Genomic DNA, 451,894 nt, shown 5'->3' with positions numbered 1-451,894 from the left:
CGGGTCTTCCGTTCGGCCATGGCGTCTCCTTCGGGCATGGCTCGGGTAGGGACCTGACGCGAAGGCGGTCGCGCCGACCGGGGAGAACGGGGTGTTACTCGGTGACGGACTGCGGCACCCGGGGCGGAGTCGTCGGCATCGGCGGAACGATCCCCGAGCCGACCGGGCGGAACGGAGCCAGAAACGGCAACTCCGGGGTGAGGTGGGAGAACTGCCGGCACACGGCCGCCGCCTCGTTCGGAGTGACCTGCGGGGTGCGGATGCGGGACCAGCCACCGGAGGTGTCACCGGCCACCGCCACACCCGGACGATCAGCCTGGATGGACGTGGCCGCCAGGACCGCCTCCGGGGAGATGTCGCCCAGGCCCATGTCCGCACTGGCCTTGTCATTCACGCGGTGCACGACCCGGCCCGTGAGCTGAGCACGCAGGGCGGTGGCCCCCTTGCCCTGGTCGGAGCCGAAGCGCTGCCCGCACACCTCCAGATAGATGCCGATCGCACGGGCCATCTGACCCAGGCGGACCAACTGCATGACCACACGGTCACGCTCCGGCTCATCCTTCTTGGAGATCACGAAGAACAGCTCCGCCACCTCATCGATCAGCACGACCAGCGGCACGGGACGGACGTGAGCGGGCAGTTCCCACATGTCCGAGACCCCGTACAGGGAGAGCAGGTCAAAGCGCTCTTCCATCTCCGCGACGAGCGCGTCTATCAGGCGCCCGGCCGAAGACAGATCGGTGGCCAGAGCCGACAGACGCGGCGCGTAACGCCCGTGCTCGACACCGCGCTTGCAGTCGATACCGACCAGCGCGACAGGGAGCTGAGCCAGGCCTTTGATCAGGTTTCGTTGGTACATGGACTTGCCGGACAGCGTGGCGCCCAGGGTCAGCGCCATGGGGACCTTGCGGTAGTCCCGCTCGAAGACCGTGCCGTCCTCGGACAGCGCGACCGGGACCACCAGGTCACGGGGCTGTGCCTTGCGCGGAAGCTTGACCCGGGCGAGCACGTCATAGCCGGTCATCCGCAGCTCAACGTAGCCGGGCTTGGTCTCGGTGACCCGCACCGACCGGACCCCGAAGGCGTGCCGAAGACGCTCCGACGACGCGGCGATGTCGGCGGGCTCCAGACCGGCGGGCAGCCGGAGCGTGACCCGCAGGCCCGTGGTGGTCGGACGGACCCGGCGAACCTTCGGCGGCACCGGCCGCACCTCGCTACGGGCCACGTTGCGCTTGACGAAGGCACGGAAACCGGACGGCTGCACCGTCAGCCCGCACACCTCCATCGTGTTGCGGTAGGACCACGTGAACCGGCCCCAGGTGACCGGGAGACCGACCAGCGACCAGTACACGCGCGGGGCACGGACCTTGGCGTAGCCGAGCCCACCGGCACCAGCCGCCGCCGTGCCTAACTCCAGCCAGGTAGGCAGGTCAGTCATGGTCAGGCCACCGTCGTGATCGCGACCGCGCGGAACGAGATGCCGTGACGCTTCTGGCCATTGAACTCGTTCTCCCAGTCACGCGCCTTCAGGCCGACCACCCGCACCGGCATTCCCGGGGCAAGCCCCTCGGGAAGGCCCGTCTCCGGAACGGTCACCTGGTACAGGTTCCCCTCCCCCTCATCCGAGACCAGCAGACCCACGGTCGACAGACCCACGGCGGGGTTGTCCCGGTCCACGGCCCGCTCACCGGTCTTCTTGTTGACCATCTTCGGCTCCGGCGCAGTCGCGACGAACACCACGGCGGTCGACGTGTCGATCTTGAACGACGGCATAGCTGTCCCCTCGCCTCCGAGGCCGCCCCTTGCGAGCAACCTCTCTAGAGATGACTCCATGGAACAGCACATCTCTAGAGACGTCAATGCATCTCTAGAGATGTTTCAGCTTGGCCACTCAGGCCAGCCGCAGTTGTGCCGACCGACACGACGCCCCCTAAGGTGTCTAGAGAGGAAAGGAGGGATCACATGGCCACCCAGGGCAGCGGCCGCCAGCCGAAGTACCAGCGCATCGCCGACGAACTGCGGGAAGCGATCCAGGCTGGCGAATACGGCCCAGGCGATCGGCTACCAGGTGAGAACGACCTCATGGCCACGTACGACGTGGCCCGCATGACCGCGAGGCAAGCACTTGGGGTGCTCCAGAACGAGGGCTTGGCCGAGTCCCGCAAGGGCGCAGGCGTGTTCGTGCGCTCCTTCAAACCGCTGAGGCGGCGGGGCATACAACGGCTGTCCCGGGATCAGTGGGGCTCTGGACGCTCGATCTGGTCGGCGGACATTGGGGACCGCACACTGGTCGTCGACCAGGTGCAGGTCACTGATGAGGCTGCACCCGATCGCATCAATCAGGTGCTCGGTATCGAGGCCAGCGCCTCGGCTTGCGTGCGGAGCCGCCGCTTCGTGCTGGACGACAAGCCCGTCCTGCTGTCTACGTCTTACCTGCCTGCCGACCTAGTGGCCGGTTCAGCGATCACGCAGGAGGACACCGGGCCCGGCGGCACGTACGCCCGCTTGGCGGAGCTTGGCTACAAGCCTGTGCACTTCCGTGAGGAAATCCGCTCTCGGATGCCGTCGCAGGAGGAAGCCAGCCGACTCCAGCTCTCCACGGGCACTCCCGTGATCATGATCTGCCGCACGGCATTCGCGGACGAGGGGCGCCCTGTCGAGGTGAACGAGATGATCCTTGACGCTAACTCGTACGTGCTGGAGTACGACTTCGACGCCTGATCAGGCAGCCCAGGTCCGCGCATCCCTCGCCACACCGTAGATGTGCGCCACCTGGTTGGCGTCGAGCATCGGCGATAGGCCTGACAAGACCCGGTCGAGATGCTCGACAGCCAGTACGAGCACGGGAGGGTTCGCGTTCTTGACCGTGAGGTTCGCTGCGTGCACCACGGAGATCACGGGGCGAACGGGCACGTCGATTCCAGAGCGTCGGGACAAGGCGCGGGACACACGACGTGCCTCGGACTGACTGATTGCGATGTGTCGCTGCACGGCCCCATTCACTGTGATCGCGGTGTCGCCGTACCAGACGGACTTGTCCCGGTGCCGTTTGGAGTTGATGGAGAAGACTCCAGCCGGGCCGATGGCAAGGTGATCGATGTCCGCGCCGGTCGCCCACTGGACGGCATGGAGGATGAACCAGCCACGGGCCCGCAGGCTGTTCAGCCGTTTGCCGGTGATGCGCTCGCCTGTAAGGCCGTCGGACCAGCTACGGATCTCGGACTCAGTGCGCCAGCGATCAAGCAGTCTCAGCACTGGGTTCGGCTGTAACTCACGGATCTTGCGGCGCACCGCGTCGCCCGGCCGATTCCGTGCCAAGTCCTCGAATAACGGCTCCACCTTGCCCCCTCGTTCGCGGATCTCTCCCAGATCACCATGGAGGCGTGACCAGCTCCAAGACCCGTACTGGCCATGAGCTGTTACAGGTTTCTCTACCTCATCAAGCCCCGGCTGCGCTCCGCTCCGCCGGGCGCGCTTCCCGGCTCCGCTCCGGGCGCCGCTCCTGCCTTCGGCCCGCTCCGCCCGCGCTGCGCCGACGCGCGCCCACATGTGGATAGGGCCGGGAGCCATGAGTCGATCACCGCACGCAACGCCCGCGGTCAGAACAATGCCTCCGGCGGGGGATCGGCCGGCACCGGGATGGAGGGGGCGCCGTTCCCGACTGCGGATCCGTAGTGGCGAGCGCGGGGAGCTCCCATCCCGTACGCCATCGACCCAGGCAGAGCCGAGCAGACGTGGCCCATGGCGTCCAGGTCGTTCGTACAGTGGCGCGCTCCACCTGGACGCCATGAACCACGCCTGCTCCACGGTGTGTGGGTCGACGGCGTACGGGATGGGAGCAGGGGGAGGGTGGTGGGAGAAGGAAGCGGTCCAGGCGAGGCACATAGCCGACAGCACTGCACCAGACCGCGATCACTCGCACCGAGTTCGTTCGGCCCGGCGTTGTCAGCAGCAGACGCTAGACTAAAAAGTTTGACGAACTCTCAGTCACCGAATCCCCCCGCAACCACAACATGTTGTGGGTCGACGTAGACGCAACACAACTTATGGGGTCCTTAGTTGCGGAGAGTCGCGTGGGGTGCTGTACTGATCAGCGTCCGAAACCAAGCAGGCCCCTGCCAGGGGCGCCGACTTGAGGTCGGGCCACCCGGCATGGGGCCTGATGCGTTGGTACCGCCCAGGGACCATATAACGAGCTGTGGACTTCTCCAACCTCACACTCAGGGTGACCCGCCTCAGAGATGAGGCATTACATGGCACTTCGCACTAAGTTCATTGGATATGACCTGAATCGCCCAGGTCAGGACTACAGCAGTCTGATCAAGGAGATCAAGGCGCTCGCCAACGGGCACTGGCACCACCTGGACTCCACCTGGCTCATCCGGACCGAGAAGTCGACCAGTGAAGTTCGTGATGCGCTCAAGGCGCACATCGACTCCGGTGACGAGCTTCTCGTGATGGACGTCACGGGTGACGGGTGGGCTTCCGCTGGCCTCTCCCAGTCGGCGAACGACTGGCTTCGCAAGTACCTGTAAGCCCGTGTCCCCTGCGTGCCCGACACGACAGGATCCGTTGGTGCACAAGGGGGACTCACGGGGAGCCGAAGGCATACGTCGAGGTCAGCGAACCACGAGGTCAGCCGAGCCCTGCATACGCGATCTTCCAAACTAGCTACGCGGGTTCGATTCCCGTCGCCCGCTCTGATCGGCTCGGGCCCGGTTCTTCGGAACCGGGCCCGAGGTTTTTTTGCCTCGTCGGATTCAGAGGTCGCGGACGTCCACCGTGTAGACGGAGCGGATGCCGTACGGGACGTACAGGGCGTCGCCGACGAGGACGAGTGGAGCGCCCGAGGGGGCGAGCATGCTGTCGGCTCTGCCGCCGTCGTCGCGGCCGTCCCGGGTGGCGTCGACCTCGCCGCTGCTCGCGTCCAGGGCGGCCAGGCGGCCGCTGGGGGACGCGACGTACACATGGGTGGCGGAGGCGGTCGGCGGCCCCGGTTTCTCCACGGTGGAGTTGGATTCCCACAGCGTCCGGCCGGTGCGCGGCGAGACCGCGCGGATGCCGCCGCTGTCGCGGGTGAAGTAGACCGTGCCGCGGACCAGGTACGCCTGGGCGTCCTCGGGCCGGGCCTGGGCGAGCCGGCGCACGGTGAGCACGCGCGAGGAGACGTCGATCAGGGTCAGGCCGCGGTCCGTGGCGAAGGTGTCCGCGAGGACCAGGCGTCCGTCGTGCTGGCCGAGCAGGTACTGGGTGCCCTTGGCGTCGACGGTCCAGCGGGTCTTTCCGGTGGCCGGGTCGATCTGGGAGACGGTGGTGCGGGAGGCTCCGTTCTCCAAGAGGCCGATCGCGCAGACGAGGTAGGCGTGGCCGGCCGCGGAGCGCAGCAGGCAGTCGGCCGGGGAGTCCGGCTTCGGGCGTTTCCAGCGGACGTCGCCGGTCTCGGCGTCGAGCAGGGCGTACTGGTCGCCCGCGGGGCCGTAGAAGGTGACGACGCCCTCGGGGACGGCCGTGGCGGCGTTCTGTGTGCTGTCGGGGACGGTCGCCGACTCGCCGGCGCCGGTCCGGGTCCGCCAGAGTTCCTTGCCGGTGTCGGCGGCCAGGGCGTACACGGTGTAGCTGAAGCTGGGGCCGGCCGCCGTCTCCCCCTCCTCGGACTCGTAGGCGTAGACGTGGTGGTCGGTGGTGCCGATGAGCGCTCCCTCGCTGCCGGAGGAGCCGTCGGGCGTGGGGTCGACGGGCCGGGCCCAGGTGGTGCGGCCGTCGGCGAGGGCGAAGCGGGTGGCCATGTGGCCGGAGCCGGCGCACACGAGGGAGGTGTCGACGGCCGAGCAGCCGGTGAGGGGGCTGCCGACGCCGCCCAGGACGCGTTCGCTGCCCTTGGGGATCTTCGCGGCGGCGGCCCAGGGCTTCCAGCCGTCGGGGAGGTCGCTGCGGGCGGCGGCCGAGGGGCCGGGATCGCTGTCGCGGGAGAGGGCGCCGGAGAGGACCACGGTGGTGGCGGCGAGGACGGCGGCCACGGCCGTCCCGGCCGCCGCGGCGAGGAGGTAGCGGCGTCTTCGGCCGCCGCGCGGCGCGGTGGGCTCGGGCGGCGGGTCGGCGATCGGGGTGTCGCGCTGCGGCGAAGTGGCAGGGGCAGGCCGGGACGGGAGCGGGATCGATTCCTCGGTGGCCGGGCGCGGGGCGATCGGGCCTCCGTCGCGCAGCAGGGTCAGGAGTTCGTCGGCGGTCACGCGGGACTTGGGGTGCTTCTCCAGGCAGAGGCGTACGAAGGGGAGCAGCTCGTCCGGTACGCCGTCGAGGACCGGTTCGCCCTCGACGACCCGGACGGCCGTCTCGTAGGGGCTCGGGCTGTCGAAGGGGCCGCGGCGGGTGGCGGCGTAGGTGAGGACCGAGCCGAGGGAGAAGATGTCGGCCGCCGGGCCGACGTCCTGCGGGGAGGAGAACTGCTCCGGTGACATGAAGGGCGGGGTGCCCATGACGCGGCCGGTCTGGGTGAGGACGTCGGCGGCGGCGAACTCGGCGGCGCGGGAGATGCCGAAGTCGATGACGCGGGGGCCGTCCTCGGCGAGCATCACATTGGCCGGCTTCAGATCGCGGTGGACGACTCCGGCGCGGTGGATGTCGCGCAGCGCCTCGGCGAGGCCGGCGGCGAGTTCACGCAATCGGGGCACGGAGAGCGGGCCGTGCTCGCGGACGTGGGTGCCGAGGTCCGCTCCCGGGATGTAGAGCGTGGCCATCCAGGGGCGCGACGCGTCGGCGCCGGCGTCCACGACGGGCGCGGTGAAGGCACCGCTGACCTGGCGGGCCGCGGCCACCTCGCGGCGGAAACGGGCGCGGAACTCGTCGTCGTCGGCGTACTGGCCGTGCACCACCTTGACGGCGAGGCGGCGGCCGGAGGCGGAGCGGGCCAGGTAGACCACACCCATGCCGCCGGAGCCGAGGCGGTCCTCGATGCGGTAGCCGCCCACCTCCGAGGGGTCGGAATCGCGCAGCGCCATCCTCGTACGCTCCCCCCGTCACGCACCGTCCCGTCGGGAGGAGAGTAGCCGCACGTCTCCAGGGCCCGCGGCGGCGGCCCGGTCAGAAGCTGATGGAGTTGACCGTCTCCGCTATCGAGTTGAGGAAGCGCTGGATGGACGGGGCCATGCCGGTCGAGGCGAGGAAGAAGCCGAAGAGGACCGCCACGATCGCGGGGCCCGCCTTGATGGATCCCCCTCTCAGCAACACCACAAGGATGATCGCCAACAGCAGCACCACAGACAGTGAAATGGCCACAACTGATCACACCCTCGGTCGGTCCGCTCTCCCGGCCCGGGGGCGCGCCTGCGCACACCCCCGCCAGAACCATCGTGCCACCAACGTGGCCGGGCTATGCGGCCGGTGACGCATCGACCACACCCGTGTCGTCCGGGCCGTCGTCCGGGCCTGTGTGGGTCGCGTGCGGGAGGGGACCCGACGGCAGGGACTCGTACGGCAATTCGATGTACCACCCGCACAGGGAATTGGGGTGGATCGTTTCCGTCTCCACACAACGCGTTCGCAGCTAATTCGAATTGCTGCCCAAGGCTCCTCAACAACCCTGTGGAGAGGCTTCCGAAGAGCGCTGAAGCGGACATTCCACTGGAGTCGCCTGCTGGTCTTATGCACTGCTTAGTCCGGAAGTATCCTGACAAGCAGGGCACCTGTGACGGGCGTAACTCGGCGCCGAAGATGTGTTGGTCATCACGCCGACAGTGACGTCAACTACCCGAAATCCGGGGTACCCACAGCGAATAGCCAGGAATGACGTCCGGCGTTTTACGAATAGCCGCAGGGAAGGCTAGGGTGCCTCAGATGTTCCACGCTGCCTCGTCCCCCGCTAGCGCAGCGAGGTCCCGGATCGTCTCCCCGAGTTCCTGGTGGGAGGGTCTGTGACGAACTCGCTGCGACCGAACGGCGACCGCAAGGCGCCACTTCCCCCGGCACAGTCGCCGGCAGGCGGAGTGCCGAGCCCGCGCTCGCCGCAGAGCCCCCAGAAGAAGCAGAACGGCAAGCAGCGCGACGCGTTCTTCGACAACGCGAAGTACCTCGCGATCGTGCTGGTGGCCATGGGCCATGCCTGGGAACCGCTCAAGGGCGACAGCCGGATACTCGAGGCGGCGTACCAGCTCGTCTACGCGTTCCACATGCCGGCGTTCATCATCATCTCCGGCTACTTCTCGCGCAGTTTCGACATGCGGCCGGACCGGCTCAAGCGCCTGATCACGGGCGTGGCCGTGCCGTACATCATCTTCGAGACGGCCTACCCGCTCTTCAAGCGGTGGATCGACGACGACCCGAGTCAGGACATCAGCCTCCTCGACCCGTGGTACCTGACCTGGTTCCTGGTCGCGCTGTTCATCTGGCGGCTGACCACCCCCATCTGGAACATGGTGCGCTGGCCGCTGCCGCTGGCGCTCGGTCTCGCGATGCTGGCGACCGTCACCCCGGAGATCGGTGACGACCTGGACCTGCAGCGTGTCCTGCAGTTCCTGCCGTTCTTCGTGCTGGGCCTGGTGATGAAGCCCGAGCACTTCCAGATGGTGCGCACCCGTTCGGTGCGGATCGCCGCGGTGCCCGTGTTCGCCGCCGCGCTCGCCTTCAGCTGGTGGGCCGTGCCGCGCATGAACACCGCGTGGTTCTACCACCGTGACGCCGCGCAGGAACTGGGCGCGCCGTGGTGGGCCGGGCCGGTCATGGTCCTCGCGATGTTCGGCTGCTCGCTGGTGCTGACCGCCTGCTTCTTCGCCTGGGTGCCGCGCCGCCACATGTGGTTCACCGCGCTCGGCGCGGGCACGCTCTACGGCTACCTGCTGCACGGCTTCCTCGTGAAGGCCGGCGACTACCAGGGCTGGTTCGAGGCGAGCTGGTTCCACCAGCCGGCCGGCCAGATCACCGTGACCGTCCTCGCGGCCGCCGTCGTGACGGCGCTGTGCACCAAGCCGGTGCAGCGCATGTTCAAGTTCGCGATGGAGCCGAAGATGGCATGGGCCTTCAAGCAGGACGCGGCCGAGGTCGCGCGCGAGAGGCAGAGTGCTGAGCGGCGCGAGCGCGAGAAGGAACGCGAGAAGGTCAACGCCTAGGCGCCTTTCAGATCGCATCTCCCTGGCCGAGAAGTGCGCGCATCCGTGCGTACTTCTCGGCCAGTCGCATGCGGGTGGCCTCGTCGAGGACCGCGAGACGTTCCGGATCCGCGTTGTGCGCCAGGTCCGCCTCCTTCACGAGCAGCGCCCCGGGGGTGGCGAGGATGCGCGCGGCGTACTCTTCGGGCGGCTCCCCCGCCCGCTTGGTGACCGCGAGGACGATGTCCTTCGTCCGGCTGCTCAACGCGGCCCCGCGCAGCCACTGGAGCGAAAGGGCGTCGTCCTCGACGGCGTCGTGCAGCCAGGCCGCCGCGATCTGGTCCTCGTCACCGCCCCGGTCCCGCACTCCCTCGGCCACAGCCCGCAGGTGTTCGGCGTAGGGCCGTCCCGCCTTGTCGGTCTGGCCGTCGTGCGCGGCGCGGGCGGTGGCCTCGACCTGGGCCAGGGTCAGCGGGGTGCGGGGTGTCTCGGTCACCGCTCCAGTGTCTCCCCGCGCAGCGCCGCCCGGGCCGGCAGGGTCGCGGCGGCCACGCCGAGGACGAGGATCGAGGCCGCGAACGAGCCGTAGACCAGCGGGGGTATGTACGGCCCCTGCCCCGTCAGGCCCCGCATCATCGGGACGAGCGTGGCCAGGGCGATCGCCGTGCCGAGCGTGATGCCCGCGACGGCGACCAGGAGGGCTTCCCAGCGGACCATGCGCAGCACCTGACGGCGGGTGGAGCCGAGCAGGCGGAGCGTGCCGAGTTCGCCGCGGCGGTCGAGGACCGTCATCACCAGGGTGTTGACGGCTGCCACGGCCGCGAAGCCGCCGAGTACGGCCGCCATCACGCGGTTCGCCCAGCCGTTGAGCTCCCGGTCGAGGGACGCGGCGGTCGTGTAGTCGGCGCGCTCCAGGACACGGCCGAGCGGTGCGAGTGCCTGCGCCGTACCGCCCTTGACCCACAGTTCGGTGTCGAAGGACGAGCTGACGTGGCGGGCCAGGTCGGCGCGGTTCAGGGTGACCTGGGACAGTCCCATGCCGCGTCCGTACGTCGCCGCCACCAGCGGGGTGGCCCGGGTGCCGTCGGGCAGGTGGACGCGGATGCGGTCGCCGACCCGGACGTTCGCGTTGTCGGCGACGGACGCGTCGAGGGCTATCTCGCCTCGCTTCAGGGTGAGTTGTCCGCGCTCGACGTCCAGGTCCTGTACGGCGGTCAGGGCGCGGGCGGTGCCGGTGACGCCCTGCGCGGAGACGGGGGTCAGGACGCCGGTGGCCGGGACCAGGACGGATGTCCTCAGCAGGCCGACGGCGGCGGTGACGCCGGGGGTCCGTTCCACGCGCCGCAGGGCGTCCGGGGGCAGGGCGCCCTGGTCTGCCGTGACGACGCGGTCGGCGACGATGCCCGACCGCTGCTGTTCGCCGGTGACCCGGTCCTCGCTGGTGTGCAGGAAGACGAGGACGGAGGAGAACGCCATGGCGAGCACGATCGGCGTGATCGCGGAGGTCAGACGCCGGGCGTTGGTACGGGAGTTGGCCGCGGCGAGGGCGGCGGGGGCCCCGGCTCCGCGCAGCGGGAGTCCGAAGAGGGCGGCGCAGGCGCGGGCCACCAGGGGGCCCAGCAGCGCGACGGCCAGCATGAAGAGCATGACGACACCGAGGGCGGCGTTGGCCGCGTCCTCGCCGGTCGCCGAGGCGGCCAGGCCCGCGCACACACAGCCGCCGGCCGCTGCCGCCACACCGAGCGGGGTGCGGATCCAGCCCGGGCTCAGCCGTTCCACGGACGCCTCGCTGAGCGCCTGCCCGGGCTTGATGCGCGAACCGCGGTGCGCGGCGACGTATCCGGCGAGCAGGGCGGTGACGAGGACCGTCCCGGCCGTGACCACGAGCGGGATCCAGGAGATGGTGAGGTCGACGGCTTCCGGGACGGCGCCCTTGTCCTTCAACTGGCCGAACCACCAGGCGGCCAGGGCGATCCCGGGCAGGCAGCCGAGCGCGCCCGCGACCGGGGCGACGAGCAGGGCCTCGGTAGCGACGGTGCGGCGGATCTGGCGCGGGGTGGTGCCGATGGCGCGCAGCAGGGCGAACTCGCGGGCCCGTCGGCCCACGGCGAGGGCGACGGTGCCGGCGGCGGTGAAGACGGCGACCAGGGTGGCGATGCCGCCGAAGGAACCGCCGATTCCGGTGAGGACCTCCCTGGCCTCGGTGAGGAGGGGGTCCTCGACGGCGCCCCGGTCGTCGCCGGTGTGGACCTCGGCCCTGGCGCCCAGGGCGTGGGCGACCCTGGATTCGAGGGTTCCGGTGCTGATGCCGGGCTCGGGCAGGACGGCGATGGTGTCGACGCGGTGGGGGTGTCCGGAGACGCGTACGGCTTCGGCGTCTGCGAACCAGACGGTGGGGTTCGCCGTGTCCGTGGCGGCGGTGGTTCCGGAGACGCGGTAGGTGCGGGCGCCCTCCGGGGTGGTGAGGGTGACGGAGTCGCCGACGGAGGCGCGTGGGCCCCGGGCGAGGACGACCTCGCCGGGGCCGGGGGCGCGTCCGGCGGTGAGGCGTTCGCCGGTGAAGGCGGTGGAGCCCCAGCCGTGGGCGGTGAGCGTGGCCTCGGGGGTGAGTACGGGGAAGGTGACGTCGGGGATCGCCGTGCGCGCCCCGGGCACCGCTGCGGCCTTCGCCACCAGGGAGTCGTCGAGGCGGGCCCGGTCCGGCACGACAGCGCCCGTGTCCGGCTTCCCGGCCCACTGCTCTGCGGCGGCCACAACAGGGACCTGCGCGTAGCGCCGGGGCGGGACCTCGGCGCGGACTCCCGTCTCCAGCAGGATGCCGCAGGCCGACACGATCGTCGCGGCCAGCATCAGGGCGACGAACGTGCCGACGAACGCGGCGGGCCGGAAGCGGAGGGCCGCGCGGGCGAGGCCGTTGGGGAGGAACATCAGGCCGCCGCTTCCTCAAAGGTGGGCGCCGCGGTCAGCGAGGTCATCCGGGCGGCGATGCGGTCGACGTGGGTGCGGGCGGGAGGGGCGCCGGCGAGACCGGCCCCTTCGCGGTCGAGGTGGTCGATGATCTCGCCGTCGGCCAGGAACAGGACACGGTCCGCCCAGGCGGCTGCGGCCGGGTCGTGGGTGACCATGACGACCGTGGCGCCCTGGGTGTCGACGGACCGGCGGAGCAGGGCGAGGATCTCGGCGGCCGTGGTGGTGTCCAGGGCGCCGGTCGGCTCGTCCGCGAAGACGACATCGGGCCTTGTGACCAGGGCGCGGGCGATGGCCACGCACTGCTGCTGGCCTCCGGAGAGCTGACCCGGACGGCGCCGGGCCTTGTCCGCGAGGCCGACCCGGTCCAGGACCTCGGCGGCGCGACGGCCGTCGGCTCGGTGGCCGGCCAGGCGCATCGGGAGGACGACGTTCTGCTCGACCGTGAGGGACGGCAGGAGGTTGAAGGCTTGGAAGACGAAGCCGATGCGGGTGCGGCGCAGGGCGGTGAGCTTGTTCTCCTTCATGCCGGTGATCTCCGTGCCGCCCAGGCGGACCGCGCCCGCCGTGGGGCGGTCGAGGCCCGCCGCGCACTGGAGGAAGGTGGACTTGCCGGAGCCGGAGGGGCCCATCACCGCGGTGTAACTGCCGTGCCGGAGTGTGAGGTCGATGCCGCGCAGGGCGTGGACGGCGGTGCGGCCGCGGCCGTAGTGCTTGCGGACGCCGTGCAGTTCTACGGCCCAGTCCCCTGCCATGTCTGTCCTTCCGATCCCGTGTCGCTCGCTCGCCGTGCGCCGTTCGCAGGCGATGTCTCGAACGTACGGAGACGGAGGGTGCGCGGACCATGAGGACGACCGCCGAACCGACCTGGGGAAAACCCCACCTCAGCGGAGGGCGGACGTCGCTGTCGGGCCCTCTCGGCAGATCAGGAGGAGGGCTCGGTCGTCGTTGACGTCCTTGGCGACCGCTTCGATGAGGTGCCAGGCGGCGCCGTGGAAGCCGCCGGCGACGTAGCGGTCGGCTTCGCCGGTGAGGCGGTCGATGCCCTCGACGATGTCGCGGTCGGAGGTCTCCACGAGGCCGTCCGTGAAGAGCATCAGGACGTCGCCCGGGCGCAGTGAGCCCTTGACGGGGTCGAACTGGGCGCCGTCGTAGACGCCGAGGAGCGGGCCCTCTGCGGCCTTCTCCTCCCAGCGTCCGGTGCCGGCGCTGAGCTGCAGGCCCGGCGGATGGCCGGCGGAGTAGAGCTCGTAGTCGCCGGAGTCCAGGTCGAGGACCAGGTGGATGGAGGTGGCGAAGCCCTCGTCCCAGTCCTGGCGGAGCAGATAGCCGTTCGCGGCGGGGAGGAAGGCGTGCGGCGGGAGGGAGCCCAGCAGGCCGCCGAACGCGCCGGACAGCAGCAGCGCGCGGGAGCCGGCGTCCATGCCCTTGCCGGAGACGTCGGTGAGGACGACCTCGAGCGTACGGCCGCCGTTGGTGCGGGCCGCGACGACGAAGTCGCCCGAGAAGGACTGGCCGCCCGCGGGGCGCAGCGCCATCTCCTGGTGCCAGCCGCCCGGGAGGTCGGGGAGCTGGCTCTGCACCCGGATGCGTTCGCGCAGGTCGAAGAGCATGGTGCCGCCGCGCCGCCAGGGCACACCGACGCGGCTGCGGAACTGGGCCAGCAGCAGCCCGAAGAAACCGCAAGCCGCGACCACGAGCACGATGCCCGGAGTGACCCTGGAGGGCCCCTCCGTGTACGGGCCCAGTTGCACCGACTCCACGATCAGCGCCGTGGCCGCCGCCGCGTACAGGCCGAGCAGGCTGGCCGGGCGCAGCAGCAGGCCGCCCACGACGACGGGCAGGACGAGCGCGGCCGGTGAGAACCACACCGAGTTCGCCAGTGTGGCCGCCGCGATCAGGGGAACGGTCAGGAGCAGACCGGCCAGGGCGATCCAGTCCGAGCCGTCGCCGCGGAAGTAGTCCACGGCGGCTCGGCGCACGCCGACGCGGGCCCGGTGCCACTGCTTCTTCAACCGGGCCGTGAACGTGTCGGCTTCCGCGCGCCGCTCTCGTCCTGATGCCATTAGTTCGGGACCCTATCCATCGGACCAGCCCCTTGGCACGGGAGGTCCTACTTGTCCCCCGTCCGAGGGCCGACTTCACAGTCAACTTCACCGCGCGCCGTCCCGCCGCCGCCTGGGAGAAATTTGCTCGCTCGTCCCGCATTGCCCTGGTAGGCATGGTCCATGGCGACTGACGCGACCGGGTCCGCGGCCGAGCTGCGGGTACTACGGCGGGACGATTGGGACAAGTGGTACGACACTCTGATCCGGGGCTTCGGCGGGGTGCCGGAGTCCGCCGAGGAACGGGAGTTGTGGAACTCGCTGACCGAGGTCGACCGTTCACTCGGTGCGTGGGACGGGGACGAGTGTGTGGGGACGGCCGGGGCGTTCAGCTTCCGGCTCACGGTGCCCGGCGGCGCCTCGGTGCCGGCCGCGGGCGTCACCATGGTCAGCGTGGCCGCGACGCATCGCCGGCGCGGGGTTCTGACCTCGATGATGCGGCGGCAGCTCGACGACGTCCGGGCCTGGGGTGAGCCGCTGGCCGTGCTCACGGCGTCCGAGCCGGCGATCTACGGCCGGTTCGGATACGCGTGCGCCACCTTCCAGTTGAACGCCGAGATCGATACGACCCGGGTGCGGCTCACGTCGCTGCCGGCGGGTACGGATGACGTACGGGTGCGGTACGCGGATCCCGCCGCTGTCCTCGATGTGTGCGAGGCGGTGTACGCCCGGCTGGTTCCGGCGCGGCCCGGGATGCTGACGCATCAGCCCGGGTGGGAGCGGCTCGGGCTGCTCGATCCGGAGAGCGACCGGGAGGGGGCGTCGCCGCTGCAGTGCGTCCTCGCCGAGCGGGACGGCGAGACGGTCGGGTACGCGCGGTATCGCGTCAAGCCGGGCTGGGAGACGGCCGGGCCCGAGGGCACGGTGATCCTGGAGGAATCGGCCGCGCTGGACCCCGCGGCGGACGCGGCGCTGTGGCGGTTCCTGTTCGGGATCGACCTGACGTCGTCGCTGGTGGTGCGGGGGCGGGGGCGGCCGGTGGACGACGCGTGGCGGAACTGGGTGTCGGACATCCGGCGGTGCAGGCCGTGGTTGCGGGATTCGCTGTACGTACGGCCGGTGGAGCTGGGGGCCGCGCTGGAGGCGCGGACGTATCAGGCGCCGGTGGACGTGGTGTTCGAGGTGGAGGACGCGTTCTGTCCCTGGAACGCCGGGCGTTGGCGGCTCAGCGGGGATGCGAAGGGGGCGTCGTGCGAGCGTACTGTGGATGCGGCTGATGTCGCCCTGTCCGTACGGGAGTTGAGTGCGGCGTATCTCGGGGGTGTGTCGCTGGGCTCGTTGGGGGCGGCGGGGCGGGTGCGGGAGGTACGGCGGGGGGCGTTGGCGGAGGCGTCGTTGGGGTTCGGGGCGGGTGGGGTTGAGCCGTGGTTGCCGTACGGCTTCTGAGGTTGGGCTTCTGACGTTGGGCTTCTGAGGTTGGGGTTCCTGTTCCCGTTCCTGTTCCTCAGGGGCGGTTTTGGCAGGTGGGGCACCAGAAGAGGTTGCGGGCGGCCATGTCGGCGGTGCGGATGGTGTGGCCGCAGAGGTGGCAGGGCTGGTTGGCCCTGCGGTAGACGTACACCTCGCCGCCGTGGTCGTCCACGCGGGGTGGTCGGCCCATCGCCTCCGGGGTGTGTTCCGGGCGGACGGTGTCGATGCGGTTGTTGCGGACGCCCTCGTGCATGAGGCCGACCAGGTCGGTCCAGATCGCGTGCCACTCGGGTGGGGTGAGGTCCTTGCCGGGGCGGTACGGGTCGATGCGGTGCCGGAAGAGGACCTCCGCGCGGTAGACGTTTCCTACGCCCGCGATGATCTTCTGGTCCATGAGGAGGGCGGCGATCGTCGTACGGCTGCGGGCGATACGGCGGTACGCGGTGTCCGGGTCGGCGTCGTCGCGGAGGGGGTCGGGGCCGAGACGGTCGTGTATCGCCTGCTTCTCCGGGGGTGTGATCAGGGCGCAGGTGGTGGGGCCGCGGAGGTCCACGTACGCGGTGTCGTTCGCGAGGCGGAGGCGGACCGTGTCGGTGGGTGGGGGTGCGGGGGCCGGGCCGAAGGTGACCTTGCCGAAGAGGCCGAGGTGGATGTGGATCCAGTCGGTGTCGCGGAAGCCGAGGAAGAGGTGTTTGCCGTGGGCCTCGGTGTGGGTGAGTTCCGTGCCGGTGAGGATTGAGGCGGCGTCGGTGAACTTGCCCTGAGGGCTGGTGGTGTCGGGGGTGGTGCCGAGGAAGGCGGCGGCGTAGTCCTGGGCCAGGCGGTGGATGGTGTGGCCTTCTGGCACGGGTTCTCCCTGTGATCGTTGCCTTCGCCCACCCGCCCGCCCGACTCGGTCGGTCAAGAGGCTGGACCCTCGGGGCTCCGCCCCGCGCCCCGGCGGGGACGGCGTCCTCTGCGCCCGTCGCGGGGGCCTTCCCAGCCACCCACCCGAATCGGTTGGCCAAGGGGCTGAGGTCGAAAGGTATCGGGGCTCCGCCCGGACCCCGGCAGGGACTGCGTCCCCTGCACCCCTCGCAGGGGGCTTGCCCACCCACCCGCCCGAAGCAGTTGGCCAAGGGGCTGAGGTCGAAAGGCATCGGGGCTCCGCCCCGGACCCCAGCGGGGACTGCGTCCCCTGCACCCCTCGCGGGGCTCCGCCCCTGCACCCCGTGGGACTGCGTCCCTACACCCCGCAGGGTTACCCCATGGGACTGCGTCCCTGCACCCCAGGGCCTCGCCCACCAGGCGGCTGGGGCCCGTGCCCCGCGCGGGCCCGGGCCCTGGGCCTGCGAACGACTCAGCCCTGCTATCGCAGCGTGCCCGCAGCCATGCCCGAGGCGGAAGCGTTCAGGGCCCGGCCGTCATCCCTGGTTCGAAGCCGCAGGTTGGGGGCGATCCCACCTGGGCATCGGGGGCCGGGGTCAGGTGCTCAGGCGTCCGGGCCCTGCTGGGGGTGGTGCGGCGGGATTGGGGGGAGGGCTCCGGTCGTCTCGTACTCGGCGAGCATGTCGATGCGGCGGATGTGACGTTCGTCACCGGAGAACGGGGTCGCGAGGAACGTCTCGACGAAGGCCGTCGCCTCGTCCTGGGAGTGCATGCGCGCGCCGACGGCGACGACGTTGGCGTTGTTGTGCTGGCGGCCGAGGGCCGCCGTCTCCGCGCTCCAGGCGAGGGCCGCTCGGACGCCCTTGACCTTGTTCGCGGCGATCTGCTCGCCGTTGCCGGAACCGCCGATGACGACGCCGAGGGCGTCGGGGTCCGCGGCCGTGCGCTCCGCTGCGCGGAGGCAGAAGGGCGGGTAGTCGTCCTGGGCGTCGTAGATGTGCGGGCCACAGTCGACGGGGTCGTGACCCGCCGCCTTCAGCCAGTCGACGAGGTGGTTCTTGAGTTCGTAGCCGGCATGGTCCGAGCCGAGGTACACGCGCATGGGATGAGTGTGACACGGGTGTTTCGGGGAAGGCGCGCGGGGTGGCGCTCATGAAAACGTGAGGCGAATGTGAGCCGCATTACGGAACCTCAGGAAAACCTCAAGTAACAATCTGGATTCAAAGGTTCTCGAAAACGTTCGCCTCAGATTCACTGGACCGGCTCGTACACCCGCTCGTACGAGGACCCGTACACCGTCATGCCGCGACACACCCCCCGTCGTACAGCTCGTGCGGCTCCGTACGGAAGAACAGCTCCCCGGCGCAAAGGAAATCCGTTCCATGACCTCGCAGCCGACACTGAAGACGACCGGAAACGACCCCGGAGGCCCCGGAGAACCCGGCGGGCCGGACGGCAGCTCCGGACTGCAGGCCGGGCTCAAGAACCGGCATCTTTCGATGATCGCCATCGGTGGCGTCATCGGAGCCGGACTCTTCGTGGGGTCCAGCTCCGGTATCGCCACCGCAGGCCCCGGCATTCTCCTGTCGTACGCCCTCGTCGGCACGCTCGTGGTGCTGGTGATGCGGATGCTCGGTGAGATGTCCGCCGCCAACCCGACCTCGGGTTCCTTCTCCGCGCACGCCGACCGGGCGCTCGGTCCCTGGGCCGGTTTCTCCATCGGCTGGCTGTACTGGTTCTTCTGGGTCGTGGTGCTCGCGGTCGAGGCGACCGCCGGTGCCGTGATCCTGGAGGGCTGGATCCCGGCCGTGCCGCAGTGGGCCTGGGCCCTGATCGTGATGCTGGTGCTCACCGCGACCAACCTGGTCTCCGTCGGGTCGTACGGCGAGTTCGAGTTCTGGTTCGCGGGGATCAAGGTCGTCGCGATCGCCGCGTTCATCGTCATCGGCGGGCTCGCCGTCTTCGGGCTGCTGCCCGGCGTGGACAGTGAGCAGGCCGGGTTGAGCAACCTCACCCAGCACGGCGGCTTCCTGCCCCATGGCGCGGGCGCGATCCTCACCGGTGTGCTGCTCGTCGTCTTCTCCTTCATGGGCAGCGAGATCGCCACCCTGGCCGCCGGCGAGTCCGAGAACCCGCAGCAGGCCGTCACCAAGGCCACCAACAGCATCATCTGGCGTGTCGCCGTCTTCTACCTCGGCTCGATCTTCGTCGTGGTGGCCCTGCTCCCGTGGGACAGCAAGTCCATCACCGACGACGGCTCCTACGTCGCCGCGCTCGACTCCCTGGGCATTCCGCACGCCGGTCAGATCATGAACTTCATCGTGCTGACCTCGGTGCTGTCCTGTCTCAACTCCGGTCTCTACACCGCCTCCCGCATGGCCTTCTCCCTCGGCCAGCGCGGCGACGCGCCGAAGTCCTTCGCCCGCACGACCGGCAACGGCGTGCCCCGGACGGCGATTCTCGCCTCCGTCGCGTTCGGCTTCGTCGCCGTCTTCTTCAACTACAAGTTCCCGGACTCCGTCTTCCTCTTCCTGGTGAACTCCAGTGGCGCGGTCGCCCTGTTCGTGTGGCTGGTGATCTGCTTCTCCCAGCTGCGGATGCGGAAGATCATCCAGGCGGAGGCGCCGGAGAAGCTCGTGGTCAAGATGTGGCTGTACCCGTATCTGACCTACGCGACGGCCGGACTGATCGTCTTCATCCTCGGCTACATGCTCACCGACACCGAGCACGACGGCCGCAGGACGATCCTGCTGTCGCTGCTCGTCGCGGCCGTGGTGCTCGCCATCGCCTTCGTGAAGCACAGGGGCCGCGGCTCGCGGGACGCCGACGTCGCGCAGGCCAAGGTTCCGGAGCAGGGCCGGGACGAGGTCTCGGCCGGCTGACGCCGACCGGCGGGCGCTCGCCCGTTCATCTTGTGGGGCCTGCGGTGCGTGTTCCTTCTTTCAGGACGCGCACCGCAGGCCCCTTTTTTCGCGCCCTCTCGCCCTCTCGCCCTCTACAGCACCGTGAAGCTGTCCTTGACCTTCTCGTACGTGCTCAGAGCCTCCTCCTCGATCCCTGACTGGTACCAGGTGTTGATCTGGTACGACTTTCCGCCGACGTTGAAGCCGAGCAGACGGGCGTGCCAGCGGACGCCCTCCAGCGTGAAGGTGTACTCCCAGATCACCGCCGGGTGGCCGCGGAATGTCGTCTCCTCCAGGCGGACCTTGCTGTAGTCCTGGCCCTGGTGGGCGTTGCGCTCCGAGGTCTGCCAGGTCTTCAGAAGGTCGCCGCGGGCCAGGGCGGACTTGCCGACCAGTTCCTGGGTGCCGTCCGGGGAGGTGTAGTGCACCTCCGCGCCCGTCTTCACGTCCCGCCGCCAGCCCTCCGGAGTCGCCCAGGCGAACCCACCGGCCTCCCGGCGGGTGCCCGGCGGCAGGCTCTGCGGCCGGGAGGTGCCCTCGACGGTGGATGTGGGGGAAGGGGCGGACGTCGTGGTGGGGGGTGCGGAGGCTGACGAGCCCGCGCGGGTGTCGTCGTCCGGGGTGCCGGACGACGTCGCCAGGATGATCCCCACGACGACACCGGCCGTCGCGACCGTGGCCGCCGCGGCGGCGAGCATCCTACGGCGGTGACCTGCGCGGGGGCGGGACACGGCCGGGACGGCGGGGCCGGGGAGTTCGCCCGGCGGCATGGGGTGGGGGCGGCACTCGGTTGCCGCCTGTGCGCGGGTGAGGGAGACGGGGCCCGGGCGAGGGATGGTGGTGGCGCGGCTGTCGGGGCGGGGTGCCGCGTGGGGCTGTGCCTGTGCGGCGGCTTCCCTGGTGGGAGCGGTGGTGGCCTCGGCTGTGGGGTGGTGGTTGTGGGGTTGAAGTGGTGTCGCGTCCAGGACGGGGGTGGGGGCGGGGGCGGGGGCCGGTTGGCGGGGGTCCTGGGGTGCGGCTTGCGCGGGGGCCGGGGTGGGTGGTTGATGTGGGGTGGGGGTCGTGAGGGGTGGCGGGGTCGCCGTCGGGGCCGATGTCCGGGGTGCCGGTTCCGGTGCCGATGTCCGGGGTGCCGGTTCCGGTGCCGGTTCCAGTGCCGGTTCCGGGGCGGGTTGCTGGTTCTTCTCGGATGCCGGTTCCGATTCCGTGTCGAGGTCCGGCCCCGGCTCGCCCCGCTCCGGTACCCGCTCCGGTACCCGGTCCCGCCCCGGATCAACGGCTCCCTGCTCCGGCTCCCCTCCCCTCTCCTGCAACCCCTGCTCAAGTCCCCCTCCCCCCAAGGTCTCCGCAAGGCCGGCCGCGCCCGCCGCTCCCCACCCCACCGACACCGTCGGCGTGGGCACCGGGAACGCCACCGCCTCCAGGGCCGTTTCCAGGTCCTCCAGGGTCGGGCGGGTCGACGGTTCCTTTTCCAGGAGGGCCGTCAGGATGTCGCGCAACGGGCCCGAGGCGGCGGGGAGTTCGGGCTCCTCGTAGAGGACCGCGTGCAGGGTGGCCAGCGTGGTGTCGCGGGAGAAGGGGGAGCGGCCGCCCAGGGCCGCGCAGAGGGTCGCGCCGAGGGACCAGTTGTCGGAGGGCGGGCCCTGGGGGCGGCCGGAGATGCGCTCGGGGGCCATGTAGTCGGGCGAGCCGACCAGCATCCCGACCATCGTGAGCGCCTTGGCGTCCTGGATCGCGGCGATGCCGAAGTCCGTGAGGACGACCCGCCGTTCGTAGGAGCCCCCGCCCGGGGCCTGGCCGGAAACCGTGCCCCCGCGACGTCCCGGTCCGCCCGGTCCGGCTGTTCCGGCCGCGTTCTCCACGAGGACGTTCCCCGGCTTGATGTCCCGGTGCAGGACGCCCCGCGCGTGCACCTGCCGTAGCGCCGCGACCAGGCCGAGGCCGATGCGGGCCGTCTCGCAGGGGCTCAGGGGGCCGTCCTCCGCGAGGATCCGTTCGAGGGAGCGGCCGGCCACCAACTCCATGACGATCCACAGGCGTTCACCCTCGTCGACCACGTCGTAGACCCGTACGACGTTGGGATGGTCGATGCGGGCGGTGGCCCTGGCCTCGCGCAGGGTGCGTTCGCGGCGCGTCCTGTTGTCCTCCGCGTCGAGACCGTCGATCCGCATTTCCTTGACGGCAACGGGCCGGTCGAGTATTTCGTCGGCGGCTCGCCACACCCGCCCCATTCCCCCCTGGCCGATACTTTCGACCAACCGATAGCGCCCCGTCACCAATATCCCTGGAACACCGCCGCTATTCGCATTCCCCGGCAATCCGCTGCACCCCCTCCACGACGCCGCGACCGCCTCCAGTGAAACACAACGGTCACACTTCGCGCCGTACCAGGATAGTGCGGCGAAATTTTGTGGTACCTCTTTCAGTGCTGCGAATTCAGGCGCAGCCAGGGGGACACAAGGGGGGCGAACATGAGTTCTCGTCGTACGGCCGTGGTCGTGGGGCCGCTGGTCGCGGCATCATTCTCGGCGGTGCTGATCCTGTCCGGCACAGCCGGGGCGGAGGACGGAGGGCCCGCGAGCAGCAAGGGGGGAAAGGCAGTTGACGCGGCACCGGCGGGCGTGAAGCTCACCACGACGCTGCCTGAGAAGATCTCGGTCGACAACGGTTCGAAAAAGACGGCCATTACCGCCACCGTGAAGAACGAGGGGAGCAAGGACAGCGGGAAGATCAGGCTGTTGGTCGTCGGATTCGACGGGCTTGTGGTCAAGAACGTCGAGGGCTGTTCCGCGATACCCGAGAACGGCCTTCCGGAGGGTTCGAACAGCGGTTTCGCCTGCGCCCTCGACAATCTCGCGGCCGGTAAGTCGAAGTCGTACGCCGTCGACGCGACGTACGACCTGAGCAAGGCCGGAAAGATCTGTCTGCCCGTCCAGACCGCCGACGGCAAGAAGACGTTCTGGCAGCAGGGCCCGGTGCCGTTCGGCACGAACAACCCCTCGCCGGACGCCCCGGCCACGCCCCTGCTGCTCGGCACCGACAACAAGCCGGTGTCGCCGGGCGGCAAGGAGTCCCCGGGTGACAAGGAGTCCCCCGGCGGCAAGGAGCTGGCGGAGACCGGCTCGGCGCGTGAGGTGCTGCCGCTGGGCGCGGCCGGTGCGGCGCTCCTCGCGGCGGGCGCGGCCGGAATGTGGTGGTCCCGGCAGCGGGTGCCGGGGCGTCAGGAGAGCTGAACCGGCCGCGACGGCGGCGGAAGTTCGGTGCCATGACACACGAGAGGCTCGCCGGGTTGTGGGAAACCCGGCGAGCCTCTCGTGCGCGACCGATACGTCGGCCGCGACCGTCGCGTGTCAGCCCTTGTCGGCGAACTTCCAGGCCGTCGGCAGCGCCCCCATCGCCAGCGCCGCCTTCAGCGCGTCGCCGATCAGGAACGGCGTGAGGCCGGCCGCGATCGCGGCACTGGCGGACATGCCGGTGGAGAGGGCCAGGTAGGGCACGCCGATGGCGTAGATGATCGCCTCACCCACCAGCATCGTGCCCGCCATGCGCAGCATCGAGCGGTCGGCACCGCGGCGGGCCAGGGCGCCCACGACGGTGGCGGCGAGGATCATGCCGAGGATGTAGCCGAAGGAGGGGGCGATGCCCGAGGTGCCCTGCGCGAACCACGGCACACCGGCGATGCCCGCCACGGCGTAGAGCGCGAGCGCGAAGAGGCCCCGGCCGGCGCCGAGGGAGGTGCCGACGAGCAGCGCGGCGAAGGTCTGGCCCGTCACCGGCACCGGGGAGCCCGGCACGGGCACCGAGATCTGTGCGGCGAGGCCGGTGAGCGCGGCGCCGCCGAGCACGAGGGCCACGTCCCGGACACGAGAGGCGGGAAGCAGGTCGGCGAGGACCTGCCCGGTGCGAACGGGGACGGCTGCGGCGGTGCTCATGGGGACTCCGCGAGGGTGAGGGTCGGTCGGGACACGGTGACGCTATCCCAGCGCCCTCGCCCTGATCACCGTCAGCGATCGACAAAGGCGCGAACGTACGGTTGGTTGGCTCCTGACAAAGGGTGAGCGTTACACCGAGGTCGACGTGATACCGGTCACGCTGGCAGCGAGGTTTCGATCACGGACTCGGCGGTGAAGCGGACTGTAGGGTTTCGCCAAATGCCCGCCAGGGCTGTTCCCGACGGCTTCCGCGACGGGTGTCCACCCTCCGTTCCCGGGGCCTCACGGCGCGCGTTCCAGGTGTCCGCATGCTGGACACCCCTCCCTCCCGGGCTCGGGGACCGCACAGACTGGCGGCGTTTTTGCCCTCTTACGCCTCTCACGCATTGGACGAGCCGCGCCCATGCCCAGCACCACCACCGGGACGCCGCCCAGCACGGACGACGCCTCCCTCACCCATGGCCTGAAGCAGCGCCACCTGTCGATGATCGCCCTCGGCGGGGTGATCGGCGCCGGTCTGTTCGTCGGCTCCGGTGCGGGTATCGCCGCGGCCGGTCCGTCGATCGTGGTCGCCTACGCCCTCTCCGGTCTCCTCGTGATGCTGGTGATGCGGATGCTCGGCGAGATGTCGGCCGCGTATCCCTCGTCGGGCTCGTTCTCGGCGCACGCGGAGCGGGCGTTCGGCCCCTGGGCCGGGTTCACCGTCGGGTGGGCGTTCTGGGTCCTCCTCTGTACGGCCGTCGGCCTGGAGGGCATCGGCGCCGCGAAGATCGTCAGCGGCTGGCTGCCGGGCACCCCCGAGTGGGCGTGGGTGGCGCTGTTCATGGTCGTCTTCTGCGGCACGAACCTCGCGGCGGTGAAGAACTTCGGCGAGTTCGAGTTCTGGTTCGCGGCGCTGAAGGTCGGCGCGATCACCCTGTTCCTGGTGCTCGGCGTCCTGGCGATCGCCGGTGTCCTGCCCGGCACGGACTCGCCGGGCGCGAGCCACCTCACCGACTTCATGCCGAACGGCGGTGAGGGCCTGGTCATCGGCCTGCTCGCCTCGGTCTTCGCCTACGGCGGCCTGGAGACGGTCACCATCGCGGCGGCCGAGTCGGAGAACCCCGTCCAGGGCGTGGCGAGCGCGGTCCGTACGGCGATGTGGCGCATCGCGCTGTTCTACATCGGCTCGATGGCCGTCATCGTCACCCTGGTCCCCTGGGACTCCGAGGAGGTCGTCGAGAAGGGCCCGTACGTCGCCGCCCTGGACGAGCTGGGCATCCCCGGCGCCGGGCAGCTGATGAACGTCGTCGTGCTGGTGGCCCTGCTGTCCGCCATGAACGCCAACGTCTACGGCGCCTCCCGCATCGGCTACTCGCTGGTGCAGCGGGGCCAGGGCCCGAAGGTGCTGGGCCGGGTCTCGGGCGGAGTGCCGCGGATCGCCGTACTGGCCTCCTCCGTCTTCGGCTTCCTGTGCGTGCTGCTGAGCTACTGGCGGCCGAACGACGTCTTCGCCTGGCTGCTGAACATGATCGGCGCGGTCATCCTGGTCGTCTGGATCTTCATCGCCGTCTCGCAGCTGCGTCTGCGCCGCCGGCTGGAGCGCGAGGCGCCGGAGAAGCTGGCCGTACGGATGTGGGCCTTCCCGTGGCTGACGTGGGTCGCCCTGGCCGGTATGGCCACGGTCTTCGTCCTGATGGCGCGGGAAGCGGACACGCGGGTGCAGCTGTACTCGACGGGCGCGATGACACTGGTGCTGGCGGCCGTCGGGTACGGGTGGCAGAAGGCGCGCTCCCGGCAGTAACCCCGGCAGCAGGAATCCCCTGGTGAAGGCCCCCGCGACACAAGCGGGGGCCTTTCCTGTGCCCTGGGCACCCACCGTCGCCATCCTGCTGCTAGCGTGCAGTTGCAAGCGCATTGCAATAAGAGGTCCGGAGGGTTCCCCACCATGCCCGTCTACACGCTGCCCGAGCTCCCCTACGACTACTCCGCGCTCGCCCCCGTGATCAGCCCCGAGATCATCGAGCTGCATCACGACAAGCACCACGCGGCCTATGTGAAGGGTGCGAACGACACGCTGGAGCAGCTCGCCGAGGCGCGGGACAAGGAGACGTGGGGGGCGATCAACGGGCTGGAGAAGAATCTGGCCTTCCATCTGTCCGGGCACATCCTGCACAGCATCTACTGGCAGAACATGACCGGCCCGAAGGACGGTGGCGGGGAGCCGCTGGCCGCGGACGGTGTGGGGGACCTGGCGGACGCGATCATCGAGTCCTTCGGTTCCTACGCGGGCTTCAAGGCGCAGCTCACCAAGGCCTCCGCGACCACGCAGGGCTCGGGCTGGGGTGTGCTGGCCTATGAGCCGCTGAGCGGGCGGCTGATCGTGGAGCAGGTCTACGACCACCAGGGCAATGTCGGCCAGGGCGCCACCCCGATCCTCGTGTTCGACGCCTGGGAGCACGCCTTCTATCTGCAGTACAAGAACCAGAAGGTCGACTTCATCGAGGCGATGTGGCAGGTCGTCAACTGGCAGGACGTGGCCCGGCGTTACGAGGCCGCCAAGTCCCGCGCGGATGTGCTGCTGCTGGCCCCCTGAGGCCGTATGAAGCGTCCTGCCTCGTGATCGTCTTCTCACCCTTCACCTGGCAGGCGGATTGAAGGAAGCCCCCGCGAGGACATGACTCGCGGGGGTTTTCCCGTGCCGGGGGGGCGGGTCAGGGCTTGCGGCCGAGACCGCCGTGCTGGCCGATCGCCTCCGTGGACGCGCCCGGCTCGGGGTGCCACAGCGGTACCGAGACCACACCCGGTTCCACCAGTTCCAGGCCCTCGAAGAAGGCCTCGATCCGCTCGACGGGCCGCAGGAAGTAGGGGACGGCGCCGGTCTCGTTGTAGGCGTCCTGGGCCCGCTCGTAGGCCGGGTCGGTGCCGCGGGAGCCCTCGTTGAGGGAGAGGAAGCTGCCGGAGGGCAGACCGGCCAGGAGGCGGCGGACGAGGTCGCGGGCCTCGTCGTAGTCGGACACGTGGCCCAGGATGCCGCTGAGGATCAGGGCGGTGGGGCGGGTGAGGTCGAGGGTCTTCCCGGCCGCCTCGATGATGCGCTCCGGCTCGTAGAGGCTGATGGGCTCGTACGCCGTCGCGCCCTCCGGTGTGGAGGTGAGCAGGGCGCGGGCGTGCGCGAGGACCAGGGGGTCGTTGTCGACGTAGACGACACGCGACTCGGGGGCCAGGCGCTGGGCCACCTCATGGGTGTTGTCGACGGTGGGCAGGCCGGTGCCGACGTCGAGGAACTGTCGTACGCCCGCCTCCTGGACGAGGTGGCGGATGGTGCGGCCGAGGAAGGCGCGGCTGCCGCGGGCGATGGTGACGATGCCCGGGAACACGGCGGTGTAGGCGTCACCGGCCGCCTCGTCCACCGGGTAGTTGTCCTTGCCGCCCAGCCAGTAGTTCCAGATCCGGGCCGAGTGCGGCACCGAGGTGTCGATCTGCGTCATGGGCCCATGGTGCTACGGCACTTCGGTCTCGCAGGGCACATTGAGTGAGAGGAGTGCGGCGGAACCGTCGGAGTTCATGCGCAGTTCGCTGAGCCCGGCGTTCCGCAGCCGCGGGAGCACTCTGCGGTACTCGCGGGGCGGGATGGACAGCAGTGTGCACAGCACCAGCCGCAGCAGGGTGTTGTGGGCGACGACCAGGACGCGGCCGCCGGGGTGGGCGGTGGCGATGCCCCGCAGGGCGCGGATTCCCCGGGCCGCCGCCGCCAGCGGATCCTCGGCGCCGGGGAAGGAGTGGGCGACCGGGTCGGCGCGGTAGGCCGCGGCCCACTCCGGGTCCTCCGACTCGAACTCGGCGAGCGTCCGCCCCTCGACCACGCCGAAGTCGCATTCCCGCAGGCCCGGTTCGACCTCCGCGGCGAGGCCCAGGGCGCGGCAGGCGGGCTCGGCGGTGGCGCGGGCCCGGGACAGCGGGGACGTCCAGATCGCGTCGACGGGGTGGGCGGCGGCCCACCGGCCGAGGGCCTCGGCCTGGGCGCGGCCGGTGTCGGTGAGGTCAATGTCGCTGACCCCGGCGTACCGGTTCTCGGCGTGCCAGACGGTCTGCCCGTGCCGGGCCAGGAGAAGGGTGGTGGGGGTCATGGCTTTCCGTGGTCCGAGTGCGGGCGGGTACGGGCGGTGTGCGCGACGTCGGCGGGCAGCCAGCCGCGTTCCTCCAGTGCGTCGACGAGGCGAGCGTACGGCTCCGCGAAGCGGGCCGTGTGCTCGGCGCGGGGTTCGAGCACCGTTCGGACGCGGACCATGCGCTCGGCGACATCGGCGAGCGCTCCGGCTCCCGACACCCCGTACGCGGCCAGCGCCGCCATGCCCAGGGCGGGTTCCGTCTGTTCCGGGACGCGAGCCGGGCGGCCGAGGATGTCGGCGCGGAGCTGGTTCCAGTAGGGGCTGCGGGCGCCGCCGCCGGTGAAGGTGAGCGGGCCGTCGAGGGGGGCGCCGAGGTGGTGGAGGTAGTCCAGGCAGAGGCGTTCGGCGAAGCCCACGCCCTGGAGCAGGGCGGCCCACCGCTCGGCGTCGTCGGCGGGGTCGCCGAGGAGGAACCCGGTGGCCTCGGGTGCCCGGAAGGGGAACCGCTCCCCCGGCGACACCAGCGGGTAGGCGATCGCACGGGCCGGTTCGAAGGCCGCCGCCCGCTCGTCCATGGCCGACGGGTCGGCGTCCGGGAAGTGCGCCGCGAGGGCCCCGGCGCCCACGCTCGACGCCCCGCCGGGCAGCCAGGTGCCGTCGGGTGCGCGGTGGTTGTAGACCACGCCGGTGGGGTCCCGGACCGGGTCCCGGGCGGCTCCCTTGAGCACGAGCGTGGTGCCGAGCACCGAGTTCCAGGCGCCGGGCCGCAGCGCGCCCGAGGCGATCTGGGCCGCGCAGCCGTCGGTCATGCCGGCGAGCACCGGGGTGCCGGCGGGGATGCCGGTGGCGTCGGCGGCCTGCGCGCTGACCTCGCCGAGACGGGTGCCCGGGCGTACGACGTCGGGCAACAGACGCTCTGGGATGCCCAGTTGGGCCAGGGCGGTCTCCGGCCAGGCCTCGCGGTGGAGGTCGTAGCCCGTCTTGAGGGCGTGGCTGGAGTCGGCCGGGGGCGGTTCGCCGGTGAGGCGGGAGACGATCAGGTCGGGCTGGTGGGCGAGGCGCAGGCCGGGGCCGTACTCCCCCAGCAGCCACAGCGCCTTCGGCAGCGCCCAGGTGTCCTGCACCGCGAGCCCCGCCTCCCGGGCCCGGGCCGCCTCCGCCGCCGCGCGTCCGTCGTCGTACATCAGCGCGGGGCTCACCGAGCGGCCCGAGCCGTCCGTGAGCAGGACCGTGCCGGAGGTGCCGCACACCGCGAGTCCGCCGATCGGCACACCGGGCGCCCGGGCGAGCGCCGCCCGGGACGCCGTGCACAGCGCCTCCCACCAGCGCACGGGGTCCTGCTCGTGCCGCACCCCCTCGCGGCGCCCGGTCAGCGGGGCCGAGCCGCTGCCGAGGACCGTGCCGTCGGCCGTGACCAGCAGCACGCGGACGCTCTGCGTGCCCAGGTCGATCCCCAGCCAGGCCTCGTGCTCGTGCGTCATACGGCCTCCCGCACATATGAATCCGTGAACTTCACACTCTGCCCTGAGATTTTCCCGTGCGCGAGGGATTGACGCCCAACTTCAGCCGTTCCACCCTCGGTTAACGAGTCGACTCGACGTGTTAACCAGGCTCCACGTGGAGGTACGGATGGACACGCACGTGCACGACCGCCGGCGCTTCCTCGCCCTCGCCGCCGGTGCTGCCGCGGCCCCGCTGCTCACGGCCTGCGGCTCCGGATTCGGCGGGAACGACAGCAAGAGCGACGGGTCAGCGGCGGACGACATCACCGGTTCCTTCGACTGGAAGCGGGAGAAGGGCACCACCGTCAAGGCGCTGCTCAACAAGCACCCGTACACGGACGCCCTGATAGCCGACCTGAAGTCGTTCACCGAGAAGACCGGCATCAAGGTCGAGTACGACGTCTTCCCCGAGGACAACTACTTCGACAAGCTCACCGTGGACCTGTCCAGCGGGCGCGCCTCCTACGACGTGTTCATGCTCGGCGCGTACATGGTGTGGCAGTACGGGCCGCCGAACTGGCTGGAGGATCTCGGGCCCTGGATGCGCAACTCCGCGGCGACCGGCTCCGAATGGGACCAGGGGGACTTCTTCCCCAACCTGCTCCAGGCCGACCAGTGGTCGCTGAAGGCGGGCGCGCCGCTCGGCCGGGGCGGGCAGTACGCGCTGCCGTGGGGCTGGGAGACGAACGTCGTCGCCTACAACACCGAGGTGTTCACGAAGCTCGGGGTGAAGCCGGCCGAGTCGTTCGACGAGCTGACCGAACTCGCCGAGACCATCAAGCGGAAGGCGCCGGGCGCCGGTTTCGACGGGATGTACGGGATCGCCGTACGCGGCTCCAGGAGCTGGGCCACCATCCACCCCGGCTTCATGACGATGTACGCCCGCAACGGGCTGAAGGACTTCACCGTCGACGGCGGGAAGCTCACGCCCGCCATGAACAGCCCCGAGGCCGTCGCCTTCACCGAGGACTGGGCGCGGATGGTCAAGCGGGGCGGCCCGCCGTCCTGGACGTCGTACACCTGGTACCAGTGCTCCAGCGACCTGGGCGCGAAGAAGGCCGGGATGCTGTTCGACGCCGACACGGCCGCCTACTTCCAGGCCGTGAAGGGCGCGAGCCCCGCCTCCGGGAAGATCGCCTTCCATCCGGGGCCGAAGGGTCCGGACGGGTCGCTGGCCACCAACATGTGGATCTGGTCGCTCGGCATGAACGCCAAGAGCAAGAAGAAGAGCGCCAGTTGGCTGTTCCTGCAGTGGGCGACCGGCAAGGAGCATCTGCGCAAGAGCGCGATCACGCACAACCACATCGACCCGGTGCGCAAGTCGGTCGCCGACGACGCCGCGTACAAGGACAAGATGCGTCATCTGCCGGGCTTCCTGGAGACCTTCGAGACGGTCGTCGACCAGACGAAGATCCAGTTCACCCCGCAGGCGCAGTTCTTCGACGCGACGACGAGCTGGGCGGCGGCCCTCCAGGAGATCTACGGCGGCCAGGGCGCGAAGTCCGTCCTGGACGGGCTGGCGGACGACCTCGCCGACAAGGTGGGGTAAGGGGTCCTTTCACTATGCCCGCCCGGGTCACGCGGCCTGGCACCGCACCTCGCCGCGTTGCCGAAACGCCCACGTGGCTCCGCCACGAGGACGCTCCGGCGCCTTGCGATGCACGGCACCAGACCACGCGCCCTGATCGGACGCTCATAGTAAAAGGACCCCTACGCATGCGCCTGGCCCTGCGCCCGTACTTCCTGATCGTCCCGGCCCTGCTGCTGACCTGCGGGATCCTCTATCCCTTCGGGCTCGGGCTGTACTACACGCTGTTCGACTTCTCGGCGAGCAAGCCGCAGCCGGACATGGTGCGGTTCGAGAACTACTCGACCGTCTTCACGCAGGAGGCGTTCTGGAACTCGGCGTGGGTGACGGTGCTGTACGCGGTCGGGGCGGCCTTCGTCGAGACCGTGCTCGGGGTGGCCGTCGCCCTGCTGCTGCACCGCTCGACGCTGCTGGGCCGGGTCCTGGAGAAGATCCTGATCCTGCCGCTGATGATCGCCCCGGTGATCGCGGCGATCATCTGGAAGCTGATGCTCCAGCCGTCGGTCGGGGTGGTCAACTACCTGCTGCGGCCCTTCGGTCTCGGCGGGGTGCAGTGGACCGACACCCCGACGGGCGCGCTGCTGTCGTCGATCGCCGTGGACGTGTGGGTGTACACCCCGTTCGTGGCGATCCTCGCCCTCGCCGGTCTGCGGTCGCTGCCCACCTCCCCGTTCGAGGCGGCGGCCGTGGACGGCGCGGGGTGGTGGTACACCTTCCGGCGGCTGACGCTGCCGATGCTGTGGCCGTATGTGCTGGTCGCGGTGATCTTCCGGTTCATGGACTCGCTGAAGGTGTTCGACATCATCTACGCCCTGACGGAGGGCGGGCCGGGTGACTCGACGGTGGTGCTCCAGATCCGGGCGTATCTCGAAGCGATCCGCTTCCAGCGGTACTCCTTCGGGATCAGCTACACGATCGTGCTGTGGGCCGTGGTGTATCTGGCCGCGATGGTGCTGGTGAAGCATCTCGGGAAGATCCAGCGGAAGGCCGCGGAGGTCACCTCATGAGGAAACGCCTGGTGGGGTGGGTGTGCGACACCGCCCTGATCCTCTACTTCGTCTTCGCGCTGTTCCCCATCGCCTGGATGGTGATCCTGTCGCTGAAGCCGACCGACCAGCTCTTCTCCACCTACTTCTCCTTCTCCCCCACCCTCGACGGCTACCGGACGGTCCTCGGCGACAGCGAGGGCATTCCGTTCGTGCGGTTCTTCGTCAACAGCCTGGTGGTGTCGGTGGGGGCGGTCGCGCTGTCGCTCGTCGTCGGTCTGCCGGCGGCGTACGCCTCGGCGCGGTGGCGGTTCAAGGGCTCCGAGAACCTAATGTTCACGCTGCTGTCGTTCCGCTTCGCACCCGAACTGACCGTGATCATCCCGCTGTTCGTGCTGTACCAGAAGCTCGGCCTGTTCGACACGTACGTCGGCATGGTGTGGGTGCTGCAACTGGTGACGCTGCCGCTGATCGTGTGGATCATGCGGTCCTACTTCGCCGATCTGACACCGGAGTTGGAGCAGGCGGCCCTGCTGGACGGCTACACCCGCAAGCAGGCGTTCTTCCGTGTCGCCCTGCCGCTGGTCAAGCCGGGTATCGCGGCGGTGTCGCTGCTGGCCTTCATCTTCGCCTGGAACAACTTCGTCTTCCCGCTGATCCTCACCTCCAACGAGGCCCAGACGGTGACCGTGGGCGCGCTGTCCTTCCTCGGCGGGGACCGGCCCAAGTACAACCTGACGGCCGCAGCGGCACTCGTCTCCGTCGTACCGCCGCTGCTGCTGGCGCTGACGATCCAGCGGTATCTGGTGCGGGGCCTGTCGTTCGGGGCGGTGAAATCATGATCACGCTGAGCGGGATACGGAAGGCGTACGGCAAGACCGTCGCGCTCGACGCACTCGAACTGGACGTCAGGGAGGGCGAGTTCTTCTGCTTGTTGGGACCTTCCGGGGCCGGCAAGACGACGACCCTCAAGACCATCGCCGGGCTCGAACCGCCCGACTCCGGCACGGTCGTGCTCGACGGCAAGGACATGCGGGGCGTGGAGCCCTACGACCGGGGCGTGGCCATGTGCTTCGAGAGCTACGCGCTCTACCCGCACCGCTCGGCCTACGACAACCTGGCCTCGCCCCTGCGCTCCCCCCGGCACCGGCTGCCCGCCGCCGAGGCCCGGCAGCGGATCGGCGCGGTCGCCGAACTGCTCGGCATCTCCGGGCTGCTGGACCGTCCGGTGGGCCAGTTGTCCAACGGCCAGCGGCAGCGGGTCGCTCTCGGGCGGGTGCTGGTCCGCCCGGCCCGGGCCTTTCTCCTCGACGAGCCGCTGTCCCACCTGGACGCGAAACTCCGCCAGCAGATGCGGGCCGAGCTGAAGGCGATCGGGGCCGTGCAGCACACGACCACGCTGTACGTCACCCACGACTCCGTCGAGGCGCTGGCGCTCGGCGACCGGATCGGGGTCATCCGGGACGGGCGGATCGTGCAGACGGGCACCCGGGAGGAGATCTGGTACCAGCCGTACGACACGGAGGTCGCGCGGGCCTTCGGGCGGCCCCGGATCAATCTGCTGCCCGGGGTGGTCACGGAGAGCGGGGTGCGGGCCGAGGGCGGGGTCGAGCTGCCGGTCCGGGCCCAGGCCTCGCCCGGCACGGACGTCCTCGTCGGTCTGCGGCCCCGGGACATCGCCCTGCGCGGCGACGGTCATGAACTCACCGGGACCGTGTACGTCACCGAGGTGCTCGGGCGGTCCGTCGAGGTCACCGTCCGGCTCGGGACCGGGGAGCAGCGGGTGTCGCTGGTGGCGCCCCGGGTGGACGCGGCACGCCTTCGGGCGGACGAACCGGTACGGCTCGCGGTCCGGCCTGAGAACCTGCTGCTGTTCGAGGCCGACCGGCCGGAGCGCCCGGGACGACGGATAGAGACACGATCATGAGCAGCAGCAGTGGTGGACAGCAGGGGCCCGCGGCGCGGCAGGCCGCCATGGCCGAGCAGGTGCTGGCCGACGGCTCGGCGACGGCGGCGGAGCTGGCCGAGCGGTTCGGGGTGAGCCTGATGACCATCCACCGCGACCTCGACGAACTCGAACGGCAGGGCATCGTCCGCAAGTCCCGGGGCGGGGTGACCGCGCAGCCGTCGGGGGTCTTCGAGTCGAACGTGCAGTACCGGCTGAAGACCATGCGGGCCGAGAAGGCCGCCGTCGCCGAGCACGCGCTGCGCATGGTGGAGCCCGGCATGGCGATCCTGCTGGACGACTCCACGTCCACCCTGGAGATAGCCAGGCGGCTGCGCACGGGCGAGGTCACACCGCTGACGGTCGTCACCAACTTCCTGGAGGCCATCAACCTCCTCTCCGACCAGCGGGGCATCCACCTGATGGCGCTCGGCGGCGACTACGACCCGCTGCACTCCTCCTTCCTCGGGGTGTCCTGCGTGGAGGCGGTCGAGCAACTGCGCGTGGACGTGTGCTTCGCGTCGACGTCGGCCGTGCACGGGGGTTACGCCTACCACCAGGAGCAGCACATCGTGTCCGTGAAGCGGGCGATGCTCGACGCGGCGGCACGGAACGTCCTGCTGATCGACCACACCAAGCTCGGCCGGGTCGCCCTGCACCGGGTCGTCCCGCTCTCCCGCTTCGACACGCTCCTGGTGGACGACGGGGCATCGGCGGAGGCACTGCGGGATCTGGACGAGCACAAGGTCCGTTACGAGGTTTGCGCGACGAAGGGCGGCCATGACGGGAACGGGACTGGAGCTTCGTGAGCTGCGTAAGACGTACCGGTCGCGGGGGCGGCCTTCGGTGGATGCCGTTCGCGGGATCGATCTGAGCCTGCGGTCCGGGGAGTTGCTCGGGCTGCTCGGGCCCTCCGGGTGCGGCAAGTCGACGACCCTGCGGATGATCGCCGGTCTCGAGTCGGTCACCGGCGGGGACATCCTGGTCGGCGGGGACTCGGTGGTCGAACGGCCCGCTCAGCAGCGGAACATCGGGGTCGCGTTCGAGAACTACGCGCTGTATCCGCCGCTGTCGGTGGCGGAGAACCTGGCGTTCGGGCTGAAGGCGCGCAAGAAGGCCGCCCGGGGATCCCGGGGTGACGTCGACCGCAAGGTGAAGGAGATCGCCGAGAGAGTCGGGCTGACCGACCTCCTCGATGCCCGACCGGCCGGGCTCTCCAGCGGCCAGAAGCAGCGCGTGTCGCTCGCCCGGGCCCTGATCCGCGAGCCGGACGTGCTGCTCCTCGACGAGCCGCTGTCCCATCTGGACGCGGCCCAGCGCGACACCACCCGCCGTGAACTCAAGCGCATTCAGAAGGACTTGGGCCACACCACGATCCTGGTCACCCACGACCAGGAGGAGGCCCTCTCGCTCGCCGACCGGATCGCCGTGATGAAGGACGGTGTGATCCAGCAGCTCGGCACCCCGTACGAGATCTACGACAGCCCGGCCAATCTGTTCGTCGCGGACTTCGTCGGCGAGCCCGCGATCACCCTGCTGCCCGGCATCGCCACCGGCGACGGGCACGCCCGGCTCTCCGGCTCGGTGCGGATCGCGCTGCCCGAGACCGTTTCCGTGGAGGCAGGCCGGGAGGTCGTCGTCGGGATCCGCCCCGAGGACGTCTCACTCACCGCCGAAGGCGGCCTGCCCGCCCGGGTCGTCGCGCACGAACCGCTGCTGGAGTCGGGCCTGGCGACCCTCTCCCTCGACGGTGTGGAACGGCATCTGGTCGTCCTCACCGACCCCGAGGTACGGCTCGCCCACGACGAGCAGGTCCGGGTCGCCGCCGATCCCGACCACACCCATGTCTTCGACGCCGAGACAGGAGCCTCACTGCGATGACCTCCGAAGAGAACGTGCGTGTCGTGGCCGCCGGCGACCACTTCGTCCTGCCGTCGCTGATCACCCGGGCGGTGGAACACGAGGTGGAGCGGGCGCGGATCAGGGAGCTGCGACTCGGCTGGCCGCTGGAGCCGTTCGGGCCGGTCGCCGAGGTGCAGGAGGCCAGTGACGCCGAGGACGAGCTGATCGAGGCGCTGGCCGGGGCGGAGGTCCTGGTCACGCAGATGGGGCCGGTCACCGAGCGGGTGCTCGCCGCCTGCCCGGATCTGAAGCTGGTCGTGGTGTGCCGGGGCGGGCCGGTCAACGTCAACCTGGACGCGGCCAAGAACCGGGACGTGCGGGTGTGCTTCGCGCCGGGCCGCAACGCCGCCGCCACCGCCGAGTTCACCGTCGCCCTGATGCTGTCGGCCCTGCGCCGCATCCCCCAGGCCCATGACCCGCTGGCCCGGCAGGGCAGTTGGGAGGGCGCGACCTACTACACGTACGAGCGGAGCGGTCTGGAGCTGGAGGACCTGCCCGTCGGGCTGGTCGGATACGGGGCCGTCGGCAGCCGGGTGGCGCGGGTGCTGTGCGCGTTCGGGGCGCGGGTGATGGTGTACGACCCGTATGTGCACGGGGAGATCCACGGGCTGCGTGTGAACTCCCTGGGCGGCCTGCTGCGCGACTCCCAGGTGATCACCCTGCACGCCCGGCTCACCCCCGAGACCCGGGGGCTGATCGGCGCCCGGGAGCTGGGGCTGCTGCCGCCCGGCGCGGTGGTGGTGAACGTGGCCCGGGGCCCGCTGCTGGACGAGGGCGCGCTGTGCGACGCGCTGGAGAGCGGGCGGCTGTCGGCGGCGGCGCTCGACACGTACGAGCGGGAGCCGCTGCCCGCGGAGTCCCGGCTGCTGGGGCTGGGTGACCGGGTCGTGCTGACCCCGCATCTGGGCGGGGCGTCGCGCGCGGTGGCGGAGAAGGCCGCGCGGATCGCCGCCGAAGAGGTGGGCCGCTGGGTGCGCGGGGAGCCGCTCGCGCACTGCCTGACCTGAGGACCGGGAGGAGAGCCGCATGTACGTCGGTATCGATGTGGGCACGTCCATGGTCAAGGCGGCGGCCTTCGACGCGGCGGGACGCCAACTGGCCGTGGAATCCCGGTCGGTGGCCCTCTCGCTGCACGGCGGGGTCGTCGAGCAGGACATGGAGGAGGTGTACGGGGCGGTCGTGGCTGTCCTCCGTGAGGTCACCGCACGTGTCCCGGAACCGGTCGAGCTGGCCGGGCTCACCGGGCAGGGCGACGGGGTGTGGCTGGTCGACGGCGAGGGGCGGCCCGTGCGGCCCGCGGCCTCCTGGATGGACGGCCGGGCGCACGAGCTGGTCGACCGGTGGCTGGCCGACGGCACCTTCGAGACGGTGTTCCGGCGGACGGGCAGCGCGATGTTCCCCGGGTGTCCGGGGCCGCTGCTGGCCTGGCTGGACGGCAACGAACCGAAGACGCTGGATGCCGCGAAGGCCGCCCTGTACTGCAAGGACATGGTGTTCCAGCGGCTGACGGGGGCCGGTCCGACGACGGATGTGTCGGACGCCTCGATGCCCTTCCTCGACCCGCGGACCCGGACGTACGACAACCGGGTGGTGGAGTTGCTGGGGCTGACCCACCGGCGCGGTCTGCTCGCCCCGGTGAGCGACCCGGTCGCGACGGCCGAGGCGCTCGGCGAGGGCCTGCCGTCCGGCACCCGGGTCGCGAACGGCCCCTACGATCTGCCGGCCTGCGCGCTGGGCGCCGGGGTGACGTCCCCGGGCGACGGGCTGCTGATCGTCGGCACCTGTCTGGCCAGCCTGGTCGCCACGACCGAGCTGGACCTGAGCGGCGAACCGGCGGGCCTGTACATCTCCACGGACCGGCCCGGTCACTGGCTGCGCGCCATGCCCGCGATGGTCGGCACGGCGGCACTGGACTGGGTGCTGTCGACGACGGGGGTGCGGCACGACGAGGTGGACGGCCTGCTGGCCGAGACCCCGCCGGGCGCGAACGGCGTCCGGGTGCTGCCGTACTTCGCGCCCTCCGGTGAACGCGCCCCCTTCGTGGAGCCGCGACTGCGCGCCGAACTCCTCGGTGTCTCCCTGGAGTCGACCCGGGGCGATCTGGTCCGCGCCACCTGCGAGGGCATCGGGTACGCGGCCCGGCACTGCCTGGAGGCGGCGGGCCTCACCGGAAATCTGGCCGTGTGCGGCGGCGGCACCCGCAGCCCCGCCTGGATGCGGCTGCTCGCCGACGTACTCGGCAGGCCGCTGCGGGTCGTCGAGGGCGAGGTGGGCGCGCGGGGCGCGGTCCTGGCGGCGGCCGAGCGGTACGGGGTGCCGCTGGAGGCGGCGGAGTGGACCCGGCCGACGGAGGTCGTCGAGCCGGATCCGGGGCGGGCCGCGTTCTACACGCGAGGTTACGAGGAGCACCTGGTCCGGCTGGCGCAGGCGCGGGCCCGGGCCCGTACGTGAACCACTCGACTCTGAAGGGGAGTTGCATGCAGCTCGGACGGAGATCCCTCCTGCTCGCGGCGACGGCGGGAACCGCCACGGCGGCCACGGCGGCCACGGCCGCACCGGCGGCGGCCGAACCGCGCAAGGGCCCGGTGGTCATCGGCCATCGCGGCGCGGCCGGCTGGCGCCCGGAGCACACGGCCGCCTCGTACGCGTACGCCGTGCAGACGGGCGCGGACTGGATCGAACCGGACCTGGTGCCGACGAAGGACCATGTGCTCGTCGTCCGGCACGAGAACGAGATCTCCCAGACGACCGATGTGGCCGGACACCCCGAGTTCGCGGACCGCCGTACGACGAAGACGGTCGACGGCCGGGCCGTGACGGGATGGTTCACGGAGGACTTCACCCTCGCCGAGCTGAAGACGCTGCGGGCGGTGGAGCGGCTGCCCCAGGTCCGCAACCGCAACACGGTCTTCGACGGTCGTGAGGAGGTGATGACCTTCCAGGAGGTCGTGGAGCTGGCGCGGCGGCTGTCGCGGAGCCACGGCCGGACGATCGCCGTCTTCCCGGAGACCAAGCATCCGACGTACTTCCGGTCCCTCGGGCTGCCGTTGGAGCCGAAGCTCGCGGCCGTGATCCGCCGCGAGCGGCTCGGCCGGCGCGAGTGCGTCGTGCAGTCCTTCGAGCCGACGAGCCTCCAGCGCATGACGGGGCTGGGTGTGCCGCTGTGGCAGGCGCTGGGGACGACGGGCGGGCCGTACGACCTGCCCGGGCGGACCTACAAGGAGATGATGACGCCGGCGGGCCTGGCGGAGATCGCGGAGTACGCGGACTGGATCGGGCCGGACAAGGCGTCGCTCGTCGGCACCTCTCTCCTCGCGGACGCCCATGCCGCGGGTCTGCGCGTGGGCCCGTACACCTTCCGCGCGGAGAACCAGTTCCTGCCGGCACAGTTCCGGCGCGGAAGCGGAGCGAACGATTTCGGGGACGCGTTCGCCGAGTACGCGCTGTACTACCGGTGGGGAGTCGACGCGGTCGTGACCGACTTCCCCGACCTGGCGGTGATGGCTAGGAGGGGCTGATGACGGTGAACCGGGCGTGCCGGACCTGCGGCACCATGCAGGAGTTCCGGAGGTTCAACCCCGCCGAGCGGGCGGCTGTCCTGGCGGAGAAGGGGCACGGGCACTTCGTGGACGACTACTGGCGCTGCACCGCTGTCGGCTGCCGGTGGTACCAGCGCTACCTCAACCGCGGCGAGGACGGCCTGCTCCCGGAGGAACTCCGGATCCAGGCCGCCCCCGTCGAGTGAGCCCTACAGGTTGGAGAAGTCAGGACCCTTGGTGCGGGTGCGCTTGATCTCGTAGAAGCCGGGGACCGAGGCCACCGCGAGGGTGCCGTCCCAGAGGCGGCCGGCCTCGTCGCCCTGCGGGGCGGGGGTGACGACCGGGCCGAAGAAGGCGATCTGCTCGCCGTCGGAGCCGGGCACGGCGATGACCGGGGTGCCGACCTCCTGGCCGACCTTCTCGATGCCCTCCTTGTGGGAGGCGCGCAGCTCGGCCTCGTAGGGCGTGGAGTCCCAGTGCTCGATGAGGGACGCGGGCAGGCCGACGTCCTCCAGGGCGGCGGCGACGATCTCCTTGCCGGGGCCCCCGCCCTGGTTGTGGATGCGGGTGCCGAGGGCGGTGTAGAAGTCGCCGAGGACCTCGGCGCCGTGCTCCTGCTGCGCGGCTATGACGACCCGGACGGGGCCCCACGCCTTGGTCTCCAGCAGCTCGCGGTACTCCTGGGGCAGGTCGTCGAGCTTGTCCTCGTTGAGGACGGCCAGGCTCATGACGTGCCAGCGCACCTCGATGTCCCTGACCTTCTCCACCTCCAGCACCCAGCGGGAGGTCATCCATGCCCAGGGGCACAGCGGGTCGAACCAGAAGTCGACGGGGGTCTTGTCCGACATGTCTCTCCTCAAGAGGAAACCGTTTCCTCCGGGAACGCCGGTGCTCGCTCCGGTCATTCCCGGTCCCTGCCGTCAGGGGCACATGGCAGGATCGGTGCTGTTCAGCAGTACCCCACGACACATGAGGAGTGCCGCCCGTGCCCGGTGAGAATCTGTCCCGCGACGAGGCCCGGGAGCGGGCCGCCCTGCTGAGCGTCGACGGGTACGAGGTGTCCCTCGACCTGCGGTCCGCGGTCGGCGAGGACGACGGCGCCGGGCCCCGCACCTTCCGCTCGGTGACGACGCTGCGCTTCCGCTGCAACGAGCCGGGGGCGAGCAGCTTCGCCGATCTGATCGCGCCGAGTGTGACGGCCGTCTCACTCAACGGCCGTGATCTGGACCCCGGTGAGGTCTTCGACGGCTCCCGGATCACGCTGGAGGACCTGGCTGCCGACAACGAGCTGGTCGTCGACGCCCAGTGCGCCTACTCTCGCACCGGTGAGGGCCTGCACCGCTTCGTCGACCCCGAGGACGGCGAGGTGTACCTGTACACGCAGTACGAGCCGGCCGACTCCCGCCGGGTCTTCGCGAACTTCGAGCAGCCCGACCTCAAGGCCCCCTTCCGCTTCGAGGTGCGGGCGCCGGAGGGCTGGACGGTGTGGAGCAATGGCGTCGGCGAACTCGCCGACGGCGTCTGGCGGTTCGCGGAGACCAAGCCGATCTCGACGTACATCACGTGTGTGGTGGCGGGCCCGTACCACTACGTGACGGACTCCTACTCCCGTACGTATCCGGACGGCACGACGCTGGAGATCCCCCTCGGCGCGCTGTGCCGCAAGGGCCTCGCGCCCCACTTCGACTCCGACGACGTCTTCCTGGTCACCAAGCAGGGCCTGGACTTCTTCCACGACCACTTCGACTACCCGTACCCGTTCGGGAAGTACGACCAGGCGTTCGTGCCCGAGTACAACCTGGGCGCGATGGAGAACCCGGGCCTGGTGACGTTCCGGGAGGAGTTCATCTTCCGCGGGAGGGTGACGCAGGCGTCCTACGAGGGCCGGGCCAACGTCATCCTGCACGAGATGGCGCACATGTGGTTCGGCGACCTGGTCACCATGGAGTGGTGGGACGACCTGTGGCTGAAGGAGTCCTTCGCGGACTTCATGGGCGCGTTCTCGCTCGTCGGCGCGACCCGCTTCGCGGGCGGCTGGATCACCTTCGCCAACCGCCGCAAGGCCTGGGCCTACCGCGCCGACCAGCTGCCCTCCACGCACCCGGTCACGGCGGACATCCGCGATCTGCAGGACGCCAAGCTGAACTTCGACGGCATCACGTACGCCAAGGGCGCGTCGGTGCTGAAGCAGCTCGTGGCGTACGTCGGGCAGGACGCGTTCCTGGAGGGCGCCCGGCGCTACTTCAAGCGGCACGCGTACGGCAACACGCGCCTGGGCGATCTGCTGTCGGTGCTGGAGGAGACCAGCGGCCGGGACATGAGCGCCTGGGCGCGGTCCTGGCTGCAGACGGCCGGGGTGAACTCGCTGACCCCGCAGGTGCTGCTCGGCCCGGACGGCCGCGTCGAGGAGCTGGCGGTGGTGCAGGAGGCCGCCGAGTCGCACCCGGAACTGCGCCCGCACCGGGTGGCGGTGGGCCTGTACCGGGTGACGGACGGCGGCACGCTGGAGCGGTACGCGCGCACCGAGACCGACGTCGACGGCGCCCGGACGGTGGTGGCGGACCTGGCCGGTGCCGAGGCCCCCGACCTGGTGCTGGTCAACGACGACGACCTCACCTACTGCAAGATCCGCTTCGATACGACCTCCCTGGCGACGCTGCGCGAGCACCTGGGGTCGGTGACCGATCCGCTGGCGCGCGCCCTGTGCTGGTCGGCGCTGTGGAACATGACCCGGGACGCGCTGCTCCCGGCGCGGGACTTCGTCGACCTGGTGCTGCGGTTCGCGGGGCGCGAGTCCGAGATCGGCGTGCTCCAGATGCTGCACGCGTGGGCCGAGTCGGCCCTCACGCACTACACGGCACCCGGACGGCGGGAGGCGGCCGGACGGCTGCTCGCCGAGGGCGCGCGGCGCGAGCTGTACGCGGCCGGGGCGGGCAGCGAGCACCAGCTCGCGTGGGCGCGGTTCTTCGCCCGGGTGGCCGCCGCCGACACCGACTTCGAGCTGCTGCGGGACCTGCTGACGGGCGCGGTGGCGGTCGAGGGCCTCGACCTGGACCAGGAGCTGCGCTGGGTGTTCCTGGAGCCGCTGGCCGCGCACGGGGTGGTGGACGAGAAGGTGCTGGCCGAGGAGCTGGCCCGGGACGACACCGCCTCCGGCAAGCGTCACCAGGTGCGCTGTCTGGCCGCCCGCCCGTCGGAGGCGGTCAAGGCGCAGGCGTGGGCGCAGGTCGTGGAGTCGGACGCGCTGTCCAACGCCATGGTCGAGGCGACCATCTCGGGCTTCGAGCAGGGCTCGCAGCGCGATCTGCTCGCCCCGTACGCGGCGAAGTACTTCGCGGCGATCGAGCGGGTGTGGGCCGAGCGGTCGATCCAGATCGGCATGCATGTGGTGTCGGGCCTGTTCCCGTCGCTCCAGCAGTCCCAGGAGACCCTCGACGCCACGGACGCCTGGCTGGACTCCCACCGGGAGGCGGCCCCGGCCCTGCGCCGGCTGGTTCTGGAGGCCCGGGACGATCTGGCGCGGGCTCTGCGGGGGCAGGCGTGCGACGCGACTGCCGGTTCGACAGGGCCCTGACACCTTTGGCCTGAGATTTCGGGTTCCGTCACCGTTACGGAATACAGGCAATCACAGCCGTAACCCTGGTCCGCACCCGAACGGACCAGGGGGTTTCGGCATCCGAACATCCGTCCTTTAGTGCCGGATTGTCCGCATGTGTCGACGGGCCTGTAACAGGGGTTAAAAGGCGGGTCCGAAGCGGGAAATTGCCGGTCATGACGCACAACACCCCGCTCTCCCCCCGCCCCCTGCACGACCTGACCGGCCGCGGCCGGCTCCGGGTGATGACGGTCGCGCGGCTCCGCGCGCACGGTGTCTCGACGGCCCAGATGACCGAGCAGTGCATCCCCGGCGGCCCCTGGCAGCAGTTCCTCCCCGGCGTCGTCCTGCTCCACCCGGGCCCGCCGACCAGCGAGGAGCGGCTGCACGCGGTGCTGATGTACGCGGCACGGGAGCGCGGCACGGGTGTTCCCGCCCAGCCCGCCGCGGACGGCTCCGGCGCCCCCGCCCCGCCCGAGGCGATGATCACGGGTCTGGCCGCGCTGACGCTGCACGGCTTCTCCTCCACTCCCCCGCTGCCGTCCCTGGACGCGATCGACGTCCTGGTCCCGCGGATGCGCCGGCTGCGCTCGACGGGCTGTGCGCGCATCGTCCGGGGGGTGGCGCTGCCGGTCCCCGAGCAGGTCACCGGTCTGCCGGTGGCGCCCGTCGCCCGTGCGCTGGCCGACGCGGTGGCAGGCCTCGCGGACGCCGTGATCGTGCGCCGGCTGATGACGGAGGCGGTGCGCGGCGCGTACTGCGAGCCGGCCGCGGTGGTGCGGGAGCTGAACCAGGCCCGGCTGCTGAGCCGCCCGCACGTGGTGGACGCGGTGGACTCCCTGCTGGCCGAGGGCCGGGCGATCGCGGAGGACCGCCTGTACCGGATGGTGCGCGAGTACGGCCTTCCCGACCCGGTGTGGAACGTGGACCTGCGCCTGCCCGGCGGCCCCTACCTCGGCGGCCTGGACGCCTACTGGCCCGACCAGGCGGTGGCCCTGGAGCTGGACACCCGGGCGCCCCGGCAGAACGACGAGGCGCAGTGGTCGGAGTACGCCCGCAAGCGCGAGCACCTGGAGCGGCTCGGCATCACGGTCGTCCACATCACGCCCAGGAAGCTCCGCGACTCGGTGGAGCAGCAGGCGGCGGTCGTCCGCACGGCCCTGATGGCGGCGGCCGACCGCGAACCGGCCGCGTATGTCGTGGCGCTGCCCCGGTAGGGAGGGACCCGGGGGCGGGGGCGGGACAGGAGGGGGAGGAGGGGCCGCCGGTGACTCCGGCGGCCCCTCCTCGTGTTCCGGCGGCCCCTGATCTTGATCTGTCGGGCCGACGGCTACGAACTAGCAGTGGAAACGCGCCGCCTCGCCGCGCGTGAGACCGGCCGGACGCCTGCTGCGGCAGACAGGTGAATCTGTCAGACGTACGGGTTCGGACCGGATGCGCCGCCCGTGGAAGAGGGCCAGTGTCGAGCTGAGCCGAGGAGGCGCGATGGACCGAGGAGCCGGAGCCCAGAGGGAAGGTGACACCCAAGGGGGACGGACGGCGGCCGCGGACGACCCCGGCCTGGACCGGCTGCTCGTCCGCGCCGCCGACGGCGACGAGGAGGCCTTCGCCGAACTGTACGACGCCCTGGCGCACACGGTGCTGGGACTGGCCACCCGCGTGATCCGGGACAAGGCGCAGGCGGAGGAGGTGACCCAGGACGTGATGGTGGAGGTGTGGCGGACCGCCGACCGGTTCCGGCCGGCGCGCGGGGCCGCCCGGAACTGGGTCCTCACCCTCGCGCACCGCCGCGCGGTGGACCGGGTCCGGTCCGTCGCCGCGGGCCGCGCACGCGAGCTGCGCGCCGCCGTCCGGGAGCAGGAGCGGTCCTTCGACACCGTCGCCGAGGAGGTCGAGACGCGGGAGGAGCAGCGGGTCGTCTTCCGCTGCCTGACCGAACTGACCCGCGAACTGAGGCTGCCGCTGGTGCTGGCCTACTACGAGGGGCTGACCTACGCGGAGGTCGCCGAGGCCCTCTCGATGCCGGCCGGCACCGTCAAGTCGCGGATGCGTCAGGGGCTGCGGCGTCTGCACGACTGTATGGAGGCCGGCTCGTGAACCTCACCGACGATCCCCACCTCGCTGTCGGCGCGTATGTGCTGCACGCGCTGCCGGCCGGTGAGAGAGCCGCGTTCGAGGAGCACCTGGCCGACTGCGCCTCCTGCCGTGCGGAGGTCGATCAGGCCTCCGGGGCGGCCGTCGCGATGGGGGCGACAGAGACGAGCACACCCCCTGCGGACCTGCGCCGCCGGGTGCTGGAGCGGATCGCGGCCGTACCCCAGGACCGGACCGTCGCGGCACAGGCCCGGCGGCGACGCCGTGGGCAACGGGCTCTCCGGCTGGCGCTGGCGGCGTCCCTGGCGGCGGCAGCGGCCCTCGGCGGCATCGCCTGGTGGCAGAGCTCGGAGGCCGACTCCGCGCGCGAGGAGGCCGCCCAGGACCGTGCCGGATACCGGCAGCTCGCCGATGTCCTGGCCGCGCCCGACGCCACGATCAGCACGGGTGAGCTCGCGCGCGGCGGCACCGCGAGTGTGATCGCCTCCCGGGCGCAGGGACAGTCCGCGTTCATCGCCTCCGGGCTGCCGCCGCTCACCGACGACCAGGTCTACCAACTCTGGTACGCCCGACCGGGGCAGTTCCGGCCGGCCGGACTGGTGTCAGGGTCGGGCGGACGCCAGGCGTACGTCCTGGACGGCCGCCTCGGCGGGGCCACGGCCGTCTGCGTCACGGTGGAACCATCAGGCGGCTCCCGCCAGCCCACGACCGACCCGGTCGGCGTCATCTCCGTCCCGGCGTGAGGGTCAGCGATCCCGGCCTGACGGTCACCGTCCCCGGCGTGACGGTCAGCGGTCCGGAGTACGGTCACTGCTCGGCCACCGCGATGGCGGCGCGGCCACCTTTCCCGGCATGAACGGGCCCCCCGGGACCGGTCACCGTCCGGCGACCGGCCCCGGGGGGGGGTCAGCGGTCCCGGCCTGGCAGTCACCGTCCCCGGCGTGACAGCCACCAGTCCCGGGCGTGACAGCCACCGCCCCCTGCATGACAGTTACCGCTCAGCCACCGCCACGGCGGCCGCCGCCTCCTCCTCTCCCAACGTCACGTCTTCGACCGTCCAGCCCGGCATCCGGCGCGGCCCCCGCGCACCCGCGCCGAGGTGATCGAGGCGTGGATCGCGTGCGAGTCCGGTGCCGAGCCCTTTCAGATAGGCCTCCTTGCGGGTCCACACACGGGCGAAGGCGGCGGGGCGCAGGTCGGGCGGGTACGCGGCGAGTTCGTCGGCCTCTCGGGGGTGCAGCGTCTCCGTGAGGGCGGCGACGGTGTCCGCGTCGGGCAGCCGCTCGATGTCCGCGCCGACCGCCGTGTCCGCGAAGGCGAGGAGGCAGAGTCCGTCGGTGCGGGAGAGGGAGAAGCACAGGGGCACGCCGGGCACGTCGGGACGCCCGTGCGGGCCCCCGCAGACCGGGCAGGGTCGCCGTACGAACGTCACGTCCGACGGCTCGACTTGGAGGTGGGCGCCGAGGAGCAGGCGCAGGCACACATGGGCGACCCGGTAGCCGTCCCGGTCCGCCGCCCGGCGCAGTGCCGCGGCCCGTGCCCGTTCCCCGCCGTCCAGCAGTGTGTCGGCGAGCGGGGCCACGATGTCGCGGAGTTCCTCCACCCGGGCCAGCCACACGCGGGGCCGGCCGGGGCGGGGCGGCTCCGGAGGCCGGGCCCAGGCGGCGGATGTCAGCCGCTCGGGACGCATGACCGTCCTCGGTCAGTCGGAGGGCGCCGTCCCCACGGCGCGGGGGTCCGTGATCACCTCGTCGCCGTACAGGGCCTCCACCCAGTTGCTCTGGTAGATCGTGTCGAGATAGCGCTCGCCGAGGTCCGGGGCGATCGCGACGGGCGTGAGGCCCGGAGCTCCGTGCCGGGCCAGCCAGTTCGTCGCCCCGCTGACGACCGTGCCGGTCGACCCGCCGAACAGGAAGCCCTGCCTCGCCATGGTCCGGCAGGTGCGGATGGCGTCGGCCTCCTCGACACGCACCGCCTCGTCGACGTAACCGTCGTCGAGCAGCGGAGGCCTGAGGCTCATGCCGAGGCCGGGGATCATCCGCCGTCCGGGCGGGTCGCCGAAGATGGCGGAACCGACGCTGTCCACCGCGACGATCCGCACCGGCCGGTGCCAGGAACGGAACCAGCGGGCGCAGCCCATCAGCGTGCCGGTCGTGCCGACGCCGATGAACAGGACGTCCAGGCGCGGGAACCAGCGGGCGATGGCCGGGGCCGTGCGGAAGTAGTGCGCCCGCCAGTTGTCGGGGTTGGTGTACTGACTCAGCCACACATAGCGGTCGTCCGAGGCGCACAGGGCACGCAGGTACGCCAGCCGCGCGCCCAGCAGACCGCCGGTGGCGTGCTCGTCGGAGACGACGTGGACCTGGCTGCCCAGGGCCTCCATCATCAGCCGGGTGGCGAGGTTGCACCGGGAGTCCGTCACACAGACGAAGCGGTAGCCCTTGCTCGCGGCGATCATGCTCAGCGCGACGCCGAGGTTGCCGGAGGAGGACTCGACCAGGATCGAGTCCCGCTTGAGGGTTCCACCGCGCTCGGCGGACTCCACCATCTCGGTGGCGGCCTTCAGTTTGATCGAACCGGCGAAGTTGAAGCCCTCGCACTTGAGGAAGAGCCGGTGTCCCGTCATCGGCTGGAGGTCGACGTACAGGTCCTCCTCGTTGAAGGCGTGGGGTACGGAAATGACAGGCACGATGTTCTCCTCGTACGGGGCCGGCCGGAGGACGGGTTTCGCCCTCAGCCGTGCCGGCTCAGTTCGTGAAAGAAGTGGTCGATGACCCGCAATTGGCCGGAGCGGGCCACTTCGTCGTAGACGTAGGCGCCGACCGCGAGGTCCAGCACGCCCAGCCCGAACGGTGAGAAGACCACCGGACGCCCGGCCGGGACCGTCACCCGGCCCGCCATCACATCGTCGAGCGTGCCGAGCAGGAAGTCGCGGTTGCCGGTGAGGCGTTCGGTGAGGTGCGGTGAGGTGGCGGCCCGCAGGCAGTGGTCGATGTCGTCGACGACGTTGGTGGCGCCGAGCAGCACCTCGGGGGCGAGGTCGCGCAGCGACACGTGCAGCACCACCGGGTTGTGCCGGAACCACGCCGGCTCGGTGATGTGCGGCCGGTCGGCGACCGTGGCGAAGACGATCAGGTCGCTGAGGCGGATCAGTTCCTCGGCGCTGCCGTGCACGGTGACGCGTCCGACGGCCCCGGACTGCTCCAGGTAGGTGCGGAAGCCCGCGGCGCTGTCGGGCGACAGGTCGTGCACGCCGATGGCGTCGAAGGACCAGCCGGTGCCCTCCAGATAGGTGTGGATGTAACGGGCGATCAGCCCCGCCCCGACGAACCCCAGCCGGGCCGGGCGCGGCCGTCCCCTGCTGAGCCGGTCGGCGGCCGACGCGGCGGACGCGGCGGTCCTGGCGGCGCTGATGATCGAGCTCTCCATGCAGGCGAAGGGGTAGCCCGTGACGGGGTCGTTGAGGATGAGGACGGCGGACGCGCGGGGGATGCCCGAGGCGACGTTGGCGGGGAAGCTGGAGATCCATTTCAGACCGTCCGCCCGGCCCTCACCGCCGAGGGAGGCGGGCAGGGCGATGATCCGCGCCGTCGGCCGGTCGGGGAAGCGCAGGAAGGAGGACGGCGGATTGACCGTACGGCCGGAGCCGTGCAGGCGGTACGTCGACTCGACGACGTCCACGACGGTCTTCTCCCGGCCCTGGAGCACCTCCTTGACCTGGCTTCCGGGGATGACGGCGAAGGACGGCACCACCGGGGTGTCCGTGTCCGCCATGGCGGTCTGCGGGACGGTGTGCAGTGTGGTCATGCCGCTTCCCTCCCCGGCCGCGGTCCCGGCAGGCCAAGACGCACGGGGTCGGCCATCGCCACCACGACGTCCCTCGGCCCCCGGTACGCCTCCCGGCTGTGCGCGGTGCGGACGTTGTCCACGAGCATCAGGTCACCGCGTTCCCAGGGCCGCCGTACGGTGTGGGTCTCGTAGGTCTTGTTGATCTGCTCGACGACGTCCGGGGGCACCGGGTCGCCGTTGCCGTAACGGGTGTTGAAGGGCAGGCCGTCGGGGCCGTACTCGTCGATCAGGAACTCCCTGACCTCGGGCGCCATCGTCCACTCGTTCAGGAACGCGATCTGGTTGAACCAGCAGTCCCGGCCGGAGACCGGGTGCCGTACGACGGCGGGCCGGTGCTGCCAGGTCCGCAGCGAACCGTCCGGCCGCCAGGACCAGTCGATCGCGTGGGCACGGCAGTAGGCCTCGACCTCGCCGCGGTCGTCGGTGCCGAAGGACTGACCGAGTGTCGCGCCGATCCCCTCGTTGTAGGCCCGGGTGAGCAGCCAGCCCTCCCGGGCGAAGCGGTCGACGAGGTCGCCGGGCAACGCCCGCAGCACCGCGGTCGCGTCGGCCAGGGCGGTGGCACCGCCTTCGACGGGCGGCTCCAGGCAGGCGAACAGCAGCAGGCCGGGACACTCGACGGCGTAGCTGAGTTCATGGTGCATGCACATGGGCTGGGTGGGCGGCCACGCCGACGACGAGTAGACGCCGTCCGCGTGGCGGTCACGGGCGGCGAACGCCTCCCGCTCGGTCACGGGACGCTCGGCGACCCGGCGGAGGACCGACTCGACGTCGTCCGGGGTCCGCAGGCCGAGCCCCCGGACGGTGACCGCCCCGTGCTCGCCGACGAGCTCGCGCAGCGCGGCCCGGGCATCCGGAATGTCTTCGGCATCGAGTACCGGAAAACCGTCCGTCGTCTCTGTCGTGGTGGCCCTGTTCTTGCGGAAGAGTGCCGACAGCATGTCGATCTCACCTCTCGTGACTCGTACGGGTGTCGATCAGGTGGGCCAGGTCGGCCAGGACGGGGTGGCCCGTGAGGTCGCGCGGCGAGATCACCCGGTCCAGCGAGACCGCGAGCCGTACCGCCGTCAGGGACGTGCCGCCCAGGTCGAAGAAGTCGTCGTCGCGGCGGATCCGCCCGGGCGGCAGGCCGAGTTCCGCCTCCCAGCGCGCCGCGAGCCGCCGTTCGGCCGGTGTCCGCGGGGCGCCGCCGGATTCCCGGGCCGGGCCGAGGTCCTCGGCGAGCGCCACGAGCGCCTTGCGGTCGGTCTTGCCGTTGGCGGTGAGCGGCAGACGGTCCAGCCGGTGGAAGGACGCCGGGACCATGTACGCGGGGAGCAGATCAGCGAGCCGCTCCCGCAGCTCCTCTGCGCTCACCGCACCGCCGCCCGCACAGAAGGCGGCCAACTGCCGTCCGTGCCCTTCCACTCCACTCACCACGACCGCGCAGTCCGTGACGCCGGGCACCCGCAGCAGCGTGTTCTCGACCTCGCCGATCTCGACCCGGAACCCCCGGATCTTGACCTGCGCGTCCCGGCGACCGAGGAACTCCAGCTTGCCGTCGGGCCGCCAGCGGCCGAAGTCGCCTCCCCGGTAGAGCCGTCGGCCGGGCCGGTGGGGGTCCTCCAGATAGGACTGCGCGGTGCGTTCGGCGTCGTTGACATAGCCGCGCCCCACGCACACCCCGGAGAACACGATGGCACCGGGCGCGCCGAGCGGCACCGGAAGCAGGTTCTCGTCGACGACGTACTGGTGCACGTTGGCGATGGGCCGCCCGATCGGGATCCGGTCACCGGCGGGCGCCCGGTCCATCACCTCGTGGTGGGTGTCGTCGGACGTCTCGGTCAGCCCATAGGCGTTCACCAGACGCACAGCGGGCCCGCCCGCGAACCACCGCTGGACCAGCTCACCGCGCAACGCCTCGCCGGTGACGGACACACACCGCAGATCGGGCAGGTCCCGGGGGACGCGTTCCAGCGCGGACAGGATGACGTCGAGATACGACGGCACGACTTGCAGGACGTTGACGCGTCCTCCGGCGATCCGGTCCAGGAACCGGTCCGCGTCGAGGATGGCGTCCTGCTCGACCAGCAGGGTCCGCCCACCGGTCAGCAGCCCGGCGAGCAGCTGCCACAGCGAGATGTCGAAGCACTGCGAGGCCGTCTGCGCCACCACGGTGCCCTCGCCGATGCCCAGATCGTCGATCTTGGCGTACAGATGGTTGAGCAGCCCGGCGTGCTCGCACAGCGCGCCCTTCGGCTCCCCGGTGGACCCGGAGGTGAAGAAGACGTACGCGAGCCGGTCCGCCGCTATGTCCAGGCCGAGGTCCGTTCCGTCGCCGGCCCCGTCCGCGAGGTCCGGGACGAGCAGCCGCCGGATTCCGGGAAGCGTCTCGAGCGCCCGGTCCAGCCGCCCGGTGCTGCCGGGTTCGGTGAGGACGTACCCACACTCGGCGCGGGTCAGCATCGCGCCGATGCGGCCGGGCGGATGATGCGGGTCGACAGGCAGATACACACCACCGGCCTTGAGGACACCGAGCACACCGACCGCCCAGTGGAGGTCCCGCTCGGTCACCACGGCGACCGTGCCCTCAGGACCGAGCCCCTCGGCCAGCAGGGCACGGGCCGCCCGGTTGGCCCGGGCATTGAGGTCCGCGTACGTGAGGCGGCGGCCCTGCTGAACCACGGCGACGGCGTCCGGATTCCGGCGCACCCGCTCCTCGAACAGTTCATGGAACCGACGGTCCGGCAGCGCCCGGCGCGGCCCAGCCCCCAGCTCGTCGAGCTGGAACCGGAGTTCGTCCGCGGACAGCAGGCTGCCCAGGTCGTGGCGGGAGTCGGGGTCGGCGGCGATCGCCTCCAGCGCGGCGAGGTGGTACCCCCCGATCCGCGCGGCACAGTCGGCGTCCAGCAGATCGGTCCGGTGCCGCAGCCGCAGCACGAGCCGGCCGTTGTCCTCACCTGCCGATACGCCGAGCAGCGGGCCGCCGTCGCCTACCGACGGGACGACGACCTCCTGCCCTGTAGGGGCAAAGACCACCTCAGGCCCGGGCCCGGGCCCGGGCGCAGGCACCTCCGACTCGGCCCGCCCCGCCGCCCGCACCAGCTCACCCCAGGTGCCGGGCCCGACGGTCACCTCGAAGATCCCCGCCCCCGCCGGGGAGAGGTAACCGCTGCGCACCTCGGGATCGCCGGAGAGCAGGGCCAGCACCTTCGCGTGGGCCGCGAGCAGAATCGCGGCGAACGGCACACCGAGTTCACGGGCCCGCGCCCGCAGGGCGGCCGTCACCTCGCCGGGGACACGGCTGACCTGCACCCCACTCCCGGGCACCGGGTCCTTCGCCCACCGGGGCACGGCCGTGAAACCGCCGTCAGCCCGGCTGTCGCTCGCGGGGACGCGGGCCTCGGTCGTTGTCGCCGCCATCACCACGCACCTCCGTCGCCGTCGTCCAGGGGGCGGGCCGGATTGCCCGCCCAGCGGGTGTGTTCGGGGACCGTCTCGCCCTTCATCAGGAAGGAGTCCGCCGTCAGCACGGCACCGTCCCCGACCGTCACGCCGTAGTGCACGAACGCTCCGACGCCGAGGGTGCAGCGGGCGCCGAGCGCGCTGCGGTCCGACTTGAACGTGCCGTCCTCCTGGGAGTGGCACTGCAGGACGCTGCCCGCGTTGAGGGTGCAGTCGTCCCCGATCCGGACCATGGGCCGCTCGGTCACGGCGCAGCCGTCGTCGAAGACCCGGGCCCCGATCCGCACGCCGAGCAGCCGCCAGACGAGGCTCTTGAACGGTGTCCCGTCGAGGACGTGCAGATACGTCTCGGACGGCACCTTCCAGTACCGCTCACGAACCCAGAACCGGCGGTCGTAGATCGAGCAGAACAGCGGCTCCGGCCGGTGCACCACCGTGACGGCCCGCTCCAGGAGGACGTAGTACACCAGGGTGAACGGCAGCAGGAGGGCGTTGGCGAGCGCGAGGGCCGCCGTGCCCCACACCGGGTACTGACTCGCGGCGAGCGCGAACAGCAGAACCACACTGAAGAAGAACAGCCACCCCGTGAGCAGGTGCCAGGCCATGGTGACGGCGTTGTGCCGGTTCTTGGCCGCGAGGCGACGGCCGAGACCGTTCCCGTCCTTGAGTTCGTCGAAGGTGCTGTCCCGCGCCACCGACCGAGGGATCTCGAAGCAGGGCGAGCCGAGCAGTCCGACATCGTGCCGAAGCGGCCCGCTGACGGGAATCGCCACCTTCGTACCCAGCAGGCAGTTGTCGCCGGTCCGCCCACCCACCGGGTAGGCGATCCGGTTCCCGAGGAAGTTGTGCGCCCCGATCGAGGTCCGCGACAGCCGGAACGACGTACTGGAGTACTCGGCGTTCATCAGGGACAACCCGTCGGCGACCATGGTCCCGGTACCCACCGCGCTCAAGAAGGGGCTCTCGTGCTTGACCTGGGTGCCGAAGTTGGAGCCCGTCTGCTCCACAGGTGAGAGGCGATACCCGATCCAGCGCAGGTAGTGGACGATGCACGTGCTGTCGCCGAACAGCCGGGTCAGGGACTTCCTGTTCGTCATCAGGACGATCGTGCGGTGCACGGTGTGGCGGAAGCCGAAGAGCGGGTACGTCCGGCCGGGCCGTACGAAGCTACCCAGCAGCCGGGGGACGGTGGCCAGGACCGCCAGCGCGGCGAGCACCCCGCCGAAGAAGACGACGACCGTGACGATCAGCAGGTCGACATAGAGCACCGTCGCCCCGCCCTTCAGCACGGCGGATCCCTCCAGCATCCGGGAGAGCAGCACGTCCAGGCAGCCCACCGCGAGCGGCAGATACACCAGCAGCGCCGTGAGCAGCATCAGAACCCCGTGCGTCGCTCGCCGCGCGGTGCCGCACCGGGCGGGCTCCACCTCCGGAAAGGCCCCGTCCGCCGGCTGGGCCGGGGAACCGTGCCAGTGCTCACCGTCGGGGACCGTCTGCCCGGTGTGCAGGGAGGACGCGTGCGCGAGCCTGGCCCCGTCCCCCAGCCGGGACCCGATGTCCAGCACCGTCACCTCACTCACGACCGCGCCCCGGCCCAGGGTGACCGGCCCCGTCTCGATCACACCGTCGACCGCGCGGTAGCAACTGAGCAGCGCGTCCTTGCGGACGAGCGTGCCGTCACCGACAGACAGCAGATCGGTGCAGACGGGGGCGCTGCGCGACAGGATCGTCACGCCCTTGCCGATCCGCGCGCCCAGGGCCCTCAGATAGAGCGGGTAGAGCGGCGATCCGGCGAACAGGACCAGCGGGCTCGACCGGATCAGCGTCTTGACCAGCCAGAACCGAAAGTAGGTGAGGCTCCAGACGCGGAACCGCCGTGGCGTGAACCGGCCGATCAGCACCCACTTGGCGACCACGGGCAGGGCACACAGCACGACGAACAGCGCGGCACCGAACACGACGCTCCGTAGATAGGCGTCGAGCAGATGCTCCTGCGCGGCGATCCATTCGTAGCCCTGTGCGGTGACGAAGGCGAGAAGGAAGGAGTAACCGAGGAAGGCCAGCATCTGCAGCGCCCCGCACAGCACACGGTGCGGGCGGCCGGTCGGCGGCACCGGTGTTGTCACCGGTGCCCTGGGCAGTCCCGATGGACTGGGCACCCCGGTTTCGACCGGCGGTCGCGGGGTGCTGTCGACCAGTGCGGCCGCCAGTCCCCCGGCGGTCGGATGCCGGTACACGTCCCGCATCGACACCGCCGGCAGGTCGGGCAGGTTCCGCACCCGTGCGCAGAAGTGCGCCATCACCAGGGAGTCGGCGCCGAGATCATCGAAGAAGTCGCTGTCGATCCGCACCTCGTCCAGATGAGCGACCTCCGCCAGCAACGCGGCGAACCGCTCGGCGACAACGGAGCCCCTGACCACCTCCTGGAGCTGCTGTCCCGCCATGAGAAAACCCCCTCGGGTGCCGACTTTTCTGCTCTGCCTCACTAGGGGTTCGTAGCCGGGCAGCCGAGGTATGGAAGGTCCGGTCGTTCTTCTCGAACTTCTCGAAACGTGAGCGGGTATCTCACCAGCCGGATGCCTCACGCCTCATAGATGGCCGATCGGAGCCCTTCGGCCACCAGCACCTCGCCCTGCCTGGACCAACACCCTCCGTAAGCGCCCAGACGCTCCGATCGCCGCCGATCCCACCCGGCGTGCTGCTCGCTGCGGGCGCGTACGCCCACGCCGCCCGGCAGGCCAACGGGCCGATGACCGCACACAGGGCTCGGCCACCCGCCTTTCCGGGCCGTTCGCTCGCTTCTCTCCCGTGCTGCGGCGAGGCGAGTCAAGGGGCGGCCGAAGGCCGATCGCCGCAGGCGACGCGCAGCGCCCTTTACTCGGCTCGCCGCAGCACGACACTGGCAAAGAAGCGGGCGGCCCCGACAGTTGTGTCACCCACCGGCCGCAAGGCGTGCCCGTACCGTCTTGCCGACCTCCTCGCGCAGGAACCAGTCCAGTTCCTCGGCGATCCCGGACACCACGACCAGACCCCGGCCGGTCTCTCCTCCCGCCCCCTCCCTGACCTCCGGAAACGCCCGTACGGGGTCCGAGACCTCGATGGACAGCCGGCCGTCCTCCAGCACGGCTTGCCGCAACCACAGTTCGTGCCCTACGACCCTGCCGTGCAGTACCGCGTTAGCGACGAGCTCCGACGTGACGAGCACGGCGTCGTCGAGGTCTCCGGCCCAGTTCCACATCGTCAGCCGTCTCCGGGTGTGCAGCCGGGCCAGCCGGACGCTGCGGAGGGTCATGGGGTAGCCCATGGACCAGTCGTGGGTGAGGAGGGCAGGGGTGTGGGGGTGGGGCATGGGGGTCCCTTTCGCTTGAGCTGCCCCTTTACGGTCTCGAGCAGGCCGATCGACCAGCAATCGAAACTCCCCAGAAATTTCAGAGAAGTCAGGATTGGACTATGCCTACATGTGCACATTCACCTGCAGCGCCCGCACAGGCCGTGTCACACTCGGTACACGGGCACAAGCACAGCGTGCTGGATCGAAGGGACAGTGCACATGGCTGCCAAGCGTGGGCGCACGGCACAGCGACTCGAACTTGGTCTGCAACTGCGCCAGTTGCGGGAGAGCTGCGGTCTCGGCGATCGAGGGGGCGGGCTCACCCGTAAGCAGGCGGTACAAGGGCTGCGTATCTCCGAGGCCTCGCTGCTGCGGATCGAGCAGGGCGCGCTGAACTTCCGGAACATCGGAGATCTGCGGAAGCTGCTGGACAAATACGGGGTCTCCGACGAGGACGTCATCGAGTCGCTGATGAGCCTCAACAAGGAGTCCAACCAGCAGGACTGGCTGACCCAGTACCGGGGGCTCATGCCCGCCGGGATGCCGGCGTTCGTCGGGCTGGAACCCGAGTCCCGCAGCATGAAGGTGTACCACCCGACCCTGGTCTACGGCCTGCTCCAGACGCAACCGTATGCCCGCGCCCTCCTGGAGGCTCACAAGCCCATCGAGGACACCACGGCGGAGTTCGTACGCAGTAGCGTTGAGCTGCGGATGAAGCGCCAGGAGGTGCTCACCCGGGAAAGCCCCGTCAAGCTGCACGTCATCCTCGGGGAAGCCGCACTTCGGTACCCGGTCGGAGGGAGCGAGGTGATGCGCGAGCAGTACACGAGGATCGAGAAGATGTCGGGCTGGGAGCACATCACGATCCAGGTGCTGCCCTTCCGCCCCGGCTATCGCTCGACGAACGACTTCGCGATCCTCGACCTCGGAGACGAACTGCCGCCGCGCGTCCAGATCGACAGCCCGTGGGGAGCCACCCACACCTCGGACAAGCGCCGTGTGGTCGATCGTTTCATCCGTCGGTTCGAAGCCATGACAGCATCAGCCCTGCCGCCCGAGGACACTCCCGACTTCCTGCACCGACTACAACGAGAGCTGTAGACCATGCCCACGCACCCTGCCGCGCACGAACTCGCCTCCGCCCAGTCCTGGTTCAAGTCGTCCTACAGCGACGGCACCGGCCAGAACTGCCTGGAAGCCACCCACCTCTCCCCCTCCATAGCCATCCGCGACTCCAAAACCCCCACCGGCCCCGCCCTGCTCCTCCCCCCGGCCGCGTGGACGGCGTTCCTCACCCATGTAGGCCGAGAAGAGAAGCCGTAGCGACCAGCTACTTACCGCAGAACTCCGCCTCGATGATCGCGTCGGTGCTTCCCGACCAGTCGCCGTTGAAGTTGACGGCGAGGGAGTGCCGGCCGTCCTCGGTCGTCACCACGTCCGTGTTCGAGCCGAAGATGCCGCCGTCGTGGCCCCAGACGTGGACGCCACACTCAAGCTTGCGGTCGACGAGCCCCAGACCGTAGCGGTTGGTGTCGCGGCTGGAGGGAATCGTGGTCTTCATCTCCTTCAGCTGCTCGGGCCGAAGCAGCTTGCCCCGGAGCAGGGCCGAGTAGAAGCGGGTCAGGTCGGCCGAGCTGGAGACCATCTGGCCGGAGCCGTAGGCCAGGCGCGGGTTCAGCTCCGTGACGTCGTACGTCGGGCCCGTGTCCGTCTTGGCCAGCTTGGAGTACGCGCGGCTGCTGGGCCGGGGCAGGGTGACCCGGGTGGGGACCGATGTGGAGGACAGCTTCAGCGGGGCGATGATCCGCCGTTCGATCTCGTCGGCGTAGTCGTCGCTGCCCGTGGCCTTCTCGATCACCCGCGCGGCCAGGACGTAGTTGGTGTTGGAGTACGCGAACGACGTGCCCGGCTCATCGAAGTGCGGCTTGTTCCCCATGGCGATGGCGATCGCGTCCTCGGGGGAGGCCTGGTCGAAGCGGTGCTTCATGAAGCCGTCCGGGGTCATGTACTTCTGCTGGAAGCCGGTGTCACGCAGGTAGTCGAAGATGCCGCTGGAGTGGTTGAGGAGCTGGCGCAGCGTGATCTTCCGGCCGTCGTGGCCGTTGCCCCGGACCACGCCCGGCAGCCACTCCTCCACCGTGTCGTCCAGCGACAGCAGTCCCTCCGCCTCCAGTTGCAGGACGACGGTCGCGACGAACGTCTTCGTGACGCTGGCGACCCGGTAGTGGTCCGCCGTCGAACGCGGCTTGCCCGTCTCGAGGTCGCCGACGCCGGCCGTGGCCGCCCAGGTGCCGTGCCCCCGCCGCACGGTCAGGGTCACGCCCGGGACGCCGTCGGCGACCGCGGCCCGTACCGCCTGCCGGGTCGCCTCGTGACCACCGTTGGACGGAGCGGCCAGCGCCGGAGCGGCCAGGGCCGCCGTCAGAGCCACGGCCTTCGCCGCCATCAGGGTCGTACGCAGCTGCTTCCTCATGTCCCCGTTTCCCCCTGTCACATCGAGCTCTGTCACATCGAGCTCTGTCACATCGAGCTGTGTCAGGGGTTGGGACCCCGGCCCCGCCGCCCGGGTTGATCGGGTCCGGCCGGGTTGAGCCGGAATCAGCCCTTCTTCAGCACCAGCTCGGTGTTGCGGTCCTCGGGATCGCCGCCGAGGTTCGGGTTCGCGCCGGGGGCGTTGAGGGACAGCTCGCGGTAGAGGGCCGCGAGGCCGGTCTGGGAGAGGTCGGAGAAGTCCGTGCGGTGCGGGGCCGAGGACTCCACCAGGGTGGTGAACAGGGAGATCGTGCCGTCCTTGTTGTCGGTCAGCTCGATGACCCGGGCGAGCTGGGGGAAGTCGACGTGGGAGGCGGTGGAGATCTCCCAGAAGGTACCGCCGCCGGACATCGAGTGCGGGGTGATGACGTTCTTGTGGATGTGGCCGTTCACCCAGGCGAGCACGTTGCGGTGGCCGCCGAGGAGGGCGAGGACCTCCTGGCCGCTGTGGCGGCGCTCGCCCGGCCGGGACGGGTCGTTGCGGAGGTTCGTCATCGTCTTGCTGGTGTGATGGCTGAAGATCACCGCGTGGGAGTCCTTGTTCTCCCGCAGGGTCTTCTCCAGCCACTTCATCTGGGCCGTGCCGAGGGAGCCCTCGTAGTGGCCGCCCGCGTCGGTGGTGTCCAGGCTGATGCCGATGACGTCGTCGGAGATGCGGAAGACGTAGTACTGGGTGCCCGCGTCCAGGTTGGCGGAGGAGTAGCCGTGACCGGCCGGGCCGATGCCGCGGTGGGCGGGGTCCAGGTGGGCCTGGAGGTACTCGGCCTGAGTGAAGGGGGCGCGGCTCTCGTCGGGCGTGACCGAACGCATGTCACGCGCATGGGACTTGAGGAAGTCGTGATAGCGGACGCCCTGGGGGTCCCGGGCCTTCTTGATCTGCGCCTGGAGCTGCTGCGCCTCCGCCGCGGAGACGTTCATCAGCTTCTTGCCGCCGACGGCGAGTTCGGTGAGGTAGGAGTCGCCGTGCGAGGCGTAGCAGCCCATCGGCAGGGAGTCGTGGTTGCCGACGGTGGAGTACCAGGGCAGGTTGAGGCCGGGGCTGCGGACCTCACGGACTGCGGCCTTGAGGAAGCCGTCGAGCTTGGGGAAGCCGGCCTGCTTGTCGCTGTCGCGGAGGGCGGCGTCCGGCTGCCAGTACTGCTTGAGGCCGCTGTTCTGGACTCCCTCGTAGGTGCGCGGGTCCCCGGTGTTGGGCGTGATGCGCCCGCCGCTCATGATCTTCAGGAACCAGTCCAGCTCGGACTTGGCATTGTTGTCCGTGTTGTCGCCGGTGGTCATGGCGAAGTGCAGCGGGGCGCCGGTGACGGGGGCGCCGCGGAGCGCGTTGATCCGCTCCACCAGCGCGATGGCGCCCTGCACGGTCAGCGCCTCGTGCGGCCGCCAGGCGCGTGTGTCGGCCGAGCGGAGGTACTCCAGGCGCAGCGGGTGCTGGGCGTCGATGATGTGCAGGTCGGTGAGCTGCACGAACGCCGCGAGCGGGGTACGGCGCCCGGCGCGGCCGGACTTGGGCGCGGCCAGGTCGGAGCGCACGACGCGCTGCCAGCCGGGGCCGTCGCCCAGGCGCCGGTAGCCGGAGCCGCCGCGCGGGGTGGCGACGGAGGCGAGGGTGGTGCCCTTGGTGTAGGGGGCCAGCGGCGCGGCGGGTGCCTGGCGCGAGGAGGCGGCGACGGCCTCGGTCGCCCCCTTGGCCGGCGTGGCGGCCTGGCTGTCGCTGGGCCGCAGGGCGTAGCCGACGCCCGCGGAGAGGGCGACCGCGCCGCCGGCGGCGAGGACGGAACGACGGTGGATGCCCTGGCCGGAGCCTGCGACTGAGCGTGTGCGCGACATGCGCTTCTCTCCCCGAGTACGAACGCGTCGGCAGTGGTCGCGGGGCGTTCGTCGAACGAACACCCCGCTCACACTGGATCGTTGGCACCGGGGATGACCTGTACGTAAACGCGACGGCAACGGGCAGCACCGATCACCGTACGTGGATCTTGGCCCACCCTCCGCGTCGACGACCGCTCCGGGAACGGCCCGGAGTCGGTCACTCGGCGTTCATCTTCCGGGGTACTGCAACTATTCCGGACCCATTCCCTGCACCGGGACCCCGTTGAGCCGCCCGCCGGCCGGGCGCTCCCGCCACAGCCTCAGCGCCGTGTCGACCAGCCCGATGCGGACCAGGCCTGGCACGGCGTCGAGGTCCTGCCAGGCGGCGAGGTCGGTGGAGCCGCCCACCTCGTTGCGCAGTTCGCCGCCGGTGATGCGGCCCTCGTAGACGAACCGGACGCCGTGATGGTCCACGGAGCGTCCGAAGCCGTCGCGGAAGACGCGGTGGGAGGAGTCCACGCCGAGCAGTCCGGTCACTTCTATCCGGTACCCGGTCTCCTCCTCCACCTCCCGTCGCACGGTGTCGTAGGGATCCTCGCCGTGCTCCATGCCGCCGCCCGGCATGACCCACTCGGGGGTGCCGTCCTGGGCGGGTGAGCGGGCGAGCAGGATCTGTCCGTCACGGACGCATACGGCGTAGGCCGCCACCCTCAACTTCTCTCGCACCCAGGGACGTTAACCGATTTCGCCGCCTTCAGGACTGATGCCCGCAAAACGCATCGCGGGTTTTCCCCATACATCCATCTCGTTTCGGTCAACAGTCCCCAAAGAGCGTGCCCTTACGCAAAGCTGTGCGATCGTCCGGGCTCGCGTTCGGACCGTTGCGACCAGGGTCGATCGGTCCTGGTCGTTCCCGCTCGTTCCTTTACCAACAAGGGATGCCGATGACCCTCACCCCCCAGCGAGACCCGATATCGGGCCCGAGACGTGTGGCCCGGATAGCCGTGGCCGCCGGTCTCGTCGCCGCGCTCTCCGCGGCCGGGCCGATCCCCCTGGCCTTCGCCGCCGACGGCCCGGGCGCCTCCGCCCCCGCCGACCCGGACGTCAAGTCCGCGCCCGACAAGCTCGGTTCGGACGACGCGGACCTCCTCGCGGAGGCCAAGGCCGACGGCGACAAGACCGTCACGATGATGATCGCCACCGCGCCGGGCAAGACCGAGCAGGTCGCCGGGCAGCTGGACGCGGTCAAGGGCGGCACGGTGGGCCGGGCCGACGACAAGCTGGGCTACGTCCGCGCCACCGTCCCGACCTCCCGGGCGGACTCGGCCATCGCCGCCGCCGCCAAGCTCTCCTCCGTGCACGGCATCGACCTGCGCGAGGAGATCCCGCTGGACGACCCGACGCCGAGCGCGGACGCCGCCAAGGGCGCCAAGGCCGCGAAGGGCACCTACCCGGCCCCCGGGAAGAAGACCCCGGCGGAGAACCCGTACAACCCGTCCTTCGAGACGGGCGCGGTCGACTTCGTCGAGGACCACCCGAAGGCCGACGGCCGCGGCATCACCATCGGCATCCTGGACTCCGGTGTGGACCTCGGCCACCCGGCGCTGCAGAAGACCACCACCGGCGAGCGGAAGATCGTCGACTGGGTCACCGCGACCGACCCGGTCGTCGACGGCGACCGCACCTGGCGCCCGATGACCGCCTCCGTCTCCGGGCCCAGCTTCACCTACGGCGGGAAGACCTGGACGGCCCCGGCGGGCTCCTACAAGGTCAGCACCTTCCTGGAGTCGTACACCACCGGCGGCGACGCGGCGGGCGACGCCAACCGGGACGGCGACACCACCGACGCCTGGGGCATGCTGTACGACGCCGCGTCCGGCACGGTCCGCGTCGACCTGAACAACAACAACGACTTCGGTGACGACACCGCGATGAAGCCGTACAAGGACGGCTTCCAGGTCGGCTACTTCGGCACCGACGACCCGAAGACCGACATCGCCGAGCGGCAGCCGTTCGTCGTCGAGATCCGCAAGGACGTCGTCACCGCGTCCGGCGCGAAGGCCGACTTCGTCAACATCGGCGTCATCGAGTCCGAGCACGGCACGCACGTCGCCGGCATCACCGCCGCGAACGGCCTGTTCGGCGGCAAGATGGACGGCGCCGCTCCGGGCGCCAAGCTGGTCTCCTCGCGCGCCTGCACCTGGTCGGGCGGCTGCACCAACGTCGCGCTCACCGAGGGCATGATCGACCTCGTCACCAAGCGCGGCGTCGACATCGTCAACATGTCCATCGGCGGTCTGCCGGCGCTGAACGACGGCAACAACGCGCGCGCCGAGCTGTACACGCGCCTGATCGACGAGTACGGCGTCCAGCTGGTGATCTCCGCGGGCAACTCCGGCCCCGGCACCAACACCATCGGTGACCCGGCCCTGGCCGAGAAGGTCATCTCGGTGGGCGCGTCCGTCTCCAAGGAGACCTGGGCCGCCAACTACGGCTCGGTCGTGGAGAAGAAATACGCGCTGATGCCGTTCTCCTCGCGCGGCCCGCGTGAGGACGGCGGCTTCACCCCGACCCTGGTCGCCCCGGGTGCCGCGATCAACACCATCCAGACCTGGATGCCGGGCGCCCCGGTCGCCGAGGCGGGCTACACCCTGCCGGCCGGCTACGGCATGCTCCAGGGCACCTCGATGGCCTCCCCGCAGGCCGCCGGTGCCGCCGCGCTGCTGCTGTCCGCCGCGAAGCAGAAGAAGATCGACCTCACGCCGGCGACCCTGCGCACGGCCCTCACCTCGACCGCCGACCACATCAAGGGTGTGCAGGCGTACGAGGAGGGCGCGGGCCTCATGAACATCGAGGACGCCTGGGACTCGATCCGCGACGACGCCACCTCGCACGCCTACACGGTGAAGGCGCCGGTCGACACCGCGATCGACCAGTTCCTGAAGACCCCGGGCTTCGGCACGGGCCTCTACGACCGTGAGGGCGGCCTGAAGGCCGGTCAGAAGAAGACCTACGAGGTCACCGTCACGCGTACGTCCGGCGCCGACAAGGCGATCCGGCACGAGCTGCACTTCGAGAACAACGCGGGCGGCACGTTCCGCGTCGTCGGCTCCGACGAGGTGAAGCTGCCGCTGAACCAGCCGGTGACCGTCAAGGTCCAGGCCGCGCCGAAGTCCGCCGGTATCAAGAGCGCGATCCTCGAGGTCGACGACCCGAAGACCGAGGGCATCGACCGGCAGGTCCTGCACACGGTCGTCGCCGCCGAGCCGCTGAAGTACACCTTCTCCGCCTCCGGTTCGGTGCAGCGCAACAGCTCGCAGCACTACTACGTCACCGTGCCCGAGGGCGCGAAGACGCTCGAGGTCGCGATGAGCGGGCTGAAGGACAAGAGCCAGACCCGGTTCATCTCCATCCACCCCTACGGCGTCCCGTCCGACCCGACGTCGACGATCAACTGCTACCCGAACTACACCAACCCGGCCAACACCTGCCGCCCCGACCTGCGTTCGTACGCGAACCCGCAGCCGGGCGTGTGGGAGATCGAGGTCGAGTCGCGCCGTACGTCGCCGCTGCTGGACAACCCGTACAAGCTGGATGTCGCCGTGCTCGGCGCGGCCTTCGACCCGGAGACCGTGACCGTGCCCGAGGCGAAGGTCGGCACCCCGGCCACCGCCTCCTGGAAGGTGACGAACGGCTTCGCCGCGCTCGACGGCAAGCTGGTGGGCGGCCCGCTCGGCTCGGCGAAGACGACCCGTCCGTCGATCAAGCAGGGCGAGACGCAGACCACCACGGTCGAGGTGCCCGCGGGCGCGAAGTCCCTGGACGTCGCCATCGGCGGTGTCTCGGACACGGCCGCTGACCTGGACCTCGCGGTCTACAACGCCGCCGGTACGCAGGTCGGCAGCTCCGCCGACGGCGACTCGGAGGAGTCGGTCTCCGTCCCCTCCCCGGCCGCCGGTAAGTACACCGTCGAGGTCGTCGGCTACTCGGTGCCGGCCGGCACCACCGCCTACGACTACCAGGACGTGTTCTTCTCCGCGTCCCTCGGCACCGTCGGTGTCGACGGCTCGGTGCCGGTGAAGCTGGGCACGGGCGCGTCGGCCACGGTCTCGGGCAGCGTCACCGCCGCGGCGGCCGCTCCCGAGGGGCGTGAGTTCTTCGGTCAGGTCCAGCTGGTCAACGCGCGCGGCACGGTCGCGGGCCTGGGCAGCGTGAAGATCGAGAAGGTCGTGCCGTAACTCCGGCCGACAGTCTCTGTGGGCGGGCGTCCGGATGGGCGCCCGCCCTTCTTCATGTGCCTCTATGGGCAGGTGGTCGTGCGCGAATCGGGCAGGGCGGCGGTGATCCAGGCCCGGTCGTGGGCGATCTCCTTCTCTCCGACGCTCCAGTGGTCCGGTTCGGCCTGCCCGCCCGTGATCCCGATGAGGACGTGGTCGCCCGGCCGCAGCCGGGGGTCGATGTCCTCGCTCATCGGGAACACGACCCGCTTCTGCCCCTTGGCAGGCTTGTAGAAGCGCTCCACGTCGAGGGTGACGCGGTCCTGTCCGGTGCCGGGGACGGGTTCGACCTCGGCGACGGTGCCCTCGACGACGAGCCGGGCGCAGGCGAGATAGCCGGCGTGACTGAGCTTGGCGTCCTCGCTGCCCTGCTGCGGCTTCGCCGCGGAGTCGGCGGCCGAGGAGTTGCCCCCCGAGTCGTCCCCGCCACCGCCACCGCCCTGTACGACAAGCCACCCCATGCCCACGACGACGGTGGCGGCCGCGGCGGCGGCGAGACCGCGCAGGGCCAGGGAGAGGGGCCGGGGACGGTTCCGCCGCGACCTCACGGGCAACTCCCTCACCACCGTGTCGACGGGCGCCCGCGGCCCGGCGCCGTTCGCGGCAGCCCGTGGACCTGCTGTCGGCCCTGCCAGGGTGTCCCCCAGCAGCGTGAGCCGCTCCCGCAGGAGCGCGACGTCGGTGACAGCCGCGCTGTGGGCCGCCAGGTAGTCGGCGTCCCGGCGGGCGCCCTCCGGCACCGGGTCACCGAGGATCGCCGCCATCAGGGCGTCCATGCCGTCGTACTCGCCGCCGCCACAGCCGTCACTGCCGCCACAACCGTCACTGCCGTCACGCCGGACGGAGTCGTTCTCGTTGTTCTCGTTCCGGGCGGTCATGTCACACCACCTCGTCCTCGTGCAGGCGGGCGCGCAGAGCCCGTACCGCCGTGTGCAGCCTGCTCTTGACCGTGCCCTCCGGGACGCCGAGCTGCTCGGCGATGGACCGCACCGGCAGATCGGCGTAGAAGCGCAGGACGACGACCTGGCGCTGGGCGTCGGGCAGCTCGTCCAGGCCCTGGGCGACGGCGGCGGACAGCACGCTGGTGTCCTCGCCGGAGGGGTGGGCCGTCGGCTGGCGCAGGGCGGCCAGCCGCTCCCCGAGCCGCTCCTGGCGGCGCTTGGCCCGGTGCCAGTCCATGGCCAGGTTGGAGGCGACGACCGCCGCCCACGCCGAGACGTCCCGCGGCGCCTCCCGCCCGCTCGCGGCCCGCTCCAGCAGCCGCAGCCGGACCTGCTGCACCCCGTCCGGCAGGTCCGCCTGCGGCACCCCGCCCAGCGCGAGCACCGCCCGCACCCGGCGTTCCTGCGCCGCGTCCAGCGGATCAGCCTCGCTCTGCGGATCGTCGCCGGCGTGCGTCCCCCGGACGCGCCGGGCCCTTCCACGCAGCAGCACAAGCCACCCCCCTCGCCGTGTTTCTCCTACGACGCCGGTCCGGCCCGGAACGTTCGGTCGTCCTCCGGGGAATTTCCGGCAGGACGGCAGAGGTGACGACAGAGGTGACGACAGAGGTATACGTCACACTCCCGTGTGGCGGAGTGAGGGAGGGGCAGGTGAGCTTGCGGCGCACGACCCCTGTCGAACGAATTTCTCCAGCTCAGAGCGGTTGACACCGCAGGTCCGCAACCGAGGAGCGGGACACCTCGTCCCACTCACCGGACGGCGCGGGGAAAGAAGTGGACAGATGGGCCGTGGTCGGCCGCATGATGGAAAAGCCTCGGCCAAGCAACGAGCATGTGAAGAGACGCAGGAGAGGGAGTCACCGTGAGGGTCGGAATCGTCGGAGCCACCGGACAGGTCGGCACGGTCATGCGCAGGATCCTCAAGGAGCGGAACTTCCCGGTCACCGAGCTGCGCCTGTTCGCCTCGGCCCGCTCGGCGGGCTCGGAGCTGGACGGCGTGACGGTGGAGGACGCGTCGACCGCCGACTACACCGGCCTCGACATCGTGCTGTTCTCCGCGGGCGGTGCCACCTCCAAGGCGCTGGCCGAGAAGGTCGCCTCCCAGGGCCCCGTCGTGATCGACAACTCCTCCGCGTGGCGCAAGCACCCCGAGGTGCCCCTGGTCGTCTCCGAGGTGAACCCGCACGCGATCAAGGACCGCCCCAAGGGCATCATCGCCAACCCGAACTGCACGACGATGGCCGCCATGCCGGTCCTGCGTCCGCTGCACGACGAGGCGGGCCTGGAGGCCCTGGTCGTCGCCACGTACCAGGCGGTCTCCGGCTCCGGTCTCGCGGGCGTGGCCGAGCTGCACGGCCAGACGCAGAAGGTCGTCGCCGACGCCGACCAGCTCACCCATGACGGCGCGGCGGTCGACTTCCCCGAGCCGGGCGTCTACAAGCGGCCCATCGCCTTCAACGTGCTGCCCCTCGCGGGCAACATCGTCGACGACGGTCTGAACGAGACCGACGAGGAGCAGAAGCTCCGCAACGAGTCCCGCAAGATCCTGGAGATCCCCGAGCTGAAGGTCTCCGGCACCTGCGTGCGCGTCCCGGTCTTCTCGGGCCACTCCCTCCAGGTCAACGCCCGCTTCGCCCGGCCGATCTCCCCCGAGCGGGCGACGGAGCTGCTGGCGGACGCCCCGGGCGTCGTCGTCACCGACATCCCGACCCCCCTCCAGGCCGCCGGCCAGGACCCGTCCTACGTCGGCCGCATCCGCCGTGACGAGACGGTGGACAACGGCCTGGCCCTGTTCCTCTCCAACGACAACCTCCGCAAGGGCGCGGCCCTGAACGCGATCCAGATCGCGGAGCTGGTGGCGGCGGAGCTGAAGGGCTAGTCCCCGCACACCTCCTGATCCCCGCGCATCGCACCCTCCCTGCGCACCTCGTAGAGGAAGCACCCGTACTCGACGGCCCGGACGTGGACGAGTTCCACGGCCGGGTCGTCGAGCGCTTCCGTGAGGGCCTGCTCGACAGCGGCGGGCCCGGTGACCAGCCGGCCGCCCAGGATCCGGCCCTCGGCGGAGTAGCGGCGGACCGTGCGGTGGCTGTCGGCGAAGGGCAGGGCGTCGGTGTCCGGCCCCCCGCACTCCTCGGCGTGGATGAAGACCGGGCCCTGTTCGTCGTAGGCGCCGGGGTCGACGTGCCGCTCGGACGCCCAGCGGCGCAGCGGGGCGTAGGAGACCAGGGCGATGCGTTCGCCCGGTGCGGCGCGGCGCAGGCAGCAGCGGAGCGGTGCTCCGCCCTCGGTGTCGGTGAACGGGGTGGTGGGGCGGCCCGCGTCGTCCGTCGTGCGGAGGTCCTTGAGGGCGCGCGGGGTGATGGGCAGTGCTGCGCTGTGGTTCGTCGTCGTCATGCTCATCAGGCTCGCTCGCGCGGGCCCGCCGTACCGGCGGATTCCGGACGTCGCCCTCCCCTCGCCGGTACGGCCGCCGGTTTGGTGCGGCACCGGGACGGGGAGACGGCGGCGGTACGGGAGTTCGCCCACACCCTCGCCGCCCGAGGAGCATCCCGAGGGGTATCCCTAGGAGACGCCCAGGTCGTCGCCCGATGCGAAGCTGCCGTGGAAAGATGGCGCAACCCACCCATAACGAGGAGATGACCGCGTGCCTGGCACAAACCTGACCCGCGAAGAGGCGCAGCAGCGGGCGCAGCTGCTCGCCGTTGACTCGTACGAGATCGAACTCGATCTCTCCGGCGCGCAGGAGGGCGGCACCTACCGGTCCGTGACCACGGTGCGCTTCGATGTGACCGCCGAGAACGGTGCCGGGTCGTTCATCGACCTCGTCGCCCCGGCCGTGCACGAGGTGACTCTGAACGGGGACTCCCTCGACCCCGCCGAGGTCTTCGCGGACTCCCGGATCGCCCTGCCCGGGCTGCTTCAGGGCCGCAACATCCTGCGGGTGGTCGCCGACTGCGCGTACACCAACACCGGTGAGGGCCTGCACCGGTTCGTCGACCCGGTCGACGACCAGGCCTACCTCTACACCCAGTTCGAGGTTCCGGACGCCCGCCGGGTGTTCGCGAGCTTCGAGCAGCCGGACCTCAAGGCGACCTTCCAGTTCACCGTGCGGGCGCCGGAGGGCTGGACGGTCATCTCCAACTCCCCCACTCCGGAGCCCCAGGACAACGTCTGGACGTTCGAGCCGACCCCGCGCATCTCGTCGTACATCACGGCGCTGATCGTCGGCCCGTACCACTCCGTGCACAGCGTGTACGAGAAGGACGGCCAGTCCGTCCCACTCGGTATCTACTGCCGTCCCTCGCTCGCCGAGTACCTCGACTCGGACGCCATCTTCGAGGTGACCCGGCAGGGCTTCGAGTGGTTCCAGGAGAAGTTCGACTACGCGTACCCGTTCGAGAAGTACGACCAGCTCTTCGTGCCGGAGTTCAACGCGGGCGCGATGGAGAACGCGGGCGCGGTGACCATCCGCGACCAGTACGTGTTCCGGTCGAAGGTGACGGACGCGGCGTACGAGGTGCGCGCGGAGACCATCCTGCACGAGCTGGCCCACATGTGGTTCGGCGACCTCGTGACGATGGAGTGGTGGAACGACCTGTGGCTGAACGAGTCGTTCGCCACGTACACGTCGGTCGCCTGCCAGGCGGCCCATCCCGAGTCGCGCTGGCCGCACTCGTGGACCACCTTCGCCAACTCCATGAAGACGTGGGCGTACCGCCAGGACCAGCTGCCGTCGACGCACCCGATCATGGCGGAGATCAACGACCTGGACGACGTGCTCGTCAACTTCGACGGCATCACCTACGCGAAGGGGGCTTCCGTTCTGAAGCAGCTCGTCGCGTACGTCGGTGAGGACGAGTTCTTCCGGGGCGTGCAGGCGTACTTCAAGGCGCACGCGTTCGGCAACACGCGTCTGTCCGACCTGCTGGGCGCCCTGGAGGAGACCTCGGGGCGTGATCTGAAGTCCTGGTCGAAGGCGTGGCTGGAGACGGCCGGCATCAATGTCCTGCGCCCGGAGATCGAGACGGACGCCGAGGGCGTCGTGACGTCCTTCGCCATCCGCCAGGAGGCCCCGGCCCTGCCCGCCGGCGCGAAGGGCGAGCCGACGCTGCGGCCGCACCGGATCGCCGTCGGCCTCTACGAGCTGGACGACGCCAGCGGCAAGCTGGTCCGCGAGGAGCGCGTCGAGCTGGACGTGGACGGCGAGCTGACGGCCGTACCGCAGCTGGTGGGCAAGCGCCGTCCGGCCGTGATCCTGCTCAACGACGACGACCTGTCGTACGCGAAGGTCCGCCTGGACGAGCAGTCCCTCGCGGTCGTCACGGAGCACCTCGGCGACTTCCAGTCCTCGCTGCCGCGTGCCCTGTGCTGGGCGTCGGCCTGGGACATGACCCGCGACGCCGAGCTCGCGGCCCGCGACTACCTCTCCCTGGTGCTGTCCGGCATCGGCAAGGAGTCCGACATCGGCGTGGTGCAGTCGCTGCACCGCCAGGTCAAGCTGGCCATCGACCTGTACGCCGACCCGGCCGCCCGCGAGGCGCTGCTGGCCCGCTGGACCGACGCGACGCTGGCCCATCTGCGGGCGGCGGCGCCGGGCAGCGACCACCAGCTCGCGTGGGCGCGCGCGTTCGCCGCGACGGCCCGCACGCCGGAGCAGCTGGACGTGCTGGACGCGCTGCTGGACGGCTCGCAGACCGTCGAGGGCCTGGTCGTCGACACGGAGCTGCGGTGGTCGTTCGTGCAGCGGCTCGCGGCGGTCGGCCGGTTCGACGAGGCGGAGATCGCGAACGAGTACGACCGTGACCGTACGGCCGCCGGTGAGCGGCACGCCGCCACCGCCCGGGCGTCCCGCCCGACCGAGGAGGCCAAGGCGGAGGCGTGGGCGTCGGTCGTCGACTCCGACAAGCTGCCGAACGCCGTGCAGGAAGCGGTCATCGCCGGTTTCGTCCAGACCGACCAGCGTGAGGTGCTCGCCCCCTACGCCGACCGGTACTTCGAGGTGGTCAAGGACATCTGGGAGTCCCGCTCCCACGAGATGGCCCAGCAGATCGCCGTCGGCCTCTACCCGACCGTCCAGGTCTCCCAGGAGACCCTGGACAAGACCGACTCCTGGCTGACCGCCGCGGGCCCGAACGCGGCCCTCAAGCGCCTGGTCTCGGAGTCCCGCGCGGGCGTGGAGCGCGCCCTGCGGGCCCAGCAGGCGGACGCGGCGGCCGGCCGCTAGCCGGCGGTTCGGCTCAGGGGCGCCCGGCGGTCTGCCGGGCGTCCCTTTCGCGTCCGCTCTTCGCGGCGAAGCTGAACGTTCGCGGGGCCGTCCTGCTCCGGGCCCCGATCTGCCCCGCCACCGTCGCGCCGAACGCCAGCCCCATGCCCACCAGTTGCACCGGCGTCAGCGTCTGGCCGAGGGCCGCCCAGCCGACAACCGCCGCGGTCAGTGGGGAGAGCGGGCCGAGGAAGGTGACCTGGGTGGCGGTGAGGCGGCCGATGCCGCGGAACCAGAGCCAGTAGGCGAGTGCCGTGTTGGCGACGGCGAGGTAGAGGTAGCCGCCGGCCGCGCGGGCGTCCAGTGCCGGGGGCGGGCCCTCGGCCAGGAAGGCGAGGGGGGCGATGAGGAGGCCGCCCGCGGTCAGTTGCCAGGCGGTGAGGGCGAGCGGGCCGACGCCTTCGGGGCGGCCCCAGCGTTGGGTGAGGACCGTTCCGGCGGACATGGAGACGGTGGCGGCGAGGGCCGCGAGCAGGCCCAGCGCGTCCAGTGCCCCGGCCGCGCGCAGCACGACGAGGCTGACGCCGAAGGCGGCCACGGCCCCGGTCAGCAGCGTGCGCGGGGTCGGCCGCTGCCCGAGCAGCAGCGCCGCGAGGCCGGCCACGAAGAGCGGCCCGGCCGAGCCGACGACCGCCGCCATGCCGCCGGGCAGCCGGTACGCCGAGAGGAACAGCAGCGGGAAGAAGGCGCCGATGTTGAGCGCGCCGAGCACCGCCGCCTTCCACCACCAGGCACCGCGCGGCAGCACCCGGGCGAGGGCGAGCAGCAGCAGTCCGGCAGGCAGGGCGCGCATCAGCCCGGTGAACAGGGGGCGGTCGGCCGGGAGGAACTCGGTGGTGACCGCGTAGGTCGTGCCCCAGGAGACGGACGCGAGTGCGGTGAGGGCGATGAGCGCGGGACGGGAGGAGGCCATGAGTGGCACCCTTCGAAGTAGGTCGGTAGAAAGTAGCTTAGTCCTAAGCTACTTTCCGTCAAGCTACTTTCTTGCGGGTGACCGAGCGGCGGCCGATACTCGTGCCATGAACGAACGCCCCGAGCAGCGCAGGGACCCCGTCGACGCGATCATCGGCCAGTGGGGGGCGGTCCGGCCCGAGCTCGACACCCGGGCGATGGAGGTCTTCGGCCGGGTCTCCCGGCTCGCCCGCGCGATGGCGGACCGCTTGGAGGACACCTACGGCCGGTTCGGGCTCTCGCGCGGCGAGTTCGACGTGCTGGCGACGCTGCGCCGCTCCGGCGAGCCGTACACGCTCTCACCGCGCCGGCTGTCGGAGACGCTGATGCTCACCACGGGCGGGATGACCGGCCGCCTGGACAAGCTGGAGCGGGCCGGGTTCCTGCGCCGCTCGCCCGATCCGCACGACCGGCGGGGCCTTCAGGTGACGCTCACCGAGGAGGGGCTGCGCCTCGTCGACGAGGCGGCCGTCGCGGGACTGACGGTCCAGACGGAGGCTCTGTCCGGCCTCGACGAGAAACAGGCCGGCCAACTGGCCGGCCTGCTGAGGGAACTGCTGGCGGGGACGGAGGGGCCGGCCGGGCGGTGAGGACCGCCCCTCCACGATGCCCCTGATCAGGCCTTGGCGTCGGCCTTGGCCTGGGCCTTGGTGCCGATGTTGGAGCTGGTCGTGTCCTTCTGCTTGTGCGACTTGTCGCCGATCACCACCAGAGCGTGGATGACCAGGTACAGCACGATGGGGGCCACGACGAAGAGGCCCAGCGTCTCGATGACGCTCAGGCCCGGGCCGGGGTCGTCACCGTCGTCGCGGCTGACAGCGGAGGCGGGGGACGACATGAGCAGCATCATGAGCGTCGTACCGGCTGCCAGGGCGCCGGCGCGCAGGGCGTTCTTCTTGTCCACGGTGTCAAAAGTATCCAACGCCCCTCGGGGCCGCGCGCCCGGGGTGCCGTAAGGGTCGCCGCCCTCAGCCGCCGGACGGGCCGGGAGCTTCCCGCAACACCTCGACGAGGGCGTGCAGCCGGGGCGACGCCGCCAGTTCCTCCAGTGTCACGGGGCGGCCCTCGGCGTCCGCGATCGGCAGCCTCCAGTTCGGGTACTGGTCCCAGGTGCCCGGGAGGTTCTGCGGGCGGCGGTCGCCGACCCCGTCCGGGAGCCAGACGCCGACCATGCGGGCCGGGGTGCGCAGCAGGAAGCGGTGGAGGGCCTGGATCTCGGCCTCCTCCGAGGAGGCGTCGGCGCCGCCGCCGGTGCCCCGCAGCAGGCCTAGGCGGGAGAGCAGGGACAGCCATTCGCCGGTGTCGGCGGCGGCCTCGGCGCGCTCCTCCTCCAGCGGGCGGGCCAGCAGGCCGAGGCTGTCGCGGAGTTCGACGTGCTCGCCGGTGAGGCGGGCGGCCGTGGAGGGCAGATCGTGGGTGGTGGCGGTGGCCAGGCAGTCGGCGCGCCAGGACTCGGGGGGCAGGGGACGGCCGTCGCCGTCCCAGTCGCGTTCGAACCACAGCACGGACGTGCCGAGCACCCCGCGCTCGCGCAGCGCCTCGCGGACGCCGGGTTCCACGGTGCCCAGGTCCTCGCCGATCACCGGCGCCCCTGCCCGGGAGGCCTCCAGGACGAGGACGGCGAGCATGGCCTCGGCGTCGTAGCGGACGTAGGTGCCCTCGGTGGGCGGGTGGCCCTGGGGGACCCACCAGAGGCGGAACAGGCCCATGACGTGGTCGATGCGCAGGGCTCCGGCGTAGCGGAACAGGGCGCGGAGCAGCTCGCGGAAGGGGGCGTAGCCCGAGTCGGCGAGGCGGTCGGGGCGCCAGGGCGGCAGGCCCCAGTCCTGGCCGCGCGCGTTGAAGGCGTCCGGGGGCGCGCCCACCGACATGCCGGCGGCGAAGTGGTCCTGCTGGGCCCAGGCGTCGGCGCCGACGGGATGGACGCCGACCGCGAGGTCGTGCACGATCCCGACCGGCATCCCGGCCTCACGTCCGGCCCGCTGCGCCGCGGTGAGCTGGGTGTCGGTGAGCCAGGCGAGCCGGGACCAGAACTCCACCCGGTCCATGAGGCCGACCCGGGCTCGGTCGGTGTCGGCCGAGCGGGGGTCGCGCAGGCCGGTCGGCCAGCGGTGCCAATCCGGGCCGTGCACCTCGGCGAGCGCGCACCAGGTGGCGTGGTCCTCCAGGGCCCGGCCCTGCGCGGCGAGGAAATCGCCGTAGGCGGCGCGCCTGCCGGGGCCGAGCGGCACCTCGCACACCAGCCCGAGCGCCTCCCGCTTGAGCTCCCACACGGCGTCCCGGTCGATCAACGCGCCCTTCTCCAGCACCGCTTCGCGCAGCCGGGCGGATCTCTCCAGCAGGGCGCGCAGCCGCTGAGGGTCCTCGACGTACGCGGCCTCGGGGATGTCCTCGATCCGCAGGTGCACGGGGTCGGGGAAGCGACGCGAGGAGGGGCGGTACGGGGAGGGGTCGGTGGGGGCGCCGGGCACGGCCGCGTGCAGCGGGTTGACCTGGACGAACCCGGCGCCGAGCGACCGCCCGGCCCAGCCGGCCAGTTCGGCGAGGTCGCCGAGGTCGCCCATGCCCCAGGAGCGGCGGGACAGGAGGGAGTAGAGCTGGACCAGCAGTCCGTACGAGCGCCCCGGCGGCGTGGGCAGCCGGTCCGGGGCGATGATCAGATGGGCGTCCGCGGTGCGGCCGTCGGGGGCCGTGGCGGTCAGCCGGTGGACACCGGGCGGGAGCCGCTCGGCCGAGGCGCGCCTCTCGCCCTGCTCGGTGTCGACGCGCAGCCGGGTGCCCTCGGGGAGGGCGGCCAGGGCGGCCGGGAGGCTCGCGCCCCAGCCGACCACCGTGGGCGGCAGCAGTCGTGCGGCCTGGTCCCGCTCCCGGGTGGCGAGCGCGGCGCGGACGGCGCCGGGCGTGCTCGCGTCCACGCCGAGAGCGGCCAGGGTCAGGGTGACCGCGGTGGCCGAGGCGGCGACCGTACGGTCCGGGGACGGGCTGTACGAGGTGGCGACGCCGTGCAGTACGGCGAGGCGGGACAGGTCCTCGGAAGGTGGTTCGGCCGGCCGCGCTGCGGTCATAGAGGCCCCTAGATGCCTGAGAAGTCCGGGATGAAGGCGGAGGGCTCGCTGGTCAGCGGGGCGGATTCGGCGAGCGGCGGCTCGCTGGTGAGGGGCTCGGCATCGGGGAGCGGGGGCTCGCTGGTGAGCGGGGGCTCGGCGCAGGTGTTCTCGGAGCTGAAGACGCAGTAGTGGGGGTCTTCGTAGCGCGGGTCGTCGTAATGGGGGTCGAGTTCGGCGGACGTGTCCGCCACGGGTTTGGACGGGGCCGGGAGCGGGAGGAAAGTCATCGCAGCCACGGGGGCCTCCTAGTCGAGCTTTGTCGGGTTCAACTTTCGACGGGTTATCGCAGCCCTACCCAGTCGAGGCGATGACAGACGTCCCAGCCCGAACATCGTGCTCCTGCTCACATTCCACTCCCCTCCACTCTGTCAAGATCCCGGCAAATCGGCCACAACGGCCACTCTCGTTGACACCTTCACCGAGCGGGTGGTGGGCTCGTCGTCCCGGTCGACACATCTGGCGGACATCCGTCGGGCACATCTGGAGGGGGCCTGTGGGACTGCGGCGTGGAAAGCGGGCAGTCGCCCTCGCGGTCGCCGTCGTCGCCGGAAGCCTCGGCGCCCCGCCCGCCGCGGTGGCGGCTCCGCCCGCCCCCGGCAAGGCCGCGACACCGACGCCCGACATGGCCGGAGCCGGCCTCTCCGTCTGGCCGCGCCCGCAGTCGCTGCGCGGAAACGGCGCCCCGGTCGAGGTCACCGACGAGGTCGCGCTGCTCACGGACCCGTCGGCGGACCCCTACGCCGTCGAGGCCCTGCGCGCGCTGCTGCGGCAGGCCGGTGCCCGCCGCGTCACGGACTCCGCCGCGCCCGGCGCCCTGGTCGTACGGGCGGGGACGGAGCCCGTCCGGCGCAACGACCGCCGCGCCCTCCCCTCCGGGGGCTACGAGCTGACCGTCGGCCGGGGCGCCGTCTCCCTCACCGGGACGGGCGAGGACGGACTGTTCCACGCCGTACAGACACTGCGGCAGCTGCTGCGTCCCGACGGCACGATCGCGGCGGCCGTCGTACGCGACTGGCCGGGCACCGCCGTACGCGGCATCACCGAGGGTTTCTACGGCACCGCCTGGACGCACCGGCAGCGGATGGCGCAGATCGGCTTCATGGGGCGCACCAAGCAGAACCGTTACCTGTACGCCCCGGGCGACGATCTCTACCGGCAGGCGCGCTGGCGTGAGCCGTACCCGGCGAAGCAGCGGGCCGCGTTCCGGGAGCTGGCCGAGCGGGCCCGCGCCAACCATGTGCGGCTCGGCTGGGCGGTCGCCCCGGGGCAGGCGATGTGCTTCGCCTCGGACGATGACGTACGGGCGCTGACGCGCAAGATCGACGCGATGTGGGCGCTGGGCTTCCGGGCCTTCCAGCTCCAGTTCCAGGACGTCAGCTACAGCGAGTGGCACTGCGAGGCGGACGCCGACCGGTTCGGCTCCGGCCCACGGGCGGCGGCCGAGGCGCAGTCCCGGGTGGCGAACGCGGTGGCCCGGCACCTGGCGGAACGGCACCCCGGTGCCGCCGGTCTGTCGCTGATGCCCACCGAGTACTACGAGGACGGCACGACCGACTACCGGCGGGCGCTGGCGAGCGAGCTGGACGAGGGCGTCGAGGTGGCGTGGACGGGCGTCGGGGTGGTGCCCCGCACCATCACGGGCGGCGAACTGGCCGACGCGCGCGAGGCGCTCGGGCACCCGCTGGTCACGATGGACAACTACCCGGTCAACGACTACGACCCCGGCCGGATCTTCCTCGGCCCCTACCAGGGCCGTGAGCCCGCCGTCGCGACCGGTTCGGCCGCCCTGCTCGCCAACGCGATGCAGCAGCCGGAGGCGTCCCGCATCCCGCTGTTCACCGCCGCCGACTACGCCTGGAACCCGCGCTCCTACAGCCCCGGGGAGTCCTGGCGGGCCGCCATCGCCGACCTCGCGGGCGGGGACCGGCGCCGCGAGCAGGCCCTTTCCGCGCTCGCCGGGAACGACGCGTCGTCGGTGCTGAACGACGAGGAGTCGGCGTATCTGCGCCCGCTGACCGAGGCGTACTGGCGGGACCCCGCGCCGGGCGGCGACGCCGCGCGGCGGCTGCGCGAGGCCTTCACCGTGCTGCGCGAGCTGCCCCGGCGGCTCTCGGACACCGCCCTCGCCTCCGAGGTCGCCCCCTGGTCGGAGCAGCTGGCCCGCTACGGCCGGGCGGGCACGGCCGCGCTCGACATGCTGGACGCGCAGCGCGCCGGGGACAGGGCGGCGGCCTGGACGGCGTACCGCGAGCTGGGCGCCCTGCGGGCCGGGCTGGAGTCGGCGCGGGCCGAGGTCGGCACGGACGTCCTGGACCCCTTCCTGCGGCGGGCGCAGAAGGCGTACGCGTCCTGGGCCGGCATCGACCACGAGCCGCCCCGCAACCCCGGCGCCCCCTCCGACGACCGCACCCTGCGCTTCCCCCGCCCCCGCCCCCTCACGGCCGTGACGGTCCTCACCGACCCCGGCACGGAGGGCACGGTCGAGGCCCACGTCCCCGACCAGGGCTGGCAGCCGATCGGCCGACTGTCGGGGTCGGGGGCGACGGAGGTACGGGTGCGGGTGCGGGGAGGCCAGGGTGCTGACGGGGGTGACGGTTCCGGCGATGAGCGGGGTGGTTCGGGTGCGGCGGAAGCTCAGGGCCAGGAGGCCGACGGGCGGGCCGGTTCGGGTGCGGGCGGGGCGCGGGCTCAGAGCCAGGGCGCCGACAGGTGGGGCGGTTCGGGCAAGGCGCGGAGCAGTCCGGACACCGGCGACGCGCGGGCACAGAGCCGGGACCCCGACGGCCGGGCCGGTTCAAGCGAGGCGTCGGCTGATTCGGGCGCCGGCGACGCGCGGGCTCAGGGCCAAGACGCCGACGGGCGGGGCGATCCGGGCGCGGGCGAGGCGCAGGGCGTCGACTCGCCCGTGGACGCCGTGCGGGTCGCCGGACCCGCTGCGGCCCGGGTGCGGCACCTCGTCCCCTGGTTCGAGGACTCCCCCGCCGCCTCCCTGGAGTTGGAGCGGGACGAGGTGGACGCCGAGACCGGCCGGGGCCTGCGGCTGACGGCCGGGCTGGGCTCGTTGCGGCCCGCCGACGCCCGGGGCAGGCTCACCGTCGAGGCGCCCGAGGGCGTACGGGTCCGGGTACCGAAGGGCGAGCTGACCGTGGAGCGCGGCACGCGGGCGGAGGTCCCCGTCGAGGTGACCGTGGAGCGCGGCACGCCGATGCGGTCGTACGACATCCGGCTGGGCTTCGCGGGAGCGACCCGGACCCTCACCGTCCGCGCCGTCCCGCCGACCGGCGGCCCCGACCTGGCCCGCACCGGCACCGCCCGCTCCTCGGGCGACGAGACGCCCGACTTCCCGGCGTCGGCGGCGAACGACGGCGCCCCGGACACCCGTTGGTCCTCCCCCGTCGACGACGGCGCCTGGTGGCAGGTCGAGCTGCCCCGCCCGGCGCGGATCGGCCAGGTCGTGCTGCGCTGGCAGGACGCCCACCCCTCGGCGTACCGCGTCCAGGTGTCGGCGGACGGCCGCCGCTGGCGTACGGCGGCGACGGTCCGGGACAGCCGGGGCGGCCGGGAGAGCGTCCGCATGGACGAGCGGGACGTGCGGTTCCTGCGGGTGCAGGGCGACAAGCGGGCCACGCGGTTCGGGTATTCGCTGTGGTCGGCGGAGGCGTACGCCATCACGGAGTGAGCAGCCGCGCCCATGCGGCCCGCAATCTTTTCGGCGATCACTATTCACTCAGTACATGTACTCAGTACATAATGATCCTCATGAGCACCCGCCACATCCTGCTGGGCCTGCTCGCCTCGGGTCCCAGCCACGGCTACGACCTCAAGCGACGCCACGACGACCGCTTCCCACAGGCGCGCCCGCTGGCCTACGGGCAGGTCTACACGACCCTCCAGCGCCTCGTCCGGGACGGCCTCGCCGAGGTCGACGGCACCGACTCGGACGGCGGCCCGGAGCGGACGATGTACCGCGCGACCGAGGACGGGACGCGCGAACTCTCCCGCTGGGCCGGTGAGATCGCACCACCCGCCCCCTTCGTGGCGAACGAGATCTTCGCCAAGGTCGTCGTCGCGATCCTCTCCGGCGGCGACCCGGCCGGCTATCTGAGCGCCCAGCGCGCCGCCCACATGGAGCGGATGCGCGAACTCACGGCGCTCAAGGCCGCCAAGGGCGCCGACCTGGCGACCGTGCTCTCGGCGGACTACGCCGTCACCCACCTCGACGCCGACCTCCGCTGGATGACCACCACGGCGGCCCGGCTCACCACCCTGACCGCGGAGGTCGACGCAGTATGAGCAGACCCGTGCCTCTCCTCACGGCCCGTGGCCTCGCCAAGGCGCACGGCAGGACACCCGCCCTGCGCGGCGCGTCGGTCGAACTGCGCCCCGGCGAGATCCTCGCCGTGACCGGCGCGAGCGGCAGCGGGAAGTCGACGCTGCTGCACTGCCTCGCCGGGATCGTCCGCCCGGACGAGGGCTCGGTGACGTACGACGGCCGGCGCCTCGACGACCTGGACGAGAAACGGCTGAGCGAGCTGCGCCGCACCGAGTTCGGTGTGGTGTTCCAGTTCGGGCAGCTCATCCCCGAGCTGACGGTCCTGGACAACGCCGCCCTGCCGCTGCTGCTGGCCGGCACCGACCGCGCCCGCGCGCGGGACCTGGCCGGTGAGTGGCTGGAGCGGTTCGGCGTGCGCGGTCAGCAGGATCTGCGGCCGGGCGAGCTGAGCGGCGGCCAGGCCCAGCGGGCCGCACTGGCCCGGGCCCTGGTCACCGGCCCGAAGGTGGTCTTCGCCGACGAACCGACGGGCGCGCTGGACTCCCTCGCGGGCGAGCAGGTCATGACGGCCCTGGTGCACGCGGCCCGCGAGTCGGGCACGGCGGTCCTGCTGATCACCCATGACGACCAGGTGGCGGCGTACGCGGACCGGGAAGTGCAGCTCCGGGACGGCAGCCTGGCGGCGGCGGGGGTGACGGCGTGAACTCCCCGCGTTCTTCGCGCCCCTTGCGCTTCCTGCGCTCCTTTCACTCCCTGCGTGCCGATGTGCGCCTCGCCTGGGAGCTCACCCGTGGCTCCGACCGCGGCGAGTGGTGGCGGGTCACCCTGACGGCGACGGGCGCGGCGCTCGCGACGGGCTTCGCCCTGACCGCCGTCGCCCTGGCGTCACTGCGGGGCCAACACCGCGTGGGCTACGCCGCCGGCCTGCTGGACCAGCCCGGCACCCGCTCCGGTGTGATCGTCAGTCTGCTGCTCCTGCTCGTGCCGGTGCTCGGGTTCCTCGGGCAGTGCGCCCGGATCGGGGCGGTGCACCGCGACCGGCGGCTGGCCGGGCTGCGGCTGGCCGGGGCCACGCCCTGGCAGGTGCGGCGGATCGCCGCGCTGGAGACCGGGCTCGCCTGTCTGCTGGGCTCGACTGTCGCGACCGTCTTCTCGGTGCTGCTCCTGCTGCGCCTGTGGGACCGGCCGACCGCCCTGGCCTGGGCGGGGATCGCCCTGGTCGCCGTCGCCGTACCGCTGCTGGGCGCGGCGGCGGGCGCGCTGGCGCTGCGCCGGGTGGTGGCCTCGCCGCTCGGCTGGGTGCGCCGGGTCGGACCGGGCTCGGGACGGGGGCCGGGGCTGCTCTTCCTGGCCGGCATCCTGCTCGTCGCGGCACTGGCGCTGCTGGCCGTGACCACCACCGCCACGTCCGCCGCCAACCGGCCGGGCGGCGGGTCACCGATGATGATGGCGGGCGCGGTCCTCGCGGTCGGCGCGGGCGCCGTGTGGTTCTCCGGGGCGGTCGCGAAGGCGACCGGGCGGCTCCTCGCGGCCCGGGCCCGGTCGGCGGCCACGCTGATCGCCGCCGAGCGGCTGCGCGACGACCCCTGGTCGGCGGCCCGCACCCACGCGGCGGTGCTGCTGGTGACGGTCGTCGGGACCGGCTTCATGGGCATCCGGCAGGTGCTCGGGGACGTGGTGCGCAGCAGGAAGGACCTCGGCGAGTCCGTGACCTACTACACCACCGGCCTCGATCTCACCGGCGCCGCGATCGCGGTGGCCTTCGCGATCACCCTGTCCGGACTGGCCGTCGGCACCGCCGAGTCCCTGGCCACCCGCCGCCGGGGCCTCGCCGCACAGTCCGCCGCAGGAGTGCCGCGCACGGTGCTGGGCCGGGCCCTGCTGCTGGAGACCGCGCTGCCGCTGGCCCCCGCGGTGCTGCTCGCGGGCCTCGGCGGCCTGGCCATCGGCACCTGGTACGCCGTGCTCTCGGACCGTCCGGTGCCCTGGGCGACCGCCCTGGTGCCCCTCGCCGTCTACGCCGCCTGCCTGCTGGCCGCGGCGACCTCACTGCCCCTGCTGCGCCGCACGGTGCGCCCGGGGGAGCTGCGGTACGCGTAGGGGCGCACCTCATGACAGGCCGGCCCGGGGGAACGGGGGGTTCCCCGGGCCGGCCGGTGCCGCACACGGCAACACGCGGCCATACGAAAGCCCGGATCGTCGTCAGGCAGGAATGCCGTCGATCCGGGCCATGGCGTCTTCCGCGCCGTACGGCTGCAAGTACGGCATCCAGCGCGGATCCCTGTGCCCGGTCCCGATGATGCGCCAGGCGAGGCCGGAGGGCGGGGCGGGTTTGTGGCGCAGCCGCCAGCCGATCTCGAAGAGATGTCGGTCGGCCTTCACGTGGTTGCAGCGGCGGCAGGACGCCACCACGTTGTCCCAGACGTGTTTGCCCCCGCGGCTGCGCGGGATGACGTGGTCGACGCTGGTTGCGACGCCACCGCAATACATGCACCGGCCCCCGTCACGGGCGAACAGCGCCCGGCGGGTCAGTGGAACGGGCCCCCGATAGGGAACCCGGACGAATCGCTTGAGCCGGACCACGCTGGGTGCGGGGACTGTGACGGTCGCGCTGTGCAGAAAGGCGCCGGACTCCTCGAGGCATACGGCCTTGTTCTCGAGGACGAGGACGAGCGCGCGGCGGAGCGGTACGACACCTAGCGGCTCGTACGACGCGTTGAGGACCAGGACATGCGGCACGGATGCCTCCTTGGACGCCGGCGGCGCGTGGCTCGCGCCGGGACGATTCGTAGTCAGTCTCTCCTCATGCCTGGTGGAAGCGCCACCATGTCCCGGTAACGGGCTGGGAGTGTTTTCGACCACATCTGATTCATCCCCCCGAGCATGGCCTGTTCAAGCCCAGGTGAGCACGGTCTCTCCTTCACACATTCCGAGGGAACACACACAATGCCCCGTTAGTGTGGTGGTTCTGCCCCTTCGGTGACCCAGTCGTGACCTTGATCCCCCGAAGACCCCCGAACCACCCCACCGGGGCAGACCGCTGCACCTGGAGGTACTCGCCGTGTCCTTGTCCCCCGCGGACGCCGTATCGATGGCCGCCGACCCTACGCCGTCGCCGACCCCCTCGGGCACCCAGAGCCCGAGAGTGCCCTCGCTGCAGGACGCCCACGAGAGCGCGACGAACGCCGCGGGCTGGATCGAGCAGAACTGGTCGACATGGCTCGCGATCGGCCTTCGGGTCCTGCTCATCGTGGTGATAGCGGTGGTGCTGAGGGTCGTCGTACGACGGGCGATCACCAAGCTGATCGACCGCATGAACCGCAACGTGCCGTCCCTGGACGGCGGCGCGATCGGCGGACTGCTGGTCAACGTCGAACGCCGCCGTCAGCGCTCGCAGGCCATCGGCTCGGTGCTGCGCTCGGTGGCGTCGTTCCTGATCATCGGCACGGCCGCGCTGATGGTCCTGGGCACCTTCCAGATCAACCTCGCCCCGCTGCTGGCCTCGGCCGGTGTCGCCGGTGTGGCGATCGGTTTCGGCGCCCGCAACCTCGTCACGGACTTCCTGTCCGGCGTCTTCATGATCCTCGAGGACCAGTACGGCGTCGGCGACACGGTCGACGCGGGCGTCGCCTCCGGCGAGGTGATCGAGGTGGGTCTGCGCGTGACCAAGCTGCGCGGCGAGGGCGGCGAGATCTGGTACGTCCGCAACGGCGAGGTCAAACGCATCGGCAACCTCTCCCAGGGCTGGGCCACCGCCAACGTCGACGTCACGGTCCACTCCGGTGAGGACCTGGACAAGGTCAAGGCCACGCTCGACGAGGTCGCCGAGAAGATGGGCGCCGAGGAGCCCTGGAACGAGCTGCTGTGGGGCCCGATCGAGGTGCTCGGCCTGGACAGCGTCCTGCTGGACTCCATGGTCGTGCGCGTCTCGGCCAAGACCATGCCCGGCAAGTCCCTGACCGTGGAGCGCGAGCTGCGCTGGCGCATCAAGCGAACCTTCGACGCGGCGGGCATCCGGATCGTCGGCGGCGCCACGGCCTCGGCGGAGGAACAGCTCGTCGACCCGACGGCCGGGATGGCGGCCCCGTCGGTCTACGCGAACGCCACGTCTCCGCAGTCGGCGGCGGCGTCCCCGCTCGCGCCGGCGGCGCCGACGAGCACGACGAAGTAGCAGCGATGTAGCGGCCTCACGGGAGGGCGGCATCCGGCTCGGCCGGGTGCCGCCCTTTCTTCATGCCCTCTTGTTCTTCGTGGCCTCTTGACTCCCGAAGGTGCCGGGTTTAGCTTCCTCTCCACCGATAGGAAACTTTCCTAACAGTGATCCTGACAGTGGTCGACGGGTCTCGATGGACTTCTCCCCGTGATCACTGAAAAGCTGAGCAGCCGAAGGGCAGGTGTGGACACGCATGGCAGGAACCGCCGGCACGCCGGGCACCCCACGCGTCCTGCGCGCCATGAACGACCGGGCCGCCCTCGACCTGCTGCTGGAGCACGGACAGCTCTCCCGTACGCGGATCGGCAAGCTCACCGGCCTGTCCAAGCCGACCGCCTCGCAGCTCCTGGCCCGTCTGGAGGCGGCGGGCCTCGTCCTGGCCACCGGCACCACCGAAGGCCGGCCCGGCCCGAACGCCCAGCTCTACGAGGTCAACCCGGCCGCCGGATACGCCGCCGGGCTCGACGTCACACCGGAGCGGATACTCGCCGCGGTCTCCGACATCACCGGCCGCACCGTCGGCCGGCACGAACTGCCCACCCCCGGCAGGCGCACCGGCACCCCGGTCGTCCAGCAGGTCACCGACGCCCTGGACGGCGCGGTGAAGGCGGCGGGCCTCGCCCGGGCCGACATCCACCGTCTCGTGATCGGCACCCCGGGCGCCTTCGACCCCACCACGGGCCGTCTGCGCTACGCCTCCCACCTCCCCGGCTGGCACTCCCCCACCCTCCTGGACGAGCTCGCCGCCGCCCTGCCCATGCCGTTCGAGTACGAGAACGACGTCAACCTGGTCGCGCTCGCCGAACAGCGGCTCGGTGCGGCCCGGGGCCACGCGGACTTCGTGCTGCTGTGGAACCAGGAGGGCCTGGGCGCCGCCCTGGTGCTCGGCGGCCGGCTGCACCGCGGCTGGAGCGGCGGCGCCGGCGAGGTCGGCTTCCTGCCGGTGCCGGGCACCCCCCTGGTCCGTCAGGTCACCAAGGCCAACAGCGGCGGCTACCAGGAGCTGGCCGGCTCCCAGGCCGTCCCCCGGCTGGCCCGTGAACTCGGCATCGAGGACATCCCGCAGGGGCCGTACGCCGAGGCCGCGGCGGAACTGGTGGCCCGGGCGGCGGCGCGAACCGAGGCCGCCGCACGCCTGGCGTCCAGGTCGGCGGAGACCGACCCCGCCACCCCCCTGGCGCCCGGACCGGCGGAGGCCGGCGACGAACCCCATCGCCTCCTCCTCCAGACCTACGCGACCCGGCTGGCCACCGGTCTGGCCTCCCTCGTCTCGGTCCTCGACCCCGAGCTCGTCGTGCTGAGCGGCGCGTCGCTCGCCTCGGGCGGCGAGATCCTGCGCGCCCTCGTCCAGGCCGAGCTGGAAGAGCTGGCCGCGTCACGCCCCCGCCTGGTCGTGGGCGACGTCCGTGAACATCCCGTGCTGCGCGGCGCGCTGGAGAGCGCGCTCGCGTCGACGCGCGACGAGGTCTTCGACACCTCCCGCTGACCCCACCCCCCCCCGCTTTTCCGTCCTTCCCCTCTTCCCCCGTGCCACAGGGAGCTCCGCCATGCCCGGAATATCCAGAAAAGCAGCCATCGCGCTCGCCGCCTCCGCCTCCCTCGCCCTCCTCGCCACCGCGTGCACCGGCCAGTCGGACTCCGCCGCGAGCGACGACGCCTCGAAGGAGACGACCATCAACTTCTGGCACGCTTGGAGCGCGCCGGGCGAGGTGAAGGCCGTCCAGTCCCTGGTCGACGGCTTCGAGAAGGCGCACCCCAACATCCACGTCGACGTCGTCGGCAACATGACCGACGACAAGATGAACCAGGCCCTGCGCACCGGCGGCGCCAAGGCCCCGGACGTGATCTCGTCGTTCACCACGAACAGCGTCGGAAAGTTCTGTTCCTCCGGTGCCCTGGTGGACCTCAACCCGTTCTTCGAGAAGTCCGGCGTCGACCCGGAGAAGACCTTCCCGAAGGCGATGAACGAGTACACCCAGTTCGACGGAGACCGCTGCGCGGTCCCCCTCCTCGGCGACGCGTACGGCCTCTACTACAACAAGACGGCGTTCGAGAAGGCCGGCATCACCGCCCCGCCCAAGACCTGGTCCGAGTTCGAGCAGGTCGCCAAGAAGCTGACGATCCCCCAGGGCGACACCTACAAGCAGCTCGGCTTCATGCCGAACTACCACGGCTGGGAGACCACCACCGAGCACTACCTCGGCCAGTTCTCCCCCACGTACTTCGACAAGAACGGCAAGTCGAACGTCGGCAAGGACCCGGCGTTCGAGGCCGCGTTCACGGTCCAGAAGAAGCTGGTCGACGCACTCGGCGGCTACCGCAAGCTGGAGACCTACCGCTCCAAGCTCGGCGACGAGTGGGGCCCCAAGCACCCCTTCCACACCGGCCAGGTCGCCATGCAGCTGGACGGCGAGTGGCGCCTGGGCATGGCCCTGGACACCAAGCCGAAGTTCGACATCGGCGTGGCCCCGCTGCCCGTCCCCGACGACCAGGCCGACCAGTACGGCAAGGGCTACATCACCGGCACCATCGCGGGGATCGCGGCGACCAGCAGGAAGCAGAACGCGGCCTGGGAGCTGGTGAAGTACATGACCACGGACACGGACGCGGTGGTGAACTTCTCCAACGCCATCCACAACGTCCCCTCGACGCTGGCGGCCCTGAAGTCCCCGAAGCTGAAGTACGACCCGCGCTTCAAGACGTTCCTGGAGATCGCCGCCAACCCGAACTCCACGACCGCCCCCGCGTCCGTCAACGGCGGCGTCTACCTCACCACGGTCCAGGAGTTCGGCTACGCCTACGAAAGCGGCAAGGCGACCGATCTCAAGGCGGGCCTGAAGAAGACGGCCGCGCAGATCGACACGGACATCGCGCAGGCGAAGCAGCCATGAGCACCACGAGCCCTGCCGTGAGCACCTCTACGTTGCGGGCGAAACACCGCCGCTCGACGCTCCGCACCCTGGCTTTCCTCTCCCCGTGGCTGATCGGCTTCACGGTCTTCTTCGCCTACCCCCTGCTCTCCACCGTCTACTTCTCCTTCATGCACTACGACGGCTTCAAGCCGCCGACCTGGTCGGGCACGAAGAACTGGACGTACGTCTTCGAGCACTACCCCTTCTTCTGGCCCGCCCTGCGCAACACTCTGTGGCTGGTCCTCGTCATGGTCACGCTCCGGGTCGCCTTCGGCCTGGGCGTGGGCCTGCTGATCACCAAGATCAAGACGGCGACGGGCGTCTTCCGCACCCTCTTCTACCTGCCCTATCTGGCCCCGCCCGTGGCGGCCACCATGGCCTTCGCCTTCCTCCTCAACCCCGGCACAGGCCCGGTCAACTCCCTCCTGGAGAAGGCCGGACTCCCCACACCCGGCTGGTTCAACGACCCCACCTGGTCGAAGCCGGCCCTCACCCTGCTGGCCCTGTGGGGCATCGGCGACCTGATGGTCATCTTCATGGCGGCACTGCTCGACGTACCGAAGGAGCAGTACGAGGCGGCCGAACTGGACGGCGCGACGCCCTGGCAGCGCTTCCGCTACGTCACGCTCCCGAACATCTCGCCGATCGTCATGTTCGCGGTGGTCACCGGCGTGATCCAGACGATGCAGTACTACACACAGCCGCTGATCGCCGGGAAGGTCGCGTCGGGCGTGATCCAGGGCGCGGGCACGCAGTTCGAGCCCGGCTACCCGGACAAGTCCACGCTCACCCTCCCCCAACTCGTCTACAACCTGGGCTTCCAGCGCTTCGACTACGGCTCCGCCTGTGTGGTCGCCCTGGTTCTCTTCGCCCTCTCCATGGCCTTCACCGCACTCCTGATGCGCCGCAAGGGCGGCCTGATCAACGCAGGTGAACGATGACGCACGTACTGGAAAAGCCGGTGGGGCTGAGAAAGGCACCACCCACCCCCGCGGAACGCACGGCCCGCCGAAGGGCGTTGCTGGAATGGATCGCGATCCACTCCCTGGGCATCGCGGCGGCCCTCTTCTTCACCCTCCCCTTCGTCTTCGTCTTCCTCACCTCGCTCATGAGCGACACCCAGGCCCTCAGCCGCGACCTGATCCCGCACACCTGGGAGTGGGACAACTACCGCAGGGTCTTCGACACCCCCGGCTTCCTCACGTGGTGGAAGAACACCCTGTTCTACGCGTTCCTGGGCACGGCCCTCACGGTGATCTCCTCGATCCCGGTGGCCTACGCCCTGGCCAAGTTCCGCTTCCGAGGCCGCAATCTGGCGCTGATGCTGGTCATCTCGATGATGATGCTGCCGCCGCAGGTCATCATCATCCCGATGTACCTGTTCTGGGCGAAGCAGTTGGACCTCTCCGGCACCCTCTGGCCGCTGATCATCCCCATGGCGTTCGGCGACGCGTTCTCGATCTTCCTGCTGCGCCAGTTCCTCACCACGATCCCCGACGAATACCTGGACGCGGCGAGGGTCGACGGCTGCGGCGACCTGCGCACCCTGCTCAAGGTCGTCCTCCCGATGGCCAAACCGGGCATAGCCGCAGTGGCCCTCTTCCAGTTCTTCTACGCGTGGAACGACTACTTCGGCCCGCAGATCTACGCCTCGGAGAACCCGGGCGCCTGGACGCTCTCCTACGGCCTTGAGTCGTTCAAGGGCGCCCACCACACCGACTGGAACCTCACCATGGCCGCCACCGTGCTGGTCATGGCCCCCGTGATCCTCGTGTTCTTCTTCGCCCAGAAGGCGTTCGTAGAGGGTGTCACGCTCACCGGAGTAAAGGGTTAGACGCAGATGAAACTCACCGTGGTCGGCGGAGGCTCGACCTACACCCCCGAACTCGTGGACGGCTTCGCCCGCCTCAGGGACACCCTGCCCATCGAGGAACTGGTCCTGATGGACCCGGCCGAAGACCGCCTGGCCCTGGTCGGCGGCCTCTCCCGCCGCATCTTCGCCCGCCAGGACCACCCCGGCCGCATCACCACCACGACCGACCTCGACCGCGCGGTCGACGGCGCGGACGCGGTCCTCCTCCAGCTCCGCGTCGGCGGCCAGGCGGCCCGCCAACAGGACGAGACCTGGCCCCTCGACTGCGGCTGCGTGGGCCAGGAGACAACGGGCGCCGGCGGCCTCGCGAAGGCCCTCCGCACGGTCCCGGTCGTCCTCGACATCGCGGACCGCGTCCGCCGCACCAACCCCGACGCCTGGATCATCGACTTCACGAACCCTGTCGGCATCGTGACCCGCGCCCTGCTGGAGGCGGGCCACAAGGCGGTAGGCCTGTGCAACGTGGCGATCGGCCTGCAGCGCAAGTTCGCGGCGCTTTTGGGCGTCGAGCCCCCCGAGATCCACCTGGACCACGTGGGCCTCAACCACCTCACCTGGGAAACGGGCGTACGCCTGGGCGGCCCGGAGGCCGAGAACGTCCTCCCCAAGCTCCTGACGGACCACGGCGACACGATCGCGAGCGACCTGCGCCTGCCGCGCGCGCTGCTCGACTGCCTGGGTGTGATCCCGTCGTACTACCTGCGCTACTACTACGCGCACGACGAGGTCGTACGAGAACTGCGGACGAAGCCGTCGAGGGCGGCCGAGGTGGCAGCGATGGAACGGGAACTGCTGACGATGTACGCGGACCCGTCGTTGGAGGAAAAGCCGGAGCTGCTGGCGAAACGGGGCGGCGCGTACTACTCGGAGGCGGCGGTGGACCTGGCGGCGGCCCTGCTGGGCGGCGCCGGCACCCCGTACCAGGTGGTGAACACCTACAACCGGGGCACGCTGCCGTTCCTCCCCGACGACGCGGTGATCGAGGTACAGGCGGCGGTGGGCACGAAGGGCGCGTCCCCCCTCCCCGTCGCCCCGGTGGACCCCCTCTACGCGGGCTTGATGGCGAACGTGACAGCGTACGAGCACCTGGCCCTGGAGGCGGCCCTGCACGGCGGCCGCACTCGCGTCTTCCAGGCCCTCCTCTCCCACCCCCTCATCGCCCAGTACGAGTACGCAGAGACACTCACGGACCGGCTGATCGCACACAACCGGGAGCACCTCGCGTGGGCCTGACCGCGACCGTCCTCGCCATCGACGCCGGCAACAGCAAGACGGACGTGGCGATCGTGACGGCGGACGGAGAAGTCCTGGCCAGGGCGCGTGGGGCGGGTTTTCGCCCACCCGCGGTAGGCCTGGACACGGCAATGGACACACTCGCCGAGACGATCACCCGGGCCCTCACCACCGCCGGACTCACCTCCGTCACCCACGTCTCGGCGTGCCTGGCCAACGCGGACTTCCCGGCCGAGGAGGACCAGTTGGAGAGGGCGCTGCACGCACGGGCCTGGGGGACAACAGGGGAGGTCCGCAACGACACGTTCGCGATCCTGCGCGCGGGGGTGACGGAACCCCGGGGAGTAGCGGTGGTCTGCGGCGCCGGGATCAACTGCGTCGGCATGCACCCCGACGGCCGCACGGCCCGCTTCCCCGCCCTCGGCAGGGTCTCGGGCGACTGGGGCGGCGGCTGGGGCCTCTCGGAGGAGGCGATGTGGCATGCGTCACGCGCGGAGGACGGCCGCGGCCCCGCCACGGCCTTGTCCCGGACCCTCCCCGCCCACTTCAGCCTCCCGACCATGTACGCCCTGATCGAGGCCCTGCACCTGGACCGGATCGCCGAATCCCGCCGCCACGAGCTGACGCCGGTCCTCTTCGCGACGGCGGCGACCGGAGACCCGATCGCCCGCACGATCATCGACCGCCAGGCCGAGGAGGTGGTCGCCATGGCCGTGGTGGCCCTCACCCGCCTCGACCTGCTGGACGAACCGACCCCGGTCCTGCTGGGCGGCGGCGTCCTGGCGGCCGAACACCCCCAGCTGAACGGCCGAATCCAGGACCTCCTGTCCGACCGGGCCCCGAAGGCGATCCCACAGACGGTCACGGCCGGCCCGGTCCTCGGCGCGGCCCTGCTGGGGCTGGACAGGGTGGGCGCGAGGGAGGGGGCGCAGGGGCGGCTGCGGACGCATTTCGGGGTGTGAGGGGCGCGAGACGAGGGCTCGGCGGGCAGGCGTTCGAATAACGTTCGTGAACAGCCGCTGTGACGGGGGTACGCGCGGGCGCATACTGAGGCAATGACAAAGCCTTCCGCGAAGCGCCACCTGCCCACCAGCCCCTTCAAACCCCCGGTCGTGCCGGCCCCCAAGCACTTCGCCGTCGGCGACCAGGTCACCCACGACATCTACGGTCTCGGCCGGGTGATCGGCATCGAGGAGGGAATCGCGGCGCTCGTGAACTTCGGCGGCTCGGTGGAGCAGCGGATCCTGAGCCCGTACGCGAAGATGACCAAGCTGTAGTACGACCGCAGCACCCGCTCACCGCATGCCAGGTCCCAACGGGGGGCTTGGACTCATAGGGAGACCTCTCATCGACCTGACCTCGCCGTTCTCCGCCCCGGACGGACCGCCCCGCTCCCCTGCCACAGCATCGCCCCCGCCGGCCATGAACCCCTTCCAGGCCCCGGACTTCGGAGAGGACGAGCCGTTCGTCGCCCCGGGCCAGGACCTCGGGCCTGTGTCGGCTACCCGCCAGGGATAACGCTCGCCCCGGATTCGGCCCCCGACCGGGCACGTCGACGATCACGGCGCGATCCGTGAGGCTGACGACGAATCCGGACATCGCCATCGGAGACACGAGACATGTCCCTCGCTGCCCTGGCAGCCCCCCGCTGACTGCCGAACCACCGGCACTCCGCACAGCCGCTCACGGGCCCCGGCCCGGCGAGCGGCAGCCTCCGCTCCACCACACTCCCGCCCCCACTCACCGGCCCCCTCCCCAACCGGCGCCCCGGCCCGGCCCACCTGCCGACACTCCTCACGCAGCCGGTCCTGCTCCGCACAGGGGAGGTTCAGGTTGGCCCCGTCTTCGTCCATGGCACGGCAGGTCCGGCAGGTGGCGCAGTGCTCGGCGAAGCGCACGAAGGCGGCTTGCGTGGGCGTCACTTGAGGGGAATCAGGGATCGGCTCGCACGCGGTCTCGGTCACTCTTCCGCCCCCGACTGCGCGCAGCGCCGTCCGGCGGCGATCAGCCGGGCGACGGCGAGCGGGGAGCACAGCGTCCACCTGCGGCACCCCGAGATGACCATCAGCCGTTCACTCGGGAAGGTACGCCCTTCGTGCGCTTCCCGAGCTCGATTCACAAGTCTCGAGCATTGCTCGCGGTCTGTGATGACTGGCTTCGGGACCGCGAAAACCCTGCCTGACCGCCGTGCTCTGCGCTACAACTACGAGACGACGCTGCACTGAGCGCAGAACGGGGGCTCATGTCGACTTCTTCAACCGGTACGCCTGGGAGTAGCACTGCAGGGGCGTCGCCGCCTGGCCACACGACGCCGGGCGCGACCACGCACCCGAAATGGAAGCTGGCGACCGTCAAAATGGTCAATTGGTTTACATTCGGCGTCGTCTTCGCAGTCATGCCAATCATTGCCGGCTACTTCATCGGCGCAACGCGCGGCAGCGAAAGAACCCTGACGGACCTTATCGGCCACGGCGAGTTGTTAATCGTCGCAACCGGGCTGTCCGCTGCCGCTGCGGGGCAGGCGTTCACTATGAAGCATGCGAGATTCGGAGTCATACCTCGACTCCTAGGCTGCGGAAACGTCCTGATCGCTGTCTTCACGACACTGTGGTTCGCTGATATTTCTGCAGCCCTGGGCGACAAGCAGCGAATAGACGAGTCTTTCGTGTGCACCTATTCATTGTGGTTTTTCTCGACTGCTCTTGTCACCAGCTTTAGCGGCGCCCTAGTGGCAGAGTTGGAGCAGTAATGGGCCCACTTCTCGCAGTAATCGGCAGCGCTCTTTCCGGCGGAGTCGCCGCAGCATCTTTCGCAGCGGCGATCATAGCTTGGCGGGCAACCCGTGGACGTAGGGCAAGTACGACGATCACTATCGAACGGAATGGGAAAACGATCGCAATCACGGTGAGCGACGTCGACAACGAAGAGGCGGTACAGAGAGCCGTTGCGCAGCTGATGGAGGACTCCAAAGCGGGCGAGAACGACGTTGCGGCCAAGTCTCCACCACCTGATTGACGGTCTTCGAGTCGATGGCGGTGCACAATTCTTCGTCGTGGAGATCATGGAGGGCGAGCTACGGTGCCTTCGGTCTGGCTGGATTGATGCCGAGGAGGGCCAGTAGCAGCCGTTTCAAACGGGTCCGGTTTAGCTTCTCCCGTTACTCCTGACCGCAGGGGCGTGAGTGCTGGCATCATGACGTTCATGACTGCATACCGAAAGGCCGATGCCGCGTAGACGGCCTGGCGCCCTGCGCGTCGAACAGCAAGGTCCTCGCGTCTGGGAGGACCCGCCGCCGGATCGAATCCATGGGCTCTCTGCCCGCACCAGCCTCGCTATACATCGAGCAGAGAGGCTGTCGGCCGACTATTACGTCTATCCCGGTGCCACAGACCGTGCGCTGCGGCGTTACCAAGCGTTTCTGGAACCGCCTGGACGTCGGCCTGTCTATCCGCAAGCCGCGGAGTGCTCGTGCCGCGGCTGTTCCTTTGACGACGTGAGGCATGCCCGCGACGTGCTCGAGCTGGTCCTGGAACTGCTGCCTGTCCGGGCTCGCGCCGAGTTGGGGCGCCAAGTGGTCTCTCTGGACACTGTGTACCTCAAGCGCACCCTTCCCGACCCGTTTGCCGACCGTCGGCAGTGGCGCTCTGACCGTTGGTGGCGTCGGCGGCTCGCAGGTGGCAGAAGGCCTGGGTGAAGCCCCGAGGTCCAGCGGTCGGCAGTGAAATGATCAGGGCGTCGGCGCCGTCCTGGATAGTACTGACGCACCAACTTGACGCCGCGCAACTCGCCCCACAGTTGCGGTTGGCCAACCGCGGCAGGAGGCCGCTGCCAGAACAAGACGATGAAGGGCACGTCGCACTGCTACCGCCATCAAGGCGACTGAACGAAACGCGGTCAGGCCGAGCTGAAGAAGAACGTGGGCAGGCGCCGCAGGAAGTGACCTCGTTGCGCACTGGCTGCACTACCGACGACGAGTCGCACCACAAGCGCCAGGCGGAGCATGGAACCGAAGGGAATCACGGGCAGACCCGCTGAGCCCGAGGATGTCTTGATGGGGTCGTTCGACCAGGTCAGCGCCGGAATCAGATGGAAATGATCTAAGCGTCGGAGCACGGACTCGGCTCCGCCCTTCGAGGCGATCCAACCAACGCCTTGGCAAGGGCTGTCGGCAGCAGATACGCAAGAGTCGATGCCCCACCGACCTGGCAGACTGCGGCCCATGGAGGAGTCTGCTCGTCTGCCTTTGACCCCGCGGCCCCATGCCCCCGCTCCGCGGCGACGAGGCAATCGTCGGCGTCCCGGAGGCGACCGTGGTCGACTTCTGGCGGTTCGCCATGCCGGACCTCCGCATGAACAACACACGCGGCCTGTTCGCCGAATTTCTGGTCCACCAAGCGGTCGGCTCATCCAAACCCCGTGTGGAATGGGCAAGCCACGATGTCGAGACCGACGACGGACTGCGCATCGAAGTCAAGGCCGGCGCATACCTGCAAGCCTGGGATCAACGAGCACCGTCCCAAGTCCGCTTCACTGGGCTCCGCGCTCGCACGTGGTCACCCGATCGCGGCTACTCCGAGGCGAAGTCGTACAACGCCGACGTCTACGTTTTCGCCGTCCAGACCGCCCGTGAACATGCTGTCTTCAACCCGCTCGACACGGCCCAGTGGGAGTTCTACGTGCTTCCCCACCCAGTGGTCGCCAGCCTGGGGACGGACAGCGCCAGCCTGAAAGCGGTTCGCACGGCGGCCGGTCCGCCAGTTCCCTTTCCCGCCCTCGGCGACTGCATCTGGTCGGCCGATCCCCGCCCCGGCGCGACCGCCGACTGACGAGGAGCGCCGCGGGTCGCCTTCAAGACACCACACCCACTCTCCTATAACGGTGCTCAGGTTCGCGGCTTCCCTACATCAGTCATCGCCCACCTGGAGCAGAGCAACAACAGCACCATTGCCCACGCCGGCAACTACCCCGTCAAAGGTGTGCCGGCTCACCGGGCTCCACGCATGCCCGCCCCCATCGAACGGTTCGATGTTCGTCCACCAGACCGCGCCCCACCCCAACAACCTCACCACTCGTTCGACAGCTCGACGCGCATGCTCAGGGTCACGACGTATCCGGCCCGGGAAGACCAGATCCTCCGCAGACAGACAGGTCATGAGAGCCATGGCCTGTTCCTCAGTGGTCTTCTTCAATACCTCGCCCACCTCGGCAGGCGAGGTCGGCCCCTGCGCGCCCGCTACCGCATAGGACGCCCAGGCTTCCTGCGCCTCAAGGACGAGGTCGTAGACATGTTCTTCAACGGTGCCGGCATCAGCCCGTCCAACACGGCCGAAGACGCCGTCCGCCTTGGCGAGCGAGCCAAGCATCGGCCGCAGTGCCGCCGTGATCTCCACGCCCGGATACTCCCACGCGCCCCCTTCCCCCGGACATGGACAGTGGCTCCGCTACGGCCTGACTCAGGCGTTCCCCACTGGTTCAAGCGAGCCCGGTCCACCCACAGAGCGCGGCCGTCCACAGGAACCCGTCAGATACATTCGATCTTGTATACTGATATACGCCACCGTATTTACAAGGAGGTCACCATGAGCCGCACAGTCATCGATCTCGACGACGAGGCCCTGGAAGCCGCCGCCGCGGAACTCGGCACGACCACCAAACGCGACACCATCAACACCGCCCTGCGAGAGGTCACCGCCCGCTACCGGCGGCTGCGTGCGCTCGATGAGGCCCGTGAGCTGGTGGCCGACGGTGCGCTGGACATGGACCTGCTCCTGGACAAGAGCACGTACCGGCCGTGAGCGTCGCCGACTACCTCATCGACACCTCCGCACTGGCCCGCGTCCTGCTGGGCCAGAACACGGCCGAGTGGGACGACCGGATCGCCGTCGGCCTCGTCGCGATCTGCGACATCACCGAACTAGAGGTCCTCTACTCGGCCCGTTCGGCGGCGGACCGTGCGCGATTGAAGGCGGCGCTCGACGGTCACTACGCCTGGTGCCCCATGCCGGACGGCGTCTACCGCCGCTGTCGCGTCGTGCAGGAGCAGCTCACCGCCAAGAGCGAGCACCGCAGCGCGGGCCCGGTCGATCTGCTTCTGGCCGCCGCCGCCGAAGAGGCCGGACTCACGCTGCTGCACCACGACCGGGACTTCGAGACCATCGCCCGTACCACCGGCCAACCCGTACGGATGATCGACCTCAGATGACCCACCTCGTAGATCAACCAGCCGACCGCCACGAACCCCCAGTTCAGCAGCCCCCGGCCATACGCGTTTCCGCCAAAGCCTGGCCGTACGGCAAGATGGGGTGTATCTGCCCACTGCCAGTTTCAAGCTGCCGGACGGTTTCTCTTGGCTGAGTTCATTTACACCATGCGCAAGGCGCGCAAAGCGCACGGCGACAAGGTGATCCTCGACGACGTGACGACGAGCTTCTACCCGGGAGCGAAGATCGGCGTCGTCGGCCCGAACGGCGCCGGCAAGTCGACGATCCTGAAGATCATGGCGGGGCTGGAGCAGCCGTCCAACGGTGACGCCTTCCTCACGCCCGGTTACACCGTCGGCATCCTGCAGCAGGAGCCGCCGCTGACCGAGGACAAGACCGTCCTGGAGAACGTCCAGGAGGGTGTCGCCGGGATCAAGGGCAAGCTCGACCGGTTCAACGAGATCGCCGAGCAGATGGCGACCGACTACACCGACGCGCTCATGGAGGAGATGGGCAAGCTCCAGGAGGACCTCGACCACGCCAATGCGTGGGACCTGGACGCCCAGCTGGAGCAGGCCATGGACGCGCTGGGCTGCCCGTCCGGCGACTGGCCCGTCACCAACCTGTCCGGTGGTGAGCGCCGCCGCGTCGCGCTGTGCAAGCTGCTGCTTGAGCAGCCCGACCTGCTGCTGCTCGACGAGCCCACCAACCACCTCGACGCCGAGTCGGTGAACTGGCTGGAGCAGCACCTGGCCAAGTACCCGGGCACTGTCGTAGCGGTCACCCACGACCGGTACTTCCTCGACAACGTCGCCCAGTGGATCTGCGAGGTCGACCGCGGTCGCCTCTACCCCTACGAGGGCAACTACTCGAAGTACCTGGAGACCAAGGCCGCGCGCCTCAAGGTCGAGGGCCAGAAGGACGCCAAGCGGCAGAAGCGTCTGAAGGAAGAGCTCGAGTGGGTGCGTTCCAACGCCAAGGGCCGTCAGGTCAAGTCCAAGGCGCGTCTGGCCCGCTACGAGGAGATGGCCGCCGAGGCCGAGAAGATGCGGAAGCTGGACTTCGAGGAGATCCAGATCCCGCCGGGCCCGCGTCTGGGCAGTGTCGTCGTCGAGATCAACAACCTCAGCAAGGCCTTCGGCGAGAAGGTCCTCATCGACGACCTCAGCTTCACGCTGCCGCGCAACGGCATCGTCGGCATCATCGGCCCGAACGGCGCCGGTAAGACGACCCTGTTCAAGATGATCCAGGGCCTGGAGGAGCCGGACTCCGGTTCCATCAAGGTCGGCGACACCGTCAAGATCTCGTACGTCGACCAGAGCCGCGAGAACATCGACCCGAAGAAGACCCTGTGGGCCGTGGTCTCCGACGAGCTCGACTACATCAACGTCGGCCAGGTCGAGATGCCCAGCCGTGCCTACGTCTCCGCGTTCGGCTTCAAGGGCCCGGACCAGCAGAAGCCGGCCGGGGTGCTCTCCGGCGGTGAGCGCAACCGCCTGAACCTCGCGCTCACCCTGAAGCAGGGCGGCAACCTGCTGCTCCTCGACGAGCCGACCAACGACCTCGACGTCGAGACCCTGAGCAGCCTGGAGAACGCGCTGCTCGAGTTCCCGGGCTGCGCCGTGGTCGTCTCCCACGACCGGTGGTTCCTGGACCGGGTCGCCACGCACATCCTCGCCTACGAGGGCGAGTCCAAGTGGTTCTGGTTCGAGGGCAACTTCGAGTCGTACGAGAAGCACAAGATCGAGCGGCTCGGCCCGGACGCCACCCGTCCGCACCGCGCCACCTACAAGAAGCTGACCCGGGGCTGATCGATCTTGCGGCACATCTACCGCTGCCCGCTGCGTTGGTCGGACATGGACGCGTACGGCCATGTCAACAACGCGGTCTTCGTGCGCTACCTGGAGGAAGCCCGTATCGACTTCCTCTTCCGGCCGGAGAAGGATTTCCAGCAGGGGTCGGTGGTGGCACGCCATGAGATCGACTACAAGCGGCAGCTCGTCCACCGGCACCACCCGGTGGACATCGAGCTGTGGATCACCGAGATCAGGGCCGCGTCCTTCACCATCACCTACGAGGTGAAGGACGACGACGTGGTCTACGTCCGGGCCTCGACGGTGGTCGTGCCGTTCGACTTCGAGGCCCAGCGTCCGCGCCGGATCACCGCGGAGGAGCGGGAGTTCCTCGAGGAGTACACGGACGACGCCGAGGAGGAGGCCGTCGCCGCATGACGGTCCTGCACCTCGTCGACGAGGGGGAGGCGGCGGATCTCGCGGCCTTCCTCTCCCGGCTGCTCCACTACGACCGTGGAGCCGCGGTGCGCCTGCAGGCGGCGGGCACCGCACTGGCCGTCTTCGGACGGCCGCCGTCCTTCGAGGTGCTGGCCGTGCGCGCGGTGCGGCTGGCGAAGCCGTACGAGAACGGGCTGGATGTCACGCTGGATGTGACCGTGTCCGCCGGTGAGCTGCTGGAGTCGGTGGACGAGAAGGCCGCGACAGCTGTCGTGCCGGGTGCCGTGACCGGGCCGCCGTGGGCCGGTGTACTGCCGCCGCGCGGCGGCTGGCGGGCCGAGCCGGGGCTGCCGACGCCGGACGCCCTGCGGTCCCTGGTCGCCGCCGTGGTCGCCGAGTTCCGGTCCCGTACGCAGGAGTTGCCCTCCGAGGGGCGCACCAGGGCCGAGCTGGACCGGATCGGGCGGGACATCTGGTCCCGTACGGTCGGCGACACCGCCCTCCCCGTGCGGGTCGTGCACGCCGCGCAGTCGCTCGGCTTCCTGCGGCCGGGAGTGCCGCTGGGGCTGTTCTCCTCGGGCGCGTGGCTCCGGCTGCGCACGCCGTACGGATCCGTCGCCGTACGACGTGCCGGACTCGGGGCGCTGGACGTCAGCGTCCGCTGAACCCGCCGCCGTCTCTCACCTCAGCCCGGCGCGTTCACCATCGAGGCCGCCGCGTACGTCAGGTAGCTCCACAGCGTGTGCTCGTGCTCCTCGGACAGCCCGAGTTCGTCGACGGCGACCCGCATGTGTTTCAGCCAGGCGTCGTGCGCCGCGCGGTCGACCGTGAAGGGCGCGTGCCGCATCCGCAGGCGGGGATGGCCGCGGTTGTCGCTGTACGTCGTCGGACCGCCCCAGTACTGGATGAGGAACAGCACCAGGCGCTCCTCGGCCGGGCCCAGGTCCTCCTCGGGATACATGGGCCGCAGCAGCGGGTCCTCGGCGACTCCCTCGTAGAAACGGTGAACGAGCCGGCGGAAGGTCTCCTCCCCGCCGACCTGCTCGTAGAAGGTCTGCTCCTGAAGCGTGCCGCGCCGAATCTCATTCACGCCCTCCATGCTCTCAGACGCGGGGACATAGGACTCAAGCCCTAGGTCGTGTCCGCAAAGTCAGGGGAGCCAGAGGCGTAGGCAGGCGAGGGTGACCATGGCTTGGTAGTGGCGGGCGCGTTTGTCGTAGCGAGTGGCCAGGGCCTTGTTGTGCTTGAGCTTGTTGAAGCAGCGCTCGACGAGGTTGCGGCGCCGGTAGGTGGTCCGGTCGAGTCGGCAGAGGCTTTCGCCTCGGCGGATGCGGCCGTTGATCTGGTCGATCCGCTCTGGGATCGCGGCTCTGATGCCCCGCCGACGCAGGTAGGAGCGGATCTTCGTGGACGAGTAGCCCTTGTCCGCGACGACCCGATCGGGCCGCGTTCTGGGCCGGCCGGGCCCGCGTCGGCTGACGCTGATGCGGGCCATGACCTGCTCGAACTGGGTGCAGTCGTTGACGTTCCCAGCGGTCAGGGTAAAGGCGAGCGGCCGGCCCTGCCCATCACAGGCCAGGTGGATCTTCGTAGTCAGCCCGCCACGGGACCGGCCGATCGCCTCGCCCGGCCAGAGCCCCCTTTTCGGGCCCCGGCCGCATGCTGGTGAGCCCGCACAGTCGTGGAGTCGACGCAGACGACAGTCCAGTCCACGGCGCCCACGGCATCGCAGTGCTGCTGGACCTGGGCCAGCAGCCGGTCCCAGGTGCCGTCTGCCGACCAGCGGCGGAAACGTTCGTAGACCGTCTTCCACGGGCCGTAACGCTCAGGCAGGTCCCGCCAGGCCGCCCCCGTGGACAGCTTCCACAGGATGCCGTTGACCACCTGCCGACGATCCCGCACCGGACGCCCCATCCGCGGAGGAGCCAGCAACGGCTCGATCACCGCCCACGACTCATCAGTCAGCTCATGACGACGCACCACGAACCAACCAACGACGCCGCCACTTTGCGGACACGACCTAGGACCAGCTCCGCTGCCCTTACTGTGGGGGTATGGGCGGGCATGCTCCCGACAGGGAACCGGAACCGGACGGGCTCGCCGCCTCCGCACGGGCGGCACTGGTGCGCCGGATCGACGCGAGCGGGGCCTGGGCCGCCGACCCGGTGTGGCGCGAGGCGTTCGCCGCGGTCCCGCGCCATCTCTTCGTGCCGTACTACTACGTCGGCGTCGCCGGCGGCTACGAGCGGCGCTGGGGCGAGAGCCCCGACCCCCGGGCGCGTGAGCGGTGGGTGGTCGGCGCCTACGAGGACACCCCGCTGGCGACGCGGCTGCGCGACGGCGAACTGCTCTCCTCCAGCAGCCAGCCCTCCCTGATGGCGGACATGCTGGCCGCGCTGTGCGTGCGGGACGGGAACGCGGTCCTGGAGATCGGCGCGGGCACCGGCTACAACGCGGCGCTGCTCGCCCACCGGCTGGGCGACGACAAGGTCACCACCGTCGACCTCGACCCGGAGATCACCGAGTCGGCCCGCCGGCATCTGGCCGCGGCCGGATACCAGCCGGTCGTCGTCACCGGCGACGGCGCCCGGGGCGTGCCCGAGCGTGCGCCGTTCGACCGGATCATCGCCACCTGCGCCCTGAACACCGTGCCGCGCGCCTGGCTCGCGCAGAGCCGTCCCGGCGGCCGGATCCTCATGCCGCTCGGCACCGGCCTGATCGTGCTGACGGTGAGCGACGCCGGACATGCCGAGGGGCGCTTCCTGCACACGCCCGCCTACTTCGTGCCGCTGCGCGGCGGGATCCGGTCCTGGGGCGAACCCGCCCAGTTGGGCGGGGTGCCGCGCCGGGCCAGGGAGGACGACCTGTTCCGCTTCCTGCTGACCCTGACCCGCGGCAGCCTCGATCCGCAGGAGGCGCACGCGCTGTGGGAGCAGGAGGGCATGCCGCAGCGGGAGCGCTACGGCATCACGGTCCGCGGCGAGCACGAGTGGGCCTGGCTGGACGACCCGGAGGGGCCGTACGCCTGGCCCCTCCCCTCTTGAACCTGGTGGGGCTCAGCCCCGGCGGATCGTGATCGTCGTCCAGGCGCCCACGTGCACCCGGTCACCGTCCTGCAGCGGTACGGGGACGAACGGCTGGATCGGTTCGTCCGAGCCGTTGACCGTCGTGCCGTTCGTCGAGTTCTGGTCGACGACCGCCCAACTGCCGTCCGGCTGCTGGACCAGCACCGCGTGCTGGTGCGAGACGCCCGGGTCCTCCGGCGGCACCGCCAGGTCGACGTCGGGGGTGTCGCCGGTGGAGTGCCGGCGGCGGCCGATCGTGAGCTGGTTGCCGGTGAGCGTGCGCTGCTGCTCGGGCGAGTACGCGGGCAGGTTCAGGCCCGCGGCCTCGGGGCCGGAGCGCTGCATCATCGCCATGAAGTAGTCGCGGTCCGGGCCGATGGTCGCGGTCCAGGTCGACGGTCCCTGCGGCGCCTGGGGCTGCTGCGGGAAGCCGCCTTGGCCGGGACCGGGCGGGGCCTGGGTGGCACCGGGCTGCGGGTAGCCGTAGCCACCGCCCTGACCGGGGCCGGGAGGGGCCTGCGTCGCGCCCGGCTGGGGGAAGCCGTAGCCACCGCCCTGACCGGGAGCGGGCGGGGCCTGCGTCGCGCCGGGCGGGGGGAAGCCGTAGCCGCCCTGACCGGGACCGGGGCCGCCAGGACCGCCGGGGCCACCAGGTCCACCGGGGCCGGGGCCACCTGGACCGCCGGGGCCGGTGGTCGGCGGGGAGATCACCCAGTCGTCCTCACCGCCGCCGAACGGACCGCCCTGCTGCGGCGGCCGCTGGGTCTCCTGCGGGAATCCGGGCGGGGCCGGCGGGCCGGACTGCTGGAAGGCCTGTGGAGCGCCGGGGCCACCGGGGCCGCCAGGACCACCGGGTGCGCCAGGCCCACCGGGACCACCGGGGCCGGGCGGCGGCGGGACCGGCCGCGAGGGGTCGGCGCCGAATCCGGGCGGTCCGGGGGGACCACCGGCACCAGGGCCGGAGGGGCCGCCGGGTCCGCCGGGTCCTCCGGGGCCGGGAGGGCCACCGGGGCCGGGGTAACCGCCGGGGCCACCGGGCCCACCGGGTCCGCCCGGGCCGGGGAAGCCGCCGCCGGGAGGAGGCGGAGGGCCCGAGGGGTCGCTGCCGAACGGCGGGATCGGCTCGGCCGGGCGGTTCATCTGCGACGGGCGGGAGCCCTGGTACTCGTACGAGTCGCCGCCGCCGTACGACGGGCCCGACGGGCCGGGACCGGGCTGGCCCGGAGGCTGGAAACGCACGCCGGGGCCGGGCGCCTGCGGGGGCGGGGCCGCGGGGGTGTACGAGGTCGCCGTGTTCGTCAGGAAGTTCCACCGGCACTCCTCGCAGAACGGCGCGCCGCCCTCACGCGGCGTACGACACTGCGGGCAGAGCTCCGGCTCGGCGTTCGGTACGGCGGACAGGTGCGGAGGGCGTCCACCAGGACCGCCGGGACCACCGGGCGGGCCACCGGGGCCACCGGGACCGCCAGGTCCACCCGGGCCGCCGGGGGGCGGGAAGCCGTAGCCGCCGGGCGGGGGCGGTGGAGGGGGCGGAGGCACGGCACCCGCCATGCGGTGACCGCAGACCTCGCACCAGTCGTCGGAACCCGACTGGTGTCCGTTCGGGCAGGTCGGCATGTCGGCCCGTCCCTCCTTCGATCTCTTCTAGGTCACTTCTTTACACGAACGGTCTTGGTGGACCGGGTCTCGAGCGTCATCTCGTCGGCCTCCTGAACCTTCGCCTTCAGTCGCACAGTACCGGTCGCGGCATCGACCACGTCCACCACCTTCGCAAGCAGTTTCGCAGTATCGGCGTTCCCGGAGGCACTCGCGAGCTGAACGGCCCGGCCCAGTTTGGCCGTTGCTCCATCCATATCCCCCGCTTTGCGAAGGTCCAGTCCATGTTGGATGGCTTGTGCCAGTTCGGCCTGCCCGGTGTAGTGGGCGACCTGAGGGTTGATCGACGTCGAGGCGACCATGTCGTCGGTCCACACGGCCCGCACCAGACCCTGCGCGCCGAGGTTCTGGACGCTGCCGTCGGGCTGCGGAATGACCAGCGAGATCCGGGCCGCGAGCATCTCCTGCCCGATGTGCGCGGCCGGGACCTCGACACAGACGTGGTAGTCACGGGACTCATCGCCCCAGGAACCAAGGGGGTAGTCGCCCGCGCGGGGGCCCGCCTCGGTGCGCCTGCCGGTCAGTTCCTCGACCGTGGGCGCGACCTGCTTGACGAACTTCACGGTGGTGTCGACCGGGGTCCACAGCCGCAGCGAGACGTCCGCGACCTCCTTGCCCATCGCCGTTTCCATCATCTGTGTGAAGTCGGCGGCGAGCCCGGCCGGATCGGCGACGATGTCGGCGGTGCCGAGCAGGGCGGAGGCGATCCCTGTGACTTCTTTCACTTCCCAGTCGGTACCCACTCCGCGCGCGTCGCAGGTGAAGCGCCCGGCACAGGCGTCGAGCGCGGCCTTCAGGTCTTCGGGCGATTCGTGCTCATTGCGTCCGTCGGTGAGCAGGATCCCGTGCCGGATGGCGACGTCCGCCGAGGACAGCAGGCGGTCGGCGAGTTTCAGCCAGGTGCCGATGGCCGTGCCGCCGCCCGCGCTGAGCGAGCGCAGCGCCTTCTTGGCCTGCTCGCGGGTGGTGGCGTCGGCGACCGCGACGCGCCCGCCGCCCGGGTAGACCTCCTTGGCCACGTGCGTCCCGCCGATCACGGCGAAGTGCACGCCGTCGCGCAGGGTGTCGATCGCGGCGGCCGTGGCGTCCCGGGCGTTGCGCATCTTGGTCGGCGGGTAGTCCATCGACCCCGAGCAGTCGACCATGACCGCCACGGCCGCGGAGGGGCCCTCGCCGGGCGAGTAGAGGTGGGGTGCCGCGACCGCGCTGCCGATCGTGCCGCCGCCGGTCGCCGTCACCGTGACGATGGCGTTGACCTCGCGGGCGCCCTCCGGCAGGTACTCGTTCTGGTACACGTCCACCGAGAACTGCGGCACGTTCGACTTCGAGAAAATGGCCATGCCTGCTTCGATCCCCCTCGAAAGCCCCCGTCTTCAGCGGGGTGATGACGGTAGGCGGACCGGTCCCCTCCGGTCCGCCGAGGCGTCCTCGTACGTGGCCTCAGGCCGATCCTGCCCCCTGGGGCACGGCGGGGAACGGCACGAGGGCCACTGTTACGTTGTCGTGGCCCCCGCCGTCCAGGGCGTGGCCGACGAGCACCCGTGCGCTGTGCAGCGGATGGGAGGCGGCGTCGAGCGGGAGGACCCGGGCCATCTCCTCGGCCGCCTCCGCGTAGTTCCACAGCCCGTCCGTGCAGACCACCACGACGCCCGGCCGGTCCGGCTTGAACGCGGCGGTGTGCGGTTCCAGTTCGTAGGCGTCCGCGCCGAGCCAGCCGGTGATCGCGTGGGCGCGCTCGTCGGCGTAGGCCTCGGCCTCGTTCATCAGGCCCGCGGCGACCATCTGCGCGGCCCAGGAGTCGTCCTCGGTGAGCCGGGCGGGGGGAGCGCTCCGGTCGACCGGGACCCAGTAGGCGCGGCTGTCGCCGACCCAGCCGACGATCAGCAGGCCCGACGTCACCACTGCACCGACGATGGTGCACGCGGGGGCGTTCTGGTGCGGGGCCTGCTCCAGGGCCGTGGCGGGCTCGGCGGCGAGTGAGTTGACGGCGCGTGAGGCGGCGACGATCGCGTCGTGCATCGCCTGCTGCGGGTGCGTGCCGCGCGGCAGGGCGGCCAGCACCGCCTCGCTCGCGGCCTTCGACGCCGCCTGGGAGGCGTCGTCGGGACGGGTCGCCGAGGAGACGCCGTCGCAGACGATCGCCACGGAGGCGGGGGTGCCGTCGGGCAGCGCCGTGGTGCCGATGGCGAACGCGTCCTCGTTGCGGTGGTGGCGCAGACCGCGGTCGCTGACCGCGGCCATCGGGCCGGACTCCTGCTCCATGTGGTCCCGTTCACGCGGCTGGGCGTGGCCGCAGTTCTCGCAGTAGCCGTCGTCGTCCACGCGGCCGGCACGGCAGGCCACGCAGACCTTGCCGCCGGTGCCGGCGGCCGGGGCCGCGGGCTCGGCGGACACCCGTGGGTCCGGTGCCTGGAGGAGGTACTCGTCGGGCTGGCTCTGATCGGGGTGACTGTGATCCGGCTGGGCCTGATACGACTCCGGCGGCGCGGCATGCCCGTCGGACTGCGGCCTCCGGTCGAACCGTACGCCGGTGGCCGGGGGCGCCTCCGGTGGCATGGGGACGCCCGCGGCCTGGGCCTCAGGGCCCGCCGCCCCTGGGGCGGGCCAGGGCGCGCCGCCGGGTGGCGCCGGGGGGCGCTCGGGATACTCACCGGCCGGGGCGCCCTGGGCGGGCACCGAGCCGTTCATGGTGATGGTCGGGTTGTCCTGCGGCCGTTCGGGCACGGCGGACAGGTCATATCCGCACGCGCCGCAGAAACGGTCACCCGATTCGAGGGGTTCCTCGCAACTCGGGCAGGCGGACAACTGGGGCATCTGCGACATCAACTACACCCACGTCCGGGGGCGGTAACGATTGGCACGTTCCACCAGGTCGATCCTCTCCTCGCCGCCCCGCGCCAGCCGGGCCAGCGTGCGGTACGAGCGTTCCAGGCCGAAACGCAGGCCCCGCTCGTCCAGGCCGCTGCCGAGCAGCGTCCGTCCCCCGGCGGCGGGAGGGACGGAACCCTGGCCCCCGGAGAGTACCCAGTCCAGCGCACTGCCGAGGACCTCGGCCGACAACTGCTCACGCCGCGCCGGGTCCAGACCGTACGCCTCCAGCGCCTCGACCTGGGCCGCGGCGGCCGTGAGATCCTCCAGGAACGGTACGTCGGAGGCGGCCGCCGTGCGCTGCCTCAGCCGCGCCCGTACCGCCGCCACGCGCGCGGCCGTGTAGTGGATGGAGGACTCCGGGACCGACTCCAGCGTCGTCACGGCGCTGCGCCGGTCCCCGCTCGCCAGTTGGACGCGGGCCAGCCCGAACGCGGCGCTGACATAGCTCGGGTCGGTCGACCACACCAGCCGGTAGTACTCGGCGGCGTTGTCGAGCTGACCCAGCACCTCCGCGCACAGGGCCAGCGCCAGCTTGGGCGCGATCTCGCCCGGGAAGGCGTCGTAGATCGCGTCGAAGGCGAGCGCTGCGCCCTCGTCGTCGCCGGTGACCAGCGCGGCCACGCCCCGGTACCAGACCACCCGCCAGTCGTCGGGCCGCTCGCCCTCCAGCGTGACCAGGGCCTCCAGCGCGGCGGCCGGCTCGCCGGTCTCCAGCCAGGCCCTGATCTGCCGCAGCCGCGTCTCGGTCGACGGGGCCGGGGCCGCGGCGAGGGCTCCGAGCAGCTCGGCGGGCGCGGAGGTCATCAGGCCCGCCAGGAAACCGGCGTTGGGGTCGGTCGGGTCGACCCGGGGCACGGGCAGGGCGAGGGTGGCGGCGGGGGCGTCGACGGGTCTGACGAGGCCGGTGGGAAGCGGACCGCCTGCGGGGAGCTGGGTGTGGGGTTGCTCGCCGCCTGCGGGGAGCTGAGCGGCGGCGGGCAGCGCGGCCGCCGTGGGGGAGCCGCGCCGCGTCCGCACCGCCCGCGCTCCCAGCCGGGACACCTCACCGTCCAGCCGTGGGAACAGCTCCGTGTCCGTGACCCGCAGTTCGGGTCCGAACAGGGTGGACAGGGCGGGCCGGGCGCGGCCCGTCTGGAGGGAGACGACCTCCCGCAGGACGCCGGTGAGCTGCTCGGTCATCTCCTGCGCGGAGGCGAACCGGCGGGCCGGGTCGGGGTCGGTGGCGCGGACCAGCAGGCGGTAGAACGACTCGTACTGCCGGAAGACCTCGATGTGGTCCGGGTCGGGCAGGGAGTCCGCGTAGACGTTGGTGTAGCCCTGGAAGTCGAAGGTCAGGACGGCGAGCGTGCGGGCGACGGTGAAGAGGTCGCTCGCCACCGACGGACCGGCCTCGGCCACCTCCGGGGCCTGATAGCCCACCGTGCCGTAGATGGCCGACTCCTCGTCGTCCATCCTGCGCACCGCGCCCATGTCGATCAGCTTGAGCTGGTCCTCGGTCTGGATCGCGTTGTCGACCTTGAAGTCGCAGTACAGCAGGTTGCGGCTGTGCAGATGGCCGAGCGCCTCCAGCGCCTCGATGCCGTACGCACAGGCCTGCTCCACCGGCAGCGGATCGCGCCTGCCCTGCGCTGTGCGGCGGCCGTTGGCGATCTCCTTCAGCGATTTGCCGCCGACGTACTCCATGACGATGTAGCCGTCGAGGGAGCCCGTGCGCTGGTCCAGGTGCTCCACGAAGTTGTAGATCCGCACGATGTTGGCGTGCTCGATCTCCGCGAGGAAGCGCCGCTCGGAGATCGCCGCGGCCATCGCGTCCTGGTCGCCGGTGTCCAGCAGGCCTTTGAGGACCACCCAGCGGTCCGAGACCGCCCGGTCGACGGCGAGGTAGATCCAGCCCAGGCCGCCGTGCGCGAGGCAGCCGACCACCTCGTACTGGCCGTGCACGACGTCACCGGACTTCAGCTTCGGCACGAACGAGTACGGGTGGCCGCACTTGGTGCAGAACCCCTCCGTACGCCCCGGCCGGTCACCGCGCGCCCGGCCCACCTGGGCGCCGCAGTCGGAGCGCGAGCAGAACCGCTTCCGCTCGGGCACCTCGGGGTTGTCCAGGACCATCTCGCGCGGGTCGGGCCGCGGGATCGGCGGCACCTGCACCAGCCCGGCGCCCAGCCGCCCCCGGGAGGAGGAACCGGCGCCGGAACCGGAGCTGCGCACCGACACCGAGCGGCTCGTCGACTTGCCTGACAGGGAGCGCGAGAGCCGCCCCGACACCGAGCGGCGGGACTTCGACGACTGGGACGACGTACGGGAACTGCGGCTGCTGGAGCGGGAGCTGCCGCTGGCGCCCGAGCCGCGGGAGCCGCCCTTGCCGCCGGCGGTGATGCCGGTGGGGGGCGAGGCGACCATGCCTCCCCCAGAGGGGGGACCCCCAGCCGCGACGACCGGGGCGAGTCCGCAGGTGTCGCAGTACAGCTCGCCGCCGCCCACGTCCTCGTAGGCGCCCGTGCAGGTGGGGCGTTGACAGATGCGTGTCTCGGTCATGGACTCCCCCTTGTCGCTCATGCGCCCGGCCCCCTCCGGTCGTCCTCGACCGCGCCCTGGTCCGGCACCCGCGGGCCGCCCAGCAGCTCCAGGGCGGCCTGCTGGTAGCGCAGCACGGCCCCTTCGGCGGCGCGCAGATCGCAGGGTGCGCTCCACAGCATGCGGCGCGCCTTCTCGTACCGCTCCACGAGCAGCGCGTCCTCCGCGAAGCCGTGCCGCGCGACCTTCGCCTTGTACGCGTCGAGCCGGCCGCGCAGCTCGGCCCTGACCGCCAGGGGCGCGGTGACCGCGGTCAACGACTCACGGGCACGCAGCAGTTCGTCCTCGGCCTTCTGCTCCAGCGACTCCAGCAGCGGGGACAGCCGGTGCCACTGCCCCTGCCTGCGGTAGTCGGCTGCCGCCGTCACCTGCTCCTGCAACACCGTCGGCGGCCCGCTGACGACCGGCACCTCCGTCGCCGCGATCTTCGCGAGGACCTCGCCGCGGGCGGTGCGCGCCTCGGCCAGCGTGCGGTCCGCGCGGCTGAGGATGTCCCGCAGCCGGACGATCCGCTTCTCGGCGTCCTGCCGGACCGTCAGGACCGCGTCGATCTCCCGGCGTACGTCCTCCAGGGCGCGCGCCTCACGGTCGTACACCGTCGTGTCCGGCCGGCCGCCACCCGGAGCCGAACTGCCCTCCGCCGCCAGCCAGAACTCCAGCGGGTCCGAGATCACCTGCTCGCGCAGCTTCGTCAGCGTGCGCGTGATGCGCTCCAGGTCGTCGCCCGCCGGGTGTTCGCCGGGGCGCACGCCCACCGAGTGCGCGAGCCTTCGGGTGCGCTGGAGTTCGGCGGCCAGCAGGTCGATCCGGGCGGGCAGCGCCGACCAGACGGCGTCGGCGGCGACGACCATGTCCAGGCTCGTCGCGTACAGCTCGTTCATCCGGTCGACGAGGGTGGTGAGCGAGTAGCGCTCGCTGAGTCTGTTCGCGGCGCCGTGCAGGGTGGGGGCGTTGGCCGTCGCGGTGGCGCTGCCCGCGACGGTGACGGACTCGCCGGTCAGCAGTTCCGTCAGCTCCACCAGGTCCTCGCGGCTGGACCAGCGGCGGCGGGAGCGGATGTCGCGGGCGGTGCGCAGGGCGTCCGTGTACGCGTCGAAGTAGGTCCACAGCAGCGTGATCGACGCCTCCGTGGACGTCCAGCGCTCCTGGGTGACACCGGTGAGCTCCGCGCCCTCCAGGAGTCTGCGGCCCGCGTGGTCCTGCAGGGCGAGGAGCGAGGTCTCGATCGCCTCGTGCTCCGCGCCGAGCCGCGCCAGCGCACGGTCCACCTCGTCCCGGTCCATCACCGGCCCGGTGGATCCCGTGACGCCCATCGATCACCTCTCGCTGCGGTAGTGCCGGTTGGGTCTGGGTCGGCTTGCTGGTCGGAGTTCGGTCGGTTGTGGGGCCGGGTGTCGGTCGAGCTGTCAGGTGTTGCGGTCAGGTGTTGCGGAGGTACTGCGGAGCCGGTGGTTCCGACTTCTTCGCATCCTTGCCCAGTGTCGCCGACAGCCATTTCCCGTACGAGGCCTGCCAGCCGTTCGCGGTGTCCTCGCGGTAGTCCACCAGGATCTGGTTGACCCGGCGTACCAGATCGTCGGCGTCCTTCTTCATCGCCACGCCGTAGTACTCGGCAGTGAAGGCGTCGCCCTTGAGCTGGACCGTCGGATCCTGTGCCGCCTGGCTCGCCGCGAGCGCTCCGTCGGTGACCACGGCGTCGACCTCGCCGAGCTGGAGCCTGACCAGACAGTCGAGTTGGTTCGGGACGGTCGTGGATATGTCGGTGGTGGCGGGGAGTTTGCCGTCCTTCTGGTCGGCCTCCAGCGTGGAGTAGGCCGTCGAGCCGGCCGCGGTGCAGATCTTGCGGTCCGCGAGCGTGTCGTCGTAGCCCTTGACGGGCGAGGACTTCGGGGCGAGGACCTGCTGTCCCGTCTTGAAGTAGGGCGCGGAGAAGGCGACGTCCTCGATGCGGTCGCAGTTGATCGTCATCGTGCGGACGACCATGTCCACGCGGCCGTCCTGGATGGCCGGGATGCGCTGGTCGGTGGGGATCGCCTTGAACTGGACGGCGTCCGGGTCGCCGAGTATGTCGTCGGCGATGCGGTGGACCAGGTCGATGTCGAAGCCCTCGAGCTCCGCGGTCTTGCCGCTGTTGGGGTTGCGGTAGCCCCAGCGGTAGCTGTTCTGGTCGACGCCGACGATCAGCTTGCGCTTCTCGCCCTCGCGGTCCTTGATCGCCTGGATGGTGTCACCGTCGGCGGAGGAGGGCGACAGCGTCTGCTTCTCGGGGGCCTCGCAGTCCTCTTCGGCCTTTTCGACGGTGGTCTGGGAGGCCTGCGTGACGGACCGGCCGTCGTCGAGGCCCCGTCCGGACAGCGGGACGCACAGCGCGAAGACCGCCACCAGGGCGCAGGCGACCGCCATCGTCGCCACCCCGCCCCAGCCCTTCAGGCCGGCCCGCAGACGTCGTGCTCGCATGCTCACGCCCCCTTTCACGTCTCCCCTTGTCTCCCGTGCCCCGTTCATCGGTACTCCGACAGCCTGCGGCCGATGCCCAGCACCGCGCCCGCCGCGCCCAGGACCGCGAGGACGGCAGCGCCCGCCGACAGGCCCGTCAGGGCGTCCCGGCCGTCGTCGGCCGCGCGCTTGAACTCGGTCTCCTCGTGCGCGAGTGCCGTGCGCAGGTTCGCGTCGACGCTGTCGAAGCACTCGCCGGTGGCGCCCTTGGTGCCGATGACTCTGTCCAGCGCCTGCTGGTAGTTGCCGTTCTCGTCCTGCTCGCGGGCGGCGGTGTGGCGCTTCTTCCACTCCGTCATGTTGCCGACGGCCGCCGTGACGGGCTGTTCGCCCGAGGTGTCGTCGGCGAGGTTCGCGGCGGCCGCCAGGTACTTGCCGAGGTCGGCCATGTCCGTGCGGAAGTCGTAGTCGTAGGCGTCGACGGTCTGCGCGCCGACCTTCTTCGTCTCGGCGCCTCGGGCCACCAGGGTCAGGTTCTCGTTGCCCCGTGCCTTGAGGGAGGCGATGCGAGCGTCGTGCAGCACGTTCAGAGAGCGGACGCCGTGGTCGTAGGAGTCGTTCAACCCCGCGCGGGCGATGGTGTGGCCGACGACCAGCCAGAGCAGGACGACGGTCGCGGTGGCCGTGGCGGCGACCAGGCCCTGGTTCAACACCCGGTTCGTACGCCGGTAGTTGCGGTGCTGGGCCCAGGCGAGCGTGGCCAGGGCGGCGACGCCCAGGGCGATGGCGGCCCAGGGGTACGGCGTGGCGTCCGCGTAGTCCGCGCGCAGGCGCTGGTTCTCCTTCTTGTACAGGTCCTCCGCCGCCGGGAGCATCTGCTGCTGCATCTTCTCGTTGGCGTAGCGGAGGTAGGCGCCGCCGACCGGGAAGCCCTGGCGGTTGTAGGTGCGGGCGCGCTCCACCAGGCCCTTGTACTCCGGGAGGAGCTTGTTGAGCTTGGCGATCGTCGCGGTGGACGGGGAGTCCGGGTCGGCGTTGGCGGCGGCGTTGACGAGTTTGTCGGCGGCCGTGCGGATGTCCTGCTCGTAGCGGTCGCGCGAAGCCGCCGATTCCTGGCCGCCGGCGAGGAAGCCGCTGGAGGCGGCGGTGTTGGCGTCCGCGAGGGAGCGGTAGATGTCGGCCGCGTCCGAGCTGAGGGGCTGACTGCTGGTGAGGACGTCGTCGGCGGCGGCCGCGCGGTCGGTCATCTGCCAGGCGGTGACGGCTCCGAAGGCGATGACGAGCAGGGCCAGGAGCGCGCCGATGATGCGTAGGCGGCCGGGCTCGGTGGTTGCGGCGGTGCGGAGTTGGTCGAGGCCCTCCGCGAAGGCGGTGCGGCGGGGTGCCGGGGGCGGGGAGGAGGAGGCGGGGCCGCTACCGGTGCCGGGAGGCGGGGCCGGAGGTGCCGACTGCGCCGGAACGGCCGGGAGAATGGGCAGGCTCGGGCCCGGTGGTGGTGGGCTGCTCTTCGGCAGGTGTGTCACTGTGACCTCCCCCATGATCATCCGTCACCGCAAGTATCGCTGCCGGCACTGACATCCGCACCGGCCTTGCCTCGATCTTGATCGGATCGCAGCGTGAACCACCACCCCTGCACAGGAACACGTCAGAGCGATCGGTTCGGTTCCCTGTGCGAATGCGCGCGGCTACCCGACGTAGCGGCGAAACCCTTGAGGCAGGGCCGGTACTCGACCCTGGCCTGAGCGCACGGTTGGACTCCATCGAAGGGCTGTTGCTTCTGAGCCCGGAGTCGGTGTGAGGCCTGTGGCGGCGTCCCTGTCGGGCTGCCACAGGCCCGTACATCCCGGTCAGTCGATCGTCGGGGACGCCTTGCGTCGGAGGACGATCAGGGTTGCTCCGCCGATGACGACCAAGGTGAGGGCGATGCCCGCGATGAGCGGGGTGACGCCGGTGGAGCCGGTTTCGGCGAGGTTGGTGTCGGTGGCCGTGCCGCCCACCGTGGCCGGGCTCGGTTCGCTGAGGGTCTGGGTGGCCGTGCCCGTCTCGCTGCTCCGGGTCTGGCAGTCCAGCATGCCGGTGAAGCGCTGGGTGAAGCCGCCGGGGCCGTGGATCGTGAAGTCGTAGGCCTGGTCCTCCTGGAGCGGGACCGTCACCGTCCTGGTCTCGCCCGCGGCGATGGTGTGCTCCAGTCCGGCCAGTTCGAAGGTGTACGGCTCGTCGCCCTTGTTGGACGCGATGATGTCCACGCCGCCCTTGGCGCAGTTCTTCGCCGCCGACAGTGCCGGTATCGCGCCCTGCTTCGCCCAGGTCGCCCCGGCCGTCGCGGACACCGTCGACTCGCTGGAGCCGGCCAGGATCTGCGTCTGGCTGCGGCTCTCGGAGGCGAAGGCCCGGCCGACCGGCACGGTGGTCGAGGCCTGCACGGTCAGTTCGGCCGAGCCGGCCGCCGCGTCCTCGGGAACGTCGAAGAACACCTGCCCGCCGTCGGCCGCGGACGTGATGGCCCTGCCCTGCTTGTCGACGATCCGCACCCCGCTCGTGGCGGCGTCCGCGGGCGGCGCCACCGTCACGCCGCCGGCGTTGGTGTGCACCGTGACCGGGCCGAGCAGCTCGCCCGGCCGGCCGGAGACGGCGGGCGGGTCGAGGGTGAGCGAGGCCCGGGGCTCGGGCAGATTCCGGGCGTTCTTCTCCAGGAAGTCCGCGAGCTGTTCGGCCTGCGGGTCGAGGGCGTCGACGGCCACGTCGTCCGAGTAGCGCCAGATCGCCACCTGCGTACCGGCCGCCGCGTCCTGCTCGGTCAGCGCACCGCGCACGCCCGCCTTCCGCGCGAGCGCCGCGAGGTCGTTCACCTGCGGGTAGGAGTTCTGCAGGATCCAGCGGATCCGGCCGGCGTTCTTGTTGGCACCGAGGGACGTGCCGCCCCAGGGCGTCTCGTGGTACTTGGCGTCCCGCTGCGTGGGGTTGTGGAGGTCGACGCAGTACGTCTGCAGCATGCCGCCGCCCTCGACGGACATCTCGAACAGGCCCGCCGACACCTGCTGTTCCCCGGTGCCGCCGTGAATCACCGCGGTGCCGTACGTCTTGAGTCCGGCTATGGTCGCGGCCGCCCCGCCCTCACCCTGCGTCGTCTCATCGCCGGCGGCGGCCTGGCCGGCACCGGCCAGCACGCCCGCGGCGACGAGCCCGGACACCAGCGTCGCGGCGCCGAGGCGGGCCGCCCCTCGCCTGCGTACGAACAACGCCGAGAACGAAGCAAACACCAAATTTCCTTTCGAGCAGGACCCGTTGACGTGGGGGGTACGGTCCCACCAGCAGAAATCAGAATCCTCACGGGCATCGAGAGCCCCGAGAACCATGTCCGGCATCCTAGGGAGGCGTCGGAGCCCGCCCGCCGGTCAGACGGTCGGATGAGTGATCCGACTCGGAATCGTTATCGCCAAGATCCCTTGCGGGCAGGGCTTATCGACAAATCCACCCCTGGTCGTACGGTGCGCACTCATCGATAAGCCGTAGTTCGGACAGAGTGACGGTGACTGACGTCACGTCACTGCTGCTGGCTCCGGCTGTCGTTGAGCGGATGGGTCCGAGTGCGCCTCTGAATCATCCGGCGGTGTCTCCCAGTTGGGCTCAGGTGCGGTCGGCGCGGCCGCCGTTTCCTGCTTCCCTCCGCGCCGGAAGGCCGAGGTGCCCCAGGCGAGATCGTGGCCGATCGCGACCGCGTCGAGGTCCGCCGAGGTCCAGCTCTGGCCCTCGCGCACATCGGTCCGCACCTTCAGCCTGCCCTGCACGATCACGGGCTCGCCCACCGTCAGCGACGCCGCCGTGTTCGTGGCGAGCTGGCGGTTGGCCCACACCGTGAAGAAGTTGGTGTGCCCGTCCGTCCACGCGTTCTTCTCGCGGTCCCAGTAGCGCGCGGTCACCGCCAGCCGGAACCTCGCCGACGGGCCGGACGCCATCTCCCGGTACACCGGCTGCGTCGCCACCCTGCCGACCGCGCAGACCATCGTCTCGTTCATCGCGAACCCCTCCCTCGCCCGGACTCCGACACCGGACCGAGCCCCGTACGGGCCCGTCCCGTACGGCTGTGTCCGCCAGACTGCCCCGCCCCGGCCGAGCCCGCTGAGCACTGTGGACCACCGCCCACCTGTGGAAAACTCCGCCACCCCGGCGAGTGACACCGAGCCACACGCCGAGCCCGAAACCGAGTCGGACACCGAACCGGACACGGACGCGGCGAGGGCGACGCCCCACCGGACGCCGCCCTCGCCGTACCCGCGCACGCGGCCCGTCACAGCCGCCACGCCCCCGCCGTCATCGCCCGGCCCCCACCACCCTCCCGTACTGCTCCCGCACCTCCAGGTACCGCAGCAGCTCCGCCGCCACCGGATCCAGCACCCGGGCCCTGCCGCACCCGGCCGCCGCCTTGCGCAGTCGCCGCTCCGCCTCCAGGCCGTAGCGGCGGGCCGGGCCGCGGGCCGCCATCCGGCAGCTCCACTCGATCAGCGGACCGCCGACGATGCCGATCACCATCAGCAGCACCGGCACGCCCAGGTTCGGCGACATGATCTGGAAGATCTGGCCCAGCAGCCACAGCCCGCCCAGGAACTGAAGGATCGTCATGGAGGCCTGGGAGAACACGGCCATCGGCCACCATCCCGGCCGCGGCGGCCGCCCCGTCGGCACCCCCGCGCGCACGGTCAGCTCGTCCAGCGCCTCGGGCAGCCCCTGGGAGCCACGGGTGGCCGCCTCGCGCACCGCCTGCGCCCAGGGCACGGGCAGCCCGGCCGAGGCCCGGTCGGCCACCGTACGGACCGCCTGCTCGACCCGCTGCCTGGCGGTCGCCTCCTCGTCGGCCTGCGTGCGCGAGGGGAGCCGGCCCGTGGTGGGCTCGCCGTGGTCCTGGTACCAGCGCCACAGCCGCAGCCAGGGCGTACCGCACGCGCGGTTGGCGTTGCGCAGCCACGCCCGTTCGGCCGCCTCCCCCGCCGCCGTGGCGCCCACCGCGTCGGCCAGCCGGTCCGCGAACTCCTCCCGGGCCTGCTCGCTGAGCCCCGTACGCCGCCTGGTGGCGTAGACGGGCCACAACCGCGCGGCCGCGACGTCCACATCGGCCGCGACGCGACGGGCGGGCGCCCCGCGCTCCCCCACGAACTGGCCGAGCGCCTCGCGCAGGTCCCCGATGCCCTCCCCGGTGAGCGCGGACACCGGGAGCACGGTCGTACCCGGTTCGCCGTACTCCCCGAGGGCGATGCCGTCCTCGTCAAGGAGTCGCCGCAGATCGTCGAGGACCTGATCGGCGGCCTCCCCGGGCAGCCGGTCGATCTGGTTGAGGACCACGAACATGATCTCCGCGTGGGCCGCCATCGGCCGCAGATAGCGCTCATGGAGGACGGCGTCGGCGTACTTCTCAGGGTCGACGACCCAGATGACCGCGTCGACGAGCGCCAGGATGCGGTCCACATGCTCCCGGTGCTGTACGGCGGCCGAGTCGTGGTCGGGCAGGTCGATCAGGACGAGCCCGTGCAGCCGGGACTCCGCGTCCCCGGTCGGCAGCGGCCGCCGGCGCAGCCGGGGCGGGATGCCGAGCCGTTCGATGAGGCTCGCCGCCCCGTCGCTCCAACTGCACGCGATGGGCGCCGCGGTGGTGGGACGGCGTACTCCGGTCTCCGAGATGGCCACACCGGCGAGCGCGTTGAACAGCTGCGACTTGCCGCTGCCGGTGGCGCCCGCGATGGCGACGACGGTGTGCTGCCCGGAGAGCCTGCGCCGCGCGGACGCCTCGTCGAGCACCCGGCCCGCCTCCGCCAGCGTCCTGCTGTCGAGGCGGGTGCGGGAGAGACCCACCAGTTCGCGCAGCGCCTCGAGGCGGGAGCGCAGCGCCCCGTCGTACACCAGTGGTCTCATCGCGGGCGGGGCGGCGGACCGGCTGTCCGCGGGGGCGAACTGGCTTCCGTCCGTCGTCTCGTTGACGCGGCGTGCGATGAGCCCGTCGTCCCAGGCGCCCGTGGAGTCCGTACGGTCGTCCTGCACGCGCGCGTGGGAGCCGTTCTGGGCAGCCTGAAAGGGCTGGGCGGAGGAACTTCCGGCGGACCCTCCGGCGGATCCCGCCTTGCCCCCGTCGCCTGGCTGATCGGCGTGCTCGGTGTGGTCCTGGTCAGTGACGGCGGTCACCGGTCACCTCTCCTTCTGCAGTACGGACAGCGCGGCGATGAGTTCGGCCTGGTGCTCGGGGTGGACGTCGAGGGCGTCGAGCGGGGCGAGCCGGCGCTCACGTTCGGCGTACAGGACCCGGTCGACGTGCTGGGCGAGCAGCCGGCCGGCCCGGTCGCGCAGCCGCAGGGCGCCGTGGGCGCCGATCCGCTCGGCGAGCCCCTCCCCCGCCATCCGGCCCCGGCGGCCGCCCAGCAGGCCGGTGGCGACCAGGGCGGCGATCAGCTCGGGGTCGGGTGCGGCGCCGCGGTCGAGCTCGCCGACCTCGTCCTCGGCGTACTCCTCGAGCTCCCGCCGCCACCGCCGCACGGCCAGCCCGATCCGGTGCTCGGCGCTCTCCGCCGCCGAATCGCCCGGCGCGAGCTCCGGGGCGGCCGCGGCCGGTTCGCGCCGCCAGGCGTCGTCCACGCGCTCGTCGGCGGCCGTGACGGCGCACAGCAGCAGCGCGCTGAGGCTCTCCACGAGCGCGTCGAGGAGTTCGGTGGCGGTGCAGTCCAGGGGGAAGGCTCGCCACCGCTTGAGCGCGTCCCCGGCGAGCACCGCCCCGGCCTGCAACCGGCCCCGCACGCGCTTGTGCTCGCTGTCGTACGCCCCCTCGACGGCGCTGGTGAGCCGCAGCGCGGCCGAGTGCTGCGCGGCGGCGGCGCCGGCCAGCTCGGGCATCCGGGACTTGAGCGAGTCGAGGACGCCGTACGCCGTGCGGGCCAGGACCTGCTGCCGGGCGGCCGGCTCCTGGGCCTGGTGGATCAGCCAGGTGCGGAGCTGGGCGACGGCGGTGAGCGGCAGGAGGCCGCCGCCGAAGGCCGACTCGGGCAGCTCGGGCACGGTGAAGCGCGGTACGTGTCCGAGGCCGGCCTTGGTGAGCAGGGCACCGTACTGCCGGGACACCTCGGCGACCACCTGGTGGGGCACCCGGTCGAGCACGGTGACGAGGGTGACGTCGTACTCCTTGGCGGTGCGCAGCATGTGCCAGGGCACGGCGTCGGCGTAGCGGGCGGCGGTGGTGACCATGACCCAGATGTCGGCCGCGCAGATGAGCTCGGCGGCCAGGACGCGGTTGTCGGAGACCAGGGAGTCGATGTCGGGCGCGTCGAGCAGGGCGAGGCCGGGGGGCAGCGTGTCGGCGCTCTCGATGCGCAGCACGCGCGCGGGGTCCTCGCCGGGGAGCAGCAGGTCGTCCGTGTCGTTCTGCTGGGGTGCCCACACGCGCGTGAGGTCGGGCAGCACCCTCATCCCTCCGAACCAGTGATGGTCCTCCGGGTGGCAGACCAGCACGGGCGTCCGGGTTGTCGGCCGCAGCACGCCCGCCTCGCTGACCCGCCGTCCTACGAGGGAGTTGACCAGGGTCGATTTCCCGGCTCCGGTCGATCCGCCCACGACGGCCAGAAGCGGCGCTTCGGGCTCCCGCAACCGGGGCACCAAGTAGTCGTCGAGCTGCGCGAGCAGTTCGTCGCGGTTGGCACGCGCGCGTGGGGCCCCCGCCAGGGGCAGCGGGAAGCGTGCGGCGGCGACACGGTCGCGCAGGGCGGAGAGTGCGTCGAGCAGCTGAGGCCTTACGTCCAAGGTCACCACATGTGAAGAATGCCCAATTTTAGGGGAATTCTGAAGCATATGAGCATGTCTGCGCGCCGACAGGACACAAGGGATGGAAGGGGCGACTGGGACACAGGCACACTCCAGGCATAACGAGTGCACAACACCCGATGCCTCTGACGCCAAAAGCGGTGCACGATTCGTACCTGCCTGCGATTATCAGGACCGCTTCACTGAACCTCCACATCGAGCCACGGAGGCGAAGCAACAGGGACAAGGACGCGGGAGCCCTATCCTTGTCCCCGGCAACGTCACGGATCAGCCCACACCAGGGCACCACGACAGAGGCCACCACACCGGCCCCCGTAGCTCAGTGGATAGAGCAGGCGCCTTCTAAGCGCTTGGCCGCAGGTTCGAGTCCTGCCGGGGGCGCAAGTCTCCGCCCTCCCTTTGGGGAGGGCTTTTTGCTGGTCAGGGTGCATGCCAGACGGTACGACGAAGCCCCGGACTCCCCCTTGATGATCAAGGGCGGGCTCCGGGGCTGTCCGGCTGTTACCGGGTTTTTGCGGGTGGCCGTGTCGAATACGTGTCGAAGTTCTCGGCCGATGGATCAGCCGGCGCCGGGCACCTCCAGGCCGTCGCCTTCCCGGTGAGAGCCAGCCCACCCTCCTGTAAGCGTGGACGGTGGGCTGGCAGCATCTGCGCCATGGACCAAGCTTTGAAGACCTTGGAGCACGAGTTCCGTTCCGAGCCCGGGAGCTTCCTGCTGGGACTGCGAAGCGATTTGGTCTGGGATCGAGACGCCTTCTCCCGGCTGGAGAAAGCCATGCGCACTGTCTGTGCACGCTGGCAGGAAGCCGAGGAGCTTCCCCGATGGCTGGCCGAGGGCTACTACCACGTGGCCACGGACGTTCCCTCGTGGACGGCGCACCCCAACTTCCCTCGCCCGGAACCGGCCGACTACTACACCGCCTGCATCGAGCGGCTGACGGATCTGGCGGACTGGTTCTTCCGAGGGTGGCACGCCTATATGGAGCCGCATACCTGGGCGGATCTTTAGTAAGCCAGGCCGCCTCTTCCGTCGGCTGACGTCAACGAGCCCGGACGCACACGTCAGCCCCGGAGCCTCACTCGATAATTGAGGGCGGACTCCGGGGCTGTCCGGCTGTCACCGGTGTTCGAACTCGGCCGACGGATCAGCCAACACCAGGCACCTCCGGCAGATCGCCCGCGGCTTCCAGCCGCCGCTTCAGGTCCGGCAGCTGGCCGTCGATGCAGCGGGCGTACGTGGCGAGAAGTACGGCGACGCTGTTCCCGGCCCACTCCGCCACCTGGGCGGGCGGTATCCCGTCGTTCAGCCACTTCGTCAGGCGCGTGTTCCGGTTGTCGTAGACGCGCCGGCCGGTGGGCGAGTCGAAGACGTGCGGGGGCAGTACAGCCTTGCGCGCGCTGCGCCATGCCCGACGAATGACTGAACCGGCGAGGATGCCGCCAGACTCGCCTTGGAACAGCAGGTCACCCGGCTTGAGCTCTTCGTCCTCGATGTGCTGCCGAAGGATGCGCGTGAGGGCTGGATGCCCCGGGACAGTGCGGGTCTCACCCTCCGCACGGCCCTTCAGGTCGCGCTGTTCGTGGATCTCCCCCGTGTCGGTCCACTGCTTTCCGACCTCTGGGGTCGCGGTGTGGAACAGCAGCTCGCACCACTGGTCGGCGGCGTCGGGCTCGGGCAGGGTCACGTCCTCCACCCGCATCGCTACGGCTTCCTCGGGCCGTGGACCGCAGTAGTACAGCGTGGCGAAGAAGGCGTGAAGTCGCTCACCACCGCGCGGCCGGCGTCGTATCCAGTCGAGGATCGCTGCCGCCTGCTCAGGGTTCAGCAGGGATCGCTTGTCCACGGCGTTGGTGGTCTTCACGACGGCCGTCGACTCCTTCCCCTTGGGGAGCGGGTTGGTCCGCAGGATGCGCCGCCGGATCGCGTACTTCATGGCGACGTTGAGGATGCGGCGGTTGCGCTTGCGGGACCAGGCCGCCGCTTGCTTGCCGTCGAGGCGCGTGTCGATGGCGCGCAGGACCTGGTCGACCTTCTCCGGGTCCTCCCAGGCCGAGACGGGCAGGGAGTTCCGCTCGACCCATCGGAGGATGGCCACCACGTCTCGGGGTGCGTCGGGGCGTCGGTTCGTGTTGAACGCCCACTCACGCAGAGCGGAGCGCACGGCCGCAGGTGCGAACTGAGTGGGCTTGGCCCGCAGCAACGCGATGGTGGTCGCCGTCAGGGTCTTGGCCATGTTCTTGCGGCTATTGCCGCCGATTTGCGGCCACCGGGCATCCACGTACTCGACGGCGAACTTGTACCAGCTCATGGCAGCCGACTTGGAGCGGTGGGACACCGGGAGTCCGGTGGCGATGACGAATGCCTCGCCCTTGCCGGTGGCCCGGATGAGTTCGGAGCGGAAGCCTTCGGCGAGGGCGACGGTGTCGAAGGGCTCACGCCAGCGCTTCCCTGCGACCACCCAGCGCACGGTGTATGTGGTCTTCCGGGCGCCCTTGTAGGTGAGGATCTTGTAGACCTTCACGTCGTACGTCGTCTCCATCAGGCGGCGTCCTCGCGGTCATCGAGCCAGTGGTCGAGGTCGCTCCGCCGGATCCTGAGGTCGCCGTTCGGGAGCTTGATGCAGCGCGGTGCGCGACGCTTGGCCCGCCAGTCGTAGAAGGTCGAGCGCGAGACAGCCAGTTCCTCGCAGACCTCCGCGAGGGTGAGCATGGTGCGTGACCGGATGGCCGTGGTCATTCCGTGCTCCCTTCGGTCAGGAGGGCATCGCGGGCGGTCTCGCGGTTGGTCTTGAGGTCACGGGCGATGGTCGCAGCGAGGGCGGCTTCACCCGGCGAGTGGCCGTGGCCGACGTACTGCCAGTCCGTCAGCACCAGGACGGTGTCCGGCTCGCGGTCGTCGAGGCCGAGAGCGTCTCGTTCTTGGGCGGCGCGGTAGTCGGAGCGTTCCTGGCGGAGGGAGCCGAGAGTCGTGGAGTAGGTGCGCGACTTGGACGAGAAGTGCCCGCGGAAGCCGAGCATGTGCGCCCAGGCCCAGAGGCGCCGGTCCGGGTAGAGGCTGTCCAGGTCGCGGCACGCGGTGATGAGACGTCGGGTGTGGTCGGGGACCTGATGGCGGTCGAGCTCGGAGAGCTCACCAATGCGGCGGTCCAGGGTCCCCGTGTTCTCGGCGGCTTTGGTGGCGTACTTGGCCACGTACGAGGCGACGGCCTGTTCGGTGATGTCGGAGCCGTCGCCGAAGGCCCTTACCGGGCGCACGTCGAGTTGCTGGCCCCATCGGAACGTCCGGGTGGGCTGGTCACCGGCAGCCGGGACCGAGACCGACGTGTACGAATGCGCGGCGGCGGCGAGGAGCGCGTCCGTGAGGAGGTCGACCGTGGCCCAGGTGGGCGGCGGCGTCCCGGGCCCCTCCGGACCGTCGAGGCGTACGACGGCGTGGAAGTGCAGGGCTCCGCGCTTCTGGAACTCGGCGACCTTGCCGTACGAGACCCGAAGGTGGTCGGCGAGTTCCCGGCGGGGCAGGCCGGCGCGGGCGGCGAGTTCGCGGCGGAGTCGGGTGGTGAAGCGCTGCCAGAGCTGTCCGGCGTGGTTGTTGAACAGCACGGCGCCCGCGTAGTCGTAGGTGTCCGGGTCGAGGGCAGTGCCCAGCTCTGGGGCGTCGGACGCGTGTGAGGTGCCGCAGCGGCAGGTGCCGTGATCGGGGCGGTTGTGGACCGGGCCGAACGACGGTGCCGTGAGGGTGGCGAAGACGCGCGGGTGGTCGCGCACGGTGGCCGGGATGTCGCGTCGGTCGTCTCCGGCGAGTCCGGCGCGGATGAGGTGGTAGGTGTCCCCCGCGTACGTCCAAGCGCAGGCCGGGCAACGGGATGCGCGGCGGTTGCCGCAGGCGAGACGGAGGCGTCCGCCCGGCTCGTTCGCGGTGGAGTAATGGTGCAGGGTCTCGCCGGTGGTCTTGTCCTTCTGGATGACCCAGCCGGTGAGGTGGACGGGGTCGGAGCAGCCGCCGGTGCGGCGGACCTGGTCTTCCCACCGGGTGTAGTCGGAGGCCGAGGCCACCCGGAGCACGTCCCCGAGAGTGATCGGGTCGAGCAATGTGTCTGGCGTGGGCGCACTCGGTGTCGCGGGTGAGGCGCGGTGGGCCATGCTGGGTGTTCCTTCCGGTTGCGAGATCGGACAGGGACGGCGCCCGGGCGGCGGATGCTTGGCGGTATCGAGGCCGCCCGGGGGCCGGTCAGCGTCGCTTGGCGTCGGAGGCGAGCAGGGAGCGCAGGACGACCGCGCAGACGGCGACCGAGGCGCCGGTGATGGCGACCGCCAGAAGCAGCGAGACCAGGACGGCACCGAGGACCAGGACGACGGCCGTACCGCCGCCGACGAGGGCGAGCGCGGTGCCGGGGGTGAGCTGGACCGAGGGCCGGAACGGCGCCGGAGTTGTCGGAGCGGCCGGCGGGGTCTCTACGTTCGGGCTGACGGTGGTCGGCTCGACGACGGCGGGCCGGGTGCTAAGGCCCGTCGGTGTGGGCATGGTGGGGATCTTCGGGCGAAGCATTGGTGCTCTCCTCTCGGGGGCGGACTACTTGACGAGGGCGTTGAGGGCCGGGGCGAGGACGCTGTCGGCGAGGAGGAAGCCGCCGAGCAGGATTACGGCGATGAGCCAGGCGGGCGGCCGGATGAGCTTGACGCCGAGGTAGCCGACGACGAGCAGCGCGAGCCAGAGCGGGACCTGCATGGCGGGGGCCTCCTAGCGGATGCGGCAGCGGTGGGTGCGGGCAGCGAGCTGGGCGGCGGACTGACTGGAGTAGTCGGACGACCAGCCGCAGTTGTCGGCGGTGCACACGGCGGCGTGCTTGGTCTGGCCACTGCGGTCGCGGTGGGTGCCGATCTGTACCGGGCCGATGTGCATCACGGAATGGAAGTGGTCGCGGGCGGGCATGTCAGTGGGTTTCCTCTCGGGCCGTGGTCGGGGCGGGGAAGCTGGCGCGGAGACCGGCGGCGGTGGCCGGGTCGGCGGTGCGCCGGGCGGCTTCCTCGGCGAGCAGGTGCGCAAGGAAGGGCCGGTTGGCAGCCGCCATCTCTCGGGCGCCGTCGAGGTAGTCGGAAGCGGTCAGATCTGCCGGGTCACGGGTCATCGGTCTTCCTCTCTTCTTGGTCAGGTGAGTTGGGCGGCGATGGCTTCGGCGAGCTGCGGCGGGACGCCGAGGCGGGAGCGCAGGGTGTCGGGGTCGATCGGGGCGCCGGTACGGGCGCGGTACTCGTCGGCGACCTTGCGGGCGTGGTCGACCAGGACGGCGGGGACCTGAGGGACGGAGTCCGCGGCTGGATCCGAAGCTGGAGGGACGGGTGCCATGGCGAGGGCGGGGTCCACGTCAGGCTCAGGCATGGCTTCCGTGGCCGAAGGGCGTCGGGCATCCGGTGCCGACTGCTCGGCCGGGGGCTCAGCATGCGACGTGTCCGCGACGGGTGCCGCCGTAACCGGCTCCGACTCCGCAGCTGCCGAGTGGGCAAGGAGCGTGCCACCGAGAAAGGCGACCGCAGGCCAACCGGCGATGCCGAGGCGGAGGAGGGCGGGCGGGTCGTTCAGGTCGAGGAACCCGGCGGTAGCCACGTTGGCGCCGAGTGACGCGAACAGTGCGACGAGGAACCAGCACCAGGCCAGCCGGGACGGTCCCTCACTGCGCAGGCGCCGCCAGGCGGCCACCAGGAGCAGGTCGACACTGACCGGGTAGGCCCACGCCTTCCAGCCGTCCTGACCGGCAGCGGCGGCCAGGTCGTGCAGGTGGGCGAAGGACAGAGCACCGGCAATCACGGCCTGAACCAGGACCGCGTCGACACGGAGTCCGTGACGGGCGCCCATCAGCAGTCACCCGCGGAGGCGGGACCACCGTCGGAGTCGTCGCCGTCCGGAAACATCCCGGGCGGCGGCTCGGGCAGCGAGACGGCGAGGGACGGGCTGACGGCTTCCACGAAGCCGAGGTCGGCGCCAGCCATGTCGGCGTACAGGGCGAGTTGGCCGAGCAGGAGCACGGTCCGGGCGATGTCCTCGCAGCTGGGACACATGGCGGGTTCTCCCTTCTTTGGGCATGGCGGGGGTAGGGACTTGGCGCGAAGACGGTCACGCCGACCGGTGGAGGTGCGAGAGGTCAGGCGGTGGCCGGAGAAGGCTCAGTCGGCTGCGCAGGAGCGTCGGCGGGGCCAGAGAGAGCGGGTCGGTAGGGAGCCAGCTCGGGCAGGTCCGGAGTCCGGTCGGCGTGCCGGTTGCAGATGTTCACGGCCTGCCGGAGCGAGGTATGCGGGGCCCGGATGCGGTGCCACCCACCGGAGGAGTCGCCCGCGATGGCGAGCCCCCGCTTCTCGGCCGGGATCTGAATGGCGGCGAGGACGGCGTCCGGGGCGATGTCGCCGAAGGCCATGTTGGCGGAGGTCTCGTCATTGACGCGGTGAGCGGTGCGGCCGGTGAGCTGGGCGCGAAGCATGGTGATGCCCTTGCCGAGTTCGGAGCCGAAGCGCTGCGCGCAGATTTCGAGGTAGATGCCGGCCGCGCGGCCGAGCTGGGCGAGGCGGACCAGAGCGGTGATGATGCGGTCCCGGCGCTTCTCCTCCTCCTTGTTGGCGTACAGGGCGAGTTCGGCAACCTCGTCGACCAGGACCACGACCGGGACGGGACGCATGTCGGTCGGCAGGTTCCAGATGTCGGCGGCGATCTCCGCATCGGGCACGTCGGCGGCGATCCGCTGCTGAGCCCGAATGAGCTGATAGGTGCGCTCCATCCGAACCACGAGCGCATCGAGCACTTCGGCGGCGGTGTCGGGATCGTCGGCCAGTGCGGAGAACCGACGGGCCAGCGGGAACAGCTCTACCCCCTGCTTGCAGTCGATGCCGACGAGAGCAACGTCCATAGGGGCGAGTCCGGCGACAAGATTGCGTTGATAGACGGACTTGCCGGACTCCGTGGCCCCGAGGGTGAGGGCGTGGGGTATCGCCCGGTAGTCGCGGTAGTGGACTGAGCCGTCCTGCCGCAGAGCGACCGGCACACGCATCGGCCGGGTGTCTGTCTCGGTCGGCATCTGCACCCGCTTGAGTACGTCATAGCCGGTCATCCGCACCTCTACGACGCCAGAACGCAGCTCACGCGAGGTTACGCCGTACATCGAGAACGAGTGCCGAAGCCGGTCCGAGGCGGCGGCGAGGTCGAAGGCGTCCTGCCCGGGCCGGAGCTTGAGCCGCAGGACCAGGCCGGTACGAGTCGGGCGCAGCCGGAGGATGCGCGGGGAACGGGCCTCCGGTAATGGCCGGTTGGTGGCACGGGCCAGGGCGAGCCGCCACCGCGCAGGCGGAACGGTCAGCCCGCACGCATCCATGACCGAGCCGTACCGGGCCAGGACCCGCACCACGGCCAGCGTGACCCCGAAGGTCAACCAGTACCAGGCGGGGCGCCGCCACCGCAGGAGTCCTACGGCGGCGGCGACCAGCACCAGGGTGACCGTGAAGGCGGTCATGATCAGGCCGCCTTGGACCCTGCGGCGGCGTCGGCGAGCGAGGTGACCGCGACTGCACGGAACGCGATGCCGTGCCGCTTCTGGCCGTTGAAGTCGTTCTCCCAGGGCCGGGCGATCAGGCCGGTGAGCGCGACCGGCGTGCCCATGGACAGCTCGCCGGTGATCCCGGGCTCCGGGACGGTGACGGAAAGGATCTCCACCTCCTCGTTGGCCGCGAACATCACGTCGACCGTCATCAGCTTCGCCCCGGTCTCCATGTCGGTCGCGACCTCACCGGTCCGACGGTCACGGACCTTGACCTGCGGGGACTTGGCAACCATCACGACCGCACCGGCGGTGTCGACGGGAATCTGGCGCACAGAGATCACTCCTCTATAGATGCTGAACTCCGCCACTCATGTACATGAGTGACATGAAGAAGAGTGCATCACTCCTGTACATGAGTCAACCCGCCGCGAAGAAGAACTCGCGACGGGTTGCGGGAAGTTGAGCGGGCGTCAGTCGGCGGCGGGGATCCGATACTCGAAAACGAACTGGTCAGCGGCCATGAGCGTGTCGCACACCTCGACCACGAGACCCTCGGTCGTACGGGCCTCCCGGATCAGGTGAACCACCGGCGCACCCGGGCTCAGCGCCAGCTCCGAGGCCTCCGCCTTGGAGGCCGGCCGCGCTTGCAGCGTCTCGACGAACTCCGCGAACTCATGCCCGTGCTCTTCGAGTCGGGCGTAGATGCCACCCCCACCGGGGTTCTCGGCGAAAAGCTCCGGGATCTCCTTCACGACCTCCCAGGGGAGGTAGGAGGAGGCGGTCTCGACCGGGGTGCCGTTGCGGAAGTAGAGGCGCCGACGGGCCAGGACCTGCGAGCCGGCGGGGACACCCAGACGTTCGGCGGCATCCTCGGGCGCTTCCATAGGCCCGATGTAGAGGACGCTGACCTTGGCGGTGGCGCCGGACTGGGCGGACTCCGCGAGGTAGGCCGCCTGCCCTCCCTGCCGAAGCGACCGCCGGAAGCGATCGGAGGAGCGATGCCGCACGGGAGGCCGGTTCTTCACGATCGAGCCCTTGCCATGCCGGGTCTCGACCAGCCCACTCCCCCGGACCTCGACCATGGCCTTACGGATCGTCCCGCCGGACACGCCGTAGCGCTCCACCAGCTCGGACTCACTCGGCACCATGTCTCCAGGCTTGAGAACCCCCGCCCGGATCTGCTGCACGATCTCTTCCGCGATCTGTACGTACCGAGGCCCGGAACCGACCCCTCCAGCCGCAGTTCCCATAGTCCTTCCCTGCCTCCTATGCTCCTCTACATGAGTCAATCACAGGAAGCGTCACCGTCCCCCCTGCACTCCGTATCCGTGGCCGGAGTAGTGGTGCGCGAGGACGGCCACCTCCTGGCGATCCGCCGAGCCGACAACGGCACCTGGCAACTCCCCGGCGGCATCCTCGAACTCAAGGAGACCCCCGAGGCCGGCGTAGCCCGCGAGGTCCTGGAGGAAACGGGTATCCACGTCGAGGTGGACGAACTGACCGGCGTCTACAAGAACCTGACCCGCGGCATCGTGGCCCTGGTCTTCCGCTGCAAGCCCTCGGGCGGCACCGAACGCACGTCAAGCGAGTCCACGGCAGTCTCCTGGCTCACGCCCGACGAGGTCAGCGAGCGCATGTCCGAGGTCTTCGCAGTCAGGCTCTTGGATGCTTTGGACGGCAACGGCCCCCACGTACGAAGCCACGACGGCAAGCGCCTAATCCCAGCGGGATAAGACCTTCTCTACTCCATCAAGCCCCGGCTGCGCTCCGCTCCGCCGGGCGCGCTTCCCGGCTCCGCTCCGGGCGCCGCTCCTGCCTTCGGCCCGCTCCGCCCGGGCTGCGCCGACGCGCGCCCGCATGTGAAACAGGCCGGGTCATGAGTCGAAAGCCGCTGAGCGCGGCAACTCTCAAAGCATGCCTCCGGCGGGGGCGCTCAGGCTCCGAGATGGCGGGGCCGCTTGCGAGTGCCGGCCGGAGTAGTGGCGTGCGCGGGGAGCTCCCATCCCGTCTGCCATCGACCCAGGCAGAGCCGAGCAGACGCGGCCCCTGGCGTCCAGGTCGTTCGTACAGTGGCGCGCTCCACCTGGACGCCAGGAACCACGCCCGCTCCACGGTGTGTGGGTCGACGGCAGACGGGATGGGAGCTGGGGTGAGTGGTGGGTGAAGGGGTCCTGGCAGGGCTTGAGGGGCGCCATACCAAGCGCCAGCACGAGGCTCCAAAACCGATGCCCTGAGGACTGGGTGTACGTCAGACTCCCATCCATGGCAGAACGCGGAGACGTTGACGCATACCGTCGCCTCTGGGAAGCAAACCCAGAGCAGAAGGAGCTTGATCTAGCCCTTGGCTTTATGGTCCACCAAGCCGCCAGCCTGGAGTTTTTCCTCCATCAGACGGTTCGACGATCGGTCGGGGGACGGTACGCGACCCTTGTCACAGCTGGCCTGCAGGCCTCCGGCTTGCTCGACGCCATCAAGCGAATCTTGGACGTTGGGGCGGTCTCAGAGGAAGCCGCGCGAGAAATGGCCGAGATATCCGGCAAGTGCCGCACCGCGTTCAGGGAGCGCAACAAGTACGTCCACGGCATACGCGTCATCAACACGGAGCACAGCGAGGTCTGGACGAACAACCGTCGAGACGGCGGTATCGATCAGCACCCGATGCAAGCAGAGAAGCTCATGGAGCTTGGAGCCGACTTCGCCATGCTGAGCGCACAGGTAACGGACTGGTATCGGCATCACGTCGATGGGCAGCCCCGACGAGGAAGTCGACGACCACCTTCAGACTGACACCGGCGCGCATGCCCTGCCGCGCAGCATGCTTCGCGTGTGCCCCAGCCGTGCCCGATCGAGCGGGTAACACCGGGGAATGGCGACAACTCACGGACAGCACGCAGTACAACGGCCCCTGACCGATCTACCTGGTCAGGGGGCGTTCTCACTGCTCACCACGCGGAGGCGGTGGGATTTGAACCCACGGTGACATCGCTGCCACGACGTTTTCAAGACCGACCGTGGATGTCTCACCGCTCCACAGCCACCTGGGCAGATCACGAATCTTCGGGCCGAGTCGGCCCTGCGGGCAGGGCTTCACGCCGTCAGCCAGAGCCCGGCGAGCAGCGTCCTGCTCAATCCCCTTCAATGTCTGCTATGTGATTAGTGATCGGGGTAGTGTCACGTGGCGACCGCATCGAGGGGGTGCTCTCTGTGAGTGGCAGAGTCCGGGAATGGTGGAAGGACACGCCCCCGGCTATTCGGTGGGTGGTCTACGTGGCTGTACCCGCCTGGCTCACGGCGCTCCTTCTCGGGCTCTACGGCGACGCACACCATTGGTGGGACAACCGCGCGTTCCTGACCAACCTCCTGTCGAGTTTCACTGGGCTACTTCTTGGTGTTCCTTTCGCCTTGGTCGTTCTCTCACACCTGGGATCGATGCAGGCCGATGCCGCGAACCGAAGGGCAGCCATTCGTCGCGGCCTGGAGGCCGCGCGACTTTTTCGAGCGACCAGCCTCAAAGGATTCGCCCACTCGAATCCGCAGCAAGCCATGACTGATCTCATCCGGCTGCGCACTGAGAACGCCAAGCTTCGCCAGCGGCTCAACACGGGCCTACCCTCGACGGATCCGCAGCGGCGGGCGTATGTCAGCGCGATCGCTCGGTTCTTCGATGCCAGAGAGACCGCAATCCAGCAGGCATTCTCGCTAAGTGGCGAGGCGCAACAAGCTTGGCTTGATCAAGTAGCTCAGGACTGGGAACGACTCGATCGCGACGTGCGACCTCGCCTGGAAGAGGTGGGAGGGCAGTGGATGAGGCCGGACGCGTACACGGATCTACGAAAGTCCGGCAAGCAACTCGCTAACTTGAGTGCTGTGCCAATGCGCAAGCTCCGTCGTACGCGTCAGGTGTTCGACCCACTGGAGCCAGACATCCCCGGCCCGCCGACTTCGCAGTTTGAGAAGTCAATCGCGACACTGCGGAGGGACGCAGACGCAACCCATGAGGTCGTCGTTGCCCTGCTTGAGATCATGCGAAACCTCAGCGAGGTCGAGCGCATCGCTACATGACCGCAGGCGTGGGGCCGGCCGGACTGGTTTCTCTCCGTGTCTTCGTGCGCATGAAGAAGCCCCGAGGCGCGTCCGCCTCGGGGCCCATCCTCACTGGCGTTATGAGTATGTAGGTGCGCACCTAACAGGGAGGATTACGGGCGATGCTGCCTGATGACGTAGATCAGGCTGGCAACGCCAGTCAGCAGCATGCCTACTGCTGTAGACGCCGTAAATGCCACGCCGACGGCGTCAGTCCATTCCTTGCCTGCCATACTTGCGCCCCAGCCTGACGCCAAGCCGACTGAGATAGTGACCCAGAGCAGGTTCATAACGGCCAGAAACGCGGTCTTGCTACGTTCGTAGAGGGATGTGGGGTTCATAGCGATTGCTCCTTAGAAAGTTCACGGTTATCACCCTTTTCGGGAGGCAATGTAAATTTTCGAATGCATGAAGAAGCCTCCGATTTGCATGCACACGGCACCGCGACAGTGCGAACTAAAAATAGAAGATCCGAGCTGACGCATTCTGTCCGCAGGGAAGTTGCCGACACCTAACAACAATGTATTCAGGGAAGGGAATCATCCAGCCGGGCTTCAACCACGACTCCACCAATACCAAAGAACGGGACCTAACTGGCGCCTGTAGGTCCCTGGAATAAGGTGAAAGCCCCTAGGGTTAATATAAGCACTTCGGCCTTTTCACGGAGAGCGCGGATCTGGCTACTCTGACCAGGTCACGGAGGGTCCCGCATGGCGTTTACCTCCCCCCGCCTGCAAGCCAATAACTCCACGAGGCGTAACCACACGCCTCCATAAGTTGCCTCGCCCAGCTGCTTGCAGCGAGACGCCAGCCCTCCCCGTCGGCAGGGCTCAGAAGCACGGTAGCGCCTCATCCGGCTGCTCGGGAGACGTCCGTGACTTTGCGTCAGTTCCCGTCGGTCACCCACAAGAGGTACGCGCATGCCATGACCTGCCCAGGCCTAAAGGGCGTCCTGTAAGGCGTGCGGTGGGCACGTCAGGTGCCTGGGCTTAGATGCCGTTCGTCGAGGGCACCGAACCGTACGTCTGTGCTTGTCCGGTGCTCGAGGTGCTTCGGTGACATCCAACGCTGACATCAACAACCCTGAACGACAGCAGCGCACGGCGGCCCTGGACGACGCCGGTTTACGAGACGAGCCCTGTTTACGCCGAGGGAAGATCGAACTCCTAAAGCGGTGCTTCTGTACCTCCTCCATGGCGGGCGGAAGTTGGCGGACTGGTCCCTCGTCCACGCGGCGGCAGAGCGAGGTGTACAAGTAGGGCAGAGGGACGGTATGAAGTGCTTCTTGATCCACATGTCCTAGAGGGGGGACGCGCATGCTCGGCAGCGGAAGGACCCTGAGTAGCTTCAAGGTCGGAGACAAGGTCACGGTCAAAGCGCCAAGCGACAGGCCCCTGTACCACCATGGGTCACACGGAACCGTCGTCACCATCGGTACCAAACGGGTCCATGTGAGGATGGACGAAGCTGCCTTTGAGAGCCACGACGGAGAGGTCGCGAACTTCCTCCCAGGTGACTTGGAACCTGGGCACGTTGGAACACCCAGAAACGCCGATCGCATGAACGATGCCTTCAGCGCCCTCAAGCTCGCGGCCGGCACCGATCTCGTGGCCGTGGCGATGGAAGCTGGCATCATCACTGCCGAGCAGGGCGAGCAGATCAAGGTCGCATGGGCCAGCCACTTGCAGAGCTGACGAGTGCAGCCATGCCGCAGCCCAAGTCGCCAGGGTGAGTGTCTAACTGCGTGACAACGCCGACGAACAGCGGCGGACGAACACGGACGTCTGCAGACCGTCAGAGCAGGTCGGGGGCACGACCGCCCAAGGTAGAAGCCCCACCCAAGTTGCTCCGGGACGAAGAGGTCCGTCTTCCAAGACCTTCACCACTCAACCAGAGCAGAGGGCCCGCGAGCGCACTTGCGGGCCCTCGATGTGCCGTCTTGTGGTGCACGGTAACGATCCCGCACGACGGGATGCTCCGTCATGATGCTTCGATGGACCTCTCTTCCATCTCTGTTGCCGGCCCCTTGTTCACTAGTGGGGCTGCACTGATCGTTGGTGGCGTGACGCGCTGGACACAACGCGGCGTTGCGCGTGATCGCATCAGATGGGAGGCCCGACTAGAGATCGCCAAGCTCAACGAAGCACGGTTCGCAACTGCTCTTGATCAATTGATCCAAGCCGCCGACGCTGCGAATCGGTACGTGGTTCGTTCAGCGGACTTCGATGTCACCGACTACGACGCGAGAGAGACATTCATTCTTCCCATTCTTGATCCAATCGGGCGGGCGCGTGTTGAGGTAGCGGCGCTTCCGCCCTTCGCACGTGAGGCGTCGGTGAATGAGGCCATCGAAGCGCTAGAACGCCTGATGGCGCCTCCTGAGAGTCAGAAGGCTCTACGTGATGCCTGGCAACCCGATCTCATCGGTGAGGCGATCACAGCCCTCAGCAGAGCAAGGAACGCCTACGTCGAGCTTGAACTAGGACTCGCGAGTTCTCAGGCGCAGCTCCGGTTTTGGATGAAGGTTCGCGGACAGGTTGTGGCACCTCGGAGGCCTCCCCAGAGTCGCGTGTGGGCTGAGCGCGACCGCTCAGCCTCTCAAGCCCGCACCACAAGCGCACCAGATCGGGCGGGGAACAGCGGGGAATCACGGTGAACGCAGTCAAGCTCAACGGGGCCGTGCCATGGCCGTTCGCACAGGTCAGCGTCCCAAGTCGCCTCAAGTGCCCGCAGCTTCCCAAGCTGATGGCGCTCTTTCCTGGATTGCGTCATCACCGGGCTCATGTCCGCAAGGTTGAAGCAAACGGATCCCACTGGGCGCCGGTGGCCACGCTACAAGGCAGGAGACGACGCATCTGTCGCCTTCTGCCAGTGGTGACCAAGCCAGCTCTCCTGCCGCGCTCGCGTCTGCGGGCCGGCCGCACCGCTCGGGCCTCGCGAACAGGAGAACTCCTGATCAGACTGTTTCCACTCCTTCACCTGGATGACTGACACCCGGAACCAACGGTGCGTCGTAGGTGAAGTGCAATTCGGCGTATCCCTCTGGGGTTCCCGTAGGGACATCATTGTCAGCGATGATCATTTGGAATGATCCCTCAAACTCCGCCCGGAGATGCATGATGTACTCGTACACCTTCTCACCAACAATTGAATCATCTGTAGTCTGCCCAATATTTTTCCGAGGGCTATCGATGATCAATAGGGTTGGATAGAGGGTATCTGCGTGAGAGAGCCCATATTTCAGGTTTGCTAGGTGATAGGCAAGGTTGACGATCGTCTTTCGGGCGCCACCCACTGACAGGTCGTCGAACTTCGCACCGTTAACAATGGGTAGGTATGTGGCCTCGTCAATCTTGGCGCTCATATACCAAGGAAGCTGTAGTGCGCCAACGATTTCATTGAATACGAGCGAAAGATCATTGATCCGTGACTGATTGCTAGACAGGTCTTCTTGAAGTGCCGCTTCTTGCCGAGCTACCCGGGTTGCCTCCTCCTCGGCATCGCTCGCCGCATCAACCGAACTCTGATAGTTACTCCAGCGTGCCGCAGAAGATTCAATCTTTTCAAGTTGGGCTTCATAGCGTGCAATTTCCATGGCCAGCCCTTGAACCTCTTCAAGTTGCGGGCTAATTAATACTGAGGCAGTGCGCTCCAGCTCCATCGTCAATTCAGCCAGATCTTCCTCGACCTGCCGTACTTTGGCCTGCTGGAGTTCTAGAGATTCCTCATCCTCCTTCAGTAGCGACTGGGTCTCACTGATCTGCGCTGCAAGCCGTTTTAGCTCTCCGCTGTCGAATTCACTTGAAGCTTCCTCAGGCTGCGTGCACAGCAGACAGTGCCCGCTCGCAACCTCGCGATCCCTAACATCTTGCAGGCATCGGGGACATGACGCGAATTCGAGTCCACTCAGCGCCCGATGTGCGACATCAGCCCGTTGCAATGCCTGCTGATCGAGACGTAGTTGTGCCATCAATGATCCGCTCTTGCGAACATCAGCGGCAGTGGCATCGCGTACCGCGATTAGCTCGCCCAACTGGCCTCTGAGCTGGCTTACGCGCTGTCGTGTGCTTCGCTGGGCTTCCAGGACCGCGCCGCTCTCGTTACGCACGTTATCGAGCAGGGAAGTTGCTTCTTCCAGTGCCCGCCTAGTGTCCTGCTCTAGTTGCTCGAGTTGCTCTAGTTCAGGTTCGTCGGCCTGGGCCAAGAAGTCCTTGATAGCCTCCGCCCTTGACTTGAGCTGAGCAGCCCTATCAGCCCATTTCCCTTTCAGGATCGCCAGATCGATTAGCTCCGGAGAATTCAATCCGTAGACCAGCTCAAAGACTGCCCGACGCTTGAGGTCGAGGTGAGAGTTGGCATGCCCTACAACCTGTGTGTCAATGTCATTTTGACCTAGGTAAATGTATTTATATAGATCAAAGAAACTTACTCCCACCGTTTCGCTTGTAGGCTTGGTTCGCTTCCTCGGGATTCTTAGGTCAGCAGGTAGACCGAGGGCGGCTAGCAGTTCCTGGCTGGCCTTTGGCATGTATTTTCGGTTGGTCGTGGACCAAGGTCCGATCAATTCACCTGTTGCATGGTCGACCACGTCAACAGTGTTTTGACCTACTTCTCTGATCAGCCTGTAACGACGACTCCCGAGGGTTACCTGCACCTCAACCGCGGTAACATTTTGCTCCACTGCCGGCATGAGTTTAGCGGACGTGGCGCCGAGCCCAAATTTTAGTAGCTCAAGGAGGCTGCTTTTCCCGACGCCGATGCTCCCAGTTACCACTGTGACCTGGTCGCTAAATGGGAATACGGCTTGGTCGGTGCGAGTCTTGATGGCTAGTTGATGGATTCGAATTGTGGCACCCAATTAGATCGCCTCCCAATGTGGGCGGTCTACTGCGTCGGGAAGTGATTCATAGATCATCTGCTTCAGCTTGTTTCCCGACAGGTTGAAATTGCGTCGCAACATTTCTGATCTCTCGTATGTGATACGCCAATCTGAAGTCGCAGCTAACTGAGTGGCCAGGGCGTCACCCTTTTCGGTAAGGCGAATGGAAATGCGCCCCTTCCCGTTTACGGTTTCGGCTAGCTCGTATCCGACAAGTCTGCCTAGCAATGAAAAATAGCGATGGTCCCATGGTCCGTACTTGTAGCGGATCATTCTACTTTCCACTGCATTGAGTTCGTCGGCGTTCGGTTCGCAGCCAAGCGGCCAACTGGCTCCTCGGGAGGAAAGCAGGTGATCCGTGAACGATGGATACCTGAGTAGGAAATCCAGCTTTGCAAGCTTGGTTAGTCCATCGAGCCCTTTAGATTTCGGTTTTCCAAAATGATGAAGAAGGATGAGGAGACGCGCCAAGTGATATTCGAGATTCTCATCGGCACGCATCAGGCAACCTCCTCTTCGTCATCAGAGAGATCGAACTCTGGTGACCACCAGATCTTGCACTCATCGGTGAGTTGGTAGGCAAGGCCGAGAAGGTGAAGACGATCCAGATCTATTTCGGAAGGCGCTCCGATGCTGTTAGGAGTGAGCCTGTCGTGCAGTATCCTGAGCATCTCCCGACCATATGTCGCGTTAGGGCTAAAACTCTCCGCCTCAGCCATCGCGGCTTCGTGAAGAACGCGAGTGGTGAGATCGTCTACCAGGTCGCCTTCAAGAGGCAAAGGGGACCTGTACTGGGCGGCAAAAGTCGTCCAAGAGCGTCTCGTTCTGCGAGCCGATTGAATCCCCGTCTCACCGATTCCGCCTTGCCGCAGCTTCTTTGCTAGTCGGGTCTCTGTTTGACCGTTAGGAGTGAGGTGAGTCTGTAGCAGAGGGTTGTCAAACTTGGGCACACGATCGACGGCCTTTGCTACGTGTTCGGCAGTGATGAGGCGCCGCGCGATGTCTTCCTCTCTGAGAGTGTCGTGGTCCAGGGAGTTGAAACGCGAAAGAGTCCACGTAACATCTTCTCGGTTATCTGCTACAGAGCGAGAAGCTTCCTCAACGACTTGTACGATGGAGTCGTAAACCCGCCCTGCCTCAAGGTTTCGTTTCCCTTGACGCCTCAACATGGGCCGAACATGGGACTCGATATTAATTGCCCTGATGTGCTTCCGTGGGGCGAGTTCAGCTTCCACCCTCAAACGCATCAAGAATTCAAATGCGTCGTGCGGAGTCGCGCATCCGAGCTTCACCTGAAGTTCCTCGGAAAAATCTTTGAGGAGTTTAGCATCGCCCGTAGCGCAAGCTTTGGCTAGTTGCTTCGCTCTACGGTCCAGGGCACCGTTAGTCGCCAGCCGAACTTGATCTGGCTTTCTGCACTCTTCCCACCTGGCGCGGAGAGTGTTAAGCCCTCCGTCGTCGCAGAGACTCGTGAGAGTCCAGTTCCCTTTACTTCTTTCGCGATGTTTGACGCTCACTAGGATGAAGCGGTGTCCCGACAGTGCGAGTATGTAGTCGGTGTGCCACTCGCAAAGAGCCCAAAGAAGCTCGCTATTGTCAAACTCGCAGCAGTGTCGCGCGATGACTTGGTATTGGTATCGATACCGATCTGCGGTATCACTGCCGCTGTCCTCGATGGGCTCATGCATGAGCTCCCATGGCACGTCCAAGCCTGTTCCCCCAAACCTCTCGTGACCTTCAGAAGTTACGCGATCACGTTCAGCGAAGCTAGAGGGGGAGAGTCGTGATTGCTGCATGGCGAACCTACGTCCCGTTCAACCGGGTTAAGAACCGGGGGCGCGCCCCGTTTGATGGGACTGATCGTCTGTCACGCGTGCTCCCCAGGGCGGAGCGGCTCTCGTCGCCTCCAGCACTGCATCGAAGGATGGGCTGGGTGGTGATCTAGCGGCCTGACGCCCGGTCCGCTGTTGACGCGATCGGGACGAGGTGTGGACGGTGGCTTGGGCTCACCCCGGCGAAGGCGCTTCACCGTAGTTCAAAGGCTGTGAATCTCAGACTTCCGCGAAGGTCTCAACGACGGCCGAACGCTGACCATCTGACGGCGGATCAAAAGTGACCTACTTGGTGATCTTCGTCTGACTCAGGCCTTGGTGATCAAGGTCAGGAGGGAAGGTGACCCTCGTGGAGGACTGGGCAGAGATCCGTCGGCTGCACCGGACCGAGCAGATGCCGATCAGGTCGATCGCACGGCATCTCGGCATCTCGAAGAACGCCCTCAAGCGTGCCCTGGCCAGCGACCGGCCGCCCAAGTACCAGCGGCCGGCCAAGGGTTCGGCCGTCGACGCGGTCGAGACGCAGATCCGGGAACTGCTGCGGGAGACTCCGACCATGCCCGCTGCGGTGATCGCCGAGCGGATCGGCTGGGAGAGGGGCATGACCATCCTCTGCTGGATGTAGGTGAGTCAGTCCATCCACGCACTCGTCGCCAGCATGAAGGCTTCAATGCCGGCCAAGCGACGCTCTTGAGCCTTCTCTAGCCTCGCGCATTCATGAAGCGGTGCTCAGCCAGCCGTGGCCTATCTGCGGACTCTCCTCGGCTGATCTGCCGCGTGCAGGGCTGTGACCTGCTGCGTTGTCTGAGACCCAAGCGGCCTCCGGAGCCGTGTGTCGCCGATTCTGGCCCGGACGACGCAATGGTGAGAGAAGCCCGGATAGATGACCGGACTTCTCTCCGCCATTGACGCGTACGGAAGGATGTTCTCGGCAGGTGCGGTTTGCGGCTGGTGCCTAGGAGCGGTGGGGTTCGCTCACCTCCAGGAGTTGACCGCGGCTGGTCGCGACGCGGAGCACGTCTCGCAAGGCCCCCGTCAATTCCTTCGCCAACCATCGCAGGTCTTCCGGGCCCGCCTCCTGGTCGACGAGGGTGTCTGAGGCCTCTTCCAGCAGCTCGGCTGCCGTTCCCAGTTGCACCGCTTCGATGTTGTCCGCCAGGCGGGACATGTAGCCGCCGTTGCCGTCGGTGCTCAGGTAGCAGGGCTTGCCCTCCGGTCCCGACCACGGGAGGAGTCGCAATTCGTTCGGTGCCGTCATCCTTGCTTCTGCCTCTCGTCGGTCACGGAGTGGGTGGTGAAGACGGCGTCGACGCGGTCCCCCGGGAACACCAGAAGCGCGGCCTCGACGACTCGCCCGGTCGTGTCGGTCGCGATGCGTGTGATGGCGACGACTGGCGCGGCGGAGCCGATCCGCAGGGCCGATGCTTCGTCCGGTGACGGTGGGCGGGCAGATACCCTTTCGCGGACAAGCGCCGGCGGCGAGCTCAGAACGGCAAAGCGCGTAGCCGTCTCCCGCCACGGGAATTCGTCGTCCAGCACTCCGGCGGGTGCCAGGTCGCGCGGGATGTAGATGCGGGCCAGTCCGTGCGGTGACTCTCCCTCGTGACTGGTGCAAAGGAACTCAGCGAGAGGGCTACCCGTCGGCACTGACAGCAAGGTCGTCAGGTGCCCCTGTGCTGGAACCGTGTTGGTGCGAACGCTGACGCGCAGGGCCGTTTCAGCGGCGGTCCACGGGTCCAGCGTTCCCCATCCCCCGACGTAGAGGATCTTGCGGGGCGGACGACGAGCGAAGTTCCCCCTGCCGTGGATCTTCTCAACGAGGCCTTCTCCCTGAAGCACGGCGAGGGCTCTCCGCAGTGTCACCGTGCTGACCTTGTACCGGTCGGCCAGGCCGGCTTCTGACGGAAGACGTTCGCCCGGCTTGATGTGCCCGGTCGTGATTTGGTGCCGGAGATTTTCGGCGATTTCTTGATGGCGTGAAGGCACGGACCCGATCACCGCCTTCTCTGCATACGAACGGCTGCGAGGCGGGTTCGCGCGTGTATGGTCAGCAGCTCGCCGGACTCGAAGAGGAGCTTCTTGCCGCCTTGGGGTAGCTGGATGAGGTCGCTCACCCGGCATTCTGTGCCGCCGAGTTGGATGATGTCACCGCGCTGCACGGTGGCCGCGGTGACCTCGACGTTGGATGCCAGCGCGCCCCCGGGTGCCCAGCCGCTCACCGCTCCACCTCCGCGGGTGTGGCGTGGTGGGACGCCGAGTGACACGGGCAGGCGCATGTCTCGACGACAACCGGCAGGTCGCTTGGTGCAGCGACCGGGGAGGATTCCGCGCAAGCACGGTGCGTGCCGATACGGCACTCGGTCGACCGGTAGGGAACGGGCTGAGTCGTTGTGATGCGGGGCTGTCGGCGAGGAGTCATCAGTTGACTCCCGCGAGGGACGACCAGGCTTCAGCGGGCAAGTGTGAAGCGACTACCACCTCGCGCGGCCCTACTCGCCCCTCCCAAGCCAGCACGTACGGGCGGACAAGCGCGTTGTCCTCCCCCGTGAGCGGGTGACGGTGGCGCGCGGTGTCGGGAGAGCAGCCCAGGAGGACCGTCGACGCGTCGGCGGACGCAGGGAGAACGGGGGCCGCCAGCGGCCTGGACGACCGTAAGGGGCGGCGGTGCCTGCCCTTGGGGAAGTACCGCGCTCTGGTGAGCGAGGCGGCACGGCGGATACGGTTGAGCACGCTGGTCAGCTCCTATCGCTGATAGCTCGGTCCCCCGACATCGCCCGTCGTGGGGACCGCCTTGTTTACGACCGCCCAGAGGGTGCGGTCGTTCAGGCTCGTGGCGAGGAGCCCGAACCGATCGGCCTCCGCCACCACTTCCAGGACCTCCCGCCATAAGTCGGCGGAGAGCGATTCCGGCACCTCCGCTTGGACCGACGCGTACCGGTCGTGCTCCTCCATGCGCGCGGGAAGTCCGAGGTCGGACAGCCGGGCAGCGAGGGCCGCCGCGCTAACTCCCGAAGCGGGCACAGGGCAGCCTCCGTCACCGGCGATCACTTTCAGTGAAGCTAGTTAACTAGATTAGAGCTAGTGGACTAGATTTTCCATATGCCTGAGCAGCCGCCCTATCTCCGCATCGCCGACGAACTCCGGCGGCGGATCTCGGAGCACGTGTGGGAGCCCGGTGACCGCCTGCCGTCCCGTGCTCAGATCGGCCAGGAGTGCGGGGTGGGCGAGAACGTGGTCCGCCAGGCTCAGGAGCTGCTGATTTCCCAGGGTGTGCTTGAGGGACGCGCCGGTTCGGGCACGTACGTCGCCGAGCCCCGGCAGCGGGTGCGGGTCGTCCGGTCGTCAGCCCGGGAGCAGCCCAGCGGATCGCCCTTCCGCGCGGATATGAAGGCCGTGGGCAGGCAAGGGGACTGGGAAAGTCGGACCGAGGCCAAGGTGTCGGCTCCGGCGGACATCGCGGTGCGGCTCGGCATCGCCGAGGGCGACCTGTGCGTCCGGACGACGTACGAGTTCTTGGCAGACGGCAAGCCGGTGCAGCTCTCCACGAGTTGGGAGCCGTACGACCTCACCGCCGGCACACTCGTCCTTCTCCCCGAGGGAGGACCGCACGCCGGTGCGGGAGTCGTGAACCGCATGGCCGCGATCGGTGTCACCGTCAGCCACGCCGTGGAGCAGCCGGAGCCGAGGCAGGCGACCGCCGAGGAGGCGTCACTTCTCGGTATCCAGAAGGCCGCGCTCGTGACGCACATCCGGCGGACGTACTACAGCGACGACGGACGGCCCGTGGAGACGGCGGACATCGTGGTGCCCGCCGCTCATTGCGAGATCGTCTACGAGATCCCGATCAACCGTCACTAACCCTGTCCCAGCCCCCTGTCGAAGTCGAATGCGTGTCGAAGGCCGATCGATGAGACGCCCGACGCCCGAAGAGAAGCAGGTCAGCAGCGGTGTTAGACGAGACGCACAAGGCGCCTTCTAAGCGCTTGGCCGCAGGTTCGAGTCCTGCCGGGGGCGCAAGTCTCCGCCCTCCTTCGGGAGGGCGTTTTTTGTGGGTGGTCGGGTTCGGGCGAAGGCCTCGCCCCCTGCGAAAGGCACCCTTGTTACGTATCGCGTGGCGGACTCTCTCGGGACGCGGGGCCGGCTGGGCGGGCGGTTTCGTCGCTCTCGTGCTGGCGCTGGTCATGACGACGGCGTGTGCCGTGCTGCTGGAGTCGGGGGCCCGGGCCGGGGCGCCCGCCGAGCGTTATGCGGGGACGGACGTGGTCGTCGCCGGGCAGCCGTTCGTGCCGCGGGCCGGGGAGCTGCGGGCGGCGCTGGAGAGGTTGCCGTCCGTCGAGCGGGCCGTGTCCGAACTGTCCTTCCCCAGCACTGCGGTGGACGGCTCGGGCAGGCTGGTCGAGGCGCCCTGGGACGGGCCGTCCCTGGGGCATTCGTGGGAGAGCGCGGTTCTCGGTCCCTTCACCCTGCGGCAGGGCCGCGCCCCTGACGGTGACTCCGAGGTCGTGCTGGACGGCAGTCTGGCCGGGCGCCTCGGCGCCGGGGTGGGCGACACCGTACGGATAGCGGGCCTTGACGGGCTGCGCCCGTATCGGGTTTCGGGTGTGGCCGATACGCGCCGGCAACTGGAACGCCAGTACGCCGTGTTCCATACCTCCCGCGAGGCGGAGCGGCTCGCGGACTCGGACCAGCCGGTGCGGGCCGTGGGTGTCCTGGGGAGGAAGGCCGCAGACACGGAGGCGCTTCGGCGGGAGGTGGAGAAGGCCGTCGCGGCGTTGTACGGGGACAGCGCCGGAGGGCTCGTGGTCGCTTCCGGTGGCGGGCGGGCCGAGGCGGAGTTCTGGGACGTGCCGTCGCCGGCGACCGTGCTCTCCTCGCTGGTCGGGACGTTCGGTGTGCTGTCGCTGTTCGTCGCGGGGTTCGTCGTCTCCGGCACGCTGACGCTCGCGGTCGCCGGACGGCTGACCGAGATCGGCCTGCTGCGGGCCGTCGCGGCCACCAAGGGGCAGATCCGCCGGATGATCGCGGTGGAGGTCCTGCTGGTGACGGTGGCGGCCGCGCTCCTCGGTGTTCCGGGCGGGGTCGGCGTGGCCGTGCTCCTGCATCGGGTGCTGGTGGACGGGGAGGTGCTGCCTGGGTCGTTCGCCCTGTCCGTGGGGCCGGTCGCGCCCTGGGCGACGGTCGGGTTGGCCGCCGTGGTGGCGCAGCTCGCGGCGTTCGCCGCCGCGCGGCGTGCGTCGCGGGTGCGGCCGGTGGAGGTGCTCCGCGAGTCGGCCGCTCCGGCGCCGAGGCTCGGCCGGCGGCGTGTGCTGCTCGGGGTGGGTGTGTTCGCCGGGGCGGGCGGCTGTCTGGGAGCGGTGGCGACCGGCCGGCTGGACGGGGGCGGTGGGACGGCCGAGAGCATGGTGCTCGTCCTGATGATCGGGGTGGCGCTGCTGGCGCCGGTGATCTGCCGGGTCGCGGGTGCCCTGTTCCTGGCTCCGGTGACGTGGTTGCTGCCCAGGGACGGCGCGCTGGCGGTCCGCAATCTCCTCAGGCAGAACGCCCGGCTGGCCGCCGGCGTGACACCGCTCGTGCTCGCTCTCTCCCTCACGGGCACCCTGCTCTGCGTGCCGTTGATCGCGTCGCAGGGCGCGCGGCAGGCGGAGCGGGAACGGCTGCTCGCCGATCATGTCGTGTCCTCGGCCGGGCCGGGCATCGCGCCGGGCTACGCGGAGCGGGCCGCCCGGCTTCCCGGTGTGGCGGCGGCCTCCGGACAGTTGTCCGTGGACGGTGAGCTGAGCCGCGCGGACGCCGTCCGGAACGACGCGGACCCGGGCGAGGACGACGCCGCCGTCATCGGCGGAAGCCTCGTCACCATGCAGGCCGAAGCGGTGCCCGGCCTTCTGGACCTCGGTGTCCGCGCCGGTTCGCTCGCCCGCCTCGGTGACTCGTCCATGGCGCTCGGCGACGGCGCGGCCCACAGCCTGGGTGTCACGGTGGGCGATCGCGTCCGGGTGAACTGGGACGACGGTGGGCGGGACACGTACCGCGTCGCGGCCGTCTACTCCCGCGACCGGGACTTCGCCGACGCGCTGCTGCCCCGTGCCTCGGCGGCCCGGCATGCCGCCACCCCGCTGGACGACACCGTTCTCGTACGGACGGCCCCCGGAGCCGATCGGAGCGCTGTCGAGCGGGAGCTGAAGGCCCTGGCCGCGGAATTCCCGGGCGCGCGGACCGGTGACGGAGCGGCGGAGAGCCAGACGGCGGGCCAGGCGAAGTCCGGCGCGGCGGCCGACCTGTTCGTTCTGCTGCTGCTCGCCATGATCAACGTGTTCACGGCCATCGCCGTCGTCAACACCCTGAGCATGGCTACGGCGGGCCGCCGACGGGAGTTCGCCCTGCTGCGCCTGGCCGGTGCCCAGTCCGCGCAGGTCCTGCGCATGCTGGCGTGGGAGGCCGCGCTCACCTGTGTGGTCGCGCTGCTGCTGGCCACCGGAGTCTGCGCGTCGGTGCTGGTGCCGCTCAGCATCGCGGTGACCGGCTCCGCGGTCCCGGCCCTGGCCGGCGGGCCGTTGGCCGCGCTGGCCCTCGGCGCGGTCGTGGTCGCCGTCGCCACGGTCACGGTCGCCGGGCGGCTGGCCATGCGGAGCGCGGCGGCCACGCCGGGGGGTCTGGCCAGGGCCGTCTCCTGACCGCCCCGAGGGAGGGGACTTCCCGCTGCCCGTCTCAGGCCCGATCATGGTCCTGGAACGGGACCGGAAGGCCGTGGGCCGTGGGTCGTAGGCCCGTGGGCCGAGGAAGGAGTGCGACGTGCGGCTGCGCTGTGCTGTGCTGGACGACTTTCAGAGGGTGGCGACCGAGGTCGTCGACTGGTCGGCGGTCGCGGACGAGGTGGAGGTCGTGTCCTTCGACGGCCATCTGGACGGCGAGGACGCCCTGGCCGCCGCGCTGGCCGAGTTCGACATCGTGGTGACCCTGCGGGAGCGCGTGTCGTTCCCCGGGTCGCTGATCGCCCGGCTGCCCCGGCTGAAGCTGATCGTCGCCTCCGGGATGCGCAACTCGGTCATCGACTACGCGGCCGCCGAGGAGCACGGCGTCACCGTGTGCGGTACGGCCAGTTCCTCCACCCCGCCCGTGGAGCTGACCTGGGCGCTGCTGCTCGGGCTCGCCCGCGGTGTCGTCGAGGAGAGCAACGCCCTGCGCTCCGGCGGCCCCTGGCAGTCCACCGTCGGCGCCGATCTGCACGGGCGCCGCCTCGGGCTGCTCGGTCTCGGGAAGATCGGCAGCCGTGTGGCCCGGGTCGGGCTCGCCTTCGGCATGCAGGTCAGCGCGTGGAGTCAGAACCTCACCAAGGAGCGCGCCGACGAGATCGGCGTCGAACTCGCCCCCTCCCGGGAGGACCTCCTCGCGAGCAGCGACTTCGTCTCGGTCCACCTCGCGCTGAGCGACCGCACCCGCGCACTGCTCGGGCCCGCCGAACTCGCGCTCCTCAAGCCGACGGCGTATCTGATCAACACCTCGCGCGCGGCCATCGTCGACCAGGACGCCCTGCTCGCCGCCCTGCACGAGGGCCGGATCGCCGGTGCCGGCATCGACGTCTTCGACATCGAGCCCCTGCCCGCCGGCCATCCGATGCGCACCGCCCCGCGCCTGCTCGCCACCCCGCACCTCGGCTACGTCTCCCGCGCCAACTACACGACGTACTACGGCCAGGCCGTGGAGGACATCCGCGCGTTCCTCGCGGGCGCGCCCGTACGACGGCTGCCCTGACGCCCGCACCGACCGCGGACACGGACACGGACACAACAATGGCCGGGACCCGAATCTCGGGTCCCGGCCATCCTCCGCTGGGCGGGTGGACCTCCGCGAGGGGCGCCGACGTGGACAGGGCGGCGCCTCGGGCTCGGCGGGAGTCAGGCCCTCTTGCCGGGGACGACGGCGCTGCTGACGCAGGTGACCTGGCTGTGGGCCGTCGGGCATTCCTGCGTCGAGTTGTTGACGACGGTGACCTTGCCGCCCTTGTCGGTCGTGTACGTGTACTGGGTCGTCTCCACGCAGCGAACGTGACCGTTGCCGTCGTCGACGCACTTGCCGGGGTCACCGAGGGCGGAGGCCTGGGCGGCACCGACGCCGATCAGGGCGAAGCTCCCCAGGATTCCCGCCGCCGCCGCGATCTTCTTCGAGTTGAACATCTACCTTTTCCTTTACGGTCGACCCGCCGCCGCTGGGCGAGGAGTCGTTCCGGACGCATATACCGGCTGAGAAGCCAAGGGGCAGGCCCCGGGGCTCGGACACCTGGTTCGAGCCCCGGGGCCTGCCCGCATCACCTGTGGGGTGATTACTTGCCCAGGGAGAAGGCCTGCGAGCAGGTCACAGACTCGCGCTCGCTGTTGTCCTGGTTGGCGAGGCCCAGGATCGCGAGGTTGATGTTGACGTCGTCGATGTTGATGAGCCCCTCACGCGAGTCGTTCTGCTCGCACGACTGGGCCTGCTTGTTCTCGAGCTTGAACTGCTCGTCGCCGTCCGCAGCGTGACCAACGCCAGCGCCGAGGAAGCTGACGCTGCCGAGCATGGCCACGACGACCGCGGCCTTCTGGTACTTGCGCATTACTTCTCCGATTTCTCGAATTGACACAGACCGTAATGGGCTGGTCACCGACAGTCGCCAACCTTAGGCGGCGTTCGCGCCTCTTGCCGGGCGAAACGCCCAGTCACGTAAATTTCTGGATAAAACCTGTTGTACGACCGCACCGACCGACGGAGCCGTCAGACCCCTGTCAGCCCCTCGGGGCGGGGGCCGTGACGACGTCGACGCAGCTGACCTGGCTGTGCGCGCTCGGGCAGGTCTGGGTCGACTCGTTGACGACGGTGACGTCGCCGCCCTTGTCCTTGATGACCTGGTACTCACTCATCTGCACACAGCGGACGTGGCCCTTGCTGTCCTGGACACAGGTGCCGGGACCCTGCGCCGAGGCCTGGACGGCACCGACGCCGATCAGGGCGAAGCCCCCCAGGATTCCCGCCGCCGCCGCGATCTTCTTCGAGCTGAACATCTACCTTTTTCCTTTGGTCAGGCGGCAGGCCCCGGGGCTCGACACAAGGTCCGAGCCCCGGGGCCTGCCTAGATCAACCTGATCAGTGGCCGCCGCGCAGCGAGAAGGACTGCGAGCAGTTCAGCGACTCGCGCTCGCTGTTGTCCTGGTTGGCCAGGCCGAGCAGGGCGCCGACGTTGACGTTGACGTCGTCGACGTTGACCAGACCCTGGGTGCTGTCGTTCTGCTCGCAGGACTGGGCCTGCTCGTTCTCGAGCTTGAACTTCCCGTCCCCGCCCGCAGCGTGACCCACGCCGGCGCCGAGGAAGCTGACGCTGCCGAGCATGGCCACGACGACCGCGGCCTTCTGGTACTTGCGCATTACTTCTCCGATTTCTCGAATCGACACAGACCGTGATGGTCCGGTCACTGACAGTCGCTAAGATAAGCGGCGTTTGCGACTTTTGCCACGCGAAACGCCTCGTAGCGTGGGTTTCTTGTGAAAGTGCACGTCGCGGCGCTGGAGGGGTTCCGCCAGGTGGTCGACACCGGGGCAGCCACGCCGGCCCAACTCCCGGTCGGGCAGCGCCGCTCACGAGGAGCGAGGCCTGCCCCGACCTGCGCGGAGACGACAGTCCCGGCCAGTAGACACGTCGAGGGCCGGGAAATACGCGGACGGCCGCCCATCAGCACCCATTTGGCGGAGCCCCTGTTCAAGATGGGTGATCCGCAGAAGATTTCTCGTGACCGGTCGGGGGTCGCCGCGTTGAACGGGCAGTGCGGCAGCGCGTACTGCTGCCGCACCTACCTAGTCAGTAAGGGAGAACGTGATGTCTCGCATCGCGAAGGTTGGCGCTGTTGCTCTCGGCACGGGCGCCGTGGTGCTCAGTGGGGCCGGTCTCGCCGCGGCGGACGCCGGGGCCAAGGGCGCGGCCATCGGCTCGCCCGGCGTCCTGTCCGGCAACGTGGTTCAGGTGCCGGTCCACGTTCCGGTCAACGTGTGCGGCAACACCGTGAACATTGTCGGCCTGCTCAACCCGGCCGTCGGCAACGAGTGCAAGAACGACAGCAACAAGAAGGACAGCAAGAAGCACGGCAAGAAGCACGGTCACCGTCACTGACCTCCGCTTGACCCGAGAGCCCCGGCCCCCCGAATGCCGGGGCTCTCCCCATGTCTCACGCGTAGCGGTAGATCCGCCCCACGTCCTCCAGCTCCTGCGGCGTCACGTCCCACGGCGGCAGCCGCTGGCGGCGTGCCACGATCCGGCCGTGCTGCCGGTCGCCCTTGCCCGGCGGCGTCGCGGGGAGGTAGCGGGCATCGCGGTGGCGGCGTTGCCAGCGAGACCACTGCAGGTCGATGAAGGCGTGGTGCAGCCAGAACACGGGGTCGTTGACGGAGGCGCCGCCGAGCATGTCCCCGCCGACCCAGCCGTGCACCCGGTTGTGGTTGCGCCAGGCCGTGTCACCCCGGCCGGTGCCCCAGCCCTCCAGCTTGTTGCGGAAGCCCCGGGTGACCGTCGAGTCCCAGGGCGCCACGTCGTAGACGGGGTCCTTCAGCGCCGAGGCCAGCTCGCTCTTCGTGGGCAGGGCGACCGGCTTGCGGGGGCGTCCGAGCTCCCGGGTGAGGAAATCCCTGTCGGTCACGTTCACCTTGATGGGCCACTCGCCGTGCCGGTAGGCGAACGGCCCGGTCATGACCTGGTGGTCGGAGCGGCGCCCGTCGCCCCCGAGGAGACGGTCCGTCCAGGGCGCGGAGGTTGTCGTGCGGTCGCGCGTCCAGTCCCAGTAGGGCACCGTCACCGAGGAGTCCACCCGGCGCAGCGCGCGCTCCAGGTCGAGCAGGAAGCGGCGGTGCCAGGGCAGGAAGGACGGCCCCATGTGCGCGGCGCGCAGCCCCTGCTCGCCGTCCGCGGAGAAGTACTCGATGTGCATCCGGACGAACTCGTCGTACTCGCCCCGCCGTTTGACCTCCAGCAGCGCCTTGACGAACCGGCGCTGCTCGGCCCTGGTGAGCGTGGCGGCGTCCCTACGTACGTACGCCACGCCGGTCCTCCGTGTGCCGGTGCCCGTGCTCCGCGTCTCCCGGTCCGGGAGCGCGCAGCCGGCGGCCGGGGCCGAGCGCGTCGACGGCGGCGCGGGCGGCCTGGAGCGGGGTCGGGTGGGAGCAGTAGTGGTCGACCATGCTCAGCCAGGTGCCGTCGGCGCGGCGCATCAGATGCAGCGGGCGGCCGTCCACGGTGACATGGCACCGGCCCTCCCCCGGGGTCCATGCCAGGCTGATGCGGCGGCCGCGGTAGGTCTCGGTGAAGGCGGTGTCGTGCCGGACGCCGCCGGGGCCGAGGCGCTTCGGCCAGAGCGCCGCGCCCACGGGGGCCGCCAGTGCCGCGGCCAGGGCCCAGACGCGCAGTCCGCGTGTCACCTCCCGCCGTGTACTGCCGGTGGGCAGCCGTGTGCTGCCCGCCGGCAGGGGGTCCGCCGGGGCCGGCGCCCCGTTCCCCGCCGGTCCTCCGCCGATGCTGACGGCCATGGCCCACTCCTCGTCCGGTTGCGGTGTCGTAGCCGTAACCGCCGGACGTGCCGCGCGGTCACCGCCGCGCGGCCGGACAAGTGATCACTGCGGCACCTTCCGGGACAAAGACGGAGGGCCGGTCCTCGGACTTTCCGAGGACCGGCCCTCCGCGGGGCGTGGTTGCGGCCTAGAACCACAGGTTGCCGTGCACCGGCTTGGCGTCGTTGACGGTGGAGGCGGCGTTCTTCGCGGTGTGGACCAGGGACTCCTTGCCCTCGGCGGTCACGTCCAGGGGGACCTTGGTGCTCACGCCGCCGGTGAGGTCGGTGGAGGCCAGGTCGCGCGAGTTCTGGGCGGCCGGAGCGGGCTCGGGGGCCGGGGCCGGGGCGGGCTGGGCGACCGGGGCCGGCTGCGGGGCGGGCGGGGCGACCGGGGCGCTCTGAACGGCCGGAGCCGGCTGGGGAGCGGGCGCGGGCTGAGCGACCGGAGCGGGCTGCGGCGCGGCCTGGGCGACCGGGGCGGCCTGCGGGGCCGGAGCGCTCTGCGCGACGGGGGCGCTCTGCGCCGGAGCGGCCTGGGCGACCGGGGCGGCCTGGGCGACGGGGGCAGCCGGAGCACTCTGGGCCACCGGAGCGCTCTGCACATCCGGGACGCTCTGAGCGGCGGGGGCGCTCGGGGCGACCATGGCGTCCTGGGCGAACGCCGGGGTCGCGGAACCGGCGGCGATCAGGGACCCGGCAAAGACTGCGGCAGCCTTCAGAGACTTCATCGTGTTCCTTTCTTCGGCAACGCACGTCGCCGGAGTGGTTTCTGTCGCCGTGCCTAACGAGCCCTGGCCTGGGCGGAAACCGGAACTGCCGAAGATTGCCAATACCTCATACGAGATCTATTAAAAGACCGGGACTTCCCGCTGTGAAAGAACAGCAGTCGTGGCGCCGCTCCTCGAGGCCGGCACCACGACTGGACAGGCTCACGGGGCCGGCGGCAGCAGCGGCGTCAGCACCGAGATCTGGGGCGCGAAGAAGTCATCGGGCTCCGCCGCGGGGGTCGTCGAGGTGCTGGACGTCACCGACGGAACGGCGTCCTCGTCCTGGAGCGCCGGTTCGGCCGAGGTCAGTTCGGCGAGGAGCTCGTCCACTCCGCCCAGCAGGTCGTCCACCAGGGGGAGGACGCCTCCGACGCCGCCGGTGACCGCCTCCAGCAGGCCGTCGACCGTGCCCAGCACGAGGTCCAGCAGGTCGGTCACGGGGTCGGCGGCGCGCCGCTCGGGCACCATGGCGGGCAGGGCGGGTAGGACGGGAGCAGGCAGGATGACCGGCGCGGGGGTCAGGGGCGCCACGGGGGACGGGGTCTGCGCGTCGTCCTCGACGGCCGCCTCGGCCAGGGCGGCCTTCGCGGCGTCTCCCAGCCTGATCGCCTCGGCCGCGGTGATCCGGCCGTTGTTGTCCCGGAGTACGGCGTTCAGCAGGTCGGCGACGGGGGTGAGCGTGCCCCAGTTGATTCTCTGGATCTGCACGAGGCGCACATCAGCGCCGGGAAGCCGGGCATCGGAGGCCACCTGGCCATGCCCGCGGGTCGAGTCGGCCGCCATGGCGACGGGGCCGGTGATCCCGACCAGAAGGGCGGCGCACAGTGCGCTGGACGCGATGCGCCGTGCGGGCAGAGCACGCATGGGGATTCCTTTCGACGGCGATGGATCTTGAGCCCACCGTGAAAGAACCCAGGGCTTTCCGCAAGCATTCATAGGCTTTTCGGGAATACATAATTCCCCCTTTCGCCGCGTCCAGCCTGATCAGACGCTTTGTCAGGTCACCCCTCCCGCGCCCCCCGATGGAGTAGAGGCCCGGCGCCCGCCGGGCGGAGGCGCCGCCCGGCACCCGGACGGCGGTCGGAACCAGCAAACACTTGCGATTTCACGATTCCGACACACTTGTCAGACTTCACCGAATTTCATCGACTATGTCCGATTGATGACTAGAGTTGCGAACCGCCCGACGCACTCCTCAGCGCGGACACATCGCACTCGTGGCGCTGCTGCCACGGCCACCTGTTCCGAAAGGGCAACGACCGGTCATGCGCCATTCCCTGGGCCCGCTGTTTCGCCGCGCGACCGTGGGCGTCCTCGCCCTTGCCGCCATGTGGGCAGCCAGCAGTTCCCCCGCCGCCGCGCCGGCCGCCGCGCCCTCGCCGGAGGCCGAGAGCCTCGCCTTCGCCGAGCGGTACCGCGCGCTCCAGCACGGCGGCATCGTACGCGCTGCCAACGCCTCGATCACCTGCCGCGCCGCCCAACGGCCCTCGTGCCCGGACGCGCAGGCGGGCGGTATGGCGGTCAACGGGGACTTCGACATGTTCTACGTCGACGTCGACCGCGACCCCAACACCTACAACTCCTCCCGCTCCGAGGTCCGCCTGCCCAGCGGCTCCCGGGTGACGTACGCGCGTCTCTACTGGGGCGGCAATCTGCGGGTGGGCGAGCAGAAGCCGCCGGAGGACAACGGGCGCGTGCTGATCGCCGAACCCGGCGGGGAGTACAAGCAGGTGCTCGCCGACACGCTGGTCGGCCACCGCGTGCTGGACGGCATGGACGCCTTCCAGGCCTCGGCCGATGTGACGCGGCTGGTGCGGGAGGGCGGTTCGGGCCTGTACACCGTGGCGCAGATCAACATCGCCATGGGCAGGTCGACGGCCGGTGCCTGGGGCGGCTGGACGCTGGTGGTGGCCTACGAGAACCCCTCGGAGCCGCAGCGGCACCTCGCGGTCTGGGACGGCTTCACCCCGCTCAGGTCCGGTGCCCAGGAGGTCCGTGTGACCGGCCTGGGCTTCGCCGCGGGCACCTGGGGCCGTGCGGGACTGGTGACGTACAACGGCGACCGCGGCACCGGCGGCGACTCGTTCACCGTGGCGACCGGCCAGTCCGCGACCGCTCTCACCAACAACGCCAACCCCCGCGACGACGTCCTCAACTCCACCATCAGCGAGCCCGGGGCGGACGCGTCGCGTGTGCCCGCCCATGCCAACACCCTCGGCTACGACTCCGATGTGTTCGATCTCGGCAGCGGTCTGCAGCAGGGCGGCGACCAGGCGACCTTCCGGATCCAGTCCCAGCAGGACGCGGCATGGGCCGGCGTGCTCTTCGTCGCCGTAGACGCCCGGCGATGAGTCCGTCGCCGCCCGCCCCGAACGCCATCGCGAGCGAGGAATCCGCGCACATGTATCTGTCATCCACCGCCCCCAACCCCAGAGTTCTCCATCTCACCCAACCGGTGGACGGCGGTGTGGCGCGCGTCGTGACGGATCTGGTCGCGGCACAGCTCTCGGACGGCCTGGACGTCACCGTGGCCTGCCCCGACAGCGTGCTCACCGCGAGACTGCGCACGCTCGGGGCGCGCGTACGGCACTGGCACGCGACGCGGTCGCCGGGTACGTCGCTGGTCCGGGAGGTACGGCATCTGGCCCGGGTGATCGACGAGGTGCGCCCCGATCTGGTGCACGCGCACAGCGCCAAGGCCGGACTCGCCGGACGCCTCGCGGTGCGCGGGCGGATCCCGACGGTCTTCCAGCCGCACGCCTGGTCGTTCGAGGCGGTCGGCGGGGGCACCGCGGCCCTCGCGCTCATGTGGGAGCGCTGGGGGGCGCGTTGGGCCTCGCGCACGGTGTGTGTGAGCGAGGCGGAACGCGCCACCGGGATGGGCGCCAGGATCACCGGCCGCTGGACCGTCGTCCCCAACGGCATCGACCCGGAGCGCTTCCACCCGGCCACCGCCGGCCTGGTGCGCTCCGGGCTCCCGCCGCTCACCGGCGTCCACCCGGCGGCACCGCTCGTGGTGTGCGTGGGGCGGCTGTGCCGGCAGAAGGGGCAGGACGTCCTGCTGCGGGCCTGGGACGACGTCGTACGGCGGGTGCCCGAGGCCCGTCTCGTCCTGGTCGGCGACGGGCCGGACCACGACCGGCTGCGCGAAGAGGCCCCGCAGTCCGTGGTGTTCACGGGAGCCGTCGCCGACGCCTCCCCCTGGTACCAGGTCGCCGACCTCGTCGTCCTGCCGTCCCGCTGGGAGGGCATGGCCCTGGCGCCGCTGGAGGCCATGGCCTGCGGGCGGCCCGTGGTGGTCACGGACGTCGACGGTGCCCGCGAGAGCCTGCCGCCCGCCTTCTCCGCCCGGTGCCTGGTCCCACCGGAGAACCCGGCGGCGCTGGCCGGGGCCGTCACCGCGCTGCTGACCGACCCGCTGCTGCGCGAGTCGCTCGGCGACCAGGGCCGCCGGCACGTGCTGTCGACCCACGACGTGCGGCACACCGCCGAGGCCGTCTCGGACGTCTACCGCGATCTGCTCGGCCCCTGGACCGCCGCCACCACCGGCGCCGAGCGCGGTCGGCGGCTCGACACCGGGCGTGGCGCCGAGGCGAACCGGACGACGCAGCTCGTCGAGACCACCGAGTACAGGGAGTCCATCCACTCGTGACCGCCGAACGCACCGTGCCCTCCCCCGGCGTACCGCCACGGGAGCACGGATCCTCACCAGTCTCGGTCATGCCGCCGCGCGGCCCCGCCACCGGTTTCCGGCTGTCCGCCCCACGGCGCCCGGCCCGCCCGGCCTCGCCCCTTCCACTGCTCGCCGCGGACGGCGCCGCCGCCCTGGCGGGCGCGCCGGTGCTCGCCGCGGCCCCGCGCCAGATGCTGCTCGTCCTCCTGCTGATCGTCCTGACGCTGCTGCTGCGCCGGCGCGACGGGCGGCCGCCGGTACCGGGGCTGCTGGAGGAACTGCCCGCCGTGTGCGGCCGTATCGCGGTGGCCTGGCTGGCGCTCGCGGCGCTCCTCGCGGCGTACCGGCCCGAGCACGCGCTGTCCCTGCGCACCGTGCTCGCGGGGCTCGCGCTGCAGGCGACGGCCTGCTGTGTGCTGCGCGGAGCCGTGCACGCGCGGCGGCGGGCCGCGCTGCTGCGCCACCCGCACACCGCGCTCGTCCTCGGCCCGGTCGGGACCGCGCAGCGCGTGGCCGCCGCCGTGCTGCGTCAACCGCGGTGCGGGGTACGGCCGGTGGGGATCGTCGCCGAGCAGCCCGAGGGCACCGAGACCCTGCCGGTGCTGACGAGCGCCGAGGAGGTCGAGCGGGCCGTCATCCAGAACGGGGTGCGGGCGGTGCTCGCCGCGCACCCCTCGGTACGCGCCGAACAGGAGCCGCTGCTGCGGGCGCTGGCCGCATCGGGCTGCGTGGTCTGGGAGGTCGACGCCGGCACCCCGTCGTACGCGACACGGGAGCGCCTCGCCGGATTCCCCTGCAGGCGACTGGACCTGTCCCCCGCCCGGCACGGCGGCACCGGCAAGCGGGCCCTCGACATCCTGGTGTCGGGGGCATTGCTGTTGCTGGTCAGCCCGCTGCTGCTGACCTTCGCCGTGGCGCTGCGGCTCAGCGACGGGCCGGGCGTGGTGTTCCGGCAGGAGCGCATCGGCAAGGACGGGGAGCCGTTCACGCTGCTGAAGTTCCGGACCCACCGCCCGGTCGACGAGCACGAGTCGGCGACCCGGTGGAGCGTGGCGAACGAGAACGAGATGCGCTGGTTCTGCCGGATGCTGCGGCGGACCTCGCTCGACGAGCTGCTCCAGCTGTGGAACGTGCTCCGGGGCGACATGAGCCTGGTCGGCCCGCGGCCCGAACGCCCCTACTTCGTCGCACAGTTCGGCCAGACCTACCCCGGCTACGCGGTCCGCCACCGGATGCGGACCGGCATCACCGGACTCGCCCAGATCCACGGGCTGCGCGGCGACACCTCGATCGAGGACCGCTGCCGGTTCGACAACGCCTACATCGACGACTGGTCCCTGTGGCAGGACGTGTGCATCCTGCTGCGCACCGCGGCCACGGTGGTACGTCCGACGGGGAGCTGAAGGGTGAGCCTCGCAATTACACCGCTCCCCCGCCGTCTTCTCGCGCTGACGCCGGCCCTGCCCGTGATGGCCGTACCCGCCCTGCTGGCCCTGCCGCGCACGCCCGACGGCGCGGGGCCCGCCGATGTGCTCTCCGGGCTCGTGGTCGTGTACTGCGTGATCCGGCTGCTGCGCGAGCGGCGGCGCCCGCTGTCGCCCGTCGCGGCCGTGGTGCTGGGGCTTCCGGTCGTGGGGCTCGCGCTCGCGGCCATGGGGGCGTTCTCGGCCGAGGCCGGGCTGACCGGCCTCGGACGGTATCTGCAGACCTTCGTCCTCGTCCCGGCGGCCGTGCTGCTCCTGCTGCGCGACCGGTCCGGCTTCCGGCTGGTGGCCTGGTCCTTCGTGGGGCTGGGGCTGTGTCAGGGGGCCGTCGGCGTCCACCAGTTCGTCACCCGCACCGGCGCCTCCTACCAGGGCGCGAACATCCGGGCGGTGGGCACCTTCGGGCCGCAGGACGTGATGGGCATGGCGACGGCGGTCTCGCTCGGCCTGGTGTGCGCGGTCGGGATCGCGCTCGGGCGGGTGTCCGTACGGCAGCGGATCGCCGGCGCCGGGTGCGCGCTGGTGCTGATGCTGCCGCTCGCGCTCTCCTTCAGCCGGGGAGCCTGGATCGCGACCGCCCTGACCTGCACCGTGCAGCTCGTGCTGACCGGGTGGCGGCGCGCGCTCAAGGTGGCCGCGGCCGCGGTCGCCTCGGGCGTGATCCTGGTGGGCGGCTTCGGCGTGGGCTCGGCGCTGCTGCAGCAGCGGATCGACAGCATCGCCCAGGTCGCCGACACCCCCGACCAGTCCGTCGTCGACCGGTACACCCTGTGGGCGTCCGCCACGGACATCTGGCGCGGACATCCGCTGACCGGCGTCGGACTGAAGGGCTTTCCCGAGTACCGGGACGGGCACGCCACGCTGGCGCTGTCGTCGGGCAGCGAGACCGACGGCGCGGGAGTGGCGTACCAGCGGCAGCCGCTGCTGTCGCCGCACAACATGTATCTGCTGGTGCTGAGCGAGCAGGGCCTGATCGGGCTGCTGGCGCTCGCCGGGAGCTGGCTGGCGCTGCTGGTGTGCGGGGTGCGGCGGCTGCTGCGCGTGCGCGACCGCGGCCCGGGGCTCGACTGCGGGCTCGTCGCCTGCGGACTGCTGATCTGGCTGCTGACCGACTTCGCGTACGGCGACATCGGCGGTCCCTCGACCGTGCTGATCGCCGTGGGTATCGGGCTCGTGGCGTGGTGGGCGCTGGCAGGCGACGCGCGTGCGGACGTCGCCGGCCTGCCCCGGGCAGGGGTGCGGGAGCGCGCCGAGGAGGCCATGGCGCGATGACGGTGGTGCCTTCGCAGACCCCGGGTCCCGAGACGGACGACGCGGCGACCGTGCCCCCGGCGCGGGCCGGTGCGGCTGTCATGGCCGGGGACGGCGTCACGGCCGGGGACAGCGTCACGGCCGGAGACGGTGCCGGCCCGGTGGGCTCGGCGCCGGCGTCGGCGTCGGCGTCGGCGTCGGCGTCGGCGTCGGCGTCGGCGGACCCGGCATCGGCATCGGCATCGGCATCGGCATCGGCGAACCCGGCATCGGCGAACCCGGCATCGGCGCCGGCTGACTCGGCGTCGACGGGCTCGGCGCCGGCGGACTCGGCGCCGGCGGACTCGGCATCCACGGGCTCGGCGCCGGCGGACTCGCCAGCGACGGACTCGGCATCCACGGGCTCGGCGCCGGCGGACTCGCCAGCGACGGACTCGGCATCCACGGGCTCGGCGTCGGCGGACTCGCCAGCGACGGACTCGGCTTCCTCGCCCGCCTCCGGGAGTTTCCTGGCCAGGGCCGCGCTGGTGACGGCGGCGCTGTCCATCGCCGGCTCGCTGCTCGGCCTGGTGCGCGACCAGTCGCTGGCGCGGCTGTTCGGTGCCGGGAGCGACACGGACGCCTTCCTGGTCGCCTGGACCGTGCCGGAGTTCGCCGCGACGCTGCTCATCGAGGACGGGCTGGCGATCGCGCTGATCCCGGCGTTCAGCATGGCGCTGGCCCGCCGCGCCCGGGGCGCCCCGGGCGATCCGGTCCGTGCCCTGGTCGGCGCCACCCTGCCCCGGCTGTGTCTCGCCCTGACCGCGGTGGCCGTGCTGGTCGCCGGCACCGCGCCCTATCTGGTCCGGGCCCTGGCACCGGGCCTGCCCGACCCGCGGCTCGCCGTCGACTGCACCCGGATCACGGCGACCTGTGTGCTGGCCTTCGGGCTCGCCGGGTACTGCAGCGCAGCCCTGCGGGCCCACCGCTGCTTCCTCGCGCCCGCGGCGATCTACGTCGCCTACAACACCGGCATCATCGCCTCGATGTTCCTCCTCGGCGAGGGCTGGGGCGTGCGCTCCGCCGCGCTCGGGGTGGCGGCGGGCGGCTGTCTGATGGTGGCGGTGCAGGTGCCGGCGCTGTGGCGGCGACTGGCCTCTCCCGCCCAGCCGCTCGCGAAGGCCGGGTCCGTCGTCGAGGAGCGGCCGATGCAGGTCGCGCTGGTCGCCGCCGTCCTGCTCTTCGCGCTGTGCCGCCAGTCGCAGGTCCTCGCCGAGCGTTTCCTCGCCTCCGGTCTGCCCGCCGGCGCCATCTCGCATCTGAACTACGCGCAGAAGGTCGCCCAGATCCCGATGACGCTGTCGCTGATGGTGTGCACGGTCACCTTCCCGGTGGTGGCGCGGGCGCTCGCGGAGGGCGACACGGCACGGGCCCGCAGCCGGGTGGAGCGGGATCTGGCGCTGGCCGCCGCTCTGGTGCTGGTGGGCATGTGCGCGGTGATCGCCTGTGCCCCGCAGATGATCGAACTGCTCTTCCAGCGGGGCGCGTTCACCGCGAGCGACACCGCGGCGACGGCGGACGTCATGCGCGTCTACGCCCTCGGACTGCTGGGCCAGACCCTGGTGGGGGCCCTCGTGCGCTCCTACTTCTCGGCGGGCCGGGCCACCTGGTACCCGCTGGGCGCGATGACGGCGGGCATCGTCGTGACGTCCCTCGTCGGCGCCGCGACCGTGCACTCCTTCGGCGTGGCGGGGATCGCCGCCGCCAACGCCCTCGGCATCACCGTCACGGCCGCCCTGCTGCTGGCCGGGCTGCGCACGGGCCGGAGCGACAGCCCGCACAGCGTCTCGGTCCGGGTCCCGCAGGTCCTGGCCGAGCTGGGCAGGCTGGCGGGCGCGGCCGCCGTCGCCACCCTCGCGGGGGCGTTCGCCGCGAGCCTGCCGGACTCCCCGGCGGCGGGCCTCGCGGCCGGCTTCCTGACCGTGACCTTCGTCTTCGTTCCGCTCACCTGGGCCCTCGGTGCCCAGGGCCCCGCGTCCGCTCTGCGCTCCCTACGCGCCGTCACACGAAGGCTCACACATGGCCGCTTCCGTTGATTCCCTCGACACCGGCAGACCCCCGGCCCCGCACAAGGGCCCCGTCCCCTGGGTCGCGATGTACCACTCGGTGGGCGACTGCTCCGACGACCCGTACCGCATCACGGTCACGCCCGAGCGGCTCGACCGGCAGCTGGCGTGGCTGCGCCGCCGGGGGCTGCGGGGCGTGTCCGTGGCCGAACTGCTCGCCGCCCGCGCCCGGGGCGAGGCACGCGGCCTGGTCGGGCTCACCTTCGACGACGGGTACGCCGACTTCGTCACCGAGGCCCTGCCGCTGCTGCGCCGCTACGACTGCCGCGCGACCCTGTTCGTGCTGCCCGGGCGGCTCGGCGGCGACAACGCCTGGGACCCGCTCGGCCCGCGCAAGCCGCTGCTGACCGCCGACGGCATCCGGCACGCGGCCGCCGAGGGCGTGGAGATCGGCTCGCACGGACTGACGCACGTCGACCTCACCCGGGCCGACAACCTCACCCTCAGGGCGGAGGTCGGCCAGAGCCGGGCGCTGCTCACGGAGCTCACCGGCGCCTGGGTCGACGGCTTCTGCTATCCGTACGGCACGGTCGACGCCCGCGCCGTCGAGGCCGTACGGGAAGCGGGCTACACCTACGCCTGCGCCATCGACCCGGGTCCGCTGACCGGTCCGCACGCCCTGCCGCGTGTGCACGTCGGCCAGAACGACACGGCCGTGCGCCTGCACCTCAAGCACCGTCTGCACCGGCTGCGCAGGCGCCCGGTGGAGGGCCTGTGAGATGAGGGCTCTGCACATCATCACCGGGCTCGGTGTCGGCGGCGCCGAGCAGCAGTTGCGGCTGCTGCTGCGTCATCTGCCCGTCGACTGCGACGTCGTGACGCTCACCAACCCCGGGGCGGTCGCCGAGGGCCTCACCGCCGACGGGGTCCGGGTCACCCACCTCGGCATGGGTGGCAACCGCGACCTGGGCGCGCTGCCCCGGCTGGTCAAGCTGATCCGGGCCGGCGGCTACGACCTGGTGCACACGCACCTGTACCGGGCCTGTGTCTACGGGCGGTTCGCCGCACGCCTCGCCGGGGTCCGGGCGGTCGTCGCCACCGAGCACTCCCTGGGCGACTCGCAGATGGAGGGCCGCAGGCTGACGGCGGGGGTGCGCCGGCTGTACCTCGCCAGTGAGCGGGTCGGTTCGTCGACGGTCGCCGTCTCCGCGACGGTGGCGGGCCGCCTGGAGCGCTGGGGCGTGCCCGCGCCGCGCATCGAGGTCGTCCCCAACGGCATCGACCTGGAGCGGTTCCGCTTCGACGCGGAGCGGCGCGAGCACACCCGCCGCGCACTCGGCGTGCCGGAGGGCGCGTGGGTCGTCGGCGGCGTCGGGCGGCTCAGCCGGGGGAAGCGGTTCGACGTCCTGGTGCGCGCGCTCACCCTGCTCCCGAAGGACCACTGGCTGCTGCTGGTGGGCGGCGGCCCCGAGGAGCCCTTCCTGCGCCGCACGGCTCAGGAGGCCGGTGTGGCCGGGCGTGTGGTGTTCACCGGCGAACGCCCCTACCTGCCCGACGGTTCGTCAGGACCCGATCTGCCCTCGCTCACCTCGGCGATGGACCTGCTCGCCTCCCCGTCCACCGAGGAGGCCTTCGGCCTGGCGGCCGTGGAGGCACTGGCGGCGGGCCTGCCCGTGCTCTACGCCTCCTGCCCGGCCATCGAGGACGTACGGCCGCCCGCCTCCGCCGGTGTCCGGCGGGTGACCGGCGGCCCCGAGGCATACGCCCGTGCGATCGCCGAGGTCAGAGCGGCCGGTGCCCGACCGCGCACGGCCTCGGAGGTCGCGCGGCACTACGGCATCACCCACTGCGCGGCCCGTCTCACCGACGTGTACGCGGCAGCGGTCTCCAGTTCCACATCCCCCTCTTCTCCGGGAGCCAACTCCTCATGACCGACACTCCGATCCGTCAGCGCCGCCTGCCCCTGGCTCGTCTGAAGGGGCTTCCCCTGTGGTCCGTGGTCGCGGCCGGCACCCTCGCCGGGGGCCTGCTCGGCGGTTCGTACGGCCTGCTCACCCCCGCCACGTACACGGCCACCAGCTACGTCATCGCCGTACCCGCGGGGAAGTCCTCGCCGGACGCCGCCCTCGGGTTCGCCCAGGCGTACGGCCGGGTCGCCACACAGCTCGCGGTGCTCGGGGACGCGCAGGTGTACGCGGGTGTGCCGGTGCGCACCCTGCAGCGCAGTGTGCGCGCGGCGACATCGCCGGACGCGCCGATGGTCGCCGTCTCGGCCACCTCCTCGAAGCCGGGCCTCGCCGTCGACATGGCCAACGCGGTCACCCGCTCGCTGACCCGGCACGCGGACGACACCCGGGGCAACACCCACGTACGGCTCGTGCAGTTCTCCCGGGCGGTCGAGCCGAGCGAGCCGACGTCCACGTCGACGGCGGTGACCGGTCTGGTCGGCGCGAGCGCGGGCGGTCTGCTGGGCGGACTGGCCCTGCTGGCGCGGCCGCGCAGGAACGGCCAGGACGAGGAGCCCGCCCCGGCCCCCTCGGTGCCGAGCCCGGCCGCCGCCGTCGATGTCCGCGGACAACGGTGACGGCGGCGGGCCTCGTCACATCAGCCGGACTACCACCAGTCGAAGCGCAGGCAGAGCTTCCCGCCGAGCCACTCCTCCACCCAGCTCCCCAGGTCCAGCGGCGTGCAGCCCGCCGGGGGCGTCGCCGTGCCGGGCGGGGTGGGCTTCGGCGTGGGCTCGAGGGGCGGGGTCGCCTGGTCGGTACGGCCGAACAGGGTGGACCGGTAGAGCTGGGACGACTTCGGGTTGGCCCCGCACTGCCACACGCCGTGCGGGCAGTAGTCGGTCAGCGTGTTGTAGAGCGGTCTGTGCTCCTCCATCCAGGCGAGCATGTTCCGCATGTAATCGGCATTGTCACCGTTGCGGAAGAGCCCCCATTCCGGATAGGAAATGGGTTTGCCGTGAGCCTTGGCGAAATCCACGTGGTCCTGCAACCCGTAGGGCTCTTTCACCTGTTGTTCGAACGACATCCCGGCAGGCTGGTCATAGGAATCCATGCCAATGATGTCCACCGTGTCGTCCCCCGGATAGCATTTCGTCCAGGGAACGGCGTCGCGGCCACGGCTCGGCGTGAAATCGAACCGAAATTTCTGGCCCGGCACGGAACGCATGGTGGTGACGATCCTGTTCCAGTACTTCTTCCAGGCCTCCGGGTCCGGCCCACAGCGATGGGTGTACGTGGTGCCGTTCATTTCCCAGCCGAGCACCAGGACGGTGTCCGGCACCTTCAACTCCACCAGCCGCTCGGCGAGGATCCGGAAGTGGTGATCGAACTCGCCGGCCGCGCCCCGTTGCAGCAGCCGCCGGACCTCGCTGTCGGAGACGCCCTCCTCGTTGCGCTCCTGCATGGGGACGTTGAGGACGAGCATCCGGTCGGCCTTCTGGTTCCGCCAGTGCGCCCACACGTCCAGGAATCCGGGAGCGCCCTCGATGTCGCGCCAGCGGTGGCCCGGCAGATAGGTGTGGCCGGCGCGCAGCTCCGTACCGCCCAGCCAGTGGCTGAACAGCGGCATCCGGGCCACGCCGCGGGCGTCGGACTTGAGGAAGACGCCGAAGGCCGGGGCAGGCTCGGCCGCCGCCGGGGTGGTGGTGGCCGGGGTCGGCACGGACGGCTGGGGGACGGCGGGCGACGCGAGGGCCGAGGGCGTGGGCACGGGCGGCGGCGGTGGGGTCGGCGCCGGAGCCCTTGGTTCGGCGGCTCGCGCCACGCCCGCCCCGGCCACGGGGCCGGACGCCATGGCGGCCGACGCGGCGACCGCCACCGCCCCCAGGGCCAGCCGGCGGACCCCGGCCCGCTTGTGCTGTGGGGCCATGCCTGCTCCATTCTTCGCTGTCGTCCGGACCACTGCCCCCGCATTTGTTATTGACGGGCAGTCATATGAAGTCAGTCATAGAAAAGCCCATGACGCCACCGCCGTTGCGGCTTTCGAGTGCCGGGCTCGCCCGCGCGGGTGAGCCGATGGAAAAAGAAAGAGAGAATTCGTGTCGCTGCTCGACACCCGCGTCCCCGCTGTAGTAATGCGGATCGACCGGAACCCTTTTCACCACGGAACGCTGGGGGCCGCCCGTTCGCTCGGCAGGGCGGGCGTGGACGTACACGTCGTCGCGGATTCCGCGGGAAGTCCCGTCGGCGCGTCACGCTATGTACGCCATATGCATTCCCCGCCGCTCCCGGGGGCCTCGCCGGACGACGTCCTCGCCGTGCTGCGCCGCGTGGCCGACCACATCGGGCGGCCCGCCGTCCTGATCCCGATGGACGACGCGACCGCGATCGCCGTCAGCCGGATGCGGGACGACCTCGCGCCCTCCTACCTGCTGCCGGCGACGCCGGACGGCCTGGCCGAGCGCGTCGCCGACAAGGCGGAACTGGCCGCCCTGTGCGCGGCCGTCGACGTCCCCTACCCGGAGACCCTGGTCCCCGACAGCCCGGCGGAGGTCGCCGACGCCATGCGGCGCCTCGGGCTGCCGGTGGTGGCGAAATGGAGCCGGCCCTGGCTGCTGCCCGCCGGCAGCGGGTTGCGCAGCACGACGCTGGTGCGCTCCGTGCAGCAGGCCCGGGAGCTGTTCCTGCGCACCGGCGAGGCGGGCAGCCGGCTGCTGCTCCAGGCGTATCTGGCACCGGGGCCGGACCGGGACTGGTTCTTCCACGGCTACGCCGACCACGCGGGGACCCTGCGCGGCGGCGGTCCCGGCCGCAAGCATCTGGCCTGGCCGCGCGGGGCGGGGCTGACCGCGGTGGGCTGCTGGACGCCCAACGCCCAGGTGCAGGCGCTGGCCGAGCGGCTCACCGACGAGCTGGGCTACCGGGGCATCCTCGACCTCGACTTCCGCCGCTGCGGCACGACCGGCCGCTACCACCTGCTCGACTTCAACCCGCGCACCGGCGCCCAGTTCCGGCTCTTCGCGGACAGCGCCGGCCTGGACGTCGTACGGGCCCTGCACCTGGACATGACGGGCCGTCCGCAGCCGGACGGGTCGCCGCTGGCCGGGCGGACCTTCGTGGTGGAGAACTACGCGCCGCTGGCCGCCCTGAGCGCGGCGCCGGGCGGACGCGACCGCGAACTGGCCTGGTACGCCGCCGACGACCGCTCCCCCGGGCGGGTCATGTGGGCCCTGTGGTGCCGGCATGTGTCGCGCCGGCTGCGTGAACGGCTGGCCACGACGACCCCGGCGGCGCCGGCGCCTGCGCTGATCCCCCGGGCCGCCTCGCCCTCCCTGACCGACAACGAGAAAGCGAGCAGTTGATGGTGTACGACCTTCTGGTGGTGGGCGCAGGCCCGTACGGCCTGTCGATCGCGTCCCACGCCGCGGCCGCCGGGCTGAACCTGCGCGTCTTCGGCCGGCCCATGGCGTCCTGGCGCGACAACATGCCCCGCGGCATGTTCCTGAAGTCGGAGCCGTGGGCGTCCAACCTCTCCGACCCGGCCGGGCGGTGGCGCCTCGACGTCTACTGCGCGGAGCAGGGGCTGACGGCGCGTCATGCGAAGCCGATCCCGGTCGAGGCGTTCGCGCGGTACGGCCTGTGGTTCGCGCGCAACGCCGTACCGGGCGTGGACGAGCGCATGGTGACCCGCGTGTCGGCCGGGCCCGGCGGATTCACGGCGGTCGCCGAGGACGGGGAGGAGGTGCACGCGCGGGCGGTGGCCCTGGCGGTCGGTGTGATGCCGTTCGTCGAGGTACCGCAGGCCCTGCGCGGACTGCACCCCGCGCTGGTGACGCACAGCAGCCACCACAGCGACCTCGACCGCTTCCGCGGCAAGGACGTCACCGTGATCGGCGGCGGCCAGGCGGCCCTGGAGACGGCGGCGCTGCTCGCCGAACAAGGCACGCGCGTGCGGGTGCTGGCCCGGGCGGAGGAGCTGGTGTGGAACGACGTGCCGCCGCCCTGGGAGCGCCCCTGGTGGCAGTCGGCCCGCTCCCCGCACAGCGGCCTGGGCCCCGGCTGGCGGAACTGGTTCTACGCGGAGCGCCCGGGTCTCTTCCGGCGGCTGCCGGAGCCGACCCGGGCCCGGATCGCGACCACGGCGCTGGGACCGGCCGGGGCGTGGTGGGTGCGGGACCGGGTGGAGGGTGTGGTGGAGCTGCTGCCGGGCCATGAGGTGGCCGCGGCGTCCGCGGTGCCGGGCGGGGTCCGGCTGGACACGGTGAGCCGTACGGGCGCGCCGCGCAGCCTGGAGACCGAACACGTCATCGCCGCCACGGGGTTCCGGGCACGCTGTGACCGGCTCGGGCTGCTCGCCCCCGAGCTGCGCGGCTCGCTGGCGGCCCTGCCGGACGGCTCCCCGGAGGTCGGGCACGGCTTCGAGTCCTCCCACCCGGGCCTGTTCCTCGCGGGCCTGGTGACGGCGTCGGGCTTCGGCCCCGCCATGCGCTTCGTGCAGGGCGCGGCCTTCACGGCGTCGACGCTCGTCGCGGGAGTGCGCCGCAGGCTCGGGGCGATGCCGGTGGCCGGCACCGTCCCCGCCCCCGTGGACGGCAACCGGAGCGACTCGCCGGCTCCCGTACGCCACTGACAGGACCGCACGGTGGCCCCGGGCCGCTGACGGCTGTGAGCCGTCAGCGGCCCGCCCCGCGCTCGGAGGGACGCGGGGGGCCGGGACGGCCGACACCCCCCGGATCACGATCGACGGGGGGTGCGGATGGGGCGGGTGCGGGTGCCGGACTGATCGCGTCCGGCACCCGGGAGAGGCTAGCGGGACGAGGCGGTGCGCCCGCGGCGGTACATCATCACGCCGCCGATGATCAGGGCGGCGCTGGCGGCCGACGCGGCCGCCATGGCCTCGCTGCCGGTCTCGGCGAGCTGGGGCAGCGGGCCCTCCTCGACGACCTCTTCCTCGGTGACGGAGGAGTCCTCGGTGTCCGGGGTGGAGCTCGACGGCTCGTCCTCGTCCGGGGTGGGGACCTCCTTGACCGGAGGCGTCTTCTCCTCGTCCTTCGGCGGGGTGTGGTGGCCGTGACCGCCGCCGGAGGACTCGTTCTCGCAGTCGTTGCCGTACGCCGAGTTGAGCGCGGCGGCTCCGTCGACGGAGTTGCCGCACACGTTCAGGGGCAGGTCGACGGGCGCCTGCACGTTGTTCCCGGAGAGCACGCCCGGGGACCCCTTCACGACCGCCGAGGCGTCCGCGCCGGCGCCGTCGTCGTGGTGCTTCGACTTGTGCGAGGTGTTCTTGCAGGAGTTGCCGATCGCCTTGTTGAGCGCCGCGAGTCCGTTGACGGTGTTGCCGCACAGGTTCACCGGCACGTGTACCGGCACCTGCACACTGTTCCCGGAGAGCACACCGGGGGAGTCCTTCGCCACTCCCGACGCGTCGGCATCAGCCAGAGCGGGGCTGCCGTACAGGGACAGAATCCCCGTGGCGGCGGCCGCCGCGAACGCTCCCTTGCTCAGGGTCTGTCGCAATGTAGTCGTCCTCCTGCTTGAAGAATGGGGCAGCGGTGAAAAGTTCGCAGCGCTGCCCGCTCCACTGCCTCATCAACCCGGCGCGGGAGGATTGGTTCCGCAGGTTCACCCGGTTGGCCCGCCGTGCGGGCGCGGGCCGGGGGCGTCTCAGCCCCGCCCGCCGGCCGCCTGTCCGATGGCCTGCGCGAGGTCGTCCACGGCCTCGTCCCCGGTGCGGTCGGCCAACGCCCGGGCTTGGTCGGCGAGTTCGCCGTAACCGTCCGGGGCTCCGGGCACGCGGACTTCTCCCGTGCGGAGGGCGACGGCGAACCAGGCCGCCACCGCGGTGACCTGGAAGCGGCTCGGGGCTTCACGCAGGGTGTCGTGCAGCGCGTCGGTCTCGAGGTCGCCGGTCTCCTCGTGGGGGTCGCGGGTGTCCGGGTCGAGCCAGCGGACGGTGGCGGTGGCGAGGTGGCCCTCGGCGCCCGGCTCGGTGCGTACGGCGTACAGGGCGGTGACGGTGTGGCCGGGGCCGACCTCGCCGCCGTCGACCCGGTCGTCGCGGAAGTCCTCGTCGGCGACGCGGCGGTTGTCGTAGCCGATCAGCCGGAACTCCTCGACGGTCGCCGGGTCGAAGGCGACCTGGGCCTTGGCGTCGCGGGCGGTGAGGTCGATGTGGCGCGGGAGTTGCTCGCAGAAGACCTCGCGGGCCTCGCCGGGGTCGGACACGTAGACGGTGTGGCCGTCGCCCTTGTCGGCGAGGTTCTCCATGAGGGCGTCGCCGTAGTCGCTGCCGACGCCGACGCCGAAGAGGGTGATGCCGTGCTCGCGGCGTTCGCCGGCGATCCGCTCCAGGATGGCGTCCGCGTCGGTGTCGCCGGTGTTGGCGAGGGCGTCGGAGACGAGGACGACCCGGTTGGTGGCGCCCTCGCGCAGGCCCTCGACGGCCTCTTCGTAGCCGGTCTCGACGCCCGCGCCGAGGTTGGTGGAGCTCTCGATCTCCAGTTCGCCGATGGCGTCGTGGATCTCGTCGCGGTTGCCGCCGAGGCGGGTCATGGGCAGGACGGTCTCGGCCTCGTCGCTGAAGGCGACCAGGGCGACCGAGTCGTCGTCGCGCAGCCGGTCCGTCATCACCGCGAGGGACTCCTGGGCGAGGTCCAGGCGGCCCGTCTCGGCCATGGAGCCGGAGACGTCGATGACGAAGGTGAGCGCGGCGGGCGGGCGTTCGCCGCCGCGTTCCGCGGAGCGGGTGGCGAGGCCGACGCGGACCAGGGACCAGTCCTCGTCGGAGGTGCGGGCGCCGTCGACGGTGACCGAGAAACCGTCGCCGTCCGGGCGTCGGTAGTCCTGGCGGAAGCTGTTGACGAACTCCTCGGGGCGCACCGTCGAGGGGTCGGGGAAGCGGCCCTCGGCGAGGGAGCGGCGGGCGTAGTCGTAGGAGGCGGTGTCGACGTCGAGGGCGAAGGTGGAGAGGTGGCGGGGGTTCTCCCGGCGGGGGTCTTCTCGGCGGTCGTCCCGCTGTTCGCTGAATTCGTCGCCTCGATCGGGCGCGCCGTAGCCGTCGCGGTGGGCGGCTTTGTCGCCCACGCTGCTGTCGGCGCCTGAGCTGCACGCGGTGAGTAACAGTCCGCTCGCGGCGGTGAGCGCGAGCAACAGGTGTCGTGTCCGGTACCGCTGCATCGTCCGTGCCCCCTGGGTCCGTCGGTGTCGGCTTCTTGCGACTGTGACGGCCCGGGGGGCGCGAACGTGCGGTACGGGGCGTTGCGGAAGCGTCTCGAAGCGGCCACGGAGACCGCCCGTCGAGACCGGTGGGTGATCCTCCGTTGACCTAGGAGACGACGTCCTTGCGGGCGAAACCCCGGAAGGCCAGCGCGAACAGCACGAGCGCGTACGTTACGGAAATCGAGGTGCCCTGGATCATGTCCGACCACTCCAGCTGGGGCCGGACGGCGTCGAGCCAGGCGTACTGCCAGTGCGCGGGCAGGAAGTGGCGCCAGTCGCCGAGGGCCGTCACCTCGTCGAGGACGCTGCCGATGATGGTCAGGAACACCGCGCCGCCGACCGCGCCGAGCGGGGCGTCCGTCCGGGTCGAGAGGTAGAACGCGAGGGCGGCGGTGACCAGTTGGGACACCATGATGTACGCGACGACGATCAGGATGCGCTGGGCCGAGGTGCCCGTGGACAGACTGCCGCCGGTGGGGAGTTCGAGCGGGCCCCAGCCGTAGGCCGCCGTGCCGACGGCGAGGGCGACGACCGGAAGCAGGACCATCGCCGCGAGGCTCAGGCTGAGTCCGACGGTGAGCTTGGACCACAGCAGCCGGGCCCGGGGCACCGGCGCGGCGAGCAGATAGCGCAGGGAGGACCAGCTGGCCTCCGAGGCGACCGTGTCACCGCAGAACAGGGCGACGGGGATGACGAGCAGGAAGCCGGCGGCGGAGAACAGGTTGACCGCGGCGAAGTTCGCCCCGGACGCGGTCGCCGTGTCCATGAGGTTCACCCGGTTGTTGTTGCCGCCCGGGTTGCCGCCGACCTGGAAGGCGATCAGCAGAATGATCGGCAGGGCGAACAGGACGCCGCCCATGACCATCGTCCGGCGCCGCTTCAGCTGCCGGACCAGCTCGACCCGGAAGGGCAGGGTGCGGCCCGCGCGGTAGCCGTCGGCGACCTCGACGGGCGGCTCGGCGAGCTTGCTCATGCTTCGGCTCCGATCAGGGTGAGGAAGGCGTCCTCCAGGCGGCGGTGCGGGCCGACCGAGCGCACCGGCACGTCCAGCCGTACGAGTTCGGCGATCAGCCGCTGGGGGGAGCCGTCGGCGTCGAGCTGGACCAGGATGCCCTCGTCGGTGCGTACGGCCGAGACGACGCCCGGCAGCGCGGCGACCTTCTCCACGACGGGCTCCTCCACCGGCGTGGCCGTGCCCACCAGGAGCGTGTCGCCCGAGCCGACGATGTCCTCGACGGGGCCCGCCTGGACGAGCTGCCCGTGGTCCATCACGACCAGGTGCGTGCAGGTCTGCTCCACCTCCGCGAGGAGATGGCTGGAGACGATGACCGTACGGCCGGCGGCGGCGTAGCGGATCATCACCTCGCGCATCTCACGGATCTGCGGCGGGTCCAGGCCGTTGGTCGGTTCGTCGAGGATGAGCAGGTCCGGCAGGCCCAGCATGGCCTGGGCGATGGCGAGGCGCTGGCGCATGCCCTGGGAGTAGGTGCGCACCGCCCGGGCGAGCGCGTCGCCCAGGCCCGCGATCTCCAGGGCCTCCTCCATGTGCGCGTCCTCGGCGGGACGGCCGGTGGCGCGCCAGTACAGCTCCAGGTTCTCCCGGCCGGACAGATGCGGCAGGAAGCCCGCGCCCTCGACGAAGGCACCGACCCGGGAGAGGACCGGGGCACCCGCGCTGATGGCGTGGCCGAAGACGCGGATCTCACCGCCGTCCGGCTTGATCAGGCCCATCAGCATGCGCAGGGTCGTCGTCTTGCCCGCGCCGTTCGGGCCGAGGAGACCCAGCACCTGGCCCTTCTCCACGCGGAAGGACAGGTCCTTGACGGCGTACCGCTCGGAGGACTTCGCGTACCGCTTCGTCAGGTCGGTGATCTGCAGCGGGACCTCGGCGAGTTCGGGCTCGGGCGGGGCGGGGGCGGCGGTGCGGCGGCGGCCCGTGATGATCAGGGCCAGGGCGATCACGGCTCCGGCGATCGGCATCCACCACACCCAGGCCGGCAGCCCGCCCTGGGAGTCGCGCTGGCCGAGGGCCGAGGGAACCAACAGATCGCCCTTGAGGGAGACGGTGTACGTCGCCGGGCTCGTCGGGGAGGCGTAGCCGAGGTCGGTCGAGGCGAGGACCAGGCGCAGCCGGTGGCCGTCGTCGATCTCGTGGTCGATCGCCGGGAGGGTGATGCGCACGTCCTTGCCCGCCTTGGCGCCCTCGATCCTGAGGGGCGTGACGAGCTGGGAGGGCAGGACCTGCTGGGAGCCGCCGCCGGGGCCGACGTCGTAGAGCTTCGCGAAGAGCACGGCGTCGTCGCCGGTGGACTTCACATGGACGGTGGCCGTGGGCGAGCCGGTGATCTGGACGTCTTCGCCGAAGGGCTTCGACTCGAACGCGGCGAACTGGCCGGGGAAGTCCAGCGAGACGCCGATGCCGAGCGAGGAGAGCTGGCTGAGGCCGCCGGCGCCGCCGAGGCCGGGCAGGGCGGAGACGCCGGGCGGGCTGGCGCCGGGCGGGTTGTCGAAGGTCTGCTCACGGCCGGCCAGGGCGATGGAGCGCTGCTCGGCCTCCAGGCCGGGGTAGCGGTCCGAGGTCACGCCGCTCAGGCGGGGTTCACCGTCGCCGGAGCCCGTGCCGAGGGTGCGGGTGACGCGGAACGCGGGGCCGGTGTCGGCGGCCTTGTCGTCCTTCAGATAGCGGTCGAACCAGGTCGTGACGCGGTCCTGGACACGGCCGGTCTCCATGTCGCCGCCGTCGTGGCCGCCCGCGATCCAGTCGACGTCGACGGGGGCGCCGTTGGCACGGATGGCCTTCGCTGCCTGGTCGGCCTGGCCGAGCGGGAAGAGGGAGTCCGACTGGCCCTGCATCAGCAGGGTCGGCACGTCGATGTCCTTGCCCACGGCGGACGGCGAGCGCTCCTCCAGCATCTCGCGCGCCTCGGCGTCGGGCTGGCCCGACTCGGCGACCCGCTCGTACATCCGGCACAGCGCGGGCTCGAACTTCTCGCAGCCGCCGCCGGAGTTGACGAAGATGCCGGCCCACAGCTTCTTGAACACGCCGTTCGGGAACAGCGCGTCGGCGAGGTTCCAGTACGTGATCGCCGGGGCGATGGCGTCGACGCGGTCGTCGTGGCCCGCCGTCAGCAGCGCGATGGCGCCGCCATAGGAGCCGCCCGCCATGCCCACGCGGGGGTCGCCCTGCTTGTCGAGTTCGACCTGGGGCTGCTTCGCCAGCCAGTCGATGAGCTTCGAGACGTCGGCGACCTCGCCCTTCGGGTCGTTCAGGCCGATCTTCCCGTTCGACTTGCCGAAGCCGCGCGCCGACCAGGTCAGCACCGCGTAGCCGTCTCTGGCGAGGCCCTCGGCCTGCTGCCGTACGTCCTTCTTGCTGCCGCCGAAGCCGTGGCCGAGCAGCACGGCGGGGCGGCGGCCGTCGCCGCCGGAGGTGAAGTACGAGGTGTCGATGCGCACGCCGTCGCCGGTGGCCAGGGTGCGGTCTTCGCGCTGGACCGGGGGCGTCTCGTCGTCCGCGACGGCCGTCCATGTGCCCGCGCCCGCGAGGACGACGACGGCGGCGCCGGCGGCGAGGAGCCGACGGGGTCGCCGAAGCAGCCCGTTCAGTCCGGGCAGTCGAAGATCCATGCGTCAACGGTACGGGGTGAACCTGTCGAACAGTTGTCGACTTGAGGTTGAAGTGCGTGTACTGCGGGTGCGGTACGGGGGGCAGCTCGGGTGGTCCTGTGGTCTGCCGGGTGCGGGTGCGTTGTGGTTGTTCGCGCCCACGCGGCGGAGCCGCAAATCGATACAGCCCCGCGCCCCTGAAAAGCTAGGCCCTTACGCCTCCGGTACTGACACCAGCCACCGTGTATTCCTGCGGGGGCGGAGATACAACGCCCAGTACAGGGTCGCCGCTGCTGAGATGCCGCCCGTCCACAGCAGGTACGTCGGGTCCTGTTGGATCAGGACGTAGAGCAGGACCACGATCAGCAGGAGCGGGGCCGCCGGCCACAAGGGCATGCGCCAGGCCGGGGCGTGCTTGTGGGGGGCTCGGCGGGACAGTAGGGCGGCGATCGCGACCAGCAAGTACATGCCCGTCACCGAGACGCCCGTGACGCCGTACAGGGTGTCCAGGTTCACGAAGCACAGGGCCGCTCCGGGGATGCCCACCGCGAGGGTGGAGAGCCAGGGGGAGCCGAAGCGGCCGAGGCGGGTGAAGAGGGTGTTGACCGGGGCGGGCCAGGCCTTGTCGCGGGCCGAGGCGTACAGGACGCGGGAGTTCTGGATGACCATGACGATCCCGGCGTTGATGATCGCGAGGGCCACGCAGAGGCTGACGAAGGTGCCGACGGCCGAGTTGGACCAGGCGGTGACCATGGCGGAGATGTCGCCGCCGGTCAGGGCGGCGAGGTCCGGGGCGCCCATCGTGATGGCGGCGACCGGGACCAGGATGATCACGGCGGAGATGCCGAGGGTGGCCAGGACCGTACGGGCCACCGAGCGGCGCGGGTTCTCCAGTTCCTCGGAGAGGTAGACGGCGGTGGAGAAGCCCTGGGTGACGAACAGGGCGATCGCGAGGCCGGAGACCACGAGCAGGGCCGTGACGGTGTCCGGGGCGCCGCTCGGGCCGGCCACCCGCATCGAGACCAGGCTGTCCGGCCCGCGTTCGGCGTGGGTGAAGCCCAGGACCGCCACCACGGCCGCCGCGATGACCTCCAGGACCAGGAAGACGCCGGTGATCCAGGCGTTGGCGCGCAGGTCGAGCAGGCCGGCGAGGGTGGCGAGCAGCATGACCGAGGCGCCCGTCCAGGACGGGTCGAGGTGGGCGAGGTAGTCGGCCGTGCCCATCGCGATGACCGGCGGGACGATCATCACGACCAGGAGCGAGAGGACGAAGACCAGCCAGCCGGCGAGGCGTCCGGCCAGGGTCGAGACCATCGCGTACTCGCCGCCGGCGCTGGGGATGAGGGTGCCCAGCTCCGCGTAGCAGAACGCCACCGCGACGCAGAGCAGCGAGCCGATGGCGATGGTGAGGGCGGTGGCGGTGCCGAGCGAGCCGAAGAGGTCGGGGACCACCACGAAGAGGGTCGAGGCGGGGGTCACGCAGGAGAGGGTGAGGAGGGTGCCGCCGACGACTCCGATGGAGCGCTTGAGCTTCCTGGGGTGACGGTCCGGCGCGTGCGCCACGGCTGTCTCGACAGGGCGGAGCGTGTCGGTCATGCGGCGGTTCCCATCGGCTCGGCGGTGGATGTGCGCAGCATCGAACACCGACGAAAAGCAGCCCGTCAATGCCCTTTCTCCTGCGAAATCCGCAGCGGAAACGCGATCTGGCTGACCTTTTGAGCACTTGAGATCAGTGGGAACAGGTCCGGGGGCGCCTGCGAGAACCGCAGGCGCCCCCGGAGAAAAAACCTCAGTGGTTGCGCGGGAAGCCCAGGTCCACGCCCGCCGGGGCGTCGGCCGGGTCCGGCCAGCGGGTGGTGACGACCTTGCCGCGGGTGTAGAAGTGCGTGCCGTCGTTGCCGTAGATGTGGTGGTCGCCGAAGAGCGAGTCCTTCCAGCCGCCGAAGGAGTGGTAGCCCACGGGGACCGGGATCGGGACGTTGACGCCGACCATGCCGGCCTCGACCTCCAGCTGGAAGCGGCGGGCCGCGCCGCCGTCCCGGGTGAAGATCGCGGTGCCGTTGCCGAACGGCGAGGCGTTGACGAGGTCCAGGGCCTCCTCGTAGGTCTCCGTGCGCAGCACGCACAGGACCGGGCCGAAGATCTCGTCCTGGTAGGCCTTCGCCGACGTGGGGACCTTGTCGAGGAGCGAGATGCCGATCCAGTGGCCGTCCTCGAAGCCGTCGACCGTGTAGCCGGTGCCGTCCAGGACCACTTCGGCGCCCTCGGCCGCCGCGCCCTCGACGTACGACGCCACCTTGTCGCGGTGGACCTTGGTGATGAGCGGGCCCATCTCGGAGGTCGGGTCGTTGCCGGGGCCGATCTTGATCTTCTCGGCGCGCTCGCGGATCTTCTCCACCAGCTCGTCGGCGATCGAGCCGACCGCGACGACGGCGGAGATGGCCATGCAGCGCTCGCCCGCCGAGCCGTAGGCGGCCGACACGGCGGCGTCGGCCGCCGCGTCCAGGTCGGCGTCCGGGAGGACCAGCATGTGGTTCTTGGCGCCACCGAGGGCCTGGACGCGCTTGCCGTTCGCCGAGGCCGTGGTGTGGATGTAGCGGGCGATCGGGGTCGAGCCGACGAAGGAGACGGCCTTGACGTCCGGGTGCTCCAGCAGGCGGTCGACGGCCACCTTGTCGCCGTGGACGACGTTGAACACGCCGTCGGGCAGCCCGGCCTCCGCCAGCAGTTCGGCGATCTTGAGGGACGCCGACGGGTCCTTCTCGGACGGCTTCAGCACGAAGGTGTTGCCGCAGGCGATGGCGATGGGGAACATCCACATCGGCACCATCGCCGGGAAGTTGAACGGCGTGATGCCCGCTACGACGCCGAGCGGCTGGCGGATGGAGGAGACGTCCACGCGGCTCGCGACCTGCGTCGACAGCTCGCCCTTGAGCTGCACGCTGATGCCGCAGGCCAGGTCGACGATCTCCAGGCCGCGGGCCACCTCGCCGAGCGCGTCGCTGTGCACCTTGCCGTGCTCGGCGGTGATCAGCTCGGCGATGGCGTCCCGGTTGGCGTCCAGCAGCGCCCGGAACTTGAAGAGGATCGAGGTCCGCTGCGCCAGCGAGGACTGGCCCCAGCCGGCGTAGGCCTCCTTGGCGGCGGCGACCGCCGCGTCCACCTCGTCCACCGAGGCGAAGGCGACCTTCGTCGTCACCGCGCCGGTCGCCGGGTCGGTCACCGGCCCGTGCGTGCCCGAGGCGCCTTCGACGGTCTTGCCGCCGATCCAGTGGTTGACGATCTTCGTCATGGCCGGGAACTCCTTCACAGATGGCGGCGTCGGGTGGAGACGTGCCGTTCGTACAGCTCACGTGCCTTGACCGCGGACGGCCGTGTCGCGGTCTCGGCCACAGGTACATCCCACCAGGCCTGGGCGGGAGGCGCGCCCGACACTGTGTCTGCCGTTTGGGTCTCGACGTAGACACATGTGGGAGTGTCGGCGGCCCGGGCCTGAGCGAGGGCCTCGCGCAGGTCCCGTACGGTCTTCGCGCGCAGCACGCGCATGCCGAGGCTGGCCGCGTTGGCGGCGAGGTCCACGGGCAGGGGCGACCCGGTGTAGGCGCCGTCCTCGGAGGGGTAGCGGTAGGCGGTGCCGAAGCGCTCGCCGCCGACCGACTCGGACAGACCGCCGATGGACGCGTAGCCGTGGTTCTGGATGATCAGGACCTTGATCGCGATGCCCTCCTGCACGGCCGTGACGATCTCGGTCGGCATCATCAGATACGTGCCGTCGCCGACCAGCGCCCACACGGGCCGGTCGGGCGCGGCCAGCTTCACGCCGATCGCGGCCGGGATCTCATAGCCCATGCAGGAGTAGCCGTACTCCAGGTGGTACTGGTCCTGCGAGCGCGTCCGCCACAGTTTGTGCAGGTCGCCGGGGAGGGAACCGGCGGCGTTGATGAGGATGTCCGACTCGTCGGCGAGTTCGTCGAGGGCGCCGAGGACCTGCGGCTGGGTGGGGCGGGTGTCCGGTTCGTCCACCTCGTAGCAGGCGTCGACGCGCTGCTCCCAGCGCTCCTTGTCCTCGGTGTACTCGGTGGCGTAGGAAGCGGCGACGCGGTGGGCGTGCGTGCGGAGGGCGTCGGTGAGTTCCGTCAGGGCGCTGCGGGCGTCGGCGACGAGGGGGTGCCCGGCGAGCTTGTGGCCGTCGTAGGGGGCGATGTTGAGGTTCAGGAAACGGACGTCCGGGTTCGCGAAGAGCGTGCCGGAGGCCGTCGTGAAGTCGGTGTAGCGGGTGCCGACGCCTATCACCAGGTCGGCGGTGCGGGCGAGTTCGTCGGCCGTGGCCGTGCCGGTGTGGCCGATGCCGCCGACGTCCTGGGGGTGGTCGTGGCGCAGGGAGCCCTTGCCGGCCTGGGTGGAGGCGACCGGGATGCCCGTGGCCCCGGCGAACTCGGCGAGTGCCGCCTCGGCGCGGCTGTGGTGGACGCCGCCGCCCGCGACGACCAGGGGCCTCGCCGCCGCGCGGATGATCCGTACCGCCTCGGCGAGTTCCGTCGGGTCGGCGCCGGGACGCCGTACGGTCCAGACGCGCTCGGCGAAGAACTCCTCGGGCCAGTCGTACGCCTCGGCCTGCACGTCCTGGGGCAGGGCGAGGGTGACGGCGCCGGTCTCGACGGGGTCGGTGAGGACGCGCATCGCGTTCAGGGCGGAGGGGATCAGGGCCTCCGGCCGGGTGATGCGGTCGAAGTACCTCGACACCGGGCGCAGGCAGTCGTTGACCGACACATCGCCCGCGTACGGCACTTCGAGCTGCTGCAGGACCGGGTCGGCGGGGCGGGTCGCGAACACGTCCCCGGGCAGGAGCAGCACCGGCAGGTGGTTGATGGTCGCGAGGGCGGCGCCGGTGACGAGGTTGGTGGCGCCCGGGCCGATGGACGTCGTCACCGCGTGCATGGACAGGCGGTCGGACTGGCGGGCGTAGCCGACCGCGGCGTGCACCATGGCCTGTTCGTTGCGGCCCTGGTGGTACGGCATCTCCTCGGGGTACTCCAGGAGCGCCTGGCCGATGCCGGCGACGTTGCCGTGGCCGAAGATGCCCCAGGTGGCGCCGATGAGCCGCTGCCGTACGCCGTCACGCTCGGTGTACTGGGCGGACAGGAAGCGCACGAGCGCCTGTGCGACCGTCAGCCTCGTGGTCATCGGCGTGCCTCCCGCCTCACGTAGGGGACCTCCGGCGCGGGGCCGTAGCGGGCGGGGAGTTGTCGCTCGCTCTTCGCTCCTGCCAAAGCAAAGCGGCCTCCCGCGCCGGAGGCGATCTGGGCCCGGGCGTGCGCGCACACGCTCTCCCCGCCCGGGAAGGGGGAGTTCTCCTTGAGGCTTTCCTTGAGGACGTGCGGCTCACTGGTCATGACGCGGCCCTCACAGCAGTCCGACGGCGGTGTCCACGGCGGCGGCCACATCACCGTCCGCCGGGTACAGCAGCGAACGGCCGACCACCAGCCCGCGCACGGTGGGCAGTTGCAGCGCGCCGCGCCACTTCTCGTACGCCCCGTCCTGATCGTCGCCCACCTCCCCGCCGAGCAGTACGGCGGGCAGCGTGGAGGCCGCCATGACCTCGGCCATGTCGTCGGGGTTCGCGGTGACCGGCACCTTCAGCCAGGTGTAGGCCGAACTGCCGCCGAGGCCCGAGGCGATGGCGATCGACTTGGTGACGGCCTCGGCGGAGAGGTCGTTGCGCAGCCGGCCCGTCTCGTCGCGGCGGGAGATGAACGGCTCGACGAAGACGGGCAGCCGCCGGGCGGCCATGGCGTCGACGGCCCGGGCGGTGGACTCCAGGGTGGTGAGGGAGCCCGGGTCGTCGTAGTCGATGCGCAGGAGCAGCTTGCCCGCGTCGAAGCCGAGGCGCTCGATGTCCTCGGGGCGGTGGCCGGTGAAGCGGTCGTCGAGTTCGAAGCGCGCGCCCTGGAGGCCGCCGCGGTTCATCGAGCCGAGGACGACCTTGCCGTCGAGGGCGCCGAGCAGCAGCAGGTCGTCGAGGATGTCGGCGGTGGCGAGGACGCCGTCCACGCCGGGGCGGGACAGGGCCAGGCAGAGGCGTTCGAGGAGGTCGGCGCGGTTGGCCATGGCCATGCTGCGGCCGCCGACGCCGAGTGCGCCGCGGGCCGGGTGGTCGGCGGCGACGATCATCAGCCGACCGTTGTCGTTCAGCAGGGGCCTGCGGGGGCGGCGGGCGGCGGCCTCGGCGATGGCCTCCGGGCGGTGGCTGCGCAGGCGGACGAGTTCGGAGACGTCGACGGTCACTTGACGGCCCCCGCGGTGACGGCCGCCTCGATCTCGGCCGGGGTAGGCATCGCGGAGGAGCACTCCAGGCGGGAGGCGACGATGGCACCGGCGGCGTTGGCGTGCCGCATGGTCTTCTCCAGGTCCCAGCCGGCCAGGAGGCCGTGGACCAGGGAGCCGCCGAACGCGTCGCCGGCACCGAGGCCGTTGAGGACGTTCACGGGCAGCGGCGGGACCTCGGCGCTCTCGCCCTGGCGGTTGACGGCCAGGACGCCCTTGGGGCCCTGCTTGACGACTGCCAGTTCGACGCCCGCGTCGAGGAGGGCGCGGGCGGCGGCGTGGGGTTCGCGCACGCCCGTGGCGACCTCCACCTCGTCGAGGTTGCCGACCGCGACGGTGGTGTGGCGCAGGGCCTCCGCGTAGAAGGGGCGGGCCGCCTCGGGGTCCTGCCAGAACATCGGGCGCCAGTCCAGGTCGAAGACCGTCGTGCCGGACTTGGCGCGGTGGGCGAGGGCCGCGAGGGTCGCCGTACGGCTCGGCTCCTCGCTCAGGCCCGTGCCGGTGACCCAGAAGACGCGGGCTTCGCTGAGGGCGTCGAGGTCGAGGTCGTGGGCGTCGATCTCCAGGTCGGGGGCCTTGGGGCGGCGGTAGAAGTACAGCGGGAAGTCGTCCGGCGGGAAGACCTCGCAGAAGGTGACCGGGGTGGGCAGACCGGGGACCGGGGTGACCCAGCGGTCGTCCACGCCGAAGTCCCTCAGGGCCTCGTGGAGATAGGTGCCGAAGGGGTCGTCGCCGGTACGCGTGATCACCGCGGTCCGCCGTCCCAGGCGGGCCGCGGCGACCGCGACGTTCGTCGCCGAGCCGCCGAGGAACTTGCCGAAGGACGTGACCTGCGGCAGCGGGACGCCCGTCTGGAGCGGATACAGATCCACTCCGATCCGCCCCATGGTGATCAGGTCGTACGCCATCGGATACCCCTCGGTGTCGGCTCTCCCCGGTGTTGTAGCCCCCTTCGCGAAGCCCTGTCAATGTTTTGTCCGGACATTCGGACCAGATCATGACAGCGCTTTCCGCGTGTCCTGGTCCGGGTCCCACGGTTCCGTGGGGTTCAGGCCTCGATGCCGGTCCGCTTCTCCAGGCGGCTGCCGCGCGGCAGGGTGACGGACATGATGTCGCTGGGGGCGTCGAGGGCGATGCGGTGCCAGCGGCCTCGCGGCACGATGACCGCGGTTCCTGCCGTCAGCTTGATCTCGTCCGCCAGGGCCTCGTCGGCCTCATCGGCCTCCGGCCGTTCGGGGCGGAGGTAGAGGCGTATTCCGCCGGTGAGACAGGAGACGACCTCATCGGCCGCGGTGTGGATCTCCCAGTGGTCGCCGTGCACATCGGCGTCGGTCTCCACATGGAAGGTCATCAGCTGCCAGCCCTCCCGCCCGGGGTCGAACACGGGCCGCTCGGCGCGCACCCGGCCGTCGCCGTCGAGGTGGAGGAAGGAGCCGAAGAGATCGATCGGGGTGACGGTCATGTCAGGGATGTCCTTTCAGTCGGTTCACTCGGCCAGGGCGCGGCGCAGGGACGCGGTGAGTTCGGCGATCTGCCGCTGGGAGATGTCGGCGGAGATGATCGCCTGGGAGCCGTGGAAGGTGCCGGACCACTGGTGCAGCTCGACGGGGACGCCCGCCTGGAGCAGGCGCAGGGCGTACTCGATGCCCTCGTCACGGGCAGGGCACAGCTCCGCGGTCGCGAGGTAGGCGGGCGGCAGGCCCGACAGGTCGGTGGCCCGCGCCGGTGCGGCGTACGGCGTGGCGGGCCGGGAGCCCAGGTAGTGCCGCCATGCCGCGGCGGTCTTGTCGCGGTTCATCCAGGGCGTGTCGGTGAAGTTCCGCTGCGACCAGGTCTCCTGCCGGTCGTCGAGCCCTGGCTGGTTGAGCAGTTGGAAGCGGATCCGCGGCCCCTGCTCGTCCCGGGCCCGCAGGGCGAGCGCGGCCGCGAGGTTCCCACCGGCGCTGTGCCCTCCGACCGCGATCCGCTCCGGGTCGACGCCGAGTTCGGACGCGTGCTCCGCCGTCCAGGCCAGTACGGCGTACGCGTCGTCGAGGGCGGCCGGGTACGGGTTCTCGGGGGCCAGGCGGTACCCCACCGAGACGACCACCGCCCCCGAGCCCTCGGCGATCCGGGCGGCCCACGGGTGCTCGGTGTCCACATCGCCCATCACGAATCCGCCGCCGTGCATCCAGATGAGGGCGCCCTGCGCCTGCTGCGGACGGTAGACCCGGACGGGCACGTCCGGGTCGGCCGGAACCAGACGGCCCTCGACCTCCATACCGGAGGTGTCGGGCGCCGGCACCGCGGTGGCCAGTTCGGCGAAGCTCTTGCGCTCGACGACCGGGTCGGTCAGGTCGGCGCGGGGGAACAACGGGATGAATGCCTCGAGTTCAGGGTCCATACCGGTCATCCTGACCGTCCACCGACCCCCGGGGCATCCGCCAACTGTCGCTCATACAGCCCCTGTTGCGCGCCGATCGGCGCCTATCCTCGGGCCATGGAGGCATTGGCCGTACGACTGTCACAGCTGGACACGCAGGTCGAGGGCGCGATACGCGTCGTGATGTTCTACGACACCCTGATGCGCCGTCGCGTGGACCTCCCGGCTCTGGCCCGGGCCTCGGCGGGACTGGCCGAATGCGTGGCCGGGATCCGGCTGCACGGCACGGGGCGGGCCGTCCGCGTAGCGCCCGACGGCCGGGAGGTCTCCGCCCCGTCGGCACCGGCTTCCACCACGGCGCCGATCACCCTCGACGAGGAGGAGATCGGCACGGTGTGGCTGGAGCGGCCGGGGCCCGTCCTGCCGCTCGACGAGGTACTGCTGGACCGCCTCGCCCTCGCCGCCGCCGCGGTCGTCGAGCGCTACGGGCCCGCCCGCACCACCATGGCCGACCCCGCTCTCGTCGAACTGGCCGTCAGCTCCGACTGCGACGAGGCCGGCAGAGCCCGGGCACTGCGGCTCCTGGGATTCGCCGCCGATCTGCCGGTCCGTGTCGTCGCCGTACGGTCGCCCCTTCCGCTCGACCGGATCGGCGCCCTGCTCTGCCCGTCCCGCCCGGTGAAGGCGGCGCCGGTCGGCGACGTGGGCGTCGTCCTGGCCACCACGGTGGACCGGGAGAGTTTCCCGCGTGGCGTGCGCGCGGGCATCGGCACCGCCGACAGCCCCGACCGGTCCTGGCAACAGGCCCGCACCGCCCTCCGCTTCACCACTCCACGCCGCCCGGTCGTCGACCACGACAGCCTGGGAGCGCTGGCCCTGCTCGCCCAAGTACCCCCAGCCGCCCTGCGGGACAACGCCGACGTGGCCGCGATCGCCCGAGTCGCCGAGGCCCCGGAAGACCTGGAGACCCTGGACGCCTACTGCGCCACCGGCTCCCTGCGCCGGGCCGCCGATCTGCTCCATCTGCACCACAGCAGCGTCGCCCGCCGGCTCGAGCAGATCGGAAAGACCCTGGGCATCGAACTCACCGAGCCCGCAGGTCTGTTGCGTGCCGGTCTCGCCCTCACGACGTGGCGGCTGCTGGACGGCCTCGACGGCTAGACCACGTCCGCGACGGTCCGCAAGGGCGCCTTTGCCCCGGCTGTGTCACAAACACCCGCTTCCTGTCACACGTGTCGCGAGGACGCGGGCCTTCCGTCACACCTGGCACACAGGCCCTGCCCGCTGTCGCCGGATGTCGTTGGACCCGGGACAGGCTTTGTTGATCGCCAGCGCGACGCCCGGCTCCCCCGGACGGCCCTCCCGCCGTCCCCGTGGCCCGCGCGGGGAGGTGCATGTCATGACCGACCGAAAGCTCTGGTCCTACAAGGAGATCGCGGCACACATCAAGGTGCAGCCGGACACCGTGCGGTCCTACCGCAAGCACGGTCTGCTGCCGCCGCCCGACCATGTCGAGAGCGGCAAGCCCTACTGGTACGCCGACACGGTCCGGGCCTGGGTCGCCTCCAGGCCCGGCAACCGCGGACGAAGAGACGACTGACCGACCTCGCGCACCGACTATCCGATCTCGCGCACCGATCCCGTGCCCCACCCTCGCGTGGGGCACGGTCGTCTGTCCCCCCCCCTCTCCTCCAAGCAAAAGGCGTCAGCCCCACGGCTCGATGACCGTGGCCCCCGCTCCCGGTGCCGTCCCCATCGCCGCCAGCGCGGACGGGACCTCGTCCAGCGTGATCGTGGACGTCACCAGCAGATCGGGGCGCAGCACACCGCCGCGGACCAGCTCCAGCATCGGCGGGTAGCTGTGCGCCGCCATGCCGTGGCTGCCGAGGAGTTCCAGCTCCAAGGCGATGGCGCGGGCCATCGGGACGGGCGTCGTGCCCGTCGGCGAGGGCAGCAGACCGACCTGGACGTGCCGGCCACGGCGGCGCAGGCCGTTGATCGAGGCGGCGCAGGTGGCCGGTGAGCCGAGGGCGTCGAGCGAGAGGTGGGCGCCGCCGCCGGTCAGGTCGCGGACCGCCGCCGCGGTGTCCGGCACGGCAGTCGCGTCCAGGCACCGCGCGGCCCCGAACTTCCTTGCCAGGTCCAGTGCCTGGGCCGACACGTCGACGGCCACGACCCGCGCTCCCGACGCCGCCGCGATCATCACCGCCGAGAGCCCGACCCCGCCGCAGCCGTGCACCGCGACCCACTCCCCCGCCGCGAGACGCCCCTGCCGCACCACCGCCCGGTAGGCGGTGGCGAACCGGCAGCCGAGGGAGGCCGCCGTCGCGAAGGACAACTCCTCGGGCAGCGCCACGAGGTTCACATCGGCGTGGTCCAGCGCCACGTACTCGGCGAAGGACCCCCAGTGCGTGAAGCCGGGCTGGGTCTGGCGCTCGCACACCTGATGGTCGCCCGCCGCGCAGGACGGGCAGGTGCCGCAGGCGCAGATGAACGGCACCGTGACCCGGTCGCTGGGCCGCCACCCGGTCACCCGGGCGCCCACCGCCTCGACGACACCGGCGAGTTCATGCCCGGGCACATGCGGCAGTGCGATGTCCGGGTCGTGGCCCTGCCAGCCGTGCCAGTCGCTCCGGCACAGGCCGGTGGCCTCGACCCGCACGACGACCCCGTGCTCCGCGGGCTCCGGATCGGCGACCTCCCGCACCTCGGCCGTCTCCCCGTACCGCTCGAACACCACGGCCCGCATGATCCACCCGCCTTCTCGTCCACGCCCGGTTTCCGTTCATGCCCGGTTTCCGTTCATGCCCGGCTCGCGCCTGTCCGGCATTCGCGCGGCCCGGGACCTCGCGCTGCCTGGGCCTTCGCGCTGCCCGGGATCCCGAGGTGCTCCTACCTCCCCGGGCGATCAAGCATGCGACGCCCCGACCTTGTCTCTGGCCGCCTCTTCCGCCGACTCCTCCTCCTTCGCCGGCCCCGATTCGCCCTCGCTCAGGCCGAAGCGCTCGTGGAAGCGGCGCAGCGGGCCCGGGGCCCACCAGGTCGCGCGGCCCGTGAGGCGCATGACCGCCGGGACCAGGAGGCTGCGGACGATCATCGCGTCCATCAGGACCGCCAGCGCGATGCCCAGGCCGAGCATCTTGGTGTTGGTCACCCGGGAGGTGCCGATCGCGACCATGACCACGGCCAGGATGACCGCCGCCGCGGTGATCAGCCCGCCCGTGCGCGCCAGGCCGTGCCGGACGGCCTGGTCGTGGTCGCCGGTGTGGTCGTACTCCTCCTTGATGCGGGAGAGCAGGAACACCCCGTAGTCCATGGACAGGCCGAAGGCCACACAGAACATCAGGACCGGCAGGGTCGTCTCGATGGAGCCGGGACTGGTGAAGCCGAGCAGGCCGGACAGATGGCCGTCCTGGAAGACCCAGACGACCGCGCCGAACATGGCCGTCAGGCTGAGCGCGTTGAGCACGACCGCCTGGATCGGTATCAGCACGCTGCCCGTGAGGAGGAAGACCAGGAGCAGGGTGACGACGGTGATGAAGACGGCGGCGAGCGGCAGGCGCTCCCCTATGGCGTCCTTGGAGTCGACCAGGACGGCCGCCATGCCGGTCACCTCGGTATCGAAGGGGGCCCGGAGGTCGCGCAGTTCACCGACGAGGCGCTGGGCCGGATCGTCGACGGCCTCGCCCTTCGGCAGCACCGTGAAGTACGCCGAGTCGCCCTTCACCAGCGGCCCGTCGACCCGCTGCACATCGGGCAGTTCGGCGATCCGCTCCTTGTAGGCGCCGTACTGCGCCTCGGTCGCGCGGCCCTGGGCGAGCACTTCGAGGCCGCCGTCGGGGCTGCCGGGGAAGCCGTCCCGGATGTGCTGCTGCACGACATGGGACTCGGAGGTCGAGGGCAGCTGGCGGTCGTCGGCGGTGCCGAACTTCACGCCCAGGAAGGGCAGTCCGAGCAGGACGAGGACGGCTGTGGTGCCCAGGGCGAAGAAGGGAGCGCGGCGCATCACGAGCGTCGCCGTGCGTGCCCAGGCTCTGCCCTCTTCCCCGGCGGGCTCGGGCCGGTGTCCACGCCGGAACACGCGGCGCAGATCCCAGGCGTTGACCCGGTGCCCGAGCAGGATCAGCGCCGCCGGGAGCAGGATCAGCGCCGCCGCCGCGGCCAGCAGCACCACGGCGATCCCGGCGTAGGCGAAGGACCGCAGGAAGTACTGCGGGAAGACCAGCATCGCGGCCAGGGACACCGCGACCGTGAGGGCGGAGAACAGCACAGTGCGTCCGGCGGTGCGCAGGGTGGTGCCGATCGCCGTCAGGGGCTCGGCGCCCGCCGACAGTTCCTCGCGGTAGCGGCGGACGATGAACAGCGCGTAGTCGATGGCGAGGCCGAGACCGAGGGCCGTGGTGAGGTTGATCGCGAACACGGACACGTCGGTGAGCTCGGTGAGGCCGCGCAGGATGGCGTTGGTCCCGAGGATGGCGACGATGCCGATGCCGAGCGGCAGCAGGGCCGCGACCGCGCTGCCGAAGACCATCACCAGCAGCACGAGCGTCACCGGCAGGGCGATGAGCTCGGCCCGGGTCAGGTCCTCCTGGATGACCGTCTGCATCTCGTGCCGCACGGCGACCGGGCCGCCGACGGTGACCTCCACCGGGCCGTGCGCCCCGCGGTAGTGGGGCGCGATGCGCTCCAGGGTCTCGGCGGCGGTCTTCTCGTCGCCGGTGATACGGGCGGCTATCAGCGCCTCGTGGCCGTCCTCGGCGCGCAGGGCCGGGGTGCCGGACTGCCAGTAGGAGCCGATGCCGGTGACGCCCCGCTCGCCCGCCAGCCGGGCGGCGAGGCGCTCGGCCTGTGCGGCGACGGACGGATCGTCGACCGAGGCGTCGCCCGCGTCGACCAGGAGCAGCAGGTTGGGCTGGGAGCCGGGGAACTCGCGCTCCAGGGCCTTGGTCGCACGGGTGGACTCGGCGGCCGGATCCTCCCAGCCGCCGGCGCCGAGCCGGTCGGCGACGCCGCTGCCGGCCAGCACCGCGAGCGCGGTGATCACCAGTGCCACCAGCAGCGACAGTCTGGGCCTCGCGGTGACGAAACGGGTCCAGCCGCCGACGCGTGGTGGTGTGTTGACTTCGGTCATCGTGCGGTGTCCCCTTCACCGTGACCCGTGTCCAGGCGCAGCCTGACAGCACGGGGCTGCCATAGACTGGCAAACACGAGAGTTCGCTCGCATTTCTGCCGACTCCAGAATGCGAGCGCCCACTCGCGTTTGTCAATCGCGTGATGAGACCTGGGGATAACGCGTGCCCGAGAAGACCGAGAAACCCGCGACGGAGACGACCGAGGCGGCGGAGACGGCGGAAACGGCGGAGCCGACGGAGACGGCGACGGAGATGACGGAGACGGCCGAGGACCGGCCGCGCCGTCGCCAGGCCCGCGGCGAGCGCCGGATCACCCAGCTGCTCGAAGCCGCCGCCACGGTCTTCTCCACGACCGGCTACACGGCCGCCAGCACCAACGCCATCGCCCGCGAGGCAGGCGTATCGCCGGGCACGCTGTACCAGTTCTTCCCGAACAAGGAAGCGATCGCGATCGAGCTGGGCGGGCGGCTCATGCACGAGATGCGGCAGTCGTACGACGAGATCCTCACCCCGATCGACCCCGCGGCCACGCCGATCGACGAGGTGATCGCCGGGACGGTCGACCGCTTCATCGACTTCAACTGCCGCCACCCGGCCTTCTTCGCGCTGATGCACGGCCCCGACATCCCGGGCCGCATCGCCGAGGAGCACGACGCGCTGCACACGACCCTGGTCGCCCGGGTCGAGACGATCCTCGCGCCGTTCGTGCCCGACGTGCCCGCCTCCGCCGTCACCCGCACCGCCCGGATGTGCGTCGGCATCTACATGGCGGGCCTGGAGCTGATCCTGGCCCACGAGGGCGACGAGCGGGAGGCGTACGTCCAGGAGCTGAAGGACGTCCTGCTGCGCTACCTGCGCCCCCTGGCCGAGGGCGTCGCGCACTGATACCCCGGACCGATACCCCCTAGGGGTACAGTGGGGAGGTGTGCGGGTCCCCATGGGGCCCCACAGCCCCACATGCCTCGACGAGGAGTAACGACATGACCGCCCAGACCGACACCACGGGCCCCGTCACCACCGTCTACAAGGTGAGCGGCATGAGCTGCGGACACTGCGAGGGCGCCGTCTCCGGCGAGATCTCCGAGATCTCCGGCGTCAGTTCGGTGACGGCCGTCGCCAAGACCGGCGAGGTCACCGTCGTCTCCGCGGCCCCTCTTGAGGACGAGGCCGTACGCGCCGCCGTCGACGAGGCGGGCTTCGAGCTGGCCGGCCGGGCCTGACCCCCGCCCCCTGACGAGAGCCGGGCCCAGAGCCCGCAGTCCAGGTCTGAGACGCTCCAGACCTGGCACTCGTACCGACGTACGGGCCGTACAGCCGCCGCCCCGGCCCGTACGGCCCGTTCCGCTTTCCCGGGCACCCCGCCACCTCCTGGAGTGAAGGACATGACCAGCACCACCGCCCAGGCGCCGCCGGACCGCGAGCCGGCGGCCGCCGAGGTCGAGCTGCTCATCGGCGGGATGACCTGCGCCTCCTGCGCGGCCCGCGTCGAGAAGAAGCTCAACCGCATGGACGGCGTCACGGCCACGGTGAACTACGCGACGGAGAAGGCCAGGGTCAGCTACCCCGCGGGCACCGAGGTCGCCGATCTGATCGCCACCGTGGTGAAGACCGGCTACACCGCCGAGGAGCCCGCGCCCCCGCCCGTGGAGGAACCCGCCGCCGGGAAGGACCCCGCCACCCGGCAGGATCCCGCCACCGAGACGACGGACCCCGAGCTGTCGGCCCTGCGCCGCCGCCTGCTCGTCTCCGCCGCCCTCGCGGTGCCCGTCGTCCTGCTGGCGATGATCCCGGCCCTCCAGTTCGACAACTGGCAGTGGCTCTCGCTCACCCTCGCCGCGCCGGTCGTCGTCTGGGGCGGACTGCCCTTCCACCGGGCCGCCTGGACGAACGCCCGGCACGGCGCCGCCACCATGGACACGCTGGTCTGTCTCGGCACCCTGGCGGCGTTCGGCTGGTCCCTGTGGGCGCTGTTCCTCGGCGACGCGGGCATGCCGGGCATGCGGCACCCCTTCGAGCTCACGGTCTCGCGCGGCGACAGCGCCTCCCAGATCTATCTGGAGGTCGCCGCGGGTGTCACCGCCTTCATCCTGCTGGGCCGCTATCTGGAGGCCCGCTCCAAGCGCCGCGCCGGGGCCGCGCTCCGGGCGCTGCTGGAGCTGGGCGCCAAGGACGTGGCCGTCCTGCGGGACGGGCGCGAGGTGCGGATCCCGGCGCAGCGGCTCGCGGTCGGCGACCGGTTCGTCGTACGGCCCGGCGAGAAGATCGCCACCGACGGTACCGTGGTCGAGGGCGCGTCCGCGGTGGACGCCTCGATGCTGACCGGCGAGTCGGTCCCGGTGGACGTGACGGCCGGGGACACGGTCACCGGCGCGACGGTCAACGCCGGTGGCCGGCTGGTCGTCGAGGCCACCCGTGTCGGCGCCGACACGCAGCTCGCGCGGATGGCGAAGCTGGTGGAGGACGCCCAGAACGGCAAGGCCGAGGTGCAGCGGCTCGCCGACCGGATCTCCGGGATCTTCGTGCCGGTGGTCCTGCTGATCGCCGTCGCCACGGCCGGGGCGTGGCTCGGGCTGACCGGCGACGGTGTCGCCGCCTTCACGGCCGCCGTCGCGGTGCTGATCATCGCCTGCCCGTGCGCGCTGGGCCTGGCCACGCCGACCGCCCTGATGGTCGGCACGGGCCGCGGCGCCCAGCTCGGCATCCTCATCAAGGGCCCGGAGGTCCTGGAGTCCACGCGCCGGATCGACACCGTCGTCCTGGACAAGACCGGCACGGTCACCACGGGCCGGATGACCCTCCAGGAGGTGTACGTCGCCGAGGGCGCCGACGAGAAGGAGGTGCTGCGGCTCGCGGGCGCCGTCGAGCACGCCTCCGAGCACCCCGTCGCGCGGGCGATCGCGCGGGGCGCCGAGGAGAGGGCCGGACGGCTCCCGGAGGTCGAGGAGTTCCGGAGTGTTCCCGGGCGGGGCGCACGCGGGCGCGTGGAGGGCCGTGAGGTCGCCGTGGGGCGGCTCTTCGACGACGTACCGCCGGAGCTGGCCCGCGCGCGGGACGAGGCCGAGCGCGCCGGTCGTACGGCCGTCCTGGCCGGCTGGGACGGGACGGCGCGGGCCGTGCTGGCCGTGGCGGACGCGGTCAAGGAGACCAGCGCCGAGGCCGTGCGCGAGCTGCGCGCGCTGGGGCTCACGCCGGTGCTGCTGACCGGGGACAACCGGGCCGTGGCCGAGACGGTGGCGAAGGCCGTGGGGATCGAGCAGGTGATCGCGGAGGTCCTGCCCGAGGACAAGGTCGACGCCGTACGGCGGCTGCGGGCCGAGGGACGGGTCGTCGCCATGGTGGGCGACGGCGTCAACGACGCGGCCGCGCTCGCCACCGCCGATCTGGGACTGGCCATGGGCACCGGCACGGACGCGGCAATCGAGGCGGGCGATCTGACGCTGGTGCGCGGCGATCTGCGGGTGGCCGCGGACGCGATCCGGCTGTCGCGCCGGACGCTGGCCACGATCAAGGGCAATCTCGTGTGGGCCTTCGGCTACAACGTGGCCGCGCTGCCGCTGGCCGCCGCGGGACTGCTCAACCCGATGATCGCGGGGGCCGCGATGGCCTTCTCGTCCGTCTTCGTCGTCACGAACAGTCTGCGGCTCCGGACATTCCGGTGAAGTCCCCTGAATTCGCCCTAAGTTCACGGCGAACCTGATATGAGCCCCTCTGGAGTCCCGGGCCCGGCTCACATAAGCTCTTCACAAGGCTCGCGCATCATCCTTACGCTTGAGTCCCGGGACGGCATTTCCGGGCTCTTGCGCAGCTAACGGACATATGCAAGAGACGCAGATCACAGTGATGTGAACGTAACCATCGAAGGGGTTCGAAGGTCTAAGTTGACGATGTCAGGGAGCGTCTTGGGGGGCGTGACCTGACATCTGGAGATGTCTTGGGGGACTTCTCCAGAGATGCGTTGCCGGGGCACGCACACCGGGAAGCTTTGAGCGGCCCTCCCGGACGTGCGCTGTCCCGGCAGATCGCACACAACAGAGGTACGACGAGTTTTGCTCGTTGTGCTCACAGCGATTCAGGCGCTGTCCTCACAGACGCCCGGCCGGATCCCGTGGGGGGAATCCGCACCGGGACTGGGAAGGCGCCCTGGCCGTCGGCCCGTGGGGGGACCGGCGTTCCGGGGCGCCTTCTTCATTGCGTAAGAAATCTTGTAAGAGATCCCCCTCCAGTGCTTACGCGAGAGCCCCCGCATCCGGCAGCCGGATGCGGGGGCTCTTGCGGTACGGCGACGCGCCTCAGCGGGCCTCGACGGGAACGAAGTCGCGCTCGACCACGCCCGTGTAGATCTGGCGCGGGCGGCCGATGCGGGAACCCGGCTCCTTGATCATCTCGTGCCACTGGGCGATCCAGCCCGGCAGCCGGCCGAGGGCGAACAGGACCGTGAACATCTCGGTCGGGAAGCCCATGGCCCGGTAGATCAGACCGGTGTAGAAGTCGACGTTCGGGTAGAGGCTGCGCTGGACGAAGTAGTCGTCGGAGAGCGCGTGCTCCTCCAGCTTCAGCGCGATGTCCAGCAGCTCGTCGGACTTGCCGAGCGCGGACAGCACGTCGTGCGCGGCGGCCTTGATGATCTTGGCGCGCGGGTCGAAGTTCTTGTAGACCCGGTGGCCGAAGCCCATCAGGCGGACGCCGTCCTCCTTGTTCTTCACCTTGCGGATGAAGGTGTCGACGTCGCCGCCGGAGTCGCGGATGCCCTCCAGCATCTCCAGCACCGACTGGTTGGCGCCGCCGTGCAGCGGGCCCCACAGGGCGTTGATACCGGCGGAGATCGAGGCGAACATGTTCGCCTGCGAGGAGCCGACCAGACGGACCGTGGAGGTCGAACAGTTCTGCTCGTGGTCCGCGTGCAGGATCAGCAGCTTGTCGAGCGCCGAGACCACGACCGGGTCCAGCTCGTACTCCTGCGCCGGGACCGAGAAGGTCATGCGGAGGAAGTTCTCGACGTAGCCGAGGTCGTTGCGCGGGTAGACGAACGGGTGACCGATCGACTTCTTGTACGCGTACGCCGCGATCGTCGGGAGCTTGGCGAGCAGCCGGATCGTGGAGAGGTTGCGCTGACGCTCGTCGAACGGGTTGTGGCTGTCCTGGTAGAACGTGGACAGCGCCGAGACGACCGAGGACAGCATGGCCATCGGGTGGGCGTCACGCGGGAAGCCCTTGTAGAAGTTCTTGACGTCCTCGTGCAGCAGGGTGTGCTGCGTGATGTCGTTCTTGAACGTCGAGAGCTCGTCGACGGTCGGCAGCTCGCCGTTGATCAGCAGGTAGGCGACCTCCAGGAAGGTGGAGCGCTCGGCCAGCTGCTCGATCGGGTACCCGCGGTACCGCAGGATGCCCGCTTCGCCGTCCAGGTAGGTAATGGCGGATTTGTACGCGGCGGTGTTGCCGTAACCGCTGTCCAGTGTCACCAGACCGGTCTGGGCGCGGAGCTTACCGATGTCGAAGCCCTTGTCCCCGACGGTGCTGTCGATCACCGGGTAGGTGTACTCGCCGTCGCCGTACCGCAGTACTACAGAGTTGTCGCTCACGTCTTCCCTCACCGACGTTGTGCCTCATCTTCGAGGTTGCCCTGACTGTCTCTACCATCCCCCACTTGGCTCAGGAGAGTGCACTCGGGGTCGACCATCGGGCCTATTGACGGCACTGAGTGCCGTCAACTTGCTCATCCTGCCCCCTGTCTTCCCCATCCGGAAGCCTCTGTGACCTTCACGACTCGTTTGATCGATCATTTTTTTGCGATCCGTGCGATCCGAGCCGGAAATCGAGTGCCGTGCACCGCCGGCCCGCCGACACCGTGCGCACCGCCTGGCCGATCGCCTTGCGTGAACCGACGAGGACGACCAGCCCTTTGGCCCGGGTGACCGCCGTGTAGAGGAGGTTGCGCTGGAGCATCATCCAGGCGCCCGTGGTGACCGGGATGACGACCGCCGGGTACTCGCTGCCCTGGGAGCGGTGGATCGTCACGGCGTACGCGTGCGCCAGCTCGTCCAGCTCGTCGAAGTCGTACGGAACCTCCTCGTCCTCGTCCGTCAGCACGGTCAGCCGCTGCTCGACCGGGTCGAGCGAGGTCACCACGCCCACGGTGCCGTTGAAGACGCCGTTCTCGCCCTTCTCGTAATTGTTGCGAATCTGGGTGACCTTGTCCCCGACGCGGAACACCCGCCCGCCGATTCTCTTCTCCGCCAGGTCGGGGCGGGCCGGGGTGACGGCCTGCTGGAGCAGCCCGTTCAGGGTGCCCGCGCCCGCCGGGCCCCGGTGCATGGGGGCGAGGACCTGCACATCGCGGCGCGGGTCCAGCCCGAACTTGGCGGGAATACGACGGGCCGCCACATCCACGGTGAGCCGCCCGGCCTCCTCCGTGTCGTCCTCGACGAAGAGGAAGAAGTCCTTCATGCCGTCGGTGACCGGGTGTTGGCCGGCGTTGATCCGGTGGGCGTTCGTCACCACGCCCGACTGCTGGGCCTGCCGGAAGACCCGGGTCAGACGGACGGCGGGGATCGGTCCCCCGTCGGCGAGCAGATCCCGCAGCACCTCCCCCGCGCCCACGCTCGGCAACTGGTCCACGTCCCCGACGAACAGCAGATGCGCCCCCGGCGGCACGGCCTTCACCAGCTTGTTGGCCAGCAGCAGGTCCAGCATCGACGCCTCGTCGACCACCACCAGGTCGGCGTCCAGCGGACGATCCCGGTCATAGGCCGCGTCACCGCCCGGCTTCAGTTCCAGCAGGCGGTGGACCGTGGAGGCCTCGGCACCGGTCAGCTCGGACAGACGCTTGGCGGCCCGCCCGGTCGGCGCGGCCAGCACCACCTTCGCCTTCCTGGCGCGGGCCAGCTCCACGATCGAGCGGACCGTGAAGGACTTGCCGCAGCCGGGGCCGCCCGTGAGGACGGCGACCTTCTCGGTCAGCGCCAGCTTGACGGCGGCCTCCTGCTCCGGAGCGAGGTCGGTACCCGTACGCCCCTTGAGCCAGCTGAGGGCCTTGCCCCAAGCCACCGCGCGGAAGCCCGGCATCCGGTCCTCCTCGGTGCGCAGGAGGCGCAGCAACTGGGCGGAGAGGGAGAGTTCGGCCCGGTGGAAGGGCACGAGGTAGATGGCGGTGACCGGCTCCCCGCCGTCCGGCCCCGGGACCTTCTCCCGTACGACGCCGGGCTCCTCGCCGTCCTCCCCGGGCTCGGCCAGCTCCGCCAGGCACTCGATGACCAGGCCCGTGTCGACCTGGAGCAGCTTGACCGCGTCCTTGATCAGCTGCTCCTCCGGGAGGAAGCAGTGGCCCTGGTCGGTGGACTGCGACAGCGCGTACTGCAGGCCCGCCTTGACGCGCTCCGGGCTGTCGTGCGGAATGCCGACGGACTGGGCGATCTTGTCGGCGGTGAGAAAGCCGATGCCCCAGACGTCGGAGGCGAGCCGGTACGGCTGGTTCTTCACGACCCCGATCGAGGCGTCACCGTACTTCTTGTAGATGCGGACGGCGATGGACGTCGACACCTCGACGGTCTGGAGGAAGAGCATGACCTCCTTGATCGCCTTCTGTTCCTCCCAGGCGTCGGCGATCTTCTTCGTCCGCTTGGGGCCGAGGCCCGGGACCTCGATCAGCCGCTTCGGCTCCTCCTCGATGATCTGGAGGGTGTCCAGCCCGAAATGCTGGGTGATCCGGTCGGCGAAGACCGGGCCGATTCCCTTGACCAGCCCCGAGCCGAGATAGCGGCGAATGCCCTGCACCGTGGCCGGCAGAACGGTCGTGTAGTTCTCCACATGGAACTGCTTCCCGTACTGCTGATGCGAGCCCCAACGGCCCTCCATGCGCAGGGACTCACCGACCTGCGCGCCGAGCAGCGCACCGACGACCGTGAGCAGATCACCGCCGCCTCTGCCGGTGTCGACCCGGGCGACCGTGTAGCCGTTCTCCTCGTTGGCGTACGTGATGCGCTCGAGTACGCCCTCCAGCGTGGCCAGTCGCCGCTCGCCCTGATCGGTCATGGAGCGACCGTACCGCCCGGGTAGGACAACGCCCCCGCCGTCTTTCACGGTGAATTCACAAGAGCAAGCAGAAGCTTTACAGTTCAAGCATCTTAGCTGTCCTTTTTCCCTGCCATTCCCGTGGGAGAATTCAGGCTTGATTCGCCGTGAATTGAGGAACGATGTCACCTCAGGCTCAGAGCGTCGCCCTGTGGATTCTGGCCGTGGCCGTCAACACGACGGCGGCATGCGCCGGAATCGTGTGGGGCTGGACCGCGTTCACCCAGTTCCTCTTGCCGGCCTTCGGGTCCGTGGTGGGGGCGTCGCTGGTCAGCTACAGCTTGCGGCGGTGAAGTGGCCGTCCTTGATGGCGGTGACGAAGGCGGTCCAGCCGGTCGCCGAGAAGGTGAGGGTGGGGCCGGGGGTGGATTTGCTGTCCCGGACGGGGATGTCGGGGTGGCCGTGGGCGACTTCCAGGCAATCGGCTTGGCTGCCGCCGCTGTAGCTGGACTTGAACCAGCCGGTGCGCTCACTGCTGATCACGTGCGTGCTCCTCCGCTGCGGACCTGACGAGGGGCGGTGAATCCTGCTGCGACAACGCGTCGCTCAGGGCCAGAGCGTAAGCGTTCTGACGCCACCGGGGCGGAGTCCTCGAAGCTCATCAGGATGAGCAGGATCTCCATGAGCGGGCTCTCCATGAGCGGGCTGGACCGCGTTCACGCAGTTCCTCGTGCCGACCCTCGGGTCGGTGGTGGGGGCATCGCTGGTCAGTTACAGCTTGCGGCGGTGAACTGGCCTTCCTTGACGGCGGTGACGAAAGCAGTCCAGCCAGTCGCCGAGAAGGTGAGGATGGGGCCGGGGGTGGATTTGCTGTCCCGGACGGGGATGCCGGGGTGGCCGTGGGCGACTTCCAGGCATTCGCCTTGCGGGGATTCCCCTCCGCTGTAGCTGGACTTGTACCACCCGGTGATCTCAAGGCCGGTCATGCGAGTGCTCCTTCGCTGCTGCCCTGACGAGGGCAAGTGAATCCTGCTGGGACAACGCGTCGCTGAGCGCGAGAGCGTAGGCCGCTTGCGCGGTGCTCACCAGGGGCGGGTTGTCAATCAGTTGACCGACGAGGAAGGTTTCGACGTACGCCACCGGAGCGGAGTCCTCGAAGGACATCAGGGTCAGGAGGCCCTGCTGCAGCGCGTGCGCTCCCGCCTCGTACGGGAGCACGTGGAGCCGCAGACGCCCGGACTCGGCCAAGTCCACGATCCTTCGCAACTGATCGGCCATGACCTGCGGTCCGCCGACCTGGCGTCTGATTACGGCCTCGTCGAGCAGCGTCCAGACGACCGGCTTCGACGGATCGTCCAACAGCCTGGCGCGCCTCGTTCGGATGACAACTGCCTTGTCAAGTTCCTTGGCGATGGGGTTCGGCCGATACGCGCTGAACACAGCTCGCGCATATTCGGGGGTCTGGAGAATGCCCGGGACCAGTGTGAGCGCGAACTGCTGGATCAGCGTTGCCTGCTGCTCCAACTCAGCCACAGCCGCGAAGTCGTCGCGGTACTCCGACTCCAGGTCCTCCAGCCAGCGCACGAAGAACCCGTCCGTCCCCAGCGCCCGGTCGATCCGCTGGGCATCATCTGGCTTCGGCAGCCGACGCCCTGCCTCAAAGTGGCTGATCAACGTGGGTGAGCATACGACTTGGTCGCCCAGTTGCTCCTGAGTGAGGCGGGCTACCGTACGCCGCAGCCTCAGTTCCTCCCCGTACTTCTCCCGCGACGACCGAGGCCTGCGGCGTTCGTCCATGCGGCAACTCCTCTTCCTGACAGGCGTGATGTCAAGCTCCAGCCCCTGGCAGCGTAGCGAGGCCCGACCCCACTCTGTGAGTGATTCAGCACAGAACGCAGTCACCGCAGGTGGGAAGGCCGACAGACATGACAGACCGCATCGCCCGGCTCCTGGAGCCGCTCCTCCGCCTCCTGCTCCCGCCTCGCGGGCGGCGACGGCGATCACCGGCTCCGCCCCCGTGCCCGTACTGCCACGACGGCGTCAGGGCCGCGACGGCCCGCCGCCCCGAGGAGCGACCGCTGCGCGGTGAGGACAACCGGCTGGTCCGCCCCTACCTGATGGCAGAGGCCGGCGTATGACCAGCTCAGCGCAGGGGCGGCTGCTGCCGTGGACGAGCCCCGAGGGCAGGCCCTGCTACCTCGTCGGCGACGGGACCGGCTACGTCTCCCGTCTCGCCGACGACATCGAGGACGTACAGCTCGCCATGGCGGGCGATCTCCTCGGCCACGCCGACGAACTCCTCGCAGAACGCCGGGTGACGAGTGCGGAACTGCACTACCTGGCCCGGCGGCTCACCGAGTCCCTGCGGGACGTCAAGCGGGTCGCGGAGAGCAGAGGAGCACGGCTCGGCCGTAGCCCTGGCCATGACCCGGGAAGTAATTGAGGGCCCGCGCTCACGGACGGCACGCTCACCGCCATGACCTCACTCTGCACAGGCATCGTCGCGCTGTTCTTCCTGGGCATGGGGCTCTTCGGGCTCGTCGCCCCCAGGGCGCTCATCCGCCCCTTCGGCATCGAGCTGTCCGTCCCGGAGGCCCGCGCCGAAGTCAGGGCCGTCTACGGCGGATTCGGGGTCGCGGTCGGTGCCTTGCTCACCTGGGCGGTGCTCGGTGGTTCCGGTGGGGTGCGGTCAGGGGTGGTCCTCACGGTGGCGGTGTCGCTGGCGGGGATGGCGTTCGGGCGGTTGGTGGCGCGGGTGGTGGAACGGCCGTCGGCGTTCTACCCGTCCTGGTTCTACTTCTGGGTCGAGGCCGTGGGGGCCGTTGTGCTGGTCGGCTGTCTGTAGTCGGCGTGGGTGGGGTTCAGCCGGCGGGGCCGGCGGCGGCGACTAGCGCTCTGACCAGGAACGTTCGCCGGGGCAGTGGAACAGGGTGAGATACCTGAACCGTTCGGTAATGTGTTCGCCCGGGAGGGCCCGAACGGCTGCTGCCGGGTGGCAACGGCAGCCACAGCCGCAGACACGTCCCATGACCACGGACGGCGGCACGGCCTCCGGCCCCTGTTCCCGCAAGACGGACCACGAGAGCGACGGGGGAACACCGATGACGACCACTCACGCCTTATCCGGGGCTGGGAACAGCCCACCGCCAGAGAGCGACACCGTCATCGACGTACGGGATCTGCGGATGCGCTACCGCGGCCAGGACGTATTGAAGGGTGTCGGCTTCACGGCCCGGCGAGGCGAAGTCGTCCTGCTGCTCGGCCCGAACGGCGCGGGCAAGACGACCACGATCGAGGTCTTGGAAGGCTTCCGGATACGTTCCGCCGGTGACGTGACCGTCCTCGGCGCCGATCCCGCCGACGGGGACGAGCGGTGGCGTGCGCGCCTGGGCATCGTGTTGCAGTCCTGGCGCGACCACGGCAAGTGGCGGGTGCGGGAACTGCTGGCCCATCTCGGCTCGTACTACGCGCCGTACTCCACCGCCCTCGTGCGGCGGCCGTGGGACGTCGACGAACTCCTCGCCGCAGTGGGGCTGACCGAGCAAGCGGACAAGCGGATCGGAACTCTGTCCGGCGGGCAGCGCAGGCGTTTCGACGTGGCCGTCGGCATCGTGGGCAGACCTGAGGTGCTGTTCCTGGACGAGCCGACGGCGGGTCTGGACCCGGAGGCGAGGAACGAGTTCCACGGCCTGGTACGCGGGCTGGCGGACGAGAACACCACTGTGCTGCTGACCACGCACGACCTTGCCGAGGCGGAGAAGCTCGCCGACCGGATCCTCATTCTGGCCGGTGGCCGGATCGTGGCCGACGGCTCGGCCGAGGAACTGTCGCGGCAGGCATCGGCGGAGGCCACCGTGCGCTGGACGCGGGACGGACAGCCCTTCGAGGAGACGACGGCCGAGCCCACCGGGTTCGTCCGTCGGCTGTTCGAGGAGCACGGCGAGGCGATCGGCGGACTGGAGGTGCGCCGGGCGAGCCTGGAGGACACCTACCTGACGATGGTGCGGGAGCTCGAGACGGGGAGCGTTCCCGAAGAGCGAGCGGTGCACGCTTTCGGGGAGGGATCGCGATGAGTCCGGTGTGGCACGCGGCGGTGGTGGGAGTGCGGCGCGGCTGGACGGAACTCCGGCAGACCTTCACCACCGGCCAGGACGTTTTCGGTTACGTGCTCTGGACGGTTCTGCTCATGGTGCCGCTGTTCCTGGTCAGGGACGATCCGCTGAAGGGCGCCGGCATCTCGGTCGGCGCGTTCATGCTGCCGAGCATGCTGGGGATGACGCTCGCGTTCACCGGGATGATGACCACGGCGCAACTCCTCGCGACCGAGCGCGAGGACGGCACCCTGCTGCGGGCCAAGGCCGTGCCCCACGGCATGGTCGGCCACCTGGTCGGCAAGATCATCATGGTCTCGGGGACAGCTCTCGTCTCCATGGCACTCCCCTTCGCCGTGGGCCTGTTCCTGGTACACGGGGTTGCTCAGCAGGGCGGTGGAGCGTTGCTGACGCTGGTGTGGGTGGTGCCGCTGGGTCTCCTGGCGACCCTGCCGATGGGCGCTGTCATCGGCTCACTCGTCGACAGTCCGCGCACGGTCGGGTTGCTGATGCTTCCGGTGATGGGACTCGTCGTGATCTCCGGCATCTACTTCCCTCTGTCGAAGCTGCCCGAGTGGCTGCAGACCGTCGGGCAGATCTTCCCCGTGTACTGGCTCGGCCTCGGTCTCCGCTCGGCGCTGCTGCCGACCGACGCGGTCGCCGCCGAGATCGGCGAGTCCTGGCGGCCCCTGGAGACAGCGGGCGTGCTGGCCGCCTGGGCAATCGCCGGGCTGCTCCTCGCGCCCTCCGTCCTGCGCAGGATGGCCCGCCGCGAGTCCGGAGCCGCTATGGCGGAACGGCACCGGAAAGCGATGCAGCGGGTCGGTTAGTGACGCACCGGGGACGTGGAAAGTGGAGCGATCGGGCCGCCCGCGACCCCGAAAGCCCAGGTACACGGACCCCCCGTTGTCCCGAACGCTCCACTCGCCTCACCGTCCCTCACCGTCGCCAGAACAGGTGGTGCGTCACCCCGCTCGGGCTCGGTACGACATCGCAGTGGAAGCGGTCCAGTAGCTCGTCGGGCGACTCCCAGAGCCGTGAGCCGGACCCGAGTTTCACCCCCGGCGAGACCGCCACGTGCAGCGTGTCGACCAAGTCCGCGTCCAAGAACTCCCGGATGGTGGCGGCCCCTCCCCCGAGGCGGACGTCCTTGCCCTGGGCCGCTTCCCGGGCCTGGGCGAGGACGTCGGTCGGGTCGCCGGTGACGAAGTGGAACGTGGTGTCGGAGAGGGTGAAGGAGGGACGCTGGTGGTGGGTCATCACGAAGACCGGGGTGTGGAAGGGCGGTTCGTCGCCCCACCAGCCCTGCCACTCGTGGTCCTGCCAGGGGCCGCGCTGGGGGCCGAACTTGTTGCGGCCCATGATCTCGGCGCCGATATTGTGGGCGAAGTCGCGTGTGAGGTAGTCGTCGAGGCCGCGGCTGCCGCCAGGGTCGGTACGGTTCGGCCAGCTCGCCGTCGCCCCGGCCCACGCGAACATCGTGCCGGGGTCGGCGTGGCCGAACGGCCGCTCAAGGCTCTGGTTCTCACCGGCGCCGAATCCGTCGCTGGAGACGTTGAAGTTCTGCACGCGCAGTAGCTGAGGCACGGGGCTCCTCCTGTGATCGACGAGACGTCGAGGGGACCGGACGATGAGGGGTGGACCCCTCCGGCCGGCGAAACTCATCGGCCCCTGGGGAACCCCCTGCCCGTCTCACCCGGACTGCGCCACCACGTGATCGATCACCTGCTTGAATTCGTCGGTCGGGGAGAACTCCACCAGTTCGCTGTCCGCCAGCGCGAGCGGTACATGGCCCGGAGGCCAGTAGTACGCCTGCCCCGCCTCGTACTCCTCCTCGCCGGACGCCGTGCGCATCCGGATCCGGCCCTTCAGCACATAGCCCCAGTGGGGGCACTGGCACGCGTCGTCGGGCAGGCCCTTGAGGGCCGGGCCCATGTCCGTGCCCTGCGGCAGGCTGATGTAGCTGACCGACATATCGCCCCCGATGGGCATGTTGCGCACCTCTACACCGTCGCCGCCGAGGGCGACGGGTACGTCGTTCCGGGTCGCCGCCGTCATGGCTCCTCCGCTCGCCCTGGAAACGGACCTCCTCCTTCCACCCTGGACCGGCAGGGAGCCTCCCGCGACATCACGATCCGGTTGCGACGTGCCCCGGGGGTCTTGATTTACCGGCGTGTAATCGATTCCATCCACCCGTCGATGTAATCGATTCCACGAGCCCTCCAGCAGGGCTCCCACGACTGATCCACAAGGAGGTGGAGCGGCGGTGGCCAGTATCAAGGACGTCGCTGCCGAGGCCGGCGTGTCCGTCGCCACGGTCTCGCGCGTCCTGAACGACCACCCGTCGGTCAGCGCCGAGGCACGCGCACGCGTGCTGGCCGCCGTCGGGGCCCTGGGCTACCGCCCGAACGCCGTCGCCCGCTCCCTGCGCACCGAGAAGACCCAGACCCTCGGCCTGGTCATCAGCGACGTACTGAACCCTTACTTCACCGCACTGGCCCGCTCCGTCGAGGAGGAGGCCCGCGCGCTGGGCTACAGCGTCATCATCGGCAACGCCGACGAGCGGCCCGACCTCCAGGACCACCACGTACGGAACCTGCTGGACCGGCGCATCGACGGGCTGCTCGTCTCCCCCACGGACGGCGGCTCGCCGCTGATGCTGGACGCCGCGCGGGCCGGGACGCCCATGGTGTTCGTGGACCGGTGGATCCCGGGCGTGGACGTGCCGGTGGTGCGGGCGGACGGCCGGAGTGCCGTACGGGATCTCGTGGCGCATCTGCACGGGCTCGGCCACCGGCGGCTCGCGATCATCGCGGGCCCGGCGGCGACCACGACCGGCCGGGAGCGCGTGGAGGCCTTCCGGGAGGCGCTCGGCGCGTACGGCCTCGAACTGCCCGACGCCTACATAGGGCAGGGCGACTTCCAGGCCGAGAGCGGGCGCCGGGTCACCGAAGGGTTCCTCGACCTGGCCGAGCCGCCCGAGGTCGTGTTCGCGGCCGACAACCTGATGGCGCTCGGCGCGCTGGACGCCGTACGCGCGCGTGGCGTGCGGGTGCCGGAGGACATCGCGCTGGCCGCGTTCGACGACATCCCGTGGTTCGTGCACACCGATCCGCCCATCACCGCCATCGCCCAGCCGACGGGTGAGCTGGGGCGTGCCGCAGTGCGCGCGCTGGTCGCCCGGATCGAGGGCCGGCCCGGGGAGTCCGTCACCCTCCCCGCCCGGCTCGTCGTACGCCGCTCGTGCGGCGAGCAACCGGACTCTTTGGAGCCGTCCCCCGTAACGAACAGGAGCCAGACGTGAGCAACGCGGACGAGTTGCTGCGCATCGAGGGCATACGGAAGACCTTCCCGGGTGTGGTCGCGCTGGACAGCGTGGACTTCGACCTGCGCCGGGGCGAGGTGCATGTGCTGCTCGGTGAGAACGGCGCGGGCAAGAGCACCCTCATCAAGATGCTCTCCGGCGCCTACACCCCCGACGCCGGACGGATCCTGGTCGGCGGCGAGGAGACGCGCATCCAGGGTGCGCAGGACTCCGAGCGGCTCGGGATCGCCACCATCTACCAGGAGTTCAACCTCGTCCCCGACCTGACGGTCGCCGAGAACATCTTCCTGGGGCGCCAGCCGCGCCGGTTCGGGATGATCGACCGGGGGCGGATGGAGGCCGACGCCGAGGTGCTGCTGAAGCGCGTCGGGGTCAGCGTCTCTCCGCGCGCACGGGTGCGTGAACTCGGTATCGCGCGCCTGCAGATGGTGGAGATCGCCAAGGCGCTGAGCCTCGACGCGCGTGTGCTGATCATGGACGAGCCGACCGCCGTGCTCACCTCCGAGGAGGTCGAGAAGCTCTTCGCGATCGTGCGCAAGCTCCGCGAGGACGGCGTCGGGATCGTCTTCATCACGCACCATCTGGAGGAGATCGCCGCCCTGGGCGACCGGGTCACGGTCATCCGGGACGGGAAGAGCGTCGGCCAGGTGCCCGCCTCCACCCCCGAGGACGAGCTCGTGCGGCTCATGGTGGGTCGGTCGATCGAGCAGCAGTACCCGCGCGAGCGGCCCGAGAAGGGCGACGCGCTGCTCACCGTCGAGGGGCTGACCCGGGACGGGGTCTTCCACGACGTCGGCTTCGAGGTGCGGGCCGGTGAGGTCGTCGGTATCGCCGGGCTGGTCGGCGCCGGTCGTACCGAGGTCGTGCGGGCGGTCTTCGGGGCCGATCCGTACGACAAGGGGACCGTGAAGGTCTCCGGGGCCGCGCTGAAGGGGCACGACGTCAACGCCGCCATGACCGCCGGCATCGGCCTCATCCCCGAGGACCGCAAGGGCCAGGGCCTGGTGCTGGACGCGTCGGTCGAGGAGAACCTCGGCCTGGTGACGCTGCGGTCGGCCACGCGTGCGGGGCTCGTCGACCTCAAGGGGCAGCGGGAGGCCGCGGCCCGGATCGCCGAGCAGCTCGGGGTGCGGATGGCGGGCCTCGGCCAGCACGTGCGCACGCTGTCCGGCGGCAATCAGCAGAAGGTCGTCATCGGCAAGTGGCTGCTCGCCGACACCAAGGTGCTGATCCTCGACGAGCCGACGCGCGGTATCGACGTCGGCGCCAAGGTCGAGATCTACCAGCTCGTCAACGAACTGACGGCGGCCGGTGCCGCCGTACTCATGATCTCCAGCGATCTGCCCGAGGTGCTCGGCATGAGCGACCGGGTGCTGGTGATGGCCCAGGGCCGGATCGCGGGTGAGCTCTCCGCCGACGAGGCCACCCAGGACGCCGTGATGGCGCTCGCAGTAAGCAACCCCAGCACAGACAAGGAGGCCTCCCGTGGCCACTGACACGCTCAAGAGCACGACGGGCGCGGGAGCCGCCTCGGGGGGCCTGCGCCGCCTGCTGCTCGACAACGGCGCGCTCACCGCGCTCATCGTCCTCGTCATCGCGATGTCGGCGCTGTCCGGCGACTTCCTGACGGCCGACAACCTCCTCAACGTCGGCGTCCAGGCGGCCGTGACCGCCATCCTCGCCTTCGGTGTGACCTTCGTGATCGTCTCGGCGGGCATCGACCTGTCGGTGGGCTCGGTCGCCGCGCTGTCGGCCACGGTGCTCGCGTGGACCGCCACCTCGGCGGGCGTCCCCGTCTTCGTCGCCGTCCTGCTGGTCATAGCCACCGGTATCGCGTGCGGCCTGGTCAACGGCATCCTGATCTCCTACGGCAAGCTGCCGCCGTTCATCGCGACGCTGGCCATGCTGTCGGTCGCCCGCGGCCTCTCCCTGGTCATCTCCGAGGGCTCCCCGATCGCCCTGCCCGACTCGGTCTCCCACCTCGGCGACACGCTCGGCGGCTGGCTGCCCGTGCCCGTCCTGGTCATGATCGTGATGGGTCTGATCGCGGCGTTCGTGCTCGGCCGTACCTACATCGGCCGCTCGATGTACGCGATCGGCGGCAACGAGGAGGCCGCGCGGCTGTCCGGCCTGCGCGTGAAGAAGCAGAAACTCGCCATCTACGCGCTGTCCGGCGTCTTCGCCGCCGTCGCCGGTGTCGTCCTCGCCGCCCGGCTGTCCTCCGCGCAGCCGCAGGCCGCCGACGGCTACGAACTGGACGCCATCGCGGCGGTCGTCATCGGCGGTGCCTCCCTCGCGGGCGGTACGGGCAAGGCGTCCGGGACGCTGATCGGCGCGCTGATCCTGGCCGTGCTGCGCAACGGGCTGAACCTGCTGAACGTCTCGGCGTTCTGGCAGCAGGTCGTCATCGGCGTCGTCATCGCGCTGGCCGTGCTCCTCGACACCGCCCGCCGCAAGGCGGGGGCGACCGCGGGGGCGGCCGGTTCCTCGCAAGGAGGCAAGGGCAAGCAGGCGGCGACGTACGGGCTCGCGGCCGTCGTCACCGTCGCGATCGTCGGCGCCACGTCCTTCCTGCACAACGGCTCCTCCGCCACCAGCGCCCCGAAGATGGGCCTGTCGCTGTCCACCCTCAACAACCCCTTCTTCGTGCAGATCCGGGCGGGCGCCGAGGCCGAGGCGAAGAAGCTGGGCATCGACCTGACCGTCACGGACGCGCAGAACGACGCCTCCCAGCAGGCCAACCAGCTGCAGAACTTCACCAGCTCCGGGCTCGGCGCGATCATCGTCAACCCGGTGGACTCGGACGCCGCCAGCAACTCGGTGAAGGCCGCCGACAAGGCGGATATCCCGGTCATCGCCGTGGACCGTGTCGTCAACAACGCCACGCTGGACACGCTGGTCGCCTCCGATAACGTCGCCGGTGGTGAACTCGCCGCGAAGTCGATCGGCGAGAAGCTCGGCGGCAAGGGCAAGATCGTGATCCTCCAGGGCCAGGCGGGCACCTCCGCCGCCCGCGAGCGGGCCGCGGGCTTCGAGAAGGGGCTGAAGGCCTTCCCGGGCATCCAGGTCGTCGCCCAGCAGCCCGCCGACTTCGACCGCACCAAGGGCCTCGACGTCATGTCGAACCTGCTCCAGGCCCACCCGGACGTCCAGGGCGTCATCGCCGCGAACGACGAGATGGCCCTCGGCGCGATCAAGGCCCTGGGCTCCAAGGCCGGCAAGTCGGTCTCGGTGGTCGGCTTCGACGGCACGCCCGACGGACTGAAGGCGGTCGAGGGCGGCAGCCTGTACGCGTCGGTGGCGCAGCAGCCCTCGCAGCTCGGGAAGATCGCCGTGGACAACGCGCTGAAGGCACTGAAGGGCAAGAAGGTCGAGGAGACGGTGAAGGTGCCGGTGAAGGTGGTCACGAAGGAGAACGTGGCCGGCTTCAGCGGCTGACATCGCCGATGTCTCCGACATCACCGGCATAGGGGAACGGCCGGGCGGCACCCAGCACATGGGCCCGCCCGGCCCTGTCACTCACGTGGGGAGACCACTCATGTACGACTACGACCTCCTGGTCGTGGGGTCGGCCAACGCCGACCTGGTGATCGGTGTCGAGCGCCGGCCCGGTGCCGGCGAGACCGTGCTCGGCTCCGACCTGGCCGTCCACCCGGGCGGCAAGGGCGCGAACCAGGCGGTCGCCGCCGCCCGGCTCGGAGCCCGTACGGCGCTGCTGGCCCGGGTAGGCGACGACGCGCACGGCCGTCTGCTGCTGGAGTCGCAGCGGGACGCCGGTGTGGACACGGTGGGTGTCCTGGTGGGCGGCGCGCCGACCGGGGTCGCCCTGATCACGGTCGACCCGTCCGGGGACAACAGCATCGTCGTCTCGCCGGGCGCGAACGGCCGGCTGGCCCCGGAGGACGTGAGCGCCGCCGCGTGCCTCTTCCAGAGCTCCCGGGTGGTGTCGGCGCAGCTGGAGATCCCGCTGGAGACGGTGGTGGCGGTCGTACGGAACCTTGCTCCGGACAGCCGTTTCGTCCTGAACCCGTCGCCGCCGCGCCCCCTTCCGTCGGAGGTGCTGGCGGCCTGCGACCCGCTGATCGTCAACGAGCACGAGGCGAAGGTGATCCTGGGTTCGTCCGCCGTGGGGGACAGCCCGGAGGACTGGGCCCGGATCCTGCTGGCGAAGGGGCCGCGGTCGGTGGTGGTGACGCTGGGCGGGGAAGGCGCGCTGGTGGCCTCCTCGGAGGGGGTCTCCCGGGTCGCGTCCGTGAAGGTGGACGCCGTGGACACGACCGGCGCGGGAGACGCGTTCACCGCGGCGCTGGCCACCCGGCTGGGGGCGGGCGAGTCCCTGGCGGAGGCGGCGGCGTACGCGGCGAGGGTCGGGGCGGCGACCGTGACGAAGGAGGGCGCGCAGGCGTCCTTCCCTACGGCGGCGGAGGTCGCTGCGCTGTGAAGAAGGCCGGAATACTGAACCGTCACCTCGCCGGTGCGCTGGCCGAGCTGGGCCATGGGGACGGGGTGCTGGTGTGCGACGCGGGCATGCCGATCCCGGACGGTCCCCGGGTGGTGGACCTGGCCTTCCGGGCCGGGGTGCCGGGGTTCGCAGAGGTGGTGGAGGGGCTGCTGGCCGAGCTGGTGATCGAGGGCGCGACGGCGGCGACGGAGGTACGGGACGCCAACCCGGAGGCCTCGGAGCTGCTGGAGACCCACTTCCCGTCGCTGGACCTCGTCTCGCACGAGCGGCTCAAGGAGCTGTCGGCGGGTGCGCGGCTGGTCGTCCGCACGGGCGAGGCGCGGCCGTACGCGAATGTGCTGCTGAGGTGCGGCGTCTTCTTCTGAGGCCTTGAACGGCTCGCTCGGTGGCCCTGAAAAGTTTCGAGGGGGCCCGGTCCGTCGACCGGGCCCCCTCGGCTTTTCCCCTCCCGTCAGGATCCCCCGCGATCCCCCCAGATCTCCCCCCAGAAGTCCTGACACCATGTACGACCGCCGTCGGGGGCAAAGGGTTGCACGGTCGGGTAAGAAATTCTTGCCGGATTCTTGCGAAGATCACCGCACCGGTCGGGTCAGCACCCGGGTGAGACTCCCGTCGTCCTCCTCGACGTCCCTGACGTGGGCGAATCCGATCCTGCCGAGGAGGTGCAGCGAGGCCGTGTTCCGCGCGTCCACGGTGGCGTGGACCTCCCTGAGCCCGAGCGTCCGGAACCCGTATGCCACGAGCGCCTCGGCCAGTTCCGTCCCGAGGCCGCCGCCCCAGGCCTCGGGAGCCAGCGCGTAGACGATCTCGTGGCCGTCCACCTCGTCGGTCCGCTTGATCTCCGCGTGCCCGACGAGAATCCCGTCGCGCCGGACCGCCCACACGTCGAACAGGTCCTGGGAGTAGACCTTGGTGAAGATCCGCCCGAACAGGGCCCGGTCCTCCGGTTCGGACGCCGGTCCGTCGCCCATCCAGCGGGACACCCGGGTGTCCTGGAACAGGGCGACGAAGCGCTCTTCGTCCTCCGGGGTGTAGGGGTCCAGGAGGAGGCGGGGGGTGTGCAGTGTCGGCGTCATGGGAGGTGCCCCGTCACGCCGAGTCGTTCAGCAGCCTGCCCAGGTGTTCGCGGCCCGCTTGGAGCAGGTCGGGCAGGGGGGCCGCCGACTCGTACCAGCGCTTCTCGTACTCCCAGCACAGCCAGCCGTCCCAGTTGTGGCGGGAGAGGACTTCGACGCACTCGGCGAGGGGGAGGACGCCCGCGCCGAGGGGCAGGGGGGTGGTGTCCTCGGCGGAGGCGATGTCCTTGACCTGGACGTAGCCGAGGTGGGGGGAGAGCGCCGCGTAGGTCTCGGAGGGCTGTTCGCCGCCGAGCCAGGTGTGCATGACGTCCCAGAGCGCGCCGACCTGGAGGTGGCCGACGAGGCCGAGGACGCGCATCGCGTCGGCGGCGGTGCGGTGGGAGTCGTGGGTTTCGAGAAGGATGCGTACGCCCAGGTCGTTGGCGTACTCGGCGGCCGTGCCGAGCCGCCGGGCGGCCGTCGCGTCGGCCTCCTCGGGGGTCTGGACGTCCAGGTCGCCGCCGGGGAAGACACGGATGTACGGGGCGCCGAGGTCACGGGCCAGGTCGAGGAGGGCACGGATCTCGGCCAGGACGGGTTCGTCGTCGCCCGGCGCGGCGACGCGCGCGTATCCCGCGAGGCCGAGGATCTCTACGCCCGACCCCTTGAACTCGGCCGCGACCTCGGCCCGTTCGGCGGGGCCGAGGCCGGGGTGGACCGGTTCCTCCGCGTGGGTGCGCAGCTCCACGCCGTGGTAGCCGTGCGCGGTCGCGAGCCGCAGGACGTCGGGCAAGGGCATGCCGGGGACACCGAGGGTGGAGAACGCCAGCTTCATGTGGACGGACCCTACCCGGCACCCACGCCCGCGACTCCCCTTCATCAGTCAGGTGTTGCGTGAAGATCCAACCGCCAGTCCTGGCCGGTCAGGTCCCGGCCGAAGGAGCGGTGCGGTTTCTCCGCGACCAGGGCGAAGCCGTGGCGCTGGTAGATGCGGCGGGCCGCGCCGAGGATGTCGTTGGTCCACAGGACGACCTCGCGGTAGCCGACCTCGCGGGCGAAGTCGACGAGGGCTCCCACCAGCCGGTCGCCGATGCCCAGGCCGCGCGCGTCCGGCTCGACGAGCAGCAGCCGGAGCCGGGCGGTCCCAGGGGCGTCGTCCCGTACGCACATCACGCACCCCACGGGCCGCCCGTCCAGCTCGGCGATCCAGGTGCGCTCCAGATGCGGGTCGTGGTCCTCGCCGTAGTCCGCGACGATCCGGGCGACCAGGCCCTCGTAGTCGGCGTTGAAGCCGTACTCGGCGGCGTACAGCGCGGCGTTGCGCTGCACGATCCAGCCGAGGTCGCCGGGGGCGGGCTCGCGCAGGACGACGTCCTCGGGGCGGGGTGCCCGGCCGTCGCCGAGAAGCTCCCGGACCGTCCGCAGAGCGTCCCCCAACCGGGGCCGGTCCTCGGCGCGCACGGTGTCCAGCAGCGACCCGACCGTTTCTCTCGCCCGCTCGTCGAGCAGCGCGGCGGCCTCGCGGCCTGGTGCGGTGAGGGTGATGCGGCGGCGGCGCGGATCCTTCTCGGACGGGCCGCGCTCGATCAGCCCGTCCTCCTCGAACTTGTTCAGGATGCGGCTCAGGTATCCGGCGTCCAGGTGCAGCTGGCCCCGTAGGTCGGCGGCGTCGGTGCGCGGCGCGTGGGCCAGCTCGTAGAGCACGCGGGACTCGGTGAGGGTGTAGGGGGCGTAGAGGTGCCGACCGTAGTCGAGCGCGCCGATGACGTTCGTGTAGAAGCGGTTGAAGGAGCGGATGTCCTGGACGGTCATGGGCCACGCCCCGGTGTCGATCGTCGGTCGATAGTTGACTCAGTCAGAGATCTGCTGGAGCCGAGCCTAGACCGTCCAGGACATCGGAGGCTAGCCCTCCGTCGGGGCCGCAGGCCGGTACACGCACACCTGGGCGCCGGTCTTGGCGGTGGTCGTGGAGACCAGTTCCATCGGGCGCTTCGCGCCGTCCCCGGGGAAGATCGTCTTGCCGCCGCCGAGGAGCACCGGCATGACGATGAGCTGGAGCTCGTCGACGAGGCCCTCGGACAGCAGCGTCCGTACGAGGGTCGGGCTGCCCATCATCGCGAGGTCGCCGCCCTCGGTCTCGCGCAGCTCGCGGATCCGGGCCACGGCCTGGTCGCCGGGGATGAGGGAGCTGTTGTTCCAGGTGAGATCGGCTTCGGCGAGCGTGCTGGAGACGACGTACTTCTTCAGGGAGTTCATCCGGTCGGCGAAGGGGTCCCCGGCCCGCTCGGGCCAGGCCCCCGCCATCGTCTGCCATGTCCGCCGCCCGAACAGCAGCGCCTCGGCACCGCCGAGACCGGCGTCGAAGGCGCCGCCCAGCACCTCCTCGTCGAAGTACGGGTGCGACCAGCCGCCGTGCGCGAAACCCCCGTCGGTGTCCTCCTGCGGCCCGCCGGGCGCCTGTACGACGCCGTCCAGGCTGATGAACTCGGTGATCACGATGCGCATGGGACTCACTCCGCTTTCTCGCTCGGGCGATGACGGCACTGCAGACCGGCCTACGACGCGAAACTCATCGCCGCCGGGGCAGTCGTGTGCGGCCGTGTGCGTCACGCTCGCGGCGAACGCGTCTCCTGGGCGGGTGCGGGGGCGTTAGCGTCCGGGCCATGGTGACCTCGAGGACGACGGCGGTGTACGACGAACACGCCGATTGGTACAACGCGTTGATGTCTCCGGCGGGCAGCGACTACATCCGCCGCGTCCACGCCACCCTCGCCGACCTGCTGGGCCGCGGCGACGGCAGCACCTGCCTCGACGTGTGCTGCGGCACCGGCGCCCACGCGCCGACCGTGGCCGACCTGGGCTGGAGCCCCGTCGGTGTCGACCTCTCCCGCAACCAGCTCCGCCATGCCGCCGAGCGCCTGCCCGTGGCCGTCGCCGACGCGACCGCACTGCCCCTGGCCGACGGCTCGGTGCCCGCCGCGGTGTGCGTCCTCGCCAGCACGGATGTGCCCGACTACGCCGCCGTGCTCCGCGAGATCGGCCGCGTGCTGGCCCCCGGCGGCCGTTTCGTCCACCTCGGAGTGCACCCCTGCTTCGTCGGCGCCTTCGCCGACCGCCAGGACGTGTCCAGGACGGTGATCGACACCGGGTACGCCGACCGGTCCCACACCTTCGCCTCCTGGAACACCACCGGCGTCCGCGCCCGCCTCGGCGCCTGGCACGTCCCACTCGCCGAACTGCTCAACGGGGCGGTGACAGCGGGCCTGCGCATCGAACGGACGGTGGAGGCGGGGCCGCGGGACGGGGTGCCGGATCTGTTCGGATTCACGGCGACTGTCAGCCCGTCCGGCGTGCACGCGAACAACGCCGACCAGCCACACTCCAGCCCGTCCGGCGTGCACGCGAACAACGCCGATCAGCGACACTCCAGCCCGTCCGGCGCTTGAGGACGAGGCCATTCAGGCCGAAGCGGGGGCCTGGGGGCGGCAGCCCCCAGCAGGGCCGGGCGGCGACGCCCAGCACCGGGAAACTCGCGGCACCCCCAGCAGACCCGGGCAGCAACCCCCAGGACTAAGAAACCCGCGGCACCCCGGAGGACCCCCGCACCATCAACTCCCCCCGCACCGAGGCGATCCCCCCGGGCGGCGCCTCCTCGCGGCCCATCGCGATCCGCCCGGCCCGTGCCCCGGCCTCCGCCAGCGGCAACCGGACCGTCGTGAGCGAAGGCACCGCGTCGATGCTGAAGGGCAGGTCGTCGAAGCCGGCCACCGACACGTCCTCGGGGATCCGCCGCCCGGAGTCGCGCAGCGCCGCGCACGCCCCCAGCGCGACGGAGTCGTTCGCTGCGACGACCGCCGTCAGGGACGGGTCACGCCGGAGCAGCTCCAGCGTCGCCTCGTAGCCGGACCTGCGGTCGTAGCGGCCGTGCACGGTCCACCGGGAGTCCTCCTCGATGCCGTGCGCGGCGAGCGCGGCCCGGTGGCCCTCCAGTCGGTGGCGGGTCGTGGTCCGCTCCTCGGGGCCCGCGATGTAGCCGAGCCGCCGGTGGCCGAGGCCGATCAGGTGCTCGGTGAGTTCCTGGCCGCCCCCGCGGTTGTCGAAGGTCAGCGCGATCGCCCCGGTCTCCGGCGCCGGCGGCCGCCCGCACAGCACCACCCGCGTCCCGGCGTCGGCGAGCTTGCGCAGCTTCGCGTCCATGGCCGCCTTGTGCTCCGCGTCCTCGATCGCCCCGCCGGTCAGCACCACGGCCGCCGCACGCTGGCGCTGCAGCAGCGTGAGATACGTCAGCTCCCGCTCCGGGGAGCCGCCCGTGTTGCAGACCACCGCGAGTCTTTCCCCGCCCGCACGGCCGCCCGGGCCGCCGATCTCGGCCTGGATCGCGCTCGCCATGATCCCGAAGAAGGGGTCGGCGATGTCGTTCACCAGGATCCCGACCAGGTCGGAGGTGGCGGCGGCCAGGGCGCTCGCGGGTCCGTTGAGCACATAGTCCAGCTCGTCCACGGCCTTCAGCACCCGCTCACGGGTGGAGGCGGCAACGGGGTAGTTCCCGTTCAGCACGCGCGACACCGTCGCGGGCGAGACCTGCGCGCGGGCCGCCACGTCCGCCAGGGTCACCGTCATCTCGTCGTCCTCCGGTCGTGCATCTCGTCGTCGCCCTTGTACACACCCGGACCCGTCACAACGGTTCCGAGCAGGCCGACGGCCCCGGCCTCACCGAATCCATGGCCAAGGTTCCGACCAGACCTTAAGCCCCCGACCCCCGGTTGTTCGCCCCCTCGAACAACTCGTCCTGGTCACGGTCTTGTCCAGACCACGGTTCAGAGGCTAGCTTCTCCGTATGTAGAAAGCGCTTGCTGCAACGCTCACCAGTGGGCGTACGCGGCGCGACGACCGCGTACGAAGGGAAAGACGTGACACGCAAGACGGTGCGTATCGCCATGAACGGCGTGACCGGGCGCATGGGCTACCGCCAGCACCTGGTCCGTTCCATCCTCGCCCTGCGCGAGCAGGGCGGCCTCGACCTCGGCGACGGCACCGTGCTGTGGCCCGAGCCGATCCTGGTCGGCCGCCGCGAGCACGCGCTTCGGGCGCTGGCCGAGCGGCACGGGCTGGAGCACGTCTCGACCGACCTGGACGCGGTCCTCGCCGACGAGACCGTGGACATCTACTTCGACTCCCAGGTGACCTCGGCCCGCGAGGAGGCCCTGAAGAAGGCCATCGCGGCCGGCAAGCACATCTACACCGAGAAGCCGACCGCCACCGGCCTCGCCGGGGCCCTGGACCTGGCCCGGCTGGCGGACGAGGCCGGCATCAAGCACGGCGTCGTCCAGGACAAGCTCTTCCTCCCCGGCCTGCTGAAGCTGAAGCGCCTCATCGACGGCGGCTTCTTCGGGCGGATCCTGTCCGTGCGCGGCGAGTTCGGCTACTGGGTCTTCGAGGGCGACTGGCAGGACGCCCAGCGCCCGTCCTGGAACTACCGTGCCGAGGACGGCGGCGGCATCGTCGTCGACATGTTCCCGCACTGGGAGTACGTGCTGCACGAGCTGTTCGGCCGCGTGAAGTCCGTCCAGGCCCTCACCGCCACCCACATCCCGCAGCGCTGGGACGAGAACGGCAAGCCGTACGACGCCACCGCCGACGACGCCGCCTACGGTGTCTTCGAGCTGGAGGGCGGCGCCATCGCCCAGATCAACTCCTCCTGGGCCGTGCGCGTCAACCGCGACGAGCTGGTGGAGTTCCAGGTCGACGGCACCGAGGGCTCGGCGGTCGCGGGCCTGCGCAACTGCCGCGTGCAGCACCGCTCGGCCACCCCCAAGCCGGTCTGGAACCCGGACATCCCCGCCACGGAGGTCTTCCGCGACCAGTGGCAGGAGGTCCCGGACAACGCCGAGTTCGACAACGGCTTCAAGGCCCAGTGGGAGCTGTTCCTGCGGCACGTCTACGCCGACGCGCCCTACCACTGGGACCTGCTGGCCGGTGCCCGCGGTGTGCAGCTCGCCGAGCTGGGTCTCGCGTCCTCGGCCGAGGGCCGTCGTATCGACGTACCGGAGATCTCGCTGTGACCATCCAGCTCCCGGACGCGAGCGGGGCCCTGAGGGCATACGAGCCCCGCCAGGAACCCCTCGCCCTCACCACCGGCTCCCCGCTCACCTCCCGCACGGTCTTCTCGGCAGCGCACGTCGTCGCCGACCCGTTCGCGGACGTCTCCCCCGACTCGCCCGCCGCCGTCGACTGGGACGCCACCCTCGCCTTCCGCCGCCATCTGTGGTCGCACGGGCTGGGGGTCGCCGAGGCCATGGACACCGCGCAGCGCGGCATGGGCCTGGACTGGGCGGGAGCGGCGGAACTGATCCGCCGGTCGGCCGCCGAGGCCAAGGCTGTGGGCGGCCTCATCGCCTGCGGCGTGGGCACCGACCAGCTCACCGGCCCGGCGTCCCTCGCCGAGGTCCGCGCGGCCTACGAGGAGCAGCTCGCGCTGGTGGAGGCCTCCGGCGCCCAGGCCATTCTGATGGCGTCCCGGGCGCTCGCTGCGGCCGCCTCGGGCCCCGAGGACTACCTGGAGGTCTACGGCCATCTGCTCCGCCAGTCCGCCGAACCGGTCGTACTGCACTGGCTCGGCCCGATGTTCGACCCGGCGCTGGAGGGCTACTGGGGCTCGTCCGACCTGGACGCGGCCACGGACACCTTCCTGGAGGTCATCGCCGCGCACCCCGACAAGGTCGACGGCATCAAGGTCTCCCTGCTGGACGCCCAGCGCGAGGTGGACCTGCGCCGCCGGCTGCCCGACGGGGTGCGCTGCTACACCGGCGACGACTTCAACTACCCCGAGCTGATCGCGGGCGACGAACAGGGCTTCAGCCACGCCCTGCTCGGCATCTTCGACCCGCTGGGGCCGCTGGCGGCGGAGGCGGTCCGGGTGCTCGACACGGGGGACGTCGCGGGATTCCGCGCGCTCCTCGACCCCACGGTCGCCCTGTCCCGCCACCTCTTCCAGACCCCGACCCGCTTCTACAAGACGGGCGTGGTGTTCCTGGCCTGGCTCGCGGGCCACCAGTCGCACTTCACGATGGTCGGCGGCCTGCAGTCGGCCCGCTCGCTCCCGCACTTCGCGAAGGCGTACGAACTCGCCGACGGCCTCGGTCTGTTCCCCGACCCGAAGCTGGCGCAGGAGCGGATGAAGAACCTGCTGTCCCTGTACGGGGTGAACCAGTGACGGACCTCGCGCGTTTCTCCATCAACCAGATGACGGTCAAGCAGCTGTCGATGCCGGAACTGGTCGACTCCTGCCGCGAGTCGGGCATCTCCCACGTCGGCCTGTGGCGCGAGCCGGTCCAGTCGTACGGTCTGGAGGCCACGGCCAAGCTGGTCCGGGACGCGGGCCTGACGGTGACGACATTGTGCCGGGGTGGCTTCTTCACCGCGATCGACCCCCGGGAGCGGGCCGAGGCCCTGGCCGACAACCGCCGCGCGATCGACGAGGCGGCGACGCTCGGCACGGACACCCTGGTCCTGGTCTCGGGCGGCCTCCCGGCCGGCTCGAAGGACCTGCACGGGGCGCGGGAACGGATCGCGGACGCGCTGGCCGAACTGGGGCCGTACGCCGAGGAACACGGCGTCCGCCTCGCCATCGAGCCGCTCCACCCGATGTACGCCTCCGACCGCTGCGTGGTGTCGACCCTGGCCCAGGCCCTGGACCTGGCCGAACGGTTCCCCGCCCAGCAGGTCGGGGTCACCGTCGACACGTACCACATCTGGTGGGACGACACCGCCCCCGCCCAGATCGCCCGCGCGGGCGCCTCCGGCCGCATCCACACCTTCCAGCTCGCCGACTGGACGACCCCCCTCCCGGAGGGCGTGCTGACCGGCCGCGGCCAGATCGGCGACGGCGCGATCGACATGCGCGAGTGGCAGCGCCACGTGGAGGATGCCGGGTACACCGGCCCCATCGAAGTGGAGCTGTTCAACGACGCCTTGTGGGCACGCGACGGCCACGAGGTCCTGACCGAGACGGCGGCGAGGTTCGTCGAACACACCTTGTGACCCAGCCCTGAACCGCGCTCACACCGCCCCGCCCGGATGTTCCGGGTGGGGCGGTGGCGTTCCGGATTTCCTTCACGGCGGCTCCGGATGCAGGTGCTCCCTGAGCATGAAAGGCTGTTCACAGGGACTCGGCCGGTCGAACCCGCTCTCTCTTCCCCTCGCTTCATGATTCGGAGAGCTGTCATGGCCGATTTCCTTGTGAACACCACGAAGGCCGGCGACCAGGTCCAGCCCGCTGTCGATGCCATGCTCGGCACCATGTACCTGGAGCTGTGGACGGACGAAAGCGACTTCGTCGTCAAGGGTCAGTTCCTGGGGGTGCAGGGCAACAAGCTCGACGCCGAATTCGAGGTCAGCACGCAGCCACCGGAGGGCCCCGGAGTACACCCACGGTGGCCGTCGGTGTTGTCCGCGGGTTTCAGCGGACAGTTCGCCGTATGGCTGGAGGCCCCGTTCGACACCCCGGGCCCCAGCCCGTCCGTGAAACTCCAGCGGTTCTTCGAGGGTGAGAAGGCCGGACCGGAGGTGCTGGTCACGGCGGAGGCGGATCCGAAGGTCCCGCCGTCCCTCACGTTCATGATCGACGGTGGCGTCCTGGTCACCTGGGCCAGCCCGCGGCTCGACCAGCGCATCCGCGCGCGGCGGTTCACCTCGGAGGGGGCCCCTGCCACACCGGAGTTCACGGTGAGCACCACCGAGGGCGAACACATGAAGCCCGCCGCCTCGGTTCTCCAGGGCGGGAACTGGGTCGTCGCGTGGTCGACGGATCCCTTCGCCATCGGCGGTCGCAGGCTCAACCTGCGGTTCTTCGATTTCGAGGGGAATCCACTGACCGGGGAGATCCAGCCGAACGTAGGCCACTTCACCGGGGTCAACGGAATCACGCTGCTCGACAGCGGACATTTCGTCGTCACGCGCATCGAAAGCACCGTGGACAGCCCCCTGGGCAAACCGCAGACGACGATCTCGGCGAGCATCTTCGACGGCGACGGCACGGAGATAGTCGACTTCACGGCGGGCACCCCGCAGGGCTTCACCCGGACGTCCCCCGCTCTGTCCCATCTGCCGGAAGGGCGCTTCCTGATGACGTGGATCGAGGAGAGCGCGGACACCTTCGACACCGTGCCGACGGTGATGGCCAAGATCTGCTCCGAGACGCACGGCTCGCTCAGCGACAAGGTCCAGGTCAGCTCGGCGGATTCGGGCAAGCGGTTCCACACGTGCGCCGCCACGGCCTTCGGCAACGGCCCGGAGAGCGCGCTCATCACCTGGGACGACGACAGTCACCTCGACGGCGACACCGGTTTCGGCGTCCGGGCACGCGCCTTCCATGTGGCCGACCCGGGAATCCTGGTCCCTGCCTGACGGACCGGACCCCAGGACGTCAGCGCCACCCCGCCCACCAGCAGCGCGGCGGCGCACCACCGCAGTGGGCTCACCGGCTCCCCCAGGAACAGGGCCGCCGACGACATCCCGAAGACCGGGACCAGGAGGGAGAAGGGGGCCACCGTGGAGGCAGGGTGGTGGCGTAGGAGGTGGCCCCACGCGCCGAAGCCGAAGACCGTTGTGATCCAGGCGACGTAGACGACCGTGCCCGCGCCCTGCCAGTCCATCGCGCGCAGGGCCGTGAGGTCGCGGGAGGGGCCCTCGACGAGGAGGGAGAGGGCCAGCAGGGGCAGGACGGGGACGGTGCTCACCCAGACCATGAAGTTGAGGGAGTCGGGGGGTGCCGCCTTGCGGGTGAGGACGTTCGAGGCGCCCCAGCAGGCCGCCGCCGCGACGACCAGGGCGAAGGCGCCGAGGGGGCCCGAGGTGCCCTCGTCCACGGCCGCCACGGCGATCCCCGCCAGGGCGATCAGCATGCCCAGCAGCCGGGTGCGGGAGGGCCGTTCGCCGAGGGTGAGGGCGGCGATGGCCGCCGTGAAGACGGCCTGGACTTGCAGGACCAGGGAGGACAGGCCCGCCGGCATCCCCGCGTCCATGCCGACGAACAGCAGGCCGAACTTCGCCACGCCCAGGACCAGGCCGACCGCCACGATCCACTTCCACGCCACCTTCGGACGGCCCACGAAGAACACCGCGGGCAGGGCCGCCGCGAGGAAGCGCAGGGCCGAGAAGAGCAGGGGCGGGAAGTGGTCGAGTCCGATCTCGATGACCGTGAAGTTGACGCCCCAGACGGCGGCGACCAGCACGGCGAGAGCGAGGTGTGAGGGGCGCATGCCGTGAGCATCACGCCCGGCGACCGTGAAGCACCAGCGATGATTGCTGCAGAGTTGGATGAAGCATCGCTGAACCATGGAAGCGGGGAGTCCCATGCTCGACCTCCAGCGGCTGCGCGCCCTGCACGCCGTCTCCGTGCACGGCACCGTCGGCGCCGCCGCCCTCGCGCTCGGGTACACGCCCTCCGCGGTGTCCCAGCAGATCGCCAAGCTGGAGCGGGAGACACGGACCGTGCTGCTGGAGCGGGAGGGGCGGGGCGTCCGGCTCACCGACGAGGCCCGTCAACTGGCCGCGACCGCGAAGGAGTTGATGGCCATCGTGGAGCGGGCCGAGACCGATCTGGAGGAGCGGCGCGGGCTGCCGGCCGGGCGGCTGACCGTCGCCGCGTTCGCCTCGGCGGCACGCGGACTGCTGCCGGGCGTGCTCGCCGAACTGGGCCGCAGGCACCCGGCCCTGGACGCCCGGCTCACCGAGGTCGACCCGCATCTGTCGGTCGACCTCGTGGCGAAGGGAGCCGTCGACCTCGTCGTCGCGCACGACTGGGACATCGCGCCGCTGCCCGCCCCGCCGGGCGTGGAACAGGCGCACATCGGGGACGACCTGTGCGATCTGCTCGTACCCGAAGGGCATCCCTTCGCCGGGCGTACGGCCGTACGGCGGGAGGAGCTGGGCGGCGAGCGGTGGATCTGCCAGCCGCCGGGGCGGGTCTGCCACGACTGGCTGCTGCGGACGCTGCGCACGGCCGGGCACGAGCCGGACATCGTCCACCAGGCCGAGGAGAACCCGACGCTCATCGCCCTCGTCGCGGCCGGGCTCGGTGTCGCGCTGATCCCCCGGCTGGGGCGCGGGGCGCTGCCCGCCGGGGTGGTGGAGGTGCCGCTCGACCCCATGCCGGTGCGGCGGCTGTACGCGCTGTGGCGGACGGGGGCGGCACGGCGTCCGGCCATCGCGGAAACCGTGCGGGTACTGGGCGAGCAATGGCCGAAAGCGTCGGCTCACACGCCCCGTTGAAGCACCGCTTCCCCCTGAGCCCCGACTTCCGGGAATCCGGCCCGCGCCGGGAACCCGGCCCGGATCCGGTCCGTCCAACGCTCAGGCCCCCGGAGAGTCACCACGGTGCGGTGTCGGCCCTCGCTCCTGGCTGCGATCGCTGACCACCCTCTCCGCCGTACCGCGGCCGGCGGGCCCCACCGCCATCGGCGCGTCCCCCTCCAACCGCGCCGGTGGCGGCCCCTGTGCGGTTACTGTGCTTTCCCTTGACTGGCAGAAACTTCCCGGTTATTGGTGACTTCTTGGAAGTTTCCTTCAGCGGATCCGAGCGGATCACCTCCGGAAGGAGCGTACGTGCACGACACCGGCACGGGAAGCACGGGAAGCACCGCACAGCCCTCCAGACGCACCGTTCTCGCCGCCACGGCCGGGGTCACCGCGAGTCTCGCGGCCGCCGGACCCTCGTACGCCGCCGATTCCATGGACGACAAGCGACTGCGCGCTCTCGTCTCGCGGATGACGCTGGAGGAGAAGGTCGGCCAGCTCTTCGTGATGCGGGTCTACGGCCACTCCGCCACCGCCCCCGACCAGGCCGACATCGACGCCAACCTCAAGGAGATCGGCGTCCGTACGGCCGCCGAGCTGGTCGCGAAATACCGGGTCGGCGGCATCATCTACTTCGCCTGGGCGCACAACACCCGCGAGCCGCACCAGATCGCCGACCTCTCCAACGGCATCCAGCGGGCCTCCCTGGGACTGCCCCGCGGGCTGCCCGTGCTCATCTCCACCGACCAGGAGCACGGGATCGTGGCCCGGGTGGGGAAGCCCGCGACGCTCTTCCCGGGGGCCATGGCCGTCGGCGCGGGCCGGTCCCGGTCCGATGCCCGGACGCTCGGCCGGATCGCGGGCGCCGAGCTGCGCGCGATGGGCATCCGGCAGGACTACTCCCCCGTGGCCGACGTGAACGTCAACCCGGCCAACCCGGTCATCGGCGTACGCTCCTTCGGCGCCGACCCGCGGGCCGTGGCCGGGCTGGTGGCCGCCGAGGTCGCCGGATATCAGGGCTCCGGGGTCGCCGCCACCGCCAAGCACTTCCCCGGGCACGGGGACACCAACGTCGACAGCCACACCGGCTTCCCCACCATCACGCACAGCCGCGAACTGTGGGAGAAGCTGGACGCACCGCCCTTCCGGGCGGCCATCGCCGCCGGAATCGACTCCATCATGACCGCCCATCTGATGGTCCCGGCCCTCGACGACTCCGGCGACCCGGCGACCCTCTCCCGTCCCATCCTCACCGGCATCCTGCGCGAACGGCTCGGCTACGACGGGGTCGTGGTCACCGACTCCCTCGGCATGGAGGGCGTACGGACCAAGTACGGCGACGCCCGGGTGCCGGTGCTCGCGCTGAAGGCGGGCGTGGACCAGCTCCTCAACCCGCCGAAGCTGGACCTCGCCTGGAACGCCGTCCTGACAGCCGTACGGGAAGGCGAGCTGACGGAGGCCCGGCTCGACGAATCGATCCTGCGCGTGCTGCGGCTGAAGGCGAAGCTCGGACTGTTCCGTTCGCCGTACGTCAGTCAGGGCGGCGTCGACCGGACCGTCGGCATCCGTACGCATCTGAAGGCGGCCGACCGGATCGCCGAGCGGACGACCACCCTGCTCGTCAACGAGGACCGGCTGCTGCCGCTGTCCCGGCGCCGCCACCCCAAGGTGCTCGTGGTCGGAGCCGATCCGGCCTCGCCGTCGGGCACGACCGGCCCGCCCACGGGCGTCCTCGCGGGCGCGCTGTCGGAACTCGGCTTCACCGCCACCGCCCTGTCGACCGGTACCGCCCCCTCAGTGGCGACCATCGCCAAGGCGGTCGCTGCCGCCCGGGACGCGGACGCGGTCGTGGCCGCCACGTACAACGTCACGGACGGCAGCAGCCAGAAAACCCTGGTCGAGCAGCTCGTGGCCACCGGGAGGCCGGTCGTGGCGGTCGCGATCCGCAACCCGTACGACATCGCCCAACTGCCGTCCGTCCCGGCCTGCCTCGCCGCCTACTCCTGGACGGACGTCGAACTGAGGGCCGCCGCACGGGTGATCGCGGGCCGGGTCAAGCCACGCGGAAAACTGCCGGTCGCCGTCCAGCGGGCGGATGATCCGGAGCAGGTGCTGTACCCGGTCGGACACGGTCTGTCGTACTAGAGGTACGCCACGGCCCGGGCGCACCACCCCCAATGTGCGCAAACCACCCCATGTGCCTGGCGTGCCCCCTTGATCGCGGGTCACGCTGGGTAGGGCCTGTCGTTCGGATCAGGCCGCAGGGAACTGGCGGTTTCTCGTCAGCGCCGGTGAGCGGGGTCTGGTGCGTGCAGCTGCAAGGCGGAGGAGGGAGTCGACGCGGAGCGTCGGCGACCGACGACAACGCGGCAGATGTGCGTGCCAGACCCCGCGTCTGCGGCCTGATCGGAACGGCAGGCCCTAGGGCCCCCAGGGCCCTCAGCACACAGGGGGACGGCAATGCGCAAGACGGGTTCGGCGGGGGTGGTGGGCGGGCTGCTTCTGCTGGTCGCGCTGCTGGTCGGGTGTCAGAGTCCGTCGGCGGGGGTGGCGGAGGACGGCCGGCTGGGCGAGCCGGCGACGGGGACGAGTACCGCCGTCTCACCGTCACCGACCCGGCCGTCCGGATACGGGGCGGTGTTCCTCGCCGTCGACGAGTGCAGTTCGTTCGGTACGACGAGCTTCACCGAGGTGCCGTGCACCGGCGAGCGGGCGGCGGCGCGGGTCGTGGCGCGGCACGACGGCGCCGTGCGTGAGGGACCGCGCTGCCCGCGGACAGCCGACTTCGTGCTGCACATCAGCGAGCAGCGGCCCGCCTCCGACGAGGACGGCGACGGGGCGGTGCCGCGGGGCTACGCCTGTATGCGCAACCTCCAGCCGCCGCACCCCGGCGACCCGGGCGGCGGGGGCGGGCCCCGCACGATCGTCGGCGACTGCGTCTACAGCTCCGGCGACGGGCAGGTCCGCGAGACCGCGTGCGACGGGACGGGCGAGCGCAAGCCGGAGTACAAGGTGACCCGGGCGGTCACCGGGCGGGCCGACTGCCCCGCCTCGACCGCCCTGTACGTCCGGCTCGGCGGCGTCCGGCCGGTGGGATGCGCCCGGCCGCTGTGAGCGGCGGCCGGGCACCCCTGCCGGGTCACGGACGCAGCGTCATCTCCCGCTGCGTCTCCCGCTTGTCCAGCTTGGCGTCGAACTTCGCCAGCGGCTTCGCCGCCTGCGGGTCGGCCTGCACCGCGCCGGAGGCGACACCGGCCCAGTCGAGGATGCGGGCGGTCGCGAGGGCCTTCTGCTCGGGCACGAGGCCCGCGACGTTGGCCCCGTGGTTCATGCCCGGAGCGGTCATGACGTAGGAGTCCTTGGCTCCCTTGCCGACGTGGAACGGCTCGGCGCCCCACGGGTCGTTCTCGCCGTAGACGAAGAGCATCTGCCGGGCGTTGTGCCGGACCCAGGTGTCGACGTCCCGCATCGCCCCCGGCTGGAACTTCATGGGGATGTCACGCGGGACGAAGTTGCGGGGCGGCTGGTAGCCGTAGCGGATGTACTTCTTCTCGATGTGCGGGAAGTGGATCGTCGGCGCGCCGAGCTGCGTGCCGGCCTGGTAGTAGTACGGCGTGTAGGTCGTCAGGCCCTGGTCGGCGTAGGCGGAGAAGCCGGCGATCGTGTCGACGGAGTCCCAGATCTCGTCGTCGGTGGCGTTCTCGGCGTCGGCCGGGATCTGGCCGCAGTCCTTCAGCAGGCTGTACTGCCAGAAGCCCCACACGTAGTCGAGGACGGTCGCCTCGTAGGCCTTGTCCAGGCTGCCGATGGTCTCGAAGGTGAGGCCGTTGTCCTCGGCGTAGGCCGCGTACTTCTTCTCCAGCGGCTCGCGGCGCACCAGCGCCTCGCGCTGCACGCCGTTCAGCCGGTCGCGGCACTCCTCGGTGCCGACGCGGGCGAAGAAGCGGTCGTAGGCCGCGTCGCGGTCGTTCACGACGTCGTTGGGGGCGACGTAGGCGACGACGCCGTCCATGTCACGCGGGTAGAAGCGCTCGTAGTAGGTGGCGGTCATGCCGCCCTTCGAGCCGCCCGTGGAGAGCCACTTCTTGCCGTAGACGCTCTTCAGGGCCTTGAAGACGCGGTGCTGGTCGCTGGCGGCCTGCCAGATGTCCAGCTTGGACCAGTTCGCCGGGTCGGGGCGGGACGGGGTGAAGAAGCGGTACTCCAGGGAGACCTGGTTGCCGTCCACGATCTGGGTGGGCTCGCTGCGGCGGGGCGTGGTGGAGACGTTGTAGCCGCTGGTGAAGAACACCGTCGGGCGGGCGACGTCCTTGTGCAGCACGGTGATGCGCTGCTGGAACGTGCCCTTGGACGGCTTCCGGTGGTCGACCGGCTGGGTGTAGTTCAGGACGAAGAAGCGGTAGCCGGTGTACGGCTTCTCCTCGACCAGGCTCATGCCCGGGACGGAGAGCAGCCTCTCCTTGATGTCAGCGGTGCTGCCGGTGCCGGTGGCCTCCGGCTCGGCGGCGGTGGCCGATGACGCCGTGCTCACTGTGCCTATGAGCACCGTGAGCGCCAGCAGCCATCTGAGCGCCTTGCGCATGCGCACTCCCCTGTGAGACAGATGTGCGCCGGAAGCTAGCGGACCAACTCACCGGAGCACCAGGGGACATAGGGAAAACCCTGTGCGCGGGCGCGGATTCAGCACAGGATCCAGCCGGTGCTGACGGACTTGGGGCCGACCCTGCCCTTGAGCCAGACGCAGCGCCGCCCGGCATGCACGGTCACCGGGCCCGCGAGGTAGGCGTACTTGCCCTCGTCCACGACCGGACGGTTGCCGCGCGCCTGCACGCTCACCGACATCTTCCGCTTCGTTCCGGGCTTCTTGGCCACGGTCACGGCGCAGATGTAGCCGCCGCGCTTGTAGACGTACACGGTGCCGGTGGAGAACGGCAGGGTGCGGACCTTGCGGCCGGGGCAGGGCGCGGAGCCGGCGGCCTGTGCCTCGCCCGGTGCCGCCACGGCGAGCAAGCCGGAGGCGGTCAGCACGGCCAGGCCGAGCGCGAGCCGCCGGCGTATCGCTCCACTGTCCACTGTTGTCCTCCCGTACCGCGTCGTGCGCGACCATCGGCGTACGGCTGTACGGACGCAAGACGTATGTCGGACGGTTGCACGAGCGTTACGAAAACGCCCTCGCCGGGTGCCCTTCAGCGGGACACCCCGACCGGCTCCTCCGGCTCCGCGCCGATGAACGTCCGCCACAGCTCGGCGTACCGGCCGCCCCGGGCGAGCAGCTCGTCGTGGGTGCCGTCCTCGGTGACCGCGCCGTGGTCCATGACGACGACCCGGTCGGCGCGGGCGGCGGTGGTGAGGCGGTGGGCGACGACGAGGGTGGTACGGCGGCCCGCGAGACGGTCGGTGGCCTGGTTGACCTGGGCCTCCGTGGCCAGGTCCAGCGCGGCCGTCGCCTCGTCGAGGAGCAGGACGTCCGGGTCGACCAGCTCGGCACGGGCCAGCGCGATGAGCTGGCGCTGCCCGGCGGACAGGTTGCGGCCGCGCTCGGCGACCTCGTGGAGGTAGCCGCCGTCCAGCGTGGCGATCATGTCGTGCGCGCCGACCGCGCGGGCCGCCGCCTCGACCTCGGCGTCGGTGGCGTCCGGGCGGCCGTAGGCGATGGCGTCGCGGACGGTGCCCTGGAAGAGGTACGCCTCCTGCGGGACGACCCCCAGACGGTGCCGGTACGAGGTGATGTCCAGGGACCGCAGATCGGTGCCGTCTACGGTGACCCGGCCGCCGGTCGGGTCGTAGAAGCGGGCCACGAGCTTGACCAGCGTCGACTTCCCGGCGCCGGTCTCGCCGACGAAGGCGACGGTCTGCCCGGCCGGAATGCGCAGGTCGACGCCGCCGAGCGCCTCTTCGTCGTCGCCGTACGCGAAGTGCACGTCCTCGAAGGCGATCTCGCCGCGCAGGGAGAGGACCTCCAGGGGTTCGTCGGCGGACTTCGTCGACGTCGGCTCCTGGAGCAGCTCCTGGATGCGGCCCAGCGAGACGGTCGCCTGCTGGTAGCCGTCGAAGACCTGGGAGAGCTGCTGCACGGGCGCGAAGAACAGGTCGATGTAGAGCAGGTACGCCACCAGCGAGCCGATCGCCAGCGTGCCGTTGTCGACCCGGGCGCCGCCGACGATCAGCACGGCCGCCGCCGCCACCGACGACAGGAACTGCACGAACGGGAAGTAGATCGAGATCAGCCACTGACCCCGTATGCGCGCCTGGCGGTAGTCGGCGCTGCGCCCGGCGAACCGCCGCCCGCCGTCCCCCTCGCGCCGGAACGCCTGCACGATCCGCAGCCCCGCCACCGACTCCTGAAGGTCGGCGTTGACCACCGACACCCGCTCACGGGCCAGTTCGTACGCCTTCACGCTCGCCCGGCGGAAGAAGAACGTGGCGATGACCAGCAGCGGCAGCGTCGCGAAGACGACCAGTGCGAGCTGTACGTCGATCACCAGCAGGGCGACCATGATGCCGAAGAAGGTGACGATCGAGACGAAGGCCGTGACCAGCCCTGTCTGGAGGAACGTCGACAGCGCGTCGACGTCGGTCGTCATCCGGGTCATGATCCGGCCGGTCAGCTCCCGCTCGTAGTAGTCGAGCCCGAGGCGCTGGAGCTGGGCGAAGATCTTCAGCCGCAGCGAGTACAGGACCCGCTCGCCGGTACGGCCGGTCATCCGGGTCTCGCCGATCTGCGCCGCCCACTGCACCACCACCGTGAGCAGCCCGAGCAGGGCGGCCGCCCAGACGGCGCCGAGGGCGGCCTGGGTGACGCCGGAGTCGATGCCGTGCCGGATCAGCACCGGCAGCAGCAGGCCCATGCCCGCGTCGGTGGCGACCAGGGCGAGGCTGACCAGCAGCGGCAGCCCGAAGCCGCGCAGCAGCCGGCGCAGACCGTAGGACTCCTCCGGCTGCACGGCCCGCGACTCGTCGATGTCGGGGACGTCGGTGGCCGGGGGCAGCGCCTCGACCTGGGCGAGCAGCTCGGGCGTGGCGGGGCTCTCGGCGAGGGCGAGGTCCTTGCGCTCGCGGTCGCCGGTCCACAGCCGTGGCGTGACCCCGCGCTCGGCGTCGAACTCCGCGTCCAGCTCGTCCCGTACGGAGGTGTCCTCCTGGGGACAGACGGGCTGCGTGTGGCCCGGGGAGACCGCGCCCAGCTCGTCGGGGTCGGTGAGCAGCCGCCGGTAGAGGGCGGAGCGGCGCTGGAGCTCGTCGTGGGTGCCGATGTCGGCGAGGCGGCCGCCGTCCAGGACGGCGATGCGGTCGGCGAGGTTCAGGGTGGAGCGGCGGTGCGCGATCAGCAGGGTCGTACGGCCCCGCATGACGCCCTTGAGGGCCTCGTGGATCTCGTGCTCGACGCGGGCGTCCACGGCGGAGGTGGCGTCGTCCAGGACGAGCAGACGCGGGTCGGTGAGGATGGCGCGGGCGAGGGCGACGCGCTGGCGCTGGCCGCCGGAGAGGGTGAGGCCGTGCTCGCCGACGGTGGTGTCGTAGCCGTCGGGCAGCTCGCTGATGAAACGGTCCGCCTGGGCGGCCCGGGCGGCCTTCTCGATCTCCTCCTGGGTGGCGTCCGGGCGGCCGTAGGCGATGTTGCTGCGGACGGTGTCCGAGAAGAGGAACGAGTCCTCCGGGACCAGCCCGATCGCGGACCGCAGCGACTCCAGGGTCAGCTCCCGCACATCGTGGCCGCCGATCAGGACGGCGCCGCGCGTGACGTCGTAGAAGCGCGGCAGGAGCAGGGAGACCGTGGACTTGCCGGAACCCGATGAGCCGACGACCGCGAGAGTCTCCCCGGGGCGGATCTCGAACGACAGCCCGTCGAGGACGGGGCGGTCGGCTTCATAGCCGAAGGAGACGTCGTCGAACTCCACCGTCGCGGGGGCGTCGGCGGGCAGGTCCTTGGAGCCGTCCTGGAGCGAGGGCTCGGTGTCGATCAGCTCCAGGACCCGCTCGGTACCGGCCCGGGCCTGCTGGCCGACGGTGAGAACCACGGCCAGCATGCGCACCGGGCCGACCAGCTGGGCGAGGTAGGTCGAGAAGGCCACGAACGTACCGAGCGTGATGTGCCCGCGCACCGCCAGCCAGCCGCCGAGCGCCAGCATCGCGACCTGGCCGAGCGCCGGGACGGACTGGAGCGCCGGGGTGTAGACCGAGTTCAGGCGGACGGTGCGCAGCCGGCCCGCGAACAGCCTGCGGCCGACCTCCCTCAGCTTCCCGGTCTCCTGCTCCTCCTGCCCGAAGCCCTTCACCACGCGTACACCGCTGACGGCCCCGTCGACCACGCCCGCCACGGCGGCGGCCTGCGCCTGGGCGTACCAGGTGGAGGGGTGCAGCCGGGTGCGGCTGCGCTTCGCGATGTACGCGAGGGCGGGGGCGACGGCCAGGGCGACGAGGGTGAGCGGCCAGGACAGCCAGGCCATGATCACCAGGGAGATCAGGAAGAGCAGGAAGTTCCCGATGGTCATCGGGAGCATGAACAGCAGGCCCTGGATGAGCTGGAGGTCGCTGGTGGCCCGGCCGACGACCTGGCCGGTGGACAGCTCGTCCTGGCGGCGGCCGTCGAGCCGGGTGATCGTCCCGTACATCTCCGTCCGCAGGTCGTGCTGGACGTCCAGGGCGAGGCGGCCGCCGTAGTAGCGGCGGATGTAGGTGAGGACGTAGACGACCAGGGCGGCGGCGATCAGGAGCCCGGCCCAGGTGGTCATGTCCCTGGTGTGGTCGCTGATGACGTCGTCGATGATCACCTTGGTGATCAGGGGGACGAGGGCCATGACGGCCATGCCCGCCAGGGAGGAGCCGAGGGCGAGTACGACGTCCTTCGGGTGGCGCCATGCGTAGGCCCACAGTCGTCGTGCCCATCCCCGTTTCGGTGTCACACCGGTGCCTTCCAGTCGTCCTGAGCTGCCGGAAGACACCAACGTGTTCGGGGGCGGATTTCATCCCGCAGTGGGGAGATCGGTTGTTCTTCGGGTGCGGCTGTGTGGGGGTTGATCGCGCAGTTCCCCGCGCCCCTAAAGGAAAGGCGTTGCCCTTACCCGCAAGTAATAGAAGCGGGTCGTTTGTGTCGGGTTCTGGTTGTCGTCGCTGGCGAGCAGGACCTTCAGGGTGTTCTTCGTACGGCCCGTGATCGTCATGGCCTCGATGTTGTCGAGGAGGGGGTTCGGCTGGGGTTGCTTGGCCGTGGCTCCGAGGGTGGGGCAGGTGGCGAGGTCGGTGAGCAGGGTCTTCCGCATCGCGTGGCGGGGGTCGGCCAGGTAGAGGCGGACCGTGTTGCCGACGCCGGAGGTGAAGCCGCGTTCCAGGACCAGGAGGCGGCCGTCGGGGGTGGCCTGGATCTCGGAGACGCCGAGGGCGGGGTCCGTGCGGTACGCGTACTGGCGCCCGAGCCGGAAGTGGCCCCGGTGGCGGTCCCAGGTCTGGAAGCGGACCGTGTCAGCGCTGTCGCCGGAGAGCGGGTACTCCATCGAGGCCACCAAGGTGCGACCGCCGGGCAGCAGGGTCAGGCCCTCGAACGTGCCGTTGGGCCGGGCACGGCCCGCCGGGGTCACGCGCAGGTCGTCCGGGACCGGGAGACGGTCGAGGATCGTGCCGGTGCGGGAGTAGCGGCGTATGGAGGGCTCGGTCTCCGAGGTGACCAGGCGGGTGCCGTCCCGGTCGACGACCAGGCCCTCGGAGTCGAGAGCCGCCCCGGTCTCGTCGGTGAGCGGGACGACGGAGCGGGGCTTCAGCGTCCGCGCGTCCAGGCGGAACAGCGACGAGCGGTCAGAGAGGGCGGCGAGGGAGCCGTCGCTGTCCACGGCGAGCGCGGAGATGTTGCCGACGAAGGTGTCCTCGTACGTCGTCTTGTCGAGCGCGTCGGAGAAGCGGTCGATGGAGACGGACGGCGAGCAGGCGTGCGAGGGCTGCGAGGTGTGTGCATGGGCGGGGCCGACGGCGGTCAGGCAGGTGGCCGCCGTCAGGCCTGCGGTGAGAAGGGCGAGGCGGGTTCTCAGAGGCATGGGCGTCACCGTAGGACGGGCCGGTGACGCCGGGTAGGCCGCGCGGTGAAGGGTCAGCTCGCGGCCAGGTCCTTGTGGATGACCTTCGCCACGGCCTGGATGGTGGTGATGCCGTAGTTCATGGTGCTGTTGCCGTGGGTGAGCACCGTCATCACATAGTCGTGGCCGCCGCCCTTGAACGCGCCGACGCTGTGCACCCGCCAGCCGTTCGTGGAGCGTTGCAGCCAGCCGTTCTTGACGGCCACGGTGACGCCCGAGGGCACCCCGTACGGCGTTCCCCAGCGCTGGGACGAGACGACCTGGCCCATCAACTTCACGATGTAGGAGCGGGAGTTGTCGCTCAGGACCGCGTTCTTGGCGGTGAGGAGCTTCAGCAGCTTCTGCTCGTCGGTGACGGTGATCTGGGTCAGGCCCCAGTAGCCGTTCGCGCCGGGCTTGGTCTGGGTCATGCCGGCGGCACTGAGGAAGCCCTTGATCTTCGTCATGCCGAGCTGCTTCCACAGCGTGGAGGTCGCCGCGTTGTCCGACTTGGTGATCATCGCCTTGGCGAGGGAGTTCTCGCGGTCGGTGAGATACCGGTTCGACTTCTTCGCGTCCCAGAGCAGGGCGGCCAGAACAGTCACCTTGACGACACTGGCCGAGTCGTAGGCGGAACTCGCGCGCAGCGTGCACGTCGTGTTGGTACTGCGGTCGTAGAGGCCGACGGCCACCGTGCCCTTGCGGCCGGCCAGCGCGGCGGTGATGTCCTTCTTCAGCTTGGCGGCCAGGCCGGCCTTGGCCGAGCTGCAGGTCACGGTCGGCGCGGCAGCGGCGGCGGGCGTGGCGGCGGCGATGAGCGGCACGAGCACACCCGTACCCACGGCCGCCGCCAGCACTCTCCCACGGCGGGATATCCCAGAAGTCATGCACCCTTGACTCGCGGACCAGGGGCAAAGGTTGTAGGCCTTGGGGAAGGCGTGTACGAGTCGTTACCGAGAGGCGATGTGACCGCCGTCGGGTGCGGGAAGTCTGGCGCCCCTGCTCTCCGCGACGCGGTGGACGTCGCGCAGCGCCTCGGTCATCCGGGCCACCAGGAAACGGAGCTGCGCGGTGGTGGCCTTGTGGTCGGCGAGCATGTCGGTGGCGTGGTCCAGGAGTCGGGCGGCCATATCCAGTTGCAGGCACTCGATGTCGTCGGCCACGCGGGAGAGGTATCCGGTCCCGTCGCCGACGAGGTAACAGGGCTTGCCTCCCTGACCGGACCAGGGGAGCAGTCTCATGGTGTCGGCCTGGCCGCCGCGGCCGCCGCCGGTCACGCGGTCCTCTCCATGGGCGACCAGATAGGGGAGACGGGCGATACGGTGACTCATGTCTTCAACTCCGTAGGGTCGTTGATGGCCACGCCCCCGGACCGGTCGCACGGTCGCGGGGGTATCGCTTTGTGTAGCGATCCACTCACAGAGTGAGAGGTGCCGGGCTAGGCTCGCCAGAGGGTGCGGTGTGACCAGGCATTTGTCGCAAGGGAGTGGCCATGACCAGCACGTACGGTGACTGGCTCAAGCAGCAGCGCGAGGCGGCCGGGCTGACGCAGCAGCAATTGGCCGACATGGCGGTCATGACCCGGTCGCACATCTCGCACATCGAGGCGGGACGCCGCATTCCGTCGAAGGAGGACGCACGGCGCCTGGACAGGGCGTTGAACACGGGGAATGTGCTGAGCAGTTTCCTGCCGCAGGATGACCGAGCAGTTGCGGATCACTTCGCTGCAGCGCTGGAGCTCGAACAACAGGCAACAATGATCCGCGAGTTCGCGCTGTCCCATGTGCCCGGCATCCTGCAGACGGAGAGGTACGTACGTGCGGTCCTGAGCACCGCCTTCCCCCCGTGGAGTGAACAGGAGTGTGACAGGCTCGTCGTCACACGGCTTGAGCGATCGAAGATCCTCGCCGACCCCGTGACGCCCGTGGTGTGGGCGCTGCTGGACGAGGCAGTGCTGCGCCGCCCAGTCGGTGGCCAGGAGGTCATGGCGGAACAGCTCGTGCACATCGTCCGCTTGGTCGAGGCCGAGCGCGTGCGCGTACATGTGGTGCCGTTCGGCCTGGGCGCCCATCCGCTGCTGCACAGCATGGTGTCGCTGATGTGGTTCGAGGATCAGCCGCCGGTGGCCTATACAGAGGGCCTCCACATGGGCAAGGTGCACGACTCCCCGGCCCTGGTCCAGCGCATTCAGGGCGCCTACGATCTCGCACTGAGCGATGCACTGCCGTTGAGGGAGTCACTCGCCCTGCTCAAGGCGACAGCGAAGGAATACGGACACCATGACTGAGCGCACGATACCGAACGCCGCCACACTCAGCGGCTGGCGCAAGTCGTCGTACAGCGGGAACGACGGGGGCAGCTGCGTCGAGGTGCTGGACGACTACGAATCAGGCATTCCTGTCCGGGACTCCAAGAACCCGAAGGGCCCGGCGTTGGTCTTTGGCTCTGATGGTTGGTCGTCGTTCATCACCGCCATCAAACACCACCTCTCCCAAAAACCGTGAGCACTCCCCGTCCCCCCGTTCACCCATCGCTCATTCGAGCGCATCATTGGCAACTGCCTCCCGCGTGCTCACACTTTAAGAAGGATGAGTGGCATGAGCCCGGGATTCTCGTACCTGCACGACCCTCACAGCACAGGAAACGTGATCGCCACAGTGCGCACACTCATGCGCACCGACGGCCTGAATGTTTCCCTGGCGGCCATCGCCCGTAGCTGCGGCACGTCACGCAACTTCCTCTACTCCAACTGGAAGTCGGCCACCGCGCTGCACCTGCTCGCGCTCAGGACGGAACTGGCGCACGCCTTCGACACAGCTCGGCGCGCCTGTCCCAGCGACGGCACCGTCACAGGAATCACCCACCATCTGACCGAAGTGGCGCGCACCATCCGTCGCCATCCGACGACGGCCGCCGTCGCCCGCTCCTCCCCAGGTGCGTTCACGACCGCGCACAGCGTGATCGAGGGCCCACTGGTACAGATCGCGACGGAACGGATCAGCGATCTGCTCCACCCGCTCTCCCCGCACGGCGGGGTCTGGGGCGACGCCGCGCTGAACACCAGGCCCTGGAAGATCCTCTGGATCGGCCGCCCCACCGCCCTCTGCCCCGAAGCCGCCGGCAACCAGGCCTGGGAGGACACGCTGGACAGCGTCTTCGCCCAGCTGCTCCAAGACCTGCTCGCCCCTTGGAGCTCATCCCCGTAACGCCCCGGGCGGCGGGCTATCCACAGCCTGCTCCCAGACAGGACACAGTCCGCCCCCATCGGCGGTGTGCATCGTGCAAGGGTGACATCTGCCACCGAACCCCAGATCCGCACCGCCGAGCCCGCCGCACCCCCGCCCGGGGACACCGCCGCCCCGCGCTGGTCGCTGCCCGCGCTGCTCGCGATCCTCGCCCTGGCCGCGGTGCTCTACTCCTGGAACCTGTCCGGCTCCAGCCTCAACAGCTTCTACAGCGCGGCCGTGCTGAGCGGCACGGAGAGCTGGAAGGCGTGGTTCTTCGGCTCGCTGGACGCGGGCAACTTCCTCACCGTCGACAAGCCGCCGTTCGCTCTGATGGTCATGGGTCTGTCGTGCCGGGTGTTCGGTTACGGCACCTGGCAGATGATGCTGCCGATGGTCCTGGTCGCGCTGGCGACGATCTGGATCGTGCACGCCTCGGTGAAGCGGGTGTGGGGCCGCTGCGCGGCGACGGTGGCCGCGCTGGTCCTGGCCCTGACCCCGATCACGGTCGCCATCAACCGTGACAACAACCCCGACACCCTGCTGGTGTTCCTGATGGCCGGCGGAGCGGCGCTCGCCCTGCGGGCCGTCCACAACGGCAAGTTGTCGCCGCTGGTCGGCTCCGCGGTCTGCTTCGGCCTCGCCTTCAACACGAAGATGCTCCAGGGGTACATCGCGCTGCCCGCCGTCTTCGCGGTCTATCTGTACGCGGCGAAGCCGAAGCTCGTGAGGCGCGTCGTCAACCTCCTCGTCGCGGGTGTCGCGCTGGCCGTGTCCAGCTTCTGGTGGGCGGCGGCGGTCTCGCTCGTCCCGGCCGACGACCGCCCCTACATCGGCGGTTCGACGGACGGCACGGCCTGGGACCTGATCATGGGCTACAACGGTCTGGGCCGGATCCTCGGCGGCGAGGGCAACGGCGGAGGCGGCGGTGGCGGAGGCGGCGGCTTCTCGGGTACCGCGGGGCTCGGCCGGCTCTTCAACGACATCCTCGGCGGCCAGATCTCCTGGCTGATCCCCTTCGCGGCCATCGCCTGCGTCGGCGGACTGGTGCTGTGCGGCCGCGCCCCGCGCACCGACCTCACCCGCGCCGCGCTGCTGCTGTGGGGCGGCTGGACGGCCCTGCACTACCTGACCTTCGCCATGGCCGAGGGCACGATGCACCCGTACTACACGACCGCGCTCGCCCCCGGCATCGCGGCGCTGTGCGGAGGCGGCGGTGTGATGCTGCTGCGCGCGTTCCGCGCCGACAAGCGGTGGGCGTGGGTGCTGCCGGCCGGGCTGGGCGTCACGGCCGTCTGGGCTGTCGTACTCCTGCGGCGGGCCTCCGGCTGGAACACCTGGCTGTGGCCGGCGATCGCCGTGGTCATGGCGCTGGCGATCGTGGGACTGCTCGTCTTCCGGTCCGCGTCCGGGACACGGGTACGGCTGCTGGCGGTATCCGTGGTGGCGGCGGTCGTCGCCGCCGTGGCGGGTCCGGCGGCGTACGCCTGGTCGGTGCCGTCCGGTTCGGGCGGCGGCATGGGCGGTACGAACCCGACCGCGGGCCCGTCGACGGGCAGCGGCTTCGGCGGCCCCGGGGGCGGCGGCGGTGGCGGCCGGGGATTCCCGGGCGGTTCCGGTGACGGCATGCCGGGTGGCAACGGCGGTGGCAATGGCGGTGGCCAGCAGGGCGGGAACGCCCAGGCGGGTGGCGGCAACGCGCAGGCCGGTGACGGCAACACCGAGGGCAGGGGCGGCAACACCCAGGCCGGTGGGGGCCTCCCGAGTGGCGAGATGCCGTCCGGCGGGCAGGCCCCCGGCGGCACCGGCGGTGCGGGAGGCACGCCCCCGAACGGCACCGGTGGCGGCAGCGGCAGCGGTACGGCCGAGAGCGGCACCGGCGGCCAACCGGGCGGTACGGGCAGTACCGGCGGTCAGCCCGGCGGCATGGGCGGCGGCCCCGGCGGTGGCATGGGCGGTGGCGGCATGGGCGGCGCGAGCAGCGAGCTCATCTCGTATCTGAAGAAGCACCAGGACGGCGCGAAGTGGCTGCTGGCCGTGTCCAGTTCGCAGGGCGCCGCCCAGCTGATCGTGAGCAGCGGGGAGCCCGTCATCTCCATGTGGGGCTGGTCCGGCTCCGACAAGGCGATGACCCTGGCCAAGCTCAAGGAGCTGGTGAAGAGCGGCGAGCTGCACTACATCCAGCTCGGCGGCGGCATGGGCGGCGGCCCCGGCGGCGGCAGCAGTGTCAGCTCCGAGGTGACGGCGTGGGTGCAGAAGCACGGCACGGCGGTGAAGGAGAGCGCGTACAGCAAGAGCACCAGCTCGGGCTCGAACTCGGGCTCCAGCTCCTCGTCGCAGTCGAACCAGTCGTCGAACCAGTCGTCGATCTACCGTCTGGACCCGTCCGACGTCGGCTGATTCCCACGCGCGCACGGACGAACGGCCCCCGACCCCTCGGTCAGGGGCCGTTCCCCTGTCCCCGATCATGGACACCGAGTTCCGGCGAACAGGTGAAGGGAAACGCAGGCGTGGGCTACTGCCTGGAGATGAGCACCGGCGACATGCGGACGGTGGTGCGGCTGCTCACCGCGGTGGAGCGGACCGAGCGGCAGGAGCGCACGCTCGCCCGGGTGCGTACGGAGTGCGAGCGGACCGACGTCCGGTTCCGGGAGCAGGGCATCGACCTCGACGTCTCCATCGCCCAGGCCCTGGAGGAGCTGATCGAGGGCACCCCGAGCACCGACCTCTGCCCGTCGTACAGCTACGCCTTCTACCAGGCCGTCGCGGCGCACTTCTCCGACCCGACCGACCTCGGGCAGTGGCGGCGGCCTACGTGGTTCTACGCCATGGACGACGAACTGGCCCGGCACGGCGTGCCGTCCGACCTGCTCCCCGGCTCGTTCCTGTTCGGCGGCCCGCCGCTGCGCCTCCCCCACCCCGGGGACGCGGTGCCGGCCATCGGGACCCTGCCGGCCCAGCGGGCCGGGGCCCTCACCGACGCCTACGGGTCCGTGCTGGACCGTCTCGATCCCGAGTACCGCGACGCGGCCCGCCGGTTCGCCGAGGTCATGCGGTTCGAGGCGGAGGAGTGGGAGAGTGCGCGGAAGCTCGGGACGAACCAGGACACGATCCTCTTCTGGTTCCACTGACCACTGCGGGAACTCTTGACGCCGTCTTTCCCATCGGGATACTTGCGGTCGACAGCGGGCCCAACTGCCGTGTCAGCGAGCTGAGTTCGCCTCTTCCGATCTGATACCGCCAGCGGTCCCGCACGTCCGAGATCCCGAACGCCGTACGAGGTTTCGCCCTACGCGTCACGGCCACCCCCACAGGAGGATCCCCCATGAGCCCACGCAAGGCAGTCGTCGCCGCCTTGGCCGCCGCGCTGCTCGTCGGCCCCGGCGTCGCCGCCCAGGCCGCCACCCCGCAGACGCAGACCACCGCGGCCCCCGCCCCGGCCCGCGACCGCGCCGCGGCGGCCACCATCACCTGGTCCCTGGTCCGCGCGAGCAACCCCACGGAGGACCAGCGCTCGGCCTACGACCTGATCACCAGGGCCATGAACGCCGCCGTGGCCCGCTACAACAACCTCAGCGACCTGGGCAAGACCCTCACCGTCCGCTACGAGCCGGGCGTCCCCACCGCCGACGGCAACATCAACGGGACGATCCGCTTCGGCAGCAACCGCAGCTACATGAACGAGCGGACGGCCCTGCACGAGATCTCCCACACCATCGGCGTGGGCACCAGCTCGGGCTGGTCCCGCCTCGGCGGCAGCGGCACCTGGACCGGCGGACAGGCCACCGCCCTCGTCAGGCAGTACGACGGCTCCGCCGCGAAGATCTCCACCGGCGGCGGGCACTTCTGGCCCTACGGCCTGAACTACGACAACGAGTGGTCGGCCACGGCGGCCGACCGGCACGTCCACATCGTCGCCGCGATGGTCCGCGACGGCCTGTAGGCCCGGTGTGTTCGCAGCCGGCGCTCAGTCCAGATGCGTCGGCGCGAACATCCGCAGCACGGCCGGGAGCAGGACCACCGAGGGACCGGGCGCGGCGAGTGCCTTGGCGAGGTCCTGCTCCAGGGTCTGAGGGGTCGTACGGACCCCGGGGACGCCGAAGGACTCCGCCAGGGCCACATAGTCCGGCCGGGTGAGTTCCGTGGCGGTCGCCTCGCCGAACGCGTCGCTCATGTACTCGCGCAGGATGCCGTAGCCACCGTCGTCGACGATCAGCCAGGTGACGTTGAGGTCGTACTGGCGGGCCGTCGCGAGCTCGGCGATCGAGTACAGGGCGCCGCCGTCGCCGGAGACCGCGAGGACCGGCCGGGTCGGGTCGGCGGCCGCGGCGCCGAGTGCCGCGGGGAAGCCGTAGCCGAGGCCGCCCGCGCCCTGGGCGGAGTGCATGTGGTTGGGGCCCTTGGCGTCGAAGGCCGACCAGGCCCAGTACGCGAGGATCGTCATGTCCCAGAAGGACGGGGAGTCGGCGGGCAGCGCCCTGCGGACGGAGGCCAGTACGTCCTGCTCCAGGGTCAGCTCCTGGGAGGCGATGCGCTCGGTGACCTTTCCGAGCACCTCGCGTACGCGCTCCGGGGCGTCCGGGTCCGGGCGTTCGGACACCGTCTCCAGCAGTGCCTGCAGCGCGAGGCGGGCGTCCGCGTGGATGCCCAGGGCCGGGTGGTTGGACTCCAGTTTGCCGAGGTCCGCCTCGATCTGGATCACTCGGCCGCGCGGCTTGAACGTGTGGTAGTTCGAGGAGAGTTCCCCGAGTCCCGAGCCGACCACGAGGAGGACGTCCGCGTCCTCCAGGAAGTCGGTGGTGTGCCGGTCCTCGATCCAGGACTGGAGGGACAGCGGGTGCTTCCAGGGGAAGGCGCCCTTGCCGCCGGGGGTGGTGACGACCGGTGCCTGGAGGAGTTCGGCGAGCTGTTTCAGCTTGCCGGAGGCGTCCGCCCGTACGACTCCCCCGCCCGCGATGATCGCCGGGCGTTCGGCCCGGGACAGCAGGTGGGCGGCTACGGCGGTCAGTTCGGGGCGCGGCGGCAGTTCCTCGGGGAAGGCGTCGCCGCCGGTCACGACCGGGATCGCGGTCTCTGCGAGCAGCACGTCCTGCGGGATCTCCACCCACACCGGGCCGTGCGGGGCGGTCAGGGCCGACTTCCAGGCCGCTTCGATGGCGGACGGGATCTGCGACTGGGTGCGGACGGTGTGGACCGACTTGACGACGCCCCGGAACGAGGCGGCCTGGTCGGGCAGTTCGTGCAGATAGCCGTGCCGGCCGCCGCCGAGGCCGGCGCTGGGGATCTGGCTGCCGATCGCCAGTACGGGCGCGGAGGCGGCCGCCGCCTCCTGGAGCGCGGCGAGGGAGGTGAGGGCTCCCGGCCCGGTCGACAGCAGCAGGGGCGCGGCCTCGCCGGTGATCCGGCCGTAGGCGTCGGCGGCGAATCCGGCGTTGTTCTCCACTCGCAGGCCGATGTACCTGAGGTCCGAGCGGCGCAGGGCGTCGAACATGCCGAGCGCGTGCTGGCCGGGCAGACCGAAGACGGTCGTCGCGCCCAGCCCGGCCAGCGTCTCCACGACCAGGTCCCCGCCGTTGCGGCCGGGTGGAGGGTTGAGGGCGGCCTCCGTCTGTGCGGGCGTCGGGCGGAGTACCAGGTCGTGGTCGTGAGTCACTTGGCTTCCGAGTCCTTCCGGGCCGCGGCGATCTGGCGGGACATGATCGTGGTCAGTTCGTACGCCGTGTGGGAGGCGGCCACCGACGTGATCTCGGCGTGATCGTACGCGGGGGCCACCTCCACGACGTCGGCGGAGACCAGGTTGCAGGACGACAGCCCGCGCAGGATCTCCAGCAGTTCGCGCGAGGTCATGCCGCCGGCCTCGGGCGTGCCCGTGCCGGGCGCGTGGGCCGGGTCGAGGCAGTCGATGTCGATGGAGATGTACAGCGGCCGGTCGCCGATGCGCTGGCGGAGCTGGTCGGCGACCTCGTCGGCGCCGCGGCGGTAGACGTCCGCGGAGGTGACGATGCCGAAGCCCATCTTCTCGTCGTCGGTGAGGTCCTGCTTGCCGTAGAGCGGGCCGCGGGTGCCGACGTGGGAGAGGGCGGAGGTGTCGAGGATGCCTTCCTCGACGGCGCGCCGGAAGGGGGTGCCGTGCGTGTACTCGGCGCCGAAGTAGGTGTCCCAGGTGTCGAGGTGGGCGTCGAAGTGGAGCAGGGCGACCGGGCCGTGCTTCTTCGCGACCGAGCGCAGCAGGGGCAGCGCGATGGTGTGGTCGCCGCCGAGGGTCATCATGCGGGCGCCGGTGCCGAGCAGGTCGTCGGCGGCGGCTTCGACGGTCTCGACGGCCTCGTTGATGTTGAACGGGTTGACGGCGATGTCGCCGCCGTCCGCGACCTGCGCGAGGGCGAACGGGGAGGCGTCCTGCGCGGGGTTGTAGGGGCGCAGCAGCCGGGACGCCTCGCGGATCGCGTTGCCGCCGAAGCGGGCGCCCGGCCGGTACGAGACACCCGAGTCGAACGGCACGCCGACCACGGCGACATCGGCTCGTCCGCCGACCTCGTCGAGCCGGGGCAGCCGGGCGAAGGTCGCGGGGCCCGCGTAGCGCGGGACGCGGGAGGAGTCGACGGGCCCGCGGGGAGTCTCGTTGCTGCTCATGAAGAAATGCTCTCTTTCCTACGCTTCATCGCGTATGTACTGCTTGCCTTATGACCTTACCGGGGAGTCGCGGCCGGTTCGGACGCGAGTTCGGACTCGGGTTCGGGTGCCCGTCCGGCGAGCCGCTCGCGCCAGGCGGCGAGGACGGCGGCGTCGGTGGCCGGGGTGGCGAAGGAGACGACCAGATAGGCGGCGAGGGAGGCGAGCAGACCGTAGTAGACGGGCTCGTTGGCGAGGATGCCGTAGGTCGCCATCAGGCCGACGACCGCGAGTCCGCCGACGACGACGGAGGCGAGTGCGCCGTGGACGGTGCCCCGCTTCCAGATCAGCCCGCCGAGGATCGGCACGAGCAGGCCGCCGACGAGGAGGTTGTAGGCGACGGTCAGTGCCTCCACGACGTTGTCGATGGCGATGGCCGTGCAGATGACCGCGAGCCCCATGATGAGGATGAAGGCGCGGTTGCCCTTCACCTCGTCGTGGTCGTCCGCGTTCTCGGCGTCCGGTGCCTTGACGATGCCCCTCAGCCGGGACCAGATGTCGTTGTTGGCGACGGTGGCGCAGGCGATCAGCGCGCCGGAGGATGTCGACATCACGGCGGCCAGGGCGGCGGCCAGCACCAGTCCTCGCACTCCGACGGGCAGTTCCTCCTTGACGATGGTCGCGAAGGCGTCGTCGGGGCTGGCGAGCTTCGGGTAGAGCACCTTGGCGGCGGTGCCGATGACGGCGCCGGCGAGGGCGTAGGCGAGGCAGTAGGTGCCGGCGACGGTGCCGCCCCACTTGGCGGTGGTGTCGCTGCGGGCGGTGAAGACGCGCTGCCAGATGTCCTGCCCGATGAGCATGCCGAAGGTGTAGATCAGCACGTAGGTGAAGATGGTCTCGCCGCCGATGCCGAGCGGGTCGAAGTACTCGGTGGGCAGCTTGGCCTTCATCTCGCTGAAGCCGCCGGCCTTCACCACGGCGATCGGCAGCAGCAGGAGCAGCACGCCGATGGTCTTCACGACGAACTGCACCATGTCGGTCAGGGTGATCGACCACATGCCGCCGAGGGTGGAGTACGCGACGACGATGGAGCCGCCGAGGACGATCGCGAGCGTGCGGTTCATGTCGAACAGGACGTCGAAGATCGTGGCGTAGGCGATGGTCGAGGTCACCGCGAGCATGAGGGTGTACGCCCACATGACGAGACCGGAGATCACTCCGGCCCGGCCGCCGTAGCGCAGGTCGAGCATCTCGGAGACGGTGTAGACCTTCAGCCGGGCGATGCGGGCGGAGAAGAAGACGGACAGGGCGAGCAGGCCGAGGCCGATGGTGAAGACCATCCAGGCGCCGGAGAGGCCGTACTGGTAGCCGAGGCCCACACCGCCGATGGTGGAGGCGCCGCCGAGGACGATGGCCGCCATGGTGCCGGAGTACATGGCGGGGCCGAGCCGGCGGCCCGCCACCAGGAACTCGCTCTTGGAGCGGGCGCGGCGCATGCCCCACCAGCCCATGGCCAGCATTCCGGCCAGGTAGACGACGATCACGAGGTAGTCGACGGCCATGGGGCCTCCTTCGCGCACGCACAGGGCGCAGGGCTCGGTCGCGGGGGACGAGGTTGACGAGCACTGACACTAGGTGGCCGGAAAGCGACTGCGAAGTGTACGTTTCATCTATTCGAGCGGCCTCGGCTGGAGGGAACGCACACCATGCCGGACCCGGTGGTCCCCCCGACACCTCCCGTCCTCCTCACGTCGCTCCTGGCCAGGGAGGACCTCTCGCTGCGCCGGATCGCCGGTCCGAAGGACGCCGGGACGGTCGTGCACTGGGTGCACACCTCGGAGATGGCGGACCCGTATCCGTATCTGCTGGGCGGGGAGCTGCTGCTCACGGCGGGCGTGCACATCCCGGAGGCGGCGGGCTCGGGGACCTACTTCGACGACTACGTCTCGCGGATCGTGGCGGCGGGCGGCGCGGCCCTCGGTTTCGGGGTGGCACCGGTGCACGACACGGTGCCGAGGGCGCTGGTCGCGGCCTGCGAGACCCACGGCCTGCCACTGCTGGAGGTGCCGCCCCAGACCACCTTCTCGGGCGTGGCCCGCGCGGTGTGGCAGCTGATGTCCCAGTCCCGTCTGGCCGAACTCCGCCGCGTCACCGAGGCCCAGCAGAGCCTCACCTCCGCCGCCTCCCGCCCCGACCCGGTCCCCTCGGTCCTCCGCCAGCTCGCCCAGCGGCTCGGCGGGTGGGCGGTGCTGTACGGGCCGGAGGGCGCGGAGATCGCCGGGGCGGGGCGGAGGCCCGGGGATGAGGTGCGCGAGGCGTTGGCGGGGCTGGCTGAGGTCGTACGGCCGGACCGCCCCACGCCTCCGGCGGGTGCGGCATCGCAGACCGGCTCCACACCGCGTGCGCACTCGACCAGGGCCCAGGCGGGTGAGCCCGAGGCGGCACCCTCCCGCTCGGCCCACGGCCCCGCCTCGCCGGCCGGCCGTCAGCCACCCACCGACCCCGGCCGCCCCTCCCCCACCTCCGCCACCGACACCGTCGCCGGCACGCACCTCGCCGCCTATGCGCTCGGTGCCGGGCACGGGTTCGTGCTCGGGGTCGCGACGCCGCAGCGGGCGCCGGGGGATCACACCGTCGTGTCCGTGGCGGCCGTGCTGCTCTCCCTGCTCACCGGCGAGCAGCAGAGCGGCACCGGTGCCGCTCGTTCGTCCGCGCTGGTGCGGCTGCTGCTGGGGTCGGCGCCCGAGGAGGTCGCGTCGCTCCTCGGGGGTGAGCGGTGGGTGGTCGTGCGGGCCCGGCGGGACGGGGAGGGCCGTGCGGACGCCGTCGCGGCCTCCGCGCTGGGCGCCGCGCTCGGTTCCGCCCTGGTCGACCCGGCGGGCGATGTCGTACGGGTCCTGGTCCCGGCCGACCGGGCACCGGCCCCGCTGCCCGGCTGGACCCTGGGCGTCAGCGCCGCCGTCGCCCCGCACGACTGGCCTGCCGCCGACACGCAGGCGGCCCGCGCCCTGGCCCGGGCCCGCGCCACCCGGATCCCGCTGCTGCGGCACGCCCCGCGCCCGGCCCTCGCCGACCTGGTGCCGCCCGACGAGGCGGCGGCCCACGCCCGTACCCTCCTCGCCCCCGTCACGGCGCACCCCGCGCTCACCGAGACGCTGCGCACCTGGCTGTCCCTGCACGGCAGTTGGGACCGCACGGCCGTCGCCCTGTCCGTGCACCGCAACACCGTGCGGCAGCGCATCACCCGCTGCGCGACCCTGCTGGAGACGGACCTGGAGGACCCGGACACACGGATGGAACTCTGGTTCGCGCTGCGGCACATCTGAGTAGGTGAGCGGGGCCCTTCTGAGTACGTGACGCACATCCCAGCGTGCGATACGCCAGGGACGCCCACAGGCGGCTGCTCCACAATGGTTGTCATGCCGATACCCGGGACACCCAGCCGCGCCGAACTCGTCGACCACCTCGTCAGGACGCGCATCGCGGGCGACGTCGCCACCCCCCGCGAGAACAACCTCTCCCACTACCGCAAGCTGGCGAACAACGACCGCCACTACTGGCTCGGCCTGGAACTCGGCGCCCGCTGGACCGACGAGCAGGACGTCCTCGCGGTGATGGCGGAACGGGTGGGTGTGAACGACGACCCGGAGCACCGGTACGGCCAGGACACGATCGACCCGGAGCTGACCGTCGCCGGTCTGGAGCGCATGGCCGGGCGGCTGCGGAAGGCGGCGGACGGGCAGCAGCGGGTGCTGTTCGCCACCGGCCATCCCGGCGGCCTGCTGGACGTGCACGGTGCGACCGCGGCGGCGCTGCGCGCGGCGGGCTGCGAGATCGTCGTCATCCCGGAGGGCCTGACGACCGAGGAGGGCTACGTCATGCAGTTCGCGAACGTGGCGGTGCTGGAGCACGGGGCCACCCTCTGGCACACCCACTCGGGCGAGCCGATGAAGGCGATCCTGACCGCCATGGAGCGTGAGGGCCGCCCGCTGCCCGACCTGGTCGTCGCGGACCACGGCTGGGCGGGGTACGCGGGACAGCACGGCGTCGACTCCGTCGGCTACGCCGACTGCAACGACCCGGCCCTGTTCATCGCCGAGGCCGAGGGCACCGTGCAGGTGACGGTGCCCCTCGACGACCACGTGGTCAGCCCCCGCCACTACGACCCGATGACGGCATACCTGCTGGCGGAGGCGGGCCTCGTCTAACCCTGGTCGCGCGGGACGCGGACCACGCCCTCCTGGATCACGGAGATGGCGAGGCGCCCGTCCTGCGTGTAGATACGGGCCTGTCCCAGTCCCCGGCCGCCGTACGCGGACGGGGACTCCTGGTCGTAGAGCAGCCACTCGTCGGCGCGGAACGGCCGGTGGAACCACATCGCGTGGTCCAGCGAGGCCCCGACCACGTCACCGACGGCCCAGCCGCCCCGCCCGTGCGCGAGCAGCACGGAGTCGAGCAGCGTCATGTCGGAGACGTAGGTGGCGAGGACGATGTGCAGCAGCGGCTCGTCGACCGCGCCGCCCAGTTTGCCGTTGGTGCGGAACCACACCTGTGAGTGCGGTTCGCGCGGCTCGCCGAATTTGCCGTAGGGCGGTTCCTCGACGTACCGCAGGTCGACGGCCGCCCGGGCCTCCGCGAACTTCTCCACGACGGCCGGGTCGATGTGGTCGTAGCCGCGCAGCCGTTCCTCGCCGGTGGGCAGCGTGGCGGGGTCGGGTGCGGCGGGCATCGGCTCCTGGTGGTCCAGCCCGTCCTCGTACGTCTGGAACGACGCCGAGAGGTGGAAGATCGGCTTGCCGTGCTGGACGGCGACCACGCGGCGGGTGGTGAAGGAGCGGCCGTCGCGGATCCGGTCGACGGTGTAGACGATGGGCGCGCCGGGATCCCCGGGGCGCAGGAAGTACGCGTGCAGGGAGTGCGCGGGCCGGTCCTCGGGGACCGTACGCCCGGCGGCGACGAGCGCCTGTGCCGCGACCTGCCCGCCGAAGACCCGGGGGACGACGGCGGACCGGGACCGGCCGCGGAAGATGTTCTCCTCGATCTGCTCGAGGTCGAGCAGATCGAGGAGATCCTGAAGTGCCTGGCTCATGAGATCTGTTGTACCGGCCGTTGACGACAGTCGGTTTACAGGCCCATGTCCTTCGCGATGATCGACTTCATGATCTCGCTGGTGCCGCCGTAGATGCGGTTGACGCGGTTGTCCGCGTACAGGCGGGCGATCGGGTACTCGTTCATGAAGCCGTAGCCGCCGTGCAGCTGGAGGCAGCGGTCGATGACGCGGTGGGCGACCTCGGTGCAGAAGAGCTTCGCGGAGGCGGCCTCGGCGGGGGTCAGCTCGCCGGCGTCCAGGGCCTCCAGCGTGCGGTCGGCGACGGCCTCGGCGGCGTCGACCTCGGCCTGGCAGGCGGCCAGCTCGAACTTGGTGTTCTGGAAGGAGGCGACGGACTTGCCGAAGACGGTGCGGTCCTGCACGTACTCCTTGGCGAACCGGACGGCGGCCTTGGCCTGCGCGTAGGCGCCGAAGGCGATGCCCCAGCGCTCGGAGGCCAGGTTGTGGCCGAGGTAGTAGAAGCCCTTGTTCTCCTCGCCGAGCAGGTCCTCGACCGGGACCTTCACGTCGACGAACGCCAGCTCGGCGGTGTCGGAGGTCTTCAGGCCGAGCTTGTCGAGCTTGCGGCCGACGGAGTAGCCCTCGGACTTGGTGTCCACGGCGAAGAGGGAGATGCCGTGGCGGCGGTCCTCGGCGCTGGGCGCGGCGGTGCGGGCGCAGACGATCACACGGTCGGCGTGGACGCCGCCGGTGATGAAGGTCTTGGCGCCGTTGAGGACGTAGTGCGTGCCGTCCTCGCTCAGCTTGGCGGTGGTCTTCATGCCCGCGAGGTCGGAGCCGGTGCCCGGCTCGGTCATCGCCAGCGCCCACATCTCCTCACCGGAGACGAACTTCGGCAGGAACCGCTTCTTCTGCTCGTCGGAGGCGAGCATCTTGATGTACGGCAGGCCGAGCAGCACGTGCACGCCGGAGCCGCCGAACTGGACGCCCGCGCGCGCGGTCTCCTCGTACATCACGGCTTCGAACTTGTACGAGTCGATGCCGGCGCCGCCGAACTCCTCGTCGACGCGGATGCCGAAGACGCCGAGCTCGGCGAGCTTGTAGTAGAAGTCGCGGGGCGCCTGGCCCGCCGCGAACCACTCGTCGTAGACCGGGACGACCTCGGCCTCGATGAAGGCGCGGATGGTCTCCCGGAACGCCTCGTGATCCTCGTTGAACACCGTACGGCGCACGCCGCCACCTCCACGGACCTCGGTATGTCTAAGCGCTTGCTCACCCCAAGATACCGGCGAGTATCAACCAGCGTCCAGGGTGGGGTTCGTAACGCTCGTCACGCCGACGGGAGCCTGGGCACGGGAGCCTGGGCAAGTGCGGGCCGCTACTCGCCGGCCGCCGCGAACGCCCCCCGCGCCATCCGGTGCAGCAGCTCCGCGACCGCCCCCCGCCCGGCCAGCGCCCCCGCCCTGCCCAGATGCGGCGTGGAGTTCAGCAGCCCGAACACCGAATGCACGGCCGATCGCGCGGCGGGCTCCGCAAGCCCCGGGTAGACCTCGCGGACCACGCCGACCCACAGCTCCACGTACTGCCGCTGCAGCTGCCGCACCATCTTGCGGTCGCTGTCCCGGAGGCGGTCCAGCTCCCGGTCGTGCAGGGTGATCAGTGGACGGTCGTCGAGCGCGAAGTCGATATGCCCCTCGATCAGCGAGTCGAGGACCACCCCGGCCCCCACACCCCCGTCCGCCTCCGCCTCCGACAACCGCCGCTTCGCCCCGGTCAGCAACCGCCCGCTGATCCCCACCAGCAGCTCCGCGAGCATCGCGTCCTTGCCCGCGAAATGCCGGTACAGACCGGGCCCGCTGATCCCCACCGCGGCGCCTATCTCGTCGACCCCGACCCCATGGAAGCCACGCTCGGCGAAGAGCCGGGCGGCCTCCTTGAGGATCTGCTCGCGGCGGGTGGGTGCGTCGGTCCTGGTTGCCATGAAAACAATTCTAGACAGGGAGGTTAGCGGTCGTTAACCTGAAGGAAATGCGTTAACGCTCATTAACAAGGTGAGGGGACCCGCAGGATGTACGAGGCACCGGAGCTCACGACCGCGGCGGACCCCGCGTCGGAGCCCTTTCGGGCCAACGAGGAGGCACACCGCACCCTCGTCGACGAGCTGCGCGCCAAGCTCGCCCGAGCGGCCCAGGGCGGCGGCGAGAAGTCCCGCGCCCGCCACACCGCGCGCGGCAAGCTGCTCCCCCGCGACCGCGTCGACACCCTCCTCGACGCGGGCTCACCCTTCCTGGAGCTGGCCCCGCTCGCGGCCGACGGGATGTACGAGGACCAGGCCCCGGCCGCCGGTGTCATCGCCGGCATCGGCCGGGTCAGCGGCCGCGAGACCGTGATCATCGCCAACGACGCCACCGTCAAGGGCGGCACGTATTACCCGATGACGGTCAAGAAGCACCTCCGCGCCCAGGAGGTCGCCCTCGACAACCGCCTCCCCTGTGTCTACCTCGTGGACTCCGGCGGCGCCTTCCTCCCCATGCAGGACGAGGTCTTCCCCGACCGCGACCACTTCGGCCGGATCTTCTACAACCAGGCCCGTATGTCCGGCGCCGGCATCCCCCAGATCGCCGCCGTCCTCGGCTCCTGCACGGCCGGCGGGGCGTACGTCCCGGCGATGAGCGACGAGGCGGTGATCGTCCGCGAGCAGGGCACGATCTTCCTCGGCGGCCCGCCCCTGGTGAAGGCGGCCACCGGCGAGGTCGTCACCGCGGAGGAGCTGGGCGGCGGCGAGGTCCACTCCCGCGTCTCGGGCGTCACCGACCACCTCGCGGAGAACGACGCGCACGCCCTGCGCATCGTCCGCACCATCGTCTCCACGCTCCCCGCGCGCGGGACGCTCCCCTGGGAGGTCACGCAGGCGACGGAACCCAAGGTCGACCCCCAGAGCCTCTACGGCGCGGTCCCGGTCGACTCGCGCACGCCCTACGACGTGCGCGAGATCATCGCCCGGGTCGTCGACGGCTCCCGGTTCGCCGAGTTCAAGTCCGAGTTCGGCCAGACCCTGGTCACCGGCTTCGCCCGGATCCACGGCCACCCGGTGGGCATCGTCGCCAACAACGGCATCCTGTTCTCCGAGTCCGCCCAGAAGGGCGCCCACTTCATCGAGCTGTGCGACCAGCGCGGCATCCCCCTGGTCTTCCTCCAGAACATCTCCGGCTTCATGGTCGGCAAGGACTACGAGGCGGGCGGCATCGCCAAGCACGGCGCCAAGATGGTCACGGCGGTGGCCTGCACCCGCGTGCCGAAGCTGACGGTCGTGGTGGGCGGCTCCTACGGCGCGGGCAACTACTCGATGTGCGGCAGGGCGTACTCCCCCCGCTTCCTGTGGATGTGGCCGAACGCCAAGATCTCCGTCATGGGCGGCGAGCAGGCCGCCTCGGTCCTCGCGACCGTCAAGCGCGACCAGCTGGAGGCGCGCGGCGAGTCCTGGCCGGCGGCGGACGAGGACGCCTTCAAGGCCCCGATCCGCGCCCAGTACGAGCGGCAGGGCAGCGCCTACTACGCGTCGGCCCGCCTCTGGGACGACGGTGTGATCGACCCGCTGGACACCCGTCAGGTCCTGGGACTGGCCCTGACCGCGTGCGCCAACGCGCCCCTGGGTGACCCCCAGTTCGGCGTCTTCCGGATGTGAGGGGACGGACGACGATGTTCGAGACAGTGCTTGTGGCCAACCGGGGCGAGATCGCCGTACGCGTCATCCGTACGCTGCGGTCGATGGGCGTGCGCTCGGTGGCCGTCTTCTCCGACGCGGACGCCGACGCCCGGCATGTCCGCGAGGCGGACACGGCGGTGCGGATCGGCCCGGCCCCGGCGTCGGAGAGCTATCTGTCGGCGGAGCGCCTGCTGGAGGCCGCCGCCCGCACCGGCGCCCAGGCGGTCCACCCCGGCTACGGCTTCCTCGCCGAGAACGCCGCCTTCGCGCGGGCGTGCACCGAGGCGGGCCTGGTCTTCATCGGCCCTCCGGCGGACGCGATCTCCCTCATGGGCGACAAGATCCGCGCCAAGGAGACCGTCATGGCCGCCGGGGTCCCCGTGGTTCCCGGTGGACGCGACCCGGACCTGGCCGAGGCAGCCCGTGAGCTGGGCGCGCCCGTGCTGCTGAAGCCGAGCGCGGGCGGCGGCGGCAAGGGCATGCGCCTGGTGCGGGACCTGACCCGGCTGGAGGAGGAGATCGCCTCGGCCCGCCGCGAGGCCCGCGCCTCCTTCGGCGACGACACGCTCCTGGTGGAGCGCTGGATCGACCGCCCCCGGCACATCGAGATCCAGGTCCTGGCCGACGGACACGGCAATGTCGTGCACCTGGGCGAGCGCGAGTGCTCCCTCCAGCGCCGCCACCAGAAGATCATCGAGGAGGCGCCGAGCGTCCTCCTCGACGAGGGGACGCGTGCCGCGATGGGCGAGGCGGCGGTCCAGGCGGCCCGCTCCTGCGGCTACCGGGGCGCGGGCACGGTGGAGTTCATCGTCAACGGCGGCGACCCGTCCTCGTACTACTTCATGGAGATGAACACCCGTCTCCAGGTGGAACACCCGGTCACGGAGCTGATCACCGGCCTGGACCTGGTCGAGTGGCAGCTGCGGGTGGCGGCCGGCGAGCCTCTCGGTTTCGCCCAGGAGGACGTGACCCTGACCGGTCACGCGGTGGAGGCCCGTATCTGCGCCGAGGACCCGGCCCGCGGCTTCCTCCCCTCCGGCGGCACGGTCCTGCGCCTGCGCGAACCGCAGGGCGACGGCATCCGCACCGACTCGGGCCTCACCGAGGGCACGGAGGTCGGCAGCCTCTACGACCCGATGCTCTCCAAGGTCATCGCCTACGGCCCCGACCGCGCGACCGCCCTGCGCAAGCTCCGCTCGGCCCTGGCGGAGACGGTGACGCTCGGCGTGCAGACGAACGCCGGATTCCTGCGCCGCCTGCTCGCCCACCCGGCGGTCATCGCGGGCGACCTGGACACGGGCCTGGTCGAGCGCGAGGTCGAGGGGCTGATCCCCACGGACGTACCGGAGGAGGTCTACGAGGCGGCGGCGGCCGTACGCCTGGAGGCGCTGACGCCCGAACCCGGCGGGTGGACGGACCCGTTCTCGGTCCCGTCGGGCTGGCGTCTGGGCCGCAGGCCGAAGCCGCCGTCCTTCCATCTGAGGGTGCAGGAGGAGCTGGAGCACACCCCGCGCGGCACCGCCGCGGTCACCGGCGACCATGTCTCGGTCACCCTGGACGGCGTCCGCCACGCCTTCCACCGTGCCGCCGACTGGCTCGGCCGCGACGGCGACGCCTGGCACGTGCGCGACCACGACCCGGTGGCGGCGTCGCTCAGCCGCGCGGCCCACGCGGGCGCCGACTCCCTCACCGCGCCCATGCCCGGCACGGTGACGGTGGTGAAGGTCGCCGTCGGCGACGAGGTGACGGCGGGCCAGAGCCTGCTGGTCGTGGAGGCGATGAAGATGGAGCACGTCATCTCCGCCCCGCACGCCGGGAAGGTCACGGAGCTGGACGTGGCGCCGGGCTCGACGGTCGCCATGGACCAGGTCCTGGCGGTCATCGCACCCCACGAGGAGGCGGAGTGATGACGGCCCACGGTCTCCCGATGACGGTCCCCGCCGAGGACCTCCCCTCCCGCGTCCGCATCCACGAGGTGGGCGCCCGCGACGGCCTGCAGAACGAGAAGGCGACGGTCCCGACGGAGATCAAGGCGGAGTTCATCCACCGCCTGGCCGACGCGGGCCTGTCGACGATCGAGGCGACGAGCTTCGTCCACCCCAAGTGGGTGCCCCAACTGGCGGACGCGGAAGCGCTGTTCCCTCTGCTCGGCGATCTCGACGCCGCCCTCCCGGTCCTGGTCCCGAACGAACGCGGCCTGGACCGCGCCCTGGCCCTCGGAGCCCGCCGGATCGCGGTCTTCGCCAGCGCCACGGAGTCCTTCGCCAAGGCCAACCTCAACCGCACGGTGGACGAGGCCCTGGCGATGTTCGACCCCGTCGTCACCCGCGCCAAGACGGAGGGGGCCCAGGTCAGGGGCTACCTCTCCATGTGCTTCGGCGACCCCTGGGAGGGCGCGGTCCCGATCCCCCAGGTGGTGAAGGTCTGCAAGGCCCTGACGGACATGGGCTGCGACGAGCTGAGCCTGGGCGACACCATCGGCGTCGCGACCCCCGGCCATGTGGTCGCGCTCCTCGCGGCGCTGGACGAGGCGGGCATCCCGCCCACCGCCCTCGCCGTCCACTTCCACGACACCTACGGCCAGGCCCTCTCCAACACCCTCGCGGCGCTCCAGCAGGGCGTGACGACCATCGACGCCTCGGCGGGGGGCCTCGGCGGCTGCCCGTACGCGAAGTCGGCGACCGGCAATCTCGCCACCGAAGACCTCGTGTGGATGCTGCGGGGCCTCGGCATCGACACCGGAATCGACCTCGGCCGCCTCGTCGCCACGAGCGCGTGGATGGCCACCCACCTGGGCCGACCCAGCCCGTCCCGCACCGTCCGAGCCCTGTCCCACGAGGACTTCGTGGACCCCGAGGAGCACTGATCACGATGGATTACCGACTCTCCCCCGAGCTGGAGGAACTCCGCCGCACGGTAGAGGAGTTCGCGCACGAGGTGGTGGCGCCCAAGATCGGCGACTTCTACGAGCGGCACGAGTTCCCGTACGAGATCGTCCGCGAGATGGGCCGCATGGGCCTGTTCGGCCTGCCGTTCCCCGAGGAGTACGGCGGCATGGGCGGCGACTACCTCGCGCTGGGCGTGGCCCTGGAGGAACTGGCGAGGGTCGACTCCTCCGTCGCCATCACGCTCGAAGCCGGAGTCTCGCTGGGCGCGATGCCGGTCTTCCGCTACGGCACGGAAGCCCAGAAGCGAGAGTGGCTCCCCCGCCTGTGCTCGGGCGAACTCCTGGGCGCGTTCGGCCTGACGGAGCCGGACGGCGGCAGCGACGCGGGCGCGACCCGGACGACGGCCCGCCTGGACTCCTCCACGAACGAGTGGGTGATCAACGGCACCAAGTGCTTCATCACCAACTCGGGCACGGACATCACGGGCCTGGTGACGGTCACGGCGGTCACCGGCCGCTCCCCGGACGGCAAGCCGCACATCTCCTCGATCATCGTCCCGTCGGGCACCCCCGGCTTCACGGTCGCCGCCCCCTACTCCAAGGTCGGCTGGAACGCCTCGGACACCCGCGAGCTGTCCTTCTCGGACGTCCGCGTCCCGGCCGCCAACCTCCTGGGCGAGGAGGGCCGCGGCTACGCCCAGTTCCTCCGCATCCTCGACGAGGGCCGCATCGCGATCGCCGCCCTGGCGACGGGCCTGGCGCAGGGCTGCGTGGACGAGTCCGTCAAGTACGCCAAGGAGCGCCACGCCTTCGGCAAGCCCATCGCCGCCAACCAGGCCATCCAGTTCAAGATCGCCGACATGGAGATGAAGGCCCACACGGCCCGCCTCGCCTGGCGCGACGCGGCAGCCCGCCTGGTGGCCGGCGACCCCTTCAAAAAGGAAGCGGCCCTCGCGAAGCTCCACTCGTCGACCGTAGCCGTGGACAACGCCCGCGAGGCCACCCAGATCCACGGCGGCTACGGCTTCATGAACGAGTACCCGGTCGCCCGCATGTGGCGCGACTCCAAGATCCTGGAGATCGGCGAGGGCACGAGCGAGGTACAGCGGATGCTGATCGCGCGGGAGTTGGGGTTGGTTGGCTGACACCAGCCGGTTGGCGTCAACTACTGCCGTCACCCCATGCAGAAGCCCCGTCAGGACACACCTGACGGGGCCTCAACTTTGCAGTTCGGAATGGCGCGGGAAGGTCGGCATCCCCTAGGGGAACTACACCCTCACGCCGCATGCGAGAAAACTGGGCGAGACCCCTGAATATAGCCTCGCCCGTTCCTGCGAGCGTCAAGAAGCTACTTACCTTCTCCCCTCAGCAAGATCTGAACCTTTGACGGAAACTGCGGATCATCCACCATTACCGAACAAATCACAGACCCACGGAATCCCGTGAATTGCATTCGGGCGTATTCGTTCGGGTCGTGCAATACGAGCCACCCGGACGGGCATGGGAGTGTCACCTCAAAGAGGTTCGCAGGGAGCACCGCAGACGGATCCGACTTCCATACCTCGCATTCGACAGGACCATCGACACTGGCCTGAACGCCGAAGATGAGTGAACTGCCCTCTCGATACCAGCTGCTCGACACCGGGTCCCAGTCGCTGACGTCATCGTCACTTCCCGCATCCCGCAAGATCAGGCATCCGTGCTCGATTTTTGCCAGGAATGCAACCACAGGGCTATTAGCTACCATTCCTTCTTGCTCTTTCCTTGTGAAAGTTGTGAGACGACCCCACCCTGCCTCCTAGCGCAAGGCAGGCAGTGAGGATACGCCGTCTGAGGAGATCCGGGATCGACGAGACTAGACGGCGGCTGATGATCTGGAATCCAGTCCCCGTCCTTGGTGCCGGGGGTCGTGGCATCGCAAGTGTGACAGCCGTGCTTATTTCCGGATTCATTGATCAGATCTCGAACGCCATCTGCTTCAATGTCACCGTTCTCCAGACCTACTCCCTCTCGGGCATTCGGGCCAGCGCCCAGCGTCAGATCGCACTTCTGACCTGGCGTTGCATTGTGAGCGAGAACCGGCGTCTCGCCCGCCAGCACATAGTACGTGTGCAAGTCGCTGACGGTGAGGTTGTGAACCGTGGCCGAACCGGCGGTCCACCGCTCCACGGAAGTGACCTGGACACGCATCCCCGCGCCGGTCAGTAGCCCTTCCCCCGCCTTCAGATCAGTGGCGTCGACCCACTCCCTCAGCGCAGGCACCCAGAACGGGTGACCATCGGTCGCCGTGACCGAAGCCGTCTTCGCGCCCCTCTTGCCGTCGACGTCCACCGTGATCTCGACGAGGTGTTTGAGGCCCTTGCCCTTGATCTCGGCTGTGACCGTCTCGACCTTGGTCTCGCCCGTCTTCGGGTCGGTCGCCAAGACCTTGTCGCCGATGTCGACGTCCTTGATCTTCTTGGCGGAACCGTCGGCCATCAACACCTTGGTATCGGGCGTGAAGCTGTTGCAGCCCACGGCCTCCGTCGCCTCGTCGGCCGCCTTGCCGCTCTTGCGCCAGTCCTGGAAGCTGTCCCACAATCTGCGGCTCAGGCCCCCGATCCGTTTGATCAGGGCCCAGGCCTTGTCCATCTTGTTCCAGTACTTCGCGGCCAGCCGTGCCAGCGGTCCGCCGGCCACGAGTGACGACACCACGTTGAGTGCCGTGGCCCCGCAGGAGCCCAACGCCCCCGTGGTGAAGCAGTCGAGCGCATCGGTGATGCCCAGCTCGTCCGCGACTATCGTCGCCAGTTCCTTGGCGACGGCGACCGTCCGCTGCTTGGCAGCGTCCGCCCTGGCCTGCTGCTGACGCGCCCGGTGCTGGGCCGGCGCCTCCTTCGGCTTCTTGACGCCGTAGTAGGTGTAGTAGGTGTCCGTCGCCTTGACATCCCACCCGCCGTTGCGTTCCGGGGTGCAGGTGATCCCGACGTGAATGCAGTCGTCGGGCTTCAGGCCGCTCGGGTCGGAGAAGGTGACCGGATTGTTGTTGCTGTACGAGTAGCCGTTGATCTGCTGCGGGTCGGTGTGGTCGATGATCGGGTCCGCCGATATGAAGCGGCCCGTGTCGGAGTCGTACTCGCGTGCCCCGAGCGTGGTCAGGCCCGTGGACGCCTGCACTGTGCCGCCCACGAATCCCTTGTCGTTGACCCAGCCCGGTGATGACGCCGACGACTTGGACTCGTCACGGGCGTTTCCGAACGGGTCCGTGCGGCGGCGCGTCGTCTCGCCGGTCTTCGCGTTGACCGCCAGTTGCGCCGTGCCCTGGTGGTCCGACGCCAGGTAGTGGACGCCGCCCGCTTCCCGCATGGCGATCCGCATGCCGCCGAACGAGTAGTAGCGGGTCGCCGTCACTTTGGACGTGGACTTGTCCAGGTGCAGTTCCATACCCGGCAGGTAGAACGTCTTCTCACCGGAGGTGTCCCTGAGGATCCGCTCGCCCGCAGCGTTGTACGTGTACCGCGTCACCGTGCCGTCGGCGTTCGTGACCTTCGTGAGCTCGCCCTGCTTGTCCCAGTCCAGGGACTGGGTGTCACCGTTCAGGACTCGTGTCTTCGTGTTTCCGGACACGTCGTACGTATAGGTGTCCTGAGAAGTGACCGCGGGCGTGGTGCTCGTGGCCGCCTTCTTCTCCACGACCGACGACACCGTGTGCGGACCGGAATCCGTGCCGTTCGGGCCGGACTTCTCCCCGTAGGCATAGGTCCGCGTGGAGGTCGGCGCGCCGTTCAGGCCGTGCCGGACCTCCCTCTTGCGGTTGCCGATCGCGTCATAGGCGTACTCCGTCCAGTACGGGGACACCCCTCCGACCGTCGAGGACGACGCCCCGGCCGTGCAGGCCGCGTCCGCGCTGCCCGTGCCCTTGGCTCCGTTCGATGTCACCGACGAGGTCCACGCGTCGGTGAGACGGCGCAGGCCGTCGTATCCGAAGCACTGCACGTCGCTCGGGCCGCTGCCGGGCGTGTCCGCGATCGAGAGGACATCCCCGACAGCGTTGTACGTGAAGTCCGCGTCGTAGGCGGCGCTGGACGCGCCCTCCACCCTGACGCTCGTGTTGATCAGGCGATGCGTCCCGACCTCGAACGTGTTGTTGAGCAGCGTCTTCTTCGCGGCCGACTCGCCGGTGAACAGTTCCACCTGCTCCAGGTCCGAGGTCGGCGAGTACGACACGCTGGTGACGTAACTGAGTCCGCCCAGCGAGGAGTTGAGCCCTGTCGCCCGCTGCAGCCCGTCGTAGGTGTGGCCGAGGGCCTCGGCGGGCAGACCGCCCGCCGCGGGCAGGCCCTCGCCCTTCAGTGTCCCGTCGTCGTTGTACTGTGCGGTGAACTCGTACGTCCCGCCCAGCTGCGGCTCGGCCGTCTTCGACAGGAAGTACTTCGTCGAGACCGGCTGGTAGTCGTTGTCGGCGTCGAGGGTCGGATAGGTGACCGACGAGTGGATCGCGTTGTCCTTGTAGGAGTAAACGCCGTACAACTCGCCCTTGGCGACGGAGTCGTACGTCGACATAGACAGCTTGGTACCGGTCTCCGGCTCCCCCTGCCAGGTGGAGACGGCCCTGCCCAGCTCGTCGTACTTGGTCGACGTCTTGTCACCGTTGACCGTCACCGACGTCTGACGGTCCAGGGCGTCGTAGGTGAACTCCGACGTGCCGGTGTCAGGGTCGACAGCCTTCTTCTTGCGGCCCAGTTGGTCGTATGTGTACGTCCAGGCGTTTCCGGCGTCGTCCGTCACCTTCTGGAGCTGGCCGGCCGGGGTGTAGCCGTAGGACGTGGTGACCGCGTCACCGTCCTCGGGGTACTGGATCTGATGGGTGGTGCGCTCGCGGGCGTCCTTCACGACCGTGGTCTTCGTGCCGCCTGTCGGCGGAGTCGTGGTGACGCGGTCGCCACCGTGGGCGTACGACGTGCGGTGCTTCTCCTCGCCCTGCACATTGAAGACGGAGGCGGTGACCCTGCCGGCCCCGTCGTACTCCGTCACCGTCTGCCCGGTGAGGTCGGCGTTGACCGGCTCGAAGAGCTTCGAGGACGGGGCGCCCGCAGCGTAGTAGGTGTTGTTGACCTCTACCACGCGGTTGGAACCGTCGTAGAGGGTGTCGGCGACCATTCGGCCGCCACCTGGCCCCTCTGTCTGCTCCTGCCGGGGCCGCAGCAGGCCGTCGTACAGCGTCCATTCGCTGCCGTACGACTTGCCGTCCTCCTCAATCTTCTGTGTGTGCACGGCGGTCGCGTCGTCGCCCGCGCGGACCAGGTACTCGTACTTGATCGACGGACTCAGACCGATGCGGTCGGGGAGCCGGACCGAGGTCAGGCGGCCCAGCCCGTCGTACGCCAGCTCGGTGCGCCGCTTGTTCTGGTCGACCTTGGCAGTCGGCACACCCCACTGCGGTGCGTACTCCGTGGTGGCCGTCCAGCCCGCCCTGTTGGTCACCACCGACTTGGTGGCCAGGCCGTACGTCTCCGTGTACGCGGTCGACGTGGTGTACGCCGTCGAGGACGAGGCCGTCTCCGCGTCCTTCACCACGAGCGGACGGCCGAAGTCGTCGTACGTCGTCACGGCGGTCGTCCGGTACGTCGCCGTCTGGCCGCTGTGCGACTCCAGCCGCTTGGTCGTGGTCACATCCCCCCTGACCGGCGCGGCGCCCAGCGTGGTGGAGCCGTCGTAGAACGACAGGTCGTCGGAGATGACCTGCGTGCTGCGATCGGGCGCCACGGCGCACTCGACGGCGACCTTCTCCACGCGCGAGACGTACGCGTACATGTGCCGGCTCTCGCTGTCCGCGTACTCGGTGCGGACGCACTGGTTGTCGGCGACACCGACCTCGCCATAGTCATCGACTTGGCGGATCCGGCCGGTCACCGGGTCGTACGAGGTGGTCGCCCGGGTGCGCCGCCAACCACCGGTGGCGAGGGCCACATAGGTGTCGGTCGAACCGTTCGCCGTGTAGCGCGCTCTGCGGGTGCCCCAGCTCTCTGCATCGGTCGCCGTCACCACGGTCCACGGCACCATCACCGACTTCTCGGTGACCTGGGAGCCGTCGTAGGTGATGGTTTCGAGTTCCTGGCCGGCCTTCCAGTCCGTGTCCTCGTACGAAACTCCGTTGGAGTCGGTCACCGATGCCGAGCGGGCGGTGCCGCCGGCATTCACATCACCGTCCAGGCCGCGGAAGAAGACGTGCTCGGTCTTGGTGTTGGAGGCCGAGTTGGTGCCCTTCGATGTGACGACGCGCACCTTGCCGTAGCCACGCCAGTCGCCCCACGTGCGGTACTCCGCCTTGCTGATGCCGTCGGCCCTGCTCTTGCGCCAGCCGGCGTCACCGACATAGGTGTAGGAGGTGATCTGGTCGGGGTTGCCACCGGTGAGGTCGGTCTCGGTCACGGACTCGACCACGTACTTGTGGAACCAGTCGAGGATGGGATCCTCCTCGCCCGGCGGGTTCCACTTCACCGGGAAGCAGCGCCTCTTGGAGGCGTCCTCGGCCGGCAGGTCGGCAGGAGTGCACTCGGCGGGAGCGTAGGCGACGCTGAGCGCGCCGCCTGTCTCGTTCTCCACGCCCGACAGGCGGTAGCGGTGGAAGGGCTGAATGTTGTCGCCGGGCTTGTCGACGCGGTTGGGGAACTGCTTGCCGTACAGCTTGACGGACGGGAGGGACGCATCGGTGCCGGCCTTGCCGGTGTGGTCGATGCGGTCGAGCCACAGGGCCTTGGAGCCGTCACCGTTGTCGGTCAGCAGGTGGGTGAGACTCCACTCGTCGACCGGGCTGTACTGGGAGTCGCCGGTACGAATCTGAGTGGTGATCTTCGTCAGCTTCTTGCGGGTCCAGAAGGTAGGCGAGTTCTGACCCACGCACTTGGTGCTCGCCTTGCAGTTCTGATCCCAGGGCACGTCCGGCCATCTGGCGGCCGTGGCGTCCGTGAGATCTCCGGGCTCGCAGTCGGTCAGCGCGCCGAGACAGCGTTCCCCGGTGGTGAAGACGACCTGGGCCGCAGGCTTGGTCGAGTACGCCTTGTTCTCGCGCTGGCCGTAGTCGATGCGCTTGAGGTACCCACCACGGACGTACGGCTTGCCGTTCTCGCCCGTCTTCAGGCCCTGGGTGTAGTGGTTCATCTCCTTGCCGTAGAAGAACGACATGGCGTTGCCGTGCGGGTCGATGACGTGGTCGAGATTCCAGCGCCAGGCCTGATCGCAGTGTGCGTCGGCGAACGTCGCCTTGTAGCAGGGCTCCTTGAGATCGTCGCCGTAGACGGGGACCGTCCAGGTGGAGTCGGTCTCCTCGTTGCCGCTGCTGTATCCGGGCAGCCGGTTGCGGCCGAAGAAGTACTGCGTGCCGTCGGTGGTCGTCAGCTTCCAGTACTCGCCGTTGTTGTCACCGTTGGTGGTACCGGTCAGCTTCTCGATCTTGGAGTTGTCGTCGTTGCTGAGCCGCCATCTGTCCTTCTCGTCGTCCATGATGATCTCGCCGGACGAGCCGCCGGCCAGGACGAGTGTGGCGTTGTCGTACGCCCAGCACTGGTCGCCATAGGTGTCGTCGTGGCCGTCGTCGGCGCAGGGCTTGTAACGGCGCTCGATGTGGCCGGGCTCGTAGGAAAAGCCCTGCCCGACCCACGAGCCCTGGTTGTTGGTCGTGGCCGTCTGGCCGTCGATCGACTGGGAGTTGTAGCCCAGGCCGACACTGGGTCGCAGGCCACCGGGTACGGGCGGCGTGGTCAGCGGATAGGTCCAGGTGAAGGCGCCGGACCGAGTGTCGACGCCCCACTCGGACGAAGAGGAGAGGCCGGTGGCCTTGTAGTCCCCGCCGTCACCACCGCCGCTCGCAGTGGCGGCAAGGACGGTGGCGGAGGCGGCATTCGACCGGGCCTGGTGGAGTTGAGGGGCCGGGCCGGAAGCGTCTCCGGCGGCACTCACCGTCGCCGTCAGCGTTTCCGCCACCGCGTTGTTGGAGCTCTTCAGCTGCGTCGGTGTCGAGCAGCCCTTCTCTTCCGGCGTCGTCAGCACGCATGCCGGATACTGGACGAGGCGCAGCCTGGAGCCGTAGCTGCCGCCGTATGCGCCGGCGAAGTCCGAGTAGTCCAGGGTGACCTGAGCGCTGCCCTTGGCGGCCTCACCGTCGGAGCGGGCCACGGTGAACAGGACGCCGTCGACGCCGGCCGCCTGAGCCACCTTCCGGCCGAGCACCTCGACGCGTATGGACTCTGCGGCCTTCTTGCCTCCGGCCGCCTTCGCCCGCACCGGCAGCCCAGCGGCCTTGACGGCCTTGCCGGACAGCTCGACCCCGGCACTGCCCGCCGCAGGCCAGCGCACGTCGTCGGCCTGACGGACCGCCGCTTTCTCAGCCTGGTCGGTCTTCTTGAAGGCCTTGGGCTCTGCGGTCCTGCCACGGACCGGATCGTCCAGGTTCGTCTGCGCCTTGGGCCACTTCATGCCCTCATCGGCGGCGGCTTCGGGTGCGTACTGCGGAAGCAAGCCTGTCGACAACGCCAGGCCGAGCAGCACCGCCGCACCACGACGGCCGCTGCGCCAGGCCGGTCTGCGCGACCGGAACCATGGGGGCGAGGACATGACATCTCCATGAGGTATCGGGGGGAGTAAGAGCGCAGGGGCCGGTGGTGCGGACGCCATACTGCGCCGCCCGCACCACGGGATGGGAGGTGTTACGCGGAGGACTCTTCGATGGCGGCGCCGGCCGGCAGGACCGCCACCAGCGCCATCAACGCGGCATCCAGCGGGCCCTGATACATACGGACTTCGTCGACAGCACCGGAGAAGTACTCCTGCGCCGCCGCTCCGGTCCGCGCCCTGCCGACCTGGAGGCTCGTCTTGCTGAAGTCCCAGGTGTTGTCCCAGGACGCCTTGCCCACTGCAGCGCCGTTGACATAGAGGAGCACCTCGCCGAAGACCGCGTTGTAGACCAGTGCGAGGTGGTCTCCTGCTCCCTGTGAACTGGGCAGGTGGGCCGCGTCGGGAACAGAGACGGCCGTCGCGGAGACCGCATCCTCGCTGGTGGCCACGAGCTGCCACCGGGCGGCTGCGGCGCTGTACCGCACCTTGATCGCGCTGCCGTTGGTGCCGGACAGGGCCAACACCGTCTGGTCCCTCGTCGGATTCGCCGAGGCCAGCCGGGCGCGAGCCGTCAGCGTGAAGCTGTCCTGCGCGGAGAGCCGCCCGGCGGGTCGCGTCGCGTGGGCACCGGTGCCGTTCAGGGCCAAGTGCCCATCTCCCCACAGCGGTGCGGCCGGAGGAACGCACTCGGGGTCGGCAGCGGGGTCGCAGGAGTCGTCCGGAACGTACACGGAGGCACCGCCGCCGAGTGTCAGACCGGTACCGCCCGCCATCTCCGGGGAGATGCCGTTCGCCGCCTCGTCCAGCTGCCAGTAGGCGAGCTGGCGGGGCTGGATACCGCCGAGTTCTTGTCCTTCAGTGGGCGGGATGACGCGGTCGTGAAGTTTGACGTCGGCGATGCTGCCCTTGAAGTGGTTGGTGTATCCCTCAAGCGAGATCCTTCGGCCTATCTGAAGGGCTCCAACGGCGTTCCACTTCGTGTGGCGGGCCTGTACGTCATCGGCGACGAGCACACCGTTGACGTACAACATCATCTTGCCGAGTTCGATGTCATACACGCCGATGAGATGGGTCCAGCTGCCGGCCACGGCCGCGGCACCGGAGACCTTCCACGAGCCGAGCGACTCGATGTCGCTCACCGGAATGCGGAAGCTCCACGAGGAGGAATCGACGTCGTACCCCAGCTCGAAACCCGGCTGGGCGGTACCGTCCTGGCTGACGACGGTGACGTTCTCGGTGGGCAGCGAGGGCAACATCACCCAGGCGCTCACGGAGAAGGTGCCGCCCGTGTCGACAGCGGGTTCGCCCGCGTCGAGGTAGGCGTTCTCGGTCCCGTTCAGCGATGCCGCGGTGTCGGTCGGGCCCAACGGCCCCTCCGTTCCGAACGTCACCCCCGTGCCGGCGGTGGCATCCGGCGCACCGCTGCTGCCCGCGGCCTTCGAGGAGTTCCTGGCATCACCGAGCGTCCAGGCCGCCGCCGGCGCACGGCCGTCGCTGACCAGGAAGACATGGCTGGTCGGTGTCTTCTGGGGGTTCCCCGCACCGTCGACCGCGGTTACATGCAGGGTGTACGAACCCTCGGCCGGCGGCATCCAGCGGATGGTCGCCGGACCACCCACGGGCCGGGCCTCCGCCGTTTTCCGTGTGGTGTCAGCTCGCGGACCGGTGAAGTAGTACCTGTACTGCGTCACGTCCGCGGCCGGCGAGTCCATGGTGAAGTCGCCGTAGTCGCCGACACCGGCATGCCATTCGTCGTCGCTCGGATACCGGGACGACGTGATCGCCGCAGCCTGCGGCTTGCTGTCGTCCAGGATGAACTCGCATCGCGTCTGGCCACCGTCGGTCGACCAGGGCCCTGACGCCTTCTGGTCGTAGCCACGGACCGCCCAGGCGATGGTGGTGTTCTTCGGGAGGGAGAAGCCTGGTTTGCCGTCCGCCGACAGGTCGGAACCGACGGTGTACTTGAAGGTCGCCTGGCCGGTCTGGCCGTCCTTGCTCGCGTCGAACGTGCTCTTCTTGCCCGTCTTCGCGTAGTGGACGACCTCGCCACCGGAGCTGTTGGTCCACCACACCTTGAACTCGGCCTGAAGGGTTTCCGAGTTGGAGCCCAGGTCTCCATGGTCGTAGTCCTTGACGACGGCGTACAGGGTGGGCGGCTTGGTCACGTAGTGCTCGGTGGCGCTTCCGTACTCGCACCTGCCGCCGGGCGTCATGTTCAGGTCGTCCTGCTCAGGCCGGAGCGGTGGCCGGTTGTACGTCACCGAGAGGTGTCCGTTGCCGCAGAAGCGCTTCCAGTACGAGGTGTCGGACTCGCTGCCCGCCTTGAGCCGGAACGTCGTGGTGTCCCAGCCGCTGTCGGCGGCCTTCTGGATCGTGCCCGTCACACCGAAGCGCACGTTCTGGTTGGTCGCGGTGCACGAACCAGCCGGATTGGTCGGAGACTTGGATGTGATCGTCTCCTTCGAGGAAGGCTGGTTCGACCAGTTCGTCGACGAGTTGATCGCGCTCGCGCCCGTGCTGTTGACCCGGGCGAGCTGTACCTCACGTCCGGAGTCGCTGTAGGTGTGCACCATCGTCACGGCGAACTCGGCGTCGACGATGTCCTTGCCCTTGAATCCGCCGGTCGGTATCGCGAAGAACTGGCGCTTGACGTCATGGCTACTGGAGCAGCGGTACGACACGTCGGTGGGGCACCGTCCCACGCCTTCGTCGTCGTCGAACTTCCAGAACTCGGCGCTCGAGTGGTGCGACGACACCATGGTCCAGCCACTGCGGTTCGCTGTCTTGACCACGGGGTCGATGTAGACCGGATAGACGGTGTCCGGGTCGGCGAGCATGTTCGCGTCGGGGGTGAGGGTCATGGTGCCCGGCTCCAGGTCCACGGCGACATCGGTGACCTGGACACCATCCGGCGGAGTGATCGTTTCTCCGTCGGACGCTCCAGGGGCGGCCGGCTGTTGAGCCGCCCCTTCGTGGGAGTCCCACATGACCGGCTGTGGCGCTTCGAAGACGCTCCCCCCGGACCCGCTGTCAGTGGCGGCGAGCCCGCCGTCCTCGGTCTCCGACAGCTCCAGCGAGGAAGTGTCGACGGGCAGTTCGAGCCGCGCCAGCTCGGGGTTGGCCGCGGCCGCGGCGTTCCTGACGACCAGGAGGTGCGAGAAGCCCTCGGCGCTCGCTGTGACCTTCAGGTCGACGCCCTGCAGGACGTCGGCGTACGTGGCTGTGGGGCCGTCCGTCTTCGGCTCGGGGAGTTCGTCCGGCCAGTTCAGGGACAGCGTGTGGCCGTCCTTCTCTATCTCGGCGAAGGTGGTGTCCCCACCGCCGGAGAAGGACATCGCGGTCAGCGCGGCCTTCGGCGCGAAGGTGCCGTTCTTCTGCTCGACCAGAGTGGTGTCGATGTCCGTCCAGGTGCCGTTCTTCCGCGTGCGAACCGGTTTGACGTACTCAGTGCTGGTGAAGGTCCCGTCCGGATTGGCGACGGTGGTGCTGCGCTCGCTACGCAGGCCGATGATCTCCACCGGCTTGCCGGATTTCGCTGCCCGCACCCGGGCGTCGGTCATGCTGAGGGCCGGGACGTCGGTGTCGTTGCCCGTGGGCGCGGCCTGGGCGACCGCCTGCTCGGCAGCGGGTGCCCCGCTCATGCCTGCAGCCAGCAGCGCCGTGAGCGTGGCGACGACAGCGGCATTACGGCGTCGGGTCTTCATCGTGACGTGCTTCCCTGTTTCCGCTCTCCTGCTCATCCGACCGTTCCGAACGCGACGCCCTCGTCGGGCAGTCCTCCCTCGCCGGGCAGATACGTGGTGGTGCCGACGGTGGTCGTGCCGTCGATGTCCGTCCACGGCACGACGTAGAGCACTCCGCTGGGCGAGTCGGAAGCCTTGCTGTGGGGCACTCCGAGGTAGAGGTAGGCAGACCCGGACGTCAGAGCCGTGCCGTTGTAGTCACGCGTGGTGGCCTTGCCGGGCAGCCCTGAACCACGGACAAGGATCTTGTCGGTCGAGCTGACGGCGGTGTCCAGGGGGCGGAGGATGCGTACTGCCCCCGCGTCCTTGGCCGAGGCGGTGTCCCTGCCGGGCACACCGACGGCGAGCCGGACCGTCGCGGTCGTCGTCACGACAGCGCTATTGGTGTTGGCGATCGTCACGCGCTGTCCCATGAAATCTCCGGCGGCCGGGGCCTCCCCGAGGTCCGCAGCGTCGATCGCCGCCACCTCCGTGTAGGTGCCGGACGGCTGGACTCGGAACACCGCCGCACCGCCGGAGTCGGCGGTCTTGTCGACGTCCTCTCCCGGCGTGCCAACGGCCAGAAGTACGTCCGAGTTGTAGGTCTGGTCGCCGGGCCGGTAGCTCGTCATGGAGAGCGAGGTGCCGAACCCGTCACCCGCCTCGGCGGTACCCGCGACTCCGGCGCCGTCCTGGTCGAGCCCGACCAGGGGCGTGGGAAGGCCACCGGCCATCGCGTGGCTGAAGACACTCACACCGCCGGCGAACTTGGCGGTCCCGATCGCTTCCCCCGGGGCGCCCACGGCGAAGAAGCGGTTCGTTCCCGCCAGCGAGTAGCCGAAGCGATCGTGCGCCTCGACGTCACCGGGAACACCGGGGTCCTTCTGGCTCACTGAAACCCTCGTCGCTCCCTGAACGTACGCGACACATCCGGCGTCGGTATGAGTCGTCCCGCCTACGGTGACGTTCTCGCCCGGCACGCCGACGACGAGATACGGCGAGCCGCTCGCCGTGCTCCCAGCCCTCACCGCGTGACCGAACCAGTCGTACGCCTCGGTGGACGTGCTGGGGTCGAGTTCCGACTGGGTGTACCCCTCCACCTTCGAGCCCGGCCCTATGCCGGCCGGTGTGCCGTGGATGACATACACGGCACCCGCGTCGACCAGTTGCTTTCCGTCCTTGGCAACGTCTTCGTAGGGGGCACCGACGACCAGGTCGGTGCATCCGTCTTCGTTCACGTCGTACGACGTGCGGGAAAAGCCGAACTGATCACCGGCTTCAGGGGTCGCACCCATGCCGTTCATCGCCTGGGAGATCTCCGAGACACCTTTGCCCCCGCCCAGCACGATACGCACCAGCCCGGCGGCCTTGGCACCGTTCACCGCCGCGTTCGGGTCGGCGATCACTGTGTCGGCGACACCGTCACCATTGAAGTCACTCACCGTTCCAGTCGCACAGGTGGCTGCCGCCGCTGGAGGGGAGCTCACCGAGAGACTGCCTATAGCCAAGGCAAATCCGCCTGCTGTCGCAGCCAATAGCCGGCCCTGACGCATACGCGTACGCACACCCCACCCCTTGGGCTCACCCGGGCAGAACCCCCCACCCGCTATGAAAGTTGTAAGCGCAGACTAAATATGGCCCGGGTAAAGAATGTCAACCCCCACACACCGCGACCCGAAGGCGCAACCGCAGCCAAGAAATGGACATAGCGCCCATCAGGCCACTTGGCCGAAAGGTGCCCTGAGCTGGCACTTCTTCATGAGGCCACTTCACAGGCACACCTACTTCATGGTAACTTCACATCCCATATGGCACCTTTCCCCGCACGCGAATAGACCGCCGGCGCCCATGACCAAGCCGGAGAACGGGGCGTGCCTCGTTTCTCTGGGGGAGTATTACGATGGTCAGCCCTGTCGTTTCGGTGATTATCGCTGCGTACAATGCGATGCCCTATCTCACACGGTGCATCACCTCCGTAGCCGAGCAGAGAATCGGCTGGGACGCATTGGAAGTGATCGCGGTCGACGACGGTTCGACCGACGGAACGGGTGAGGAACTCGACCGGCTCGCGGAGAAATACCCGGAGCTGTTAAGCGTATTCCACCAAGAGAATTCCGGCGGCCCTTCAGCCCCCCGGAACAAGGGGCTCGACCACGCCCGGGGGAAGTACGTCTTCTTCCTGGACGCAGACGACTACCTGGGCCGCGAGGCCCTGGAACGCATGGTGGCCATGGCCGAGAAGAACGGCACCGACATCGTGCTCGGCAAGATGGTGGGGGTCGGCGGACGCGGGGCGCCCACCTCGATGTTCCGACGCAACCAGCCGCGGACCGACGTCTTCTCGTCCCGCGTGTACTGGACCCTCAACCCTATGAAGCTGTTCCGCCGTGACCTGCTGGAGCGGCTGGAGCTGCGATTCCCGACGGATCTGAAGATCGGCGAGGATCAGCTCTTCGTCGGCCCCGCCTACCTGCACGCCGAGGGAATCTCCGTACTCGCCGACTACGACTGCCTGTTCTGGGTCGAGCGTGAGGACAGCGGCAACATCACCGTGCAGGCCGGCGGATCCGAGCCCCGGCTGCGGTTCCTGCCTCGCGTGGTCGACATGCTCCTAGAGCAGGTGCCACCCGGCCCCGGCCGTGATCACCTGGCGCACCGTCACCTGACCGTCGAGGTGCAGCAACTGCTCGACCACCTGGCGCACGAGCCCCGCCCCGACCAGGAGAAGTCCCTGGCCCGACTCGCCGAGGTCATCGCCCCGCTGTGGCACGAGGGGCTGAACGACCGGCTGTCGGCCATGGCCAGACTGCGCCTGCACCTCGTACGCCACACGATGCTGGACGAGCTGCTGGAGCTGATCCGCTTCGAGAACGAGCTGGGCCCGAGCGGTGTCTCCACCCCTGTCCTCGTCGACGGCGGCCGCGCCTACGCCCAGTACCCCTTCTTCCGTGCCCCTTCCCGTTCCGTCCCCGACGCCTGCTACGACATCACCCGGCAGCTCGGGGCGCGCCACCGCGTCACCGGTGCCGAACTGCGCGGCACGGCTCTGCACCTCACCGGGTACGGCTATCTGCACCGGATCGCGACCGAGGACGTGAGCACCCATGTCGTCCTCCGCGAGCGCGGCACCGGCACGGAGTACCGGCTGCCGGTCACCCACACGGCGACGCCAGGCCTCGGCGAGGAGGAGGACAAGGGGCTATACGCCTACGAGAACGCCGGCTTCCGAGCCGTCGTCGACATCACCACTGCAGCAGACGGCGCCCCTCTCACCGACGGACTCTGGGACATCTCCCTCGCGATCGGCGCTCAGGGCATCACTCGAGAGGTCCGCATCGGCAGCAAGCGGGATCCCGACATCTCGGGCGCCGCGACGACGCACGTCCTGCACACCCCAGGCGGAATCCGCGCCGTCACCCTCTACGCGACCAAGCCGCACGGCAACGTCACTCTCGACATCGGCGAGCGCAAACACAAGGTGCTGCCGCAGATGAGTCTGCACAGCGTGCGGTGGGCCGAGGATGCCCCCACGGAGCTGGAGTTCACCGGCCGGTGCACCCTCGCCTCCCGCCCGGAGGGCGCTCTCGCCGTACATCTCGAGGACGGCCAGGGTGGCACCGCTGCCTTTCCTGCCCGCCCGGCCTCACAGTCCGGCGGCGGTGACTTCGTCGTGCGGGTGCCGGTCACGGAGTTGCCGACGGGGCGCTGGACGGGGCAACTCCGGCTCGGCCCCTGGTCGTCGACCCTGCCGGTACTCCCGGAGAACCTCGGGCCGGCCAAGTGGCGCCGCCGTAGCCTCCCCTGGTACGCGAAGCCCGTAGCGGAACACCGGGATGAACACTTCGCCCTCGAGGTGGCGCGGACCCGCCTGCTCCGGGCCGCGACCGCCCGCGTCAAGCGGTAGGCGGACCCGGCTGCGCGCCGACGAGGAGCTATGCGGTCACCTCGTGACCCGGATCACCGCACGGCTACGTGTCCCCGCCCCTGCCTTCGGGCACACACCCCAGGGGCCCCTGGACACTGGCTGAGGTTAGGCTAGCCTAAGCTTGATTCCAGCCAAGCGGCTGTCAGCCGTGCCCGCAATGGCTCCGTACGCACGAAAGCAGACCCAGCCATGTCGAACGCCAGAACCGCCCGCTTCTCCCGTCGCGGCATCCTCGCCGCCGGGGGTGCCCTCGGACTCGGCGCCCTCGTGACCGCCTGCGGCAGTGGAGACTCCAAGGACGGCGACTCGAACGCGGCATCGGGCGGCAAGTCCGGCCCCTGGTCCTTCAAGGACGACCGCGGCAAGAGCGTGCAGCTGAAGAAGACCCCCGCGAACATCGTCGCCTTCACCGGCGTCGCCGCCGCCCTGTACGACTACGGCGTCTCCGTCAAGGGCGTCTTCGGCCCGACCAAGACGAAGGACGGCAAGCCCGACGTCCAGGCCGGCGACATGGACATCAGCAAGGTGACCATCCTCGGCAACGCCTGGGACCAGTTCAGCGTCGAGAAGTACGCCGCGCTCGCCCCCGACGTGCTGATCAGCACCATGTTCGACGACGCCGGCACCCTCTGGTACGTCCCGGAGGCCTCGAAGGACAAGATCGCCAAGCTCGCCCCGAGCGTCGGCATATCCGTCTACGACCGTCAGCTCACCGAGCCGCTGCAGCGCATGTGGGAGCTGGCCGAGTCCCTCGGCGGCGACATGAAGTCCGCGAAGGCGACCGACGCCAAGAAGCGGTTCGAGGAGGCCTCCGAGCGGCTGCGCAAGGCCGCCAAGGCGCACCCCGACATCAAGGTGCTGGTCGGTTCCGCGAGCCAGGAGCTGTTCTACGTCTCCGGCACGAACCTCTCCGTCGACCTGGAGTACTTCAAGTCCCTCGGCGTGAACTTCGTCGAGCCGCCGGAGAAGGCCAAGGCGCAGGGTGGCGGCTGGTTCGAGTCCCTGAGCTGGGAGAACGTCGACAAGTACGCGGCGGACGTCATCATGATGGACGACCGGTCCTCGGCGATCCAGCCGGCGGACATCTCCGAGGCGACGTGGAAGAAGCTGCCGGCGGTGAAGGCCAAGCAGGTCATCTCGCGGTCGGCCGAGCCGATTCTGTCGTACGACAAGTGTGTGCCGTTGGTGGAGAACCTGGCGAAGGCCATCGAGAGCGCGAAGAAGGTCAGCTAGGAGCTCAGCGCCGTGGGGTCTGCGCGACGACGGCGGCTGCGGGCCGCATGTGGCTGATCGCGCAGTTCCCCGCGCCCCTGAGGCACGCCGCCCCACCCCCTGACGAAAACTCAGGAGCCCCCCATGACCACCGCCGTGGCCGCCCCCTTCCGTTTCTTCTCACTCCAGGTCGTGCGGACGAGGCGGCTCGGTCCGTCTCTGGTCCGGGTCACCTTCGGTGGGCCGGATCTGCACGCGTTCCACTCCGACGGACGTGACCAGTCGCTGTCGCTGTTCCTGCCGCACCCCGGGCAGCCCGAGCCGGTCGTACCGCTCGAGCTCGGGGACGGCTGGTGGCAGGGCTGGCGCGAACTGCCCGACGACGTACGCGCCGTGATGCGCTCGTACACCCTGCGCGCGCTGCGCCGCGACCCGGACGAGATCGACATCGACTTCGCCCTGCACGGCATCGAGCCGGGCGCCTCCGTCCAGGCCGGTCCCGCCTCCCGCTGGGCCGACCGGGCCGCCGCCGGGGACCGGGTCCTGCTGCTCGGGCCGGCCGTCGCCGACAACCGGGCGATCCGCTTCCGGCCGCCCGAGGACACCGACCTCGTGGTCGTCTGGGGCGACGAGACCGCCGTACCGGCCGCCTCGGCCATCGTCGAGGCGCTGCCGGCCGGCACCCGCGCCCGGGTCTGGCTGGAGGTCCCGCACGCCGGGGACATCCAGGACCTGGTGACCGCGGCCGACGTCGAGATCACCTGGCTCGTCAAGAGCCAGTCCCCCGAGACCCCCCGGACCCCCCGGACCCCCCAGACCATCGAGGGCTCCCCCATGGTCCTCGACACCCTCCGCGACGCCCAACTCCCGCCCGCCGAGAGGCCGTACGTCTGGATCGCCGGCGAGTCCGGCTGTGTGAAGCAGCTGCGCCGGCACTTCGTACGGGAGCGCGGGATCGACCGCCGCCGGGTGACGTTCGTCGGCTACTGGCGCCGCGGCGTGAGTGAGGAGCAGCTACGCGCGGAAAGCTGACCGACAGCCGCCCATGACCCACGCGTGACCACAGTCACGGCAGAGCAAGCCCTCCCCCCACGCAACTTAGGTTAGGCTTACCTAAGTTCAACCCCGCGGCTCAGCCCACCCACGTCCCGACCGGACTGTCCCCACCGGAGGACCCCCACATGCGCTCGCACCTGCTCAACGACACCACCGCGGAGCAGTACCGCCGCTCCGTGACCGACGGAGTCGAGCGGGTGGCCGCCAAACTCGCCGCCACCGACCGGCCCTTCACCGGCGTCAGCGTCGACGCCCTCTCCCCCCGCATCGACGAGATCGACCTCGACCAGCCGCTGCACGACACGACCGCGGTGCTCGACGAACTGGAGGACGTCTACCTCCGGGACGCGATCTACTTCCACCACCCCCGCTACCTCGCCCACCTCAACTGCCCGGTCGTCATCCCGGCCGTGCTCGGCGAGGCGGTCCTCTCCGCCGTCAACTCCTCCCTGGACACCTGGGACCAGTCGGCCGGCGGCACGCTCATCGAGCGGAAACTGATCGACTGGACGAACGAGCGCATCGGCCTCGGCCCCGCCGCCGACGGCGTGTTCACCTCCGGCGGCTCCCAGTCCAACCTCCAGGCGCTGCTGCTCGCCCGTGAGGAGGCCAAGAGCGACAGCCTCGCCAAACTGCGCATCTTCGCCTCCGAGGTCAGCCACTTCAGCGTGAAGAAGTCCGCGAAGCTGCTCGGCCTCGGCCAGGACGCCGTGGTCTCCATACCCGTCGACCACGACAAGCGTATGCAGACCGTCGCCCTCGCCCGTGAGCTGGAGCGCTGCAAGGAGGCCGGCCTCGTCCCGATGGCCGTCGTCGCCACCGCCGGCACCACCGACTTCGGCTCCATCGACCCGCTGCCCGAGATCGCCGAGCTGTGCGAGCAGTTCGGAACCTGGATGCACGTCGACGCCGCCTACGGCTGCGGTCTGCTCGCCTCCGTGAAGCACCGGGACCGCATCGACGGCATCGAGCGCGCCGACTCGGTCACCGTGGACTACCACAAGTCCTTCTTCCAGCCGGTGAGTTCCTCCGCCGTGCTCGTCCGGGACGCGGCCACCCTCCGGCACGCCACCTACCACGCGGAGTACCTGAACCCGCGCCGCATGGTGCAGGAACGTATCCCCAACCAGGTGGACAAGTCCCTGCAGACCACCCGCCGCTTCGACGCCCTCAAGCTCTGGATGACCCTGCGGACCATGGGCGCCGACGGCATCGGGCAGCTCTTCGACGAGGTGTGCGAACTGGCCCGGGAGGGCTGGAAGCTGCTCGCCGCCGACCCGCGCTACGACGTGGTCGTGGAGCCGAGCCTGTCCACCCTGGTCTTCCGCTACATCCCGGCGGCCGTGACCGACCCGGCCGAGATCGACCGCGCCAACCTCTACGCCCGCAAGGCCCTGTTCGCCTCCGGTGACGCCATCGTCGCGGGCACCAAGGTCGGCGGCCGCCACTACCTGAAGTTCACCCTGCTCAACCCCGAGACGCAGGCGTCCGACATCGCCGCCGTCCTCGATCTGATCGCCGGCCATGCCGAGCAGTACCTGGGAGAGTCCCTTGACCGCGCGTCCTGAAAACCCGGCCCCTTCTCCTGCGACTCATGACTTCGTGGGCATCGGGCTCGGCCCCTTCAACCTCGGCCTGGCCTGCCTGACCGAACCCATCGACGCACTCGACGGCGTCTTCCTGGAGTCGAAGCCCGACTTCGAGTGGCACGCGGGCATGTTCCTCGACGGCGCCCACCTCCAGACCCCGTTCATGTCGGACCTGGTCACCCTCGCCGACCCGACGTCCCCGTACTCCTTCCTGAACTACCTGAAGGAGAAGGGCCGGCTGTACTCGTTCTACATCCGGGAGAACTTCTACCCGCTGCGCGTCGAGTACGACGACTACTGCCGCTGGGCCGCGAACAAGCTGAGCAGCATCCGGTTCAACACGACGGTGACGGAGGTCCGCTACGAGGACGACGTCTACGTCGTGCACACCGAGGCCGGAGACGTCTACCGCGCCCGCCGGCTCGTCCTCGGCACGGGCACCCCGCCCTTCATCCCCGAGGCCTGCCAGGACCTGGGCGGCGACTTCCTGCACAACTCCCGCTATCTGAGCCACAAGGCGGAGCTGCAGAAGAAGGACTCGATCACCCTGGTCGGCTCGGGCCAGTCGGCCGCCGAGATCTACTACGACCTGCTCAGCGAGATCGACGTCCACGGCTACCGGCTGAACTGGGTCACCCGCTCCCCGCGCTTCTTCCCGCTGGAGTACACCAAGCTCACGCTGGAGATGACGTCCCCGGAGTACGTCGACTACTTCCGCGAGCTGCCCGAGGCCACCCGCTACCGCCTCACGGCCGAGCAGAAGGGCCTGTTCAAGGGCATCGACGGCGACCTGATCAACGAGATCTTCGACCTGCTCTACCAGAAGAACCTCGGCGGCCCGGTCCCCACCCGGCTGATCACCAACGCCTCGCTGAACAGCGCGGCGTACGAGAACGGCACGTACACGCTGGGCTTCCGCCAGGAGGAGCAGGGCAAGGACTTCGCGCTGGACTCCGAGGGCCTGGTGCTGGCCACCGGCTACAAGTACGCCGAGCCGGAGTTCCTCGCGCCCGTCAAGGACCGCCTGGTCTACGACTCCCAGGGCAACTTCGACGTCGCCCGCAACTACGCCGTCGACGTCACCGGCCGGGGCATCTTCCTGCAGAACGCCGGCGTCCACACCCACAGCATCACCAGCCCCGACCTGGGCATGGGCCCGTACCGGAACGCGTACATCATCCGGGAGCTGCTGGGCAGCGAGTACTACCCGGTCGAGAAGACCATCGCCTTCCAGGAGTTCGCGGTATGAGCGCCCCGACCGGCATAGGCACCCTGACCGTCCGCGCGCTCGACCCCCTGAAGGACGCCGAGCTGCTGCACTCCTGGGTCACGCACCCCAAGGCGTCCTACTGGATGATGCAGGACGCGAAACTCCAGGACGTCGAGCGCGAGTACATGCGCATCTCGGCGCACGAGTACCACCACGCGTACCTCGGCCTGCACGAGGGCCGCCCGGCGTTCCTGATGGAGTCGTACGACCCCCGGTACGTCGAGCTGGAAGGCCTGTACGACCCGGAGCCCGGCGATGTCGGCATGCACTTCCTGGTCGCGCCGACCGACCGGCCGATCCACGGCTTCACCAAGGCCGTCATCACCGCCGTGATGGACGAGCTGTTCGCCGACCCGCGCACCCGCCGGGTCGTGGTGGAGCCCGATGTCAGCAACAAGGCAGTACATGCGCTCAACGAGGCCGTCGGCTTCGTGCCCGAGCGCGAGATCGACAAGCCGGAGAAGCGCGCGCTGCTGAGCTTCTGCACGCGTGACCAGTACCTGGCGGCCCGAGGAGTGGCGATATGACCCTGTCCGACGCCGTGGCGCACCTGTCCCCCGAGCGCTGGGACCAGGCCAACCGCCTGCTGATCCGCAAAGCCCTCGCCGAGTTCGCGCACGAACGGCTCATCACCCCCGAGGCGGACGGGGAGGAGTACGTCGTCCGCAGCGACGACGGCCTGACCCAGTACCGCTTCTCGGCCGCCCGCCGGGCCCTGGACCACTGGCAGGTGGACGCCGATTCGATCACCCGGCACCGGGACGGCGCCGAGCTTCCGCTTGCGGCCCTGGACTTCTTCATCGAAATGAAGGACACCCTGGGCCTCAGCGAGCAGATCCTGCCGGTCTACCTGGAGGAGATCTCCTCCACCCTGTCCGGCACCTGCTACAAGCTCACCAAGCCGAAAATCACGGCGGCCGAGCTGGCACGCGGCGACTTCCAGGCCATCGAGACCGGCATGACCGAGGGCCACCCCTGCTTCGTCGCCAACAACGGGCGGCTCGGCTTCGGCATCCACGAGTACCTGTCGTACGCCCCGGAGACGGCGAACCCGGTCCGGCTGGTCTGGCTCGCGGCGCACCGCTCGCGGGCGGCGTTCACGGCCGGTGTCGGCATCGAGTACGAGTCGTTCCTGCGCGAGGAGCTGGGCGAGGAGACCGTCGAGCGCTTCCGCGGTGTCCTGCGCGACCAGGGCAAGGACCCCGAGGACTTCCTGTTCATCCCGGTCCACCCCTGGCAGTGGTGGAACAAGCTCGCCGTCACCTTCGCCGCCGAGGTCGCCCGCGGCCACCTGGTGTGCCTGGGCGAGGGCGACGACGAGTACCTGGCCCAGCAGTCCATCCGGACCTTCTTCAACAAGACGAGCCCGGAGAAGCACTACGTCAAAACCGCGCTGTCGGTCATCAACATGGGCTTCATGCGCGGTCTGTCGGCCGCCTACATGGAGGCCACGCCGGCGATCAACGACTGGCTGGCGCAGCTCATCGAGGGCGACCCGGTGCTGAAGTCCACCGGCCTGTCGATCATCAAGGAGCGGGCGGCGGTCGGCTACCGGCACCTGGAGTACGAGCAGGCGACCGACCGCTACTCGCCGTACCGCAAGATGCTCGCCGCGCTGTGGCGGGAGAGCCCGGTGCCCTCGCTCCAGGAGGGCGAGTCGCTGGCCACGATGGCGTCCCTGGTCCACGTCGACCACGAGGGTGCCTCGGTCGCGGCGGCGCTCATCGAGCAGTCGGGCCTCGCCCCCACGGAGTGGCTGCGCCGCTACCTCACGGCGTACTTCACGCCCCTCCTCCACAGCTTCTACGCCTACGACCTGGTCTTCATGCCGCACGGCGAGAACGTCATCCTCGTGCTGGAGGACGGGGTCGTGCAGCGCGCGATCTACAAGGACATCGCCGAGGAGATCGCCGTCATGGACCCGGACGCGGTGCTGCCGCCGACGGTCGAGCGGCTGCGCGTGGAGGTCCCGGAGGACAAGAAGATCCTGTCGATCTTCACGGACGTCTTCGACTGCTTCTTCCGCTTCCTCGCGGCGAACCTCGCCACCGAGGGAATCCTGGAGGAGGACGACTTCTGGCGCACGGTCGCCGAGGTCACCCGCGCCTACCAGGAGTCGATGCCGGAACTGGCCGACAAGTTCAAGCAGTACGACATGTTCGCCCCCGAGTTCTCCCTCTCCTGCCTCAACCGCCTCCAACTCCGCAACAACGAACAGATGGTGGACCTCTCGGACCCGTCCGGCGCCCTCCAACTGATCGGCACCCTCAAGAACCCCATCACGAACTACTGACCCCCAAAGCAGACGGGCACCCCGGAGTACGGTCCTCCGGGGTGCCCGTCATTTGGCTTTTGGCTTTTAGGGGCGCGGGGAACTGCGCGACCAGCCCCCACGCACCCGCAGACAAATCACTGCCCACTCCACGGAACCTGCGGCGACCGATACCACTCCATCCCCAGGGCATCCCACCGCTCAGCCTGCGCAGCAAGCCTCACCTTGTACCGCTCCCAGTCAAGCGCCCCCGCCGAAGACCACCCCAACTCCGCAACCCCAGGCAACCGCGGAAACGCCATGAACTCGATATGCCGGGAGTTCTCCAGCGTCTCCGACCACATCGGCGCCTCAACCCCCTTCACCGCACCACCCGGCACCCCCGGCAAATACGCCCCGGGATCCCAGTCATAAGACCGCCGCACCTCGACATACCCCGCCCACGACAGCCCCAACGGCGTCTCCTTCGTGTACTTCATGTCGAGATACACCCGGTCGGCAGGCGACAGAATCACCCCGGTCCCACCCTGCGCGGCCTTCACCACCCGCGCCTTCTCCTCCGCACTCGTACTGTCGAGCCCCCAGTACTGCGCGAGAGCCCCCTTCGCAGGCGTCGCCCCGGTCAGCTGATGCCACCCGACGACCGTCTTCCCGTACTTCGCGACAACCGGCTGCACCCGGTCCATGAACGCCACATAGTCCTCATGGCTCGTGGAGTGCGCCTCGTCGCCCCCGATGTGCAGGTACCTGCCCGGAGTCAGCGCCGCGAGCTCCCGCACCACGTCATCGACGAAGTCGTACGTGATCTCCTTGCCGACGCACAGCGAACTGAACCCGACCTCGGTCCCGGTGTAGAGCGGCGGAGCGACACCGTCGCAGTTCAGCTCGGCGTAGGAGGCGAGCGCCGCGTTGGTGTGGCCGGGCATGTCTATCTCGGGGACGACCTCAAGGTAGCGGGAGGACGCGTACCGGACGATCTCCTTGTAGTCGGCCTTGGTGTAGAAGCCGCCGGGCCCGCCGCCGACCTCCGTAGAACCGCCGTACGTGGCCAGCCGAGGCCAGGAGTCGATGGCGATCCGCCAGCCCTGGTCGTCGCTGAGATGCAGATGCAGCTTGTTGATCTTGTAGAGGGCCAACTGGTCGATGTAGCGCTTGACCTGGTCGACGGTGAAGAAGTGCCGGGAGACATCCAGCATGGCGCCGCGCCAGCCGTAGCGCGGGGAGTCCGTGACGGTGCCGCCCGCGACCAGCCAGGGGCCGGGCTGGACGGAGTCCTTCTCGACGGCCGCCGGGAGGAGCTGGCGCAGGGTCTGCACGCCGTGGAAGAGCCCGGCGGGCTTCGCCGCGGTGATGGTGACGCCCTTGCTGCCGCTGTCGAGGCGGTAACCCTCACTACCGAACGACCCTTTGACAAGCCGCAGTCGGATACCCCCGGATCCCTGCGTGCTGACTGGCAGCTGGTATCCGGTGGAGGGGCGGAGGATCTCCGCGAGGTACTCGCCGACGCGGCGGGCCTCGCGGGAATCGTCGACGCGGATGTGCGTACCGCGAGTGATCCGGTAGACGGCCCCGCTCGGCGTGACCGAGGCGGGCGCGGGGATCACACGGTCGAGCGGGGTGGGCGAGGCCGCCGGTGCGGGGGCGGCTCCGGTCACGGAGACACCCATCGCGACGAGCAGCAGGGAACCGAGAAGGCGAAGCGTTCTCACTGAACCGTCCCTTCATCGAGCCATTGAGCCCTAAGAGGTCTGGACCACTCTCTCGTGAGACGGGTGGAACAATCCACCCCATGGTGGAAATCATCCAGAAGGACGGCACCTGGGCCTTCGACGGCGACGCGCTGCGGCTGACCCCCGGGCGGGACAAGAACGTCAGTCTGCTGCGCAGGGAGCTGGGTGAACTGGTGGTCCCGCTGGGGGCGTTGGCGGGGATCTCGTTCGAGCAGGGCAAGAAGGGCGGACGGCTGCGGCTGCGCCTGCGCGACGGCGCCGATCCCCTGCTGCACGCGACCGGCGGGCGGCTCACCGAGCCCCATGACCCGTACCAGCTGCTCGTCGAGTCCGACCGCTACGGGGTCGCCGAGTACGTCACGGACGAGGTGCGGAACGCGCTGCTCCTGGACCAGGTGCCGGCCGACCCGGTGACCGCGTACCTGCTGCCGGGTCCCGCCGTCCCCCTGTCGGTCTCCGCCGGGGACGGCACGGCCGGCTTCGACGGCGAGCGCATACGCCTGGAGTGGAACTGGAAGACGGAGGACGCCAAGGCCGCCGCCGGCGCCCGCACGCTCGCCCTCGGCGACATCACGGGCGTGGAGTGGCAGCCGGCGGCCGGCCTGGAGAACGGCTACATCCGCTTCACCGTGCGGGGCGCCCCCACCAAGGCCCCGCCCAAGTACGACCCCAACGCCGTGGAGCTGTGGGGCTTCAAGAAGGACCCGCTGATGGCCCTGGTCGCGGCGGCGGTCCAGGCCAGGCTTCCGCACCCGGCCGGGGCCACCGCCGACGTACCGGCCGCGCGACCGGAAACGCCTTCTCTCCCGGTCGCGCCCGCCGAGGACGACCACGACGCCCTGCTGCGCCGCCTGCGCGAGCTCGGCGAACTGCACCGCTCGGGCGTCCTGACGGACGACGAGTTCGCGCTCGCCAAGCAGGCCGTCCTCAAGCGCATGTGACACCCCGGGCAGGCCGGAACACCTCCCCGGGGCGCGCTACTTCGCGCGGCGGGCCACCGTGAAGTGGTCCACCTGCTCCCCGCTCTCGGCGATCCCGCGCACCTTCAGCGTGGCCGTCCGCCCCTTCGGCGCGGGGGTGACGTCCACACGCAGGAAGGAGTAGTCGAGGTAGCGCACCCGGGACCAGGCGACGGTCTCGTTCTGCTTGCCGCCCTTGAGATTGACGAACGAGGCCACGGAGTCCACGTCCTGCTCGTTGCCCTCGTACGACAGCGGCGCGCTGAACGCGTAGAGGCTGCGGCCCGCCGCACCGGCCGTCACGTACACGACGCCGTCGGTCTCGGGGTAGGCCGTGCCGCCGATCGGCAGCTTCTTGGCGACCTTGTTCCCCTTGATGACGTCCGTGCGCTCGTACTGGTGGTTGTGGCCGTTGATGACGAGGTCGACCGTGTACTTCTCGAACAGCGGCACCCACTCCTGCCGGACCCCGCCCTCGGAGGCGTGCGAGGTGGAGGTGCAGTAGGCGCAGTGGTGGAAGAAGATCACGATGAAGTCGACGTCCTTCGACGCCCGGTACCTCTTCAGCTGGGCTTCCAGCCACTTGGTCTGGGTGCCGCCGGAGATGCCGAGGTTGGCCGGGATCTCGAAGGAGATGTCGTTGGCGTCGAGCGAGATGACCGCCGTGTTGCCGTGGACGAAGGTGTAGACGCCCGGCAGGTTCTTCTTGTCGGGGCCGTTGCCCGGGAGGTTCCAGCGGGCCTCCTCGCCGCCGTAGCCGTTGGGCGAGTACCAGGCCTCCATGTCGTGGTTGCCGTAGGCGGGCATCCACGGGACGGACTTGGCGACGGACTCGGTCTGGGCGAGGAACTGGTCCCAGATCCGCGAGTCGAAGCCGGTGTCGGAGGTCTGGCCCGAGCCGGACGGGTCCGCGTAGGCGATGTCACCGGCGTGCAGATGGAAGGCCGGGTTCTGGCCGAGCAGCAGGCTGTTGTTGGCGAGGCCGTGGTAGCTGACGCCCTCGTCGCCGAAGGCCGTGAAGGTGAACGGCGCCTTGTGCGCGGGGGCGGTGGTGAAGGTGCCGAGGGTGCCCAGCAGGTGCGGTGCGGCCGGGTCGAAGCCCTGGTGGCCGACGCCGTAGTAGTAGGTCCGGCCCGGGCGCAGACGCGTCAGCTCGGCGTGCACGTAGTACTGGGTGTGGTCGCCGCTGGCGCCGACCCCGGCGGGCGTGAAGAGGGTGCGGACCTCGGCGTCGATCTTCCGGGAGAGGTCCGTGGGGTGGGCGCCGATCCGGATGAACGGCTTCTTGACGGCGACCGGGACCTGCCAGGAGACGGTCATCTCGGTGCGCGGGTCGGCGCCGTAGGCGAGGTGCCGGCCGAAGGGGGCGACGAACGCGCCGTCGACGCTCTCGGTCGCGGGAGCGGTGCGGGCGGTCGGCACGGCCGCCTGGGCGGTGGCACCCGGAACGAAGGCGCCACCCGCGACGGCGCCGAGTGTGACGGCCCCGCCTCTGATCATCGTGCGCCGGGAGAATCTGGCGCGCAGGTACTCGTGCTGCTCGGCCATGCTCATGCGCTCGGCGAGCCGCTCGGGTACGCCCATACGAGGAATGTCCATGGCGCCACAAATTGCTCGCCCGACACATCCGCCCGGGGAACAATCACCCATCAGACCCCCATGGGCGTCCCATAAGTGTTCCAACACTCATCTGCCCGAAACCGGGCAGATTTCTTGCGCAAGCGTCGCCGGTGCCTCAGGATCTAGCGAGTGCACGACGAACTCGTTGATCATCTGACGCGGTCCAGCCCCCTCAGCCGGGGCGAGGCACTGCGGGTGATCCAGGACGTGCTCGCGTACTTCGACGAGACGACCGAGGAGTACGTCCGTCGCCGCCACCGTGAGCTCCAGGCCCAGGGCCTGGTGAACACGGCGATCTTCGAACGGATCGAGGCGGACCTGAAATATCGCGCGGTGGCCCCGCCGGAACTCTCGCTCCGGCAGCTTCGGCGCATCGTCTACGGCTAGGAATACGTATACATGTGCGGAATCGTCGGTTACATCGGAAAGCGTGACGTCGCTCCCCTCCTGCTGGAGGGTCTGCAGCGCCTGGAGTACCGCGGCTACGACTCCGCGGGCATCGTCGTCACGTCCCCGAAGACCTCCGGCCTGAAGATGGTCAAGGCCAAGGGCCGCGTGCGCGACCTGGAGGCCAAGGTCCCGGCCCGCTTCAAGGGCACCACCGGCATCGCCCACACCCGCTGGGCCACCCACGGCGCCCCCTCCGACGTCAACGCCCACCCGCACCTGGACGCCGAGGGCAAGGTCGCCGTCGTCCACAACGGCATCATCGACAACGCCTCCGACCTGCGCCGCAAGCTGGAGGCGGACGGCGTCGAGTTCCTCTCCGAGACCGACACCGAGGTCCTCACCCACCTCATCGCCCGCTCGCAGGCGACCAAGCTGGAGGACAAGGTCCGCGAGACCCTCCGGCTCATCGAGGGCACCTACGGCATCGCCGTCATGCACGCCGACTTCCCCGACCGGATCGTCGTCGCCCGCAACGGCTCCCCGGTCGTCCTCGGCATCGGCGAGAAGGAGATGTTCGTCGCCTCGGACATCGCCGCGCTGGTCGCCCACACCCGCCAGATCGTCACCCTGGACGACGGCGAGATGGCCACCCTCAAGGCCGACGACTTCCGCACCTACACCACCGAGGGCACCCGCACCACGGCCGAGCCCACCACCGTCGAGTGGGAGGCCGCCTCCTACGACATGGGCGGCCACGACACCTACATGCACAAGGAGATCCACGAGCAGGCCGACGCCGTGGACCGCGTGCTGCGCGGCCGCATCGACGACCGCTTCTCCACCGTGCACCTGGGCGGCCTCAACCTGGACGCCCGCGAGGCCCGCCGGATCCGCCGCGTGAAGATCCTCGGCTGCGGCACCTCGTACCACGCGGGCCAGATCGGCGCCCAGATGATCGAGGAACTGGCCCGCATCCCCGCCGACGCCGAGCCCGCCTCCGAGTTCCGCTACCGCAACGCGGTCGTCGACCCCGACACCCTCTACGTCGCGGTCTCCCAGTCCGGCGAGACCTACGACGTCCTCGCCGCCGTGCAGGAGCTCAAGCGCAAGGGCGCACGCGTCCTGGGCGTGGTGAACGTGGTCGGCTCGGCGATCGCCCGCGAGGCCGACGGCGGCATCTACGTGCACGCCGGGCCGGAGGTCTGCGTGGTCTCCACCAAGTGCTTCACCAACACCACGGTCGCCTTCGCCCTGCTCGCCCTCCACCTGGGCCGCACCCGTGACCTCTCGGTCCGCGACGGCAAGCGGATCATCGCGGGCCTGCGCAAGCTGCCCGCCCAGATCGCCGAGATCATGGAGCACGAGGAGGACGTCAAGAAGCTGGCCCTGCAGTTCGCCGAGGCCCGCTCGATGCTCTTCATCGGCCGCGTCCGGGGCTACCCGGTGGCCCGCGAGGCCTCCCTGAAGCTCAAGGAGGTCTCCTACATCCACGCCGAGGCCTACCCCGCCTCCGAGCTCAAGCACGGCCCGCTGGCCCTGATCGAGCCGGCCCTCCCCACGGTCGCGATCGTCCCCGACGACGACCTGCTGGAGAAGAACCGCGCCGCCCTGGAGGAGATCAAGGCCCGCAGCGGCAAGATCCTCGCGGTCGCCCACCAGCACCAGGAGAAGGCCGACGAGACGATCGTCGTCCCGAAGAACGAGGACGAACTCGACCCGATCCTGATGGGCATCCCCCTCCAACTCCTGGCGTACCACACGGCCTTGGCTCTGGGCAGGGACATCGACAAGCCCCGCAACCTGGCCAAGTCGGTGACGGTTGAGTAGAGGCTTTCTTTTCAGGGGCGCGGGGAACTGCGCGACAAGCCCCCACGCCCCCGCACAGGCCAACCAATGAGGACGGACCCCCACGTGCTGCCACCAGCGCACAGGGGGTCCGTTTTCACACGCCGGGGCCGCCCAATACCCCAGCGTCGGCTGCCGAGTTCAGCCGGTGGCCGTCACGCCCCGACCGGCAGCACGCCGTCGCGGAACAGCGGTGGGCCAGTGGGCCAGGGCCGCGGTCGCCGCATACCAGGCCACCGCCCCCGCGGCCACGGCGAACCACCCACCCACCTTCACGAGCCCGCCGTTACCGGCGAACTCGGCGATCGCCATGAGCAACAGGCCCACGAAGAACAGCCCGTACATCCCCTGCCCCAGCTGATCCCCACCCGCGAGCATCAGAGACAGCGCCGCGACGGCGAACAACAGCAGGAACAGCCCGGCCTCGTTACCGGCGGCGCCGTCCGACACGGCCCACGTGAACCACAGCGCCCCGAGCACCGAGAACGCCGTACCCCCGGCGGAGTCCCCCTCCCGCAGGGCCATCAGCCCGGCGACGAAGAGGGCGATGCCGCCCACATACTGGGCGATTGACGTGGCGTCAGCGGCTGACACACCGTCGATGACGGTCGTGTGCCCCAACCCGAAGGCCAACAGGGTGATTCCGAGGGCGAGTCGACCGACCACGGTCGTGATGCCGCTTCCCGCGGAGACGTCTTTGTCCACGGCGGGCTCCCTTCGTGCATGTGCAGTTGTGCGGTGCACCGTATATGCCCTTCACAAGGGCACAAACACCTCTACGCGCAAGTAGTTTTACGCACCGCACCAAGGGAGTCGCCGCTCGGGACGCTTCGGGGAATTCAGGGAATGACGACGACCGGCCGCTGCGCCCGCTTGGCGAGCCGCCCCGCGACCGAACCGAAGATGCGCCCCACGATGCCGTGACTCGACCCGACGACGATCGCGTCGGCCTCGTACTCCCGGCCGACCTCTTCGAGTTCGTGGCAGATGTCCCCGCCCCGCTCGACGAGGATCCAGGGCACCTCGGAGAGATACTCCGCACACGCCAGCTCCAGCCCGAGCACCTCGGTCCGATGGTCCGGCACGTCCACGAAGACGGGCGGCTCGCAGCCGGCCCACACCGTGGTCGGCAGCCGGTTGGCCACATGGACGATGATCAGGCCCGACCCCGAGCGATGGGCCATCCCGATCGCGTAGGCCAGGGCGCGCTCACTGGACATGGAGCCGTCGAATCCGACGACGACGCCGTGCTTGAAGGCGGGATCGCAGGAATGGCGTGGCTCTTGTGCCGCCAGGGGCTCGGCCGCCGTGGGATCGGCGACGGGCCGCTTGCGGTCCGCTGGTTCGAAGAATTCGTGACCGGCCATGGCTGTCTCGGCGTTGTGATCCTTATTTGGGGGACGACAGTGTGCGTCGGAGCTGTGTCCGGGAATGGTCTTCCCAACCCCATACCCCCAAGGGTACGGCGGCACGCCTCCTTAGCCCAGATCCCGCTCACGGTGCGTGCGGGTTCCAGGGAGCATGCACGAGGCGACGCCCGTAACGCAATGGTTGCTGCGCTGTACAGGCGGTTTGCACAGGATTCACTTACCCGTGGGGGTGATCGGCTCACACAGTGACCGACGCCCCCGCCACGCGTTGAACCCCGTGACTCATGCCACAGGGAGCATCCATGTCCGGACCCAGCATCGCCTCCGAGGCGGACCGCGCGGCCCCGCCGTCGCGGGACACCGCGACGGATGTGATTCGCTGGGCGGCCTTCAGCTGCCTGCTCGTCCCCGTCGTGCTCCTCGGCTACGGCAGCTCCCTGGCCGGTGCCGCCGGCACGGCCCTCGGGCTCGCCGCCGTCACGGGCGCCTGCCGGGTGCTGCTGCGCCAGTCCGAGCGCGGCGCGGCCCGGCTGGCGGCCGAGGACCGCGCACCCCACCGGGGCCGGCACCACCGGACCGGAACGGGGTCCCATCGGGGCGGGCGGCACACTGGAGGAGATACACCGGTCGGCTGACCGGTTTCAGTGCACGTGCACGGCGGTTTTCAGCCAACTTCTCGCACCTGTGCATCACCCTGCCGAAGCACCCCCCAACCCCCGTTCGACCTGCACGGAAAGGGCCTCGGGGGACCTGCGCACCCTACGCGGATTGGCCACTGCGACAAGGCGCACTTCCCTGCACGCCCCACGAGTGCAACGCTTCGTGATCGAATGCTTCACGCCAAGTTGCCAAGTCGACAATGTGCCGAGTGCCGAACCGGCCACCTCGGCACGACGGCACACAGTAGATTCGATCTTGACTGTCTACGGCGGGGGACTCGTGCAGGACCGAGGGGAAACGTGCAGGAGCGACACAACCGAGGAGCCGCGACCACCGAGGGGGGCTTAGCAGTATGAGCCACGACTCCACTGCCGCGCCGGAAGCCGGCGTCCGGAAGCTTTCCGGGCGACGCCGCAAGGAGATCGTCGCGGTGCTGCTGTTCAGCGGCGGCCCCATCTTCGAGAGTTCCATACCACTGTCGGTGTTCGGGATCGACCGCCAGGACGCCGGCGTGCCGCGCTACCGACTGCTGGTGTGCGGAGGTGAGGACGGCCCGCTGCGGACCACAGGGGGCCTCGAACTCAGCGCACCACATGGCCTGGAAGCGATCTCACGGGCGGGCACGGTCGTCGTACCGGCCTGGCGTTCGATCACTTCTCCGCCACCGGACGAGGCGCTCGACGCGCTGCGCCGCGCCCACGAGGAGGGCGCCCGCATCGTCGGACTGTGCACCGGCGCCTTCGTCCTCGCGGCGGCGGGCCTGCTGGACGGCCGGCCCGCGACGACACACTGGATGTACGCGCCGACGCTGGCGAAGCGCTACCCGTCGGTGCACGTCGATCCGCGCGAGCTGTTCGTCGACGACGGGGACGTGCTGACGTCGGCGGGCACCGCGGCCGGAATCGATCTCTGTCTCCACATCGTGCGGACGGACCACGGCAACGAGGCGGCCGGCGCGCTGGCCCGCCGCCTGGTGGTCCCGCCGCGCCGGTCGGGCGGCCAGGAGCGCTACCTCGACAGGTCTTTACCAGAGGAGATCGGCGCCGACCCGCTCGCGGAGGTCGTCGCCTGGGCGCTGGAGCACCTCCACGAACAGTTCGACGTGGAGACGCTGGCGGCACGCGCGTACATGAGCCGTCGTACGTTCGACCGCCGCTTCCGCTCGCTGACCGGGAGCGCCCCGCTGCAGTGGCTGATCACACAGCGGGTCCTCCAGGCGCAGCGCCTGCTGGAGACGTCGGACTACTCGGTGGACGAGGTGGCGGGACGCTGCGGCTTCCGGTCGCCGGTCGCCCTGCGCGGGCACTTCCGCCGCCAGCTGGGCTCGTCCCCGGCCGCGTACCGGGCGGCGTACCGCGCCCGTCGTCCGCAGGCCGAGCGGCCCCAGGACGTCGACGGCGGACCGGGCGGTCCCGGGGGCGGCATGCCGGGCCACCCGGGCCATCCCGGCCAGGCGCCCGCACCGCTGCACCCGGAGCATCCGGTCCCGCTGCAGTCCCGCCGTACGGCGGCGGCGAGCGCGGTCGGATCGTCCCCGGCCCTGTCGGCGTCGGCCGCCTCCGACAACGGCCGGGAGGCCTACATATCGGCCCGGGCGAGTCTGCCGGGCCAGCGCAGCGCGACGTGAGCCGGTGACCGGGCCCGCGGGGAGGAAGCCCTCCCCGCGGGCCCGGCGCCGTTTCCGGAGCCGTTCTCAGCGCGGGCCGGCCTTCGACGACAAGGTCACTGCACGACCGGGCCGAGCCCGGGGCAGTGGGCCGTAAGGTTAGACACATGAACGATCGCATGGTGTGGATCGACTGCGAGATGACCGGCCTCTCGCTGTCGGACGACGCGCTCATCGAGGTGGCCGCCCTCGTGACCGACTCCGAGCTGAACGTGCTCGGTGACGGCGTGGACATCGTCATCCGGCCGCCGGACCGGGCGCTGGAGACGATGCCGGATGTGGTGCGTCAGATGCACACCGCGTCCGGGCTGCTCGCCGAGCTGCCGGACGGCACGACGCTGAAGGACGCCGAGGAGCAGGTCCTGGCGTATGTGAGGGAGTTCGTCAAGGAGCCGGGCAAGGCCCCGCTGTGCGGCAACTCCGTCGGCACGGACCGCGGCTTCCTGCTGCGCGACATGCCGACGCTGGAGGACTACCTCCACTACCGCATCGTCGATGTCTCCTCGGTCAAGGAGCTGGCCCGCCGCTGGTACCCGCGGGCGTACTTCAACAGCCCGAAGAAGAACGGCAACCACCGCGCGCTCGCCGACATCCGCGAGTCCATCGCGGAGCTGCGCTACTACCGCGAGGCCGTCTTCGTCCCGCAGCCCGGGCCCGACTCGGACACCGCGAAGACGATCGCCGCGAAGCACGTTCTGCCTGCTCAGTAGGCGTGACAGGGGCCCGTCGGGGAGCGCCGGGAAAGGTGGGCGCGAGCACCCCTTCGGACCCTGTACACTTTTTCTCGGCCGGTCAGGAAGTCACAGACCTCCAAGCCGGTCATGGTGGGTGTAGCTCAGCTGGTAGAGCACCTGGTTGTGGTCCAGGAAGTCGCGGGTTCAAGTCCCGTCACTCACCCTGAGTATTCGGCCGGTGGCTTCGTAAAAGAAGCCACCGGCTGAAGCTTTTTGTGCGCCTGCCGCGCCTGTCCGGGGTGGCCCGGAGGCGGGGCTACCGTCGGCGCCATGGACGGTGGACACCGAGGGTGGCGCGCGTGTGTGCTCGGCGGGGCGGTGTTCGCCGTGTGTATGGCCGGCACCACGCTGCCGACTCCCCTCTACCCCCTCTACCAGGACAAGTTCGGGTTCTCCGAGCTGACCGTGACCGTGGTGTACGCCCTGTACGCCTTCGCGGTCATCGGCGTGCTGCTGCTGGTCGGCAACGCCTCGGACGCGGTGGGCAGACGCCCGGTGCTGCTGTGCGGGCTGGGCCTCGCCGCGGCCAGCGCCGTCTGTTTCCTGTGCGCCACCGGGCTGGGCTGGCTGTACGCGGGGCGGCTGCTGTCGGGACTGTCCGCCGGGCTGTTCACCGGCGCGGCCACCGCGTATGTGATGGAGCTGGCGCCCGAGGGCGGTGCCTCCCGGGCCACGTTCGTGGCGACCGCCGCCAACATGGGCGGACTGGGCTGCGGTCCGCTCATGTCCGGGGTGCTCGCGCAGTACGCGCCCTGGCCGCTGTATCTGCCGTTCGTCACGCACCTCGTCCTGGTGGCCGCCTGCGCCGCCGTGCTGGTCCGGCTCCCGGAGACCGTGCGGGAGCTGCGGCCCCTGCGCACCGTACGGCCGCAGCGGCCCGTTCTGCCGCCGCGGGTGCGGGCGGTGTTCGGGCCCGCGGCGACGGCCTCCTTCGTGGGGTTCGCGCTGTTCGGGGTGTTCACGTCGGTCAGCCCGGAGTTCCTCGCCGAGTCCCTGGGCGTGACCGACCACGCCGTGAGCGGGCTGATCGTCGCGCTGGCCTTCTTCGCCTCGACGGCCGGCCAACTCGCGGTCGGCCGGGTCGGGGTACGGCGCTCCCTTCCGCTGGGCTGCGCGGGGCTGCTCGCCGGGCTCGCCCTGCTCGCGGGCGCGCTGGTGTGGGATCTGATGGCGCTGGTGGTGCTGAGCGCGCTCGTCGGCGGGATCGGGCAGGGGCTGGCGTTCCGCGGGGCGCTGTCCGAGGTGGCCCGGGCCTCGCCGGAGCACCAGCGCGCGGCGGTGATCTCGGCCCTGTTCGTGGTGGCCTACGCGGGCATCTCGGTCCCGGTGATCGGCGTCGGCCTGCTGACGGGCCCGATCGGGCTGGAGGGCGCGGGCCTGGTCTTCATCGCGTGCATGGCCGTCCTGGTCTCGACGGCGGCCGCCTATCTGCTGCGGCGGCCGGCAGCGGCCAGGACGTGATCGCCGAGGCTGTCAGGACGACGACCGGGACACCAGCTCCGTGGCCAGGACCATCTGGCGTCGCTCCAGGCCCCGGGAGGCCGAGGGGCGGCGGTCGGCGATCTCCGTGAGGAGGAGGTCGATCATGCGGTGGCCCATCTCCTCTATGGGCTGGCGGACGCTGGTGAGGGGCGGGTCCATGTGGCGGGCGATGGCGGAGTCGTCGTAGCCGACGAGCGCGACGTCGTCGGGGATGCGGCGGCCCGCCTCGCGCAGGGCCTGGCGGGCACCGGCCGCGGTGACGTCGGAGGCGGCGAAGACCGCGTCCAGGGTGGGGCGGCGCTCCAGCAGGGCCGCCATGGCACGGCGGCCGCCCTCCTCGGTGAAGTCGCCCGCCTCGATCAGTGCCTCGTCCGCCTCGTGGCCCGCGTCGCTCAGGGCGTCGCGGTAGCCGTCGATACGGCGCTGGGCGCCGTAGACGTCGAGGTGTCCGGTGATGTGGGCTATCCGGCGGCGGCCGCCGGACAGCAGGTGCTCGACGGCCTGGCGGGCGCCGCCGTAGTTGTCGGAGTCGACCGACGGGAGGGACTCCGCGGAGGAGCGCGGGCCGCTGATCACCGCCGGTATCTCCAGCTGGGCCAGCAGGTCGGGCAGCGGGTCGTCCGCGTGCACGGAGACCAGCAGGACGCCGTCCACCCGGTGGGCCGCCAAGTACTGGGCGAGGCGGCGGCGTTCACGGTCGCTGCCCGCGAAGATCAGCAGGAGCTGCATCTCCGTGTCGGAGAGCGCCGCCCCGACGCCCTTCAGCATGTCCGAGAAGTACGGCTCCGCGAAGAACCGCGTCTCCGGCTCGGGGACGACCAGCGCGATCGCGTCGGTGCGGTTCGCCGCGAGGGCGCGTGCGGCGGTGTTCGGGACGTATCCGAGCTCCGCGACCGCCGCCTCGACGGCCGCGCGGGTCGCGTCGCTGACCCGGGGCGAGCCGTTGATCACCCGGGAGACGGTGCCGCGGCCGACACCGGCGCGCGCCGCCACCTCTTCGAGGGTGGGCCGGCCACCGCTTCGGCCCCGCGCTCCGTGGCTTGCCATGGGCTCCGCCTTCCCGTCCACACCCGCACTCTGCGGCTGGCCTGGAATTTAACAGGCTCGTCAGCTGTAGTGACCGCCACCGAGGGCTTGCCGCCCCCGGCCTCCGCTTGGGTCCCACGGGCCCGTCCGACCGGCTCGACACCGCCGGCCCGGGCCGCAACGGGCTCCGCACCGGGTCCAGTTAACGGCCCGATAACTGAACGCATCTCTCCCTGTCCGGTCCCTTGACACCCCCGCCCCGACCCGCGAACCTTCAACACATCACTGGTGGGAGCGCTCCCACAGTACCTGACACATACACAACCCGCACGTTCCCCGCCCGAGCCGAAGCGAGTGAAAACGGGTCCAACAATGCAGTTGGCCGGGGGGTCGGCACGTCAGGGCAACAGGAGGACGACATGCGAGCACGCATCCGAACCGCCCGCAAGGCGATGGTCGTCGCGGCCGTCGCGTCGCTGGGCGCCGGGCTGCTGGCCGGCTGTGCCGACGACGGCGGCGACGACAGTTCCGGCTCCTCGTCCGGCGACAGCAGCGGCAAGACGACGATCTCGGTGGGGCTCTTCGGCACCATGGGCTTCAAGGAGGCGGGCCTCTACGACGAGTACGAGAAGCTCAACCCGAAGATCAAGATCGAGCAGAACGTCGTCGAGCGGAACGAGAACTACTACCCGGCGCTGCTGAACCACCTCACCACCAACAGTGGTCTGCTGGACGTCCAGGCCGTCGAGGTCGCCAACATCGCCGAGGTCACGGCCACCCAGGCCGGCAAGCTCGAGGACATGTCCAAGGTCTCGGGCGTGAGCAAGAGCAACTGGCTGGACTGGAAGTGGCAGCAGGCCACCACCAAGGACGGCAAGACGATCGGCCTCGGCACCGATGTCGGCCCGATGGCGATCTGCTACCGCACCGACCTCTTCAAGGAGGCCGGTCTGCCCACCGACCCGGCCGAGGTCGGCAAGCTGTGGGCCGGTGACTGGGCCAAGCTCGTCGACGTCGGCGAGCGCTACAAGTCGAAGGCTCCCAAGGGCACCTTCTTCATGGACTCCCCCGGCGGTCTGATCAACGCGATCCTGGGCAGCGAGAAGGAGAAGTTCTACGACTCCTCCGGCAAGATCATCTACAAGACGAACCCCGCCGTGAAGGCCGCCTTCGACCTGACCTCCGAGGCAGCCGAGAAGGGTCTCGTCCAGTCGCAGACGCAGTTCCAGCCGTCCTGGAACTCCACGATCGCCAACAACAAGTTCGCCGCGATCGCCTGCCCGCCGTGGATGCTGGGCACGATCAAGGGCAACGCGAAGCCCGACGCGGCCGGCAAGTGGGCCGTGGCCGAGGCGCCCAAGGGCGGCAACTGGGGCGGCACCTTCCTCACCGTGCCGAAGAGCGGCAAGAACGTGAAGGAGGCCCAGAAGTTCGTGGCCTGGCTGACCGCGCCGGAGCAGCAGGCGAAGCTGTTCAAGGTGCAGGCCAGCTTCCCGAGCGCCCCGTCCTCCTACACGATGCCCGAAGTGACGGGCGCCACGAACGACATGACGGGTAAGCAGGAGATCGGCCCGATCTTCGCCGAGGCCGCCAAGGCCGCCCCCGTCCAGGTGATCGGCCCGAAGGACCAGATCATCATGCAGGGCCTGTCGGACAACGGCGTGATCCTGGTGACGAAGGGCAAGTCGGCCAAGGAGGCCTGGGAGTCCGCGGTCAAGAGCATCGACAACAAGCTGGACCAGTGACCCGGATGACCACCCGTCACGACACCGCCGCGCCCCCCACGGAGGGGGGCGCGGCCCCGGGCCGCCCGCCCGGGGACGCCGTAGCGGCGCAGAAGGAGCGGCGGCGCCGGGAGCGGCTGTCCCGCCGCTGGCAGCGGGACCTGCGCTGGAGCCCGTACGCCTTCGTGTCGCCGTTCTTCCTGCTGTTCATCGCGTTCGGCCTGTTCCCGCTGATCTACACGGGCTGGGCCTCGCTGCATCAGGTGGAGCTGACCGCGCCGACCGACATGAACTGGGTCGGGATGCGCAACTACACCCGGCTGTTCGACGACGACTTCTTCTGGAACGCCGCGAAGAACACCCTGACCATCGGCATCATCTCCACCGTCCCGCAGCTGCTGATGGCGATGGGCATCGCCCACATCCTCAACTACAAGCTGCGGGCCTCGACGTTCTTCCGGGTCGCGATGCTCGCGCCGTACGCGACGTCGATCGCCGCCGCCTCGCTGGTGTTCGTGCTGCTCTTCGGCCGTGACTACGGCATGATCAACTGGGCGCTGGACTTCGCCGGGATCGATCCGCTCGACTGGCAGAACGACAAGTGGCCCTCGCAGATCGCCGTCTCGACGATCATCGTCTGGCGCTGGACCGGCTACAACGCGCTGATCTACCTGGCCGCGATGCAGGCGATCCCCCATGATCTGTACGAGTCGGCGGCGCTGGACGGGGCCAACCGCTGGCAGCAGTTCATCCATGTGACGCTGCCGTCGCTGCGTCCGACGATCCTTTTCACCGTGGTCGTCTCGACGATCGGGGCGAGCCAGGTGTTCGGCGAGCCGCTGCTGTTCGACGCCAACAAGGGCACGTCCGGCGGTGCGGAGCACCAGTTCCAGACGCTCGGCCTGTATCTGTACGAGCAGGGCTGGGTCGCCCAGCATCTGGGCCGTGCCTCGGCGATCGCCTGGACGATGTTCTTGATCCTGATCGTCATCGGCATCGTCAACTACGTCCTCTCGCGCCGGCTGCGCGCCAGTAGCTAAGGAGTTCCGGCCGTGACGACGACTTTGACGCCGCCCGACGCCAAGCCGCCCGCCGAGCGGGCCAGGCGGCCCCGTATGCCGAAGTCCGCGCGGGCGGGCGGGCAGCTGCACGGCGGTCCGATCGCCTACGCGATCATGATCGTGTTCACGATCGTCTCGCTGTTCCCGCTGGTGTGGACGGCGATCGCCGCCTCGCGTGACAACCAGCGGCTCGCGCAGACGCCGCCGCCGTTCTGGTTCGGTTCGGGTCTGTTCGACAAGCTGGAGATCGCCTGGAAGGACGCGAACCTCGGCGAGGCGTTCCTCAACACCACGATCGTGGCGGGTGTTTCGGCGGCCACGATCGTGGTCCTGTCGACGATCGCCGGTTTCGCCTTCGCCAAGCTGCGGTTCCGGGGCCGGGGCGCGCTGATGCTGATCGTGATCGGCACGATGATGGTGCCGCCGCAGCTGAGCGTGATCCCGCTGTACATGATGGTCGCCAAGCTCGACTGGACGGACCAGTTGCAGGCGGTGATCTTCCCGTCGCTGGTGAGCGCGTTCGGTGTGTTCTTCATGCGGCAGTACCTGATCCAGGCGCTGCCGGACGAGATCATAGAGGCCGCCCGCGTCGACGGAGCGAGCAGCTGGCGCGTGGTGTGGCACGTGGTGTTCCCGGCGGCGCGGCCGGCGATGGCCGTGCTCGGGATGCTGACGTTCGTGCAGACCTGGAACGACTTCATGTGGCCGTTCCTGGTACTGACCCAGATGGGCAACCCGACCGTGCAGGTCGCGGTCGCGGGCCTGGGTCGCGGGTACACCCCCGACCAGTCCCTGATCATGGCGGGCGCGCTGCTGGGCACGCTGCCGCTGCTGCTGGTCTTCGCGATCTTCGGCAAGCAGATCGTGGGCGGCATCATGCAGGGCGCCGTGAAGGGCTGACGCCCTCGCCCGTTCTCCAGGGGGCCGGACCAGCGCCGCTCCGGCCCCTGTTCGTGAACTCCCTCTCCCCCTCCACCCGTCGCCTCTCCACGACCCCCCTTGGGAGCGCTTCCATGCCTGATTCCGAGAACTCGGCCACCGCGGTGACCTTCCCTCCGGCCTTCGTCTGGGGCGCGGCCACCTCCGCGTACCAGATCGAGGGTGCGGTGCGGGAGGACGGCCGTACGCCGTCGATCTGGGACACCTTCAGCCATACGCCGGGCAAGACCGTCGGCGGCGACCACGGTGACATCGCTGTCGACCACTACCACCGCTACCGCGAGGACGTGGCGCTGATGGCGGACCTGGGCCTGGGTGCCTACCGCTTCTCCGTCTCGTGGTCGCGAGTGCAGCCGACCGGGCGTGGCCCGGCCGTCCAGAAGGGCCTGGACTTCTATCGCCGGCTGGTGGACGAGTTGCTGGCCAAGGGCATCAAGCCTGCGGTCACGCTCTACCACTGGGACCTTCCGCAGGATCTGGAGGACGCGGGCGGCTGGCCGGAGCGCGACACGGCGTACCGTTTCGCGGAGTACGCGCAGATCGTCGGTGAGGCGCTGGGCGACCGTGTCGAGCAGTGGATGACGCTCAACGAGCCGTGGTGCAGCGCGTTCCTGGGCTACGCCTCCGGGGTGCACGCGCCGGGGCGTACGGATCCGGCGGCCTCGTTGCGTGCCGCGCACCATCTGAACCTGGCGCACGGGCTGGGCGCGTCGGCGCTGCGGTCGGCGATGCCGGCCCGCAACCAGGTCGCGATCGCGCTCAACTCCGCGACCGTGCGGCCTCTTTCGCAGAGCCCGGCGGACCTGGCGGCGGCCCAGAAGATCGACGACCTGGCCAACGGGGTCTTCCACGGCCCGATCCTGCACGGCGTCTACCCCGAGTCGCTGTACGCGGCGACGGCGGAACTCACCGACTGGGACTACGTCCTGGACGGCGATCTGACGCTGATCAACCAGCCGCTGGACGCGCTGGGCCTCAACTACTACACGCCCGCGCTGGTCTCGGCGGCGGACGCGTCGGCGCGGGCGCCGCGTGCCGACGGCCACGGGGCGAGCGACCACTCGCCGTGGCCGGCCGCGGGCGATGTCGCCTTCCACCAGACGCCCGGTGACCGCACGGAGATGGGCTGGACGATCGACCCGACCGGTCTGCACGAGCTGATCATGCGCTACACCCGGGAGGCGCCGGGGCTGCCGCTGTACATCACCGAGAACGGCGCGGCCTACGACGACAAGATCGACTCGGACGGCCGGGTGCACGACCCGGAGCGGGTCTCCTACCTCCACGGCCATCTGTCCGCGGTCCGCCGCGCGATCACCGACGGCGCGGACGTCCGCGGCTACTTCCTGTGGTCCCTGCTGGACAACTTCGAATGGGCGTACGGCTACGGCAAGCGCTTCGGCGCGGTGTACGTGGACTACGCGACGCTCCAGCGCACACCGAAGTCCAGCGCCCTGTGGTACGGCAAGGCGGCTCGCACCGGGGCGCTTCCGCCACTGGAGCCGGCCGCGTAGGCCACCCCTGGGGGAGCGGGGAAAGGGGCGCGGCACCCGACGGGGGGTGCCGCGCCCCGCCGGCTTTCGGAACTCCGAATTCCGGTAAGTCGCACATGACCTGAATTCGATTCCCGTTTGATCATCAGGTGTCTAAGGTCGATCTCGATCAGGGCGGGGGGCCGTGGGGCTGCTCCGCAGTCCTGCAGTGAAAGGGAAGTTCAGTGTTCGGATCGTTCACCCGTACAGCCATGGCCGGTGCGGCTGTGGCCACGGTCTTCGCCGGTACCACGTCGACGGCTCAGGCCTCCGACTTCTCCACGCTCGACAGCAACAAGACCATCTCGCTCCCGGGTGGCCGGGGCACGATGACCTTCATCGACGACGGAGACATGTTCAAGGTCTGCGACACCAAGGCGGACGGCCACGGTGTCTCGGGCCGCCTGATCGACAACAACTACAACGAGAAGCTCTACATCACCGACGGCGGCGACTCCGACTGCGGCAAGAAGGGCTACGACGTCGGCCAGTTCGGCTCGTACCAGATGCAGCTCTCGTGGAACGGCGACGGCTACGACGTGAAGTCCGAGTGGTTCAACGAGTAGACGCGGGCGACGCCACTGTCCTGGTCGGGTCAGCCCTTGTTGGCCCCCAGGGTCAGGCCGCTGACGAACTGGCGCTGGAGGACGAAGTAGACGATCAGGGTCGGGATCGCGGTGAGCAGGGCGCCGGCGGCGACCAGGTTGGGGTCGGTGAAGTACTGGCCGGAGAGGTTGTTCAGCGCCGAGGTGATCGGCATGTTCTCGCCGGTGGAGATGAGCACGATGGCCCAGAAGAAGTCGTTGTAGATCCAGATGGAGAGCAGCGTCGCGAGGGCGGCCATCGCCGGCTTGCACAGGGGCAGCACGATCTGCCAGTACAGCCGCCAGACGGAGGCGCCGTCGACCAGGGCGGCCTCGGTCAGCTCGTGCGGCAGCGAGCGCATGTAGTTGCTGAGCACGAACGTGCAGAAGCCGGACTGGAACGCCACATGGATGAGGACCAGGCCGAGCGCGGAGTCGTAGAGCTTGCCGCTCATCGTGATGCCGGGCAGGTCGATCAGCAGGTACAGGCGGTACAGCGGGGTGATGATGACCTGCTGGGGCAGCAGATTGCCCGCCGTGAAGAGCAGCAGCAGCGACAGGTTGACCCGGAAGTCGAAGCGGCTGACGTAGAAGGCGACCATCGACGACAGCAGCAGCGTCAGCAGCACCGCCGGGACGGCGATGATCAGGGTGTTCACGAAGTAGTGCGTCATGTCGGACTGGGTGAACGCGTTCGTGAAGTTGTCGAGGGTCAGCTTGTCGGGCCAGGAGACATAGCCCTTCTCACTGGTCTCCGCGTACGGCCGCATCGCCGCGAGCAGCGCCCACAGCAGGGGCGCGAGCCAGGCGAGCGCCGTGACGACGAGGAAGGTGTGCAGCAGGACCCGGGCGGGACGGATCGGGGTGCGCTGCTTCGGAGCGCCTGCGACGGTGCTCATGCGCGCCGCTCCTTCCGGAAGGTGGCGATCAGATACGGGATGATCACCGCGAGCGAGATCACCAGCAGGACGACGGCGATGGCGGAGCCGTAGCCGATGCGGCTGGACTCGCCGATGATGTTGTTGGTCACCAGGATCGACAGCAGCTCGGTGCCCTGGGCACCCTTGTTGAAGACGAAGACCAGGTCGAAGGCGCGCAGTGCCTCGATGATGGTGACGACGAGGACGACGGTGTTGGTGGGCCGCAGGGTCGGGAAGACGACGTTCTTGAACGTCTGCCACTCGTTGGCCCCGTCCAGGGCGGAGGCCTCGCGCAGGGCCGGGTCGACGCCCTTCAGTCCGGCCAGGTAAAGGATCATCATGTAGCCGGCGTGCCGCCAGGACGCGGCGATCAGTACGGCCCAGAGGTTGAGGTCCGGGTCGCCGATCCAGTCGATGTAGTGGCCGGGCTTGTTGGCGCCGATGACGCTGTTGATCAGGCCCGTGTCGGGGTTGTAGACCAGCTGCCAGACGAAGCCGATGACCGCCAGCGACATCACGACCGGCAGGAAGAACGCGGTCTGGTAGACGCGGCTGAAGCGGATGCTCTTGTCCAACTGCACGGCGAGGAACAGCCCGAAGGGCGTGGGCAGCAGGATGAGCACCACGAACCAGACGACGTTGTGCTCGACGGCCGGCCAGAACTGCGGGTTGCTGGTGAACAGTTCCCTGAAGTTCTGCAGTCCGACCCACTGGATGGAGTCGAAGCCGATGCCGTTCCAGCTGGTGAAGGCCAGCGCGATGGAGGCGAGGGCGGTGAGCCACACCAGGGCGATGTGCAGGATCGTCGGCAGGCCCGCCATCAGGCCGAGCGTGATCCGGTCGCGGCGGGTGAGCAGGCGGCGGTGGCCCGTGGGGCGCTTGCGGGAAGCGGCACCCGGAGACGGCTCGGCGGCCGCCTCCGGGTTCTCGGTGGAGGTGTCGGTGCTCATGCGGAGGCGAAGATCGTCTTCTTCTGGCGCTCGATGGACGAGAGGATGCTGTCGACGTTCTTGGGGTTGCGGACGAAGTTCTGCAGCGCCGGCTGCATCACCGTGGAGGTGAAGTCCGGGCGGGAGTCGCGGTCCATGAACTGCGTCAGGCTCTTCGCGCCGGAGATCATCTCGAAGGACTTCTTCTGCAGCGCGGTGTAGGAGGAGGTGTCGGCCTTCGTCGAGGCGGCCACCACGCTGGAGTCGGCCTTGAGGTAGATCTGCTCGGCCTCGGGCGTGCCGAGGTACTCCAGCAGCTTGACCGCGCCCGCCCTGTTCTTCGGCGCCTTGGAGAGCATGAAGCCGTCGGTGGGCGCCTCGACCGTGTCCTGCCCGAAGGCCGGGTCGATCTCCGGGAAGGCGAAGAAGTCCAGGTCGTCCAGGTCGGCCTTGTCGGTGAACTGCTGGCCGACGAAGGTGCCCAGCAGATACATGCCCGCCTTCTTCGCCACCAGCGTCTGCGCCGCGTCCTGCCAGGTGCGGCCCACCGCGCCCTCCTGGTGGAAGGGCAGGATCTCCGTCCAGTGGTCGAAGACCTTGCGCACCTTCGCATCGGTCCAGGAGGCCTTGCCCGCCATCAGCTCGACATGGAAGTCGTAGCCGTTGGTGCGGAAGTTGATCTGGTCGAAGGTGCCCATCGCGGGCCAGGCGTCCTTGTCGCCGAAGGCGATCGGGACCAGCCCGTCCTTCTTCATCCGCTTGCACAGGGCGACGAAGTCGTCCCAGGTGGTGGGGACCTCGTAGCCGTGCTGGGCGAAGACGCTCTTGCGGTAGAAGACCGCCCACGGGTAGGTGTACAGCGGCACGAAGTAGTACTTGCCGTCCTCGCCCTTGCTGAGCTTCTTCATCGCCTCGGGGAAGTCCCCGCCGATCTTCTGCCACACGTCGTCGATCGGGGCGGCGAGCTTCTTCGACGCGAAGAACTGCATCCGGTAGCCCGCGAACCAGGTGAACACGTCGTCCGGCGCGCCCTGCAGATAGGAGTTGATCTGCTCCTGGAAGGTGTTGTGGTCCTTGGTGTTCACGTCGACCTTGATGCCGGACTTCTTCGTGAAGGCGGCGTAGATCTCGGCGAACGCCTTCTTCGGCACCGCGTCCGAGGAGTTCGACCCGAGGCTGACCGTCTTCGGATCGGCGGCCGTGCCGCTGCCGCCGCAGGCGCTCAGCAGGGGTATGCCGGCGCCGAGCAGGGCGGCACCGCCGACGCCGCGCAGCAGGGTGCGGCGGCTGGGAGCGGGGAGAGCGAGTCCCGAGGGAGAGAGGTCGTGCATGAACGGCTCCTGAGGGCAGGGTTCGGCCACGAGGGTGTGGCGTGAAACCCGGTCGTAATCGACCAGAAATCAACTTGACCGAACACGGTGGCGCAATGACAGCCGTATGTCCGGTCATGCGTCAAGAGGCGTTGACTTCATTTGTCGAAACGTGACCGACCCGTGAGAGCGGCTCGGTCAGGCGGAGCGGGAGCGGTGGTAGGCGGCGGCCAGCCTGCCGGGCCGCCGGCGTCGCACCACCCCGCGCGGTCCCCTGCCGACCGGTGCCCTCCCGGTCGGCTGGATCCAGATCCGCACCTCGGTCCCGCCGAGCACGGAGGAGCCGATCCGTACGTCCCCGCCGGTCGACTCCGCGAGCCGGCGCACGATGTCCAGCCCGAGCCCGGTCGAGCCGTCGCTCCCGGAGCCGCGGCCCCGCGCCATCGCGGCCTCCGGGTCGGGTATGCCGGGGCCCGCGTCGGACACGAGGACGATCACCGCGTCCTCGCCGTTGTGCAGGTCGACCGCGAAGGCGGTGCCCTCCGGGGTGTGCCGGAAGACGTTGCCGAGGAGCGCGTCGAGCGCGGCGGCCAGGTCGGCGCGGGCCACGGGTATGCGCACCGGCCGCTCGGCCCCGGCCACCCGCCACTTGCGGCCCTCGTCCTCCGCCAGTGCCGACCAGAACGCCATCCGCTCCCGGACGACCTCGGCCGCGTCGCACCCGGCGCCCGGGCCGGCCGCGGCCGTCTGCGGCTTGGCGTCCCGGGCCGTACGGATGATGGTGTCGACCTCGCGCTCCAGTTGCTCGACGGCGGTCCGGGTCTGGTCGGCGGCCGGTCCCTCGCCGAGCGAGGCGGTGTTCAGCCGCAGCACGGTCAGGGGCGTACGCAGCCGGTGGGACAGGTCGGCCGCCAGCTCCCGCTCGTTCGCCAGCAGTTGGACGACCTGGTCGGCCATGGAGTTGAACGCGACCGCCGCGAGCCGCAGTTCGGTCGGGCCCTCCTCGGGCACCCGGGCGCCGAGCTTGCCGTCGCCCAGTTCATGCGCGCCCTCGACCAGGCGTTGCGCGGGCCGGACCATCCGCACGCCCAGCCGGTCGGCGACCGCGACCGAGCCGAGGATCAGCGCGACACCGACCCCGGCGAGCACCGCCCAGGCCGTGCCCAGGCCGTTGGTGACCTCGGACTCCGGCACATACACCTCGACCACCGCGATCTCGCCGGTGCTCAGCGCCACCGGCTGGAGCAGCGTCGAGCCGCCGGTGACGCCGGTGGTGGAGGCGCGGCCCAGCTTCCTTACGGCCGCGATGTCCTGGTCGGCGGCGCGCTGCCGTCCGAGCTCGATGGCGTCCTGGCCGTCGCCCGCCGGTATGTGCACGGCCATCCCGGCATCGGAGCCGGCGGAGGCGACGACCCGCTCCAGCTGGTCGCGGTCGGTGGTGATGGACAGGGCGGGGGCGACGGCGGCGGCCTCCCGCTCGGCGCCCGAGAAGGCGCGGTCCCGGGCCATCTCGCGGATGACCAGCCCGAGCGGCACCGCGAAGGCCAGCACGACCATGGTGGTCACCGCCAGCGACACCTTGACCAGGGCCCACCTCATCGCGGCACCTCCGCACCCGGTGGTTCGAGCTTCACACCGACGCCCCTCAGGGTGTGCAGATAGCGCGGGTTCGCGGCCGTCTCCCCCAGCTTCCTGCGCAGCCAGGACAGATGGACGTCGATGGTCTGGTCGTCGCCGTACGACTGCTGCCACACCTCGGCGAGCAGCTCCTTGCGGGGGACGACGACACCGGGCCGGCCGGCGAGGAAGGCGAGCAGGTCGAACTCGCGGCGGGTGAGGTCCAGCCGCGCGCCGTCCAGCTCGGCCTGGCGGCGCAGCGGATCGACGGTCAGACCGCCGACCCGGATCACCGGGGACGGCTCGCCCTCTCCCGCGCCGGAGCGGGCCCGGCGCAGCACGGCCGCCATGCGGGCCGACAGATGCTCGACCGAGAAGGGCTTGGTCAGATAGTCGTCCGCTCCCGCGTTCAGCAGCCGGACGATCTCCGTCTCGTCGTCCCGGGCCGTGGCGACGATCACCGGCACGTCGGTGATCCCGCGCAGCATCTTCAGGGCCTCGGAGCCGTCGAGGTCGGGCAGTCCGAGGTCCAGGATCACCACGTCGAAGCGGACATGGGCGACCTCGCGCAGCGCCTCCAGGGCCGTCCCCACGCTGCGCACGATGTGCGAGGCGTCGGTCAGGTGCCGGATGAGCGCCGAGCGTACGAACTGGTCGTCCTCGACCACGAGTACACGTGCCATGCGCCGCACCGTACGCCATCTCGAACAACCGGGTGCGGGCCTGTGGACAACTCCCGCTTGTGGACAACTCGTGGGACGCGTGGGGCAGTATGGCCGCGATGCGCAGAGGACTCGTACACGTACTGGCCTGGCTGCTCGCCACGGGCGCGGCGGTCACGCTGTCGTGGTGGGGTGTCCACACGGTGATGGCGGGCACGGCCTACGACCCGCCGCGCGCCCTGCCCATCAAGGCCGCCGACGCGACCAGGCAGAAGGCGGAGCCGTCGGCGACTCCGGCACGGAAGCCGAGTCCGCCGCAGCGCACCCCGAGCGCGCCGCCCGCCTCCCGGAAGCCGAGCCCGGCCCCCACGAAGCCGTCCAGCCCCTCCCCGACGGCCCCCGCGGCCTCCGCCCCCGGGGAGGTCAAGAGCTATGACACCGACGGCGGCCGGGCCGTCTTCGACCTCGGGCGGACCTCCGCCTCCCTGGTCTCGGCGACCCCCGGGGCGGGCTGGTCGATGCAGGTGTGGAAGACGGAGTCGTGGATCCGCGTGGAGTTCTCCTCGGGCGCGGACCGGGTGTCGGTGTTCTGCACGTGGCACGACGGCCCGCCGCGCGTGGAGATCGGGACCTACTGAGAGAAGTAGCCGGTGCCGTACGGAGTTACGTGCGGGGTCATCTGAACACCGACGCGGGCGGCGCCGGGGACGCCACCGCCGCGAGGTCCGTCACGGGCACGGCACCGCCGGTGAAGTCGGTGAGCGTCCTGCCGTGCTCGACCCGGCCGGGATGCGGGTCGGAGGCGGCACGGCGGGTCAGTTCGGCGACGGGCAGCGGGTGGTCGGAGGCGACCAGGACGGCGTTCCCGAACCGCTTGCCGCGCAGCACCGTCGGGTCGGCGACCAGCGCGAGTTCCTCGAAACGGGCGGCGGCGGTGGCGATCTGGCCGCGCAGATGGGCCAGCGGCGGCCCGTCGGCGAGGTTGGCGGCGTAGACACCGCCGGGCTTGAGGGCCCTGCGGACGTCGTCGAGGAACTCGGTCGAGGTCAGATGGGCCGGGGTCCGGGCCCCGCTGAACACATCGGTGACGACGAGATCGGCCCAGCCGTCCGGCACCTTGGCGAGGCCCTCGCGGGCGTCGACGGACCGCACCCTGATCCGCGCGTTCGAATCCAACGGCAGCTCACGGCGGACCAGTTGCACGAGGGCGGCGTCCCGTTCGACGACCTGCTGGGTGGAGCGGGGGCGGGTGGCGGCGACGTAGCGGGCGAGGGTGAACGCGCCACCGCCCAGGTGCACGGCGTGCACGGGCCGGCCCGGCGGGGCGGCGAGGTCGGCGACGTGCCCGAGCCGGCGCTGGTACTCGAAGGACAGGTACGCCGGATCGTCCAGGTCGACGTGCGACTGCGGGGCTCCGTCGATCACCAGGGTCCAGGCGCGGACCCGGTCGCGGTCGGGGATCAGCTCGGCGAGCCCGCCGTCGACGCTCTCGACGACGGCCTCCGCGTCGGCCTGTCTGCGCCGGCCGCTCTTCGACTTCCCCATGGGGTCATTATCGGGGTCGCGCGAGCAAGCGGGGCATACGCCCCGGGCCGGCGCCTCGGGCGCCTCAGCGACAGCTGTCCGCCGCCTTGATCATCCGGGCCGCCTCCCCCAAGGCCTCGCGCAGGACCGCCGGATCCGTCGCGAGGTCCGCCTCCCCGGGCGGCAGCAGCCAGTCCGAGCCCTCCACCGGCGGCTCGGGGGCCAGGGGCGTGCCGCGACCGTCGGTCCCGGTGCAGGTGCTCCCCGGCACGTCCCACGCCTCGGCCGTTCCCGGCGGCACCAGGAAGCCCAGAGTGCCGCCCCCGTCGTCGTGCAGGACGGGCCCGACGGCCTCCGCGGTGCCACGCCGCAGGATGTCGACCGCCTCCAGCCCCTGCCGGGCCGGCACCGTCACGACGTCGCAGCTGATCTCCATCCCGGCCTCCTCCCGATCCGCGGGGTTCAACGCCGCCGTCTGTCAACGGCTACGGCGGAAGTCGGCCGCAAAGGATGGCAGTTCATGGCAGATCACGTATGAGATATCCGGTTTGTAGCCAAACCCAGCGTGACGACTCCTGCACAGCAGGTACGTTCTTGCTCGCCGGACACAGGTCAAGGCCGTACGGACAACTCGTACAAGTTTCCCCATTTCCGGCATGGTTCGACGGTTCGCACGAAGGGACCCGGCCATGGCGTCGTCAACAGTGACCTCGTCCCAACCCGATCGGCCGCCACGGCCGAACCTCGTCTTCAGGCGGCTGCGCGGACAGCGCTCGCCGGCCGAGTTCGCCGCGGTGATCCGCCGGGCCGCCCTCGAGATCGGCGAGCAGGTGAGCTGTGACGCGCGGTACATCGGCCGCGTCGAGTCGGGTGAGATCCGCTGCCCCAACTACGCGTACGAACGGGTGTTCCTCCATATGTTCCCAGGCCGCACGCTCACCGACCTGGGGTTCGCGCCCCGCTCTTCGGTACGCGGACGCCGGGCGCGCGATAACCGCGACAACGAGGACGCGCCCCTGACGTGCACCACGAACCCGGCGAACGCCACGAGTGAGACCAGCGGGGCGTGCGAGCCGTATGAAACGCAGAACCCGTACGACCCGCACCACCCGCACGACACCTACGAGGAGAGCGACGTGCTACGTCGCGCATTCATGACCAGCGGGGGCGCCACGATGGCCGCCGCCTCGCTGGGACCCGTCGGCCTCGCCTTCGACGCGGCGGCGGCACAGCCCCCCGCGCGCCGCGCCGGGGCGAATGACGCGGGTGCCCTGGAGGAAGCGGTCCGCCGCATCCGGCTGCTCGACGACCGGCACGGCGCCGACGGCCTCTACCGCCGCGCCGCCGCCCCGCTGCGGGCCGCCTACGCCCTGCTGGACGCCGGCGCGACCCGGCAGACCACCGCGGACCGGCTCTACTCCGGCGCCGGTGAACTGGCCATCTCCGTGGGCTGGCTGGCCCATGACTCGGGACGCTTCGACGACGCCCGCTCCCACTACGCGGAGGCCCTGGCGACCGCCCGGATGACCGGCGATCCGGGCCTGGAGGCGCACGCCTTCTGCAATACGGCGTTCCTCGCGCGCGACGCGGGCCGGCCGCGCGAGGCGGTCCGGGCGGCCCAGGCCGCGCAGCGCGTCGCCCGGCCCGTGGCCTCGCCCCGGCTGATGTCGCTGCTCGCGCTGCGCGAGGCGGGCGGCTGGGCGGGACTCGCCGACCGCGTCGGCTGCGAACAGGCACTGGCCCGGGCGCAGGCCCTCTTCGACCGCGGCACCTCCGAGGCCGACCCCGAGTGGATGAGCTTCTACGGAGAGGCCGAACTGGAGGGCCTGGAGGCGCAGTGCTGGTCCGCGCTCGGCGACTGGCGCCGGGCGGCGCGGCACGCGCGACGGGCTGCGGACCTGCAGGATCCGCACTTCACGCGGAACATCGCGCTGTACACGGCGGAACTGGCGGACGACCTCGCGCGGGGCGGACGCCCCGACGAGGCCGCGGTGGCGGGGATGAAGGTGCTGGATCTGCTGGAGGAGGTCCAGTCGTCCCGCATCCAGACGATGCTGGCGGCCACGGCACGGGTACTGCTCCCGCATCGCAGGGCATCCGGGGTCTCGGCCTTCCTGGAACGGCACGCGTCGGCCCCGAGGGTCACCTAGGGCCTGTCGTTTGGATCACGCCGCAGACGCGGGGCCTGGCACGCACATCTGCCGCGTAGTCGTCACTCGCCGACTCCCCCACGCTCGGCTGCGCTCGCGCGGGCGGTGCCCCCATCGCGTCGACTCCCTCCTCCGCCTTGCAGCTGCACGCACCAGACCCCGCTCACGGCGATGACAAGCCACTGCCGATTCCCTGCGACCTGATCCAAACAACAGGCCCTAGCCACGCGAGGTGCCCGATGGCTAGCCGAGGTGTCCGAGGTCGTTCCAGCTCTCGATCGCCGGCTCGCCGTACGCCCAGCCCAGCACCGACAGGGAAGTCGGGTTGAGCCGTATCCGGGCCGCGAAGTCGATCGGCAGGCCCAGCCAGCGGGCTCCGAGGGTGCGCAGGATGTGCCCGTGGGCGAAGACCAGGACGTCACGGTCCTCTGAGCGGGCCCAGGAGACCACCTCGTCCGCCCGGGCCGTCACCTCGGCGAGGGTCTCGCCCTCGGGGACGCCGTCGCGCCAGATCAGCCAGCCGGGCCGGACGGTCTGGATGTCCGCCGGGGTCATGCCCTCGTAGGCCCCGTAGTCGACCTCGAGCAACGCGTCCCAGGCACGCGCGCGGTCGCCGAAACCGGCCAGTTCACATGTTTCACGCGCGCGTGACAGCGGGCTGGTGCGCACCTCGACACCGGGCAGGCCCTCGTACGGCGCCCGGTGCAGACGTTCGCCGAGCAGCTTGGCACCACGCCTGCCCTCCTCCAGGAGGGGTACATCGGTCCTGCCGGTGTGCTTGCCGGACAGGGACCACTCGGTCTGTCCGTGCCGGGCCAGCAGGATGCGCGGAGCCATGAGGGACCTTTCCGGGAGAAAAACGCGAGCGGAACTCCTCCATCATCGCGCACGCTGGTGACGGGCAACCCGGGGGGCGATCTCTGCGTCTTTGAGGTCCGGAGGGCGCCCCCAGGGCGCGCGAGCGCACCGTAAGGTGGCACGACCGGCCGGCGGGGAGCCGTGACGACGAAGGGGGAGGGCGATCGGATGCCGCACACCGAGACACCGGGCACCGAGGCGGCCCTTGCGCCCCGGCTGCGCTGGTGGACGGAGCTGCCGCTCATCCTGCTGGTGTACGCGTGCTACTCGGCGGGCCGGCTCCTCGTGCGGGGCGACGTCTCCGGGGCGGTCGACAACGGCCTGGCGATCCTGAAGATCGAGAAGGCCCTGTTCCTCAACGCCGAGCACCCGCTTAACCGCCTCTTCACACGCGAGGCATGGATAGGCATACCGGCGGACTTCTGGTACGCGTCGCTGCACTACCTGGTCACGCCGGCGATCCTCATATGGCTCTTCCGCTCCCGGACCGTGCGCTACCGCGCCGCGCGCACCTGGCTGTGGACGTCGACGTTCGTCGGCCTCATCGGCTTCACCCTGCTGCCCACCTGCCCGCCCCGACTCCTCGACGCGAGCCACGGCTTCGTCGACACCATGGCCCAGTACAGCTCCTACGGCTGGTGGGGCGGCGAGGCCAGCGCCCCGCGGGGCCTCGGGGGCATGACCAACCAGTACGCGGCCATGCCGAGTCTGCACGTCGGCTGGGCCCTGTGGTGCGGAGTGATGCTGTGGCGCTACGGCGGTACGCGCCTGGCGAAGACGGCCGCCGTCGCCTACCCGCTGATCACCACGATCGTGGTCATGGGCACCGCCAACCACTACTTCCTCGACGCGGTCGCGGGCGCGGCCGTCATGGGCGTCGGACTGCTGCTGGCGCCGCTGGTGATGCGCACGGCGGACCGGGTCAGGGCCCGCTTCCTGCCGCGGTTCGCGCCGGCCGCCCCGGTCACGGCGGACACCGCTTCCACGGCCCCTTCCGCATCCGCCCCCGCCGCCGCCTCGTCCGCCACTTCCGCGGCCTCTTCCGCCGCGGGTTCCTCGGATGTCAGTGCCGGATGCCAGACTTCCGCGGGTGAGCGAATTCCACGGCAGCGCGATGCGCGGTTCGGAGCGGGAGCCGAGCCGAGTGCCTCCCCCCAGGACGCGGGGGACGGCGCTCCGGCAGCGGCTCGCTGAGCTGCGCGGGCCCGACGTACCCGCGAAGGCACTGGACGCGCGCGCTCTGGCGGCGCTGGCCGCCAACCCCGGTTGTGAGCGGCGCGCGATCCTCGACGGTGCCGGGGTGAACAAGGCGGCGCTGGCCGGCGCGCTGGGGGCGCCGTCGGCCTTCGGGCAGTCGCAGTTCGCGCTCACCCGGGGCAACGCGTTCGAGGCGCGGGTCAAGGCCGACGGCGGCGCGGAGCTGCTGCGGCTGGTGCACGAGAAGCTGGACCCTGCCGCCGAGCCGCCCACCGAGGCGCGCGTGCCCGACCTGACCGCGACCGGCCCCCAGGGGCGCACGGCCCGTACGGCGCTGGAGCTGCGCGAGGCGGTCGAGCACCCGGGCGCGTGGACGCTGCTCGATCACCCGATGCTCGCGCTGGACGTCGCGGGCTCCCCCGCGTTCCTGGAGCCGGACGCGGTCGTGGTGCACCCCGACGGCAGCTGGACGGTCGTCGAGATCAAGTCCTTCCCGCTGCTGGACGGTTCGGCGGACCCGGCGAAGGTCGGGGCGGCGGCCCGGCAGGCGGCGGTGTACGTGCTGGCGCTGGAGGAGGTGGCGAAGCATCTGGATCCGGCCCCGCGCGTGCGGCACCGGATTCTGCTCGTCTGCCCCCGGGACTTCTCCAATCTGCCGGCCGCGTCCGCCGTCGACATCCGCAAGCAGCGCGCGGTGACGGCCCGCCAGCTGGCCCGGCTGACCCGTATCGAGGACATCGCCGACGAGCTCCCCGAGGGCACGTGCTTCTCGCCCGAGCTGCCCGCCGAGGAGCTGACGGCCGCCGTGGAGTCGGTCCCGGCGACGTACGCGCCCGAGTGCCTGTCCGCGTGCGAGCTGGCCTTCCACTGCCGGGGCCGGTCCCGGGAGGCGGGCGCGGTGACGACGCTCGGCCGCCCGGCGCGAGCGGAACTGGGCGGCCTGGAAACCGTGGAGGACGTCCTCGCGGCGGCCCGCGGGGAGGCCGGGGACCCCGGCGACCCGGCGGTGGCGGCGCTGCGGCGCGCGGCGGCCCTGCGCGCGGAGGCCCTGGAGGCGGCATGTCGCTGATCTCCACCCTGGCCCGGCTGGAGGCCGTCAGCACCGGGCGCGCCCAGCCAGCCGCCACCGTCCGGCACCGGCATCTCGGCGAGCGCCCGCTGGTGTTCGTGCCGCTCATCACCGCCGGTGAGGCCGGGGCCCCGCTCGGCGCGCTGGTCGGCACCGACCGGGACGCGCCGCGCCTCCTGGCCGTCCCGCAGCCCCGCGACCGCGACCTCAGGTTCGCGTTCCTGGCCGAACTGGCCGACGTGGTGCTGCCGTACGTCGACGCCTACGCCGAGGTCGTGGAAGCCGCCGAGCGCACCGAGACCGACCCGGAGACCGGAAAACGCGTCAAGGTCGAGGTCGACCTGTGCGCGGACGCCCCGCAGCTGATCGTGCCGAGCCGCGCGGGCATCGACCTGGTGCGGCTGCTCGGACGCTCCACGCGCTTCCGGCGTACGGCGGAACAGGACCCGGAAGCGCCCTATCCGGCGCCGCCCCGGGTGCCGTTGCTCGGGCGGTGGCTGACGCACTTCGGGGAGCGGGCCCGGGTGCCCGGCTCCTCGCTGCTGCTGGCGATGACCGACGTCCTGGGCCGGCACTGGGCGACCGGGCAGTCCACCCTGGAAGACCAGCATCTGGGGGCGCTGCTCGCCTGGATCGACCCGCCGCAAGGCCTGTCCGGCGCCGAGGCTGCACTGCGGGCCGAGCTGGAGCGGGACGAGCGGGGCCAGCTGACATGTCCCCCGGCCGGTCCGGCCACCGACCCGGCGTTCGACAACAAGCTGCTCGCCCCGGCCATCGAGCGCTACGACCGGGCCCGCACGGCCCACGCCGTCGCCGAGGACGGTCTGGAGGCCGACGACCGGCTCAGCTCGCTGACCGTGGCCGAGCGGGAGATCCGCGATCTGGTGCTCAGCCGCACCCGGCCCACCTGGGACGCGATCTGGCGCGGCCTGGACCTGCTGCGGGAGCTGCCCGCGGGGGCGCATGCCGAAGAGCGGTGGACGCGCGACCGCTGGTCCTTCACCGGCCACCGCGACCGGGTCCTGGCCGGCGAGCCCCCGCAGCCGCGCCGCGACGACGCGGTCACCGCGGCGAACAAGCTGGCCACGCGCGAGCGCGAACAGGCCCGGCTGGAGGCGCAGGAAGCCCTCGACGATCCGCTGGTGATGGCCGGACGGCGGCTGTCCGGGGAGGCGTTCGCGGGCGAGGTCACCGACGTCGTGATGACGTACAGCGACGGCAAGCGGCCGAGCCCCCGCCCTCTGGTCACGGTCCGTACGGACGACCGGCCGCATCTCGGTGAGCGGACGAAGGTGTACCGGTCGCTGGGCGGGAAGCCGCAGTCGGCGGAGTTCGTCGGGGACGAGGAGGACGGCGCGTACGTCGTGCTGCGGGTCCTCGACAAGATGGGCCGCGGCAAGGAGCCCGAGCCGGGGTCCGTGCCGGAGAAGGGCCACCGGGTCTGCTTCACGCTCTTCGAGCACGAGCAGCGGGGCGGGGCGAAGCTGCCCGACCCGGAGGAGACGCCGTGGACGCACGGCGGGCCGCCCGGCGAGTTGACGCTGGAGACGGCCGACCCGGTGACCGAGGAGGATGTGCTTTGAACCCTCCCTCTCGCGAACGAGCGGGATTCCTGGCTCACGCTGCTCGATTGCTCAGCGAGCGATCGAGTCTTCCGCGATCAGCACCAGCCGGGTTGGAACCAGCCCGGTTTCCCCAGAGATTGGAGGTTGTTGTGCTGGCTTGGTTCTCGCTCAGCACACCGCGATACTACCATCTGTCATACGAGCGGCACTGCCGGTGATGACTCAGGAGACCGCCTTCAACCCCGGCGCCGAAGCCGCCAAGGCCACCGACGCGATCCTCCACGACACGCTGCACGGCACCGCGCGCGGTGTCGTCGTCGACTCCCCGCCCGGTGCGGGCAAGTCCACGCTGGTCGTCCGCGCGGCACTGGAACTCGCCGAGGCCGGCCACTCCTTGATGGTCGTCGCGCAGACCAACGCCCAGGTCGACGACCTCGTCCTGAGGCTCGCCGAGAAGAACCCCGAGTTGCCGGTGGGCAGGCTGCACAGCAGCGACGCCGACCCGTACGACAAGGCGCTCGACGATCTGCCGAACGTCCGCAAGTCGGCGAAGGCGGGGGACCTCGCGGGGCTGGCCGTGGTGCTCTCGACGGCGGCGAAGTGGGCGCACGTCAAGGTCGACGAACCGTGGCGGCACGCGATCGTCGACGAGGCGTACCAGATGCGCTCGGACGCGCTGCTCGCGGTGGCCGGGCTGTTCGAGCGGGCGTTGTTCGTGGGCGACCCGGGGCAGCTCGACCCGTTCGCGATCGTGGGCAGCGAGCAGTGGGCGGGTCTCGCCTACGACCCGTCGGCCTCGGCGGTGACGACCCTGCTCGCGCACAACCCGGAGCTGCCCCAGCACCGTCTGCCGGTCTCCTGGCGGCTCCCGGCCTCGGCGGCTCCCCTGGTCTCGGACGCGTTCTACCCGTTCACGCCGTTCCGCAGCGGTACCGGCCCGGGCGACCGCGCTCTGTCCTTCGCCGTCCCGTCCGACGGCTCGGGCCCGGACCGGGTGATCGACGAGGCGGCCGTATCGGGCTGGGGCCTGCTGGAACTGCCCGCGCGGCACACCCCGCGCACGGACCCGGAGGCGGTACGGGCGGTGGCGACGGTCGTACGACGGCTGCTGGACCGGGGCGGCGCGGCGACGTCGGAACGCTCGACGGACCCCTCGCCCCTCACCGCCGACCGCGTCGCCGTCGGCACGGCACACCGGGACCAGGCGGCGGCGGTACGTGCCGCCCTGGCCGACCTCGGCGTCACCGACGTGGTCGTGGACACGGCGAACCGGCTGCAGGGACGTGAGTACGACGTCACGGTGGTCCTCCACCCCCTCTCCGGCCGCCCCGACGCCACGGCCTTCCACCTGGAAACCGGCCGCCTCTGCGTCCTGGCCTCCCGTCACCGCCACGCGTGCATCGTGGTGTGCCGGGCGGGGGTGAGCGACCTGCTGGACGACTATCCGTCGACGGAGCCGGTGCAGCTGGGGACGGTGGTGAAGTTTCCGGACGGGTGGGAGGCGAACCACGCGGTGCTGGCGCACTTGGCGGAGCACCGGGTCGTGTATCGGCCGTGATCCACACGCCCGTCTCCACACGCCCTCTCCGCCGGCCGGAGGCCGGCACGCCGCCGGAGGCGGCCGATGAATACAGCCCGGACGGGTGGGAGGCGAACCACGCGGTGCTGGCGCACTTGGCGGAGCACCGGGTCGTGTGGCGTTCGTAACGTGGCTGAACATCGCGGGTCCCGGCGGCCCCGACGAACGCCAGGTGGTGTGACAGCCGTACCCACTCCCGCGATGCCCACTTGCGCGCCCGCGAGACAATGGACGGTGGCCCACTCCACCTGGAGGGCCGTGCGCGACGTACGAGGAGGAGAAGACATGGCGGAGCCAACGCCGCGTCGGAACGAACCGCGGCTACGCCCCGCGCCCCTGCTCTTCGAGCCCGCGGAGGCGGCCTCCGATCCTGAGCACTTCTTCGACCTCGAGTCGATCGACGATCCCCGGGCCCTGCTGGCCCGGTCGACGGAGCTGACGCTGGCGTTCCGGGCCGCGGCGGACCGGGCCCTGGAGTTCCAGGCGATCGCGGCGGCGCAGCTCGCCGATCCGCGGCGGTTCGACCGGCTGACGACCGCGGACATCGCCGAGCGGGCCGAGTGGACCGAGGACTACGCCAAGAAGATGGTCGAGTTCGGCCGGGACCTGCTGCGGGGCGGGGTCGAGGGCCGGGGGCCCGTCGACCCGGTGTGACAGCGGAGGGCGGAAATCCGCCCCCTTCCCGATCGACGTGGCATATGCCAGGCGGGCAAGATACTCCCTCCCACCCCCTCCTGTCCCGGTTTCCCGCAACCCTCGGGAAGCGCATGCTCACGGCCGGTAGATGTAGATGTCATGAGCAGCGGATGGAACGCCTCCCATGTCACCCCGGACGGAGCCGCCTGGCTCGCTTCGGCAGGAACGTATCCGCGCAGCACGCTCTCCCTCTGGGAGGAGCGACCGGACGCGCCGATCGTGCTGCCCTGCGGGGCGGTCTTCGACGTGGTCAGCGCGCCCTCGGTGTTCGGGCGGCGGATGCTCGACCGGCTGTGGGACGACGGCCCCGGTTCGGGCCCGGTCGCGGAGTTCCGGGGCCGCATGCTGCTGTTCGCCGCGCCGGGCACGGCCCAGCGCCTGCCGGCGCTGCTGGAGTGGGAGGAGTGGGGCGCGCACGGCCGTGACAGCGGGGAGACCGGCCGCGCGGGCGCCGTACCGCCCCTGCTGTGTCATGGCACGGGCGACGCCGTGACCATCCCCGCACCGGTGGAGGTCGCCTCCCCCAGCCGCTCCGACTCCCGCTGGCTCGTCGCCCCCGACACCCGGCAGCCCTGGCTCCCGGGCCCCGAAGTCCTGCTGTGGGCGGCCGTGCGGGCGGCCCGTTCGGCGGTGCGGATTTCGATTTTTCCTCCCGCCGACCAGGGTGCTAAGGTCTACGATGTCAGCAGGCGCCGCTAGCTCAGTTGGTTAGAGCAGCTGACTCTTAATCAGCGGGTCCGGGGTTCGAGTCCCTGGCGGCGCACAGACGGTGAAAGGCCCCCTCGCGAGAGCGAGGGGGCCTTTCGCATGTCCGCGACGCTCTCGCGACGCCCTCATCGGCCCACCGTGATCTTCACCGTCCACGCGCCCGAAGCCGTACGCCCCTCCACCTCCACCCGCACCCCTTCCCCCGGCACCGTGAAGCTCTCCCCGAGGGCGATCGGCGCGTCCGCGAGGGGCGGGTACACCGAGTCCTCCCAGCACGCCTCGGTCCGCGGATGGGCGTCGATCACCTCGATGGGCCCGCCCCCGGACTGCGCCTCCCCCCGGACCCGGTAGACCAGCACCCCCTGCCGGCAGGCAGCCACGTCGTTGCCCACCGGCCCCCGCGCCTCGAAGGCGAGCACACTGTCGGGGCCCGTGCGCACCACCGCGAGCTTGGTGCCCCGCCCGAGACCGAAGACCGGCGCCCCTGCCGCGCCCGAGACCGGCACCCCGGGCGCCGCCGCCAGCGGCTCCAGGGTCAGCCGGGCGGGCCCGGCGTCCCGCACACACCGCACCTGCCGCGGATTGAGCCAGCCCAGCTTCCACTTGTGCCAGCCGAACAGGTCGGGGGCGAGTCCGAACTGGCTGCCCATCAGGTCCCAGTCCCCGACATGCGTGTCCCAGTCGCCCTTGCCGTCGGCGGGCCGGTGGTAGAGGTCGGGCAGATCGAAGACATGCCCGGTCTCATGGGCGAGGACGAGCCGGTCCGGCGGATGCTGTTCGAACACCGTGACGACCCGGCGCAGGTCGGTGCCGTCGGCCCGCATCGGGCTGGTGAGGTTGACGACCTTGGTCGCGTCGGAGTCCACGCCCGGCGCGTCCGGGTCGGCGACGAAGTAGACGACGTCGTAGCGCGAGAAGTCGACCTCCGGGTCGGCGGCGGAGAGCGCGTCCCGCAGATACGCGGCCCGGTGCTCGGCGCTCCAGTCGCGCTGTATGGCGTACGCCGTGGAGGGGCGCGGCATCTGGATCCAGTGGCCGAGCGGGTGCGGGCGCAGGGTGAAGCGGCCGTAGGAAGCCTGTTCGAAGAATCGGGTGGTGTCCGGGAAGTGGTCGGCGGTCAGTTCCTGCGGTGTGGTCAGCGGGCGGGCGTCCGGGAAGGACAGGAAGACCATGACCGCGTCCAGGGACCGGGCCGGTCGCGGATAGGCGGCGTTCCAGGTGTCCAGACCCTCCGAGTGGTGGGCGTCGGTGCGGGTCAGCGCGCAGGGCTCGGCCGAGTCGGGCCCGGCGGCCGAGTGGCCGGCGCCGAGGGAGGTCGCGGCGAGGGCCGACATGGTGGTGAACACGGCCGCGGTACTGCGCAGTCGGGCGCGCGAGAACTGACGCGGCACGGATACCTCCGGGTACGGTTCGCGGGACACCGCACCCAGCCTGTGGTGATTTGTAGTACTGCGCCCTGTTTGCCTGCACCAGTCGGGTGAAGGAGGCGAAAAATCGCGGACGCCGACACCCCAGAAGCACTCACGGAACGTCACAACTGGTCGGGGGCCTGAAGAAGCCGTCCAGGTGCGAGCAGAAACGATCTGGCAGAAGGGCCCGTTGGTCGGGAACACTGGACACCGGCTGGAAGGCCCTGGGGCCAGCCTCTATGATCGGCACACTTTCCTGACCTTTCCTGCACGGACAGAGATCGAATACATGCGGGAGCGAGCGGTGAGCGGAACCTCCGAAGGGCCCACACCCGCGGCAGACCTCGACCGGCCGGTCGTCACAGAGAGTGAGATCGATACGCCCCCCTGTACCGAGCACCCCCGTACCGAACACCCGGGTACCGGGCACCTGTCGCAGTCGCCCTATCGCTCCGTCTTCACGGCCGCCCCGCTCGCCATGGCCGTCGTGGACCGCGAGGGCACGGTCGTCAGCGCCAACGACTCACTCGCCGCGCTGCTCGGCACCGCCCCGGACGAACTCGCCGGGGCCGTCGCCGCCGATCTGGTCGACCTCACCTCCGACGCCCGCACCTGGCACACCTACCGCGAGGTGCTGCGCGGCCGGCAGTCCCGGCTGCGCTGCACCCGTCGCCTGAAGCACCCCGACGGGCACTCGCTGTGGGTGCAGGTGACGGTCGCCCCGCTGCCCGCCGAGGACCGGGGCGTACTGCTGTCGGTCGCCGACATCAGCTCCCGCCGGGAACTCCAGGCCCGGCTGCGGCACTTGCAGATGCACGACGCGGTGACCCGGCTGCCCAACCGCACCCTGTTCTTCGAACGCCTGTCGGCCGCACTGGAGGCCGAGTCGTACGAGCAGAGCGGCACGGGCCGGATCGGGCTGTGCTATCTGGACCTGGACGGCTTCAAGGCCATCAACGACACCCTCGGCCACCGGGTCGGCGACCGGCTGCTGGCCGCCGTCGCCGAGCGGCTGAGGCGCTGCGCGGACGAGACCGGCTTCGCCCGCACCAGCACCCCGCTGGTGGCCCGGCTCGGCGGCGACGAGTTCGCGCTGCTCGTCGAGGACTCCACCGGCACCGAACAACTGGCCGAGCTGGCCGAAGCCGTGCTGCGGGCTATCCAGGACCCCTTCGACATCTCCGGCCAGCGGCTGTCGGTGTCGGCGTCGATCGGGGTGGTGGAGCGGCACGCGGCCGGGACGACCCCGACCGCCCTGGTGCAGGCGGCGGACACGACGCTGTACTGGGCGAAGGCCGACGGCAAGGCCCGCTGGACACTGTTCGACCCGGAGCGCAACGCCCATCGCATGACCCGCCAGGCCCTCGCCTCCACGCTCCGGCCCGCCATCGACCGGGGCGAGTTCCGGCTGGAGTACCAGCCGCTGGTCGGCATGGAGGACGACCGGCTGCACGGGGTCGAGGCGCTCATCCGCTGGAATCATCCTCAGTTCGGCGTACTGACGCCGAATCGGTTCATCGGACTGGCCGAGGAGGACGGCTCGATCGTTCCGCTGGGCCGCTGGGTGCTGCGTACGGCCTGCCGGCAGGCCCGGCGCTGGCAGCGGGAGCATCCCGACGAGCCGCCGATCTTCGTCAGCGTCAATGTGGCGGTCCGCCAGGTCTGGGACTCGGACCTGGTGGCCGACGTGGCGGAGACCCTGGCCGAGACGGGCCTCGCGCCGCATCTGCTCCAGCTGGAGCTGACCGAGTCGGCGGTGATGGGCTCGGGCGGCCGGCCGTTGCAGGCCCTGAAGGCGCTCAGCGACATGGGTGTGCGCATCGCCATCGACGACTTCGGCACGGGCTACTCGAACCTCGCGTATCTGAGCCGGCTGCCGGTGTCGGTGCTGAAGCTGGACGGTTCCTTCGTACGGGGATTCCAGTACGACGACCGGGACACGGCGGCCCGCCCCAACCCCGCCGACGAGGTGGTGGTCGAGGCGATGATCCAGCTCGCGCACCGGCTCGGGCTGACCGTGACGGCCGAGTGCGTGGAGACCTCGGCCCAGGCGGTCCGGCTGCGGCGCATCGGCTGCGACACCGGACAGGGCTGGCTGTACTCCCGCCCGGTGTCACCGGACCGTATCTCCGAGCTGCTGGGCACGCCGGACGTTCAGGCGGGCGTCGGCAACCCGTAGGCGCCGGCGATGAGTTCGTAGGAGCGCACGCGGACGTCACCGCCGTGCGCGTTGGCCGTGATCATCAGCTCGTCGGCGCCGGTGCGCTTGGCGAGGTCGTCGAGGCCGGAGCGGACCTCGTCCGGGGTGCCGTGGATGACGTTGGCGTTCCAGGAGTCGACGAAGTCGCGCTCCATGGGGCTGAACTCGTAGGCCGCCGCCTCCTCGGGGCTGGGCACGAGGCCGGGGCGGCCGGTGCGCAGCCGGACCATGCTGAGGGCCGCGGCCAGCACCTGGCGGCGGGCCTCCTTCTCCTCGTCGGCGGCGAGGGCGGAGACGCCGATGAGGGCGTACGGCTCATCGAGCACGGCCGACGGCTGGAAGGACTCCCGGTACAGGTCCAGGGCGGGGAGGGTGTTCTGCGCCGAGAAATGGTGCGCGAAGGCGAAGGGCAGTCCGAGGACACCGGCGAGGCGGGCGCTGAAGCCGGAGGAGCCGAGCAGCCAGAGCGGCGGCCGGTGCGGGGACTGCACGCCGCCGGGGGACGTGGCCTGGATCGGACCCGGTACGGCGTGGATACGGCGGTAGCGATGCCCGTCGGGGAAGTCGTCGTCGAGGAAGCGGGTCAGCTCGGCGAGCTGCTCCGGGAAATCGTCGGCGCCCTCGTTCAGCCGGTCCGTGCGGCGCAGGGCGGCGGCCGTGGCACCGTCCGTGCCGGGGGCGCGGCCGAGGCCGAGGTCGATCCGGCCCGGGGCCATGGCCTCCAGCGTGCCGAACTGCTCGGCGATCACGAGCGGGGCGTGGTTGGGCAGCATCACGCCGCCCGAGCCGAGCCGGATGCGGTCGGTGTGGGCGGCGAGGTGGGCCAGGATCACGGCCGGGGACGACGAGGCCACACCCGGCATGGAGTGGTGCTCGGCGACCCAGTAGCGGTGGAACCCGCGGGCCTCCGCGAGCCGGGCCAGTTCGACGCTGGTGCGCAGCGCGTCGGAGGCGGTACGGCCGGCCCCCACGGTGACCAGGTCCAGTACGGAGAGGGGAACGGGAGCGCCGCCCTGCGCCGCGCCGCGTATCTCGTCGCCGCGTGTCTCGTCTGCCGCCACGGTGGGGTGCCTCCTGCTGTGGGCCGTGTGCTGTCGTCCCGGCTCTAACAGGGGACTGTCTCCGGTTATTCCCCCGGTGGGCGCGGGCGCAGAGCGGTGTGTCCGATTCCGGCCCTCATGGAAGGTACGCGGGAGGGCATCGTTCTCGGATGAGAAGAAACGGGCCCGGCTTGCGCGACCGTTGGCATGGCGCGATCGGGGCGGGCGTCTTCGGATGCGTGCTGGCGGGGCCGCAGCAAGTGTTCACCCACGGTATCGGCCGGGACCTCGCGCTGGCCGTGCTGGTCGGCGCCGCCACGGGGGGAGCTTTCGGCTTCACGTTCCCCTACGCGCTGCGCCGTCGCCGGATTCAACGCCCCGTTCCACCACCGCCGCCGTATCCTCCGCCCCCACCACCCGAACAACGGACCTGACCCGGCCGGGCGGCGATCGCCACCGCCGCCCCGGCAACAGCCCGAGGCGGCGGGGACGGCACCCGTCGATCACGCCTGGATGATCGGCTCCCTCGTGAACAGCGCGCCCAGTTCCGGGGCGTTCACGCGGCGGTCGGCCAGGCGGAGGCACTCCCAGACCGTGACCTGGTTGGCGGTGAGGATCGGCTTGCCGAGTTCCTTCTCCAGGGCCTGGATGTGCGCGGCCGTGTGCAGGGCCGTGTCCGGGAGCAGGAGGGCCTCGGCGTCGGGGTGGTCGGAGTTCCGAGCCAGGGCGAGGAGTTCGGCCTCGCCCCAGGTGCCGACCTCGGCGGCCGTGATGATGCCGGAGCTGTTGACCGACACGACCTCGACGCCGTCCGAGCGGAGGAACCCCGCGAAGAGCTGGGCGACGTCGTCCGGGTACGTCGCGCCGATCGCGACCCGCCGCGCCCCCAGCTCCTTCACCGCGTGCGCGAAGGCGAAGGACGTCGAGGAGGCGGGCATGCCGGCCGTCTGCGCCAGGGAACGGACCTGCTCCTGCGCGCCGTCCCAGCCGTAGACGAAGCTGCCGCTCGTGCAGGCCCACACGACGGCCTCGGCGCCCGCGTGCCGCAGCTCCTGGACGCCCGCCGCCAGCCGGCCCGCGGAGCCCATCTCCAGCAGCGCGTCGACCCGGTGCGCGTCCTCACCGATATCGGTGTGCACCAGGTCCACCCGGATGTCGCTGCCCAGCAACTGCTCGATGCGCGGATAGTCGTCCTCGGCCGAGTGGCCCGGGTAGAGAAATCCCAGTGCTGTCATGTCCAGCCTTCCTGCTGCTGCTCTTCTTCCGGCACTACAGGTCCGGGGTCCACCCCCGGCGATCCGAGACCGGCGCGCGCCTCCGGGTTGATCAGCGCTTGATACGGTCCCACCGCACGGGTACCCAGTCGGCGCAGCGCAGCCCACATCGTCACTTGGTTGGCCGAGATCACCGGGATCCGCAGCTCGGCCTCCAGCTGCGGGATGACGTCGTAGGTGGGCAGGTTGGTACAGCTGATGAACAGGGCGTCGGCGTCGCCGCGCACGGCCTCCCGCGCCATGTCCACCACCTCCCGGTAGGGGACCTTCCAGATGTGCCGGGTCAGGCCCATGAAGGCACACCCGGAGATCGTGACGCCGGCCTGGGCGACGTAGGCCTCCAGCGACTGCGTCACCGACACCGTGTACGGCGTCACCAGCGCCACCTTCCTGACGTCCAGCTCCACCAGGGCCTCCAGCAGCCCGCCCGAGGTGGTGATCGCCGGTACGGCACCGGCCCGGCTCATCGCCTCGCACATCGCGCGCTCGCCCATGACGCCGCCGACGAAGCTGCCCGACGTACAGGCGTAGGCGATGACCTCGGGGGCGACCGCGTTGATGGTGCGGACCGCCTCGCTCAGCGTCTCGTGCTCGCTGACCAGGCGGGCCAGATCGAGGCTCACCTCGACCGGCACGAACGGTGTTCGTGTCATATGGAGGGAGACCTCGTCCGGCACCCAGCGCCACAGCTCGCGGTCGAGTGCGAAGTCGAAGGGAGCGACAACGCCGACCCCCCGCTGCGGGCTGGGCCCGCCGAGAAATGAGACGTCCATGCAGGCACCGGCCTCACGCTGGGCAACTAGTGTGCAACGGATCGTGGGAACGCCCGTGTTGACGACGGTAGGTTCGAGTGCGAGCGTGGTCAATCCGCCTGGATCACTCGTTGGTCAACACCCGGTTAACTCGTGGTCACCGGCCGGCGCCCGAAACCCGGCCGACCCCGCCGCACGGCTGGAGAAACGGCTGCTCATGCCCACTCCCACCCTCCTCGTCCTGGACGCCGAACCCCTTCCTCGCCTCGGCCGCCTCACCGGACGCGCCCGGATCGAACACACCGACGCGGCGGGGCTCGCCGCGCTTCTGCCGCGCGCGGACGCGTTGCTGGTGTGGGACTTCACCTCGCGCGCCGTGCGGGACGCCTGGCCGGGCGAGGGGCCGCGGCCACGCTGGGTGCATACGGCGAGCGCCGGCGTGGACCATCTGATGTGTCCGGAACTCGCCGCCTCCGACACGGTGGTGACGAACGCGCGCGGGATCTTCGACCAGCCGATCGCCGAGTACGTCGCCGCGCTCGTCCTGGCGATGGCGAAGGATCTTCCGCGCACGCTGGAGCTGCAGCGGGAGCGGACCTGGCGGCACCGCGAGTCGCACAAGGTCGCAGGCGGCAAGGCCGTCGTGGTGGGCTCCGGGCCGATCGGCCGGGCGATCGAGCGCATGCTGAAGGCGCTGGGCCTCACGACCGCGCTCGTGGGCCGCGCCCCCCGCAGCGGCGTGCACGGCCCGGAGGACCTGGACCGGCTGCTGGCGCGCGCCGACTGGGTGATCGCGGCGGCGCCGCTCACCGAGCAGACGCACGGCATGTTCGACGCCCGCCGCTTCGGCGTGATGCAGCCCTCCGCCCGGTTCATCAACATCGGCCGGGGCCAGCTGGTCGTCGAGGACGCCCTCGCCGACGCCCTCACCAAGCACGGGATCGCGGGCGCCGCACTGGACGTCTTCGAGGCCGAACCCCTGACCCCCGAGAGCCCTTTGTGGCAGCTCCCGGGCCTGATCGTGTCCCCGCACATGAGCGGCGACATCATCGGCTGGCGCGACGAACTCGGCGCCCAGTTCGTGGATCTTTACGAACTCTGGGCGAGCGGGGAGCCACTGAAGAACGTGGTCGACAAGCAGCGTGGGTACGTACCTGGTCACTGACATTCCTTGGAGGGTGGATGACCGAGCTCACCGACCTGACCGCCGTACGGCTCCTCGACGGGTACCGCAAGGGCGAGTGGAGTCCCGTGGAGGCGACGCGGGCGGCTCTGGAGCGGGCCGAGGCGATTCAGCCGGAGGTGAATGCCTTCGTCCGGCTGACGGGCGAGGACGCGCTGGCCCGGGCCCGGGAGTCGGAGGAGCGATGGCGGCGCGGGGAGCCGCGGGGGCTGCTGGACGGGGTGCCCGTCACGGTGAAGGACATCCTGCTGCAGCGCGGCGCGCCGACCCTGCGCGGGTCGAAGGCCGTGGATCCGGCGGGGCGCTGGGACGAGGACGCCCCGTCCGTGGCCCGGCTGCGGGAGCACGGGGCGGTCTTCATCGGCAAGACGACGACGCCCGAGTTCGGCTGGAAGGGCGTGACGGACTCGCCGCTGAACGGCGTGACGCGCAATCCGTACGACCCCTCGCGCACCGCCGGCGGATCGAGCGGCGGCAGCGCGGCGGCCGTGGCGCTCGGCGCGGGACCGCTGTCGCTGGGCACGGACGGCGGCGGCAGTGTCCGGATCCCGGCGTCGTTCTGCGGGATCTTCGCGCTGAAGCCGACGTACGGGCGGGTGCCGCTGTATCCGGCGAGCGCGTTCGGGACGCTGGCGCACGTCGGGCCGATGACCCGGGACGCGGCGGACTCGGCGCTGCTGATGGATGTGATCGGCCACCCGGACTCGCGTGACTGGTCCGCGCTCGCCCCGCCGCCGGGTGCGTACACGGAGGGCCTGGCGGGCGGGGTGCGCGGGCTGCGTGTGGCCTACTCGCCGTCGCTGGGCGGGCAGGTGGCGGTGCGCCCGGAGGTCGCGACGGCGGTGCGGCGGGCGGTGGAGCGGCTGGCGGAGCTCGGCGCGTACGTCACGGAGACCGACCCGGACCTCACCGACCCGGTGGAGGCCTTCCACACCCTGTGGTTCAGCGGGGCGGCCCGGGTGACCGAGCACCTCGGCCCGCATCAGCGGGAATTGCTGGACCCGGGTCTCAGGGAGATCTGCGACCAGGGGGCCCGCTACTCGGCGCTGGACTATCTGGCCGCGGTGGACGTCCGGATGGATCTGGGCCGCCGGATGGGCCGCTTCCACGACACCTACGACCTGCTGCTCACCCCGACCCTGCCGATCACGGCGTTCGAGGCGGGCCCCGAGGTGCCGAAGGGATCGGGCCACCGGCGCTGGACGGGCTGGACACCGTTCACGTACCCGTTCAACATGACGCAGCAGCCCGCGGCGAGCGTGCCGGTCGGCGCCGACGGGGACGGTCTGCCGATCGGTCTGCAGCTCGTGGCCGCCCGGCACCGGGACGATCTGGTGCTGCGGGCGGCCCACGCGCTGTACGAGGCCGGCGTGGCGTCCGCCGGCCGGGTCAGGCCCTCCGGAAGCTGAGGGTCTCCCCCGCCGCTCCCGACCTCCACAGGTCGTTGCACGCCTCGGCCATGTTCTCCAGGCCGTCGACGACCTGGCCCCAGACGATGCCGGGGACCCAGCCGACATCGCCGTTCAGCAGCAGGTTGTTGCGCTCGTAGAACAGGGCCAGGTCGACGAGCGTGGTCCCGGCGCGGACCTCGCGGTCGTAGCCGTAGGACTTGGTGCCCAGCTCCGCCCCGGCGAAGGTGAAATAACACAGATCGCCGGGGATGGGAGTGATGGTCGGGTTCTCCAGGGGTGGTTCGGTTTCGGCGAATGGCGGGAAAAGGGCGTAGATCTCATTGCGTGCGTACTTCGCGTGGTAGACGTCCCCGGCCAGCGGAAGGGAATCCCAGACGGCCGCGCAGGTGATCGGCGCGCGGTCGTCCAGCAGCTTGGCCGTGCAGGTCACGTCACGCTTGACCAGCGAGAGTTCGATGTAGCGATCAGCCATGCCCTCCATGGGAGTGCCCCTCGGGCCCGCGGTCAAGGGTGCATCGCCGAAGAGCGGGGCTTGAAAAGATCGGCATAACTCCGGTGCGGTCGGGTAGCCGCGCGCCCATGGCTCCACCACAGAGAAGCCCCCTCAGAATTCCGGACCCCATAACCCGGACCGTGTCCGGGGCCGTGTCCGGTCCCACACGCCGATCGCTGCTCGCGGGGGTGGCGGCGCTCGGCGCGCTGGGTGCCGCCGGATGCAGCCGGGTCGCCACCGCCTCGGACGTCGAGGGCGGTGACCTCCTCGAACGGCTTCGGGCGGCGGGCGTCGTCCGCCTCGGCATCGCCGGCGAGATCCCGTTCGGGTTCATCGACAAGAACGGCGAGCTGACCGGTGAGGCACCGGAGCTGGCCAAGGTGATCTTCAAGCGTCTCGGCGTCGACCGGGTGCAGCCCGTGCCGACCGAGTTCGGCTCGCTCATCCCGGGCCTGAACTCCCAGCAGTTCGACGTCGTCGCGGCCGGGATGTACGTCAACCCCGAGCGCTGCGAGCAGGTCATCTTCTCCGACCCGGACTACCAGATGCTCGACGCGTTCATCGTGCGCAAGGGCAACCCGAAGGGGCTGCACAGCTACAAGGACGTCGTCGCGAAGAAGGCGAAGTTCGCCACCGGGACCGGCTACGCCGAGATCCAGTACGCCGTCGAGGCGGGGTACAAGGAGAGCGACATCCTCATCGTCCCGGACCAGGTCGCGGGCCTGAACGCGGTCGAGGCGGGACGCGTGGACGTGTTCGCCGGTACGGCGCTCACCGCCCGCGAGGTGGTGAAGAAGTCCGCCAAGGCGGAGTCGACCAAGCCCTTCACGCCGATCGTGGGCGGCAAGCCGCACGTGGACGGGGGCGCCTTCGCGTTCCGGCCGACCGAGACGAATCTGCGGGACGCCTTCAACGTGGAGCTGCGCAAGCTCAAGAAGAGCGGGGAGCTGTTCCGCATCCTGCGGCCCTTCGGTTTCACGAAGGCCGAGATGACGGATCTGACCGCGAAGGAGCTGTGCGGCGGATGACCTCGGGACTCTGGGAACTCGTACTCAAGGGCGTGTGGACCACCGTCCAGCTGCTCGTCTGCAGCGCTCTGCTGGGCGCGGCCGTCTCCTTCGTGGTCGGCGTCGCGCGCAGCCACCGGCTGCGGATCGTCCGCTTCCTCGCGGGCTTCTACACCGAGGTGTTCCGCGGCACCTCCGCCCTGGTCATGATCTTCTGGGTGTTCTTCGTGCTGCCGGTCGCCTTCGGCTGGCAGCTCGTACCCCTGTGGGCGGGCACGCTCGCGCTCGGGCTGACCTACGGCGCGTACGGCGCGGAGATCGTGCGCGGCGCGCTGGGCTCGGTCGACCCGGCGCAGCAGGAGGGCGGCATCGCGCTCAGCTTCACGCCCTGGCAGCGGCTGCGGCTGATCCTGCTGCCGCAGGCGGTGCCGGAGATGATCCCGCCGTTCTCGAATCTGCTGATCGAGCTGCTCAAGGGCACCGCGCTGGTGTCGATCACGGGCATGGGCGATCTGACGTTCAGCGCGAACCTGGTGCGCCTGGCGCTGCAGGAGAGCGCGGAGATCTACACGTACATCCTGCTGATCTACTTCGTGATCGCCTTCCTGCTCACCCGGGTCATGCGCGGACTGGAGAAGAAGCTCAAGACCGGGGTCGGGAAGAAGCCCGACGGCAAGACCCGGGCGCCTGAGCCGGCCGTGGTGGAGGGGGTCCGATGAACTGGGACTGGAGCGCGGTCTCCGACTTCATGCCGGACTTCTGGGAGGGCCTGCTGGTCACCCTGCAGATCCTGCTGTTCGGCTCGCTGATCTCCTTCGCGCTGGGCCTGGCGTGGGCGCTGCTGATGCGGGTGCCCTCGCGCTGGGTGACCTGGCCGGTCGGGGCGGTCACGGAGTTCGTCCGCAACACCCCGCTGCTGGTGCAGCTGTTCTTCCTCTTCTACGTGCTGCCGGAGTGGGGCCTGACCTTCTCGGCGCTGACCACCGGTGTCTTCGCGATCGGGCTGCACTACTCGACGTACACGATGCAGGTCTACCGGGCCGGTATCGAGGCCGTGCCGGTCGGCCAGTGGGAGGCGGCGACGGCGCTGAACCTGCCGCTGCGACGGACGTGGACCGCGGTGATCCTGCCGCAGGCGGTGCGCCGGGTCGTCCCCGCGCTCGGCAACTACGTCATCGCGATGCTCAAGGACACGCCGATGCTGATGGCGATCACCGTCCTGGAGATGCTCGGCCACGCGCGCCTGTTCTCTCAGGAGCACTTCCAGTTCACCGAGCCCCTCACGGTCATCGGCGTGGCCTTCATCGTCATTTCCTACCTGGCCTCCCTTGCCCTGCGAGCCCTGGAGCGACGCCTTGCCCACTGACACTCTCCCCACCCCCGGGACCGATCCCGAGAAGAACCCCGCCAAGAGCACCGGCGAGCTGATCCGGCTGGAACAGGTCACCAAGCGGTTCGGCCAGAACACCGTCCTGGACCACCTGGACTTCTCCGTCGACGCCGGCAAGCACGTCACCCTGATCGGGCCGTCCGGCTCCGGCAAGACGACGATCCTGCGGCTGCTGATGACCCTGCTCAAGCCCGACGAGGGCACGATCACGGTCGACGGGCAGAAGCTGTTCCCCGCCTCCGACAAGGAGGTGCGCGAGGTCCGCAAGAAGATCGGGATGGTGTTCCAGCAGTTCAACCTGTTCCCGAACATGACCGTGCTGCGCAACCTCACCGAGGCGCCGGTCACCGTCCTCGGCATGTCGAAGGACGAGGCGGTGGAGCGGGCCAAGGGCCTGCTGGACATGGTGGGCCTGTCCGACAAGTGCGACGCCCACCCCGCCCAGCTCTCCGGCGGCCAGCAGCAGCGCGTGGCGATCGCCCGGGCGCTGGCGATGCAGCCCCAGGTGCTGCTGCTGGACGAGGTGACCTCGGCGCTCGACCCGGAGCTGGTCGCGGGCGTGCTGGACCTGCTGCGGGACATCGCCCGCAGCACGGACATCACCATGCTCTGTGTGACCCACGAGATGAATTTCGCCCGGGACATCTCCGATCAGGTACTGATGTTCGACTCGGGCCGGGTCATCGAGTCGGGCCCGCCGGAGAAGATCTTCAGCGACCCGGAGCTGGACCGCACGAGGGAGTTCCTCAGCGCAGTCCTCTGACTACGGCCCGTAAGCAGGGCCGACACCGGGCCCTCGGATCGGGGCATGCTCCTGGCATATGCCAGCGGGTCGATGCCCCGGCCCGGGGGCCCGGAATCTTGTCAACCCCCGCTCTCCACAACCCCTTTGCCGGTTATCGTGGAGATGATTCGCTGTCCGGATTACGGCCAACAGCAAGCGCAGGGGGAGACCACCGTGGCGCTGAGGAACGAGCCGACCACCCCGTACCACTCGGCCCAGGAAGCCCTGCGCGTCCTGGAGACGGTGGCGCGAAACAGCTCCGGCGTCACCGACACCGAACTCGCCCGGCGCACCGGCATCGGACCGGAGCGGCTCACCGCCCTGCTGCGCATGCTGCGCCGCGAGGGCTACGTCGAGCAGATCGCGGACGGCGCGTACGTCACCGGCGAGACACTGGCCCGCCTCGGCTCCGCCCGCCATCGCGAGCAGACCCTGCGCGACAAGCTCCAGCACACCCTCGACCGGCTGCGCGACTCGGTCGGCGCCGCCGTCTACATGAGCCGCTACGTCGACGGCGAGATCAGCGTCACCCAGTACGCCGACAGCCCGGCCACGCCCAAGGTCAACGAGTGGGTCGACTTCCGCTCCTCGGCCCACGCCACCGCGATAGGCAAGAGCCTGCTGACCCAGCTCGACCACGCCGGCCGCCGCGACCACCTCTCCCGGCACAAGATGGCCCGCCTCACCTCGCGCACCATCACCAGCGACCGCCTGCTGCTCTCCCGGCTGGAGGCCCAGCCCGCCACCGTGCCCGTCCTGGACCTCCAGGAGTACGCGGTCGGCACGGTCTGCGCGGCCGTCCCCATCACAGCCGGCTCCTCCGTCGGCTGCCTGGCCCTGTCCCTCCCGGTCGAGCACGCCCACCGCCTCCGCCAGGCCGCCGACGCCCTCAACCGCAACGCGGCCCCGGTCCTGCTCTCCATGGCGATCTAGCCCGCCGCCGGGTGGTCGCCAGGTGGTCGGAAGCACCCCCGGAGACCGGGTAGTATTTTCCCGTCGCCCACCGCGGAACACGATTCCGCAGGTCGGCGTGAGTCATGCGCCGCTAGCTCAGTTGGTTAGAGCAGCTGACTCTTAATCAGCGGGTCCGGGGTTCGAGTCCCTGGCGGCGCACCGGTGAAGGGCCTCTCGTGGGAGCGAGAGGCCCTTCGGCGTGTTCGAGGTCCGCCCCGGTCAGCCTGCGGTACGTGGCCTTCCCCGGCGGTCGCCACCACACCGGGTCGGCGCACCGGAAGCCCTCCCCGCGCAACGCAGCCCGGTGGATCTTGTTCGTGGCCGTGACCGGCATGCGGTCGGTCACCCGGACGAACCGGGGGGCCATCTTCGTCCCCAGGTCCGGCTGGGCGAGCAGGAACTCCGCGAAGGACAGCGGGTCGAAGGCGCCCGCGATCGTCGCCATCACCTGGTCGCCGGTCACCGGGTCCGGCACCGCGTAGACACAGACCGCCGCCGCCCCCTCGTAGCGGGCGAGGATGTTCTCGATCATCGCGGCGGCCAGGTTCTCGCCGTCGACACGGAGGCGGTCGTCGGTGCGGCCGGCGAAGTGGAGGTAGCCGTCGGTGTCGCGGCAGAAGAGGTCGCCCGTCCAGTACCAGCCGTCCCTGCGGCGCTCCGCCTCGGCCGCCGGGTTGCGCCAGTAGCCCTCGAAGGGGCTGGGGCCCTGGTTGACCAGTTCGCCGATCGCCTCGTCCCCGTTGAGCAGCCGGCCCGCCGTGTCGAAGCGGGCCGGCGGGCACTCCCGGCCGGTCTCCGGGTGCAGGACCACCAGCCCGGGCGTCGCCCGACCGACCGCTCCGACCGGTGTGCCCGGCGACCACTGCACGGCCGCCCCGCCCTCCGACGAGCCGTACCCCTCGACCAGCCGCACCCCGAACCGCCGCTCGAACGCCGCCGCGTCCACCGCGCCCGCCTCCGTGCCGAAGCCCAGACGCAGGGGGTTGTCGCGGTCCCCGGGGTGCGGCTCGGTGGCCAGAACGTACTGGATCGCCCGGCCGACATAGGTGAAGTACGTCGCCCCGTAGCGGCGCACGTCCGGCAGGAAGCGGGACGCCGAGAAGCGGTGGCGCAGTGCCACGGCCGCCCCGGTGACCAGCGCCGGTGCCCAGTCGGCGATCACCGCGTTGCCGTGGAACAGCGGCATGCAGACGTAGTGGACGTCGTCCGGGCCCAGGGAGAACTGGCCGGCCAGGGAGCGTCCGGCGGCGGCCAGGCGGCCCTGGGAGCAGAGGGCCGCCTTGGGCGCGCCGGTCGAGCCGGAGGTGAAGTAGAGCAGGAAGCGGTCGGACGGGGCCGCGCGGGACGGGTCCGGCCGGGCGTCGGCGTAGCGGGCCAGGAGACCGGCGTAGTCGGCGGTGTCCGTCACCAGCAGGCGCACCCCGGGCAGGTCCAGGCCCCGGAGCAACGGCAGACGGGCCCGCTCGGTGACCAGGACGCGGCACTCGGTGTGCAGGATGTCGCGGGCCAGTTCGGCGCCGCGCCGGGTGGGATTGACCCCGGCGACGGCCGCCCCGGCCAGGGCCGCTGCGCACAGCCAGAGCGGGAACTCGGGGGTGTTGTCGAGCAGCACCCCGAGGTGGGGTTCGGCGCCGGTGGGCAGAAGGTCGGACAGCAGCGCGGCCCGGGCGGCGGCGCCCGCCGCCACCTCGTGGTGGGTCAGCACCCCGTCCTCGTAGCGCAGCCCGGGCCGGTGGTCGCCCCACCGGTCGGCCACGAGTTCCGCCACCGTGCTCGCCCTGGAGTCCATGGGCGCGCACGGTAGTTGACGTATCGTCAGATGTGGAGCGCTACGGCTGCGGGAAGTCGCCCACGGCGGAGAACATCGCGTACGTCACCGCCATGAAGCCGAGGGCGAAGAGGATGAACGTGCCGAGGAAGGCGAGCAGGCATCCCGTGCCCGCCATGAGCTTCCCAGGCGCCGGAGGCCTGGCCGTGGCGTGCTCCGGGCGGTCTGCCGGGTAGTGCACGGTGACGATGTCGCCCTCGAGGGTCGTCCCCGGCCCGCCCCGTTCCTCGAACCGGACGCCGCGGCCGTCGCGCGCGGTGAACTCGTAGACGTGGTGCAGAGTCGTACGTACCGAGCTGTCGCCGCCACCGCTCGTCGTGGTGTACGTCCGCAGACAGCGCGCCTCGGCGGTCAGGCCGCTGTTCCAGGCGCGGCTGACCCGGACGGAGCGGCGGATCACCACGGCCACGGCGCAGGAAGCGACCGCGATCATGAGCGTGGGCACGGCGTAGAACAGGACTTCCATGAGCTCCCCCCGAGGCCCTGCGCGGCCATCGATCGGCCGGCGTGGGAGAAACCTACCCACGCCGGCCGAGGCGGTGACTCAAGAGAACCTCAGAGGTTCAGACCGTTCGGACGGCTCAGAACGTGACGTCCGAGCAGGCGTAGAACGCGTTGGCCGTGTCGGCGATCGTCCATACGGCGACGATGACATGACGGCCGCTCAGCCCGGACGGCAGCCTGCCGCTGTGGGAGAGCGTCTGCGGTGGCCGCTGGCCGTTGTACGGGACCGTGAAGAACGGCGTGAGGTTGAGGTCGGACCGGGCCAGGTTGTGGTTCTGGTTCCAGCCCGGCTTGGTGACGTAGTACCGGAAGTCGGTCGTGGCGTGCATGGCCGTGAACTGCCAGCGGAACGTGTAGCTCTGGCCGCCCGTCACCCTCGTGGCGGGCCAGGCGCCGCCGGACGGGGTGCGCGGTGCGCTGAGCTGGCCGAAGTGGCCGAGCCCGGCGTTGCAGATCTGCCCGTCGGCCGGGCCGGACGCCGGGAAGCCCTTCGGGCCCTCGACGCTCTGCGGCTCCCACTGGATGGATCCGCAGTTGGTCACGGTGCCGTTCTGGCAGAGCTTCTGCCTGCTGATGGGGAGGTCGGTGTAGCCGTGGCCGCTGGCGCCGCCGGAGGAGAGTACGAGGGCTCCGGTCGTGGCCAGTCCCACCGCGGCTGCGGACAACTTGGTCCTTGTGCGCATGCTGCCGCTCCTGGAGAACGTGGGGGATGTTCAGTGAGCCGTGCAGGTAGGTCTAGACCAAGTCTGAATGTAGGGACGTTAGTTGAACATGTCCATACCAATCACGGGGCCGTTTCCCCGCGCCCCGCGCAGAAGGCCACCGTCAGGTCCTTCACCAGCACCTTCCGCTCGCGGTCGTCGAGTTCGACCAGCCCCCGCATGGTCAGCCGGGTCACCGTGTCCTCCACCGAGTCCACGACCGAGGTGAGCACACTCGCCCGGTGCTGGGCGTCCAGCGCCGCGATCCGGCGGCGGTGCAGCGCGGCGGCGACCTCGGGGTCGTACTCCGCCCTGAGCGGCTGCACCGAGAACACCTCAAGACCGACCGGGGCCGCCTCCGCCGTCACCAGCCGGGTCAGCACCTCGGCCGCCGCCTCCCCGGCTCCCTTCGAGCCGCCCGGCATCGCCACCGGCACCCGGGCCAGCGCCGCCTCGACACACGCGCGCAAGTACGCCTCGTGGTCCTCGACGCCCAGCGTGGCCCGCGCGGTGTCCCGCACCCGCCACACCACCAGGACCACCACCCGCAGCGCGACCCCGTGCGCGTCGGTCGCGGGCACCGGCTCGCTGCGCCAGTGCCGCAGCCGTACGTCCACCCGGCGGCGCAGCAGCAGCGGGTTGACCCACAGCAGGCCGGAGCGCCGGACGGTCCCCCGGTAGCGGCCGAACAGATCCAGCACCCAGGCCCGCCCGGTCCTCCCCCGGGCCAGCCCGCCGAACCCGAACAGCGCGAGCGCCCCGGCTCCCGCGTACGCCGCCCACTGCGCGGGACCGAGCCCGGCCCCGGCGTGGGCGGGCAGCCGCAGCGCCTCCACCGCGAGCGGCGGCAGCACCCCGGCCCACCAGGAGGTGGCCACGCATCCGGCCGCCCCGCACGCCCCGGCCAGGACGCCCGCCGCACCGGGCAGCACCCGCGCGGTCCGCTCCACCAGGTCGGGATCGGCCTCCGGCACCGGACGCGGGGCCAGGGCGGCCGGGCGCCCGAGACGCGGCTGCTCCCCCGTGCCCTGGCGACGGCCGACGACCGCCGACCTCAGCGGCATCGGCGCCGGGCCGGGTTCGTCACGGAACAGCAGATGGACGGGGATCTCGGTGGTCGACTCGTTCTGGATGAGCCGGGCGGTCCTGGCCGGCCCCTCGGCCGGTCCGTCGGGCTCGGACGTGTGGGACGTGGTCGTGGTCATGCGTGCCTCCAGCCTCCGCGCCAGATGCGTCACAACGGGTGGGCCCCCCGTGCCGTGAGTGCCAGGAGTGCTACGAGAACAGCCGCCGCCAGGTTTCCGGCCCCGGGAAGCCGTCCGCCGCTCCGCCCCGCCAGCCCTGGGTGCGCTGGAAGGCCTCGACGGCGCGCCGGTCCGACTCACCCCAGCGCGGCCCCGGCCGCTCCGGGTAGAACCTGCCGAACCCCTTCCGCACGAGCTGCCTGCCCAGTTGGGTGACGTACGGGTTGCTCGCCCCGGGCCGGAACATCGCCCGCCCCGGGTAGCCGGGGACACCGTGGGAGGAGGGCGGCGGCCCGGCCTCCGCAGCAGTGACGTCCTTGCCCTTGCCCGTGACCAGCAGCTCCCAGGTGCGCGGGCCGGGCAGCCCGTCGGCGTCCGCGCCCTTGAAGCCCTGCGCCCGCTGGAAGACCCGGGTCGCCCGCCGGTGGTCGTCCGTCCAACGCGGTCCTGGCTCCGCGGGGAACGAGGCTCCGGCCCCGCGCGCGACGAGCATGCGGCCGAGCTGGGTGACGTACTTGTTGTTCGCGCCGGGGCCGAAATACGTCGCTCCCGGGTAGGGCGTGGCGGCCGGTGCGCCCGGCAGCCCCCGGTCCTTCGCCGGGCCCGGCTCCTCCTGCCGGTCCTCGGCCGGGGCGGGCTCCTCCTGCGCGGTGACGCCCTTGTAGCGGTAGGGGACGTACCGGTCGGAGTCGCTCGTGTAGGCGTACGGGGTGGTCTGCCGGCGGGTGTGCGGGCGGGCCTGCTCGTAGGCCGTGTAGGAGGTGTGCTTGGTGTTCGTCCAGCCGCCGAAAATGACGACGTGCGAGCCGCTCTCCGGGTTGGCCGGATTGTGGAACAGCAGAATGTCGCCCGGCTGGAGTTCCTCCTTGGAAATCCGTTCACCGAATTGGGCGAGGCTGCCCGTCCATTCGTTTCCGGGCAGCTTCCAGGCCATGGAGACATAGCCCGAGCAGTCCTGCCGGTAACCGTCGGACCAGTACGCGTTCATGTTGTACGGCACTTTGGCGGCGACCCAGGTCCTGGCCCGCTCCATGATCTCCGTACGGCTGATGGCGGCGGCCGGGGCGGCGTCGGAGGGCTTGCCCTGCCGGCCGTCCGAGCCGTGCAGCGGTGCCGTGTCGCCCTGGGGGGTCTCGGGCTCGTCATCTGCGAAGACACCCGATCGGTGGGGTGCCTGCGGGGCGGCGGCGGCCGGTACGGCGTGGCCCGCTCCGAGGGTGGCGGCGGCCACGGCGGCCAGGGCGAGAGCCCGGTGCGCGGCCGGATGGGTGGTGGTACGGCCGGCCGGGGAACGCGGCAGGACACGGCGCCAGTGGACGCAGCCGGGGCAGTCGCAGTCGCCCCCGGGGTCGAATTCCTCGAATACCGGCGACTTCATGCGATTCCCCTCACAGTTCCGGCGGAAAATGACGGTGCCCGGTGCGGCCCCGGACGCGCGCCGTCAGTTTCTCAACTGTCTTCCGCACGCGCATGCTGACGGTCCGAATGATGTAACCGACCGCCCTCGCGGGGGCCGCCCGGGGCCCGCCCCGGTGGTCCGGAGCACCTCCGGACGTCCTGTAGAGTTACGCCGTCAGCGCGCGCCGCTAGCTCAGTTGGTTAGAGCAGCTGACTCTTAATCAGCGGGTCCGGGGTTCGAGTCCCTGGCGGCGCACGATGCCGGTGGCGGCTTGGGTTCGCAGAAAGCGCGAACCCAAGCCGCCACCGTCTTTTTCTGCGCGGCTTCGCCGCGCGCCGTGGGGGCTCCGCCACCCACACCCCCTTCCCTCGGCATCGCAGCGGGCCGGAAAAGGGAAGCCCAGCCGGGCGCAGTCGCACCGACCGGAAAGCCCCTCGCGGAAGCGGGGGGCTTTCTTGTGTCTCCCCCGGGTCCTCATCGCCCACCTGGCCGGAACCCGGTGCACCGCTCGATTGGCCGGATACCCTCTCGCCATGGCAGCGCGTGACCTACAAGAGCGGATCAAAAAGCTCATCCTCGACCGCCGGCTGGCCTCCGGGGCCCCGCTGCCGACCGAGCCGGAGCTGATGGAGCACCTCGGCGCGAGCCGGAACTCGGTGCGTGAGGCGCTGAAGGCGCTCCAGGCGATGGGGATCGTCGAGATCCGGCACGGGTTCGGGACGTACGTCGGCCCGATGTCGCTCGCGCCGATGATCGAGGGCCTCGCCTTCCGCACGGTCGCCGGGCACTACCGGGGCGAGGACTCCCTGCTCCAGCTGCTCGAACTGCGCGAGGCGGTGGAGACGGGGCTCGCCTCCCGGCTCTCGGGGCGGATACCGGATGCGGACCTCATTGAACTGGACGCGCTCGTCGACCGTATGGAAGAGGAGGCCGCGCGCGGAGCCGGCCTCGCCGAGACCGACCGGGCCTTCCACGCCACCCTCTACCGAGGGCTGGACAACGCGCTGCTGTGCGAGGTCCTGGAGGCGTTCTGGGACGCCTTCCACCGTGTCCGTACGGACCTCGGGGGCGAGCCGCAGGATCCGAAGGTCACCTGCCGGCAGCACCGGGAGATCCTCGACGCGGTCCGGTCCGGTGACTCGATGAGGGCGGAGGAGGCCATAAGAGAGCACTTCGGCAATATCCGCGCCCGTCTGTCCACAACGGCTCCACAGAGTCCCCACACGCGTCACAATGAACGCGTATGACCGGTAAACACCGCGTTTCGCATCTTGCGATCATGATGAACGCCGTAGAACCCTGGTTATCTGGTTTTTCAAGATGCTGCGGATTCGCGGCAGTTGGGGGGCAGAAGAACCGGTTGCCGACAGAGCGGGAGTAGGGGCCCCGTTCATGGAGCGATGCCGAGGGGGGCATCATGCAACCGGAAGGTCGCGTTGCCGTGTCTATAGGGTGTGGATGACGTGGTGACAGCGATCCACCACTGGTACGTCTGTGAAGGTCGAGGGGGACCTTCATTGACGGAAGGAAAGCGACGAAACACGCGGAGTCCGCGTGTGGGGGGATGACTCATGACGTCGAGGCCCACGGGTGCCCGGCAGGACCACGACCCGTCCCAGACCACTCAGCTCAGGGTGCCGGGGCACCGGATGAGCACGACGGGGACATTCCGGCGGATCAAGAAGAATCTGCCGAGATACGACTACGAGCACTACAGCCGGCTCGCGGGTCCCCTCACCCAGCCTGATCCGAACAAGCCGTACAAGGTGCAGTACCGCTCGCTCATCTCGCAGGAGCCGCACCGCATCAGGGTCGCCCTGATGCTGGCCGCCGCCCCGGTACTGTCCCTGGTCCTGCTGTTCTGGCTGCTGCAGCCCGAGCACTGGACCGAGCGCGACTACCCGGCCTTCGACTGGCTGCCCGCGCTCGACATGGTCATGCTCGTCTCGATCGGCCTGATCGAGTTCTTCCGCTGCATGAACGTGCTGTCGAACGCGCACGCCACGCTGGTCGCCCGCGACCCGATCCCCGTGGTGCCCGAGAGCGGCACCCGCGTGGCCTTCCTCACCTCCTTCGTGCCCGGCAAGGAACCGCTGGACATGGTGACGAAGACCCTCGAGGCCGCCGTGAAGATCCGCCACCGGGGCCTGATGCACGTCTGGCTGCTCGACGAGGGCGACGACCCCGATGTGAAGGCCGTCTGCCAGCGCCTGGGCGTACACCACTTCTCCCGCAAGGGCGTCGCGAAGTGGAACCAGCCCAAGGGCGCGCACCGCGCCAAGACCAAGCACGGCAACTACAACGCCTGGCTCGAGGCGCACGGCGACGACTACGACTTCTTCGCCTCGGTCGACACCGACCACGTGCCGCTGCCCAACTACCTGGAGCGGATGCTCGGCTTCTTCCGCGACCCGGACGTCGGCTTCGTCATCGGCCCGCAGGTCTACGGCAACTACGACAACCCCATCACCAAGGCCGCCGAGTCGCAGCAGTTCCTCTTCCACGCGCTGATCCAGCGCGCGGGCAACCGCTACGGCTCCCCCATGTTCGTCGGCACGTCCAACGCCGTGCGCATCAAGGCGCTCAAGCAGATCGGCGGTCTGTACGACTCGATCACCGAGGACATGGCGACCGGCTTCGAGATGCACCGCCACAAGAACCCGGCGACGGGCCGCAAGTGGCGCTCGGTGTACACGCCGGACGTGCTCGCCGTCGGTGAGGGCCCGAGCGCCTGGACGGACTTCTTCACCCAGCAGATGCGCTGGTCGCGAGGGACGTACGAGACGATCATCGGGCAGTACTGGAAGGGCTGGTACTCGCTGCCGCCGAGCAAGCTCTTCAACTACACGATGATGATCATCTTCTACCCGATGTCGGCCATGAACTGGATCCTGGCGGCGCTGAGCTGCTGCCTGTTCCTGGGCCTGGGCGCCTCGGGTGTGAACATCGACCCCACGATCTGGCTGATGCTCTACGGCAACGCCTCCGCCCTGCAGATCGGCCTGTACGTCTGGAACCGCCGGCACAACGTCTCGCCGCACGAGCCGGAGGGCTCCGGCGGTGTGGCCGGCATGGTGATGTCCGCGCTGTCGGCGCCGCTGTACGCGAAGGCGCTCATCGACTCCATGCTGCGGCGCAAGAGCAAGTTCGTGGTCACGCCCAAGGGCGACTCCGCGAGCCCCGACCGCTGGTTCGGGACGTTCCGCTACCACTGGTACTTCGTCGCGATCTTCGGTGGGTCGATCGCCGCCGGCTTCACCTTCGGCCACGCCCACCCCGCGATGATCATCTGGGCGACGTTCGCGCTGCTGATCACCGCCTCGCCGGTCTTCGCCTGGCGCTGGCAGCTGAAGCAGGACGCCAAGAAGCCCGCCCCACCCGCCGCGGAAGAGCCGCAGGACTCCGCGGGGCCGCACCGGACGCAGCCGCTGCCGATTCCGCAGCAGCCCGCCGCCCACGCCCCGCACCACAAGCCCAGTTGGGCCGCCGGTCCCGGCGGCCACAGGGAGGTCGGGGGATCCGACCAGACCATGCAGATCGCCCTTGGTGGACTTGGGGGACGTAAGGAATGAACGACCGTGCAGGCCGCCGCCGGGCCCGTCGACTCGCGATCGGCACGGCGGTGGTACTCGCGCTGGCCGGGATGAACGGGCCGTGGCTCTACCGCTTCGGCAGCGAGAAATACCACCAGTACACAATCAACAAGCCGGAGTACAAGGCCGCCAACGGCAAGTGGGAGATCATCGATTTCCCCGAGAAATACCGGCAGAACACCATCCACGCGGCGCTGCTGCGCACCGGCAAGGTGCTGCTCGTCGCGGGGTCGGGCAACAACCAGGACAACTTCGACGCGAAGAGGTTCGACACCCGGATCTGGGACCCGGTCAAGGGCACCATCAAGAAGGTCCCCACGCCCGCGGACCTGTTCTGCACCGGCCACACCCAGCTCGCCAACGGCAATCTCCTGATCGCCGGCGGCACCAAGCGGTACGAGAAGCTCAAGGGTGACGTCACCAAGGCCGGCGGCCTGATGATCGTCCACAACGAGAACCCGGACGAGCCGATCACCCTGCCCGCGGGCACCAAGTTCACGGGCAAGGCGAACGGCAAGACCTTCGTCTCGAAGGACCCGGTGCTGGTGCCGCGCGCGAAGAAGGTGTTCGACAAGGCGACCGGCAAGTTCCTGCGCAACGACCCGGGGCTCGGCCGTATCTACGTCGAGGCGCAAAAGCGCGGGCAGAAGTACGAGACGGGCACGCAGGACAACTACAAGGTCCACGGCCTGAGCGGCGCCGACGCCAAGAACACCTACGGCATCGCGCAGAAGCTCGCCCTCGACAAGAAGGACTTCCAGGGCATCCGGGACGCCTTCGAGTTCGATCCCGTCGCCGAGAAGTACATCAAGGTCGACCCGATGAAGGAGGCCCGCTGGTACCCGACGCTCACCACCCTGAGCGACGGGAAGATCCTCAGCGTCTCCGGCCTCGACGACATCGGGCAGCTCGTCCCGGGCAAGAACGAGGTCTTCGACCCGAAGACCAAGAAGTGGACCTACACGGACACGGTCCGGCAGTTCCCGACCTACCCGGCGCTGTTCCTCATGCAGAACGGCAAGGTCTTCTACTCGGGTTCCAACGCGGGCTACGGACCGGACAACGTGGGCCGTAAGCCGGGCGTCTGGGACGTGGAGACCAACAAGTTCGCGAAGATCCCCGGGCTCAGCGACCCCAAGCTCATGGAGACGTCCGGCACGGTGCTGCTGCCGCCCGCGCAGGACGAGCGGTACATGGTGGTCGGCGGCGGCGGCGTCGGCGAGTCCGAGGAGTCCAGCGAGAAGACCCGGATCGTCGACCTCAAGAAGGCGGACCCGCGCTTCGAGGACGGCCCGTCCCTGGAGAAGGGCACCCGCTACCCGAACGCCTCGATCCTGCCCGACGACAATGTGCTGATCTCCGGCGGCTCGGAGGACTACCGGGGGCGCGGCGACTCCAACATCTTCCAGGCGCACCTCTACGACACGGAGAAGAACGACCTCAAGCGGGTCGCCGACCCGCTGGTGGGCCGCAACTACCACTCCGGGTCGATCCTGCTGCCCGACGGCCGCCTGATGTTCTTCGGCTCGGACTCGCTGTACGGCGACAAGGCCAACACCAAGCCGGGCAAGTTCGAGCAGCGCATCGAGATCTACACGCCGCCGTACCTCTACGGCGACGGGGAGCGGCCCTCGCTGTCCGGCGGGCCGCAGACCATCGAGCGCGGCGGGACGGGGACGTTCACCTCGTCGAGCGCGTCCTCGGTCAAGAAGGTCCGGCTGATCCGGCCGAGCGCCGCCACGCACGTCACGGACGTCGACCAGCGGTCGATCGCCCTGGACTACAAGGCGTCCGGCGACAAGCTGACGGTGACCGTCCCGAAGAACCGGAACCTGGTCCAGTCGGGCTGGTACATGCTGTTCGTGACGGACGCCAAGGGGACGCCGAGCAAGGCTCAGTGGGTCAAGGTGCCGTAGCTCTTCACGCTCGTCACGTCCGAAAGGGGCGCTCTCCAGTGCGGAGAGCGCCCCTTTCGTCTGTCCGGGTCGGCCTAGGAGCTGGCCTTGCTCAGCTTCAGGGCGTAGTCCGACCACCACTGGCCCGCCTTGGGGCCGCCCTTGCACTCGCCGTCCGACTCGCCGGGGCGCTTGACCCACAGATAGGCGTCGACCAGCGGGTCGGCCGTCTTCGTCGTGGGTGTCTCGCCCAGCGCGCGGCCCGGCGGGTTGCACCAGCGCTCGTCCGGGTTGCCCTGGGTGTAGGGGCCCTTGCCGTTGCGGCTGGTGTCGATGACGAAGTGCTTGTTCCCGACCTTGGCGGAGAGCTGCTTGCCGTAGGCGATGGACTTGTCGGTGGCGTAGAAGTTGGAGACGTTGACGGAGAAGCCGTCGGCCTGGTCGATGCCGGCCCGGTTCAGGGGCTCGAAGATCTGGTCGGGGTGCCCCCAGCCGGCGTTGCCCGCGTCCAGGTAGACCTTCGTGTTCTTCAGCGCCTTCAGCTTGGCGACGGCGCCCTTGAGGAGGTCGAAGCGCTCCTCGTGGAACTGCTGCGGGGTGCAGCCGTCGACGACGTGCAGCAGGGCGTCCGGTTCCAGGATGACCGTGGCCGACCGGTCGCCGATGCCCGCCGCCACGCCGTCGAGCCACTCGCGGTAGGCGTTGCCGTCGGCGGCGCCGCCCTGGGAGTACTGGCCGCAGTCGCGGTGCGGGATGTTGTAGAGCACGAGCAGGGCCGTACGGCCGGCCTTGTCGGCGGCCTCGGTGAAGCCCCGGGTCTGTTCCTCGGGGTTGTCCGGGCCGACCCACTCGGCGACGGGCTGCTCGGCGATCTTGCGGATCTGCTCGGCCTCCCCCTTCTTGCCGGACTTCTCCAGCGCGGCGACCTGCTGGGCCGCGGTGCCGTCCGGGTTGACCCAGAAGGGGGCCTTTTCCTTGGGCTGTTGGGTGATCCCGGCGCCCGCGTCCGCGCCGCCGTCCGATTCGTCTCCTCCGTCGGAGGAGGAACACCCCGTGATCAGCAGTGCCGCCCCCAGCACCACTGCGGACATCCGCCTCCCGGCGGTCGTCCCGGCCCCCCTGCTGCCGTACATCCAACTCCCCCTTGGGCGCACCGTTCCAAGTCTCAATCCTGACATACGTCCCGCGACACCCAGGCCTCCGGCCTCGGTCCCGCCCGGCCGTGGCTCCCGTGACCTCCAGCGCGGCGGGTCGCCGGCCGGGTCAGGTGGGCCTTTCCCACTCACAGTCCCGTACCGGTGAGGTACGCCGACACCACCACGTTCGCCGTATAGCTTCCGGTCGTACGGTCGAAGCTGCCGCCGCAGGTGACCAGCCGCAGTTCGGCCCGGCCCGAGCGGCGGGGACCGTAGGCCTGGTGGGCGTCGAAGCGGTCGCGGGTGAGGACCTGGACGGACTCGACGGTGAACTCGGCGACCTTGGTGTCGGCCCGGATCACCCGGATGGTCTGGCCCGGCCGCAGGGCACTGACCTTGTAGAAGACGGCGGGCCGGGTCTCGCTGTCGACATGACCGACCATCAGCGCCGTCCCCGGCGCCCCGGGCGCCACCCCGCCCGCGTACCAGCCGACCACGCCCGGCTGGTCGTACGGCGGCGGATCGAGCGCCCCGCGCCGGTCCAGGCCGCGCGCCACGACCGGTGCCTGGACGCCGATGCCGGGGATGTCGACGCGCTGCGGCAGGGCGTCGCCCAGCGGGCGGTGCGCGGGGGGCAGTTTCACGTCCGGGGGGCGTCCGGCCGCTGCCATGTCGCCCGTGGTGGGCGCGGAGATGCCGTGCCGTACGTCGGTCACCTCACGGCCCCAGAGCCAGAGCCCGAGCAGCAGCACCACCCAGGCGACACCGGCGAGCAGACGGCCGGTGCCGGAGGGGCGTCGGCGCACCCGCTCCAGGTCGAGTTCGGACACGGCCGGTCAGTCCGTTCCGCGCTTCCGGCGGACACTGCCCAGCGCGACGGCCACGGCGGCCACTCCCGCGAGGACCAGGCCGGTCACGGTCTGCACGGTGCCGGGCCCGGCACCGCGGTCCTCGGCGGCGAGGTGGGCGGCGCCGCCACCGCCGGCTGCGACGGGGGCGATGGGGGAGGCGTGCGCGCTGGGCCGTTCGGAGTGGGATGACCGGCCTTCGTCCACGGGTGGTTCGGGCTCGGGCGATGGGCCGCCGCCCTCGGGCAGGGGCTGCCGTCCGCCCGTCCCCGGGGCGGGTGGCTGCCCGGCGGCTCCGGTCGCGCCCCCGGTCTCGCCCCTGGACGCGGGCGGGCCCACACTTTCCCTCTCCCGGACGGTGAACGTGCGGGTCCGTTCGGCGCCCCCGCAGGTGATCTTCACGGTGTACGTCCCCGCCTTGAGCGTGGAGGGGACGCGGCTCTCGCCGATGAGTTCACCGCCGGTGACGGTGAGCGGGGCGTTCGCGACGAACGCCGCCGAGGCGGCGACGGCCGTCCGCGCGGCGCAGCCGGTCACCCGGAGCGCGACGTCGCTGCCGGGTGCGGGGGTCGCCGGGGTCACCGAGACGCCTCCCGCGTCCGCCGCGAACGCCGCCGGGGTGAAGGCGGCCGCGACCAGCACGCTCGTACAGAGAGTGGACCTCAGGGAACCCATCGTGAACCTCCAGATGCCTGGAGCCTCCCCCGCACGAAGGGTCGCCGCATCCTCCGGGACGCGGCGACTGCTCCGAACGGGTGGCGACGGGTTTGGGCGCGCCGCGCTTGTGGGCCGGCCGCCCTTTGTGGGCCGGACCGGCTAGACCCGGTCGACGAGGTCCGCGATCGAGTCCAGGACCTGCGAGGGCCGGTACGGGAAGTCCTCGACCTGGTCGGGCCGGGTCAGGCCGGTGAGCACCAGGAACGTCTGCATCCCGGCCTCCATGCCGGCCAGCACATCGGTGTCCATGCGGTCGCCGATCATCGCGCTGGACTCGGAGTGCGCCCCGATGGCGTTCAGCCCGGTCCGCATCATCAGGGGGTTCGGCTTGCCCGCGAAGTACGGCTTCTTGCCGGTCGCCTGGGTGATCAGCGCCGCCACCGCGCCGGTCGCGGGCAGCGGGCCCTCGGTGGAGGGGCCGGTCTCGTCGGGGTTGGTGCAGATGAAGCGGGCGCCGCCGAGGATCAGCCGCACGGCCTTGGTCATGGCCTCGAAGGAGTACGTGCGGGTCTCGCCGAGGACGACGTAGTCCGGCTCGTGGTCGGTCAGGATGTAGCCGATGTCGTGCAGCGCGGTGGTGAGCCCCGCCTCGCCGATGACGTACGCCGATCCGCCCGGCCGCTGGTCGTCCAGGAACTGGGCGGTGGCCAGGGCCGAGGTCCAGATGCTCTCGATCGGCACGTCCAGGCCCATGCGGCGCAGCCGGGCGTGCAGGTCGCGCGGGGTGTACATCGAGTTGTTGGTGAGGACTAGGAAGGGCTTCCCGGACTCACGCAGCTTCTTCAGGAAGGCGTCGGCGCCGGGGATCGGCACGCCCTCGTGGATGAGCACACCGTCCATGTCGGTGAGCCACGACTCGATGGGCTTGCGGTCTGCCATGTGCGGGATCTCCTGCCGTACGCGTCCGGTCCAGCGTGCGTGGGGGCTGCCTGGCGGATTCCCGTCGTCCGCCCGGAGGGCGGGCCGCGCGGCGTCCGGTGCGTGCGATCGCAAGGCGCCGGAGCGCCCTCGTGGCGGAGCCACGTGGGCGGTTCGGCAACGCGGCGAGCGTGCGTGCCGGGCGCCGCGCGGCAGGCGGGAATCCGCCAGGCAGCCCCCAGCCTAAACAGTGGCGGGATCATGCGGAACGGGCCGGTCACGGCGTCCCGAGGGGCGGGACGGTGGTCGCCTCAGCGGCGGCGGCGCGCGAGGAGCAGCATCCCGCCCCCGGCGAGCATCAGCGCCGCGGCGGCCGCGGCGACGCGGACGCCGATTCCGGTGCGGGCGAGTTCCTCGGCGAACGGGAAGCGGTCCTCGCGGGGCGGGACGGAGGAGTCCGGCCGCGGCTCGGTCTCCGGCTGGGAGTCGGTGCCGTCGTCGGCCTCCGGGTCGCCGCCGTCGATCTCCCCGTCGCCGCCGTCGATCTGGGCATCGCCGTCGATGCCGAACCGGTAGTCGTTGGACTGCCCGACCCAGTCGCCGTCGTCGTCGTGCCGCTGCACGACGGCGGCGTTGGCCGTGACGTCGTTGGCCACGGCGTCCGAGGTGACCGCGAGCCGCACCGTCACGGTGACGGTCTTCCCCGGCCCGACGGTGAACCCGGCGAACCGGTCCTCGTCGTCGGCCAGCGCCCCGACGAGCTCGTCCTCACCGGTCTTCTCGAACCGCACGCTGTGGGACCGCGTCCCCTCGAAGAACTCCAGCCGGGGCTGCGACGGCTCCAGGGCCCGTTTGTCGTCCACGAGCACGACGACGGGGTGGATCCCGGTGCAGGTCCGGTCGGTCGTGTTGGTCAGGTCGAGATACCAGGTCCCGTACCCGCCCCCGGCCACGTACGAGTCCGGCCCGCCGTGGACCCGGGTGGTGAGCGGGAAGGTGTGGTCGTCGGGCGCGGCACAGGCGGGCGCCGGATCGTCCGCGTACGCCGGCTGGGCACCGGGGAGCAGGACGGCGGCTGCCGCCGCCAGGCAGAGGTGAGCGGGCGTGCAGAGTCGCATGGAGATGTGACATTGCCGAAACCGGGCGATGGCGAGCGACACGGCCCGGAAAGCCCCCCGGACGGCGGCGCGAATCCGCCCGGTCGGCGGACAGTCGCCCCCAGGTCGCCGCCTCTGCCCTAGCGGCGCCCCAGGGCCTTCGCGCGCGAGTGGGCCCAGCCGGTCAGGAGGACACCGGTGGCGGTGAGAACCGCGTAGGCGAGCAGCAGCGGCAGGAATCCACCGGGGAGCCCGTCCAGCGGCCCCCGCTCGCCCTCGTCGACGAGGAGCCGGACGAGCGCCTGGGCGCACACCACCAGCAGCACCATGCCGAGAACCTGAAGGACGTCGTACTTCATGGCCTTTCCTTTCACGGGGGGCGACAAGACGTTACGAACGTATCAACGGTTGAAGGTGAATTGACCGTCTCCAGCCCAGGACTCTTCCTTTACCTCACACTTTCTCGGCGCGCTATCGTGGAGGGGTGCGTGACGAAAAACGACGGGCGTGCGCGGTGTGCGGCGGGCCCATGGCCCGTCCGAGCCGGGGCCGCCCGCCGGTCTACTGCTCCCGGAGCTGCCAGGCACGGGCCTACCGCCGACGCAGGCAGCCGCTGCCCGAGCCGGGCACGCCGCCCGTGTCCCGGCCCACGGAGGTCCGGGCGCGGCAGCGGCGCCGGATCGCCGAGGCGGTGTGGCGTATCGCGGCCGGGCAGGGGCTGGACGCGGCGAGCATGCGCGGGATCGCGGCGGAGGCGAGGGTGTCGCTGCGGGTCGTGCAGTACCACTTCGACTCCAAGCAGGCCCTGCTGGTCGACGCGCTGCGGCTGCTGCACGAGGAGAACGAGCGGCTGGCCCAGGGGCGTATCCGCTACGACATGACGGAGCCGCGCGCGCTGCTGCGGGCCGTACTGGACGAGTTCCTGCCGCTGGACGAGCAACGCGCCTTCGCGCTGCGGGTGTTCACGGCGTACTACGCACGGAGCCTGACGGATCCCGAACTCGCGACGGTGTTCCTGGCCGCCGAGCAGCCGCTGGAACGGCTCGTCGCCGACATCATCGGGGTGGGCGAGGCAGCGGGGCTCACGACACCGGGCATCGACCGGACGTACGAGGCCGACCTGCTGGTGTCGGGGGCCGTCGGGCTGGGCCTGGACGTCCTGCACGAACGCCGTTCCCTCGCGGATGTGCGGACGGTGCTGGACTACCACCTGGCCCGGATCTTCCCCGCGGAGGCGGCCTCACCCGGATCCGGCCGACGCCGGTCAGCCGCCGAACCCCGGCACTGACCGACCCGCCCTCACGTCGCTTCCGGGCCTCGACCCGACCAAGGCCGCCTCACCCGGCCTCACCCATCCTCGTCCGGAGCCGGAGGGTGCCGTTCAGGCGCCTCGCACATCCCCGTCAGCCACCGCCTCGGCACCGGGCCGGCAGCAGCGCCGCTCGCGGCCCGGCCTTACCCGACCCCGCCGACACCGACTCACCCACCCCCACGCCCGAACACCGGCCCCAGCACCATCTGGGCCGCCCCCACCGCCACGACTCCTCCGCCCCCGGCGGCGACGCGCACCGGCACGGCCTCCTGGCCCGTCCGCCGGGCCCAGGCCTCCAGCACCGTCCCGACGCCCCGTACGAACGCCTCCGGTGCCGTGGCCACCGTGCGGCCGCCCAAGAGGACGACGTCGATGTCGAGCAGGCCCACCAGGTTCGCCGCACCGGCGCCGAGGACCCGGGCCGCTTCCGCCGTGTCGCCGCGCGCCACCGCACCGAGGCACAGCGCCTCGACGCAGCCGCGGTCGCCGCAGGTGCAGGGCGGGCCGTCGAGCTGGATCACCTGGTGGCCGAACTCCCCGGCCCCGGTCCTGGCCCCCCGGTGCACACTTCCGCCGATCACCAGACCGGCCCCGAGGCCCGTACCGAGGTGCAGATAGGCGAAGGAGCCGCCCTCACCCCCGGCGGCCAGGCCCAGCGCCGCCGCGTTGGTGTCCTTGTCGACCACCACCGGCACCCCGAGCCGCTCCGCCAACGCCTCCCGCAGCGGAAAGCCGTCCCACTCGGGGAATCCGGTCACCCGGTGCAGCACCCCGCGGGCGTGGTCGAGCGGCCCGGGCAACGCGACACCGACCCCGATCAAGGACCCGGGCCCGGGCCCTGGCCCAGCGAGCGGCACGGAGTCCAGCCCGTGAACCGCCGCGTCCCGTACGCCCTCGGCCCCGAGCGGGGAGCCGGGCCGGGTGAGCGGCATGGAGCCCGACGCGTGAGCCGCCGCGTCCCGGGCAGACCGCGACCCAGACGACCGGGCCTCACCAACCGCCTCCCGTACGCCCCCCGCCCCGAGCGGGGAGCCGGGCCCGGCAAGCGGCATGGAGCCCGACGCCTGAGCAGCCCCCGCCCCCGCCGACCGAACCTCACCCACCCCAGGCCCGGCAAACGGCCCAGCAGGCAGCACCCCGGCCACCGTCTCCCGCACCGCCCCCGTCACCGCCGTCAGCACGGCCGACGCCCCGGCCCCGAGGTCCAGCGGGGCCCGCCGCTCCCCCACCACGGTCCCCCGAAGATCCACCAGTACGACCCGCACCTCGTCGCGGTCCAGATGGACCCCGACCGCGTGCCCCGCCTCGGGCACGAGCCGCAGCACGGTCCGCGGCTTGCCGCCCGTGGAGGCCCGTCGTCCGGCTTCCGCCGCGAGGCCGTCCTCCCGCAGCCGGGCCGTGATCTTGCTGACCGCCTGCGGGGTGAGCCCGGTGCGCTCGGCGAGTTCGAGCCGGCTGATGCCGTCGGCTCCGGCCGTCCGCAGCAGGTCGAGGACCAGCGCCGCGTTGTGGCTGCGCAACGCGAGCAGGTTCACCCCGCCTCCGGTGCCGTGCATGCCGCCCACCCCGCCCGTCCGGTCGTCCGCCCTGTTCACACCCCCCATTGTCCCCGCCGCTTGCACTTTGGCAACAGCGTTGCGAAAGTGGGGCCATGACTGGCACACCCCTCCGCGTCGGCCTCGTCGGCTACGGCCTCGCCGGCTCCGTCTTCCACGCCCCGCTGATCGCCGCCACCGAGGGCCTCGCCCTCGACACGGTGGTCACCTCGAACCCCGAACGGCAGCAGCAGGCCCGTGCCGAGTTCCCGGACGTACGCCTCGCCGCCACCCCCGACGAGCTGTTCGGCCGGGCCGCCGAGCTGGACCTGATCGTCATCGCGTCCCCGAACAAGACGCATGTGCCGCTCGCCGCCACCACCCTCAAGGCCGGTCTGCCGGTCGTGGTCGACAAGCCCGTCGCCGGCACCGCGGCCGAGGCCCGTGAGCTGGCCGCCCTCGCCGAGGAGCGCGGCCTGCTCCTCTCCGTCTTCCAGAACCGCCGCTGGGACAACGACTTCCTCACCCTGCGCAAGCTGCTCAGCGAGGGCGAGCTGGGCGACGTCCTGCGCTTCGAGTCCCGCTTCGAGCGCTGGCGCCCGCAACTGAAGGGCGGCTGGCGCGAGTCCGGCGACCCCGCAGAGATCGGAGGTCTGCTCTACGACCTCGGCAGCCATGTCGTCGACCAGGCCCTGGCCCTCTTCGGCCCGGCCGCCTCCGTGTACGCGGAGTCGGACGTCCGCCGCCCGGGCGCCGAGGCGGACGACGACACGTTCATCGCGATCACGCACACCAACGGCGTCCGCTCCCACCTCTACGTCTCGGCGACGACGGCCCAGCTCGGCCCTCGCTTCCGCGTCCTGGGCTCCGCCGCCGGCTACGTCAAGTACGGCCTCGACCCCCAGGAGGCGGCCCTGAGGGACGGCCTGCGCCCCGGCCCCGACTGGGGCGTCGAGCCCGAGTCGCAGTGGGGCCGCGTGGGCGCTGGGGGTCCCCCCTCTGGGGGAGAGTCCCCGGTGACGGGCGGCGGCCGCCCCGAACCCACCCTCCCCGGCGACTACCCCGCCTACTATGCGGCCGTGGCGAAGGCCCTGCTGGAGGGCGGCCCCAACCCGGTGACCGCGCTGGAGGCGGCCGCCGCCCTGGACGTACTGGAGGCCGCTCGTCGTTCGGCCCGCGAGAAGGTGACGGTGACCCTGTGACGCACAAGAGCTCGCACAACCCTTCGCACCACCAGGAACTCGGCCCCAAGTTCCACCCGGAGCTCACCCCGAGCCTGGAGGAACTGGAGACTCAGGAACGCCGCCTGGTCTTCCGGCAGTTCAGCCACGACGACGCCTGGGCGCTCGGCTCGCTCCTCGTCGAACTCGCCCGGGAGCGGCAGGCCCCGCTCGCCATCGACATCCACCGCGCCGGCCAGCAGCTCTTCCACGCGGCGCTGCCCGGCTCCACCCCGGACAACGACGCCTGGATCGCCCGCAAGCGCCGGGTCGTCGAGCGCTACGGCTCCGCCTCCTACCTGGTGGGCGCCCGCTTCCGCGCCAAGGGCACGACGTTCGAGGAGTCCTCGCGCCTCGACCCCGACACCTACGCGGCCCACGGCGGCTCCTTCCCGATCACCGTCGAGGGCGTGGGCGTGATCGGCGCGGTGACGGTGTCCGGGCTGCCGCAGCTCCAGGACCACCGCTTCGTGGTGGAGGCGCTGGAGGAGTTCCTGAGCAAGGACCGGTAGCAGGCCGGAATGAGTGGCAGGTCCCTCTGGTTGGCACCGCCGTAGGCATGATCTTGACCCCGCCTCAGGCATGATCGAACACGGCGCCCACCCGGAGGGATCGCAACCGATGACCACCGCCCTGAAGGAATCCGTCGGCCGGTACGGCATCTGGAGCGTAGGCCTGCGCTCGGAGGACCCGGACCGGCGCGGCGAACTCGCCGAGACCGCCGCCGAACTGGAGGAACTCGGCTACGGCGCCCTCTGGCTGGGCGGCAACACCTCCGCCGCGAACGCCGCCCCGCTGATCGAGGCGACCTCCCGGCTCACCGTCGGCACCAGCATCCAGAGCATCTGGGAGCACGAGGCGGACACCACCGCCGCGAGCTTCGCCGAGCTGGAGGCCGCCCACCCCGGCCGCTTCCTGCTGGGCCTCGGCGTCAGCCACGCCAAGCGGGCGGAGCAGTACCGCCGCCCGTACTCGGCGCTCGTCTCCTACCTGGACGGCCTGGACGCCGCCGGGATGCCCGCCGACGGCCGGGTCCTGGCCGCCCTCGGCCCGAAGAGCCTGGAGCTGACCCGCGACCGTTCGGCCGGCGCGATCCCCTACCTGGTCACCGCCGAACACACCGCCCACGCCCGCGAACTCCTCGGCGACGGCCCCCTGCTCGCCCCCGAACTGGGCGTGATCCCGGAAACGGACCCGACCCGCGCCCGTGCCCTGGCCCGCGAGTTCCTCGCCCTCTACCTCCCGCTGCCGAACTACACCAACAACTTCCTCCGCCACGGCTTCACCGAGAACGACCTGCCGAACGGCGGCAGCGACCGCCTCATCGACGCCCTGTTCGCCTGGGGCGACGAGGCGGCGATCCGCGCCAGGATCGACACGTACTTCGACGCGGGCGCCGACCACGTGGCCCTCCAGGTGGTGACCGACTCCCCGAGGGACGCCCTCCCGAGGAAGGCGTGGCGCGATCTGTCGTCAGTACTGAAGTGACTCCTTGGGGGCGCGGGGAACTGCGCGACCGACCACGGACGACCCGCAGCCGAAAGATCGCCGCAGTTCCCCGGCTCACCCAGCGGAGCGGCTACGCGTTCTTGAACTCCTGCCGCTGCCGCCCCAGCCCCTCGATCTCCAGCTCCACCACATCCCCGGCCCTGAGATACGGCTTCGGCTCAGGCTCCCCCATCGCAACCCCCGCGGGCGTCCCCGTATTGATCACGTCGCCCGGGTACAGCGTCATGACCTGACTGAGATACCGCACGACCTCCCCCACCGAGAAGATCTGCTCGGCCGTCGTCCCGTCCTGCTTCAACTCCCCGTTGACCCACAGCTTCAGGGACAGCCGCTGCGGATCCGGCACCTCGTCCGCCGTCACCAGCCACGGCCCGAGCGGGTTGAACGTCTCGCAGTTCTTCCCCTTGTCCCAGGTCCCGCCCCGCTCGATCTGGAACTCCCGCTCGGACACGTCGTGCGCCACCGCGTACCCGGCGACATGCGCGAGCCCCTCCTCCGCGGACTCCAGATACCTGGCCGTACGCCCGATGACGACGGCCAGTTCGACCTCCCAGTCGGTCTTCACGGACCCGCGCGGCACGAGCACCGTGTCGTGCGGCCCGACGACCGTGTCCGGCGCCTTCATGAAGACGACCGGCTCGGCGGGCGGCTCGGCACCCGTCTCGCGCGCGTGGTCGTGGTAGTTCAGCCCGATGCAGACGATCTTGCCGATCCTGCCCAGCGGCGATCCGAACCGCAGCCCGGCGGCGTCCAGCGCGGGCAGCTCACCGGCGTCCGCGGCGGCCCGCACCCGGTCGAGCGCGGCCTCGTCGGCGAGCAGCGCGCCGTCGACGTCCGCGACGACGCCCGACAGGTCCCGCAGGATCCCCTCGGCGTCGAGCAGCGCGGGCCGCTCCGCCCCCGCCGTACCGACTCGCAGCAGCTTCATGATCACGTCTCCCTAGATCGCGGGCGCCCGCCCGATGCGCGGGACCCGGATGCGGCGGGGCAGCCATCGGAGGACTGGTCGATCCTCCAAGCTGGGAGTCCACTCCGCAATACCCGGTTCACGTACTGGACCCCGGCCCCCTCGTCACCGGTCACCCGGCCCCCTCGTCACCGTCACCCGGTCACCGGTACAGCACGGCCCGCTCGACGACACTCCACGTCGTACTGGTCACCACGTACAGCGCGGCGGCCAGCGGCACCACGGCCACGGTGACCAGCGTGAAGAAGGACATGAACGGCATGGCCTTGGTCACCGCCGCCAGCCCGGGCAGCTGCTCCCCACCACTGCCCCCGGCCGGGACGACCGGGTTGGCGGCCATCATCCGCTTGCTCAGGTGGTAGCTGAACGCGGCGACGCCGGCGACGATCACGAACAGCCCGACGTAGACGAGCCCGGCCCCACTCAGCGCACCGCCCCCGCCGAGCGCGTCGATCCACCGCTCCCCCAGCGGCGCCGCGAACAGCTCATGGCCGAGCAGCTCATTGGCCCGCCCGCCGATCGTGTCGCTGGAGAACAGGTGGTAGAGCAGGAAGAACGCGGGCACCTGGAGCAGCCCGGGCAGGCAGCCGGCCAGCGGCGACACCTTCTCCTCGGCGTGCAGGTCCAGTACGGCCCGCTGGAGCTTCTCGGGGTTCTTCCCGTGCTTCTTCCGCAGCTCGGCGATCTTCGGCTGGAGCGCGGTCCGGGCCTTCTGGCCGCGCGCGGCGGCCCGGGACAGGGGGTGGACGAGCAGTCGTACGAGCGCGGTGAACAGGACGATCGCGGCGGCGGCCGCGGAGGCGCCGAACAGCGGGTGGAGCAGGTCGGCGAGGTGCTCGACCAGGTTGGCGAAGACGGACATGCGTGAGCCCTCCGGGGGTCTCGTCGTGCCGGGAGTTGGTCATGGCGGCATGACGACCCACGCGGGGTCAGCGGTGTGATGTGCCCCTACGCGAAGGTCGCCCGGAGGGCGTGTCCGGGTGCCCGGGGCCGGGGGCGTCCCTTGGCGTCCGGGTCGCGTTGCGGCAGGAAGGCCGTACGCAGATCACGGTCGCGGATGGCCGTACGTACCCGGGTGCGTGGCACGGCGGGCGCACAGCGCGCGGCGATGACGGCGCAGACCGCGAGCGCGGCCGAGGCCGCGGCGGTCGCCGCGAGCGCGACGGTGGCGGTGAGGCTGCCGGTGTCCAGCAGCGCCAACTCCAGGACCAGGAGGAGCAGTACGAGAGCGGGACGCGGATTCACCCGACCGCGGATCATCGACGGCTCCTCCTCTCGTACATGTGTATGTCCTGCTGTTCGTTATACAGGATCACTCCGACAAGCGGCCGCGGGCGAGCGTCCGAGACTTCGTACACGGGTTTGAGAAAGGTTCGTCGCAACTCTCGACAACCCATCCGTCACACCCGATGCTTCTCGATGCCCTCGACTCGACGCCACCGTCGACGGGCCGGCCCGCGACGCCGGACCGGAGGGCCGGCGCCCGCCCCGCATTCTCCCGAAAGCCCCCTGTACTCCCCTGAACTCCCCTGCATTCCCCTGAATTCCCCTGAATTCCCCTACGGAGGAGCCGTGATACGACGCAGAACCCTGCTGTCCGCAGCAGGCGGTACGTTCCTCGGCAGCGCCCTGGCGACCGGCACCGCGCACGCGGACGCCACCATCGCCGTCACCCCCTCGACCACCTACGGCACCTGGGAGGGCTGGGGAACCTCCCTCGCCTGGTGGGCCAACGTCTTCGGCGCCCGGGACGACTTCGCGGACCTCTTCTTCACCACCAAGTCGGTGACGTACAACGGCCGCTCCCTGCCCGGCCTGGGTCTCAACATCGCCCGCTACAACCTCGGCGCGTGCAGCTCGAACAGCGTCGGCGGCGAGACGATGGCGAAGTCGCCGAACATCCCGGGCTTCAAGCAGATCGAGGGCTTCTGGCAGGACTGGAACAACGAGGACCCGACCTCCTCGGCCTGGAAGTGGTCGGCGGACGCCAACCAGCGCGCGATGCTGGTGAAGGCGACACAGCGCGGCGCGATCACCGAACTCTTCGCCAACTCCCCGATGTGGTGGATGTGTTCCAACCACAACCCCTCGGGCGCGGCGGGCGGCGGCAACAACCTCCAGACCTGGAACTACCGCCAGCACGCGAGCCACTTGGCGGCGACGGCCCTGTACGCGAAGAACAACTGGGGCGTGAACTTCGCGACGGTCGACCCCTTCAACGAGCCGGCCTCCACCTGGTGGACCGCGACCGGCACCCAGGAGGGCTGCCACATGGACCCCGCGGTCCAGGCTGCCGTACTCCCCTACATGCGCAGCGAGCTGGACAAACGCGGCCTCACAGCCACCCGCATCTCAGCCTCGGACGAAACGAACTACGACACGGCCCGCTCGACGTGGGCGTCCTTCAACTCTTCCACCAAAGCCCTGGTCTCCCAGGTCAACGTGCACGGCTACCAGGGCTCGGGAGGCCGCCGCGACCTCCTCTACACGGACGTGGTGACGACGTCCCGCAAGAAGCTGTGGAACTCCGAGACGGGCGACAGCGACGGCACGGGCCTCACCCTGGCCTCGAACCTCTGCTACGACTTCCGCTGGCTGCACCCCACGGCGTGGTGCTACTGGCAGGTCATGGACCCGTCGACGGGCTGGGCGATGATCGCCTACGACGCGAACACCCTCCAGCCGACCACCGTCCAGACCAAGCACTACGTACTGGCCCAGTTCAGCCGCCACATCCGCCCCGGCATGACGATCCTGGACACGGGCGTGAGCTACGCGGTAGCGGCCTACGACGCCACGTCCCGCCGCCTGGTCCTGGTAGCGGTCAACACCTCCACCTCCGCCCAGACCCTCACCTTCGACCTCTCCCGCTTCACGACGGTGACGGGCGGCTCGAACGGCGTCGTCCCCCGCTGGAACACGGTGACGACGGGCGGCGGCGACCTCTACACCCCGCACTCGGACACCCGCCTGACCGGAAAATCACTCAGCGTCCCCTTCGCTGCGAAATCAGTACAAACGCTCCAAGTGGACGGCGTGACGCTGTAGATCGGCGGCGGACGGTACGGCGGCGGTTCGGGGCGATCCGTAAAGCCCGGGTGACGAGCGCGGGGAATCCGCGAGTACAGGTGTCTGGCCTGCACATCTCTCACGCTCGTCACCTCCCGGCAGTACGGTGTCCCCCATGCGCCCCGACACGCCTGCCGAAAACGTCGACCACACCGCCGAAGCGGCACGCCTGGAGCGGACCGCCGGCCTGTATCCCGAGGACGCCGAGGCCCTGCTCCTACGGGCCGCGGCCCACCTGGAACTCTCCGGCGACCGCCCCGACGCGTCCGCGCTCTACGACCGTCTGCTGTCCTCCGCGGCCGACCTGGACAACCCCCACCTGGTCCGGGCGCTCAAGGCCTCGAACCTCTGGGAGTACGGCCACGAGGCCGAGGCCAGGGCGATCATCGAGGGCGTCCGCTCGGCGTCCCCCCAGGACCCGGCCCCCTGGGTCATCGTGGCCGAGGCCCTCGAATCCCACGACGAACTGGAAGCGGCCCACGAGACGTTCACGGAGGCCGTGCACCGACTCCTGACGGACGTGGCGGAGCCCCCCTACGCCACCCACCCCCTCCTCTTCGGCCGCCACCGCGTACGGCGCATGCTGGGCGAGTCCCACGACGAATGGGACGCCCTGGCGGACACGGTCCACTCCCTCCCCATCACCCTCGACGAACTCCACGACCCCAAGCGCGTCTGGTCCCTGGGTTCGGAGAACCCGGCGGAACTGGAGGCCGAGATCCTCCGCCTCCGAGCGGAGCTCGGCGCCTACAGAGAGGCCCTCTCCCGCCCCTTCCCCGTCGCCATCCTCCACTGGCCGGCCCCGGAACTCACCGAACTCCTCGATGCGTACCCCTCCCTCTCCTCCGAGTACCCGACCCACGAGACCCACCTCGCGACCATAGAGTCCGCCCTCCGAGAACTCGCCTCCTCCGGCACCCCCAACCTCGGCATCGTCACCGGCACGGTCCCCTCCTACGAGGCCTTCGCAGCATCGGAACTCTCCTCCCCGGACGACGCGACACTGCTCCCGCAGTACGCGACGACACTGGCGGCGCGGGGGCGGGCTGTGGCTTGGCCGCCGCAGCAGGGGGCGTCTTGCTGGTGCGGGTCGGGCCGGTCCTACGGGGTGTGCCACGGCTCGGACGCATAACCGAGTCCTAGAGGATGAACCCCCCAACGCCTCCCACCGAATACAGCGAGGCCTTCGGCCCATGGCTGGGACGCCAACTGCGTCGAGCGGGCATGTCGCAGGCGGACTTGGCTGACCAGCTCGGCACGACCCGCGCCACCGTCTCAGCCTGGATCACAGGCCGCGCGCAACCACACGCAGAGACCAGGGCCCGCATCGCCGCCGCCCTCGCCACGACAAAGCCCTGCTAACGCGCACGGTCGGCCTCGCAACGCGGCCGACCGGCGCACTGCCCTCTCCCTCCTGGCACCTCGACCACCAGCCGAACGCCGCTAAGCCAACCCGGCGTGCCCTGAACCGCTGATGCGCCCGGCACCCCGAGGGCCTGGACAACGCCCCGCGGGCCTACGAACCGATGGCCCCGGCCCTCCCGGGCCGCCCGCTCGCTTCTCTCCCGTGCTGGAACGGCCCGGGTCAAGGGTGGCCCGCAGGGCCATCGGCGCCAGCCGACGCGGAACGCAGCGCAGCGGAGTGAAGCGCCCTTGAGGCGGGCCGTGGAAGCACGACACTGGCCAGGAAGCGGGCGGCCCCACCGCAGCGGTAGCCCACCTTTCGGTACAGCCCCGCGCATGTCAGTGATTGCTGTTAGAACAGATCCACATCGTCACGCGTGATCGTGTACGAGAACCACGAGGGATCAGGGGAGCAAGTCGTGGCAGAACATGGGGGCCTGTCCAAGCCGATCGCGGGTGTCTACGAGAAGCTGATCACCCATGGTTTGCATGACGAGCTGGAGCAATTCACGGCCGCGGGGTGGAAGGCAATCGACGCCGAGGTCACGCCAGAGTCCGCGCCCCATGTGCTGGCCCGCCACATCGGTGAAGCTGTCAGTCAGAGGTTGAGCGAGCTTCCGCCCGAAGACCGTGTGGCTGTCGCGAACCGCATCCTCGATTCCCTGGCCACGAGTGCCGCCGACCGGGGCGGAGCCAAAGCCATAAGCACGAGCACTATCGCCGAAGGCCCTCGACAGCTCCTTGCTCTCGCTGAGCAGGAGGCTCCAGGCGTCTACGCCCTCCGCCCCCTCACCCCGTTGTCCGAGACGTCGCTCATCACCAACTCTCCGGATGACCTCAGTCTCGGCTCCGAACTCAGGGCAGAGCTCGCTACGGCGGACCGCATCGACCTGCTCTGCGCGTTCGTGAAGTGGTACGGCATTCGCGTCCTAGAGGATTCCCTGCGCGCCGCGAAGGAGCGAGGTGTACCGATCCGTGTCATTACGACCACCTACATCGGCGCCACCGACCGCCACGCACTCGACCGCCTCGTGCGCGACTTCGGCGCTACGGTCAAGGTCAACTACGAGATCCGATCCACGCGCCTCCATGCCAAAGCCTGGCTCTTCAGGCGCCACACAGGCTTCGACACGGCGTACGTCGGCAGCTCCAACCTCTCGAAGGCGGCACTCCTCGATGGCTTGGAGTGGAACGTGCGGCTGTCCTCCATCGCTACACCGGCAGTGCTGAACAAGTTCGAGGCGACCTTCGACGCATATTGGAACGACTCCGCGTTCGAGACATACGACCCCGATCAGCACACCGAGCGCCTCGACCATGCTCTGGCTCAGGCCAGCGGCAGCACCTCCACCACTGACCTGAAGATCAACCTGTCGGGGCTGGAGGTACGCCCCTTCCCCTACCAACAGGACATGCTGGAGCGCCTCCGGGTAGAGCGCGAACTCCGAGGGCGCAATCGCAACCTCTTGGTCGCCGCAACCGGCACCGGCAAGACCGTCATGGCGGCCGTGGACTACCGGAGCCTGGCCAAAGGCTTCGAGAACCGTCGGCCAAAGCTGCTGTTCGTCGCACATCGCAAGGAGATTCTCAAGCAGTCTCTGCGGACGTACCGCGAGGTGTTGGACGATGCCTCATTCGGCGAGTTGCTCTATGGCGGCGAGGACCCGCAAGCATGGGACCACGTGTTTGCCAGCGTCCAGTCATTGAACGTCCAACGGCTTGAAGAACTGGCTCCCGACCACTTCGACATCATCGTGATCGATGAGTTCCACCACGCCACGGCCACCACCTACCGTCGTGTCCTCGACCACTTCAAGCCCAAGGAGCTTCTCGGCCTGACCGCTACCCCTGAGCGGATGGACGGGCTCAATGTGCAGGACGAGTTCTTCGAGGGCCGCATCGCAGCCGAGATGCGACTCTGGGAGGCTCTGGAGAACGACCTTCTATGCCCCTTCCACTACTTCGGCATCCCCGATGGCACAGACCTGACGAACCTCACTTGGCAGCGGGGCGCGTACGCGGACCAGGATCTCGGCAATCTCTTCACGGGCAATGAGGCACGTGCTCGTATCGTCGTCAAGCAGATCCGAGACAAGGTCTCTCAGCCTGGAGCCATGCGTGCACTGGGCTTCTGCGTGGACAAGAAGCACGCCCACTTCATGGCGGACTTCTTCCGAAGGGCAGGCTTTCAAGCAACCGCGCTCACCAGCGACTCACCTGCCGCAGCACGCGCTCAAGCTCTCGCTGATCTACGAGAGGGGAAGCTGCAAGTCATCTTCTCCGTGGATCTCTTCAACGAGGGCCTCGACATCCCGGATGTCGACACCCTTCTGCTCCTGCGCCCCACCAACAGCGCCACGGTCTTCCTCCAGCAGCTAGGCCGTGGGCTACGGCGCACCGAGATGAAGCCCGTACTCACTGTCCTCGATTTCATCGGGCAGCACCGGGCAGAGTTCCGCTTCGAGGAGCAGTTTCGAGCTCTGACGAACCTCTCCAGGAACCGGCTCCTCGATCACATCGAGCACGACTTCCCGCTCCTTCCGTCGGGGTGCCAGATCATCCTGGAGGGCAAGGCCAAGAACCTGGTCCTGGACAACATCCGCACGCAACTGAGCGCCACCGTCAAGACCTTGGTCAACGAAGTCAAGGCCTATGAGACGCCACAGCTAGCGGACTACCTGCGGGAGAGTCGCAGGGAGATCAAGGAGCTGTACAAGAGCGACAACTCCTGGACGACGATCCTGCGCCGAGCCGGCGTACTCAAAGCTGCTGCTCCCGATGGCGAACCGGCGCTCCTCAAACGCGTCCACGCTTTCCTGCACGTCGATGACCCTGACCGGGCCAACGCGTACCTCCGTCTCCTCGCCGACGAAGCCGCGCCATACGACGAGCTGGACCCCACGGACCAGGCCTATGCCCGCATGCTCTTCTTCAACTTGTGGGACAACGCTGGTGGTTTCACCAGCTTCCAGCAGGGCCTAGACGCACTCCGCGACCAACCAGCCCTGCGCGACGAGCTCCGCCAGGTCCTGGCCTACGTCATCGAGCAGGCGGACCACTTCCCGATCCCCTTGTCGGGCAGCCACAGCCAGGTCCCGCTGAAGGTCCACTCCTCCTACAACCGCTCTGAGATCCTCGCCGCCCTCGGCGTAGCACGCTTCGGCGGCCAGATGCCCAGGTCCTTCGCTCAGGGCGTCCAATGGGTCGAGGATCTCCAGACGGACGCCCTTCTGATCACCCTGGAGAAGAACGAGAAAGACTTCTCCCCCACTGTCCGCTACAAGGACTACGCTCTGAGCCCGACGCTGTTCCACTGGGAGTCACAGAACTCCACGGCCGAAAGTTCCCCGACGGGGCAGCGCTACCAGCACCATGCCGAGCGGGGCAGCCACGTCCTGCTCTTCATGCGTCGCTACAAGAACACGGACATCGGTAAGTCTCAGCCGTGGATGCTCCTCGGGCCTGCCACCTACGACGGCCACACCGGCAGCAAACCGATGGCGATCACCTGGCGCATGGAGCATGGCCTGCCAGCTGACGTCTGGTCGTACGCAGCCATCAACGCAAGCTAGTTGACCACGTTCGATGTCAGAGTGATCAGCTAACGTCAGAGCATGGACTTAGCTTCGATCAAGCCCGGGCTGATGACCACACGCGCAGCGATGAAGGAGCTGTTCGGCGGAGGGACGCAGGGAGGGATCATCCCCTCCGATACGACCTCAAACATCCTCATCTACGTAGACCACGACAGTGGCAAGAAGTACGGCTACGAGGACGGCTGGCTAGAGGAAGAGGACGAACGGGGGCCGGTGTTCGAGTACACCGGCCAGGGCACCCGCGGAGAGCAAACGTTTCTGGGACTGAACGGCTCTCGCAACGCAGCCGTCTTGTGCCACGCAGACAGGGGAAAGTCGCTGCGCGTCTTCATGGCAGCAGGCAAGGTCCCGGATCCAAGATCTTCCGCTAAGCAGCAACGGTACGTAGGCGAATTCGAGCTCGATGCAGAGCTGCCCTACACAGTGCGTGAAGCGCATGACGAGAACGGCGAGCGCCGCCGCATCATCGTGTTCCGCCTCCGCCCTAAGGGCGACTCTGAGCGCCTCACTCAGGATGTCATCAGTCGCGCGAAGGAAACCGACACTCACAGGGTTTCCGCCACTGTAGTCACCGGCAAGATGGTGGAGCCGAAGAAGAGGCGGGCGTCAGAAAGCAGGCGGGCTGCACAACCAAGCCTGATAGCCGACCTGCGCCAATCAGCATTGCGAGAGCAGTACTTCGAGGAGCTCACAAGGCGTGAGCACGAAGTCTTCGCGTATCAAATAAAGATCTCCGGTACGACCAGGACCCTCAAGACCGACCTATACGACGCCACGACGCATGAACTGTATGCAATTAGGGGTGCCAGTAGTCGCGACGAGGTACACATAGCCATAGGTCAACTGAAAGACTTTGCACGGCACGTCAAGCCACACAACCCCAATCTGACCGTACTGCTTCCGGAAAAGCCGCAGGATGACTTGCTGAATCTGCTTCACGTAGAGGGCATCGATCTCGTCTACGCCGATGTCGATGGCTACACGAGATGCGCGACCAAGTAACAGCACCCTGCAAACCTCTTTGGAGCAATCATGGCAGAGTCACCGGAGCACATTTTCCTCTCAGACACAGCTCTCCAGATCATGGACAGCGCCTCGAACTCAACACTGTTTGGCTATACAGAAGGCCAACGTAAGCGCTTTGACTTCTCCTGCGACCTGAAGAAGGACTGGTCAAAAGTAGTTGCGGGGCAAACTCTCTGGAAGCACGACGGGGACGGCATCGACAAGGACCTCAGAACGCTCCTCCATGAGCAGGACATCGCAGCGGCGGTATACATCGCTCGACACCAGAGCCGTAGCCGTGCGCGCCTCGCCGAGGTAACACAGGACTATCTGCGCACCATGCCCGAGAGCCTGTCTCGCTTGCGTGTCTTCTGGGTGCCGGCCGACTTCGACGCGGACGACGAAGGTTCCCGCACGACCGTCCACAACCTCTTGAAAGAGGAGATCACGAAGGACCTCCTCCTCCAAGTAGCCCTAGGAGGCATTACCTCCGCGGATGTGACCCGCTTCGCGTCATCAAAGCGCCCCGGCCTCCCCCTCAGGATCCTGTCGCACGTCAAGAAGCAGGGCTATCGCAACGATCGACACACAGCTAAAGCTCTGGACGTCAATCTGAACGCGCTCCAGTTCGAAACGGAACGACTCTTCATCATAGGGTTCCTATCGAGCGACAGCCCGCAAGGGGGCCAGTACAGCGTGACTGATAGCGGACATGCGATGCTCGATATCTGCTCACGCCTCCGCGACTACCTCAACGGAAACCTCGGCGACGGAAACAAGAACGAGGATTTCGAGCACATATGCAAGCTGCTGGGCGTCGAGTACCCATCGATCCCCACGACGGCGCCCCTCCTAGTCGGTGACGACGACCGCGATATTCGGAATCCCACGTCGCTGCTCCTGCAGCACGTGGCTCAAGCCGACGTAGACGGTTCCGTCGAATGGCCCGAACCCTACTTCGCCATACCTTCGAGCTCTGAGATATCCACTTCCCAGCGATCCTGACTCGTTCGGCTAGGGCAACGCTTGGATAGTCTTTCCCTATGATTCGCGCAGTGGTCTTCGACGTAGGTGAGTGCCTCGTGGACGAGACCCGGGAGTACGGCACTTGGGCCGACTGGCTGGGCGTACCGCGGCACACGTTCCATGCGATGTTCGGGGGCGTGATCGCCCAGGGCCGGGACTACCGGGAGACGTTCCAAGCGTTCCGGCCCGGGTTCGATCTCTACGAGGAGCGGGAGAAGCGGGCGGCTGCCGGGCAGCCGGAGAGCTTTGGGGAAGAGGATCTGTACGAGGACGTCCGGCCGGCGCTTCAGCAGCTCCGAGCCGACGGACTGTGGCTCGGCATCGCCGGGAACCAGACCGTACGGGCCGGAGGGATCCTGCGGGAGCTGTTCTCCGACGACGTCGACCTGATCGGTACGTCCGACGACTGGGGCGCCAGCAAGCCCGACCCCGAGTTCTTCAAGCGGGTAGCCGAGGCCGTGCCCTTCGAGGTCGGCGAGATTCTGTACGTCGGTGATCGGTGCGACAACGACATCACGCCGGCCATGCAGGCGGGCATGCACACAGCACTCGTGCATCGTGGGCCATGGGCCACCATTCAGTGGGGCAGCACGGAGGCCAGGGAACTGCCGACCTTCCGCGTCGAAGGGCTGCTGGAGCTGAGTGGCCAGGTGCGCGCGTTCAACGCCTCAGCACACTGAGTGTCGTAGACCGCACGACTAACGCAGTAGCAGGCCTCCCCCAACGAAGACAGGGCATCAAGACGACCATCCCGGTCCCCGCGTGATGCATCAGGTCGCTTGACGCAGAGCACCATGCTCCGCCTCGAAGCGCATCTGCGCCCGATCGAGCATGTCGTCCGCGTCTCGGCCGTGAGCTCGGAACCAGTGGAGAAAGTCGGCGATCGCCGCGATCGCCGTGTCCTCCGCCACGGCCGACGTCATCCTGCGCGTTCCTGCTCCGAGTGGTGCCTGCGGTGCGGCGTAGGAATCAAGGAGGGCCTCGGCCCGCGCCACACCGGGAGTTCTGACGTGACCGCCGGGCACGGTCAGCTTGGTGGCCAACTCGCACCAGGTGACCTTTCGATCCGGGCCCAGTAGCACACCCCAGCGATCGGCAACGGCCTCTACCAGTGCCATGCCCCGCCCCTCCTCGGCGTCTGTGCTCGCATCGCGGAGAACGGGCAGCGCGCGGGTATCGGGGTCATGCACCTCGATGCGCAAGTGCGTGCCTTTCATGGAGACAGCCAGGGTCGCGGGGGTACCGGTGCCGACGTGGGTGATCACGTTGGCCACCAACTCACTCACGCACAGTTGGGCTTCGTCGACGACGTCGTGCAGCCCCCACATCCCCAGTTGCAGCCGCAAGATCCGTCGTAGGCCAGCCACCTCCACGGGTTCGGCTGTGAAGGCGAGCTCCCACGGCTTGCGCGACATACATGCTCCCTGGCTCACGTGGACCCCTCTCGTCGCGGTGGACACCGCATCAGCGGCACAGCGTCACGGATGCTCACGCTGAGTTGTGTTGGTGACAAGAGTGCTGGGAACGCATCCCGTCGTGCAATGTGCACGGCGGGATTCCCACTTCCGTGTGATTGGCAAGCACATCCCTTGGCGCAAGACTGAACGCCCGCTATTTGGAAGAAGGTTGGGATGGCCGGTTCACCGACGGCACGTCGTCGCCGTCTCTCGATCGAGCTGAAGAAGCTCCGCGAGACGAGCACCCTCACCTGCGCCCAGGTCGGTGCGGCTCCAAGGTCAACCGGATGGAAACGGGCAGCGGGCGCATCCAGCCGTCGGACATCGATGCCCTGTGTCGCTTCTACGGCACGAGCGACGAACTGCGCGAGTTCCTCAAGTCGCTGGCCCGGCAGGCAAAGGTGCGCGGCTGGTGGCAGACCCACGGTGCCGGCGTCCCCGAGTGGTTCAACATCTACATCGGTCTCGAACAGGACGCTTCCACCTTCCGCCAGTACCAGTGCGAACTCGTACCCGGCCTCATGCAGACCGATGTGTACGCGTCCGAACTCCACAAGACCGGCGCGCACATGTCCGCCGAGGACATCACCAAGGCGGTACAGGTGCGCATGGAACGCCAAGCCATGCTGCGGCGTTCGGATGCCCCTGACGCCTGGTTCGTCGTGAACGAGGGCGCGTTGCGGCACGTCATCGGGGACCGCGCGCTGATGCGAGAGCAGTTGGAACGCGTCCGGGAGGCGGCCGATCTGCCGACCGTGACCTTGCAGGTCCTTCCGTTCGACTCAGGGACCTATCCGGCCACCGGTTCGTTCACCCTGCTGGGCTTCCCGGCCCCGGAAGATCCGGACCTCGTGTATCGGGACGGCATCACGGATGCCATGTACTTGGAGGGCGAGCATCATGTCCGTGAGTACACAAAGGCGTTCGACGGTCTACGGGCCGCAGCCTCGAGTCCTCAGCGCTCGAACCAGTTGATCGAGTCGATCTTGAAGGATTACGCCCGGTGAACATAGAAGGATCCAGCGAAAGTAGCCGTCCGATGTGGTTCACGTCGTCCTACAGCAACGGCGCCGGAGGCGAGTGCGTCGAGTGTGCGCTCATCGAGGACGGTGCCTTTGTCCGTGACTCAAAGGTCGCGGCATCGCGTGTGATCGCTGTGGGAAGTGATGCTTGGCGCTCCTTCGTCCAGACCGTGAAGCACGGTGGTACTGCAGGCTGAGCGCTCGGGCGGACAAAGCCTGTCGTGTGGATGCGGGCGGTTGCGAGATCTGGCCTCCCGGCTTCTTCCCCTGCGGTCTAATGCCGTGCCATGGACGCAGGAATGGCAGCCGTCATCGGCGCAGCGATCGGCACCCTTGGAGGCGTTGGGGGCGGGTTGGTCACGGCCATGAGCCAGGGGTTTCACCAGAGACGGCAGCGGCAGATCGATCGAGAACACAACCTGGAGCAGGCGCGCCGCGATGCCTACAGCACGTGCATCAGCACCTCGAAGCAAGTGTCCGCGGCTTGGTGGAAGTTAGCAGCGACTCTGCGCCTCGACGGCAGTACGGAGGAGCAGTGGCGTGAGCCTGCGACCGGTGCCCATGCGGCATGGGCTCCCTTCAGTTCCGCGGCGGCTGAAGTCGCGGTCGTAGGACCCGCATTCGTGGCTGACGCGGCCGATGTTCTGCGACGAGCGATGTACGACTTGGACATGGCTGGGACGGCTTGGCATGAGGCTGCGCTCCAAGCCGGCACGGGCCGCCTGGAAGCGTTCGACGCGCGGTACATGCGGGCGGTTGAAGCGAAGCGCGCGCCGGGAAGCGCCTTTCAGGCGGCGGCGCGCAGGGCATTGCTCGCCGAGAACTAGATCTTGCCTCGTCGTGGCGCCTCGGGCTGCTGGTTAGCCAGGAAGTTCTCACGGCCGCCCGGTTCTTCCGAGGTTGGCGGTTCCGGGGCGGATTGCCCGGCCGGGCGGCCCAGGGGTGGGGCGGCGGGGACCGTGGGGAGGGGTGCTGCGCCGTGGCCGGGTTGCGGTTTGTGGAGCGGGGCGGCTGGCCGTGAGGGGGCCGTTGGTCGTCTCAGGCCGATGGTCCTGATCCAGCGTGGGCGGGCCCGGCCCAGCCGGTTGCCGTCAGGACTTCGTGGGCGATGTCGGCGACCCGTCGGCCGTCGGTTCGTACTCGTACCGTGTCGGACGGGGACCGTTCCTCCAGGAGGCGGGCCTTGCGGGCGCTGCTTTGGAGTTCCTTGTTCAGTTCCGAGCCCAGTTCCCGGGCTGTCAGGCGTTGGTGGGTCGTGGTGTCGGTGGCGGTGAGGAGGACTCGGGTGATGTGGACGTCCGGGCCCAGGGCTCGGTGGAAGGTGGGGGCCGTCTCGGGGAGGATGCTGAGGGTGTTGGTGTAGATCAGGCGGTGGCAGCCGAGTTGGGCGTAGTTCGTCCAGATCGCTGTGAGGTTGCGCTCTGTGATCGCCGAGAGGTGGGGGTCGTGCTGCGGGGGCGGATGGATCTGCCCCATGAAGTCGCCCTCGATGATGGCGTGGGAGATGTCGGCGGCGCGGAGTTGTGCTGCCACCTCCCACGCCACCGTCGTCTTTCCTACGCCGGCCCGGCCTCCTATGAGCAGGAGGGAGGGCGGGGTGGTGGGTTCCTGCGCGGCTTCTGTTCCGTCCATGAGGTGAGCGTGGCAGTGCCTCGTGACCGGGTGCGATTGGTTTCCGCGCGTCAGCCCAGCTCGCCGCGCTCGATGCAGAACTCGTTGCCCTCCGGGTCCGCCATGACCACCCAGCCCTTGCCGTCGGGGCGGGTGTGGTCGGCCAGTTGGGTGGCGCCGAGGGTGAGGGCGCGTTCGACCTCGGCGGTGCGGGTGCGGCCCCTGGGTTTGAGGTCGAAGTGGATCCGGTTCTTGGTTGCCTTGCCCTCTTCTACGCGAATGAAGAGCAGGCCGGGGCCGTTCGGGTCCTCGATGAGTACCTCCGAGTCGCCGGGTTTGTCGATGTCGGAGATCGGGTGGCCGAGCAGGTCGGACCAGAAGCGGGCGAGTTCGTAGGGCTCTCCCGTGCAGTCGAAGGTGATGTGGCGGATGGTCGGGTTCAAGGGTTGCAACGGTTCTCCCCCGTGGGTGCGGACGTCGGCGTGTGGTCGCGCTCCGCAGGATGGTCGGGGTGGCGGGGGCTGTCGAACTATTTTTCGGCGTCGGGGAGGTTTCCGTCGCCGCCGAGGTTGGCGACGATCCGGCGCAGGACGTTGATCGTGGTGACGAAGTCGGCCGGGTCGATGTGCTCGTGGGTCTGGTGGTGGACGCGGAGGTTGCGGGCCTTGGCGCGGAGGCGGGCCGCCTCGCCCGTATCGGTGAGGGTCATGGTGCCGGTGGTGGCGTCCTCGGTGAGCCAGCCGCGGGTGACCAGGTCGTCGTAGACCGCGTCGAAGTCGGTGCCGGCGTCGTCGTACGGGAGCAGGCGTCGGGTCAGGGTGGGGCGGGTCCAGGTGGCGGGGGTGCCGGCGGCGTGGTTGAGGGTCCACCAGTGGGGCTGGGTGAGGTCCTCGACCGCCAGTTGGGCGCGGAGGGCTCCTACGACCCTGCGGTAGGCCATGCCCGTCCATGCGCCGATCGGCTGGGCGGCCAGTTCGTCGTGGCTGTACTCCTTGGTGTCCGTGGTGGTGTCGGTGCTCATCGGTGGCCTCGCCCTCTCGTGGTTGCCTGGACGCGATCAACGTAGGACCTCGACCTTGGTTGAGGTCAACGGCCGGATTCCCAGGAGGAGATCGCCTCGTGAAGGCGGTCCGGCTGGTCCAGGTGGACGTCGTGGGAGGCGTCCGGGATGCGGGTGAGGTGGGTGGTGGGGCGGTGGGTGAGCATGGTGGTGGGCTCGTCGGGGCGCATGGTGCCGTGTTCGCCCTGGACGAGGAGGGTGGGGCAGGTGATCCGGGACCACTGGGGCCAGTAGGCGGTGGTGGCCAGTTCGGCGACCGTTGAGATGAGCGTGGCGCGGTCGAAGGTGGGGTGCCAGCCGTCTTCTCGCTGTTCCAGGGTTCTCGTCCAGGCCTCGTGGCCCAGGAAGGCCTCCGCGGCCTCCAGTGACGCGAACGGTGTCGGCCAGTTGTCCAGCCAGGTCGCGATCCATGCGGGGAGTTCCGGGGTCGGGCCCGCCGGGCCCGCTTCGACCAGGATCAGGGACCTGACCAGGTGGGGGTGGGAGGCGGCCAGCAGCATCGCCGTATGGCCGCCGAGGGACTGGCCGAGAAGGGTTACGGGGGCCAGGGCCAGTTCCTCGATCAGGGTCACGGCGTCCTGGACGTGGGCCGCGCGGGTCGTGGTCGTGGGGGTGCGGGTGCTGGCGCCGTGGCCTCGGGCGTCGTACGTCACCACGCGGTGGCCGTCGGAGAGGAGCCGGGCGGCGACCGCGTCCCACTCGCCCTGGTGGCCGGCCAGGCCGTGCAGGAGGAGGAAGGGGGCGGCGGATTCCCGCGCGGGGCGGTGGTCCCGGTAGGCGATGCGGGTGCCGTCCGGGGTGGTGAGGGTCGTGGAGGTGGTGCGGGCGGTCTTCAACTGGCCCTCCTTGAGCGGCGTGGGTCGGGCCAGCCTGTTCGTCCACGGCGGTTGCCGCCAGTCGTTTGACAGGGGGCGGGGGCGCCCCCTCCGGAGGGCCGCCCAGCCGCGATTCGTACGGCCGGACGGTTACGTCACTCGATCGTGAGTTCCTCCGCCCTCGCGGCTCGCGGGAGTCGATGCTCGAAGGGGCGGCGCATGACCAGTGCTGCCCGGATGTTCATCGTCGGGTGGGGGATGACATGACGCGAGAAGCGGAACGTTGCCGTGGCCTGGAGGGGCAGGCCGTGTTGCTGGCGGCAGGGCTGGCCGATCTGGCGGTGAGTACGGTCGGGTCGGCCGTGGGGACGGTACGGGGGTTGCTGCGCCGTTCCGATGGCGCGGAGCTGGCGGCGGAGGCCGAGCACGAGCTGGTGGCGCGGGGGCGGCTGGCGTTGGACCGGTACGCGGCCGTGCCGCCCGCCCACCTGGAGATTCTCGCCCGGCACGCCCAGGCCCGGAAGGCCGCCGGTGGGGTCTGACCGGTGGGAGCCGGCCGCGTTCAAGGTCCGTGTCGACGAGGTGCTGCGGGGGTTCGTCGCCGAGGAGGCCGATGCGTTCGCCGCGATCGATCCGGTGCTCGCGGGTGTGGCCGAGAGCCTGGAGGCGGCGGTCGCGGACGGCAAGCGGCTGCGGGCGGCCTTCTGCTACTGGGGGTGGCGTGCGGCGGGGCAGCCGGACAGTGACGCGCTGGTGCGGGCGGCGGCCTCCATGGAGCTGGTGCATGCCGCGGCCGTGGTGCACGACGACCTGATCGACGACAGTCCGCTGCGGCACGGGCGGCCGACGGTGCATGTCGCGCTGCGGGGTGCTGTCGGGAGCCGGCCGGACGCCGATGCCGCCGCCCGGTCGCTGGCGATGCTGGTGGGTGATCTGCTGATGGCGCTGGCCGGGCAGTTGTTCGCCACCAGTGGGCTGCCCGCCGCGTATCTCGTCCGGGCGCGGCCGTTGTGGTCGCTGATGGCCCGCGAGCTGATCGCGGGCGAGTGTCTCGAGATCCTGCGCACCGGGGCCGGTCCGGACACGGCTGTCTCACTGAAAGTGATCCGGTACAAGACCGCCAAGTACACCGTCGAGCAGCCCCTGCTCATCGGCGGCGTCCTGGCCGGAGCGGGCTCGCGGCTGCGCGAGGGCTACTCCGCGTACGGGCTGCCGCTGGGCGAGGCGTTCCAGCTCCGGGACGATCTGCTCGGCCTGTTCGGGGACCCGGACCACACCGGCAAGGCCAACGCCGACGATGTGCGCGGGCGGCGGCCCACGGCCCTGCTGGCGGAGACATGGCGGCTGGCCGGGGTGGAGGAGCGGGAGTTGCTGCGTGCCCTGCTGGGCCGGGACGACCTGGACTCGGAGGGGCTGGACGCGCGGGAGCTGGACGCCGTACGGGAGGTGATGTGCCGGCTGAAGGCGCCCGACCGTATCGAGGACATGATCAGCGCGCGGGTCGAGGAGGCGCTCGATGCCCTCCACGGGCTGGATGTGCCGACGCCCTCCGCCGCCGCGCTGACCGCGCTCGCGCATTCGGCGGCGGTCCGGCTGTTCTGACCGGCCGCCTTACCGGGGCGGCGGCGAGTGGATGGCACAAGTGGATGACAAGGAGCCCTGCCATGACCTGGACCGAGGCAACCGAGGCAACCGAGGCAACCGAGGCAACCGAGGCATCGATGGACGCGCTGCGGCAGGCCGGTGACGAACTCGCCGACGCCACCGTCGCCACGCTCTTCGAACGCGGGGAGGTGGGCAAGTTCAACACCTTGATGCGGTACGTCTCCTCGGCCGGCGCTCCCCTGCCGGACGGGTTGCCCGATGTCGCCCGCGAGTATCTGGAGAGCACCCGCACCCCTCCGGCCTGGGTGGACTGGGGGGAGATGGAGAAGGCCCGGCTCTTCTTCATCGACAACAACGTGCACATCTCCACCGCGCTGTCCTTCGCCTCCATGCCCGCCTGCTACCTCGTCCCGCATGTGGCGAAGCTGCTGTCGGCGACGCACGGGCTGAAGTACCCCTCCAAGCGGATGGCGGAGACCGGGCAGTTCACGGTCTATCTGATGCAGCCCGACGCCTTCGAGGCCGGCGGTCGCTTTGTCCCGGCAGCCCAGAAGGTGCGCCTTCTGCACGCGTCCATCCGCCATCACCTCGTCCGCGAGAACCGCTGGGACACCGAGGCCCTTGGGACACCGATCTGTCAGGAGGACATGATCGGCGGGCAGATGTTCTTCTCCATGCTCGTCCTGGACAGCCTGCACCGCCTCGGCATCCACATGTCGGAGGAGGGCGCGGACGCCTACTACTACGCGTGGCGCGTCGTCGGCGCGATGCTCGGCGTCGACCAGGACGCGGTGCCCCACACCCTGGAGGAGGCCCGCCGGTTCCTCGACCTGTACATGGTCCGGCACATGGGGCCCTCCGAGGAGGGGACGCATCTGACCCGGCAGTTGATCGACCTCTACGAGGAGGTGGTGCCCGGCACTTTCTTCGACCCGATCGTGTCCGCCCTCATCCGCTACCTCGTCGGCGACACCAGCGCCGACTGGCTGCAGGTGCCGCGCACCTCGTGGGACACCGTCGTGAAGGCCGCGCCGCATCTGCTGGGCGTGCTGGAGAGCATCGAGGACCACTCCCCCTTCGGCGCCTGGGCCCTGGACCGTCTCGGCCATCTCACCAGCGTGCTGGAGCTGTCCACCCTCACCCGGGGACGCGTCATGCACTACGCGATCCCCGAGCAGCTCAGGAAGGACTACGGCGTCTCCAGCGCGGTGCCGCGCACCAACCGGTGGGCTCCGCCCGCTCCCACGCTCTTCTGACGCCCCGTTCCGGGCCCCACCGGCTCGGGATCGGTGCCGGGGAACGGCCGCCGACCTGCGGAGCTAGCCTTGGCATCCGCACGAGTACAGCAGGAGGCAGGTATGGCGAGGGTTCCCAGCGCGGTGGTCGCCGCGAGCGGGCTGGTCGGCGGGTACGGGGTTGCCCGTTGGACCAGGCAGCGGCCGCTTGGCGGGGCCGTGCTCGCGGTCGCCGGGGCGACGGCCGCGCGGCAGTGGCGGGAGCAGGCCGGCGGGGTGGCCGCGGGGGCGTTGTCGGCCGCGTACATCGCCGCCTTCGCCGGGTCTCATCCGCTGGCCAAGAGGGTGGGCGCCTGGCCCGCCGTGTTCGGCGTGGCGGGGGCTGTGGCCGTGGCGTCGTGGGTCGTGGCCGACCGGCGCGGCTGAGCCGCCCCGCCCGGCAGCGGGTACAGCAAAGAACCCGGCCCTGAATCCCAGGGCCGGGTTCTTGTTGTGGAGCGCCGGGCAGGCCTTGCGGGAGTGCGGGCCTTCTCCGGGTCGGGCAGTGCGCTGCCGTGCGTCAGTCCGTGTCGACGGACTGCAGCGTTCCGTCGTCGACGACGAGCTCGTGGTAGCCGAAGCGCCCACCGAGTTCGTGGTAGCGCTCGTACTGGGACGCCGTGACGGGAACGAGGTGTGCTTTGAGGACCCGCAGGAAGAATCGGAACCCGAGGTCGGGATCGACCTCGACGACGACCTGCTCGAGCGCGGCCATCACCTCCGCCCCGCCGGCGCCTACCGCGACCTCCGCGGTCGGCGTGACCTCCCGGATCTCCTCGAGGACCTCCTGCTTCAGTGGCCCGTCCACGGGGGACGCCGGCGAAGCAGGAGCAAAGGACGGCTCGGCGCGGTGCATTCGATCGAGGGCGATTCGGACGATGTCGCGCAGCCAGGCACGCCCGTCGAGCCACATGCCGTCCGGATCGTACGGAAGTCCGATCGCCGCCCGCCACAGGAGCTCGATCGTCCGGGTGGGCAGCGGTGACTCCAGCAGACGACGAGCATCCTCCACGAGAGTGGCCGCGTAGACGCCGTCCCCCCAGTCAGCGGCGCCTGTGACGATCTCCTCCGGCGTCGCCTCGTTGACCCAGGGGCCGGCGAACCACTTGGTGAGTCCGCTGAGGCCGAAGTCGATCCAGATGTCCTGCCGTTCCGCCGTCACGTGGTGGGCTTCTTTCCCTTGGGGTACGAGGTGTACACCATGTAGCCCGGTTTGTGTGGGGACCTCTTGAGTGTGATGGACACGATGTTCTGGGCCGGCCAGCTGTCACCGGTGTGGTGGTAGACGGTCCCCAGAGACGCTGTGTCGTCGAGTGTCACCTCGAACGAGAGGAGGTGTGTGGGGCTCTCGGTATCCTTCGGGGTTTCTTTCATCCACTTGTCGAGCCGCTGCCGGTTCGCACCGTTCTGCTTCTTGGACATGCCCGTCAGCCACTTCTTCATCGCCTCGTCGACGGCGGCCTGGGCCGTGTCCAGATCCTTCCAGACACCGGTCATACCAGGGCTGTTGGGGTTCTTGGCGATATCGGCCTTGGCCTTGTTGGTCGCCCTCTCCGGAGTGGTTTCGACGTGGTCCTTGATGGTGTGGGCTCCGCGGTCGCCCTCGTGCAGGCGCAGGTTCAGACAGTTGTGGACCAGGACATCCCTGGTCGGGACGCCCGCCGTCCCCTCCGTACCCACGTAGAAGGTGTGCAGCTTGTCGACCGTCAGGTCGTAGACCGCGCGGGGTGCCAGACCTGACCGGTCGCGCAGCGCGCTGACGACACGGGACGTGCCGTCCGGCTGGCGCAGCCGATCGCCGGTCCGCAGGTCGGCGACGAACGTCCAGCCTCGCCCGTCCACGTATATCCGGTGTCCGGCGGTGCTGGTCAGGCTGGTGCCGCCGGCAAGGGAGACATCGACGAGGCGCCGAGTGCCGTGCCGAAACGTATTCGTCACCGGCTGCGGCGCGTGGACACCCGTCTCGGGATCCGTCGCCAGGACCAGGTCGCCCTCTCGAACCGAGCTGATCTGCCGACGGCTTCCGTCCGCCATCAGCACAAGGGTGTCCGCCGGGAAGCTGTTGACGCGGCAGCTCGACAAGGCGTCTTCGACGATGTTGGCCTGCCGCTCGAGGGCCGCCAGCGAACCGGGGTCGATGTCCAGGTTCTTCAGGGCCTTGTAGGCGTCGGCAACGCCCACGCCGGTCCGCAGCGCGGCGTCCAGGGCGATGAGTGCGTCGGCGATCTTGGCGAACGCCTTGCCGGGGATGAAGTTGCTCGCCGCCCACGCGCAGCCGCTGGCGCTTCCGTGCCAGCAGTCGACGAAGTCCTGGACCAGGACCGCCTTCAGGATCTGGTAGACGACGGTCTGCTTGATCAGGTCGAGCTTGCTGAAGTACTGGGTGACATCCTTCTTCAGCCCTGTGAGGTGCTCGGTCTTGACCAGGATCGTGTCCGCCGCCGCACAGCCGGATGCTGTGGCCGGCACCTCGGGATCAGTGCACAGGAAGAAGTCGACTGTCGCGTTGAACGTGACCTTGAACGTGACGGTGCAGCCCTCGAAGCCGATCTCGATGACGCAGTCGTTCTGCTGTTTGGCGTCGGTGATCTCGACGCTGCTGTCGTCGACGACGTACCAGGTGCCGCCGATGCCGGTGCCCGCGCCTGACGCGACCTGCTGGTTGGCCTGCTTGCGTGCCGCGGACTCCGCGGCTTCCTGTGCCTCCTTGGCGTACTTCAGCGCGTCCTTGGCCGCTTGTTCGGCTTCGGTCGCGGCGGTGTCGGCGCGGTCCGCGGCGGCGCGGGCGTCCTTCGCGGCCTGTTCGGCCTCGGAGGCGGCCGTGCGGGCGGCTTCGGCGTCGAGCGCTGCCTGGTCGGCGGAGTCGCGGGCGTCCTTGGCGTGGCCTTCGGCGCGGCCGGCTGCCTTGTCGGCGGCTTCGGCGTCCTCGGTGGCCTGCCGGTTGTACTCGATGGTGCGGGCCAGAGACGCCGTCGCCTTGGATGCGGCCTTGGCGGCGTCGGCGGCGTATCCGAGTGCCTCCTTGGAGTAGGTGCGAGCGGTGGCCGCGTGTCCGGCGGCGTTGGCGGCGTGCTGGTACGCGGCCTTGGCGTCGCCGGTCGCCTGCTCGGCGAGGTTCTTCGCCGCGGCTGCCTCCGCCTGTGCGTTCTCGGCGTGGGCATCGGCGACGGCCTGCTGCTGCTCGGCGAGCGACTTCGACGCCTGCCCGGTCAGCACGACCAGGCCGGCGGCCGAGTCGGTGGTGACGTAGGGGGAGCCGAGTTCGATCGCGTCGTTGGCCGGCTTGGCGACCTGGACGGCGGCGTTGCCCGCGTCGACGGCGGCCTGCGCCGTGACGTGGGCGAAGCCTGCGGCCTTCGCCGAGGCGACCAGGGCCTTGGCGGCCTCCTTGTTCGCCTCGTCCGCCTGGGACTTGGCGGTCTTGGCCAGCTTCTCCGCCTCGTCCGCCAGCTCGACGGCCGTCTTGGCCTCGGAGGAGGCGTGCTCGGATGCCTTGATGGCGTCCGCCGCGGCGCTGGTGGCTGTCTTCACCGCTGCGTCGGACTTCAGCTTGGCGGCGTGTGCGGCATCCGCGTGGGAGCGGGCCCGCTTGGCGGCCGCTTCGGCGCGGGTGGCCGCGGCGTCCGCCTCGGCCGCTGCCTCGGTGGCCGCGTCCGCGGAGGCCCGGGCGCGGCCGGCTGCCGCCTCGGCGTCATCCGCGTGCCCGGCAGCCGCGTCCGCTGCCGCTCTGGACTCCTTGGCGTTGCTGTCGGACTCGTGGGCCTGGGCGAACGCCTCCTTGGCGTCCGCCTTGGCGCGGGCGGCGTCCGCCTTCTGCTCGGCGTCCCAGGCGTCGTCGCGCAGATCGCGGGCCTTGTCACGGGCCTTGACCGCGTCGTTCTTGCGCGCGACCGCGGTCGCCTCGGCGGCTTCGGCCTTGTCCTTGGCGTCCTTGGCGTTCGCCGCCTCGGCCTGGGCGTCCTGCTTGTGCCGGGCTGCCTCGGCCTGCTTGGCCTCGGCGGTCTCCTTCTCCGCCTTGGCTGTCTTCTCCTCGGCCTCGGCGGCCAGACGCTCTGCGTGGGCCTTGGCGGCGGCCGACTTGGCGTCGCCCTCGGCCTTCAGCGCCTCGGCGAGCTTGGCCTCCGCGGTCTCCTTGTCCTTCTTGGCGTTGTCGCGGTGCACCTTCGCCGCGTCGGCCGCGGCCTTCGCCTGCAGCTCCGCGGCATGGGCCGCCTCCTTGCGGAACTCGGCCTTCGACTGCGCGGCCTGGGCGAGAGCGCGCTGGGCGATGGTCGCGCTGTCACCCGCAGACGCCCGGGTCGCCGCCTCGGCGGTCTCAGCGGCCTTCACCATCGCCGTCAGCGCCGCCACCGACCCCTTGGTGACCTGCGCCTTTTGCTGGCCGACCAGCAGCCCACGGCCCCGCGGCGCACCAGCGGCATCCGCGATGCCGTACGCGGCCTGCTCGGCCGTATCGGAGGCGGTGGCCGCCTTCTTGGCGTTCTCGAGCTGGGTCTTGAGCGTGGCCAGGTACTTCTTCGCCGCCGCCTGGGCGTCGGTGACGACCTTCTTCGCCTTGTCGAACTCGGCCTTCTCCGGATACAGGGGACTGTCCGTGCCCTTGTGACCGGACGGCTTGATCAGGAACTTCTGTGAGGCGGCGACCTTGCAGTCCCACAGTCGCGCGTCCGTGCTCTTGGTGAACGCGCTCAGGTCCAGGCACTTGCCCGTGCTCACGCTTTTCAGAGGCGCGGTGGCACGGACGTCGCCCTTCCACGACTGCCCCTTGGACTTGTAGCAGTCATAGATCTGGATCTTCGTGCCGTTCGCCGACGCGTTCCCGGCCACGTCCAGGCATCTTTGGGAGCCGACGTTGCGGAAGTAGAGGTTGTCCTCGCTGCCCTCCAGCGTCCACTGCTGGGCCGCGCCGCCGTTGCAGGTGTAGATCTGCACGGGCGTGCCATTGGCTTCCTTGCCGCCCGCGACGTCCAGACAGTTGCCCGCCGCGCCCGGCACCTGGATCGCTACAGGGCTGTCGCCGATCCACCCCAGGCCGCCGGCAGAGTAGTAGTCCTGCCACCGGGTGGCGTAGTCCGCGAGCCACGACTGGCCCAGGACCTGCCCCAGGGTGAACGTGCCCTCCTGCAACGCCTTCGTCGCCGTGACGTTGGCACCAAGGATCTGCTGGCGCTGCGTGGCCTGCGAGGCGATCTCCTGCTGCCACTCGGCGGACGCTTGCGCCACCTCCTTGCCCAGAACCCGGTTCGGGTCGATCGGAGCGTGCCAGGAACACGAGGCGAAGCGGGCCTTCAGATCCTCGACCGCGACGCGGTACTCCGGGGTGTCCGCGGCCGGGGCCGTGCGAGGGAATCCTCCGGAGCCCAGGAAGATACGAGCGTCATCGGCGAACACCCTGGGAACGAACAACTCGTTGGGCTCGATCTTCCCCGAGTTCTTCTTCCAGACCTTCCACGCCTGCTGTTCCTGCGGTGTCCCCCCGGAGGTGTACTGCGGGTCACCGATCGCGAGCGCGGCGGCCTTCGTCTTGTCGTCAGCGGTGGGCGACGGCTCGTAGAACGGGGAGAACAAGTCGATCGACTTGCTGTACGACTGCCACAACCACGGAACCAGACCGGTCTTGTCGAAGACCTCGAACTCTCCGGGCGGCTCGTCAGGGTAGGAGCTCAGGCCCATGACGGTTTTGGCAAACGCCAACTCCTGGTCATTGGCCTTCTTGAGCCACTGGTCGCTGCTGGCGCTGTCCGCGTAGGAGGCCTGGTGCAGGGGAGAGTTGTTGTCGGTGAGGTCCCGCTTGAGTTTCTGGTGGAGCTGGTCGGGAGGCAGCCCGATGGAGTTCTGCGCGAGGGCGAACAGATTGGGCCCGCCCTTGCGCAGGGCATCGACGGCCACACACTGATCCTCGCGCAGCTGCTCAGCCGCCTTGGTGTCGAACCCGTCGTACGAGTCGCCCGACGCGGCGACAGGAGCGGTGCGCTCTTCGAAGCCCCGGCCGAGCAGGCCGGGCTGAACGGCCAGGCCACTGAGAACGGCCAGGGCCGCGACGGACGTGACAGCCGAACCTAACGCTGTGGACCTACGTGAGCAGGGGTTGAACAACCCCGGTCTGAATCGCAAAGGGGGCATCCTTCATGGCAAGGGATGACGGTGGGTGGGGCCGCCGTGGAGGCGTGGGGCGAGTGGGTCAGCCCGGACAGCAGCGAGCGAGTAGGCGTTTCAGTGAGCCGGCATCACGGCATGACGAACCGTCTCTCCCCCGCGGCGACGCCCCGCGGGGCCACCAATGATGTGCGCGCGCGACCACAGGGGTGGTTCAAGCCCCTCACGCTGCATACGCGGCGGCCAACTTAGCCACAGGTCAGCCGGGCACGGCAAGCGCTGCCCGCGGCGCCCGGACGTCCAGCGGGAAGTCGTTTGCGCGGCGCGGCAGGTGCAAATGTCGAGCTCACAGCAGGGACTCACATGTGTGAGACACGTAAAGAAAGCGTGCAGACTCCGACGAACCTCAGCCAAAGTTTGTCCGAAAGCTACTTACTCGCCGGTAGTCCGGTGAGGTCGCGCGCACAGCAAAGAACCCGGCCCTGAATCCCAGGGCCGGGTTCTTGTTGTGGAGCGCCGGGCAGGCCTTGCACCTGCATTTCCCCGCAGGAAGCGGGGCGTCTTTCCTTGGACCACCAACGCACGATCCTTCGGCCGGAGTTCCGGCGGCCGGATGCAGATCAACTGTACCGCAGTTTTTGTTATCGCCGTCACCACCCGCCGTCTCCTCAGCGTCCCCCACAGGCACGCGACTTACGACGCTGAGGTACGACGACGTGACACGACAGATCAGCCGCCGGAGCATGTTGAAAGCAGCGGGTGCGGCGGGCGCCGGTATCGGAATCGGTACGGTCGCCCTCGCGGCCCCGGCCTCCGCCGCCGACGCCCCCTTCGCCCACCCGGGGTTGCTGCACACGCGGGCCGACCTGGACCGTATGGCGGCGAAGGTGAAGGCGGGCGCGAGGCCCTACGCGGCCGGGTTCGCCAAGCTCACCGCCAACCGGCACGCGCAGAGCGACTGGCGGGCCGATCCGCAGGCGACGGTGTATCGCGGGGCGGGGTCGCCCCAGAACTACGCGGCCCTCTACAACGACATCCATGCCGCCTACCAGAACGCCCTGCGGTACCACGTCAGCGGCGAGGAGGCGCATGCCGAGACCGCCGTGGCGATCCTGAACGCCTGGTCGGGGAAGCTGACGTCGATCCAGGGCTCGGCCGATCGGTTTCTGGCGGCGGGGTTGTACGGGTATCAGTTCGCCAACGCGGCGGAACTCGTGCGTGACCGCGACGACTTCGAGCTCGGGCGGGCTCAGGAGCTGCTGTCGGATGTCTTCTTTCCGCTCAGTGACGACTTCCTGAGGCATCACAACAACGCGGTCGTCACCAACTACTGGCCCAACTGGGATCTGACGGCCCTCGCCTGTGTGCTCGCGACCGGGATCTTCTGCGACGACCGGGCGGCGGTCGGGCGGGCCGTGGAGTACTTCAAGCACGGGGACGGGATGGGGTCGGTTCGGCATGCCATTCCCGTCGTGCACGAGGACGGGCTCGCGGAGTGGGTCGAGGCCGGGCGCGATCAGGGGCATGCGCTGCTCGGGGTCGGGCTGATGGGCACGGTGTGCGAGATGGCGTGGAACCAGGGCATCGATCTGTACGGCTACGACGACAGCCGGTTCCTCAAGGGCGCGGAGTATGTGGCCAAGTGGAGCCTCGGGGGTGATGTTCCGTATACGGCCAACACGCGGAGGAAGGGGGCGATCGGGGGGTGGTCGGGGAGTGAGACGGCATCCGACGCGGCGGCGGTGGATCCGGGGATGACCCGGCCCATCTGGGCGATGATCGCCCAGCACTACACCAAGCGGCGGGGGTTGTCGGCGTCGTATGTGACACGGGCTGCGGCGAAGGCTGCGCCGGAGGGTGGGGGTGGGGATTACGGGCCCAACAGTGGGGGGTTCGACCAGCTTGGGTTCGGGACGTTGGCGTTTACGCGGGGGCGGGCGGACGACGGGTCTACGGGGGCGCGTCCGAGTCCGGCGGCGTCCGGTGGGGCCGGTGGGGACCGACCGCAGGGGGCGGCAGGTGCCGCTGTGTCCCACGGTGGGGAACGTGACCTCGCTGCCACCGGGGGCGGGAGTGGGGTCGGGTGGGTTGCGGCGGCCGGTGTTGCGGCTGTGGGGGGTGGGGTGCTGATGCTTCGGCGGCGGGGTGGGGCCAAGTAGGTGCTGGTGCGTTGCGGGGGTGCTGCGGGTTGAGGCTGAGGCGCGGGTGGGCGCGCAGCCCGGCGCGGCGGGGTGCCGCTGCGCCCACCCGTGCCGCCCCTAGCGGCACGCATGCCCGCAGCTAGGGCAGTTGGGCGAGCCCGCAGCCAAGGCGGCAGTGCGGCGGGCCCCAGCCAGGGCGGTACCCCAAGCCCGCAGCCCCGCGAACCGCCGCTCGCAGCCCCGGCACCCACGCCCGCTACGACTTCTCCGCCGCCGCAGCCGTCAGCGGCTTCGCGATGTCCTCCAAGGACCGCCGCTCCGCCTTCACCGCGAGGATCGCCGCCGCCAGCCCCGCCAGGCACATCAGCGCCGCCCCGATCTGGAAGGCGAGGGCTGTGTCGGCGACCTTGCCGGTGGCTGTGAGGTCGGCGAAGAGGAGGGGGCCGCTGATGCCGCCGGCGGCTGTGCCGATGGCGTAGAAGAAGGCGATGGACATGGCGCGGGTCTCCATCGGGAAGACCTCGGACACCGTCAGGTAGGCGCTGGAGGCTCCCGCCGAGGCGAAGAAGAGGACCGCGCACCAGCAGGCCGTCATGGTGCTCGCGCTGAGGGAGCCCTGGTCGAAGAGCCAGGCCGTGCCGAAGAGGAGCAGGCCGGAGAGCAGGTAGGTGCCGGAGATCATGATCCGGCGGCCGACCGTGTCGAAGAGTTTGCCGAGGAGCAGCGGGCCGAAGAAGTTGCCGAGTGCGATGACGGCGAAGTAGTAGCCGGTGTTGCCGCTCGGGACGTCGAAGAACGTCGTGAGGATCGCGCCGAAGCCGAAGGTGATCGCGTTGTAGAGGAAGGCCTGGCCGATGAAGAGGGCGAAGCCGAGGATCGCGCGGCGGCGGTAGTCGGACAAGACGGTGCGGCCGATCTCCAGGAAGGAGACGCTGCGGCGCTGGTGGATGGTGATCTCGCCCTCGGGGGCCGGGAGCGGCTCACCCCGTTCTTCTTCGATGGTGCGTTCGATGGAGGAGACGATGCGTTCCGCCTCGTCGTCGCGGCCGTGGATCAGCAGCCAGCGGGGGCTCTCCGGGACGTGCCGGCGGACCAGCAGGATCACCAGGGCCAGGACCGCGCCGAGCGCGAAGGTCAGGCGCCAGCCGACGTTCGCCGCGAAGATGTCGGTGTCCAGCGCGACGATCGACAGCAGGGAACCTCCGACCGCGCCCAGCCAGAAGCTGCCGTTGATCATCAGGTCGGTGCGGCCCCGGTACTCCTTGGGGATCAGCTCGTCGATCGCGGAGTTGATGGCCGCGTACTCGCCGCCGATGCCGAAGCCGGTGAGGAAGCGGAAGAGGAAGAACCACCAGGTGTCGAAGGAGATGGCGGTCAGCGCCGTCGCCCCCAGATACACCGCCAGGGTGATCATGAAGAGCTTCTTGCGGCCCCATTTGTCGGTGAGGCGGCCCCAGAACAGGGCGCCGATGCAGGCTCCGGCCACATACAGGGCGGCCGCCATGCCGGTGACCTGGCCGGAGGTGATGGGCAGGCCGCTGTCGGGCTCCGACAGGCGGCTGGCGATGTTGCCGACGACGGTGACTTCGAGGCCGTCGAGGATCCACACGGTGCCGAGGCCGAACACGATCGTCCAGTGCCAGTGCGACCACGGGAGGCGGTCGAGGCGGGCGGGGATGTCGGTGGTGATGGTTCGGCCGGTCCCGGCCTGCGCAGTGCCCATGGGCCCCCTCCTCATCGAGCGGAACCCGGTTCGAGTGCCCTGACCGGGCCTTCTTACGCCCGAAGCAGGACGCCCCGGACCGAACCCGTCGCACCCGGGGCGCCCCACCCACAGCCCTGCGCCCTACGCCCCCAGCGCGTGCGACACCGTATAGATCAGCAGCCCCGCCAGCGATCCCACCACCGTGCCGTTGATCCGGATGAACTGGAGGTCGCGGCCGATGTTCGCCTCGATCTTGCGTGTGGTGTGCTCGGCGTCCCAGCTCGCCACGGTGTCCGTGATCAGGGAGGTGATCTCCTTGCGGTAGGTGGTGACGACGTAGACGGCCGCGTCCTCCACCCACTTGTCGACCTTGTCCTGCACCTTGCGCTCGGCCGCCATCCGGGAGCCGAGCGACAGCAGCGAGGACCGGACGCGCAGCCGCAGCTCGCTGCGCTCGTCCTCCGCCGCGGCGACGATCATGGATCGTACGGCCGTCCAGGCGCTGGCGATGAGGTCCTGGACCTCGCCGCGGCCCAGCACCTCGCCCTTGAGCCGCTCGACGCGGGCGCGGGTCTCGGTGTCGGACTGGAGATCGGAGGCGAAGTCGGTGAGGAAGCGGTCGAGGGCGCCGCGCGCGGGGTGGGCGGGCATGTCGCGCATCTCGGTGACGAAGCGCAGCAGCTCCTTGTAGACGCGCTCGCCGACCTTCTTGTCGACGAACTTCGGGGTCCAGCCGGGGGCGCCGCCCTGCACGGCGTCCATCACGGAGTCGCTGTGCAGGACCAGCCAGTCGTGCGCGCGGGTGACGACGAGGTCGACGACGCGTTTGTGGCCGCCGTCGGCGACGACCTTCTCCAGCATCTTGCCGATGCCGGGCCCGATCTCCTGGGCGTTGGCGCGCCGGGTGATGGCCTCGCCGACGACGGCCTGGACATCGGAGTCGCGCAGGACGGTCAGGGCGCCGCGCAGGGCGGTGGAGAGCTCCGCCGTGACCCGGTCGGCGTGCTCGGGGACGGCGAGCCAGGCGCCGAGGCGGCTGCCGATGCCGACGGCGCGCAGCCGCTGCCGTACGACGCCCTCGGAGAGGAAGTTCTCGCCGACGAACTCGCCGAGGGAGACGCCGAGCTGGTCCTTCTTGGTGGGGATGATCGCGGTGTGCGGGATGGGGATGCCGAGGGGGTGGCGGAAGAGGGCGGTGACGGCGAACCAGTCGGCGAGCGCGCCGACCATGCCGGCCTCGGAGGCGGCGGCGACATAGCCCGCCCAGGGGCCGGCGCCGGAGTTCTGGGCCCACTTGGCCAGGATGTAGACCACGGCCACGAACAGCAGGAGACCGGTGGCGGTGAGTTTCATCCGGCGTACGCCGCGCTGTTTCTCCTCGTCCGCCGGGCTGAAGCTCGTCATCGCACGGTTCACGGCGGGGCCGGGGCGGGCATGCTGCCCCTCGACGCCGCCCTTTTCTTCCACTTTCATCCGTTCCATCCGCTCCACCCGCTCGGTGATCCCGCACACATTGTCCCTTCCTGACCGACTACTGGAACGGAACAGGAGTTCCCGGCGTCTGTCGGAAGGGGGTTAATGCCAGGGGTCCTGTCAGCTTCCCCCTGCCCATGACGCATCATGGGCACATCAGATCGGAGCCTTGGGCTCCCATCGCCTGAGGAGAACTGCACAGCATGACCCGGGGTCGTGGTTACGCCCTGCTCGCGGCGATCGTCGCAGCGGTTGTGGCCCTTTCCGCCGCCATATATGTCGGAGTGGCGACCGACGACGGCACGCAGACCCGGAACACCCGGGCAGACGGCCGTCTTCCGAACAATTCCGCCGCCCCCGCCTCGACCGGCACCTGGGTGGGCACCTGGTCGACCTCACCGGCGGGCGCCGAGCCCGGCACCGAGGCGACCGGCATGGCGGACCGTTCGGTACGCAATGTCGTCCACACCAGCGTCGGCGGTACGAGTGCCCGCGTGACGCTGTCCAATCTCTACGGCCAGTCGCCGCTGAGCATCACGCGCGCCTCGATCGCGGTCGCCGCCGGCAGCGGTACGCCGGCCGCGCTCTCGGACACCCTGCGCCCGCTCACCTTCAACGGCGGCCCCACGGTGGTCATCCCGCCCGGCCGGCAGGTGATGAGCGACGTCGTGCGCGTCGTCATCCCGTCCGACGCCGACGTCCTGATCACCACGTACACACCGACCAGCTCCGGCCCGGTGACGTACCACCCGCACGCCCGGCAGACGTCCTACGTCGCGCAGGGCGACCAGGCCCAGGACACCACGGGCACGCCGTACACCGAGCGGAGCACGTACTGGCGCTATGTGACGGCGCTGGACGTGCTGAGCAACGAGTCCGACGGCACGGTCGTCGTCCTCGGCGACTCCCTCACCGACGGCATCACGTCCACCCTGGGCGCCAACAACCGGTGGACCGACGTGCTGTCCGAGCGGCTGCGCACGGAGATCGCCGCCGGGCGGGACCTGCCCCGCTACAGCGTCGTCAACCAGGGCATCAGCGGCAACCGGGTCCTCACGGACGGGCTGGGCCGCCCGGCCGACAACCCCAGCGGGCTCAACCGCTTCGGCCGGGACGTGCTGGAGCGCACGAACGCCAAGGTCGTCGTCATCGACCTCGGCGTCAACGACATCCTGCGCAACCCGCGGCTCGCCGACCCGAACGCGATACTCGACGGCCTGCGCACGATGGTGGGCCAGGCTCACGCCCGCGGCATGAAGGTCGTCGGCGCGACCCTGATGCCGTTCTACGGGCACCGCGGCTACACGGACCAGCGGGAGTCGGTCCGGCAGCAGATCAACGCCGAGATCCGGGCGGGCCGGGTCTACGACGCGGTGGCCGACTTCGACAAGGCACTGCGCGACCCCTACGACCCGCGCCGGCTGCGCGCCGACTACGACTCGGGCGACCATCTGCACCCCAGCGACAAGGGGTACGCGCGGATGGCCGAGGAGTTCGACCTGGAGACCCTGAAGGGGTCCGCACCGGCCGAGCTGTAGGAGGACGACGCCGAGTACTGGCCGACGACGCTCAGTACTCGCCGTTGCTCCGCCGCTCCAGCTTCTCCCGCCGCCGCTCCTCCTTGAGCCGCTGCTTCTCCGCCCGGGTCACCTTCCGCTGGACCCCGACGCCGCCCCAGAGGGCGAACCCGGTCACGATCACGCGCGGCGCCCCCGGCTCCCCGGGTACGCCGTCCTCCTGGTGGTCGAAACCGCCCATGATCCCGACGCCGCGCACCACGACCTCGACGCCGGGCGGCACGATGACATCCACCCCGCCCATGATCGCGATCGCGTTGACCTCGACCTCGCGCTCCGCGAAGTTCGCCTCGCGCAGATCGATCTCCCCGCCGCCCCAGAAGGCCAGACAGGTGAACCGCCGGGGCATCGTCCAGTGCCCCTTGCGCTGGAAGCCGGACATCACGGCGACGGCCCAGGTCGAGGAGCCCTCGCCGCCGACGATCCGCCCGGGCCAGTCGGACCCCGTGGCGGGCTCCTTGCTCAGCGACACGGCGGGCACAGCGACGCCCGCGCCCGGCAGGTCCCGGGTGATCGGCACGAGTTCCCCGTACGTCCGCGCCTGGTACGTCGCGTCCAGCCGCTCCTCGAACTCCGTCATGTCGAGACGTCCCTCGGCCACAGCGTCCCGCAGGATGCCGGCGACCCGTTCACGGTCGGCGTCGGAGGCTCGGAGGTCCGGGACTGCGTCGTCGGTCATGTACAGCAGCCTACGAGTTACCGGTCCCGGGCACTATGCGGTCGCGCGCTCTTCGTACATTTTCGCGATCACTGCCTCGATGTCCGGCTCCCGCACCGACAGGTCGACCAGCGGGTACTCCGCCGCGATCCGCGCCACCAGCGGCGCCGCCGACTCCGCCGCCGGGAACGCCAGCCACTGCCGCGGCCCGTCCACCCGGACGACCCGGGCGGGTGCCGGGGCGTCGATCGGGGGCAGTTCCCGCTCGAAGTCCACCACCAGCGTCCGCTCGCCCTCCCCCGCCTCGTGCAGCCCGGCGAGCGGACCGTCGTACATCATGCGCCCGTGGTCGATGACCATCACCCGTTTGCAGAGCTGCTCGATGTCCTGCAGGTCGTGCGTGGTGAGCAGCACCGTCGTGCCGCGCTCGGCGTTCATCTCCCGCAGGAACTCCCGCACCTTGGACTTGGAGACGACGTCGAGACCGATGGTCGGCTCGTCGAGGTACAGCACCTCCGGGTCGTGCAGCAGGGCCGCCGCGATGTCGCCGCGCATCCGCTGGCCCAGGGAGAGCTGACGTACCGGCACGTCCAGCAGGTCGGCCAGGTCGAGGAGTTCGACCAGACGGTCGAGGTTCTCGCGGTAACGGGCGTCCGGGATCCGGTACATACGGTGCATCAGCCGGTAGGAGTCGACCAGCGGCAGGTCCCACCACAGCGTCGTCCGCTGCCCGAACACCACACCGATGCGGTGCGCGAGGCGCGTGCGTTCGCGGGAAGGATCGATGCCCGCTACCCGCAGCCGGCCGGCGCTCGGGGTGAGGATGCCGGTCAGCATCTTGATCGTGGTCGACTTACCGGCGCCGTTCGGGCCGATGTAGCCGACCATCTCGCCGCGTTCCACCCGGAAGGAGATCGAGTCGACGGCCCGGACCTGCCGCCGCTCCCGCTTCATGAAGCCGGTCTTCTTGCGTACGTCGAAGACCTTCTCGACACCGTCGAGTTCGATGAAGGCGCGGTCCGTCTCGGTCACTTCAGCTCCCTGTACTCCGGTACGAACGAAGCCCCGTCCGCCACGCCGCCCCCGCCAGCGCACAGCAGGCCACCGCCACCAGGGGCGAGGCGAACGCCGCCCAGGACGGCAGGCCGATGGGGTACGGCCGCCCCAGCACATAGGCGGCCGGGACCCAGTTGACGAAGGCGAGCGGCACCATGAAGGTCACACCGCGCACCAGGTCCTTACCGAACACGCTCGGCGGATACTGCAGCAGCGTGGTCCCGCCGTACGTGAACGCGTTCTGCACCTCGGCGGCGTCCTGCGCGAAGATCTGGAAGGCCGCGCCCGCCACGAACACCGCCGAGAAGATCGCCGCGCCGCTGATCACCATCACCGGCACCAGCAGCACCTTCGCCGCACTCCAGTCGATGTCCACCGAGAGCAGCGCCCAGCACAGCACCACGGCGCCCTGGGTGATCCGGCCGAGGCGGCGCAGCGCGAAGCGGTCGGCTCCGACCTGGGCGAGCACCGGCGCGGGCCGCACCAGCAGCGTGTCGAACGACCCGTCGCGCATCCGGGCGCCCAGGACGTCCATCGAGCCGAGCAGCAGGTCGGCGATCCCGAACGCCGTCACCGACAGCCCGTAGAGGAAGGCGACCTCGGGCAGGGACCAGCCGCCGAGGGAGTCGACCTGCGAGAACATCAGCAGGATCCCCACGAAGTCCAGGCCGGTCACCGTGAGGTTGCCGAGCACCGTGACGACGAAGGAGGTGCGGTAGGTCATGCTGGACCGGATCCACATCCCGGCGATCAGCCGATAGGCCCGCAGCCCCTCGGCCACGGCACCGCGCTCACCCACCCTGGACCACCACCCGGCGGGTCGCGGCCGACTGCAGCAGCCGTCCCGCCGCCAGCAGCGCCACCGCCCACGCCGCCTGGAAGGCGAACGCCCGCAGCGGGTCGGTCTCCCCCATCAGCACATCCGCCGGCATCTGGATCTGCGCCGCCCACGGCAGCACCCGCACGACCTCGCCGAGCATCCCGGGGAAGGCGTTCAGCGGCAGCACCATGCCCGAGAAGAAGATCCCCGTGACCATCAGGACCTGGTTGACGCCCATGCCGTCCATCAGCCAGAACACGCTCAGGGCCACGAGGTAGCGGATCGCGAAGCTGACCACCGTCGCCAGCAGGAGCGTGACCGTGAAGGCCAGCCAGGGGGTGACCGACGTCGGCAGGGCCATGGGGAAGAAGACCGCGCCGAACGCGAACGGGATCACGCCCCGCCCCAGCATCTGGAACAGCGCCCGCCCCACGTCGCCGGCCAGCCACCACAGCTGGAGGTCGGCCGGCCGGTAGAGGTCGACGGCGATCTCACCGGTGCGGATGCGCTCCATCAGGTCCTTCTCGGCGCCCCCGCCCTGGATCGCCAGGGTCGCGTAGAGGCACTGCCCCAGCCAGACGTACGTCACGGCCTGGGCCTGGTCGTACCCTCCGAGATGCGGTTTCTCGTCCCACAGCGCCAGATACGTGTACACGAGGATGACGCCGAAGACGGTATTGGTGAACACCCCGGCCACCGTGGCCGCCCGATAGGTCGCGTACCGCCTGAAGCCGCCCGCCGCGACGGCCGCGTACAACCGCCCCGAGCCCGCCACCACTGCCCTCCTCGCCGCCGGACACCGAAGCGCAGGAGCCTAGTGGGCCGGGGATCGGGCGTGCCACGGGTTTTCGCGTGCCTTCCAGTCGCCGATACACGCCTTGATGGTGATCGGCGTGCCCTCCTTGATGTCGAGGTCGAGCGTGCGGGTCGTGTCCACGCCGTCACGGTTCCAGTAGTAATACGTGTTGTCCTCGCCGCCGATCGAGATGATCCCGATCGTCGAGTGACCGTCCTTGGCCAGGTCGGTGAGGGTGAAGACCTCGCCGTACGTCTGGATGTGGGCCTTGCCGCCCGAGTCCGCGTGGGGCGTGACGTTCCAGTCGGCACCGGCCCAGACGGTACGATCCGTTCCGTCCGCGTGGGCAGAGGCGCCCGTGGCCAGGGCGAGCAGCGTGGCGGCGGTGCCGGCCAGAGCGGAGCGTGCGAGCAGTCGCATCTTCGGTCGAGTCCCCCTTCAGGCGAATCTCGCGCAGGCAAGATCGCGATGCGAACAGGCGTGCAGGACAGCTCAGTTGCCCCTGCGTCCGTCTGGGCGTTCGCCCGCACGCCGCCCGCCTCACCACACGGCTCGCGACACGGCCCTCGATCAGGGAACTGATCGCCGGATGGGACAGTCTTCATCACAGGGGCGCAAGAGCGAGCAGAGACGTACGGGAACGACGTACGACGCGAAACAGGAGTCCGTGCACGACATGAGTGACGAGCCTCAGCCGCAGCAGCCGCAATCGGGGCGGGCACCGAGAGAGCCGCAGCCGGACGGCACCCCGGGCACGCCACGGGACCGGGCTGACGACGCCCCGGGCACGGCACGCCCCCGTACGGACGGCGAGCGCGGCACGGCCCGCGCCACGGGGGACGGCGAACCGGGGCCTGCACGGGCCGAGGGGGACAGCGCTCAGGGTGAGCCTCGGGCGACGGGGGGCGGCGCCCAGGGCAGGCCTTCGGGTCGGACGGACTCCGACCGGGGTGCGGCATCGGGTCGGACGGACTCCGGCGGCCAGGACACGACACCGGCCCGGGCGGACTCCGGCCAGGGCACGCCCCGGGCCAAGGCCGACGACGACCGGAGCGCGTCACGCCCCCAGGCCGACAACGACCCGGGCACGGTGGAGATCCGGGCCGTCGGTGCGTCGGGTACGGCACGGGGCCGGACGGGGAAGGACGGCGAGCGGGGCGCGGCACAGGGCCGGACAGGCGGCGCCCCGGGCACGGCACAGGGCCGGACAGGCGGTGCCTCGGGCGCGGCACAGGGCCGGACGGAAGCCGACCGGGGCACGACCCCGGCCCGGGCGGACTCCGCTCAGGGCACGCCCCGGGCCAAGGCCGACGATGACCGGGGCACCCCGCGTCCCCAGGCCGACAACGACCCCGGCACCGTACAGATCCGGGCCGTCGGCGCCCCCGGCACCGCACGAGGCCGGACAGGCGGCGGCGCCCCCGGCGCGGCACAGGGCCGGAGCGGCCACGCCCAAGGCACGCCCATGGGCAAGGCGGACGACGACCGGGGCACCCCGCGCCCCCAGGCCGACAACGACCCCGGCACCGTACAGATCCGGGCCGTCGGCGCCCCCGGCACCGCACGAGGCCGGACAGGCGGCGGCGCCCCCGGCGCGGCACAGGGCCGGAGCGGCCACGCCCAAGGCACGCCCATGGGCAAGGCCGACGACGACCGGGGCACCCCGCGTCCCCAGGCCGACAACGACCCCGGCACCGTACAGATCCGGGCCGTCGGCGCCACCGGCTCCGCACGAGGCCGGACAGGCGGCGGCGCCCCCGGCGCGGCACAGGGCCGGATGGACAGCCAGGCCGGGGACGGGCCGGGGACGGCGCAGATGGCGGCGGTCAGTGACCCGGACGGCGGGCCGCAGGCCAAGGCCGGTGGGAAGCGGAAGCGGACCGGGTGGCGGCGGGTGATCCCGACCTGGCGGATGACGCTCGGCGGCTTCATCATCGTCGTCATGCTGCTGATCGGCGGCTTCTTCCTGGGCTACTCCCTGGTCCAGATCCCGCCGGCCAACGCGCTCGCCACCAAGCAGGCCAACGTCTACCTCTACGCCGACGGCTCGGTGATCGCCCGCGACGGCGAGATCAACCGGGAGAACGTCACCCTCGCGCAGATCTCCAAGGACGCCCAGCACGCGATCCTGGCCGCAGAGGACCGCGACTTCTACACCGAGTCCGCCGTCGACCCCAAGGCCATGGTCCGCGCCGCCTGGAACACCGCCCTCGGCAAGGGCAAGCAGTCCGGCTCCACGATCACCCAGCAGTACGTGAAGAACTACTACCTGCGCCAGGAACAGACCGTCACGCGCAAGGCCAAGGAATTCTTCATCTCCATCAAGCTGGACCGCGAGCAGAGCAAGGACCACATCCTCGAGGGCTACCTCAACACCAGCTACTTCGGCCGCAACGCCTACGGCATCCAGGCCGCCGCCCAGGCCTACTACGGCATGGACGCCACCGACCTCGACCCGGCCCGCGCCGCCTACCTCGCCGCGCTCGTCAACGCCCCCAGCCAGTACGACGTCGTCGCCCACCCCGAGAACCGCAAGGCCGCCGAGTCCCGCTGGAACTACGTCCTCGACGGCATGGTCAAGAAGGGCTGGCTCAGCGAGTCGAAGCGGGCCGGCATGAAGTTCCCCATGCCGAAGGAGTCCACCCTCTCCACCGGCATGTCCGGGCAGCGCGGCTACATCGTCCGGATCGTCAAGGACTACCTCACCCAGAACAACATCATCGACGAGGACAAGCTCGACGCCGGCGGCTACCGCATCACCACCACCCTGCAGAAGGGCCGGCAGGACGCCTTCGTGAAGGCCGTCAACGACAAGCTCATGTCCAAGCTGGACAAGAAGAACAACAAGGTCGACACCTACGTACGCGCGGGCGGCGCCGCCGTCGACCCCAAGACCGGCAAGGTCGTCGCGATGTACAACGGCGTCGACTACGTCAAGCAGTACACCCCCAACGCCACCCGCAGGGACTTCCAGGTCGGCTCCACCTTCAAGCCCTTCGTGTTCACCTCGGCCGTCGAGAACGGCTCGCGGACCCAGGACGGCCGCGTGATCACCCCGAACACGATCTACGACGGCACCAACAAGCGAACGGTCCAGGGCTGGACCGGCGACCCGTACGCCCCCGAGAACGAGGACCAGCACTCCTACGGTCCCATCACCGTCACCGAGGCCACCGACAGCTCCGTGAACTCGGTGTACGCGCAGATGGCCGCCGACGTCGGCCCCCAGAAGGTCAAGCAGACCGCGATCGATCTCGGCGTCCCCGAGACCACCCCGGACCTCGCCGACGGCCCCGCCATCGCACTCGGCACGGCCACCGCCAGCGTCCTCGAGATGGCCGAGTCGTACGCCACGCTCGCCAACCACGGCAAGCACGGCACGTACACGATGGTCGACAAGGTCATGAAGGAGGGCACGCCCATCGAGCTGCCCGAGCGGCGCACCGAGCAGGCCGTGAGCCGCGAGGCCGCCGACACCACGACCTCGATGCTGCAGAGCGTCGTCCAGAACGGCACGGCCTCCGCCGCACAGGCCGCGGGCCGCCCCGTCGCCGGCAAGACCGGCACCGCCGAGGAGGACACCGCGGCCTGGTTCGCCGGCTACACCCCCGAGCTCGCCACGGTCGTCTCCGTCATGGGCCAGGACCCGGTCACCGCCGCGCACAAGTCGCTGTACGGCGCGATGGGCCTGCCCCGCGTCAACGGCGGCGGGGCGCCCGCGGAGATCTGGACGCAGTTCACCCAGGACGCCCTCAAGGGCAAGCCGGTCACCGACTTCGACCTCAGGCTCCAGCCGGGCTCCGACGTCACCGAGGCCCCCAGCCCCGAGGTTCCCGTCGACCCGACCACGGGCGGCACCGCCGACGAGGGCGGCACGACCACCGGCGGGGAGACCGGCACCCAGGAGCCCAGCCAGACCCCGAGCGCGCCCGAGACCCAGACCGACGGCGGCACCACCGACGGCAGCACCGGGGGCGAGTCCCCGACCGGCGGCGGCACCGCGGACGGCGGAACCGGCGACGGCGGAACCACGGCGGGCACCGGCGGCGCGGCCGACGGCGGCACCACGGAAGGCGGCGGCACCGCCGACGGCGGCACGGGCGGCGCTCCGACCGCGCCCGGCTGGGGCTTCGCCCCGCAGGGCGCGCGCCGCGAATAGGTCGGGTCAGTGACCTGAGGTCGCCTTCAGCCCCACCACGGCGACCAGCAGCAGGCACACGAAGAAGATCCGGGCGGCGGTGGCGGGCTCCCCCAGCACGGCCATACCGACCACCGCCGCCCCGGCCGCGCCGATCCCCACCCACACGCCGTAGGCGGTACCGATGGGCAGGGTCTTGGCGGCCTGGGACAGCAGCAGCATGCTGACGACGATTCCGGCGCCGGTGAGAACGCTGGGGAACGGGCGGGTGAAGCCGTCGGTGTACTTCATACCGATCGACCACCCGACTTCGAGCAGACCGGCGACGACGAGCAGAACCCAGGCCATGACGGGCACCTCCGGGAGACAGGCTGACGGTGTAGGTGCGTCGTCTTTGCCTTGGTCCCGGTACGGCGCGTCTCGTCGGGGTCCCTCCAACGTAGCAAACCCACGGCAAAGGGGCCGGTGACAACGGTCACCGACCCCTTCTCTGCGTCTGATTCTGCTTCTGGACCTACAGGTAGAGGCCCGTCGAGTCCTCCGAGCCCTCGAACCGGTCCGCGGCCACGGCGTGCAGATCACGCTCGCGCATGAGCACGTACGCGATGCCCCGCACCTCGACCTCGGCACGGTCCTCCGGGTCGAACAGAACCCGGTCGCCCGGCTCCACGGTCCGCACGTTCTGCCCCACCGCGACGACCTCGGCCCAGGCCAGCCGCCGGCCGACCGCCGCCGTGGCGGGAATCAGGATGCCGCCGCCGGAGCGCCGCTCGCCCTCGCTGGTGTCCTGCCGCACGAGTACGCGGTCGTGCAGCATCCGGATGGGCAGCTTGTCCGGGTGGGTGCTGTGCTCGTTCCTGTTGGCGCTCACGCCTTGAAACCTACCTGTCTTCGCCGCGAACGTACGCAGTCGGGTCAGCCCTTGCGCCGCCGCGTGCCGAGGGCGAGCAGGCCGACCACACCGACCACCACGAGGGCGACCGGGACGACCCGCTCCAGGCGCGGCGCCCCGTCCTCGCCCACGAACCGGGCGCGCACATCGGTGACGGCCCGGTTGACCCCCACGTACGCCCGTCCGAGGGTGTGATCGATATTGGACGCGACCTTGGCCTTGGCGTCCCCGACGATCGTCTTCGGGTGCACGCGCACCCCGATCTCGTCGAGGGTCTCGGCCAGGGTCTCGCGGCGGCGCCTGATGTCCGCCTCGATCTGCGCCGGGGTCCTGGTGTCCGCCGTGTCCGCCACCGTGTCGCCTCCGAAGTCGGTATAAAGCCTGTGCCGGACAGTCTGTCAGCTCCACGGCTCATAGCACTCTTCCGACCCCCGGTTAGGCTGGCCCGATGAGCGAGCGACTTCAGCCGGGGGACGTGGCCCCCGCCTTCACCCTGCCCGACGCCGACGGCACCGAGGTGTCCCTGGCGGACCACAAGGGCCGCAAGGTCATCGTGTACTTCTACCCGGCCGCCCTCACCCCCGGCTGCACCAAGCAGGCCTGCGACTTCACGGACAACCTGGAGCTGCTGACGGGCGCGGGCTACGACGTCATCGGCATCTCCCCCGACCAGCCCGAGAAGCTGGCCAAGTTCCGCGACAAGGAATCCCTGAAGGTCACCCTCCTCGCCGACCCGGACAAGAAGGTCCTGGACTCGTACGCCGCCTTCGGCGAGAAGAAGAACTACGGCAAGACCTACATGGGCGTCATCCGCTCCACGATCGTCGTCGACGAGGAGGGCAAGGTCGAACACGCCCTGTACAACGTCCGCGCGACGGGCCACGTAGCCAAGATCATCAAGGATCTGGGGATCTGATCCTGTCGAGCGGGGCGCGGAACGACCGATGCGGACCGAGATGATCTCGGCCCGCATCGGAGACCGAGCGGGTCAGGCCGACTCGAGCAAGGTCGTATAAGCCCCTTCGGCAGCCCGGCCCTGCGCCGTACCCGGCGGAGTGTGGGCGAGGAACTCACTGGTTGAACCGCTCTGCACGAGACGTCCGCCCACCAGGACGGACACGTGATCGGCCTCTTCGGCGAGGTCGGTCACGTCGTGCGTGGACAGCAGGATGCGAACCTCGCCCTTGACCGACGCGAGGAGATCGCGGAAGACCCGTCGCTGACGTGGGTCCATTCCGGCCGTGGGTTCGTCCAGGAGAAGCACCCGTGCGTCGTGGACCAGGGCACAGGCGACACCCACGCGCCTCAGCTGGCCGCCCGAGAGCCGACCGGTGCGGGTGTCGGCGTGCTCCGTCATCTCGACGCGGGCCAGCGCTCGCGGAGCGTTGGCCCAGGCATCGCCCTTGCTCATCCCCTTCAGCCAGCCGACATAAGCGACGTACTCGCGTGCCGTGAGCGAGGGCAGGGGTGTGATGTTCTGCGGCATCCAGGCCACCGTCCGCCGGTAGTCCTTGCTCTTCGCGTCGAGCCCGTCCCACGTCACGGTTCCCCGCTGGGGCGTGGTGACGGCAGCGGCCAGCTGCAGCATCGTGGACTTTCCGGCCCCGTTCGGTCCGAGCAGGATGGTCAGTCCGTCCGGAAGGCGGTAGGTGAAGTCCTTCAGCACGGCAGCCCGCCGTCGGCCGTAGGCGAAGGTGCAGGAATCGAGAACAAGCGTCATGCGGCTCTCCGTGCGAAGCGGTTCGGCGGAAGGAGGTGGGCACCGACGCCGACGGTGAGCATCAAGAGGGCTCCCGTGGAGGCGTACCAGGTGTCAGGCGGTTCGAGGAGTACGGTCCACGGGTAGGCGTCGCCGGGCGCTCTCATGCCGAAGAGCACGCCGAGTAGCGGCCACAGTGCGGGAACGAGGATTGCGGATCTCCCGAAGAGAGCCCCGCACAGCAGGGTGAGGCCGGCGAGGAAGGCCGTGTTGCGGCCCAGTGTCTCGGCCGATGCGGCCCCGGTGATCATGGCGATCAGTTCACCCACGGCACTTGCGAGTGCCACCACGCCGAGCGCGAGCAGGACGTCGAAGAACCTGACGGGTCGGACTCCGGTGGTCTCGGCGGCGTCCAGCCGGGTGTGCAGACAGTCGAAGAGGACCGAGGTCAGCACGAGCGGGACGAGCGTGGCGGCCTGCACGAGCTCGGAGCCGCCGGACCAGATGGAGGGCAGGAAGAGGGGGGTGTCCTGAACAGTGGCCGCCAGAAGCACGAACATCAGGAAACCCAGGGGCAGCCGGGTGTGGGCGCGGCGGGCACGCAGCCACCACATCACGTTGTCGTCCCGTCTTCCTGGCACGCCTCCGCCACGGTCGTCTCGTACCAGTCCATTTGCTGGGCCTCGCTCAACCGCAGGACCTTCGCCACCCCGTCCTGGATACGGCTGCGTTCCTGAGGGGTGAAATCGGGTTCGGAGCTGAGCCGTCTCAAGTAGGTGTCCGTCTGCCCGACTTTGGAGGACACCCAGTAGTACACGAGGCGGGCGGGGCCGGTGGCCGGAGGTGCGCATTCGAAACGCACCACTTCGCGGGCGACCTGGTAGCGGATGGTGCCCGTCGCCTCGCCGACCCCGAGTGGGACGGTCCAGTCGTCCTTCGTGGACGGCTCGGGATACCGGAGGTTGAGAGAGGTGTCCTTGATGGAGGTCGGCTCGGCGGGCAGACCGGCTCGACGCAGGGATTCCAGCGTCGCCTCCGCTTCCTCGGTGAGAGCGGAGATGTGCTCGGCGCGCGCCTCGGGCAGACAGATGCGGGGGGACTGTCCGGCACAGGCGATCGCTCCATGCCCGGTGCTCCGGGGGCCTATGTAGCTCCAGTCGCCGACCAAGGAGAACGATCCGAACGCGCAGGCGACGACGAGTGCTCCCGCGACGGCTCCGCGCAGCCAGCGGGAAACAGGTGCCCAGAGCAGAGCCATGGCGACGGCGGAGCCGACGGCGAGCAGGAGGGGAGCCGCGAGGGCGGCGGCGGTGGGCAGTTCACCGAACATCATCTTTCCGGCGAAGAGGCCGGTGAGGTGCCGGGGCCACGGTGTCTCCAGTCCCGTGGACCAGCCGACGGCCAGGAAGTCGGTGACCGCGATGATCGGCACTACGGCGATGTGCCGAACGGTGGCTCCGACGGCGAATCCGACGATGCCGTGGGCGACGCAGAGCACCAGGGCGAAGGCCAGCAGTGTGAGGCCGGGCACGTCGGGCGCGACCTGCTCTTGGACGAGGGCGCACAGCGTCGGGAGGATGAGGAGCGACCAGGCCAGTGCGACCACGGGCGACAGGTGCTGGGCGGCGATGGTGTAGCGGGATCGCACCGCCCCCAGCCTCCAGATTTCTGAGGCACCCAGCTTCCGCGCCTCCCAGGCGGCGAGGCCCGAGGCAACCGCGAAGGCCACAGGCAGCAGGTTGCGCAGCACCGCATCGACCACGGTGGCGGAGTAGCCCAGCGGATCGATACGGAGGTCGTCACCGAGATCGGTGGCGTAGTAGGCGAACACGAGAAGCAGGGCGACAGGCGCGACCCGCAGCGCGCTGCTGGACCTGATGAGTGTGAGGGGTTTCACTTCTTGGCTTCCTGGAGCGGTCCGAAAAGGGCGTGGTGCCTCGCCGACGGCGAGGCACCACGCTGCAGAACACTGATCAGGAATCGGCGAGAGTGGTGTCGACTCCCGCGTAGGTCGCCCACAGCAGGCAGCACGCGTTGCTTCCCCCGCCGACGTTGTCGAGCTGGAAGAAGTAGTCCGACTCCTGCGGCAGGCCGTTGTACTCGCCCCGGCTCGCGTAGGACGTGCCCTTGAAGCAGTTGGTGAAGGTCTTCTCACCGTAGAAGTCGTTGGACGACAAGGCGTCGTAGTCCCACAGCTCGACCCCGGTGGTCTTGCTACCGCCCTGCACGGTGCAACCCTTGAAGATGATCTCCGAGTAGCTCTCGTCCGCCCAGTAGCGGGACTTCCCGTTGCTGCCGCCGCCGTCCGTCCACGAGCTGATGCTGCCCGACCAGTTGGCCCAGGCACCGGAGGACAGCGCGAGGGTGAAAGCTGACGCCATCGCGACCACGGCGGATACGCGCTTGGAGGATCTGCCCGACATGCGGGAACTCCGAATCTCCCACCCGATGCGGCCCCCCGTGAGGCCTGTCCACATCAGGCGAGGCGTGGAAGTTATCGAACAGATGATCTTTAAGTCAATGTGACGTAAAAATCTTGTGCCTCTGATCGCCGATCTGAGGTGACCAGGTGCAGGGTGTGGACGGCCTTCACGGAGGCGGTGATCCAGGTGGTCGGGCACTGCGGTCGCGAAGAACCTCCAGGCCACGCGGGTGGCGACGGCCTGCTCGACGAGCGGGCGAATCCTCGCGGAGGAGCGACCGTGGCAGGCGACCCAGAGCTCCTGCCGCACCGCCTCCGACGACAGTGACCGAAGCATTTCGGCCGACCCGCCTTGCAAGAGCTTTCAGTTGCTGGTAGCCGCCCGGCTCCTCTGACCCAACTGTCCATCGGAGATGGACAGTTACCGCGGGGCGGGCATGGCAGTCGATCACATCAATGGGGACGCCGAAGCCGGCGAGCGGCTCCCGGTACGATGACAGGCGGCTGGCGGCGGTGGCGCAACGGCGACGCAGCAGGTTTAGGTCCTGTGGCCCCTGACCGGGCTTGAGGGTTCGAATCCCTTCCGCCGCACACGGAGGGGCCGCCCTGCTCGGGCGGCCCCTCCCTTGGTCCTCAGCCCAGCAACTCCCGCACCGCCGGCACCAACGCCCGAAACGCCTTCCCCCGATGGCTGATCGCGTTCTTCTCGTCGGGGGTCAGTTCCGCACAGGTCCGGGTCTCGCCCTCCGGCTGGAGGATCGGGTCGTACCCGAAGCCGCCGGTGCCGGTCGGCTCGTGGCGCAGCACTCCCCGGAGCTGACCCTCGACCACGCGCTCCGTGCCGTCAGGGAGGGCCAGGGCCGCCGCGCAGGCGAAGTGGGCGGCGCGGTGGGGGTCGGCGATGTCCGAGAGCTGGGCGAGGAGGAGGTCCAGGTTGGCCTTGTCGTCGCCGTGGCGGCCGGACCAGCGGGCGGAGAAGATGCCGGGGGAGCCGTTCAGGACGTCGACACACAGGCCCGAGTCGTCGGCGACCGCGGGGAGGCCCGTCGCCTGGGCCAGGGCGTGGGCCTTCAACAGTGCGTTCTCCGCGAAGGTGACGCCCGTTTCCTTGACGTCGGGGATGTCCGGGTAGGCGTCGGCACCGACGAGCTCATGGGGCAGTCCGGCTTCGGCCAGGATCGCCCGGAGTTCGGTGATCTTTCCGGCGTTACGAGTGGCGAGGATCAGGCGGGTCATGGCCCCCAGTATCGCCCCGACAGGGGCGCGGGGAACTGCGCGATCAACCACGACGAACCCGCGGTCGACCACCGGCAGCACCCCGCAGACGAGAAGCCCTGCCCAGCCGGCGCAGCGTTACGGCGTGCAGACCTTCGTCAGTTCACCCGCCGCGTCCGTGACCGGGCTGATGTCGGGCGTCTCGTCGCCGTTCTTCACCGACGTACGGACGTTGTCCACGGCCTTGTTGAGGTCGTCCACGGCCTTGTTGACGTCCGTGTTGTCGGTCTTGTCGCCGATCTCGCCGAGGTTCTTGTCGATGGAGTCGAGGGACTCGTCGAGCTGCGTCGGGTCGCCCGCGGCGTTGTCCACGGCCTGCTGGAGTTCCGTGACGCTGTCGGCGATGGCGTCGGCGGTCTGGACGCAGTCCAGCGCCTTGTCGACGGCGGCGCAGCCGGTGGTGAGTCCGGCGGTCAGCGCGACGGCCGCCAGGGTGGCGGCGACGGCTGCGGTGCGGCGTCGGCGGCTCGCGGCCATGGAACGGTCCCTCTCGTCGGTCGGGCCGGGCGGCCCGTACGGCTGGCCGAGCGCACAGGGATGAGCCGTGCGCCCGTACCTCTTCAGACGCGAGCATGCTCGGCGCGGTTGCCCGCGCCGAGCATCTGTCTTGGTGCGCCCTTTACTTTTCGAGGACGGTATCAAGCGCGGTGCGCTGATGGGCGGCGAGTTCCGTGCAGCCGGCGACGGCGAGGTCGAGCAGGGCGTTGAGTTCGTCGCGGGCGAAGGGCTCGGCCTCGGCGGTGCCCTGGACCTCGACGAAGCGGCCGTCGCCGGTGCAGACGACGTTCATGTCGGTGTCGGCCTTGACGTCCTCCTCGTAGCAGAGGTCGAGGAGGGGGACGCCGCCGACGATGCCGACGGAGACGGCGGAGACCGTGCCGGTCAGGGGCTGGCGGCCGGCCTTGATGAGCTTCTTGCGCTGGGCCCAGGCGACGGCGTCGGCCAGGGCGACGTAGGCGCCGGTGATGGCCGCCGTGCGCGTGCCGCCGTCGGCCTGGAGGACGTCGCAGTCGAGGACGATGGTGTTCTCGCCGAGTGCCTTGTAGTCGATGACGGCGCGCAGCGAGCGCCCGATGAGGCGGGAGATCTCGTGGGTGCGGCCGCCGATGCGGCCCCTGACGGACTCGCGGTCGCCGCGGGTGTTGGTGGAGCGGGGCAGCATGGAGTATTCGGCGGTGACCCAGCCTTCGCCGCTGCCCTTGCGCCAGCGCGGGACGCCTTCGGTGACGGAGGCGGTGCAGAAGACCTTGGTGTCGCCGAAGGAGACGAGGACGGAGCCTTCGGCGTGCTTGCTCCAGCCACGTTCGATGGTGATCGGGCGGAGCTGCTGGGGGGTGCGGCCGTCGATTCGAGACATGCCGCTGAGCCTAGCCGTACCTGCGGAAGGGGCCCCTCCCCCGGTGGGGAGGGGCCCCTCACAGGTGACCTCAGGGGGTGAAGCCGGGGATGATCCCCGCTCTTCACATCAAGTCTTCGATCTCCGCCGCGATGGGGTCGGCGTCGGTGCCGATGACGACCTGGATGGCGGTGCCCATCTTGACGACGCCGTGGGCTCCGGCGGCCTTCAGGGCGGCCTCGTCGACCTTGCCGGGGTCGACGACCTCGGTCCGCAGGCGGGTGATGCAGCCTTCGACCTCTTCGATGTTGTCGATGCCGCCGAGCCCGGCAACGATCTTCTCAGCCTTGCTGGCCATCTTCGTTCTCCCTGATCCGAACCGCTTTGTCGCAGTAACCCACAGTTGGCCCATCTTCGCGAGCGGCTATGGCGCGCGACCGTGCCGACGACTGGTCTACACCACACTTCCACCTCTCGACAAAGGGGGTGGAATTCGCGGGTTCCACTCGTTCGGCCTACCGTGCTACAACTGGTCTACACCACTCACCGGTGGAGGACGCGCGGTGTATCCGCGCTCCCCTTGTTGAGACGCCGCCGTCCCCCGTCGAACTCTTCCTGGGCGGCGCCGTGCCCCCTGGAGGAAGTTCATGTCCACAGACACAGCCGCGCCCGCGAGCCCGAAGAAGGGGGCTGCGGTGATGGCGGTCCTGCAGCGTATCGGGCGCAGCCTGATGCTGCCCGTCGCCGTGCTGCCGGCCGCCGCCCTCCTGGTCCGCCTCGGCAACACCGACATGCTGGGGCGGGAGTCGTTCCCGGAGTTCATCACCCGGATCGCGAGCTTCATGACCGCGGGCGGCAACGCGATCCTGGACAACATGCCGCTGCTGTTCGCCGTGGGCATCGCGATCGGCTTCGCGAAGAAGGCGGACGGCTCGACCGCCCTGGCCGCGGTTGTCGGCTATCTGGTCTTCAAGGGCGTGCTGGCCACCTTCACCGACCCGACCCTGCCGAAGGTGGCGGCGGCCGTCGACGGCAAGGCCGTCATGGTGGAGGCCCCGGCCGACGCCAAGGTGCTGGGCGGTGTGGTGATGGGCCTCGTCGTCGCGCTGCTCTACCAGCGCTTCTACCGCACCAAGCTGCCGGACTGGGCGGGCTTCTTCGGCGGGCGGCGCCTGGTTCCGATCCTGTCCGCCTTCGCGGGCCTGTTCATCGGGATCGTCTTCGGCTACATCTGGCCGGTCCTCGGCACGGCGCTGCACAACTTCGGTGAGTGGCTGGTCGGCTCCGGGGCCGTCGGCGCGGGCATCTTCGGCGTCGCCAACCGGGCGCTGATCCCGGTGGGCATGCACCACCTGCTGAACTCCTTCCCCTGGCTCCAGGCCGGCTCCTACGAGGGCAAGAGCGGTGACATCGCGCGCTTCCTGGCCGGTGACCCGACCGCCGGGCAGTTCATGACCGGCTTCTTCCCGATCATGATGTTCGCCCTGCCCGCGGCCTGCCTCGCCATCGTGCACTGCGCCCGCCCCGAGCGCCGCAAGGTCGTCGGCGGCATGATGCTCTCCCTCGCGCTGACCTCCTTCGTCACCGGTGTCACCGAGCCGATCGAGTTCACCTTCATGTTCATCGCCCCGGTGCTGTACGCGATCCACGCCGTGCTCACCGGTGTCTCGATGGCACTGACCTGGGCGCTCGGCATGAAGGACGGCTTCGGCTTCTCGGCCGGCGCGATCGACTTCGGTCTGAACCTGGGCATCGCGACCAACCCGTGGGGCCTGGCCCTGGTGGGCCTGTGCTTCGCGGCGGTCTACTACGTGGTCTTCCGCTTCGCGATCACCAAGTTCAACCTGCCGACGCCGGGCCGCGAGTCCGACGAGGAACTCGCCGAGTTGCAGAAGGCCGAGGCCAAGTAGCACGCGGCACGACGAAGGCCCCGGAACCGACTGCTGGTTCCGGGGCCTTCGCGCGCGTGGGCCTCAAGGGCGCGGAGCTCAGACCTCGTACGTCTGCCGCGGTGCCGCCAGGGCCACCGGACCGTCGTAGACCGCGCGGGCGTCGTCGACGTTGACCTGGGGGTCCGTCCACGGCGGGATGTGGGTGAGGACCAGGTGCCGGGCGCCTGCCCGGGCAGCGGTCTCACCCGCCTCTCGGCCGTTGAGGTGCAGGTCGGGGATGTTCTCCTTGCCGTGCGTGAACGCGGCTTCGCACAGGAACAGGTCGGCGTCCCGGGCGAGTTCGTCCAGGGCGGGGCTGATGCCCGTGTCGCCGGAGTACGTCAGCACCTTGCCGTCGTGTTCGATGCGGATGCCGTACGCCTCCACGGGGTGGGCCACCCGCTCGGTGTGCACCGTGAAGGGGCCGATCTCGAACGTGGACGGCTTGACCGTGTGGAAGTCGAAGACCTCACTCATGGAGGAGGCGGAGGGGGTGTCCGCGTAGGCGGTGGTCAGCCGGTGTTCGGTGCCCTCGGGTCCGTAGACCGGGAGCGGGTCGCAGCGGCCGCCGTCGTGGCGGTAGTAGCGCGCGACGAAGTACGCGCACATGTCGATGCAGTGGTCGGCGTGCAGATGGCTGAGGAAGATCGCGTCGAGGTCGTAGAGACCGCAGTGGCGCTGCAGCTCGCCCAGGGCACCGTTGCCCATGTCGAGAAGCAGCCGGAAGCCGTCGGCCTCGACGAGGTAGCTCGAGCAGGCCGATTCCGCGGACGGGAACGACCCCGAGCAGCCGACGACGGTGAGCTTCATGAAGCAGAAACCTCCGCTGGCGGGAAAGTCTGTGTAAGGGGCGTCGGGGGTCGTGCGGTTTGTCGAGCGTAAGGCGCAAAACCTCCGGTAGCTCCTCCGCCAAGGGCTGTTGTGGGCGAACTCACCTGTGGTGTCACCGGTTCGGGCGGCAGGGCGGGGCGTGATCCTTGTGAGGAAGGGCGCACGGGAGGGATGGCGCCGGTAACGTCTCAGTATGGACACGTCCTGGTGGCTGGCGCTCGCCGCGGTGGTACTGCTCGCGCTCGTCGCCACGCTCGTAGACGGCTGGGGGCGCCGCTCGTCGGCGCGGCGAGGCAGGCGGGTGGCACCGGCCACCGCGGTGGCGGGGCTGCCGCAGCCGGCGGAGATCTGGTGGGCGGACGTGCCCTACGAGGACGAGGCGCGGACGAAGGACCGGCCGTGTCTGGTGCTGGCGGTGCGCGGGGAGCGGGCGACCGTCGTGAAGATCACCACGCGGTTCCGGGACGAGCGGGGCGGGGTCATCCCGCTGCCGCCGGGCTCGGTCGGCGATGCCAGGGGCCGCGCGAGCTTCCTGGAGACGGACGAGCTGCGGGAGGTCCCGGTGTGGGGCTTCCGGCGCCGGGTCGGGGTGGTGGACCCGGCGCTGTGGGACCGGGTGCGGTATCTGGCGGGGTGAGACACAAGAAGGCTGGAGCGCGATGGCCCCAGCCCTTCCTGTCTGTCGGTGTGCGCTACGCCCAGAGCTGTCCCTGGAGCGTCTCGATCGCCTCTTCCGTCGTGGCCGCCGTGTAGACGCCCGTCGACAGGTACTTCCAGCCGCCGTCCGCGACGACGAAGACGATGTCGGCCTGCTCACCGGCCTTCACGGCCTTGCGGCCCATGCCGAGCGCGGCGTGCAGCGCGGCGCCCGTCGAGACGCCGGCGAAGATGCCCTCCTGCTGGAGCAACTCCCGGGTGCGGGTGACCGCGTCGGCCGAGCCGACCGAGAAGCGGCTGGTGAGGACGGAGGCGTCGTACAGCTCGGGGACGAAGCCCTCGTCGAGGTTGCGCAGGCCGTAGACCAGGTCGTCGTAGCGCGGTTCGGCGGCGACGATCTGGACGTCCGGCTTGTGCTCGCGCAGGAAGCGGCCCACGCCCATGAGCGTGCCCGTGGTGCCAAGGCCCGCCACGAAGTGGGTGACGGAGGGCAGGTCGGCGAGGATCTCCGGGCCCGTCGTCGCGTAGTGGGCGCCGGCGTTGTCCGGGTTGCCGTACTGGTACAGCATCACCCAGTCCGGGTGCTCGGCCGAGAGCTCCTTGGCGACGCGCACGGCGGTGTTGGAGCCGCCCGCGGCCGGGGAGGAGACGATCTCGGCGCCCCACATGGCCAGCAGGTCCCGGCGCTCCTGGGAGGTGTTCTCCGGCATCACGCAGACGATGCGGTAGCCCTTGAGCTTGGCCGCCATGGCCAGCGAGATGCCGGTGTTGCCCGAGGTGGGCTCCAGGATGGTGCAGCCCGGGGTGAGGCGGCCGTCCTTCTCCGCCTGCTCGATCATGTGCAGGGCCGGACGGTCCTTGACCGAGCCGGTGGGGTTGCGGTCCTCCAGCTTCGCCCAGATACGGACGTCGGGGGACGGCGACAGCCGCGGCAGGCGCACCAGGGGGGTGTTGCCCACCGCGGCCAGGGGTGAGTCGTAGCGCATGAGTGATCAGACCATGCCGCCGGCCACGGCCGGCAGGATCGTGACGTTGTCGCCGTCCGACAGCTTGGTGTTGATGCCGTCGAGGAAGCGGACGTCCTCGTCGTTCAGGTACACGTTCACGAAGCGGCGCAGCTGGTCGCCGTCGACGATGCGGGCCTGGATGCCGGCGTGCCGGGTCTCGAGGTCGGTGAACAGCTCGGCGAGGGTGTCACCGCTGGCCTCCACCGCCTTCTGACCGTCGGTGTACGTGCGGAGGATGGTCGGGATGCGGACCTCGATGGCCATGGCTTCAGGGCTCCTGTCGGGAGTAGTCGGTCGGGGCGCGCGGCAGCGCAGGAACAGCCGGGCTGGTGCGTGTGTGCAGCGCCGCGGCTCACGGCCGTACGGCGGCAGGGACCTGCGTCAACAGATGGCGCTGGCGAGCCTGCACAGGTCGACGTGCAGCCGCGCCACGAGCAGCTCGCCCGGCGTCTTGTCGCTCACGTCGTGGAAAACCATGGGGTCATCGTATCGATTCCCGGTCCGGGTACTGGAATGTGATCCCACATCGCGGACGGTTCGAGGCCGGGGAATGAGACCGCGCTGCTCAGAGCTTGTTCTGGGCTTGCCGAGAGCCTGCTTCAGGCCTGCTCAGTAGGCCTCGACGATCCGGACCTCTTCCTCCGTGACCACGCCCTCGACGATACGGAACGAGCGGAACTGGAAGTCACCGGCCCCGTCCGTGTCGGCGGTGGAGACGAGGACGTAGTGGGCGCCCGGCTCGTTCGCGTAGGAGATGTCGGTGCGGGAGGGGTAGGCCTCGGTCGCCGTGTGGGAGTGGTAGACGACCACCGGCTCCTCGTCGCGGTCGTCCATCTCGCGGTAGAGCTTGAGCAGATCGCCGGAGTCGAACTCGTAGAACGTGGGCGACATGGCCGCGTTCAGCATCGGGATGAAGCGCTCGGGGCGGTCCGAGCCCTCGGGGCCCGCGATCACGCCGCACGCCTCGTCGGGGTGGTCCTTGCGCGCGTGGGCGACGATCTGGTCGACGAGGGCCTGGGTGATGGTCAGCATGCCGGTCAGGATAAGCAGAAGGGCCGTTCCGTACCGAGGGTTGGTACGGAACGGCCCATATGCCGGACGCCCTGAGCGGCAGCCGCAGGGAGTGCCACGAGTACTCCCTGCGGCTGGGCGTCCTGCGGGGTTGGTCAGCCGACCTTCTCGAACTCCGCGTCGCCGCGGCGCTCGGCGATCTGCGGGTTGCGGCTCTTGAGGACCCTCCAGCCGACGCCGAGGGCGACGGCCCAGCCGGCGGCGACGTACAGGCAGATCCGCGCGTCCTTGTCGTACGCGATCATGAAGGTCACGCCGATGAGGAAGAGGAGCGCGACCCAGCTGAAGAGCGCTCCGCCGGGGGCGGGGAAGGACGAGGCGCGCAGCCGGCCCGCGTCGACCGCGGCGCGGTAGCGGATGTGGCTGACGAGGATCATCATCCAGGTCCAGATGCCGGCCGCGGTGGCGACGGAGGTGACGTAGAGGAACGCCTTCTCCGGGACGACGTAGTTCAGGACGACGCCGATGCCCATGAGCGCCACGGAGACCGAGATGCCGACGGCGGGCGTCTTGCGGGCGTTGAGCTTGCCGAAGGCCTGCGGGGCCTCGCTGTTGGACGCGAGGTCGCGCAGCATCCGGCCGGTGGAGTACATGCCCGAGTTGCAGGACGACAGGGCCGCGGTGAGCACCACGAAGTTGACGATGCCCGCGGCGAGCGGGATGCCGATCTTGCCGAACGCGTGGACGAAGGGGCTCTCGCCGGCGGAGAACTCGGTCCACTTGACCACGGAGAGGATCACCAGCAGGGCGCCGACGTAGAAGACGATGATGCGCCAGGGCAGGGTGTTGATGGCCTTGGGCAGGGTCTTCTCGGGGTTCTCGGACTCGCCCGCGGTGACGCCGACGAGCTCGACGGCGAGGTAGGCGAACATGACGCCCTGGAGCGTCATCAGGCTGGAGCCGATGCCGTTCGGGAAGAAGCCGTCGTGCGCCCAGAGGTTGGAGACGGTGGCGGTGTCACCGGCGTCGGAGAAGCCGAGGGTGAGCACGCCGAGGCCGATGACGATCATGCCGATGATGGCCGTGACCTTGATCATCGAGAACCAGAACTCGACCTCGCCGAAGATCTTGACGGAGATCAGGTTGACGCCGAAGAGCACCACGAGGAACGCCAGGGCGCTGACCCACTGCGGGATCTCCGGGAACCAGAAGTGGATGTAGATCGCGGCGGCCGTGAGCTCGGCCATGCCGGTGACCACCCACATGAGCCAGTACGTCCAGCCCGTGACGAACCCGAAGAACGGGCCGAGGAACTCGCGGGCGTACTCGGCGAAGGAGCCGGAGACGGGCCGGTAGAGGAGCAGCTCGCCCAGGGCCCGCATGATGAAGAAGATGACGACGCCCGCGAGGGCGTACATGAGGATGATGCTGGGGCCCGCCTTGGCGATGTTCGCTCCGGCACCCATGAACAGGCCGACGCCGATGGCGCCGCCGATCGCGATCATCTGGACCTGGCGGCTGCCGAGCCCTCGCTCGTACCCCTCTTCGGGGACGTTTTCCGTGTCGACCTGCGCAGAGGTCATGTGTGGTGCGCCTTTCTCCATGCCGATCCAGGCCTCTCCTCGGCCTCGGATCGGGTCTCGATCCCCCCGGAATGATGGAGCTGAGCGGGCCCCGGAGGGCCGCTCGTGCCTGGCCGGCGGTTGCCGGCTCGGTGGCGCACCCGGCCGGACATTCGGGTGGTGTCGGCCGGGCGGTCGTGAAGATTTATCACGGCCGCAACATTGATCACATGGCTGATTTGTGACGCACCACACAGGGAGAACCGGACAAAGCGCAGCCGAAGACGGCATAGAAGGCGGGCGCGGTGACGCGATCGTTATCCGGATTTGAGTGTCCCCTGAGCGAACACCGCGCGAACACCGATCGGTCACCCGCCGGTCACAAGACCCGCACTGATCAGGGCATTAGCGTTCCGACCAGCGTCTCCTGGAGTCCACCCAGCCACAGGTACGCCATCACCATGGGCTTGCGCGGGTCCTCGTCCGGGAGGCGGTAGAGGAGGTCGCTGTCCTCCTCGTCGGTGATTTCCAGCCGCGAGCCGATCGCGAGCCGCAGATCGTTCAGCGCGCCGAGCCACCGCTGGGACTCCTCCGGCGACAGCTTCAGCACGGCCCCGCCCTCGCCGGCCGCGGCCGAGGAGAGCGCGTCCAGGGAGCGGATCACCGCGAGGGCGCTGTCGCGCTTGCCGGCCCGCAGGTCGTTCTCCGTGTAGCGGCGGAACTCCGCGGAGTACGCCCGCTGCTCCTCGGCGTCGCGGGGCGAGGCGCTCTGCTCGGGGTCGCTGTAGGCGTCCGGGAAGAGCCGCTTGAGCACCGGGTCGGAGGGAGGCTCGCTCGGGCCCTCGGCGAACAGCTCGGCGAGCGGGTCGTCGGAGGCGTCCTCGCCGGGGCCGGGGCCGATGAGCTCCAGGAGCTGGACGGCCAGCGACCGGATGATGGAGATCTCGACGTCGTCGAGGGCGACGGCCGCGCCGCCGCCGGGAAGCGGTTCGAAGGTTCCGGGCATGAACGCCTTTTCGCTGCTGGGCGGGGTGCTGGCTACTTGCGGTCCTGCTGGAGAGTGGCCCACAGGCCGTAGCCGTGCATGGCCTGCACGTCGCGTTCCATCTCCTCGCGGCTGCCGCTGGAGACGACCGCCCGGCCCTTGTGGTGGACGTCCATCATGAGCTTGGTGGCCTTGTCCTTGGAGTAGCCGAAATACGTCTGGAAGACGTACGTCACATAGCTCATGAGGTTGACCGGGTCGTTGTGGACGATCGTGACCCAGGGGAGGTCCGGCTCGGGGACGGCGAAGACCTCCTCCGCCGACTCGGTGCGTTCGATCTCCAGGGGTGCGGGTGACGTCACATGCCCATGCTGCCACCCGAGGGGGGTAGTCGCACAAACGGGCTTGCGGGCACGGAGTCTTGATGCAAATCGTCAGACTGACGAAATGGGGGTACGATCCTGCCATGAACACAGCGGACCTTGGGCTGCCGGTGGACGTTCCCTCGACGGCGCTCTTCACGGACCAGTACGAGCTGACGATGCTGCGGGCCGCGCTCGAGGCGGGCACGGCCGAGCGGCGGAGCGTGTTCGAGGTCTTCACCCGAAGGCTGCCGAACGGGCGCCGCTACGGCGTCGTGGCGGGCACCGGCCGGGTGCTGGACGCGGTGGAGAACTTCCGCTTCGACCCGGACGTCCTCGGCTTCCTGCGCGAGCGGGAGATCGTGGACGAGCAGACCCTCGCATGGCTCGCCGGCTACCGCTTCAGCGGGGACATCTGGGGCTACCCCGAGGGCGAGGTGTACTTCCCGGGCTCGCCGATCATGCGCGTCGAGGGCACCTTCGCCGAGTGCGTGATGCTGGAGACGGTGATCCTCTCGATCCTCAACCACGACTCGGCGATCGCCGCGGCGGCCTCGCGGATGTCGGCGGCCGCCGGGGGCCGGCCGCTGATCGAGATGGGCGCCCGGCGCACGCACGAGCTGGCGGCGGTGGCGGCCTCCCGGGCCGCGTACGTCGGCGGCTTCGCCACCACCTCCGACCTCGCCGCCGGTTTCCGCTACGGCATCCCGACCGTCGGCACCTCCGCGCACGCCTTCACGCTGCTGCACGACAGCGAGCGGGACGCCTTCCAGGCCCAGGTGAACACGCTGGGCCGGGGCACGACCCTGCTCGTCGACACCTACGACGTCGCCGAGGCCGTGCGCACGGCCGTGGAGGTCGCCGGCACCGACCTCGGGGCCGTACGGATCGACTCCGGTGATCTGCTGCTGGTGGCGCACCGGGTGCGGCAGCAGCTCGACGAGCTGGGGGCGACCGGTACGAAGATCGTGGTGACCTCGGATCTGGACGAGTACGCGATCGCCTCGCTGGCGGCGGCGCCGGTGGACGCGTACGGCGTCGGTACGCAGCTGGTGACCGGTTCCGGGCATCCGACGTCCTCGATGGTCTACAAGCTGGTCGCGCGGGCCGAGTCCACCGGCCCGCGGGCACCGCTGGTGCCGGTGGCGAAGCGGTCGACCGGGGGCAAGACGTCGGTGGGCGGACGCAAGTGGGCCGCGCGGCGGCTGGACGCCTACGGGGTCGCCGAGGCCGAGGTGATCGGCACGGGGCCGGTGCCGGCCGCTCTCGCGGACCGGCAGCTGCTGGTGGAGCTGGTCAAGGGGGGCGAGGTGGTGGCGCGCGAGCCGCTGGACGCGGCGCGCGAGCGGCACACGGCGGCGCGCGCCGGGCTCCCGATGTCGGCCACGCAGCTCTCGCGCGGGGAGCCCGTCCTTCCCACGGAGTACGCGCACGGCGCCTCGGGTAGCTAATGCGGTGTGCCGCGTTGCGCCGACCCGTTCCCCTCCCGCCCTCTCCCCTCTGTCAATAGGCTCGGAAGTTCACCGGCCGGGCTTGCCGACCTCATAGCCGAAGGACACCGACCATGCGCCGCGCCTTGATCGTCGTAGACGTGCAGAACGACTTCTGCGAGGGGGGCAGCCTCGCGGTGTCCGGCGGTGCCGATGTGGCCGCCGCCGTGACGGAGCTGATCGGGCAGGCGGCCGGGTCCGGCTACCAGCACGTCGTGGCCACCCGCGACCACCACATCGCTCCCGGCGGCCACTTCTCCACGAACCCGGACTACGTCCACTCCTGGCCCGCGCACTGCGTCGCGGGCACGGAGGGCGTCGGCTTCCACCCCAATTTCGCCCCCGCGGTCGCCTCCGGCTCGATCGACGCCGTGTTCGACAAGGGGGCGTACTCGGCGGCGTACAGCGGCTTCGAGGGGGCGGACGAGAACGGCACGAACCTGGCCGACTGGCTCCGCTCCCGAGACGTGACGGAGGTGGACGTCGTCGGCATCGCCACGGACCACTGCGTCCGCGCCACAGCCCTGGACGCGTCCCGCGAGGGCTTCCGCACCCAGGTCCTCCTCGACCTCACGGCAGGCGTCTCCCAGGAAACCACCGAGCGAGCCCTGGAGGAGCTCCGCGAGGCGGGCGTGGAGCTGTCGGGGAAGCCGGTCGTCCAGTAGGGGTCCGGCGGACGGAGAGCCGGGGCCGACCGTAGACCCCGACTCTCGGCTGGGCGTATCCGGCTCGGGTCGGGGGCCACACACGGCCGAGGCCGTGATCAGGCCCAGGGCGGGCCGCGCCCCACCGCACGCCAAGCCGCTGCGGGCGCTTCGCGGCGGTGGTGGGGTCCCGCCCGGACGGCGAGCTTTCAGACCCGAGCGAAACCCGCACCCAGGCTGTGCAGCGGCGGACAGGCCCCGGCGGCGTCCCCCGGCCGCAGAATCCCGCCCGGCCGGACGGCCGGCAATCGCCCGGTGGGCCCCGGTGGAGGCACATCCGAGCGCATCCCGGCCCGGGCCTGTCGCGGGACGACCACGGGCCACCGGGCGAGGGCCATCCGGCTGGGGTCGGCGAGCCACCAGGCCCTCTGCGGCCCCGGGCGGGCCATGCCCCGTCGCGGGCTGATCCGCAGCCATGCGCGGACCGGCCCTGGGCCGTGGCGGGCGGTCCGATCGCGCCCGGGCAGCGGGCGGCCGGGCGGGCCACGCCCACCGCAAGCCGAGTCGCAGCCCTCGCGGTACCGGCCCCGGGCCGCACGCCGGGTGGTGGGCGGCCGGGGGTGCGTGGGTGCGCTCCCAGGGGCGTGGGGTCAGGTCTGGGCCGTCGGGCGTCTCAGGAGGGATCTGATCGGGCGCCAGAGTTCCGTGGTGAGGTCCGGGGCGAGGACACCGTTGTCAGGGGCCGTGCGCCATATGAGGCCGTCGGGGTGGTGGAGGACGGCCGTGACCTCGTCGGGGGTCGGTGGGGCGGCGTTGCCGCGCAGGTAGACGGCGCGCAGGCCGAGGTTGCGGAGCCTGGTCAGGGCTCGGGCGCGGTTGGCCGAGTGGACGAGCACGCGGACGCAGCCGGGGCCGTCGGCGGCGGGGCTGGGCAGGTTCAGTGCCACCACCACCGTGCCGTTCGGCAGCTTGCAGAAGCCTCCTGCGGCCATGCGGTCATCCCCCCGTGTCGGTCGGTGTCAATAAGAGAACCACAGGACGCACCTAAACACGGATCGGCGGTGACCCGCCAGGGGGTCACCGCCGATCATGCTCTGAGCTGGGAAAACGCGTTTTACTTCGCTGCGGGGGCGACCTCGAGCTCGATCGTCGAGCCGTCCTTCGCCTCCTTGATGATCTTGATCTTCGTGTTGGTGTCAGTGATCTTGACGCCGCCGGTCTTGTTCGTCTCGTCGTAGTAGGTGTTCTTCCGGTCGTTGAAGACCGACACCCCCTTCGACGACGGGACGCGGGTCACGACGCCCGCGTTGTGCAGCTTGATGCCGTCCGTGCCGTAGAGGCTGAAGGGCGAGTCGTAGGCCTGGATCCGGTTGCGCATCAGCGTGCCGTCGGACCACTTCAAGGCCTTCGAGTGCGAGTCGACGGGCAGCAGCAGACCCGTGCCCGGGTGGTCGCTGGTGTTGTTGTCCGCCTGGGAGGTGTCCCACTTCCAGATCAACAGACCGTTCTGGTACGGGTAGTGCTCCACCCAGTCCGGACGGGTCGTGGCGAAGCCGAAGTTGTACGGGCCGACCTTGAGGGTCTTGTCGTACGACACGTACTGGCGGTTCTCCGCGATGTAGTACTGCGCGTAGTCCTTGGTGAAGGACGCGCCCATGCGGGAGAAGCCCTTCGCCGTCCAGGCCGCGTCCGCGGACTCGGCGTCGTCGGAGAACACGGCGGCGCCGTCGGCGGTGACGGTGATGCGGTCGCCCGCGAAGCCCTTCATCGCCAGGCCGCCGTCGGTCTGGTAGCGGAAGCGCAGGTCGATCTTCTTGCCCGCGTAGGCGTCCAGGGAGTACGCCAGCTTCTTGTAGCCGTCGACCGTGCCGGTCAGCGCCGGCTTGTCGCTGCCGTCACGCGGGATCGGCCGGCCGTCCACCGTGCCGTCCAGGGCGGTGAAGTTGGCGCCGCCGTCGGTCGACACCTCGGCGTAGAGGTGGTCGTAGTTGGCCTCGATCTCGTACCAGCCGTCGAGGGTCAGCGACGCCGACTTCTTGCCGGTCAGGTCGACGGACCGGGCCAGCGTGTTCTTGAGGTCGTTGCCGCTGCCGCTCCACCACTGGGTGGCGCCCTGGGCCGGGGTGACCAGCTCGGTGGTGACGGCCTTCTTCGGCAGCTCCACCACGAGGCCCTGCTTGTGCTTCGTGTTGTACTCCGCGACCCCCAGCTTGTGCCACGAGTTCGTCGCGGCCTTCGCGGTGTCGTACTTGAGCCAGCCCAGCTGCATCTTGTCCCAGGCGGTCATGTCGCCGGGCAGGTCACCGATCTCGTTCTTGCCGGTGCCGAGCCAGGAGCCGGAGGACATCAGGGTCCAGAAGCCGGTGGAGTTGTCGCCGGCTCCGGTGGTGTCGTAATGGTCCGGCAGACCGAGGTCGTGGCCGTACTCGTGGGCGTAGACGCCGAGTCCGCCGTTCTCGGGCTGGACGGTGTAGTCACCGACCCAGATGCCGGTGTCGCCGATCTTCGCGCCGCCGAGCTTGTTGTCGGCGGGGCCGGTGGCGCCGGCGTCGGTGCCGAAGGCGTACCAGCGGTGGGCCCAGATCGCGTCGGTGCCCTGCGCGCCGCCGCCCGCGGACTCGTCCTCACCGGCGTGCACGACCTGGAAGTGGTCGATGTAGCCGTCGGACTCGTTGAAGTCGCCGTCGCCGTCGAAGTCGTAGCGGTCCCACTGGTCGTACTGCTTGACGTCCGCCTTGATCTCGGCGTCGGTCTTGCCGGCGGCCTTCTGCTGCGCGACCCACGAGGTCAGACCGTCGCTGACGACGTTCCACACGCTCGGGCAGTTGGTGTCGCCGCAGGCGTTGTTGCCGTAACGGGCCTCGTTGTAGGGGACCTTGACCCAGTCGGAGACCTCGCCCTCGACCGAGTAACGGCCCGAGGACTGCTTCTCGTAGTACTTCTTGACCGACTCGGTGTTCTTGCCGGTGCCGAAGTAGAGGTCCTCGAAGTACTTCTGGTTGTAGTCCGCCCGCCAGGCCGTGGAGTTGTCCTTCTTGCGGTCGGGCTTGGCTATCTTGTTGTGCAGCGGGCCCGGGGTGCCGCCGTACTTGCTGTCGATCTGGTCGCCGAACTCGACCAGGATCGTAAAGATCTTGTCGGTCTTCTCGCGGCCGAGCTCGACGTACTTGCTGTCGCCCTTCTTGCTCTTGAGCTGGACGACCTTGGAGCCCTCACGGTTCTTGACCGTGGACTTTCCGGAGATGACCTGGTTCAGGGCCTCCTGGCGCTGAGCCTCCTGGGTCTTGCTCAGCGGGCCTTCGAGGTTGTGCTCGTCGTGCTGGTGCTCCGCCGGGTCGTGCCGGTCCACGGTGGTGGTCCGGGGAGCGGAGGCGTCGTCGGCCTGGGCCACCGCGTAGGTGGAGACGGTGGCGGAGGCCGCCGCGAGCGCCACACCGATGGCGGCGGCTCTGAACGTCCAGGGTCTACTGGTCACTTGAGTTCCTCCCCCGCGTCCGAGCGCGCGGGGGAAGGGGTCTCGTATATGGAGGAGTCCGCGCGCGCGTGATCAACGCGTGTAGTCAAGTGACGACATTTGACTAGAGGTTAAGCAGAAAAGACAGACCTTGACTTGGACAAGTCAAGTGCACTATGCGGAGTCCACGTTCGTTTTGCGGACAACCAACCGCATGCCCACCTGGCAGCAGGCGCGCGCATATGTCCACTGGGTGGACGCCATGACCCCGTGCGCCCCCTGTGCTCCGGACCTGTTGATTAGGTCACGCTTACCGGACGTTCCGCTCGGGCACCCTGCCCCTGAGAATGTCACTTGGCGGAACGCTCGGTAAGCGGCGGAAAGCCAGGCCGACACCCCCGTGGACCCCCACTTTTCGAGGACATGATGGCCATGCCCCGTCCGACTGCCGCACAGCTCGCCTACGGTTCGTGCACCGTGATCTTCTCGACCCTCGCCATGCTGCTGCTGTCACAGACGAGTTCGGGTGTGGGGGTCGCGATCATCGCCCTCGCCGCGCTCGCCCTCGGGCTGCTGGTCGCCATGACGGTGCCGCTGCCCGGCAAACGCCGGCCCGCCGTGGAACAGCCCGCCCCCGCGGAACCCCTGCGGGCCTCGGTCCCGGCCCCGGCACCGGCCCCGAAGCCGGTGCGCGAACGGGCCGCCTCCTGACCGCCGGCTGATCCCGCTCCGCGGGAACGAACGCCTCAACCGGTGCTGACCACGACCGTCTTGGCCGCCTTGTCGTGCAGGCCCTGCTTGTAGGGCCGGTCGAAGAAGCTCCAGCCGCCGCAGACCGCGGTCCAGACACAGGCGCAGCAGAAGGCGAAGGGGATCCACAGCACCGCGGCCCGCAGCAGCGAGTTCTGCACGGAGGGCGTGGCGCCGTTGTCGAGGTTGGCCACGCGCATGTGCAGCAGCTTCTTGCCGAGGGTCTGGCCGGTCCTGGCGATGAGGATGGTGTCGTAGGCGATGTAGAGGACAGCGGCGACCCCCGACTGCCAGAAGGACTTGCCGACCTCGATCTGGTCGCTGTCCACGTCGTACTCGTTGACGCCGAAGCCCCAGGTGACCAGCCAGACGACGATGCCCACCAGGATCATGTCGAGGATGCGGGCGAGAGTGCGCTTGCCGCTGTCGGCGAGCGGGGGCATGCCGGCGAGGGGGTCGGTGGGGTAGGAGCCGCCGCCGTACGGGTCCCCGCCCTGGGGACCGCCGCCGGGGCCACCGTAGGGCCCGCCGCCGCCCTGGTACGGCGGGGGTTCGCTGCCGTAGGGCGAGCCCGCGCCCTGACCGGGCGGCTCGTTCGGGGGCTGCTTCCTGAACGGGTCGTCGTCCGGGGGCTGCTGCCCGGAGCCGGGGGGCGGTTCACTGCTCATGGCCCGAGTCGACCGCGAAGCCCCCGCCTCCGCATCCGGCAGACCGCCGGACGGGGTACGGGGGCGGGAGTGCCGCCTCTCAGCCCGCGACGAACGTGTGGGCGGCCTTGTCGTGCCAGCACTGGCGCCACGGCTTGTCGAAGAGGCACCAGGCGACGCCGACGATCCCGACGACGAGCAGCCCGGGCACGCTGTAGACCAGCCAGCGGCGCAGGGCGGAGCCGAAGTCCGGGGCCTCGTGGCCCTCGATGTCCCGCACCTCGAGACCCATCAGCTTCTTGCCGAGGGTGCGGCCCCACTTGGCGGTGGGCAGCACCTCGGAGACGACGCCCACGAGCAGCAGGACGGCCAGGACGATGCCGAGGTAGACCGACGTGGTGCCGTCGAGCAGCCAGACCGTGACGGTCTCGCCGGAGAGCTTGGCCGCGTCGATCTTCTCGTTGACATGGTCGATCGCCATGGTGCCGAGCGGCACTGCGGCCGCGGCGCTGACGCCCAGGAGGACGACCGTGTCCAGCAGCCGGGCGGCCAGGCGCTTTCCGAGCCCGGCGGGGCGGGCCGCGGCCTGGCGCCGGGCGGCGGCCTGGAACACGTCCTCGGTCGGCGGCTTCCAGGGCGCGACGGGCTGCTCGTCGCCGGTGCCGGCGAGCCGGTGCACCTGCTGCGCCCAGGACGACTGACCGCCGCCGGGGCCCGCGCTGAGGGGAGTCCCTCCCGGCTGGGGTCCGCCGGACTGCGGGGGGACGGTGGGGGAAGCCTGCGGTCCGGACAGCGCCGTCGGGGCGGCCGCGGAGGCCTGGGCGCCGACCGCCCCCGCACCGGCCTGCGCTGCGGCGGCCCGGGCGGCGGCCGCCTTGCCCGCGCCGAAGCCGGGCCCCGCGGGGTTGGCCCCGGGCCCCGCCGCCCCGGCCCCCGCCGCTCCGGGCTGCGCGCCGAAGGCGGGTCCGGACGGGTTGCCACCGGGCCCGGCCGTGCCGGGCTGACCGCCGAAGGCGGGGCCCGCCGAGCCGCTGCCCGCTGCCCCGAAGCCGCCGGCTCCCGCGTTGCCGCCGGAGGCCGCCGGTCCGCCGGGCGCGCCGGAACCGGCCGCCTGGCTTCCCGTGCCCTGGCGCGGTGAGACCGCGCGGAACGTCATCGTGCCCTCGTCGGGGGCTTCGGCGGCTGCCGCCGCGCCTCCCTGGGACTTCGCCGTCGGGCGGCGGAAGACGAAGGTGCCCCCGCCCGCGGACGCGGCGTCCGCCTCCTGAGCGCCGGACGCGCCGTCGGGCCCTTGGTCGGCCTGCGGCCCGGGGTCGGCGTGCGGCACCCTCGGGTCGGATCCCTGTGCGGCGGCGGCCCCTTGGGCGCCCTGCGGGGCGCCCCAGGAGACGCGGCGGTCCTGGTCGCCGCCGAAGCCGGACTGGCGGGAGCGGTCGGCGCCCCAGGCGGTGGCGGGTTCGGGACGGCTGCCGTGCTGGGCGTCGGCGGCGGACGGCTCCTGGACGGGGCCCTCGGCCGGGTCCTCGTCGAAGAAGTGCGGGCCGGTCTCCTCGACCGAGGCGGCGGAGCCGGACCCCGCACCGGGCGGCGGCGCGAGCGTCTCGCCCTCCTTGGGCGCCGGACGGCTGGTGCCCGGCACCCAGGAGGCACCGTTCCAGTACCGGACATATCCGGGAATGGACGGGTCCGGGTAGAACCCTTCTCGGGGCCTGTCGTCACCGGGGGCCGGGGTAGGGGCGCTCATGTCCGTCGGTCCCGTATCTGCTCGGGGGTCAACTGGGGGCCTCCACATCTATCAGACGAGGGCAAGCCCCACGGCCGCTCCCACCGGACCCACCCCATCCGAGCACCGATGTGCTACGCCCCGGGAGCACCGCGCGAAAAAACTTCCGGAACCCGCGTAATGCTCCCGCCCCCGCCCGCTCTCTCCTGGTGACCGGCCCTCGGGGCCACCAACAGGAGAAGGGACACCGCCATGCGCACCGTGGTGGAACGCGAACTGGAGCTGAAGCTCGTCCTGTCGCCGGAGCGCTCGATCCCGGTACCGGCCCTGCTCGGATACCGCTCCGACGACCCGTACGCCGTCCACGTCACCTTCCACGTCTCCTCCGAGCACCCCGTGCACTGGACGTTCGCCCGGGATCTGCTGGTGGAGGGCGTGTTCCGGCCCTGCGGGCAGGGGGACGTGCGGGTCTGGCCGACCCGGGCCGGCGGGCGCGGTGTCGTCCTCATGGCGTTGAGCTCACCCGACGGGGACGCCCTGCTGGAGGCACCGGCGGCCCCGGTGTCGGCCTGGCTGGAGCGCACGCTGCGCGTGGTCCCGCCGGGGTCGGAGCGCGAACAGCTCGGTCTCGACGACGAACTGGACCAGCTGCTCGCCCAGTGAGGGCGGGCGGGTCAGAACAGCTTGCCCGGGTTGAGGATGCCCAGCGGGTCGAAGGCCTGCTTGACGGCCCGCTGCATCTCCAGCCCGACGGGGCCGATCTCGCGCGCCAGCCACTCCTTCTTCAGGACGCCGACGCCGTGCTCGCCGGTGATGGTGCCGCCGAGCTCCAGGCCGAGGGCCATGATCTCGTCGAAGGACTCGCGGGCGCGCCGGGACTCGTCCGGGTCGGCCGCGTCGAAACACACGGTCGGGTGGGTGTTGCCGTCCCCCGCATGGGCGACGACCCCGATGGTGAGCCGGTACTTCTCGGCGATCCGGTCGACCCCTTCGAGCATCTCGGCGAGCCGGGAGCGGGGCACGCACACGTCGTCGATCATCGTCACGCCCTTGACGGCCTCCAGCGCGGTGAGCGACAGCCGCCGCGCCTGGAGCAGCAGTTCGGACTCGGCCGCGTCGTCGGCCGGTACGACCTCGGTGGCGCCGGCGGCCTCGCAGAGCGCGCCGACGGCGGCGAGGTCGGCGGCCGGGGCGGTGGTGTCGAAGGCGGCGAGGAGCAGCGCCTCGGTGCTCTCGGGGAGGCCCATCTGCGCCAGGTCGTTGACGGCCTTGACCGTCGTACGGTCCATGAGTTCGAGGAGTGACGGGACGTGGCCGCCCTCCATGATCCGGCACACGGCGTCGCAGGCGGCGGCAGCGGAGGAGAACTCGGCGGCCAGCACCAGCTGCTCGGGCGGCTTGGGGCGCAGCCCGAGGACGGCCCGGACGACGATGCCGAGGGAGCCCTCGGAGCCGACGAACAGCCGGGTGAGGTCGTAGCCGGCGACGCCCTTGGCGGTGCGGCGGCCGGTGGACATGAGCCGCCCGTCGGCGAGCACGACGTCCAGTCCGAGGACGTACTCGGCGGTCACGCCGTACTTGACGCAGCACAGGCCGCCCGAGGCGGTGCCGATGTTGCCGCCGATGGTGCACATCTCCCAGCTGGAGGGGTCCGGCGGGTAGTACAGGCCGTGTTCGCCGACGGCCCGGGACAGGGCGGCGTTGATCACGCCCGGCTCCACGACGGCGATGCGGTCGACCGGGTTGATCTCCAGGATCCGGTCCATCTTCGTCAGGGAGAGCACGACGCAGCCGTCGGAGGCGTTGGCGGCTCCCGACAGTCCGGTGCGGGCGCCCTGCGGGACGACCGGGACGCGCAGGGCGGTGGCGGTGCGCATCACGTGCTGGACCTGCTCGACCGTGCGGGGCAGCACGACCACGGCCGGGGTGCCGGCCGGGCAGAAGCTCGCCATGTCGTTGGCGTAGGCGGCCGTGACGTCGGAGTCGGTGAGGACCGCCTCGGCGGGGAGGCCGTCGAGCAGGAGGCCGACCAGGTCGCCGGTCGTCTCGGTGTCCTCGGGGCTGCGCGCTTCGATACGGCTCATGATCACAGGTTCGCACCCGGGGCCATCGGTGTGAACCCCGTCTGCGGCACCCTTCGCCTGCTCGGGTGTGGTCGTCGTACTGACGCACAGTGAGCGCCATGGAGAACCAGCGGGAGGTCCCGGAGCGACAGGAGAGCAGGAGTTCGAAAGGCCCCTTTCGCAGCCGGCGTGTGCGGAGTCGGCATGTGCTCATCGCCTCCGTCTCGGGGTGTGCCGTGCTCGGCGGGGTGCTGGTGCTGCTGCCGTGGGACCGGCCCGCCCCGCCGGCCCCTCCGTCGCCGGGGGCGCAGGCCATGGCGGCGGTCTCCGGCGGGGTGCCGGCCGCGCTGCCGGGCCTCGCGGAGCTGATCGACGAGCGGGAGAAGCGGCTGCGGACCCACCCGAGGGACGCGCGGTCCTGGGCGGTGCTCGGTGCCGCCTACGTCGAGCAGGGGCGCCGGCTGGCGGACCCGGCCTACTACCCGCGGGCCGACAAGGCGCTGCGCACCTCGCTGAAGGTGCGGCCGGAGCGGAACCCCCGTGCCCTGGGCGGTCTCGCCGCGCTGGCCAACGCCCGCCGGGACTTCGCCGCCGCCCGACGCTGGGGTGAGGCGGCGCTGAGGCTCCAGCCGCGGCGCTGGACGACGTATCCGCCGCTCATCGACGCCTACACCGGCCTCGGCGAGCACCAGGCGGCCCAGCGGATGCTGGACCGGCTGACGGAGCTGCGCTCCGGGCCCGCCGTGCTGGCGCGGGCCGCCGCCGTCTACCGGGACCGCGGCCGGCGGGAGGACGCGGCGGCCTCGCTGGCGGACGCGGCGGCGGGCGCGCGGGCCCCGGCCGAGCGGGCGGCCTATCTGGAGCGGGCCGGGCAGCTCGCCTGGGAGCGCGGGGACCTCGACGACGCGCTGCGGCACTTCCGGAAGGCGGTGCGTCTCGACCCGGACCAGCGGGCCGCGCAGGCCGGGCAGGGCCGGGCGCTGGCGGCCCTCGGCCGGACGACGGAGGCGCTGAACGCCTACCGGGTGGCGCTCGCCAAGCAGCCGTGTCCGCAGTACGCCCTGGAGCTGGGCGAGTTGTACGAGTCGCTGGGGCTGGCGGAGGCGGCCCGGGTGCAGTACGACCTGCTGCGGGAGGGCGTGCGCGGGGCGACCGCCGCCGGGGCCGACGAGGAGCTGGTGCTCGGGCAGTTCGAGGCGGACCACGGCGATCCGGAGGCCGCGGTACGACGGCTGCGAGCGGAGTGGGAACGGCAGCCGGGGACGGCCGTCGCCGACGCCCTGGGCTGGGCGCTGCACCGGGCCGGGGAGCACGAGGAGGCGCTGGTGTTCGCTCTGCGGGCGACGGAGGAGAAGCACTCGGGCGGGGTGCGCAGCGCGGCGTACATGTACCACCGCGGCATGATCGAGCGTGAGCTGGAGCGGTACGGGTCCGCCCGACGCCACCTCACGGAGGCCCTGCGGATCAACCCGCACTTCTCACCGCTGCGGGTGCCCGAGGCGCGCGAGGCGCTGGAGTCCCTGGGGGATCCGCCGGACACGGAGGTGCCGGTGATGGGCCCGGAGCCGGAAGGGGCATGAGGGAGAGGGTGCGGGTGCCCCGTGACACCCGCACCGTCTTGAGGGGGCGATCGGGCTACAGGTTGCCGCGGCGGGCCTGTTCGCGTTCGATCGCCTCGAAGAGGGCCTTGAAGTTGCCCTTGCCGAAGCCCATCGAGCCGTGGCGTTCGATGATCTCGAAGAAGACGGTCGGACGGTCCTGGACCGGCTTGGTGAAGATCTGCAGCAGGTAGCCGTCCTCGTCGCGGTCGGCGAGGATCTTCAGCTCGCGCAGGGTGTCGATCGGGACGCGGGTCTCGCCGACCCACTCCCCCAGGGTGTCGTAGTAGGAGTCGGGCGTGTTCAGGAACTCGACGCCGGCCGCGCGCATGGTGCGGACCGTCTGCACGATGTCGTTGGTGTTGAGCGCGATGTGCTGCACGCCCGCGCCGCCGTAGAACTCCAGATACTCGTCGATCTGGGACTTCTTCTTGGCGATGGCCGGCTCGTTGATCGGGAACTTGACCTTGAGCGTGCCGTCGGCGACGACCTTCGACATCAGCGCGCTGTACTCGGTGGCGATGTCGTCGCCCACGAACTCCTTCATGTTCGTGAAGCCCATCACCTTGTTGTAGAAGCCGACCCACTCGTTCATGCGGCCGAGCTCGACATTGCCGACGCAGTGGTCGATCGCCTGGAAGGTGCGCTGGGCGGGCGGTTCGACCATCGGCTGGGCCGCGACATAGCCGGGCAGGTAGGGGCCGTCGTAGCCGGAGCGCTCGACGAGGGTGTGGCGGGTCTCGCCGTAGGTGGCGATGGCGGCCAGGACGACGGTGCCGTGCTCGTCCTTCTGCTCGTACGGCTCGGCGACCGAGCGGGCGCCGTGTTCGAGCGCGTAGGCGTACGCGGCGCGCGCGTCCGGCACCTCGATGGCGAGGTCGACGACGCCGTCGCCGTGCTCGGCCACGTGTTTGGCGAGGAAGTGGCCCCAGTCGCTCGTGGGCTTGATGACCGAGGTGAGGACGAAGCGGGCGGAGCCGTTCTCCAGGACGTACGCAGCGGTCTCGCGGTTGCCGTTCTCCGGTCCGGAGTAGGCGACCAGCTTCATGCCGAAGGCGGTGGAGTAGTAGTGCGCCGCCTGCTTGGCGTTGCCCACGGCGAAGACGACCGCGTCCATTCCCTTGACCGGGAAGGGGTCGGCCTGCCGGGCGGTGTCGGGAGTGTGGTGTGTGGTCTGCGTCATAGCCGCAGGGTCTCCCCGCTCGGCAAGGTGCGCAATAGTTTGCGTCTCTGCTGGGCAATCTGCTTAGCGATACGGCCGTCGCATCGGCCTTTCTGTACAGGATGACCACCTCGGGAGGCTGCTGTGGCGATCGATCATCTGGACGGCCGGATCATCCTGCTGCTGGCCCGGGAGCCCCGGATCGGGGTGCTGGAGATGTCCCGGCGGCTGGGCGTGGCCCGGGGCACGGCGCAGGCCCGCCTGGACCGGCTTCAGTCGAACGGAGTCATCCGCGGCTTTGGTCCGGAGGTGGATCCGGCGGCCCTCGGCTACCCGGTCACGGCGTTCGCGACGCTCCAGATCCGGCAGGGCCAAGGGGCCGACGTACGGGCCCACTTGGCGAGCGTGCCGGAGGTGCTGGAGCTGCACACCACCACCGGCAGCGGGGACATGCTCTGCCGCCTCGTGGCCCGCTCGAACGCCGATCTCCAGCGTGTGATCGACCGGGTCGTCGGTTTTGATGGCATCGTCCGGGCCTCCACGGCGATCGTCATGGAGAACCCCGTTCCGCTGCGGTTCATCCCGCTGGTGGAGCAGGCAGCGGAGGAGACCTGAGCGTGGGGTGAGCACGTTTGAACCCTCCCTCAACTGAAACAGAGGGATTCCTGGCTCAGGAAGCCCTCCCTGTCAGCGACCGGGAGGGTCTTGCTCCCTCAACACCAGCCGGGACGGAACCTGCCCGGTTCGGTACTGCAAGCAAAGGAGGTGCTGTGCCGGCTTGGTTCTCGCCGAGCACCGTGTGCGCGCTTGGCTCTCGCAACGCACGCTCCGCACCTAACCCGGTCGGGTGCGCGGTATTTCGCTGTTTGGGTGAAATCTCGTTTCCTGCATTGCGTCGCAGGGGTCCGGGAGGTTCCAGGTGAACTTCCTGGAGTATCTGGGCACCCGGAAGGAGCAACTGCTCACGGACGCCTACCAGCACGCGAGCGTCGTCTTCCAGTGCATGGTCGTGGCGACCCTGATCGGGGTGCTGATCGGTGTCGTCAGCTACAGCAGCGAGTGGGCCGGGAACCTCGCGACCACGACCACCGCGACCATCCTGACCGTCCCGGCGCTGGCCCTGATCGGTCTGCTGATCCCGATCGTGGGGCTCGGCGTGCCGCCCACGGTGATCGCCCTGACGCTGTACGGGCTGCTGCCGGTCGTGCGCAACGCGATCGTCGGACTGCGCGGGGTGGACCCGTCGCTGGTGGACGCGGCCACGGGCATCGGGATGTCCCGGTCGGCCCGGCTGCTGCGGATCGAGCTGCCGCTGGCCTGGCCGCCGATCCTGACCGGGATCCGGGTCTCCACCCAGATGCTGATGGGCATCGCGGCCATCGCGGCGTACGCCTCGGGACCCGGCCTCGGCAACGTCATCTTCCGGGGCCTCGCCTCACTGGGCAGCGCGAACGCGCTCAACCAGGTCCTCGCGGGCACGCTCGGCATCATCGTCCTCGCGCTGCTGTTCGACGCCGCGTACGTCCTGATCGGACGGCTGACCATTCCCAGGGGGATCCGTGCCTGAGTCCGGTGACCACGGGGCCGCCATCGAGCTGGAGAGCCTCACCAAGCGGTTCCCCGGCAGCGCGCAGCCGGCCGTGGACAACGTGAGCATGGAGATCAAGGCGGGCGAGGTCGTCGTCTTCGTCGGCCCCTCGGGCTGCGGTAAGTCGACCACGCTCAAGATGATCAACAGGCTGATCGAGCCGACCGGCGGCCGGATCCGCATCGGCGGTGAGGACGTCACCGACATGGACCCGGTCAAGCTGCGCCGCAAGGTCGGCTACGCGATCCAGTCGGCCGGTCTCTTCCCGCACATGACGGTCGCGCAGAACATCGCCCTCGTGCCGAAGATGGTCGGCTGGCCGAAGAACCGGATCAAGGAGCGGGTCGAGGAGCTCCTCGACCTGGTGGGCCTCGACCCGGGCGAGTTCCACGGCCGCTATCCGCGTCAGCTCTCGGGCGGTCAGCAGCAGCGCGTGGGCGTGGCGCGGGCGCTGGCCGCCGATCCCCCGGTGCTGCTGATGGACGAGCCGTTCGGGGCGGTGGACCCGATCACCCGCGACCATCTCCAGGACGAGCTGATCCGGCTGCAGCACGAGCTGCACAAGACGATCGTCTTCGTCACCCACGACTTCGACGAGGCCATCAAGATCGGCGACCGGATCGCCGTGCTGCGCGAGCGGTCCCACATCGCGCAGTTCGACACCCCGGAGGCCATCCTCACGAACCCGGCGGACGACTTCGTCTCCGGGTTCGTGGGCGCCGGGGCGGCGCTGAAGCGGCTGAACCTGACCCGCGTACGGGACGTGGAGGTCACCGACTATCCGACCGTCACCATCGACGACCCGTTGCAGCAGATCTTCAACCGGCTGCGGACCGGCGGCACCAACGAGGTCCTGCTGCTCGACCGGCGCGGCCGCCCCTACAAGTGGCTCAGGCGCGGCGACCTGATGCGGGCCCGGGGCTCGCTGGCCCGGGCCGGGACGCTGGTGCACGACACGGTCACCCGGGACGCCACCCTGCGGGACGCGCTGGAGGCGGTGCTCACCGACAACGCGGGGCGGGTGGCGGTGACCGGGCGGCGCGGCGAGTACACGGGCGTCGTCGACATGGAGACCCTCATCAACTCCGTGCACGAACTGCTGGAGGCCGACCGGCTCGACGCGCTGGAGCACCAGCACGAGCTGGAGTCGCTGCGGGCCTCGCAGACACACGCGGAGCAGGAGGGCGGCGGGAGCGTCACGGGCGCGGCCCTCGGCGTGGAGCGGAAGGCGTGACCGCGCCCGAGGTGCGGGACGTCCCGTCCGGGCCGCCGGCCGAGGAGAAGCCCGAGGCGCCCCGGCCACCGCGGGCGCCCCGGCCCCCGCGCATCAGCTGGCAGAAGCTGACCCTCCTGCCCACCGCCCTGGTGGCCGTGCTGCTCGCCACCTATCTCTGGTTCCAGCAGGCCGACCTGGACGCGCTCACCCGGAACGCCCTGTCGGGCGGCCAGGTCTCCAAGGCGCTGTGGCAGCACATCCAGCTGACCGTGATCTCCACGTTCTTCGTGCTGATCATCGCGATCCCGCTGGGCATCCTGCTGACCCGCAAGGCGTTCAGCAGGGCCACGCCGGTGGCGATGGCGTTCGCCAACATGGGCCAGGCGACCCCGGCGATCGGCCTGCTGGCACTCCTCGTCATCTGGCTGGGCATCGGCCGCCGGGCCGCCCTGATCGGCATGATCATCTACGCCATCCTGCCCGTGCTGTCGAACACGATCACCGGCCTGAAGGCGAACGACCCGACCCTGCTGGAGGCGGCACGCGGCATCGGCATGTCCCCGCTGGGCGCGCTGCGCCGGGTCGAACTCCCGCTGGCCGTCCCGCTGATCCTCGCGGGTGTGCGTACGGCCCTGGTCCTGAACGTCGGTACGGCGACCCTGGCGGTCTTCGGCGGGGGCGGCGGCCTCGGCGTGCTGATCACGACCGGGATCACCAACCAGCGGATGCCGGTGCTGGTGCTGGGGTCGATCCTCACGGTGGCGCTGGCGCTGCTGGTGGACTGGCTGGCGTCGATCGCGGAGTTGCTGCTGCGGCCGCGGGGGTTGCAGTCGTGAGGGGGCGGTGCGGGTGGGTGGGGGTGCGGTTGCGGGGCGTCCGAGCTCTGCCGGCGGTGGAGCTGCTGGTGGTGGGGCTGCTGGTGATGGCCTCCGGCTGTGGGCTGACCAGCGGATCCCCCATGACCGACGACGTGAAGCCGGGGTCGATCGGGCGGGGTGAGCCGCTGAAGGGGGCGCAGCTCACGGTGACGTCGAAGTCGTTCACCGAGCAGCTGATCCTCGGCTCGATCATGGGCATCGCGTTCGAGGCGGCCGGTGCGGAGGTGATCGACCGCACCGGCATCCAGGGCTCCATCGGCAGCCGCGAGGCCGTCCGCAAGGGCGACGCGGACGCCGGGTACGAGTACACGGGCACGGCCTGGATCACGTACCTCGGCAACAGCAAGCCGATCCCCGACCCGCGCGAGCAGTGGGAAGCGGTACGGAAGGACGACGCCCGCAACGGGGTGACCTGGCTTCAGCCCGCGGAGCTCAACAACACGTACGCCCTGGCGATGAACCAGGAGAACGCGAAGAAGTACGGCACGAAGACCCTGTCGGACGTGGCGAAGCTGGCGAAGTCCGACCCCTCGGCGGTGTCGATGTGCGTGGAGGTCGAGTTCGCCAACCGGGCGGACGGGCTGCCGGGCATGCAGAAGGCGTACGGCATGGACGTACCGGCCCAGGACATCACGCAGATGGACACGGGGATCATCTACACCCAGGCGGCGAAGGGGAGTTGCACGTACGGGGAGGTGTACACCACCGACGGGCGCATCAACTCGATGAACCTCGCCGTGATGGACGACGACAAGAAGTTCTTCCCCAACTACAACGCCGCTCCGATGATCAACACCAAGACGTTGAAGGAGTGGCCGGCGATCGCGGAGGTGCTTGATCCGGTCACGGCGAAGCTGGACAACGCGGTGGCGCGGAGGCTGAACGCGAAGGTGGATGTGGACGGGGAGGATCCGCACCAGGTGGCGTTGGACTGGATGGTGGAGGAGGGGTTTGTCAGGGAGGGGTGACGTGCCCGAGGGCTTACAAAGATTCCGTTGCAAAGAAGGCTTTGCAACGCTATCTTTGCACGCATGTCTGAAAAACCGGCTCCCCGGCTGCTCGACGCCCGCTCCCTCCGTGGCCTGGCTCATCCCCTGCGGATGCAGCTGCTGGTCGCGCTGCGGCACGGCGGACCCGCTACCGCCTCCCAACTCGCGGGGAAATTGGGCGAGTCGAGCGGCGCGACCAGCTACCACCTGCGACAGCTCGCGGCGCACGGATTCGTCGCGGACGACCCGGAGCGCGGCAAGGGACGGGAGCGCTGGTGGAAGTCGGTGGACCGGGGCGTCCAACTCGACGAGACCCTGATCAAGGACCCGGACCCCGCCGTACGCGGAGCCGTCGCCCTGTTCCGCTACGAGCTGGCGAACGTGCATACGCGGGAGGTCGCGACCTACCTCGGCAACACGAGCGAATGGGGCGAGGAGTGGGACGGCGCGACCGATCTCAGCGACTTCAGCCTGCGCCTCACCCCTGAACTCGCCCGTGAGCTGATCGGCAAGATGCACGACCTGGTCCAGAGCTATCAGCCCCTGCCCGAGGGCACCCCGGACGCGGAAACGGTGCGCGTCCACACGCACGTCTTCCCCAGCCAGACGACGCGGTGAAAGGCCACTACCCGATGAACCCCGACATCCACCTCGCCCTGCACCACACCCGCGCCGCCGAACTCCGCGCCGAGGCCGGGGCCCCGAGGCCCCTCAGAACCCGGCAGGCCCACCGCCTCCGGGCCCGTCTCGGCTGGACCCTCGTAGAGGTCGGGTTACGGCTCGCCACCCGGCCGGCGGCAGCCCACTAGCAGCTGGGTACGGACCCCTTCCCCGTCTCCAGGGCCACCAGCGAATTCACCGTGCTCTTCAGCGTGGTCACCGGAATCAGCCGCAGGCCCTTCGGCAGCTCGGCACGGGCATCCCCGCACTCCGCCTTCGGGACGAGGAAGACGGTCGCGCCGTCACGCTTCGCGGCCTGCGTCTTGAGGGCGACGCCCCCCACCGCCCCGATCGTCCCGTCCTCGGCGATCGTGCCCGTACCGGCGATGACACGGCCGCCCGTGAGATCCCCGTCGCTGCCGTCGCCGTCGAGCTTGTCGATGATCCCGAGGGAGAACAGCAGCCCCGCGCTGGGCCCGCCCACGTCGGCGAGCTTCAGGCTCACCTCGACGTCCTTGGCGTTGAGGCCGAGGTAGCCCAGCGCGGCCTGTGTCGCCGCGTCCTGGGACTCCTTCATCTGCTCCTCGTTGTGCTGCTCGATCTCCTTGACGCTGTCCCCGTTCGGATAGACGGCGTCGCGCGGCATGACCGCCTGGTCGGTGCGGAACCAGCCGTCGATGACGTCGGGGAGCGAGACGCGGGTGTCCGGGGAGGTCGCCTCGATGGTCGTCATGCGCAGTTGCCCGCGGGTGTCCCGGGCCGGTGCGCCGGAGATGGTGATCACCTCGGCGCCCTTGTTCTCCCCGAGCACGTTCGCCGTCATCCCCGGCTGCGCCACCGAGAACGGCAGCGGCGCGAACACCGCCGTGGCGAGCAGGGCGGCGACGGGCAGGGCACAGACGGCGAGGGCCCGGGGGCGCGTGAGGCGAGAGAACACGGGATCAATCTAACGCGGGGGTGCGATCCGGCCCGGATCAGGTCACCCGGACCCTGCCCGGACCCCGCCCGGACCCTGCCCGGGGCGGGCCGGGGAGGGGCCGGGGACGGGCCGAGGACGGGCCGAGGACGGGCCGAGGACGGGCCGGGGACGGGCCGGTGGTCAGCGCAATGCCTCCGCGACCTCCCGGGCCGCCTCGACGACCCGCTCCCCCACCCGCTCCGGCACCACGTCCGCCAGCATCACCACACCCACACTGCCCTCGACGCCCGTCACGCCCAGCAGCGGCGCCGCCGCCCCGCAGGCGCCGGCCTCCAGCTCGCCGTGCGTGAGGGTGTAGCCGGGGTCCGCCGTCGGGCGCTGCCGGGCCGCGAGGATCGCCTTGCCGGCCGCGCCCCGGTCCAGGGCGTGCCGGAATCCGGCCCGGTAGGCGACGTGGTAGTCCGTCCAGGTCGGCTCCACCACGGCGACGGCGAGCGCGTCCGCCCCGTCGACCAGGGTCAGGTGGGCCGTGGCGCCGATGTCCTCGGCCAGCGACCGCAGCGCCGGCATCGCGGCCTCCCGCACCAGCGGATGGACCTGCCGCCCCAGCCCCAGCACACCGAGCCCGACGCGGGCACGTCCGCCCAGGTCACGACGTATGAGGGCATGCTGTTCCAGAGTGGCGAGCAACCGGTACACCACGGTCCGGTTCACGCCCAGCCGGACGGAGAGCTCGGTCACGGTCAGCCCGTGATCCGTGTCGGCGAGCAGCTTGAGGACACGCAGTCCCCGGTCGAGCGTCTGAGAGGTCTCCGCGGTCACGACGCCCACTCCTTAGTGGTGAGGTCGGCGGCCCTCTGGCGGCTGGTGCGTCACCGAGTCCCGTCGGCGACGCGCTTCAGAGGCCGCCGATCGGCCGGCGGCCCGGCCAGTCCGGACCGCGTCGCTTCACGGCTGCGCTCCGCGGCGGCGCTGCCACGGGGCGTGTGCGTAGCCGGACAGTAGCGGGGCGGGTTCGCTGAGCGGAAGGCTCCGTCCAGAATCCGGGCACGTTCCAGGGGCACCTGACTCCGTTTGCCCGAGTACGTACAACGCGGGCCCCCACGGGAGGGGCCCCACCCGGCGTCACTTCATCCGGGTCGCCCACTCCTGCACCTTGGCGATCCGCTGCCGCAACTGCCCCGCCGTCGCCTCAGCCGCCGGAGGCCCCCCGCACACGCGCCGCAGCTCGGTGTGGATGACCCCGTGCGGCTTGCCGCTCTGGTGGACGTACGCGCCGACCAGCCCGTTGAGCTGCCGCCGCAGCTCCATCATCTCCTTGTGGGAGACCACCGGCCGCCGCTCGGCGGGCATTTCGAGCAGGTCGGCCTCCTCGTCCGGCTTCTTGCGGCTGTGCGCGATCTGCCGGGCCTGCCGCTTCTGGAGCAGCAGCTGGACCTGGTCGGGCTCGAGCAGCCCCGGGATCCCGAGGTAGTCCTGCTCCTCCTCGCTGCCCGGGTGGGCCTGCATGCCGAACTCGGCGCCGTTGTACATGACCCGGTCGAAGACGGCCTCGGACTCCAGCGCCTCGAAGGAGAACTGCTCCTGCTCGCCGGTGTCCTCGTCCTGCTCCCTGTTCGCCTCGTCCATCTCCTTCTCGGACTCGGCGTAGGGGTCCTCCTCGCCCTGCTTCTTGGGCTTGTCGAGGACGTGGTCGCGCTCGCGCTCCATCTCGTTGGCGAAGGAGAGCAGGTCGGGCACGGTCGGCAGGAACACGGACGCCGTCTCGCCGCGCCGCCGGGACCGTACGAAACGGCCGACGGCCTGGGCGAAGAAGAGGGGCGTCGAGATGGTGGTGGCGTACACGCCGACCGCGAGCCGCGGCACGTCGACACCCTCGGACACCATCCGCACCGCGACCATCCACCGATCGGTGCTCGCGCTGAAGTCGTCGATGTTCTTCGAGGCCCCGGTGTCGTCGGAGAGCACGACCGTGGCCTTGCTGCCGGTGATCTCACGGATCAGCTTGGCGTAGGCGCGCGCGGAGTCCTGGTCCGCGGCGATGACGAGCGCGCCCGCGTCCGGGATGGCCTTGCGCACCTCGGTCAGCCGCTGGTCGGCGGCGCGCAGCACGGAGGGCATCCACTCGCCGCGCGGATCGAGGGCGGTACGCCAGGCCTGGCTGATGGCGTCCTTGGTCATCGGCTCGCCCAGCCGCGCCGCGATCTCGTCACCGGCCTTGGTGCGCCAGCGCATGTTGCCGCTGTAGGAGAGGAAGATGACGGGCCGCACGACGTTGTCGGCGAGGGCGTTGCCGTAGCCGTAGGTGTAGTCGGCGGCGGACCGCCGGATCCCGTCGTTGCCCTCCTCGTACGTCACGAAGGGGATGGGGTTGGTGTCCGACCGGAAGGGCGTACCGGTCAGGGCGAGCCGTCGGGTGGCGGGCTCGAAGGCCTCCAGACAGGCCTCGCCCCACGACTTGCTGTCACCGGCATGGTGGATCTCGTCGAGGATGACGAGGGTCTTGCGCTGCTCGACCCGGTTGCGGTGCAGCATGGGCCGCACACCGACACCGGCGTACGTCACGGCGACCCCGTGGTACTCCTTGCCGAGCGGCCCCGCGCTGTACTCGGGGTCCAGCTTGATGCCGATCCGCGCGGCCGCCTCCGCCCACTGCTTCTTGAGGTGCTCGGTGGGCGCGACGACGGTGACCTGCTGGACGACGTGGTGGTGCAGCATCCAGGACGCCAGCGTCAGCGCGAAGGTCGTCTTGCCGGCGCCGGGGGTGGCGACCGCGAGGAAGTCCCGCGGCTGCTCCTGGATGTACTTCTCCATCGCGCCCTCCTGCCAGGCGCGCAGCTTGCTGGCGGTACCCCAGGGGGCGCGGCCGGGGAACGCCGGGGAGAGGTGGTGCGAGGCAGTGCTGGTGCCGGCGGTGGTAGTCACGGTCTCCGTAAGGGGGTCGGGCGGCTCGTCCGAGCGAGCCAAACGGCTCGGCTACGTATGACAACCGGGCCACCCTACCGGCGGCCCGGGCCCGTCAACGCGCGGACAAGCCCGGACCACCCAAGGGTGGGACCCACGTCACAGCCCCCTCAACCGCCCCGCGATGACGGAGATGTCGCTCTCGTCCCCGGAGGCCACATCGATGACCAGGTCGTACGCGGCGTCCTGGTCGCAGCCGGTGAGGTCGACGCCGTTGACACCGAGGAACGTGGCGGCGGCCAGCCAGGCCGTGCGCTTGTTCCCGTCGACCAGGGGATGGTTCGCGGCGATGGCGTGCAGCAGCGCGGCCGCCTGCTCGTAGAGGTCTTCGTAGGCCGCCGTGCCGAACATCCGGGCGCGCGGGCGGTGCACGGCGGACACGAACAGCCCGCTCTCCCGGACCTCGGGGGCGGGCCCCTCGCCCGGCCCGCCGAAGGCGATACGGGCGATCGCCATGACCTCCGCGACGGTGAGATGCCGGGTCTGCCCGGCCTGCCTGTTCTGGCTGCTCTGGCTGGTCATTCGCCGAGCCTCCGCAGCAGGTCGGCGTGCGCGCCGGCGAGCGACTCCGCCGCGACCCGCACCGGCGACGACTCCCGCGCGAGCTGGTGCAGTACGGCGTCCAGCGCGATGTCCTCGGGGAGACGGCCGGTGGCGTCCGCGAGGTCGTCGAGCTCCTGCCGGACGTGCGGCGGGAGGGGGATGGTGAGGTCGCTCATGCCGATGACGATAGGGAGCGCACCCGGGAACCGGCGAACGCATTACGCCTCGGCCCGCCCCGGCCCCGACAGCCGACACGCGAAGGGGTCCTCACCGCTCCCGCAGCCGCGTCGTCACCCAGGCCCCCACCAAGGCCACGCCCGCCATCGGCAGGAACACGGCGGCGAAGGCGGCCGGATGAGAACCGTAGGAGGTGTGCGCGGCCGTATGGCTCAGCGTGCCGCCACCCAACGCGGCGAAGGCGGCACCACCGGCGGAGAGCAGGACGACGTTGGAGAGGCCGTCGGAGATCTGCAGGGCGGCGGAGTTGGAGCCGGCTTCCGCCGGGGCGGAGAGCTTGAGCAGGAGCACGCTCGTGGAGGAGATGACGAGCCCCATGCCGAGGCAGCCGAAGGCCCAGGCGACGGCGACGGTCCAGACGGGCACGGAGTCGATCAGCACACTGGGCGCCGTGGCGATGGCCGCCGCCACCAGCAGCATCCCGACGGTCGTCAACCGCTCCCGGTAGGCCTCGAACCGCGACCGCGACTGCACCCATGAGCCCAGCGCCCACGTCCCGCCGCCCGCGGCGAGCGAGAACCCGGCCAGGGTCGGACTGAGCCCGCGCTGGGTCACCAGCATCAGCGGCACGAAGGACTCGGCGGCGATGAAGGACCCCGCGGCGACACCGCGCAGCAGCACGACCGACGGCAGCCCGCGGGCGGCCCGGTAGGTCCCCCTGGGCAACAGCCCGAGCACGGCGGGCACCAGCAGGGCCACGCCCGCGGCGCCCGGCAGGAGCGAGAGGAGACGCAAGTCCTGGGCGGCGTACTGGAGCAGCCCCGCGCCGAGGGAGATGGCCAGGGCGAGACGGATACGCCGTCGGTCGAAGGACGTCGGGCCCGCCTCCCCGACCGGACCGGCGGCCCGGCGCCGTATCTGCGGCAGCGCGAGCGCCAGCGGGAAGACGACGAGCATCGGGATCCCGACGAACACCCAGCGCCAGCCCAGCTGTTCCGTCACCGTGCCGGCGGCGAGCGGACCGACGATCGACGGTACGACCCAGCTCGCCGCGAACGCCGCCATGATCGCCGGCCGCAGCCGCTCCGGATAGGCCCGTCCGACGACGACGTACAGCGCGACGATCACCAGCCCACCGCCGAGCCCCTGCACGGCCCGCCCCAGGATGAACAGCCACATCACCCCGGCCGTCCCCGACAGCAGCAGCCCGACCCCGAAGGAGGAGATCCCCACGGCCAACGGCCCGAGCGGCCCCCGCCGATCGGACCACTGCCCCGCGAGCACCATCCCGAACAGACTCGTCGTGAAGTACCCGGAGAACGCGAACGCGTACAGCGCCACCCCGTCCAGCTCCCGCGCCGCGACCGGCATCGCCGTCCCCACGGCCGTCGCCTCGAAGGCGATGAGCAGCACAACGGAAACGATCCCGACGCTCAAGGCCCGATAGTCCCGCCCCAGCACGGACTCCCGCGTCTCGGCGAACGAGGGTTCGTCGGCGGCGTCTACGACTTCTGACTCACTCGGCTTGGGGACGGTCATGCCCGCCAGCGTAAATTCCACCCGCCCGGTTGCCCCCTGTCCCGAGATGGTGATCGCCCCCGACCTTGGTCGTACACCCCTGGCCGGATCCCCGCTCTGTGAACACCGTATGGCAGTCGCATTGCGACCCACCCGATCCCCTTGAGCACGGCTTTCCCACCGACCTACTGTCAGGACATCGAGTTGGAACACGGCCGTGTGCCCGAGTGGTTCAGGGGCTCGCCTGCGCTGCATCCACTAGCGAGCTCCGCTCGCGGGGAGTTACGCGGGTTCGAATCCCGCCACGGCGGCCGAAGTTCGGACTTGATCACGGCCGTGTGCCCGAGTGGTTCAGGGGCTCGCCTGCAAAGCGAGTTACGTGGGTTCGAATCCCGCCACGGCCTCAAGCGCCCTGACCAGGCTGCGCGGAGACAAGGACTGCGACTACCAGCACCTGCGGCGCAGGCTGTCCGGGGTTTACAGCTGGTCTCCCATGACAGCTGGTTCCGGCGGATGCCGTCCGCCACCGTCCTTGATGTCCTGTTCGCAGGTCTGTCCGTAGTAGGACTGGTCATTGGGGATCATCAGCACGCCGGCAACCTGCTCAGGGTGCTCGACGGCGAGCCAGGCGTCGCCCGTGAGGTCACCGTCCGGCCCGGACGCCTCGGACGAATAGACCGCCTGACACCCCAACGCCACACGCTTCTTGTCGACCGCGCAGGCGTCCACCACAGGGTCGAACAACTCGTCGGCGCCGTCGAACCGGTAGCGGAAGTGGACCTGGCCACCATCGGAGGGCACCTGTGGGTGGGGCTCAAGGCGCCAGTCGACGACTACGGCGGTGACACCGATCGGCTTCCCGTACGTGTCCTCGACCCGCACCCTGACACCGGCCTCACCGCGCTCCGCAGTCGTGTCGGTGCAGCCCCAGGAGGACGAGCAGCCGGACACGGCGAGAATCACCAGAGCCAACGGAGCGCCGGCCAGTACCCGTGCGGGAAACACTCAGACGACCTCCAGTCAGGGTGGAGCGGAGTTTGTCATCGACGCTCCACAGCATCAACCGGCATCCGGAAGCCGCTCCCGGGCGGCTTCCTCGTCGGCCTTCCTCCAGGCCCGGCGCGCGTTCTCCGCGCGTACGGCGTCCAGCCACCGCCAGAGGCCGATCTCCTCAAGTCTCAGACCGGGACAGGCGATCCGGTGCGGTACGCGGCACACGGCGCCGGGTGGGGGCTCGTCCGCGCGGCTGTTCCAGGCCGTTCCGTTGGAATCGACGTACCAGCGGTGCCAGGCGGGCACCATGTGTGCCGGGACCGGCATGTCCGGTTCGAGGAGGACGTGCCAGCCGTAGTAGGTGACACGTCGATCACCGACGAGCCCGCAGTTGGGGCAGACGGGCGGGGCGGGCGGCTCGGGCCCGGTGGCGCCTTCCATCGCGGCCTGGGCCCGGTCGGTCTTCTCCCACGGCTGCGGCACGCCCGGCGGCGCCTGCCGGTGTCCGTCGGGGTCGGGTAACGGGATGATGCTCGGCTCGGATGAGTCCCCCATGAATCGAGCATCGGGGGGTGTTCAGGACCAGGGTAGGGCGCAATCAGGGCGCAAGGGGGCTGGACCATCACTCTCCGGCCCATGATCCCGCCCCCTGCAACACCCCACCCGCCTCGTCCTGGAACGCCTCCGTCCAGTAGTGGCGACCCGATCTGCCCGCCATGACCCCCGTGGGGTCGACCGCCGACAGGACCTGGAGCATCGTCATGGCCAGCTGGTCGTACGTGTCGGTCGTCAGCTCGTGGTCCGACTGGGAGTCGATGGCGCGTTCGCGGTGGAGGAGCCAGAGGGTGAAGGCGAGGGTGGAGACGTCGGTGTTGAGGGGGTGCAGGGTCGCGTCGGGTTCGCTCCAGTTGAGGACCGCGCCCGTCTCGCCGTCGACGACGAGGCTGTTGTCCTCGATGAGGTGGCCGAGCCGGATCAGTCGGTGGGCGTGCGCGGGGAGTTGCGTCGGGACGTCGCAGTCGGCGTAGTACTCGGCGAGTGTCGCCAGGGGGACGTCCGTGTCCAGGGAGAAGACATGGGCGTCCTCGGGCAGGCCCACCTCGCGGAGGAAGCGGCGGGTCGGTTCGTGGGTGAGGGTCGAGGGGAAGTCGACGTCCTCGAAGCGGGCCGTCTTGCCGGGGCCGAACTCCTGGTCCAGCAGGCGGTGCGGGAGGTCGAGGGAGAGGCCGGAGGCGCCGCCGCGGCCCGCGACCAGGGAGAGGGGGCGGATGAGGGCCGCCATCTTCCAGAAGGGGGCCGGCTCGCCGTCCGTGCCGTCCCGGAAGACCGCGAGGAGGTGCTGGGACGCCTGGGCCACCGCCTTCGGGCCGTAGCGGCCGGCGTAGGAGGCGAACTGGCCGCGCAGGCCCGCCAGTTCGTCGGTCGCCTCGGCGAAGCGGACCAGGGTGCGCAGCGAGGGGGCCAGGGGGCGGCGGTCCATCAGGTCGGGGCGGTCGTGCAGGAAGGACGTCGTCGAGATCTCGCCCGTCGCGCCGTCCAGCAGGACCGACTCCGTCTCCAGGCCCCCGGGGCCGAGCAATCCGCCTATCACCAGCTGCTCGCGCAGCTCCGCCGACAGCCGGTCCTCCGGGTCGCCCGTCGAGTCCGCGACCGTGCGCAGGCCCTCCCGGCTCAGCTCCGCGAAGCTCAGCACGCCGTTCTCGCCGGGCAGTCCGGGGCCGGTCAGCCAGTGCCGCGTCGACGCGTGCGTCACCCACGGGTCCAGCTCGGACTCGGTCAGGGTGATCACCGCGGAACCGGCGTCGGTCGTACTCATGGGCTCCCCCGCATGTGCTTGCTCAGCGTCCCCAGGCGGAGCACGGCAGACCGCCCGGCCATGCGCCGGCAGCCGTCCCCCACTGCCCAGAACACTACGCCCCACCACTGACAACGCCCCGGAACAGCGACCCGCCCAGCGACTTCACGTCCAGAGAATTCACGGCCAGCGGCCGCGCGTCCACCTCACCAGACGCTCAGACATCCCTCGCGCGTTCCGTTCCCGCCGGAATCGCCTCCACGAGGAGGACCCGTCCGGCAGGGACGTCAGGAGCGTTCCGTGACCACCGCGGCCTGCGGGCGGATCGGCAGGCGGTTCACGGGGCGGCCCGTGGCGGCCCGTACGGCGGATGCGACGGCCGCCGGGGACGTCACGACCGGCACCGCGCTGACCGCCTTCGCGCCGAAGGGGGCGATGACGTCCCGTTCCTCGACCAGCTTGACGATGCGGATGTCCGGCGCGTCGAGGGCCGTCGGGAGGGCGTAGCCGGTCAGGTCCGGGTGGCGGATCAGGCCGCGTGGGGTGCGCAGGTTCTCGGTCAGGGCGATGCCCACGCCCTGCGTGACTCCCGCCTCGATGCGGGCGGCCAGCTGGGCCGGGTTCAGGATCCGCCCGACGTCCTGGGCGACCGCGAGTTCCACGACCCGTACGGAACCGATCTCGATGTCGACGTCCACCACCGCGCGGATCGCGCAGAAGGACATGCCCACGAAGGCGTCGCCCTGCCCGGCCTCGTTCAGGGGCTCGGTGGGGTGCGGGCGGCACTGGGCGGTGGCCCAGAGTTCCTTGCCGTCCAGCGCCTCGGTGACGGTCGTCGAGAGGACTCCGTCGTACGACGTGATCTTGCCGTCGTTGATCTGGAGCAGTTCCGTGGACATGCCGAACTTGTGGGCGAGCGGCTGGAGGAGCTGCGTGCGGACCATCTTGGCCGCGCGCTCCACCGCACCGCCCGACACCCAGGTGTGCCGGCCGTGGCAGGCCGCGCCCGCCGTGGGCTGGTCGGTGTCGACCGGCGCCACGTGCACCTCGTCGACGCCGAGCGTCTCCTGGACGATCTGCCGGGCCAGGGTCGTGAAGCCCTGGCCGGTCTCGACGGCCGCGCACAGCACCGTCGCGACCCCGTCCTGGACCTTGACGGTCGCCGTGGAGACCTCGTCCGTGCCCTCCGCGCCCAGCATGTGCACCATGCCCAGGCCGTAGCCCACGCCCCGGCGCACCGCGCCCGGTTCGCCCGCGCCCTCGGGGCCGCCGGGCAGCAGCCACTCGTCCTCGGGGGTGTCCTTGGGCAGCGGCGGCAGCGGGAAGTCCCGTACGGCCTGGAGCAGTTCGGCGACCGGGGCCGGGCAGGTCACCGTCTGACCGGTCGGCAGTACGTCGCCGGTCGCCATGGCGTTGCGCAGCCGCACCTCGGCCGGGTCGATGCCGAGCTTCTTGGCGATCTTGTCCATCTGCGCCTCGTAGGCGGCGCAGACCTGCATGGCGCCTTCGCCGCGTACATGGCCGGACGGGGGGTTGTTGGTGCGTACGGCCCAGCCCTCGATGAAGGCGTTCGGGACGACGTACGGGCCGCAGGCGAAGCCGACCGCGGCGGCGAGGGCCTCGGCGGAGCTGTCGGCGTAGGCGCCCGCGTCGAGCAGGATCTGCGCCTCGACCTTCACGAGCGTGCCCTCGGCGTCCGCGTGGTGGCGGTAGCGCAGGAGGGTGGGGTGCCGGTGGGCGTGGCCGAGGAAGGACTCCTCGCGCGTGGCCGTGAGCTTCACCGGGCAGCCGGTCCGCAGCGCCAGCAGGCCGAGCGGGAGCTGGAAGCCCTGGTCCTCGCGGTCGGCCGTGGCGCCGGGGACTCCGGTGACGACGACCTTGACGCGCTCGGGCTCCAGGCCGAAGGCGGCGGCGGCCGCGTCCCGGTCGGCGTGCGGGTCGGTGGAGGCGAGGTACAGCTCCACACCGCCGTCCGGGCGCGGTACGGCGAGGCCCGCCTCGGCGCCGATGGGCGCGGGGTCCTGGCGGCCGATGCGGTACAGGCCCTCGACGACGATCTCGCCGGCCGCGTCCGGGTCTCCGTGGTGCAGCGGGATGTGCCGGATCAGGTTGCCGTCGGGGTGCAGGGGCTCGGCCTCGAAGGCCTGCTCCGGGTCGGTCACCGGGTCGAGCGCCTCGTACTCGACGATGACGGCGGCGGCGGCCATGCGCGCGGTGTCCGGGTGATCGGCGGCGACGGCGGCGATGGGCTCGCCGTGGTGGCGTACGACCTCGGAGGCGAAGACCGGGCGGTCGGCCGTGCGGCGGCCGTGGAACGGGCTGCCGGGGATGTCCTCGTGGGTGACGACCGCGCGTACGCCGGGCATCTCGCGCGCGTGGGAGGTGTCGATCGACACGATGCGCGCGTGCGGGTGCGGTGAGCGCAGCACGGCCGCCCACAGCAGCCCTTCGGCCCACAGGTCGGCGGCGTACGGGAAGGTGCCCTCCGTCTTGGCGCGGGCGTCCGCGGCCGGAAGGGACACGCCGAGGCCGTGCGGCAGCGGCTCGGGGGCGGGGACGCCCTCGGAGGCCTGCGCGGTGGCTGATTCGTTGCTCACGCGGGGCCTCCGTCCTGGCCGTACGGCTGGTCGTGCGCGTCAGGGGAATGCGGGTCCGGGCCGTGCCCGTCCTGGCCGTGCGCGTCCGGGGGCGATCCGAAGGCCGACGGGTGGACGCCGCCGGCACCCGGGCCCGCCTGGCGCGGGATACGGGCCTCGTCACTGTCGCCCGCGGCGGGCCCGGCGTGTGTCTCGCGTTCGGCGACGACGTCCTTCACGGCGTCGACCACGCCCCGGTAGCCGGAGCAGCGGCACAGGTTGCCGCAGAGCGCCTGGCGGGTCTCCAGCTCGGTGGGCGCCGGGTTGCCCTCCAGGAGGTCGTGCACGGTCATCGCCATGCCCGGTACGCAGAAGCCGCACTGCACGGCGCCGCAGCGCGCGAGGGCCCGCTGTACGTCGGAGGGCTGCCCGTCCTCGGCCAGTCCCTCCACGGTGCGGACCTCGCTGCCGGCGGCGGTCACGGCGGGGACCAGGCAGGACGCGACGAGCCGCCCGTCGACCTGGACGTTGCACGCCCCGCACTCGCCCTGCGAGCACCCGTCCTTGGCACCGGCCAGTCCGAGCCGCTCCCGCAGCACGTACAGCAGGGACTCGCCGATCCACGCGTCGGTGACGGGGCGGTCGGTGCCGTTGACGCGCAGGACGAAGGAGGCGAGGGGGTGTTCCTCCTGCGGGAGGGCGGGTCCGTCCTGGGGTGCGCCGGCCTCGTCGTCCGGGGTGCCGGAGGGGTCCTCGGGTGCCGGGGCGTCCGGGGACTCGCCCTCGGCGGCCTCCGGTCCGGCGTCCGTGTCCGCGTCCGCCGTCTCGGGGAGGGGCACGGCGACCGGCTCGGCGGGACCGTCAGCGCCCTCTGCGGCGTCCGGGGCGTCCTCGGCGGGCCCGTCGGCCTCACCGGTCCCGGGAGCGGCCTGTGAGGCGTCCTGAACGGCCTCCGGGGGCGCGGGGGGTTCGGCGGCGTGTGCCTCGTACGGCTCGGAGGCCTCGGAGGGCGCGCGGTACTCGTCCGGGTGCCCGGCGGGGCCGGACGGTCCCGGTGCGTGGCCGGGTACGCCGGACGACTCGGCCGCGTGATCGGCGCTGTGATCGACACCGTGGTCGGCGAAGCCGGACGGCTCCGGCGCATGACCGAGCCCCCCGGGGTGAGGCGCGTTCGGGTCCGTCTCCTGCGGCAGGGGCCCGGCAGGCGGCTGCTCCGGTGCGTACGCGGAGGGCGCTCCGGCGAGTCCCCGCGGCCCGTGGCCGTGGTCGTGCTCGTGGTCCTGCGGGTAGCCCGGTCCGGCCTGTTCCTGGCCCGGCGCGTCCTGCGGGACCTGCTGGCCCCACGGCTCGCCCGGCGCCTGTGTCGCCCACGGCGCGGGCGCGCCGCCCGGGAGCGTGGCCGGCGGGTTGCCGCCGCCCCACTGCTCGACCAGCGAGGACGTGGTGAACTCGCCCGACTCGTCCGGAAGGTCGCCCCCGGCGACGGGGATGGACCACTGCCCGGTCACGTCATGGCCGGGCGCGGGCTCCGCCGCCGCGGCCTCCTCGAAGTTCCACTGCCCGGTGGCTCCCGGGTTGTACGTGAACCGGTCGTCCCCGCCGTGCTGCCCCGTCCCGGGGTCGGATCCGTACGGCGTACCGGAGCCGTAGGGCGCGTCGGAGCCGTACGGCGTGTCGGCTCCGTAGGGCTGCTCCGCGAGCTCGTGGCCCTGCTGCTGGTGTGCCGCGTGCGGGTCGTGCCACTGGGCGCCGTCGACGGGCGCTCCGGGCACGGGCCACGCGGCGGTGGCGGCCGGGTCGGTTCCGGCGGTCGTGGCGGGGTCGACCGTTATCTGCGGCGGTACGTAGCCGTGGCCGGGCGCGGCGAGGGGGCTGTCGGCGGCCAGCAGGGCGTCGATGCCGCCCTCGGGGAGCTCGACGAAGGCGGTGGCGCCGTCGTCGTACTCGCCCTGGGGCAGCGGGTCCCAGCGGCTGCCGCCCGGGGGTGTGCCCCGTCCGTGCTGGTCGTCGGTCACGACAGCGCCCTCCCCAGTGCTCGTCGGGCCAGCGCGGCGACGGTGCGCCGCAGGTGCAGTACGGCGGGCGGAAGCTGCGGTACGGAGCCGTCCTCGGCCGGGGCCGCGTCGGGGATGCAGGCCGCGGCGACGTACTCGCCGAAGGCGTTCAGCGCCTCCGGCACGATCGCGCGGTTGTTGTCCCAGTCGATGAGCCGGCCGACCCACTCCTCGGCCTCCAGGGGCCGCAGCGCCATCGGCGCTATGGCGCCCACCGCGCAGCGCACCCCCCGGCGCGCGGGGTCCAGGACCAGGGCCACGGACGCCACCGCGCGCCCGGGGCCGGTACGGCCGGTCGCCTTCAGGAAGACCTGGGGGGCGTGCAGCAGCGGCACGCGCACGTAGCCGATGAGTTCGCCGGCGCGCAGCATGTCCATCCCGGCCAGCAGGTGCGACACCGGGATCTCGCGGCGGACTCCGCCCGGGCCCGCGATGATCAGGGTCGCCTCCAGGGCGGCCAGGACCGGCAGCGCGTCACCGGTGGGGGCGGCGGAGGCGATGTTGCCGCCCAGGGTGCCCGCGTTGCGGATGTGCGGCGGGCCCGCGGCGCGCGCGGCGGCGGCGAGCGCCGGGATCAGGGCCGCGAAGTCGGGGCGTCCCATGCGCGCGTGGGTGAGGCCGGCGCCGAGCAGCGCGTGGCCGTCCTGGTACTGCCAGCCGCGGATCTCGCTGATCCGGCCGAGTCCCACCAGCGCGGCGGGCCTGAGCTGCCCGGAGTTGACGGAGGCCATCAGGTCGGTGCCGCCCGCGACGGGCACGGCGGCGGGCACGGCGGTGAGTGCCGCCACGGCCTCGTCCAGTGTTGTGGGCAGCGTGACGGCCTGCGCCGCCTGCGGTGCGTGCGTGGTCAAACCGGCTGCCCCTTCCCGCTGCCCCACCTGGTCCCACCTGTGCTGCCGTACGGTACGTGCTGACAGGGCGGACGTGGCAACTCTGGCACATCTTGGCGAGAGCCGAAGACACGGGTCCGCTAGGAGGCATTCGCCCACCTCATCGGGGAGATGGTCCGTTTTCGCACGGGTTCACCAGTGCGTGCCGATTGGCACTTTCGGTGACCCTTGTGCGCATTATCCGTGGCCTGTTCGAGCTGTTCGGTAGTCGCGGGACGTCCTAGCGGTGGGGCGGCGGGCCGTCGATCGGACGCCCCAGCACCCCGGGACGCCGCTGCCAGGGCAGCGGTCCGGTGGGGGGCCGGTAGGCGACGCCCAGGGCGTCGAGCCGCCGGTAGTGGGTGGTCATCCGCTGCTCGAAGCCGGTGAAGTCCCGTTCCGCCGGGGCGGGCAGCGCGCTCCAGGCGACCTCGGCGAAGGCCGCGAGCCGGGGGAACGCCTGGTAGTCCACGCGCGCGTGGTCCTCCATCACCTCGGTCCACAGGTTGGCCTGGGTGCCCAGCACGTGCCGGGCCTCCTCGGGCGTCAGCTCCGGCGGCACCGGCTCGAACCGGTAGACGTCCTCCAGGGTGCGCACCCACCCGATCGGTACCGGCTCGTCGGGGCCCGGGTCCTGACGGTGGTCCAGATACACCTGCTGCTCGGGGCACATGACGACGTCGTGGCCGGCCCGGGCGGCGGCGATGCCTCCGGCGTAGCCGCGCCAGGAGGAGACGGCCGCGCCCTTGGCCAGCCCGCCCTCCAGGATCTCGTCCCAGCCGATCAGCCGCCGTCCGCGCGCGGAGAGCCACGCGTCGAAGTGCCCGACGAACCAGGACTGGAGCTCGTCCTCGTCCGCGAGCCCGAGTTCCCTGATGCGCGCCTGGGCGGTCTCCGAGCTCCGCCACTGCTCCTTGGGGCATTCGTCGCCGCCGATGTGGACGAACTCCGACGGGAACAGCTCCAGGACTTCCTCGAAGACGCCCTCGTAGAAGCGCAGGGTGTTGTCAGTGGGGGCGAGTACGTTCGGGTTGATTCCCCAGGTGTCCCAGACGGAGAGGCTGTTGCCCCCCTCAATGGATGCAGCGATGACGTCGGTGTTGCCGAGTTCCGGGTACGCGGCGATGGCGGCCTGCGAGTGGCCGGGTACGTCGATTTCGGGGACGACGGTGATATGCCGCTCGGCGGCGTAGGCGACGATCTCCCGGATGTCGTCCCGGGTGTAGTAGCCGCCGTGCGGCTTCTCCTCCCACAGGGGTGAGGCGCGGTGGCCGGTTTTGGTACGGGCCCGCCAGGAGCCGATCTCCGTCAGCCGTGGATGCCGCTCGATCTCGATGCGCCAGCCCTGGTCGTCCGTCAGATGGAAGTGGAAGACGTTGAGTTTGTGCGCCGCCATCAGATCGAGGTAACGCAGGACGCCTTCCTTGGGCATGAAGTGCCGGGCGACGTCGAGCATCAGGCCGCGCCAGCGGAATCGGGGCGCGTCCTCGATCGTGAGGTGCGGCACGGACCGGGCGCGGTCGGGGCCGAGCGGGGCCCTGCGGTACGTGTCGGGGCCGAGGAGCTGGCGCAGCGTCTGGGCGCCCCAGAAGACACCGGCCGCGCTGCCGCCCTCGATGAGGACGCCGTCGGGGTCGCTGACGAGGCGGTACTCCTCGGGGCCGAGGTCGGGGTCGAGTCGGAGCCGGATGCCGTCGTCGCCGGGTTCGCACCCTTCGTGGAGCGGCAGGCCGGTGGCCTGCCCCAGGGCGGTGCGCAGCCAGTGGCCGACGCCCTCCGTCCCGGGGCCGGCGCGGAGCCGGGAGTGCGCCGTGAGCCGCACCTCACCGGTGCCGGAGCCGGGGCCGGGGCCGGTGACGACGCTGCGGGGTGCCGGAATCAGATCCATCACGTCAGTCCTTTACCGCCCCGCCCAGCCCCGACACGAGCCGCCGCTGCACGAGTACGAAGAAGACCAGGACCGGGATCGTCATCACCGTGGAGGCGGCCATGACGCCGCCCCAGTCCGGGTCGTCGGGCTTGTAGAAGACCAGCAGCGCCATGGGCAGCGTCGACTGGGAAGTGTCACTGATGATGAACGACTTGGCGAAGAGGAAGTCGTTCCAGGCGGAGATGAAGGAAAACACGCTGGTGGCCACGAGGCCCGGCAGGACGAGGGGGAAAAGGATCTGCCAGAGGAATCGCGCCCGGCTCGCCCCGTCGATGTACGCGGCCTCCTCCAGCGCCTCCGGAACGCCTTTCACGAACCCCCGCAGCATCCAGATCGCGAAGGGCAGCGAGAAGGCGATGTGCGGCAGGATCAGCGAACCGAGCGTGTTGAGCTGACCGAAGTCCCGCATGAGGAAGAAGAGGGGGATCGTGAGGGCTTCCACGGGCACCATCTGGGCCACCAGAAACATGATCAGCAGGGTGGTCCTCAGGCGGAAGCGGAATCGTGTCACGGCGGTCGCGGCGAGAAACGCGATCAGCGCGGAGGCGATCACGACACAGCTCGCGACGACGAGGCTGTTGAGGAAGTAACGGCCGAATTCCTGCTGCCCGAAGACGCGCCGGAAGGAATCCAGGGAGGGCGCGAGAGTCCACGGCCTGGGCTCGCTCGACTCGATCTCCCCGGCCGGTTTGAAGGCGCTGAGCACCATCCAGTAGAGGGGGAAGGCGACGACCACCGCGATCAGCAGGGCCGAGGCCTCGGCGGCCAGCCGTCCCGGGCGGCGGACACGGGCGCGTAGAAGATTCACAGTTCCTCTCCCTGCCGGCGCAGCAGCCGCAGGTACACCAGCGTGACGGCGAGCAGGATCAGCAGCATCACGACGCCGATCGCCGAGCCGAGGCTGTACTGCGAGGACGCGAACGCCTGTTGGTAGGCGTAGACGTTCAGGACCAGGTTCTGGCCCGCGATGCCGCCGCCGTTCGTCATGACGTAGATCTGCGTGAAGACCTTGAAGTCCCAGATGACCGACTGGATGGTGACGACGACCAGGATCGGGCGGAGCATCGGGGCGAGTACGGAGCGCCAGATCCGCCACTGCGAGGCGCCGTCCAGGGCGGCGGCCTCCAGGACCTCGGAGGGGACGGCGCGGATACCGGCGTACACGGTCACCATCACGAACGGGAAGGAGCACCACACCACTTCGAGCAGGACGAGGAAGAAGGCGCTGATACGGCCGTACGTCCAGGAGTGGTCGCCGAGTCCCAGCATCCGGTTGACCGGGCCGAAGTCCGGGTCGAAGAGGAACAGCCAGACGGTGGAGCCGGTGACGGCCGGGGTCGCCCACGCGCCCAGCGCGGCCAGCATCAGCGCGAGCCGCGGCAGGGCCCGTACGCGCGTGAGGAGCACGGCGAGGGCGCAGCCGACCGCGAGCGTGGAGACGACACAGGCCGCCGCGAACAGCACGGTGGCGAGCAGCACCTGCCAGAACTGCGGGTCCCCGAACAGCTCGGCATAGTTCCCGAACCCCTGGAACGTGGTCGGTTCGCCGCCGCTGACCTGGGCCTGGGTGTACTCGAAGAACGAGATCAGGCCGAGTTGATAGATCGGGTAGACGAGCAGCCCGCCGAGCACGAGGAGCGCGGGCGCGAGGTAGAGCCAGGGCGTCCAGCCGCCGGAGGCGCCGACGGATCTGCCGGGCGCGGCCCGTCGCGACCCCGGACGCCCGCTCCGCGCCCCGCCGGCGGCCTTGCCCGAAAGCCGGCGCGGCGAACCGCCGCCCTCCTCTGCGTGGGCCTCGCGGGAACGATCCCCGACCGACCCGGCCGGACCGCCGGGCGCTGCGGCGACGCTCGTGGAAGCGGGCGCGGCATGGCCGCCGGGCAGGTCGCGCGCGGCTCCCGCCGCGACCTTCCCGACAGGACCGCCCGCCGCCCCGGCAGTTCCCGCCAAGCCGGCACCAGGCGGATCGACCCCGGCGGTGTCGGTCCCGGCCAGGCCGGCTTCCGCCGATTCCCCACGGTCGTTCATCCGGGTCACCCGGCGGAGCCGAACGCGGTGTTCATCTTCTTCGCGGCGGCCTCGGAGGCGGCGGGGACGTCCTTCTTGCCCGCGATGACCTCCTGGAACATCGTCGGCAGGACGAGTGAGGAGTCGATCTGGGCCCAGGCGGGTGAGGCGGGGACGAACTTGGTGCCGGCCGAGAGGGTCTGGACGAAGGGCTTCACGAACGGCTCCTCGGTCGCGACCTGCTGGCGTACGTCCGTGAAGGTCGGCAGGAAGCCCATCGCGCCGAAGAGCTCGGTCTGGGTCTTCTTCGAGGCGAGCTGTTCCATCAGCTCGACGGCGAGCGTGCGGTGCGAGGTGCTCTTCAGGACGCCGATGTTGTTGCCGCCGGCGAAGGCAGGCGCGATCGAGCCGGACTTCACACCCGGCAGGGGGACGACGGCGTACTTGCCCTTGACCTTCCCGGCCTCGACGGCGGTGTGGCTGAAGTCGCCGCCGATCGCCATCCCGGCCTTCCCGGCGGCGAAGGCGGAGACCGTGTCGTTGCCGCCCATGCCCGCGCACTTGGCGGCCGGGCAGTTGTCGTCGCCGAAGAGGGACGTGTACGCCTCGATGCCCTTCTGGGCCTCAGGGCTGTCGATGCCGGAGGCGTACGAGCCGCCCTTGCCGTTGGCGAGTTCACCGCCGTTGGCCCACACGAACGGCATCGCGCCGTAGGTGTAGGCGCCGCCGACGACGAGCCCGTAGAGGTCGGGCTTCGCGGCGCGGATCGCCCGGGCGGTGGAGGCCAGTTCGTCCATCGTCTTCGGGGGCTTCAGACCCAGTTCCTCGAAGACGTCCGTGCGGTAGTACAGGGCGCGGACGCCGACGTAGAACGGGGCGCCGTACATCTTGCCGTCCACCGTCACCGACTGCTTCGCGGTCGGGTCGGTGTCCTTCGCCTCGCTCCAGTCGCCGAAGTCCTTCGTGACGTCGAGGAGTCCGCCGTCCTTCACATAGCCGGCCGTGTCGGTGTTGCCGTACTCCATGACGTCCGGAGCGGAGGCGGGGTCGTTGAAGGCGGCCTTGACGCGCTGGGCGCGGGTCTCGATCGGGATGTACTCGACCTTGACCTCGGTGCCCTTGTGGGCCTTCTCGAAGTCGGCGACGACCGAGTCGACGACCTTCTCCTTGGGGGTGTTGCCGACCTCCTGGAAGAGCCAGACACGCAGCGCGCCGGTCTTCTCGTCCTTGTCGGAGGAGGAGTTACCGGAGGTCTGGGGCGCGCAGGCGGTGGCCAGCAGGGCGGCGATCGCCGTGAGCCCGGCAAAACGGACGGACAGCTTCATGAAGTGCTCCTCCGAGGGGGTGTTGCAACATGCGCAATGAAGGTTTCGCTGTGCACAACACATCGGAGGCTAGGGACTGCATGAACACGACCACAAGAGGTCTCAACCACTCTGTGACCGGCGGAAGCACCCCGCGCAACGCCCGGACAGCGCAAAAGCCTCCAGGGCACGCAAAACGCACCCTGGAGGCCTTGGGATCACACGGGCCGGGCGCCGACTACTTGTCGCCCTTGCCCTTGTCGTCGTCGCCGGAGCCCATGGACTCGTAGATCTCCTTGCACATGGGACACACGGGGTACTTCTTCGGGTCGCGGCCCGGCACCCACACCTTGCCGCACAGCGCCACGACGGGGGTGCCGTCGAGGGCGCTCGCCATGATCTTGTCCTTCTGGACGTAATGGGCGAAGCGCTCGTGGTCACCGTCACCGTGCGAGGTCTGCGGCGTCGGCTCTACGAGGGTCCCCGTACCAGTCCCGCGCTCGGGCTCGAGAGTGCTCATAGGCCCCAGGGTACTGAAGCTCACACGCATCAGTTGAGCGAAGGGTCGTCCGGATACGTCGCCACCATCGCCAGCTCGCCCCGCTGGCGGCGCAGCACGTCGCGCCAGAGCCGCTCGGGACACGGGGACGAGACATCGCCGGGCTCCGACTCCACGACGTACCACGCGCCGTCCACCAGCTCGTCCTCCAGCTGGCCCGGGCCCCAGCCGGCGTACCCGGCGAAGATCCGCAGGGAGCCGAGGGCCGAGGCCAGCAGCTGCGGCGGGGCCTCCAGATCGACCAGGCCGATCGCGCCGTGGACCCGGCGCCAGCCCAGCGGGCCCGCCTCCCCCGACGCTCCGCCGGGGACGACCGCGACCCCGAGGGCCGAGTCCAGCGAGACCGGACCGCCCTGGAAGACGACGCCCGGCTCGCCGGCGAGATCCCCCCAGCCCTCCAGGATGTCCTCCACGTCCACCGGGGTGGGACGGTTGAGGACGACACCGAGCGAGCCCTCCTCGTCGTGGTCGAGGAGCAGCACCACCGCGCGGTCGAAGTTCGGGTCCGCCAGGGCGGGGGTGGCCACGAGCAACCGCCCTGTGAGCGAGGACACCTCGGTCATGCCAGACATGATCCCGCATCTTCCCTCCGCGTGGGGAGGCAATGAGGGGACACGAGGGAACGCAGCTCAGGGCGCGCTGAAGCAGTACACGCGCACGAAAGTGACCGTGACCCCATGTGCCCGGCACGGAACCGTTCGTGTTGTGACAGAGCTATGACGTGTCTGGGTCTGACTCAGGCTTACAGAAGGGGGGTGGTGGGCGATTACCCTTTCCCTTCTGGCCCCTGCCCGACTCCACGGAACGCGAGATTCATGACCGTCAACGACGATGTCCTGCTTGTCCACGGCGGAACCCCGCTGGAGGGCGAGATCCGTGTCCGCGGTGCGAAGAACCTCGTACCGAAGGCCATGGTGGCGGCGCTGCTGGGCAGCGCTCCGAGCCGGCTGCGCAATGTTCCGGACATCCGTGACGTCCGGGTCGTGCGGGGCCTGCTGCAGCTTCACGGTGTGACGGTCCGTCCGGGGGACGAGCCCGGCGAACTGGTGATGGACCCGACGCGCGTGGAGAGCGCCAACGTCGCTGACATCGATGCCCACGCCGGTTCGAGCCGCATCCCGATCCTGTTCTGCGGTCCGCTGCTGCACCGTCTCGGCCACGCCTTCATTCCCGGCCTCGGCGGCTGCGACATCGGCGGCCGGCCCATCGACTTCCACTTCGACGTGCTGCGGCAGTTCGGCGCGCGCATCGAGAAGCGGGAGGACGGGCAGTACCTGGAGGCGCCGCAGCGGCTGCGCGGTACGAAGATCCGGCTGCCGTACCCGTCCGTCGGCGCGACCGAGCAGGTGCTGCTGACGGCGGTCCTCGCGGAGGGCGTCACGGAGCTGTCCAACGCGGCCGTCGAGCCGGAGATCGAGGACCTGATCTGCGTTCTGCAGAAAATGGGCGCGATCATCGCGATGGACACCGACCGGACGATCCGCATCACCGGTGTGGACAAGCTCGGCGGCTACACCCACCACGCCCTGTCGGACCGGCTGGAGGCCGCGTCCTGGGCGTCGGCGGCGCTGGCGACCGAGGGCAACGTCTATGTCCGCGGCGCGCAGCAGCGCTCGATGATGACGTTCCTGAACACCTTCCGGAAGGTGGGCGGGGCGTTCGAGATCGACGACGAGGGCATCCGCTTCTGGCACCCCGGCGGGCAGCTCAAGTCCATCGCGCTGGAGACGGACGTCCACCCCGGCTTCCAGACCGACTGGCAGCAGCCGCTGGTGGTGGCCCTGACGCAGGCGACGGGCCTGTCCATCGTCCATGAGACGGTCTACGAGTCCCGCCTCGGCTTCACCTCCGCCCTGAACCAGATGGGCGCGCACATCCAGCTCTACCGTGAGTGCCTGGGCGGCTCCGACTGCCGCTTCGGTCAGCGCAACTTCCTCCACTCGGCGGTCGTCTCCGGCCCCACCAAGCTCCAGGGCGCCGACCTGGTCATCCCCGACCTCCGCGGCGGCTTCTCGTACCTCATCGCGGCCCTCGCCGCCCAGGGCACGTCCCGGGTCCACGGCATCGGCCTCATCAACCGCGGCTACGAGAACTTCATGGAGAAGCTGATGGAGCTCGGCGCAAAGGTCGAACTCCCGGGCAAGGCCCTGGGCTGACCCGACGCGGGCCTCATGCCCGCCTGACCGACGCCCGGGGGCATCACCCCGGGCGTCAGTCGTACGCGCGGGCAGCGCCCGTCCGGCCGGGGGTCCGGGGGTTGCCCCCGGGCAGGCACAGCATGGAGAAGCTGATGGAGCTCGGCGCAAAGGTCGAACTCCCGGGCAAGGCCCTGGGCTGACCCCACGCGGGCCTGAAGCCCGTACGACCAGACGCCCGGGGGCATCACCCCGGGCGTCAGTCGTACGCCGGGCCGGCGCAGCCGTAGAGCGCGCACTGATGCCAAAGGGGCGGCCACCCGAATCGGGTGGCCGCCCCTTGGTTTCACTGTGCCTCGTACGCCGTCCGGGGCGTACGAAGAGCAGGATTACTTACCCTTGGCGGATTCCTTGAGCTTCGAGCCCGCGGAGACCTTCACGCTGTAGCCGGCCGGAATCTGGATGGGCTCGCCGGTCTGCGGGTTGCGGGCGGTGCGAGCGGCACGGTGGGTGCGCTCGAAGGTCAGGAAGCCGGGGATCGTGACCTTCTCGTCGCCCTTGGAGACGATGTCGCCGACGACCTCGGCGAACGCGGCCAGCACGGCGTCGGCGTCCTTGCGGGTCACCTCGGCGCGGTCGGCCAGCGCGGCCACCAGCTCACTGCGGTTCATGTTGTTACTCCCGTGTTCATCTTGCCGTTGAGGCGTCAGATCGAAGCCGATGCTGCCAGGGTCCTCCGTGAGTCCCCGGACCGGGTCCGTCGTCAGACCCTCGCGCCCAGAGACGCATCCTGCCCCTACCTGCGGCGGGAAAGCCAATCCGGCACCCGCACGAGTCGTGAGTACACCCTTCAGGAGTCACACGAAACGAGGGCCTGAGCCTGGCCGCCACGATAGGGCTCCGCTGCTCACAGAGGTCCTGCGACGCGCCGTTCCCCGGGCGGCCGTGGGGATACTCACAGTCAGAGGGCGGACGCCCCCACCGCCTTGGCGGCCTCCCGCACGGCCCCGGCGACCGCGCCAGCGACCTTGTCGTTGAAGACGCTCGGGATGATGTAGTTCGGGTTCAGCTCGTCCTCGGTCACCACGTCCGCGAGGGCCGTCGCGGCGGCCAGCATCATCTCGGTGTTGACCGTACGGGACTGCGCGTCCAGCAGACCGCGGAAGACACCCGGGAAGACCAGCACGTTGTTGATCTGGTTCGGGAAGTCGGAGCGGCCCGTCGCGACAACGGCCGCGGTCTGGCGGGCGATTGCCGGGTCGACCTCGGGGTCCGGGTTCGCGAGCGCGAACACGATGGCACCGTCGGCCATGGCGGCCACGTCGTCGCCGTCGAGGACGTTCGGGGCCGAGACGCCGATGAAGACGTCCGCGCCGCGCACGGCCTCCTTGAGCGTGCCCGTGAGGCCCTCGGGGTTGGTGTTGTCGGCGATCCAGCGCAGCGCGGAGTCCGGGGCGGCGTCCACCAGGTCCTCGCGGCCCGCGTGCACCACGCCGTGGATGTCGGCGACGACGGCGTTCTTGACGCCCGCGGCGAGCAGCAGCTTCAGGATGGCCGTACCGGCCGCGCCCGCGCCGGACATGACGACGCGGATGTTCTCGATCGCCTTGCCCGTGACACGCAGCGCGTTCGTCAGCGCGGCGAGGACGACGATCGCGGTGCCGTGCTGGTCGTCGTGGAAGACGGGGATGTCGAGGGCCTCGCGCAGCCGGGCCTCGATCTCGAAGCAGCGGGGGGCGGAGATGTCCTCGAGGTTGATGCCGGCGAAGCCCGGGGCGATGGCCTTGACGATCTCGACGATCGCGTCGGTGTCCTGGGTGTCGAGGCAGATCGGCCAGGCGTCGATGCCGGCGAACCGCTTGAAGAGGGCCGCCTTGCCCTCCATGACGGGCAGCGCGGCCTTCGGGCCGATGTTGCCCAGGCCCAGCACGGCGGAGCCGTCCGTCACGACCGCAACGGAGTTGCGCTTGATCGTGAGGCGGCGGGCGTCCTCGGGGTTCTCGGCGATCGCCATGCAGACGCGGGCCACGCCGGGCGTGTAGACCATGGACAGGTCGTCACGGTTGCGGATGGGGTGCTTCGACGCCATCTCGATCTTGCCGCCGAGGTGCATGAGGAAGGTCCGGTCCGAGACCTTGCCCAGCGTGACGCCCTCGATGCCGCGGAGTTCCTCGACGATCTCGTCCGCGTGCGCGGTCGACGAGGCCGCGATGGTGACGTCGATACGGAGCTTCTCGTGACCGGACGCGGTGACGTCGAGGCCGGTCACCGAGCCTCCGGAGGACTCCACGGCGGTGGTGAGCTGCGAGACGGCGGTTCCGCTCGCGGGCACCTCCAGCCGGACCGTCATCGAGTAGGAGACGCTGGGCGCCGTTGCCATGGCCGACTTCCTCTGCTTTCACCTGACGCTGAGTTGTGCCGTCCGATAGTCGCACCTACCGCTGGGTAGCTGGTAGCCGCCTCCGATTGCGAACTTTTTGTTCGCGAAACGGGCCAGCAAAAAGAGACCCACGTCACGTCGGACGTGGGTCTCTGCGCAAGTCCCCTGAAAAGATTAAGTGGCACCGACCCGCCATGCTCGCCTCGCGGCAAGTGGTCGCTCGTAGCGACGAAGGTTGGGCCCGGGGGCTTGGATCGAGCCGGTGCCACATCCAGGCTAACAAACAGATCCCGTAAGGCCATTCCCGTACCGGGAGTTCATTTCGCCGGCAAGTGGGTATCGGGCCGCGGTCCGTCGGACGGCCGGGATCAGTCCCTCAGCAGGTCCGGAACTCCCGCCGCGTCGGGCTCGTCCCGCTCCGCCGAGACGACCGTGAGCTGCTGGGTGGCCCGGGTCAGCGCGACGTAGAGCACACGCAGTCCGGCCGGGGACTCGTCGGCGATCTCCGCCGGGGAGACCACGATCGTCGCGTCGTACTCCAGGCCCTTGGCCTCCAGGCTGCCGAGGGCCACCACCCGGTCGCCGAGCCCGGCGAGCCAGCGCCGGGCCTCCGCGCGGCGCTGCATGGCGACGACCACGCCGACCGTGCCGTCGACGCGCTCCAGCAGCCGGGCCGCCTCCTCGCGGACGGTTTCGCCGAGGCTGTCCTCGACGACCGTGAAGCGGGGTTCGACGCCGGTGGAGCGGACCGCTCTCGGGGACTCGGAGCCGGGCATGGCCAGCGCCAGCACCTTCGAGGCCAGCTCGGCGATCTCGGCCGGGTTGCGGTAGTTCACGGTGAGTTCGAAGCGTCGGCGCGGGCGGGTGCCGAGGGCCTCGTCGCGGGCCTCGGCGGCCTCGTCCGGGTCGGACCAGGAGGACTGGGCCGGGTCGCCGACGACCGTCCAGGTGGCGTGCCGGCCGCGGCGGCCGACCATGCGCCACTGCATGGGGGTGAGGTCCTGCGCCTCGTCGACGATGACGTGCGCGTACTCGGTGCGTTCCTGGGCGAGTCGCTCGGCCCGCTCGCGCTGGGACTCCTCGCGCACCGGCATCAGCTCCTCCAGGCCGGTGAGCTGGTCCAGCGGGTCGAGCTCGCGCTTCTTCCGGGGGCGGGCGGGGGCGCCGAGGACGGCCTGGAGCTCGTCGAGCAGGGCGATGTCGTGCACGGAGCGGCCGTCGCGCTTGAGGGAGCGGGCGACCTTGCGGACCTCCCCGGGGTTGAGGATCCGCCGGGCCCAGCGGCCGAGGCGCCGCTCGTCGCTCATGGCGTCCAGGACGGCAGCCGGGGTCAGCTCCGGCCACCAGGCGTCGAGGAAGGCGATGAAGGCGTCCTCGGAGGTGATGTCCTCGTCGAAGGAGGAGCGCAGCTCGGCGGCCAGCTCCGGATCGCTGTGCCGGTTGGCCGAGCCGGACTGCTCCCACAGGGCGTCCAGGAGCAGCTTGCGGGCGCGCGGGCGCAGCAGGTTGACGGGGGCGGTGCCGCCGAGGGCGGCGCGGCGGATGCCCTGCAGTTCCCGGTCCTCCAGCTCAAGTCGGCGGCCGAAGGCGACCACGCGCAGGCGGGTCGGCGTGTCGTTGAGCTCCAGGGCACCGCGGGCGGCCTTCCGCAGCACCTTGAGCATGCGGTAGGAGCCCTTGGCGCGGGCCACGGACGGGGCGTCGTAGAGCGTGGCCTCGCTGCCGTCGACGAGGGAACCGATGGCGCGGATGGCGACCTGGCCCTCCTCGCCGAGGGAGGGCAGCACGCCCTCGGTGTAGGCGACGAGCAGCGGGGTCGGGGAGACGATCAGGATGCCGCCCGCGTACCGGCGCCGGTCCTGGTAGAGGAGGTAGGCCGCGCGGTGCAGGGCCACGGCGGTCTTGCCGGTGCCGGGGCCGCCTTCGACATAGGTCACGGAGGCGGCGGGGGCGCGGATGACCAGGTCCTGTTCGGCCTGGATGGAGGCGACGATGTCGCGCATGGTGTGGCTGCGGGCCTGGCCGAGCGCGGCCATCAGGGCGCCGTCTCCGATGACGGGCAGTTCGTCGCCGTCGAGGAAGGCCGTCAGCTCGGGGCGCATCAGGTCGTCCTCGACGCCGAGCACCTTGCGGCCCTTGGAGCGGATCACACGGCGGCGGACGACCCGGCCGGGGTCGACGGGGGTGGAGCGGTAGAAGGGGGCGGCGGCCGGGGCCCGCCAGTCGATGACCAGCGGGGCGTAGTCCTGGTCGAGGACGCCGATGCGGCCGATGTGCAGGGTCTCGGCGATGTCGGCGGTGTCGTCCGCGCGAACGGCGCCCTCGGCGGGCTCCACCGCTGTGTACGCGCCGTCGGGGCCCTTCTTGCCGTCCTTGCCGGTCAGCAGGTCGATACGGCCGAAGAGGAAGTCCTCGAACTCGTTGTTGAGCCGGTTGAGGTGGACGCCCGCCCGGAAGACCTGCGCGTCCCGTTCGGCGAGTGCGCCGGGCGTGCCGACCTGGCCGCGCTGGGCCGCGTCGTTCATGAGGAACTCGGCCTCGTGGATCTTCTCCTCGAGGCGTCGGTACACCCGGTCGAGGTGTTCCTGTTCGACGCTGATCTCGCGGTCTCTCAGGGAGTCTTCGAGCGCGGTTTCCTGTTGAGCCTGAGCGGCCACCGGGCCCCCTTCTGACGTGCATGGCAGCCGTCTACCGTACGCGAAGGGGACCCCGAAAGGCTACGCGTCGACCTCGACCAGGCGCTTGCCGTCGAAGGTCACGATCTCGAAGTGGTCGATCTCGTTGGGCTGGAAGGCGGCGCCGCCCTGGACGTACAGCGGCTCCTTGGCCTTCTCGGTCGTGGCGTCCGGGATGCCGTAGCCCCAGTTCGGGACGGACCAGGAGGAGAGCGTCTCGCGCTCGCCGTTCTTCCCGACCGCGACGAGGGCGCACTTCAGCGGGCCCTTGAGGTTCTTCGCCTCCAGGACCATGCCGGTGCCCCAGTCCTTCTTCTGGAGGGCGACCGTCGCGGTGACCTTGGTGGTCGGGTCGGTGGCCGTGATCTTGTCGGAGATGCCGTTGAAGGCTTCCTTGGCCGGGCTCGCGGAGAGCGGGCGGTTCTCCGCGCCGGAGCTGTCGCCGCCGCCGTTCGTCGCGACCGCGACGAAGGGACCGCCGGCGATCAGCGCGGCGGACGCGGCCACCATGTAGAAGCTGCGGCGGCGCTTCTGGGCGCGGCGCTCGGCGACCTCGTCGACGAGCTTCTCCACCAGGCGCGGCCGGGGCTTCGCGGACAGCGACTCGCCGATCGCGGGTGTGCCGGAGCCGGGCAGGTCGGCGAGGGCGGCGAGCATCGGCTCCATGCCGGCCAGCTCGTCGAGCTGCTGGGCGCACCATTCGCAGCCCGCGAGGTGGGCTTCGAAAGCGGTTGCTTCGGCGTCGTCGAGGATGCCGAGGGCGTAGGCGCCGACGGTCTCGTGCTCGTTCGGCACCGGGGATTCCTGCATGGGTCCTGACATACCCATGCCTCCCGTACCGAACCCTTGGTTACCCCCGTAAACACTCATCACGCCGTCACCCCCCGCTCCTCCAGTGCCAGCTTCATCGAACGCAGGGCGTAGAACACCCTGGAGCGGACGGTGCCGCTGGGTATGCCCAGGGTCTCGGCCGCCTCATTGACGGTACGCCCCTTGAAGTACGTCTCGACGAGCACCTCCCGGTGGGCGGGGGTCAGGTCGTCGAGTGCGTCCGACAGAGTCATCAGCCACAGCGCCTTGTCGATCTCGTCCTCCGCGGGGATGACCTCCAGCGGCGACGGGTCGACCTCCTGCGGCCGGGCCTGCCGGCTGCGGTGGCCGTCGATGACGATGCGCCGGGCGACCGTCACCAGCCAGGGGCGTACCGATCCGGTCGCCCGATTGAGCTGACCGGCGTTCTTCCAGGCACGGATGAGCGTCTCCTGCACGACGTCCTCGGCGCGCTGCCGGTCTCCGGCGACCAGTCGCAGGACGTAAGCCAGCAGGGGACCGGCGTGTTCTCTGTACAGAGCACGCATCAGCTCCTCGTCGGGTTCCGAGGGCTGGGACATGCGATGTCGGGCCCTCGGTGCACGTTCATTGGCCACGACGGAATCCTTGCGCACGCCCACCTCCGGTGTCCGGGGGTTCCCCCAGTCGGTCGCTCCACATGCCGTACGCAAGCGAGCGGTTGGGCGTTCAACGAGAGGCGACAGATTTCTTCGAGATGACGTGACGAGCTGGACATGGGGTCACATTCCCACCCCGCGATCTTCACATTTCCGCCACATGAGCAAGATCAACTCAGGGCTTCCCTACGGTGGCGTAGGTAAACGGTATGTAATCGAAATCACTTCGACAGCGCGTTCGCAGAAGTGTCATTTAGGACAAGGGAATTGGTTGCAGTTGCCACGCAACGGCGGTGCCGTGATGGGCAAAAGGGATTTAAGCCCGTGCGAGTGCGGCGCGACGGCGATGCCGGGCGACCCGTTCGCGGTTCCCGCAAACCTCACTGGAGCACCAACGCCTCCTGCGTCCCCGGGAGGTGTCGAGGTACACGATGGGGCAGTTGTCCCCTTCGCACTGGCGCAGCGCCGCGCGGGCGACGGGGTCGGTGAGCAGGTCGACGGCGTCCCGGGCGACGGCCGCGAGCAGGGCGGCGCAGTCGGGCGGGTCGTCCAACTGCCGTATGAGTTCACCGTCTCCGTCGCGAACGGCCCGTGGGGCGGGCGGTGCGAAAGTGGCCAGATCGTTGACGCGCGCGAGCGCGAAGTCGTACGCCCGGGCCCGGGGCGCCGACCAGCCGCGGACCAACCTCCCGACCTGGTCGCGCAGTTCACGGAAGGCCGCGAGCCAGCCGGAGTCGGCGTGGGCCAGAGCGGTGTCCGCCGGGACGAGACCGGAGCCGGTGATCCAGGCGCGCAGCACGTCCACGGAGTCGAGCCGCTCCTCCGGATGCGTGGTGGAGAGCAGATCCAGGCAGATCCGCCCGGCATCGAACCGCAGCTCGTACGGGGCCGTGGCCGTACCCAGTGCCATGTGCCTGTCACCGCCTAGGGGTTCACCCCGGTCGCGAGAGGGCCGGTGAGATGCCAGTGAGAGGGCTGGGAAACCGTTCCCTCATACAGTGCCTGCCCACTCCCCCGCCGGAAACCCCTCGACACGGGGCTGACACCGATGACCGGCCGACGGGGGTGGGGGTTCCGGCCAGGGGGCGGTGTCGGGGGCGGGCGACGGGGCGTTCCGGGGCGGCTCTCGAAGAGGCCTCGTCGGGCGGTGTTCGGGGCCGGCCGCGACAGGGCCTCGGACGTTGGTGCCGCTGGGGAGGCTCGCGGAGCGGCTTCGTCGGCCGGTGTCGCGGAGAGGCCTTGTCGGCGGGTGTCTGGGTCCGGCCGCGACACGGCCATCCGACAGGGTTTCGTATGACAGGGCCTCGGCGAGGGCTCGCGGAGCGGCCACGTCCGCCGGTGCCTCCAGCCCGGCCACGCGACGCTTCGCCGCCGACCGCCCGGAGCTGAGCCCCGCACAGCGGCGGATCCCGGGACCCGGCCCTGGCCTTCGCCACCGACACCGGCGCTTTTCGAGGGCGAGCTCGCCTGCCGTGTTCCTCGTTGAAGGTGCTGCCGCTGGTCGGCGTACCCGCTGAGCCGCCGGTGCGCGATCCACGAGGCGCTGCCGCCGAGGGCCCGCAGCGGACTGTGGGCCGAGCGACAGCACAGCTCCGCACACCGGCGCCCCTCGGCCCGGACTGTTGGCCTAGGCCCAGCCCGCGATGCCCTCGGCCCAGTCGCGGCGCAGCTCATCCGCGTGAGCGCCCGCCCGGGCTGGGCGCAGGCGGCTGTCGCCGCCGACGACAACGGAGAGGGACCGCCGTCCTCGACATCGCGGGAGGGGATCGTCAGTCGTCGCCCCCGGCTGCCCGCCGGATCCGGGCGGGCCGGGGTGTCGGCGGTCGCCCAGGGGAGGACCGCCAGCAGTTCGCCTCCCGGGGCATCGGTGTCACCCCGCGAGGACCAGCCGGGGGACCGTAGGCCGTCGCCCCCCGCCCGAGCCGGGCGGAGGCCAGGGGTGTTGGCGGTCGCGCCCCGGGGGGACCGCCGTCGATGTCGTCGAGGCTTCCCGTCGGGCCGCCGCGTGGCGCGGTGCTGCGGCAGGCGTCGGGTTGAGCACGCCGCGTGCGTAGTCGCGGTGTGCCGCTCGACCCCTGCGGAGCGTCACGCGTCCGCGTACTTCGTTTCCGCTGCCGGGTCCAGGGCCAGGCGGTAGCCGCGTTTGACCACCGTCTGGATCAGTTTGGGGGCGCCGAGGGCGGTGCGGAGGCGGGCCATGGCGGTTTCGACGGCGTGTTCGTCGCGGCCGGCGCCGGGCAGGGCGCGCAGGAGGTCGGCGCGGGCTACGACCCAGCCGGGGCGGCGGGAGAGGGCGCGCAGGAGGGCCATGCCGGCGGGCGGGACGGGCTTGAGGTCGCCGTCGACCAGGACGGCGTGGCCGCGGATCTCCACCCGGTGCCCGGCGATCGGCAGCGAGCGCGCCCGCCCGGGCAGCTCCTGGCAGAGGAGCTGGACGAGCGGGCCGAGCCGGAAGCGCTCGGGCTGGACCGTGTCGATGCCGTGGCCCTGCAGCGGCAGCGCGGTGACCGGTCCGACACAGGCCGGCAGGACGTCGTGGCCGAGTGCCGCCAGCACCTCGGGGAGCAGTCCGCGTTCCTCCGCCCGGGAGAGCAGGGACGCCGCGGCGGGCGCGCTGGTGAAGGTCAGCGCGTCGACGCCGCGGGACACCGTCGCGTCCAGGAGACGGTCGACCGGCCCGATGTCCTCCGGCGGCATCCACCGGTAGACGGGCACCCCGACGACCTCGGCACCACCGGCCCGCAGCGACTCCACGAACCCGGGCAACGGCTCCCCGTGCAGCTGGATCGCGATCCGCAGCCCGTCGACGCCTTCCTCCAGCAGCCGGTCGAGCACCTCCGCCATGGACTCCGACGACGGCGACCACTCCTCCGTCAGCCCGGCGGCCCGCACCGCGCCCTTGACCTTGGGCCCGCGCGCCATGATCCGTACGCCGCCCAGCCGCGCCAGCAGATCCTCGCCCAGACCCCAGCCGTCCGCGGCCTCGACCCAGCCCCGGAACCCGATCGCGGTCGTCGCCACGACGATGTCCGGCACCTGGTGGATGATCTCCTTCGTCGCGGCCAGCAGCTCGCTGTCGTCGGCGAGCGGCACGATCCGCAGGGCGGGGGCATGCAGGACGGTGGCGCCGCGCCGCTGGAGCAGCGTGCCCAGCTCCTCGGCCCGGCGCGCGGCCGTGACGCCCACGGTGAATCCCGCCAGTGGGCCGTGTTCCGGTCGCTGTTGTTCCTCGTGCATGCTCTCGTCCCGCATTCGAGTCGTCGTACTCCATGGGTTCGGCGTACGTGTATGCCGATCGAGCCTGTCAACGGCTCGTGACAGGCTCGGTTCGGCTTGATGTCCGCGGTGTTACTTCACACCTTGGCGTAGTTGAGCTGCGGCTTCGCCTCCGAGGCTGTCGTCGTGGCGGGTACCCGCGGTGCCGTACCCCGAAGGTATACGGCCCAGGTGATTCCGAAGCAGACCGCGTAGAAGCCGAGGAAGGCGACGAACGCGCCGGTCCCGGAGCCGTAGGAGAGGAAGGACTGGCGGAAGGCGAGGTTGATGCCGACACCGCCGAGCGCGCCCACCGCGCCGATGAGTCCCATGGAGGCGCCGGAGAGCCTGCGCCCGTACGCCGCGGCCTCCTCACCCCGCAGCCCCTTGGCCAGGGCCTTGTTCTGGAAGATGCCCGGGATCATCTTGAACGTGGAGCCGTTGCCGAGCCCGCTGAGGACGAACAGCACCACGAACGCCCCGGTGAACAGTGCCAGCGACTTCTCCATGGAGGCACCGATCAGGACCGCCGTCGCGACACCCATGGCGACGTAGTTCCACAGGCTGATCTTCGCGCCGCCGTACCGGTCGGCGAGCCAGCCGCCGACGGGCCGGATCAGGGAGCCGAGCAGCGGGCCGAGGAAGGTGACGTACGCGGCCTGGAGCGGCGTACGGCCGAACTGGCTTGTCAGGACCTGGCCGAAGGCGAAGCTGTAGCCGATGAAGGAGCCGAAGGTGCCGATGTAGAGGACGGACATGATCCACGTGTGGGCGTCCCGCGCGGCGTCCTTGGCGGCGCCGGTGTCGTTCTTGACGTTCTCCAGGTTGTCCATGAACAGCGCGGCCATGACGGCGGCCACGACGATCAGCGGGATGTAGATCCCCAGCAGCACGCGCGGGCCGCCACCGGCACCGATGATCGCCAGCGCGACCAGCTGCGCCACGGGGACCCCGATGTTGCCGCCGCCCGCGTTCAGGCCGAGGGCCCAGCCCTTCTTCCGCAGCGGGAAGAAGGCGTTGATGTTGGTCATGGAGGAGGCGAAGTTGCCGCCGCCGATACCGGCGAGCAGTCCGACCAGCAGGAAGGTGGAGAAGGAGGTGCCCGGCTCCATCACGGTGAACGCGGCGACGGTCGGGACCAGCAGGAGGCCGGCGGAGATGATCGTCCAGTTCCGGCCGCCGAAGATCGCGACGGCGAAGGTGTAGGGGACCCGGACGACCGCGCCGACCAGCGTGACCATCGAGGTCAGCATGAATTTGTCGGCGGGGGTCAGGCCGTACTCCGGGCCCATGAAGAGCACCATCACGGACCACAGGGTCCAGATGGAGAAGCCGATGTGCTCGGACAGCACGGAGAAGTAGAGGTTGCGGCGGGCGACCTTCTCCCCGGTTTCCTTCCAGAAGGTCTCGTTCTCCGGATCCCAGTGCCGGATCCAGCGTCCGCCCCTGCTCGGGGGTGCGGGTGCCGTGCCAGGGCCTGTCATGACGCCTCCACTTGCTCCGGGACTCGGTCGTACTACGAGTGGCTGAATCCGAAGGTAGGGAGAACGCGTTTCGTGACTGTGCCACCGAGTGACCTCGGTGGAACTTTGCTCTCACCCCGGGCCCGGGCGGGATGAGAGGTTCGACGCCATTGTGTCAGCGCTGCGGGTGCTGCCAGTGGGGATTCTGCGGCGGCTGCTGCGGCGCGTAGGGGCCGGGCTGCTGCTGCGGCGGATACGGCGCGGCAGGGGGCTGCGTCCCGTACGGACCGGGCGCGTGCCCGGGCGCGGGCTGAGGCGGGTAGGGGCCCGGGGCGGGCTGGGCGTACGGGCCTGGGGCGGGCTGGGCATACGGGCCCGGCGCCTGTCCCTGTCCCTGTGCCGGCTGCTGGTATCCGTAACCTACGGGCGCCTGCCCGGGCACTCCACCGCCCTGGCCCGGCGCACCGCCGTACGGCCCCCCGCCGAAGGGATTGCCGTGCCCGGGCAGCTGCGCCCCCGGCGGCAGGTACCGCATCCGCCCGTTCTCGTCCGTCACCGGCATGAAGCCGGCCGCCTGCAGCCGGGCGGCGAACTTCGCGTTGCGCTTGCGGGTGACCAGGAGCCCGATGCCGAAGACCGCCATGAGGAGCAGCCAGATCACGCCCGCGACGATGAAGGCGGAGGCATCCCCTCCGGAGCGCAGGGCGAGGATCACGCAGCCGATCGTGAGGCCGAGGGCCGCGTAGCCCATGCGCTTCTCGGCGCTCTTGCCGGTGAGGTCGAAGTTGATCCGGGCCTTGAGGAGCTCGAAGGCGTCGGGCACGAGCGGCGGCAGGGAGACACCGTCGGCGGCGTTCGGATACTGCGCCCAGTTCTGCGCGGCCCGGCCCCGGGCGTGCGGGCTGGGGTCGGGGAGGATCAGCATCGTGAGCGCGCCGTTGCGGCCGTTGCTCTGCCGGACGTCCGCGTACTCGTAGCCGAACTGCTGGGCGACGAAGGCCAGCCGGGCGAGCTTCTTCACGGACGCCATCGGGCTGGTGAGCTCGACCGGCTCCCCGCTCGCCATCAGCCGCAGCATCTTCTGTGTCTGCCGCTTGCTCATCCCACCGCTCCCCCGGCCCGTCATCGATCGCAGTCGTTCACCTGCGCAACTCGGGCAGTTTTCCACACCGGAGACGCCCGGGGGCAACGGGAATCAGCCGCCGCGTGCCGCTCGCCTCCGACTCCCCCGAACCCTCACCCGGGGCTCACTCCTGGGCCACAACCGGGGCCTCTGCTTCGCCGCCAGGTCCTCCACCC

Annotated in this window: 399 protein-coding genes, 8 tRNA genes, 4 pseudogenes and 1 riboswitch (2 of these 412 only partly in view); of the genes and pseudogenes, 189 read left to right on the top strand and 222 right to left on the bottom strand. The window is 70.4% G+C overall.

The features are described 5' to 3' along the window. The 3 genes from NNW99_RS25285 to NNW99_RS25275 form a co-directional block, all read right to left on the bottom strand. Positions 1–20: the 5' end (the start) of a hypothetical protein gene (locus NNW99_RS25285; RefSeq protein ID WP_215121414.1), read on the bottom strand. Its footprint begins 151 nt before the window's first position; the window shows 20 of its 171 coding nt (coding positions 1–20); the start codon lies at positions 18–20; the stop codon falls past the left edge of the window. Positions 21–94: 74 nt separating this feature from the next. Next, positions 95–1,438, bottom strand: coding sequence for an FtsK/SpoIIIE domain-containing protein (locus NNW99_RS25280; RefSeq protein WP_215121413.1), 1,344 nt, complete (start codon positions 1,436–1,438; stop codon positions 95–97). Positions 1,439–1,440: 2 nt separating this feature from the next. Further along, positions 1,441–1,773, bottom strand: a complete 333-nt coding sequence (locus tag NNW99_RS25275; protein WP_215121412.1) for a hypothetical protein — start codon at positions 1,771–1,773, stop codon at positions 1,441–1,443. A gap of 189 nt (positions 1,774–1,962) precedes the next feature. Between NNW99_RS25275 and NNW99_RS25270 the strand changes: the two genes are divergently transcribed. Next, positions 1,963–2,721 (top strand): GntR family transcriptional regulator, encoded by a 759-nt coding sequence (locus NNW99_RS25270; protein WP_215121411.1) that lies wholly within the window; start codon positions 1,963–1,965, stop codon positions 2,719–2,721. On the opposite strand, the gene NNW99_RS25265 is transcribed toward NNW99_RS25270, so the two are convergent. Next, positions 2,722–3,339, bottom strand: coding sequence for a nuclease-related domain-containing protein (locus NNW99_RS25265; protein ID WP_251057930.1), 618 nt, complete (start codon positions 3,337–3,339; stop codon positions 2,722–2,724). Positions 3,340–4,253: 914 nt separating this feature from the next. On the opposite strand from NNW99_RS25265, the gene NNW99_RS25260 reads away from it, so the two are divergent. Next, positions 4,254–4,535, top strand: coding sequence for a hypothetical protein (locus NNW99_RS25260; protein WP_215121409.1), 282 nt, complete (start codon positions 4,254–4,256; stop codon positions 4,533–4,535). 225 nt (positions 4,536–4,760) lie between these two features. Here the strand turns inward: NNW99_RS25260 and NNW99_RS25255 are convergent, their stop codons facing one another. Both NNW99_RS25255 and NNW99_RS25250 read right to left on the bottom strand, forming a co-directional pair. Continuing rightward, the gene (locus NNW99_RS25255; RefSeq protein ID WP_215121408.1) at positions 4,761–6,998 is read right to left on the bottom strand and encodes a serine/threonine-protein kinase; all 2,238 of its coding nucleotides are present in this window, start codon (positions 6,996–6,998) and stop codon (positions 4,761–4,763) included. 82 nt (positions 6,999–7,080) lie between these two features. Further along, positions 7,081–7,275: a hypothetical protein gene (locus NNW99_RS25250; RefSeq protein WP_215121407.1), complete on the bottom strand. Its 195-nt coding sequence runs from the start codon at positions 7,273–7,275 to the stop codon at positions 7,081–7,083. Positions 7,276–7,982: 707 nt separating this feature from the next. On the opposite strand from NNW99_RS25250, the gene NNW99_RS25245 reads away from it, so the two are divergent. After that, positions 7,983–9,101 (top strand): acyltransferase family protein, encoded by a 1,119-nt coding sequence (locus tag NNW99_RS25245; RefSeq protein ID WP_370869159.1) that lies wholly within the window; start codon positions 7,983–7,985, stop codon positions 9,099–9,101. A 7-nt stretch (positions 9,102–9,108) separates the two neighbouring features. Here the strand turns inward: NNW99_RS25245 and NNW99_RS25240 are convergent, their stop codons facing one another. The 4 genes from NNW99_RS25240 to NNW99_RS25225 form a co-directional block, all read right to left on the bottom strand. Beyond that, positions 9,109–9,576, bottom strand: a complete 468-nt coding sequence (locus NNW99_RS25240) for an HD domain-containing protein (protein ID WP_215121405.1) — start codon at positions 9,574–9,576, stop codon at positions 9,109–9,111. After that, positions 9,573–12,008: an ABC transporter permease gene (locus NNW99_RS25235; protein ID WP_251057929.1), complete on the bottom strand. Its 2,436-nt coding sequence runs from the start codon at positions 12,006–12,008 to the stop codon at positions 9,573–9,575. The genes NNW99_RS25240 and NNW99_RS25235 overlap by 4 nt, the downstream gene beginning before the upstream one ends. Next, positions 12,008–12,802 (bottom strand): ABC transporter ATP-binding protein, encoded by a 795-nt coding sequence (locus NNW99_RS25230; protein ID WP_215121404.1) that lies wholly within the window; start codon positions 12,800–12,802, stop codon positions 12,008–12,010. Before NNW99_RS25230 ends, NNW99_RS25235 begins: the two co-directional genes overlap by 1 nt. A gap of 129 nt (positions 12,803–12,931) precedes the next feature. Beyond that, the gene (locus NNW99_RS25225; RefSeq protein WP_215121403.1) at positions 12,932–14,113 is read right to left on the bottom strand and encodes a PP2C family protein-serine/threonine phosphatase; all 1,182 of its coding nucleotides are present in this window, start codon (positions 14,111–14,113) and stop codon (positions 12,932–12,934) included. A gap of 162 nt (positions 14,114–14,275) precedes the next feature. Between NNW99_RS25225 and NNW99_RS25220 the strand changes: the two genes are divergently transcribed. Then, positions 14,276–15,538 (top strand): GNAT family N-acetyltransferase, encoded by a 1,263-nt coding sequence (locus NNW99_RS25220; protein WP_215121402.1) that lies wholly within the window; start codon positions 14,276–14,278, stop codon positions 15,536–15,538. Positions 15,539–15,596: 58 nt separating this feature from the next. Here the strand turns inward: NNW99_RS25220 and NNW99_RS25215 are convergent, their stop codons facing one another. Both NNW99_RS25215 and NNW99_RS25210 read right to left on the bottom strand, forming a co-directional pair. Further along, positions 15,597–16,409 (bottom strand): Fpg/Nei family DNA glycosylase, encoded by an 813-nt coding sequence (locus NNW99_RS25215; protein WP_215121401.1) that lies wholly within the window; start codon positions 16,407–16,409, stop codon positions 15,597–15,599. Between the two features lie 624 nt (positions 16,410–17,033). Next, positions 17,034–17,531 carry a ribose-5-phosphate isomerase gene (locus tag NNW99_RS25210; protein ID WP_215121400.1) on the bottom strand — a complete coding sequence of 166 codons (498 nt, stop codon included), beginning with the start codon at positions 17,529–17,531 and terminating at the stop codon, positions 17,034–17,036. A 280-nt stretch (positions 17,532–17,811) separates the two neighbouring features. Here NNW99_RS25210 and NNW99_RS25205 point away from each other — a divergent pair, with 280 nt between their 5' ends. After that, on the top strand, positions 17,812–19,311 hold the full coding sequence (locus NNW99_RS25205; protein WP_215121399.1) for an amino acid permease: 1,500 nt from the start codon (positions 17,812–17,814) through the stop codon (positions 19,309–19,311). A gap of 113 nt (positions 19,312–19,424) precedes the next feature. On the opposite strand, the gene NNW99_RS25200 is transcribed toward NNW99_RS25205, so the two are convergent. Further along, positions 19,425–21,563, bottom strand: a complete 2,139-nt coding sequence (locus NNW99_RS25200; protein ID WP_251057928.1) for a protein kinase — start codon at positions 21,561–21,563, stop codon at positions 19,425–19,427. A 240-nt stretch (positions 21,564–21,803) separates the two neighbouring features. Between NNW99_RS25200 and NNW99_RS25195 the strand changes: the two genes are divergently transcribed. Continuing rightward, positions 21,804–22,565 (top strand): hypothetical protein, encoded by a 762-nt coding sequence (locus tag NNW99_RS25195; protein WP_215121397.1) that lies wholly within the window; start codon positions 21,804–21,806, stop codon positions 22,563–22,565. Between the two features lie 117 nt (positions 22,566–22,682). Here NNW99_RS25195 and NNW99_RS25190 read toward each other — a convergent pair whose 3' ends face one another. After that, entirely contained in the window at positions 22,683–23,264 is a 582-nt protein-coding gene (locus tag NNW99_RS25190; protein ID WP_215121396.1) for a biotin transporter BioY, read from the bottom strand. A 403-nt stretch (positions 23,265–23,667) separates the two neighbouring features. On the opposite strand from NNW99_RS25190, the gene NNW99_RS25185 reads away from it, so the two are divergent. Both NNW99_RS25185 and NNW99_RS25180 read left to right on the top strand, forming a co-directional pair. Then, entirely contained in the window at positions 23,668–25,047 is a 1,380-nt protein-coding gene (locus NNW99_RS25185) for an amino acid permease (RefSeq protein WP_215121395.1), read from the top strand. A gap of 144 nt (positions 25,048–25,191) precedes the next feature. Beyond that, entirely contained in the window at positions 25,192–25,839 is a 648-nt protein-coding gene (locus tag NNW99_RS25180) for a superoxide dismutase (RefSeq protein WP_215121394.1), read from the top strand. A gap of 118 nt (positions 25,840–25,957) precedes the next feature. Here NNW99_RS25180 and NNW99_RS25175 read toward each other — a convergent pair whose 3' ends face one another. From NNW99_RS25175 to NNW99_RS25165, 3 genes are read right to left on the bottom strand one after another with little or no spacing between them, the layout of a single operon-like run. After that, positions 25,958–26,734, bottom strand: coding sequence for an SAM-dependent methyltransferase (locus tag NNW99_RS25175; RefSeq protein ID WP_215121393.1), 777 nt, complete (start codon positions 26,732–26,734; stop codon positions 25,958–25,960). A 12-nt stretch (positions 26,735–26,746) separates the two neighbouring features. Then, positions 26,747–27,373, bottom strand: coding sequence for a histidine phosphatase family protein (locus NNW99_RS25170; protein WP_215121392.1), 627 nt, complete (start codon positions 27,371–27,373; stop codon positions 26,747–26,749). Continuing rightward, positions 27,370–28,836 (bottom strand): FGGY-family carbohydrate kinase, encoded by a 1,467-nt coding sequence (locus tag NNW99_RS25165; RefSeq protein ID WP_215121391.1) that lies wholly within the window; start codon positions 28,834–28,836, stop codon positions 27,370–27,372. Before NNW99_RS25165 ends, NNW99_RS25170 begins: the two co-directional genes overlap by 4 nt. Before the next feature lie 148 nt (positions 28,837–28,984). Here NNW99_RS25165 and NNW99_RS25160 point away from each other — a divergent pair, with 148 nt between their 5' ends. From NNW99_RS25160 to NNW99_RS25115, 10 genes are all read left to right on the top strand, one after another. Continuing rightward, positions 28,985–30,406, top strand: coding sequence for a sugar ABC transporter substrate-binding protein (locus NNW99_RS25160; protein ID WP_215121390.1), 1,422 nt, complete (start codon positions 28,985–28,987; stop codon positions 30,404–30,406). Positions 30,407–30,573: 167 nt separating this feature from the next. Next, positions 30,574–31,452 carry a carbohydrate ABC transporter permease gene (locus NNW99_RS25155; RefSeq protein WP_215121389.1) on the top strand — a complete coding sequence of 293 codons (879 nt, stop codon included), beginning with the start codon at positions 30,574–30,576 and terminating at the stop codon, positions 31,450–31,452. Next, positions 31,449–32,273, top strand: a complete 825-nt coding sequence (locus tag NNW99_RS25150) for a carbohydrate ABC transporter permease (protein WP_251057927.1) — start codon at positions 31,449–31,451, stop codon at positions 32,271–32,273. Before NNW99_RS25155 ends, NNW99_RS25150 begins: the two co-directional genes overlap by 4 nt. Then, on the top strand, positions 32,270–33,358 hold the full coding sequence (locus tag NNW99_RS25145; RefSeq protein WP_215121387.1) for an ABC transporter ATP-binding protein: 1,089 nt from the start codon (positions 32,270–32,272) through the stop codon (positions 33,356–33,358). Before NNW99_RS25150 ends, NNW99_RS25145 begins: the two co-directional genes overlap by 4 nt. Beyond that, positions 33,355–34,185: a DeoR/GlpR family DNA-binding transcription regulator gene (locus NNW99_RS25140; protein ID WP_215121386.1), complete on the top strand. Its 831-nt coding sequence runs from the start codon at positions 33,355–33,357 to the stop codon at positions 34,183–34,185. The genes NNW99_RS25145 and NNW99_RS25140 overlap by 4 nt, the downstream gene beginning before the upstream one ends. Then, a complete protein-coding gene (locus NNW99_RS25135; RefSeq protein WP_215121385.1) occupies positions 34,157–35,257 on the top strand; it encodes an ABC transporter ATP-binding protein in 1,101 nt (366 codons plus the stop codon). Before NNW99_RS25140 ends, NNW99_RS25135 begins: the two co-directional genes overlap by 29 nt. Further along, complete coding sequence (locus NNW99_RS25130; protein ID WP_215121384.1) at positions 35,254–36,285, top strand: 2-hydroxyacid dehydrogenase; 1,032 nt, start codon at positions 35,254–35,256, stop codon at positions 36,283–36,285. The genes NNW99_RS25135 and NNW99_RS25130 overlap by 4 nt, the downstream gene beginning before the upstream one ends. A gap of 19 nt (positions 36,286–36,304) precedes the next feature. Beyond that, positions 36,305–37,729, top strand: coding sequence for an FGGY-family carbohydrate kinase (locus tag NNW99_RS25125; protein ID WP_215121383.1), 1,425 nt, complete (start codon positions 36,305–36,307; stop codon positions 37,727–37,729). Between the two features lie 26 nt (positions 37,730–37,755). Continuing rightward, positions 37,756–38,796 carry a glycerophosphodiester phosphodiesterase family protein gene (locus NNW99_RS25120; protein ID WP_215121382.1) on the top strand — a complete coding sequence of 347 codons (1,041 nt, stop codon included), beginning with the start codon at positions 37,756–37,758 and terminating at the stop codon, positions 38,794–38,796. Continuing rightward, complete coding sequence (locus tag NNW99_RS25115) at positions 38,796–39,023, top strand: hypothetical protein (protein WP_215121381.1); 228 nt, start codon at positions 38,796–38,798, stop codon at positions 39,021–39,023. The genes NNW99_RS25120 and NNW99_RS25115 overlap by 1 nt, the downstream gene beginning before the upstream one ends. 3 nt (positions 39,024–39,026) lie before the next feature. Here NNW99_RS25115 and NNW99_RS25110 read toward each other — a convergent pair whose 3' ends face one another. Further along, positions 39,027–39,665, bottom strand: a complete 639-nt coding sequence (locus NNW99_RS25110; RefSeq protein ID WP_215121380.1) for a DsbA family protein — start codon at positions 39,663–39,665, stop codon at positions 39,027–39,029. 137 nt (positions 39,666–39,802) lie between these two features. Between NNW99_RS25110 and pepN (NNW99_RS25105) the strand changes: the two genes are divergently transcribed. From pepN (NNW99_RS25105) to NNW99_RS25090, 4 genes are all read left to right on the top strand, one after another. After that, on the top strand, positions 39,803–42,391 hold the full coding sequence (gene pepN, locus NNW99_RS25105; RefSeq protein WP_215121379.1) for an aminopeptidase N: 2,589 nt from the start codon (positions 39,803–39,805) through the stop codon (positions 42,389–42,391). 197 nt (positions 42,392–42,588) lie between these two features. Beyond that, positions 42,589–43,629, top strand: coding sequence for a hypothetical protein (locus NNW99_RS25100; protein ID WP_215124629.1), 1,041 nt, complete (start codon positions 42,589–42,591; stop codon positions 43,627–43,629). A gap of 268 nt (positions 43,630–43,897) precedes the next feature. Then, positions 43,898–44,509, top strand: coding sequence for an ECF RNA polymerase sigma factor SigK (sigK, locus tag NNW99_RS25095; RefSeq protein ID WP_215121378.1), 612 nt, complete (start codon positions 43,898–43,900; stop codon positions 44,507–44,509). Further along, the gene (locus NNW99_RS25090) at positions 44,506–45,249 is read left to right on the top strand and encodes an anti-sigma factor domain-containing protein (protein WP_215121377.1); all 744 of its coding nucleotides are present in this window, start codon (positions 44,506–44,508) and stop codon (positions 45,247–45,249) included. Before sigK ends, NNW99_RS25090 begins: the two co-directional genes overlap by 4 nt. 248 nt (positions 45,250–45,497) lie before the next feature. On the opposite strand, the gene NNW99_RS25085 is transcribed toward NNW99_RS25090, so the two are convergent. The 7 genes from NNW99_RS25085 to NNW99_RS25055 all read right to left on the bottom strand — a co-directional run bounded on the left by NNW99_RS25085 (position 45,498) and on the right by NNW99_RS25055 (position 55,148). Then, complete coding sequence (locus tag NNW99_RS25085) at positions 45,498–46,196, bottom strand: 4'-phosphopantetheinyl transferase superfamily protein (RefSeq protein ID WP_215121376.1); 699 nt, start codon at positions 46,194–46,196, stop codon at positions 45,498–45,500. A 12-nt stretch (positions 46,197–46,208) separates the two neighbouring features. After that, the gene (sbnA, locus tag NNW99_RS25080) at positions 46,209–47,195 is read right to left on the bottom strand and encodes a 2,3-diaminopropionate biosynthesis protein SbnA (RefSeq protein ID WP_215121375.1); all 987 of its coding nucleotides are present in this window, start codon (positions 47,193–47,195) and stop codon (positions 46,209–46,211) included. Positions 47,196–47,239: 44 nt separating this feature from the next. Next, positions 47,240–48,313, bottom strand: a complete 1,074-nt coding sequence (gene sbnB / locus NNW99_RS25075) for a 2,3-diaminopropionate biosynthesis protein SbnB (protein ID WP_215121374.1) — start codon at positions 48,311–48,313, stop codon at positions 47,240–47,242. Beyond that, positions 48,310–49,296, bottom strand: a complete 987-nt coding sequence (locus tag NNW99_RS25070; RefSeq protein WP_215121373.1) for a TauD/TfdA family dioxygenase — start codon at positions 49,294–49,296, stop codon at positions 48,310–48,312. Before NNW99_RS25070 ends, sbnB begins: the two co-directional genes overlap by 4 nt. A 7-nt stretch (positions 49,297–49,303) precedes the next feature. Beyond that, entirely contained in the window at positions 49,304–51,757 is a 2,454-nt protein-coding gene (locus NNW99_RS25065) for an amino acid adenylation domain-containing protein (protein WP_215121372.1), read from the bottom strand. Then, positions 51,757–54,243 carry a Pls/PosA family non-ribosomal peptide synthetase gene (locus NNW99_RS25060; protein ID WP_215121371.1) on the bottom strand — a complete coding sequence of 829 codons (2,487 nt, stop codon included), beginning with the start codon at positions 54,241–54,243 and terminating at the stop codon, positions 51,757–51,759. Before NNW99_RS25060 ends, NNW99_RS25065 begins: the two co-directional genes overlap by 1 nt. A gap of 488 nt (positions 54,244–54,731) precedes the next feature. Further along, a complete protein-coding gene (locus tag NNW99_RS25055) occupies positions 54,732–55,148 on the bottom strand; it encodes an ATP-binding protein (protein WP_215121370.1) in 417 nt (138 codons plus the stop codon). A 201-nt stretch (positions 55,149–55,349) separates the two neighbouring features. Here NNW99_RS25055 and NNW99_RS25050 point away from each other — a divergent pair, with 201 nt between their 5' ends. Together NNW99_RS25050 and NNW99_RS25045 are read left to right on the top strand one after the other, a co-directional pair. Next, positions 55,350–56,231 carry a helix-turn-helix transcriptional regulator gene (locus NNW99_RS25050; protein ID WP_215121369.1) on the top strand — a complete coding sequence of 294 codons (882 nt, stop codon included), beginning with the start codon at positions 55,350–55,352 and terminating at the stop codon, positions 56,229–56,231. Between the two features lie 3 nt (positions 56,232–56,234). Continuing rightward, positions 56,235–56,453, top strand: coding sequence for a DUF397 domain-containing protein (locus NNW99_RS25045; RefSeq protein WP_215121368.1), 219 nt, complete (start codon positions 56,235–56,237; stop codon positions 56,451–56,453). Positions 56,454–56,460: 7 nt separating this feature from the next. Here NNW99_RS25045 and NNW99_RS25040 read toward each other — a convergent pair whose 3' ends face one another. From NNW99_RS25040 to NNW99_RS25030, 3 genes are all read right to left on the bottom strand, one after another. Then, positions 56,461–57,603: a serine hydrolase gene (locus NNW99_RS25040; protein WP_215121367.1), complete on the bottom strand. Its 1,143-nt coding sequence runs from the start codon at positions 57,601–57,603 to the stop codon at positions 56,461–56,463. Between the two features lie 125 nt (positions 57,604–57,728). Continuing rightward, complete coding sequence (locus tag NNW99_RS25035) at positions 57,729–59,489, bottom strand: TIGR03767 family metallophosphoesterase (protein ID WP_215121366.1); 1,761 nt, start codon at positions 59,487–59,489, stop codon at positions 57,729–57,731. Between the two features lie 231 nt (positions 59,490–59,720). Further along, positions 59,721–60,197, bottom strand: coding sequence for an NUDIX hydrolase (locus tag NNW99_RS25030; RefSeq protein WP_251057926.1), 477 nt, complete (start codon positions 60,195–60,197; stop codon positions 59,721–59,723). 218 nt (positions 60,198–60,415) lie between these two features. On the opposite strand from NNW99_RS25030, the gene NNW99_RS25025 reads away from it, so the two are divergent. Next, positions 60,416–63,709 (top strand): S8 family serine peptidase, encoded by a 3,294-nt coding sequence (locus NNW99_RS25025; RefSeq protein WP_215121365.1) that lies wholly within the window; start codon positions 60,416–60,418, stop codon positions 63,707–63,709. Positions 63,710–63,771: 62 nt separating this feature from the next. On the opposite strand, the gene NNW99_RS25020 is transcribed toward NNW99_RS25025, so the two are convergent. Together NNW99_RS25020 and NNW99_RS25015 are read right to left on the bottom strand one after the other, a co-directional pair. Continuing rightward, a complete protein-coding gene (locus NNW99_RS25020; protein WP_251057925.1) occupies positions 63,772–64,626 on the bottom strand; it encodes a hypothetical protein in 855 nt (284 codons plus the stop codon). 1 nt (position 64,627) lies between these two features. After that, positions 64,628–65,179 carry a sigma-70 family RNA polymerase sigma factor gene (locus NNW99_RS25015; protein ID WP_215124447.1) on the bottom strand — a complete coding sequence of 184 codons (552 nt, stop codon included), beginning with the start codon at positions 65,177–65,179 and terminating at the stop codon, positions 64,628–64,630. Positions 65,180–65,551: 372 nt separating this feature from the next. Between NNW99_RS25015 and NNW99_RS25010 the strand changes: the two genes are divergently transcribed. Next, a complete protein-coding gene (locus NNW99_RS25010; protein ID WP_215121364.1) occupies positions 65,552–66,568 on the top strand; it encodes an aspartate-semialdehyde dehydrogenase in 1,017 nt (338 codons plus the stop codon). Here the strand turns inward: NNW99_RS25010 and NNW99_RS25005 are convergent. Further along, positions 66,565–67,086: a DUF1203 domain-containing protein gene (locus NNW99_RS25005; RefSeq protein WP_215121363.1), complete on the bottom strand. Its 522-nt coding sequence runs from the start codon at positions 67,084–67,086 to the stop codon at positions 66,565–66,567. The genes NNW99_RS25010 and NNW99_RS25005 overlap by 4 nt on opposite strands. Before the next feature lie 250 nt (positions 67,087–67,336). On the opposite strand from NNW99_RS25005, the gene pepN (NNW99_RS25000) reads away from it, so the two are divergent. Next, positions 67,337–69,916 carry an aminopeptidase N gene (gene pepN, locus NNW99_RS25000; protein ID WP_215121362.1) on the top strand — a complete coding sequence of 860 codons (2,580 nt, stop codon included), beginning with the start codon at positions 67,337–67,339 and terminating at the stop codon, positions 69,914–69,916. 13 nt (positions 69,917–69,929) lie between these two features. Here pepN (NNW99_RS25000) and NNW99_RS24995 read toward each other — a convergent pair whose 3' ends face one another. Continuing rightward, positions 69,930–70,868: an EamA family transporter gene (locus NNW99_RS24995; protein WP_215121361.1), complete on the bottom strand. Its 939-nt coding sequence runs from the start codon at positions 70,866–70,868 to the stop codon at positions 69,930–69,932. Positions 70,869–70,974: 106 nt separating this feature from the next. Here NNW99_RS24995 and NNW99_RS24990 point away from each other — a divergent pair, with 106 nt between their 5' ends. Continuing rightward, positions 70,975–71,496: a MarR family winged helix-turn-helix transcriptional regulator gene (locus NNW99_RS24990; RefSeq protein ID WP_215121360.1), complete on the top strand. Its 522-nt coding sequence runs from the start codon at positions 70,975–70,977 to the stop codon at positions 71,494–71,496. A 26-nt stretch (positions 71,497–71,522) separates the two neighbouring features. Here the strand turns inward: NNW99_RS24990 and NNW99_RS24985 are convergent, their stop codons facing one another. From NNW99_RS24985 to NNW99_RS24975, 3 genes are all read right to left on the bottom strand, one after another. Next, entirely contained in the window at positions 71,523–71,810 is a 288-nt protein-coding gene (locus NNW99_RS24985) for a hypothetical protein (protein WP_215121359.1), read from the bottom strand. A gap of 64 nt (positions 71,811–71,874) precedes the next feature. Then, a complete protein-coding gene (gene malQ, locus NNW99_RS24980) occupies positions 71,875–73,971 on the bottom strand; it encodes a 4-alpha-glucanotransferase (RefSeq protein ID WP_215121358.1) in 2,097 nt (698 codons plus the stop codon). 8 nt (positions 73,972–73,979) lie between these two features. Next, positions 73,980–74,249: a hypothetical protein gene (locus NNW99_RS24975; protein ID WP_215121357.1), complete on the bottom strand. Its 270-nt coding sequence runs from the start codon at positions 74,247–74,249 to the stop codon at positions 73,980–73,982. 257 nt (positions 74,250–74,506) lie between these two features. On the opposite strand from NNW99_RS24975, the gene NNW99_RS24970 reads away from it, so the two are divergent. From NNW99_RS24970 to NNW99_RS24955, 4 genes are all read left to right on the top strand, one after another. Continuing rightward, entirely contained in the window at positions 74,507–77,692 is a 3,186-nt protein-coding gene (locus NNW99_RS24970; protein ID WP_215121356.1) for a beta-N-acetylglucosaminidase domain-containing protein, read from the top strand. An 80-nt stretch (positions 77,693–77,772) separates the two neighbouring features. Then, on the top strand, positions 77,773–78,306 hold the full coding sequence (locus NNW99_RS24965) for a PadR family transcriptional regulator (RefSeq protein WP_215121355.1): 534 nt from the start codon (positions 77,773–77,775) through the stop codon (positions 78,304–78,306). Beyond that, positions 78,303–78,989: an ABC transporter ATP-binding protein gene (locus NNW99_RS24960; RefSeq protein ID WP_215121354.1), complete on the top strand. Its 687-nt coding sequence runs from the start codon at positions 78,303–78,305 to the stop codon at positions 78,987–78,989. Before NNW99_RS24965 ends, NNW99_RS24960 begins: the two co-directional genes overlap by 4 nt. 50 nt (positions 78,990–79,039) lie before the next feature. Continuing rightward, positions 79,040–80,386, top strand: coding sequence for an FtsX-like permease family protein (locus tag NNW99_RS24955; RefSeq protein ID WP_215124446.1), 1,347 nt, complete (start codon positions 79,040–79,042; stop codon positions 80,384–80,386). A 102-nt stretch (positions 80,387–80,488) separates the two neighbouring features. Here NNW99_RS24955 and NNW99_RS24950 read toward each other — a convergent pair whose 3' ends face one another. Beyond that, positions 80,489–81,025, bottom strand: a complete 537-nt coding sequence (locus NNW99_RS24950; RefSeq protein WP_215121353.1) for an HNH endonuclease — start codon at positions 81,023–81,025, stop codon at positions 80,489–80,491. Between the two features lie 352 nt (positions 81,026–81,377). On the opposite strand from NNW99_RS24950, the gene NNW99_RS24945 reads away from it, so the two are divergent. The 11 genes from NNW99_RS24945 to NNW99_RS24900 all read left to right on the top strand — a co-directional run bounded on the left by NNW99_RS24945 (position 81,378) and on the right by NNW99_RS24900 (position 93,343). Then, positions 81,378–82,457 carry a mechanosensitive ion channel family protein gene (locus NNW99_RS24945; RefSeq protein ID WP_215124445.1) on the top strand — a complete coding sequence of 360 codons (1,080 nt, stop codon included), beginning with the start codon at positions 81,378–81,380 and terminating at the stop codon, positions 82,455–82,457. Positions 82,458–82,692: 235 nt separating this feature from the next. Next, entirely contained in the window at positions 82,693–83,985 is a 1,293-nt protein-coding gene (locus tag NNW99_RS24940) for an ROK family transcriptional regulator (protein WP_215121352.1), read from the top strand. Between the two features lie 61 nt (positions 83,986–84,046). After that, complete coding sequence (locus NNW99_RS24935; protein ID WP_215121351.1) at positions 84,047–85,390, top strand: ABC transporter substrate-binding protein; 1,344 nt, start codon at positions 84,047–84,049, stop codon at positions 85,388–85,390. 17 nt (positions 85,391–85,407) lie between these two features. Continuing rightward, a complete protein-coding gene (locus tag NNW99_RS24930) occupies positions 85,408–86,352 on the top strand; it encodes a carbohydrate ABC transporter permease (RefSeq protein WP_215124444.1) in 945 nt (314 codons plus the stop codon). After that, positions 86,349–87,245: a carbohydrate ABC transporter permease gene (locus NNW99_RS24925; RefSeq protein ID WP_215121350.1), complete on the top strand. Its 897-nt coding sequence runs from the start codon at positions 86,349–86,351 to the stop codon at positions 87,243–87,245. Before NNW99_RS24930 ends, NNW99_RS24925 begins: the two co-directional genes overlap by 4 nt. A 6-nt stretch (positions 87,246–87,251) precedes the next feature. After that, complete coding sequence (locus NNW99_RS24920; RefSeq protein ID WP_215121349.1) at positions 87,252–88,517, top strand: 6-phospho-beta-glucosidase; 1,266 nt, start codon at positions 87,252–87,254, stop codon at positions 88,515–88,517. Next, on the top strand, positions 88,508–89,479 hold the full coding sequence (locus NNW99_RS24915; protein ID WP_215121348.1) for an N-acetylglucosamine kinase: 972 nt from the start codon (positions 88,508–88,510) through the stop codon (positions 89,477–89,479). The genes NNW99_RS24920 and NNW99_RS24915 overlap by 10 nt, the downstream gene beginning before the upstream one ends. Before the next feature lie 93 nt (positions 89,480–89,572). Continuing rightward, positions 89,573–89,794: a hypothetical protein gene (locus tag NNW99_RS24910; RefSeq protein WP_184592772.1), complete on the top strand. Its 222-nt coding sequence runs from the start codon at positions 89,573–89,575 to the stop codon at positions 89,792–89,794. A gap of 965 nt (positions 89,795–90,759) precedes the next feature. After that, positions 90,760–91,266 carry a hypothetical protein gene (locus NNW99_RS24905; protein WP_215121347.1) on the top strand — a complete coding sequence of 169 codons (507 nt, stop codon included), beginning with the start codon at positions 90,760–90,762 and terminating at the stop codon, positions 91,264–91,266. After that, on the top strand, positions 91,266–91,532 hold the full coding sequence (locus NNW99_RS39185; protein ID WP_370869158.1) for a hypothetical protein: 267 nt from the start codon (positions 91,266–91,268) through the stop codon (positions 91,530–91,532). The genes NNW99_RS24905 and NNW99_RS39185 overlap by 1 nt, the downstream gene beginning before the upstream one ends. Before the next feature lie 1,295 nt (positions 91,533–92,827). Beyond that, positions 92,828–93,343, top strand: coding sequence for a hypothetical protein (locus NNW99_RS24900; protein ID WP_255986527.1), 516 nt, complete (start codon positions 92,828–92,830; stop codon positions 93,341–93,343). A gap of 78 nt (positions 93,344–93,421) precedes the next feature. Here the strand turns inward: NNW99_RS24900 and NNW99_RS24895 are convergent, their stop codons facing one another. Further along, entirely contained in the window at positions 93,422–93,907 is a 486-nt protein-coding gene (locus NNW99_RS24895; protein WP_215124628.1) for a hypothetical protein, read from the bottom strand. Positions 93,908–94,096: 189 nt separating this feature from the next. Here NNW99_RS24895 and NNW99_RS24890 point away from each other — a divergent pair, with 189 nt between their 5' ends. The 5 genes from NNW99_RS24890 (at position 94,097) to NNW99_RS24870 (ending at position 97,613) form a co-directional block, all read left to right on the top strand. Beyond that, positions 94,097–94,312, top strand: coding sequence for a type II toxin-antitoxin system VapB family antitoxin (locus NNW99_RS24890; RefSeq protein ID WP_215121345.1), 216 nt, complete (start codon positions 94,097–94,099; stop codon positions 94,310–94,312). After that, positions 94,309–94,719: a PIN domain nuclease gene (locus tag NNW99_RS24885; RefSeq protein WP_215121344.1), complete on the top strand. Its 411-nt coding sequence runs from the start codon at positions 94,309–94,311 to the stop codon at positions 94,717–94,719. The genes NNW99_RS24890 and NNW99_RS24885 overlap by 4 nt, the downstream gene beginning before the upstream one ends. A 144-nt stretch (positions 94,720–94,863) precedes the next feature. Next, the gene (gene ettA, locus NNW99_RS24880) at positions 94,864–96,528 is read left to right on the top strand and encodes an energy-dependent translational throttle protein EttA (protein WP_215121343.1); all 1,665 of its coding nucleotides are present in this window, start codon (positions 94,864–94,866) and stop codon (positions 96,526–96,528) included. Between the two features lie 6 nt (positions 96,529–96,534). After that, positions 96,535–96,948 (top strand): thioesterase family protein, encoded by a 414-nt coding sequence (locus NNW99_RS24875; RefSeq protein WP_215121342.1) that lies wholly within the window; start codon positions 96,535–96,537, stop codon positions 96,946–96,948. Next, complete coding sequence (locus tag NNW99_RS24870; RefSeq protein ID WP_215121341.1) at positions 96,945–97,613, top strand: hypothetical protein; 669 nt, start codon at positions 96,945–96,947, stop codon at positions 97,611–97,613. The genes NNW99_RS24875 and NNW99_RS24870 overlap by 4 nt, the downstream gene beginning before the upstream one ends. 20 nt (positions 97,614–97,633) lie before the next feature. Here the strand turns inward: NNW99_RS24870 and NNW99_RS24865 are convergent, their stop codons facing one another. Both NNW99_RS24865 and NNW99_RS24860 read right to left on the bottom strand, forming a co-directional pair. After that, positions 97,634–98,047: a globin gene (locus NNW99_RS24865; protein WP_215121340.1), complete on the bottom strand. Its 414-nt coding sequence runs from the start codon at positions 98,045–98,047 to the stop codon at positions 97,634–97,636. 51 nt (positions 98,048–98,098) lie between these two features. Further along, a protein-coding gene (locus NNW99_RS24860; protein WP_251058078.1) for an IS5 family transposase occupies positions 98,099–98,928 on the bottom strand; the annotation gives its coding sequence in 2 pieces (ribosomal slippage) (positions 98,099–98,580 and positions 98,580–98,928; 831 coding nt in all). A gap of 74 nt (positions 98,929–99,002) precedes the next feature. Between NNW99_RS24860 and NNW99_RS24855 the strand changes: the two genes are divergently transcribed. Then, entirely contained in the window at positions 99,003–99,992 is a 990-nt protein-coding gene (locus tag NNW99_RS24855; RefSeq protein ID WP_215121339.1) for a methyltransferase domain-containing protein, read from the top strand. 12 nt (positions 99,993–100,004) lie between these two features. Here the strand turns inward: NNW99_RS24855 and NNW99_RS24850 are convergent, their stop codons facing one another. The 11 genes from NNW99_RS24850 to NNW99_RS24800 form a co-directional block, all read right to left on the bottom strand. Further along, positions 100,005–101,630, bottom strand: a complete 1,626-nt coding sequence (locus tag NNW99_RS24850; protein WP_215121338.1) for an FHA domain-containing protein — start codon at positions 101,628–101,630, stop codon at positions 100,005–100,007. 32 nt (positions 101,631–101,662) lie between these two features. Beyond that, positions 101,663–103,009, bottom strand: a complete 1,347-nt coding sequence (locus NNW99_RS24845) for a VWA domain-containing protein (protein WP_215121337.1) — start codon at positions 103,007–103,009, stop codon at positions 101,663–101,665. Between the two features lie 100 nt (positions 103,010–103,109). Continuing rightward, complete coding sequence (locus tag NNW99_RS24840; protein ID WP_215121336.1) at positions 103,110–104,492, bottom strand: PP2C family serine/threonine-protein phosphatase; 1,383 nt, start codon at positions 104,490–104,492, stop codon at positions 103,110–103,112. 3 nt (positions 104,493–104,495) lie between these two features. Then, a complete protein-coding gene (locus NNW99_RS24835; RefSeq protein ID WP_215121335.1) occupies positions 104,496–107,078 on the bottom strand; it encodes a serine/threonine-protein kinase in 2,583 nt (860 codons plus the stop codon). Positions 107,079–107,095: 17 nt separating this feature from the next. Next, positions 107,096–108,430 (bottom strand): hypothetical protein, encoded by a 1,335-nt coding sequence (locus tag NNW99_RS24830; protein ID WP_215121334.1) that lies wholly within the window; start codon positions 108,428–108,430, stop codon positions 107,096–107,098. A 106-nt stretch (positions 108,431–108,536) separates the two neighbouring features. Then, positions 108,537–109,574 (bottom strand): glutamate ABC transporter substrate-binding protein, encoded by a 1,038-nt coding sequence (locus NNW99_RS24825; protein WP_215121333.1) that lies wholly within the window; start codon positions 109,572–109,574, stop codon positions 108,537–108,539. A 44-nt stretch (positions 109,575–109,618) separates the two neighbouring features. Next, positions 109,619–111,076, bottom strand: a complete 1,458-nt coding sequence (locus NNW99_RS24820; RefSeq protein ID WP_215121332.1) for a hypothetical protein — start codon at positions 111,074–111,076, stop codon at positions 109,619–109,621. Positions 111,077–111,400: 324 nt separating this feature from the next. Further along, positions 111,401–112,813: a Cys-Gln thioester bond-forming surface protein gene (locus NNW99_RS24815; protein WP_215121331.1), complete on the bottom strand. Its 1,413-nt coding sequence runs from the start codon at positions 112,811–112,813 to the stop codon at positions 111,401–111,403. A 279-nt stretch (positions 112,814–113,092) separates the two neighbouring features. Then, a complete protein-coding gene (locus tag NNW99_RS24810; RefSeq protein ID WP_215121330.1) occupies positions 113,093–113,569 on the bottom strand; it encodes a single-stranded DNA-binding protein in 477 nt (158 codons plus the stop codon). Between the two features lie 295 nt (positions 113,570–113,864). Further along, entirely contained in the window at positions 113,865–115,724 is a 1,860-nt protein-coding gene (locus NNW99_RS24805; protein WP_215121329.1) for a YfjP family GTPase, read from the bottom strand. Positions 115,725–115,727: 3 nt separating this feature from the next. After that, positions 115,728–117,335: a dynamin family protein gene (locus NNW99_RS24800; RefSeq protein ID WP_215121328.1), complete on the bottom strand. Its 1,608-nt coding sequence runs from the start codon at positions 117,333–117,335 to the stop codon at positions 115,728–115,730. 320 nt (positions 117,336–117,655) lie between these two features. Here NNW99_RS24800 and NNW99_RS24795 point away from each other — a divergent pair. Both NNW99_RS24795 and NNW99_RS24790 read left to right on the top strand, forming a co-directional pair. Further along, a tRNA-Arg gene (locus NNW99_RS24795) sits at positions 117,656–117,728 on the top strand. Between the two features lie 394 nt (positions 117,729–118,122). Beyond that, a complete protein-coding gene (locus tag NNW99_RS24790) occupies positions 118,123–118,356 on the top strand; it encodes a hypothetical protein (RefSeq protein WP_215121327.1) in 234 nt (77 codons plus the stop codon). A 136-nt stretch (positions 118,357–118,492) separates the two neighbouring features. On the opposite strand, the gene NNW99_RS24785 is transcribed toward NNW99_RS24790, so the two are convergent. The 12 genes from NNW99_RS24785 to NNW99_RS24730 all read right to left on the bottom strand — a co-directional run bounded on the left by NNW99_RS24785 (position 118,493) and on the right by NNW99_RS24730 (position 126,117). Continuing rightward, positions 118,493–119,887, bottom strand: coding sequence for a site-specific integrase (locus NNW99_RS24785; protein ID WP_215121326.1), 1,395 nt, complete (start codon positions 119,885–119,887; stop codon positions 118,493–118,495). Beyond that, the gene (locus tag NNW99_RS24780) at positions 119,887–120,084 is read right to left on the bottom strand and encodes an AlpA family transcriptional regulator (RefSeq protein ID WP_215121325.1); all 198 of its coding nucleotides are present in this window, start codon (positions 120,082–120,084) and stop codon (positions 119,887–119,889) included. Before NNW99_RS24780 ends, NNW99_RS24785 begins: the two co-directional genes overlap by 1 nt. Next, complete coding sequence (gene repSA / locus NNW99_RS24775; protein WP_215121324.1) at positions 120,081–121,487, bottom strand: replication initiator protein RepSA; 1,407 nt, start codon at positions 121,485–121,487, stop codon at positions 120,081–120,083. Before repSA ends, NNW99_RS24780 begins: the two co-directional genes overlap by 4 nt. A gap of 88 nt (positions 121,488–121,575) precedes the next feature. Further along, positions 121,576–121,893: a SpdD-like protein gene (locus NNW99_RS24770; protein ID WP_215121323.1), complete on the bottom strand. Its 318-nt coding sequence runs from the start codon at positions 121,891–121,893 to the stop codon at positions 121,576–121,578. Between the two features lie 24 nt (positions 121,894–121,917). Continuing rightward, positions 121,918–122,073: a hypothetical protein gene (locus tag NNW99_RS24765; RefSeq protein ID WP_215121322.1), complete on the bottom strand. Its 156-nt coding sequence runs from the start codon at positions 122,071–122,073 to the stop codon at positions 121,918–121,920. A gap of 12 nt (positions 122,074–122,085) precedes the next feature. Further along, entirely contained in the window at positions 122,086–122,277 is a 192-nt protein-coding gene (locus NNW99_RS24760; protein ID WP_215121321.1) for a mobile element transfer protein, read from the bottom strand. Between the two features lies 1 nt (position 122,278). After that, positions 122,279–122,473: a hypothetical protein gene (locus NNW99_RS24755; RefSeq protein WP_215121320.1), complete on the bottom strand. Its 195-nt coding sequence runs from the start codon at positions 122,471–122,473 to the stop codon at positions 122,279–122,281. A gap of 20 nt (positions 122,474–122,493) precedes the next feature. Then, the gene (locus tag NNW99_RS24750; protein WP_215121319.1) at positions 122,494–123,198 is read right to left on the bottom strand and encodes a DUF2637 domain-containing protein; all 705 of its coding nucleotides are present in this window, start codon (positions 123,196–123,198) and stop codon (positions 122,494–122,496) included. Then, positions 123,198–123,401 (bottom strand): hypothetical protein, encoded by a 204-nt coding sequence (locus tag NNW99_RS24745; RefSeq protein ID WP_215121318.1) that lies wholly within the window; start codon positions 123,399–123,401, stop codon positions 123,198–123,200. The genes NNW99_RS24750 and NNW99_RS24745 overlap by 1 nt, the downstream gene beginning before the upstream one ends. Before the next feature lie 83 nt (positions 123,402–123,484). Beyond that, positions 123,485–124,840 (bottom strand): FtsK/SpoIIIE domain-containing protein, encoded by a 1,356-nt coding sequence (locus NNW99_RS24740; protein ID WP_215121317.1) that lies wholly within the window; start codon positions 124,838–124,840, stop codon positions 123,485–123,487. Positions 124,841–124,842: 2 nt separating this feature from the next. Beyond that, a complete protein-coding gene (locus NNW99_RS24735; RefSeq protein WP_215121316.1) occupies positions 124,843–125,199 on the bottom strand; it encodes a hypothetical protein in 357 nt (118 codons plus the stop codon). Between the two features lie 138 nt (positions 125,200–125,337). Next, entirely contained in the window at positions 125,338–126,117 is a 780-nt protein-coding gene (locus NNW99_RS24730; protein ID WP_215121315.1) for a GntR family transcriptional regulator, read from the bottom strand. A gap of 18 nt (positions 126,118–126,135) precedes the next feature. Between NNW99_RS24730 and NNW99_RS24725 the strand changes: the two genes are divergently transcribed. The 3 genes from NNW99_RS24725 to NNW99_RS24715 all read left to right on the top strand — a co-directional run bounded on the left by NNW99_RS24725 (position 126,136) and on the right by NNW99_RS24715 (position 128,929). Further along, on the top strand, positions 126,136–126,600 hold the full coding sequence (locus tag NNW99_RS24725; RefSeq protein WP_215121314.1) for an NUDIX hydrolase: 465 nt from the start codon (positions 126,136–126,138) through the stop codon (positions 126,598–126,600). A 529-nt stretch (positions 126,601–127,129) separates the two neighbouring features. Next, positions 127,130–127,654, top strand: a complete 525-nt coding sequence (locus NNW99_RS24720) for a hypothetical protein (RefSeq protein ID WP_215121313.1) — start codon at positions 127,130–127,132, stop codon at positions 127,652–127,654. A 480-nt stretch (positions 127,655–128,134) separates the two neighbouring features. Continuing rightward, on the top strand, positions 128,135–128,929 hold the full coding sequence (locus tag NNW99_RS24715) for a hypothetical protein (RefSeq protein ID WP_215121312.1): 795 nt from the start codon (positions 128,135–128,137) through the stop codon (positions 128,927–128,929). A gap of 134 nt (positions 128,930–129,063) precedes the next feature. On the opposite strand, the gene NNW99_RS24710 is transcribed toward NNW99_RS24715, so the two are convergent. Continuing rightward, a complete protein-coding gene (locus NNW99_RS24710; protein ID WP_215121311.1) occupies positions 129,064–129,291 on the bottom strand; it encodes a hypothetical protein in 228 nt (75 codons plus the stop codon). Positions 129,292–130,509: 1,218 nt separating this feature from the next. On the opposite strand from NNW99_RS24710, the gene NNW99_RS24705 reads away from it, so the two are divergent. After that, positions 130,510–130,644: a hypothetical protein gene (locus NNW99_RS24705; protein ID WP_255986526.1), complete on the top strand. Its 135-nt coding sequence runs from the start codon at positions 130,510–130,512 to the stop codon at positions 130,642–130,644. A 299-nt stretch (positions 130,645–130,943) separates the two neighbouring features. Continuing rightward, the gene (locus NNW99_RS24700) at positions 130,944–131,606 is read left to right on the top strand and encodes a hypothetical protein (protein WP_215121310.1); all 663 of its coding nucleotides are present in this window, start codon (positions 130,944–130,946) and stop codon (positions 131,604–131,606) included. 300 nt (positions 131,607–131,906) lie between these two features. Here NNW99_RS24700 and NNW99_RS24695 read toward each other — a convergent pair whose 3' ends face one another. The 4 genes and pseudogenes from NNW99_RS24695 to NNW99_RS39180 form a co-directional block, all read right to left on the bottom strand. Next, the gene (locus NNW99_RS24695) at positions 131,907–133,808 is read right to left on the bottom strand and encodes an AAA family ATPase (protein ID WP_215121309.1); all 1,902 of its coding nucleotides are present in this window, start codon (positions 133,806–133,808) and stop codon (positions 131,907–131,909) included. Next, on the bottom strand, positions 133,809–134,330 hold the full coding sequence (locus NNW99_RS24690) for a hypothetical protein (protein WP_215121308.1): 522 nt from the start codon (positions 134,328–134,330) through the stop codon (positions 133,809–133,811). Then, a complete protein-coding gene (locus NNW99_RS24685; RefSeq protein WP_370869220.1) occupies positions 134,330–135,121 on the bottom strand; it encodes a hypothetical protein in 792 nt (263 codons plus the stop codon). Before NNW99_RS24685 ends, NNW99_RS24690 begins: the two co-directional genes overlap by 1 nt. A 177-nt stretch (positions 135,122–135,298) precedes the next feature. Then, positions 135,299–135,517 (bottom strand): annotated as a pseudogene (locus NNW99_RS39180) (dsDNA nuclease domain-containing protein); the annotation flags it as partial. Positions 135,518–136,001: 484 nt separating this feature from the next. On the opposite strand from NNW99_RS39180, the pseudogene NNW99_RS24680 reads away from it, so the two are divergent. Next, positions 136,002–136,274: pseudogene (locus NNW99_RS24680) on the top strand (IS21 family transposase); the annotation flags it as partial. Between the two features lie 342 nt (positions 136,275–136,616). Here NNW99_RS24680 and NNW99_RS24675 read toward each other — a convergent pair. The 4 genes from NNW99_RS24675 to NNW99_RS24660 all read right to left on the bottom strand — a co-directional run bounded on the left by NNW99_RS24675 (position 136,617) and on the right by NNW99_RS24660 (position 138,682). Then, entirely contained in the window at positions 136,617–136,919 is a 303-nt protein-coding gene (locus NNW99_RS24675) for a hypothetical protein (RefSeq protein WP_215121306.1), read from the bottom strand. After that, complete coding sequence (locus NNW99_RS24670; RefSeq protein ID WP_215121305.1) at positions 136,916–137,659, bottom strand: GntR family transcriptional regulator; 744 nt, start codon at positions 137,657–137,659, stop codon at positions 136,916–136,918. Before NNW99_RS24670 ends, NNW99_RS24675 begins: the two co-directional genes overlap by 4 nt. After that, on the bottom strand, positions 137,656–137,880 hold the full coding sequence (locus NNW99_RS24665) for a hypothetical protein (RefSeq protein ID WP_215121304.1): 225 nt from the start codon (positions 137,878–137,880) through the stop codon (positions 137,656–137,658). The genes NNW99_RS24670 and NNW99_RS24665 overlap by 4 nt, the downstream gene beginning before the upstream one ends. A 523-nt stretch (positions 137,881–138,403) precedes the next feature. Beyond that, the gene (locus tag NNW99_RS24660) at positions 138,404–138,682 is read right to left on the bottom strand and encodes a hypothetical protein (protein WP_251058132.1); all 279 of its coding nucleotides are present in this window, start codon (positions 138,680–138,682) and stop codon (positions 138,404–138,406) included. Between the two features lie 78 nt (positions 138,683–138,760). Here NNW99_RS24660 and NNW99_RS24655 point away from each other — a divergent pair, with 78 nt between their 5' ends. The 3 genes from NNW99_RS24655 (at position 138,761) to NNW99_RS24645 (ending at position 143,410) form a co-directional block, all read left to right on the top strand. Continuing rightward, positions 138,761–139,519: a GntR family transcriptional regulator gene (locus tag NNW99_RS24655; RefSeq protein WP_255986525.1), complete on the top strand. Its 759-nt coding sequence runs from the start codon at positions 138,761–138,763 to the stop codon at positions 139,517–139,519. A gap of 308 nt (positions 139,520–139,827) precedes the next feature. Further along, positions 139,828–142,332, top strand: coding sequence for an FtsX-like permease family protein (locus NNW99_RS24650; protein WP_215121302.1), 2,505 nt, complete (start codon positions 139,828–139,830; stop codon positions 142,330–142,332). Positions 142,333–142,450: 118 nt separating this feature from the next. Further along, the gene (locus NNW99_RS24645; RefSeq protein ID WP_215121301.1) at positions 142,451–143,410 is read left to right on the top strand and encodes a D-2-hydroxyacid dehydrogenase family protein; all 960 of its coding nucleotides are present in this window, start codon (positions 142,451–142,453) and stop codon (positions 143,408–143,410) included. Between the two features lie 143 nt (positions 143,411–143,553). On the opposite strand, the gene NNW99_RS24640 is transcribed toward NNW99_RS24645, so the two are convergent. From NNW99_RS24640 to NNW99_RS24625, 4 genes are all read right to left on the bottom strand, one after another. Beyond that, on the bottom strand, positions 143,554–143,832 hold the full coding sequence (locus NNW99_RS24640; protein WP_215121300.1) for a hypothetical protein: 279 nt from the start codon (positions 143,830–143,832) through the stop codon (positions 143,554–143,556). A gap of 146 nt (positions 143,833–143,978) precedes the next feature. Continuing rightward, positions 143,979–144,248, bottom strand: a complete 270-nt coding sequence (locus tag NNW99_RS24635) for a hypothetical protein (RefSeq protein WP_215121299.1) — start codon at positions 144,246–144,248, stop codon at positions 143,979–143,981. A gap of 169 nt (positions 144,249–144,417) precedes the next feature. Continuing rightward, positions 144,418–144,693, bottom strand: a complete 276-nt coding sequence (locus NNW99_RS24630) for a hypothetical protein (protein ID WP_215121298.1) — start codon at positions 144,691–144,693, stop codon at positions 144,418–144,420. An 82-nt stretch (positions 144,694–144,775) separates the two neighbouring features. After that, a complete protein-coding gene (locus tag NNW99_RS24625) occupies positions 144,776–145,054 on the bottom strand; it encodes a hypothetical protein (protein ID WP_215121297.1) in 279 nt (92 codons plus the stop codon). A gap of 448 nt (positions 145,055–145,502) precedes the next feature. Here NNW99_RS24625 and NNW99_RS24620 point away from each other — a divergent pair, with 448 nt between their 5' ends. Continuing rightward, positions 145,503–145,793 carry a chaplin gene (locus NNW99_RS24620; RefSeq protein ID WP_215121296.1) on the top strand — a complete coding sequence of 97 codons (291 nt, stop codon included), beginning with the start codon at positions 145,503–145,505 and terminating at the stop codon, positions 145,791–145,793. A gap of 55 nt (positions 145,794–145,848) precedes the next feature. Here the strand turns inward: NNW99_RS24620 and NNW99_RS24615 are convergent, their stop codons facing one another. The 4 genes from NNW99_RS24615 to NNW99_RS24600 form a co-directional block, all read right to left on the bottom strand. Then, entirely contained in the window at positions 145,849–146,715 is an 867-nt protein-coding gene (locus NNW99_RS24615) for a tyrosinase family protein (RefSeq protein ID WP_215121295.1), read from the bottom strand. After that, the gene (locus tag NNW99_RS24610) at positions 146,699–147,199 is read right to left on the bottom strand and encodes a tyrosinase cofactor (protein WP_215121294.1); all 501 of its coding nucleotides are present in this window, start codon (positions 147,197–147,199) and stop codon (positions 146,699–146,701) included. The genes NNW99_RS24615 and NNW99_RS24610 overlap by 17 nt, the downstream gene beginning before the upstream one ends. A 169-nt stretch (positions 147,200–147,368) precedes the next feature. Then, on the bottom strand, positions 147,369–147,950 hold the full coding sequence (locus NNW99_RS24605) for a hypothetical protein (RefSeq protein WP_215124627.1): 582 nt from the start codon (positions 147,948–147,950) through the stop codon (positions 147,369–147,371). A gap of 201 nt (positions 147,951–148,151) precedes the next feature. Further along, entirely contained in the window at positions 148,152–148,853 is a 702-nt protein-coding gene (locus tag NNW99_RS24600; RefSeq protein ID WP_215121293.1) for a hypothetical protein, read from the bottom strand. A 401-nt stretch (positions 148,854–149,254) separates the two neighbouring features. On the opposite strand from NNW99_RS24600, the gene NNW99_RS24595 reads away from it, so the two are divergent. Genes NNW99_RS24595 through NNW99_RS24560 form a run of 8 tightly spaced genes read left to right on the top strand, consistent with a single transcriptional unit; the run spans position 149,255 to position 159,026 of the window. Beyond that, positions 149,255–150,340, top strand: a complete 1,086-nt coding sequence (locus tag NNW99_RS24595; RefSeq protein ID WP_215121292.1) for a DUF3344 domain-containing protein — start codon at positions 149,255–149,257, stop codon at positions 150,338–150,340. Between the two features lie 50 nt (positions 150,341–150,390). Then, positions 150,391–151,641 carry a glycosyltransferase gene (locus tag NNW99_RS24590; protein ID WP_215121291.1) on the top strand — a complete coding sequence of 417 codons (1,251 nt, stop codon included), beginning with the start codon at positions 150,391–150,393 and terminating at the stop codon, positions 151,639–151,641. Continuing rightward, entirely contained in the window at positions 151,638–153,065 is a 1,428-nt protein-coding gene (locus tag NNW99_RS24585; RefSeq protein WP_215121290.1) for an exopolysaccharide biosynthesis polyprenyl glycosylphosphotransferase, read from the top strand. Before NNW99_RS24590 ends, NNW99_RS24585 begins: the two co-directional genes overlap by 4 nt. A gap of 3 nt (positions 153,066–153,068) precedes the next feature. Further along, complete coding sequence (locus NNW99_RS24580) at positions 153,069–154,418, top strand: O-antigen ligase (RefSeq protein ID WP_215121289.1); 1,350 nt, start codon at positions 153,069–153,071, stop codon at positions 154,416–154,418. Further along, on the top strand, positions 154,415–156,472 hold the full coding sequence (locus NNW99_RS24575; protein ID WP_285439956.1) for a lipid II flippase MurJ: 2,058 nt from the start codon (positions 154,415–154,417) through the stop codon (positions 156,470–156,472). Before NNW99_RS24580 ends, NNW99_RS24575 begins: the two co-directional genes overlap by 4 nt. Then, entirely contained in the window at positions 156,456–157,220 is a 765-nt protein-coding gene (locus NNW99_RS24570) for a polysaccharide deacetylase family protein (protein ID WP_215121288.1), read from the top strand. Before NNW99_RS24575 ends, NNW99_RS24570 begins: the two co-directional genes overlap by 17 nt. A 1-nt stretch (position 157,221) precedes the next feature. After that, entirely contained in the window at positions 157,222–158,373 is a 1,152-nt protein-coding gene (locus NNW99_RS24565) for a glycosyltransferase (RefSeq protein WP_215121287.1), read from the top strand. Continuing rightward, positions 158,370–159,026 carry a lipopolysaccharide biosynthesis protein gene (locus tag NNW99_RS24560; protein WP_215121286.1) on the top strand — a complete coding sequence of 219 codons (657 nt, stop codon included), beginning with the start codon at positions 158,370–158,372 and terminating at the stop codon, positions 159,024–159,026. The genes NNW99_RS24565 and NNW99_RS24560 overlap by 4 nt, the downstream gene beginning before the upstream one ends. 29 nt (positions 159,027–159,055) lie before the next feature. Here the strand turns inward: NNW99_RS24560 and NNW99_RS24555 are convergent, their stop codons facing one another. After that, positions 159,056–160,318 (bottom strand): glycoside hydrolase family 26 protein, encoded by a 1,263-nt coding sequence (locus tag NNW99_RS24555; protein WP_215121285.1) that lies wholly within the window; start codon positions 160,316–160,318, stop codon positions 159,056–159,058. 169 nt (positions 160,319–160,487) lie between these two features. Between NNW99_RS24555 and NNW99_RS24550 the strand changes: the two genes are divergently transcribed. Both NNW99_RS24550 and NNW99_RS24545 read left to right on the top strand, forming a co-directional pair. Further along, the gene (locus NNW99_RS24550) at positions 160,488–161,750 is read left to right on the top strand and encodes an ATP-grasp domain-containing protein (RefSeq protein WP_215121284.1); all 1,263 of its coding nucleotides are present in this window, start codon (positions 160,488–160,490) and stop codon (positions 161,748–161,750) included. Beyond that, positions 161,750–163,018, top strand: a complete 1,269-nt coding sequence (locus NNW99_RS24545) for an NAD(P)-binding domain-containing protein (protein WP_215121283.1) — start codon at positions 161,750–161,752, stop codon at positions 163,016–163,018. Before NNW99_RS24550 ends, NNW99_RS24545 begins: the two co-directional genes overlap by 1 nt. A gap of 176 nt (positions 163,019–163,194) precedes the next feature. Here the strand turns inward: NNW99_RS24545 and NNW99_RS38985 are convergent, their stop codons facing one another. The 12 genes and pseudogenes from NNW99_RS38985 to NNW99_RS24480 all read right to left on the bottom strand — a co-directional run bounded on the left by NNW99_RS38985 (position 163,195) and on the right by NNW99_RS24480 (position 177,919). Continuing rightward, complete coding sequence (locus NNW99_RS38985) at positions 163,195–163,905, bottom strand: chaplin (protein ID WP_215121282.1); 711 nt, start codon at positions 163,903–163,905, stop codon at positions 163,195–163,197. Positions 163,906–164,052: 147 nt separating this feature from the next. After that, entirely contained in the window at positions 164,053–165,564 is a 1,512-nt protein-coding gene (locus NNW99_RS24530) for a von Willebrand factor type A domain-containing protein (RefSeq protein ID WP_215121281.1), read from the bottom strand. Between the two features lie 148 nt (positions 165,565–165,712). Continuing rightward, positions 165,713–166,579: an ABC transporter permease gene (locus NNW99_RS24525; RefSeq protein WP_215121280.1), complete on the bottom strand. Its 867-nt coding sequence runs from the start codon at positions 166,577–166,579 to the stop codon at positions 165,713–165,715. Continuing rightward, complete coding sequence (locus tag NNW99_RS24520) at positions 166,576–169,233, bottom strand: CocE/NonD family hydrolase (RefSeq protein WP_215121279.1); 2,658 nt, start codon at positions 169,231–169,233, stop codon at positions 166,576–166,578. Before NNW99_RS24520 ends, NNW99_RS24525 begins: the two co-directional genes overlap by 4 nt. 192 nt (positions 169,234–169,425) lie before the next feature. Then, positions 169,426–170,808 carry an APC family permease gene (locus NNW99_RS24515; RefSeq protein ID WP_215121278.1) on the bottom strand — a complete coding sequence of 461 codons (1,383 nt, stop codon included), beginning with the start codon at positions 170,806–170,808 and terminating at the stop codon, positions 169,426–169,428. 193 nt (positions 170,809–171,001) lie between these two features. Continuing rightward, a complete protein-coding gene (gene mmsA / locus NNW99_RS24510) occupies positions 171,002–172,504 on the bottom strand; it encodes a CoA-acylating methylmalonate-semialdehyde dehydrogenase (RefSeq protein ID WP_215121277.1) in 1,503 nt (500 codons plus the stop codon). A gap of 14 nt (positions 172,505–172,518) precedes the next feature. After that, entirely contained in the window at positions 172,519–174,396 is a 1,878-nt protein-coding gene (iolD, locus tag NNW99_RS24505) for a 3D-(3,5/4)-trihydroxycyclohexane-1,2-dione acylhydrolase (decyclizing) (protein ID WP_215121276.1), read from the bottom strand. Between the two features lie 11 nt (positions 174,397–174,407). Next, positions 174,408–174,524: pseudogene (locus tag NNW99_RS24500) on the bottom strand (5-deoxy-glucuronate isomerase); the annotation flags it as partial. 91 nt (positions 174,525–174,615) lie between these two features. Beyond that, positions 174,616–175,497, bottom strand: coding sequence for a deoxyribose-phosphate aldolase (locus NNW99_RS24495; protein ID WP_215121275.1), 882 nt, complete (start codon positions 175,495–175,497; stop codon positions 174,616–174,618). Further along, a complete protein-coding gene (gene iolC, locus NNW99_RS24490) occupies positions 175,494–176,444 on the bottom strand; it encodes a 5-dehydro-2-deoxygluconokinase (protein ID WP_215121274.1) in 951 nt (316 codons plus the stop codon). The genes NNW99_RS24495 and iolC overlap by 4 nt, the downstream gene beginning before the upstream one ends. A gap of 140 nt (positions 176,445–176,584) precedes the next feature. Further along, the gene (locus tag NNW99_RS24485) at positions 176,585–176,998 is read right to left on the bottom strand and encodes a cupin (protein WP_215121273.1); all 414 of its coding nucleotides are present in this window, start codon (positions 176,996–176,998) and stop codon (positions 176,585–176,587) included. A gap of 24 nt (positions 176,999–177,022) precedes the next feature. Then, positions 177,023–177,919, bottom strand: a complete 897-nt coding sequence (locus NNW99_RS24480; RefSeq protein ID WP_215121272.1) for an alpha/beta hydrolase — start codon at positions 177,917–177,919, stop codon at positions 177,023–177,025. A 96-nt stretch (positions 177,920–178,015) separates the two neighbouring features. Here NNW99_RS24480 and NNW99_RS24475 point away from each other — a divergent pair, with 96 nt between their 5' ends. Continuing rightward, positions 178,016–179,059, top strand: coding sequence for a CdaR family transcriptional regulator (locus NNW99_RS24475; RefSeq protein WP_215121271.1), 1,044 nt, complete (start codon positions 178,016–178,018; stop codon positions 179,057–179,059). A 238-nt stretch (positions 179,060–179,297) separates the two neighbouring features. After that, positions 179,298–179,498 carry an AlpA family transcriptional regulator gene (locus NNW99_RS24470; protein WP_215121270.1) on the top strand — a complete coding sequence of 67 codons (201 nt, stop codon included), beginning with the start codon at positions 179,298–179,300 and terminating at the stop codon, positions 179,496–179,498. Positions 179,499–179,603: 105 nt separating this feature from the next. Here NNW99_RS24470 and NNW99_RS24465 read toward each other — a convergent pair whose 3' ends face one another. Together NNW99_RS24465 and NNW99_RS24460 are read right to left on the bottom strand one after the other, a co-directional pair. Next, entirely contained in the window at positions 179,604–180,647 is a 1,044-nt protein-coding gene (locus NNW99_RS24465; protein ID WP_215121269.1) for a zinc-dependent alcohol dehydrogenase family protein, read from the bottom strand. A gap of 159 nt (positions 180,648–180,806) precedes the next feature. Next, entirely contained in the window at positions 180,807–183,029 is a 2,223-nt protein-coding gene (locus NNW99_RS24460; protein ID WP_215121268.1) for an MMPL family transporter, read from the bottom strand. Positions 183,030–183,282: 253 nt separating this feature from the next. On the opposite strand from NNW99_RS24460, the gene NNW99_RS24455 reads away from it, so the two are divergent. The 3 genes from NNW99_RS24455 to NNW99_RS24445 all read left to right on the top strand — a co-directional run bounded on the left by NNW99_RS24455 (position 183,283) and on the right by NNW99_RS24445 (position 186,689). Then, on the top strand, positions 183,283–183,915 hold the full coding sequence (locus NNW99_RS24455; RefSeq protein ID WP_215124442.1) for a TetR/AcrR family transcriptional regulator: 633 nt from the start codon (positions 183,283–183,285) through the stop codon (positions 183,913–183,915). Positions 183,916–184,010: 95 nt separating this feature from the next. After that, the gene (locus NNW99_RS24450; RefSeq protein WP_215121267.1) at positions 184,011–184,250 is read left to right on the top strand and encodes a heavy-metal-associated domain-containing protein; all 240 of its coding nucleotides are present in this window, start codon (positions 184,011–184,013) and stop codon (positions 184,248–184,250) included. 162 nt (positions 184,251–184,412) lie between these two features. Further along, positions 184,413–186,689, top strand: a complete 2,277-nt coding sequence (locus NNW99_RS24445) for a cation-translocating P-type ATPase (protein WP_215121266.1) — start codon at positions 184,413–184,415, stop codon at positions 186,687–186,689. Between the two features lie 630 nt (positions 186,690–187,319). Here the strand turns inward: NNW99_RS24445 and NNW99_RS24440 are convergent. Next, a complete protein-coding gene (locus NNW99_RS24440) occupies positions 187,320–188,609 on the bottom strand; it encodes a citrate synthase (protein ID WP_215121265.1) in 1,290 nt (429 codons plus the stop codon). A gap of 178 nt (positions 188,610–188,787) precedes the next feature. Beyond that, a complete protein-coding gene (locus NNW99_RS24435) occupies positions 188,788–191,058 on the bottom strand; it encodes an ATP-dependent RecD-like DNA helicase (RefSeq protein WP_215121264.1) in 2,271 nt (756 codons plus the stop codon). A 161-nt stretch (positions 191,059–191,219) separates the two neighbouring features. Between NNW99_RS24435 and NNW99_RS24430 the strand changes: the two genes are divergently transcribed. Beyond that, on the top strand, positions 191,220–191,390 hold the full coding sequence (locus NNW99_RS24430; RefSeq protein ID WP_215121263.1) for a hypothetical protein: 171 nt from the start codon (positions 191,220–191,222) through the stop codon (positions 191,388–191,390). Here the strand turns inward: NNW99_RS24430 and NNW99_RS24425 are convergent. The 3 genes from NNW99_RS24425 to NNW99_RS24415 all read right to left on the bottom strand — a co-directional run bounded on the left by NNW99_RS24425 (position 191,368) and on the right by NNW99_RS24415 (position 192,834). Beyond that, positions 191,368–191,580: a DUF397 domain-containing protein gene (locus tag NNW99_RS24425; protein ID WP_215121262.1), complete on the bottom strand. Its 213-nt coding sequence runs from the start codon at positions 191,578–191,580 to the stop codon at positions 191,368–191,370. The genes NNW99_RS24430 and NNW99_RS24425 overlap by 23 nt on opposite strands. Before the next feature lie 224 nt (positions 191,581–191,804). Further along, positions 191,805–192,023, bottom strand: coding sequence for a DUF397 domain-containing protein (locus NNW99_RS24420; RefSeq protein WP_215121261.1), 219 nt, complete (start codon positions 192,021–192,023; stop codon positions 191,805–191,807). Further along, complete coding sequence (locus tag NNW99_RS24415; protein WP_215121260.1) at positions 192,010–192,834, bottom strand: helix-turn-helix transcriptional regulator; 825 nt, start codon at positions 192,832–192,834, stop codon at positions 192,010–192,012. The genes NNW99_RS24420 and NNW99_RS24415 overlap by 14 nt, the downstream gene beginning before the upstream one ends. A 128-nt stretch (positions 192,835–192,962) precedes the next feature. On the opposite strand from NNW99_RS24415, the gene NNW99_RS24410 reads away from it, so the two are divergent. The 5 genes from NNW99_RS24410 (at position 192,963) to NNW99_RS24390 (ending at position 195,958) form a co-directional block, all read left to right on the top strand. Beyond that, the gene (locus NNW99_RS24410) at positions 192,963–193,175 is read left to right on the top strand and encodes a hypothetical protein (RefSeq protein ID WP_215121259.1); all 213 of its coding nucleotides are present in this window, start codon (positions 192,963–192,965) and stop codon (positions 193,173–193,175) included. Continuing rightward, positions 193,172–193,480 carry a hypothetical protein gene (locus NNW99_RS24405; RefSeq protein WP_215121258.1) on the top strand — a complete coding sequence of 103 codons (309 nt, stop codon included), beginning with the start codon at positions 193,172–193,174 and terminating at the stop codon, positions 193,478–193,480. The genes NNW99_RS24410 and NNW99_RS24405 overlap by 4 nt, the downstream gene beginning before the upstream one ends. Positions 193,481–193,513: 33 nt before the next feature. Beyond that, entirely contained in the window at positions 193,514–193,882 is a 369-nt protein-coding gene (locus NNW99_RS24400; RefSeq protein WP_215121257.1) for a DUF4345 family protein, read from the top strand. A gap of 256 nt (positions 193,883–194,138) precedes the next feature. Then, positions 194,139–195,110 carry an ABC transporter ATP-binding protein gene (locus NNW99_RS24395; protein WP_215121256.1) on the top strand — a complete coding sequence of 324 codons (972 nt, stop codon included), beginning with the start codon at positions 194,139–194,141 and terminating at the stop codon, positions 195,108–195,110. Next, a complete protein-coding gene (locus NNW99_RS24390; RefSeq protein ID WP_215121255.1) occupies positions 195,107–195,958 on the top strand; it encodes an ABC transporter permease in 852 nt (283 codons plus the stop codon). The genes NNW99_RS24395 and NNW99_RS24390 overlap by 4 nt, the downstream gene beginning before the upstream one ends. A gap of 109 nt (positions 195,959–196,067) precedes the next feature. Here NNW99_RS24390 and NNW99_RS24385 read toward each other — a convergent pair whose 3' ends face one another. Continuing rightward, a complete protein-coding gene (locus NNW99_RS24385) occupies positions 196,068–196,715 on the bottom strand; it encodes a dihydrofolate reductase family protein (RefSeq protein WP_215121254.1) in 648 nt (215 codons plus the stop codon). A 105-nt stretch (positions 196,716–196,820) separates the two neighbouring features. Continuing rightward, the gene (locus NNW99_RS24380) at positions 196,821–197,186 is read right to left on the bottom strand and encodes a hypothetical protein (RefSeq protein ID WP_215121253.1); all 366 of its coding nucleotides are present in this window, start codon (positions 197,184–197,186) and stop codon (positions 196,821–196,823) included. 208 nt (positions 197,187–197,394) lie between these two features. On the opposite strand from NNW99_RS24380, the gene NNW99_RS24375 reads away from it, so the two are divergent. From NNW99_RS24375 to rbsD, 5 genes are all read left to right on the top strand, one after another. After that, positions 197,395–198,432, top strand: coding sequence for a LacI family DNA-binding transcriptional regulator (locus NNW99_RS24375; protein ID WP_215121252.1), 1,038 nt, complete (start codon positions 197,395–197,397; stop codon positions 198,430–198,432). Further along, complete coding sequence (locus tag NNW99_RS24370) at positions 198,429–199,949, top strand: sugar ABC transporter ATP-binding protein (RefSeq protein WP_215121251.1); 1,521 nt, start codon at positions 198,429–198,431, stop codon at positions 199,947–199,949. The genes NNW99_RS24375 and NNW99_RS24370 overlap by 4 nt, the downstream gene beginning before the upstream one ends. Beyond that, a complete protein-coding gene (locus tag NNW99_RS24365; RefSeq protein WP_215121250.1) occupies positions 199,939–201,891 on the top strand; it encodes a substrate-binding domain-containing protein in 1,953 nt (650 codons plus the stop codon). The genes NNW99_RS24370 and NNW99_RS24365 overlap by 11 nt, the downstream gene beginning before the upstream one ends. 100 nt (positions 201,892–201,991) lie before the next feature. Further along, positions 201,992–202,894 (top strand): ribokinase, encoded by a 903-nt coding sequence (locus tag NNW99_RS24360; RefSeq protein ID WP_215121249.1) that lies wholly within the window; start codon positions 201,992–201,994, stop codon positions 202,892–202,894. Continuing rightward, a complete protein-coding gene (gene rbsD, locus NNW99_RS24355; protein ID WP_215121248.1) occupies positions 202,891–203,280 on the top strand; it encodes a D-ribose pyranase in 390 nt (129 codons plus the stop codon). Before NNW99_RS24360 ends, rbsD begins: the two co-directional genes overlap by 4 nt. Positions 203,281–203,487: 207 nt before the next feature. On the opposite strand, the gene NNW99_RS24350 is transcribed toward rbsD, so the two are convergent. The 4 genes from NNW99_RS24350 to NNW99_RS24335 form a co-directional block, all read right to left on the bottom strand. After that, on the bottom strand, positions 203,488–203,991 hold the full coding sequence (locus NNW99_RS24350; RefSeq protein ID WP_215121247.1) for a GNAT family N-acetyltransferase: 504 nt from the start codon (positions 203,989–203,991) through the stop codon (positions 203,488–203,490). A 13-nt stretch (positions 203,992–204,004) separates the two neighbouring features. Next, positions 204,005–204,808 carry a sugar phosphate isomerase/epimerase gene (locus NNW99_RS24345; RefSeq protein WP_215121246.1) on the bottom strand — a complete coding sequence of 268 codons (804 nt, stop codon included), beginning with the start codon at positions 204,806–204,808 and terminating at the stop codon, positions 204,005–204,007. Between the two features lie 44 nt (positions 204,809–204,852). Then, positions 204,853–205,785: a bifunctional helix-turn-helix transcriptional regulator/GNAT family N-acetyltransferase gene (locus NNW99_RS24340; RefSeq protein ID WP_215121245.1), complete on the bottom strand. Its 933-nt coding sequence runs from the start codon at positions 205,783–205,785 to the stop codon at positions 204,853–204,855. Between the two features lie 90 nt (positions 205,786–205,875). Continuing rightward, positions 205,876–206,478, bottom strand: coding sequence for a dihydrofolate reductase family protein (locus tag NNW99_RS24335; protein ID WP_215121244.1), 603 nt, complete (start codon positions 206,476–206,478; stop codon positions 205,876–205,878). 158 nt (positions 206,479–206,636) lie between these two features. On the opposite strand from NNW99_RS24335, the gene NNW99_RS24330 reads away from it, so the two are divergent. After that, positions 206,637–207,419 (top strand): class I SAM-dependent methyltransferase, encoded by a 783-nt coding sequence (locus NNW99_RS24330; RefSeq protein ID WP_215121243.1) that lies wholly within the window; start codon positions 206,637–206,639, stop codon positions 207,417–207,419. A 124-nt stretch (positions 207,420–207,543) separates the two neighbouring features. On the opposite strand, the gene NNW99_RS24325 is transcribed toward NNW99_RS24330, so the two are convergent. Continuing rightward, positions 207,544–208,593, bottom strand: a complete 1,050-nt coding sequence (locus NNW99_RS24325; RefSeq protein WP_215121242.1) for a LacI family DNA-binding transcriptional regulator — start codon at positions 208,591–208,593, stop codon at positions 207,544–207,546. 290 nt (positions 208,594–208,883) lie between these two features. Here NNW99_RS24325 and NNW99_RS24320 point away from each other — a divergent pair, with 290 nt between their 5' ends. From NNW99_RS24320 to NNW99_RS24305, 4 genes are all read left to right on the top strand, one after another. Next, positions 208,884–210,035 (top strand): Gfo/Idh/MocA family protein, encoded by a 1,152-nt coding sequence (locus NNW99_RS24320; protein ID WP_215121241.1) that lies wholly within the window; start codon positions 208,884–208,886, stop codon positions 210,033–210,035. Beyond that, positions 210,032–211,186 carry a dihydrodipicolinate synthase family protein gene (locus NNW99_RS24315; protein ID WP_215121240.1) on the top strand — a complete coding sequence of 385 codons (1,155 nt, stop codon included), beginning with the start codon at positions 210,032–210,034 and terminating at the stop codon, positions 211,184–211,186. The genes NNW99_RS24320 and NNW99_RS24315 overlap by 4 nt, the downstream gene beginning before the upstream one ends. Continuing rightward, positions 211,183–212,013 (top strand): sugar phosphate isomerase/epimerase, encoded by an 831-nt coding sequence (locus NNW99_RS24310; protein ID WP_215121239.1) that lies wholly within the window; start codon positions 211,183–211,185, stop codon positions 212,011–212,013. Before NNW99_RS24315 ends, NNW99_RS24310 begins: the two co-directional genes overlap by 4 nt. Positions 212,014–212,196: 183 nt before the next feature. Continuing rightward, positions 212,197–213,378, top strand: coding sequence for a hypothetical protein (locus tag NNW99_RS24305; protein WP_215121238.1), 1,182 nt, complete (start codon positions 212,197–212,199; stop codon positions 213,376–213,378). On the opposite strand, the gene NNW99_RS24300 is transcribed toward NNW99_RS24305, so the two are convergent. Further along, positions 213,297–214,232, bottom strand: coding sequence for an EamA family transporter (locus NNW99_RS24300; RefSeq protein ID WP_215121237.1), 936 nt, complete (start codon positions 214,230–214,232; stop codon positions 213,297–213,299). The two genes, NNW99_RS24305 and NNW99_RS24300, sit on opposite strands and share 82 nt — an antisense overlap. Positions 214,233–214,326: 94 nt before the next feature. On the opposite strand from NNW99_RS24300, the gene NNW99_RS24295 reads away from it, so the two are divergent. From NNW99_RS24295 to NNW99_RS24285, 3 genes are all read left to right on the top strand, one after another. Further along, positions 214,327–215,244 (top strand): LysR family transcriptional regulator, encoded by a 918-nt coding sequence (locus NNW99_RS24295; protein WP_215121236.1) that lies wholly within the window; start codon positions 214,327–214,329, stop codon positions 215,242–215,244. 333 nt (positions 215,245–215,577) lie between these two features. Continuing rightward, positions 215,578–217,413 (top strand): glycoside hydrolase family 3 protein, encoded by a 1,836-nt coding sequence (locus NNW99_RS24290; RefSeq protein ID WP_215121235.1) that lies wholly within the window; start codon positions 215,578–215,580, stop codon positions 217,411–217,413. 315 nt (positions 217,414–217,728) lie between these two features. Beyond that, positions 217,729–218,382: a hypothetical protein gene (locus tag NNW99_RS24285; RefSeq protein WP_215121234.1), complete on the top strand. Its 654-nt coding sequence runs from the start codon at positions 217,729–217,731 to the stop codon at positions 218,380–218,382. Positions 218,383–218,407: 25 nt separating this feature from the next. Here NNW99_RS24285 and NNW99_RS24280 read toward each other — a convergent pair whose 3' ends face one another. From NNW99_RS24280 to NNW99_RS24255, 6 genes are all read right to left on the bottom strand, one after another. Further along, entirely contained in the window at positions 218,408–219,850 is a 1,443-nt protein-coding gene (locus NNW99_RS24280) for a S28 family serine protease (protein ID WP_215121233.1), read from the bottom strand. 98 nt (positions 219,851–219,948) lie between these two features. Further along, a complete protein-coding gene (locus tag NNW99_RS24275) occupies positions 219,949–220,341 on the bottom strand; it encodes a hypothetical protein (RefSeq protein ID WP_215121232.1) in 393 nt (130 codons plus the stop codon). 113 nt (positions 220,342–220,454) lie between these two features. Then, the gene (locus NNW99_RS24270; protein ID WP_215121231.1) at positions 220,455–224,171 is read right to left on the bottom strand and encodes an ABC transporter ATP-binding protein; all 3,717 of its coding nucleotides are present in this window, start codon (positions 224,169–224,171) and stop codon (positions 220,455–220,457) included. Positions 224,172–224,306: 135 nt separating this feature from the next. Further along, positions 224,307–225,293, bottom strand: a complete 987-nt coding sequence (locus tag NNW99_RS24265) for an esterase-like activity of phytase family protein (protein WP_215121230.1) — start codon at positions 225,291–225,293, stop codon at positions 224,307–224,309. Positions 225,294–225,346: 53 nt separating this feature from the next. Beyond that, positions 225,347–226,198, bottom strand: a complete 852-nt coding sequence (locus tag NNW99_RS24260; RefSeq protein ID WP_215121229.1) for a serine hydrolase — start codon at positions 226,196–226,198, stop codon at positions 225,347–225,349. A 63-nt stretch (positions 226,199–226,261) separates the two neighbouring features. Continuing rightward, positions 226,262–226,552, bottom strand: a complete 291-nt coding sequence (locus NNW99_RS24255) for a hypothetical protein (protein WP_215124441.1) — start codon at positions 226,550–226,552, stop codon at positions 226,262–226,264. A 251-nt stretch (positions 226,553–226,803) separates the two neighbouring features. Here NNW99_RS24255 and NNW99_RS24250 point away from each other — a divergent pair, with 251 nt between their 5' ends. The 6 genes from NNW99_RS24250 to NNW99_RS24225 all read left to right on the top strand — a co-directional run bounded on the left by NNW99_RS24250 (position 226,804) and on the right by NNW99_RS24225 (position 232,478). Continuing rightward, a complete protein-coding gene (locus tag NNW99_RS24250) occupies positions 226,804–227,598 on the top strand; it encodes a helix-turn-helix transcriptional regulator (RefSeq protein ID WP_215121228.1) in 795 nt (264 codons plus the stop codon). Further along, complete coding sequence (locus NNW99_RS24245) at positions 227,591–227,815, top strand: DUF397 domain-containing protein (RefSeq protein WP_215121227.1); 225 nt, start codon at positions 227,591–227,593, stop codon at positions 227,813–227,815. Before NNW99_RS24250 ends, NNW99_RS24245 begins: the two co-directional genes overlap by 8 nt. Before the next feature lie 93 nt (positions 227,816–227,908). Next, a complete protein-coding gene (locus NNW99_RS24240) occupies positions 227,909–228,517 on the top strand; it encodes a hypothetical protein (protein WP_215121226.1) in 609 nt (202 codons plus the stop codon). Between the two features lie 81 nt (positions 228,518–228,598). After that, on the top strand, positions 228,599–230,935 hold the full coding sequence (locus tag NNW99_RS24235) for a glycosyltransferase family 39 protein (RefSeq protein WP_215121225.1): 2,337 nt from the start codon (positions 228,599–228,601) through the stop codon (positions 230,933–230,935). 92 nt (positions 230,936–231,027) lie between these two features. Next, positions 231,028–231,666 carry a hypothetical protein gene (locus tag NNW99_RS24230; RefSeq protein ID WP_251057922.1) on the top strand — a complete coding sequence of 213 codons (639 nt, stop codon included), beginning with the start codon at positions 231,028–231,030 and terminating at the stop codon, positions 231,664–231,666. A gap of 194 nt (positions 231,667–231,860) precedes the next feature. After that, the gene (locus NNW99_RS24225) at positions 231,861–232,478 is read left to right on the top strand and encodes a hypothetical protein (RefSeq protein WP_215121224.1); all 618 of its coding nucleotides are present in this window, start codon (positions 231,861–231,863) and stop codon (positions 232,476–232,478) included. 24 nt (positions 232,479–232,502) lie between these two features. On the opposite strand, the gene NNW99_RS24220 is transcribed toward NNW99_RS24225, so the two are convergent. Genes NNW99_RS24220 through NNW99_RS24210 form a run of 3 tightly spaced genes read right to left on the bottom strand, consistent with a single transcriptional unit; the run spans position 232,503 to position 236,709 of the window. Further along, the gene (locus tag NNW99_RS24220; RefSeq protein WP_215121223.1) at positions 232,503–234,188 is read right to left on the bottom strand and encodes a thiamine pyrophosphate-binding protein; all 1,686 of its coding nucleotides are present in this window, start codon (positions 234,186–234,188) and stop codon (positions 232,503–232,505) included. Further along, complete coding sequence (gene speB / locus NNW99_RS24215) at positions 234,185–235,168, bottom strand: agmatinase (RefSeq protein ID WP_215121222.1); 984 nt, start codon at positions 235,166–235,168, stop codon at positions 234,185–234,187. The genes NNW99_RS24220 and speB overlap by 4 nt, the downstream gene beginning before the upstream one ends. A gap of 56 nt (positions 235,169–235,224) precedes the next feature. Continuing rightward, positions 235,225–236,709, bottom strand: coding sequence for a sodium:solute symporter (locus tag NNW99_RS24210; protein WP_215121221.1), 1,485 nt, complete (start codon positions 236,707–236,709; stop codon positions 235,225–235,227). A 144-nt stretch (positions 236,710–236,853) separates the two neighbouring features. On the opposite strand from NNW99_RS24210, the gene NNW99_RS24205 reads away from it, so the two are divergent. Then, positions 236,854–238,473: a PucR family transcriptional regulator gene (locus NNW99_RS24205; protein WP_215121220.1), complete on the top strand. Its 1,620-nt coding sequence runs from the start codon at positions 236,854–236,856 to the stop codon at positions 238,471–238,473. Positions 238,474–238,566: 93 nt separating this feature from the next. Beyond that, a complete protein-coding gene (locus NNW99_RS24200; RefSeq protein ID WP_215121219.1) occupies positions 238,567–239,355 on the top strand; it encodes a phosphatase in 789 nt (262 codons plus the stop codon). Here NNW99_RS24200 and NNW99_RS24195 read toward each other — a convergent pair. The 3 genes from NNW99_RS24195 to NNW99_RS24185 all read right to left on the bottom strand — a co-directional run bounded on the left by NNW99_RS24195 (position 239,352) and on the right by NNW99_RS24185 (position 242,178). Next, on the bottom strand, positions 239,352–240,236 hold the full coding sequence (locus tag NNW99_RS24195) for an acyl-CoA thioesterase II (protein WP_215121218.1): 885 nt from the start codon (positions 240,234–240,236) through the stop codon (positions 239,352–239,354). The two genes, NNW99_RS24200 and NNW99_RS24195, sit on opposite strands and share 4 nt — an antisense overlap. Positions 240,237–240,271: 35 nt before the next feature. Beyond that, positions 240,272–241,429: an acyl-CoA dehydrogenase family protein gene (locus tag NNW99_RS24190; protein ID WP_215121217.1), complete on the bottom strand. Its 1,158-nt coding sequence runs from the start codon at positions 241,427–241,429 to the stop codon at positions 240,272–240,274. 146 nt (positions 241,430–241,575) lie between these two features. Further along, positions 241,576–242,178 carry a TetR/AcrR family transcriptional regulator gene (locus tag NNW99_RS24185; protein ID WP_215121216.1) on the bottom strand — a complete coding sequence of 201 codons (603 nt, stop codon included), beginning with the start codon at positions 242,176–242,178 and terminating at the stop codon, positions 241,576–241,578. Between the two features lie 87 nt (positions 242,179–242,265). On the opposite strand from NNW99_RS24185, the gene NNW99_RS24180 reads away from it, so the two are divergent. The 4 genes from NNW99_RS24180 to NNW99_RS24165 are packed head-to-tail and all read left to right on the top strand — an operon-like array spanning position 242,266 to position 247,935. Then, a complete protein-coding gene (locus NNW99_RS24180; RefSeq protein ID WP_215121215.1) occupies positions 242,266–243,882 on the top strand; it encodes a carboxyl transferase domain-containing protein in 1,617 nt (538 codons plus the stop codon). Between the two features lie 14 nt (positions 243,883–243,896). After that, a complete protein-coding gene (locus NNW99_RS24175; protein ID WP_215121214.1) occupies positions 243,897–245,810 on the top strand; it encodes an acetyl/propionyl/methylcrotonyl-CoA carboxylase subunit alpha in 1,914 nt (637 codons plus the stop codon). Continuing rightward, positions 245,810–246,769: a hydroxymethylglutaryl-CoA lyase gene (locus tag NNW99_RS24170; protein WP_215121213.1), complete on the top strand. Its 960-nt coding sequence runs from the start codon at positions 245,810–245,812 to the stop codon at positions 246,767–246,769. Before NNW99_RS24175 ends, NNW99_RS24170 begins: the two co-directional genes overlap by 1 nt. A gap of 5 nt (positions 246,770–246,774) precedes the next feature. Then, entirely contained in the window at positions 246,775–247,935 is a 1,161-nt protein-coding gene (locus tag NNW99_RS24165) for an acyl-CoA dehydrogenase family protein (protein ID WP_215121212.1), read from the top strand. A gap of 595 nt (positions 247,936–248,530) precedes the next feature. On the opposite strand, the gene NNW99_RS24160 is transcribed toward NNW99_RS24165, so the two are convergent. The 3 genes from NNW99_RS24160 to NNW99_RS24150 form a co-directional block, all read right to left on the bottom strand. Next, positions 248,531–255,382 carry an RHS repeat-associated core domain-containing protein gene (locus NNW99_RS24160; RefSeq protein WP_215121211.1) on the bottom strand — a complete coding sequence of 2,284 codons (6,852 nt, stop codon included), beginning with the start codon at positions 255,380–255,382 and terminating at the stop codon, positions 248,531–248,533. A gap of 92 nt (positions 255,383–255,474) precedes the next feature. Continuing rightward, positions 255,475–259,086, bottom strand: coding sequence for a LamG-like jellyroll fold domain-containing protein (locus NNW99_RS24155; RefSeq protein WP_215121210.1), 3,612 nt, complete (start codon positions 259,084–259,086; stop codon positions 255,475–255,477). Between the two features lie 32 nt (positions 259,087–259,118). Continuing rightward, a complete protein-coding gene (locus NNW99_RS24150) occupies positions 259,119–260,546 on the bottom strand; it encodes an integrin alpha (RefSeq protein ID WP_251057921.1) in 1,428 nt (475 codons plus the stop codon). Between the two features lie 458 nt (positions 260,547–261,004). On the opposite strand from NNW99_RS24150, the gene NNW99_RS24145 reads away from it, so the two are divergent. The 7 genes from NNW99_RS24145 to NNW99_RS24115 all read left to right on the top strand — a co-directional run bounded on the left by NNW99_RS24145 (position 261,005) and on the right by NNW99_RS24115 (position 270,449). Beyond that, entirely contained in the window at positions 261,005–263,008 is a 2,004-nt protein-coding gene (locus tag NNW99_RS24145; RefSeq protein WP_215121209.1) for a glycosyltransferase family 2 protein, read from the top strand. Positions 263,009–263,218: 210 nt separating this feature from the next. Next, complete coding sequence (locus NNW99_RS24140) at positions 263,219–264,262, top strand: ABC transporter substrate-binding protein (protein WP_215121208.1); 1,044 nt, start codon at positions 263,219–263,221, stop codon at positions 264,260–264,262. A 123-nt stretch (positions 264,263–264,385) separates the two neighbouring features. Next, complete coding sequence (locus tag NNW99_RS24135) at positions 264,386–265,273, top strand: siderophore-interacting protein (protein WP_215121207.1); 888 nt, start codon at positions 264,386–264,388, stop codon at positions 265,271–265,273. A gap of 149 nt (positions 265,274–265,422) precedes the next feature. Further along, positions 265,423–266,865: a lysine decarboxylase DesA gene (gene desA / locus NNW99_RS24130; protein WP_215121206.1), complete on the top strand. Its 1,443-nt coding sequence runs from the start codon at positions 265,423–265,425 to the stop codon at positions 266,863–266,865. Then, complete coding sequence (locus NNW99_RS24125) at positions 266,849–268,135, top strand: lysine N(6)-hydroxylase/L-ornithine N(5)-oxygenase family protein (RefSeq protein ID WP_215121205.1); 1,287 nt, start codon at positions 266,849–266,851, stop codon at positions 268,133–268,135. Before desA ends, NNW99_RS24125 begins: the two co-directional genes overlap by 17 nt. Further along, complete coding sequence (locus NNW99_RS24120; protein WP_215121204.1) at positions 268,132–268,683, top strand: GNAT family N-acetyltransferase; 552 nt, start codon at positions 268,132–268,134, stop codon at positions 268,681–268,683. The genes NNW99_RS24125 and NNW99_RS24120 overlap by 4 nt, the downstream gene beginning before the upstream one ends. Then, complete coding sequence (locus NNW99_RS24115; protein WP_215121203.1) at positions 268,680–270,449, top strand: IucA/IucC family siderophore biosynthesis protein; 1,770 nt, start codon at positions 268,680–268,682, stop codon at positions 270,447–270,449. The genes NNW99_RS24120 and NNW99_RS24115 overlap by 4 nt, the downstream gene beginning before the upstream one ends. Before the next feature lie 116 nt (positions 270,450–270,565). Here the strand turns inward: NNW99_RS24115 and NNW99_RS24110 are convergent, their stop codons facing one another. Next, positions 270,566–272,095, bottom strand: coding sequence for a beta-N-acetylhexosaminidase (locus tag NNW99_RS24110; RefSeq protein ID WP_251058130.1), 1,530 nt, complete (start codon positions 272,093–272,095; stop codon positions 270,566–270,568). Positions 272,096–272,217: 122 nt separating this feature from the next. Here NNW99_RS24110 and NNW99_RS24105 point away from each other — a divergent pair, with 122 nt between their 5' ends. Continuing rightward, on the top strand, positions 272,218–273,099 hold the full coding sequence (locus tag NNW99_RS24105; protein ID WP_215121201.1) for a DUF4429 domain-containing protein: 882 nt from the start codon (positions 272,218–272,220) through the stop codon (positions 273,097–273,099). 36 nt (positions 273,100–273,135) lie between these two features. On the opposite strand, the gene NNW99_RS24100 is transcribed toward NNW99_RS24105, so the two are convergent. Further along, positions 273,136–274,701 (bottom strand): metallophosphoesterase family protein, encoded by a 1,566-nt coding sequence (locus tag NNW99_RS24100; RefSeq protein ID WP_215121200.1) that lies wholly within the window; start codon positions 274,699–274,701, stop codon positions 273,136–273,138. Between the two features lie 165 nt (positions 274,702–274,866). Here NNW99_RS24100 and NNW99_RS24095 point away from each other — a divergent pair, with 165 nt between their 5' ends. Next, positions 274,867–275,124 (top strand): hypothetical protein, encoded by a 258-nt coding sequence (locus NNW99_RS24095; protein WP_184592987.1) that lies wholly within the window; start codon positions 274,867–274,869, stop codon positions 275,122–275,124. Between the two features lie 12 nt (positions 275,125–275,136). After that, a complete protein-coding gene (gene glmS / locus NNW99_RS24090) occupies positions 275,137–276,954 on the top strand; it encodes a glutamine--fructose-6-phosphate transaminase (isomerizing) (RefSeq protein ID WP_215121199.1) in 1,818 nt (605 codons plus the stop codon). Between the two features lie 159 nt (positions 276,955–277,113). Here glmS and NNW99_RS24085 read toward each other — a convergent pair whose 3' ends face one another. Both NNW99_RS24085 and NNW99_RS24080 read right to left on the bottom strand, forming a co-directional pair. Continuing rightward, positions 277,114–277,677, bottom strand: a complete 564-nt coding sequence (locus tag NNW99_RS24085) for a GPR1/FUN34/YaaH family transporter (RefSeq protein ID WP_215121198.1) — start codon at positions 277,675–277,677, stop codon at positions 277,114–277,116. Positions 277,678–277,811: 134 nt separating this feature from the next. Next, positions 277,812–278,339, bottom strand: coding sequence for a universal stress protein (locus NNW99_RS24080; RefSeq protein WP_215121197.1), 528 nt, complete (start codon positions 278,337–278,339; stop codon positions 277,812–277,814). A 305-nt stretch (positions 278,340–278,644) separates the two neighbouring features. On the opposite strand from NNW99_RS24080, the gene NNW99_RS24075 reads away from it, so the two are divergent. The 5 genes from NNW99_RS24075 to NNW99_RS24055 all read left to right on the top strand — a co-directional run bounded on the left by NNW99_RS24075 (position 278,645) and on the right by NNW99_RS24055 (position 282,863). Next, positions 278,645–278,977 (top strand): hypothetical protein, encoded by a 333-nt coding sequence (locus NNW99_RS24075; protein ID WP_215121196.1) that lies wholly within the window; start codon positions 278,645–278,647, stop codon positions 278,975–278,977. 377 nt (positions 278,978–279,354) lie between these two features. Then, entirely contained in the window at positions 279,355–280,629 is a 1,275-nt protein-coding gene (locus NNW99_RS24070; RefSeq protein WP_215121195.1) for a helix-turn-helix domain-containing protein, read from the top strand. A 146-nt stretch (positions 280,630–280,775) separates the two neighbouring features. Next, positions 280,776–281,378, top strand: a complete 603-nt coding sequence (orn, locus tag NNW99_RS24065; RefSeq protein WP_215121194.1) for an oligoribonuclease — start codon at positions 280,776–280,778, stop codon at positions 281,376–281,378. Positions 281,379–281,492: 114 nt separating this feature from the next. Then, positions 281,493–281,565, top strand: a tRNA-His gene (locus NNW99_RS24060). A gap of 107 nt (positions 281,566–281,672) precedes the next feature. Continuing rightward, positions 281,673–282,863 (top strand): MFS transporter, encoded by a 1,191-nt coding sequence (locus NNW99_RS24055; protein WP_215121193.1) that lies wholly within the window; start codon positions 281,673–281,675, stop codon positions 282,861–282,863. A 12-nt stretch (positions 282,864–282,875) separates the two neighbouring features. Here the strand turns inward: NNW99_RS24055 and NNW99_RS24050 are convergent, their stop codons facing one another. Then, a complete protein-coding gene (locus NNW99_RS24050; RefSeq protein WP_215121192.1) occupies positions 282,876–283,931 on the bottom strand; it encodes a LacI family DNA-binding transcriptional regulator in 1,056 nt (351 codons plus the stop codon). Positions 283,932–284,329: 398 nt separating this feature from the next. Here NNW99_RS24050 and NNW99_RS24045 point away from each other — a divergent pair, with 398 nt between their 5' ends. The 5 genes from NNW99_RS24045 (at position 284,330) to NNW99_RS24025 (ending at position 289,732) form a co-directional block, all read left to right on the top strand. Continuing rightward, complete coding sequence (locus tag NNW99_RS24045; protein WP_215121191.1) at positions 284,330–285,655, top strand: ABC transporter substrate-binding protein; 1,326 nt, start codon at positions 284,330–284,332, stop codon at positions 285,653–285,655. 5 nt (positions 285,656–285,660) lie between these two features. Continuing rightward, positions 285,661–286,674, top strand: a complete 1,014-nt coding sequence (locus NNW99_RS24040; RefSeq protein WP_215121190.1) for a carbohydrate ABC transporter permease — start codon at positions 285,661–285,663, stop codon at positions 286,672–286,674. A gap of 12 nt (positions 286,675–286,686) precedes the next feature. After that, positions 286,687–287,595 carry a carbohydrate ABC transporter permease gene (locus tag NNW99_RS24035; protein ID WP_215121189.1) on the top strand — a complete coding sequence of 303 codons (909 nt, stop codon included), beginning with the start codon at positions 286,687–286,689 and terminating at the stop codon, positions 287,593–287,595. A 113-nt stretch (positions 287,596–287,708) separates the two neighbouring features. Further along, positions 287,709–289,148, top strand: a complete 1,440-nt coding sequence (locus NNW99_RS24030) for a GH1 family beta-glucosidase (protein ID WP_215121188.1) — start codon at positions 287,709–287,711, stop codon at positions 289,146–289,148. 230 nt (positions 289,149–289,378) lie between these two features. Next, positions 289,379–289,732, top strand: coding sequence for a hypothetical protein (locus NNW99_RS24025; RefSeq protein ID WP_215121187.1), 354 nt, complete (start codon positions 289,379–289,381; stop codon positions 289,730–289,732). Positions 289,733–289,761: 29 nt separating this feature from the next. Here the strand turns inward: NNW99_RS24025 and NNW99_RS24020 are convergent, their stop codons facing one another. From NNW99_RS24020 to NNW99_RS24000, 5 genes are all read right to left on the bottom strand, one after another. After that, on the bottom strand, positions 289,762–290,649 hold the full coding sequence (locus NNW99_RS24020) for a carbohydrate ABC transporter permease (RefSeq protein ID WP_215121186.1): 888 nt from the start codon (positions 290,647–290,649) through the stop codon (positions 289,762–289,764). Then, positions 290,646–291,620 (bottom strand): carbohydrate ABC transporter permease, encoded by a 975-nt coding sequence (locus NNW99_RS24015; RefSeq protein WP_215121185.1) that lies wholly within the window; start codon positions 291,618–291,620, stop codon positions 290,646–290,648. Before NNW99_RS24015 ends, NNW99_RS24020 begins: the two co-directional genes overlap by 4 nt. Then, positions 291,617–292,930, bottom strand: coding sequence for an ABC transporter substrate-binding protein (locus NNW99_RS24010; RefSeq protein WP_215121184.1), 1,314 nt, complete (start codon positions 292,928–292,930; stop codon positions 291,617–291,619). Before NNW99_RS24010 ends, NNW99_RS24015 begins: the two co-directional genes overlap by 4 nt. 177 nt (positions 292,931–293,107) lie before the next feature. Next, a complete protein-coding gene (locus NNW99_RS24005) occupies positions 293,108–294,508 on the bottom strand; it encodes a HAMP domain-containing sensor histidine kinase (RefSeq protein WP_215121183.1) in 1,401 nt (466 codons plus the stop codon). Then, positions 294,505–295,209 carry a response regulator transcription factor gene (locus NNW99_RS24000; RefSeq protein ID WP_215121182.1) on the bottom strand — a complete coding sequence of 235 codons (705 nt, stop codon included), beginning with the start codon at positions 295,207–295,209 and terminating at the stop codon, positions 294,505–294,507. Before NNW99_RS24000 ends, NNW99_RS24005 begins: the two co-directional genes overlap by 4 nt. A 98-nt stretch (positions 295,210–295,307) precedes the next feature. Between NNW99_RS24000 and NNW99_RS23995 the strand changes: the two genes are divergently transcribed. Next, positions 295,308–295,826, top strand: coding sequence for a hypothetical protein (locus tag NNW99_RS23995; protein WP_215121181.1), 519 nt, complete (start codon positions 295,308–295,310; stop codon positions 295,824–295,826). Positions 295,827–295,863: 37 nt separating this feature from the next. Here NNW99_RS23995 and NNW99_RS23990 read toward each other — a convergent pair whose 3' ends face one another. After that, entirely contained in the window at positions 295,864–296,733 is an 870-nt protein-coding gene (locus tag NNW99_RS23990) for a spermidine synthase (protein WP_215121180.1), read from the bottom strand. 64 nt (positions 296,734–296,797) lie between these two features. After that, positions 296,798–297,148: a hypothetical protein gene (locus NNW99_RS23985; RefSeq protein WP_215121179.1), complete on the bottom strand. Its 351-nt coding sequence runs from the start codon at positions 297,146–297,148 to the stop codon at positions 296,798–296,800. A 253-nt stretch (positions 297,149–297,401) separates the two neighbouring features. Here NNW99_RS23985 and NNW99_RS23980 point away from each other — a divergent pair, with 253 nt between their 5' ends. After that, positions 297,402–298,862, top strand: coding sequence for a hypothetical protein (locus NNW99_RS23980; RefSeq protein ID WP_215121178.1), 1,461 nt, complete (start codon positions 297,402–297,404; stop codon positions 298,860–298,862). 243 nt (positions 298,863–299,105) lie between these two features. Here NNW99_RS23980 and NNW99_RS23975 read toward each other — a convergent pair whose 3' ends face one another. Next, positions 299,106–299,699 (bottom strand): histidine phosphatase family protein, encoded by a 594-nt coding sequence (locus tag NNW99_RS23975; protein WP_215121177.1) that lies wholly within the window; start codon positions 299,697–299,699, stop codon positions 299,106–299,108. A gap of 189 nt (positions 299,700–299,888) precedes the next feature. Between NNW99_RS23975 and NNW99_RS23970 the strand changes: the two genes are divergently transcribed. The 7 genes from NNW99_RS23970 to NNW99_RS23940 all read left to right on the top strand — a co-directional run bounded on the left by NNW99_RS23970 (position 299,889) and on the right by NNW99_RS23940 (position 306,589). Then, positions 299,889–300,914: a phosphatase PAP2 family protein gene (locus NNW99_RS23970; RefSeq protein ID WP_215124437.1), complete on the top strand. Its 1,026-nt coding sequence runs from the start codon at positions 299,889–299,891 to the stop codon at positions 300,912–300,914. Next, positions 300,865–301,986, top strand: coding sequence for a hypothetical protein (locus NNW99_RS23965; protein WP_215124438.1), 1,122 nt, complete (start codon positions 300,865–300,867; stop codon positions 301,984–301,986). The genes NNW99_RS23970 and NNW99_RS23965 overlap by 50 nt, the downstream gene beginning before the upstream one ends. After that, entirely contained in the window at positions 301,977–303,569 is a 1,593-nt protein-coding gene (locus NNW99_RS23960) for a hypothetical protein (RefSeq protein ID WP_215121176.1), read from the top strand. The genes NNW99_RS23965 and NNW99_RS23960 overlap by 10 nt, the downstream gene beginning before the upstream one ends. A gap of 199 nt (positions 303,570–303,768) precedes the next feature. Beyond that, on the top strand, positions 303,769–305,109 hold the full coding sequence (locus NNW99_RS23955; protein WP_215121175.1) for an AAA domain-containing protein: 1,341 nt from the start codon (positions 303,769–303,771) through the stop codon (positions 305,107–305,109). Positions 305,110–305,415: 306 nt separating this feature from the next. After that, on the top strand, positions 305,416–305,784 hold the full coding sequence (locus NNW99_RS23950) for a hypothetical protein (protein ID WP_031107874.1): 369 nt from the start codon (positions 305,416–305,418) through the stop codon (positions 305,782–305,784). Between the two features lie 141 nt (positions 305,785–305,925). Next, on the top strand, positions 305,926–306,525 hold the full coding sequence (locus tag NNW99_RS23945) for a bifunctional DNA primase/polymerase (RefSeq protein ID WP_215121174.1): 600 nt from the start codon (positions 305,926–305,928) through the stop codon (positions 306,523–306,525). Next, positions 306,516–306,589 (top strand) — tRNA-Lys (locus NNW99_RS23940). The genes NNW99_RS23945 and NNW99_RS23940 overlap by 10 nt, the downstream gene beginning before the upstream one ends. Before the next feature lie 70 nt (positions 306,590–306,659). On the opposite strand, the gene NNW99_RS23935 is transcribed toward NNW99_RS23940, so the two are convergent. Further along, the gene (locus NNW99_RS23935) at positions 306,660–307,955 is read right to left on the bottom strand and encodes a M6 family metalloprotease domain-containing protein (RefSeq protein WP_251057919.1); all 1,296 of its coding nucleotides are present in this window, start codon (positions 307,953–307,955) and stop codon (positions 306,660–306,662) included. Positions 307,956–308,232: 277 nt separating this feature from the next. On the opposite strand from NNW99_RS23935, the gene NNW99_RS23930 reads away from it, so the two are divergent. Continuing rightward, positions 308,233–310,122 (top strand): bifunctional diguanylate cyclase/phosphodiesterase, encoded by a 1,890-nt coding sequence (locus NNW99_RS23930; RefSeq protein ID WP_215121173.1) that lies wholly within the window; start codon positions 308,233–308,235, stop codon positions 310,120–310,122. Here the strand turns inward: NNW99_RS23930 and NNW99_RS23925 are convergent. The 3 genes from NNW99_RS23925 to NNW99_RS23915 form a co-directional block, all read right to left on the bottom strand. After that, complete coding sequence (locus NNW99_RS23925; protein ID WP_215121172.1) at positions 310,098–311,204, bottom strand: LLM class flavin-dependent oxidoreductase; 1,107 nt, start codon at positions 311,202–311,204, stop codon at positions 310,098–310,100. The genes NNW99_RS23930 and NNW99_RS23925 overlap by 25 nt on opposite strands. Positions 311,205–311,686: 482 nt before the next feature. Continuing rightward, positions 311,687–312,418 carry an aspartate/glutamate racemase family protein gene (locus NNW99_RS23920; protein ID WP_215121171.1) on the bottom strand — a complete coding sequence of 244 codons (732 nt, stop codon included), beginning with the start codon at positions 312,416–312,418 and terminating at the stop codon, positions 311,687–311,689. Continuing rightward, a complete protein-coding gene (locus NNW99_RS23915) occupies positions 312,415–313,230 on the bottom strand; it encodes an aspartate/glutamate racemase family protein (protein ID WP_215121170.1) in 816 nt (271 codons plus the stop codon). Before NNW99_RS23915 ends, NNW99_RS23920 begins: the two co-directional genes overlap by 4 nt. 196 nt (positions 313,231–313,426) lie before the next feature. Here NNW99_RS23915 and NNW99_RS23910 point away from each other — a divergent pair, with 196 nt between their 5' ends. Both NNW99_RS23910 and NNW99_RS23905 read left to right on the top strand, forming a co-directional pair. Beyond that, positions 313,427–314,374 carry a D-2-hydroxyacid dehydrogenase gene (locus NNW99_RS23910; protein ID WP_215121169.1) on the top strand — a complete coding sequence of 316 codons (948 nt, stop codon included), beginning with the start codon at positions 313,427–313,429 and terminating at the stop codon, positions 314,372–314,374. 17 nt (positions 314,375–314,391) lie between these two features. Further along, positions 314,392–315,801 (top strand): amidase, encoded by a 1,410-nt coding sequence (locus tag NNW99_RS23905; RefSeq protein WP_215121168.1) that lies wholly within the window; start codon positions 314,392–314,394, stop codon positions 315,799–315,801. On the opposite strand, the gene NNW99_RS23900 is transcribed toward NNW99_RS23905, so the two are convergent. Then, on the bottom strand, positions 315,782–316,276 hold the full coding sequence (locus tag NNW99_RS23900; RefSeq protein WP_215121167.1) for a DUF3830 family protein: 495 nt from the start codon (positions 316,274–316,276) through the stop codon (positions 315,782–315,784). The genes NNW99_RS23905 and NNW99_RS23900 overlap by 20 nt on opposite strands. Positions 316,277–316,383: 107 nt before the next feature. Here NNW99_RS23900 and ehuB point away from each other — a divergent pair, with 107 nt between their 5' ends. From ehuB to NNW99_RS23870, 6 genes are all read left to right on the top strand, one after another. After that, entirely contained in the window at positions 316,384–317,325 is a 942-nt protein-coding gene (gene ehuB, locus NNW99_RS23895; RefSeq protein ID WP_370869157.1) for an ectoine/hydroxyectoine ABC transporter substrate-binding protein EhuB, read from the top strand. Continuing rightward, positions 317,322–318,023: an ectoine/hydroxyectoine ABC transporter permease subunit EhuC gene (gene ehuC, locus NNW99_RS23890; RefSeq protein WP_215121166.1), complete on the top strand. Its 702-nt coding sequence runs from the start codon at positions 317,322–317,324 to the stop codon at positions 318,021–318,023. Before ehuB ends, ehuC begins: the two co-directional genes overlap by 4 nt. Next, positions 318,020–318,670 (top strand): ectoine/hydroxyectoine ABC transporter permease subunit EhuD, encoded by a 651-nt coding sequence (gene ehuD / locus NNW99_RS23885; protein WP_215121165.1) that lies wholly within the window; start codon positions 318,020–318,022, stop codon positions 318,668–318,670. The genes ehuC and ehuD overlap by 4 nt, the downstream gene beginning before the upstream one ends. After that, positions 318,660–319,457: an ectoine/hydroxyectoine ABC transporter ATP-binding protein EhuA gene (gene ehuA / locus NNW99_RS23880; protein WP_215121164.1), complete on the top strand. Its 798-nt coding sequence runs from the start codon at positions 318,660–318,662 to the stop codon at positions 319,455–319,457. The genes ehuD and ehuA overlap by 11 nt, the downstream gene beginning before the upstream one ends. 195 nt (positions 319,458–319,652) lie before the next feature. Further along, positions 319,653–320,411: an IclR family transcriptional regulator gene (locus tag NNW99_RS23875; protein WP_215121163.1), complete on the top strand. Its 759-nt coding sequence runs from the start codon at positions 319,653–319,655 to the stop codon at positions 320,409–320,411. 106 nt (positions 320,412–320,517) lie between these two features. Next, positions 320,518–320,591: transfer RNA gene (locus NNW99_RS23870), tRNA-Lys, on the top strand. Here the strand turns inward: NNW99_RS23870 and NNW99_RS23865 are convergent. The 5 genes from NNW99_RS23865 to NNW99_RS23845 form a co-directional block, all read right to left on the bottom strand. Continuing rightward, positions 320,557–322,221, bottom strand: coding sequence for a long-chain-fatty-acid--CoA ligase (locus NNW99_RS23865; RefSeq protein WP_215121162.1), 1,665 nt, complete (start codon positions 322,219–322,221; stop codon positions 320,557–320,559). The genes NNW99_RS23870 and NNW99_RS23865 overlap by 35 nt on opposite strands. A gap of 40 nt (positions 322,222–322,261) precedes the next feature. Next, complete coding sequence (locus NNW99_RS23860) at positions 322,262–322,726, bottom strand: DUF3592 domain-containing protein (protein WP_215121161.1); 465 nt, start codon at positions 322,724–322,726, stop codon at positions 322,262–322,264. Between the two features lie 115 nt (positions 322,727–322,841). Further along, positions 322,842–323,447: a lytic polysaccharide monooxygenase gene (locus NNW99_RS23855; protein ID WP_215121160.1), complete on the bottom strand. Its 606-nt coding sequence runs from the start codon at positions 323,445–323,447 to the stop codon at positions 322,842–322,844. A gap of 101 nt (positions 323,448–323,548) precedes the next feature. Continuing rightward, the gene (locus NNW99_RS23850; protein WP_215121159.1) at positions 323,549–324,670 is read right to left on the bottom strand and encodes an SPFH domain-containing protein; all 1,122 of its coding nucleotides are present in this window, start codon (positions 324,668–324,670) and stop codon (positions 323,549–323,551) included. A gap of 70 nt (positions 324,671–324,740) precedes the next feature. Continuing rightward, entirely contained in the window at positions 324,741–326,087 is a 1,347-nt protein-coding gene (locus NNW99_RS23845) for a peptidoglycan-binding protein (protein ID WP_215121158.1), read from the bottom strand. 202 nt (positions 326,088–326,289) lie between these two features. Between NNW99_RS23845 and NNW99_RS23840 the strand changes: the two genes are divergently transcribed. From NNW99_RS23840 to NNW99_RS23825, 4 genes are all read left to right on the top strand, one after another. Beyond that, a tRNA-Lys gene (locus NNW99_RS23840) sits at positions 326,290–326,363 on the top strand. A 278-nt stretch (positions 326,364–326,641) separates the two neighbouring features. Then, positions 326,642–327,355 carry a FadR/GntR family transcriptional regulator gene (locus NNW99_RS23835; RefSeq protein WP_215121157.1) on the top strand — a complete coding sequence of 238 codons (714 nt, stop codon included), beginning with the start codon at positions 326,642–326,644 and terminating at the stop codon, positions 327,353–327,355. A 324-nt stretch (positions 327,356–327,679) separates the two neighbouring features. Further along, the gene (locus NNW99_RS23830) at positions 327,680–329,680 is read left to right on the top strand and encodes a glycosyltransferase family 2 protein (RefSeq protein WP_215121156.1); all 2,001 of its coding nucleotides are present in this window, start codon (positions 327,680–327,682) and stop codon (positions 329,678–329,680) included. Beyond that, positions 329,677–331,617 carry a kelch motif-containing protein gene (locus NNW99_RS23825; RefSeq protein WP_215121155.1) on the top strand — a complete coding sequence of 647 codons (1,941 nt, stop codon included), beginning with the start codon at positions 329,677–329,679 and terminating at the stop codon, positions 331,615–331,617. Before NNW99_RS23830 ends, NNW99_RS23825 begins: the two co-directional genes overlap by 4 nt. Before the next feature lie 74 nt (positions 331,618–331,691). Here NNW99_RS23825 and NNW99_RS23820 read toward each other — a convergent pair whose 3' ends face one another. The 6 genes from NNW99_RS23820 to NNW99_RS23795 form a co-directional block, all read right to left on the bottom strand. Further along, positions 331,692–332,729 (bottom strand): glycoside hydrolase family 6 protein, encoded by a 1,038-nt coding sequence (locus NNW99_RS23820; RefSeq protein ID WP_215121154.1) that lies wholly within the window; start codon positions 332,727–332,729, stop codon positions 331,692–331,694. Between the two features lie 149 nt (positions 332,730–332,878). Continuing rightward, on the bottom strand, positions 332,879–333,562 hold the full coding sequence (locus tag NNW99_RS23815; protein ID WP_215121153.1) for a class F sortase: 684 nt from the start codon (positions 333,560–333,562) through the stop codon (positions 332,879–332,881). Positions 333,563–333,568: 6 nt separating this feature from the next. Further along, positions 333,569–334,255, bottom strand: a complete 687-nt coding sequence (locus NNW99_RS23810; protein ID WP_215121152.1) for a hypothetical protein — start codon at positions 334,253–334,255, stop codon at positions 333,569–333,571. Between the two features lie 141 nt (positions 334,256–334,396). Further along, a complete protein-coding gene (locus NNW99_RS23805; protein WP_193478283.1) occupies positions 334,397–335,176 on the bottom strand; it encodes an HAD-IIA family hydrolase in 780 nt (259 codons plus the stop codon). Positions 335,177–335,466: 290 nt separating this feature from the next. Beyond that, on the bottom strand, positions 335,467–336,273 hold the full coding sequence (locus NNW99_RS23800) for a hypothetical protein (protein ID WP_215121151.1): 807 nt from the start codon (positions 336,271–336,273) through the stop codon (positions 335,467–335,469). 119 nt (positions 336,274–336,392) lie between these two features. Beyond that, positions 336,393–336,611 carry a hypothetical protein gene (locus NNW99_RS23795; RefSeq protein ID WP_215121150.1) on the bottom strand — a complete coding sequence of 73 codons (219 nt, stop codon included), beginning with the start codon at positions 336,609–336,611 and terminating at the stop codon, positions 336,393–336,395. A 125-nt stretch (positions 336,612–336,736) separates the two neighbouring features. Between NNW99_RS23795 and NNW99_RS23790 the strand changes: the two genes are divergently transcribed. Next, a complete protein-coding gene (locus NNW99_RS23790) occupies positions 336,737–337,540 on the top strand; it encodes a TetR/AcrR family transcriptional regulator (protein ID WP_251057918.1) in 804 nt (267 codons plus the stop codon). Between the two features lie 191 nt (positions 337,541–337,731). On the opposite strand, the gene NNW99_RS23785 is transcribed toward NNW99_RS23790, so the two are convergent. Then, positions 337,732–339,120, bottom strand: coding sequence for an ROK family transcriptional regulator (locus tag NNW99_RS23785; protein WP_215124433.1), 1,389 nt, complete (start codon positions 339,118–339,120; stop codon positions 337,732–337,734). Positions 339,121–339,215: 95 nt separating this feature from the next. Between NNW99_RS23785 and NNW99_RS23780 the strand changes: the two genes are divergently transcribed. From NNW99_RS23780 to NNW99_RS23770, 3 genes are all read left to right on the top strand, one after another. Then, on the top strand, positions 339,216–340,301 hold the full coding sequence (locus NNW99_RS23780; RefSeq protein ID WP_215121149.1) for a Gfo/Idh/MocA family oxidoreductase: 1,086 nt from the start codon (positions 339,216–339,218) through the stop codon (positions 340,299–340,301). Further along, a complete protein-coding gene (locus tag NNW99_RS23775) occupies positions 340,298–340,831 on the top strand; it encodes a heme-degrading domain-containing protein (protein WP_215121148.1) in 534 nt (177 codons plus the stop codon). The genes NNW99_RS23780 and NNW99_RS23775 overlap by 4 nt, the downstream gene beginning before the upstream one ends. A 109-nt stretch (positions 340,832–340,940) precedes the next feature. After that, positions 340,941–341,807 (top strand): LLM class F420-dependent oxidoreductase, encoded by an 867-nt coding sequence (locus tag NNW99_RS23770; RefSeq protein ID WP_215121147.1) that lies wholly within the window; start codon positions 340,941–340,943, stop codon positions 341,805–341,807. A 91-nt stretch (positions 341,808–341,898) separates the two neighbouring features. Here NNW99_RS23770 and NNW99_RS23765 read toward each other — a convergent pair whose 3' ends face one another. The 3 genes from NNW99_RS23765 to NNW99_RS23755 all read right to left on the bottom strand — a co-directional run bounded on the left by NNW99_RS23765 (position 341,899) and on the right by NNW99_RS23755 (position 344,055). Next, positions 341,899–342,756, bottom strand: a complete 858-nt coding sequence (locus tag NNW99_RS23765) for a fumarylacetoacetate hydrolase family protein (RefSeq protein WP_215121146.1) — start codon at positions 342,754–342,756, stop codon at positions 341,899–341,901. Between the two features lie 181 nt (positions 342,757–342,937). After that, entirely contained in the window at positions 342,938–343,657 is a 720-nt protein-coding gene (locus NNW99_RS23760; RefSeq protein WP_215121145.1) for a YidC/Oxa1 family membrane protein insertase, read from the bottom strand. Positions 343,658–343,743: 86 nt separating this feature from the next. After that, complete coding sequence (locus NNW99_RS23755; protein ID WP_215121144.1) at positions 343,744–344,055, bottom strand: DUF6412 domain-containing protein; 312 nt, start codon at positions 344,053–344,055, stop codon at positions 343,744–343,746. 312 nt (positions 344,056–344,367) lie between these two features. On the opposite strand from NNW99_RS23755, the gene NNW99_RS23750 reads away from it, so the two are divergent. The 7 genes from NNW99_RS23750 (at position 344,368) to NNW99_RS23720 (ending at position 353,575) form a co-directional block, all read left to right on the top strand. Continuing rightward, complete coding sequence (locus NNW99_RS23750) at positions 344,368–345,843, top strand: beta-1,6-galactanase (protein ID WP_215121143.1); 1,476 nt, start codon at positions 344,368–344,370, stop codon at positions 345,841–345,843. Between the two features lie 136 nt (positions 345,844–345,979). Further along, positions 345,980–346,996 (top strand): SEC-C domain-containing protein, encoded by a 1,017-nt coding sequence (locus NNW99_RS23745; RefSeq protein ID WP_215121142.1) that lies wholly within the window; start codon positions 345,980–345,982, stop codon positions 346,994–346,996. A gap of 14 nt (positions 346,997–347,010) precedes the next feature. Further along, entirely contained in the window at positions 347,011–347,226 is a 216-nt protein-coding gene (locus tag NNW99_RS23740) for a helix-turn-helix transcriptional regulator (protein ID WP_215121141.1), read from the top strand. Between the two features lie 461 nt (positions 347,227–347,687). Then, the gene (locus NNW99_RS23735; RefSeq protein ID WP_215124432.1) at positions 347,688–350,840 is read left to right on the top strand and encodes a DUF3427 domain-containing protein; all 3,153 of its coding nucleotides are present in this window, start codon (positions 347,688–347,690) and stop codon (positions 350,838–350,840) included. A gap of 42 nt (positions 350,841–350,882) precedes the next feature. Continuing rightward, complete coding sequence (locus NNW99_RS23730; RefSeq protein WP_215121140.1) at positions 350,883–351,866, top strand: hypothetical protein; 984 nt, start codon at positions 350,883–350,885, stop codon at positions 351,864–351,866. A gap of 30 nt (positions 351,867–351,896) precedes the next feature. Then, positions 351,897–352,874, top strand: a complete 978-nt coding sequence (locus tag NNW99_RS23725; RefSeq protein ID WP_215121139.1) for a hypothetical protein — start codon at positions 351,897–351,899, stop codon at positions 352,872–352,874. A gap of 38 nt (positions 352,875–352,912) precedes the next feature. After that, entirely contained in the window at positions 352,913–353,575 is a 663-nt protein-coding gene (locus NNW99_RS23720) for an HAD family hydrolase (RefSeq protein ID WP_215121138.1), read from the top strand. A 90-nt stretch (positions 353,576–353,665) separates the two neighbouring features. On the opposite strand, the gene NNW99_RS23715 is transcribed toward NNW99_RS23720, so the two are convergent. Then, positions 353,666–354,310 carry an ATP-binding protein gene (locus NNW99_RS23715; protein WP_215121137.1) on the bottom strand — a complete coding sequence of 215 codons (645 nt, stop codon included), beginning with the start codon at positions 354,308–354,310 and terminating at the stop codon, positions 353,666–353,668. 216 nt (positions 354,311–354,526) lie between these two features. Here NNW99_RS23715 and NNW99_RS23710 point away from each other — a divergent pair. The 3 genes and pseudogenes from NNW99_RS23710 to NNW99_RS23700 all read left to right on the top strand — a co-directional run bounded on the left by NNW99_RS23710 (position 354,527) and on the right by NNW99_RS23700 (position 356,201). Next, a pseudogene (locus NNW99_RS23710) lies at positions 354,527–355,359 on the top strand (helix-turn-helix domain-containing protein). A gap of 32 nt (positions 355,360–355,391) precedes the next feature. Next, positions 355,392–355,571 (top strand): DUF397 domain-containing protein, encoded by a 180-nt coding sequence (locus NNW99_RS23705; protein ID WP_215124431.1) that lies wholly within the window; start codon positions 355,392–355,394, stop codon positions 355,569–355,571. Between the two features lie 102 nt (positions 355,572–355,673). Beyond that, positions 355,674–356,201, top strand: a complete 528-nt coding sequence (locus tag NNW99_RS23700; protein ID WP_215121135.1) for a hypothetical protein — start codon at positions 355,674–355,676, stop codon at positions 356,199–356,201. A gap of 211 nt (positions 356,202–356,412) precedes the next feature. Here the strand turns inward: NNW99_RS23700 and NNW99_RS23695 are convergent, their stop codons facing one another. The 4 genes from NNW99_RS23695 to NNW99_RS23680 form a co-directional block, all read right to left on the bottom strand. Then, complete coding sequence (locus NNW99_RS23695) at positions 356,413–357,006, bottom strand: AAA family ATPase (RefSeq protein WP_215121134.1); 594 nt, start codon at positions 357,004–357,006, stop codon at positions 356,413–356,415. 50 nt (positions 357,007–357,056) lie between these two features. Next, positions 357,057–357,428 (bottom strand): VOC family protein, encoded by a 372-nt coding sequence (locus NNW99_RS23690; protein ID WP_215121133.1) that lies wholly within the window; start codon positions 357,426–357,428, stop codon positions 357,057–357,059. 86 nt (positions 357,429–357,514) lie between these two features. After that, positions 357,515–358,006 carry a MarR family transcriptional regulator gene (locus tag NNW99_RS23685; RefSeq protein ID WP_215121132.1) on the bottom strand — a complete coding sequence of 164 codons (492 nt, stop codon included), beginning with the start codon at positions 358,004–358,006 and terminating at the stop codon, positions 357,515–357,517. 65 nt (positions 358,007–358,071) lie between these two features. Continuing rightward, complete coding sequence (locus NNW99_RS23680) at positions 358,072–358,881, bottom strand: alpha/beta fold hydrolase (RefSeq protein ID WP_215121131.1); 810 nt, start codon at positions 358,879–358,881, stop codon at positions 358,072–358,074. A gap of 242 nt (positions 358,882–359,123) precedes the next feature. Here NNW99_RS23680 and NNW99_RS23675 point away from each other — a divergent pair, with 242 nt between their 5' ends. The 4 genes from NNW99_RS23675 to NNW99_RS23660 all read left to right on the top strand — a co-directional run bounded on the left by NNW99_RS23675 (position 359,124) and on the right by NNW99_RS23660 (position 362,126). After that, positions 359,124–359,402, top strand: coding sequence for a polyprenyl synthetase (locus NNW99_RS23675; RefSeq protein WP_215121130.1), 279 nt, complete (start codon positions 359,124–359,126; stop codon positions 359,400–359,402). Next, positions 359,392–360,462, top strand: coding sequence for a polyprenyl synthetase family protein (locus NNW99_RS23670; protein WP_215121129.1), 1,071 nt, complete (start codon positions 359,392–359,394; stop codon positions 360,460–360,462). The genes NNW99_RS23675 and NNW99_RS23670 overlap by 11 nt, the downstream gene beginning before the upstream one ends. A 62-nt stretch (positions 360,463–360,524) precedes the next feature. Beyond that, complete coding sequence (locus NNW99_RS23665; RefSeq protein WP_215121128.1) at positions 360,525–361,721, top strand: oxygenase MpaB family protein; 1,197 nt, start codon at positions 360,525–360,527, stop codon at positions 361,719–361,721. A 102-nt stretch (positions 361,722–361,823) separates the two neighbouring features. After that, positions 361,824–362,126, top strand: coding sequence for a hypothetical protein (locus NNW99_RS23660; protein WP_215121127.1), 303 nt, complete (start codon positions 361,824–361,826; stop codon positions 362,124–362,126). A gap of 133 nt (positions 362,127–362,259) precedes the next feature. On the opposite strand, the gene NNW99_RS23655 is transcribed toward NNW99_RS23660, so the two are convergent. Further along, positions 362,260–362,901 (bottom strand): hypothetical protein, encoded by a 642-nt coding sequence (locus NNW99_RS23655; protein WP_251057917.1) that lies wholly within the window; start codon positions 362,899–362,901, stop codon positions 362,260–362,262. Beyond that, positions 362,898–367,862: a ricin-type beta-trefoil lectin domain protein gene (locus tag NNW99_RS23650; protein ID WP_215121126.1), complete on the bottom strand. Its 4,965-nt coding sequence runs from the start codon at positions 367,860–367,862 to the stop codon at positions 362,898–362,900. Before NNW99_RS23650 ends, NNW99_RS23655 begins: the two co-directional genes overlap by 4 nt. 716 nt (positions 367,863–368,578) lie before the next feature. Between NNW99_RS23650 and NNW99_RS23645 the strand changes: the two genes are divergently transcribed. Continuing rightward, positions 368,579–369,994 carry an alginate lyase family protein gene (locus NNW99_RS23645; RefSeq protein WP_215124429.1) on the top strand — a complete coding sequence of 472 codons (1,416 nt, stop codon included), beginning with the start codon at positions 368,579–368,581 and terminating at the stop codon, positions 369,992–369,994. 238 nt (positions 369,995–370,232) lie between these two features. Here NNW99_RS23645 and NNW99_RS23640 read toward each other — a convergent pair whose 3' ends face one another. Both NNW99_RS23640 and NNW99_RS23635 read right to left on the bottom strand, forming a co-directional pair. Further along, positions 370,233–371,699, bottom strand: coding sequence for an MFS transporter (locus NNW99_RS23640; protein ID WP_215121125.1), 1,467 nt, complete (start codon positions 371,697–371,699; stop codon positions 370,233–370,235). Between the two features lie 123 nt (positions 371,700–371,822). After that, a complete protein-coding gene (locus tag NNW99_RS23635) occupies positions 371,823–373,163 on the bottom strand; it encodes a DUF445 domain-containing protein (RefSeq protein ID WP_251057916.1) in 1,341 nt (446 codons plus the stop codon). Positions 373,164–373,357: 194 nt separating this feature from the next. Here NNW99_RS23635 and NNW99_RS23630 point away from each other — a divergent pair, with 194 nt between their 5' ends. Further along, positions 373,358–374,692, top strand: a complete 1,335-nt coding sequence (locus NNW99_RS23630; protein WP_215121123.1) for an SGNH/GDSL hydrolase family protein — start codon at positions 373,358–373,360, stop codon at positions 374,690–374,692. Between the two features lie 31 nt (positions 374,693–374,723). Here the strand turns inward: NNW99_RS23630 and NNW99_RS23625 are convergent, their stop codons facing one another. Genes NNW99_RS23625 through NNW99_RS23605 form a run of 5 tightly spaced genes read right to left on the bottom strand, consistent with a single transcriptional unit; the run spans position 374,724 to position 378,481 of the window. After that, complete coding sequence (locus NNW99_RS23625; protein WP_215121122.1) at positions 374,724–375,410, bottom strand: DUF1707 domain-containing protein; 687 nt, start codon at positions 375,408–375,410, stop codon at positions 374,724–374,726. A 33-nt stretch (positions 375,411–375,443) separates the two neighbouring features. Beyond that, complete coding sequence (locus NNW99_RS23620) at positions 375,444–376,421, bottom strand: ATP-binding cassette domain-containing protein (protein WP_215121121.1); 978 nt, start codon at positions 376,419–376,421, stop codon at positions 375,444–375,446. A gap of 1 nt (position 376,422) precedes the next feature. After that, positions 376,423–377,187, bottom strand: coding sequence for an ABC transporter permease (locus NNW99_RS23615; protein ID WP_370869208.1), 765 nt, complete (start codon positions 377,185–377,187; stop codon positions 376,423–376,425). 49 nt (positions 377,188–377,236) lie between these two features. Next, positions 377,237–378,022 carry an ABC-2 family transporter protein gene (locus NNW99_RS23610; protein WP_215124428.1) on the bottom strand — a complete coding sequence of 262 codons (786 nt, stop codon included), beginning with the start codon at positions 378,020–378,022 and terminating at the stop codon, positions 377,237–377,239. Positions 378,023–378,079: 57 nt separating this feature from the next. Beyond that, positions 378,080–378,481 carry a hypothetical protein gene (locus NNW99_RS23605; RefSeq protein WP_215121119.1) on the bottom strand — a complete coding sequence of 134 codons (402 nt, stop codon included), beginning with the start codon at positions 378,479–378,481 and terminating at the stop codon, positions 378,080–378,082. Positions 378,482–378,737: 256 nt separating this feature from the next. Between NNW99_RS23605 and NNW99_RS23600 the strand changes: the two genes are divergently transcribed. Then, positions 378,738–382,220, top strand: a complete 3,483-nt coding sequence (locus tag NNW99_RS23600) for a transglycosylase domain-containing protein (RefSeq protein ID WP_370869156.1) — start codon at positions 378,738–378,740, stop codon at positions 382,218–382,220. A gap of 6 nt (positions 382,221–382,226) precedes the next feature. Here NNW99_RS23600 and NNW99_RS23595 read toward each other — a convergent pair whose 3' ends face one another. The 3 genes from NNW99_RS23595 to NNW99_RS23585 all read right to left on the bottom strand — a co-directional run bounded on the left by NNW99_RS23595 (position 382,227) and on the right by NNW99_RS23585 (position 383,444). After that, entirely contained in the window at positions 382,227–382,547 is a 321-nt protein-coding gene (locus NNW99_RS23595) for a multidrug efflux SMR transporter (protein ID WP_215121118.1), read from the bottom strand. 34 nt (positions 382,548–382,581) lie between these two features. Next, a riboswitch (guanidine-III (ykkC-III) riboswitch) is annotated at positions 382,582–382,648 on the bottom strand. A 65-nt stretch (positions 382,649–382,713) separates the two neighbouring features. Beyond that, on the bottom strand, positions 382,714–383,070 hold the full coding sequence (locus NNW99_RS23590) for a co-chaperone GroES (RefSeq protein WP_094052261.1): 357 nt from the start codon (positions 383,068–383,070) through the stop codon (positions 382,714–382,716). A 44-nt stretch (positions 383,071–383,114) separates the two neighbouring features. Then, complete coding sequence (locus tag NNW99_RS23585) at positions 383,115–383,444, bottom strand: DUF3618 domain-containing protein (protein WP_215121117.1); 330 nt, start codon at positions 383,442–383,444, stop codon at positions 383,115–383,117. Between the two features lie 95 nt (positions 383,445–383,539). Between NNW99_RS23585 and bcp the strand changes: the two genes are divergently transcribed. Beyond that, positions 383,540–384,007 (top strand): thioredoxin-dependent thiol peroxidase, encoded by a 468-nt coding sequence (bcp, locus tag NNW99_RS23580; RefSeq protein WP_215121116.1) that lies wholly within the window; start codon positions 383,540–383,542, stop codon positions 384,005–384,007. A gap of 72 nt (positions 384,008–384,079) precedes the next feature. On the opposite strand, the gene NNW99_RS23575 is transcribed toward bcp, so the two are convergent. The 4 genes from NNW99_RS23575 to NNW99_RS23560 form a co-directional block, all read right to left on the bottom strand. After that, entirely contained in the window at positions 384,080–384,811 is a 732-nt protein-coding gene (locus tag NNW99_RS23575; RefSeq protein WP_003990540.1) for an ATP-binding cassette domain-containing protein, read from the bottom strand. Continuing rightward, entirely contained in the window at positions 384,808–385,431 is a 624-nt protein-coding gene (locus NNW99_RS23570; protein ID WP_251057915.1) for a hypothetical protein, read from the bottom strand. Before NNW99_RS23570 ends, NNW99_RS23575 begins: the two co-directional genes overlap by 4 nt. Continuing rightward, positions 385,404–386,687: a hypothetical protein gene (locus NNW99_RS23565; RefSeq protein WP_251057914.1), complete on the bottom strand. Its 1,284-nt coding sequence runs from the start codon at positions 386,685–386,687 to the stop codon at positions 385,404–385,406. The genes NNW99_RS23570 and NNW99_RS23565 overlap by 28 nt, the downstream gene beginning before the upstream one ends. Before the next feature lie 76 nt (positions 386,688–386,763). Continuing rightward, positions 386,764–387,213 carry a hypothetical protein gene (locus tag NNW99_RS23560; RefSeq protein WP_251057913.1) on the bottom strand — a complete coding sequence of 150 codons (450 nt, stop codon included), beginning with the start codon at positions 387,211–387,213 and terminating at the stop codon, positions 386,764–386,766. A gap of 506 nt (positions 387,214–387,719) precedes the next feature. Here NNW99_RS23560 and NNW99_RS23555 point away from each other — a divergent pair. Continuing rightward, positions 387,720–387,803: transfer RNA gene (locus NNW99_RS23555), tRNA-Leu, on the top strand. Between the two features lie 42 nt (positions 387,804–387,845). On the opposite strand, the gene rdgB is transcribed toward NNW99_RS23555, so the two are convergent. The 4 genes from rdgB to NNW99_RS23535 all read right to left on the bottom strand — a co-directional run bounded on the left by rdgB (position 387,846) and on the right by NNW99_RS23535 (position 390,181). After that, on the bottom strand, positions 387,846–388,448 hold the full coding sequence (rdgB, locus tag NNW99_RS23550; RefSeq protein WP_215121115.1) for an RdgB/HAM1 family non-canonical purine NTP pyrophosphatase: 603 nt from the start codon (positions 388,446–388,448) through the stop codon (positions 387,846–387,848). Between the two features lie 117 nt (positions 388,449–388,565). Continuing rightward, positions 388,566–388,964, bottom strand: a complete 399-nt coding sequence (locus NNW99_RS23545) for a hypothetical protein (RefSeq protein ID WP_215121114.1) — start codon at positions 388,962–388,964, stop codon at positions 388,566–388,568. Between the two features lie 142 nt (positions 388,965–389,106). After that, positions 389,107–389,844, bottom strand: coding sequence for a ribonuclease PH (gene rph / locus NNW99_RS23540; RefSeq protein ID WP_215121113.1), 738 nt, complete (start codon positions 389,842–389,844; stop codon positions 389,107–389,109). Positions 389,845–389,947: 103 nt separating this feature from the next. Then, positions 389,948–390,181: a glucose PTS transporter subunit EIIB gene (locus NNW99_RS23535; protein WP_215121112.1), complete on the bottom strand. Its 234-nt coding sequence runs from the start codon at positions 390,179–390,181 to the stop codon at positions 389,948–389,950. Positions 390,182–390,470: 289 nt separating this feature from the next. On the opposite strand from NNW99_RS23535, the gene NNW99_RS23530 reads away from it, so the two are divergent. Next, complete coding sequence (locus tag NNW99_RS23530) at positions 390,471–391,733, top strand: PTS transporter subunit EIIC (protein WP_215121111.1); 1,263 nt, start codon at positions 390,471–390,473, stop codon at positions 391,731–391,733. 78 nt (positions 391,734–391,811) lie between these two features. Here the strand turns inward: NNW99_RS23530 and NNW99_RS23525 are convergent, their stop codons facing one another. Then, positions 391,812–392,564, bottom strand: a complete 753-nt coding sequence (locus NNW99_RS23525) for an MBL fold metallo-hydrolase (protein WP_215121110.1) — start codon at positions 392,562–392,564, stop codon at positions 391,812–391,814. A 214-nt stretch (positions 392,565–392,778) separates the two neighbouring features. Between NNW99_RS23525 and NNW99_RS23520 the strand changes: the two genes are divergently transcribed. Further along, entirely contained in the window at positions 392,779–393,222 is a 444-nt protein-coding gene (locus NNW99_RS23520; protein WP_215121109.1) for a type II toxin-antitoxin system PemK/MazF family toxin, read from the top strand. A 55-nt stretch (positions 393,223–393,277) separates the two neighbouring features. Here the strand turns inward: NNW99_RS23520 and NNW99_RS23515 are convergent, their stop codons facing one another. The 7 genes from NNW99_RS23515 to clpS form a co-directional block, all read right to left on the bottom strand. Beyond that, positions 393,278–394,228, bottom strand: coding sequence for a PLP-dependent cysteine synthase family protein (locus NNW99_RS23515; protein WP_215121108.1), 951 nt, complete (start codon positions 394,226–394,228; stop codon positions 393,278–393,280). 6 nt (positions 394,229–394,234) lie between these two features. After that, positions 394,235–394,513 carry a MoaD/ThiS family protein gene (locus tag NNW99_RS23510; RefSeq protein ID WP_184593209.1) on the bottom strand — a complete coding sequence of 93 codons (279 nt, stop codon included), beginning with the start codon at positions 394,511–394,513 and terminating at the stop codon, positions 394,235–394,237. Between the two features lie 117 nt (positions 394,514–394,630). Then, positions 394,631–394,726, bottom strand: a complete 96-nt coding sequence (locus NNW99_RS39175; RefSeq protein WP_311125941.1) for a putative leader peptide — start codon at positions 394,724–394,726, stop codon at positions 394,631–394,633. Between the two features lie 132 nt (positions 394,727–394,858). Continuing rightward, positions 394,859–395,281: a Mov34/MPN/PAD-1 family protein gene (locus NNW99_RS23505; protein ID WP_215121107.1), complete on the bottom strand. Its 423-nt coding sequence runs from the start codon at positions 395,279–395,281 to the stop codon at positions 394,859–394,861. 134 nt (positions 395,282–395,415) lie between these two features. Next, positions 395,416–396,843 (bottom strand): amino acid permease, encoded by a 1,428-nt coding sequence (locus NNW99_RS23500; protein ID WP_215121106.1) that lies wholly within the window; start codon positions 396,841–396,843, stop codon positions 395,416–395,418. A gap of 376 nt (positions 396,844–397,219) precedes the next feature. Continuing rightward, positions 397,220–397,828 carry a DUF2017 domain-containing protein gene (locus NNW99_RS23495; RefSeq protein ID WP_215121105.1) on the bottom strand — a complete coding sequence of 203 codons (609 nt, stop codon included), beginning with the start codon at positions 397,826–397,828 and terminating at the stop codon, positions 397,220–397,222. 32 nt (positions 397,829–397,860) lie between these two features. After that, positions 397,861–398,169, bottom strand: a complete 309-nt coding sequence (clpS, locus tag NNW99_RS23490; RefSeq protein WP_184593217.1) for an ATP-dependent Clp protease adapter ClpS — start codon at positions 398,167–398,169, stop codon at positions 397,861–397,863. Between the two features lie 104 nt (positions 398,170–398,273). Here clpS and NNW99_RS23485 point away from each other — a divergent pair, with 104 nt between their 5' ends. Together NNW99_RS23485 and NNW99_RS23480 are read left to right on the top strand one after the other, a co-directional pair. Next, on the top strand, positions 398,274–399,620 hold the full coding sequence (locus tag NNW99_RS23485) for a nicotinate phosphoribosyltransferase (RefSeq protein ID WP_215121104.1): 1,347 nt from the start codon (positions 398,274–398,276) through the stop codon (positions 399,618–399,620). Positions 399,621–399,733: 113 nt separating this feature from the next. Continuing rightward, positions 399,734–400,324 (top strand): nicotinamidase, encoded by a 591-nt coding sequence (locus NNW99_RS23480; RefSeq protein WP_215121103.1) that lies wholly within the window; start codon positions 399,734–399,736, stop codon positions 400,322–400,324. 629 nt (positions 400,325–400,953) lie between these two features. Here the strand turns inward: NNW99_RS23480 and NNW99_RS23475 are convergent. Next, positions 400,954–401,295, bottom strand: a complete 342-nt coding sequence (locus NNW99_RS23475) for a hypothetical protein (protein WP_215121102.1) — start codon at positions 401,293–401,295, stop codon at positions 400,954–400,956. Positions 401,296–401,417: 122 nt separating this feature from the next. Further along, positions 401,418–403,778: an immune inhibitor A domain-containing protein gene (locus NNW99_RS23470; RefSeq protein ID WP_215121101.1), complete on the bottom strand. Its 2,361-nt coding sequence runs from the start codon at positions 403,776–403,778 to the stop codon at positions 401,418–401,420. Between the two features lie 411 nt (positions 403,779–404,189). Between NNW99_RS23470 and NNW99_RS23465 the strand changes: the two genes are divergently transcribed. Then, the gene (locus tag NNW99_RS23465) at positions 404,190–404,468 is read left to right on the top strand and encodes a hypothetical protein (RefSeq protein WP_215121100.1); all 279 of its coding nucleotides are present in this window, start codon (positions 404,190–404,192) and stop codon (positions 404,466–404,468) included. Positions 404,469–404,503: 35 nt separating this feature from the next. Here NNW99_RS23465 and NNW99_RS23460 read toward each other — a convergent pair whose 3' ends face one another. Together NNW99_RS23460 and NNW99_RS23455 are read right to left on the bottom strand one after the other, a co-directional pair. Further along, positions 404,504–405,175: an RDD family protein gene (locus tag NNW99_RS23460; protein WP_215121099.1), complete on the bottom strand. Its 672-nt coding sequence runs from the start codon at positions 405,173–405,175 to the stop codon at positions 404,504–404,506. Positions 405,176–405,254: 79 nt separating this feature from the next. Next, positions 405,255–406,898 (bottom strand): RDD family protein, encoded by a 1,644-nt coding sequence (locus NNW99_RS23455; protein ID WP_215121098.1) that lies wholly within the window; start codon positions 406,896–406,898, stop codon positions 405,255–405,257. A gap of 231 nt (positions 406,899–407,129) precedes the next feature. On the opposite strand from NNW99_RS23455, the gene NNW99_RS23450 reads away from it, so the two are divergent. Next, positions 407,130–407,540, top strand: a complete 411-nt coding sequence (locus tag NNW99_RS23450) for an SsgA family sporulation/cell division regulator (protein WP_215121097.1) — start codon at positions 407,130–407,132, stop codon at positions 407,538–407,540. 11 nt (positions 407,541–407,551) lie between these two features. On the opposite strand, the gene NNW99_RS23445 is transcribed toward NNW99_RS23450, so the two are convergent. Beyond that, positions 407,552–408,967, bottom strand: a complete 1,416-nt coding sequence (locus NNW99_RS23445) for an FAD-binding oxidoreductase (RefSeq protein ID WP_215121096.1) — start codon at positions 408,965–408,967, stop codon at positions 407,552–407,554. Positions 408,968–409,059: 92 nt separating this feature from the next. Here NNW99_RS23445 and NNW99_RS23440 point away from each other — a divergent pair, with 92 nt between their 5' ends. Beyond that, the gene (locus NNW99_RS23440; RefSeq protein WP_215121095.1) at positions 409,060–410,520 is read left to right on the top strand and encodes a tetratricopeptide repeat protein; all 1,461 of its coding nucleotides are present in this window, start codon (positions 409,060–409,062) and stop codon (positions 410,518–410,520) included. Between the two features lie 55 nt (positions 410,521–410,575). On the opposite strand, the gene hppD is transcribed toward NNW99_RS23440, so the two are convergent. Then, positions 410,576–411,721: a 4-hydroxyphenylpyruvate dioxygenase gene (hppD, locus tag NNW99_RS23435; protein ID WP_215121094.1), complete on the bottom strand. Its 1,146-nt coding sequence runs from the start codon at positions 411,719–411,721 to the stop codon at positions 410,576–410,578. Between the two features lie 123 nt (positions 411,722–411,844). On the opposite strand from hppD, the gene NNW99_RS23430 reads away from it, so the two are divergent. From NNW99_RS23430 to NNW99_RS23400, 7 genes are all read left to right on the top strand, one after another. Beyond that, positions 411,845–412,315 (top strand): Lrp/AsnC family transcriptional regulator, encoded by a 471-nt coding sequence (locus NNW99_RS23430; protein WP_215121093.1) that lies wholly within the window; start codon positions 411,845–411,847, stop codon positions 412,313–412,315. Positions 412,316–412,619: 304 nt separating this feature from the next. Beyond that, positions 412,620–413,267, top strand: coding sequence for an ABC transporter permease (locus NNW99_RS23425; protein ID WP_215121092.1), 648 nt, complete (start codon positions 412,620–412,622; stop codon positions 413,265–413,267). Continuing rightward, positions 413,260–414,522 (top strand): betaine/proline/choline family ABC transporter ATP-binding protein, encoded by a 1,263-nt coding sequence (locus NNW99_RS23420; RefSeq protein ID WP_215121091.1) that lies wholly within the window; start codon positions 413,260–413,262, stop codon positions 414,520–414,522. The genes NNW99_RS23425 and NNW99_RS23420 overlap by 8 nt, the downstream gene beginning before the upstream one ends. Next, on the top strand, positions 414,519–415,340 hold the full coding sequence (locus NNW99_RS23415; protein ID WP_215121090.1) for an ABC transporter permease: 822 nt from the start codon (positions 414,519–414,521) through the stop codon (positions 415,338–415,340). The genes NNW99_RS23420 and NNW99_RS23415 overlap by 4 nt, the downstream gene beginning before the upstream one ends. An 86-nt stretch (positions 415,341–415,426) precedes the next feature. Beyond that, complete coding sequence (locus NNW99_RS23410; RefSeq protein ID WP_215124423.1) at positions 415,427–416,350, top strand: glycine betaine ABC transporter substrate-binding protein; 924 nt, start codon at positions 415,427–415,429, stop codon at positions 416,348–416,350. Between the two features lie 63 nt (positions 416,351–416,413). Beyond that, positions 416,414–416,989, top strand: coding sequence for a transcriptional regulator (locus NNW99_RS23405; protein WP_215121089.1), 576 nt, complete (start codon positions 416,414–416,416; stop codon positions 416,987–416,989). A gap of 14 nt (positions 416,990–417,003) precedes the next feature. Continuing rightward, a complete protein-coding gene (locus NNW99_RS23400) occupies positions 417,004–417,180 on the top strand; it encodes a hypothetical protein (protein ID WP_215121088.1) in 177 nt (58 codons plus the stop codon). Here NNW99_RS23400 and NNW99_RS23395 read toward each other — a convergent pair. The 6 genes from NNW99_RS23395 to NNW99_RS23370 all read right to left on the bottom strand — a co-directional run bounded on the left by NNW99_RS23395 (position 417,177) and on the right by NNW99_RS23370 (position 423,173). Next, positions 417,177–417,968: a S16 family serine protease gene (locus tag NNW99_RS23395; protein ID WP_215121087.1), complete on the bottom strand. Its 792-nt coding sequence runs from the start codon at positions 417,966–417,968 to the stop codon at positions 417,177–417,179. The two genes, NNW99_RS23400 and NNW99_RS23395, sit on opposite strands and share 4 nt — an antisense overlap. 162 nt (positions 417,969–418,130) lie before the next feature. After that, positions 418,131–418,772, bottom strand: coding sequence for an IclR family transcriptional regulator (locus NNW99_RS23390; protein ID WP_215121086.1), 642 nt, complete (start codon positions 418,770–418,772; stop codon positions 418,131–418,133). 303 nt (positions 418,773–419,075) lie between these two features. Beyond that, positions 419,076–420,875: a DEAD/DEAH box helicase gene (locus NNW99_RS23385; protein ID WP_215121085.1), complete on the bottom strand. Its 1,800-nt coding sequence runs from the start codon at positions 420,873–420,875 to the stop codon at positions 419,076–419,078. A 138-nt stretch (positions 420,876–421,013) separates the two neighbouring features. Beyond that, positions 421,014–421,436 carry a type II toxin-antitoxin system death-on-curing family toxin gene (locus NNW99_RS23380; RefSeq protein WP_215121084.1) on the bottom strand — a complete coding sequence of 141 codons (423 nt, stop codon included), beginning with the start codon at positions 421,434–421,436 and terminating at the stop codon, positions 421,014–421,016. Beyond that, positions 421,433–421,633 carry a hypothetical protein gene (locus NNW99_RS23375; protein WP_215121083.1) on the bottom strand — a complete coding sequence of 67 codons (201 nt, stop codon included), beginning with the start codon at positions 421,631–421,633 and terminating at the stop codon, positions 421,433–421,435. Before NNW99_RS23375 ends, NNW99_RS23380 begins: the two co-directional genes overlap by 4 nt. A 91-nt stretch (positions 421,634–421,724) precedes the next feature. After that, positions 421,725–423,173, bottom strand: a complete 1,449-nt coding sequence (locus tag NNW99_RS23370) for an MFS transporter (RefSeq protein ID WP_215121082.1) — start codon at positions 423,171–423,173, stop codon at positions 421,725–421,727. Positions 423,174–423,365: 192 nt separating this feature from the next. Between NNW99_RS23370 and NNW99_RS23365 the strand changes: the two genes are divergently transcribed. Both NNW99_RS23365 and NNW99_RS23360 read left to right on the top strand, forming a co-directional pair. Beyond that, positions 423,366–423,463, top strand: a tRNA-OTHER gene (locus NNW99_RS23365). Positions 423,464–423,484: 21 nt separating this feature from the next. Beyond that, positions 423,485–423,556, top strand: a tRNA-Cys gene (locus NNW99_RS23360). A gap of 73 nt (positions 423,557–423,629) precedes the next feature. On the opposite strand, the gene NNW99_RS23355 is transcribed toward NNW99_RS23360, so the two are convergent. The 12 genes from NNW99_RS23355 to NNW99_RS23300 all read right to left on the bottom strand — a co-directional run bounded on the left by NNW99_RS23355 (position 423,630) and on the right by NNW99_RS23300 (position 437,802). After that, the gene (locus NNW99_RS23355) at positions 423,630–424,157 is read right to left on the bottom strand and encodes a hypothetical protein (RefSeq protein WP_215121081.1); all 528 of its coding nucleotides are present in this window, start codon (positions 424,155–424,157) and stop codon (positions 423,630–423,632) included. 54 nt (positions 424,158–424,211) lie between these two features. After that, positions 424,212–424,700, bottom strand: a complete 489-nt coding sequence (locus NNW99_RS23350) for a DUF6083 domain-containing protein (RefSeq protein ID WP_215121080.1) — start codon at positions 424,698–424,700, stop codon at positions 424,212–424,214. Between the two features lie 67 nt (positions 424,701–424,767). Continuing rightward, positions 424,768–425,961, bottom strand: coding sequence for an SUKH-4 family immunity protein (locus tag NNW99_RS23345; RefSeq protein WP_215121079.1), 1,194 nt, complete (start codon positions 425,959–425,961; stop codon positions 424,768–424,770). A gap of 266 nt (positions 425,962–426,227) precedes the next feature. Next, positions 426,228–428,537, bottom strand: a complete 2,310-nt coding sequence (locus NNW99_RS23340; RefSeq protein WP_215121078.1) for a xanthine dehydrogenase family protein molybdopterin-binding subunit — start codon at positions 428,535–428,537, stop codon at positions 426,228–426,230. Continuing rightward, positions 428,534–430,531, bottom strand: a complete 1,998-nt coding sequence (locus NNW99_RS23335) for a 2Fe-2S iron-sulfur cluster-binding protein (RefSeq protein WP_215121077.1) — start codon at positions 430,529–430,531, stop codon at positions 428,534–428,536. The genes NNW99_RS23340 and NNW99_RS23335 overlap by 4 nt, the downstream gene beginning before the upstream one ends. After that, positions 430,528–431,421, bottom strand: a complete 894-nt coding sequence (locus NNW99_RS23330; RefSeq protein WP_215121076.1) for a xanthine dehydrogenase family protein subunit M — start codon at positions 431,419–431,421, stop codon at positions 430,528–430,530. Before NNW99_RS23330 ends, NNW99_RS23335 begins: the two co-directional genes overlap by 4 nt. A gap of 259 nt (positions 431,422–431,680) precedes the next feature. Beyond that, positions 431,681–433,327: a beta-N-acetylhexosaminidase gene (locus NNW99_RS23325; protein WP_215121075.1), complete on the bottom strand. Its 1,647-nt coding sequence runs from the start codon at positions 433,325–433,327 to the stop codon at positions 431,681–431,683. 4 nt (positions 433,328–433,331) lie between these two features. Continuing rightward, positions 433,332–434,177, bottom strand: coding sequence for a carbohydrate ABC transporter permease (locus NNW99_RS23320; protein ID WP_193478365.1), 846 nt, complete (start codon positions 434,175–434,177; stop codon positions 433,332–433,334). Further along, a complete protein-coding gene (locus NNW99_RS23315; RefSeq protein ID WP_215124422.1) occupies positions 434,174–435,001 on the bottom strand; it encodes a carbohydrate ABC transporter permease in 828 nt (275 codons plus the stop codon). Before NNW99_RS23315 ends, NNW99_RS23320 begins: the two co-directional genes overlap by 4 nt. Positions 435,002–435,402: 401 nt before the next feature. Then, entirely contained in the window at positions 435,403–436,701 is a 1,299-nt protein-coding gene (locus NNW99_RS23310) for an extracellular solute-binding protein (RefSeq protein ID WP_215121074.1), read from the bottom strand. Positions 436,702–436,918: 217 nt separating this feature from the next. After that, complete coding sequence (locus NNW99_RS23305) at positions 436,919–437,200, bottom strand: DUF3039 domain-containing protein (RefSeq protein ID WP_010039914.1); 282 nt, start codon at positions 437,198–437,200, stop codon at positions 436,919–436,921. Positions 437,201–437,229: 29 nt separating this feature from the next. Continuing rightward, on the bottom strand, positions 437,230–437,802 hold the full coding sequence (locus tag NNW99_RS23300) for a YqgE/AlgH family protein (protein WP_215121073.1): 573 nt from the start codon (positions 437,800–437,802) through the stop codon (positions 437,230–437,232). Between the two features lie 252 nt (positions 437,803–438,054). On the opposite strand from NNW99_RS23300, the gene murA reads away from it, so the two are divergent. Next, positions 438,055–439,395: a UDP-N-acetylglucosamine 1-carboxyvinyltransferase gene (gene murA / locus NNW99_RS23295; protein WP_215121072.1), complete on the top strand. Its 1,341-nt coding sequence runs from the start codon at positions 438,055–438,057 to the stop codon at positions 439,393–439,395. Between the two features lie 368 nt (positions 439,396–439,763). Here the strand turns inward: murA and NNW99_RS23290 are convergent, their stop codons facing one another. The 10 genes from NNW99_RS23290 to NNW99_RS23245 all read right to left on the bottom strand — a co-directional run. Continuing rightward, on the bottom strand, positions 439,764–440,045 hold the full coding sequence (locus NNW99_RS23290; protein ID WP_215121071.1) for an HU family DNA-binding protein: 282 nt from the start codon (positions 440,043–440,045) through the stop codon (positions 439,764–439,766). Positions 440,046–440,335: 290 nt separating this feature from the next. Further along, entirely contained in the window at positions 440,336–441,754 is a 1,419-nt protein-coding gene (locus NNW99_RS23285) for an NAD-dependent malic enzyme (RefSeq protein WP_215121070.1), read from the bottom strand. Positions 441,755–442,122: 368 nt separating this feature from the next. Continuing rightward, positions 442,123–444,411 carry a UvrD-helicase domain-containing protein gene (locus NNW99_RS23280; protein ID WP_215121069.1) on the bottom strand — a complete coding sequence of 763 codons (2,289 nt, stop codon included), beginning with the start codon at positions 444,409–444,411 and terminating at the stop codon, positions 442,123–442,125. Positions 444,412–444,471: 60 nt separating this feature from the next. Beyond that, entirely contained in the window at positions 444,472–445,299 is an 828-nt protein-coding gene (locus NNW99_RS23275) for a zf-HC2 domain-containing protein (RefSeq protein ID WP_285439955.1), read from the bottom strand. Continuing rightward, the gene (locus NNW99_RS23270; RefSeq protein ID WP_010039908.1) at positions 445,299–445,820 is read right to left on the bottom strand and encodes a sigma-70 family RNA polymerase sigma factor; all 522 of its coding nucleotides are present in this window, start codon (positions 445,818–445,820) and stop codon (positions 445,299–445,301) included. Before NNW99_RS23270 ends, NNW99_RS23275 begins: the two co-directional genes overlap by 1 nt. Before the next feature lie 373 nt (positions 445,821–446,193). Further along, complete coding sequence (locus tag NNW99_RS23265) at positions 446,194–446,787, bottom strand: ABATE domain-containing protein (protein ID WP_215121067.1); 594 nt, start codon at positions 446,785–446,787, stop codon at positions 446,194–446,196. A gap of 1,175 nt (positions 446,788–447,962) precedes the next feature. Beyond that, positions 447,963–449,114, bottom strand: a complete 1,152-nt coding sequence (locus NNW99_RS23260) for a uroporphyrinogen-III synthase (protein ID WP_215124421.1) — start codon at positions 449,112–449,114, stop codon at positions 447,963–447,965. A gap of 116 nt (positions 449,115–449,230) precedes the next feature. After that, a complete protein-coding gene (locus NNW99_RS23255) occupies positions 449,231–450,616 on the bottom strand; it encodes a NarK/NasA family nitrate transporter (protein ID WP_215121066.1) in 1,386 nt (461 codons plus the stop codon). Positions 450,617–450,770: 154 nt separating this feature from the next. After that, positions 450,771–451,697, bottom strand: a complete 927-nt coding sequence (locus tag NNW99_RS23250) for a hypothetical protein (RefSeq protein ID WP_215121065.1) — start codon at positions 451,695–451,697, stop codon at positions 450,771–450,773. Positions 451,698–451,790: 93 nt separating this feature from the next. Then, positions 451,791–451,894 carry the 3' end of an acyltransferase family protein gene (locus tag NNW99_RS23245; protein ID WP_215121064.1) on the bottom strand. It continues 1,108 nt past the right edge of the window, so 104 of the gene's 1,212 nt are visible here — the last part of the coding sequence; the start codon falls outside the window, past its right edge; its stop codon occupies positions 451,791–451,793.

Origin of the sequence: Streptomyces sp. CRCS-T-1 (genome assembly GCF_024442335.1) — a bacterium.
Taxonomy (GTDB): Bacteria; Actinomycetota; Actinomycetes; order Streptomycetales; family Streptomycetaceae; genus Streptomyces; species Streptomyces koelreuteriae.
This window is presented reverse-complemented; position numbering and strand designations above follow the sequence as displayed.

Excerpts from the sequence above, each read along its gene's own strand:
- NNW99_RS23450 (WP_215121097.1), top strand. The coding sequence starts at position 407,130 with ATGCGCACCGTGGTGGAACGCGAACTGGAGCTGAAGCTCGTCCTGTCG.
- NNW99_RS24070 (WP_215121195.1), top strand. The coding sequence starts at position 279,355 with ATGAGCCACGACTCCACTGCCGCGCCGGAAGCCGGCGTCCGGAAGCTT.
- NNW99_RS23475 (WP_215121102.1), bottom strand. The coding sequence starts at position 401,295 with ATGGCCGCAGGAGGCTTCTGCAAGCTGCCGAACGGCACGGTGGTGGTG.
- NNW99_RS23860 (WP_215121161.1), bottom strand. The coding sequence starts at position 322,726 with ATGGAAGTCCTGTTCTACGCCGTGCCCACGCTCATGATCGCGGTCGCT.
- NNW99_RS24470 (WP_215121270.1), top strand. The coding sequence starts at position 179,298 with ATGACCGACCGAAAGCTCTGGTCCTACAAGGAGATCGCGGCACACATC.
- NNW99_RS24755 (WP_215121320.1), bottom strand. The coding sequence starts at position 122,473 with ATGACCCGTGACCCGGCAGATCTGACCGCTTCCGACTACCTCGACGGC.
- NNW99_RS23950 (WP_031107874.1), top strand. The coding sequence starts at position 305,416 with ATGGCGGAGCCAACGCCGCGTCGGAACGAACCGCGGCTACGCCCCGCG.
- NNW99_RS23960 (WP_215121176.1), top strand. The coding sequence starts at position 301,977 with ATGTCGCTGATCTCCACCCTGGCCCGGCTGGAGGCCGTCAGCACCGGG.
- NNW99_RS25280 (WP_215121413.1), bottom strand. The coding sequence starts at position 1,438 with ATGACTGACCTGCCTACCTGGCTGGAGTTAGGCACGGCGGCGGCTGGT.
- NNW99_RS24115 (WP_215121203.1), top strand. The coding sequence starts at position 268,680 with ATGACCCTGTCCGACGCCGTGGCGCACCTGTCCCCCGAGCGCTGGGAC.
- malQ (WP_215121358.1), bottom strand. The coding sequence starts at position 73,971 with ATGACCGCAGCGCGGCCGGCCGAACCACCTTCCGAGGACCTGTCCCGC.
- NNW99_RS25225 (WP_215121403.1), bottom strand. The coding sequence starts at position 14,113 with ATGGCATCAGGACGAGAGCGGCGCGCGGAAGCCGACACGTTCACGGCC.
- NNW99_RS23920 (WP_215121171.1), bottom strand. The coding sequence starts at position 312,418 with ATGACAGCACTGGGATTTCTCTACCCGGGCCACTCGGCCGAGGACGAC.
- NNW99_RS24240 (WP_215121226.1), top strand. The coding sequence starts at position 227,909 with ATGAGCCCGGGATTCTCGTACCTGCACGACCCTCACAGCACAGGAAAC.
- NNW99_RS25150 (WP_251057927.1), top strand. The coding sequence starts at position 31,449 with ATGAGGAAACGCCTGGTGGGGTGGGTGTGCGACACCGCCCTGATCCTC.
- NNW99_RS23530 (WP_215121111.1), top strand. The coding sequence starts at position 390,471 with ATGTCCACAGACACAGCCGCGCCCGCGAGCCCGAAGAAGGGGGCTGCG.
- NNW99_RS24600 (WP_215121293.1), bottom strand. The coding sequence starts at position 148,853 with ATGCGTGCTCTGCCCGCACGGCGCATCGCGTCCAGCGCACTGTGCGCC.
- NNW99_RS23500 (WP_215121106.1), bottom strand. The coding sequence starts at position 396,843 with ATGACCTCTGCGCAGGTCGACACGGAAAACGTCCCCGAAGAGGGGTAC.
- NNW99_RS24825 (WP_215121333.1), bottom strand. The coding sequence starts at position 109,574 with ATGCGAGCACGACGTCTGCGGGCCGGCCTGAAGGGCTGGGGCGGGGTG.
- NNW99_RS25025 (WP_215121365.1), top strand. The coding sequence starts at position 60,416 with ATGACCCTCACCCCCCAGCGAGACCCGATATCGGGCCCGAGACGTGTG.
- NNW99_RS25085 (WP_215121376.1), bottom strand. The coding sequence starts at position 46,196 with ATGCGTCCCGAGCGGCTGACATCCGCCGCCTGGGCCCGGCCTCCGGAG.
- orn (WP_215121194.1), top strand. The coding sequence starts at position 280,776 with ATGAACGATCGCATGGTGTGGATCGACTGCGAGATGACCGGCCTCTCG.
- NNW99_RS23800 (WP_215121151.1), bottom strand. The coding sequence starts at position 336,273 with ATGCGACTCTGCACGCCCGCTCACCTCTGCCTGGCGGCGGCAGCCGCC.
- NNW99_RS24530 (WP_215121281.1), bottom strand. The coding sequence starts at position 165,564 with ATGCAGCGGTACCGGACACGACACCTGTTGCTCGCGCTCACCGCCGCG.
- NNW99_RS23630 (WP_215121123.1), top strand. The coding sequence starts at position 373,358 with ATGACCCGGGGTCGTGGTTACGCCCTGCTCGCGGCGATCGTCGCAGCG.
- NNW99_RS23910 (WP_215121169.1), top strand. The coding sequence starts at position 313,427 with ATGCCCACTCCCACCCTCCTCGTCCTGGACGCCGAACCCCTTCCTCGC.
- NNW99_RS24830 (WP_215121334.1), bottom strand. The coding sequence starts at position 108,430 with ATGGGCGTCACGGGATCCACCGGGCCGGTGATGGACCGGGACGAGGTG.
- NNW99_RS23855 (WP_215121160.1), bottom strand. The coding sequence starts at position 323,447 with ATGCGCACAAGGACCAAGTTGTCCGCAGCCGCGGTGGGACTGGCCACG.
- NNW99_RS23290 (WP_215121071.1), bottom strand. The coding sequence starts at position 440,045 with ATGAACCGCAGTGAGCTGGTGGCCGCGCTGGCCGACCGCGCCGAGGTG.
- glmS (WP_215121199.1), top strand. The coding sequence starts at position 275,137 with ATGTGCGGAATCGTCGGTTACATCGGAAAGCGTGACGTCGCTCCCCTC.
- NNW99_RS24995 (WP_215121361.1), bottom strand. The coding sequence starts at position 70,868 with ATGGCCTCCTCCCGTCCCGCGCTCATCGCCCTCACCGCACTCGCGTCC.
- NNW99_RS24675 (WP_215121306.1), bottom strand. The coding sequence starts at position 136,919 with ATGACGGCACCGAACGAATTGCGACTCCTCCCGTGGTCGGGACCGGAG.
- NNW99_RS23830 (WP_215121156.1), top strand. The coding sequence starts at position 327,680 with ATGACGTCGAGGCCCACGGGTGCCCGGCAGGACCACGACCCGTCCCAG.
- NNW99_RS24990 (WP_215121360.1), top strand. The coding sequence starts at position 70,975 with ATGAACGAACGCCCCGAGCAGCGCAGGGACCCCGTCGACGCGATCATC.
- NNW99_RS25230 (WP_215121404.1), bottom strand. The coding sequence starts at position 12,802 with ATGGCAGGGGACTGGGCCGTAGAACTGCACGGCGTCCGCAAGCACTAC.
- NNW99_RS23685 (WP_215121132.1), bottom strand. The coding sequence starts at position 358,006 with ATGAGCACCGACACCACCACGGACACCAAGGAGTACAGCCACGACGAA.
- NNW99_RS24840 (WP_215121336.1), bottom strand. The coding sequence starts at position 104,492 with ATGTCGCAGATGCCCCAGTTGTCCGCCTGCCCGAGTTGCGAGGAACCC.
- NNW99_RS25045 (WP_215121368.1), top strand. The coding sequence starts at position 56,235 with ATGCCCACGCACCCTGCCGCGCACGAACTCGCCTCCGCCCAGTCCTGG.
- NNW99_RS24135 (WP_215121207.1), top strand. The coding sequence starts at position 264,386 with ATGACCACCGCCGTGGCCGCCCCCTTCCGTTTCTTCTCACTCCAGGTC.
- NNW99_RS24610 (WP_215121294.1), bottom strand. The coding sequence starts at position 147,199 with ATGGCCGTCAGCATCGGCGGAGGACCGGCGGGGAACGGGGCGCCGGCC.
- NNW99_RS25055 (WP_215121370.1), bottom strand. The coding sequence starts at position 55,148 with ATGCCCCACCCCCACACCCCTGCCCTCCTCACCCACGACTGGTCCATG.
- NNW99_RS24245 (WP_215121227.1), top strand. The coding sequence starts at position 227,591 with ATGACTGAGCGCACGATACCGAACGCCGCCACACTCAGCGGCTGGCGC.
- NNW99_RS23955 (WP_215121175.1), top strand. The coding sequence starts at position 303,769 with ATGACTCAGGAGACCGCCTTCAACCCCGGCGCCGAAGCCGCCAAGGCC.
- NNW99_RS25050 (WP_215121369.1), top strand. The coding sequence starts at position 55,350 with ATGGCTGCCAAGCGTGGGCGCACGGCACAGCGACTCGAACTTGGTCTG.
- NNW99_RS24080 (WP_215121197.1), bottom strand. The coding sequence starts at position 278,339 with ATGGCCGGTCACGAATTCTTCGAACCAGCGGACCGCAAGCGGCCCGTC.
- bcp (WP_215121116.1), top strand. The coding sequence starts at position 383,540 with ATGAGCGAGCGACTTCAGCCGGGGGACGTGGCCCCCGCCTTCACCCTG.
- NNW99_RS25065 (WP_215121372.1), bottom strand. The coding sequence starts at position 51,757 with ATGGCGGCGACAACGACCGAGGCCCGCGTCCCCGCGAGCGACAGCCGG.
- NNW99_RS24195 (WP_215121218.1), bottom strand. The coding sequence starts at position 240,236 with ATGAGCCAGGCACTTCAGGATCTCCTCGATCTGCTCGACCTCGAGCAG.
- NNW99_RS24145 (WP_215121209.1), top strand. The coding sequence starts at position 261,005 with ATGGTCAGCCCTGTCGTTTCGGTGATTATCGCTGCGTACAATGCGATG.
- NNW99_RS25205 (WP_215121399.1), top strand. The coding sequence starts at position 17,812 with ATGACCTCGCAGCCGACACTGAAGACGACCGGAAACGACCCCGGAGGC.
- NNW99_RS24605 (WP_215124627.1), bottom strand. The coding sequence starts at position 147,950 with ATGAAGTCTCTGAAGGCTGCCGCAGTCTTTGCCGGGTCCCTGATCGCC.
- NNW99_RS24870 (WP_215121341.1), top strand. The coding sequence starts at position 96,945 with ATGACGGTCCTGCACCTCGTCGACGAGGGGGAGGCGGCGGATCTCGCG.
- NNW99_RS24710 (WP_215121311.1), bottom strand. The coding sequence starts at position 129,291 with ATGAACCCCACATCCCTCTACGAACGTAGCAAGACCGCGTTTCTGGCC.
- NNW99_RS24200 (WP_215121219.1), top strand. The coding sequence starts at position 238,567 with ATGCCGATACCCGGGACACCCAGCCGCGCCGAACTCGTCGACCACCTC.
- NNW99_RS23305 (WP_010039914.1), bottom strand. The coding sequence starts at position 437,200 with ATGAGCACTCTCGAGCCCGAGCGCGGGACTGGTACGGGGACCCTCGTA.
- NNW99_RS23970 (WP_215124437.1), top strand. The coding sequence starts at position 299,889 with ATGCCGCACACCGAGACACCGGGCACCGAGGCGGCCCTTGCGCCCCGG.
- murA (WP_215121072.1), top strand. The coding sequence starts at position 438,055 with ATGACCGTCAACGACGATGTCCTGCTTGTCCACGGCGGAACCCCGCTG.
- NNW99_RS23465 (WP_215121100.1), top strand. The coding sequence starts at position 404,190 with ATGCCCCGTCCGACTGCCGCACAGCTCGCCTACGGTTCGTGCACCGTG.
- ehuC (WP_215121166.1), top strand. The coding sequence starts at position 317,322 with ATGACCTCGGGACTCTGGGAACTCGTACTCAAGGGCGTGTGGACCACC.
- NNW99_RS24485 (WP_215121273.1), bottom strand. The coding sequence starts at position 176,998 with ATGACCGTCACCCCGATCGATCTCTTCGGCTCCTTCCTCCACCTCGAC.
- NNW99_RS25195 (WP_215121397.1), top strand. The coding sequence starts at position 21,804 with ATGAGTTCTCGTCGTACGGCCGTGGTCGTGGGGCCGCTGGTCGCGGCA.
- NNW99_RS24280 (WP_215121233.1), bottom strand. The coding sequence starts at position 219,850 with ATGCGCAAGGCGCTCAGATGGCTGCTGGCGCTCACGGTGCTCATAGGC.
- NNW99_RS23505 (WP_215121107.1), bottom strand. The coding sequence starts at position 395,281 with ATGCTGACCATCACCCAGGCCCTCGTCGACCAGATCGTCGCCCACGCG.
- NNW99_RS23345 (WP_215121079.1), bottom strand. The coding sequence starts at position 425,961 with ATGAGTACGACCGACGCCGGTTCCGCGGTGATCACCCTGACCGAGTCC.
- NNW99_RS24165 (WP_215121212.1), top strand. The coding sequence starts at position 246,775 with ATGGATTACCGACTCTCCCCCGAGCTGGAGGAACTCCGCCGCACGGTA.
- NNW99_RS23495 (WP_215121105.1), bottom strand. The coding sequence starts at position 397,828 with ATGCCCGGAACCTTCGAACCGCTTCCCGGCGGCGGCGCGGCCGTCGCC.
- NNW99_RS25275 (WP_215121412.1), bottom strand. The coding sequence starts at position 1,773 with ATGCCGTCGTTCAAGATCGACACGTCGACCGCCGTGGTGTTCGTCGCG.
- NNW99_RS24905 (WP_215121347.1), top strand. The coding sequence starts at position 90,760 with ATGTCGACTTCTTCAACCGGTACGCCTGGGAGTAGCACTGCAGGGGCG.
- NNW99_RS24100 (WP_215121200.1), bottom strand. The coding sequence starts at position 274,701 with ATGGGCGTACCCGAGCGGCTCGCCGAGCGCATGAGCATGGCCGAGCAG.
- NNW99_RS24210 (WP_215121221.1), bottom strand. The coding sequence starts at position 236,709 with ATGGCCGTCGACTACCTCGTGATCGTCGTCTACCTGGCCGGAATGCTG.
- NNW99_RS24000 (WP_215121182.1), bottom strand. The coding sequence starts at position 295,209 with ATGGCACGTGTACTCGTGGTCGAGGACGACCAGTTCGTACGCTCGGCG.
- NNW99_RS24630 (WP_215121298.1), bottom strand. The coding sequence starts at position 144,693 with ATGTTCAGCTCGAAGAAGATCGCGGCGGCGGCGGGAATCCTGGGGGGC.
- NNW99_RS23650 (WP_215121126.1), bottom strand. The coding sequence starts at position 367,862 with ATGCCCCCTTTGCGATTCAGACCGGGGTTGTTCAACCCCTGCTCACGT.
- NNW99_RS24120 (WP_215121204.1), top strand. The coding sequence starts at position 268,132 with ATGAGCGCCCCGACCGGCATAGGCACCCTGACCGTCCGCGCGCTCGAC.
- NNW99_RS24250 (WP_215121228.1), top strand. The coding sequence starts at position 226,804 with ATGACCAGCACGTACGGTGACTGGCTCAAGCAGCAGCGCGAGGCGGCC.
- NNW99_RS25180 (WP_215121394.1), top strand. The coding sequence starts at position 25,192 with ATGCCCGTCTACACGCTGCCCGAGCTCCCCTACGACTACTCCGCGCTC.
- NNW99_RS23980 (WP_215121178.1), top strand. The coding sequence starts at position 297,402 with ATGGCGTCGTCAACAGTGACCTCGTCCCAACCCGATCGGCCGCCACGG.
- NNW99_RS25100 (WP_215124629.1), top strand. The coding sequence starts at position 42,589 with ATGACGCACAACACCCCGCTCTCCCCCCGCCCCCTGCACGACCTGACC.
- NNW99_RS24325 (WP_215121242.1), bottom strand. The coding sequence starts at position 208,593 with ATGACGGTGACCCTGGCGGACGTGGCGGCCCGCGCGCAGGTCTCGCCC.
- NNW99_RS24625 (WP_215121297.1), bottom strand. The coding sequence starts at position 145,054 with ATGCGCAAGTACCAGAAGGCCGCGGTCGTCGTGGCCATGCTCGGCAGC.
- NNW99_RS24935 (WP_215121351.1), top strand. The coding sequence starts at position 84,047 with ATGCCCGGAATATCCAGAAAAGCAGCCATCGCGCTCGCCGCCTCCGCC.
- sigK (WP_215121378.1), top strand. The coding sequence starts at position 43,898 with ATGGACCGAGGAGCCGGAGCCCAGAGGGAAGGTGACACCCAAGGGGGA.
- sbnB (WP_215121374.1), bottom strand. The coding sequence starts at position 48,313 with ATGACCACACTGCACACCGTCCCGCAGACCGCCATGGCGGACACGGAC.
- NNW99_RS24780 (WP_215121325.1), bottom strand. The coding sequence starts at position 120,084 with ATGACCACGGCCATCCGGTCACGCACCATGCTCACCCTCGCGGAGGTC.
- NNW99_RS39175 (WP_311125941.1), bottom strand. The coding sequence starts at position 394,726 with ATGGTTTTCCACGACGTGAGCGACAAGACGCCGGGCGAGCTGCTCGTG.
- NNW99_RS24105 (WP_215121201.1), top strand. The coding sequence starts at position 272,218 with ATGGTGGAAATCATCCAGAAGGACGGCACCTGGGCCTTCGACGGCGAC.
- NNW99_RS24430 (WP_215121263.1), top strand. The coding sequence starts at position 191,220 with ATGTCACCTCAGGCTCAGAGCGTCGCCCTGTGGATTCTGGCCGTGGCC.
- NNW99_RS23785 (WP_215124433.1), bottom strand. The coding sequence starts at position 339,120 with ATGCACGGCACCGGAGGCGGGGTGAACCTGCTCGCGTTGCGCAGCCAC.
- NNW99_RS24350 (WP_215121247.1), bottom strand. The coding sequence starts at position 203,991 with ATGACGCCGACACTGCACACCCCCCGCCTCCTCCTGGACCCCTACACC.
- NNW99_RS23705 (WP_215124431.1), top strand. The coding sequence starts at position 355,392 with ATGTGGTTCACGTCGTCCTACAGCAACGGCGCCGGAGGCGAGTGCGTC.
- NNW99_RS23765 (WP_215121146.1), bottom strand. The coding sequence starts at position 342,756 with ATGAAGCTGCTGCGAGTCGGTACGGCGGGGGCGGAGCGGCCCGCGCTG.
- NNW99_RS24305 (WP_215121238.1), top strand. The coding sequence starts at position 212,197 with ATGGCCGATTTCCTTGTGAACACCACGAAGGCCGGCGACCAGGTCCAG.
- NNW99_RS24420 (WP_215121261.1), bottom strand. The coding sequence starts at position 192,023 with ATGACCGGCCTTGAGATCACCGGGTGGTACAAGTCCAGCTACAGCGGA.
- NNW99_RS23755 (WP_215121144.1), bottom strand. The coding sequence starts at position 344,055 with ATGATCCGCGGTCGGGTGAATCCGCGTCCCGCTCTCGTACTGCTCCTC.
- NNW99_RS23380 (WP_215121084.1), bottom strand. The coding sequence starts at position 421,436 with ATGACCAGCCAGAGCAGCCAGAACAGGCAGGCCGGGCAGACCCGGCAT.
- NNW99_RS24835 (WP_215121335.1), bottom strand. The coding sequence starts at position 107,078 with ATGACCGAGACACGCATCTGTCAACGCCCCACCTGCACGGGCGCCTAC.
- NNW99_RS24405 (WP_215121258.1), top strand. The coding sequence starts at position 193,172 with ATGACCAGCTCAGCGCAGGGGCGGCTGCTGCCGTGGACGAGCCCCGAG.
- NNW99_RS23675 (WP_215121130.1), top strand. The coding sequence starts at position 359,124 with ATGACGCGAGAAGCGGAACGTTGCCGTGGCCTGGAGGGGCAGGCCGTG.
- NNW99_RS24075 (WP_215121196.1), top strand. The coding sequence starts at position 278,645 with ATGTCCGGACCCAGCATCGCCTCCGAGGCGGACCGCGCGGCCCCGCCG.
- NNW99_RS24400 (WP_215121257.1), top strand. The coding sequence starts at position 193,514 with ATGACCTCACTCTGCACAGGCATCGTCGCGCTGTTCTTCCTGGGCATG.
- ehuD (WP_215121165.1), top strand. The coding sequence starts at position 318,020 with ATGAACTGGGACTGGAGCGCGGTCTCCGACTTCATGCCGGACTTCTGG.
- NNW99_RS24965 (WP_215121355.1), top strand. The coding sequence starts at position 77,773 with ATGAGCACCCGCCACATCCTGCTGGGCCTGCTCGCCTCGGGTCCCAGC.
- NNW99_RS23440 (WP_215121095.1), top strand. The coding sequence starts at position 409,060 with ATGGAGAACCAGCGGGAGGTCCCGGAGCGACAGGAGAGCAGGAGTTCG.
- NNW99_RS24635 (WP_215121299.1), bottom strand. The coding sequence starts at position 144,248 with ATGCGCAAGTACCAGAAGGCCGCGGTCGTCGTGGCCATGCTCGGCAGC.
- NNW99_RS25270 (WP_215121411.1), top strand. The coding sequence starts at position 1,963 with ATGGCCACCCAGGGCAGCGGCCGCCAGCCGAAGTACCAGCGCATCGCC.
- NNW99_RS24690 (WP_215121308.1), bottom strand. The coding sequence starts at position 134,330 with ATGCGTGCCGATGAGAATCTCGAATATCACTTGGCGCGTCTCCTCATC.
- NNW99_RS23795 (WP_215121150.1), bottom strand. The coding sequence starts at position 336,611 with ATGAAGTACGACGTCCTTCAGGTTCTCGGCATGGTGCTGCTGGTGGTG.
- iolD (WP_215121276.1), bottom strand. The coding sequence starts at position 174,396 with ATGACCACGAGGCTGACGGTCGCACAGGCGCTCGTGCGCTTCCTGTCC.
- NNW99_RS25260 (WP_215121409.1), top strand. The coding sequence starts at position 4,254 with ATGGCACTTCGCACTAAGTTCATTGGATATGACCTGAATCGCCCAGGT.
- speB (WP_215121222.1), bottom strand. The coding sequence starts at position 235,168 with ATGAGCAGCAACGAGACTCCCCGCGGGCCCGTCGACTCCTCCCGCGTC.
- NNW99_RS24045 (WP_215121191.1), top strand. The coding sequence starts at position 284,330 with ATGCGAGCACGCATCCGAACCGCCCGCAAGGCGATGGTCGTCGCGGCC.
- NNW99_RS23615 (WP_370869208.1), bottom strand. The coding sequence starts at position 377,187 with ATGTGGATCCGGTCCAGCATGACCTACCGCACCTCCTTCGTCGTCACG.
- NNW99_RS24785 (WP_215121326.1), bottom strand. The coding sequence starts at position 119,887 with ATGGAGACGACGTACGACGTGAAGGTCTACAAGATCCTCACCTACAAG.
- NNW99_RS23535 (WP_215121112.1), bottom strand. The coding sequence starts at position 390,181 with ATGGCCAGCAAGGCTGAGAAGATCGTTGCCGGGCTCGGCGGCATCGAC.
- NNW99_RS24180 (WP_215121215.1), top strand. The coding sequence starts at position 242,266 with ATGTACGAGGCACCGGAGCTCACGACCGCGGCGGACCCCGCGTCGGAG.
- NNW99_RS23905 (WP_215121168.1), top strand. The coding sequence starts at position 314,392 with ATGACCGAGCTCACCGACCTGACCGCCGTACGGCTCCTCGACGGGTAC.
- NNW99_RS24340 (WP_215121245.1), bottom strand. The coding sequence starts at position 205,785 with ATGACCGTCCAGGACATCCGCTCCTTCAACCGCTTCTACACGAACGTC.
- NNW99_RS23740 (WP_215121141.1), top strand. The coding sequence starts at position 347,011 with ATGAACCCCCCAACGCCTCCCACCGAATACAGCGAGGCCTTCGGCCCA.
- NNW99_RS25210 (WP_215121400.1), bottom strand. The coding sequence starts at position 17,531 with ATGCGCGTGTACCTCGGCTCGGACCATGCCGGCTACGAACTCAAGAAC.
- NNW99_RS23405 (WP_215121089.1), top strand. The coding sequence starts at position 416,414 with ATGTCTGAAAAACCGGCTCCCCGGCTGCTCGACGCCCGCTCCCTCCGT.
- NNW99_RS23600 (WP_370869156.1), top strand. The coding sequence starts at position 378,738 with ATGAGTGACGAGCCTCAGCCGCAGCAGCCGCAATCGGGGCGGGCACCG.
- NNW99_RS25145 (WP_215121387.1), top strand. The coding sequence starts at position 32,270 with ATGATCACGCTGAGCGGGATACGGAAGGCGTACGGCAAGACCGTCGCG.
- NNW99_RS23255 (WP_215121066.1), bottom strand. The coding sequence starts at position 450,616 with ATGACAGGCCCTGGCACGGCACCCGCACCCCCGAGCAGGGGCGGACGC.
- NNW99_RS24295 (WP_215121236.1), top strand. The coding sequence starts at position 214,327 with ATGCTCGACCTCCAGCGGCTGCGCGCCCTGCACGCCGTCTCCGTGCAC.
- NNW99_RS23850 (WP_215121159.1), bottom strand. The coding sequence starts at position 324,670 with ATGACCACGACCACGTCCCACACGTCCGAGCCCGACGGACCGGCCGAG.
- iolC (WP_215121274.1), bottom strand. The coding sequence starts at position 176,444 with ATGGCGTACGACCTGATCACCATGGGGCGGATCGGAGTGGATCTGTAT.
- NNW99_RS23635 (WP_251057916.1), bottom strand. The coding sequence starts at position 373,163 with ATGGAACGGATGAAAGTGGAAGAAAAGGGCGGCGTCGAGGGGCAGCAT.
- NNW99_RS23915 (WP_215121170.1), bottom strand. The coding sequence starts at position 313,230 with ATGGACGTCTCATTTCTCGGCGGGCCCAGCCCGCAGCGGGGGGTCGGC.
- NNW99_RS23605 (WP_215121119.1), bottom strand. The coding sequence starts at position 378,481 with ATGCGACTGCTCGCACGCTCCGCTCTGGCCGGCACCGCCGCCACGCTG.
- NNW99_RS25125 (WP_215121383.1), top strand. The coding sequence starts at position 36,305 with ATGTACGTCGGTATCGATGTGGGCACGTCCATGGTCAAGGCGGCGGCC.
- NNW99_RS24455 (WP_215124442.1), top strand. The coding sequence starts at position 183,283 with ATGACGGAGACGGCCGAGGACCGGCCGCGCCGTCGCCAGGCCCGCGGC.
- NNW99_RS23250 (WP_215121065.1), bottom strand. The coding sequence starts at position 451,697 with ATGAGCAAGCGGCAGACACAGAAGATGCTGCGGCTGATGGCGAGCGGG.
- NNW99_RS23460 (WP_215121099.1), bottom strand. The coding sequence starts at position 405,175 with ATGAGCAGTGAACCGCCCCCCGGCTCCGGGCAGCAGCCCCCGGACGAC.
- NNW99_RS23805 (WP_193478283.1), bottom strand. The coding sequence starts at position 335,176 with ATGGCAGACCGCAAGCCCATCGAGTCGTGGCTCACCGACATGGACGGT.
- NNW99_RS23480 (WP_215121103.1), top strand. The coding sequence starts at position 399,734 with ATGCGCCGCGCCTTGATCGTCGTAGACGTGCAGAACGACTTCTGCGAG.
- NNW99_RS23300 (WP_215121073.1), bottom strand. The coding sequence starts at position 437,802 with ATGACCGAGGTGTCCTCGCTCACAGGGCGGTTGCTCGTGGCCACCCCC.
- NNW99_RS23715 (WP_215121137.1), bottom strand. The coding sequence starts at position 354,310 with ATGTCGCGCAAGCCGTGGGAGCTCGCCTTCACAGCCGAACCCGTGGAG.
- NNW99_RS23310 (WP_215121074.1), bottom strand. The coding sequence starts at position 436,701 with ATGAAGCTGTCCGTCCGTTTTGCCGGGCTCACGGCGATCGCCGCCCTG.
- NNW99_RS24225 (WP_215121224.1), top strand. The coding sequence starts at position 231,861 with ATGAGCCCACGCAAGGCAGTCGTCGCCGCCTTGGCCGCCGCGCTGCTC.
- NNW99_RS23900 (WP_215121167.1), bottom strand. The coding sequence starts at position 316,276 with ATGGCTGATCGCTACATCGAACTCTCGCTGGTCAAGCGTGACGTGACC.
- NNW99_RS23945 (WP_215121174.1), top strand. The coding sequence starts at position 305,926 with ATGAGCAGCGGATGGAACGCCTCCCATGTCACCCCGGACGGAGCCGCC.
- NNW99_RS23810 (WP_215121152.1), bottom strand. The coding sequence starts at position 334,255 with ATGGGTTCCCTGAGGTCCACTCTCTGTACGAGCGTGCTGGTCGCGGCC.
- NNW99_RS24300 (WP_215121237.1), bottom strand. The coding sequence starts at position 214,232 with ATGCGCCCCTCACACCTCGCTCTCGCCGTGCTGGTCGCCGCCGTCTGG.
- NNW99_RS25155 (WP_215121389.1), top strand. The coding sequence starts at position 30,574 with ATGCGCCTGGCCCTGCGCCCGTACTTCCTGATCGTCCCGGCCCTGCTG.
- NNW99_RS24960 (WP_215121354.1), top strand. The coding sequence starts at position 78,303 with ATGAGCAGACCCGTGCCTCTCCTCACGGCCCGTGGCCTCGCCAAGGCG.
- NNW99_RS23700 (WP_215121135.1), top strand. The coding sequence starts at position 355,674 with ATGGCAGCCGTCATCGGCGCAGCGATCGGCACCCTTGGAGGCGTTGGG.
- NNW99_RS24750 (WP_215121319.1), bottom strand. The coding sequence starts at position 123,198 with ATGGGCGCCCGTCACGGACTCCGTGTCGACGCGGTCCTGGTTCAGGCC.
- NNW99_RS24465 (WP_215121269.1), bottom strand. The coding sequence starts at position 180,647 with ATGCGGGCCGTGGTGTTCGAGCGGTACGGGGAGACGGCCGAGGTGCGG.
- NNW99_RS25140 (WP_215121386.1), top strand. The coding sequence starts at position 33,355 with ATGAGCAGCAGCAGTGGTGGACAGCAGGGGCCCGCGGCGCGGCAGGCC.
- NNW99_RS24155 (WP_215121210.1), bottom strand. The coding sequence starts at position 259,086 with ATGAAGACCCGACGCCGTAATGCCGCTGTCGTCGCCACGCTCACGGCG.
- NNW99_RS24435 (WP_215121264.1), bottom strand. The coding sequence starts at position 191,058 with ATGACCGATCAGGGCGAGCGGCGACTGGCCACGCTGGAGGGCGTACTC.
- NNW99_RS23545 (WP_215121114.1), bottom strand. The coding sequence starts at position 388,964 with ATGGCCGCGAGCCGCCGACGCCGCACCGCAGCCGTCGCCGCCACCCTG.
- mmsA (WP_215121277.1), bottom strand. The coding sequence starts at position 172,504 with ATGACGAAGATCGTCAACCACTGGATCGGCGGCAAGACCGTCGAAGGC.
- NNW99_RS23720 (WP_215121138.1), top strand. The coding sequence starts at position 352,913 with ATGATTCGCGCAGTGGTCTTCGACGTAGGTGAGTGCCTCGTGGACGAG.
- NNW99_RS23760 (WP_215121145.1), bottom strand. The coding sequence starts at position 343,657 with ATGTCCGTCTTCGCCAACCTGGTCGAGCACCTCGCCGACCTGCTCCAC.
- NNW99_RS24745 (WP_215121318.1), bottom strand. The coding sequence starts at position 123,401 with ATGTGTCCCAGCTGCGAGGACATCGCCCGGACCGTGCTCCTGCTCGGC.
- hppD (WP_215121094.1), bottom strand. The coding sequence starts at position 411,721 with ATGACGCAGACCACACACCACACTCCCGACACCGCCCGGCAGGCCGAC.
- NNW99_RS24730 (WP_215121315.1), bottom strand. The coding sequence starts at position 126,117 with ATGGGAACTGCGGCTGGAGGGGTCGGTTCCGGGCCTCGGTACGTACAG.
- NNW99_RS24945 (WP_215124445.1), top strand. The coding sequence starts at position 81,378 with ATGGCCGCCGACCCTACGCCGTCGCCGACCCCCTCGGGCACCCAGAGC.
- NNW99_RS25115 (WP_215121381.1), top strand. The coding sequence starts at position 38,796 with ATGACGGTGAACCGGGCGTGCCGGACCTGCGGCACCATGCAGGAGTTC.
- NNW99_RS24345 (WP_215121246.1), bottom strand. The coding sequence starts at position 204,808 with ATGAAGCTGGCGTTCTCCACCCTCGGTGTCCCCGGCATGCCCTTGCCC.
- NNW99_RS24285 (WP_215121234.1), top strand. The coding sequence starts at position 217,729 with ATGCGCAAGACGGGTTCGGCGGGGGTGGTGGGCGGGCTGCTTCTGCTG.
- NNW99_RS25175 (WP_215121393.1), bottom strand. The coding sequence starts at position 26,734 with ATGACGCAGATCGACACCTCGGTGCCGCACTCGGCCCGGATCTGGAAC.
- NNW99_RS23730 (WP_215121140.1), top strand. The coding sequence starts at position 350,883 with ATGGACTTAGCTTCGATCAAGCCCGGGCTGATGACCACACGCGCAGCG.
- NNW99_RS24140 (WP_215121208.1), top strand. The coding sequence starts at position 263,219 with ATGTCGAACGCCAGAACCGCCCGCTTCTCCCGTCGCGGCATCCTCGCC.
- NNW99_RS24700 (WP_215121310.1), top strand. The coding sequence starts at position 130,944 with ATGGACCTCTCTTCCATCTCTGTTGCCGGCCCCTTGTTCACTAGTGGG.
- NNW99_RS25070 (WP_215121373.1), bottom strand. The coding sequence starts at position 49,296 with ATGCTGTCGGCACTCTTCCGCAAGAACAGGGCCACCACGACAGAGACG.
- NNW99_RS23595 (WP_215121118.1), bottom strand. The coding sequence starts at position 382,547 with ATGGCCTGGGTTCTGCTCGTCGTCGCCGGTCTGCTCGAAGTCGGGTGG.
- NNW99_RS24655 (WP_255986525.1), top strand. The coding sequence starts at position 138,761 with ATGCCTGAGCAGCCGCCCTATCTCCGCATCGCCGACGAACTCCGGCGG.
- NNW99_RS24565 (WP_215121287.1), top strand. The coding sequence starts at position 157,222 with ATGAGGGCTCTGCACATCATCACCGGGCTCGGTGTCGGCGGCGCCGAG.
- NNW99_RS24765 (WP_215121322.1), bottom strand. The coding sequence starts at position 122,073 with ATGCAGGTCCCGCTCTGGCTCGCGCTGCTCGTCGTCGGCTACCTCGGC.
- NNW99_RS23745 (WP_215121142.1), top strand. The coding sequence starts at position 345,980 with ATGCGCCCCGACACGCCTGCCGAAAACGTCGACCACACCGCCGAAGCG.
- NNW99_RS25035 (WP_215121366.1), bottom strand. The coding sequence starts at position 59,489 with ATGTCGCGCACACGCTCAGTCGCAGGCTCCGGCCAGGGCATCCACCGT.
- NNW99_RS24050 (WP_215121192.1), bottom strand. The coding sequence starts at position 283,931 with ATGGCAAGCCACGGAGCGCGGGGCCGAAGCGGTGGCCGGCCCACCCTC.
- NNW99_RS24415 (WP_215121260.1), bottom strand. The coding sequence starts at position 192,834 with ATGGACGAACGCCGCAGGCCTCGGTCGTCGCGGGAGAAGTACGGGGAG.
- NNW99_RS23525 (WP_215121110.1), bottom strand. The coding sequence starts at position 392,564 with ATGAAGCTCACCGTCGTCGGCTGCTCGGGGTCGTTCCCGTCCGCGGAA.
- NNW99_RS24855 (WP_215121339.1), top strand. The coding sequence starts at position 99,003 with ATGGGCGGGCATGCTCCCGACAGGGAACCGGAACCGGACGGGCTCGCC.
- NNW99_RS24865 (WP_215121340.1), bottom strand. The coding sequence starts at position 98,047 with ATGGAGGGCGTGAATGAGATTCGGCGCGGCACGCTTCAGGAGCAGACC.
- NNW99_RS23820 (WP_215121154.1), bottom strand. The coding sequence starts at position 332,729 with ATGTACGGCAGCAGGGGGGCCGGGACGACCGCCGGGAGGCGGATGTCC.
- NNW99_RS23725 (WP_215121139.1), top strand. The coding sequence starts at position 351,897 with ATGGCAGAGTCACCGGAGCACATTTTCCTCTCAGACACAGCTCTCCAG.
- NNW99_RS23625 (WP_215121122.1), bottom strand. The coding sequence starts at position 375,410 with ATGACCGACGACGCAGTCCCGGACCTCCGAGCCTCCGACGCCGACCGT.
- repSA (WP_215121324.1), bottom strand. The coding sequence starts at position 121,487 with ATGGCCCACCGCGCCTCACCCGCGACACCGAGTGCGCCCACGCCAGAC.
- NNW99_RS24770 (WP_215121323.1), bottom strand. The coding sequence starts at position 121,893 with ATGCTTCGCCCGAAGATCCCCACCATGCCCACACCGACGGGCCTTAGC.
- NNW99_RS23510 (WP_184593209.1), bottom strand. The coding sequence starts at position 394,513 with ATGGCCATCGAGGTCCGCATCCCGACCATCCTCCGCACGTACACCGAC.
- NNW99_RS25040 (WP_215121367.1), bottom strand. The coding sequence starts at position 57,603 with ATGAGGAAGCAGCTGCGTACGACCCTGATGGCGGCGAAGGCCGTGGCT.
- NNW99_RS23645 (WP_215124429.1), top strand. The coding sequence starts at position 368,579 with ATGTTGAAAGCAGCGGGTGCGGCGGGCGCCGGTATCGGAATCGGTACG.
- NNW99_RS25120 (WP_215121382.1), top strand. The coding sequence starts at position 37,756 with ATGCAGCTCGGACGGAGATCCCTCCTGCTCGCGGCGACGGCGGGAACC.
- NNW99_RS24810 (WP_215121330.1), bottom strand. The coding sequence starts at position 113,569 with ATGAACGAGACGATGGTCTGCGCGGTCGGCAGGGTGGCGACGCAGCCG.
- NNW99_RS24475 (WP_215121271.1), top strand. The coding sequence starts at position 178,016 with ATGGAGGCATTGGCCGTACGACTGTCACAGCTGGACACGCAGGTCGAG.
- rdgB (WP_215121115.1), bottom strand. The coding sequence starts at position 388,448 with ATGACCCGCCTGATCCTCGCCACTCGTAACGCCGGAAAGATCACCGAA.
- NNW99_RS23990 (WP_215121180.1), bottom strand. The coding sequence starts at position 296,733 with ATGGGGAAGTCGAAGAGCGGCCGGCGCAGACAGGCCGACGCGGAGGCC.
- NNW99_RS24360 (WP_215121249.1), top strand. The coding sequence starts at position 201,992 with ATGTACGACTACGACCTCCTGGTCGTGGGGTCGGCCAACGCCGACCTG.
- NNW99_RS24030 (WP_215121188.1), top strand. The coding sequence starts at position 287,709 with ATGCCTGATTCCGAGAACTCGGCCACCGCGGTGACCTTCCCTCCGGCC.
- NNW99_RS24395 (WP_215121256.1), top strand. The coding sequence starts at position 194,139 with ATGACGACCACTCACGCCTTATCCGGGGCTGGGAACAGCCCACCGCCA.
- NNW99_RS24170 (WP_215121213.1), top strand. The coding sequence starts at position 245,810 with ATGACGGCCCACGGTCTCCCGATGACGGTCCCCGCCGAGGACCTCCCC.
- NNW99_RS23560 (WP_251057913.1), bottom strand. The coding sequence starts at position 387,213 with ATGTCGGGCAGATCCTCCAAGCGCGTATCCGCCGTGGTCGCGATGGCG.
- NNW99_RS25160 (WP_215121390.1), top strand. The coding sequence starts at position 28,985 with ATGGACACGCACGTGCACGACCGCCGGCGCTTCCTCGCCCTCGCCGCC.
- NNW99_RS24110 (WP_251058130.1), bottom strand. The coding sequence starts at position 272,095 with ATGGGTGTCTCCGTGACCGGAGCCGCCCCCGCACCGGCGGCCTCGCCC.
- NNW99_RS24160 (WP_215121211.1), bottom strand. The coding sequence starts at position 255,382 with ATGTCCTCGCCCCCATGGTTCCGGTCGCGCAGACCGGCCTGGCGCAGC.
- NNW99_RS25165 (WP_215121391.1), bottom strand. The coding sequence starts at position 28,836 with ATGACGCACGAGCACGAGGCCTGGCTGGGGATCGACCTGGGCACGCAG.
- NNW99_RS23835 (WP_215121157.1), top strand. The coding sequence starts at position 326,642 with ATGGCAGCGCGTGACCTACAAGAGCGGATCAAAAAGCTCATCCTCGAC.
- NNW99_RS24480 (WP_215121272.1), bottom strand. The coding sequence starts at position 177,919 with ATGGACCCTGAACTCGAGGCATTCATCCCGTTGTTCCCCCGCGCCGAC.
- NNW99_RS23770 (WP_215121147.1), top strand. The coding sequence starts at position 340,941 with ATGACCACCGCCCTGAAGGAATCCGTCGGCCGGTACGGCATCTGGAGC.
- NNW99_RS24205 (WP_215121220.1), top strand. The coding sequence starts at position 236,854 with ATGCCGGACCCGGTGGTCCCCCCGACACCTCCCGTCCTCCTCACGTCG.
- NNW99_RS23260 (WP_215124421.1), bottom strand. The coding sequence starts at position 449,114 with ATGCACGAGGAACAACAGCGACCGGAACACGGCCCACTGGCGGGATTC.
- NNW99_RS24705 (WP_255986526.1), top strand. The coding sequence starts at position 130,510 with ATGAACGATGCCTTCAGCGCCCTCAAGCTCGCGGCCGGCACCGATCTC.
- NNW99_RS24720 (WP_215121313.1), top strand. The coding sequence starts at position 127,130 with ATGGCAGAACGCGGAGACGTTGACGCATACCGTCGCCTCTGGGAAGCA.
- NNW99_RS24520 (WP_215121279.1), bottom strand. The coding sequence starts at position 169,233 with ATGGATCTTCGACTGCCCGGACTGAACGGGCTGCTTCGGCGACCCCGT.
- NNW99_RS23350 (WP_215121080.1), bottom strand. The coding sequence starts at position 424,700 with ATGGGGGACTCATCCGAGCCGAGCATCATCCCGTTACCCGACCCCGAC.
- NNW99_RS25005 (WP_215121363.1), bottom strand. The coding sequence starts at position 67,086 with ATGACGACGACGAACCACAGCGCAGCACTGCCCATCACCCCGCGCGCC.
- NNW99_RS39185 (WP_370869158.1), top strand. The coding sequence starts at position 91,266 with ATGGGCCCACTTCTCGCAGTAATCGGCAGCGCTCTTTCCGGCGGAGTC.
- NNW99_RS24515 (WP_215121278.1), bottom strand. The coding sequence starts at position 170,808 with ATGACCGACACGCTCCGCCCTGTCGAGACAGCCGTGGCGCACGCGCCG.
- NNW99_RS23780 (WP_215121149.1), top strand. The coding sequence starts at position 339,216 with ATGACTGGCACACCCCTCCGCGTCGGCCTCGTCGGCTACGGCCTCGCC.
- NNW99_RS23985 (WP_215121179.1), bottom strand. The coding sequence starts at position 297,148 with ATGGAGATCAGCTGCGACGTCGTGACGGTGCCGGCCCGGCAGGGGCTG.
- NNW99_RS24265 (WP_215121230.1), bottom strand. The coding sequence starts at position 225,293 with ATGCCTCTGAGAACCCGCCTCGCCCTTCTCACCGCAGGCCTGACGGCG.
- NNW99_RS24015 (WP_215121185.1), bottom strand. The coding sequence starts at position 291,620 with ATGAGCACCGACACCTCCACCGAGAACCCGGAGGCGGCCGCCGAGCCG.
- NNW99_RS23520 (WP_215121109.1), top strand. The coding sequence starts at position 392,779 with ATGGACACGTCCTGGTGGCTGGCGCTCGCCGCGGTGGTACTGCTCGCG.
- NNW99_RS25135 (WP_215121385.1), top strand. The coding sequence starts at position 34,157 with ATGACGGGAACGGGACTGGAGCTTCGTGAGCTGCGTAAGACGTACCGG.
- NNW99_RS23825 (WP_215121155.1), top strand. The coding sequence starts at position 329,677 with ATGAACGACCGTGCAGGCCGCCGCCGGGCCCGTCGACTCGCGATCGGC.
- NNW99_RS24575 (WP_285439956.1), top strand. The coding sequence starts at position 154,415 with ATGACGGTGGTGCCTTCGCAGACCCCGGGTCCCGAGACGGACGACGCG.
- NNW99_RS23325 (WP_215121075.1), bottom strand. The coding sequence starts at position 433,327 with ATGGATCTGATTCCGGCACCCCGCAGCGTCGTCACCGGCCCCGGCCCC.
- NNW99_RS24040 (WP_215121190.1), top strand. The coding sequence starts at position 285,661 with ATGACCACCCGTCACGACACCGCCGCGCCCCCCACGGAGGGGGGCGCG.
- NNW99_RS24560 (WP_215121286.1), top strand. The coding sequence starts at position 158,370 with ATGACCGACACTCCGATCCGTCAGCGCCGCCTGCCCCTGGCTCGTCTG.
- NNW99_RS24175 (WP_215121214.1), top strand. The coding sequence starts at position 243,897 with ATGTTCGAGACAGTGCTTGTGGCCAACCGGGGCGAGATCGCCGTACGC.
- NNW99_RS23930 (WP_215121173.1), top strand. The coding sequence starts at position 308,233 with ATGCGGGAGCGAGCGGTGAGCGGAACCTCCGAAGGGCCCACACCCGCG.
- NNW99_RS24570 (WP_215121288.1), top strand. The coding sequence starts at position 156,456 with ATGGCCGCTTCCGTTGATTCCCTCGACACCGGCAGACCCCCGGCCCCG.
- NNW99_RS23275 (WP_285439955.1), bottom strand. The coding sequence starts at position 445,299 with ATGAGTGTTTACGGGGGTAACCAAGGGTTCGGTACGGGAGGCATGGGT.
- NNW99_RS24330 (WP_215121243.1), top strand. The coding sequence starts at position 206,637 with ATGGTGACCTCGAGGACGACGGCGGTGTACGACGAACACGCCGATTGG.
- NNW99_RS25110 (WP_215121380.1), bottom strand. The coding sequence starts at position 39,665 with ATGTCGGACAAGACCCCCGTCGACTTCTGGTTCGACCCGCTGTGCCCC.
- NNW99_RS24925 (WP_215121350.1), top strand. The coding sequence starts at position 86,349 with ATGACGCACGTACTGGAAAAGCCGGTGGGGCTGAGAAAGGCACCACCC.
- NNW99_RS24460 (WP_215121268.1), bottom strand. The coding sequence starts at position 183,029 with ATGACCGAAGTCAACACACCACCACGCGTCGGCGGCTGGACCCGTTTC.
- NNW99_RS23975 (WP_215121177.1), bottom strand. The coding sequence starts at position 299,699 with ATGGCTCCGCGCATCCTGCTGGCCCGGCACGGACAGACCGAGTGGTCC.
- NNW99_RS24390 (WP_215121255.1), top strand. The coding sequence starts at position 195,107 with ATGAGTCCGGTGTGGCACGCGGCGGTGGTGGGAGTGCGGCGCGGCTGG.
- NNW99_RS24590 (WP_215121291.1), top strand. The coding sequence starts at position 150,391 with ATGTATCTGTCATCCACCGCCCCCAACCCCAGAGTTCTCCATCTCACC.
- NNW99_RS24640 (WP_215121300.1), bottom strand. The coding sequence starts at position 143,832 with ATGTTCAACTCGAAGAAGATCGCGGCGGCGGCGGGAATCCTGGGGAGC.
- NNW99_RS23995 (WP_215121181.1), top strand. The coding sequence starts at position 295,308 with ATGCGCAGAGGACTCGTACACGTACTGGCCTGGCTGCTCGCCACGGGC.
- NNW99_RS24335 (WP_215121244.1), bottom strand. The coding sequence starts at position 206,478 with ATGCGCATCGTGATCACCGAGTTCATCAGCCTGGACGGCGTCGTACAG.
- NNW99_RS24845 (WP_215121337.1), bottom strand. The coding sequence starts at position 103,009 with ATGGCCATTTTCTCGAAGTCGAACGTGCCGCAGTTCTCGGTGGACGTG.
- NNW99_RS23515 (WP_215121108.1), bottom strand. The coding sequence starts at position 394,228 with ATGCGCTACGACTCACCCCTGGCCGCGGTGGGCAACACCCCCCTGGTG.
- NNW99_RS23575 (WP_003990540.1), bottom strand. The coding sequence starts at position 384,811 with ATGACGCTTGTTCTCGATTCCTGCACCTTCGCCTACGGCCGACGGCGG.
- NNW99_RS24760 (WP_215121321.1), bottom strand. The coding sequence starts at position 122,277 with ATGCCCGCCCGCGACCACTTCCATTCCGTGATGCACATCGGCCCGGTA.
- NNW99_RS25235 (WP_251057929.1), bottom strand. The coding sequence starts at position 12,008 with ATGTTCCTCCCCAACGGCCTCGCCCGCGCGGCCCTCCGCTTCCGGCCC.
- NNW99_RS23665 (WP_215121128.1), top strand. The coding sequence starts at position 360,525 with ATGACCTGGACCGAGGCAACCGAGGCAACCGAGGCAACCGAGGCAACC.
- ehuB (WP_370869157.1), top strand. The coding sequence starts at position 316,384 with ATGGCTCCACCACAGAGAAGCCCCCTCAGAATTCCGGACCCCATAACC.
- NNW99_RS24740 (WP_215121317.1), bottom strand. The coding sequence starts at position 124,840 with ATGACCGCCTTCACGGTCACCCTGGTGCTGGTCGCCGCCGCCGTAGGA.
- NNW99_RS25170 (WP_215121392.1), bottom strand. The coding sequence starts at position 27,373 with ATGACCCCCACCACCCTTCTCCTGGCCCGGCACGGGCAGACCGTCTGG.
- NNW99_RS24525 (WP_215121280.1), bottom strand. The coding sequence starts at position 166,579 with ATGAGCAAGCTCGCCGAGCCGCCCGTCGAGGTCGCCGACGGCTACCGC.
- NNW99_RS24010 (WP_215121184.1), bottom strand. The coding sequence starts at position 292,930 with ATGCACGACCTCTCTCCCTCGGGACTCGCTCTCCCCGCTCCCAGCCGC.
- NNW99_RS24940 (WP_215121352.1), top strand. The coding sequence starts at position 82,693 with ATGGCAGGAACCGCCGGCACGCCGGGCACCCCACGCGTCCTGCGCGCC.
- NNW99_RS25185 (WP_215121395.1), top strand. The coding sequence starts at position 23,668 with ATGCCCAGCACCACCACCGGGACGCCGCCCAGCACGGACGACGCCTCC.
- NNW99_RS25255 (WP_215121408.1), bottom strand. The coding sequence starts at position 6,998 with ATGGCGCTGCGCGATTCCGACCCCTCGGAGGTGGGCGGCTACCGCATC.
- NNW99_RS24450 (WP_215121267.1), top strand. The coding sequence starts at position 184,011 with ATGACCGCCCAGACCGACACCACGGGCCCCGTCACCACCGTCTACAAG.
- NNW99_RS23485 (WP_215121104.1), top strand. The coding sequence starts at position 398,274 with ATGAACACAGCGGACCTTGGGCTGCCGGTGGACGTTCCCTCGACGGCG.
- NNW99_RS25200 (WP_251057928.1), bottom strand. The coding sequence starts at position 21,563 with ATGGGGCGGGTGTGGCGAGCCGCCGACGAAATACTCGACCGGCCCGTT.
- NNW99_RS24620 (WP_215121296.1), top strand. The coding sequence starts at position 145,503 with ATGTCTCGCATCGCGAAGGTTGGCGCTGTTGCTCTCGGCACGGGCGCC.
- NNW99_RS23285 (WP_215121070.1), bottom strand. The coding sequence starts at position 441,754 with ATGGCAACGGCGCCCAGCGTCTCCTACTCGATGACGGTCCGGCTGGAG.
- NNW99_RS24920 (WP_215121349.1), top strand. The coding sequence starts at position 87,252 with ATGAAACTCACCGTGGTCGGCGGAGGCTCGACCTACACCCCCGAACTC.
- NNW99_RS23410 (WP_215124423.1), top strand. The coding sequence starts at position 415,427 with ATGGCCTCCGGCTGTGGGCTGACCAGCGGATCCCCCATGACCGACGAC.
- NNW99_RS24025 (WP_215121187.1), top strand. The coding sequence starts at position 289,379 with ATGGCCGGTGCGGCTGTGGCCACGGTCTTCGCCGGTACCACGTCGACG.
- NNW99_RS24445 (WP_215121266.1), top strand. The coding sequence starts at position 184,413 with ATGACCAGCACCACCGCCCAGGCGCCGCCGGACCGCGAGCCGGCGGCC.
- NNW99_RS23375 (WP_215121083.1), bottom strand. The coding sequence starts at position 421,633 with ATGAGCGACCTCACCATCCCCCTCCCGCCGCACGTCCGGCAGGAGCTC.
- NNW99_RS23845 (WP_215121158.1), bottom strand. The coding sequence starts at position 326,087 with ATGAAGTCGCCGGTATTCGAGGAATTCGACCCCGGGGGCGACTGCGAC.
- NNW99_RS24555 (WP_215121285.1), bottom strand. The coding sequence starts at position 160,318 with ATGGCCCCACAGCACAAGCGGGCCGGGGTCCGCCGGCTGGCCCTGGGG.
- NNW99_RS24890 (WP_215121345.1), top strand. The coding sequence starts at position 94,097 with ATGAGCCGCACAGTCATCGATCTCGACGACGAGGCCCTGGAAGCCGCC.
- NNW99_RS23695 (WP_215121134.1), bottom strand. The coding sequence starts at position 357,006 with ATGGACGGAACAGAAGCCGCGCAGGAACCCACCACCCCGCCCTCCCTC.
- NNW99_RS24910 (WP_184592772.1), top strand. The coding sequence starts at position 89,573 with ATGACAAAGCCTTCCGCGAAGCGCCACCTGCCCACCAGCCCCTTCAAA.
- NNW99_RS23640 (WP_215121125.1), bottom strand. The coding sequence starts at position 371,699 with ATGGGCACTGCGCAGGCCGGGACCGGCCGAACCATCACCACCGACATC.
- NNW99_RS25020 (WP_251057925.1), bottom strand. The coding sequence starts at position 64,626 with ATGACCGCCCGGAACGAGAACAACGAGAACGACTCCGTCCGGCGTGAC.
- NNW99_RS23370 (WP_215121082.1), bottom strand. The coding sequence starts at position 423,173 with ATGACCGTCCCCAAGCCGAGTGAGTCAGAAGTCGTAGACGCCGCCGAC.
- NNW99_RS23455 (WP_215121098.1), bottom strand. The coding sequence starts at position 406,898 with ATGAGCGCCCCTACCCCGGCCCCCGGTGACGACAGGCCCCGAGAAGGG.
- rph (WP_215121113.1), bottom strand. The coding sequence starts at position 389,844 with ATGTCTCGAATCGACGGCCGCACCCCCCAGCAGCTCCGCCCGATCACC.
- NNW99_RS24595 (WP_215121292.1), top strand. The coding sequence starts at position 149,255 with ATGCGCCATTCCCTGGGCCCGCTGTTTCGCCGCGCGACCGTGGGCGTC.
- NNW99_RS24725 (WP_215121314.1), top strand. The coding sequence starts at position 126,136 with ATGCTCCTCTACATGAGTCAATCACAGGAAGCGTCACCGTCCCCCCTG.
- NNW99_RS24055 (WP_215121193.1), top strand. The coding sequence starts at position 281,673 with ATGGACGGTGGACACCGAGGGTGGCGCGCGTGTGTGCTCGGCGGGGCG.
- NNW99_RS23660 (WP_215121127.1), top strand. The coding sequence starts at position 361,824 with ATGGCGAGGGTTCCCAGCGCGGTGGTCGCCGCGAGCGGGCTGGTCGGC.
- NNW99_RS23400 (WP_215121088.1), top strand. The coding sequence starts at position 417,004 with ATGAACCCCGACATCCACCTCGCCCTGCACCACACCCGCGCCGCCGAA.
- NNW99_RS25060 (WP_215121371.1), bottom strand. The coding sequence starts at position 54,243 with ATGGCGGGACAGCAGCTCCAGGAGGTGGTCAGGGGCTCCGTTGTCGCC.
- NNW99_RS23270 (WP_010039908.1), bottom strand. The coding sequence starts at position 445,820 with ATGTCCCAGCCCTCGGAACCCGACGAGGAGCTGATGCGTGCTCTGTAC.
- NNW99_RS25220 (WP_215121402.1), top strand. The coding sequence starts at position 14,276 with ATGGCGACTGACGCGACCGGGTCCGCGGCCGAGCTGCGGGTACTACGG.
- NNW99_RS23265 (WP_215121067.1), bottom strand. The coding sequence starts at position 446,787 with ATGGCACTGGGTACGGCCACGGCCCCGTACGAGCTGCGGTTCGATGCC.
- NNW99_RS24255 (WP_215124441.1), bottom strand. The coding sequence starts at position 226,552 with ATGAGACTGCTCCCCTGGTCCGGTCAGGGAGGCAAGCCCTGTTACCTC.
- desA (WP_215121206.1), top strand. The coding sequence starts at position 265,423 with ATGCGCTCGCACCTGCTCAACGACACCACCGCGGAGCAGTACCGCCGC.
- NNW99_RS24410 (WP_215121259.1), top strand. The coding sequence starts at position 192,963 with ATGACAGACCGCATCGCCCGGCTCCTGGAGCCGCTCCTCCGCCTCCTG.
- NNW99_RS25190 (WP_215121396.1), bottom strand. The coding sequence starts at position 23,264 with ATGAGCACCGCCGCAGCCGTCCCCGTTCGCACCGGGCAGGTCCTCGCC.
- NNW99_RS24380 (WP_215121253.1), bottom strand. The coding sequence starts at position 197,186 with ATGACGGCGGCGACCCGGAACGACGTACCCGTCGCCCTCGGCGGCGAC.
- NNW99_RS24545 (WP_215121283.1), top strand. The coding sequence starts at position 161,750 with ATGGTGTACGACCTTCTGGTGGTGGGCGCAGGCCCGTACGGCCTGTCG.
- NNW99_RS24185 (WP_215121216.1), bottom strand. The coding sequence starts at position 242,178 with ATGGCAACCAGGACCGACGCACCCACCCGCCGCGAGCAGATCCTCAAG.
- NNW99_RS24005 (WP_215121183.1), bottom strand. The coding sequence starts at position 294,508 with ATGAGGTGGGCCCTGGTCAAGGTGTCGCTGGCGGTGACCACCATGGTC.
- NNW99_RS24260 (WP_215121229.1), bottom strand. The coding sequence starts at position 226,198 with ATGACTTCTGGGATATCCCGCCGTGGGAGAGTGCTGGCGGCGGCCGTG.
- NNW99_RS24790 (WP_215121327.1), top strand. The coding sequence starts at position 118,123 with ATGCGCACTGTCTGTGCACGCTGGCAGGAAGCCGAGGAGCTTCCCCGA.
- NNW99_RS24020 (WP_215121186.1), bottom strand. The coding sequence starts at position 290,649 with ATGAGCACCGTCGCAGGCGCTCCGAAGCAGCGCACCCCGATCCGTCCC.
- NNW99_RS24850 (WP_215121338.1), bottom strand. The coding sequence starts at position 101,630 with ATGCCGACCTGCCCGAACGGACACCAGTCGGGTTCCGACGACTGGTGC.
- NNW99_RS25130 (WP_215121384.1), top strand. The coding sequence starts at position 35,254 with ATGACCTCCGAAGAGAACGTGCGTGTCGTGGCCGCCGGCGACCACTTC.
- NNW99_RS23865 (WP_215121162.1), bottom strand. The coding sequence starts at position 322,221 with ATGGACTCCAGGGCGAGCACGGTGGCGGAACTCGTGGCCGACCGGTGG.